The organism is Vulcaniibacterium tengchongense, assembly GCF_003814555.1.
Lineage (GTDB): Bacteria > Pseudomonadota > Gammaproteobacteria > Xanthomonadales > Xanthomonadaceae > Vulcaniibacterium > Vulcaniibacterium tengchongense.
In genome coordinates this window covers 1-448,246 of record NZ_RKQN01000002.1, presented here as the reverse complement: position 1 = coordinate 448,246, position 448,246 = coordinate 1, and the positions used below count along the sequence as shown (strand labels likewise).

The following is a 448,246-nucleotide window of genomic DNA, read 5'->3' as shown; positions in this document are numbered from 1 at the left end:
GGTAGCGCGCGTGGGTCAGCGCCGCCGGCGGCGTCGCCCCGATCAGCACGTCGCGCACGATGCCGCCGGACACTGCGGCGGCGCAGGCCAGCACCAGCACGCCGAACAGGTCCAGGCGGTGGCGCACCGCGAGCATGGCGCCGCTGAGGGCGAACACGAAGGTGCCGAGCAGGTCGAGCAGCAGCAGGAACGTCGCCATGGCCGGGCGGTCGGGTCGGGCCGCGTAGCATCGCAACGGGCCGCCGCGCTGTCACCGGTCGTCGCGCGGCGCCTCCGCATCGGCGCCGCCGAGGATGATCCGCGCGTGGCGCTGGTAGCTCCAGTACGCCCAGGCCCAGTTGACCAGCACGATGATCCGGTTGCGGAAGCCGATCAGGAAGAACACGTGCGCGGCCAGCCAGAACCACCAGGCGAGCGCGCCGGACAGCTTGAGGCCGTGCAGGTCGACCACCGCGGCCATGCGGCCGATCGTGGCGAGGTTGCCGTAGTCGCGGTAGCGGAACGCCGGCGCCGTGCGGCCGGCGAGGCGGGCGCGGATCGCGCGGGCGACGTGCGCGCCCATCTGCTTGGCCGCGGGGGCGACGCCGGGCACCGGCTTGCCGTCCTGCTGCACGCTGGCCAGGTCGCCGGCGACGAAGATCTCCGGATGGTGCGGGACGCTCAGGTCGGGCGCGACCCGGACGCGGCCGGCGCGGTCGCGTTCGGCCTCCAGCAGCGCGCCCAGCGGCGAAGCGGCGACGCCGGCCGCCCACAGCACGGTGCGCGCCGCTTCGAAGGCCTCGCCCAGGCGGTAGCCGTGCGCGTCGATCGCGGTGACCGGCGTGCCGGTCACGACCTCGACGCCGAGCCTTTCCAGCTGCCACCGCGCCTTGCGCGACAGCGATTCGGGAAACGAGGCGAGCACGCGCGGGCCGGCCTCGATCAGGCGCACCCGGGCCTGGGCCGGATCGATGTTGCGGAACTCGCGCCGCAGGGTGTGGCGGGCGATCTCGGCCAGGGTGCCGGCGAGTTCGACGCCGGTGGGGCCGCCGCCGACCACGGCGAAGTTGAGCCAGGCGGCGCGTTCGTCCGGGTCGTCGCAGGCCTCGGCGCGCTCGAACGCGAGCAGCAGGCGGCGGCGGATCGCCAGCGCGTCGTCGAGCGTCTTCAGCCCCGGCGCGTCGCCGGCCCACTCGTCGTGGCCGAAGTAGGCGTGGGTCGCGCCGCTGGCGAGCAGCAGGTAGTCGTAGCGCAGCGCCTCGCCGTCGGCGAGCGTCGCCGTGCGCGCCCCCGGGTCGAGGCCGACCACCTCGCCCAGCCGCACTTCGACGTTGCGCTGCTTGCGCAGGATGTGCCGCAGCGGCGCGGCGATGTCCGGCGCCGACAGGCCGGCGGTGGCGACCTGGTAAAGCAGCGGCTGGAACAGGTGGTGGTTGCGGCGGTCGACCAGGGTGACGCGCACCGGGGCGTCGGCCAGCGCGCGCGTGGCCCACAGGCCGGCGAAGCCGCCGCCGACGATCACGACGTGCGGGCGGGCGTCCGGCTCGGTCATGGCGATGCCTGCGGTGCGTGCGCCGGGGCGGCACAAGCCGGCGGCCCGCCCGGCGTGCGGTTCGACCGGGCGCCGGGCCGGCGTGCGCTCGCGAAAGCGCGCGGATCCGCCGGGAGGGCGGCGCAGGTCCCGGCCGGGGCCGGAACGGCGAAGGGGCGTGCGCGGCGTCGACCCGGCACGGCGGTCAGGACTGCAGCCGCTGCGCCAGCATCGCCTCGAGCTTGACCTGGTCGGCGGCGAAGCGGCGGATGCCGTCGGCGAGCTTGTCGTTCGCCATCGCGTCCTCGTTGTGCTGCCAGCGGAACGCGGCCTCCGTCAGCGCCGCCGGCGGCGCGGCGCGCTCGCCGTCGTCGACCAGCGCGCGCGGCACCTCGCCCGGCGCCGCGGCCAGTTCCGCCAGCAGCTCGGGCGAGATCGTCAGCCGGTCGCAGCCGGCCAGCGCCAGCACCTGGCCGGTGTTGCGGAAGCTCGCGCCCATCACCACCGTCCGGTAGCCGTGGCGCTTGTAGTAGCGCCAGATGCGGGTGACCGACTGCACGCCCGGGTCGTCCTGCGGCGCGGCCGGCTTGGCCATGCCGTTGGCCAGGTGCCAGTCGAGGATGCGGCCGACGAACGGCGAGATCAGGAACACGCCGGCCTCGGCGCAGGCCACCGCCTGGGCGAACGAGAACAGCAGGGTGAGGTTGCAGTGGATGCCCTCGCGCTCCAGCCGCTCGGCGGCGCGGATGCCTTCCCAGGTCGAGGCGATCTTGATCAGCAGGCGGTCGCGGCCGATGCCGGCGTCCTCGTACAGGCCGACCAGCTTGCGCGCCTGCGCCAGGGTCGCCTCGGTGTCGAAGCTCAGCCGCGCGTCGACCTCGGTGGACACGCGGCCGGGGATCAGCTTGAGGATCTCGCCGCCGATCGCCACCGCCAGGCGGTCGCCGGCGTCGGCGGCGCGCGCCTGCAGGTCGCCGCCGCGGGCCTGGGCCAGCGCGGCGTCGATCAGCGGCGCATAGGCCGGCAGCGCCGCGGCCTTGAGCAGCAGCGACGGGTTGGTGGTGGCGTCGAGCGGGCGGAAGCGGGCGATGGCGTCGATGTCGCCGGTGTCGGCGACCACGGCCGACAGGGCGCGGAGTTGTTCGAGCTGGCTGGTCATCGGTTCGGTGGCGCGGTTCATGGGGCCATTGTCGCCGGTTTTGCCGGCGCTTGCTCGCGGACGGGAGCCGGGGCCGCCCGGGCCGCGAACGGCGCGCACGCCCGCTGCGCTACCCTCGCCGGCAATTCCCGAGGAGCCGCGCCGCCATGCCCGAGCCCGAACGCCGCATCGCCCTGCTGATCGACGCCGACAACGCGCCCGCGGCGAAGATCGACGTGATCCTGGCCGAGGTCGCGCGCCACGGCGCGGCGAACGTGCGGCGGGCCTACGGCAACTGGAAGAGCCCGCACCTGAAGGGCTGGGAGGCGGTGCTGCACGAATACGCGATCCGCCCGATCCAGCAGTTCGCCTATTCCAGCGGCAAGAACGCCTCCGACATGGCGATGGTGATCGACGCAATGGACCTGCTGTACGCGCGCAACCTCGATGCGTTCGCGATCGTCTCCAGCGACGCCGACTTCACCCCGCTGGTGATGCGCCTGCTCACCGACGGGCTGAAGGTGTACGGCTTCGGCGAGCGCAAGACGCCGGCGCCGTTCGTCAACGCCTGCTCGCAGTTCATCTACCTGGAAGCGCTGGGCGCCGCGCACGCGGACGCGGAGCCCGGCACCGCGCCGGCGCGGCCGAGGAACGCGAAGGAACTGCGCGGCGACAAGCGCCTGGTGCAGATGCTGCGGCGCGCGGTGGATTCCGCGGCCGGCGACGACGGCTGGGCCAACCTCGGCCTGGTCGGGCACCAGATCGGCAACCAGGCCTCGTTCGACCCGCGCAACTACGGCTACCGCAAGCTCAGCGACCTGATCGAGGCGAGCGAGCTGTTCGAGCTGCGGCGCGACAACCAGATCGTCTGGATCCGCGAGCGGCCGAAGCGGCGCGCGGGAAAGGCGGCGCAGGCCGCGCCGGCCTGACCGGGTCGCTTCGACGGGCGCCTCACGCCGGCCCGCCTAGGCTCGCGCCATGCGGAGCGCTGGCGCCATCGCCGGGGTCGCGCGCGGCGTCGTGCTGGGATGGGCCCTGGGCGGCGCGTGCGCCTGGGCGCAGCCCCCGGCTGCCGCCGGGGACCCGTACGCGCAGCCGCGCCGCGCGCTGCTCGCCGAACTGCGCCGGCAAGCGCGCGATGGCGCCGGCGAGGCGCGCATCGACCCGGCCGCGCTCGAACTGCTCGCGCGCGTGCCGCGCCACGCCTACGTGCCGGCGGCGCAGCGCGCCCACGCCTACGCCAACCGGCCGCTGGCGATCGGCTACGGCCAGACCATCTCGCAGCCCTATATCGTCGCGCTGATGACCTCGCTGGCGCAGCCGAAGCCGGGGCAGAAGATCCTCGAGGTCGGCACCGGCTCGGGCTACCAGGCCGCGGTGCTGGCCGAGTCCGGCGCGCGGGTGTACACGATCGAGATCGTCGCGCCGCTGGCCGCGCAGGCGCGGCAGCGGCTGCGCCGCTACCGCAACGTCGAGACCCGGATGGGCGACGGCTACTACGGCTGGCAGGAGGCGGCGCCGTTCGACGCGATCGTGGTCACCGCGGCCGCGTCGTCGATCCCGCCGCCGTTGCTGGCGCAGCTCAAGCCCGGCGGGCGCATGGTGATCCCGGTCGGCAGCAGCTTCCACGCCCAGACGCTGATGCGGGTGAGCAAGGACGCGGCCGGGCGCGTGCGCACGCGGCAGGTGCTGCCGGTGCGCTTCGTGCCGCTGACCGGCGGGCGCTAGCGGCGGCCCGGGGATGGCGGCGATGGCGCGCACCGGGACGCCGGCCGCCGGGTTCCGCCTCGGCCTCGCGGTGGCGCTGGTGTCGGCCGCGGCGCTGGCCTACCAGCTGCTGCTGATGCGCTGGCTGGCGATCGCGCACTGGCATCCGTTCGCGGCGATGATCATCAGCCTGGCCCTGCTCGGCCATGGCGCCAGCGGCACCTGGCTGTGCCTGTGGCTGCGGGCGCGGCCGCCGCAGTGGCTGCAGGCGCGCTTCGAGGCCGCGTTCGCGACCTGCGCGCTGGCGTTCGCGGGCAGCGCGGCGCTCGCGGTCGCGCTCGCGCGGGCGATTCCGTTCAACGGCCTGGAACTGGCGTGGGACGCGCGCCAGCTGGCGTGGCTGAGCGCGCTGTACCTGCTGCTGGCGGTGCCGTTCTTCTTCGCCGCGGCGTGCTTCGGCCTCGCCTTCGCCCGCCACGGCGGGCGCATCCCGCGGCTGTACGGCGCCGACCTGCTCGGCGCCGGCCTGGGCGCGGCGGCGGCGCTGGCGCTGGCGGCGCTGCCGCTGCAGCACGGGCTGCGGCTGGCGGCGTTGTGCGGGCCGTGCGCGGCGGCGCTGGTCGCGCGCGGCGCGCCGCGGGCGTTCGCGGTCGCGCTCGCCGCGGCCTTGCTGGCGCTGCCGGGGCGGGCGCTGGCGCCGGTGCCGAACGAGTTCAAGAGCCTGAGCAAGGCCCTGCTGCTGCCCGGTGCGCGGGTGCTCGCCGAGCGTTACGGGCCGTACGGCTGGCTGGCGGTGCTGGACAGCCCGCGGGTGCCGCTGCGCCATGCGCCGGGCTTGAGCCTGGACCACGCCGGGGAATTGCCGCCGCAGCTCGGCCTGTACGTCGACGGCGACGGCCCGGACGCGATCGTGCGCGACGACGGCGCCCGCCGGCAGCCCTGGTTGGGCGCGACCACCGCGGCGTTGCCGTACGCGGTGCGTGCGCCGCGGCGGGTGCTGGTGCTCGGCGCCGGCGGTGGCATGGAGGTGCTGCGGGCGCTGGCGCTGGGTGCGCGCGCGGTGGACGCGGTCGAGCTCGATGCGCGCAAGCTGGACCTGGTGCGGCGCGACTACGCGCGCTACGCCGGCGGCCTCTACCGCGACCGGCGCGTGCGCAGCTTCGTCGCCGAGCCGCGCGCCTTCGTGCGCGCCGCCCGCGCACGCTACGACCTGATCGTGCTCGCCGGCGCCGATTCCTTCGCCGCGTCCGGCGCCGGCGCGCTGGCAGCGTCGGAACAGTACGCGCTCACGGTCGAGGCGTTGCGCGACTACCGCGCGCGGCTCGCGCCGCGCGGATGGCTGGCGGTCACCCGCTGGAGCAAGCAGCCGCCGCGCGACGAGCTGAAGCTGTTCGCCGGCCTGGTCGCCGCGTTGCGCGCCGACGGCGTCGCCGCGCCGGGGCGGCAGCTGGCGGCGATCCGCAACTGGGACGCGAGCACCTGGTTGCTGGCGAACGCGCCGTTCGACGCCGGCGAGCGCGCCGCGCTGCGTCGTTTCGCCCAGGCGCGCGGCTTCGACCCGGTGCACGTGCCGGGCTGGCGCGCCGGCCCCGGCGAGCGCCTGCACGCGCTGGACCCGCCGACGCTGTACCAGGGCGTGGCCGCGCTGCTGTCGCCGCGCGCGGACGCGTTCGTGCGCGACTACAAGTTCGCGATCGCGCCGGCCACCGACGACCGCCCGTACTTCGGCCACTTCTTCCGCTGGCGCAGCCTGCCCGAGCTGTGGCGGCTGCGCGCGGAAGGCGGCGCGGTGCTGCTGGACTCGGGCTACCTGCTGCTGCTCGCCGCGCTGCTGCAGGCCGCGCCGCTGGCGCTGCTGCTGGTGCTGCTGCCGTTGCGCGCGCTGCCTTCGCCCACGGACGCGGCCCTGCCGCGCGCCCGCGCCGGACTGTACTTCCTCGCGCTCGGCGCGGGCTTCATGCTGATCGAGATCGCGACGCTGTCGCGCCTGACCCTGCTGGTCGGGCATCCGCTGCTCGCCGCCGGACTCGGCCTGGCCGCGTTCCTGCTGTGCGCGGGCCTCGGCAGCCTGGAGGCGCAGCGCGGCGCCGCCGGCGCTGCGGACGCGGCGTTGGCGGCGCGGGCGCGGCGCGCGGTGGCGGCGATCGGCCTCGGCCTGGCCTGGCAGTTCGCCGTGTTCGCGCTCGCCTCGCATGCCGGCGCGGCGTGGCCGCTGTGGGCGCGCGCGCTGTGCGGGCTGGCCGGGATCGCGCCGCTGGCGTTCGCGATGGGCCGGCCGTTCCCGCTCGGGCTGGCGCGGCTGGCGCGGCGCGCGCCGGCGTTCGTGCCCTGGGCCTGGGGACTGAACGGCTGCGCCTCGGTGCTGGCGGCGATCGCCGCGCTGCTGCTGGCGATGGCGTTCGGCCTGCGCGCGACGCTGCTGGTCGCGCTGGCGCTGTATCTGCTCGCGGCGTGGGCGTGGCGCGCGGAGCGGACGCCGGCGCGGGCCGGGTGATCCGGCGTGCGTTCACGCCGGCCCCTCCCGCGCGCGGTCAGTACAGGTCCACCGGATCGACGTCCAGCGACCAGCGCACCCGGCGCGCTTCCGGCAGGGCGTGGATCGCCGGCAGCGCGGCGTCGAGCGCGGCGTGCAGCGCGCGGCGTTCCGGCGCGGACAGCAGCAGCTGCGCGCGTTGGAAGCCGGCCCGGCGCGGCATCGGCGCCGGCAGCGGGCCGTGCAGCGCGAGCGCGCCGCGCCCGCCCGCGGGAAGGCCTTCGTCCCGGTTCTCGCGCCACGCGCCGGCCGCGCGCATGCGCACGGCTTCGCCGCGCAAGCCGGAGGGAGAGGCCGCCGCTTCGAGCTGCGCCTTGGCCGCGTGCAGGAACGCGTCCGCGGCCTCGGCGCGCTTGGCCTCGGCGCGCAGCAGGGCCAGGTGCGCGAACGGCGGGAAGCCGGCGGCCTCGCGCAGCGCCAGCTCGTTCTCGGCGAAGGCGTGGTAGCCGCCGGCGAGCAGCGTGGCGAGCAGGGGATGCCCGGGGTGGTGGGTCTGCAGCAGCACCTCGCCGGGGCGCTGCGCGCGGCCGGCGCGGCCGGCGACCTGGATCAGCAACTGGGCGAGCCGCTCCGGCGCGCGGAAGTCGGCCGAGAACAGGCCTTCGTCGATGCCGACCACCGCCACCAGGGTCAGGTTCGGCAGGTCGTGGCCCTTCGCCAGCATCTGCGTGCCGACGAGGATGCCGGGGCGGTCGCCGAACTTCGCCAGCGCCTGCTCGAGTGCGTCGCGGCGCTGGGTGGTGCCGCGGTCGATCCGCAGCACCGGGAACCCGGGGAAGCGCGCCGCCAGCGCCTCCTCGATGCGCTCGGTGCCGGCGCCCTGCGCCTGCAGCGCCAGGCCGCCGCAGTCCGGGCAGGCGTCGGGCACCGGCCGGCGCGCGCCGCAGTGGTGGCACTGCAGGCGGCGGCCGCCGCCGTGCACGGTCATCGCCGTGGGCTTGAGCGGGGTGCTGCAGCGGTGGCAATGCGCGCTCCAGCCGCAGTCGTGGCACAGCAGCACCGGGGCGTAGCCGCGGCGATTCCTGAACACCAGTGCCTGGCCGCCTTCCGCCAGGGCGCGCTCGATCAGCTGCAGCAGTTCCGGCGACAGCCCGGCCTCGAGTGGGCGCTTGCGCACGTCGAGCACCCGCACCTGCGGCGGCCGCGCCTCGCCCGCGCGCGCGCGCAGGCGCAGGTGCGCGTAGCGGCCGACCTGCGCGTTGCGCAGCGATTCCAGCGACGGCGTCGCGCTGCCCAGCAGCACCGGCACGCCCAGGGCCTTGCCGCGCACCAGCAGGAAGTCGCGGGCGTGGTAGCGGATGCCGTCGAGCTGCTTGAAGCTGGCGTCGTGCTCCTCGTCGACCACGATCAACCCGGCCCGCGGCAGCGGCAGGAACGCGGCCGAGCGGGTGCCGACCGCGACCCGCGCCTGCCCCGAGGCGAACGCCGCCCAAGTGCGGGCGCGCTCGCCGTCGGCCAGGCCGGAGTGCAAGGCATGCACCGGCACGCCGAGGCGGGCGCGGAAGCGGGCGAGGGTCTGCGGGGTCAGGCCGATCTCCGGCACCAGCACCAGCGCCTGGCGGCCGCGCGCCAGGCAGTCGGCGATCGCGTCCAGGTAGACCTCGGTCTTGCCGCTGCCGGTGACGCCGTCCAGCAGCATCGCCGCGAAGCCGCCCGCGGCGGCGCGCACCGCCTGCGCGGCCGCCTGCTGCTCCGGGTTGAGCCGGATCGGAGCCGGGCGCGGCGCCGGCGCGGCGACCGCGGCGGGGTCGAGGGCGATGCGCTCGGCCAGGCCGCGCCGGGCCAACGCGCGGGCCGGCTCGCGCCAGCCGTCCAGGTCGAGGTCGAGCGCGTCCTCGGCGGCGGGGCCGGCGGCCAGGCGCTCGGCCAGGCGGCGCGGCCGGCCGGGGCGCAGCCGGGGCAGCGCGGTCGCGCCGGCCTCGGTCAGGCGCCAGGCCCGGGCGCGCAGGTCCGGCACCGGCTCGCCGCGGCGCAGCGGCGCCGGCAGCGCGGTCGCCAGCACCTCGCCGAGCGGCGCATGGGTGTAGCGGGCCAGCCAATGCAGGGACTCGAGCAGTTCGCCGTGCAGCAGCGGGGTAGGGTCGAGGCGCGCCAGCGCCGCCTTGGGCTCCGGCGCGTCCGGTTCGGGCGCGCCGACCCCGGCCACCACCCCGACCAGTTCGCGGCTGCCGAACGGCACCCGCACGCGCACCCCCACGTCCGCCGGGTCGGCGGCCGCGTCGGCGGGCGGGCGGTAGTCGAACAGGCGCGGCAGCGGCAGCGGCAGGGCCACCCGCCAGACCGCCGGGGGGGCGTCGGACATCGGCCCAGTCTAGGTCAACCGCCGGGCGGCCGGCCGCGCGTCCGGGTGGAAGGGCCGCCCGGGGCGAGCTTGCGCGCGATAGCTGGCGCCGGCTCGACAAAGGTGACGCAAGTCGCGGCCGGCAAAGCGTTTTCGCCCTTATCCACACCGTGTGTGGATAAGTCTGTGCATGCCGTGTCGGCAGGCGTGCGCGATGCCGTCAATTCAAGCCCTTCAGCCAGGTTGGTGAAAAAAGTGCCAACGCCGATATGTTCTTGAGAATCAAGGGCTTGGGCGTGAAACAGTGCTGTCACCCGGGGCGCGCGGCGTGAAGACGGGGCGCCGATGACGGTTCGATTACTGCTGTGCACAACCGCTTTCGGCGGCGAACCCGCGCCGCGCCTGGCGGAGCGCGATTTGCCCGCTTGTCAAGCGGGTCCGCCGCGGCGGCGCCGTCGCTATGATGCGGCGCATGCCGATGCCGCCGCGATGAATCCGCCGTCCGTTTCCCCGCCTGCCGCGTTGTCGGCGTTCCTGCGCGGCGTCGAACGGCGCGGCGCGGTCCTGGCCGAGCTGCAGACCGGCGACGCCGAGGCCGGTGACGCCGCCCTGGTCGCGGCGATGACCGGCTTTCGCGCCGAGGCCGAGGCGCTGCCGATGAGCGCATGGCCGCAGCGCTTCTGGGCCCGCCTGCTGGCCGAGCCCGGGCTGCGCCGGCGCACGCCGGTCGCGCTGGCGCTGGACCCGACCGACCGCCTGGCCGAGCTCGGCGCCGGCCCGCGCGCGGCGCTGCTGCTGCGGCTGGCGGCCGGACTGGACGACGGCGAGGCCGCCGCCGCGCTGGGCGTGACGCCGGCCAGCTACCGCCTGGCGCTGCAGCGCGCGTTGCCGCGCCAGGCCGACGGCCGCGCCGACCCGGAGGCCTGGCAGCGGCTGCGCGAGCAGATCCACCGCCGGATCAAGACCCTGCCTCCGCCGCGCCTGCTGCGGCTGGGCCGCGCCCGCGAGGCGCTGCTGCGCGGCGAGGCGGTCGCGCCGGGCCCTGTGGCGGACGCCGCGCCGGGGCCGCGCCGCCCGCGCTGGCTGCTGCCGCTGCTGTGGGCGCTGCTGGCGTTGTGCGCGTTGGCGCTGGCGGCGACGTTCGTCCGGCCGCCCCGCCCGGCGGATGCGGGCGGCGATGCCGCCGTGCGCCTGCAGCGCCTGCCCGAGGAGCCGCCGGCGGCGGGCTACGCCGCGGAATCGGCGCTGCTGACCCATCGCGACTTCGACCTGCTCGCCGATCCGGCCGGCGAGGCCGGCAGCGCCGACCTGGCGTTCTTCAGCTGGCTGGCCGCCCAGCACGCCGCCGGTGCGGTGGCGCCGCCGCCGTTGCCGGTCGAACCGGGCGCGGCGACGCCGGCGACCGCCGCCGCCGGACCGGACGGCGGCGCGGAGACCCTCGATGCGCCGTGACCGCGCCCCGGGGCCGGGTCGCGTCGCCGCCGGCCTCGCGCTGGCGCTGCTGGCGCTGGGCGCCGCGGCCGCGCCGCCGGACTGGCTGGCGCGGTTGTCCGCCGTGCTGCCGGAGCCGCAGCGCGCCCGGCTGCAGCAGCGCTGGGACATCTGGCGCGGCTGGAGCCCGGCCGAACGCGAAGCCTATGCGCGCCGCGCCGCCGCCTGGGATGCGCTGCCCGCGGCCGAACGCGCGCAGCGCCGCGAACGCTACGCCGCCTGGCAGGCGCTGCCCGCGGCCGAGCGCGCCCAGGTGCGCGACGCCGCCGCGCGCCATGCCGCGATGCCGCCGCAACTGCAGCAGGCCTGGCGTGCCCGCTTCGAGGCGCTGGACGGCAGCGAACGCCGCGGCTGGCTGCTCGGCCCGGCGCTCGGCGCCGACTATGCCGCGCTGCAGCCGCTGCTGGCGCAGGTGCCGGAACCGCAGCATCGGCCGCTGCTGCAGGCGTTGCGCGCGCTGACGCCGGCGCAGCGCGCGCAGCTGGCGGTGCTGGCCCAGCGCACGCCGCCGCACCAGCGCGATGCGCTGCGCCGCGAACTGCTGGCGACGCCGGCGGACCGGCGCGGCGCATGGCTCGCCGGGCGATTGCAGCGCTGAAACGGGAGGCTCCGCCGCGATCGGCGCGAGCGCCCGGCCGGGAGGCGCCGCAAGCGCGGAACCGACAGCCGCGCGCAGGGCGTCCGGGCGCTATCCCCCGCGCCTCCGCCTTCCCGGCCTCGCGCCTGCTCTCGAGCGGCATGCCGGATCCGCGCCGCGCACGGAGCCATGCGTTCGCGCGCGCCTGCCTCCGCCGCCCATGCGGGAATGGCCGGCCCGCGCCGCGGCTACTCGCGCGCGCCTGCCGGCGCTAGCGTCGTTCCGGCCGCCCGGGCCGCACGCGCAACGTCGCCAGCACCCCGAAGTGGTCCGAGGCCCACACGCCCTGCGCGTCGGGCTCGCGGAACAGGATCCGCGCCGCCACGGGCACGAAGCGGTCGCGCTGGTACCAGACGTAGTCGATGCGTTCCCGGCGCGATTCGAAGTAGTGCGGGTTGAGCGTGCCGTGCGCCGCGCCGTCCGCGTCGCGGTGCAAGGCCGCGTAGGCGTCGGCGAAGCGCGGCGCCAGCGCACGCAGTTCGGGCCGGTCGGCGGCGGCGTTGAAGTCGCCGGCGATCAGGCTCGGCGCCTGCCCGGCGGTGGCCTCGACGTAGCCGAGCAGGTCGCCGATCTGGCGCGCGCGCACCGGCCCGCCGTCTTGCTCGTGGTGCAGGTGGGTGACGTAGAGGTTCAGCGGGCGGCCGTGGAACTCGACGCACAGCCAGCCGGCGACGCGATGGTTGTCGTACGGCCGCAGCCGGGACTCGCCGCGGGCGAGCACGCGGTGCCGGGTCAGCAAGGCGTTGCCGAAGCGGCGCGCGCGCCCGGGCGGGTCGGCGCTGGCGAAGTGCCAGTCGTAGCCGAGCTGCTGCGCCAGCCACTGCGCCTGGTTCGGCAGCGCCGCGTCCTGCAGCACTTCCTGCAGCGCGATCGCATCCGGGCGCAGCGCGCGCAGCTCGCGCACGATCCGCTCGCGCCGGCGCGGCCAGTCGTCGCGGTCGTGGTACAGATTGAGCGTGACCAGGGTGAACTCCGGCGTCGCGCCGTCCCCGGCGGCGGCGGGCGGCACCACCATCAGCGCGAGCAGCGCGCCGAACAGCGAACGCAACATCGTCGTACGTCGTCCCGGAACACCACCGCGATGGTCGCCGCCGAGGCCGCGCGGCGCAAGCGCGCGGCCGGGGGGCGTCAGCGCGCGTTCAACCGGCCGGCGCGCGAACGCCGCCGCGCAGCGTGCGCTACATCCGCACCAGGCTGGCCAGGGCCAGGAACGCCGCCGCGAAGCTGAGCAGCACGAAGTACAGGTGGCCGACCACGAAGTAGCGCAGCAGGGTCAGCGGCCAGCCGTTGCGGTACACGCGCTTCTGCATCAGCAGCAGGTAGACCGGCAGCCACAGCCAGAGCAGGCCCTGCAGCAGGCCCGAGATCCAGCCGAACGGCGCCCAGTGCGGCGCGATCGCGCCGCTCAGCGCCGCCAGCAGGAACATCGCCAGCAGCGCCAGGCACAGGAAGGCGTGGCTGTACAGCGCCACCGCCAGGTGCTCCAGGTACAGCCGGCCGGAACCGAGGTAGGCGAGCTTGAGCAGCAGCGCGAACACCGGCACCAGCAGGAACAGCGCCGACGGCACCGCGCCCAGCAGCGCGCGCACGTACAGGCCCGGGTCCTTCTGCGCGCGCGCCAGGTTCTCCCGGCCGTGGCCGATCTGGCGGTTGAGCCAGCGGTTGAAGAACTCCGGCGCCCATTCCACCCGCAGCGGGTGGTCGACCGGATCCCAGGGCTCGCCGTCGAAGGACAGGTCGACGTCGTCGCATTCCGGATCGCCGTACACCGCCGCGTCGCGGGTCGGGTCGCGGCGCAGGCCGCGTTCGCTGACCGCGGCGTGGTCGATCTGCAGCTGCGCGGCGCGGCAGCCGGCGGCGCGATTGGTCTGGCGGATCTCGTGCAGGCGCGCGCGGCGCGCGGCGGCGTCGGCCGCGTCGGCCAGCCGGGCGTGCAGCGGCGCCAGGCGCTGGTCGCGCAGGCGCTCGACCTCGGCCAGGCTGCGCGCCTGGCGCAGCGCGTCGCCGGGCGGCGCCTTGGCCGCGTTCGCGCGCGCCGCTTCGGCGCGGGCCGCGGCCACCTGCTCGGCGCTCAGGCCGCGCTCGACGCGCAGCTGTTCGATGCGCGCATCGGCGGCGCGTTCGACCGCGGCGATCTGCCGGTCGATGCCGGCGCGGGCGACGGTCACCACCGACGGGATCGCCGCGCGCGCCTCGGCCAGTTCGCGCAGCCGCTTGTAGCGGCGGCGCTCCACGTCGGCGATATCGTCGGCGCGGGCGAACAGCTCGACGTCGTCGTCGCCCGGCCCGGCCTCCCCGCCGGGCCGGGCCGCGGCCGCCTCGTTCGCGCGCGGCCGCTCGACGTGGATCGCCATCTGGCCGACGAAGAAGGTCAGCACGCTCAGCACCACGAACAGGCGCAGCGGCGCGATGTAGCGCGCGCGCTGGCCGAGCAGGTAGTTGATCGCGACCCTGCCCGGCACGAGCAGGTCGCGCAGGGTGCGGAACACCCGCCCGTCCAGGTGCCAGAACGCCTCGAACACTTCCTCGATCGCATGCGCGGTGTGGCGGATCGGGTTGACGATCGATTGCCCGCAGGCGTGGCAGTAGCGGCCCTGCAAGGCGGTGCCGCAGTTCTCGCAATGGCGGGGGGCGGCGGGGTCGGCGTGGGCGCTCATCGGGAACCTCGGGCTCTCTCGTCGTTCCCGCGTCCCCGCGGGGTGCCGTGTCTCGGCGATAACCGCGCCGCCTCTCCCCGAGGCGGCGAAGGTCCGTTCTTCGGTGCCGCGGCGCACCCGCGGGCGCCGCCCGCGCCGCTGCCGCTCCGGCCCGGCCTGCGCCACGAGCCAGGCGCGGGGCCTGCGCCGGCACGCTGCGCAAACCGGGCGGGCGGATCGGCGCGCTAAGATAGCCGGCCGCCGCGACCCGGCGCCAGCGGCCGACATCGGATGCGGCCCGGCCGCAGTCGCGCGTTCCGGTTCCCCCATGTCCCTCGATGTTTCCGCGCCGGCGCGCCGCGGCCTGGCCGGCGAGATCCGCACCACCGCGTTCCTGGCCGCGCCGCTGGTCGCCGGCCACGTGTCCACCGGCCTGATCGGCTTCGTCGACAACGTCCTCGCCGGCCACCACGGCACCACCACCCTGGCCTCGGTCACCGTCGGCACCGCGCTGTGGTGGCTGCCGATGATGGTGCCGATCGGCACCTTGCTGTCGGTGCCGCCGTCGGTGTCGCAGCTCGACGGCGCCGGCCGCCGCGGCGAGATCGGCGCGCTGTTCCGGCAGGCGCTGTGGCTGGCGCTCGGCCTGGGCGTGGTGCTGTTCGCGTTCCTCAGCGCGATCCCGCTCCTGCTCGGGCCGGTGGGCATCGCGCCGGAGATCGTGCCCGGCGCGACCGCGTTCCTGCACGGCATCCGCTGGGGCGTGTTCGCGCTGACCCTGTTCTTCTGCACGCGCTATCTCAGCGAAGGCCTGCACTGGACCCTGCCGACGATGCTGCTGTCGGCCGGCGGCCTGCTGGTGCTGGGGCCGCTGGGCTACGCGCTGACCTTCGGCCGCTTCGGCTTCCCCGAACTGGGCGCGGGCGGCCTGGGCTACGCTTCGGCGGCGATGCTGTGGCTGCAGGCGGTCGGCTTCCTGCTGGTGCTGCGCCGCGCGCGCCGCTTCGCCGACCTCGGGCTGTTCGCGCGCTTCGACCCGCCGCACTGGCCGACCATCCGCAACCTGCTCGCCACCGGCCTGCCGATCGGTGTGACCGTGATGATGGAGGGCGGGCTGTTCATCGCCACCGCGCTGCTGATCGGGCGTCTCGGCGAGGTGCCGGCGGCGGCGCACCAGATCGCGATCAACCTGGCCTCGCTGTGCTTCATGGTGCCGATGGGCCTGGCCGAGGCGACCACGGTGCGGGTCGGCCATGCGCTCGGCCGCGGCGACTTCGCCGGCGTGCGCCGCGCCGCGTTCGCCGGCTACGCGATCGTGCTGGCGACGCAGGCGGTCTCCGGCATCGTGCTGCTGACCGGCAACGAGGCGCTGGTCGGGCTCTACACCCGCGACGCCGCGGTGGCGGCGCTGGCGGCGTCGCTGCTGCTGTACGCGGCGGCGTTCCAGTTCCCCGACGGCGTGCAGGTGCTGTCGGCCGGCGCGCTGCGCGGGCTCAAGGACACGCGGGTGCCGATGCTGCTGGCGGCGCTGGCGTACTGGGGCATCGGCATGCCGCTGGGCGCGGGGCTCGGGCTCGGCCTCGGCTGGGGCCCGCGCGGGATGTGGATCGGCCTGATCGCCGGCCTGACCTTCGCCTCGCTGCTGCTGTGCACGCGCTTCCTGCGCGCGAGCACGCCGCGGCGGCTGGCGGCGGCGCGGTTGCGGGGCGGCGCTTGACGCGCGCCCGGGCGGCGGATGCGGGGCCGCTTTCGTTTCGCCGACGCAAGTCCGTGTTACGAATGGCGGGTGAAACCGCCGCCGCCTGCGTTTAGGCTGGTGGCCTGAACAGGAGTCCCCCGCAATGAGCCAACCCCCGCGTCGCGGCCCCATCGCCCGGTTCTTCGTCGGGCTGTGGGACGCGGTGAACTTCACCCGCCGCCTCGTCCTCAACCTGCTGTTCCTGCTGCTGCTGTTCCTGTTCCTCGCGGTGCTCGGCGCCGGCGACCGGGCCAAGCCGCTGCAGGCGCGCAGCGCGCTGGTGATCGCGCCGGAGGGCGCGCTGGTCGAGCAGTACAGCAGCGACCCGGCCACGCGCGCGCTCGGCCGCGCGGTGGGCGAGAAGGCGGGCGAGGTGCAGCTGCGCGATCTGCTGCGCGCGCTCGACGCCGCGCGCAGCGACAGCCGCATCGAGCGCGTGGTGCTGCGCCTGGACAAGCTGCAGGCCGGCGGCATGGCCTCGCTGCGCGAGCTGGCCGCGGCGATCGCGCGCGTGCGCGCCAGCGGCAAGCAGGTGATCGCGTTCGGCGAGATGCTGGACCAGCGCCAGTACCTGCTCGCCGCGCAGGCCGGCGAGGTCTATCTCGACCCGATGGGCGGGCTGCTGCTGGAGGGCCTGGGCCGCTACCGCAGCTACTACCGCGAGGGCCTGCAGGACAAGCTCGGCGTCGACGTGCACCTGTTCAAGGTGGGCGAGTACAAGTCCGCGGCCGAGCCGTTCGTGCTCGACGCGGCGTCGCCCGAGGCCAAGGAGGCCGACCTGTTCTGGATGAACGACGTCTGGCAGCGCTACCTGGCCGACGTGGCGAAGGCGCGCAAGCTCGACCCGGCGCGGATCGCGCAGGGCATCGACGAGTTGCCGCAGCAGCTGGCGGCGGTGCAGGGCGACCTCGCCCGGCAGGCGCTGCAGGCCAAGCTGATCGACGGCCTCAAGACCCGCGACGAAGTCGACGAGCTGCTGGCCGAGCGCGGCGTCGCCGACCCCGACGCCGAGGGCGGCTTCCGCCAGGTCTCGCTGGACGAATACCTCGCGCACCTGGACCGCGGCCTGGCCGAGATGGCGGGCAAGCCGCAGGTCGCGGTGGTGGTGGCCGAGGGCGAGATCCGCGGCGGCGAGCAGCCGCCGGGCACCGTCGGCGGCGAGTCCACCGCGGCGCTGCTGCGCGCCGCGCGCGACGACGAGGACGTGAAGGCGGTGGTGCTGCGGGTGGATTCGCCGGGCGGCGAGGTGTTCGCCTCCGAGCAGATCCGCCGCGAGGTGCTCGCGCTGAAGCGGGCCGGCAAGCCGGTCGCGGTGTCGATGGGCGACCTGGCCGCGTCCGGCGGCTACTGGATCGCGATGGACGCCGACCGCATCTTCGCCGACCCGTCCACGGTCACCGGCTCGATCGGCATCTTCGGCCTGATCCCGACCCTGCCGCGCGCGCTGGACAAGATCGGCGTGCACAGCGACGGCGTCGGCACCACCCGCTTCGCCGGCGCGTTCGACATCACCCGGCCGCTGCAGCCGGAAGTGGGGCAGGTGGTGCAGGCGGTGATCGAGAAGGGCTACCGCGACTTCACCGGCCGCGTCGCCCAGGCGCGCAAGCGCAGCGTCGAGCAGATCGACGCGGTCGCGCGCGGCCGCGTCTGGACCGGCGCGCAGGCCAAGGAGCGCGGGCTGGTCGACGAGCTGGGCGGGCTGCAGCAGGCGATCGGCTTCGCCGCCGCGCGCGCCAAGCTGGGCAAGCCCGACGAGTACCGGGTGCGCTACCTCGAGAAGCCGGCGACGCCGTTCGAGCGCTTCTTCGCCGGCTTCGCCGGGAGCCGCCTCGGCCGCGCCTGGCTGCGCGACTCCGGCTTCGCCCGCGATGCGCTGCTGCCCGCGCTGCTGGCCCGGGCGTCGCCGCGCACCGCCGACGACCTGCGCTTCCTCGCCGACGCGGCGACGCCGCGCGCCGGCGGCGTGCCGGTGAAGGCGCTGGCGTACTGCTTCTGCGGGTTCTGACCGCGGCTTCTCTCCCGCGGGAGGGAGCCGTCGCGTGCCGCGTCCAGGCGCCCGCGACCGCGGGGCGTCCGACGCAGCGCGGTGCCGCTAGCCGCCGGCGGCCTCGATCGCGCCGCGCCGCGCCCGGGCGGCGCGCCTGGCCGCGGCATCGGCGGCCCCGGCCTGGTCCAGCGGCGCCTGGATCACCTCGCGCAGCTGGGTCGCCTGCGGTTCCGGCGGGCGCTCCTTCTCCGGCGGCTTCGGCTTCGAGCAGCCGGCGCCCAGCGCCAGCGTCAGTACGGCGAGCAACAGCCTGCGTGCCATCGCGGCACTCCTCGCTATGACCCGCCGCTATGCTACTCCCGCGCCGCGGCGAAGGCCGCACCTACGGAGGCAGCGATGGATCCCAAGCGTTGGCGGCTCGACGGTCAGCTCGCCCTGGTCACCGGCGGCAGCGCCGGCATCGGCCGTGCGATCGCGCGCGAGCTGCTCGGCTTCGGCGCCGACGTGCTGCTGGCCGCGCGCGACGCGGCCGCGCTCGACGCCGCGCGCGCCGAGCTGCAGGAGGACTTCCCCGAGCGCGAGATCCAGGCCTTCGTCGCCGACGTCGCCGACGAGGAGCAGCGCCGCGAACTGCTGGACTGGGTCGAGGACTTCGGCGAGGGCCTGCACGTCCTGGTCAACAACGCCGGCGGCAACCTGAGCAAGGCCGCGACCGACTACACCGAGGACGAGTGGCGGCAGATCTTCGAGGTCAACCTGTTCTCCGCGTTCGAGCTGTCGCGCTACGCGCACCCGCTGCTGACGAGGCACGCCGCGTCCTGCATCGTCAACGTCGGCAGCGTGTCCGGGCTGACCCACGTGCGCACCGGCGCGCCCTACGGCATGAGCAAGGCCGCGTTGCACCAGATGACCCGCAATCTCGCGGTCGAATGGGCCGAGGACGGCGTTCGGGTGAACGCGGTGGCGCCGTGGTACATCCGCACCCGCCGCACCTCCGACAAGCTCGCCGACCCGGACTATCTCGACGAGGTGCTGCTGCGCACGCCGCTGGGCCGCATCGGCGAGCCGGAGGAAGTGGCCGCGGCGGTCGCGTTCCTGTGCCTGCCCGCGGCGGGCTACGTCACCGGCGAATGCATCGCGGTGGACGGCGGGTTCCTGCGCTACGGCTTCTAGCCGCCGCGCGGCCACTTGGCCTCGCCGAGCGCGCGCGGCGTCGCGCGAGCGTCCGGCCACCACAGCGTTACGCGCGCCGCGTGCCCTCAATCGCCGCAGAGGCTGGCGGCGAGCAGGCGGCGGACGCGTTCGGCCTCGGCCTGCGCGTCCGGGCGCCGCCCGCCCGGGGCGAAGCGCGCCTTGAACTCCAGTTCGCCCAGGTACCGGCGCCATTGCGTGCATTGCGCCTCGGCGGGCACGGCTTCGCAGCGGTCCTGCACCACCTGGCAGGCGCTGCCGGCGGCGGTGGCCCGGGTGCCGTCGAGGCCGACCACCGGCAGCGGCACGCAGCGCGAGGGCGGCTGCTCGGCCTCGCTGTAGTAGCGCTCGCGGTCCTGGCCGCCGCAGACGTACAGCGGCGGCGGTGCGACGCGCGATGCGGCGGCGGGCGCCGGCGCCGGTGTCGCAATCACCGGCGCGGCTGCGGCGGGCGCCGGCGTGGCGGGCGGCAGCGCGCGCCACGGCGCCGCCGGCGCTTCGATGACGCGCGTCTCCTGCTTGCTCCCTTGCGGGCACGGCCGGTCGTTCTGCAGCGCGACGCGGCCGGCGGCGTCGGTGCAGCGATAGATCACCGTCTGCGCCTGCGCGGCGCCGGTCGCGGCGACCAGGACCGCCGCGGCAAGGCGCGGCGCGATGCGGGCGCGACGGGGCATCACAGGTCGCGGCAGTCGTGGGCCAGGCGCGCGTCGATGCCGCGTTGCTCGTCGTCGATCCGCCGGCGCTCGCTCTGCAGCGCGCTGTTGTAGCGGCGGTCGAGCTCCCAGCGGCGGTCGCGCAGGCGCGCGCAGACGTCCTGTTGCGGCAGCGGATGGCATTCATCGCGCACCCAGGCGCCGGCGGGATGGAGGTAGCCGGCGCGCGGCGGCAGCGGCGAGGGCAACGGCGGAGGGTCGCCGACGCGCACCTCGTAGCGCGTATCGCCGCCGATGCGGCCGCCGACGCGCGCATGCACGCCACCGCCGTACGGCAGCGCCGGCGCCGCGCCGACCGGGTAGCCGAGCACGCCCAGCGGCACCCAGCGCGGATTGCCTTCGCCGGTGTCGCTGAGGTAGCGCTCGCCGTCGGGCGTCGTGCATTCGTACATCGGCCGCGGCGGGGTGCGGTAGACGACCACTTCGCGCTCGCGCGGCGCGGCGGTCGCTGCGGGGGCCGGCACCGCGGCGGCGGGGCGCGGCGGCGGGTCGGTCGGGCGCTGCATCGTGCGCACCTGCTGGGTCTCGCCGCGGCGGCAGGGCGTGTCGCGCAGCGCGACGCGGCCGGCGGCATCGGTGCAGCGGTAGATCGTCACCTCGGCGGCGCGCGCCGGCGCCGCCGCGATCGGCAGCAGGGCGAGGATCGGGGCGGCCAGCCAGCGCATGGGCCCATTCTGGGGCAGAAACCGGGAACCGGGAGTGAGGCCACCGGAGGAAGCTCCCCCGGCTTCCCGTCCCCGTCTCTCGTTTCCGGCCTTCCCGCCATCAGGCGCGCAGGACCGCGCCGCTGCGGGCGTCGCGGATCGCGGTAGGGGCGGTCAGGCCGCCGGTCTCGCCCTCGCAGACGCCGTCGATCCGCGCCAGCAGGGCCGGGTCGAGCTCGGGGCGGGCGAACGCCGGCGGCTGGCCCGACAGGTTGGCGCTGGTCGAGACCAGCGGCGCGCCGAAGGCTTCGCACAGCGCGACGACGACCGGGTGCGCGCTGACCCGCACCGCCACGCCCGCGTGGGCGCCGCGGATCCACGCCGGCACGCGCGCGGTGGCCGGCACGATCCAGGTGTTCGGGCCGGGCCAGCTGGCCAGCACCGCATCGCGGCGCTCGGCCGGCAACGCGTCCCAGTCGAGCAGGCCGTCGAACTGAGGCAACGCGGCGGCGATCAGGATCAGGCCCTTGTCGACCGGGCGCTGCTTGATCGCGAGCAGGCGCTCGCTGGCGGCGCGGTCGAACGGGTCGCAGCCCAGGCCCCAGACCGCCTCGGTCGGGTAGGCGACCACGCCGCCGCGGCGCAGCGCGGCGGCGGCGGCGGGAACGGCGAGCGCGGGCGGGATCGAGTCGGGCATCGGCGATCGGTGGCAGGGGACCGCGGCGAGCATAGCGGCTTCGCGGCGCAGGTCGAGTGCCGCGCGGGTCGCTGCCATGCGGCTGCGATGCGGCGAAGCTGCCGCCGATTCCGGCCGGCTTTGTTGCCCTCGCTCCCCGGCCCTTTCCCGCAGGCGGGAAGGGGGCGCCACCGCTTCGCTCGCGCACGCGGAGGGAGGCGGCGCGCACGCGCCGCCCGTGCCGGCGCGCGCCCTGGCGTTCAGCCCGCCGCGCGCTTGGCCGCCTTCTTCGCCTGCGCCTTCTTCGCGGCCTTCTTGGCCGCGGTCTTCTTCGCCGCCTGCTTGGCGGCCTGTTTCGGCGGCGCCTTGCGCGCGGTCTTCTTGGCGGCGGGCTTGGCCGCAGCGGCGTCCTGGGGGGGCTTCTTCGCCGCCGCCTTTCTGGCGAAGCGGCCGCGCACCGGCTTGCCGGTTTCCTCGAGCAGCCGGGTCGCCTCCTCCAGGGTCAGCGAGCCCGGGTCGCGGTCCTTCGGGATCTTGCCGTTGAGCCTGCCGTCGCTGATGTACGGGCCGAAGCGGCCGTTGAGCACCTGCACGTCGCTGCCGTCCCACTGCTGGATGATGCGGTTGCGCGCGATCTCTTCCTTCTGCTCGATCAGGAACACCGCCCGCGCCAGGTCGATGGTGTACGGGTCGTCGTCCTTGGTCAGCGAGGCGTAGGTGCTGCCGCGCCTGGCGAACGGGCCGAAGCGGCCGATGCCGACGCTGACTTCCTGGCCGTTGGATTCGCCGAGCTTGCGCGGCAGCTTGAACAGCTCCAGCGCCTCCTCGAGCGTGATCGTGTGCATCGACTGGCCGGGCCGCAGCGAGGCGAACTGGAGCTTCTCGTCGGTGTCCTTGTCGCCGATCTGCGCGTAGGGCCCGAACCGGCCCAGGCGCACGCTGACCGGCTTGCCGCTCTTCGGGTCGGTGCCGAGCTCGCGCGCGCCGGTGGCCTCGCTGCGGTCGACCGACTCGGTCTTGTCCTCGACCAGTTCCTTGAACGGGCCCCAGAACTTCTCCATCAGCGGCACCCAGTCCTCCTCGCCGCGGCTGACCGCGTCGAGCTCGTCCTCCATCTTCGCGGTGAAGTCGTAGTCGACGTAGCGGGTGAAGTGCGAGCTGAGGAACTTGGACACGGCGCGGCCGACGTCGGTCGGGCGGAAGCTGCGGCCCTCCATCTCGACGTACTTGCGGAACAGCAGGGTCTGGATGATCGAGGCGTAGGTGGACGGGCGGCCGATGCCGTACTCCTCCAGCGCCTTGACCAGCGCCGCCTCGGTGAAGCGCGGTGGCGGCTGGGTGAAGTGCTGGTCGGCGTGGATGCGGTCCAGCGGCACGCGGTCGCCGGGCTTCATCGCCGGCAGCTTGCGGCCCTCGTCCTCGTCCTCGGAGGTCTTGGTGTCCTTGCCCTCCTCGTACACGGCGAGGAAGCCGGGGTCGACCACGGTGGTGCCGGACGCGCGGAAGCTGTGCGCGTTGCCGGCGGCGAGGTCGACGCTGACGGTGTTGAGCGTGGCCGGCACCATCTGCGAGGCCACCGCGCGCTTCCACACCAGTTCGTACAGCTTGCGCTCGTCTTCGGACAGGTAGCGCGCCACCTGCGCCGGCGTGCGCAGCGCCGAGGTCGGGCGCACCGCCTCGTGCGCCTCCTGCGCGTTCTTGGACTTGGTCTGGTAGGCGTTCGGCTTGTCCGGCAGGGCGCGGGTGCCGAAGTCGCGCGCGATCACGTCGCGGATCTCGGCCACCGCGTCCAGCGCGAGGTTGACCGAGTCGGTACGCATGTAGGTGATCAGGCCGACCGTGCCTTCCTCGCCCAGGGTCACGCCCTCGTACAGCTTCTGCGCGACCTGCATGGTCTTGCGGGTGGTGAAGCCGAGCTTGCGCGCGGCTTCCTGCTGCAGCGTGGAGGTGGTGAACGGCGGCGCCGGGCGGCGCTTGCGCTCCTTGCTCGCCACGTCGGTGACGTGCAGCGCGCCGGCGGCGGCCTGGACGATGCGCTGGCGGGCGGCCTCGGCGGCCTCGCCGTCGGTGATGGTGAACTGCTCGAACTTCTGTCCGTCGAGCCTGGTCAGCTTGGCGGTGAACGGCTGCGCCGGATGCGCGCACTCGGCCTCGATGGTCCAGTACTCGCGCGCGACGAAGGCTTCGATCTCCTCCTCGCGCTCGACGATCATGCGCAGCGCGGGGCTCTGCACGCGGCCGGCGGACAGGCCGCGCTGGACCTTGCGCCACAGCACCGGCGACAGGTTGAAGCCGACCAGGTAGTCGAGCGCGCGCCGCGCCTGCTGCGCGTCGACCAGTTCGCTGGAGATGGTGCGCGGCCGGCTCATCGCCTCGCGGATCGCGCGCGGCGTGATCTCGGTGAACACCACCCGGTGCAGCGGCTTGCCGTCGAGCAGGCCGCGCTCCTTGAGGATCTCGGCGATGTGCCAGCTGATCGCCTCGCCCTCGCGGTCCGGGTCGGTGGCCAGGTACAGCGCCTCGGCCTGCTTCGCCGCCTTGGCGATGGCCTCCACGTGCTTCTCGTTCTTGTCGATCAGCTCGTAGCGCATCGCGAAGCCGCGCTCCGGGTCGACCGCGCCCTCCTTCGGCACCAGGTCGCGGACATGGCCGTAGGAGGCCAGGACGGTGAAGTCCTTGCCGAGGTACTTGTTGATCGTCTTGGCCTTGGCGGGCGATTCGACGATGAGGAGGTTCTTGGCCATTGGGCGACTCCGCAGGACGGTCCGGGTCCTGCCGGGGGAAACGACTGGACGGCTAGAGATGGCGACGCCCGCGGGGCGGCCGCGGGCGTGCTTCTTTTTCTATTGAGGCCATGCGCCGGCCGCGCCTGTCAAGCCGGCGCGGCGCGGGCCGCTACCGGCGTCGCGCCCGGCCGGGTCGCCGATGCGGTTCCGTTCAGGTTCGGGGTCAGGCGCCGGCGCGCTGCAGATAGCTCTGGTAGGCCGGGAGGGCGACGGCGAACAGCACCGCCAGGTAGGCGATCAGCAGCAGCGCGCCCAGGACCAGCACGGCGATCGTCACCGCGCCCAAGGCACGGCGCTGGCGCTGCGGCTGGCCGGTGTAGGCCCAGCGGTCCACCACCAGCACGCCCGCGGCCATGTCGTGCAGGCCGCGCTTGCGTTCGGTGAACGCGGCCATCAGGTAGCCGACATAGAGCGTGAAGTAACCCAGCAGGTGCGAGACCCAGCGGCCCAGCGCATGCGCCCGGCCCAGGCGCCGTCCGGACGCGTCGACCACCTTGATGCCCACCGCCATCTTGCCGAGCGTGGCCTGGGCCGGCGACGACTCGAAGCCGACGAAGTACAGCGCGCTCAGCAGCGGATACAGCAGGTAGACCAGGCCGAGCAGCGCGAACGCGCCCGCGCCGAGCCCGCCTTCGCCCAGGCCGGCCAGGCCGGCGCCCGCGCCGAGCGCGACCATCGCCACGATCAGGATCACGTAGTAGGCGATCGCGACCAGGACCTGGTCGATCATCAGCGCCGCCGCGCGCTTCCAGAAGCCGGCGTACACCACCTCGCCGCCGCCGTGGTAGCCGGCGTCCTCCGCCAGCGCGGCCTGCGGCGGCGCGTAGGGCGAGGCCGCCATGCCGCCCGCGCCCGGCGCGGCGGCCGCCGGCGCGAACGCGGGCGCGCCGGCAGGCGCCCCGGCATCGGCGAAGGCAGGCGCGGCGGCCTCCGGCAGGGGCGCGACGTCGAGTTCGAGCTGTTCGGAGAAGCGGTCCAGCGGCTGCCAGTCGCGCACGCCCGGGTGCCAGGCCAGGGTGTCGCGGTCGATCTCGCCGCGGCGGTAGCGCTCGCGTACCGCGTCGGCCGGCAGCGGCCCGACCCGGCCCTGGCCGGGCACGTGGTAATACCAGTCGTTCATCCCGCGTCCCCTTGTCGTATCCCCGCCGCGATCTTAGGGCCTGTTCATGCCCGTGTCGCGTCGGCGGCGGCGCCGCGGCGGTATCCCCCGGCCGAGCGCTCGGGTGCCAAACGCCATCCCGGCCCCGGCCGAGCGGCACGTGCGCGTTCCGCGCCATCCTCGTTCCAGGCGACGGACGACTGGTCCTCCTGGGGAGGGGACCAAGGCGCCGCGCCGGACGGCGCGCGGGAACACTAGATGGGGATGCGGACGCCGCCGTCCGCAAGGCCGAATTCGGCGCGCGCCGGCGGAGCGGAAAAAACGAAAGCGGGCAGGTGCGACCCGCCCGCTTCCCGTTCTCCTCGCATCGCTCCGGTACCGGCGCAGGCGGCGCCGCGCCTCAGTGCACCGGCTCGGGCTCGTCCTCGAAGATCTGCGTCTCCATCCACGCGTAGGCGGCCTCGCTGCCGGGCTGGTTGAACAGCACCATCAGCACCACCCACTTCAGGTCGTCCAGGTCGATCTGGTCCTGGTCCAGGGCCATGGCGCGGTCGAGCACCAGTTCGCGCTGGTCGGCGTCGAGCACGCCGTGCTGCTCGAGGAACAGCAGGAAGCCGCGCGCCTCGACATCGAGCTTGTCCAGCTCCGGGCCGAAGAACACCCGCACCGGCCCGTTCGCGCGTGGCGCGGCCGTGCTCGGCCGCTGCCGGGCGAGCGCGTCCAGCCATTCGAAGGCCTTGTGGATTTCCGCCGGGCTGAAGCCGGCCTTGCCGAGTTCGTCGAAAAGGGGGCCGCTGCGGAGCGAATCGCTGTCGCGGACCAGGTCCGCATCGTCGGAGAAATAGTGCTCGAACAGGTACAGCAGGACGTCCAGGATGCTCTCTTTCATTTCCCTCGGCCTGCGCCGCACGCGGCGCGGTGGGCAGAACTTGCGGCGGAACCGCCCGGCCTCAACGGCTGCGGAAGTAGCGGCCGTGCCGCGAGGCCACGCGGCCTTCAAGCTCCATGAGCAGCAGCATGGAGGACACCGCCGCGGCCGTCAATCCGGTGCGCGCGACCAGCTCGTCCATACCTGTCGGGTCGTGGCCGAGCGCGTTCCACAAGGTCTGGTGGTCGGGGTCCGCCGGCGGCGGGTCCGCTGCGGGCGCCGCGTCGTTCCCCTGTGAAGGCGAAATGGGGGCGCACAGGCGCGCACGCAAGTCCGTGGCCAGCTCCGCCGCTTGCGCGGCGAGCGCGTCGATCGCCTCGCCCGGGCCTTCGATCAGCGCCGCGCCGTCGCGGATCAGGCGGTGGCAGCCGCGCGCGAGCGGATTGCGGATCGAGCCGGGCAGCGCGAACACCTCGCGCCCGGCCTCGGCGGCCAGGCGCGCGGTGATCAGCGCGCCGGAGCGCAGCGCCGCCTCGACCACCACCGTGCCCAGCGCCAGCCCGGCGAGGATGCGGTTGCGGCTGGGGAAGTGCCCGCGGTGCGGGCCGGTGCCGGGCGGGTGCTCGCTGACCACCACGCCGGAGGCCGCGATGCGTTCGAGCAGGCCGGCGTTGGCGCGCGGGTAAGCCACATCGGGGCCGGTGCCGAGCACGGCCACGGTGAGGCCGCCGGCCTCGAGCGCGCCTTCGTGCGCGGCGGTGTCGATGCCGGCGGCGAGGCCGCTGACCACCGCCAGCCCGGACGCGGCGAAGGCGTGGGCGAACTCGCGCGCGTGCTCGCGCCCGCCGGGGGTCGGCGCGCGGCTGCCGACCACGGCGATACCGGGGTGCCACAGCCGCGCCGGCTCGCCGGCGACGAACAGCGCCGGCGGCGGATTCGGGGTGCGCCGCAGCTGCGGCGGATAGTCCGGATCGTGCCAGCCGAGCAGGTGGCGGCCGGGCGCGGCGAGCCAGGCCCGCGCCCGCGCCAGCGCGGCGCGGTCCGGCTGCCGCAGGGCTTGTGCCTGGTCGGCGTCCAGGCCGGCGATGCGCCAGGCATCGGGACCGGCGCGGCAGGCCGCCGCGGCGCTGGCGAACCGCTCCAGCAGCCCGCGGCGCGGCGCGGCCGGCCCGCCGGCGAGGGCCAGGCGCAGCAGGGCGTCGATGTCGTCGTCGCAGCGCATCGCCCCAGTCTGCGTCGGCCGGCGCGGGCGCGCGCTCGGCGGGCGCCGCGGCATCGGGTAGGAAAACGCCGCAGGCGGGACCCCGGCCAGGGCTCCGCGGATCGGCGTGGAGACGACCCGTTGCGTCGTCCGGAACCCCGGTCGGCCCGGGTGCCGGGCGCGGGCGGTCTTGCCCTGCCCGGGCGCGCGTGTCCGCGCCGAGCGTTGCGGAACGGCGCGGATGCCGGAGCGGAAAGGACCGTCTCAGGTTCGGCCCGATGGGCGCACGCGCGGATGCGCGATCCACCGTGGCCCGATCGCGCCACGCCCGGTCGCGGCGCGTCGCGCCGCATGCGCCGAGGGCGGCCGTGGCCGCCCTCTCGTCCCGCGCGCCGGTTCGCGGCGAAGCGCCGCGGCCGCGTCAGTGGGTCGCGTCGGGGTGCTTGAGCGCGTAGCCGATCCGGGTCGGGCGCACGCTGTCCATCACCAGCGCGTAGCTGACCTTGTCGAAGGTGCGGAACACCATCGCATGGCCGGCGAATTCGTCCGGCAGCTTGACCTTGCTGCCGCGGCCGACCAGGTCGGGGCTGCGATCCAGGCCGACGCGGACGCGGTCGGCCTCGGTGCTGCCGACGCGCCAGGTCGAGAGCACGGTGCCGTTGTCGATGCCGTCGCGGGCGCCGACCGACAGCGCGACCACGTCGCGCGGGCCGCCGGTGGTCAGGGTGTCGGCGACCGCGAGCACGTGCGCGCGCCTGGCCGGCAGTTCCTGCCTGGGCGGATGCGGGAAGAACTGCAGGTCGTAGGGCTGGGCCTCGACCGGGATCAGGCGGTCGCCGACCCGGACCTCGCGCCCGGACACGTCGATCACCACGGTCGCGGCCTCGGCGTCGCCGGCCTGGCCGCGGCTGACGGTGGCGGTGGTGAGCTTCATCAGCTCGTAGCCGAGGAACTCGCCACCGCCGGGCGGCAGCTGGTAGTTCCACATCTGCTCGGTGCCGATGTTGCGGCGGCCGCGGAAGTCGAGGTCGTCCGCGCGGCGGTTGGCGTTGCCGCAGCAGCGCTTGGGGTCGAGGCCGACGTAGCGCGCGCCCGGCCGCACCACCAGGTAGCGCTGGCCGGGCTGGGCGTCGGCCAGGCCCTTCACGTAGGCGACTTGGTTCAGGCTGCTGCGCAGCCGGTCCTCCTCCAGGCCGACCACGTAGGGCAGGTGCTCGAAGCTGTCGACCACGCGCAGGTCCTTGAGGAAGGCCTCGACCTCCGCCAGCGGGATGCCGGTGATCGGCGCTTCCTCGCGCGGGCCCTCCTGCACCGCCACGCGATCCAGGTAGGCCAGCGACAGCACGTCGCCCGGATAGATCAGGTGCGGGTTCTTGACCTGCGGGTTGGCCTGCCAGATCTCCGGCCACAGCCAGGGCTTCTTCAGGAAGCGCCCGGCGATGTCCCACAGGGTGTCGCCGCGCTTGACCACGTAGGTATCGGGATGGTCGCCGCGCAGCTCGGCGGCGATGCCGTAGGTGGCGATCGTGAACAGCGCCGCGGTCAGCACCGTGCGCAACGGTTTAAGCATGGTGGCCATCTGCCCGGATTCCCCTTACTGCGCTGCTTCCGCAGCTCCGCCGCGCCGCTGAACGGCGGGCCCCGCGCGGCACTATAGCCCAGAAAAAGCGCGGGGTTGCAAGCGAATGCCGGGGGTAAACGGGGTTACAATCCACCGGCACGTTGCGGTTGTGACGCACGCCCCCATTTCCAACGCCATGGCCCTGCTCCCCATCCTCGAATTCCCCGATCCGCGCCTGCGCACCGTCGCCGCGCCGGTCGATCCCGCGCGCGTGCCCACGCCCGGATTCCAGCGCCTGCTCGACGACATGTTCGAGACCATGTACGCGGCGCCGGGCATCGGCCTGGCCGCCAGCCAGGTCGACGTGCACCAGCGCTTCATGGTGATCGACGTCAGCGAGGAGAAGAACCAGCCGCTGGTGTTCATCAACCCGGAGATCGTCGCCCGCGAGGGCGAGCAGGTCTGCCAGGAAGGATGCCTGTCGGTGCCCGGCATCTTCGCCGACGTGACCCGCGCCGACCGCATCACCGTGCGCTACCTCGACCGCGAGGCCCGGCCGCAGGAACTGCGGGCCGACGGCCTGCTCGCGGTGTGCATCCAGCACGAGATGGACCATCTCGCCGGCAAGCTGTTCGTCGACTACCTCTCGCCGCTCAAGCGCGAGATGGTGCGCAAGAAGCTGGCCAAGCAGCGGCGCCAGGCCGCGGCCTGACGCGCGCCGCGCCGTGTGGCGCGGTGGTCCCGGGCGGGGCGAGCGGCGCCGCGGCGGGGCCGGCGGCGCGGTGGCCCCCTCGCGCGATGGCTGCGCCGACATCCCCGTTCTTCGAGTCTCGTCCGCATGCGCCTCGTTTTCGCCGGTACGCCCGACTTCGCCGTGCCCAGCCTGCGCGCCGCCGCGCAGCGCGGCGAGGTCGTCGCCGTCTACACCCAGCCCGACCGCCCGGCCGGGCGCGGCCGCGCGCTGACGCCCTCGCCGGTCAAGCGCGAGGCGCTGCTGCGCGGCATCCCGGTGCTGCAGCCGGAGAGCCTGCGCAAGGCCGAATCGCGGGCCGCGCTGCGCGCGCTGCGGCCGGACCTGATGATCGTGGTGGCCTATGGCCTGATCCTGCCGCAGGCGGTGCTGGAGATTCCGACCCACGGTTGCTGGAACGTGCACGCCTCGCTGCTGCCGCGCTGGCGCGGCGCGGCGCCGATCCAGCGCGCGATCGAGGCCGGCGACGCCGAGACCGGCGTGTGCCTGATGCAGATGGAGAAGGGCCTGGACACCGGGCCGGTGCTGCTGTCGCGGGCGACGCCGATCGGCGAGCACGAGACCGGCGGCCAGCTGCACGACCGCCTGGCCGAGCTCGGCGCGCAGGTGCTCGGCGACGGCCTCGGCCTGCTGCGCGCCGGCATCCGCCCGGTGCCGCAGCCGCAGCCGGAGGCGGGCGTGACCTACGCGCACAAGCTCGACAAGGCCGAGGCGAAGCTCGACTGGACCCGGCCGGCCCGCGTGCTGGCGAACCAGGTGCGCGCGTTCAACCCGTGGCCGATGGCCGAGGCGGTGGTCGCCGGCGAGCGCCTGCGCCTGCACGGCGCGGTTGCGCGCGACGAGGCCCACGGCGCGGCGCCCGGCACCCTGCTGCGCGCCGGCCGCGACGGCCTCGACGTGGCCTGCGGCGAAGGCACGCTGCGCATCCGCGTGCTGCAGCGCGAGGGCGGCAAGGCGATCACCGCCGCCGACTACCTCAACGCGCGGCGCGATCTGCTGGCGCAGGCATAGCGCCGTCCGTTCGCCGCCGCCGGTCGCACGCGCGGCGCGGCATCGTGCGCCTTCGCCGTCCCCGATGTTCCTGCCGATGACTCGCCGAGCCCGTGACCGACGATAAGCCGCCCTCCGAACGCCACGCCCCGCCGCGCGCGCGCCACGCCGGGGCGCGGGCGCCGTCGCGTCGCGGCGGGCGGGCGGGCAGCGGCGCCGCGCCACGCGCCGCCGCCGCGCGCGTGCTCGACGCGGTGCTGCATCGCGGCCGCTCGCTGAAGACGGAACTCGCCGCAGCGCTGCCGGCGCTCGGCGATCCGCGCGACCGCGCCCTGGTCGAGGCGATCTGCTTCGCCGTGCTGCGTGCGCCTTCGCGCTACGAGGCCGCGGTCGGCGCGTGGATGCCGCGCCCGCTGCCGCGTCGCGACGGCGAGCTGAAGGCGCTGCTGTACGCCGGGCTCGCCCAGCTCGATCCGCTGCGGCTGCCGGCGCACGCGGCGCTCGCCGCCACGGTCGAAGCGGCGCGCGGGCTCGGCCGCGCGCACCAGGCCGGGCTGGTCAACGCGTTGCTGCGCCGCGCCCAGCGCGAGGGCGTGCCGGCCGGCGATCCGGCCGCGCACTGGCCGGCCTGGTTGCGCGAGCGCCTGGCCGCGGACTGGCCGCGGGACCTGCCGGCGATCCTCGCCGCCAGCGCCACCGAGCCGCCGCTGTGGTTGCGCGTCAACCGCCGCCGCGGCACGCGCGATGCCTATCGCGAGCGCCTGCGCGAGGCCGGCATCGAGGCCGCGATCGATCCCGCGCTGCCCGACGGGTTGCGCCTGGACGCGACGGTGCCGGTGGCGGCGCTGCCGGAGTTCGACGCCGGCGCGGCGTCGGTGCAGGACGCCTCGGCGCAGCTGGTCGCCGAGGCGCTCGCGCCCGCGCCGGGCGCGCGCGTGCTCGACGCCTGCGCCGCGCCCGGCGGCAAGGCCGCGCACCTGCTCGAACGCGACCCGGGCCTGCGCCTGCTTGCGCTCGACGTCGACCCCGTCCGCCTGGAGCGGGTGCGCGCCACGCTCGCGCGCCTGCGCCTGGACGGCGCGACCTTGCGCGCGGCCGATGCCGCCGATCCGGGCGCGTGGTGGGACGGCGCGCCGTTCGACGCGGTATTGCTGGACGCGCCGTGCTCCGCCACCGGCGTGATCCGCCGCCAGCCCGACGTGCTGCGGCATCGGCGCGCCGCCGACCTCGACGCGCTGGTCGCGGCCCAGGCGCGCCTGCTCGACGGCTGCTGGCGCACGCTCGCGCCCGGCGGCGTGCTGCTGTACGCGACCTGTTCGATCCTCGAGGCCGAGAACGCGGCGCAGATCGCCGCCTTCCTCGCGCGCACCCCGGACGCGCGCGCCGAGCCGCTGGACGCGCGCTTCGGCCGCGTCAGCGGCGCCGGCCGCCAGCGCCTGCCCGGCGAGCACGGCGGCGACGGGTTCTTCTATGCGCGCCTGCGCAAGAGCGGCGGGAGCGGGTAGGGCGCGACGGGGAACGAGCAGCTCGCGCGGCGCGCGTTCGTTCCTCGTTCTTCGTTCCTGGACGCGCCGGCCGGCCCGGTATCATCCGCGCATGCTCAAGACCGCCCGTTCCCGCGAGACCTGGCTGTTCTGGATCGTCGCCGTGCTGGTGCTGGGCGCCGGCCTCGGGCTGCGCGACCCCTGGCCCGCCGACGAGCCGCGCTTCGCCCTGGTCGCCAGGCAGATGGTCGAGAGCGGCGACTGGCTGTTCCCGCACCGCGGCAACGAGCTGTACTCGGACAAGCCGCCGTTGTTCATGTGGCTGCAGGGGCTGGCCTACCTGCTGTTCGGCCACTGGCGCATCGCCTTCCTGCTGCCGTCGCTGCTGGCAGCGCTGGGCACGCTGTGGTGCGTGGTCGACCTCGGCCGGCGCCTGTGGACGCGGCGGGTCGGCCTGTACGCCGGCTATGCGCTGCTGTTCGCGCTGCAGTTCACCTGGCAGGCGAAGAAGGCGCAGATCGATCCGCTGGTGGTGTTCTGGATCACCCTGGCCAACTACGGCCTGCTGCGCCACGTGCTGCAGGTGCGGCGCAATCGCGGCCCGCATTGGCCGCTGTGGATGCTGGGCTGGGCCGCCGCGGCGCTGGGTACGATCAGCAAGGGCGTCGGCGCGATCGCGCTGCTGGTGCTGGTCCCCGCCGGCATCGCCTCGCTGCGCGGCTGGGACGTCAAGGTGCATGCCAAGGACCCGAAGTTCTGGCTCGGTCCGCTCGCGTTCGTGCTGGCCGCCTGCGTGTGGCTGGTGCCGATGCTGGTCGCCGTGTCCGGCAACGCCGCGCCCGAATACCGCGCCTACGTCGACGACATCCTGCTGCGCCAGACCGCCAAGCGTTACGGCACGTCGTGGGACCACCACCAGCCGCCGTGGTACTTCCTCGAGGTCATGCTGACGATGTGGCTGCCGGCGGCGCTGGCGCTGCCTTGGGCGATTCCCGCCTGGCGCCGCCGCCTGCGCCGGCGCGACGCGCGCTACCTGCTGCCGCTGGCGTGGTGGGGGCTGGTGCTGGTGTTCTTCACCATTCCCGACGGCAAGCGCGACATGTACATCCTGCCGGCGCTGCCGATGGTGTGCCTGGCGCTGGCGCCGCTGCTGCCGGGCATCGTGCGCCGGCCGCGCGCGCGCGCCGCGGCGCTGGCGTTCACCGCGCTGCTGTTCGGCGGGCTGCTGCTGGCCGGCGCGGCCGCCTGGTTCGGCGACCCCGGATTCGAGCGGCGCTTCCTCGCCGAGCGCGGCATGGACGCGGACGCGCGCGGCGTCGCCGCGATGCTGGCGGCGATCGGCGCCTGGGGCGTGGCCTGCGCGCTGTGGGGCGGCGTGCGCCGGGCGGTGCCGGCGATGCTGGCGGCGCTGGCCGGCTTGTGGGTGCTGTTCGGCCTGGTGGCCGGCCCGCTGCTCAACGACGCCTCGTCCGCGCGCGGGTTGATGCGCGAGGTCGGCCGCCGCATCGGCCCGGACGCGGAGCTGGGCCTGGTCGCGTGGAAGGAGCAGAACCTGCTGATGGCCGACCGCCCCGCGGCGACGTTCGGCTTCAAGGTCGGGTTCGGCGAACAGATGCGGCGCGGCCTGGCCTGGCAGCGGCAGGCTCCCGCGCGGCGCTGGCTGCTGGTGCAGGACGTGGCCCTGGCCGCCTGCATCGATCCGCGCAAGACCCTGCACCTGGGCAGCGCCAACCGGCGCGGCTGGACGCTGGTGCCGAGCGACGCCGCCGCGGGCTGCCGGTGATCGGCGCCGGCCGATCACCGGACCGGTTCCCGCCTGACTGCCGGCGTAATTCGCGCGCGCGAGCGGCCGTTCCGTTCGCCCAGCGCATACCGCCGTTCCGGTAGACTTTTCGCACTTGGCGGCAGGCGCGAAGCGACCGAAGGGCCGAATGGCGAGCATCAATCTGATCGGGCGCGACAACGGCGTGGGCCTGTCGCGCGACATGCGGCTGGTCGCCAATGCATTGTCGGCAGCGGGTTTCGAAGTCCGCATCTGGGGCCTGCGCCGGGGCAAGTTGCGCAAGTGGCTGCGTCCGCTGTGGATGAAGCTGCGGGTCGCCGGCATGCGCGCGGCCGGCACCGCGCCGGCCGACCTCAACCTGATGTTCGAGCACGTCCACCGCGACTTCCTGCCGCTGGCGCGGCGCACCGCATTGCTGCCCAACCCGGAGTGGTTCGACGAGCGGGACCGGGCGCTGTTCGACCGTGTCGATGCGGTGCTCGCGAAGACGCGGCACGCCCAGGCTGTGTTCGAGGCGCTCGGCAAGCCGACCGAGTTCGTGGGCTTCACCAGCGAGGATCGGCTGTTGCCGGGCCGGCGGCGCGAGTTGGCCTTCTTCCATCTGGCCGGCCGCAGCGGCAACAAGGGCACGCAACGGCTGCTCGCCCTTTGGCGCCGGCACCCGGAGTGGCCGGTGCTGCGGGTGTTGCAGAACCCCTGCAAGGCGCAGCCGGGCCCGGCGGCGGCGAATATCGAACACCGCGTCGGCTACGTCGGCGACGACGAACTGCGCCGGCTGCAGAACGAACACGCGGTCCACCTGTGCCCGTCGGAAACCGAAGGGTTCGGCCACTACATCGTCGAGGCGATGAGCGTCGGCGCCGTCACGATCACCCTGGACGCGGAGCCGATGAACGAACTGGTCGGGGCCGATCGCGGCGTGCTGGTCGCGGCCGCGGCGCGCGGCCGCCAGCATCTGGCCACGACCTACCACTTCGACGAGGCCGCGATGGAGGCCGCGATCGAGCGGGTCCTGGCGATGCCGTCTCCGGAGCGGGAACGGATCGGCGCCCGCGCGCGCGCGTGGTACGAGGCCAACGACCGGCAATTCGGCGATCGCCTGGTCGCCGCGGTGCGCAACCTGCTGAAGGCGGACCGGATCGGCGACGCCGCCGGGGCCGGAAACAACGACGCCAGGGTGCCGCTGCGCCCCGGAACGGCGCAGCGGCAGCTCTAGCGTTCGGGCGTGGCCACCGGCTGCCCGTTCTGCAGCAGCCACAGCATGATGGTCTTCTGCCGCACGTAGTTGGCGCGCACGTAGGCGTAGACCAGGCCGTGCCAGCCGTCGAGGAAGCCCAGGCGCAGCACGTAGCCGCGCCAGAACCGCCAGGCCGGCGACAGCACCAGCTTGGCCAGGGTGGCGCGCTTGCCGCGCGCGTAGTCGTACTCGGCCATCATCCGCGCGTAGCGCTGGGTCTTGGCGAGCTGCTGCTCGAGCGAGCGGTACGGGTAGTGGATCAGGTCGCCGGCGAGCGTCTTCACCGGGCCGTCGACGCTCGCGGCCTCGTGCACTTCGCGCTTGCCGCGCCAGCCGCCGCGGCGGCGGTCGAACAGGCGCAGCACGCGGTCGGGGTAGGCGTTGCCGTGGCGCAGGAACTTGCCGAAGTAGTCGCTCAGGCGGGCGAAGCGGTAGCCGGCGGCGCCGGCGAAGCCGCGCGCGCGCTCGGCCTCGATCGCGGCGCGCAGCGCGTCGCCGACGCGCTCGTCGGCGTCCAGGCACAGCACCCAGTCGTGCGCGGCCTGCTCGACCGCGAACTGCTTCTGGCTGCGGAAGCCGTCGAACGGCCGCTGCAGCACGCGCGCGCCCATCCTTGCGGCGACCCGCGCGGTGGCGTCGGTCGAATGCGAATCGACCACGACGATCTCGTCGCAGAACGCGAGCGAGGCGATGCAATCGCCGATGCGGTCGGCCTCGTTGAACGCGATAATGCAGGCCGAGAGCGGAGCCGGCGACGGCGCGGGCGGCGAGGGCGGCGAGGGCGAGGAAGCGTCGATGGCGGATTACCTGTTGTTCGCGAGCGAGCGGTACGCGCTGCCGATCCTGCAGCCGCTGGCGCAGGCGCTGCAAGCGGCCGGCCACCGCGCCCACGCCTGGTTCGTCGGCGGCGCGGCCGGCGCCGCGTTGCCGGCGCCGGTGCGCATGATAGGCGGTCCGCGCGAGGCGGTCGCGCTGCGGCCGCGCGCCGTGTTCAGCGCCGCCAACGAGGTGCCGACCTTCGTCGCCGGGGCCAAGGTGCAGCTGTTCCACGGCTTCAACGTCGAGAAGCGCTCCGACGCGCGCGGCCATTTCCGCGTGCGCGGGCTGTTCGACCTGTACTGCACGCAGGGCCCGGCCACGACCGCGCCGTTCCGGCAACTGGCCGCGCGCCACCGCCACTTCGCCGTGGCCGAGACCGGCTGGCCCAAGCTCGATCCGCTGTTCCGCGAGGACGACGGCGCCGCCGCGGCGCTGCGCGCCCCGGCCGGCGCGCGGCCGGTGGTGCTGTTCGCCTCGACCTTCACCGAGCGGCTGAGCGCGGCGCCGCACCTGTACGAAGAAATCGCCGCCGAGGTCGCGCGCGGCGAGCGTTACTGGTTGCTGACCCTGCACCCGAAGTGCGCGCCGGCGCTGTTCGCCCGCTACCGCGCCCTGGCCGGGCCGAACGCCGCCTTCGTCGAGACCGAGCAGCTGGTCGCCGCACAGCGCGCCGCCGACGTGCTGGTCGCCGACACCACCTCGGTGGTGTCCGAGTTCGCGGTGCAGCGCAAGCCGGTGGTGACCTTCCGCAACCGCGCGCCGAAGCCGCACATGCTCGACTTCGACGCGCCGGCGCGGCTGCAGGCGATGCTCGAGCGGGCGTTCGCGCCGGGCGCGGAACTGCGCGCGGCGCTGGCCGCCTATGCCGACGCGATCCACCCGTACCGCGACGGCCGCTCGTCCGAGCGCGTGCTCGCCGCGACCGAGGCGCTGCTGCGCGGCGAGCTCGGGCGGCTGCGGCGCAAGCCGCCGGCGGCGCTGTGGCGCGGCCTGCAGATCCGGCGCGAGCTGGGCTACTGGGGGCGGGGGGCCTAGCGCGGCGGCGGCGCCGCGCGGTCACCAGCGCAGCGGCCGCCGCGCCAGCGTGCGCGAGAGTTCGGCGTACAGCGCGCGCGCCTCGGCCAGCGGCAGGAAGCGGATCCGCAGCGGCGGCGCCATCGCGCCGCGGCCGGCGGTGTCGAGCCACAACGTGGCGGTGCCGCAGCGGCGGTCGAGCGGGCCGCGCACCAGCTGCAGCGCCTGCAACTTGTCCAGTTCGGCGAAGCGCCAGTGCCGGCTCCACCAGCCCTCGCGCACCGCGATGAGCGCGTCGTTCAGCGCATAGGCCAGGCGCGCGGCCTGCCGGCGGGCCTGGTACGCGGCCCAGGGCAGCCAGGCCAGCGCCAGCAGGCCCCAGGCGCCGAAGCGCCAGCCGGCGAGCGCGGCGACCAGCGCGGTGACCGGCAGCGCCGGCAGGAACAGCCGCCACCCGCTCGCCGCCGGCAGCGGCCGCCAGGGCAGCGCGTTCCAGCGCGCCTGCGGCAACAGATGCTCGATCAGCGCGTCGCAGGCGTGCGGGGGCGCGATCGGCGCCAGCTCGCGCAGGCCGCGGTCGCCGCCGTGGCGGTCGACCACGGCGGTGTCGACTTCGAGGCTGCGCCGCCGCAGCACGCGGTGCAGCACGCCCTCGCGCAGGGTCCAGGCCTGGATCCGCCGGCGCGAGGCGCTGGTGCGCCAGCGCGCGAGCAGGCCGCGTTCCACGGTCAGGCGCCGGCCGTGCTCGCTGAGACGGAAGCCGTGGTACTGCAGCAGGGCCAGCGCGACCGAGAACAGCCGCAGCAGCGCCACCGCGAGCAGCAGCAGGCCGGCGCCGCCGAGCGCGTATTCGAGCGGGCCGAAGCGGTGCACGTCGAGATAGCCGAGCAGGCGCCGGCCGAACGATCCGATCAGCCGCGGCAGCAGCTCCGGGTTGGTCTGCGACAGCGCCGCGACGCCGGCGCCGACCACGATCATGCCGCGGTTCGAGACCAGGCCCAGGCGCAGCACCTCGCCCAGGTCCAGGCGCAGCAACGGCGCCGCCGGCGTCGCCGCCGCGCCTTCGGCCGCGGCGGTGGCGTGGCGCCGCACCAGCGCCTCCAGCGCCAGCGCGTCGGCCAGCTTCAGCACCCGCATCTCCGCCTCCGGCCGCGCGCCGCCGGCCGATTCCAGGCGCACCTCGGCCACGCCGAACAGCCGGTGCAGCAAGTTCTGCTGCAACGCGACGTTGTGGATGCGCGCGAACGGGATCACCCGCAGGCTGCGCTCGAGCAGGCCGCTGCGGATGGCGAGGCCGTCCTCGCCGACCGTGTAGCGGTAGGTGAAGTACTGCCACAGCGACGCCAGCGCCAGCGCGCCGACGCCGATCAGCGACCACAGCTCGTTGCGGTCGCCGCGGCCGAACAGCAGCAGCGCCAGCAGCGGCACGATGAACTGCCTGAGCTGCTGCAGCAGCACGAACAGCCACGACATCGGATGCAGCCGGCGCTCGCGCGGCGCCGGCGCGGCGGGGTCAGGCCTGCTCATCGGCGTCGTCGCCGTCGCCCTGGCGGCCGAGGCGGTCGCGCAGGCGCTCGGCGTCGGCGGCGTCCAGGTGCGGCACCGTCACCGCGCTGTGGCGGGTGCCGGCGGTGTGCACGGTCAGCGTGGCCAGCGCCCGCCGGCGCTGCCACGGCCCGCGCTTGAGGTCGAGATGCTGCACGCGCGTGGCCGGTACCCGCGTCTCGCGCTGCCACAGCCGGCCGCGGCGGATCGCCAGGCCCTCCTCGTCGAGGCGCCAGGCGACGTGGCGGAACTGGCGCATGCCGATCGCGTAGCCGACCGCCAGCGCGAGCAGCGCGGCGCCGGCGCCGAGGACCAGCGGCCGGGTCCAGCCGCCGGCGAGGGCGAGCAGGCCCCCGGCGATGCCGCCGGGCACGGCCAGCGCGAGCGCGCGCTCGAGCGCGAACAGCGGCCGCGCCCGCGCCGGCAGCGGCTGCCACGGCGCCTCGGCCGCCGCGGCGGGCGGCGCTCCGGCCTCGCTCACGGCATCGGCTCCGCGTAGGTGTCGAAGTCCTGCACCCAGTCGCGGCCGGCACGGTAGTCCTGCAGCCGCCGCTGCAGGCGCGGGCGCAGCGCCGCGGCCTCTTCGGGCAGGGCGTCGAGCGCGCGCTGCTGGTAGCCGGCGGCCTCGTCGTAGCGGCCGTTCGCGGCCAGCGCCGCGGCGATCGTATCCAGTTCGGCGAAGCGCAGCGTGTCGGCGTTGGCGATCAGGTGCCCGGCCAGCGCCAGCGCGCGGTGCGGATCGCGCTGGGCGGCGATCGGGCAGGTGGCGAGGAACCAGACGCGGTCGTTGCGCGCGGTCGGCACGCCGGCGTCCTCGGCGCGGGCGCTCCATTCCTCGGCCTGGCGGCAGTCGCGCGCGAGGCCGCCGGCGCCGTTGAACAGCAGGCTGCCGTACTCGGCCATGGCCGGGCCGTTGCCGCCCTCGGCGGCGCGGCGCGCGTGCCGCGCGAGCCGGGCGACGAACTCGGGCGACGGCGCCTGGCCGCGCGGCGGGCGCTGGTCGCGGCTGAGCGCCTCCAGCACCAGGGCCGCGGCCGGGGCGTGGCCGGCGTCGCTGGCGCGTTCCAGCCAGGCCAGCCCGCCGGCCTGGTCCTGCGGCGCCACCGCCGGCAGCGCGCCGGAATACAGCAGCGCGCCGAGCCCGTACATCGCCAGGCCGTCGCCGTCCTCGGCCTTGCGCCGCAGCGCCTCGATGCGGGCGCGGTAGGCCTGCTCGTACCTGGGCCAGGTCTCGTTGAGGCGCGTGCGCGCGGCCGGATCGTCGCGCAGCGGCCGGTCGAGCACGGCCAGCGCCGGTGCCGGGTCGGCGCCGAGCAGGCCGGCGACGATCTGCTGCAGCAGGTCGGCCTCCGGCACGCCGGTCTGCGCGATCTGCCGCTGCAGCCGGGCCGATTCGTCGGGCACGGTGCTCTCGGTGCGGACCTTCCAGGCGCCGCCCTCGCGGGCGAATTCGGGGCCGAACTGGAACTGGCTGCCGGTCGGCGGCGCCAGCTCGCCGACCGCGCGCCCGCCGTCGAGCAGGGTCACGTGGCTCAGCTGCGGCAGCGTCGCGCCCTCCTCCGGCGCGGCCACGCCGCACCAGCCCTCGCGCAGGCAGCGCCGCGCGACGGCGGCCTCGTCCAGCGCCGCCAGCGCGTCGGCGTCGAGCCCGCCGCGCAGCGTGTAGGCCAGGACCCGGTCGACCAGCGGCAGCCGTCGCAGCTGCTCCGGCGAGGCGTACAGCGCGGCGTCGCGCAGGAAGCCGTAGTGGCGCAGGCTCGACGCGGCCAGCAGATCGGCCGCGGCCGGATCGTCGCGGCTGCTCAGCAGCGCGTAGCGGTCCCAGGCGCGGCTGACCGCGTTCATTTCGGCCAGATCGTCGGCGGCGACGCGGGACGGGCCGAGCAAGGCGAGCACGAGGGCGAAGGTCGGCATCCAGCGGCGCATCGAGTCTCCCGAGCCGTCGCGGCTCATTCCCCTATCGGTTGTGGTACGGATTCGGCTCCCCGGAACCCGGCGGGCGCAGGGTATAGCGTTTGTAGGTCCACTGGTATTGCGCCGGGTCGCGCCGCGCGATGCGCTCGACCTCGGCGTTGAGCGCGGCCACCGCGGCCTTCGGGTCCGGATCGGCGATGCCCGGCGGCGCCTGTTCGATGCGCAGCGCGAAGCGCGGCCGCGTGCTCTCGTCGAGGCGCTCGCACCAGGCGAACAGCACGGCCGCGCCGGTGCGCGCGGCCAGCCGCCCGAGCAGGGTCATGGTCAGCGCCGGCACGCCGAAGAACGGCGCGAACTCGCCGTCGCCGGCCTTCGGCTGCTGGTCGGGCAGGATGCCGATCACCCCGCCGTCGCCCAGGCGCTTGAACAGCTGCCGCACCGCCGGGCCTTCGGCGCGCACCTGGGTGACCCGCTCGGCGTCGCCGGCGGCGGCGCGCACGCGGGTGAGGAACCCCTCGACCACCGGGGATTCGGGCGGGCGGTACAGGATCGCCAGCGGCGTGCGCCAGGCCAGCCACTGGTTCAGCAGTTCCCAGTTGCCGTGGTGCGGCGCGGCGACGATCACCCCGCGGCCGGCGGCGATCGCGCGGTCCATCAGTTCGGTGCCGTGGCGCTCGACCAGCAGCTCGTCGAGGTTGCGCGCATGCGGGCGGGTCCACAGCCGCGCGGTCTCCAGCGCCTGGCGCGCGGTGGTGCGCAGGATCGCGCGGCGCAGCCGCTCGCGCTGCGCCGGCGCCAGTTCCGGGTAGGCCAGCTCCAGGTTGACCCGGGCGACCCGGGCCTCGCGCACCTCGCGCCAGCGCCACCACAGCGCCAGCGCGTCGCCCAGGCGCAGCAGCAAGGGCCAGGGCAGGCGCCCGAGCATCCAGGCGCTGGCGTAGAGCAGGCGGGCGGCGAAGTCGGTCATCCGGGCAGTTTAGTGAGGGGAACGGGAAATCAGGAACGCGGAACGAACGCGCGAGCGTGCCCTTACACTCGTCCCCGGTTCCGCCTCTCGGGTTCCTGCGATGCTGGCATTGATCCAACGCGTCACCGAAGCCTCGGTGCGGGTCGGCGGCGACACGGTCGGCGCGATCGGCCCCGGCCTGCTGGCGCTGGTCGGCATCGAACCCGGCGACGGCGAGGCGCAGGCGCGGCGCATGGCCGATCGGCTGCTCGGATACCGTGTATTCGCCGATGAGGCCGGACGCATGAACCTGGGCCTGGCCGAGACCGGCGGCGGCCTGCTGCTGGTCAGCCAGTTCACCCTGGCCGCCGACACCCGCAGCGGCATGCGGCCCGGCTTCAGCACCGCGGCCGCGCCGGAGCTGGCTGAACCGGTCTTCAGCCGTCTGGTCGCGATCTGCCGGGAAAAGCACGCAGGGGGGGTGGAAACCGGGCGGTTCGGCGCCCATATGCATGTCAGCCTGGTCAACGACGGCCCGGTCACCTTCCTGTTGCGGGCCTGAGCCCCGGCCCCGGCGGCCGGCCTGCTATACTGGAACGTTCCCCATTCCCTCCAACAGCGCGGTGGCGCAACCCATGGCCAACGAACGTACGCCTCCCTCGTCCGACATCAAGCAGCTGATCAGCAAGGGCTTGGAGCAGGGCTATCTGACCTACGCCGAGGTCAACGACCACCTGCCCGACGACCTGGTCGACGCCGAGCAGATCGAAGACATCATCGGCATGATCAACGGCATGGGCATCGAGGTCCACGAAGTGGCGCCCGATGCCGAGACGCTGCTGCTCGCCGAAGGCACCACCGGCGGCCGCGAGGTCGACGACACCGCGGCCGAGGAAGCCGCCGCGGCGCTGACCGCGCTCGACGGCGAGGGCGGCCGCACCACCGACCCGGTGCGCATGTACATGCGCGAGATGGGCACGGTGGAGCTGCTGACCCGCGAGGGCGAGATCGCGATCGCCAAGCGCATCGAGGAGGGCCTGGGCCAGGTCCAGGCCTCGCTCGGCGTGTTCCCGGCCACCATCGCCTCGATCCTCGCCGACTACGAGCTGCACAAGGCCGGCAAGAAGCGCCTGGCCGAGATCATCGTCGGCTTCAACGACCACCTCGACGAGGAGGCCGCGCCGCCGGCCGCGGAGCTGGTCGAGGAGGCCGACGTCGCCGCGGACGACGAAGAGGAAGAGGTGGCCGCCGCCGACGGCGAGGCCGAGGAGACCGTGACCGGCCCCGACCCGGTCGAGGTCGCCGCGCGCATGGAGCAGCTCGCCGGCCACTACAACAAGTTCCTCAAGGCCTACGCCAAGCACGGCCCCAGCCACAAGACCGTGACCAAGCTGCGCGAGGACATGGCCGCGGTGTTCGTCACCTTCAAGCTGCCGCTGCCGCTGACCGACCAGCTGGTCAAGAACCTGCGCGACGTGGTCAACCAGATCAAGGAGCACGAGCGCCGCATCCTCGACCTGGCCACGCGCGTGGCGAAGATGCCGCGCAAGGACTTCATCCGCGCCTGGGAAGGCAACCAGACCAACCTCGGCTGGGTGGACGAGCTGCTCAAGCGCAAGCAGAAGTGGTCCAGCGGCCTGCGCGAGGTCAAGGACCAGATCGTCGCCGAGCAGCAGGCGACGATCGCGATCGAGCAGGCCAACTACCTGACCCTCGCCGAGATCAAGGACATCAGCCGGCAGATGGCCTACGGCGAGGCCAAAGCGCGCAAGGCCAAGAAGGAGATGGTCGAGGCCAACCTGCGCCTGGTGATCTCCATCGCCAAGAAGTACACCAACCGCGGCCTGCAGTTCCTGGACCTGATCCAGGAGGGCAACATCGGCCTGATGAAGGCGGTGGACAAGTTCGAGTTCCGTCGCGGCTTCAAGTTCTCGACCTACGCCACCTGGTGGATCCGCCAGGCGATCACCCGCTCGATCGCCGACCAGGCGCGCACCATCCGCATCCCGGTGCACATGATTGAGACGATCAACAAGCTCAACCGCATCTCCCGCCAGATGCTCCAGCAGTACGGCCGCGAGCCGACCCCGGAGGAGCTGGCCAAGGAGATGGACATGCCCGAGGACAAGATCCGCAAGGTGATGAAGATCGCCAAGGAGCCGATCTCGATGGAGACGCCGATCGGCGACGACGAGGATTCGCACCTGGGCGACTTCATCGAGGACACCAACATCGAGTCCCCGATCGAGGCCACCACCAACATCAACCTCACCGAGACCGTGCGCGAGGTGCTGGCCGGCCTGACCCCGCGCGAGGCCAAGGTGCTGCGCATGCGCTTCGGCATCGACATGAACACCGACCACACCCTGGAAGAGGTCGGCAAGCAGTTCGACGTCACCCGCGAGCGCATCCGCCAGATAGAGGCCAAGGCCCTGCGCAAGCTGCGCCACCCGAGCCGCTCGGAGCAGCTGCGCTCGTTCCTCGACATCGACTGAGCGCGGCATCGCTGCGACGAAAGGCCCGCCCCGCGCGGGCCTTTCCTTTTCCGCGCCCTCCGCGGCGCCGGCCGCCGGCAACGCCCCCGGCCGCAAGGGCCGACGACCCGGCGTGCGGACGCCCGAGCGGATCGCCCGCCCGGTCCGATGGGCACGCCGATGCCGGGCCCGAGGCATCCGCGCGCATGGCGGCTAGCCCAGGCTGTAGAAGAACTGCTCGCGCACGATCCTGCCGCCGCGCACCTGGTACACGCAGATCTCCTCCATCGGCATCCGTCCCCTGTCCTTGTAGGTGGCGTCGATGCCCATGGCGACGCTGAACCAGTCGCCGGCGACCACCGGTTCGCTGACCCGCTGGGCATGGATCCCGACCAGGTTCTCGGCCCACTTGCGGCCCTTCTCGCGGATCGCCTCCATGCCCTCGACCCGCACGGGCATGCCGTCGCCGCCGGCGCCCTCCATCTCGATGCTGACGGCATCGGGCGCGTACAGCTCTTCCTGGGCCTTGTCGTACTCGCCGGCGCGGCACAGTTCGACCAGACGCCGGGCGACTTGCTCGGTGTTCATCGCAACGCTCCTCGTTGGGGACCGGGACCAGCCTAGCCGCCAGGTGCTGACACCGTATCGTCAGCAGACGCGGTGCCAAGGGCGGCGGCGGAGTGGTACGGTTCGCGGATTCAACCGATCCAAACGCCTCCAGGGAGCCGCCCGATGCCGCATCGTTCGCGCCTGACCGCCATGCTGTCGCTGTTCGGCATCTGGGGACTCGCGAGCGGCCCGGCGCTGGGCGCGCCCGCCCCCGGCGCGGGAGCGCGCGCCTACGCCGCGGTCGACCCCTTCATCGGCACCGGCGGCGAGGGCCATACCTATCCGGGGGCGACGGTGCCGTTCGGCATGGTCCAGCTCAGCCCGGACACGCGCATCCAGCCGCGCAAGGACGGCTACGGCTGGGCCGCGGGCTACCGCTACGACGACCGCACCATCGTCGGCTTCTCGCACACGCACTTCTCCGGCACCGGCCATTCCGACCTCGGCGACGTGCTGCTGATGCCGGTGTCCGGCGAGCCGAAGCTCGAGCGCGGCGACCCGGACCGGCCCGGCAGCGGCTATACCTCGCGCTTCCGCCATGACGACGAGGTCGCGCAGCCGGGCTACTACGCGGTCACGCTCGACGACTACGGCATCCGTGCCGAACTGACCGCCACCGCCCGCGTCGGCGTGCACCGCTACCGCTTCCCGCAGGGCAAGCCGGCGCACGTGGTGATCGACCTGCGTACCAGCATGTACGACTATCCCGGCAAGGTGCTGTGGTCGCGCCTGCGCGTGCGCCCGGACGGCACCGTCACCGGCTTCCGCGAGACCCGCGGCTGGGCGCCGGGCCGGCAGCTGTACTTCGCGCTGCGCTTCTCGCGCGCGCCGAGCGGCCACCAGCTGCACGACACCGAGCAGGACCTGCCGTACAAGGGCTTCCCGCCGCCGGGCGACAAGGACCCGCGCCAGCGCGCGCAAATCGAGGGGCGCCAGCTGGTCGCCGCGTTCGACTTCGGCCGGACCCAGGAGCCGCTGCTGGTCAAGGTCGCGATCTCCCCGGTGAGCGAGGAAGGGGCAATCGCGAATCTCGATGCCGAGGTGCCGTACTGGGACTTCGACCGCGTGCGCGCGGACGCGCGCGTGCAATGGACCCGGGCGCTGGCGGCGATCGACGTCGACGCGCCGGCGCCCGCGCGCCGCAGCTTCTACACCGCGCTCTACCACGCGCTGCTCGGCCCCACGCTGTTCATGGACGTCGACGGCCGCTACCGCGGCCCCGACAACGCCGTGCACCAGGCGCAGGGCTTTACCCACTACTCGACGTTCTCGTTGTGGGACACCTATCGCGCGCTGCATCCGCTGCTCACCCTGGTGCAGCCGGAGCAGCGCAACGCCGACTTCGTCAACTCGCTGCTCGCGCACCGGCGGCACAGCCCCTACGGCGTGCTGCCGGTGTGGTCGTTCCACGGCCTGGAGACGTGGTGCATGATCGGCTACCACGCGGTGCCGGTGATCGCCGACGCCTACCTGAAGGGGATCCGCGGCTTCGACGCCGACGAGGCGCTCGCGGCGATGGTCGCCAGCGCCAGCTACGGGCCCTACGACGGCCTGGCGCAGTACATGCAGCTGGGCTACGTGCCGATCGACGAGGAGGGCGAGGCCGCGTCGAAGACGCTGGAGTACGCCTTCGACGACTGGACCATCGCGCGCATGGCGCGGGCGATGGGGCGGGAGGAGATCGCCGCGCGCTTCGAGAAGCGCGCCGCCAACTGGCGCCACGTCTTCGACCCGGCTACCGGCTTCATGCGCGCGCGCAAGCGCGACGGCGCCTTGCGCGAACCGTTCGATCCCGCCGCCAGCGGCTACGGCAGCGACTACACCGAAGGCAACGCCTGGCAGTACTCCTGGTACGTGCCGCACGACGTGGCTGGGCTGGCGCGCGCGCACGGCGGCGAGGACCGGTTGCTGGCCAGGCTCGACCAGGTGTTCGACGCGCAGGTCGACCCGGAGATCTTCGCGCACATGGAGGACATCACCGGCCTGATCGGCTGGTATGCGCACGGCAACGAGCCCAGCCACCACGTCGCCTACCTGTACGCCTACGCCGGGCAACCCTGGCGCACCCAGGCGCGGCTGGCGCGGATCATGGCCACGCAGTACGCGCCGCGCCCCGATGGCCTGGCCGGCAACGACGACCTCGGCCAGATGTCGGCCTGGTACGTGTTCACCGCGTTGGGCTTCTACCCGGTCGCGCCGGGCAGCAACGAGTACGTGATCGGCCGGCCGTTCCTGCCGCGGGCGACGCTGAACCTGCCCAACGGCAAGCGCTTCACCGTGGTCGCCGAGGGCCTGGGCGATGCGAAGCCGTACGTGGGCCGGGTGCTGCTGGACGGCAAGGAGCTGCCGCGCGCCTACCTGCGCCACGAGGAGATCCTCGCCGGCGGCGAACTGCGGTTCGTGATGCAGGCGCAGCCGAACACGCGGTGGGCCACCGATCCCGCGCAGCGGCCCTATTCGATGTCGGCGCGCTGAACGGCGCTCCGACCTTCCTCCCTGCGCATGAAGGGAGGCGGCAGGGCGGCGGCGCCTGGGCGAGCCGGGCGCAGCGGCGGGGCCGGCCGCCGCCTCAGGGCAGCGGCGCGAACTCCCCGGGCACCCAGGCGTAGGCCTCGTCCTCCTTGCGCACATGCCCCAGGCCCGGGAACGGCAGATGCGCGCCGGCCAGCCACCAACCCTCGGTCGCGGTGCGCTCCATCAGCCCGCGTCGGGCGGCGATCGCCCGCGCGCGGTCACTGTCGCCTTCGTGCGATGCGTCCGGCCGGGCGAACTGCACTGCGTGGTAGTGGACGATGTCGCCCCACGCCAGCAGCTTCTGCCCGCGACGCCCGTCGAACAGGTAGGAGGTATGCCCCGGCGTGTGTCCGCTGGAATCCAGCGCGGCCACCCCTGCCGGCATCGCCGCGCCGGGTGCGAACAGGCGCAGCCTGCCCTTCGCCCGGTACGGTGCGGCCGCCCGCCGCGCCTTGGCGAACAGCCAGCGCAGCCCGTCCGCGGCGTTCGCTTCCTACGCCTCCGACAACCCGTAATCCGCGTCGGCCTGCGCCAGCCACACGGTCGCATTCGGCTACGCCATCCGGCCTTCCACATCGAGCAATCCGCACATGTGGTCCGGGTGCGCATGCGTCAGCAGCACCGTGCCGATATCCCCGGGCGCGATCCCCGCAGCGCGCAGGTTGGCCAGCACCTGGCCGAGGCCGTCGCCGAAGCAGTCGGCGGTGCCGGTATCGACCAGCACGGCGTGGCCCGGCGCGCGCACCAGGTAGGCGTTGACCGCGGTCTGCAGGCCGGCCGGTGTTTCCGGCACGTACTGGCGGCGCAGCAGCGCATCCTCGGCCGCGTCGTCCACGCCCTGCAGTTCCTGCCGCGTCAGGGGCACCACGCCGTCGAACAGCGCGGTCACGCGCAGCTCGCCCAGGACCTGGTGGTAGTAGCCGGGTACCTGCCGCAGCGGCGCGCCTGCGGCGGCAGCGGGCGCGGCGACGGCCAGCAGCGCGGCGCACGCCGCCGCGCGTAGAGGGGAAAAGCGCGGGAATCGCGTGGCGTCTCCTGAAAGGTAGGCCGGGCGGCCGAACACCGCCCAGGGGGCACGCCGACGCTCGCGCGATGGCGGCGGAAGAAGCGAACATGGTGCTACATACCCCGCCGCAGCGGCGGAGATGCCGCGCGCCGGCTCCACCCGCGCTGTAACATGCACGCCCGATGGGCCTATAGCTCAACGGTCAGAGCAGGGGACTCATAATCCCTTGGTTCCAGGTTCGAATCCTGGTGGGCCCACCATGAAAGTCCGCAAAATTCAGGTGATTTCAGCAGCTCGCGCCTGTTCGAACCGCGCGTCGCGCTCCACGGCGAAGCGCTGCCCATCGGCAGCGCGGTGGACATCGGCCTGCCCAGCGCCGCGCCGCGCGCGGTGGTGGCGGTGCCTCGCGACGCGGTGATCCTGCGCCGGGAAGGCAGTTTCGTCCTGCGCGTCGGCCGCGACGGCAAGGCCGAGCGCCTGCCGGTGGACACCGGCGCCGAACTCGACGGCCCGGTCGAAGTGAGCGGCGCGGTGGAGCCCGGCGCCCGCTGATCGCGTGCGCGGCGGCGAGCGCATCGAGCCGGGACAGGCCGTGCTCGCGCGCGCGACGGCGGCGCGTCGAGGCGGCGCCTGCATCGCGGCGAGGCCGCCGCGCCGGATCCGCGCAGCCGCCCCAGCGCGCCCGGGCTGGCGCGGGCGAATGACGCGGCCTTGATCGGCGCGCGGCCCAGAATCGCGGGTCGCGACTTCCGGCCGAACCCGGCTCCGTTCCGCATGGGCAAGCGCACCCGCTCCGAATCCCCCGACCACCGCGGCCGCCACGGCGCGACGCGGCTGCCCGGTCTGACGATCGACGGCTACAACCTCGCCATCCGCGACCCGGACGGCGACGGCTTTCTCGGCGACCGCGCCAGCCAGACGGCGTTCCGCGAACTGCTGGACGAGGTGCGCAAGCGCCATCGCACCGGCAAGGATCCGTTCGGCAAGAAGCCCAGCGCCGAGCTCGGCAAGAAGGCGATCGACCTGGTGATGATCGGCGGCGATCCGGACGCGGCGCACCTGGTGCACGTCGCGGTGGAGCGCTACGCGCTGCGCCTGGCCGAGGTAGTGCGCTGTTTCCTCGCCCAGCCGGAATGGGACGGCGTCGAAGGCATCGTGCTCGGCGGCGGCCTGCCCGAGAGCAAGTTCGGCGCGCTCGCGATCCGGCGCGCGGCGCGGGCGTTGAAGGAAGCGCGTGCCGGCGTCGGGTTGGAAGTGCTGCCGCACGACCCCGACGAGGGCGGGCTGCTCGGCTGGGTGCCGTTGCTGCCGGAAGCGGTCGGCTCGCGGTACGACGCGTTTCTCGCGGTCGACATCGGCGGCTCGAACCTGCGCTGCGGCATCGTCGAGCACCGTCTGGACCGCGACGAGGGCGGCGCCAAGGCGCGCGTGCTGGAGCGGCTGCAATGGCGCCATGCCAACGACGATCCGGACCGCGGCGACGCGGTGGCGCGGCTCGCCGGCATGCTCAACGGGCTCGCCGCCCAGGCGCGCACGCTGGGCATCCGCCTGGCGCCGTTCGTCGGCATCGCCTGTCCGGGCCAAATCGAGGCCGACGGCGGCATCTCGCAGGGCGCGCAGAACCTGCCCGGCGACTGGGAAACGCCGTTCAACCTGCCGCGCGAGCTGGACCGGCGCCTGGACCGGATCGACGGCCGCCGGCCCGCCGTGGTGCTGCACAACGATGCGGTGGTGCAGGGCCTGAGCGCGCGCCGGACCATGCGCAAGGCCCGCCGCTGGGGCGTGCTGACCATCGGCACCGGCCTGGGCAACGCCAGCTACACCAACGGCTGAGCCGCCGCGCGGCCCGGCGGCACCGCCAGGTGCGCGCGGACAGGCGGGAACCCGGCGCTCCAAGGCCGTGGTGCGGCAACTGCGTGCGACGCCGCGCGATCCCGGCCGACGCCGGCTCGATCGCGCATTCGCGGCCGCCGCCGCCCGGGTCCAGCCGCGACGCGGCTCGCATGCGCCTTCCGGAGCCGGGGGCGGAACGCGGACGTCTCCGCCCGCCGGCCCCGGCGGCTGGCGGATCCGCCACTTTTTGCGAATGATTCTTGATTCCACTAGAGTAGGGCGCCCCACCGATCCGGCCTCCCGCCCAAGATGCGCATCCCGCTCCCGTTCCTGGCGCTCGCGCTCGCCGCCGGCTCCGCCCACGGCCAGGCCGGCCTGGCGGCGTCGGCCGACGCGGTCACCCTGGACAACATCACCGTGACCGCCGAGCGCACCGAGCGCTCGCTGAAGGACACCGCGACCAGCGCCGTGGTGCTGGACCGCACGGCGCTGGAGCAGCGCGGGCTGGACGACAGCAACGACGTGCTGGGCAACATCGCCAACGTCACCGGCACCGGGACCAGCAACCTGGCGCCGGCGGTGCGCGGCGTCGACGGCACCGGCCCGGCGCAGGGCGCCGACGCGTTCTTCGCCGGCAGCCGCCCGCGCCTGAACGTGCAGATCGACGGCCGCCCGGCCAGCTACAACGAAGTGGTGTTCGGCAACCTGTCGATGTGGGACGTGGAGCAGGTGGAGATGCTGCGCGGCCCGCAGAGCACGCTGCAGGGCCGCAACGCCGTGGCCGGCACGCTGGCGATCCGCACCCGCGAGCCGACCTGGGAAAGCGAAGCCGGGATCCGCCTGCTCGCCGGCAGCCAGCGCCGCGCGCAGACGGCGTTCTACCTGTCCGGGCCGCTCTCGGACCAGGTCGCCTACCGCATCGCCGGCGACTTCCAGACCTGGCGCAGCTTCGTCGATTTCGAGCCGTACCCGGGCGTGAAGGATCCCGAGGACTTCGCCGTGCGCACGCTGCGCGGCAAGCTGCTGTTCGAGCCGGAGGCGCTCGACGGCTTCCGCACCGTGGTCACGCTGCAGCACGCCGACGCGCACGGGCCGCAGGTGGTGACCGAGCGCCGGCCGTTCGGCGGGCACGTGTCGGACTTCCCGCGCATGCCGGTGTTCGCGCCGCGCGCGCGCACCGGCATCGTCGATACGCAGTGGCGGTTCGCGCCGCGGCTGGCGTTCGAGAACCTGCTCTCGGTCAACGACCTGTACGTGGAGCGCCGCGCCGAGGCCGGCACCGGCTTCGCCCGCATCGACGGCGAGGAGTACGTGCTCGAGCCGCGCCTGCGCCTGGCGCGCGGCGACGGGCGCCTGGCCGGCGTGGCCGGCGTGTACCTGTACCGCGCCGACCAGAACGAATTCATCGACTTCCCCGCCGACGAGCACCTGGACGATCGCGTCGACACCGCGGCGCTGTTCGGCGAGGGCACGGTCGCGCTGCGCGAGGACCTGGACCTGACCCTCGGCGCGCGCTTCGAGCGCGAGCGCCACCGCCGCCGCGGCGGCGACGGCACGTTCGTGGCGATCGACATCGACGAAACCTACGAGACCTTCCTGCCCAAGCTCGGCCTGGCCTGGCGGCCGGACGAGGCCTGGACGCTCGGCGTCACCGCCGCGCGCGGCTACAACGGCGGCGGCGGGGGCATCACCTACGACTTCCCGATCGTCAGCTACAGCTTCGATCCGGAGTACGTGAACAACTACGAGGCCTATTTCCGCGGCGACCTGCTCGGCGGCCGGATGCAGCTGACCGGCAACGTGTTCTACGGCGAATACCGCGACATGCAGCTGCCGTTCGACCTCAACCCGGATCCGTCGGTGTGGTCGGTGATCGTGCGCAACGCCGACCGCGCCCGCAATTATGGCGCCGAGCTCGGCCTGCGCTGGCTGGCCGCGCCGGGCCTGACCGTGCACGGCGATCTCGGCCTGCTCCGGACCGAGGTCACCGACTACCCGGACTCGAACATCGAGGGCCACGAGTTCGCCAACGCGCCCGCCGCCACCGCCAACCTCGGCTTCGCCTGGGTCGCCGGCAACGGCTTCGAGCTCAGCGCGAACGCGCGCTACTCCGACGCCTACCACTCCAGCATCGACAACCACCCGCGCGGCAAGACCGAGCCGTACTGGCTGCTCGACGCCAAGGCCGGCTACCGCATCGGCATCGCCCACCTGTTCGCCTTCGTCGATAACCTGCTCGACGACGACACGCCTTTGCTGATCACCCCCGGCGCCACCGCCGCCGACGACGTCGCCACGCTGCCGCGGCCGCGCAGCTACGGCGTCGGCGTCGAACTGAACTTCTGACCGCCAACTCCGCGCCTTTCGAGAGCGAGCACGCCATGGCCCCCGATTCCGGCATCGCCCCCAACGCGCAGCAGGCCCCGGCCCGGACGGGTCCGGCGTCGCGCTGGTTCCGCGTCAATCTCTGGCTGCACCGCTGGACCAGCCTGATCGCGACGATCCCGTTCCTGATCCTGTGCCTGACCGGCACGGTGCTGATCTTCCACGAGGAGATCGACCACGCGATGGGCGTGGTGCCCGAGCTGAGCCAGGCCGCGCCGCCGCGGCCGATGGCCGATTCGGTGGCGGCGGTGCAGGCGAAGTTCCCGGATCAACGGATCCTCAGCGTGGCGATGGAGGAGGACCATCCCGGCGTGGTGATGGTGGCCACCGCGCCGCCCGGGGACCGCGGCTACGACCGCTCGGTGTTCCACTTCGCGGACCAGTCCACCGCGCAGCTGGTCGGCGGCGTCGACCTGGAGAAGACGCTCACCGGGTTCCTGCTGACGCTGCACGCGAACTGGTTCCTCGGCCCCGTCGGCGAGTTGATCGGCGCGCTGATCGCGCTGCTGGTGCTGATCTCGCTGCTGTCCGGGCTGGTGGTGTACGCGCCCTACGTCAAGCGCATCGCCTTCGGCGTGCTGCGCCGCGGGCGCGGCGCGCGGCTGCTGCAGCTGGACCTGCACAACTTCATCGGCGCGGTGGTGCTGGGCTGGGCGCTGGTGGTGACCGTCACGGGGCTGATGCTCGGCTTCGGCACGCTGGCGGCCGGCATCTGGCAGGGCACCGAACTGCCGCGCCTGCAGGCGCGGTTCGGCGGCGCCATGGCCGACCCGCGCAAGCCGGTCGCGACCGTCGACCAGGCCTGGCAGGCGGCGGCGCGCGCGGTGCCCGACGGCAAGGTGCTGTCGGTGATCTGGCCGGACACCGACTACTCGACCCAGCGCCACTACACCGTGTTCCTCAGCGGCAAGGAGGGGCTGAAGGAGCGCATGTACCAGATCGCCTTGGTCGACGGCGAAACCGGCCAGGTCGCGACGGTGAAGCAGCCGCCGTGGTACCTGCAGGCGATCTGGCTGTCGCAGCCGTTCCACTTCGGCGACTACGGCGGCCTGGCGCTGAAGCTGCTGTGGACGCTGTGCACCTGGCTGACCTTGTTCATCACCGCCAACGGCGCCTGGCTGTGGTGGGACCGCCGTCGCCGCCGCAACGGCAACGGCAAGCGCGAAGGAGCCATCGCATGAAAGGCCGCGACGCCCTCAAGGCCGTGATCGTACTGGCGCTGGCCAGCGCCTGCGGCATCGTCGGACTGCTGCTGGCCGACGGCGCCTGGGACGCGCTGCTGCTGGTGCTGGCGGCGTCGCCGCTGGCCGTGGGGCTGTGGCGCTGGCGCGCGGAGGCGCGCGCCGGCGGCCGGTAAGGCGCTGCATTCGTCGGCACCGGCGCCGGCCATGCTCCGGCAGGCGATCCGCGCGCGCACGAAAACCGCTGCGGGCGGAGTGCGTGCGCGACCGGGTTCCAGCGGCCGATCGCCGGCGGATACGCGTTCCGCGCGGCCATAGGGCGGCGCCCGCGTCGGCGCCGCGCGGGCGCGCCGCTCAGAGGATGTAGCGGCTCAGGTCCGGATCCTGGATCAGCTCGCCCAGGTGCGCGTCGACGTAGGCGCGGTCGATGATCACGGTCTGGCCGTCGCGGTCGGGCGCCTCGTAGCTGAGCGCGTCGAGCAGGCGCTCGAGCACGGTGTGCAGGCGGCGGGCGCCGATGTTCTCCTGGCGCTCGTTGACCTGCGCGGCGATTTCCGCCAGCCGCTCGATCGCCTCGGGCGCGAACGACAGGTTCACGCCTTCGGTCCTGAGCAGCTCGACGTACTGCGTGGTCAGCGCCGCGCGCGGCTCGGTGAGGATGCGGACGAAGTCGTCCTTGCTCAGCGCCGACAGTTCCACGCGGATCGGGAAGCGCCCCTGCAACTCCGGGATCAGGTCGCTGGGCTTGGCCAGGTGGAACGCGCCGGAGGCGATGAACAGGATGTGGTCGGTCTTGACCGGGCCGTACTTGGTGCTGACGGTCGAGCCTTCGACCAGCGGCAGCAGGTCGCGCTGCACGCCTTCGCGGCTGACGTCGCCGCCGACCACCCCGGCCTCGCTGCGCCGCGCCACCTTGTCGATCTCGTCGATGAAGACGATGCCGTGCTGCTCGCAGGCCTCGATCGCGGCCTCGCGCACTTCGTCCTCGTTGACCAGCTTGGCCGCCTCCTCCTCGATCAGCTGCGCGCGCGCGGTGCGGATCGGCAGGCGCCGCTTGTGGGTCTTGGCGCCGGCCACCTGCGAGAACATCTGCCGCAGCTGCTGGCCCATCTCCTCCATGCCGGGCGGGGCCATGATGTCGACGCCCACATTGACCGAGGTGTCGATCTCGATCTCGCGGTCGTCGAAAGCGCCGCTGCGCAGCTGCTTGCGCAGCTTGGCGCGGGTTTCGTTCTCCTCGGCGGAAGGCTCGTCCTTGGCCGCCTCGGCCGGGTTGAAGCCGAACACCGTCGGCGGCTCGGCGCGCCGGGGCAGCAGCGCGTCGAGGATGCGCTCCTCGGCGCGCTCCTCGGCCTGGGTGCGCACGCGCTTCTTGGCCTGCTCGCGGTACATCTTCACCGCGGTGTCGGCCAGGTCGCGGACGATCTGCTCCACGTCCTTGCCGACGTAGCCGACCTCGGTGAAGCGGGTCGCCTCGACCTTGACGAACGGCGCGTTCGCCAGCGTCGCCAGGCGCCGCGCGATCTCGGTCTTGCCGACGCCGGTCGGGCCGATCATCAGGATGTTCTTCGGCATCACCTCGTTGCGCAGCTCCGGCGGCAGCTGCATGCGCCGCCAGCGGTTGCGCAGGGCGATCGCGACCGCGCGCTTGGCCGCGTGCTGGCCGATGATGTGCCGGTCGAGCTCCTGCACGATCTCGCGCGGCGTCATGGTGGCGTTGCTGGTGTCGGGTTTCATCGAGCCGGGATTCGGGAATATGGGGATTGGGGGAATGGCCGAAGCGGGGCCGGGAGCGGGGGGTTCGAATCCGGTGCCGAATCCCCGGTCCCGGCCTCACAGCTCTTCGACCACGACGTTGCGGTTGGTGTAGATGCAAACGTCACCGGCGATGCTGATCGCCTCGACCGCGACGGTGCGCGCGTCGAGTTGCGTGTGCGCGAGCAGCGCGCGCGCGGCGGACAGCGCGTACATGCCGCCGGAGCCGATCGCGATCAGCCCGTCCTCCGGCTCGATCACGTCGCCGGTGCCGCTGATCACCAGCGAGGTCTCCTTGTCGGCGACCGCGAGCAGCGCCTCGAGCTTGCCCAGGCGGCGTTCGGTGCGCCAATCCTTGGCCAGCTCCACCGCCGCGCGGGTCAGCTGGCCGTGCTTCTCCAGCTTGGCCTCGAACAGTTCGAACAGGGTGAAGGCGTCGGCGGCGGCGCCGGCGAAGCCGGCCAGCACCTGACCGTCGCGGCCGAGCCGGCGCACCTTGCGCGCATTGGCCTTCATCACCGTGTTGCCGAGGGTGACTTGGCCGTCGCCGGCGACCGCAACGCGGCCGTCGCGGCGCACCGACACGATGGTGGTGGCGTGGAAGACGTGGGGGTTGTGACTCGGGTCCATTCGGCCTCCGGGCGTTTCCCGGGAGGTGGGGACGGGCCGGAGCGGGTTCAAGCCGCCCAGGAGCGGGAACTGGGAATGGGGCACGAGGAACGGGCGTGCCGGAACGAAGGGACGGCGGATGGCTTCCACGCGTTCCTCGTTCCTCTTCGTTCGCCTCTCTTCACTCGTTCCCGCTTTTGCGCTTCGCCCGCGGATGCGCCGCGTCGTACACCCTGGCCAGATGCTGGTAGTCCAGGTGGGTGTAGATCTGGGTGGTGGCGATGTCGGCGTGGCCAAGCAGCTCCTGCACGCCGCGCAGGTCGCCGGAGGATTCGAGCACGTGGCTGGCGAAGCTGTGCCGCAGCAGGTGCGGATGCACGCGCTTGAACAGGCCCTGGCGCTGCGCGAGCAGGCGCAGGCGCAGCTGCACCGCGCGCGGCGTGATCGGCCCGCCGCCGCGGCCCGGGAACACCGGCGCTTCGGCCGCGGCGCCGCTTTCCGCGCGCCAGGCGGCGAGCGCCGCGCGCGCGTACGAGCCGACCGGCACGCTGCGCTGCTTGCCGCCCTTGCCGAGCACCGTGACCAGGCCGTCGTCGAGGTCGAGATCGCGCCAGCGCAGCGCGCACAGTTCGGACAGGCGCAGGCCGGAGGAGTAGAACAGTTCGAGCAAAGCGCGGTCGCGCCGCCCCAGCGGCGCGTCGGTGGGCACTTCGACCAGCGCCGCGGCCTCGTCCGGGTCGAGCACCTGCGGCAGCTTGCGCGGCGCCTTCGGCGAGCGGATCGCCGCCGCCGGGCTGGCGGCGAGGCGGCCCTGCTTCACCAGCCACGCGTAGAAGCTGCGACAGGCCGACAGGCGCCGCTGCAGGCTCTTCGGCGACAGGCCGCGGCGATGCTCGGCGGCGACGAAGGCGCGCAGGTGCTCGCCGTCGAGCGCGACCACGTCGAGGCCCCGCCGCGAGGCCCAGGCGGCCAGCGCGTCGAGGTCGCGGCGGTAGGCGTCCAGCGTGTGCGCGGACATGCGCCGCTCGACCTGCAGATGGGCCAGGAACTCCGCCGCCGCCCGCGGCAAGGCGGGAGCCTGCGCGCGCTCGCCGCTAGCGCCCATACCTCGCCAGCGCCGCGGCCAGCGCCTCGCCCATCATGCGCAGGAACAGCGTGCCCATGCCGGGGTAGAAGCGGTTCGGGTCGCGGCTGCCGATCGCGACCAAACCGAGCTCCGGCAGCGGCAGCAACGCGGTCGACTGCACCTCCTCGGCGCGCGCGCCGTACAGCAGCGCGTGCTTCTCCGGCTGCAGGCGGCCGCACAGCGGCTCGCCGTCGGCCAGGCAGTCGCGGAACGGCCGCAGGCGCGGATCGTCGGCCGGCACGACCTGCAGCCAATCGACGTCCTCCAGGCCGGCGACCGGCCGGAACAGCACCAGGCGGACCAGGTCGCCGTTGAAATCCTCGGCCAGGCTCGCGGCCATCGCGCGGACGGTGTCGGCGGCGTCGCGCTGGCGCATCAGCGCCAGGGTCAGCTGGTGCGTGCGCACCGCCAGGCGCTCGTTCTCCTGCGCGTTGGCGAACAGCTCGTGCAGGCGCCGCGACAGCTCGCGGTTCTTGTCGCGCAGCACCTCCAGCTGGTAGCTGGCCAGCGACGCCGCCGGGCCTTCCTCGCGCGGCACCACCAGGCTCAGCGCCAGGTCCGGGAACTGCTGCAGGAAACGCGGATGCCGGCGCAGGAACGCCGCGACTTCGTGCGCGCCGAGCTTCTCCGGGGTTTCGTTCATGCGTGCCACTCTCCTTCGAACACGAACGCGGTCGGGCCGGCCATGCGCAGCGGCGCGTCGTCGCGGGGCCATTCGATGGCCAGCTCGCCGCCGGGCAGCGCCACGGCCACCTCGCGCGCGACCCGGCCGCGCCGGATCAGCACCGCCGCGGCGGCGCAGGCGCCGCTGCCGCAGGCCAGGGTCTCGCCGGCGCCGCGCTCGTACACGCGCAGGCGGATGCGCGCGCGCGACTCGACCTGGGCGAAGCCGACGTTGACCGATTCGGGGAACGCCGGATGCGCCTGCAGCACCGGCGCCACCGTCTCCACCGGCGCGGCGTCGATGTCGTCGACCTCGATCACCGCGTGCGGGTTGCCCATCGACACGGCACCGAAGGTGTAGAGCGAGTCGTTCACGTCGAGCACGTACTCGTCCTGCGCGCCGGCGTAGCCCTGCAGCGGGATCGCGGCCGGGGCGAAGCGCGGCACGCCCATCTCGATGCGATAGCGGCCATCGCCGAGCGCGTCCACCGCGTGGCGGCCGGCCGGGCTGAGCAGGTCGAAGCGCGCGCCGAGCTCGGCGCCGCGCCGGCGCGCGTCGCGCGCCAGCCAGGCGGCGATGCAGCGCGCGCCGTTGCCGCACTGCTGCGAGGGCGAGCCGTCGGAATTCCAGATGCGGTAGCGCGCCACCGCGCCGTCGGCGCCGGGTTCGACGGCGAGGATCTGGTCGCAACCGATGCCGAAATGGCGGTCGGCGATGACGCGGCACAGCGCCGGATCGGGCGGCGCCGCACCGTCGCGCAGGTCGAGCACGACGAAGTCGTTGCCGGCGCCGTGCATCTTGCTGAAGCGCATCGGCGGCTCCGGCTCAGGATCGCGCGCCTGCGGGCGGCACCGGCTCGGCGTCGCCCTCGTCTTCGGCGGGCGGCGCATCGGTGGCCTCCTGCGCAGGCGGCGCCGTTTCCGGCGCGCTGCCGGCGTCGGCCGGGGCGCCGTCGGTCGCGGGCTCGCCCGGCGGCGGCAGCACGGCGGGATCGACCGGCAACTCCTTCGGCGGCAGGAACAGCGGCCCCTTGTTGCCGCAAGCGGCCAGGGCCAGCGGCAGCGCGATCAGACACAGGAGGTGGCGTGCGTTCATGCGCGCAGTGTAGCCCGCCACGGAGGCCGCGACACGACGCGCGGCGCGGCGTTCAGCGCGGCGGCGGCTCCGGCCGCGCCCACAGCCACAGCGCGACGAGGGCCATGATCGCGGTGCCGAGCGCGGCCATCCACGGCCGCGGCGCGGTCAGGAACATCACCGCCGCGCACGCCGCCATGGTGGCGGTCGCCAGCCGCTTGGCGCGCCGGCTGACCGCGCCGTACGCCTGCCAGTCGCGGATCATCGGGCCGAAGCGGCGGTGCTCGAGCAGCCAGCGGTGCAGGCGTTGCGAGCCGCGCGCGGCGGCGAACGCGGACAGCAGCACGAACGGCACGGTCGGCAGGCCCGGCACGACGATGCCGATCACGCCGAGCGCGAGGCTGGCGTAGGCGAGCAGCCACCACGCCCAGCGCCAGCGGGACGAAGGCGGCTCGGGGCCGGCGGGAGGCAGGGGGGAAGGCGTCACCGCGGGTCTGGGATCAGAGCGGCGCGAAACGCGCCCGGCGTTGGCGCGGACGCCACACGAGCCGCGTTCGCCGGGGCGGCCCCTCTCCCGCGCGGGGAGAGGGTTCCGGGACGTATCGCCGCGCGACGGGGAACCCGCGCGCGGACCCGCCCGCGGAAAGGGGCGCGACGCGAAGCGCCCCGCATCGCCTTACTTCGCGCTGCCGGCGCCGCTTTCCGCGACGCCCAGCCGGTCCAGCAGGAACGCGTACATCTCCGCCAGCTCGCGGTAGCGGCGGAAGCGCCCGGACTTGCCGCCGTGGCCGGCGTCCATGTTGGTCCGGAACACCACCGGCTCGTCGGAGGTGTTCACGTCGCGCAGGCGGGCGACGTACTTGGCCGGTTCCCAGTACTGCACCTGCGAGTCCCACAGCCCGGTGCCGACGAACATCGCCGGGTACGCCTGCCTGCGCAGGTTGTCGTACGGCGAGTAGGACAGCATGTAGTCGTAGAACGCCTTCTTCTCCGGGTTGCCCCACTCGTCGTACTCGTTGGTGGTCAGCGGGATGCTCGGATCGAGCATCGTCGTCACCACGTCGACGAACGGCACCTGCGACAGGATCACCCGGTACTTGTCCGGCGCCATGTTGGCGATCGCGCCCATCAGCAGGCCGCCAGCGCTGCCGCCGTAGGCGGCGACGCGGTCCCGGGCGGCGTAGCCTTGGGCCACCAGGTGGTCGGTGACGTCGATGAAGTCGGTGAAGGTGTTCTTCTTCTTGAACAGCTTGCCGTCCTCGTACCACTGCCGGCCCATCTCCTGGCCGCCGCGGATGTGCGCGATCGCGTACACCATGCCGCGGTCGAGCAGGCTCACCACCGGCAGGTTGAAGTTCGGGTCCATGGTCGCGCCGTAGCTGCCATAGCCGTACTGCAGCAGCGCCGCGGTGCCGTCGCGCTTGAAGCCCTTCTTGTAGACCAGCGACACCGGCACCTTGACCCCGTCGCGCGCGGTGGCCCAGACCCGTTCGGTCTCGTACCGGCCGGGGTCGTAGCCGATCACCGGCTGCTGCTTGAGCAGCTTGCGCTCGCCGGTCTTGACGTTGACCTCGTAGGTGGTCGGCGGCGTGGTCAGCGAGGTGTAGGTGTAGCGCAGCCAGTCGGTGTCCGGCTCGGCGTTGACCGCCAAGCCCATGCTGTAGGCCGGCTCGTCGGCCTTGACGTACTCCTCGCCGCCCGGCTTGACCAGGCGCAGGCGCTCCAGGCCGTCGGACCGCTCGGCGACCGCGGTGAAGCCGTCGAACAGCTCGAAGCCGTCGATGAACACGTCCTCGCGGTGGGCCACCCAGTCCCGCCAGTCCTTGCGCGAGGTCGAGCCGGTCGGCGCGGTGACCAGCTTGAAGTTCTTGGCGCCGTCGGCGTTGGTGCGGATCACCCAGCGGTCGCCGAGGTGGTCGGCGTCGTACTCGACGTCGCGCTCGCGCGGCGCCAGCACCACGAACTCGCGCGGGTCGGCCGCCGGCGCGCAACGCAGCTCGTCGGAAACGGTGCTGCTGACGCCGATGCAGACGAACTTGTCGTCGCGGGTGCGCGAGATGCCCATGTAGAAGCTCTCGTCGGCCTCCTCGTAGACCAGCTCGTCCTGCGAAACCGGCGTGCCGAGCACGTGCTTCTTGACCCGCTTGGTCAGCAGGGTCTCGGGGTCGTTCTCGACGTAGAACAGGGTCCTGTTGTCGTCGGCCCAGACCAGGTTCGGCGACACGCCGGGGATCTGCTCGGGGTACAGCTCGCCGGTCTCCAGGTTCTTGATCCGGATCGTGTACTGGCGGCGGCCGACGGCGTCCTCGGCGTAGGCGAGCAGGCGGTTGTCCTGGCTGACCGCCCAGTCGCCGACGTTGTAGTAGTCCTTGCCCGCGGCGAGCTGGTTGACGTCGAGCATGACCTGCTCGGGGGCGTCCATGCTGCCCTCGCGGCGGGCGTGGATCGGATAGTCCTGGCCGGTCTGGTAACGCGTGTAGTACCACCAGCCGCGCTCGCGGTACGGCACCGAGCTGTCGTCCTGCTTGATGCGGCCGACGATCTCCTCGTACAGCTTGCTCTCGACCGGCTTCAGCCGCGCCATCACCGCGTCGGCGTACGCGTTCTCGGCCTCGAGGTACGCCAGCATCTGCGGGTTCTTGCGGCTGTCGTCGCGCAGCCAGTAGTACTCGTCGCTGCGCTGCGCGCCGTGCGGCGCGGTCACCGTATGCGGCTTCTTGGCCGCTTGCGGCGGCGTCGGCGCGGTGGCGGCGAGGGAGGAGGCGGTCGTGCTCATCAGGAGGGTCGAAAGCAGCAGGGAAGAGAGTCTCATACAGATGGGTCCGGTCGCGGGCGATGCAACGGGGAGAAGCGCTTTTCGCTCCCGGCGCAGGCCGGGAGCCATCGGGCCGGCGTTTGCCTCTTCACGCGCCGGCCGCGTACCCGAGGGTCCGGACGGCCGGGGGGCTTGCGGCAGGCGCGCCACGGACGGCGCGCGCCCGGGTCGGGGCAGGATGCCCCGACCGGGGGAAGCGCAATACCCCCGGTCGGCCAGGCCCGGGCCGGCAGCGCTCCAGCCGCCAACACTCGGCCTTCCGGAACGCGCGGCGACGCGCAGCCGCAAAATGCACGCCGGCTCGCGCGGGACGCGCGGGTCACCGGCTCAATTCCTTCCACAGGAAGGTGAACGCCAGCGCGCTCATGTGCGCCGCCTGCGCGTTGTTGGCCGAGCCGCCGTGGCCGCCCTCGATGTTCTCGTAGTAGCGCACGTCCTTGCCGGCCTCGAGCATCTTCGCCGCCATCTTGCGCGCGTGGCCCGGATGCACGCGGTCGTCGCGCGTGGAGGTCATGAAGATCGTCGGCGGGTACTCGCGGCCGGCATCGAACAGGTGGTAGGGCGAGAAGGTGCGGATGAAGTCCCAGTCGGCGCTGTCCGGGTCGCCGTACTCGGCCATCCACGAGGCGCCGGCCAGCAGGTGGCTGTAGCGCTTCATGTCCAGCAGCGGCACCTGCACGACGACCGCGCCGAACAGCTCCGGATACCGGGTCAGCATGTTGCCCATCAGCAGCCCGCCGTTGCTGCCGCCCTGGATGCCCAGGTGCCGGGGCGAGGTGATCCTGCGCGCGACCAGGTCCTGCGCGACCGCGGCGAAATCCTCGTAGGCCTTGTGCCGGTTGGCCTTCAGCGCGGCCTGGTGCCAGCGCGGCCCGTACTCGCCGCCGCCGCGGATGTTGGCCACCGCGTACACGCCGCCCTTCTCCAGCCAGCCCTTGCCGACGCTGCCGGAATAGGCGGGCGTGAGCGAGATCTCGAAGCCGCCGTAGCCGTACAGCAGGGTCGGCGCGGTGCCGTCCAGCTTCAGGTCCTTCGGCCGCACCAGGAAGTACGGCACCCGGGTGCCGTCCTTGGAGGTGGCGAAGTGCTGCTCGATCGCGTGCCGGGAGGCGTCGAAGAACGCCGGCATGGTCTTGAGCGTCTCCGGCTTCTGCCCGATCTGCGCCAGCGACAGCGTGCTCGGCGTCAGGTAGTCGGTCGCGGTCAGCCAGACCGCATCGCTCTCGTCCGGATCGACCGCGGCCACGCCGAGGGTGCCGAACTCGGGCGCGCCGACGAATTCGCCGCGCTTCCATTCGCCCGCGCCGGGGGTGAGCACGCTCAGCCGGTTCTTGACGTCCTCGAGCACGTTCAGCACCAGGTGGTGCCGGGTCCAGACGTAGCCGGCCAGCGAGGTGCGCTCGGTGGGCTCGAACAGCACGGCGAACTCGCGCTTGCCGGCGAGGAAGTCGTCGAACTTCGCCGCGATCAGGCTGCCGGCGGGGTAGGTGCGGCCGCCGGCGGCGTAGGGTTCGCGCAGCTCGAGCAGCAGCCACTCGCGGTGCACCGACTTGTTGGCCGAGTTCGGCGCGTCGATCTTGACCAGCGCGTCGCCGCGGCGCAGGTACAGTTCGTCGTTGTAGAAGGCCAGCGTGCGGCTGACGAAGTCGCGCTCGAAACCCGGCGTGTCGTCGCGGAACGCGGCGATGTACATGTCCTCGGGCCGGCCTTCGTACACCGGCTTGGCGCGCTCCAGCGGGGTGCCGCGCTTCCATTCCTTGACCACGCGCGGGTAGCCGGAACTGGTCATCGAGCCCGCGCCGAAGTCGGTGTAGACGTAGACCGTGTCGCGGTCGATCCACTGCAGGCCGCCCTTGGCCTCGGGGCGGTAGAAGCCGTCCTTCACCCAGGTCTTGGTGGCCAGGTCGAACTCGCGGGTCACGTCGGCGTCGGCGCCGCCGCGCGAAAGCGCGACCAGGCAGCGGGTGTAGTCGGGCTTCAAGCACTGCGCGCCGTGCCAGACCCAGTTCTCGCCCTCGGCCCGGTTGAGCGCGTCGAGGTCGAGCACCGTCTCCCAGCGCGGCTGCGGCTTGCGGTACTCCTCCAGCGTGGTGCGGCGCCACAGGCCGCGCCCGTGCTGCCGGTCCTTCCAGAAGTTGTAGTAGTACTCGCCGATCTTCTCGACCGCGGGGATCTTGGCGTCGGAGTCGAGGATCCCGCGGATGTCCGCCTCCAGCTGCTTGAACTCGGGCGTGGCCGCGAGCTCGGCCTCGGTGCGGGCGTTGCGCTCGCGCACCCAGCCGAGCGCGCGTTCGCCGGTGACGTCTTCGAGCCAGGCGTAGGGATCGTCGGACACGGGCGGGGCCTCCTTCGCGTGGGCGGCGCCGGCCGCGGTCGCGGCGGCGAGACCGGCGGTGATCAGCAGGGCACGGCAGGCCTGCGGCAGCGTGGGCATAGGCGCTCCTGAACGGGAAAACCGCGAACCTAGCACAGCCCGGCCGCGCGGGCGCCGTGCCGGAGGTCGGGCGACGCGGCGGCGCCTCGCCGGCGCCGCGAGCCGGCAACGGCTCCGGCCCGATCGCGCAAACGCGCCCGGCTCAGGCGGCCGCCTGGCGCTGCCGCCGCAGCGGCGGCGCCGCACCGCGGCGCACCGCCTGGGCGCGGCCCCGGCGCCGGCGTTCGCGCCGCAGCGGCGCCGCCTCGCGCACCGGCGGCGCGCGGAACCGGCGCAGCGCCCAGCACGCGCTCAGCGGCATCGCCAGCAGCCACAGCGGCAGCCAGCCGAACGTCTCGCTGGCGCCGCGCGCGGCCGGCCACAGCAGCACCAGCACCGCGCCGACCGCGCTGGCGTGGCGCAGCACCGCTTCGAGCAGGTCGGCGGCGGAGATCGGTTCGTCGGAATCGCGGATCGGATCGGTCATGCTCGGGCTCCCCTTGGGCGGGCGCCCAACGTGCCCGGACGACATCTCAGGGGATGCGACGCGCGCAAGCGCGCGAGAACGCCCCGGGCGGGATCCGGCAGCCGCCTGCGAGCGGCGCCATGCGGCGCCCGCGTCCAGGCACCGCGCCCGCGGGGGCGCGACGCCGGCCTTCCGGGTAGGCCGCCCACCGTCGTTGTCCCGATCCGCGCACCCGCGAGGGCGCGACGCCTGCAGGTGCCGGCAAGCGGACACGGATGACGCGTTTCAATCCGCGCGCCCGCCAGGCGCGACGGACCGGATACGCGACCAGCGCAATCGGCTGCATCGTTTCACCCGCGCCCGCCAGGCGCATCGGCCAGTACACGGCTGACCAGGTTTTAGTCCGCACCCCCCCAAGGGCGCGACCTCGCCGGCCGTGCCGCGGAACGAGGCCGACCCGCTTCAATCGCCGCGCCCGCGCCGGGGCCTCATGGACGGCGCCGGGTGCAGCTCTCCACCGGGCGGATCGGCCGCGGCTTGCCCCGGGGCGTCGATCGGTCGAAGGACGGGCGCCACGCCGGCCCGGGGCTTCGTTCCGCGGCGCTCTCGGGGCGGAAATCAGCGGTCGTAGTTGCTCAGCGCCAGCTGCAGCAGCGCACGCGCCTGCTCGCGCAGCGAGGCCGGTTCGACGATCTCGGCGTCCGCGCCGTAGTGCATCACGTCCATCAGCAGCTCGCGGCCGGCGCTGTAGGGCACCTTGAGCTCGTAGCGGCCGTCGGCGAGGAAGCGGCCCTGCTGCTGCGAATGCCAGTGCTCGTCGGCGACCCAGCGCGCGGCCTTGGCGCTGAACACGATCGTCGCCCAGCCCTTGGGCTCGCCGGAGAAGATGCCGTAGCTGGAGGCGAGCTGCCGGTCCAGTTCCTCGTCGGGCACGTCCTGGGCCGGCTCGTCCAGGCGCCGCGCGGCGCCGATCCGGTCCACCGCGAAGCTGCGCAACGCCTCGCGGTCGTGGTCCCAGGCGTCGAGGTACCAGTTCTCGCGGTAATGGGTCAGGCGCTGCGGCGAGACCGTGCGCCGGGTCTTCTCGTCGGTGGAGCGGGCGCGGTACTCGAACGCCAGGCGCTTGCGGTCGAGCACGGCGGTGGCGACGGTGCGGAACGCGGGCTCGTCCAGGCGCCGCGTGCGGTGCGGGATCACGCGCACGCGCTCCACCGGCACCCGGCGGCCGCCGGCGTGCTCGTCCAGCAGCTTCTCGATCCGGTGCTGCAGCGGCGCCAGCGCGTTCGACAGCACCCCGCCGCCGCTGCGCACCAGCAGCTGCTGCGCGGCGAGCAGGGCGTACAGCTCCTCCGAGCTCAGCCACAGGCCGGGCAGCTCGAAGCGCTCGCCCTCGCTCGGGTCGTAGCGGAAGCCGGCCTCGCCGTTGCCGACCACCGGCGCCATCAGGTAGTCGCGCAGGTAGGCCAGGTCGCGGTAGACCGTGGCGCGCGAGCATTCCAGGTCCTCCTGCAGGCGCTGCACGGTGACCGGGTAGCGCGCGGCGCTGAGGATGCGGTGCAGGGCGTGGATGCGTTCGATGCGTTCCATGGCGGCGGGGGTCCGGGCGTGGGTTTTGCGGCGGGTCGCGGCCTAAGCATGGCATCGGCGTCGGCCTCCGCGCCATCGCCCCGCGCCGGTCAGAAGCCCACTTCGACCAGCAGGAACGTCTCGCCGCGGTTGCGGCCCTCGATGCCGGCGTTGGACATGTGCCGCAGCGACAGCGCGACCCGGCCGAAATCGTAGCCGCCGGCGGTCATGAACTGGGTATGGCCGGAGAGGATGTCGTTGTCGACGTTGGCCCAGGCCAGGCCGCCGCTGACGAACCAGCGGTTCCAGGTCAGGCGCTTGCTCAGCGCGAAGAACCAGGATTCCTCGATGCGCGCGTCCTCGCGGCGGCCGATGTGGCCGACCATCACTTCCCACGGGTGGCGCTGCTCGCCGAGCCACGCCAGCGTGGCCACCGGCGCTTCCTCGCCGCCGTGTTCCTCGGCGATGCCGCCGCCGACCCGCACTCCGGCCCAGGCGGGCGCGAGCGCGCACGCGGCCGCCATCGCGACCGCGACGATGCTGCTTCTCATGGATTTTCTCGTCCGTTTTCTTGTGATCGTCCGCCGGCGGGAGTCCGCCGCCGGACCGGCGTTGCGCGCGCGAGGCGGGGCGGCGCCGTGGGGCGCCTATTGAATCGCAGCGCTCCGGATGCGCCCATCGTGGGGGCGCGAACGGAGCGTTCCAGCGGTCGCCAGGATGCGCGCGAACCGCCGGACCCGCCTGCGGACGCGACCGGCCGCGGCGCGTACGCCGCGGCCGAAGCCGCCATCGCCCGCGACGGATCGCGGGCCGAAGGCCACCGCGTTGGTACATGCGCCCGCGTGGTCGCCGCATCAAGGGCCGCCGCGCAAACCGGCAGATCCGGTCAACGCGCCGCCGAGGCGCGCGCGGCGCTGGACCGGCCGCCAACCGGGTCCTGCGCACACTGCGCCGCCGCGCACGGGAGGCCGCATGCACGGGACCGGGTGCCGGTTCGCGGCCGGGCCTTGGGCGCGGCGATCACCGCGTGCGCGCACCTGTTGCTGGCATGGTGGCTTGCGCCCCTGCCGCGCAGCGGGGTGCCGCCGGCGGACACGGCGATCCGGACCGAATTCCTGCCGCGGCGCCTGCACCTTCGCCGCCGCTGTCCTCGCGCCGGCCGGCGTTGCGAAGGTGCCGCCGTCCGCGCCGCCGGTGGCAACGCTCGCCACGCCGACGCCCACGACACCAGCAGCGCCCACGATGCCTGTCGCGCCTGCGGCCGTTTGGCGGGGGCAGGCACGGCAGTGGGCGCAGCGGCAGACACGGCCGGAAGCCGCCGATCCGTTGGCCCGGCCCGCGCCGCCGCGCGAACGCTTCGGATGCGCGAACCGCTGTCGCCGCAGCGCCTGGCCGAGGCGATCGGCCGCGCGTTCGCGCTTCCGGGCCACGAGGCCGATCCCTGCCCGGCCAACCGCGCGCGCATCGCCGCGCCGTCGCTGGCCGGCGGCGACGCCGCCGCGCTCGCCCGGGAGGTCGATTTCGAGCGCCGCCGCTGCCGGCCCTGAACGGCGCCGGTTCGCGCCGCGACGGCGGGACGGGCAAAATGCAAGGATGCGCGCGCCCGCCGAGCCGATCCTCGATCTTTCGCCTTCGCCCGGCGACGCCGTCGCGACGACGACCTGCTACATGTGCGCCTGCCGCTGCGGCATCAAGGTGTGGCTGAAGGACGGGCGGATCCGCTACATCCAGGGCAACCCGGAGCACCCGGTCAACCGCGGGGTGCTGTGCGCGAAGGGCTCGGCCGGGATCATGCAGCACTACTCGCCGGCGCGGCTGCGCAAGCCGCTGCTGCGGGTGGGCGAGCGCGGGTCCGGCGAGTTCCGCGAGATCGAATGGGACGAGGCCCTGGAGATCGCGACCTCGTGGCTGAAGCCGATCCGCGAGCGCAACCCCGACGAGCTGGCCTTCTTCACCGGGCGCGACCAGAGCCAGGCGCTGACCGGCTGGTGGGCGCAACAGTTCGGCACCGTGAACTACGCCGCGCACGGCGGCTTCTGCTCGGTCAACATGGCCGCCGGCGGGCTGTACACGCTCGGCGGCAGCTTCTGGGAGTTCGGCGAGCCGGACTGGGAGCACACCCGCTACCTGATGCTGTGGGGCGTGGCCGAGGACCACGATTCCAACCCGATCAAGCTCGGCCTGGGCAGGCTGAAGGCGCGCGGCGCCAAGATCGTCGCGGTGAACCCGGTGCGCAGCGGCTACGGCGCGATCGCCGACGAATGGATCGGCATCCGCCCCGGCACCGACGGCCTGTTCGCGTTCGCGCTGATCCACGAGCTGCTGCGCGCCGACCGCATCGACCTCGACTACCTGGTGCGCTACACCGACGCGCACTGGCTGGTGATCCGCGATCCCGGCGCGGCCGACGACGGGCTGTTCGCGCGCGACGCGCAGGGGCGGCCGTTGTGCTGGGACCGCGGCGCGCGCCCCCGCCCCGATCCCGCTCCCGCGAGCGGAGCCCGCGACGGGTCGCCACACGATTCCCATGGCGCGCCCGGCGGGCCGCCTCGCCCGTTTGCGGGAGGCGGCCGGGGCGAGGGCCGCGAGGACCAGGGCCGCGGCGCCCTCGCGCCCGCCGACGCGATCGGCCTCTCGCCCGCGGTGGTCGGCGAATACGCGCTGCCCGACGGCCGCCGCGCCGTGCCGGTGTTCCAGCTGCTGGCCGAACGCTACCTCGACCCGCAGTACGCCCCCGAGGCCGTCGCCGAGCGCTGCGGCGTCCCGGCCGAGACCATCCGCCGGATCGCGCGCGAGCTGGCCCAGGCCGCGTTCGACTCGAACCTGCGCCTGCCGATTCCCTGGACCGACGCCTGGGGCCGCGCGCATGCCGAGATGGTCGGCCGCCCGGTGGCGATGCACGCGATGCGCGGGATCAGCGCGCACAGCAACGGCTTCCACACCTGCCGCGCGTTGCACGTGCTGCAGCTGCTGCTCGGCGCGGTCGATGCGCCCGGGTCGTTCCGCTACCAGCCGCCGTACCCGAAGCCGGTGCCGCCGCCGAACCGCCCCGGCCGCGCGCGCCGCGAGGACGGCACGCTCGACGCGCCGCCGCTGGGCTTCGTGCACGGCCCGGAGGACCTGCTGGTCGACGCCGAAGGCCGCCCGCGCCGCATCGACCACGCGTTCTCCTGGGCCTATCCGCTCAGCGCGCACGGGCTGATGCACACGGTGATCCGCAACGCCTGGGCCGGCGATCCGTACCGGATCGACACGCTGCTGATGTTCATGGCGAACATGAGCTGGAACTCGGCGATGAACACCGCCGAGACGATCCGCTGGCTCACCGACAAGGACGAGCACGGCGAATACCGGATCCCGCGCATCGTCTACGCCGACGCCTACGCCAGCGAGATGGTCGCCTACGCCGACCTGGTGCTGCCGGACACCACCTACCTGGAGCGGTTCGACGCGATCAGCCTGCTCGACCGGCCGATCTCCGACGCCGACGGCGCCGCCGACGCGATCCGCCATCCCGTGCTCGATCCCGCCGCGCAGATGGAAGGCCGCGACGTGCGCGGCTTCCAGTCGGTGCTGATCGAGCTCGGCGCGCGGCTGGGCTTGCCCGGCCTGGTGAACGAGGACGGCTCGCCGAAGTACCGCGACTACGCCGACTACATCGTCCGCCACGAGCGCGCGCCGGGCGTGGGCCTGCTCGCCGGCTGGCGCGGCGCCGACGGCGCGCTGGAGGCCAAGGGCCCGCCGAACCCGCAGCAGCTGGCGCGCTACGTCGAGCACGGCGGCTTCTGGCGCAGCGAGATCCCCGAGCACGCGCGCTACTTCAAGATGGCCAACCGCGGCTACCTGGACTGGGCGCAGCGCATGGGCTTCCTCGGCACCGCCGCGCCGATCGCGCTGCAGCTCTACGCCGAGCCGTTGCAGCGGTTCCGCCTGGCCGCGCAGGGGCACGGCGCGGTGCAACCGCCGCCGCAGCACCGCGAACGGCTGGCGACGTACTTCGACCCGTTGCCGATCTGGTACGAGCCCCTGGAATCGGCGCAACTCGAAGCCGCGCACCGCCCGGACCGGAACGAGGGCGGTCGAAGCGACGCCCGCAGCGCGGCCGCGCCGTCCCGCCCGCTTGCGGGAGAGGAGCGGGGAGAGGGCGGGGCGCCGGCGACCTCCGCGCGCGGCGACGCCCATCCGTTCCCGCTCAGCGCGGTCACCCAGCGGCCGATGTTCATGTACCACGCCTGGGGTTCGCAGAACGCCTGGCTGCGGCAGATCGCCGCGCGCAACTGGCTGTACCTGCACCCGGACACCGGCGCGCGCCACGGCATTGCCGACGGCGACTGGGTCGAGGTGCGCTCGCACCACGGCCGCATCGTCGTGCAGGCCCGGTTCGCGGCCAACGTGCAGCCCGACACGGTCTGGACCTGGAACGCGATCGGCAAGCGCCGCGGCGCCTGGCGCCTCGACCAGGACGCGCCGGAGGGCCGCCGCGGCTTCCTGCTCAACCACCTGATCAGCGACCTGACCCCGCGCGGCGACTACGCCAACGCCGACCCGGTCACCGGCCAGGCGGCCTGGTTCGACCTGCGCGTGCGCATCGCCAAGGCCGCGCCCGCGGACGCGAGCGCGCCGCAGTTCGCGCCGCTGCCGCTGGGCGAGGCGCCGCCGGGGCCGCTGCGCTACGGCGCCGAATTCCGCACGGGGACGCGCCGATGAAATCCTGGGCTTCGCTCCTCGGCTGGCTGTGCCTGGCCGCCGGGTTCGTGCTGACGATCCTGCTGGTGTTCGGCGTGTTCGACCCGCTGCTCGATCCGGTCGGCCTGGCGTGGCCGCCGCTGGTCGGCCTGCTGCCGCGGGTCAGCCTCGGCATCGCCCTGTGCGCGCTGGGGGTGTGGTTGATCGCCGGGGGCACCCGGCGATGACCGCGCTGCCGCCGCCGTCGAAGAAGAAGCTCGGCCTGGTGATCGACCTGGACACCTGCGTCGGCTGCCATGCCTGCGCGGTCAGCTGCAAGGAATGGAACGCCGGCGGCTTCGCCGCGCCGCTGCCCGACGAGCAGCCCTACGGCGGGCAGCCCTCGGGCGTGTGGTTCAACCGCGTGCACAGCTACGAGGTGGCGGCGGCGCCCGCGTGCGGCGATGCGCCGGCGCAGCCGGCGGGCACGCTGCACTTCCCGCGCTCGTGCCTGCATTGCGAGACCCCCGCCTGCGTCACCGTGTGCCCGACCGGCGCCAGCTACAAGCGCGCCGAGGATGGCATCGTGCTGGTCGACGAGGACAAGTGCATCGGCTGCAAGCTGTGCTCCTGGGCCTGCCCCTACGGCGCGCGCGAGTACAGCGCGGTCGAGGGCGTGATGAAGAAATGCACGCTGTGCATCGACCGCATCTACAACGAGAACCTGCCCGAGGCCGAGCGCCAGCCGGCCTGCGTGCAGGCCTGCCCGACCCGCGCGCGCCACTTCGGCGACCTCGGCGACCCGGACTCGCCGGTGTCGAGGCTGGTGGCCGAGCGCGGCGGCGTCGACCTGCTGCCGCAGCTGGGCTACCGGCCGGTCAACAAGTACCTGCCGCCGCGGCCGCGCCGCGCCGGCCAGGACGCCGCCCCCGCCGAGGAGCCGCTCGACACCGCCGCGCTGCCGCCGCTGCTGCGCTGGCTCGACCGCGTGCTGTCGCGATGAGCCTTCCCCTCGTTTTCCATCCCGCCGCTGTGGACCGCCGCGCGAGCGGAGCCAAGGACCTGCCGTCCCGCCGCCTGCCGCGGCCGGCGGGCCGGCCCGGCCAAGGCCCCGTTGCGCAACCCGCAAGCGCAGGTTCCCCGCCCCGCGTGCGCGGGGACCGGCGCGGCATTTGCTGACCAGCGCATGCATCCCGCCTTCTCCGTCCTGCTCTTCACCACGCTCTCCGGCGCCGGCTACGGCCTGCTGCTGTGGACCGGCGCGCTGATCCTGCTGCCGTACGCGCAGGGACGGCCGCCCCAGCAGGGCGTGCTGCCGCTGCTGTGGGCGGTGCTGCTGGCGACCGGCTTCGTGTTGACCACGGCCGGGCTGGTGAGCTCGCTGTTCCACCTCGGCAGGCCGGCGCGCGCCTGGCGCGCGTTCTCGCAGTGGCGCACCTCGTGGCTGTCGCGCGAGGGCGTGCTGGCGGTGGCGACCGCGCTGGCCGTGCTGGCGCTGCTGGCGGCGGTGGCCGCGCCCACGTTCCTCGGCTCCCATGCGCCGTTGCAGGGCGCGCTGGTGCCTACGCTCGCCGCGGCGACGATGCTGCTGTCCGCCGGCACGGTGGCCTGCACGGCGATGATCTACGCCTCGCTGAAGCCGGTCCCGGCGTGGCGGCAGGCGCTGGTGGTGCCGGTGTACTTCGCCTTCGCCTTGCTCGGCGGCTGGATGGTGCTGATGGCGCTGGCGAACTGGGCGGCGCTGTCCGACGCGGCGCTGGCGTTCAACCTGCTGGTCACCTTCGCGCTGGCCGCGCTCGCCGCCGCGCTGAAGCTGGCCTATTGGCATCGCATCGACCGGCAACCGCTCGGCGCCGATCGTGGCGACGCAGTCGGCCTGCCGGGGCGCGAGGTCGCCGTGTTCGAGCGCCCGCATACCGAGGCCAACTACCTGACCCGCGAGATGGGTTACGTGCTGGCGCGCCGCCACGCGCGGCCGCTGCGCGCGCTGGCGGTGCTGTTGTTCGCGGCGGTGCCGGCGTTCGCCGCCTGGCTGGCCTGGGCGCTGCCGGAGCTGGCCGGGCCGGTGTTCGCGCTGGCGGCGTTGGCCACGCTGCTGGGCACCCTGGTCGAGCGCTGGCTGTTCTTCGCCCAGGCGCGGCATCTGGTCACGCTGTATTACTGAGGCGCGGCGTCGCCAGGAAGGCGTGGAAGCGACCGGCTCGTTCCTGTCCATCCGCGAGGGCGCGACCCCATCGCGCGTGTACCCGCCGCGCACCTCGTGCCGGTTTCGATCCGCGTTCCCGCGAGGACGCGACCACCTGCGCCGTGCGGGTCGCAGGCTCGAGCGCGTTTCAATCCGCGCGCCCGTAAGGGCGCGCCCTGGCGCCGGCGACGAAGGCAAGCCTAACCGGCCGTTTCCATCCGCGTCCGTGAGGGCGCGACTCGAGCGGCGGCAGGCCGTCGATCTGCTCCGCGTTGTTTGAATCCGCGCGCCCGCAAGGGTGCGACGGATCATCCAGGTGCGCATCCGCGGCGCGTGCGTGATGGCGCGACGTGGGGCGGCTGCGCGGACAGCGAGCCGAACCCGTTTCAATCCGCGCGCCGTGAAGGCGCGACCGGGCCTTGCTTCGACCTCGTACAGGCTGGCACGGTTTTCACTCCACGCGCTCGGCTGAGCGGAATGTGACCGGTGCCGCACGGCGGGCTGCGCCTGTAACCGGTTTCATGGCATCATCCGGGGCCAGTCCGCAGACCCGTCCAACCATGCTCGGCGCCCTCGCGTACGCCCTGCTGAGCGGGCCGTTCGTCACCATGCCCCTGCCGGTCGTCACCGGCGACCCGACGCTGATCGCGATCGCGAGCGATCCGGCGCAGATGCGGCTGTACTGCTTCTCCACCCGCTGCGGCGACGAGGAATGGCGCCTGGCGCTGGCGCCGCCGCGTGACCCGATCATCCCCGCCCGGCGCGAGGCGCCGCCGCCGCTGCCCGGCAGCCAGCGCTACGCCGCGCTGAGCGCGCCGGCGACGCCGCGCGAGTCGCGCGAGCTGTACTCCAACGACTACCGCATCGGCGGCCGCTTCGGCGTGCAGGCCCTGCGCAACGGCCCCACCGAGCTCGGCCTCAAGCTCGGCGCCGGCTACCGCTTGGCGCCGCTGCACGACGACGGCATCAACCGCCCCGGCGCGGTGTTCCGCGGCGAACTGAACTTCGGCCAGCGGTTCGGCGAGCGCGCGCGCTGGACCCAGCGCGTGCAGTTCGAAAGCGGCCACGGCGAGGCCTTCGTCAAGCAGTCGGTCAGCCTGGACGTGAACCTGTGGCCGAACTGGACGCTGGAGAGCGACTTCGCGATCCGCCACGACACCCAGAGCGGCGGCGGCAGCGAGACCGCGGAAAGCACGATCGAGCTGCGCCGCCGGTTCTGAGCGCACCGGCGTCGCGACGCAAGCCGCACGCCTCGGCTGGGAGGTGCGCGGACACCGGCACGATGGAGCGACGAGCGATGGAGCGCGGTCCGCGCGGCCGCATGTCGATCCGCCGCGGACGCGCCTGGCCCCGCCCACGGCCGTCCGGACGAGGGCGGGGCGAAGCCGCGCATGCCGGGGCGGCAGGTCGAACGCGGCGATGGCGACGCGAGTAGGCGGGCGACCGGGCGCTCACCCGCCCGCCGCGATCAATGCCGCCGCGCCTTGCTCCAGCAGCCGGCGCGCGACCTGTTCGCCGAGCCGGGCCGGCGTCGCCGCGTCGCCTTCGCCGAACGCGCGCACGCTGCGCCCGTCCGCGGCCGAACCGACCAGGCCGTGCAGCCGCAGCCGCGCGCCTTCGCGCTGCGCGTACGCCGCCACCGGCACGTGGCAACTGCCGTGCAGGGCGCGGTTCATCGCCCGCTCGGCCTCGACGCAGACGCGGGTGCCGGCATCGTCGAGCGCGGCGCACAGCGCGCGCGTGGCCGCGTCGTCGCCGCGGCACTCGATCGCGATCGCGCCCTGCGCCGGTGCCGGCAGCCAGTCCGGCGCGTCCAGGCGGCAGCGGATGCGCGCCTCGAAGCCGAGCCGCTGCAGTCCGGCGCAGGCCAGCACGATCGCGTCGTAGTCGCCGGCGTCGAGCTTGGCCAGGCGCGTGTTGACGTTGCCGCGCAGGTCGATCGCCTGCAGGTCCGGACGCCGCGCGCGCAGCTGCGCCTGCCGGCGCAGCGACGAGGTGCCCACGCGCGCGCCGGGCGGCAGCGCGTCCAGGCCGGCGAAGCGCGCGCTGACGAAGGCATCGGCGTGGTCGGCGCGCGGCAGCACCGCCGGCAGCGCGAAGCCCGGCTCCAGGTCCATCGGCACGTCCTTGAGGGAGTGCACCGCGCAGTCGGCCTCGCCGCGCAGCATCGCCAGCTCCAGCTCCTTGAGGAACAGCCCCTTGCCGCCTATCGCCGCCAGCGAACGGTCCAGCACCTCGTCGCCGCGCGTGCTCATCGGCACCAGCTCGACCTGCAAACCGGGATGCGCCGCGCGCAGCCGCGCGGCGACGTGTTCGCTCTGCCACAGGGCGAGCGGGCTCTTGCGGGTGGCGATGCGCAGCGTGTCCATCGCGGCATTATCGCCGAGCGCGCGGCCGGCGCCCGGCCTGTCTGGATGCGAGTCGCCGATACGGCGGTCGCCGGGCGCCGACGTTTTGCGGCACAATCGGCCCTGGGGGGAGTGGATGGAACCACTGCTGCGTGCAAATCCGCCGATGCCGGCTCGTCAAGAGCGAACGCCGGCTTCGCGTCATCCCTGCCGCCGGCTCGCGGGCGGCGCATCGTCGTTCCCGCATTTCGCTCCCGCCGCCCACGTCTCGAGGGCGGCGACCCGGTCCCTTGGGGGGAGTTGGCTGATGAACGATTTGTCGCCCTCGGATCTGAAGACGATCCTGCATTCCAAGCGCGCGAACCTGTACTACCTGGAGCATTGCCGGGTGCTGGTCAACGGCGGACGCGTCGAGTACGTCACCGACGGGGGCAAGCGCCAGTTGTACTGGAACATCCCGATCGCCAACACGACCTGCCTGTTGCTGGGGACCGGCACGTCCATCACCCAGGCGGCAGTGCGCGAACTGGCCAAAGCTGGCGTACTGGTGGGCTTCTGTGGCGGGGGCGGCACGCCGTTGTTCTCGGCCAATGAGAGGGACATGGAAGCGGTGTGGTTCTCGCCGCAGAGCGAGTATCGGCCCACCGAGTACCTGCAGGCCTGGGTGAAATTCTGGTTCGACGACAGCCTGCGCCTGGCGGCCGCGCGGGCCTTCCAGCTTTCCCGCCTCGCACGCCTGCAAGCGCAATGGCCACACCGGCACTTGCGCGAGGCCGGTTTCGCCGCCGACGCCGGCAGGCTCCAGGCGCTGGTGGAGCGCAGCCGGCAGGCGGTGACGCTGGCGCAGGACACCACGGCCTTGCTGACCGAGGAGGCGCGGCTGAGCAAGGCATTGTTCAAGCTGGCGGCGGATACCGTCGGTTACGGCGATTTCCTCCGCGCCAAGCGCGGCACCGGCACCGACCCGGCCAACCGCTTCCTCGACCACGGCAACTACCTGGCCTACGGCCTCGGCGCGACGGCCTGCTGGGTACTGGGGTTGCCGCACGGGCTGGCGGTGCTGCACGGCAAGACCCGGCGCGGCGGCTTGGTCTTCGACGTCGCCGACCTGGTCAAGGACGCCACCATCCTGCCACAAGCGTTCCTGTCGGCAATGCGCGGCGACGACGAGCAGCAGTTCCGCCGCAACTGCATCGAAGCGTTGGCGCGCAGCGAAGCGCTGGACTTCATGATCGACACCGCCAAGGCCGTAGCGCTGGAAATCGCAGCGCAGGCCGTCCCGGCGCAGGAGCAGTCGGCATGAACGTGCTGCTGGTCTGCGAGTGCGACAAGCGTGCCTTGGTCGAAACCCGCCGCATCCTCGACCAGTTCGCCGAGCGCCGCGGCGAGCGCACCTGGCAGACGGCCATCACCGAGGTGGGGCTGGCCACCTTGCGCAAGCTTCTGCGCAAGACCGCGCGCAAGAACACCGCTGTGGCCTGCCACTGGATCCGCGGGCGCGACCATACCGAGTTGCTGTGGATCGTAGGCGACGCCCGCCGCTTCAACGCGGAGGGTGCGGTTCCGACCAACACCACCGCTCGCGACGTGCTGCGTCGCGAGGACGAGGACGACTGGCACAACGGCGAGGACGTCCGCCTGCTCGCCCGACTGGCCGCGCTGCTGCACGATCTGGGCAAGGCCAGTGTCGCGTTCCAGGAACGGCTGCGGGGCGAACGCGCCGGGCGCAACCAGGTCCGCCACGAATGGGTGTCGCTGCGGCTGTTCCTGGCTTTCGTCGGCGACGACGACGACGCCGGATGGTTGCGGAGGCTCGCCGACGATACGGCGATGAACGAGGCGGCATGGACGTCGGCAGGGCGCTATCTGCACGACGGCCCCGGTTCCGGCAGCCGCTCGCCGTTTGCGGACTTGGTGGAGCGGGCGCCGCTGGCAGCCGCCATCGGCTGGCTGATCGTGACCCACCATCGGCTGCCGACGGTCCCCCCGGATACCGGAAGCGGCCAGGCGCGCTGGGGCGGCAAGCGCAATCGGGGTATCGAGCAGGCCTGGCTGCGCAATCCGCTGGCGGGCATCACCTGCGATTGGAACGAAGTCGCCGATCCCGGCGCTTCGGCGGCGGACTTGTCGCGCTACTGGGAGCTGGCCGGCCCGTTGCCGGTGAGCGATCCGGCCTGGCACAGGCAGGCTGCACGCGTGGCCCGGCGGCTGTTGCAGCTTCAGCAGCGCCATCGCGGCGATTGGCTGGACAACGTCTGGGTGCTGCACTTGGCGCGACTGTGCCTGATGCTGGCCGACCACCACTATTCCGGACTGGGCGTGGATCGCGACGGCCGCCCGGTTCCGGCGCGGCAACCGTTCGTGCAGCACGGCCAGGCACTGTTCGCCAACACGTATCGGGATCGGCAGGGCCGGCCGCATCTCAAGCAATCGCTGCTGGAGCACCTGCTCGGCGTCGGCGACGGAGCCGGCCAGATCGCCCACGCCTTGCCCGGCTTCGAGCGTCGTCTGCCCCGGCTGGCGCATCATCGTGGCCTGCGCAAGCGCAGCGCCGATCCCCGCTTCGCATGGCAGGACAAGGCCTTCGATGCCGCCGTGGCGATGCGCGAGGCCGCGCGCGAGCATGGTGCGTTCATCGTCGACATGGCCTCCACCGGCTGCGGCAAGACCCTGGCCAATGCGCGCATCCTCTACGCCCTGGCCGATCCGCAACGTGGCCTGCGCGCCAGCTTCGCGCTGGGGCTGCGCACGCTCACCCTGCAGACCGGCCGAAGCTATCGCCGTGACCTGCGCCTGGACGAGGACGAGCTGGCCGTTCTGGTGGGCGGCGCGGCCAACCGCGCGCTGTTCGAGTTCCACGAACGGCAGGCCGAGGCGGACGGGTCGGCTTCGGCGCAATCGCTGCTGGAAGAAGACAGCCACGTGCTCTACGAAGGCGACGTCGCCCGGCATCCCTTGCTGTCGCGCGCGCTGGCCGACGCGGAGATCCGCAAGCTGCTGTCGGCGCCGTTGCTGGTGTGCACCGTCGATCACTTGGCGCCGGCCAGCGAGTCCCTGCGCGCCGGAAGGCAAATCGCGCCGCTGCTGCGGCTGATGAGCAGCGACCTGGTGCTCGACGAGCTGGACGACTACGACATGGACGACCTGCCGGCGCTGGCGCGGCTGGTGTTCTTTGCCGGCATGGCCGGCGCGCGCGTGGTGTTGTCCTCGGCCACCATGCCGCCCGCACTGGTGCAAGGCATGTTCCGCGCCTACCAGGCTGGGCGCCGGCAGTATCGCCGCAACCGCGGCGCCGACGGCGGCCGAGCCGAGGCGCCGGTCGAGGTGCCTTGCCTGTGGGTGGACGAATTCGGAGAACCGTCGGTGCGCCCTTGTATCGATGCCGCCGCCTTCATCGAGGCGCACGGCCGCTTCGTCGAACATCGGATCCGGCAGCTCGAGGCGCAGCGGCCGCTGCGCGTCGCCCGCCTGCAGCCGCTGGCGATCGCCAGCAGCCAGAAGCGCGAAGCGATCCGGACCGAGTTCGCCGGCCAGGTGTTGCGCGCCTGCCTGCAGTTGCATCGCGAGCATGCCGGAACCGATCCCCACACCGGCCGGCGGGCAAGTTTCGGCCTGGTGCGCATGGCCCACGTCGACCGGCTGATCGACGTGGCGCAGGCGCTGGCCCGGACGCCGCCACCGGACGGCGTGCGCCTCCACCTGTGCGTCTATCACGCCCGCTTCCCGCTGGCGCAGCGCTCGGCCATCGAGAGCATGCTCGATGCCGTGTTCGACCGGCGCACGGAAGCGGAGGTCTGGCAGCATCCCGCGGTCCGGCCCGCCATCGATGCCGCGCCCGATTGCGAACACCTTTTCGTCGTGCTGGCTTCGCCGGTTTGCGAGGTCGGACGCGATTGGGACGCCGACTGGGCCGTGGCCGAGCCATCCTCCATGCGCTCGGTCATCCAGCTCGCCGGGCGCGTGCAGCGCCATCGCTGCCGCCAGCCGGCCGCGCCGAACGTCGTGGTGTTCGACACCAATCTGAGGGCGCTGGAACGTCCCGGCACCGACGAGCCCGCCTTCGTGCGGCCGGGCTTCGAGAAGAAGGACGCGCGCGACCCGCAGCGGCGTTTCCTGCTGGCGACGCATCGCCTGCAGGCGTTGCGCCTGGATTCCGGCACCCGTGGCGCCGATGGCGAGCGCATCGACGCGGTGCCACGCATCCGTCCCCTCGCGGACGCCGCCCGCCGCTCCCGGGAGCATTGGGTCGCGCTGGAGCACGCGCGCATGGAAGCGGCCATGCAGCCACTGCCCGGGTTCGCGCCGGCATCGGCGGCGCCTTCGCCCGGACGCACCCGGCCTTCCGGCTGGCGTGCGCCCGAGCGCGACCAGGCCTGCCTGGGTTGGCAGTTCCCGCAGGCCACGCTGCTGGGCGTGCTGCCGCAGCAACAGCCGTTCCGTGAAGACCCCTGCCCCGATCGCACGCTGGTGTTCCTGCCCGACGACGGCGAGGAGACCCTGACGGTGCACCGCGTCGAGCTCGCCTTGGAGCGGCAGGGAAGGGAACCCTATGTACCGGCTGGCGAGCTGGTGCAGGAGATGGCGCTGGAGCCCGCTCCAGGCGTCGTGCCTTGGGGGACGATGGGAGTGCCGCAGCTGCTCGACCGCGTGCGCGAACTGGCCGAGGCCGAAGACATGCCGTTGCGCGACGCCGCCCGCAAGTTCACCGCGGTCGAGGTGCCGCCCGAGCGCGACGACGGGCGCGGCTGGCAATGGCATCCGTGGCTCGGTTTCCGTTCTTGGGCCTGACGAGCCCATGCCACGGATTGGCCAGCGCGTTGGGCGAGCGGCGCCCGCAGCCTCTCCACCACCCAGCGCCCATGCTGGGGAGCCGCACGTCCAAGCACCCTCTCGTCCAAGGGGCGCGAGACGCGACCGCCTGCGACGACTCCCTCCAGCAGTGATCGCATCGTGATCACCGCCGGAAGGGAGGGAGGCTGCCTGTGCGGCAGCTAGCAAGGGGGGCACCCCACTTGAAAACGCAGATTTTCTGAGCTGCCTGTGCGGCAGTGAGCTTGCAAAACCCAACGGCCGGAGTAGACTACCACACGTGTGATTTTTATTAACCACACTAAAAAACACAGATGGAAAAAAACCGGGCCTGCTGGCGGGCAGGCCCGGATTGATAGCAGTTGCCGGATTAGTACGTGAGGCTTGACACGCAAAAGGAGGATGCAGGAAGCGCGGGACTCTATCCATCCGCTCTTCGCCACAAGAGTGAATTGAACGGCCCCAATGCTCCCTGCAGCGGCTGGCTGCTGCAGGGATTCTACCGTCATGCCTCGTCCGAGGCGCGTGAAAGGAATCCCACATGACAGAAGAAGTGATAACGCCATCGTCCCGCAAAGGGCGATTCCGATCCGCTATCGCCGGCTTCATCGAGGAGCGGCGGGTCGCCAAGGAGAAAGACAAGAACTACGAGCCGGCCAAGTACGAATACAACGCGTGGCTGGCCGATGCCGTCCGCCGCGTCGGCCAGATCCAGGCGGTCACGCACGTGCTCAAGGCCACGCATCCGGACGCGCGCGGCAGCAGCCTGCACGTTGCGCCGAATGCGTTGCCGCAGCGCGCCGAGATCGGCAGCCATGTCCTGGGTGGGAACTTCGCCGAGGACGTGGTCGGCAATGCCGCTGCGCTGGACGTGTTCAAGTTCCTCAAGATCGAAGTCGATGGCCGGCGCCTGCTGGACTGGATGCAGGCCAGCGACGCCGATCTGAAAGCGGCACTGTGCAACGACCAGGACACGGCGGCGACATGGATGTCGGCTTTCGCCTCGCTGGTGCGCGAGGAGACCGAACCGGCCTCGCACCCGCTGGCCAAGCAGCTCTATTGGCTCACGGGCGAGGACCCTTGCGACGACGCCCAGTACCACCTGCTGCAGCCCATGTTCTCCAGCACGCTGGCGCAAGCGGTGCATGCCGACATCCAGGATGCGCGTTTCGGCGAGGCCAACGTGCAGGCGCGCACGGCCTTTCGCGAAAAGAAGCCGTCGGGCACGCCCTATCGCGATTACCGCAACCTGGCGTTCCGCAAACTCGGTGGAACCAAGCCTCAGAACATCAGCCAGCTCAATAGCGAGCGCGGGGGGCTCAACTATCTGTTGCCATCCTTGCCGCCTCCCGCATGGAAGCCCAGCGGCACGCACCTGCTCAAGCAGGAAACGGCCTTCGCGGGCTTGCTCCGGTTCGGCGGCATGCGCGAACTGGTGGCGGAACTGGCCGGGTTCCTGGCGGCGAATCCCGATCCCACGGCGCAGACCCGGAATCGCCGCGAAGCCCTGGAGCAGGCCATCGGCCAGGAGCTGGCCCTGTTCGGCGCCGCCGTCCGGGGACAATACCCCGCCGGCTGGACGCGAGCTCCGGATTGCCGTCTGCCGCGCCATCAGCAGCTCTGGCTCGATCCGGATCGCACGACGCTGGCCGTCCGCAGCGATCCCGCACATCCCGAATGGCAGGCCGATGACGAGGCGTTCAATCATGCGTACGAATCCGGTGGTTGGGCGGACGAGGTGGCGCGCGACTTCGGCCTGTGGTTGAACGCGCAGCTGCGCAAGCGCAGCGACAAGCTGATCGAGTTGGGGGATGTCGAGATGCGCCACTTCGCCCGCCAGGCGATTCTGGACGTGGCCTGGCCGGCGCCGATGCAGCGCCGTGCGGCCGGGAGGGCGGCATGAGCCAGTGCCCGGACTACACGCACCTGCTGGTGCTGCCCCATCTGCGCGTGCAGAACGCCAACGCCATCTCCAGCCCGCTCACCCATGGTTTTCCGGCGGTGACGGCCTTCCTCGGCCTGACATGGGCACTGGAGCGCAAGGCCAACGCCGCCGGCCTTGGGCACCTGGCCTTCAACGCGGTCGGCGTGGTCTGCCACGGATGGCAGGAGCAGGTCACCGACGGCTACGTCAAGGCCTTCCGGCTCACCCGCAATCCGGTGGAGAAGGACGGCAGCACCGCCGCCATCGTCGAGGAAGGCCGCATCCACCTCGACCTGAGTCTGGTGTTCGCCCTCAATGCCGATGAGTGGGACGACGCGCGGCGCGACGCCGATGTGCAGGCGGTCGCCAACCTGGTGGCGGGCATGCGCATCGCCGGCGGCAGCGTGGTCCCGACAACCGAAGTCCGGCAGGGACGCAGCCGTCCCTGGCTGGCCGACATGACCGGCGACGGGTGGCAGAAGAATTTCCGCGCACTGTGCGTGCGCCTGCTGCCCGGTTCGGCGCTGGTGGCCCGCGACGACCTGATCGACCAGGAACTGGCGCAGCTGCAGGAGGACGATCCACGGGCCACCCGGCTGGATGCCTGGCTGTCGCTGTCGCGAGTGAACTGGCATTACGACCCTGAGGCGGAGGACGGCGAGGGGCGTTGGATTCCCAGCCGAGGGAAGGGCGATGGCTGGATCGTACCGATCCCGGTCGGTTACGGCGCCCTCTCCGGGGTGTATCCACCCGGCACCGTGCGCAATGCCCGAGATGCCAAAACGCCCTTCCGCTTCGTCGAGAGCCTGTATTCGATGGGCGAATGGGTCGGCACGCACCGCTTGCGTTCGCCGGCCGACTTCCTCTGGTACGCGGACAGCCAGGCCGAGGCCGGGGTGTACCGCTGTCGCAACGACTACAGGCCGGTGGAACCCGCATCCACAGCGCTTTGAGACCCCTCTGAACCGTTTTTCGTGACGACAAGGAATTCCATCATGACCGACAAGATCGAAACCGCTTCCGTCCTGGCTTTCGAGCGCAAGCTCGATCCCTCCGATGCCCTGTTCTTTGCCGGCGCCTGGGAGGCGCGCGACGCCTCCGGTGACTGGCAACCGGTGACCGTGCGCGCGAAGTCCGTGCGCGGCACCATCTCCAATCGACTCAAGAACAAGGAGCAGGATCCGGCCAAGCTGGACGCCGCCATCGAGAACCCGAACCTGCAGACCGTCGATGTGGCTGCGTTGCCCGCGAATGCCGACACGCTGAAGGTGCAGTTCACCCTGCGCGTGCTCGGTGGCGTGGGCGAGCCTTCCGCGTGCAACAACGCCGCCTATCGCGCCCGGCTGGTGCAGACCGTGCAAGGCTACGTGCAGGCCCACGGCGGTTTCCGCGAATTGGCCGGCCGCTATGCGCTCAACCTGGCCAACGGCCGCTTCCTGTGGCGCAACCGCGTCGGCGCCGAGCAGGTGGAGGTACGCGTGGCGCAGATGAAGGACGGCGAGCCGATCGCATCCTGGACCTTCGACGCGCTGGCGCACTCGTTGCGCGACCTCGCCGCGCCCACCGCCCGATCGGAGGTGTCCGCGCTGGCCGATGTGATCGCCGCGGGCCTTGCCGGCGAGTCGCATGTGCTGCTTCAGGTCACGGCCTTCGTCCGCATCGGCGCCGGCCAGGAAGTGTTCCCTTCCCAGGAACTGATCCTGGATCGGGGCCGCGGCGACAAGAGCAAGACGCTGTACGGGGTGAACGACGTAGCGGCCATCCATTCGCAGAAAATCGGCAATGCCCTGCGGACTATCGACACGTGGTATCCCGGCGCCGACGAGAACGGCCCGATCGCGGTCGAGCCCTACGGTTCGGTCACCACGCAGGGCAAGGCTTGGCGCCAGCCCAAGGCCAAGGTCGATTTCTACACCCTGCTCGATGGCTGGGTCGTGGACGGCAAGGTGCCGGATCCGGAGCAGCAGCACTTCGTCGTCGCCACCCTGATCCGCGGCGGGGTGTTCGGCAAGGCGGATGGCTGACATGACCACCCACTACGTCGATCTCACTGTCGTGCCCGACCCGGAGAACAGCGCGCCGCACTTGCTCGGCGCGCTGTACGGACAGCTGCACCTGGCCCTTGTGCGGAACCGGCTGGACAGCGTGGGAGTGAGCTTTCCGCGTTATAGCCTCGACCCGCGCGCCATCGGCAGCGTGCTGCGCCTGCACGGGGACGCGGCCACGCTGGCGGGACTGATGGCGGAGGACTGGCTCAAAGGCGTGCGCGACCACGTTCGTGCGACTGGCGTGCTGCCTGTGCCGGAAGGGTCGCCACACCGGACCGTGCAGCGTCGCCAGTTCAAGACCAGCGTCGAGCGGCTGCGCCGTCGACGCATGCAGCGCAAGGGCGAAACCGCGGAGCAGGCCGCGGAGGCCATCCCGGCCACGGCCGAAGACCGGCCCGACCTGCCGTACGTGCACCTGCGCAGCCGCAGCACCGGCCAGCCGTTTTGCCTGTTCGTGGCTCTCGGCCCGCTGCGGAAGGAGGCCGCGCCCGGCACGTTCAATAGCTACGGCCTGAGCGGCACCGCCACGGTCCCTTGGTTCTGACCCTTTTCTGCGGCACTCCGACAGGCTCTTTGACAATCAACGGCTTGCGCATGCCCTCCGCCGAAAGGGGGGCAGGCCCCACGTCGTAGGAAGCGGCACGCTTTCAACGACTTGGCGGAATATTCGTCTAGTTCGCTGCCGCGTAGGCAGCTCAGAAGGGCCGGCGTTGCGATGTCGTTGACCAGCAGATGTTCGCTGCCGCGTAGGCAGCTCAGAAGGATCTATCCGCTACCGGATACACCGAGGGAGAGTTCGCTGCCGCGTAGGCAGCTCAGAAGACGCCGCAGTTCTGGCTGAACCTGCAGCACAAGTTCGCTGCCGCGTAGGCAGCTCAGAAGAGTCCGGCCAGTCGAAGTTGGGCTGCCCGCGTGTTCGCTGCCGCGTAGGCAGCTCAGAAGGGCCGATGCGCATCGCCGTCCGCGAGGTAATAGTTCGCTGCCGCGTAGGCAGCTCAGAAGATTGCCGCGCATGTGATCCATGAAGCTCTCCTGTTCGCTGCCGCGTAGGCAGCTCAGAAGGACGAAGCACACGCGCCACTGGTCGTTGATGCGTTCGCTGCCGCGTAGGCAGCTCAGAAGTTGTCCCAGCGCAGGTTCTCCCACTTCAGCACGTTCGCTGCCGCGTAGGCAGCTCAGAAGTTATCCCTCCAACAGCCGCGCGAGGGGCCGCGGTTCGCTGCCGCGTAGGCAGCTCAGAAGATTGACCGGAGGCCCCCATGAAGAAGCTGCCCGTTCGCTGCCGCGTAGGCAGCTCAGAAGTTCCAGCGAAATCAATCAATTCCGCCGGCACGCGTTCGCTGCCGCGTAGGCAGCTCAGAAGTCTTCCGGATTGTCCGGATCAACCCCCAGGGCGTTCGCTGCCGCGTAGGCAGCTCAGAAGACGCCCCGGCTTCGGCCGGGGCATCACCCGACGTTCGCTGCCGCGTAGGCAGCTCAGAAGGCGCTGAGCAACCCGACGCAGATCAACGGCAAGTTCGCTGCCGCGTAGGCAGCTCAGAAGTCAAGGCGCGCCGCTCGCATAGGGCGCGCAATTGTTCGCTGCCGCGTAGGCAGCTCAGAAGTTTCGCAGGGCGCGGGCCTCTCCACGACAGGAGTTCGCTGCCGCGTAGGCAGCTCAGAAGAGTTGGCAGACCCGCCTGGGAGCGCTGTCGTCCGTTCGCTGCCGCGTAGGCAGCTCAGAAGAGCGGATCGCGTTCCCGGTGCCGTGGTTCACCGTTCGCTGCCGCGTAGGCAGCTCAGAAGAACTCGCCGCCGCGCTGCGCGAACTGCATAGCGTTCGCTGCCGCGTAGGCAGCTCAGAAGTTTCGGGGCGCTTCGACAACCGTCGAGGAGGCGTTCGCTGCCGCGTAGGCAGCTCAGAAGGCCCATCTCGGTTGTGCCACCAGGCTCGCAAGGTTCGCTGCCGCGTAGGCAGCTCAGAAGTCAGCGTGGGAACGGATCGCCGCGAGAACGTCGTTCGCTGCCGCGTAGGCAGCTCAGAAGTGATCGGCCAGGACGTGGACGAGGTCGCCGAGGTTCGCTGCCGCGTAGGCAGCTCAGAAGAGTTCCACGATCTGATCGTCGCTGAGCTCGCTGTTCGCTGCCGCGTAGGCAGCTCAGAAGTTCCCGCGCGGCGATCTCGACAGCGATTGCTTGTTCGCTGCCGCCTAGGCAGCTCAGAAGATAGGGCAGAGGGTTGTTCTCGCCGAAACGAAGTTCGCTGCCGCGTAGGCAGCTCAGAAGTTGACCCGGACTTTGCCCACTGCGGCGACATCGTTCGCTGCCGCGTAGGCAGCTCAGAAGAAGGGAGACCGCAATGAGCAATGCAGTAGTCGCGTTCGCTGCCGCGTAGGCAGCTCAGAAGGTCTTGGCCCAGGCGCGCCGCTTAAGAGATATGTTCGCTGCCGCGTAGGCAGCTCAGAAGACGCAACGCGGCCGAATGCCCTTGCCTTGACGGTTCGCTGCCGCGTAGGCAGCTCAGAAGGCCATGAGGGCAAAGAAATGAAGCTCAACGAAGTTCGCTGCCGCGTAGGCAGCTCAGAAGACGCGCCGCGCTCACTGCTTCGCGCAGCACGTGTTCGCTGCCGCGTAGGCAGCTCAGAAGATAGCGCGCCCTCATCTCCCGGTGACGGACGAGTTCGCTGCCGCGTAGGCAGCTCAGAAGATCTCCGATGTGGCGAGACATGTGCTCTTGGCGTTCGCTGCCGCGTAGGCAGCTCAGAAGAGCCTCGACCAAACGCGGAGAAGGTGGTCAGGGTTCGCTGCCGCGTAGGCAGCTCAGAAGTCAATGGGATGGACGGGTGCAGCACGATGTCCAGTTCGCTGCCGCGTAGGCAGCTCAGAAGTCAGGCCCTCTTCTGGATTGTCCGGATCAACCGTTCGCTGCCGCGTAGGCAGCTCAGAAGTTTCCGAGCTGGCCGAGATCGATCTCCATCTCGTTCGCTGCCGCGTAGGCAGCTCAGAAGTTTCCGAGCTGGCCGAGATCGATCTCCATCTCGTTCGCTGCCGCGTAGGCAGCTCAGAAGACCAGGGGGCCGTATCGCTCATCCCTGCACCGGTTCGCTGCCGCGTAGGCAGCTCAGAAGTGTCTCCTTGTCACCTGTCGATCCCGCGGTCCGTTCGCTGCCGCGTAGGCAGCTCAGAAGAGCGGAAAGTGCATCGCGCCCGCCGGGCCCTCGTTCGCTGCCGCGTAGGCAGCTCAGAAGATGACCGCGTAGCGCTGTCAAGACCCGGGGCGGTTCGCTGCCGCGTAGGCAGCTCAGAAGTTCGTCGCCTTGCCACCGTTGCTGGCAAAGGTGTTCGCTGCCGCGTAGGCAGCTCAGAAGGGCAGGGGAGGGGACGCCCTCGGCGGAGGCCTGTTCGCTGCCGCGTAGGCAGCTCAGAAGTTCAAGCGCAACATGCTCGCGCGCACCTTCCGGTTCGCTGCCGCGTAGGCAGCTCAGAAGACCACCCCGGAGGAGGAAGCCGCATGATCCGCGTTCGCTGCCGCGTAGGCAGCTCAGAAGGAGCCGCGCACGCGCTCGACGGTGATGCCCTCGTTCGCTGCCGCGTAGGCAGCTCAGAAGAGCCGCGTGACGACTGCGAGGACTGCGGCGAGGTTCGCTGCCGCGTAGGCAGCTCAGAAGTCGTAGGCCATCGCACGCAGCGCGGTGTACGTGTTCGCTGCCGCGTAGGCAGCTCAGAAGCGCAGGCTGAGACGCATCAGGCGCATCAGAGGGTTCGCTGCCGCGTAGGCAGCTCAGAAGACATAGCTCAGGCCCTCCCCGCTTCCGAAACTGTTCGCTGCCGCGTAGGCAGCTCAGAAGGTCGGCGGAACGCAAGCGCGACCTGCGCTGGCGTTCGCTGCCGCGTAGGCAGCTCAGAAGCTGATGCACGCTCTAACGGATGGTGCATACGCTGTTCGCTGCCGCGTAGGCAGCTCAGAAGAGCCGTCCCGGCGAGGCGAAACAGGGAGACAAGTTCGCTGCCGCGTAGGCAGCTCAGAAGTACGAGTACTCCAAGGACGGGAAAACGATGCGGTTCGCTGCCGCGTAGGCAGCTCAGAAGACCAAGCACGCTTTACGCCATTCATGTTCATGAGTTCGCTGCCGCGTAGGCAGCTCAGAAGTCGGGCCGCCACGTCTGGAATTTCCAAGCTTGGTTCGCTGCCGCGTAGGCAGCTCAGAAGGCTGTTCCCGTGCACGCGCATGCAGTAATCATGTTCGCTGCGCGTAGGCAGCTCAGAAGAGCGCGCGACGCTGGAAACGCCGCGAACGCATGTTCGCTGCCGCGTAGGCAGCTCAGAAGAATCCGGCGGGTTGGTGATCGGCATGGTGACGGTTCGCTGCCGCGTAGGCAGCTCAGAAGAGGAAGCGCTGCAGAAGCTGCTGGGCATCGTGGTTCGCTGCCGCGTAGGCAGCTCAGAAGGCGGGCGGCATTCGCAAGCGGGGCCGGAAAGCGTTCGCTGCCGCGTAGGCAGCTCGGAAGAAAGTCGCCGCACCAGTCCGCAAAGTCGGAATGTTCGCTGCCGCGTAGGCAGCTCAGAAGGCCCCGCTGCGTTTCGCGGACGGCCGAAGCCTGTTCGCTGCCGCGTAGGCAGCTCAGAAGTCGACGCCTATGCCGAGTGCGCGCGGCTCGGCGTTCGCTGCCGCGTAGGCAGCTCAGAAGCTGGAGCGGGTCAAGTCACTGCCGTGCTCGGTCGTTCGCTACCGCGTAGGCAGCTCAGAAATAGGCCGCAGTCCCTGCCGGCGCCGGGGCGCTGTTTGCGGCGCTGCGCCGGTAAGGATGGAGCGTCACAAATGCTTGAGCGTCTCCTTCACGGCCGCCGCGCAGCGGCGGCTGACTTCGAGCGGTTGCTTGCCGTGGCGCAGCACGGCCTGGACGTGGCCTTCGGGGCTGCGGCGCAGTTCGACGATCTCGTGGCGGGCGACCAGGCAGTTGCGGTGGATGCGCACGAAGCGTTCGCCGAACTCGTCCTCCAGCGACTTCAGCGATTCCTCGATCAGGTCCTCGCCGCGGGCGTGGTGGACGACGACGTATTTCTCCTCGGCGTGCAGGTAGTGCACGTCCTCGATCGGGATCAGGCGCAGGCTGCCGCGCAGGCGCGCGCACAGGTGGCTGCGGCGGCGCGCGTTGCCGGATTCGGCGGCGCGCTCGCGGCCGGCGGCGAAGGTGCGCACGCGCTCCAGCGCCGCGGCCAGGCGTTCCGGGCGCACCGGCTTGACCAGGTAGTCGATCGCCTCGGCCTCGAACGCCGACAGCGCGTGCGCGTCGTAGGCGGTGCAGAACACCACCGCCGGGCGCGGCTCGAACGCGGCCAGGTGGCGCGCCGCCTCCAGCCCGTCGATGCCGGGCATGGCGATGTCGAGCAGGACCAGGTCGGGGCGGTGCTCGGCGCAGGCGTGCAGGGCGTGGTGGCCGTCGGCGGCCTCGGCCACGATCTCGACACCGCGCTGTTCGGCCAGCAGCACGCGCAGACGCTCGCGCGCCAAGGGCTCGTCATCGGCGATCACTACCCTCATGTCCCCTGCGCCTCCGTCCGGCCGGCACATCGCCCCGGGGGATAGTAGCGCCGGCCGGCGGCCGTGGTCATCCGCCGCCGCCGGTTCAGGCGGGGCGGGCTGCCGGTCCGCGGGCCGCGGCGCCGATTTAGGGCCTGTCGATTCGTGCGCGGCGGCCCCGGGCGCGGATTCAGGCGAAGCGGCGCTCCAGCCAGTCGCCGAGGTCGCGGATCTCCTCGGCGCAGACCTGGTGGGCCATCGGGTATTCGTGCCAGTCCACCGCGAAGCCGAGTTCGCGCAACGTGGCGGCGCCGCGGGCGCCGACCTGCGCCGGCACCACCGGGTCGAAGCCGCCGTGGGCCATGAACACCGGCTGGGCGCGGGCGGCCTCGTGCAGGCGCGCGGCGGCATCGGCCGGCGCCAGCGGCAGGTAGGTCGACAGGCCGGCCACGCCGGCCAGCGGCCGCGCCCGCTGCAATCCTGCGGCCAGGGCGATCGAGCCGCCCTGCGAGAAGCCGACCAGCACGATCCGCTCCGGCGGCACGCCGCGCGCGTGCTCGCGCGCGATCAGCGCCTCGGCCTGCGCCACCGAGGCGGCGACGCCGGCTTCGTCGGCGCGGCGGTCGAAATCGAGGCTGACGATGTCGTACCAGGCGCGCATGCGCAGGCCGTTGTTGAGGGTGACCGGGCGCAGCGGCGCGTGCGGGAACACGAAGCGCAGCGCCGGCCAGTGCGGGCGCAGCAGCTGGGGCACGATCGGGGCGAAGTCGTGGCCGTCGGCGCCGAGGCCGTGCAGCCACAGCACGGCCCAGGCCGGGGACGGGCCGGTTTCGTGCTCGACGGTCTCGAGCAGGGCGGAGGAGGGCGTGTCCATGCCGGCATTGTCGCCGCGCGGCCGCGGCGCCGCCAGCGCGGCTCAGCCGTCCTTCGGCAGGCGGAAGGTCAGCGTGCGCACGCCGTCGACGCTGCGCCCGGTGGCCTCGAAGCGCCAGCGCACGGCCGCGGCGAGCGCGGACTCTTCGAACACGCCGGCCGGCCGCGCGGAGAGCACGCGCGCGTTGCCGACGCTGCTGTCGGGGCGGACGGTGAAGGCGACCACCGCGCTGCCTTCGATGCGGCGGTTGCGCGCGGCGAGCGGGTAGCGCGGCGCGGCATCGCTGAGCAGGCGCGGGGGCGCGCGAGTCGCCGCGTGCGCGCGCGGCGGCACGGAGGAAGGAGGCGTCGTGGCCGCCGGCGGTGCAGCCGGTGGCGGGGCCGCGGTCGCGACGCTTGCGGGCGCGGCGTCGGTGCGGGCAGGCGCTGTTGCGGTCGCCGCGCCCGCGGGCGGCGTGCGCGCGGGCGCGGAAGCCGCGGCGGGCGTAACCTTCGCCGCCGCCAGCGCGGCCGGCGCAGGCGTGGGCGCGCTCGCGAGCGGCGCCGCGGGCGCGGCTTCGCGCGCAGCCTGCCCGCGCTGCGCCAGCGCTCCGCGCAACCGCGGCAGCGCCGGAGCCTGCGCGTCGATCCGCTCCAGCAGCGCCAGCAGCCGCCACGCCTCGGCGATCTCGCCCGCGGCCAGCGCCTGCTCCGCGGCGATCAGCACGTAGGGCTGCAGCTCGGCCAGCGCGGCGGCGACGTCCGCGGCCTGCGGCTCGCGCTCGCGCAGGGCAAGGTAGGACTCCACCGCGTTGTCGCCGGCCGGGGTGTGGATGCGCTGCGCGCGCAGCGCCTGCTCGGCGCGTACGCGCGACCGGTCTATGGCGGCCGCAAGAGGCTCCGGCGCGGCCACCGCCGGCGCTTCCCCCGCCGCGGACGCCGCGGGCGGCGGCGCCTCGCACGCGCCCAGCACGAGCCATGCGATCGTCAACGCCAGCGTCCGTGCCGGCGCGCGCGTTCCCGTCCGAACCATGGTGCCTCCCCTGTGACGGCGCACAGGCTAGGCCGCGTATGTGACGGGCGTGCGGCGCGCGCGGAGGCAGGCGACGCCGTTCGTGGCGGAAGCGTGCAGGCGGCCGGTGCGCGGCCGAGGCTGACGGCACGGCGCAAAAAAGAAGCGGCGCCCGGAGGCGCCGCTTCGATGCGGGGCGGCGCGGGGCGCCGCTTCGCTTGCGCGGCTCAGGCCGCGGCGTCCTTGAGCTTCTTCAGCGGACGCACCTTGACCTTCACCGAAGCCGGCTTGGCGGCGAACCAGACCTCTTCCTTGGTGAAGGGGTTGATGCCCTTGCGGCGCGGCTTGGCCGGCACGTTGACCGCAGTGATCTTCAGCACGCCCGGCAGGGTGAAGGCGCCGGCGCCCTTCTTGCTGATGGAGCCGTGGATCGCGCCTTCCAGCGCGGCCAGCACGGCGCGCACGTCGCGAGCCACGACGCCGGAGGTCTCGGACAGGTGCGCCACCAGCCCGGACTTGCTCAGGACTTCCTTGATCGGCTTCGGAGCGGCCGGCTTGGCAGCGGCCTTCTTCGGCGCGGCTTTCTTTGCCACTTGCTTGGTCTTCGCCATATGTGTCTCGCAGTAACTCGATAGTGGATGTTGTGCCCGAAACCCTGCAGGCAAGCGGAATGTAGGGCAACGTCAACGCGCCGCCAAGTCCGGGACGGCGTTTTTTTCGCGTGCGGCGACGAAAGGAGGGGGGCCGGACGGGCGCGGCCCGCGCCGGCGCGGCGGCCGGCTACGGCGCGGCACGTTCGACGCGCCAGACCGCGTCGCCGGCGTCGTCGGCCACCAGCAGCGCGCCGCGGCGGTCGACCGCCACGCCGGCCGGGCGGCCGTAGGCGCGGCCGGCCGCATCGAGGAAGCCGCCGAGCACCTCGCGCATCGGCCCGCTCGGCGTGCCGTCGCGGAACGGCACGAACACCACCTTGTAGCCGGCCAGCGGGCGGCGGTTCCAGGAGCCGTGCAGGCCGACGAACGCGCCCTCGGCGTAGCCGGGGCCGAGCCGCGCGTCGCGCGCGAACGCCAGCCCGAGCGGCGCGACGTGCGCGCCCAGCGCGTAGTCCGGCGTGCGCGCGGCGGCGACCCGATCCGGCCGCGCCGGCCGCACCCGCGGATCGGGGTGCGCGCCCCAGTACGCGTGGGGCCAGCCGTAGAACGCGCCGCGTTCGAGCCGGGCCAGGTAGTCCGGCACCAGGTCGCTGCCGAGTTCGTCGCGCTCGTTGACCGCCGCCCACAGCGCGCCGCTGCGCGGCTCCCAGTCCAGGCCGACCGGGTTGCGCAGGCCCGTCGCGTAGGCCCGCACCGCGCCGCGGGCCGGATCGACCTCCAGCACCGCGGCGCGGTCGCGCTCGGCGGCCAGGCCGTTCTCGCCGACGTTGCTGTTGGCGCCGACGCCCACGTACAGCCGCGTGCCGCCCGGCGCGGCGAGCAGGCTCTTGGTCCAGTGGTGGTTGGGTTCATCGCCCTTGCCCGGCAGGTCGACGACCTTCTGCGCCGCGCCCCGCGCGCGCGTGTCGCCCTCGCGGTAGCGGAAGCGCACCAGCGAGCCGGCATTGGCGACGTAGAGCGCATCGCCGACCAGGGCCATGCCGAACGGCGAGTCCAGGCCCTCGGCGAAGGCGCTGCGCAGCTCGGCCCGGCCGTTGCCGTCGGCGTCGCGCAGCAGGGTGATGCGATCGGCGCTCGGCACCGCCGCGCCGGCGCGCTTCATCACCGCGGCCATCGCCAGGCCCTTGAGCCCGCGGATGCCGGACTTGCCCGGCGGCGCGCCGCTCTCGGCGACCAGCACGTCGCCGTTGGGCAGCACGTGCAGCCAGCGCGGATGTCGCAGGCCGCGCGCGAACGCACGCACGCGCAGGCCCGGCGCGGCGACCGGCGCCGCGTCCGCCGGCCAGCCGCGCGCCGGCGCGATGTCGACGGTGGGCAGCGGCGTGCGCCGCGGCGGCGCGAGCGTCGGCGTGGGCCCGGTGTCCTCGCCGGCGAGCAGGCGCGCATGCCCGCAAGCGCCGAGCAGCGCCGCCAGCAGCGCCGCGGCGATCGGGCCCGCCGCGCGCGGACCGACGGCGAGGATTGCGGCGGGCGCGAACCTGCGTTCCATGCGCGCGGCATACACCCGCGCCGGTGGACCGGGCGTGACCGCCGCCGCTCGCCAATTCCGGCATGCGATGCCATCATCGGCCGCAGGCGTTGCTTCGTTTTTCTCATCTCTCGTCACGGCGGAACGATGGTCGTCAGTGCAGCGCCAAGCTCTTCGCCCGGCACCGGCTCGACCCGCGCGATCCTGGTCGCCGGCCTGCTGCTCGGGGCGGCGCTGCTGGCCGGGTTGACCTACGTGGTGCTCGGCGACCGGGAGACCCGCCTGGCCTCGGCGCAGCGCCAGAGCCAGGCGCTGAGCGCCGGCGCCGAGCGCCTGCTGCGCCTGGAGCTGCGCAACCTGGAGCGCGCGCTGCTCGGCATCGCCGGCGATGCCGAGCAGTTGTTCCGCAACGTGCCCGCGCAGGCGGCCCCGCTGCTGGGCGAGGCGATCCGCGGCGTGCTCGAGCGCCATGCCGAACTGGAGAGCATCGTCGTGCTCGACGGCCAGGGGCGCGCGTTGCTTCCGGGGCGCGGCGACCCGAGCCTGCCGCGCTGGATCGCCGACGACCGCCGCGGCCGCGGCAGCGCGCTGCACGTCGGCCCGCCGCAGCGCGCGCGGGGGCAGTGGCTGCTGCCGCTGGCGATGCCGCTGGGGCCGGATCGCTGGGTCCTCGCGCGCCTGCGCGCCGAGGAACTGCACGGCATCATCGCCGGCCTCGACACCGGCCGCGAAGGCATGGTCGAGGTGCTCGACCGCGACGGCACCGTGCTCGCGCACAGCCACGCGCCGGCGCTGGTCGGCCGGCGCTTCCCCGGCGAGCTGGCCGGCGCGTCCGGCGCGCGCCTGCGCACCAGCCATCTCGACGGCGTCGAGCGGATCGTCGCCGCGCGCGCGCTGCAGGGCTACCCGCTGATGATCGCCGCCGGCGTCTCGCGCGACGAGGTGCTGGCGCCGTGGCGCCGCTTCGTCGCGGCGGCGGCGGTGCTGTACCTGCTGTACTGGGCCGGGCTGGCCTACCTGCTGCGCACGGTGCGGCGGGGCGGCGCGGCGCAGGCGCGGCTGCTGGACGAGCTGGCGCGCAGCGCGGTCCGCCTGCGCATGGCGCAGCGGGTCGGCCGCACCGGCACCTGGGCGATCGCGCGCGGCAGCGACCATATCGCATGGTCCGAGCAGGTCAGCGAGCTGCTCGGCCTCGATCCGTCGCGCACCGGCTGCCGCCGCGCCGAGTTCTACGCGATGGTGCACCCCGGCGACCGCCGGCGCCTGCTGCGCCTGCTCGGCCGCGCCTGGCGCGAGCGCGCCCCGTTCCAGGCCGACTACCGGATCGTCCGCCGCGACGGCGAGGTGCGCTGGCTCACCATCCGCGGCGCCGTGGTCGCCGGCGAGGACGGCGCCGAGACCATGACCGGCACCGTGGTCGACATCAGCGAGCGCATGCGCGTGCAGGCGCGGCTGACCGACGCCGAGCGCCAGTTCCGCCTGCTGTTCGAGCGCAACCCGCTGCCGTTCTGGGTGTTCGACCTGGAGACGCTGCGCTTCCTCGAGGTCAACCGCGCCGCGACCGAGCGCTACGGCTACAGCCGCGACGAATTCCTGGCGATGCGCATCCTCGACATCCGCCCGCCGGAGCAGCACGCGGCGCTGCTGGAGGACATCCGCCGCCCGCGCGAGGGCTTCGACGAGGCGCGGGTGTGGTCGCACCGGCGCAAGGACGGCTCGGTCCGCCAGGTGAAGGTGTACAGCGCCGACATCGAATTCGCCGGCCGCCCGGCGCGGCTGATCCTGGCCGAGGACATCACCGAGCTGATGGCGCACCAGCGCGAGCTCGCCTGGCGCGCCGGCCACGAGCCCACCACCGGCCTGCTCAACGCGCACGCGCTGGCCGAGCGCCTGGCCGGGGCCGAGGCCTACCGCATCCTCTACGTGCAGCTGCGCGGGCTGGAGCTGATCGAGGACAGCCTTGGCCGCGGCGCCGGCGACGAGGTGCGGCGGGCGATCGCGCGCCGGCTCGACGCGCTCGGCGAGCGCTACGGCCTGGCCGCCTGCATGCGCGACGACGAGTTCGTGCTGGCGGTGCGCGCGCCGGGCGCGGGCGAGGAGGCGCTGGCCGCGCTGCAGGCGGCGGTCGGCGAGCCGGTGCCGGGCGCGGACAGCCTGCACCGGCTGGAAGCCTGGATCGGCCAGGCCGACTTTCCCGGCGACGGCGCCGAGCCGGCGCAGGTGATCGACAACGCCGCCCTGGCCGTGCACGCGGCGCGCAGCGAACGCTTCGCGGTGATGCGCTTCGACCGCGCCATGACCGAACGCGCCAAGCGCCGCCTGCAGCTGGCCGGGCGCATCCACCGCGCGCTCGACGCGGGCGAGTTCGAACTGCACTTCCAGATCATCCGCCACGCCGGGGACGGCACGCCGGCCGCGCTGGAGGCGCTGACCCGCTGGCCGCTGCCCGGCGGCGGCTTCGTGCCGCCGGCCGAGTTCATCGGCATGTGCGAGGACTCCGGGCAGATCGTGCCGCTGGGCCGCTGGGCGCTGCGCGAGGCGGCGCGCGCGCAGCGGCGGCTGCGCGAGGCCGGGGTGACGCTGCCGATCGCGATCAACATCTCGCTGGTGCAGTTCCTCGACAGCGATCTGGTCGCGGACATCCAGGCGGCGATGGCGGAGTTCGGGCTGGAGCGCGGCGCGCTGCACGTGGAGTTGACCGAGAGCGTGCTGCTCAACCGCCCCGAGCAGGCGATGCACACGCTGCGCCAGCTGCAGCGGCAGGGCGTGTGCGTGTCGCTGGACGACTTCGGCACCGGCTTTTCCAGCCTGTCGTACCTGCGCCACCTGCCGCTGGACGCGCTCAAGATCGACCGCTCGTTCGTCGCCGAGGTCGACAGCGACGAGCGCAACGCCTCGATCTGCCGCGCGCTGCTCGCGCTCGGGCACAGCCTGGGCCTGACCGTGATCGCCGAGGGCGTGGAGACGCGGGCGCAGTACGAGTGGCTGCGCCGGCACGGCTGCGACCAGGTGCAGGGCTACTGGTTCGGGCGGCCGGCGCCGCTGGAGGGCGTCGCGCGCGAGCTGCGCGCCGGCGCCGCCTCGAACGGGCTGTCCGGCGCCGGCGCCTGAGCGCCTGCACGCGCCGGCCACGATCTTGAACGCGCCCGCGCCGCGCCTAACCGCGGCATCGCGGGCGCGTAACGGCGCCTGCGGCACAGTGGATCGACGCGAACCGCGCACCGGGGCGTGGCGCTCCGAGCGCGGGCCGCCCCGCCTTCTGCTGGAGGAATCACGCCATGCGAGACAGCAGCATTCGCGCCGAACTCAACGAGATGGCGCAAGACCTCGTCCGGCTGGGCAAGCGTTTCGCCGACGCCAGCCGCGATTGGCTCAGCGACAGGAGACATGCCATGAACCGAAACGAAGACCGCCCCTTCCGCGAGCAGGACCCGGACATCGAACAGCGCACCTACGGCCGCCAGGGCTCGTTCGGCGAACACGAGCACGACCGCGAGCGGATGCGCGGCTACCGCAACCAGGGTTACCGCTTCGGCGCCGAGCGCGGCCAGGATTTCGGCGCCGCCGACTTCGGCTACAGCGACCAGCGCCACCCGGGCGACTACCCGCGCGGCTACGACCTCGGCCGCGGCGGACCGGGCGGCTACGCCCCGCGCACCGGCGGCGAGCGCAGCTACGGCCTGGGCGAGCGCGAGTTCGGCCGCGGCTACGGCGGCAGCGACTACCGTGGCGAGACCTACGCCAGCGAGTACGGCGACGACGACAGCCCATGGCGCGAGGGCCGCTACGCCAGCGCCAGCGGCACCGGCCGCGCGCCGTGGCAGGGCCCGCCCGCCGGCGACGAGCGCTTCGGCGGCGGCCGGGCGGGTCACGCCGGCAGCGGCTACGGCGGCAGCGGCGGCTACGGCAGCAGCCGCCATGCCGGCTACGGCGCTTCCGCCGGCATGCGCGGCTACCGCGGCATCGGGCCGAAGAACTACACCCGCTCCGACGAGCGCATCCGCGAGGAGCTGTGCGAGCGCCTGACCGACGCCGACGACATCGACGCGCGCGGCATCGAGGTGCAGGTGCGCCAGGGCGTGGTCACCCTCGAAGGCGAGGTGGGCCGGCGGCAGATGAAGTACCGCGCCGAGGACCTGGCCGAGTCCTGCAGCGGCGTGCGCGACATCGAGAACCGCCTGCGGGTGCGCGAGGACGAGAGCCGCGGCCAGAGCCGCTACTCGCCGACCGGCCGCGAGCAGCAACAGCAGACCGAGGCCAGCTACGGCCAGGGCCAGGACATCGGCGGCGGCGACGTCGGCGGGAGCACGCCGCGGCATTGAGATCGAGTCGCCGCGGCGCAGGCCGCGTTTCGCGGCGGCGGCGATCCCGCTCCCGTAGCGGAACGACGCGGATGGCTCGCCCTGCAAGGCAAAGGGAAGCGGAGGCATGGCGCGAGGCGCTCGGCGGCCTTGCGCCACGCGGCGGGGTTATCGCGATTTCGCCAGCCCCAGCATCCGGCTCACGTCGTCCAGGTTCTGCCGCACCGCGTCGATGCCGTGCCACGGGTGCCGCTTCAGCCGCCGCATCCGCTTCGGCGCGCTGAAGATGTCGAACGCGGCGCCGCTGCGCAGCCGCGCCAGTTCCTCCCAGCGCAGCGGCATCGCCACCGGCGCGCCGGCGCGCACGCGCAGCGAGAACGAGGCGACGCTGGTGGCGCCGCGGCCGTTGCGCAGGTAATCGACGAAGATCTTGCCCTTGCGGTAGCGCTTGGAGGCGGTGGACACGAACTTCAGCGGCTCCATCTGCGCCATCGATTCGGCGAAGGCCTGGGTGAACGGCTTGACCAGGCTCCAGTCGCACCCCGGGCTCAGCGGCACCACCACGTGCAGGCCCTTGCCGCCGGACGTGCGCAGGTAGGAGCGCAGCGACACCTGCTCGAGGCGCTCGCGCACCAGGCGCGCCGCGGCGACCACCTCGCTCCAGGGCACGTCCGGGCCCGGGTCGAGATCGAACACCACCCGGTCGGCCTGGTCCGGCGTCTCCGCGCGCGCCCCCCAAGGGTGGAATTCCAGCGCGTTGAACTGCACCAGTTCCATCAACCCGCGCAGGTCGCGCACCACCAGGTATTCGGCGTCGCGCCCGCCTTCCTCCTTCAGCGGCACGGCGACCACCGCCTCGAGCCCGGCGGTGTGGTGCTTCTGGAAGAAGCAGGTGCGCTCCACGCCCTGCGGGCAGCGCACGATCGACACCGGCCGGCCGACGATCTCCGGCAGCAGCCAGTCCGCCATCGCCTGGTAGTAGGCGGCGACCTCGGCCTTGGTGATGCCCGCATCCGGATAGACCACGCGCTCGGGATGGGTGAGGCGCGGGGCGTGGTTCGCGGCGTCGGCCGGTTTCGCCGCCGCGCGCCGCCGCGCGGGTGCGCGACCCGGTCCCGGCGCCGCCGGCCGGTCGCCGTCGAGCAGGTCGTCGGGGGCCTTGTCCGGGCGCACGCCCTTGAGCGAAGGCTGGCGCAGCACGCCCTGGCTGCCGAAGCCGCGGTAGTAGACCTCGACCACCAGGCGCGGCTCGATCCACTTCGCCCGGCGCAGCTCCGGATCGTCCACGGCCACGTGCACGGTCGGCTCGCCGCGTGCGCCGCGCTCGAGCCGCGCCGACAACTCGCGCAGCAGTTCGTCGCTGAAGCCGGCGCCGACCCGCCCGGCGTAGCGCCAGCCGTGGCGCGGGTCCGGCCGCGCCAGCAGCAGCGAGCCGAAGCCGGCGCGCGCGCCCTTGGGCGCGGTGAAGCCGACCACCGCGAACTCCTCGCTGGCCAGGCGCTTGGTCTTGCGCCAGTCGTCGCCGCGGCCGCCGCGGTACGGCGCGGAGGCGCGCTTGGAGACGATGCCTTCCCAGCCGCGCTCGTGCGCCAGCGCGAACGCCGCCTCGCCGTTGCCGACGCTGTGCGAGCTGTAGGCCAGGTGCGGCGGCGGGCGCTGCAGCAACGCCTCGAGCAGCGCCTTGCGCTCGACCTGCGCGACCCGGCTCAGGTCGACGCCTTCCAGGTGCAGCAGGTCGAACAGCACGTAGGTCAGCGCCGCGCTCTTCTCGCCGGCGAGCGTGGCCTGGAGCAGGCCGAAATCGGCCTGGCCGCCGGCGCCGGCGATCAGCTCGCCGTCGAGCGCCGCCTGGCGCACGCCCAGCCGCTCCAGCGAGGCGGCGATGTCCGGCACCTTCTGCGTCCACGGCAGCGCGTTGCGCGACCAGATCCGCGCGCCGCCGTCGCGGATCACGGCGAGCAGGCGGTAGCCGTCCCACTTGATCTCGTGCAGCCACTCCCCGCCCGCCGGCGGCTGGTCGACCAGGCGCGCCAGCTGCGGCTCGAACGGCGCGTCGCGCAGCTTGCCCGCGCGCGCACCGGGCAGGGCCTCGGCGCGCTTGCGCCAGTCGACCCGGCGGCGGCGCGGAGCCGGCTTGGCCGCCGCCGCGGTTTTCTTCGCCGCCTCGGGCTTCGCCGTCTTCTTCGCGGCCTTCGTGGCGGACTTGGCCGCGGCCGCGCGCCGCCCGCCCCGGCCGTCCGGCGGGGCCACGTCGCCGAGCAGGTCGTCGGCCTCCACCGCGCCGGCGAACTCGTCCTCGGCCTTGAACAGCAACCACTCCGGCTGCCGCGCCGGGCGCGCGGTGCGGACCAGGTGCCAGGCGCCCTTGAGCTTGTCGCCGAACAGCTCGAAGCGCAGGTGGCCCTTGGCCAGCTGCGCCTCGGCGTCCCCCTCGGTCGCCCACACGCCGCGGTCGAACAGCGCGACGTGGCCGCCGCCGTACTCGCCCTGCGGGATCTCGCCCTCGAAATCGGCGTAGGCCAGCGGGTGATCCTCGACCTCGGCCGCGAGGCGCTTGACCTTGGGGTCGAAGCTCGGGCCCTTGGGCACCGCCCAGCTCTTGAGCGCGTCGCCCACCTGCAGGCGGAAGTCGTAGTGGCGGCGGCGGGCGTGGTGCAGCTGCACCACGAAGATCGCGCGGCCGGACTTCGCCGCGCGCTCCGGCGCGGGTTCGCGGGTGCGGTCGAAGCGGCGCTTGCGGCGGTATTCGCTGAGGCTCATCGGCGCGGCGCCGCAGGTGGCCGGCGCGCGCCGGATCGGTTCGCCATGCGGCGGCTCCTGCGGGCGCGGTCGAGCCGTTGTAGGCCGCCCCGCCACAAGGCGACGTGAAACCGGCCGCATGCCAGGCGCGGCTCAGCCGGAGCCCTCGCGGTTGCCGGCCGGCGTGCCGCGCAGCGCGGCCAGGCGGCGGCTGTTGCCGATCGCGACGGCCGCCTGCGCCGCCACCGCCACCGCCAGGCGCTCGGCGCGCTGGGTGAACATCGCCGGCTCGGGATGGCCGAAGAACAGCCCGCCGAACACCTCGCGCGAGCGCGAGACCACCGGCACGGCCAGGTAGCTGCGCACCGGCAGGTGGCCCGCCGGCATGCCGTGGTGCGGCGGCAGCCGGCCGTACAGCGGCTCGCGCAGCACGTCGTCGCTGCGCACGATGCGTTCGCCGGCGAAGGTCGGCGCGAACAGCGGGGTGTTGCGCGGCATGCCGAAGCAGTCGAACGCCTCGCGCGGCGCCCCCGACAGGGTGTAGAGCCGGTAATGCCCGCGCTGCTCGTCCTGGCAGTTGTAGAAGAACGCGGCGTAGGCGGCGCCGGTCAGCTCGCGCGCGGCGTCGGTGGCGCGCTGCAGCAGTTCATGCAGTTCCACCCGCGAAGTGAGGTCCAGGGCGATGCCGAGCAGGGTTTCCGCCTCCTCGCGGCGCTGGCGCTCGCGGCGCAGGGCGCTGCCGGAGGCGCGTATCGGCCGCGCGGTGCGGGCCACGCATTCGAGCAGCTGTTCGCGGGTGAAGGGCCGGCGCACCTGCACGTAGTCGGCCCAGGCCTCCGGCACCGGCGTCTCGCCCTCCAGCAGCAGGACCACGCCGATCTCGAACACCGCCAGTTCCTCCAGCAGCCGCTCGACCAGCGGCGCCGAGTAGCACGCGGCGACGTCGGCGACCAGCACGCTCGGGATGACCGCGGTGCCCAGGGCCAGGGCCTGGGCGACGTCGGCGGCGACGTGCACCTCGTGGCCGCCGCTCTCCAGCCAGCGCCGTTCGGCGTTGCGCCGCGCCGGGTCCGCATCGACCAGCAGCACCCGCAGGCGCTGGCGCTGGGCACCGGCCGGCGTGGGCGCAGGGGGCGAAGGCGGCACGGCAACGGGCATGCGGACGCTCCGCGGCGTTCGGGAAGGGGCGGTCCATCGCAGGGGCCGGCATTGGGCTGACCTGACTGAAGCTTAAACAAAGATTCGTTACGGCCATCACAACGTACCCACCCGTCAAGAGCGGACACGGGCGGCTTGGCGATGAACGGGCGGGTTTCCGACCGGCGGCGCGGACACCGGCCTCCGCGAGGCGCGGCGGGGGCGGTTCCGGGCGTGGCCGGCCCAGGGCTAGGGTGCGACCCGCGCCAGCGGCGCGGTCGCCGGCCCTTCCAGCACGCTGCCGTCCGGGCGGAAGCGGCTGCCGTGGCAGGGGCAGTCCCAGCTGCCGGCCTCGGGGTTCCAGGCGACGTGGCACTTCAGGTGCGGGCAGACCGGCGACAGCACGGTCAGGCCGCCTTCCGGGTCGCGGTAGACCGCGCACTTGCGGCCGTCGACCTCGACGATGCGGCCGGCGCCGGGCGGCACCTGGTCCAGCCCCTGCACCTCGGCGGCGGCCAGGCGGTCGCCGACCAGGTGCCGGACCACCGCGGCGTTCTCCGTGGCCCAGGTGCGCGCCGACTTGGCCGGGGTGAACCGGCGCGGGGACAGCAACTCGGCGCCGCGCGGCTCGCGGCCGAGGATCAGCTCGCCGAGGATCGCCGCCGCGACCGCGCCCCAGGTCAGGCCGTCGGCGCCGAAGCCGGTGGCGATGTGGACGTTGCGGTGCGCGCTGCGGCCGATGTACGGCAGCCCGTCGGCGGAGCGGAACTGCTGCGCCGACCAGGCATGGCCGAACTCCGCCACGCGGAAGTGCGCACGTGCGTACTCCTGCAGCCGCCGCGGGTAGTCGACCCCGGGCTCGGGCTCGCCGGTCTTGTGCTTCTCGCCGACGATCACCAGCCACGCCTCGCCGCGATGGCGATAACTGCGGACCGAGCGGGCTTCGTCGCGGATCCAGTGGATGCCCTGCGGATACGCGTCGTCGGCCAGCCGGGCGGAGAGGCCGTATTCGCGATACACCTCCATTTCCGCCTGCACCAGGTTGAAGCCGATCGGCGAATGCGTGGCGATCACGACGTCGCGCGCGCGCACCTCGCCGGCGGCGGTACGCACGCGGCCTTCGCCGGCATCGACCTCGACCACCGGGCTGCGCTCGAACAGGCGGACGCCGCGCTCGTGCAGCACCGCGGCCAGGCCGCGCACGTACAGGAACGGGTTGAACTGCGCCTGCGCCTCGAGGGTGAGCGCGCGCGCGGTTCCCAGCGGCGGCGGGTCTTGCCAGCGCGGGTGCAGGCCGGCCTCGGCGGCGGCCTCGTACTCTTCCTCCAGCTGCCGCAGCCGCTGCGGATCGTCGCCGCGCACGCACAGGTACTGCGGGCGCCGGGCGAAGTCGCAGTCGATGCCGAAGCGCCGCGCGTCGCGCTCGATCCGCGCCACCGCTTCCAGGCGCAGCGCGACCGCCTCGCGCAACGCGTCGGCGCTCCACTTGCGGCGCAGCGCCGCCAGGCCCTGCGACAGCGTGCCGTACAGGTTGCCGGTGGACAGGCCGGTGTTGCCGGCGCCGATGCGGTCGGCTTCGACCAGCGCGACGCGTTGCCCGGCCTCGCTCAGCCACAGCGCCGTGGCGACGCCGGCGATGCCGCCGCCGATCACCGCGGTGTCCGCATCCAGCCGCCCGGACAGCGACGGGAACAGCGGCGTCGCCTCGTCCTGCGTCATCCACACGCTCTTCATCGCGTTCCTCCTTCCGTGCATGGCCGCGTCCTGTCTACTCCGCGCCGCGTCGACGGCGCGCGCAGGCGCGTCCCGCGGCGGTGCGCGAACGGGCCATGCCCGCCGCCGGCCGGTCGGCACCCAACATTTCCTTGCTTCGGAAGCAAGCGAATGCGGCGTGTCGGCCCGCGGCGCGGAAGGCGCGCGGTTTCGGCGGCGATCCGCGATGCGCGCCGCGCCGCCGCGCGATCGCGTCACGCCGGTGTCACCAATCTTTAAGTTTTGCCCAACAGGATGGCGGGCCTCGCCGCACGCGGACTACGGAAGGCCTGCGGCGGCGCTCGTTCCCCATCGACGACGCCTTCCATGACCCAACGCCACGACCTCAGCCGTGCGATCCGTCGCGCGCTCGCCCTGGCTGCGCTGATCGCGCTGTCCGCCCCCGCCGCCGCCCAGCAGGCCGAAGCCGCCGCCGTCGCCGCGGCCGACGCCGACCCGCGCGACCTCGACGCGGTGATCGTCACCGGCCGCTCCGGCATCAAGGAGCGCAGCAAGGCCGAAGCCAGCTATTCGATCACCCGCATCGACGAGGAGCGGCTGCGCATGCAGGCGCCGACGTCGGTGACCGAGGCGATGAAGTCGGTGCCCGGCTTCTGGGTCGAGGCCTCCGGCGGCGAGGCCAGCGGCAACATCCGCGCCCGCGGCATTCCGGTCGACGGCTTCGGCTCGGTGACCCTGCTCGAGGGCGGCGTGCCGGTGCAGCACGACCCGGCGCTCGGCTTCCTCAACGGCGACCAGGCCTTCCGCCTCGACGAGACGATCGAGCGCATCGAGGTGGTGCGCGGCGGCCCGTCCTCGGTGTTCTACTCGAACGCGCCGGCCGGCGCGATCAACTTCGTCCCGCGCGTGGTCGGCGACGGCGCCGAGGGCGTGGCCAAGTACACCGTGGGCGACTACGGCCTCAACCGCTTCGACTTCTTCTACGGCACGCCGCTCGGCGCCGGCGACTGGAAGCTGGGCCTGGGCGGCTTCCACCGGGTCGACGACGGCGTCCGCGACCCGGGCTTCGACGCCAACAAGGGCGGGCAGTTCCGGATCAACCTGAGCCGCGAATTCGAGCGCGGCGCGGTGATGTTCGACTACAAGCGCGTGGACGACAACGTCGCCCTGTTCCTGGGCATCCCGATGCGCACCGGCGCCGACGGCGAGATCCGCGCGGTGCCGGGCTTCGACGGCAACCACGGCACCATGGCCGGGCCGGAGACCGAGCGCGTGCGCATGCTGCAGGGCGACGGCGGCTGGTACGACTTCGACAACAGCGTCGGCACCGGCATCGAGCGCGACCAGTACACCTTCAAGTTCGACCACGAACTCGGCGCCGGCTTCCGCCTCGCGGAAGCGCTGCGCTACAGCGACACCCTGACCCGGCGCAACGGCCTGTTCCCGCTGCAGCTGATGAGCGGCGCCCGCTTCCTCGCCGATTCGCAGCGCCTGCTCGCGCGCGTGCCGGGCGCCACCGCGCTGCAGCTGCGCTACGTGGACGACCCGGCGCAGGCGTTCGACCTGGCCGACCAGAACGGCAACGCGCTGATGAGCGTCGGCGGGCTGCGCGGCGTGACCATGCCGCTGAAGGAACTGCTCAACGACACCCGGCTGATGCGCCGCTTCGAGTTCGGCGAGCAGAGCCACGACGTCACCTTCGGCTACTACCACGCCCGCTTCGACCAGGACTTCGACCGCTATTCGTCCAACGTGCTGCTCGACGTGCGCGACAACGCGCGCCTGCTCGAGCTGGTGGGCGTGGACGCCGCCGGCAACGTGGTCGGCCCGGTCACCGACGGCGGCATCTACCGCTACGGCTACGAGTGGGAGAACGCCAGCGGCCGCTCCACCACCCACGCCTTCTACCTGTCCGACGAGTGGCAGGTGAACGACGCGCTGCGCGTCGACGCCGGCGTGCGCCACGAGGAAGTGCAGGTCGAGGGCTGGACCGAGATCCGCCGCCAGGTCGACATGAATCGGGGCTACGCCGCCTCGCAGGTGCTCACCGGCTCCGGCCGCTTCGCCACCTACGACGAGAGCTTCCGCAAGACCGGCTGGACCGCCGGCGCGAACTGGCAGTTCTCGCCGTACTCGGGCCTGTTCGCCCGCTGGACCTCGGCGTTCCGCCTGCCGAACCTGTCCAGCTACATCACCCGCTACTCCAGCTGCGACCCGAACAACGTCGAGGCCTGCATCCGCAACAACGGCAGCAAGCCGCCAATCCAGACCATGGACCTCGGCGAGGTCGGCTACAAGTTCACCAACCAGGCCTTCGACCTGTTCGCCACGGCGTTCTACACCAAGTATGACAACGAGGCGTTCAGCAACTACGTCTTCGACATCAACAACAATACCTCGCGGGTCGAGCAGGGCTACGCCACCACCAAGACCTACGGCCTGGAACTGGAGGGCAGCTGGTACCCGAGCGAGTGGTTCGACCTGCAGCTCACCGCGACCCTGCAGAACCCCGAGTACGAGGACCTGCGCTACACCGAGCTGGTGAACGGCGCCCCGGTGCTGCGCGACTTCGTCGGCAACCAGCTGATCCGCGTGCCCAAGCGCAGCCTGCGCCTGGCGCCGGCGCTGAACCTGCTCGACGACCGCCTGCGCCTGCAGCTGAGCTACGAGTACCAGGGCGAGCGCTTCGTCGACCGCGCCAACTCGGTGCGGCTGCCGTCCTACGACGTGTTCAACGCCAGCGCCCGCTTCGAGGTCGATCCGAGGTGGTCGCTGTACGCCTATGTCGACAACATCGGCAACTCGCTCGGCCTGACCGAGGGCAACCCGCGCGCGGGCGAGCTGCAGAGCGGCGACGCCGGCGCCAACACCTTCTTCGCCCGTCCGATCCTCGGCCGCGCCTACCGCCTGGCCGTGATGTACCGCTTCTGATGCGCGCGCGCCTTCCTTGCGTGCTCGGGCTGGCGGCCGTTCTCGCGGCCGCCGGCGCGGCGCGCGCCGCGCCGGCCTGCGACCTGGAAGCCGCGGGCGCGGCGGCGCAGGCCTGCGACCTCGCCGCGCTGGACCGGCGGCTGCGGCTCAACGACCTGCAGGCGATCGGCAGCCACAACAGCTACAAGCGCGCGATCCCGCCGGACGAGCTGGCCGCGCACCGCGCCCGCGACCCGCGCGGCGCCGACGCGCTCGACTACGCGCATCCGCCGCTGGCCGAGCAGCTGCGGCGCGGCCTGCGCACGCTCGAATTGGATGTGTTCCACGATCCCGAGGGCGGCCGCTACCTGCACCCGCCCGGCGCGCACCGGCGCGGCTACCCGGCGCCGCCGTGGCCGGGCGCGGACCTGGCGCGGATGCGCCGGCCCGGCTTCAAGGTGATGCACCTGGCCGACATCGATTTCCGCAGCCGGTGCGTCGCGTTGCAGGCCTGCCTGCGCGAGCTGCGCGACTGGTCGCGCGCGCATCCGCGGCACGCGCCGGTGCTGGTGCTGATCAACGCCAAGGACGGGCCGGGCGGGCCCGGCGCCGTCGCGCCGCCGCCGTTCGACGCGGCCGCGTTCGACGCGCTCGACGTCGAGATCCGCGCGGTGTTCGGGCGCGACCACCTGATCGAGCCGGACGACGTGCAGGGCGCGTACCCGACCCTGCGCGACGCGGTGCGCGCCGGGCGCTGGCCGACGCTGGGCGAGGCGCGCGGCCAGGTGCTGTTCGCGCTCGACGAGGAACCGCGCAAGGTCGCGCTGTACCGCGGCGCGCGCCGCTCGCTCGAGGGCCGGGCGATGTTCGTCAACACCGACGAGGCCTCGCCGGCCGCGGCCTACCTGACCTTGAACGACCCCGTCGGGCAGCGCGCGCGGATCGCCCGCGCGGTCGCCGCGGGCTTCCTGGTCCGCACCCGCGCCGACGCGGACACCTTCGAGGCCCGCGCCGGCGACATGCGCCGGCGCGATGCCGCGTTCTCCGGCGGCGCGCAGTTCGTCTCCACCGACTACCCCTGGCCGGACCCGCGGCGGGGCGCCTACCGGGTGGAATTCCCCGCAGGCGGCTACCTGCGCTGCAACCCCGCGCGGCCGGCCTGCCGCGCGCCCGGACACGAAACCTCCGCGAAGTGAACCGCATGCCTCCCATCGCCGCGCCGTTGCGCGCCCTGCTGCTCCTGCTCGCCCTGGCCGGCGCGTCCGCGCGCGCCGCCGATGCGCCCGCGCCGGACCTGGTCCTGCGCGGCGAGCTGACCGGCGCTGACCACCAGACCTACCGCGAGGTGCCGTTCGAGGTGCCCGAGGGCACCGCACGGATCACCGTGCAGTTCGAGTACGGCGGCCGCGAGCGCAAGACCACGGTCGACCTGGGCCTGCTCGGGCCGGACGGCTTCCGCGGCTGGAGCGGCGGCAACAAGGCGGTGTTCACCGTCTCCGCCAGCGACGCCACGCCGTCCTACCTGCCCGGGGCGATCCGCCCGGGGCGCTGGGCGCTGCTGCTGGGCATTCCGAACATCCGCGCCGAGGAGCGCGCGCGGTATCTCGCCCGCATCTGGTTCGGCCGCGACGACACGCCGTTCTGGGAGCCCGCCGTCGCCCATCCGCCGTTGCGCGACGCGCCCGGCTGGTACCGCGGCGACCTGCACCTGCACGACGCGCACAGCGACGGCAGTTGCCGGAGCCAGGGCGGCGCCAAGGTGCCGTGCCCGCTGTTCCTGACCGCGCAGGCGGCGGTCGCGCGCGGGCTCGACTTCGCCGCGATCACCGACCACAACACGATGTCGCAGGCCAACGCGATCCGCGAGCTGCAGCCGTACTTCGACCGCCTGCTGCTGATCCCCGGCCGCGAGATCACCACCTTCCAAGGCCACGCCAACCTGATCGGCAGCGCCGCGCCGCTGGACTTCCGCGTCGCCGGCGGCCGCGACTGGAACGCGCTGCTGCGCGACGCGGCGCGGCTCGGCGGCCTCGTCTCGGTCAACCATCCGATCCGCCCGTCGGACGAGCGTTGCCTGGGCTGCGGCTGGACGCCGCGGCCGGCGGTGGATCCGGCCTTGCTGCAGGCCGTCGAGGTGGTCAACGGCATGGACGCGGACACGCCGTATTCCGGCGTGCCGTTCTGGGAGGCGCTGCTCGACGCCGGCCACCGCGCGACCGCGATCGGCGGCAGCGACAACCACGACGCCGGCCAGGCCGACGCCACGCCCGGGGGCAGCCCGGTCGGCCGCCCGACCACGGTGGTGTACGCGCAGGCGTTGTCGATGCCGGCGATCCTGGACGGCCTGCGCGCCGGCCGCGTGTTCGTCGACGTCGAGGGCAGCCGCGACCGCCTGCTCGACCTGGGCGCGCGACTGGGCGGGGCGACCGCGCACATGGGCGGCGAACTCGTCGCGCCGGAAGGCGCCACGGTCGAATTCGCGGTCGAGGTGGCGGGCGCCGCGGGCGCGCGCGTGGAGCTGCTGGAGGACGGGCGGCCGCTCGCCGCGCAGCCGCCGATGCCGGTCGCGCGCAGCCCGCAGACCCTGCGCTTCGCCTGGCGCAGCGACGGCAAGCGGCACCGCATCCGCGCGAACGTGCGCGGCGCCGACGGCAGGCTGCTGCTGATCGGCAATCCGGTGTATCTCAACCCGCCGCGCTAGGGCCGCTGCGCTCGTGCAAGGCCGACGCCGCCGATGCGAATGCGATCCTGACGTCGCAGCTGCAGTGCATCTGGCCGTCCTCGCCGGCGCCCGCCGATCGTCGGGGCGAGCGCGTGCGGTGCCGGAGACCGCAGGTGGCAGCGGGCGCAAGGGCGGTGTTCCCGCCTCCGCGGAAGGCGCGGGCGAAGCGCCGGTCCCGCGTCGCGACCGCAGCGGCGCGGCGGGCGGAGCGCCGCTGCGGCGGCGCGGTTTCAGCGCGCCTCGATCCGGATCTCGGTGCGCACCGAGTTGGCGATGAAGCAGTGCGCGTGCGCCTGCGCGTGCAGCCGCGCCAGCGCGCCGGCGTCGGGTTCCGCGCCGTCGCCGAACACGATCCGCGGCCGCAGGACGACGCGGGTGACCGCGAGCTTGCCCTCGGCGTTCTTCTCCAGCGTGCCGACCGCGTCGTCCTCGTAGCGGTCGACGGTCAGCCCCTTCTTCGCGGCGATCGCGAGCAGGGTGAGCATGTGGCAGGACGAGATCGCCGCGACCAGCGCCTCCTCCGGGTCCACCGCCGCCGGATTGCCGAGATAGTCCGGCGCGGCCGAGGCGGGCACGCGCTGCCCGCCGTCGAACAGCCACTGGTGGTCGCGGCCGTAGTGCCGGTAGTCGAACGGCCGCCCGTCGCGGCTCCAGCGGATCGAGGCGGTGTGCTCGGACATGGCGGCCTGCGCGCGGGAGGACCCGGGCATGGTACGCCGGCCGCCGCGCCTCAGCGCGGGCCCGGGCGCCGGCGGCGGGTGTCCTCGGCCAGCAGCTCGCGCGCGGCCCGTTGCAGCGCGTCGATGCCGACGCGCTCCGGCGGCGCGCCCAGGCGGGCGGCCAGGTCCGCGACTACCCGCTTGTTGGCGTAGGTGTGCGGCGAGTCCGGGTCGTCGCTTTGCGCGCTGACGAAGCCGCGCAGGCGCCTGCCGCTGACCTCGCGCGCCTGCGCCAGCTCGGTCAGCTTGGCGCGGTATTCCAGCGCCCACGGCGCGATGCCGGGGAACGCGTTCTGGTCGGCGAAATGCTGCGCCTCGTGGCCGAGGAACACCACCCGGAAGGCCTCGCCGTCCAGGCCCTCGCGGTAGCTCGGCACGATCGCGTACAGCCGCTCGGCGGTGGCCCAGCCCCCGGCCGAGCCCCGGCCGCAACGCGCGTAGCCGGACCAGCCGCGGCTGACGAAGTCGTCCAGCAGGTCCACCGGCACCCGCTGCCGGCCTTCCGGCAGATCGACGATGTAGTCGCGGCTGCGCTGGCTGCGCCACAGCATCAGCTCGCGCAGCGGCAGGGTCCTGCCGAGCTGGGCGTGGTGGCCGCGCTCGCGCAGCGCCGCCTGCAGCACCGGTTCGAGCGCGTCCATGTCGGCGGCGTCCGCCGCGGCGGGGCCGAGCCGCTCGCGCAGTCCGCGCAGCAACGCGGCCTCCTGCTGTGTTCGCTGCGCCGGCGCCCGCAGCGCGCGCCACCAGTAGTCCTGGTACAGCCGCAGCACGTCGCGCACCAGCGGGTCGGTGGCCGCCTCGAGGTCGTAGACCGGCGCCGCGCCGCCCAGGCGGGTGCGCATGCAGCGGCGGTAGCCGGCATCGGCCCCGGCGAACTCGGACGCCGGCACCGCGTCCAGCGCGGCCAGCGCGCGGCGCGCGTCGCCCTGCAGGATCGCGCCGGTGGAGGCGTCGATCGCGGCGACCGCGGCGGGACTCGTCGCCGGGTCGGGGTCGACCGCGCCGACCGGCGCGGCGTGGGCCAGGGCGAAGGCGAGGAGCAGGGCGCGAAGCGGGCGTGTCGGCATGCGGGCGGTCCGGGGCGAGCGGCGGCGCGCGGCGCCGCCGGTGCCGCTATGGACGCATGCCGGGCGCGGCGCCGTCTTGAACGGATTTGATCTGCCGCCGCAGCCGCGCCGGCGGCAGGCCGGCGAACCCGCGCAATGCCCGGGTCAGGTGGCTCTGGTCGGCGAAGCCGCTGCGCGCGGCGATCTCGGCCAGCGGCGCATCGCCGGCCAGCAGCGCGAGCGCGCGCCGGCAGCGCAGCTCGCGCCTGAGCAGTTGCGGCGGCATGCCGTGCGAGCGGAGGAAGCTGCGGCTGGCGTGGGCGAGCGATACCCCGGCGTCCCGGGCGAGTCGCGCGATCGGCGCGTCGCCGTCGCGCAGCGCGTCGAGGAAGGGCCGCTGCCAGTCGTGCAGCGGCGCCGGCGGCTGCGCCGCGCAGGCGGCGACCAGCGCCGGCAGCTCGTGCGCGCCGCGCGCGAACACCGCCGCCGCTTCGGCCAGCGCCGGAACCCGCAGCACCGTCACCGTCTCCGGCGCCAGGCCCGGCGGCAGGTCCAGGTTGATCACGCGCGCGCCGCGGCGGCCGAAGCGGTCGCCGTGGGCGTGGAAGCGCGGGTGCAGGATCAGGCTGCCGGGCACGCACTCGGCCGGGCCGTCCGCGCTGGCCTCGAGGTAGTCGCCGTCGAGCACCAGCGCCGCATAGGCCGTGCGGTGCCGGTGCGTGGCCAGGGCGTCGCCGGCGGCGTGGCGGGTCTGGTAGGCGCAAGGCGCGTGCATGCGCGCAGGATGCCGCGGGTTTCCCGCGCGCGCATCCGGCGGAGGTCATGCGGGGCGTCCGCCGCGCGCCCGGGCGGCGCGCCGCGCTGCGGTCCCGGCCCCATGCGGAACAGGCCGGCGGACCGGCTCAGTCCGCGCCGATGTCCTCGTTCCACACCTCCGGATGCGCGGCGATCCAGTCGCCGAGCAGGGCGATGCATTCGGCGTCCTCCAGGTCGACCACGTGCACGCCGTGCTCGCGCAGCCAGTCGATGCCGCCGCGGAAGTTGACCGATTCCCCGACCACCACCGTGCCGATGCCGAACTGCCGCACCAGGCCGCTGCAGTACCAGCACGGCGCCAGGGTGGTGACCATGATCGTGTCGCGGTAGGAGCGCTGGCGGCCGGCCTTGCGGAAGGCGTCGGTCTCGCCGTGCACCGAGGGGTCGTTCTCCTGCACCCGGCGGTTGTGGCCGCAGCCGAGCAGCCGGCCGTCGTGGCGGTACAGCGCCGCGCCGATCGGGATGCCGCCCTCGGCCAGGCCCTGGCGGGCCTCGGCGATCGCGGTCTCGAGCAGGGCGCGGTAGTTCGGCGTGGTCATGCGCGCTCTCCGGGGGCGGCGTGCAGTGCGTCGCCAGCATGCCAGCGCGAAGCGCCGCTGTCGCCGGCGCTCAGTCGCTCCCGGCGCCGGTCTCGACGCTGGCCACCACCGACATCCCGGGCCGCAGCCGCGCCGCCAGCGGCTGGCCGGGGTCGATCGCGATCTTGACCGGAATGCGCTGGGCGACCTTGACGAAGTTGCCGGTGGCGTTGTCCGGCGGCAGCACCGCGAATTCCGATCCGGCCGCCGGCGAGATCTCCTGCACCCGCCCGCGCAGGCGCGCGCCGCCGAGCGCGTCGACGCTGAAGACCGCCGGCTGGCCGATGCGCATCCGCGCCATCTGCGTCTCCTTGTAGTTGGCGATCACCCACAGCGCGCGCGGCACCAGCGCCATCAGCTGGGTGCCGTTGGTGACGTAGGCGCCCTGGCGCACCGTCACCTGGCCGAGCTGGCCGTCGCCCGGGGCGACGATGCGGGTGTTGGCCAGGTCGATCCGCGCCAGCTGCACCGCCGCCTGCGCGCCGGCCACCGCGGCCTCGAGCGCGCCGCGGTTGACCTGCACGCTGCGCACCTGCTGCTCGGCCGCGTCGAGCGCGGCGCGCGCCTCGGCCAGCGCCGCCTCGGACTGCACGCGCGCGGCGCGGGCGTGGTCGAGGTCGCTGCGCGCGAGCAGTTGCTGCGCGGCCAGCTGTTCGACCCGGCGCAGGTCGGCCGCGGCCACGCCGGCCTGCGCGCCGGCGGTGGCGATCGCCGCGCGGCGCTGCGCCACCGTGGCCTCGGCGCCGCGCAGCTGCTGCTCGGCGTTGGCCAGCGCCGCCCGCTGCGCCTGCAGCTGGGCCAGGGCCTGGTCCAGGCGCTGGCGGTAGATGCGGTCGTCGATCCGCGCCAGCAGCTGGCCGCGGCGCACGTGCTGGAAGTCGCGCACCGGCACCGCCGCGACGTAGCCGCTGACCTGCGGGCTGATGATCGTGACCTGGCCGCGCACGTAGGCGTTCTCGGTGCTCTGCACCGTGCTGTGGAACGGCGGCAGGCGCCAGGCGTAGAGCACGATCAGCACGCCGGTCAGCGCGACCGCGGCGAACGCGGCCATCTGCCAGCGCCGGCGCTGGCGCCGGGCTGCGTCGGGCGGGGTGCGGGAGGCGTCGGCGGGAACGTTCATCGGGCGGGGGTCCGGGCGAGGGCGGCGAGGCGGTCGCGGCGCGCCAGCCGCAGGCGGTGGAACAGCATCCACGCCATGGTCAGCAGCGAGAGCGCCGCGATCGCCAGGAACACGTCGTTGTAGGCCAGCACGTTGGCCTCGCGCGTGGCCACCGCGCCGAGCGCGCGCACGCCTTGCGCGTTGCGCAGCGCCGGGTCGGCGACGGTCGGGGCGTACGCCGAGGCGCCCGCCTGCACGCGCGCGGCGACCTGCGGGTCGAGCAGGGTCAGGTGCTCGACGAGCTGGCTGGAGTGGAATTTCTCGCGCACCGTCTGGAAGGTGCCGAGCGCCGCCGCGCCGACCAGGCCGCCGACGTTCTGCGCCATGCCGAACAGCACCACGAAGCTGATCAGGTTGCGCGGCTGGGCGATCACCTGGCCGATGCCGGAGACCATCGCCGGGCCGAGGAAGAAGGTGCTGCCGAAGCCGATCAGGAACTGGCTCAGGTACATCTGCTCCGGCCGGGTCAGGTGGCTCGAGCGGCTGTCGAGCAGCGCGCCGGCGGCGATGCAGGCCAGCGCGATCGCCGCCGGCACGATCATCCGGTTCGGGCGGATCGTCAGCGCGCTGGCGACGATGCCGGCCAGGCAGCCGGCCAGCACCATCGCGAACAGCCCGTGCATCTGGTCGTTGGTCAGCCCCAGCGCCTGCAGGAAGCCGACCGCGCCGGTGCTCTGCTCGGACAGGGCGATGCGGATCAGCAGCAGCGACACCGCCAGCCGCACCATCGTGCCGCTGGCCAGCCAGCGGGTGTTGATCAGCGGGTTGGCGCGGAAGTGCTCGAGCGCGAACGCCGAGGTCAGCAGCACGATCGCGCCGCACAGCGCCCAGCCGATCCACGCCGCCTCCAGCCACCAGTCGATCCGCCCCAGCGACAGCACCGCGCACAGCAGCGCGATGCCCGGCGCGAACAGCGCGAAGGTCAGGAAGTCCTCCTTCTCGAACGCCTTCACCCGGTCGCTGGGCGGCAGCTTCAGCATCAGCACGCCGCCGAGCGCGACCAGCGCCAGGCCCAGCTCGAACAGGTACAGGCCGCGCCATTCGCCGAACTCCAGCAGCTCGGCGGAGAAGATCCGCGCCAGCGGCTGCGCCAGCTGCGCCACGCCGATGCCGACCACCAGCCCGCGCAGGCGGTGCGCGGCCGGGAACGCCTGCATCGTGTAGTACAGCCCGAGCGTGCTCAGCGCCGCGCCGGCCACGCCGTGCGCGGCGCGCACCGCGATCGCCGAGCCGAGGTCGTTGACGAACAGGTGGGCGAAGGTCACCAGCGCGTACAGGCCGAGGAAGAACTCGGTGAACAGGCGCAGCCCGAACTGCTGGCGGAACTTCACCAGGACCAGGTTCACCGAGGCGTTGGTCATCACGTACGCGGCCGGCAGCCAGGCGATCTCCGCCGAGGTGGCGCCGATCGCGCCCTGCAGGTTGGCCAGGTTCGCGGTCACCAGCGCGTTGCCGAGGCCGCCGGTGATCGCGACGAGCAGCCCGACCACGAAGTAGCCGATGCGCCGGGGCGTGGGATGCAGCGGGGTCGAGGGCGAGCCCGGCAGCATCGGCCGCTCGTGCGGCTGCCATTCGCGCGGCGCGTAGCGGCTCATCGGCGCGTGTCGTCCTCCTCGTCCCGGCCCTCGCGCCGGGGCCCTATTGTCGCACGCGGGTGCGATAATCCCGCCATGAACGAGTCCAGCGATCCCAAGTCCGGCACCACCCACTTCGGCTTCCGCGACGTGCCCGTGGCGGAGAAGCAGAAGCTGGTCGGCCAGGTGTTCACCTCGGTCGCGGCCAAGTACGACCTGATGAACGACCTGATGTCGCTGGGCATCCACCGGGTCTGGAAGCGCTACTTCGTCGCCACCTGCCAGGCCAGGCCGGGCGACCGCGTGCTCGATCTGGCCGGCGGCACCGGCGACATCGCCCTGCTGCTGCACGAACGCGTCGGCCGCACCGGCAGCATCGTGCTGGGCGACATCAACGGCGCGATGCTGCGGGTCGGGCGCGACCGCCTGACCGACCAGGGCAAGGTCGCCGGCTTCGAGTACGTGCAGCTCAATGCCGAGAAGCTGCCGTTCCCGGACGCCAGCTTCGACCTGGTGACGATCGCCTTCGGCCTGCGCAACGTCACCGACAAGGACGCCGCGCTGCGCGAGATGCGGCGCGTGCTCAAGGTCGGCGGCCAGGCGCGGGTGCTGGAGTTCTCGGAAGTGAAGCCGGAGTGGTTCCGGCCGCTGTACGACTTCCACTCGTTCCAGGTGCTGCCGCGCCTGGGCCGGCTGTTCGCCGGCGATGCCGACAGCTACCGCTACCTCGCCGAGAGCATCCGCAAGCATCCGCCGCAGGACGAGCTCAAGGCGATGATGCAGGCGGCCGGGTTCGAGCGCTGCGGCTATCGCAACCTCTCGGCCGGGATCGTCGCGATCCACACCGGCTACAAGGTCTGAGCCGGCTTGCGGCAACGCCCCTCTCCCGCGCCAGGCACGACACGGCGCCGGCTCCCGCATGCGGGGGGGGGCCGGGCCCCGCGGGCGGGAGAGGGGCCGGGGCGAGGGCAGGCGGCCGGCTAGCGCCCGATCAGCTTCAGCCCCACCACGCCGGCCACGATCAAGCCCAGGCACAGCAGCCGCGGTGCGGTCGCCGCTTCGCCGAGCGCGGCGATCCCGGCCACGGCGACCCCGACCGTGCCGATGCCGACCCAGACCGCGTACGCGGTGCCGACCGGCAGCCAGCGCAGCGCCAGGGTCAGCATGGCGAAGCTGACCCCCGCGGCGGCGATGCCGATCGCGCTCGGCAGCAGGCGGGTGAAGCCTTCGCTCTGCTTGAGCGCGATCGCCCACACCACTTCGAGCAGGCCGGCGCCGAGCAGCAGCGCCCACGCCCAGGCGGCCTCGCGCGGCATGGCGCTCAGGCCGAGAAGCCGCCGTCGACCGACAGCACCGCGCCGGTGACGTAGCGGCCGCCGGGGCCGGCCAGGTGCGCGACCATCGCCGCGACGTCCTCCGGCTCGCCGTAGCGGCCCAGCGGCAGGCCGCGGCGCTGGTGCTCGGCGCCTTCGCCGTCGGCCGGGTTCATGTCGGTGTCGATCGGCCCGGGCTGGACCACGTTGGCGGTGATGCCGCGCGGCCCGAGGTCCTGCGCCAGGCCCTTGCTCAGCCCGACCACCGCGAACTTGCTCAGCGCGTACAGCGTCATGCCCGGCGCGCCGACGCGCTCGCCCAGGCAGCTGCCGATGGTGATGATGCGGCCGCCCTCGCGCAGGTGCCTCGACGCGGCCTGCGCGGCGACGAACGGCGCCTGCACGTTGATCGCGATCATGCGTTCGAAGTCCCCGCGGCCGACGTCCTCGTACGGGCCGTAGGCGAAGATGCCGGCATTGTTGACCAGGATGTCGAGGCGGCCCAGCTCGGCCACCGTGCGCTCGACCGCGGCGGCGACCGCGTCCGGATCGGCGCTGTCGGCGCGCAGCGCCAGGCCGCGGCGGCCGTGCGCCTGGACGGCGGCAGCGACCCGCTGCGCCTGGGCCTCGGAATTGACGTAGGTGAGGGCGACGTCGGCGCCGTCCTCGGCGAGCTTGCGCGCGATCGCGGCGCCGATGCCGCGGCTGCCACCGGTGACGAGTGCGACTTTTCCTGCGAGCGGTTGCATGGGACGTCCTTCGGAGGGGAGAGGCCATGCAGGCTAGGGATGCGCGCACCGCCGCAACAGCCGGGCGGCGCGGAAAGCATCGTTGCGGTTCCTCGATCCCGCAAAGCTGTGTTGCGGCCATGCCGCCAAGCGCGCGGCGGCCGGCCCCGCGCGAGGCCCGCGCGCGCCACGACGTTGCCGATCCGGTCCGTTCGCCGGCGCCGCGGCCGGGCGTTCCGGCCCATGTCCGCGCCGGGGCGGGGGCGCTACACTCGGCCGCTTACCGATCATCGTGGATTCCGCAATGCGCTACTCGATCCTGTCGCTCTGCCTTGCCGTCGCCGTCGCCGCCGGTTGCGACGGTGCCCCGCCGGCGCACGACACTCCCCGGGATGCCGCCATGGCCGCCGCCGAACAGCAAGCCGTCGCCGAAGTCGACGAATACTCCTACGCCGAACCCGACCAGGTCCGCATCGACGATCTCGCGCTGGATCTGAAGGTCGACTTCGACAACAGGCAGCTCGCCGGCAGCGCCACCTACACCCTCGACTGGGCCGACCCGAAGGCGAACCGGCTGGTGCTCGACACCCGCGACCTGAGCATCGAGAAGGTGGTCGGCGAGCGCGCCGACGGCAAGTGGGAAGACCTGAAGTTCAGCCTGGCGCCGAAGGACAAGGTGCTGGGCAGCAAGCTGACGATCGAGGCGCCGCAGCGCAACCCGCGCATCCGCGTGACCTACGCGACCTCGCCGGAGGCCTCCGGCCTGCAGTGGCTGACCCCGGAGATGACCCAGGGCAAGAAGACGCCGTTCATGTTCAGCCAGTCGCAGCAGATCCACGCCCGCTCGTGGGTGCCGCTGCAGGACACGCCGCGGGTGCGCTTCACCTACACCGCGCACGTGACCGCGCCGGGCGACGCGATGGTGCTGATGAGCGCCGACAACGACCCGAACGCGGCGCGCGACGGCGACTACAGCTTCAAGATGCCGCAGAAGATCCCGTCCTACCTGCTCGCGATCGCCGCCGGCGACCTGGTGTTCCAGCCGATCAGCCCGCGCGCCGGCGTGTGGGCGGAACCGGCGACGGTCGGCAAGGCGGCCAAGGAGTTCGAGGACACCGAGAAGATGATGCGGACCGCCGAGCGCCTGTACGGCCCGTATCGCTGGGAGCGCTACGATATCCTGGTGCTGCCGCCGTCGTTCCCGTACGGCGGCATGGAGAACCCGCGCCTGACCTTCGCCACGCCCACGGTGATCGTCGGCGACAAGTCGCTGGTGTCGCTGGTCGCGCACGAGCTGGCGCACAGCTGGTCCGGCAACCTGGTCACCTTCTCCACGCCGAAGGACGGCTGGCTCAACGAGGGCTTCACCAGCTACGTCGAGAACCGCATCGTCGAGGACCTGTACGGCAAGGAACTGGCCGACATGGAGAAGGTGATCGCCCGCAACGAGCTGGCCGAGGAATACAAGCAGATCGATCCGAAGCTGCAGGTGCTGGCGCTGCGCCCGGGCACCCTGGCCGACCCCGACGGCGCCAGCAGCGCGACCGTCTACACCAAGGGCGCGTGGTTCCTGCAGTTCCTCGAGGAGCGCTTCGGCCGCGACGCCTTCGATCCGTTCCTGAAGGGCTACTTCGACCACTTCGCGTTCCAGTCGATCCCGACCACGAAGTTCATCGAGTACGCCAAGGCCAACCTGCTGGCCAAGTACCCGGGCAAGGTCAGCGAGGCCGAGCTGGACGAATGGATCTACCAGCCCGGCATTCCCGCCAGCGCGCCGAAGACGGCCTCGCCGCGGTTCGACGCGGTCGACGCCGCGCGCAAGGCCTGGCTCGACGGCGGCGCGCTGCCCGAGGCGGCGCAGACCGCGAAGTGGAGCACGCAGGAGTGGGTGCACTTCATCGAAGGCATGCCGGAGACGCTGCCGGCCGACCGGCTCGCCGCGCTCGACGCCGCCTACCAGTTCACCGGCACGCCCAACGGCGAGATCGCGCAGCGCTGGTACCCGCTCGCGATCCGCAACGGCTACGCCCAGGCCAACGCCGCCGCGGCCGAGTTCATCACCCGCGTCGGCCGGCGCAAGCTGATCATGCCGACCTACAATGCGCTGGTGAAGACGCCGGACGGCCTGAAGCTGGCCGAGGCCACCTTCGCCCAGGCGCGGCCGGGCTACCACCCGATCACCAGCGCCTCGGTCGAGGAGACGATCGCGAAGGCGAAGCAGGGCGCGCCGTCCACCCCATGACCGGCCGGCGCCGTGGTCCCGCGCGGGCGGGGCCCCGGCGCTCCCGGATCGTCCGAACGCGGCGCCCCCGGCCGCGACCGCGAAGTCGCCGCAGCGCGGCCCGCGGCGCCGCGAGGCCGGGCGGTCTTCAGATCGAGCGAGGCTTGCGACGATGGACAAACCGACGCTGTTGCTCGTGGCGACGCTGGCCCTGGCGGCCTGCGGCCCGCGCGAGGACCCGCAGGCCGCGGCGGCCGCGCAGGCCCGGGCCGAGGCCCAGGCCGCCGAGGAGATGGCGCGCGCGTTCGAGGCCGAGTACGCCAAGGGCAACTGGCAGCTCGCCCGCGCCCACGGCGACATCCTGTTCTCGAAGCATCCGGGCAGCGCCGCGGCCGCGCGGATCGAGGCGCCCTACCGCGAGGCCAGGGCCAAGGCCGAGCGCGCCCGCGAGGAACAGCGCCTGGCGGCGCTGTGGACCTACCAGACCCAGCCTTTGCCCCGGGGCCAGCAGGTCACCGCCTCGCTGTACGCCAAGGAGCGGGTCGACGTCGACGGCAGCGGCCCGCGCCCGGTGCAGCTGATCTTCCGCGACCATCCCGAGTGGGGCCGCAGCAGCTACCTGGTGCTGGAGGCCGGCGACTTCGACTGCTATGGCGGCTGCAAGGTGAAGGTGTCGGTGGACGGCGCGGCGCCGAAGCGGATGGACGCCAGCCGCCCGCGCACCGACCAGGCGATCGCGATGTTCGTCGAGGACGAACGCGCGCTGTGGCGGCTGGCCAAGGCCGCGCAGACCGTCGCCATCGAGTTCCCGGTCGAGGCCGGCGGCACCCGCACCGCGGTGTTCGAGGTCGGCGGGCTGGACCCGGCGCGAATGCCGGCGGCGTGGAACCGGGGGCGCTCGACGCCGCCGTAACGGCGGCGGAGCAGGCTGACGCTGCGGCGCGCGAGCGCCGCGACCCCGCGCGCGGCGGAAGCGCGCGCAACGTCGTGCGACCGGCGACGACGCAGGGAGCGCGCCGCGCCGGTGGAGGCCCGCCATGCTCGCGCCACGCCTGCACGCGCTGTTCGACCAGGAGCACGCGCCCTACGCGATCCTGGGCCACCCGCGCGCGCTCACCGCGCACGACACCGCGATGGCCGCGCGGATCGCGCCGGAGCTGTTCGCCAAGACGGTGATGATCAAGGCCGACGGCCGCCTGGCGATGCTGGTGATGCCGGCCGCCTACCGCGCCGACCTGCGCCGGTTGTCGCTCGCGCTCGGCGGCGCGGCCGTCGAACTGGCCGGGGAGAACGAGTTCCGCGACGCGTTCCCGGATTGCGAGGTCGGCGCGATGCCGCCGTTCGGCCATCTCTACGGCATGCCGGTGTACGTCGATTCGCGCCTGGCGCACCAGCCGCAGATCGCGTTCAACGCCGGCAACCACGACGAGGCGGTGCGGATGCCCTACGCCGAGTTCGAGCGCCTGGCGCAGCCGGAGCTGCTGTGGCTCGCGCACATGATGTGAGCGCGCCGCCGGGCGGCGGCCGGGCGAGGAGGAACGAGCAATGAGGAGCGAGAGAAGGCCGCTCGTTCCCTCGATCCGTTGCCCTTCGCCGGCGGCTAGCTCAGGGAATAGCCGAACTGCTGCTTGAACTGCTCGGCGAACTCGTCGAAGTCGAAGCGCTGGTTCTGCGTGCCGGGGTGCTCGACCTTCAGCGCGCCCATCAGGTTGCCCATGCGGCCGATGGTCAGCCAGTCGTAGCCCTTCTCGATGCCGAAGATCAGCCCGGCGCGGAACGCGTCGCCGCAGCCGGTCGGGTCGGTGACGCGGCGCTCGTGCGCGGGCGGGACGTCGTAGGTCTTCTCGCGGGTGTGGATCTGCGAGCCGTGCGGGCCGCGGGTGGTGATGTAGGCCTTCACCCGCTGCACGATGTCGTTCTCGCTCCAGCCGGTGCGTTCCTGCAGCAGGTTGGATTCGTAGTCGTTGACGGTGACGTAGTCGGCCAGCTCGATGAAGCGGCGCAGCTCCTCGCCGTTGAACAACGGCATCGCCTGGCCCGGGTCGAAGATGAAGGGGATGCCGGTCTCGGCGAACTCCTGCGCGTTCTGCAGCATGCCCTCGCGCCCGTCGGGGCTGACGATGCCGAAGCTCACGCCGGGCACGTCGCGCACGTGGTTCTCGAACGAGCGCATCATCGCGCCCGGGTGGAACGCGGTGATCTGGTTGTTGTCCAGGTCGGTGGTGATGAACGCCTGCGGGGTGAACAGCTCGTCGATCACCTTGACGTGGTCGAGCCGGATGCCCATCTGCTCGAAGTGCTCGCGGTACGGGCCGAAGTCGGAGCCCACGGTGGCCATCGGGACCGGATCGCCGCCGAGCAGCTTGAGGTTGTAGGCGATGTTGCCGGCGCAGCCGCCGAACTCGCGGCGCATCCGCGGCACCAGGAACGAGACGTTCAGGATGTGGACCTTGTCCGGCAGGATGTGGTTCTTGAACTGGTCCGGGAACACCATGATGGTGTCGTAGGCCAGCGAGCCGCAGATCAGCGCAGACATCAGTCGTATCACCCCGAATCGGTCAAAGAACGCCGCACGGCGACTGCCGCCGTGGGCCGGCATGGGCGCGCGAACGGCCATCGCGGCGGCCGCGCGGGCGCTAGGGTAGCCGCTGCCGGCCCCCCCGGCCAGCCGGACGCCGCCGCGGCGCCCCGCCGCGGGCCGACCCGCAGGGTCGGAAAGTGCCCGCCAGCGCAGGTTTTTTCCTTGCTGGCGGGGAGGCCGGTTGCTAGGCTAGCGAACCCCTCCGGCGCCCCTCTTTCACGGCCAATCCCCCGATGTTCAAGAAGTTTCGCGGCATGTTCTCCAACGACCTGTCCATCGACCTGGGCACGGCCAACACCCTCATCTACGTCCGCGGGCAGGGGATCGTCCTGAACGAGCCGTCGGTGGTCGCGGTGCGCCAGGACCGGCTGATCGGCGGCAACCGCTCGGTCGCGGCGGTGGGCGCGGAGGCCAAGCAGATGCTCGGCCGCACCCCGGGGCACATCACCACGATCCGGCCGATGAAGGACGGCGTCATCGCCGACTTCACCTACACCGAGGAGATGCTCAAGCACTTCATCCGCAAGGTGCACAAGAGCCGGTTCCTGCGCCCGAGCCCGCGGGTGCTGGTGTGCGTGCCCTGCGGCAGCACCCAGGTCGAGCGCCGCGCGATCAAGGAATCGGCCGAGGAGGCCGGCGCCCGCGAGGTCTACCTGATCGAGGAGCCGATGGCGGCGGCGATCGGCGCCGGCATGCCGGTCACCGAGGCGCGCGGCTCGATGGTGGTGGACATCGGCGGCGGCACCACCGAGGTGGCGGTGATCGCGCTGAACGGCATCGTCTATTCGGCCTCGGTGCGCATCGGCGGCGACCGCTTCGACGAGTCGATCATCAACTACGTGCGCCGCACCTACGGCACCCTGATCGGCGAGGCCACCGCCGAGCGGATCAAGCTGGAGATCGGCTGCGCCTACCCGCAGCAGAAGGCGGTGACCATCGAGGTCTCCGGCCGCAACCTCGCCGAGGGCGTGCCGAAGATGATCACGATCAACTCCAACGAGGTGCTGGAGGCGCTGCGCGAGCCGCTGGCCGGGATCGTCTCGGCGATCAAGCTGGCGCTGGAGCAGACCCCGCCGGAACTGTGCGCGGACGTGGCCGAGCGCGGCATCGTGCTGACCGGCGGCGGCGCGCTGCTGCGCGACCTGGACCGGCTGATCAGCGAGGAGACCGGCCTGCACGTGCAGGTCGCCGACGACCCGCTGACCTGCGTGGCCCGCGGCGGCGGCCGCGCGCTGGAGCTGGTCGACATGCACGGCAACGAGTTCTTCGCGCCGGAATAAGCCGCGCCCCGGGCGCGCCGCGCCGGTGCCGCAGGGCGCGGGACCGCGGCGGCGCCCGAACCGCGGGTGGCCGCGGCGCGCGGCGGTTTTTAATTCCCGCCGTTGGCGGCACAATGGCCCGGCTCGCGCCGCAGGTCCGCTCCGGCGCTCCCTCTCGCTTCCCGTCCCCCCTCACGCGCCCGCCCTCGTGCCGCCTTACGCCGGTCCTCCCGCAGCCGCTCGCGCCGACGTCGCCGGCACCTTGCGGCTGCTGGCCTATCTGGCGCTCGCGGTGGTGCTGATCGTGCTCGACCACCGCGGCGGCTGGCTGCGCCAGGCGCGGCAGCAGGCGACCCTGGCGGCGCAGCCGCTGTGGATGCTGGCCGGCGTGCCCGGCCGGCTGTTCGAACGCATCGGCGAGGACGCCGGCACCCTGGCCCGGCTCACCGAGGAGAACCGCCGCCTGCGCCGCGAGCTGCTGCTCAACCAGGCGCGGATGGCGCGGCTGCAGACCGTCGCCGCGGACAACGAGCGCCTGCGCGGCCTGCTCGACGCCGCCGGCCGCGGCCAGCTCGACGTGATGCTGGCGCCGATCCTCGACATCGACCTGGACCCGACCCGGCAGCGCCTGGTGCTCGACGCCGGCGGCCGCGACCGGGTGCGGGCGGGGCAGAGCGTGATCGACGCCGGCGGCCTGCTCGGCCAGATCATCGCGACCACGCCGATGTACGCCAACGTGCTGCTGATCACCGACCCCTCGCATGCGGTGCCGGTGGCGGTGGCGCGCACCGGCGTGCGGCTCACCGTGTACGGCGAGGGCCGCAGCGACCGCCTGCGCCTGGCCAGCGTGCCGCTGTCCAGCGACGTCAAGGTCGGCGACCTGCTGGTGACCTCGGGCATGGGCGGGCGCTTCCCGCCCGGCTTCCCGGTCGGCCGCATCGCCCGGTTGCAGCCGGACGACAGCCGCGCGTTCCTGGTCGGCGAGGTGACGCCGGCGGCGCAGCTCGACCGCGGCCGCGAGGTGCTGGTGCTGCTGTCGGTGCCGCATGCGGCGCCGGCCGCCGGCGCCTTCGGCCGGGAAGCACCGGCCGACGGCACCGCGCCGGCGGCGACGGCGCATCCGCCGGCGAACCCCGCGGCCGAGGCGTCCACCGGCGCGCCCGCCGCCGCTCCACCGGCGCCGGCCGGTGCCGCCCGCCCGCGCGCCGCCGCGGCAGCGCCCGCGCCTTCGCCGCCGCCGAACCGGCCCGCGGAGCCGCGCCGATGACCCGCCTGCGTCCGCAATGGGTGCTGCCGTTGAGCCTGCTGGCGGCGCTGCTGCTGAGCCTGCTGCCGCTGCCGCCGCTGCTGCAGCCGCTGCGCCCGTACTGGCTGGCCCTGGTGCTGGCGTATTGGGTGATCGAGGAACCGGACCGCGCCGGCCTCGGCTTCGCCTTCCTGCTCGGCCTGGCGGGCGATCTGGCCACCGGCAGCCTGTTCGGCGAGCAGGCCCTGCGCCTGGTGGTGATGACCTTCATCCTGCAGCGCTTCCGCGCGCGGCTGCGCTTCTTCCCGATGTCGCAGCAGGCGCTGGCGATCGGCGGCCTGCTGCTCAACGACCGCATCGTGGTCGCGGCGATCCACCTCGCGGTCGGCGAGCCGCTGCTGCCGGCGGCGTTCTGGCTGGCGCCGCTGACCGGGCTGCTGCTGTGGCCGCCGGTGTTCCTGGCCCTGGACACGCTGCGCCTGGGCGGCTGGCGGAGGCGCTGAGATGGGGCCGCGCCGCCGCGTCCTGAAGAACCCCGCCGCCGAGGCCGAGCAGTTCCGGCGCCGCTCGCTGCTGGCCTTCGCCGGGGTCGTGCTCGCGCTGGGCGGGCTGGCGTTCTGGTACTTCCGCCTGCAGGTCTGGCAGCACGACGACTACGCCACGCGCTCGGAAGCGAACCGGATCAAGCTGCGCCCGGTGGTGCCCGGGCGCGGGCTGATCTTCGACCGCAAGGGCCGGGTGCTGGCCGACAACGTGCCGGCCTACCGGATCGAGGTGACGCCGTTCGAGGCCGGCAAGACCGAGGCCTGGCTGCCGGCGCTGGCGAGGATCGTCGCGCTCAGCCCCGAGGACGTGGCGCGCTTCGAGGACGAGCGCCGCGCCACCCGCGGCTACAAGCCGATCCCGCTGAAGCTGCGCGTCAGCGAGGAGGAGGCGGCGCGCTTCGCGGTCGACCGCTGGCGCTTCCCCGGCGTCGAGCTGGTGCCGTACCTCAACCGCCGCTATCCCCATGCCGAGCTGTTCTCGCACGTGATCGGCTACGTCGGCCGGATCGACGCCGACGACCTCAAGACGCTGGGCGAGGGCAACGCCGCGCTGACCCACATCGGCAAGACCGGCCTGGAGCGCTACTACGAGGAGATCCTGCGCGGCCGGCTCGGCTACGAGCAGATCGAGACCAACGTCGACGGCCGGCCGATGCGCCGGGTCGGCCACGTGCCGGCCACGCCCGGCGCCGACCTGCGCCTGAGCGTGGACCTGGACCTGCAGCGGGCGATGGTCGCCGCGTTCGGCGACCTGGACGGCTCGGCGGTGGCGATGGACCCGCGCAGCGGCGAGATCCTCGGCATGGTCAGCCTGCCCGGCTACGACCCGAACCTGTTCGTGAACGGCATCTCCAACAAGGACTACCGCGCGCTGATGGACGACCCGTCGCGGCCGCTGTTCAACCGCAACGTGCTCGGCGGCGGCCCGCCGGGCTCGACGGTGAAGCCGCTGATCGCGCTGGCCGGCCTGGACAGCGGCCTGCGCAAGCCCGGGGACGCGGTGTACTCGACCGGCGAGTTCCGCATCCCGGGCCAGCGCCGCGGCTGGCGCGACTCCCACGGCGGCGCCGGCTGGACCGATCTGCGCAAGTCGATCGCGCAGTCGGTGAACTACTACTACTACAAGCTCGCCTACGACATGGGCATCGAGCGCTTCGACGCCTACATGCGCAAGTACGGCTTCGGCGAGCGCACCGGCATCGACCTGCTCGGCGAGAACCCGGGCGTGGTGCCGTCGCCGGAGTGGAAGGCCAAGCGCAGCCGCGAGCCGTGGTACGCGGGCGAGACCGTCAACGCCGGCATCGGCCAGGGCTACTGGATCGCCACCGCGCTGCAGCTGGTGCGCGCCACCGCGGCGATCGCCAACGGCGGCAAGCTGATGCGCCCGCACCTGGCCGCGGCGCGGCGCGACGGCTACGACGCGCCGTGGACGCCGTTGCCGCAGCCGGCGCCGCGGCCGATCACCGACCACCCCGAGCACCTGCGCGCGGTCCAGGACGCGATGCTGGCGACCGTGCACGGCGGCGGCACCGCGCGCGCGATCGGCCGCGGCGCGCCGTACCTGATCGCCGGCAAGACCGGCACCGCGCAGAAGATCAGCCGCAAGGGCAGCCAGAGCTTCGATCCGCATTCGCTGCCGTACCACCTGCGCCACCAGGCGCTGTTCGTCGGCTACGCGCCGGCCGACAATCCGAGCATCGCGCTCGCCGTCGTGGTCGAGCACGGCGGCTACGGCGGCAGCACCGCCGCGCCGATCGCGCGCAAGATCTTCGACGCCTGGCTTCTCGGCAAGATGCCCGAGCCGGAGGCCCCGGCGCTGCGCGCGTCCGCCGCCGGTGCGGCCGGCCCGGCGGCGGGCGGCCGCGACGCCGGTTCTGCGCCGCCGCCGCTTGCCGGCGCGGAACCGGGCGCCGGCGCGGCGGCATCGGGCCGGGCTGCGCCCGCGCCCGCCGCCGGCCTGCCGCCGGCCTCGCCACCGCCGGTCGCGGCCCCCGCGGAGCCCGCCCGATGAGCCTGATCCTGCGCTGGCTGCTCGACCTGCTGCTGCGCCTGGCGCGCACGCTCGACCTGCCGCTGCTCGGCGCGCTGCTGGCGCTGATGGGCATCGGCCTGGCGGTGCTGTACAGCGCCGCCGACCACGACGCCGGCCTGGTGCTGCGCCAGGGCGCGTTCTTCGTCGCCGGGCTGGGCGCGATGTGGCTGCTCTCGCGCCTGCCGCCGGCGCAGCTGCGCTACTGGACGCCGGTGGTGTTCGTCGCCGCGCTGGTGCCGTTGCTGCTGGTGCTGCTGATCGGCACCGGCAAGCACGGCCGGCACTGGCTCGACCTCGGCGTGGTCTACGTGCAGCCCGCCGAGCTGCTCAAGCTGGCGCTGCCGATGATGGTGGCCTGGTACCTGGACCGGCAGCGCCTGCCGCCGCGCTTGCGCCACGTGCTGATCGCCGGCGCGCTGATCGCCGCGCCGACCGGGCTGATCCTGCTGCAGCCGGATTTCGGCACGGCGATGCTGGTGGCGATCAGCGGCGCGTTCGTGCTGTACCTGGCCGGGCTGTCGTGGTGGTGGTTCGCGGCCGCGCTCGGCGGCGTCGCCGCGGCCGCGCCGGTGGCCTGGTTCTGGCTGCTCAAGCCGTACCAGAAGGACCGCATCCTGACCTTCCTCGACCCGGAGTCGGACCCGCTCGGCACCGGCTGGAACATCATCCAGAGCAAGATCGCGATCGGCGCCGGCGGGCTCACCGGCAAGGGCTGGGGCCAGGGCACGCAGTCGCACCTGAACTACCTGCCCGAGCACACCACCGACTTCATCTTCGCCGTGCTCAGCGAAGAGTTCGGCTGGGCCGGCGTGGCCACGGTGCTGGCGCTGTACCTGTTCGTGGTCGGGCGCTGCCTGTGGATCGCCAGCCAGGCGCGCGACGGCTATTCGCGCCTGCTGGCCGGCGCGCTGGGCCTGGCGCTGTGCGTGTACGTGGTGGTCAACGGCGGCATGATCGCGGGCCTGCTGCCGGTGGTCGGCGTGCCGATGCCGCTGCTGAGCTACGGCGGCACTTCGGCGGTGTCGCTGCTCGCCGGCCTCGGCGTGGTGATGGCGGTGCGCGCGCACCGGCCGATCTACGCGCGCTGACGCGGCCCGCGGCAGGGGCCGAGCCGCAGGCGGCCCAGCGAACCCGGGGCGATGCCTCTCGCGCCTCGGCGGCGGCGGCGCGTCCGGCCCGGCCGTCGCATCGCGCATGGCCGCCGCGACGAAGCTGACTCGCATCCGAGCGATCGCCCGCGCGCGGTTCTGGCGCGCGAATCCGCGTGCTAACCTCGCCGCGATGAGCCGACGCCTCCTTGCCCGCAGCGCCGCGTCCGGCGCGGTCCCGATCGTGCCGACCGCCGTGCTGACGGCCGCGTTCGCCGCCGTCCTCGCCGGTTGCGCCACCCCGGCCGCGCCGCCGCCCGCGGCGGCCACGCCGGCGCCGCCACCGGCCGCACCGGCGCCTGCGGTCGCGCCGCCGCCGGTGCCGGGCACGCCGGCGCTGCCGGAGCCGGTGGTGCCGATGCCGCTGGAGCAGGCGCGCGCCGCGTTCGTGCGCGACACCGCCGCGCAATACGGGCTCGACCCGGCCTACATCGAATCGGTGCTTGCGCGCGCGCAGATCCGCGACAGCATCGTCGCGGCGATGTCCCGCCCGGCCGAGGCCAAGCCGTGGCGCGACTACCGGCCGATCTTCATCACCCAGGCGCGCATCGACGGCGGCCGCGCGTTCCTCGCCGAGCACCGCGCGCGGCTCGCGCGCGCCGAGGCGCAGTACGGCGTGCCGGCGGAGGTGATCGTCGCGATCCTCGGCGTGGAGACCAGCTACGGCGCCAACACCGGCCGCTACCCGGTGCTCGATGCGCTGTACACGCTGGCCTTCGCCTATCCCCGCAGCGGCGACCCGGCCAAGGCCGACCGCGAGAACCGCCGCGAGGCGTTCTTCCGCGGCGAGCTCGGCCAGCTGTTCGCGCTCGGCAAGGAGGCCGGCCTGGACATCACCGCGCTCACCGGCAGCTACGCCGGGGCGATGGGCTGGGGCCAGTTCATGCCGTCGAGCTATCGCGAGTTCGCGGTCGACGGCGACGGCGACGGCAAGCGCGACCTGTTCGGCAACCTCGACGACGTGTTCGCCTCGGTCGCCAACTACTTCGTCAAGAAGGGCGGCTGGGTGCGCGGCGGGCCGGTGACGCTGCCGGCCGCTCGCGACCCGGGCGCGGCGGAGATCGCGCCGGAAGCGCTGGAGCCGGTCTACACCGTCGCCGACCTGCAGGCGCGCGGCTACCGGCCGCGCGGCGCGGTGGCGCCGGAGGAGCCGGCCACCCTGCTGACGCTCGACGGCGCGAACGGGCCGGAGTACTGGCTGGGCTTCCGCAACTTCTACGCGATCACCCGCTACAACATCTCCAAGCACTACGCGATGGCGGTGTACCAGCTGGCCGAAGCCATCGCCGGCCGCGCCGATCCGCTCGCGGCCGCGGCCGCGGAGCCGCCGCCGGCATGAGGGGCGCGCTCGCCGCCGCGGCGATCGCGATCGGGCTGAGCGCCTGCGCAGGCGCGCCGAAGAAGTCCGCCTCCGGGCCGGCCGCGGCCGGCGACGGCGGCAAGGTCGAGCGCGCGCCGCTGCCGGGCGGGCGCAAGAAGTCGCCGTACGCGCCGGCGCAGGAGGATCCGCGCACGCGCGGCGACTACACCGCCGGCGGCCTGTACAAGCCGGGCGTGCCCGACAGCCTGCCCGACCATGTCCCCGACGTCGACGCGATTCCCGAACCCGAGGTCGTGGCCGAGCCGCGCTCGCCGGTCGGCAACCGCCCGGTCTACACCGTGCTCGGCAAGACCTACCGCGTGCTCGACGACCCCAGCGGCTACGTCGAACGCGGCATCGCCTCCTACTACGGGCAGAAGTTCCACCGCCGCCGCACCTCGAACCTGGAGGTGTACGACATGTACGCGTTCACCGCCGCGCACAAGACGCTGCCGCTGCCGAGCTTCGCCCGCGTGACCAACCTCGACAACGGCAAGTCGGTGGTGGTGCGGGTCAACGACCGCGGGCCGTTCCACGACGGCCGCATCATCGACCTGAGCTACGCCGCGGCGGTCAAGCTCGGCATCCATCCGCACGGCACCGGGCGGGTCGAGGTGCGCGCGCTGACGCCGGACGACCCGTCGGCGCGCACCCGCATCGCCGCCGCGCCGGCGGCTAACGGGGCCAGCGCGATCGACAAGCTGGTCGCGGCGATGCCCGGCGCCGGCGGGCGGGCGGCGCAGGCCGGGGAGCCGGCGCGGGCCGCGCCGGCTCCGGCCCGCGGCGATGCGCACCGCTTCGACATGCTGCAGGACGGCAAGCCGATGAGCGCCGACGAGTTCGACGCCTGGATGAAGGCGCGCAAGCTCAGCATCGCCACTGGCAAGCCGGCGCAGCCGCCCGCCGCTAGGCTCGGCCGTTCCGAACCGCAGCGGCGCGCCGCGCAGGCGTCCTCCCCGGCCGCCGCCGCCGCGACGACCGCCGCTCCTGCGCCGGCGCCGGCGCCGGGCGCGCCCGCGGCGGACGGCGGCGCCGACGTGGTCCTGCAGGTCGCCAGCTTCGCCGCGCGCGCCAATGCCGATCGCGCCCTGGCGATGCTGCGCGAAGCGGGCATCGGCGAGGCGCGCCTGCTCGACGGCGCCGCCAACGGGCAGAAGATCTGGCGCTTGCGGGTCGGGCCGCTGCAGGCCGCGCGCGCGGCGGAACTCGCCGCGCGCATCGCCGGTCTGGGATTCGGCCAGCCGCAACGCGTGCGCGACTAGAATGCCTTCCTTTTCAGTGATCGGCCGGTCCGCGACCGGCCTGCCGGAGCAGTCGAACCAATGAAATCCCGTTTCGTCCTCGCCGCGATCGCCACGCTCGCGGTCGGTCTCGCCGTCGCCCAGACGCCCGCGCCGCAGCCGGCACGCCCCGCCGCCAGCGACGCGCTGCCGGTGCCGGCGCCGCCGAAGATCGTCGGCACCGCCTGGGTGCTGATGGACGTGGCCAGCGGCAACGTCCTCGCCGGCGAGAACTACGACCAGCCGGTCGAGCCGGCCAGCATCACCAAGGTGATGACCAGCTACGTGATCGCCGCGGAGATGGCCGCCGGCAAGATCAAGGAATCCGACCCGGTGATGATGACCGAGAACGCCTGGCGCAAGGGCGGCGCCGGCACCGACGGCAGCTACTCGGGGTTCGAGGTCAACAAGAGCGCGCCGCTGGTAGAGATGGAGAAGGGCATGGTGGTGCAGTCCGGCAACGACGCCGCGATCGCCCTGGCCGAGCACGTCGCCGGCAGCGAGCAGGCGTTCGCCCAGCTGATGAACGCCTACGCCAAGCGCATCGGCATGAAGGGCAGCCACTTCCTCAACGCCACCGGCCTGCCCGAGCCTGGCCACGTCACCACCGCGCACGACCTGGCCCTGCTCGGCCGCGCGCTGATCCGTGACTTCCCCAAGGCCTATTCGTACAACAAGATCAAGGAGTTCACCGTCGGCCCGATCACCCAGCGCAACCGCAACCTGCTGCTGTGGCGCGACCCCTCGGTCGACGGCATCAAGACCGGGCACACCTCGTCGGCGGGCTATTGCCTGATGGCCTCGGCGCAGCGCGGCGACCAGCGCCTGATCTCGGTGGTGATGGGCTCGAGCTCGGAGAAGCAGCGCGCCGACGACAGCCAGGCCCTGCTGAACTGGGGCTTCCGCTTCTTCGAGACCCACCGCCTGTACGACGCCGGCAAGGCCATCGCCCGGCAGAAGGTCTGGAAGGGCGCCGCCGACCAGGTCCAGCTCGGCCTGGCGCAGCCGCTGCTGGTGACCGTGCCGCGCGGCAAGTACCAGCAGCTGAAGCCGACGATGGACGTGCCCAAGACCCTGGTCGCGCCGATCGCCAAGGGCCAGAAGATCGGCACGGTCAAGGTCAGCCTCGGCGGCAAGGTCGTCGCCCAGCGCCCGCTGGTCGCGTTGAACGCGGTCGAGGAAGGCGGCTTCTTCAAGCGCCTGTGGGACGAGTTCTGGATGTGGTGGGAATCGGACTGAGGCGGGCCGCGGCCGCAATCGCGATCCGCTAGAATTCCCCCGGGGCGGCCGGCTAGGGGAGCCGGCTGCCCGGCACAGGGGGGGGCGTCACCGCGGCGCTCCACGGACGACACTTACAACAGGGAAACGTCATGAACCATTCCGTGTTCTCGGCCGCCGCCGCTTGCGTGCTCGGCGGCGCGATGGTCTTCGCCTCGGGGCCGGTCCAGGCGCAGCGCAAGAGCGCACAGGAGCTGCGTGCCGAGAAGGTCGCGCAGATCCCGGTCTGCGCCAGGAAGCTCGGCACCATCTCGGTGGTCGAGCCGGAGGACGCCACCGACTGGTGGACCGGCCAGCAATTGCCCGCGCCGTCCAAGCTGATCAAGGTCTTCGTCAACAAGTCGCGCTGCTTCACGCTGCTCGATCGCGGCGTGGGCATGGAGGCGGCGATGCGCGAACGCGAGCTCGCGTACGGGGGCGAGCTGCGCGGCCGTTCGAACGTCGGCAAGGGCCAGATCAAGGCGGCCGACTACGTGATGGTGCCGGACCTGATCGCGCGCAACAACGACGCGGGCGGCAACGGCGTGGGCGCGCTGATCGGCGGCCTGCTCGGCGGCAGCCGCGGCGCGGCGCTCGGCGGCGCCTTGAGCTTCCGCAAGAAGACGGCGGACGTGGTGCTGACGGTCACCGACGTGCGCTCGTCCGAGCAGGTGGCGATGGCGGAAGGCAACGCCACCAAGACCGACATCGGCTTCGGCGCCGGCGTCGGCCTGTTCGGCGGCAGCGGCCTGGGCGGCGCCGGCCTGGGCGGCTACGCCAACACCGAAATCGGCCAGGTCATCACCATGGCCTATCTGCAGGCGTACACCGACATCGTCGCGCAGCTCGGCGGCCTGCCGGAGGACGCCTCCGCGGCCAATGCCCAGCAGGCGGTGACGGTGATCAAGCCGGCGCGGCTGTTCACCACGCCCGCGGGCGCCAAGGTCGTGCGCTCGCTCGATGTCGGCATGATGCTCTACCCGACCGGCAACAAGCAGGACCTGATGTGGGAGGTCGAGGACGAGCTCGGCAACAAGGGCTGGGTCTCGTCCTCGCTGCTGGAGTTGTCCAAGCGCGATCCGCGCGACGAGCATCCGGCGGCGCAATAAGCCTCGCCGGGACGGGAGAAAGGCCGCCGCGCGTGGCCTTTCGCCGTTTTGGGGCCGGGCCGACTCGATCGGCCGTGCGGCGTGGCGCCGGCGCCGCCGAGGGGGCGATCCCGACCGGACCGGTTCGATCCGGCGGCCCCGCGACCGGGGCGCCGCAGGCAATGCAGCGTCCCGCCGCCGCCCTTGGGTTCGCGGGGGGGCGGGTCCATAATCCGGGCATGGAGATCAAATCCGACAACCCCGAGCACGGCTTCCAGTTCCCGGGCGTTTTCGAGCTCAGCGCGATGGGCGCGGCGGACAAGGCGCTCGAGACGGTGCTGCCGAACCTGCTGCTCGACGCCGGGATCGAACTGGTGCAGGAGTCGGTGACCTGGCGGTTGTCCAGCAGCGGCCGCTACGTCTCGGTGCGGCTCAGCTTCCGCGCCGGGAGCCGGGCGCAGTACGAGCGCGCGCACCAGCTGCTGCGCGACCACCCGGAAGTGAAATGGACGCTGTGAACATGCCGGCGGACGCCGCGGTTCCCGGTGGCGCGCCGGCGGCGCTGCCGCAGGCGGGCGCGCGCGTGGCGCGGCTGCGCGACCTCGGCCGGCGCCCTTACCCGCCGGTATGGCGGGCGATGCAGGCCTTCACCGACGCGCGCGACGCCGCCACGGCCGACGAGCTGTGGCTGGTCGAGCACGACCCGGTGTTCACCCTCGGCCAGGCCGGCAAGGACGAGCACGTGCTGATGCCGGGCGATATCCCGGTGCTGCACGTCGACCGCGGCGGGCAGGTCACCTACCACGGCCCCGGGCAGATCGTGCTGTATCCGCTGCTCGACCTGAAGCGGCTCGGGGTCGGGGTGAAGGAGTACGTGCACCGGATCGAGCAGGCGATGATCGACACCCTGGCCGACTGGAACATCCACGCCGAGCGCCGCGACGGCGCGCCCGGGGTGTACGTGAACGGGGCCAAGATCGGCGCGCTCGGCATCCGCGTGCGCCGCGGCTGCACCTTTCACGGCCTGGCGTTCAACGTGGCGATGGACCTGGAACCGTTCCGGCGCATCAACCCCTGCGGCTACGCCGGGATGGCGGTGACCGCGATGGTAGACTTGGGCGGCCCGTCCGGCCTGGACGCGGTCAAGCCGGTGCTGGTCGGCCATGTCGCCCGCCTGTTTGGCCTCGCCGTCGAGCCGGCGCCTTCCGATCTCTAGCCACGGATTCCGCGGCCGGGCGCACCGATCCTCCCTCCGTGTTCCTCCGCGGCGAGCCGCGGCCAAGACCCTCCCGCCATGAGCGATTCCGCCGCCAAGACCATCCCGCTCGCCGTCGTCGGCGACGCGCCCGCGCCGCTGCAGCCGGGCGCCAAGCAGCTCGGCGGCGACAAGATCGGCCGCTCGCCGGTGCAGTTCGCCGACGCCCCGGTGCTGCGCAAGCCCTCGTGGATCCGCGTGCGCCTGCCCGCGGACAACTCGGTGCAGCAGCTCAAGGCCAAGCTGCGCGCGAACCGCCTGGTCACGGTGTGCGAGGAGGCCAGCTGCCCGAACATCCACGAATGCTTCGGCCACGGCACCGCGACCTTCATGATCCTCGGCGAGGTCTGCACCCGCCGCTGCAGCTTCTGCGACGTCGCCCACGGCCGGCCCAAGCCGCCGGACCCGGAGGAGCCGCTGAACCTGGCGCGCACCGTCGCCGACATGGGCCTTCGCTACGTGGTGGTGACCAGCGTCGACCGCGACGACCTGCGCGACGGCGGCGCCCAGCACTTCGTCGACTGCATCGCCGCGATCCGCGGGCACAGCCCGCGCACCAAGATCGAGATCCTCACCCCGGATTTCCGCGGCAAGGGCCGGATGGAGCGCGCGCTGGAGATCCTGGCGACGAACCCGCCGGATGTGTTCAACCACAACATCGAGACCGTGCCGGCGCTGTACCGCAACGTGCGCCCGGGCGCGGACTACCAGTGGTCGCTGACCCTGCTGCGGAAGTTCAAGGCGCAGCACCCGGGCGTGCCGACCAAGTCCGGCATCATGCTCGGCCTGGGCGAGACCCTGGAGCAGGTGCAGGCGACCCTGCGCGACCTGCGCGCGCACGACGTCGACATGGTCACCATCGGCCAGTACCTGCAGCCGACCGCGCACCACCACCCGGTGCTGCGCTACTGGACGCCCGACGAGTTCAAGGCGCTGGAGGCCTACGGCTACGAGCTGGGCTTCGGCCACGTCGCCTCGGGCCCGCTGGTGCGCTCGTCCTACCACGCCGATCGCTCGGCGATGGAAGCGGGCGTGGCCGCCGGCGCCTGAGCGCGTTGCGCTCACGCGCCTTCGACCGCGGGCCGGCGAGGCTAACGCCGGGCTAACCCGAACCTTCCCCCCAGCTGAACGCCGAGCGGCGCGGGCGCCGAAGGGCGGCTTTCGGCACGCAATTTCCCGCCGCGGGCGGGTGACAGCCGCCGCAACTTTCGGCACTGTGGGGCGGTCGAACTCCGGCCCATGCTGACTCCGACGCCCCGTTCCGATCCGGCCGACCGCGGCCGCAAGCCTATCGCGATGAAAGCCAAGACCACGCTGCTCGCCGCCCTCCTGCTGACCACGCCGCTGGCCTGGCTCGCCCATGCCGACGACGCCAAGACCTCGCAGCTGCTCGAGGTGCCCGATTCGGGCAAGCCGAGCCTGATCAAGTCGGTCGAGGCGCTGCCGCGCACCGCCACCGCCGACCAGACCACCGCCGCCAAGCTGGTCTACGGCCTGCTCTCGGACAGCCGCTACGCGTACCGGCCGCGCGCGCTCGACGACGCGCTCTCGGCCGACATCTACAAGCGCTACCTGGAGGCGCTCGACGGCGGCAAGCAGTTCTTCACCGCGCAGGACATCGCCCGGTTCGACGCCTACAAGCTCAAGCTCGACGACGCGATCAAGAGCGGCGAACTGGCGCCGGCGTACGCGATCTTCGCCACCTACAAGCAGCGCGTCGACGAGCGCGTCGCGTACGCGCGCGGCCTGCTCAAGCAGGACATCTTCCGCTTCGACGGCGGGGACCGCTACGAGTACGACCGCGAGGACGCGCCGTGGGCCGCCGACCAGGCCGCGCTGGACGAGCTGTGGAAGCAGTCGGTGCGCAACGACTGGCTGCGCCTGAAGCTGGCCGGCAAGAAGCCGGAGGAGATCCGCAAGACGCTCGACAAGCGCTACACCAACATGGGCAAGTCGATCGCCGAGCTGAAGGGCGAGGACGTGTTCCAGACCTTCCTCAACAGCTACGCCAACTCGATCGACCCGCACACCGACTACTTCACCCCGCGCACCGCCGAGAACTTCAACCAGTCGATGTCGCTGTCGCTGGAGGGCATCGGCGCGCAGCTGCAGAAGCAGGACGACGTGGTGGTGATCCGCGAGATTCTGGTCGGCGGCCCCGCCGCACGCGACGGCCGGCTCAAGCCGGGCGACCGCATCGTCGGCGTCGGCCAGGGCGAGAGCGGGCCGATGGAGGACGTGATCGGCTGGCGCATCGACGACGTGGTCGCGAAGATCCGCGGGACCAAGGGCACCAAGGTGCGGCTGGACATCGTGCCGGCCGAGGCCGGCCAGGACAGCGAGCCCAAGCGCATCGTGCTGGTGCGCGACAAGGTGCGCCTGGAGGAACAGGCGGCCAAGTCCAAGGTGCTGACCATCCCGGGCCGGGACGGCGAGCCGGAGATGCGCATCGGCGTGATCGAGCTGCCCGGCTTCTACCAGGACTTCGAAGGCCGGCGCCGCAACGCCAGCGACTACGCCTCGGCCACCCGCGACGTCGCCAAGCTGCTCGCGCAGCTGAAGGCGGACAAGGTGGACGGCGTGGTGCTGGACCTGCGCAACAACGGCGGCGGTTCGCTCAGCGAGGCGATCGAGCTGACCGGGCTGTTCATCGACAAGGGACCGGTGGTGCAGGTGCGCGAATCCGGCGGCCGCGTCAGCGTCGAAAGCGACACCGACACCGGCATCGCCTGGGAAGGCCCGCTCGCGGTGCTGATCAACCGCGGCTCGGCCTCGGCGTCGGAGATCTTCGCCGGCGCGATCCAGGACTACGGCCGCGGCCTGGTGATCGGCGAGACCACCTTCGGCAAGGGCACGGTGCAGAACCTGGTCGACCTGGACCGCTGGCCGGCCAACGAGGAGGCGCGCTTCGGCCAGGTCAAGCTGACCATCGCCCAGTTCTTCCGCGTCAGCGGCAGCTCCACCCAGAACAAGGGCGTGGTGCCGGACATCGCGTTCCCGGTCACGGTTGACGCCAGCGAGTACGGCGAGAGCACCTACGATAACGCGCTGCCGTGGACCCGCATCTCGGCGGTGCCGCACACCCGCTACGGCAACTTCGCGCCGCTGCTGCCGAAGCTGGAGGCGCGGCACACCGAGCGCATCGCCCAGGACAAGGAATTCCAGTGGTGGTCCGAGGACGTGGCGCAGTTCCGCGAGGAGCGCGCGAAGAAGTGGGTCAGCCTCAACGAGGCCGAGCGCCGCGCGCAGCGCGAGCGCGAGGAGACCAAGCGCAAGCAGCGCCAGGCCGAGCGCAAGGCGCTGGGCCTGGACCTGGATCCGCTCGCCGAGGACATCGACGACGGCCTGGCCGCGAGCGAGCGCGACGTGGTCAAGGACGCCGAGCGCGAGAAGCTGGCCGAGAAGCGGCCGGACCCGCTGCTGCGCGAGTCGGCGGCGATCCTCGCCGACGCGGTGCGGCTGCTGAACGCCGACCGGCAGCTGTCCGCGCAGGTGCTGCCGACCGCGACCGTGCGCGGCCACTGGGCCGACTGAACCCCGGCGCCGGGCGCGCCCGCCCGGCGCCGCCGCCGCGCGCGTGAAGGTCGAGCGCATCGTCGTCAGCCTCAGCCGGTGCCGGCGCGGTCCACCACTTCTGCGTCGACGGCCTGGGCCTGGACGTGCCGATGGGCCACGGCGGGCTCGTCGCCTGCGGTTCGGACGAGCGCCTGGCGGTGCAGGTCGGCGTGGCGTCGCAAGGCGGCTCCGGCGCGCCGGTGCCGCGGCTGCCGGTCGAGGTCGACGACCTGGACGCGGCGCGGGCCCGGTCGCGCGGGCCGGGCTTCGGGCCGGAGTACGGGCCGGCGGGCGAGCCCTGGGGCGTGCGCCGGTTCTTCGTGCGCGACCCGATAGGCCCGCCGGTCAACGTGCCGATGCCCCTGTGAACGGCGCGGCGCGGCGCGCGTGACGCGCGCCTGGCCGGGCGCAAGGATCGGATAGCCCGGCCACCACCGCCGCCGTAGGCTGGGACTCATGAACGCGAACGCCGAACCCGCCGTCCTTTCCTCCCGCCGCGCCGGGCCGCTGCAGGACAAGCTCGAGCGCGCCCGCCGCCTGCTCGACGAAGGCGAGCCGACCCTGCTGGAACTGGCGGTGCAGGTGGGGCTGAGCGCCTCGCACCTGCAGCGCCGGTTCCGCGCCCGCTACGGCCTGAGCCCGGCCGAATACTTGGCCCAGCGCAAGCTCGGCGCGCTCAAGGGCGCGCTGCGCGAAGGCCGCGACGTCAGCGCCGCCCTGTACGAGGCCGGCTACGGCTCGCCGTCGCGGGTGTACGAGGACGGCGCCGCGCGGCTGGGCATGACCCCGGCGCGCTACCGTGCCGGCGGCGCCGGCGAGCGGATCCGCTGGAGCCTGGTCGACACTGCGCTCGGCACCGCGCTGGTCGCGACCACGGAACGCGGCATCTGCGCGATCGAACTGGGCGGCGACGCCGCCGCGCTGGAAGCGAAGCTGCGCGCGGAGTTCCCGCGGGCGACGCTGGAGCGGGTCGACGCCGGCCGCGACGACTACCTCGCCCCGCGCCTGCGCGCGGTGGCCGAGGCGCTGGCCGGCAAGCGCGCGCAGGTGCCGGTCGACCTGATCGGCACCGCGTTCCAGAAGAAGGTCTGGGATGCATTGATGAGGATCCCGCGCGGGCAGACCCGCAGCTACGCCGAGATCGCGCGCGAGATCGGCCGCCCGCAGGCGACGCGCGCGGTGGCGCGGGCCTGCGCGGCCAACCGGGTGGCGATCGTGGTGCCCTGCCACCGCGTGGTCCGCGGCGACGGTTCGCTCGGCGGCTACCGCTGGGGCCTGCCGCTGAAGCAGCGGGTGCTGGAGAGCGAGCGCGCGGCGTAGCGCGCGTGCGGCCAGCGGGCGGGGGCAGCCGCGCTCACCGGCGCCGTTTCTGCGCCGTCCGCGTCGGCAGCTGCAGGCCGGCCTTGACCACGTCGAACACCATCCGCGTCTCGTAGCGCTTGATGTTGCCCTCGTCCATGAAGAGCCGGTCGGCGACCTCGCGGCAGTGGGCGACGCCGCAGGTGGTCAGGATCACCAGGTAGTCCCACTCGCCGGCCAGGGTGTAGCACTGCTGCACTTCCGGCGCGGCGCGCATGCGCGCCTGGAACGCGGCGTGCAGCTTGGCGGTCTCGCGCTCCATCGCCACCAGCACCGTGGCCAGGGTGACGTGCGGCAGCTGCGCCGGGTCGAGCACCGCGATCTGCCGCAGCAGGCCGCTCCTGCGGTAGCGGGTCAGGCGCCGCTGCACCGCGCTCGCCGACAGGCCCACCGCCTCGCCGAGCTCGCCCAGGGTGGCGCCGGCGTCGCGCTGCAGCCGCTCCAGCAGGCGGTGGTCGAATTCGTCGAGAACGGGAGGCGGGCCGGCCATGCAAGATTTTTGCGTTGGACCGCATGATTTATCAATCGCGTTTCCGCCCGGCCCGCTACCCTGTGGGCGATCCGAACGTTTCCGCGCCGGCGGCGCGCCCGAGGCATCGCATGCGCCGGGCGCGCGCCGGCGCCGTCGGCGTCCGGCCGCGCGCTGTTCCGCTCCTCCCCTACGCCTGGAATCCGCATGAGCATCGCCGCTTCGTCCGCCGCCCGGGCCGCCCCGAGCGGCCTCGCCGTCGCCTTCGCCCTGGCCTCGGTCTACGTCCTGTGGGGCTCGACCTATCTTGGCATCCGCTACGCGCTGGAGGGCTACCCGCCGTTCCTGCTCGGCGCGCTGCGCATGGCCGTGGCCGGTGCGCTGATGTACGCGGTGCTGCGCTGGCGCGGCGCGCCCGCGCCGACGCGAAAACAGTGGAAGACGCTGTGGGTGCTGTCGATCTGGATGGTGGTGTTGTCCAACGGCCTGGTGAACCTGGCCGAGACCGAGGTGAGCTCCGGCCTGGCGGCGATCGCGGTGGCGTCGATGCCGTTGTTCGCCGGCGTGTTCGCGATGCTGCGCGGGCGCCACCCGTCGAAGATCGAATGGGTCGGCCTGGTGATCGGCTTCCTCGGCGTGATCTGGCTCAACGCCGGCGGCGAGCTGGCCTCCTCGACGCTCGGCCTGGTCTGCCTGATCGTGGCGCCGATCGCCTGGGCCTGGGGCTCGATCTGGAGCCGCGACCAGGACCTGCCGGAGCCGTTCATGGCCGCGGCCGGGCAGATGATGACCGGCAGCGTGTGGATGCTGGTCGCGGCGCTGCTGCACGGCGAGCGCATGACCGCGCTGCCGGGCGCGAGCGCCACCGCGGCGCTGCTGTACCTGATCGTCGCAGGCTCCATCTTCGGCTTCACCGCCTACATCTGGCTGCTGCACCACGTGCGCCCGGCGCTGGCGACCAGCTACGCCTACGTCAACCCGCCGATCGCGGTGCTGTTCGGCGCGCTGATCGCCGGCGAGCGCTTCACCGCGCACGACCTGGGCGCGATGGCGGTGATCCTGGCCGGCGTGGTCATCATCACCCTGGCGAAGTCGCGCGCGCCGAAGCCGGTCGCGGCGAGCGACGCCGGGGAGGGCCGCGCATGAGCGCGGCCGCTGCCGCCGAGCGCCGCAGCGGCCTGCTCGTCGCCGCCGCCGCGTTCGTGCTGTGGGGGCTGATGCCGCTGTTCTGGCACCTGCTCAAGGCGGTGCCGTCGCTGCAGATCGTCGCCCACCGCATCGTCTGGGGCGCGTTGATGGTCGGCGCCTGGCTGCTGTGGAAGCAGGGCCGCGGCTGGCTGCGCGCGATCCTGGCGCGGCCGCGCGCGGCGGGGATGCTGGCGCTGAGCGGGCTGCTGATCGCGTTCAACTGGGGGCTGTACATCTGGGCGGTGAACGCCGGGCACGTGGTCGAGACCAGCCTGGGCTACTTCATCAACCCGCTGCTCAACGTGGTGCTCGGCGTGGCCTTCCTGCACGAGCGCCTGAACCGCACGCAATGGGCGGCGGTGGGGCTGGCCACGGCCGGCGTCGCCTGGCTGGCCCTGCGCTACGGCCAGCCGCCGTGGATCGCGCTGGCGCTGGCGCTGTCGTTCGGCCTGTACGGGCTGGTGCGCAAGCTGGTCGCGGTGGATGCGGTCGCCGGCCTCGGTGCCGAGAGCGTGTACCTGTTCCTGCCGGCATTGGCGCTGATGCTGTGGGGCGAATCGCACGGCATGGGCGGTTTCCTCGGCGGCTGGGGCTGGCGGCTCGACCTGCTGCTGGTGCTCGGCGGTGCGCTCACCGCGCTGCCGCTGATCGGCTTCGCCTACGCGGTGCGGCGCGTGCCGCTGTCGGTGGTGGGGCTGATGCAGTACATCGCCCCGACCCTGCAGTTCCTGCTCGGCGTGCTGTTCTTCCGCGAGCCGTTCGACGCCACCCGCGCGTTCGGCTTCGCCTGCATCTGGGCCGGCCTGGCGGTGTTCGCCGGCGAGGGCCTGTGGCGTTCGCGGCGGCCGGTGGTGCCGGCCACCTGACGTCCGCGCGGCGCCGGGCGCGCCGCGCGTCCCGCTGCGATCCGCAACCGAGAGGAGACCGCGATGAGCCTGGACCCCGCCACGCTCGCCGCCCTGGCCGAATTCCCGCGCCGGCTCGAGGCGCACTACGCGGCGATCCCCGCCGGCTACGCGAACTGGGCGCCGCCGAGCTGGGCGGGCGTGCCGAGCGAGCCGTTCACGCCGATCGAGCAGCTGTGCCACGTGCGCGACGTCGAGATCGACGGCTACCAGCGCCGCTTCCGCCGCGTGCTCGAGGAGGAGCGGCCGTTCCTGCCCGGCATCAGCGAGACCTTGCCCGCCGAACGCTGCTACGCCGAGGCCGACGCCGCCGAGGTGCTGGCGCGCTTCCGCGCCGCGCGCGCCGGGACCGTGGCGCTGCTGGCCGCGCTCGACGCGCGCCAGCTCGCGCGCACCGCCGAGTTCGAGGACTACGGCCCGGTGACCCTGCGCGCGCTGGTCCACTACCTGTGCAGCCACGACCAGCAGCACCTGGCCGGACTGCAGTGGCTGCGCGGCAAGATCGAGGCGCACGCGCGCTAGCCTCGCGCTGCGGCGAAACGCACGCGCTGGCGGCGCGCGCTCTGCCGACCTCCCTGCGCGACGCGAGCGGGCGAGGGCATCGCCGCGTTGGGCGATGCCGCCGTTGCCGCGGGGCCTGCACCCTGGCGCGGGCGGGAAGCCCGGGTGCTGCGCGGGGATCGTCCCGCTGCCGATGCGGGAACGACTGGGGCCGCGCGACCGCCCGCGCCGACGAGGCGCAGTCCGCGCCTCGCCACGCCACGCCAGGGCCCGCTCCGGCGCGCGGAGCGGCGCACGCGCTACGCCGCGCGCAGCGCTTCGGTCACCGGCAGCCGCGCCGCGCGCAGCGCCGGGAACAGGCCGCCGACGAAGCCGATCGCCAGCGCCCACTTCAGCCCGGTCCACAGCACCGCCGGCGAGACCTTGAACTCGAAGGTCAGCTGGCCCACGCCGCCGGCGATGGTCGAGGCGGTGTAGCCGTTGAAGATGGCCCAGGCGACGAGGCCGCCGATCAGCCCGCCGACCAGCGCCAGCAGCATCGTCTCCAGCATCACCGCCACCACCACCGGCAGCGAGCGGAAGCCGATCGCGCGCAGGGTCGCGATCTCGCGCGCGCGGTTGGCGACCGTGGCGAACATGGTGTTGAGCGCGCCGAACACCGCGCCGATGGCCATGATCGCGCCGACCACGATGCCGATGATGCGGATGATGTTGGTCATCTGCTCGGACTGCTTGCTGAAGTACTCCAGCGTGGTGCTGGCGTCCACGTCCAGGCGCGGGTCGGCGGCGAGCGCGGCCTTGAAGCCCTTGAACGCGGCGGCGTTCTCAAGCCTGGCGGTGACCGAGGTGCGGGTGCTGCCGCGGCGGTAGGTGGTGGCGACCACGTCGGCGTCGCCCCACAGCTCCGACTCCATCGCGTCGCCGGAGCGGAACACGCCGACCACCGTCCACAGCTCGCTGCCGAGGCGGATCTGCTTGCCCACCTCCAGCCCGCGGAACTGGCGCTGCGCGTTCGCGCCGACCACCACCTCGCGCTTGCCGCTGTCGAACCGGCGGCCTTCGACGAGCTGCACGTTCGGGCGCACCGCCCAGGCCTGCTCGCCGACGCCGCGCAGCTGCACGCTGCCGTCCTCGTCCGGGCCGCCGTCGCGCAGCGGCAGGTTGGCGGCGACCACCAGCTCGGCCGAGGCGATCGGCCGGCCCTGCGCGTCGCGGGCGATGCCCGCGGTCTGCGAGATCGCGTTGACGCTGTCGTGGTCGAGGGTGGACATCACCTCCGCCGCGGACGCGCCGCGCATCACGATCGCGGTGTCCTCGCTGCCGCTCTTGCGCAGGGTCTCGCGATAGCCCTCGGCCATCGCCAGCATCGCGGTCAGCACCGCGACCACGCCGGCGATGCCGATCACGATCACCGAGGAGGCGCCCAGGCGCTGGCCGATCGTGCTCACGCCGACCTGGGTCACCGAACCGGCCTGGCGGCCGCGGCGGGTCAGCAGCATCCACAGCGCGAACAGCAGCGCCAGCCCGAGCAGCACGTACCAGGGCAGCGCCAGCCACCCGGCCAGGCCGATCGCCACCACCAGGAACAGGCCGAGGCCGCCGAAGAAGGATCTGATCTTTTTCATCGCGGTTCTCCGTTAGCGGCCCGACAGCGCGTCGACGATGTTCAGGCGCATCGCCCGCAGCGCCGGCAGCGCGCCGACCAGCAGGCCGATGCCGATCATCAGCGCCAGGCCCAGCAGCCAGCTGCTCGGGCCCACCGGCGGCATGTTGATCACGCCGCCGCTGCCGACGTTGATGATCGGCCCGAGCACGGCGGCCAGGCCCAGCCCGAGCACGCCGCCGAGCAGCACCAGCAGCACCGACTCGGCCAGCACCAGGCCGAGCACGCTGCCGTTGCTGAAGCCCAGCGTCTTCAGGATCGCCAGCTCGGGAACGCGTTCGCGCACCGCCTGCGCCATGGTGTTGCCGGTGAGCAGCAGCAAGGTGAAGAACACCGCGCCCATGATCGAGCCGACGATCAGGCCGATGTCCGCGGTCTGCTTCATCCACGAGGCGAACGCGGCCTGCTCGGTCTGGGTCTTGGTCTCGTGCGCGGAGTTGGCCGACAGCGCGTCGATCGCCTTGGCCACGCGGTCGGCCTGGGCAGGGTCCTTCACCCGGGTGACGTACCAGCCGACCTCGCCGCGGTTGTACGGCGTGGACTCGTCGAAGTACTTCCACTGCATCAGCACCAGGCTGTCGTACCAGCCGCCGCTGGCCTTGTCCTTCGAGCGCAGCGTGCCGACGATGTCGAAGCTCCAGTTCTTGCTGCCGTCGCGGTTGGGGAAGATGGTCGACTGCAGCGGGATCTTCTGCCCGACCTTCCAGCCGAAGCGCTTCATCAGCACCTCGCCGACCAGGATGCCGGTGCGGGTGTTGGCGAAGGCCTCGCGCTGCGCCGCGCTCACCTCGATCTCCGGGTACAGGTCCAGGTAGTTCGGCGCCACCGCGAAGCTGAAGATCTGGTTGCGCGGATCCTGGTAGGCGCCGCCGAACCAGTTGGCGTAGGTCGCCGCGTCCACGCCGTCGACCCGCTGGATGCGCTGGTGCAGCGACAGCGGCAGGGTCTCGATGAACGACAGCCGCGAGCCGGTCTGCAGGCGCGAGGCGCCGGCGGCGCTCTTGCCGGCCTGGGCGAAGCTCTCGCGCACGCCGTTGAGCAGGCCGAACAGCAGGAACGCGGCCAGGATCGACAGCAGGGTCAGCACCGTGCGCGTCTTGCGCCGGAACAACTCTGCCCAGATCAGGTGGAGATACTTCATGCTGCCTCCGTGTCTTGTGTCCCTTCCCGCTTGCGGGAAGGGCGGAAGGGAGGGAACCGCGCGATCGGCGCGTCGCCGGCGGCGGCCCGTCCCGGCCCTCTCCCGCGCGGGAGAAGGCCTGCCCGTCGGTCACGCCGCGCGCTGCGCCTGTTCGACCAGGGTGCCCTTGTCCAGATGCAGCGTGTGGCTCGCGTACTCGGCCGCCTTCGGGTCGTGGGTCACCATCACGATGGTCTTGCCGTGCTCGCGGTTGAGCGTCTGCAGCAGGCGCAGGATCTCCTCGGCCGACTGGCGGTCGAGGTCGCCGGTGGGCTCGTCGCAGATCAGCAGGGTCGGGTCGGAGACGATCGCGCGCGCGATCGCCACGCGCTGCTGCTGGCCGCCGGACAGCTCGTTGGGCTTGTGCTTCAGGCGCTCGCCCAGGCCGACCAGGGTCAGCGCGATCTCGGCGTTGCGCTTGCGCTGGGCCGCGCCCAGGTGGGTCAGCAGCAGCGGCAGCTCGACGTTCTTCTGCGCGGTCAGGGTCGGCATCAGGTTGTAGAACTGGAACACGAAGCCGACGTGCTGGCTGCGCCACTGCGACAGCTGGCCGGCGCTCATGCGGTCGATGCGCTGGCCGCCGACCTCGATCTCGCCCGAGGTCGGCGTATCCAGGCCGCCGATCAGGTTGAGCAGGGTGCTCTTGCCCGAGCCGGAGGGCCCCATCAGGGCGACGAAATCGCCCGGCTCGATGTCCAGGTCGATGCCGTGCAGCACGTCGACCTTCTCCGGGCCGCGCTGATAGGTCTTGTGCAGATTGCGGAGCGAAACCAATGCCATCGCGGTTGCCTCGTGAACGGCCGGGCGACGTCCCCGGCCCTGGGAAACCCGTGCGGGGGACGTCGCCCCGCCTGCTGCCTGTGCGCCCGGCGGAACCGCGTCCGCCAGGCCTCCTGCAGACGACGAACCGCGCGGCCGGTTTTCGACACGCCGCGGCGCGCCGGCGGCGTTACTCGGCCGCCGCGATCCTGACCCGGTCGCCGTCCCGCAGGGCCGGCGGCGGGTCCAGCACCACGGTGTCGCCGCTGGCGAGGCCGGACAGCACCTCGCGGTCGCTGCCGAGGGTGCGGCCGAGCTTCAGCGCGCGCCGTTCGACCCGCGCGTCCTCGCCGCCGGCGACCACGAACGCGACCTCGGCGCCGTCGCGCTGGGCGATCGCCGCCGCCGGCACCCGCACCCCGCGCGGCCCGGCCTGCGCCTCGCGCGCCGGCGCGGCCTCGAGGAAGCGCACGTTCACGCCCATGTCGGGGACGATGCGCGGGTCCTTCTGCTTCAGCGCCACGCGCACCTTGACCGTGGCCTTGCCGCGGTCGGCGGCGGGAATGATCGCGATCACCTCGGCCGGGATCTTCCAGTCCGGATAGGCGTTGAGCGTGGCCTCGACCGGCATCTTCGGCTTGACCCGGCCGATGAAGGCTTCGCCGACCTCGACCTCGACCTCGAGCGAATCCATGTCGACGATGGTGCCGATGCCGGTGCGGGTGAAACCGCCGGTGGCCAGCGGCGAGACGATCTCTCCGGGCTGCGCCGCCTTGGCGGTGACCACGCCGGCGAACGGCGCGCGCACCACGGTGTTGTCCACGCCGATGTCGGCGATGCGCAGGCGGTCGCCGGCCACCCGGGCGTTGCGCTGCGCGGTCAGCAACTCGGCGCGCAGCGAGTCGCGCGCGGCCACCGCTTCGTCGTACTGCGACTTCGACACCAGCTGCTGCGCGACCAGGGTGGACAGGCGGCGGGCCTCCGCCTCGGCCTGGGCCAGGCGCGCGCGCACGCTCTCCACCTGGCTGCGCGCGGAGCCCAGCTGCGCGGCGGCCAGTTCGCGCTCGGCGTTGGCGTCGATCGGATCGAGCGTCGCCATCACCTGGCCTTCCTCGACGCGCTGGCCTTCCTCGATCAGCACCTCGCGCACCTTGCCGGTGATCTTGGCCGAAACCGTGGCCATGCGCCGCGCGACCACGTAGCCGCTGGCGTCCAGCACCGAGGCGGCCTCGCCGCCGCCGCCGAGCGCGACCGCGGTGGCGGTGCGCACTTCCGGCGCCGGTTCGCGGCCGAACAGCGCCCAGCCGATGCCGCCCAGCACCAGCGCGGCGGCCACCGCCGCCAGCGCGATCCACAGTCCGCGCCGCGACGGCGGCGGCGGCGCGCTGCGGTCGATGCGCAGTTCCCTGAGCAGGTCGGCGGAGTTGTTCATCGACGGTCCAGACGATGCGAAAGAGGGGAGTGTGACCGCCGGCGGGCGGAAAGGCAGGGCCGGAAGTCACTTCTTCGCCGACGGTCCGCGCCGGCGGAACGCGAAGCCTATGCGATCCGCGCAGTGGCGTCATCCAAGGGGGTGGGAAGCGGGCGCGACGCGCGCGGCCGGGCCCGGCCGCGCGCCGCGAGGCCGGACCCGCGGAACGTCCGGCGAGACCGCGGTGGTCGCGGCGAACGGGTCGCGGGTGCGCGGACGCTGCAGGCGGGCCGGTCGTCGGCGCTCATGGCCGGTCGCGCGACGACGCGCCGGCGCTCCGCTCTCCGGACCGGCGCGCGCCTGGCGCGGGCGATGCGCTCCGCATGCGCGCGCGGCGGACGCACGGGGCGGCCGCCGCGCAGGCGCGGCCTCGAGGCATCGGGGCCGCGGACGACGGGACGTGCGCGGGCTCAGGCCGGCTGCAGGGCGCGCGGCGCCTGCGCGGCGGCGGTCTCGGCCAGCATCGCGTCGACCAGCGCGTCGACCCGTGCCTGCGCCTGCGCGACCGAGGCCGCCAGGCGCTCGCCGCCGAATTCCTCGTTCTCCACCGCCACGCCGCGGACGTCGCGGATGCCGATGAAGCCCAGCGCGGTGCGCAGGTGCGGCTCGAGGTGGTTCATGTGCGCCAGCGGCCCGCCCTCGTCCATGCCGTGGCCGCCGCGCGAGGACAGCACCACCACCCGACGCGGCTTGTCGGTCAGCAGCGGGATGTACGGATCGTCGCCGCGCGAGGGATCGAACACCACGGTGCGGCCGATCCGCACGATGCCGTCGACCCACGCCTTCAGCGGCACCGGCATGCCGAAGTTGTACAGCGGCGCGCCGATCACCAGCAGGTCGCTTTCGATCACCTCGTCGACCAGCACGTCGCTCTCGGCCAGGCGCTGCGCCATCCACGGCTCGCGCCGGTCGCGGCGGGTGAACTCGGCGCGGATCCAGTCGTGGTCGACCGGCCGCGGCGGGGCCGCGCCCAGGTCGCGGTAGCGGACCGGGTCCTGCGGCCGCGCCGCGCGCCAGCGGGCGACGAAGCGCTGGCTCAGGGCGCGCGTGTGCGAGCCGTGCGGGTCGACGCCGTGGCGGCCGGGGCGGGCGCTGGCGTCCAGATGCAGCAGGCGGATCATCGTGTCACCTCGTAGGTTAGGATCGTTCATGCGTCGGGCCCGATCGCCGCCTACGCTAGGTCCGGCAGACGAGGCTGACAAACGATCTTTTCTTCGAGGACGAGTTAGGAAAATTCATCCATGAGCCGCCGTCTGCCCTCCCTGTCGGCGCTGCGCGCGTTCGAGTCCGCCGCGCGCCTGGGCAGCGCCAAGCGCGCCGCCGCGGAGCTGTCGGTGACCCCGGCGGCGATCAGCCACCAGCTGCGCCAGCTGGAGGACGAGCTCGGCCTGGCGCTGTTCGTGCGCCGGCCGCGGCAGCTGGTGCTGACCGCGCCCGGGCAGGACCTGCAGCGCGCGCTGGGCGAGGCCTTCGCGACCATCGCCGGCGCCGTCGAGCGCGTGCGCGCGCCGCAGCGGCGCAGCCTCACCCTGAGCACGACGCCGGCGGTGGCCTCGCGCTGGCTGGTGCCGCGCCTGCCGCAGCTGCGCGAGGCCTGCGCCGGCCTGGACCTGCGCATCCACGTCTCGCACGAGCCGGTCACGCTGGACGGCGTCGAAGCCGACGTGGCGATCCGCTACGGCAGCGGGCGCTGGCCGGGCCTGGTCGCGCACAAGCTGTTCGACAACCTGTTCGCGCCGGTGTGCAGCCCGATGCTGCGGTTGCGCGACCGGCGCGAGTTGCCGCGCCACACGCTGCTGCACTTCGCCCCGCCGGGCGCGCGCAGCGCGCCGGTCGACTGGGCGATGTGGCAGTCGCAGGCGCGCGTGCCGGGCCTGGACGCGGGCGTCGGTCCGGTGTTCTCCGACGAGACCCACACCATTTCCGCGGCGCTGGCCGGGCAGGGCGTGGCGCTGATGAGCCTGGCGCTGGTCGCCGAGGAACTGCGCGCCGGCTCGCTGGTGCGGCCGTTCGGCCCGGAGCTGCAGGCCGAGCCGTTCCACCTGGTCTATCCCGACAGCCGCGAGCAGGACTGCTGGCTGCTCACCCTGCGCGACTGGATCCTCGGCCTGCCGCCGCTGGCGCTGCCCGCGCGCGGCGTGCGCTGAACCATGCGCATCGCCGGCGTCCCCGCGTTGCGAAGCCATACCCTCGTACCCGCGCTACACGGGCCGAACGAGATGGAAGAGCGGGATGGATGAGCCGGAAACGACGGCTCAGCCGCAGTAGCGCCCGGCCAGCATCGCGTAGGCGGCGCGCAGGCCCTGCGCCTCGCCGCCGGCGGGGCGGCCGGGACGGTCGTTGTCGTTCCAGGCATAGACGTCCAGGTGCGCCCACTTCTGCCCGGCGGGGACGAAGCGCTCCAGGTAGATCGCCGCGGTGATCGAGCCGGCCATCCGCGACGGACCGCCGTTGGCGATGTCGGCGATCGTGCTCGACAGATAGCGCAGGTACGGGCGCCACAGCGGCATCCGCCACAGCGGATCGCGCAGGCGGGTGCCGGCGTCGAGCCATTGCGCGGCGAGCTCGTCGTCGTTGCTGTACAGCGCCGGCAGGTCGGGGCCGAGCGCGATCCGCGCCGCGCCGGTCAGCGTGGCGAAGTCGAGCACCAGCTCCGGCCGGTGCTCGGCGGCGTAGGCCAGCGCATCGCACAGGATCACCCGTCCTTCCGCGTCGGTGTTGTCGATCTCGACGCTGACGCCGGCGCGGGTGGCGACCACCTCGCCGGGGCGGAACGCATCGGGGCCGACCGCGTTCTCCACCGCCGGCACCAGCAGGGTGATCCGCAGCGGGAGCCTGCGCGCCATCACCAGCTCGGCCAGGGCGATCGCGTGCGCGGCGCCGCCCATGTCCTTCTTCATGTTGCGCATGCCGTCGGCCGGCTTGAGGTCGAGGCCGCCGGTGTCGAAGCACACGCCCTTGCCGACCAGGGCGACGTGCGGGTGCGCCGCCTCGCCCCAGCGCAGCGCGATCAGCCGCGGCGCGCGATGGCTGGCGCGGCCGACCGCATGGATCGCGGGGAAGTTCTGCGCCAGCAGCGCGTCGCCGGCGATCACCTCGACCTGCGCGCGGTGGCGCTCGCCGATCTCGCGCACCACCTGCTCGAGCTGGTCCGGGCCCATGTCCTCGGTCGGCGTGTTGACCAGGTCGCGCACGCGCAGGCACGCGGCCAGCTGTGCGGCGGCGTCCTCGTCGAACGCCGGCAGGTGCAGCTGCGCCGGCGCGCGCAGCGGCTTGCGGTAGCGCTCGAAGCGGTAGCTGCCCAGGCCCCAGCCGAGCTGCAGCGCGGCGCGCGCCTCGTCCGGCAGCGGCGTGGCGAGCGCGAACGCGCGCGCGGGCAGCGCGAACGGCGCGTGGCCGTAGGCGGCCGGGTCCAGCGGGTCGGCCACGCCGATCGCCGCGCCGGCGAGCTGGCCGTCGGCCCCGGGCAGCGCCAGCGCCGTCGCCGGCGCGGCGTCGAAGCCCTGCGCCTGCGCCCAGGCGGCCGCGGCCGGCGGCAGCGCGGCGCGCCAGGCATCGAGGCCGTCGCGGGCGACGACGTGCAGCGGCAGGGCGCCGGCGGCGGATTCGGCGAAACAGGCGGGCAGGTTCATGCGGCGACGGTGTCCGGAGTGGTGTGCGCCGCATCCAGCCAGTCGGCCAGTTCGGCGAGGGTGGTGAACTCGAGGTCGGGGCGCGGCTGCGCGTGCGGCCAGGCCTGGCCGTCGCGGTTGAGCCAGCAGCAGCGCAGGCCGGCGCGGTGCGCGCCGAGCACGTCCATCTCGACGTGATCGCCGACGTGCAGCACTTCGTGCGGCGCCAGCGCCAGCTGCGCGCAGGCGGCGTGGAAGATGCTCGCGGCCGGCTTGGCGGCGCCGTGCTCGCGCGCGCCGAGCTGGAACGCGAAGTGGCGGTCGATGCCGATCCGCGCCAGATCGGCGTTGCCGTTGCTCACCGCCGCCAGCGGCACGCGCGCGGCGAGCCGCTGCAGCGCCGGCAGCGCGTCGGGATAGAACTCCACGCGGTTGCGCTCGACGTGGAACGCCTCGAACGCGACGTCGGCCAGCGCCGGGTCGTCGCCGGCCAGCTCCATCGCCCGCACCAGGGTCAGGCGGCGCAGTTCGCTGAGGTCGTGGGCCAGGTCGGGGCGCTCCAGGTGCAGGCGCTGGCGCAGCTCGCGCATCGCCTCGACCGGGAAGCACCGGGCGGTGTTCGGGCAGTGCCGCAGCAGCCATTCGTGCAGCACCCGCTCCACGCGCGCGCCGATCGGCGCGAACGGCCACAGGGTGTCGTCGAGGTCGAGGGTGATCGCGCGCACGGGAAAACGCATGGCGGCATTTTAGCCTGCCGTGCCCGGGCCCCCGGCCGACGGGCGCGGGACGTTCCGTGCACGGGTTCGCGGCAGCCGGACGGACCCGGGTGTAAGAAGCGGACGCCCGTGCCGCTGCGCGCGGCCGGGCGCCATCTCCGCGGCCCGGCGGATCGCCTCCGGGTGCGGCGTGGATCGCCACCCGGCCCTGGCGCACCGGAGGCCGCCGGACCGCGGCGCAGCGCGCTGCGCCCGTTCGTGGCCCGCAAGCAGGAGGCAAGGCAATGGACGCGCCCCGCATTCGCGAACCGGCGCTGTTCGCGATCGTGCTGCTCGGCACGTTGGCCGCCGGCCTCGCCCTGGCGGGTGCCGGCCGCACGGAGTGACGTTCTGCGACGAGGCCCAACGCCGTCGGCTGGCAGGTCGGCCATTGCGACGGCCGCTACAGCTTCTTCGCCACCCGTACCCGGGGTCTACACGATCGAGCCGCTGTGCTGTCCGGAGGACGGGCGCGTCCGCCGCAGTCCGCCCAGGCGCACCTCGCGCAGGCGTTCGTCGAGCCAGCGCGCCAGCAGTTCGGCGTAGGCGCGGCGGTGGCGAGGCGTGCCCAGCTCGTGATCGGCGCCGGCCAGGACGCGCGCGGTCAGCGAGCGCGCCGCGGCGAAGGCGGCGAGGTAGTTGCGCGCGACCTGGCGCGGCAGCACCTCGTCGCATTCGGATTCGACCAGCAGCACGTCGCCGCGGAAGCCGGCGCAGGCGCGCAAGGCGCGGTTCTCCGCCGGGGACAGCGCGCGCTCGCGGAACGCGCGCAGGTCGTGCTCGCGCTTGATCGCGCGCTTGGGCGCGCACCAGTCCTCGTCCGGGTACAGCGCCGGCGAGCGCAGCGCGAGCCAGCGCACCGGGCGCCGCTGCGCCAGCAGCGCGGCCAGGTAGGCGCCGTAGCTGAAGCCGACCACCGCGATCGCGGCCGGATCGACTCCGGCGCGCGCCGCCAGCCAGTCGTAGGCGGCGACCAGGTCGTCGAGGTTCTGCTGGCGGTTGACCGTGCCGTGTTGGTCGGCGGTGTCCTCGTGGCCGCGCAGGTCAAACGCGAGGCCGGCGCAGCCGAGCGCCGCGGCGTCGCGCAGATGGCCCAGCGCGCGCCTGCGGTTGCCATTCCAGCCGTGCACGAACAGCGCCGCGGGCAGCGCCGCGCCGGGCGAGGCGAACGTGGCGCGGATGCGGTCGCCGGAAACTTCGAGTCGAACCTGGCGCAGCGTTGCATGCATCGGAATGTCCCGGCCGCATCCCCTTCGCGCCTTCCAAGTAGCCGATGCGCGAACGCGGCGGCGTGAAGGCGCGCGCGCCGGGGCGCTCACTCCAGCAGCCGCGCCCAGCCCTCCAGGCCCGAGATCCGCGCCAGCACCAGCTTCACGCACACCAGCAGCGGCACCGCCAGCAGCAGGCCGATGATCCCCCACAGCCAGCCGAACAGCATCAGCGCCAGGATCAGCACCAGCGGCGACAGGCGCATGCGCCGGCCGAGCACGATCGGCGTGATCAGCTGGCTCTCCACCGTGTGCAGCAGCAGGTAGATGCCGGCCGGCAGCAGCGAGGGCCACAGCGCGTCGAAGGCGACGAAGCCCATCAGCAGCATGATGACGATGCCGATCAGCGGGCCGACGTAGGGCGCGAAGTTGAGGATCGCCGCCATCGTCCCCCACAGCAGCGCCTCCTGCAGCGGCACGTCGAGCGCGTACAGCGCGCCGGTCAGGGCCAGGCCGACGCCGAGGTTGATCAGGCTGATGGTCAGCACGTAGCGCGAGATCTCGCGCTCGATCGACTGCAGGATGTCGACGGTGAGCTTCTGCTGCTGGCGCGTGGGCAGCAACGCGATCGCGTTGCGCTGCAGGGACTGCCCGTAGACCATGAAGAAGAACGTCAGCAGCACCACCGCCAGGACCGACGCGAGCCGGCGCGGCGTGGCGGTGAGCGAGCGGTAGGGATCGTTGGCCTCGGTGCGCACCACCTGCACCGTGCGGGTCTCGCCGCCGGCGACGCGGGCGATGTTCTGCGCCGCGCCGGCGGCGTCCTGCATCGGCTTGGTCATGGCGCGCAGCTTCGGCGCCAGCTGCCGCATCTCGCGCGGCACCTGGCGCACCCATTCCCCGGCTGGTTCGATCAGCTGGTTGCCCAGCGCCACCGCGCCGGCCAGGCCACCGGCGATCAGCAGCGCCGCGCCGAGCATGCGCGGCAGCCGCAGCCGCTGCAGCCCGCGCAGGATCGGGTTGCCGACCAGGGCGAAGAACATCGCCAGCAGCACCGGCAGGATCAGGTCCTGCGCCGCCCACAGGGCGAAGCCGACCGCGAGCGTCGCCAGGGTCAGCGCCGCCGCCGAGGCGCGCGGCCGCGGCGCGGGCTGTTGCGCGGGTTCGCTGCCGTCGTCGCCGGAATCGGATCGGGGTGGGGCGGGGTCGGGGGTCACGGTGCGGCGGTGTCGGCGGTGGCGGCGCGGGCGGCCCGCTGCGCGGCTTCGCCGTGCGCGAGGGCGTCGCTGTCGGGGTCCGCGACGGTGCGCGGCGCGGCAGTGGCCGCCGATTCTGGCGCACGCGCGGCGGATGCGCCCGCCTCGTTGCCGGTGCCGGCGGTCTCCGCCACTTCCTGCGCGCTGGCGGCGGCCTGCTCGGCCTCGCCGGCGGCGGCCTGGGCGCTGTGCCCGGCGAACAGGCCGGACAACATCGAGGCCAGGTGCAGCGCGCTCTGGATCGCGCCGCCGCCGCGCCGGGCCAGGCGCGCGGGTTCGGCGCGTCCGGCGAGGAAGCCCGCGGCCAGGCCCACCAGCACGATCCGCCCCGGCGTCCACAGCTCCCGCCAGGAGCCGCGCAGCTGGCGCAGGTCGGCGGCGGCGCGGCGCTCGTGCGCCTCCAGCGCCTGTTCGGCGCGCTGCACCTTGTGGATCAGCAGGTCGAAGCGGCTGCGGCTCATGGGCGGCTCGGTGCGGGGCGGCTCACGGCGGCACGATGTCGCCGCCGGTCGGGTCCTTCGGCGGCGCCTTGCGCGCGGCCTCGCGCAGCGCCTCGGCGGCCTCCCGGCCGGGTTGCGGCGCGTCCGGGGGCGGCATGAAGTCGGCCAGTTCGCCCAGGCCCAGCCGCGCCAGTTGGCGGCGGGTGGCCTGCAGCCGGGTGTATTCGAAGTAGCGCAGCGCGCGCCAGCCGGCCAATGCGGTGGCGACCAGGCTCAGGCCGGCGGCGATCAGCATCGCGCTCAGCCAGGACAGGCCGACCCGGGACAGCAGCGCGACCAGCGCCGCCATCAGCAGCAGCCAGGCCGAACCGCCGGCGGCGACGGCGAGCCCGGCGAACGCCAGCCCGCGCCCGGCGGCGCTGCGCGCCAGGGCGAGGTCGGCGGCGAGCAGGTAGCGCAAGGCCTTGCCGGCGTCGATCGCGGCGCCGAGGCTGGCATGGCCGGTGGCGCGGATCTCGCGCAGCGCCTCCAGCAGGTCCGCCGGCGACGCCGCGCGCGCGGAGGCCGCCTCGTCGCGCGCGGCATCGGCGCCGGGCGCTTCGGCGTCGGCGTCGGCGCGGGTCTGGCGCACGGCGCCCGCTTACCTGTCGCCGCCGTTGCGGGAGAGCTTGGCGATCAGCCAGCCGGCGGCGAAGGCGACGCCGAACGACGCCAGCGGGCGCTCGCGGATCAGCTCCGCGGCGCTGTCGAGCAGGTCGCGGCCCTTGTCCAGCAGCACGTCGACCTGCTCGCGCGCGGCGCTGCCGGCCTGCTCGGCGGCGTCGATGCCGGCGAGCGCGCCGTCGGCCAGGTCGGCCTTGACCTGGGCCTTGCCGAGCTTGAGCTCCTCGCCGGCCGCGGCGGCGGCGTTGCGCAGCGTGTCGCCGGTGTCGGCGGCGGCCTGCTTGAGGTGGCTGCCGGCCTCGCTGAGGCTGTTCTTCATCGCATCGGTCGAGGTGGGGGACATGGGGGAACTCCTCTCTGCGGACGGGGGCGTCACTGCACCAGGATGTCGTACGGGCGGTTGCCGCGCACGATGCGCAGGATCAACTGTGCCGGCGCGCGCGTGAAGCTCGCGCGGAAACCGGCCAGGTCCTCGAACTGGCCGACGTTGGCGGCGATCACGATGTCGTCCTTGCGCAGGCCGTTCTGCGCGGCGCGGCTGCCGCGCTCCACCGACTCCACCAGCACGCCGGCCAGGCCGGCGCGGCGCAGGCGCTCGGGCAGCTCGGCGAAGGTCGCGCCGGCCAGGCGCGGGTCCAGCTGCAACCCGGCCAGGCTGCGCGGCTGCTCGCGCAGGGTCGTGGCCAGCTGCAGCGGCTTGCCGTCGCGGCGCACGTCGAGCGTCACCCGGCTGCCGACCGGCTGCAGGCCCTCGAAGTTGCGCAAGCTGTCGCGGCCGTCGATGCGCTGGCCGTTCGCGGCCAGGATCACGTCGCCCGGCTGCAGCCCGGCCGCCGCCGCGGCGCCGCCGGCGAACACCTGCGTGACCAGCGCGCCGCGCGCCTCGTCCAGGCCCAGGCCGCGCGCCAGCTGCGGGGTCACGTCCTGCGACTCCAGCCCGAGGGTGCCGCGGATCACCACGCCGTTGTTGGCGATCAGCTGGTTCATGATGTTGCGCGCCAGGTTGGTCGGGATGGCGAAGCCCAGGCCGATGTTGCCGGCCATGCTGCCGCGCGGGTTGAAGCTGGCGGTGTTGATGCCGACCAGCTCGCCGTCGAGGTTGACCAGCGCGCCGCCGGAATTGCCCGGGTTGATCGAGGCGTCGGTCTGGATGAAGTTCTGGAAGCCCAGCCCCGGCAGGCCGCTGCGGCCGACCGCCGAGACGATGCCCGAGGTCACCGTCTGGCCGATGCCGAACGGGTTGCCGACCGCGACCACGAAGTCGCCGACCCGCAGCCGGTCCGAGTCGGCCAGCGGCAGCGCGCTCAGGTTCTGCGCCGGGATGCGCATCAGCGCCACGTCGGTGTCTGGGTCGGAGCCGACGAACTCGGCGGCGAGCGTGCGGCCGTCGGCCAGCGTCACCGACACCTCGTCGGCGCCCTCGATCACGTGGTGGTTGGTCAGCACGTAGCCGTGGCGCGCGTCGACGATCACGCCCGAGCCGAGCGACTGGTTGATCCGCTCCTGGGTCAGCTCGGGGAACATGCGGCGGAAGATCGGGTCGTCGCCGAACGGGCTGACCCGGACCCGCTGCTTGGTGTGCACGCTGACCACCGCCGGGGTGACCCGCTCCAGCATCGGCGCCAGCGACGGCAGCGGCGTGGTCCCGACCGCGGCGGGCAGCGCGGCCACGGTCGGCGTCGCCGCTGGCAGCGACGGCGCGGCCCGCGCCGGCGTCTCCAGGCCGTCGCGGATCGCGGTGGCGGCGAAGCCGCCGAAGGCGGCGGCCGCGGTGAGGGCGAGCAGGGTCTTGGTCGAGGTCCGCATGGACGGGCTGGACGCGTTGTCGGTAGGTGAGGAGAGGACGCGGCGGTGCCGGACATCGTGGTGGCCGCGCCGCGGTTCAAGCCTATACAAGGCTGAACGGCGCGGGGCAGTGTCGGAGATGCGCGCTAAACCGGCAATGAAGTTCGCGCGTCCACGGGCGCACGCGCGGTGCCGCGCCGCGCCGCGGCGATGTCGCGCGCGTCCTCGCGCCCGCTCGCCGTTCCTCGCCGGCTTCGCGCACGTTCGCCGAAGATGCGCGAAGCGCCCCGACGGCGTTGACTAAAGCGGGAGGCCGGAGTAGCGTGAGCCCTGCCTCGCCACAACATCTTGTGGTCGTCTTGGCGACGGGAGCCCAAATGCAGGCCCCCGGCCGAAGTTGCTGGACGCTGTACGCGCGCGGCGAAAGCGGGAGCGGGATGGGCGGAGGAGCAGACACAACGCATTGCGACGCGGGCGCACTGGACGCACCCGCGGGCGTCGCCGTCGCCGGCCTCCGGCCGCGCGCGGAGCGGGACACACCATAAGAAACCCGGCGCCGGGTCCGCCCGGCGCCAGAACGAGGAGAAAGTCAGGCATGAGCACAGTGCGCCTCGAGGCGGTCAAGCCGGCCGCGGCCGAACGCGAGATTCCGCTGCAACCGGCGTCCCTGGACATCTGGGACAAGAAGTACCGGCTCAAGACCAAGACCGGCGAGGCGATCGACGCCGACATCGACGGCACCTACCAGCGCGTGGCCCGCGCCCTGGCCGAGGCCGAGCCGAACGGCGAGAAGCGGCAGTACTGGTACGAGCGGTTCCTGTGGGCGCTGCGCCGCGGCGCGATCCCGGCCGGCCGCATCACCTCCAACGCCGGCGCGCTCGAGCACAAGCCGGCGACCTCGACCATCAACTGCACCGTCTCCGGCACCATCGAGGACTCGATGGACGGCATCCTGGAGAAGGTCCACGAGGCCGGCCTGACCCTGAAGGCCGGCTGCGGCATCGGCTACGAGTTCAGCACCCTGCGCCCGCGCGGCGCCTTCGTCGCCGGCGCCGGCGCGTACACGTCGGGCCCGATGTCCTTCATGGACATCTACGACAAGATGTGCTTCACCGTGTCCTCCGCCGGCGGCCGCCGCGGCGCGCAGATGGGCACGTTCGACGTCAGCCACCCGGACGTGAAGGACTTCATCCGCGCCAAGCGCGAGGACGGCCGCCTGCGCCAGTTCAATCTGTCGCTGCTGATCACCGACGGCTTCATGCAGGCGGTGGAGGCCAACGCCGACTGGCCGCTGGTGTTCCCGGTGCACGTCAAGGAGCAGGGCGACCTGGACCTCGACGACCCCGGGCAGGTGGTCTGGCGCGAGTGGCCGACCCACCGCAACTACATCGTCCGCGACGACGGCCTGGTCGCCTGCAAGGTCTACGGCCACATCAAGGCCCGGCACCTGTGGGACATGATCATGGTCTCGACGTACGACTACGCCGAGCCGGGCTTCATCCTGATCGACCGCGTCAACGAGATGAACAACAACTGGTGGTGCGAGAACATCCGCGCCACCAACCCCTGCGGCGAGCAGCCGCTGCCGCCCTACGGCGCCTGCCTGCTGGGCTCGGTCAACCTGACCAAGTTCGTGCGCAAGCCGTTCACCGACGAGGCCTCCTTCGACTGGGAGGAGTACAAGGAAGTCGTGCGCGTGTTCACCCGCATGCTCGACAACGTGGTCGAGGTGAACGGCCTGCCGCTGGAGCAGCAGCGCCAGGAGATCCTGCGCAAGCGCCGCCACGGCATGGGCTTCCTCGGCCTGGGCAGCGCCGTGACCATGCTGAAGATGAAGTACGGCTCCAAGGAGTCGTGCGAGTTCACCGAGCGCATCGCCCGCGAGATGGCCGTGGCCGGCTGGGAGATGGGCCTGGCGCTGGCGAAGGAGAAGGGCCCGGCGCCGATCATGGAGGAGCGCTTCACCGTCACCGCCGAGATGCTGCGCAAGCGCCCGGAGATGGCGAAGGACGGCTGGAAGATCGGCCAGGAAATCCCAGGCAAGGTGCTGCACGCCAAGTACAGCCGCTACATGCAGCGCGTGGCCACGGTGGCGCCGGAGCTGGTGGAGGAACTGGCCGAAACCGGCGCGCGCTTCACCCACCACAGCTCGATCGCGCCGACCGGCACGATCTCGCTGTCGCTGGCCAACAACGCCTCCAACGGCATCGAGCCCTCGTTCGCGCACCACTACAGCCGCAACGTGATCCGCGAGGGCAAGAAGACCAAGGAGAAGGTGGACGTCTACAGCTACGAGCTGCTGGCCTACCGCGAGCTGGTCAACCCGAAGGCGATGCCGTTCTCCGACGATCCGGAGGCCCGGCTGCCGGACTACTTCATCGCCGCCGACGACATCACGCCGAAGGAGCACGTCGACGTGCAGGCCGCGGCGCAGAAGTGGGTGGACAGCTCGATCTCCAAGACCGCGAACGTCCCGACCGACTACCCGTACGAGGACTTCAAGGACATCTACCGCTACGCCTACCAGCAGGGCCTGAAGGGCTGCACCACCTTCCGCTTCAACCCCGCCGCGTTCCAGGGCGTGCTGGTGAAGGAGGCCGACCTGGAGAACACCACCTACCGCTTCGAGCTGGAGGACGGCAGCGTGGTCGAGGTCAAGGGCAACGAGCAGATCGAATACGACGGCGAGCTGCACACCGCCGCCAACCTGTTCGATGCGCTGAAGGAAGGCTACTACGGCAAGTTCTGAGGCTCCCGCCGCCGGCGTTCCCGCGAAGCGGGAACCCACGGCGTCGGGAGCGCCAGCGGAGGGAGGCGGCCGCACCGCCTCCGCGCGGAACCCGGGCCGTTTCCGCGATTCGCTTTTCCGGCCCCGGGCGTGGCGCGCATTCAGCCGCCGCGCACGCGCCACAGGTATAGCATCGCTCGCGCAACCCCGATTACCGCAACCTGTCACCGCAACCTGACGCCCGTTCAGGAGGGCACATGAGCAATGGCAACGGAGTGACGGCGACCCTGTCGCACGCCGTCGAGACCGTACGAGACACCGCCAGCACCTTCGGCAGCGTGGTGGTCGAGCGCGCCGAAAGTGCCGTCGAGGCGGTGAAGACCACCGCGACCAAGGCGCGCAAGACCGTGAAGAAGGCCGTCGGCGGCGCCAGGAAGAAGCTCGCCAACGCCTCGGCCAAGGCGAAGAAGGACGCCGCCGAGCTGCGGGCGAAGAAGAAGCCGGCCAAGAAGGCCGCAGGCAAGACGGCCGCCAGGAAGGCGGCGCCGACGACCGCCGCGAGAAAGGCCGCCGCCAGGAAGACCGCGGCCAAGTCGCCGGTGAAGAAGGCCGCGAAGAAGACCCCGGCCAAGAAGATCGCCGCCAAGAAGGCCACGAAGCAGGCCGCCGCGCGGACCGCGAAGAAGGCCCCGGCCGCCAAGGCGGCGAAGGAGGCCGCGGTCCGCAAGGCGCCGGCGAAGAAGGCCGCGCGCAGGTAAGCGTCATGCCCGTCCCTCTCCCGCGCGGCGGGAGAGGGCGCGGCACGCACCCGCCGCATTCCGCACTACCCAGAACGACACGCCGGCGCGGGCCGGCACCAGGAGCAAGGCCGATGGCCGTCAAGATCGAGAAGAAAATCAAGGGCTACAGCGTCGTCACCCCGGAAGACAAGGCGAAGGAGGCCGCCAGGAGCGCGCCCGCCGCCGTGCCCGCGGCCGAACCGCTGCCCACGGCCGACGTCATCCAGATGCACGAGCGCATCGAGCGCCCCGACGTGCTGGTCGGCTCCACCTACAAGATCAAGTCGCCGCTGTTCGAACACGCGCTGTACGTCACCATCAACGACATCGTGCTCAACGCTGGCACCGAACACGAGCTGCGCCGTCCCTTCGAGATCTTCATCAACTCGAAGAACATGGACCACTTCCAGTGGATCGTCGCGCTCACCCGCATCATGTCCGCGGTGTTCCGCAAGGGCGGTGACGTCACCTTCCTGGTGGACGAGATGAAGGCCGTGTTCGACCCGAAGGGCGGCTACTGGAAGCCCGGCGGCGTGTACATGCCGTCGCTGGTCGCCGAATTGGGCACGATCGTGGAGGACCATCTGAAGTCGATCGGCCTGCTGCACGATCCCGAGATGAGCGAGGCGCAGCGCGCCCTCATCGCCGAGAAGCGCGCCGCCTACGAGGCCCGCTCAAAAAAAAACACTGACGTAAGCGGCGCCCCCGCCGGCGACCTGTTCCCCGAACCGAAGGTCGCCGAGGCCCCGCGCACGGAGGACGTCGAAGTCACCGGCGAAGGCGCCAGCTTCCCGCCCAGCGCCACCATGTGCCACAAGTGCAGCACCAAGGCGGTGGTGATCATGGACGGCTGCGCGACGTGCTTGAACTGCGGGTACAGCAAGTGCGGGTAAGCCACCGAGACGAGGCGGTTCGAGTCGACGTTTGTGGGGATACCCAAAAGCCACTAGTTCGGCACCCATAAGGCGCTAGTGGTGGATGCAGAAGACGCAAGCGTCGTACTGACCGATGGCCTGGCTTGGGGAATCCGATCCGGCACTACGTGACTCGGTTAGCAGCGAGGACGACCAGTTGCCCTGCTGCTATAACCAGTCATTACATCCGTAGTGCGTCCACGACGAGCGAGAACGCAGGCGAATGCTGGCGGCGGCTCGGGTAATAAAGGTGGTACCCGGCAAACGGTGGGCACCAGTCCTGCAGCACGCGAACCAGTCGCCCTTCTTCGATGTGCGGCGCGAACTCTTCTTCCGGCAGGAACGCGATACCCAGCCCGTCAAGTGCCGCGAGCACGATATGAGGCGAGGTATTGAAGATCGCCTGTCCCTCGACGCGCACCTTCACCTCTCGGCCGCGACGCTCGAACTCCCACACATACACACCGCCCGACGGGAAGCGGATGTTGATGCAGTTGTGCCGCTGCAAGTCCTCGGGGACTTTCGGCACCGGGTGCTTTTCGAAGTAGCAAGGCGAAGCAACCGCGGCCATTCGCAACTTCGGACTGATGGGCATGGCGATCATGTCCCTGTCGATGCTCTCGCCCAGGCGAACGCCGGCATCGAAGCGGTCAGCCACGATGTCGCGGAATCCATAGCTCACATCGAATTCGATGTGGATGTCCGGATAGCGATGCATCACCGGCAGCAGCTTGGGCAAGAGGATCGTCCGCAGGACGTGGTCGCCGCTGGTGATGCGGACCGAGCCGGCCGGTTTGTCCCGCAATTCCGTGAGCGCATCCAGCTCGGCCTCGATCTCGTCGAAGCGGTTACCGATGGCAGATAGCAGCCGTTCGCCCGCGGGTGTCGGCGACACGCTGCGCGTGGTCCGGTTCAGCAAGCGGATCTCCAGCCGCTCCTCGAGCGCCTTAATGGCCTGACTGAGCGCCGACTGCGACACGCCCAGGACAGCGCCCGCGCGGGTGAAGCTCCCCTCCCGGGCCACGGTGACGAAAGCCAGTAGATCGTTGAGGTTGCGGCGTGACATGGGACGAGTGTGGCACAGCCTATTGGTTAGCAGAACTAATAGTGCCTAAAAGGATTCATCACCTAATCAAACAGATCGCCCACACGGACAATGGTCCCGCCTCCTGATCCGGGAGTCCCAAGCGGAGATCCCATGAAGAAGCTTCTGGCGCTCAGCGCGCTGTTGATCAGTCCCCTCATTGCCACTGGAGCCGACATGTCCCACGGCGCGAACAACTTCTACACCAGCAACCAGCTCACCACGGAAAAGGTCTCCTTCGACAACCAGTACCGCATGAAGATCGTGGGCAATCTGTTCCTGCCCAAGGACAGGAAGCCGGGAGTCAGGTATCCCGCGATCATCGTCGGGCACCCGATGGGCGCGGTGAAGGAGCAAAGCTCGAACCTTTACGCGCAGAAGCTGGCCGAACAGGGTTTCATCACCCTGGCGATCGACCAGTCGTTCTGGGGCGAGAGCGAAGGCCAGCCGCGGAACGTGGTCGCACCGGACATCTACGCCGAAGCCTTCAGCGCGGCGGTGGATTACCTTGGCACGCAGTCTTTCGTTGATCGTGAGCGCATCGGCGTGCTCGGCATCTGCGGAAGCGGCAGCTTCGTGATCAGCGCGGCCAAGATCGACCCGCGCATGAAGGCGATCGCGACCGTGAGCATGTACGACATGGGTGCGGCGACACGCGATGCCCTGAACCACTCGCAGACCCTCGAACAGCGCAAGGCGATCATCGCCGAAGCGGCGCAGCAGCGCTGGGTCGAAGCAGAAGGTGGGGCGACGAAATACACCGGCGGCACCGTGCACCAGCTCGATGCGAACACGCATCCGATCCAGCGCGAGTTCTACGACTTCTACCGCACGCCCCGCGGCGAGTTCACGCCGGCGAGTTCTTCCCCCGCGCTGACGACGCATCCGACGCTCACCAGCAACGTCAAGTTCATGAACTTCTACCCGTTCAACGACATTGCGACGATCTCGCCGCGCCCGATGTTGTTCATCGCCGGCGATCAGGCGCACTCGAAGGAATTCAGTGAGGAAGCCTACCGCCTGGCCGGCCAACCGAAGGAACTCTATTGGGTGAAGGACGCGGGTCACGTCGACCTCTACGACCGCACGGATCTCATTCCTTTCGACAAGTTGGCGGCCTTCTTCAAGCAGAACCTCGCGGCCGAGTGAGGACTGTCATCGGCCCGTTCCAGTAACCGGACATCACGAACCATGAGCGCCGCCATCAACATCGCTGTGGACGCCGGCCAGCATCAGGCAAGCGCACGCCGCGCTCATTGGGGCGGCGTCTTCGCCATGACGCTGTGCGTGTTCGCGTTGATTGCCTCGGAATTCATGCCCGTCACTCTGTTGACGCCGATGGCCACCGACTTGCACGTCAGCGAAGGCGCGGCCGGTTACGGGATCGCCATTTCCGGTGCGTTCGCGGTACTGACGAGCTTGTCGCTCTCCGCATTGGCGGGCCGCATGGACCGCAAGACGCTGCTGCTGTTGCTGACCGGCCTGATGGCCGTATCCGGCGCGGTGGTTGCGCTGGCGCCGAACTACGCCGTTTACATGATCGGTCGCGCGTTGATCGGCGTGGTGATCGGTGGTTTCTGGTCGATGTCCGCCGCCACTGCAATGCGCCTCGTGCCCGCCGCACAGGTTCCACGTGCGTTGGCCATCTTCAATGGTGGAAATGCGCTGGCGACGGTGATCGCTGCACCTCTGGGCAGCTATCTGGGTTCAATCATTGGCTGGCGTGGTGCATTCTTCTGCCTGATTCCGGTGGCCGCCATCGCGCTCGCTTGGCAGTGGATCAGTTTGCCCACGATGTCAGCATCGCGCGGCAACAAGTCCGCCAATGTGTTCGGGCTGCTCAAGCGTCGAACCATCGTGCTCGGCATGGCTGCCTGCGGCGCGTTCTTCATGGGGCAGTTCGCGTTGTTCACGTATGTGCGGCCGTTCCTGGAAACGGTAACGCACGTGAATGTGTCCACGCTGTCGTTGATCCTCCTGGCCATCGGCGTGGCTGGTTTCATCGGCACCGCGATGATTGGCGTCGTCCTCAAGCGCGGCGTGTATCGGGTATTGATCGTCATTCCCGTACTGATGGCAGCGCTTGCATTGAACCTGATTCCCTTCGGTGGATCGGTCGGCGCCGTCGCTGCCCTGCTCGCCTTATGGGGATTGCTGGCAACCGCGGCGCCCGTGGGCTGGTGGAGTTGGATCGCCGCCATGATGCCCGACGATGCCGAAGCAGGCGGTGGCCTGATGGTCGCAGTAGTCCAGTTGGCTATCGCGTTGGGATCGACCGCAGGCGGGATGTTCTTCGACAGCAGCGGTTACCGAAGCACCTTTGTCGCGAGCGCGGTCGTACTGCTGCTGGGTGCACTCCTGACCCTGCTTACGTCGCGCGCAACAGCATCGCAAGTCGCCTGAGCATCGCCGAGCAGGAACGTCTCATGTCGCTTAACACCTTGCGGTCCACAATCCGATTGTTGAAGCAAGCAAGCCTGCACGCGCTGGTCCTGGTGCCCGGTATGCTGATGCTCGGCGGTTGCAGGGCTTCCGAGCGGCAGACATCGAATGTTGTCACTCAAGACGTACCCGGAGCTTCCACCACACAGGAGAGAACCCGCATGTGGATGACCGTCGGCGAACGCCGCTTCTCCGTCACCCTGGCGGATACCGATGCCGCGAAGGCATTCGCAGCACGGCTGCCCGTGACCCTGGAGATGGCCGAACTCAACGGCAACGAGAAACACGCCGGTGTATCGCAACCGCTGCCCACCGATGCCAGCCGGCCCGGAACAATCCACAACGGCGACCTGATGCTTTACGGCGCCAGCACGGTGGTCGTGTTCTACAAGACTTTCCGCTCCTCCTACGCCTACACCCGCCTGGGTCGCGTGGAGGATCCCGAAGATGTGAGCCGGGTACTGGGGCGCGGCAGCAGCCGTGTTGTTTTTTCGGAGCAGTAATCCGAGTAATCCGACCCGTCACGTTGCCGAGAACACTTGGCCCAGGAGATTCCATGCAAATTTCGAAACCACGCCTGCTGTCGTCAGTGCTGGCCTTTGCCGTCGCCAGCCTGGGACAGATTCCATTCTCGCTCGCATCATCCAGAGGAGCCGACACCATGCACATCGATCGAAACGGATCCCTCCCCTCCAGCAAAGGTCCTGCGGAATACTTCACCGGCAACGTCAGGATCGACATGCAGTTCCAGAGGGAAGCACCCTCGCGCGTGGCGGGTGCAACCGTAACTTTCGAACCGGGCGCGCGCACCGCGTGGCACAGCCATCCGCTGGGGCAGACGCTGATCGTCACATCCGGAAAAGGCTGGACGCAGTGCGAAGGCGAACCAGTCGTCGAGATCAACGCCGGCGACATCATCTGGTGCCCGCCCGGCCATCGTCACTGGCATGGCGCCACGCCAACGACCGCGATGACGCACATCGCGATTCAGGAAGCGCTCGATGCAAAAGTCGTGACATGGATGGAGCACGTGAGCGACGACGAATACAGCCAGGGCCCGTCGGAACCTCGCAAATAATATCGACTACGAACGTGGTGCCGATGTCGGCTGTTGGCCGGAAGCAGCCATCGATGGGTGATTGCCAGCTACAGGGTGATCCAACCTCTGGCAACCATCCCGTGGGTATAGTGATCCCGGAAGAACGGGTGGAGTCCTAAGCATGGACCAATCTGATCGCGACCTGATCACGTGCGTGCCGGAGTTATCGGATGAAGAGAAGCATCAGCAGACACTCGCCGGGCTGGCCGACGTAGAGGCAGGTCGGACGATTTCTCACGCACAACTGATGGCGTGGGCATGGCTTGGCCTGAAACCTGTGTTCAATAGCGCGGGCCCGATAACCGACGGAGATAGGGCCTGAAAGGGCCCGCGACGCCTTGTAGAGGTAGAGAATGCGCGTGTTCGTCGACGTCGAGTGGGAAAACGAGACCACGCGCGAATTGGTCAGCCTGGCATTAGTAACGCAGGATGGTCAGCACCGCTTTTACGCGGAGCGCACTCCACTGCCCAAAGCTCCGTCGAACTTTGTGCGCGAGGTCGGGCCATCCGCGCTTCCGGACGGAGCCTTCTTCAAGGAACTACGTGTCTTCCTGGCGTCCTTGAAAGATCCGCTCCTGATTGCCGACAGTGATTTGGACTTCATCCTGCTATCGCACGCCCTCAGGGGCTTTGGCCAGCAAGACCTGCCTTCAGCAGTCCCGTACCGATATATGTTGGCCACCTTCGGAGACGTGCTGACGCGGATCGAGGAGTATTTGGAGAATCGTCCGCACGCCAAGGTACGGCGACACCACGCCATGGTAGATACCGAGGCATTGCGCTGGGCATTCGAGGCGACGATCACTTCCGGTAGTGGCCCCTTGGAGGGCTGAACGCGCATTTTCTGTTGGCAGTTACCCCAAAACTGGTGACATTTGCGCCGGCTCGATTTTGATCGGGATGCGACAGCCCAGTGAACTCCCCAGGTTGGTGACTTGGCCATTCAGCGGGCCTGAGGTAAGCGAATATCCCCGATTGCTATGCGGTAGGCTCCGCGTATGGACATTCTGGTGGGCGCAAGCTGGCAATGGGCAAATGTGGAGTACGTAGCGCTGATTGACCGCGCTAGAACTGTTCGCGCGGCGAGCCTTCCAGAACTTGCCCAGCTTCTTTACTCGATGGGAATCGACGAGCACGATATTCGTCTGGCTTTTTCCGATGACGGTGACCACGCGATGTCATTGAAGGAGCACGCAGAGTTTGGTGCCGCATGGCTGATCGCCAAAGGGTCAGACAAGGGGTAGAGAGGGCCGTCGGCAGACTCGAGCCTAAGGAACTCCGACCCGCGAAGGTCCTCTGAACGTGTAGTGGGCGAGGCATGCGTCATGCCCTCAACGTTCTTGTCTTCAACGACACCATCCCCCAAAAGGCGACATCTCGACCCGCACAAATGCTGGCGCACCCGCGAGCTGCTCACTAAAAAAGCCGAAAAAGCAGGCCCAATAATTGAAACGCTAAGCAACTAGCGCAATATGCGTCCCTTTTTGTAAGGGAATAGCGCCTTTTGCGGTGCGCTTCGGTGGGCAGCCATGACCTAAGTCTCTGATTCTGATGTCCAGCTGCTAGCGTCTTCCGAACAGCCCCGCAGTTGCGGCGGGGATGCACATGAAGCGCTGGTTCGGACCCAAGGCGCGCCAGCGCGATGAGCATGAAATGCTGGCGTGACTTGCCCGATTCGCGTGCCCCGGGACGTCCCGCCAGCCCCTTCGTTTTGCTGCTTTGGCCACGAGTTTCCGCGACGAAGCCGATAGCTCAGGGGCCGCGTCGAAACGGAAGCCGAACTGGTACGGGCGGTGGAAGCCGATCCACTGCTCGACTGGGCCGAAGCGCCCGAACCGCAATGGTGCTTCACGTTGCCCGCGCTGAAGCGCCCCTTGCTGCTGCTTCAACTTCCGCCTAGCGGACGTAATGCACCGGATAGCCGGTACAAATCAAGCTCGCGGGTGGTGAGGAAGGATTGCGATGTCCCCAGGGCAAAATCATCGATGTGAACCACCGTGGCGCCATCGGCTTCCTGCCACGAGATGGCATAGATGTCCGGGATGATTTCCCGCCATCGGTAATGGACCTCTCCACGCGCGCCTCGAAGTGCGCCTTCGGTGATTTCGTAACGCAGTATCAGGCTGTCGGCGGCGTAGGCATTGATGGCGGTGAGGCCTTCATAGGCGACTTCAAAAGCGCAGCCTGCAAATGGAGGTAGGCATGGCGCGTTCATCGGATGGCCACCGGGTTGATGTTGACCTGGGTAGAGCCGACGTACAGTGGTTGACCTAGAACAAACAGGAACTCCCAGGCCTGATCGCGCACGAGCGCGCGGCTGTCGATCAGTTCCAGGTTGTAGATGCCGCGCTTGGCGAGCATGAACTGGTTGACCGGGAACTCCTCGTCGCCATGCGGGTTCGGGTACACCTCCGACGCCCAGGTGTCCCCGCCGAAGGCCACGATCCCCTGGTCGGCGAGCCATTGGGCCGCTTCCATGCCGATGCCGGGCTCGACCTCCAGGAACTGCCGGTTGTCCTTGCCGATCAACTCCAGCCAGCCGGTGTTGAACAGCACCACGTCGCCCTTGCGCAGGGCGATGCCTTGCTTTTTCAGCACCGCCTGGATGTCGGCCACGGTGAACTCGGTGCCGCCCGGCACGATGGCCTTGCCGTAGTGGGCGGTCATGTCCAGCACTACGCCGCGGGTGACGATCGGCGGGACCTTCTCGATGCCGAGCCTGGTCACGCCCTCGACGGTGACGAAGTCCGCCGCCTTGTTGCCGTTGTAGTAGACGTTGTCGATGCCGATATGGCCGATGCCGTTGAGCTGCGTGCCCACGCCGGTCCAGCCGTTGACCAGTTCGTCGTTGAAGCTGAACTTGTTCGGCCCCGACGTTTTCCCGGCTTGCTCGCCGGGCTGGATGTTGTAAAGGCGGAAGCTGCGGTGGCGGAACGCCGGCAGGTGCTTGTCGACCGGCACCGCCAGCGGATAGGTCTTGCCGGTCTTGACCAGGCCGACGGCTTGCTTGACCACCTCGGGCGTCAGCAGGTTGGCCGCGCCGATCTGGTCGTCGGCCCCGTAGCGCGAGGGATACCAATCGGCGGCGTTCGCGGCCTGCGCGAACGGCAGCAGCGCCGAGGCGAGGGCGAGCCGGGCGAGCATGTTCATGGCGGTTCTCCTGTCGGGTGGCTCAGGCCGCGGACCCGGCCAGCGTGGGGTAGTCGGTAAGCCCGTGCGCCGCGCCCCCGAACAGGGTGGCGCGGTCATGGGCGTTGAGCGGGGCGCCGATGCGCAGGCGCTCGGGCAGGTCGGGGTTGGCCACGAACGGCCGCCCGAACGCGATGAGATCGGCCCAGCCGGCCTCCAGCGCGGCGCGGGCGCGTTCGGCGGTGTACTTGCCGGCGTAGATCAGCGCGCCGGGGAAAGCGGCGCGCAGCTGCTGCTTGAACTCCACGGGCATGTGCGGCGCGTCCTCCCAGTCGGCCTCGGCAATATGGACGTAGGCCACGCCGATCTCGCCCAGCAGCCTGGCCGCGGCGATGTAGGTGATTTCCGGGTGGTCGTCGGAGCAGCCGTTGAGCGTGGTCAACGGGGCGAGGCGAATGCCGACGCGCCCCTTGTCCCCCGTGCCTTCGACCAGCGCGTTCGCCACCTCGCCCAGGAAACGCAGGCGGTTCTCCAGCGAGCCGCCATAGGCATCGGTGCGGTCGTTGGCGTTGGAGTCGATGAACTGGTTGACCAGGTAGCCATTGGCGGCATGCAGTTCGACGCCATCGAAGCCGGCCGCCATGGCGTTGCGTGCCGCCTGGCGGAACTCGTCCACGACGCGCGGGATTTCATCCGTGGCGAGCGCGCGCGGCGTGGATGCCTGGACGAAACCCGGCGTGCCGTCGCGCTCGGCCACGTAGACGTTGACGCCCGTGGCCTGGATGGCCGAGGACGACACCGGCGAGCGCCCATCGAGCAGGCGGGTGTGGCTGAGGCGTCCCACGTGCCAGAGCTGGGCGAAGATGCGCCCGCCGGCGGCGTGCACGGCGCCGGTGACCTTGCGCCAGCCGGCGACCTGCGCGGGGCTGTGGATACCCGGCGTCCATGCGTACCCCTTGCCCAGCGGCGATATCCAGGTGCCTTCGCTGATGATCAGGCCGGCGCTGGCGCGCTGGGCGTAGTACTCGGCCATCAGTTCGTTCGGCACGTCGCCCGGCTGGCTGGCGCGCGAGCGCGTCATCGGCGGCATCACGATGCGGTTGGGCAGCTCGAGTCCGCCCAGGGCGAAGGGCTTGAACAAGGGGTCTTGGATCTCATGCATCGCAGGTCTCCTCGGCAGGCACGCGGGTACCGGCCCATGGGGCGGGGAAGAGGGGAAGGACGTACTCGGCGATCTCGTGGAAGGTCTCGTCGAGCGGCCGGCGGTTGCGGCGGAAATGCAGGCCGACGTGATCGACGCCGGCGGCGCGCAGCGCCTTCAGTTCGTCGACCAGCGCGTCGCGGCCGCCGCGGAAGCCGAATCGCCAGCGTTGCATCGGTTCGTCGGGACGTTCGGCCAGGTCCAGGTGGATGAAGCTGGCATAGGGTTTCGCGCCGGCCACGGCGCGCCAAGCGGCGACGCGGCGCAGGTGGTCTTCGGGCGTGCCGGGGTAGGCGAGGCAGCCGTCCATGTGCTCGCCGATCCAGGCCGGTGTCTGCCGGGCCAGGCCCGCCACCAGCAATGGCAGTGGCGAGGCCAGCCGGGGCAGCACTTCCAGGCCGCCCGGAAGGCGGCCGCGCGCGCCGTCGCGCAGCAGCGCCACCTGCTCCCTGAAGTTCGCGCCGCGGTTTTCGAAGTCGCGGCCGAACAGGGGGTATTCCACCGGCCGGTCGCCGCTGGCGACGCCCAGCAGCAGGCGATCGCCGCTGAGCGCCTGTACGGTCGCGGCCGATTTCAGGGTCAACAACGGTTCGCGGATGGGCAGCACGACCGCGGCGGTGCCCAGCAGGATGTCGCGGGTGATGCCGGCCAGGTAGCCCAGGTAGGCGAACACCTCGAACACCTGCGCGGCATCGCCAAAGCCCGGGTCGTAAAGCGGTACGTCGCGCACCCACAAGGCGGCAAAGCCGAGCCGGTCGGCCAGCCGCGCCAGTTCGGCGTGGCGGTGCAGCGCCGGCTCGCCCGGCAGGCGACCGGACTGGCGCCGTGCCGCGTCGCCGGCCGGCGTCCAGTCGTTGTCGAGCGGCGCTTCGATGCCGATGCTGAAGCCGCCGGCGGTCAGGCGGGACAGGGGCGCAAGCATGGTCGGCGCCCCGTCAGTCCCACGCCGGCGCGAGCCCTGCGGGGTCGACCTCGCGGCCGTTGCGCTCCAGCGCGGCGATCCTGGCCATGTCGTCCGCATCGAGGTGCAGGTCGCGCGCCAACAGGTTGCTGGCGAGGTTCTCGCGCTTGGTCGACGACGGAATCACCGCGTAGCCCAATCGCAGCGCCCACGCCAACGCGACCTGGGCGACGGTGGCCTGGTGCTTGCTCGCGATGTCCGCCAGCACGGGGTCCTTCAATACCTTGCCGTAGGCCAAGGTCATGTACGAGGTCACCGTGATGCCCTGCTCCTGCAGGAACGCGGCCAGCTTGCGGCCCTGCAGGTAGGGGCTCAGCTCGATCTGGTTGGTGGCGATCTCGCCGGGGCCGACCACCGCGATGGCTTGCCGGGTCAACTCGATGTTGAAGTTGGACACGCCGATCAGGCGGGTCAGCCCCATCGCCTTGGCCTCGGCCAGCGCCGCCATGTACTCGGGCAGTCCGACGCCGTTGCCGGGCGCGGGCCAGTGGATCAGGGTCAGGTCCACGCGGTCGGTGCGCAGCTTGTCCAGGCTCTCGCACAGGCTCGGAACCAGCTTGTCCCTGGCGAGATTGTCGACCCAGATCTTGGTGGTCAGGAACAGCGCGTCGCGCGGGACGCCGCTCTCGGCGATGGCCTGGCCGACCTCGGCCTCGTTGCCGTAGATCTGCGCGGTGTCGATGGCGCGATAGCCCACGTCGAGCGCGTTGCGCACCGAGTCGACGGCGGCCTGGCCGGTCAGGCGGAAGGTGCCGACACCGAAGGAAGGAATATTCATGGAACGCTCCGATTGCATCGAGACAGTGCGAGGGGACATCAGGCGCCGGCGGGCAGGGCCGAGGCGCTGCGGCGGTCCAGCCGGCCCGACAGGACGGTCAGGCCAAGCGCGCCCAGCGTCACCAGCGCGGCGATCCAGGGCGTGTGCGCCAGGCCGAAGTGAGCGACCACCTGCGCGCCGGCCCACGAACCGCCCGCCACGCCCAGGTTGAAGGCGGAGATGTTGAAGCCGGCGGCGACGTCGGTCGCGTCGGGCGCCACCTGTTCGGCCTGCCGCACCACGTAGACCTGCAGGCCGGGCACGTTGCCGAAGGCCACGGCGCCCCAGGCGAGCACGGTCAGCACGACCAGCCACGGGCTCGGCGCGGTGAAGGTCAGCACCAGCAGGACCAGCGCCAGCAAGCCGAAGATGATCTTCAGTGCATCGACCGGTCCACGGCGATCCGCCAGGCGGCCGCCCCAGACATTGCCGATGGCGACCGAGATGCCATACGCCAGCAGCACCCAGCTCACCATCGGCGGCGGGAAGCCCGAGATCTCCTCCAGGATGGGGGCGAGGAAGGTGAACGCGATCAGCGAGCCGCCGTAGCCGACCGCGGTCATGGCGTAGACCAGCAGCAGGCGCGGCTGCAGCAGCACGCCCAGTTGCCGGCGCAGCGGTGCCGGGGGCGCGTGCGGGATGTCGCGCGGCACCAGCCACTGCGCGCCGATCAGCGCCACCAGGCCGAACACGGCGACCGCCAGGAAAGTGGTGCGCCAGCCGAAATGCTGGCCGATGAACGTGCCCAGCGGAATGCCGGTGACGAAGGCCACGGTCATGCCGCTGAACATGGTGGCGATCGCCCGGGCCGCCTTCTCGCGCGGCACCAGGCTGGTCGCGACGAGGGATCCGACCGAGAAGAACACGCCATGCGCCAGGCCGGTCAGCAGGCGGGCGACGATCAGCGTGGTGTAGCCCGGCGCCATCCAGGCCAGCAGGTTGCCGACGGTGAACAGCACCATCAGCCCGACCAGGAGCGGCTTGCGCGGCACCCGGCCCGTGATGGCGGTCAGGATCGGCGCGCCGACGGCGACGCCCAGCGCATACAGGCTGACCAGCAGGCCGGCCGAAGGCAGGCCGACCCCCAGGTCGGCCGCGATGGTCGGAATCAGGCCGACGATGACGAACTCGGTGGTCCCGATGGCGAAGGCCGCCAAGGTCAGGGCCAGGAGGGCAAGAGGCATGGTGGACTCCACGTCAGCGCGCTTCCGGGGGTGAAGCGATGCCGCAGAGTCTGGAGACTTTACATTTCCAGAAAAACGTCCTAATAGGTCAAATACTTTTGATCTGAAATCAACAGTGAAGATCACCCTCGAAGAGCTGCAGGCCTTCACCGCCGTGGTGGACACCGGGTCGATCACCGCGGCGGCCGAGCATTTGGACCAGACGGTGTCCGGCACCAGCCGCACGCTGGGACGGCTGGAGTCCAAGCTGGAAACCACCTTGCTGCGCCGGACCACCCGGCGATTGGAGTTGACGGAAGAAGGCGCGGCTTTCCTCGTCCGGGCCCGCGCCATCCTGGATTCGGTGGAAGAGGCCGAGGAACAGATGGCCGCGCGGCGGCAACAGCCGGCCGGCCGCTTGCGCGTGGACGCGGCCACTCCCTTCATGTTGCACGTCATCGTGCCGCGGGTCGCCGGGTTCCGGGAGCGGTTCCCCAAGGTGGAGCTGGAACTCGCCAGCAACGAGGGCATTACCGATCTGCTGGAGAAACGCACCGACGTGGCATTCCGCATCGGGCCGCTGAAGGACTCGACGCTGCACGCGCGTCCGGTCGGGACCAGCCGGCTGCGCCTGCTGGCCAGCCCCGCGTACCTCGCGCGCGCCGGGACGCCCAGGCGAGTGGCGGACCTGGCCGGCCATTCCCTGCTCGGGTTCACCCAGCCGGAAACCCTGAACCAGTGGCCCCTGCGCGACCCGGGCGGCAATCCGCTGCACATCCGCCCGCACATCGCGTCGTCCAGCGGCGAGACCCTGCGCCAGTTGGCGCTGGCCGGCGAGGGCATCGTCTGCCTGTCGGACTTCATGACGGGCGCCGATCGCAGGGAAGGGCGCCTGGTGCAGGTGATGCCGAAGGCGACGCTGGATGTCCGGCAATCGATCAACGCCGTCTACTACCGCAACACGACGCTCGCCTCGCGCATCACCTGCTTCATCGACTACATGATCGATGCGCTCGCCCCCGGGACATTCGAGAACTAGGCTGCCCGTTCGATCGATCGTTCGATCGATCGAGCGGGCAAGCGATGCGTATGGCGGCCGACGATGCTTGCGCGAACGCGCCTCGCCTGCGGCAGGCGCGCCTCTGGGAACACACGATCCGCGACGAGGACGGCCTGGGCACGCACGTGGACGATCTGCGCATCAATCCGGTCAAACACGGGCTCGTCGCGCGCGTGGAGGACTGGCCGCATCCGGCTTTCCGCCGGTGCGCGCAACAAGGAGGCTGCCGCCTGATTGGGGCGGTGTCGTGCCTGCGATCGCCCGGACGGGTGAGCCCCGCCGGCGTAGCCCGGGCAAGCCAGGCGCACCCGGGGCTTCGGGCGGATAGGCCGGCGCGACGCGGGTACGGGCTTCGCCCCTACCCGGGCTACATTGCGCGGCGACGTCCCGGTGGAGCTCAACTGCCCACGACCGCACCGCAAAGCCGCGCGATCGTGCGGCGGCGTCGCGGCCGCCGCGTCCGCAGCAGCGCGGACTACCCTTCGAAACGGCTGCCCGCATCGCGATCGCGCTCGTAGCGCCGCTCGAGCGGGAACGGCGGCAGCCAGGATTCGCGGCGGACGGTCCAGAGCTCGTAGGTCGGCACCAGCTGGTCGGGCGCGTCCAGCGAGCCGAGGTTCACTTCGACCTCGTCGGCGGTGCGCGAGAACACGGACGAGCCGCAGCGGGGCAAAAGCACCGCCCGGCGTAGTCGCGCGTTTCGCCTTCGACCCGCACCGCCGCGGCCGGAAACACCGCGGAGGCATGGAAGAGCGCGCCGTGGTGCTTGCGGCAGTCGAGGCAGTGGCACAGGCCGACCCGGTACGGGCGCCCCGACGCCACGATCCGGACGTCGCCGCACAGGCAACCGCCGGTGAACCGGTCCATGCTGCGTCTCCTGGAAATCGGACCGGCCGAGGATAGCCGCGGAACCGGGCGCGTGGCGGCTGGTCCGCGCACGGCAAGCTCCAACCCGGCGGCGCGGAACCCCGGTCCACCGAACCTCGCCGCTTCCTGCCAGCGGCTATCCTGTCGCGCGGAAGCGGCACGGCCGCGCGACGCGCCGCGAAGGGGGGGCATGAAACACGAATGGACGATTCCGGCGTGGGCGCTGCTCGCGCTGCTCGCGCCGGCCGAGGCGGCGCCCCGCTGGACGCCGCTCGGCGAGGGCTTCTACGTCGATCTGCAACGCATCCGCGCCGACGACCGGCTGCCGTCCGTCGACGGCAACGGCGCGGCGCTTCCGGGGACCACCTACGCGGTGCAGATCGGGATCCGCCGGCCGCCGGAGTTCGCGCCAGGCGACCCCGCCGATCCGGCGATCCGGCAGAACCGCCTCGCCTGGGACGAGCAGGAAGCGGAGTACTTCGTCCATTGCGGGGCGGTGGCGCTCGTCTCGGTGTCGCCGGGGCGCGTCCGCGACCGCCTGCGGGGCACGCCGGTCCGGTCCTACGACGCCGAAGCGGGCGCGGTCCAGCGCGTGCTGGTCGACTACCGCGTCCTCACCGACGCGAGCGGCGGCGCCGATCCGGCAGCGCAGGCCCTGGCGGAGGCGGGCGAGAAGGTCTGCCGGCAGGCGAAACGAGGGAAGGGCCCGGCATGATCCGGATCGCCTCCGGTTCCTCGCGCTCGCCGGTGCTTGACCGATCCGCCGCTTCGGCCGGCCGTACGCGTCGCCTACGGCAAGGGTGCCGGACGCCGGCATCGCCGGCTCGATGAGATCGCCGGACCGATGAGGAAGCGGCGGCCTCGCCGGGGTTGCGGCGAGGCCGCGGCGGAGCTGCCGGTGCGCCGTGCGTGGCGCATGCCGCCGGCGTTCCCGCTCCGTGGCGTCATTCCGTGCCCGGGCGCGGCGTTCCGGGTTCCGGGTTCCGCGCGCGCCACGACACGGCCAGCACGCACAGCGGCAGCGCCAGGCAGTAGGCGACGACCGGCCAGTGGGTGTCGCGCGGCAGCAGCGTCGCCGCCGCGGTGCCCGCCGTGCCCAGCAGCACGCCGCCGAGGCAGAAGAACAGGGCGGTGGCGGTGCCGGCGATGCCGTCGAACCCGCGCATCGCGCCGTTGGGCGCGACCGCGTTGGCGGCGGCGATGCCCGCGCCGGCGAGCCACATCGGCGCGATCAACGCGGCGACCGACCGCGGCGCGAACAGCTCGCCCGCGCCGAGCAGCAGGCCGGCCGCCACCAGGCAGGCCATCGCCCCCTGCAGCGAGCGGCGCATGCCCCAGCGCGGCGCCATCCGCCCGACGACGCGGGCGCTCGCGATCATCGACAGCGCCACCGTCGCGAACAGCGCGCTGAAGGCGACCTGCGACAGGCCCAGGCGGCCCATCATCAGCCACGGCGAGATCGAAAAGAACACGAAGAACGCGCCCATGCCCGCGCTGTAGCCGAGCATGTACCAGCCGAAGCGGCGGCTGCGCAGCGGTTGCAGCAACGCGGCCGGGCGCACGCCGGTTGCGGTGCGCGCACGCGTTTCCGGCCACAGCACCCAGGCCGCGGCCAGCGCGGCGAGCATCCCCGCGCCGAGCAGCACGAAGATCGCGCGCCAGCCGGCCCAGCCGTCCACCAGCGCGCCGAGCAGCGGACCGACCGCGGGCACGACCGCCAGCAGCGCACCCAGCAGGCCATACACCGCGCTGCCCTCGTCGCGCCCGGCGTACAGGTCGCGCACGGTGGCGAAGGCGACCACCATGCACGCCGATGCGCCGCACGCCTGCGCCACGCGCAGGGCGAGGAACGCCGCGGACGAACTCGCCAGCGCCAGCCCGAACGAGGCGGCGAGGAACAGCAGGCCGCCGCCGAGCAGCACCGGGCGCCGGCCCAGTCGGTCGGACAGCGGGCCGAACAGCAGCTGCCCGGCGCCGAGCAGCACCAGGTACACGGTCAGCGTGAGCTGCACGGCGCCGGCGCCGGTGCCCAGCGCATCGGCCATGCGCGGCACCACCGGCAGGTACATGTCCATGCCGAGCGCGGCCAGCAGGTTGAACGGAGACAGCAGCAGAGCGGTGGCGGTCGGGGAGAACCGCCAGGAAGTCGCGTTGTGGGAACGCACGATCGAATCTCCTTGCAGACGAAGGAAACGGGCGGCGTTCTCGCGATGGAGGCATGAGCCGGAGGAACGCCGCAACGACGAGGAAGCGAAGGTCGTTGCGGCTTACTGGTCGGCTTGCTTGGCGCTCATGCGTGGGACCTCGGTGGCCAGCGCCTGCGGCGGCGGGCGTATCGCGGCGCAAGTGTAACCGGAAGCCGGCGCGCGGGCCGAACCCGCGCCCGGCGCGGTCCTGCCCGTGCCGCGCGGAAGGCCAAGGCCCGCTTGGCCTCGGGCGGCAGATTTGGTTTGTGGCCGCGACAGGGCGGCGATAGGGTGCGGCAGGTCTTCTGCGAGGGAAAACGTCCGTGAAACAGATCCTGAGGGGCATGGCCCTGCTGTCGTTCTTCGCCGCGGCGGCGCTGGTGGCGCAGCCTCCGCGGTCGGTCGCCGAGGTCGTGCGGGAGGATGCACGCACCATCAGCGCCGGGGACGGCGCCGCGCTCCTGGCCCTGTTCGACGAAGACTCGCGGATCTACGGCACTCCCGAGCATCCGGACCGGCTCGACGGCCCGCTGGCGAAGACCATGGGAACGCACGCCGAACGGGTCGCATCCTTCCCGCGGATCGCGGAGGGCGGGCCGATCCGCCTCGAGGTCGCGGAGATGATCGTCGCCGGGGACACGGCGGTATCGAAGAACATCCTCACCGCGCCGAACGGGCGCGTCGCCTTCAACCTCGTCGTCTACCGGGTGCGCGACGGGATCATCGGCGATCTGTGGCATCCCGCGCGCAAACCGGCGCTCGATCCGGCGAAGGGCGCCGGCACCCGCGAGGCGGTGGACCGGCTCGTCGCCGCGGTGAATCGAGGCGACGCGGGCGCGGTCCGCGGACTGGTGCACCCGGACGCGCGTCTGTTCGCGAGCTCGGGCGCCGCCCACGCCATCGGCGACCGGCCATTGATCGGGACTTCCCGGGCGTCCGGAGTCGACGTCCGCCGGCTCTTCGGCGCCGACGCGGCGCGTGTCGCGCTGGCCGAGTCGATCGTGTTCGACGAGTACCTCGCGAGCCGATACCTCGCCGCTCTTTCCGACGGGCGCGAACGCGAGGGAATCGCGATATTCCGGATCGTGGACGGGCGCCTGGCGCAGGCCTGGCGGATCCAGGAAAGCGCGCCCCGGCGCGCCTGCGGTACGTCTCCGTAGCGAGGCTTGCGGCCGCCGCCGCCTCATGCCGCGGGCGCCGGGGCCACCTCCACGATGTGGGCCAGCAATTCGCGCGCGGCATGGAGATCCGCCGCGGCCTCGTCGACGATCCACTGGCGGAACGCGCGCACCTTCTTGCTCGTCGCCTGCGTACGCGGATAGGCGAGCCAGTAGCCGCGGCCGTCGGCGGCCACCAGGCCGACCGGCATGACCAGGCGGCCGGCGAGGAGCTCGCGCTGGAAGAACACCGGCGAGACGATCGCGATGCCGTGCCCGGCCATCGCGGCGGCCGCGTCGAGATGCTCCAGGCCGAACAGGGCGCCGATCGCGCCGTCCACGTCGACGTCGCGCCGGCCGAGGGCGCCGAACCACAGCCTCCACCAGTTCGGCCTGCCCAGCAGCGGCAGCATCGGCCCGTCGCCGCGCAGGCACCGACCCGCCTCGGCCAGCAGGTCCGGGCTGCACACCGGGGTGAACAGGTTCGGCACCAGGAGATGGCTCTGCAGCCCGGGCCAATCGCCCCGGCCGCTGCGGACGGCGACATCGAAGTCGAGCGCACCGAGGTCCGCCGTGGGGACGCTCATGTCCAGCCGCACGCGTAGCGCGGGCATGCGCGCGCGGAAGCGTCCGAGCTTCGGCGCCAGCCAGGCCGCGCCGACCGTCGGCAGGGTGGTGATGGAAAGCTCGTCCTGCGTGCGTTCGACCGTCTGCGCGATCGCCGAGCGCATCGTGGCGAACGCGCCGAGGATCGCCGGCGCGAGCGCATCGCCGCTGGTCGTCAACTCCACGCGGCGCGCCAGGCGGCGGAACAGCACCACGCCCAGCCGCGCCTCCAGCTGCTTGATCTGGTAGCTGACCGCCGCCGGGGTCATGTTGAGCTCGGCCGCGGCGCGCGCGAAGCTGCCGAGCCGCGCCGCCGCCTCGAAGGCGCGCAAACCCGACAGCGGCGGCAGCGAGGGCGAGGGCACCGGGCAAGCTTAGCCTGCCCGGGCCGCCCTCGCCGGAACCGGCCGTGGAGCGCGCGCCGGGCTATCCGGGGCCGCCCGCGTCCGCTCTGGCGCCTCTCGGGCGGTGCCGTGGGCGGATCGCGCTAGGCCGTCTGCAGCCCCGGCCGGCCGTGCTCGATCGCGAACCGGGCGTGGCTGCGGACCGGCTGGTCCGGCACCGTCACCCGGTCGAGGATCTTCAGGTCGGCATGCCACGCGTCGCGGCGGACGTCGCAGACCACGTAGCCGCGCCGGTCGACCAGCGCCTTCAGGTGCGGGTTGAGGCTGCGGGCGTGGCGGGTGAAGTCGTCGTCCTCGCCGATGCCGTCCGCGCCGGAGGTGATGGAGGTGGCGAGGAACTCGCTGGAGACCACCCCCGAGTCCTCGTGGTCCTGGAGCAGGTCGCTGGCGAAGTGGCGGTGCGCGTCGCCGCAGACGGTGACCACGTTCCTCATCCCCGCCCGCTGGATGTGGCCGAGCAGGCGGCGGCGCGCGCCCAGGTAGCCGGACCACTGGTCCATCGAGTACACGATCTCGTCGCCGCTCCTGGGCCACTTCGTCGCCAGGTTGGCCAGGCTCACCTGCTGCGCGATCACGTGCCAGCGGTGGCCGTCGTCCGGGCGCAGGCCGTCGTACAGCCAGGCCTCCTGCTCGGCGCCGAGCATGGTGCGCCCGGGCGCGGCGACGACCGCGTCCTGCGGCGCGTCGCGGTCGCCGTTGGCCTGGTCGCTGCGGTACTGGCGGGTGTCGAGGAAGTGCGCCTGCAGCAGGTCGCCCCAGCCCGCGCGGCGGTACATGCGCATGTGCCCGTTCGCGGGCATCGAGCCGCGGCGCAGCGGCATGTGCTCGTAGTAGGCCTGCATCGCGGCGGCGCGGCGCAGCATGAACAGCTCGGCCGGCGTGCCGTCCTGGTCGAGCTCGGCCGCCCAGTTGTTGTCGATCTCGTGGTCGTCGAAGCTCACGAACCAGGGCGCGGCGGCGTGCGCCGCCTGCAGGTCGCGGTCGCTGCGGTACAGCGCATGGCGGCGGCGATAGTCGTCGAGCGAGTAGATCTCGCCGCCGACGTGGCGGCGCAGCGGCGTGAACGGGCGGCCGTTGACCTTGCGCTCGCCCGGCCCCGGGTCCGGGCCCTCGTAGATGTAGTCGCCGTAGTGGAACACGAAGTCCAGCGGCTCCTCGGCGATGCGGCGCCACGCGGTGAAGTGGCCCTCCTCGTAGTGCTGGCAGCCGGCCACCGCGAAGCGCACGCGGTCCACGCGCGCGCCGGCGGCGGGCAGGGTGGCGCTGCGGCCGACCGGGCTGGCCGCATCGCCGACGACGAAGCGGTACCAGTACGGCCGCGCCGGGGCGAGGCCCTCGGTCTCGACGTGCACCGAGTGCGCCAGCTCCGGGCGCGCCAGCGCGCTGCCCTTGCGCACGACCTTGCGGAAGCCCTCGTCCTCGGCCAGTTCCCAGCTCACCGGGACCGGCCGCATCACCATGCCGCCGCCCTGTTCCAGCGGCTGCGGCGCCAGCCGCGTCCAGATCACGAAGCCGTCCGCCGACGGCTCGCCGGAGGCGACGCCGAGCTGGAACGGATCGCGGTCGAACTTGGGGTCGGCCCACAGGTTGCGCGGCGCCTGCTGCGCCCGGGCGCCCAGCCCGGTGCCGAACAGGGCCGTGCCCGCGCCCAGGGCCTGGAGCAGCCGGCGTCGTTGCGTATCGATCATGTGCGAACCCTCGTGCCGCCTCGGCGGCTCTTGTCGCGCAAACGCGGAAAAAAACCGGAGGTCAGTCCAACGAATAGATGGCGTGGAAGTACACGCCCTGGCCGTATTCGTCGCGCTGCGAGATCGTGCCGCCGATGTCGCGGGCGTGGTACCACTCCGGATGCGCGTCGAGCAGGTTGTCGATCTCGTACTTGAAGGTCCAGCGGTCGCCGACCTTGTGCCAGAACGACAGGTCCATCGTCGTCATCTCGTTGACGTACTTGTCGTCCCAGGGGCGGGACCCGATCGAGGTCAGGTAGTCGTCCTGGTGGTTGACCGACAGGCGCACGGTGCCGTCGATGGCGGGGATGCGGTAGCTGACGGTGAGGTTGGCCATCCAGTCCGGTTGGTAGAGCATGCGGTCGATGCCGCGGGCGCCGCTGTCGGTGACGTAGTTCATCCCGCCGTCCAGCCGGCTGAGGTTGAACGAGGCGCCGAGGTTCGGATGGAACGCGAACGCACGGTTGACCAGGGCGAGCTCCAGGCCCTGGATGGTCGAGGTCTCGGCGTTCATCGGCTGGCGCACGCGGTCGACCACGCCGTCGCGCTCCACGTCGGTGGTCAGGGTGAAGATGTCGTCGGCGATGTCCTTGCGGAACGCGGTCAGTGCGATCAGCGCGCTGCCGCCGAAGTAGCGCTCCAGCGCCAGGTCGTAGTTGTCGGCGCGGCGCGGCTTCAGCTCCGGGTTGCCGCGGGTGATGCTGCAGCCGGTGGTCTCGTCGCCGCAGGTGCGGCTCTCGGCCTGGGCCAGGTGGCCGGGTGTGGGCCGTCCGATGGTGCGGCTGGCCGAGGCCCGCAGCTTCCAGTCCCGGTTGAAGTCGTGCACCACGTTGAACGACGGCAGCCAGCTCTCGTCGCCGCCGTGCGGGTGCACGACCTGGTCGGTGAGCGTGCCGTCGAGGGTGAGCGGCGTGCGCCCGTCGAAACCGACGTCGTCGTAGCGCAGGCCGAGGATGTAGTGGGTGGCCTCGGTGGCGTAGTGCAGCGACAGGTAGGCGTTGGCGATCTCCTCCTCGTAGGCGTAGTCGGAGATCGTGCTGTGCTGGCGGGTCGCGGCCGCGTCGATCGCCAGGCCCGGATAGACCCGGCCGTAGAAGTAGTCGTAGTCGGGCCACGGCACGACCAGGCCGTTGCTGCCGTGGTGCGAATAGCCGGGGTCGTACATGTAGCCGGTGGCGTCGCTGCCGGTCACGCGGCGCTCGCTGTCGACGTCCTTGCCCATGCGCATCCGGCTCCAGCGCAGGCCGGTCTTGAAGCCGAAGCCCATCGCGCCGGGTCCGGCGTTGTACGCGTAGTCGGCGCGCAGGTCGAGCACGTTCTGCTTCGCGCGGGTGTAGGTCATCTCCGCCGAGCGCAGCACGTAGCGGTTGGAGAACAGGTCGCCGGTATAGCCGGTGAGCTCCGGCAGCTCGCTCATCCGGTAGCTGAAGTACTGGCCGTCCGGCGTGGTGCGCGTCTGCAGGTAAGGCTGGGTGTCCTGGTACGACTCGCGGGTGTAGCCGGCGCGCAGCGACAGCCCGGAGACCTCGTCCAGCCGCCAGTCCAGGCCGCCGATCAGGCCGCTGGCGGTGCGGTCCCACTGGTTGTAGCGCACCACCGACTGGATGTAGTCCACCGCCACGGTGCCGGTGTCCCGGTCGCGCTGCGGGAAGTCGCGCGCATCGCCGAGCAGGTTGGTCGAGTTCATCGTCGACGATTCGCGGCGGTTGTACAGGTAGCCCATCGCGAACGTGTCGATGTCCTCCCGCGGGCGCCATTCCAGCTTCAGCGAGGCGCCCTTGTTGGTGATCACGTTGCTGTAGTCGCCCCAGGCCAGCTTGGTCAGCGAGTTGGTGCCGTCCCAGCCCAGCGCCGGGTCCGGCCCGGCGATGGTCTGCCCGGCCTCGTTGAAGTAGGTGCGCGCGTCGCTCCAGATCTTGCTGGAGTTGCGCACGCGGTCCTGGTAGCGCGCGGTGAACACGACGCCGAACTGGCCGTCGGCGCCGAAGCGGTCGGCGAAGGCGGTCTTCAGGCCCTTGCCCCAGTGCGACTTGGTCGCGCCGCCGGAGTTCTCGCCGGCCGGGCCCTCGAACGAGGAGTAGATGCCGTAGCCGTCGATCATGAAGTACGGGCCCGGCGTGGCGAAGGCGGAGCGGCTGACGATGTCGACGGCGCCGCCGATCGCGGCCGAGTCCTGCTCGGCGGTGAAGGCCTTGAACACGTCGACGCGTTCGGCGATGTCGCTGGGCACCAGCTGCAGGTTGACGCGGCGGCTGCCGGAGCCGTTCTCGCCGAGCGTCGCCAGCGCCAGCCCGTCGAGGGTGGTGACGTTGAGGTCGGCGGAGATGCCGCGGATGGTGATGTAGCGCGGCTCGTCGCCGTCGCCCTCGAAGCTGACGCCGGGCACCTGCACCAGCATCGACGCGATCGAGTTGTCGCCGGTGGGCGCCTCGATGTCGTCGTAGGTGACCGAGTCGACGATGGTCGGCGCGCCCTGCTTCACGTCGACGGGTTGGTAGCCATAGTCCGCCGTGACCTGCACGGCGTCGAGCGTGTTGACCGAAGCGTCCATGCCGGCGGCGGCCTCGTCGGCGAAGCCCGGGCCCGCGGCGGCCAGCGCCAGCACACCCGAAATGACGACGAACAACCGGTTCCTACCGCATGCTTCGTAGCGATTCATCACAATCCTGCCAGCCTGGAAAAAAGAAAGGCCACCGTTGCGGTGGCGGTCGGCGATGCTAGCGGGCCGTTGGTTTCACGCTTCTTTCAGAAATGCTGCATTCCTCGCGCGCGCCGCACTTCGCGACGCGGCTCGAGGTGGATGCGGCCGGCCGGTCCGCGCGACCAGCCGAATCCGCGGCGAGCGGCTTCGCGGTCGCGCGGCCGCGGACGAGTCGCGCGGCGCTGCGCGCGCGAGGTCACGGCGGCGGCTTGAGCTCCCCGGCGCGCGCCTCGAACTCGGCCGCGGCGAAGTCGATCAGCGCGCGGATGCGCGGCACCTTGCGCAGGCCCGCATGGAAGCCGATCCGGATCGGCTGCGACGGTTCCGGCAGGGGCGCGGCCACGCGCAGCAGCCGCGGATTGCGGTCGGCGACCACCCGCGGCAGCGCCGCCATCGCCACGCCCGCTTCCACCGGCGCGAAGAGCGCCTGGACTTCGTTGCTGTGCAGGACGACGCGCGCGTTCGGCGCGAGCGCCTGCAGCCATCGGCGCGCGGGCACGTGGGCGGCGTTCTCGTACAGCGTCGCGATCGCCTGGCCGCGGCAGCCGGCGGCGAAATCGGGCGGGCCGTGCCGCTCGAGGTAGTCGCCCGTGGCGTACAGGCCGTAGCCGGCCTCGCCCAGCGTGCGCACGACCAGGTCTTCCTGTTCGAAGGGGCCGAAGCGGAATGCGACGTGCGCCTCGTGCCGGGACAGGTTGTACACGCGCGCGTCGTTCAGCAGTTCGACGTCGACGCAAGGGTTGAGCGTGGCGAAGCGCGCCGCCAGCGGCGCGACGAGGTGGTCGCCGAGCCAGTCGAGGCTGGTGATCGCGATCTTGCCGGCGAAGCCCGCCTCGCCGGCGGCGATCAGCCGCTCCACGGCGAGCGCGTTCTCCTCCATGCGCCCGAGATTCTCCAGCAGCGCCCTGCCGAGCGCGGACGGCGCCAGTCCCGTGCGGCTGCGCTCCAGCAGCTTGGCGCCGACGCGGCGTTCGAACGCGCTCAGGCGCCGGCTGATCGTCGGCTGCGTGGTGCCGAGCGCGCGCGCGGCGGCGCCCAGCGAGCCGTGCCGGGCCACGGCGAGAAAGATCCTCAGGTCGTCCCAATCCATTCGTCGCGTTCCGCTTGCCTCGTCGCCGCCCATGCGCGAACGCATGACCCTCATACGGTCGCGGCAGGTCCCCGACGGAGCGCCGCAGCCTACCATGCGCGTCCGATCGGCCTCGGGCCGCCGCGCGATCGTCCGCGCGCCAACGGGAACAGCCAGATGAACCAGGAAATCTGCGGTACGGCATCGGCACAAGCGCCGGAACGAAGGCCGGCGTCGGCGATGGCGTGGTGGGCGGTGGCATCGGCCGCGCTGGGCACGTTCACCCTCGTCAGCGCGGAAATGATGCCGGTCGGCCTGTTGACGCGGGTGCGCGACGCCTTTGGCGTGACCGAGGGCCGCGCCGGGTTGCTGGTCAGCCTGCCCGGCGTCGTCGCCGCGCTCGCGGCGCCGCTGGTGCCGCTCGCCGCCGGGCGCCTGGATCGCCGCAAGCTGCTCGCGCTGCTGATGGCGCTGATGGCGGTCGCGAACGTGGTGTCGTCGCTGGCGCCTGGCTTCGCGGTCCTGCTCGCGTCGCGCGTGCTGGTGGGCATCAGCATCGGCGGGTTCTGGGCCGTCGCCGGCGGGCTGGCGATCCGCCTCGTGCCGCCGTCGGCGGTGCCGCGGGCGACGTCGGTGATCTTCGGCGGCGTCGCCGCGGCGACGGTGCTGGGCGTGCCCGCCGGTACGCTGCTGGGCGAGCTGGGCGGATGGCGCGCGGCGTTCGCCGCCCTGGCCGCCCTGAGCGCGTTGGTGCTGGCGGCCTTGCTGCTGCTGTTGCCGCGGCTGCCGGCGACGAAGCCGGTGGGCCTGGCGGAACTCGCCGGGCAGCTGCGCAACCGCGCGGTCGTGGTCGGCAACTTCGCGACCTTCCTGATCGTGGTGGCGCACTTCGGCGCCTACACCTTCGTCAGTCCCGCGCTGCAGGACCTGGCGGGGCTGGCGCCCGCGCTGGTCGGCCCGGCGCTGCTGGGCTACGGCGTCGCCGGCCTGATCGGCAACTTCGCCGGCGGCATGGCCGCGGGCCGCGACGTGATCCGCACCTTGCTGGCGATCGGCCTGGCGCAGGCCGCCGCGGTGCTCGCGTTCCGTGCGTTCGCGCACACGCCGCCCGGCGGCGTCGGCGTGCTGCTGTTCTGGGGCCTGGCATACGGTGGCGTGTCGGTCAGCCTGCAGACCTGGATGCTGCGGGCCGCGCCGCAGGCCGCCGAGGCGGCGACCTCGCTGTGGGCGGCGGTGTTCAACTTCTCGATCGCGCTGGGCGCGTTCGCCGGCGGCATCGTGGTGGACCGGGTCGCGCTGCATGCGGTCTTCGTCGCCTCGGGGCTGCTGTTCCTCGTCGCCGTGGCGGCGGTGGGCGCTCTCGGTCCCCGGGTGCTGCGCACCGCGGCGCGCGGCGCCCCCGCGCCCGGCGGGCATTAGGCCGGGCGTTCACGCCGCCTGCGGACCGCCTGCGGTTCCATGGCCGGTGCGAGCCGCACGCCTGCAGCGCAAGCCTCGTGAACCGACGGGCCGCACCGATGAGCTACCAACCCCGCTACGCCGATGTCGAACCCACGCGCGCCGAGGTGGACGCGCTGCCCGGCGCGACCCTGCTCGAGTTCGGCGCGCCCTGGTGCGGCCATTGCCTCGGCGCGCAGCCCGCGATCGAGACGGCGCTGCGCGCGCATCCGGACCTGCGCCATCTGAAAATCGAGGATGGACGCGGGCGCCCGCTGGGGCGCTCGTTCCGGGTCAAGCTGTGGCCGACCCTGGTGCTGTTGCGCGACGGCGAGGAGCGGATGCGGCTGGTGCGGCCGCAGGGCGCCGGCGAGATCGCACGCGCGCTGGCGGCGCTCGACCCGGCGACCGCAGGCGGCGCAAGCGCTCCGGGCGAACCGCGCTGACCCCGGGCCCGCGCCGGCCACGCCCGCCGCCGCGCTGGCAACGCCGCGCGCGCAATGCAGCGTGTCACGCGTGCGCCGCCCGGCGCGTCCTTGCGCGTCGACACTGATGCGGCGGCATCGCGCCGCGTTCCGTCCCCGACGAACAGGGCATCTCATGAACGCTCCCCCGCGCAAATCCATAGTGACGCTCTCCAACCCGGCCGGCCTGTACGATCCCGCGCCGAACGGCTATTCCCATCTCGCCATCGTCTCCGGCGCCAAGCGCTGGCTGCTGGTCGCCGGCCAAGGCGGCGAGACCGCCGACGGCCGCTTGGCCGCGGATTTCCGCAGCCAGGTACGGCAGGGCCTGGCCAACCTGAAGACCGCGCTCGCCTCGGCCGGGGCGAGCACCGACGACGTCGCCAAGCTCACCGTGCTGATCGTCGACCACAGCGAGGAGCGCCTGCACGTGTTCGGCGCCGAGCTGGAGGCGGCGTTCGGGCCGCACCACAAGCCCGCCTGCACGCTGATCCCGGTGCCGCGGCTGGCGCTGGACGGCATGCTGTTCGAGGTCGAGGCGATCGCCGCGCTGGCGGACTGAGCCCCGGCACGCCGCGCGCCGCCCGCATTGGCCCGCGGATGGGACGCCTTTTCCCTGCGCGCGCGGCTACTCGCGCGGCGCGCGCGCCGCTAGGCTGTGCCGCACCTCACCAGCGGATCCCGCCATGCCCTTGACCCTGCACGACGCCACCGTCCCCGTCTTCGCCCGCGCGCTGCGCAACCTCGGCGAGGTGCTGCGCAAGGGCGAGGCCCACGCCCGCCAGAACGGCCGCGCCGCCGAGGAGCTGCTGCAGGCGCGGCTGATCGACGACATGCTGCCGCTGCTGCGGCAGGTGCAGATCGCTACCGACAACGCCAAGAACGGCTGCGCGCGCCTGGCCGCGGTCGAGCCGCCGCGGATGGCCGACGACGAGACCACCTTCGCCGAGCTCTACGCGCGCCTCGAACGCACGATCGGCTACATCGAGGACCTGACCCCGCAGCGCTTCGAGGGCGCCGAAGCGCGCGAGATCGTGATGCCCACGCGCAGCTGGGGCGAGCTGCGCTGGAGCGGCCGCGACTACCTGGCGCAGCAGCTGCTGCCGAACTTCTTCTTCCACGTGGCCACCGCCTACGCGATCCTGCGCGCGAACGGCGTGCCGCTGGGCAAGGGCGACTACCTGGGGTTGAAGGCGACAAGCCCGTAACGGGCGAGGGGGGACGCGGACCCCCGGGCGAACCGGCACGACTCCCGCGTCCTGCGATCGGGATTGCGGCCTTTTGGTCTCCGGTCTCCCCTTCCCCGCCCCGGGCTTCACGGCATGACCGGCGGCACGTACTCGAGGGTCAGCCCGAGCAGCCACAGCAGCCCGAGCACCAGCGGGATGTGCACCAGCAGCTGGATGAAGGTGAAGCCGACGATGTCGCGCGCCTTCAGCCCGAGCACCCCCAGCAGCGGCAGCATCCAGAACGGGTTGATCAGGTTCGGCAGCGCCTCGGCGGCGTTGTAGACCTGCACCGCCCAGCCCAGGTGCACCTGCAGCTCGTTGGCGGCCTGCATCACGTACGGCGCCTCGATGATCCACTTGCCGCCGCCGGACGGCACGAAGAAGCCGAGCACCGCCGAGTACGCGCCCATCACCACGGCGAAGCTGTCCTGCGAGGCGATGCGCACGAACACGCTGGACAGCCGGTGCGCGAGCGTGGCGCCGTCGGCGCCGGCGGCGTGGGTCAGCAGGTAGGCGATGCCGCCGTAGAGCGGGAACTGGATCAGCACGCCGGCGGTGCTCGGCACCGCGCGCGCGACCGCGTCCAGGAAGCTGCGCGGGCGCCAGTGCAGCAACAGGCCGAGCGCCAGGAACAGGAAGTTGTAGGTGTTGAGGTTGGCGATCGCGCCCACCGCCGGCTTGCTGGCGAACTCGTGCGCCAGCCAGCCGAAGCCGAGCAGCGACAGCAGCACGGTCAGCAGCGGGCTGTACTCGAGCCAGTCGCCCGGGCGTGCCGGCCGCCGCACCGCGGGCGGCGCGGGCGCCCCGGCGACGCCGAACTCGCGCGCGGTGCGCGCCGCGGCCCCGCGCGGCGTGGTGAACCAGCACACCGCCAGCGAGGCGAGGATCAGGATCGCGGTCAGCAACAGCGACTGCCACAGCAGGATCGTCTGGGTGAACGGCAACACGCCGGTGATCTGCAGCAGCCCCGGCGGCATGCTCGCCGGATTGGCCTGCAGCTGCGCGGCCGAGGAGCTCAGGCCCATCGCCCAGACGGCGCCGAGGCCGAGGTAGGCCGCCGCGCCGGCCGCGCGGTAGTCCATGCCCAGTTCCTCGCGCTTGGCCAGCGCCCGCACCAGCAGGCCGCCGAACACCAGCGAGAAGCCCCAGCTCAGCAGCGAGGTCAGCATGCTCAGCAGGCCGACGTAGCAGACCGCGCCGCGGCCGCTGCGCGGCGCCCGCGCCAGCAGGTCGATGCCACGCGCCACCGCCGGCGCGGTCGCGACCACATAGCCGCCGATCACCACGAATGCCATCTGCATGGTGAACGGGATCAGGCTCCAGTAGCCCTCGCCGAAGGCGGCGACCGTGGCGCGCGGGCTCGCCCCGAACGCCAGCGCCGCGGCCGCCACCACGATCACCGCCAGCGCGGCGAACACGTAGGCATCGGGAAACCAGCGTTCGGCCCAGGCCGCGCTGCGCAGCGCGGCGCGGGTCATCCAGCCTTGCGGGCTCGCGGACGGATCGGCGGACATGGCGTACTCCGGTGAACCAGACGGGGCATTGTCGCCAAGCGCCGGGCCTGGCGCAGGTGGACGATGGTCGGAGCGCGGCGGCGCCGCGCCGCGTCATCCGGGCGAACCGGGACGGCGGCCTCGCCAGCGCCGCGGCGAACCCGCAGAATGGCCCCGGCCCGGCCGAGGAGGAGGAACGGATGAAGGGGACGATCGCGCGCCGCACGCTCGCCGCGCTGCCGTTGCTGCTGCTGGCCGCCTGCGCCAGCGTGCCGCCGGCGCAGCGCAACCCGCTCGCCGACTGGCGGCCCTCGCCGAACCACAACGCGCGCAAGGCGGCGATGATCGTGATCCACCACACCGAGATGGAGAGCGCCGCGGCGGCGCTGCTGACGCTGCAGACCCGCAACTCCGGCGGGCCGGTGAGCGCGCATTACCTGATCGGCGACGACGGCCGCCTCTACCAGCTGGTCGCCGACGACGCGCGCGCCTGGCACGCCGGCGCCTCGCGCTGGGGCGGGCTGAGCGACCTCAACTCGGTGTCGATCGGCATCGAGCTCGACAACGACGGCAACGAGCCGTTTTCGCAGGCGCAGATCGACAGCCTGCTGCGGCTGCTCGAGGACCTCACCGCGCGCCTGGACATCCCGCGCCACCTGGTCGTCGGCCACGGCGACATCGCGCCGACGCGCAAGCGCGATCCGAGCGCGCTGTTCCCCTGGCAGAGGCTGGCCGAGGCCGGGTTCGGCCTGTGGCCGCGCTCGCCGCTGGCACCGGCGCCGCCCGGCTTCGATCCATGGGCGGCGCTGCGCCTGATCGGCTACGACCTGGCCGACCCGGCGGCGGCGCTGCGCGCGTTCCACCGCCACTACCGCGGCGACGAAAGCGAGCAGTGGCTGCCGGGCGACCACGACCTCCTGTACGACCTGCAGCGGCAGTTGATGGCGTTGCCGGCCGCGCCGCTGCCGGCCCCGGCCGGCTGACGCGGCCCGCATGATCCGGGCCGCCGCGCCTCGTGGCGGCCGCCGCCCGGGTTCGTCGCGGATACGGCGGGCGTCCGCACGGCGGGAGGCCGCGGCGCCCGCGCGCGCATGCGCGACGGGCCTGCTGTCGCGGTGCCCGGATGCGTCGGCCAGCGGCGGCTTGCCGGCGCTCGGCCCGCCGGCGCGACGCCATGCCGGTCCGGCGCCCCGCGGTGGCAAAAAAAACCGCCGGCTCGCGCCGGCGGTTTCCAGTCCCTGGCGGGCGGGTTCAGAAGTCGAAGCGCACCTGCACCTGGGCCAGGTCGAGGTCGGCGTCCTCGACCTCGAAGCGGCTGTACTCGCCGCGCAGCGCCACCTTGTCGGTGAAGCGGTACTGCAGGCCGATGCCGTAGGTCGGGTCGGAGCCGCTGTCGTCGCCGTTGCCGACCGCCGACGGGATCGCGCGGTCCAGGTCCCAGCGCTGCCAGCCGGCCTTGGCGTAGCCGGAGAACTTCTCGGTGAACGGCACGGTGCCGACGGCGGTCAGGTAGACCGAATTGGCTTCCAGGTCGGTGCCGAGGCCGCGCGGCTCGAGCTTGCCGAAGTCGGCGTAACCGGCCTCGAGCCCGAAGTAGCGGTTGAACTGGTAGCCCGCGAAGGCGGAGAACGCGGTGTCCTCGTCGTCGTAGGCGCCTTCGTCGACGTAGGACTGGCCCACGCCGGCGCCCGCATAGAACCCGCGGTCGGCGGCCTGCGCGCCGAAGGCGGCGGCACCGATCAGGACCGCCAGCAGAGTACGCGACAGCATCTTGTTCTTGCTCATTTCGGAAACTCCCTGCGATGCGCGCCGCGGAAGGGGGAGGGAGCGGCGGCATTCGATGCGACGGGCCCCGGCGGGATGCCTGGACAGCCGTCGCGCGAGACCAAGATGGGCATCGCAGGGGTGGAACAAAGAGCGGGTTGCTTGGATTCAGAATCCCGCATTTGGAACAGGCGGCGGGACGGGCAGCGGCTTCCGCCCGATGCGCCGGGCCGGACGTGCCCGCCTTTGCCTGCCCAGTGCCCTAGACTCGGCGGACGCGTCCGGGGACGCGCCCCATCACAAGGAACAAGCCGATGCGTACGACCGCTGGAAAGCTGTTGTTGTCGATCTCGTTGCTGGCCAGTGTATCGGCCTTGGCGCAGCAAGCGGGGGCCGGGGAAGCGGCCGCCGCCGCCGGCGATCGCAGCGAAGCGACGGCCCGGGCGCAGGAAGAGCGGTTGGTGTGCCAGCGCGTGAAGAAGATCGGCAGCAACCGCATCGAACGCGTCTGCAAGACCGAAGCGCAGTCGCAGAAGGAGAGCGAAGAGGCGGCGCTGCGCGCCGCGCGCCGGGACATGCAGCGGACGTTCTGAGCGCGCGGCGCCTGCGCGGGCGAAGTCCGCCGCAATCGCCGCGCCGAGGCGAGGGCCCCGCGTCGGCTGCGCGGCGAGCCGCATCCGCCCGGCCGCGACGCCCCACGCCGGCCAGCCGCGGTAGACCGGCACCCCGCCTTGCGCCGCCAGCGCGCTGCCGGTGACGAACGAGGCCGCGTTCGACGCCAGGAACAGCGCCACGCGGGCGATGCCGTCCGCGTCCTCGACGCGAACGGCCGGCTCGGGCCGACCCCGCGGGTCGCGCGGGACGGTTGGCGCGAGGCGATCGACGCCCCTCACCCGAGGCGACGTCGAGTCCGCCGGAGCGCTCGCGCGCGCGACCAGCGCCTGCGCTTGGGCCTCATCGCGCAGCTCGCCCGCGAACGCGCAGGCCTCGCCGCCGAGCGCGGCGATCTGCCCGGCCACCGCGTCGAGTTCGCCCTGGCGCCGCGCGGCCAGCACCACGCGCGCGCCCTCGCGCGCGAACCACACTGCGGTCGCCCGTCCTCCCGGAACTCGCGCCGGTGACCAGCGCGACCTTAGCCTGGCAATGCCCCCGTCTCCGTCCCGCTTGCGCAGGCCGCCCAGCGGCGCGAGGTGCGGCGGCGCGGGCCGGCGCCGCCATCCCGGATCTTGCGCAGGCCCGTTCTCAGGCCTTCATCTTGGTCTCTTCGTACGGCAGCGGCGTGGCCCCGGCCTGGACCAGGCGCGGTTCCAGCGCGGCGAGCAGCTCGCGGCTGCCGTCGACCAGGAGCAGGATGTTGCCGTTCTTGATCTCGTGGTCGAACTTGCGCCGGATCGGATCCGGCAGCGACGAGCCGACCAGGGCCGAGGCCCAGGAGCCGACGATCGCGCCGGCCAGGGTGGTCGCGGCGGCCCCGGCCAGGGTCAGGCCGATCGGGCTGATCACCACCGCCGCCAGGCCGGCCAGCAGGCCGGCGGCGCCGCCGTAGCCGGCGCCGCGCAGGGCCGCGCCGGCCAGGTCGGTGTCGGCTTCCTTGTGTTCGTTCGGGATGTCGTCGAGCTCGATGTCGGAGCGCGCGACCAACAGCAGATCGTCTTCGCGCACGCCGGCCTGGCGGGCGACGTCCATCGCCGCGCGCGCGGTGGCGACGTCGGGCGTGCTGAACACATGGCGGATCTTCATGCGGCGCCTCCCTGGTGCGGGCCGGCGGCGACGCACGCGCAGCTGCGCCCGCGGCCGGCGCTTGAGTGTGCCGCCGCGCGCGGTTACCGGCGCGTGACGGCCGCGCGCGGCGGTCTTGCCGTCGCATGAAGCCGCCTCGCCGCAGCATGGCGCCATGCTGCCGTCGATCCGCGTCGCCTGTCCGTACTGCGGCGAGCCGCTCGAGCTGCGGGTGGACGTGTCCGCCGGCGCGCAGCGTTACGTCGAGGATTGCGCGGTGTGCTGCCGGCCGGTCGTGGTGCAGGCCGAAGCGGACGAGGCCGGTGGGGCGCACGTCCGGGTGCGCCGCGAGGACGAGGCCTGAGCCCGCGCATCGCGCGATGCGGACGCGGAAAACGCATCCGCGCGCGTCGCGATGACAGGAGCCGGCGTAAAGGTTGTGTTGCATTCAGCGGCGCGCGGCCGCGCGCATGTCGCGAAACCTGAGCGCGATCACGCAGTTGCGCGTCCGCGCTCGCGTCGCCGCCGTTGCGCTAGCGGCATTCGCGCACGCGCTGGTTAAAGGAACGTAGCGTTAACGCCCGCAGCATGCACGGCGTTCACTTGCGCGGCGGCAAGGTCGCCGCGTGCGGTTTGCTGTGCCTTCGGGACTGCCGCGCGTACTCGCATCACCATCCATTCGACGAGGAGAGCCCCAGATGAAGCTTGATTCCCGCCATTCCCTGATCGGTGCGTTCGCTCTTTCCGCCGTGCTGGCGGCGCCGTTCGCGTTCGCGCAGTCGGCCGACGCGAGCGCGCAGAGCGCCCAGACCGATCCGGCCGCGCAGCAGACGCAGGCACCGCCGACCGGCAGCGCGGCGCCGGCCGCCGGCGCCAGCGAGCCGCAGAAGAAGAGCTGGAACGACGTCGACGCCGACAAGAACGGCACCCTGAGCAAGACCGAGGCGGCCAGCGTGCCCGCGCTTGGCCAGGTGTTCGACCAGGCCGACGCCGACGCCGACGGCGCGCTGACCCCCGACGAATACAAGGCCTACGTGGCCCAGGTGCAGGGCCAGCAGGGCCAGGGCCAGCAGCAGGACGGCGGCGGACGCTGAGGCCGCCCGCAGCAGGATCGGCCGCCGGACGCGGCCGGACAGGGCAATTGCCGTATCGGCGAGGGCGGCTCCGGCCGCCCTTCTTTTCGCCCGCGCCCCGGCCGCGCGCAGGCGGTGCGGCATACTGTGCCGATGCATGGCATCGGCATGGTCGGCTTCGACGCCGACGACACCCTCTGGCGCAGCCAGGACTATTTCGACCAGGCCCAGCTCGAGTTCGAGCGCATCGTCGGCGCGTACGTCGACCTGCGCGACGCGCGCGTGCACGAGCGCCTGTACGAAGTCGAGAAGCGCAACCTCGCGCTGTTCGGCTACGGCGTGAAGGGCATGACCCTGTCGATGATCGAGGCGGCGGTGGCGATCACCGGCGAGCGCATCGGCGCGCGCGATCTGCACCGCGTGGTCGAGCTCGGCAAGCGCCTGCTGCAGCATCCGGTCGAATTGCTGCCCGGGGTACGCGCCGCGGTCGAGGCGATCGCGGCCGAGTTCCCGGTCGTGCTGATCACCAAGGGCGACCTGTTCCACCAGGAGAACAAGGTCCGGCAGTGCGGCCTGGCCGGGCTGTTCCGCCGGATCGAGATCGTCAGCGAGAAGGACCCGCCGACCTACGCCCGCCTGCTGGAGGAATTCGGCCTGCCGGCAGCGCGTTTCGTGATGATCGGCAATTCGCTGCGCTCGGACATCGCGCCGGTGCTGGACCTGGGCGGATGGGGCATCCACGTGCCGTACCACACCAACTGGGCCTACGAGGACGAGGCGTCGGTCGCGGACGATGCGCCGCGCCTGCTCCGGGTCGCCGACGCCGGCGCGCTGCCCGCCGCGGTACGCGCGCTGGATGCCCGGGCCCGGCAGGCGGCCTGAGCGAAAACGGTTTTAGCCCAACGCCGATTAAGCGCCGCCGGCGCGGCGCCGGCCGGATTAAAAAAGGATTCACGCGAGCGCCCGCATCTTCGCGGCGAGCCTGCCGCAGGCGCAGGCCCGACGAGGAGAACGAAACCCCATGGCCACCGCCCTGTCCCGCTGGCTCGCACCGATGATCCTGGCCGCCGGTCTCGGCGTCGCGGCCTTCGCCCCCGCGCCTGCGCACGCCGACGGCGTGCGCGTGATCGTCGATCTCGGCGACGTGATCTTCCGCGACGGTTACCCCTACTACCGCCATGGCGGCTACGGTCCGCGCGACCGCCTGGTGGTGGTGCGCGACCGCTGGGGCCGCCCGGTCTACTACCGCACCGTGTATCGCGCCGGACCGCCCTACGGGCATGCCTACGGCCACTGGCGCGGGCCGAAATCCAAGTGCGACCGCTACGGCCGTTGCGCCGCGTACTGGTACGACGCGCGCTACGACCGCGACCGCCACAATCACCGCTACCACGATCGCGACCGCCACTACGACCGCTACGATCGCCATCGCCGCTGGGACCGCGACTGAGTTCGCCGCAGCCGCCCGCGCGGCGCCGGCGCCATGCCACGGCCCGGCCGCCGCCGCGGGCTTCCCGGCGGCGGCCGCCACCTCCAAGGAGTGCCTCATGTCCGCCTCGCTCAAGTCCTGCCTGCTCGCCGCGCTGACCGCGCTCGCCTCGCTCGGCGGCGTCGGGTCCGCCGCCGCGCAGGACTTCACCTTCGGCTGGAACCCGCGCAGCGGCGACGTCTGGGTCGACACCTGGCTCGGCGACATGAACCGCTACGGCAGCCGCTACCGCGACCCGTTCGTCGACGAGCTGGTGCGCTACCACGGCGCCCCGCGCGACCTCGTGGTCGACCTGCTGGTGCAGCGCCGCTGGGCGCCGGGCGACGTCTACTTCGCCTGCGCGCTGGCCTCGATCATCGGCCGGCCGTGCCGCTACGTGGTCGACATCTGGGAGCGCGACCACGCCCTCGGCTGGGGCCGGGTGGCGCAGAACCTCGGGATCAAGCCCGGCTCGCCGGAGTTCCACCGGCTGAAGAAGGGCCTGGTGCCGACCTACGACCGCTGGGGTCGGCCGATCGCGCTCGACGCGCAGCTCGAGCGCGACTTCCCCGGGCGCGGCAAGGGCGCGGCCGGCAAGGCCGGGACGGGCCAGCCCGCCAAGGGCAAGGGAGCGGCCCGGGGCGACCGCCCGGGCGCGGATGCGCGACCGGCGGCCCGCGGCGCGGAAAAGCCGCATCCGGGCAAGCCCGGGGCAACAAGGCCCAGGAGCAAGGGCACGGGCCGGGCAAGGGCAAGGGCTGAGCGGCGCAGCGGGCACCCCGACGCGGCGGCCTGCGGGCCGCCGCGACCGTTTTCGGCGTCGGCGCAGCCGATGCCGACCGGCGTTCGCTGCCGCGTCGTTGCCGCCGAACACCCGCAGCCCGGCGCGCACGGATCGTGAGCCCGCGCTCGCGCCTGCGCGGAACGGCCGGCCGCCGCGCATCGCTGTGCGGCGCACGGGCGAACGCGGCGGCGCATGCCGCGAAAACAGGCTCCGTTATCATCGCGGCATGCCCGCCGTCGACCCCGCCCCCGTCCGCATCGTCGGCTACGCGCCGCGCTGGCGCGGGGAGTTCGCCCGCCTCAACCTGGAATGGCTGCAGCGCTGGTTCGTGGTCGAGGCCATCGACCGCGAAGTGCTCGGCGATCCGGAGACGCACATCCTCGCCGGCGGCGGGCGCATCCTGTTCGCGGTCGACGCCGCGGCGCGCGCGGTCGGCACCGTCGCGCTCAAGCACGAAGGCGGCGGCGTCTACGAGCTGACCAAGATGGCGGTCGCGCCGGAACTGCGCGGCGCCGGCATCGGCCGCAAGCTGATGCTGGGCGCGCTCGACGCCTATCGCGCGCTCGGCGGGCGCGAACTGTTCCTGGAATCGAGCCGCAGGCTCGGCCCGGCGCTGGCGCTTTACGAGAGCGTCGGCTTCCGCCACCGCCCGGCCCCGCGCCCCGGCACCCACTACGCCCGCGCCGACGTGTACATGGTCTGGGAGCCGGACGCGGCCGCCGGTTGAGGCGGCGGCGCCCGTGCCGCGGCGGGCCGCGCTCAGCGGAAATGCGCCTCGATCTGCTCCAGCGACTTGCCCTTGGTCTCGGGCAGGTAGACCGCCGCGACGACGAAGAAGACCACAGTGCAGCCGGCCCAGAAGAGGAACATGCTGGCGTAGCCGTAATGGCCCACGGTCGGCAGGAAGATCGCCGCGATCACCGTGGAGACGAACTGGTTGATCAGCAGCGCGATGCTCATCCCGTTGGAGCGGATGCGCGTGGGCATCAGTTCGGACAGCGCCAGCCACACGCACACGCCGGGGCCGACCGCGAAGAACGCGACGAACACCAGGATGCAGGCGGCCACGGCCCAGCCGTGCGCCGGCGGCGGCACCGGCCCGAGGCGGGCGCGCTCGATCCGCAGCGGCGCCTGCGCCGCGGCCGCGGGGTCCGGGAACGGGTTGAGGTGCAGGCGGCGGAAGAACGCGCCGATCGCGCCGTCGGGCCGCACCGCGTCCTCGCGGCGCAGGGCCAGTTCGATCTCGCCGGCCGCGTCGCTGCGCAGCGAGCGCACGTTGCTGAAGCCGCCGTAGGAGTAGGAGACGGCGAGTTGCAGCGGCTGATCCGCGTTCTCCGCGCCCAGCCGTCGCCATTGCGCGGCATCGAGGCGGAGCGACAGCGCGTCGCCCGTCGCCTGGCGTTGCAGCGCGTCGCGCACGTCGAGCCGGCCGCGCTCGGCCTGCAGGAACAGCAGCGCCGCGGCGAGCAGGGCCACCGCGATGCCGCCGCTGCCGAGCATCAGCAGGAACTTGCGGCCTTTGCGGTCGACCAGCGCGAGGGCCACCAGGGTCATCGCGGCGTTGAGCAGCTTGATCGCCACGTCGGCCCAGTTCGCGACCGCGCCGGGCAGGCCGGCGTGGTGGAGGATGTTGACCGAGTAGGCCAGCACCGAGTTGATGCCGGTGGCCTGGGTGCAGGCGAGGATCAGGCACGCCAGCAGGAACGGCAGCAGATAGCGGCGGCTCAGCAGGCGGTCGCGGGCCTCGCCCGCGCCGGCGGACGTTCCGGCGGGCGCCTGCATGAGCCGCAGCGTCGCTTCCACTTGCGCCGGCGGCACGGTGCGCCGCAACGCCTCGCGCGCCTCGGCGATGCGGCCGCGGCGGACCAGCCAGCGCGGCGATTCGCTCAGCAGCAGCACGCCGCCGGTGAACACCAGGCCCGGCAGCAGGCAGCTCCAGAAGATCGTGCGCCAGGCGTGGTCGCGCGCTTCGAACAGCGCCCGGCGCTGCTCCGCGCCGTCCAGCGCCTGGGCCGCGGCGGCCGCGGCGTCCACCGCGTGCGCGTGGTAGAGGCCGATCACCGCCGCCAGCACCAGCCCGACCGTCAGCAGCAGCTGGAACATCGCCGCGCCGCGGCCGCGCCGGTCCGGGCTCAGCACCTCGGCGAGGTACAGCGGAACGACCACGCCGATCAGCCCGCCGCTGACGCCCTGCAGCAACCGCCCGACCAGCAGCGGCAGATAGCCCGACGCCAGCGCCATCACCGGGATGCTGACGGCGAACAGCGCGCCGGCCAGCGCCATCGCGCCGCGTCGCCCGATCAGGTCGGCGACGGCGCCGGCGAACAGCGACGACAGCACGCTGCCGAACAGCACCGCCGCGACTACGAACCCGAGCTGCTGGCTGGTGAGATGCCAGGCCTGGGTGGCGGTGGCCTCGAGATACGGCAGCGCGCCGGCGATGATGCCGATGTCGATGCCGTAGAGCAGCCCGCCCATGCCGGCGATGAAGAGCAGGTAGCGCAGCCGCCAGCGGGGCGCGTGCGCGGCCGTGGAAGCGGAGGGGGCGGCGATCGCGTCGTTCATCGGGGCAGGTCCGGTCGGCAGGGCGGCGCGCACGCCGCGAGTGAGGAGGCCCGCGGTCAGGCGGGCGCGACTTCGTCGCCCTCGACGAACACGCGGCGAAGCCGCAGCTGCGCGTCGAGCACGACCAGGTCGGCGCAGGCGCCGGGGTGCAGGCGGCCGCGGTCGTGCAGGCCGAGGTAGTCGGCCGGATAGCGCGACAGGCGGTCCGAGGCGTCGGCCAGGTCCAGGCCGATCGACACCAGGTTGCGCAGCGCCTGGTCCATCGTCAGGGCGCTGCCGGCGAGCGAGGAGCCGTCGGCCAGGCGCACGCAGCCCAGGCACTTGTGCACGCGCTGCGCGCCCAGCGCGTACTCGCCGTCGGGCATGCCGGTGGCGGCGGTCGCGTCGGTCACGCAGTACAACCGCGGGATCGCCCGCAGCGCGGCGCGGATCGCGCCCGGGTGCACGTGCTGCAGGTCCGGGATCAGCTCGGCGTACTGCGCGTGCGCGAGCGCGGCGGCGGCGATGCCCGGGTTGCGGTGGTCGACCCCGGTCATGCCGTTGAACAGGTGGGTGAAGCCGCGCGCGCCGGCCTGCAGCGCGGCGACGCCGTCGTCGTAGCCGCCCGCGCTGTGGCCGAGCTGGACACGGATGCCGAGCGCGGCCAGGCGCGGGATCAGCTCGCGGTGGCGGCCGATCTCCGGCGCGATCGTCAGCACCCGGATCGGCGCGACGGCGTGCAGCCGTTCCACCTGCGCCAGCGTCGCCTCGGTCACCAGCGGCGGCTGCGCGCCCAGGCGCTCGCGGCTGATGTACGGGCCTTCCAGGTGCACGCCGAGCACGCGCGCGGTGCCCGGGGCCGGCTCGGCGATCGCCGCGGCCACGCCGCGCAGCGCGTGGACGATGTCGTCCTCGTGCGCGGTCATCGTCGTCGCCAGCAGGGCGGTGGTGCCGTGCCGCGCGTGCAGCGCGGCGACCGTGCGCGCGGCGTCGCCGCCTTGCATGACGTCGGCGCCGGCGCCGCCGTGCACGTGCAGGTCGACGAAACCGGGCAGGATCAGCGGCTCGTCGTCCTCGCCGGCGCCGTCGGCGTCCGCCGCGGCGCGGATGCGGCGCACGCGGCGGTCGAATTCGATCTCTCCCCGCACCCACCCCGACGCGGTGAGAATGCGGCCCTGCAGCGCTTGCGGCTCGGTCAAGGCGGCGACTCGGCGATGATCACCTCGATGCCCAGCCGCTGCAGCCCTTCGCGGTAGTCGCTGCCGATGCCTTCGTCGGTGATGATGGTGTGGATCTGGTCGAGGCGCGCGATCCGGTGCAGGCTGACCCGCCCGAACTTGGACGCGTCGGTCAGCACGACGACCTTGCGCGCGCGCTCGACCATGCGGTGGTTGAGGCTGGCCTCGGCCTCGTGGTGGGTGGTCAGGCCGAACTGCAGGTCCAGGCCGTCCACGCCGAGGAACAGGGTGTCGAAGCTGTAGGTGCCGAGGCTGGCTTCGGCCTGGCTGCCCTGCAGCGACAGCGACTGCTTGCGCAGCAGGCCGCCGGTCAGCAGCAGTTCCACGCCCGGGGCATGGGCCAGCTCCCAGGCGATGTTGAGGCCGTTGGTCATCACCGTGACCTCGCGATGCCCGCGCAGGTGGCGCGCCAGGGTCATCGTGGTCGACCCCGAATCGATGATGATGTTGTCGCCGGGCTTCACCAGGCGCGCCGCGCACGCGCCGATCGAGTCCTTGAGCGGCTGGTTCAGCGCGTCCTTCTCGTGGATGTCGCGCTCCTGCGGCGGGGTCCGCAGCAGGGTGGCGCCGCCGTGGGTGCGGGTGGCCAGGCCCTGGGACTCGATATGGCCCAGGTCGGCGCGGATGGTCACCGACGACACGCCGAAGCGTTCGGCCAGCTCGGCGACCTGCACGTTCCCGTGCTGGACGAGCAGCTGCAGGATCTGTTCCCGGCGTTGGCGGGTGTTGCGCATGGCGGCTTTCTCGGTCGAAACGGAAGCCGGAAGCTTACCGTTCCGAAAGTGCCGGCACGCCGGAGGTTTCGTTTCGGGTCCGGGCCGCCGCGCGGTTGCGCGCGCAGGCGCGCGCGTACTCGGCCAGGCGGCCATAGATCCTGTGGCGCACCAGGGCCAGCGGTTCGGCCTCGAGGCGGCCGCCGACCACGTCGCGGTGCTGTTCCGGCAGGTACTGGCTCAGCAGCGTCGCCGGCGGCGGGCAGCGGCGCAGGTTGGCGACGAGGGTCGCCACCGCGCGTTGCACGTCCGGCTCGCCCCAGTAGTAGCGGCAGCGGTCGCTGAGCGCGTAGCGGCGCAGCAGGCGCAGCCGGCGCTCGTCGCCGCGGTAGTGGCTCTGCCAGTGCTGCGGGCGCTCGAGCATGCAGCGGTCCAGCACCTCGACCAGCCGCGAGCGTTCGCCTTCGGGCAGCAGCTCGTCCTCGATCGCGGCCAGGGCGAACAGCGCCTCGCGCAGGGCGTACGTCGCCGCCGGGCCGACCTTGAGGATGGCGAAGTGGTCGCGCACCAGCGCGTGCAGCGAGGCTTCGGTCTGGTAGTCGGTGGAGTGCGCCTCGAACACGATCCGCGGCTGGCGCTCGAGGAAGTCCGACAGCGCGCGCGCGGCGCGCGGGTCGTAGTGCTGCACCTCGCTGTGGTCGAAATCGACCCCGGGCTGCACCACCATCGCGATCACCCGCTCCCAGGCGGACGCCAGGCCGGAGGCGAAGGCCTGGCGATGGATCTCCAGGGTCCGCGCCGCGGCATCGGGCCGGGTGACCTGCACCCCGCCGCCGAGCGAGCTCTCGCCGCCGGGTACCGGCACCTCGGTGCCGATCACGTACACCGGCGGCGGCCAGCCGGCGTCGGCGGCGGCGCGCTCGGCGATGCGCGCCAACTCGGCCGAGCGCGCGGCGACGGTTTCGTCCGGCAGCGGCGTCGGGTCGTCCGCGCAGGACATGCTGCAGTCGAGATGGAGCTTGTGGAAGCCGGCCGCGGCGTAGGCGCGGATCAGCTCGCGCGCGTGCGCCATCGCCTCCGCGGCCGGTCGCTTCTGCCAGGCGTTCGGGCCGAGGTGGTCGCCGCCGAGGACCAGCCGCGCGCGCGGAAGGCCCTCCTCGTCCGCCAGCCGCAGCGCGTAGTCGCGGAACTGCGCCGGGTTCATCCCGGTGTAGCCGCCGAACTGGTCCACCTGGTTCGAGGTCGCCTCGACCAGCAGCACGGTGTCGTGGTCGAGCGCGACCCGCATCGCCGCGCGCAGCACCTGCTCGTGGCTGCAGCAGACGCTGTAGAGGCCGACGTTCTCGCCGCGGCGGTGGGCGCAGATCAGGGAAAGCACGGCGGACATGGCGGTACTCGGATGCGGAAGTCAGGAGGCCGGCGTGCGCTGGCGCGCGAGCAGGGCCGCGCCGCGCGCGCCGCCGGCGTCGCCGAACTTCGGCGGCAGGATCGGCGGCACGCGCACGCCGCCGAACAGGTGGGCGGCGATCGCGTCGGGCAGTTCGCGGTACAACGGCGGGTACTTCGACAGGCCGCCGCCGAGCACGATCACGTGCGGGTCCAGCGCCAGCACCAGGCCGGCGAAGGCGTGGCCGAGCAGATCGCGGTGGACGGCGAGTGCGCGCAGCGCCAGCGCGTCGCCGGCCTGCGCCGAGGCGATCACCGCCGCCGCGTCCGCGGCGTCGCCGCCGAGCCGGCGGTGCAGGCCGGCGAGGCCGCTGCCGGACACGTAGCGCTCCAGGCAGCCGCGCAGGCCGCAGCCGCACTCGAGCAAAGGCAGGCCGTGGCGCGCCAGCAGGGTGGCCGGCACGGCCCAGTGGCCCCATTCGCCGGCGATGCCGTTCAGGCCGGCGACGAGGCGGCCTTCGACGCAATAGCCGCCGCCGGCGCCGGTGCCGAGGATCGCGCCGAACATGCTCGGGTAGCCGTCGGCGGCGCCGCCGTGCGCTTCCGACAGCGCGAAGCACTGCAGGTCGTTGCCCAGGTGCAGCGGCCGCTGCAGCCGCCGCTGCAAGTCGCGGCCGACCGTGCGCCCGGTCAGCGCCGGCACGTTGGCGCTGAGCTGGCGGCCGCTGGCGCGGTCGGTCACGCCCGGCAACGCGACGCCGACCGCGCCGCAGTCCCGGCCGAACTCGGCGTCGGCGCCGCGCACCAGTTCGACCACCGCGTCCAGGAAGCCGTCGTAGTCCTGCCGCGGCGTGTCGATGCGGCGGCGATAGAGCGTCTCCAGCGCCACGTCGCAGGCCACCAGCTCGATCTTGGTGCCGCCGATGTCGAGGCCGTAGCAGGCCGGTGCGCGCGCGTCCGCCATGATCGTCAGCCGCCGTGGCGATGGATGGTCACGCCCTGCACGACGCGGTTGACCGTGCCGTCGGGGAAGGGATTGTCGGGCGCCAGGCCGAGCGCGACCGAGCGCCGCAGCGCGTAGCGTTGCGCCACCGTCAGCCACAGCGGCGCCAGCCAGGGATCGGGCAGCGCCGGCGCCGCCAGCGCCAGATCGCCTTCGGCCTCGTCCTCGCCCCGGGGGCCGACCGACAGCACCCGCCCGGCGATGCCGTCGCGGCGCAGTTCGTCGAGCAGGTCCCGTTCGTACCGGCGCGCCAGCGGGTCGGCGCTGCGCAGCACCACCACCAGGGTGTCCGCATCGACGGTCGATTTCGGCCCGTGGCGGAACCCCAGCGGCGTGTTCGCCAGCGCGAGCTCGCGGCCGGCGGTGAGTTCCAGCGTCTTCAGCGCGCACTCGCGCGCCAGCGCCTCCAGCGGGCCGCTGCCCAGGTAGACGACGCGGGCGTAGCCGCGCCGCGCCAGCGCCTCGACCGGCGCTTCCCAGTCGCGCAGCGCCTGCCGGCCCAGCGCGGCCAGCGTGCGCAGGCGAGCCGCCGCCGCCGCGGGCTCGCGCTCGAACAGCGCCAGCGCGGCGAGGGTCATGCAACTGAGGCTGCTGGTCATCGCGAACGCGCGGTCGCAGCTGGCCGCCGGCATCAGCACGGTGCCGGTGTCGGCGCGGCCGGCGCCGCGGCGCGCGAGCTCGCCGTCCGGGTTGCAGGTGATGTCGAGGAAGCGCGCCTCGCCGACGCGCTCGCGCACCAGGTCGACGGCGGCGACGCTCTCCGGGCTGGAGCCGCTGCGCGCGAACGAGACCAGCAGGGTCGGCCGGTCCGGCCGCAGGTACAGCCCCGGATGGGTCAGCAGGCTGGTGGTGTGGAGCGCGCGCGCTTCCACCGGCCATTGCGCGCCGACATGGTCGGCGACCAGCTCGGCGATGTAGCCCGAGCTGCCGGCGCCGGTGAAGATCACCCGGTGGCCGCCGCGGCCCAGCCAGTCGTCGAGCAGGCCGCCGAGCCGCGCGCGGGCATGCGCCAGCGAGTCGGCCAGCGCGTCCCACAACGCGGGCTGCTGGGCGATTTCCTCGGCGGTGTGGCCTCCGCCGAGGCGCTGCCAGGCGGACGAGTCGGGAAGCAGTTGGGCGTCCATTCGCGAATCCAGTTGGGCCTGCGCACGATCCCGCTTTTCTTTCGAAAAGTCAAATTGCGAAAGCAAAAAGAAAGATAAAGCGCGCCGCTTGGGGCATCGAAGCCTTCGCAGGGCGTCGGCGACGGGAGTCCCCTGCTGAGATTCGAAAGCGGACCGGCCACGTTCACGGGAGCCGGGACACGCCATTCTGAAAGTTGTGCTTTGCACAAAGTTTCGTTTATAGAAAAATTCTTCTCTTTTTCTTTTGAATTTGTTGACACCTTTCGAAGCGCTGGCCTAGAGTCGGTCACGACGGTTTCGTATTCCCGTGATAGACGGGCCTGGGGGCAAGGTGGAAACCCGCGCATTGCGCAAAGGCGTCCTGTTCGTCGCGACCATGGCGGCCCTGCTCGCCGTCGCGCCCGCGTCCGCCGAGCCGGTCGGCAACCTGCGCAGCCTCGCGGCCGCGGCGAACGACGGGACCGCCGCCTGGGACATCGCCACCGACAACGGCAGCCGCCTGCGCATCGAACTGCTGCGCCCGGACCTGGTCCGCGTGCAGGCCGGCCGGCGCGGCCGGCTCTCGCCCGCCGGCGACCAGGCCGCGCCGATCGTGCTGCCGCAGCCGGCCGTCGCGGTCGCGCACACGCTCGAGGAGGATGCCGGCGAGATCCGCATCCGCACCGACGCATTGGTGCTGCGGATCGCGCGCCGGCCGCTGACGCTGGCGCTGGAGCGGATCGAGGACGGCCGCGCGGTGCCGTTGTGGCGCGAACTGCAGCCGCTCGACCTGGACCCGGAGCGCAGCGTGCAGACGCTGTCCAGCGAGGCCGGCGAACGCTTCTACGGCGGCGGCCAGCAGAACGGCCGCTTCGAGTTCAAGGGCCGCGAGCTGGAGATCTCCTACTCCGGTGGCTGGGAGGACGGCGACCGCCCGAGTCCCGCGCCGATGCTGCTCAGCTCGCGCGGCTGGGGCATGCTGCGCAACACCTGGAGCGACGGCAGCTACGACCTGCGCCAGCCGGACCAGGCCACGCTGCTGCACCGCGAGGACCGCTTCGACGCCTACTACTTCGTCGGCGACGGCCTGGCGCAGCTGCTCGACCGCTACACCGCGCTGACCGGCCGCGCCGGCCTGCTGCCGCGCTGGGCGCTCTCCTACGGCGACGCCGACTGCTACAACGACGGCGACAACCAGAAGAAGCCCGGCACCGTGCCCGAAGGCTGGAGCGACGGCCCCACCGGCACCACGCCGGACGTGATCGACAGCGTCGCGAAGCAATACCGCGAGCACGACATGCCCGGCGGCTGGATCCTGCCCAACGACGGCTACGGCTGCGGCTACACCGACCTGCCGAAAGTGGTGCAGGGCCTGGCGAAGTACGGCTTCCGCACCGGCCTGTGGACCGAGGACGGCGTCGACAAGATCGCGTGGGAAGTCGGCCAGGCCGGCAGCCGCGTGCAGAAGCTCGACGTGGCCTGGACCGGCAAGGGCTACCAGTTCGCGATGGACGCGAACAAGTCCGCGTTCGACGGCATCCTCAACAACTCCGATTCGCGTCCGTTCCTGTGGACGGTGATGGGCTGGGCCGGCATCCAGCGCTACGCGGTGGCGTGGACCGGCGACCAGAGCGGCAGCTGGGACTACATCCGCTGGCATATCCCGACCCTGATCGGCTCGGGCCTGTCCGGCCTGGCGTACGCCACCGGCGACGTCGACGGCATCTTCGGCGGCAGCGCGGAAACCTTCACCCGCGACCTGCAGTGGAAGGCGTTCACCCCGGTGCTGATGGGCATGTCCGGCTGGTCGGCGAACGCGCGCAAGCACCCGTGGTGGTTCGACGAGCCCTACCGCAGCATCAACCGCGACTACCTCAAGCTGAAGATGCGGCTGACGCCGTACATGTACGGCCTGGCGCGCGAAGCGGCGCAGACCGGCGCGCCGATCGTGCGCGGGCTGATGTGGGACTACCCGCAGGACCCGCAGGCCTTCACCGAAGCGCACCAGGACCAGTTCCTGCTCGGCCGCGACCTGCTGGTCGCGCCGGTGTACCGCAGCCAGGCCGCCAGCCGCGGCTGGCGCCGCGGCATCCATCTGCCGCCGGGGCGCTGGTTCGATTACTGGGACGGCCGCCAGATTACCGCCGGTGCGCAAGGGCGCGATCTGGATCGGCAAGTGGACCTGAAGACCCTGCCGGTGTTCGTCCGCGCCGGCGCGATTCTGCCCATGTACCCGGCGATGCTGTACGACGGCGAGAAGCCGCTCGACGAGGTGACCTTCGACCTGTATCCGCAGGGCGAATCGCGTTACACGCTGTACGAGGACGACGGCAACACGCGCCAGTACGCCACCGGCGAATTCAGCGAGCAGACGATCACGATGCACGCGCCGGGGCAGGGCAGCGGCGAAGTGCGCGTGCGCATCGATGCGGTGAAGGGCCAGTACGACGGCCAGCTGCCGCAGCGCCGCTACGCGTTGCGCGTGCTCAGCCGCACGCCGCCCAAGGCCGTTGAACTCGATGGCCGCGCCTTGCCGAAACTCGCCGACCGTGCCGCGTTCGACGCCGCCAATGAAGGCTGGTACTTCGACGCGGGCGAGCGGCGCGGCACCGTGCACGTGCGCACCGCGCCGGTCGACATCCGCACCGCGCTGGCGTTGCGCCTCGATATTCCGGCGGCGAAGGCCCCGGCCGACGACGCGTTCCCGGCGGCGCCGGAACTGGGCCGCGCCCTGCCGCCGGACAGCCTGCTGGTGGTCAACCGCCCGGCCGAAGAGCCCGGCCATCCGCTGGAAAACGCCTTCGACGACGATCCGGGCACCTGGTTCCGCAGCGTGCGCAACCAGGCCGTACGCACCGGCGCACACGAGTGGACCGTAGGCTTCGGCGAGCGCAAGCTGATCGACGGTATCGAACTGGCGCCGCGCAACGACAAGAACTGGAAGCACGGCCAGGTCCGCGACTACGAGATCTACATCGCCGACAGCAACGGCGAATGGGGCGAACCCATCGCACGCGGCCAGTTGAGGCTGCAGCAGGAACTGCAGCGCATTGACTTCGCCCCGCACGCCGGCCGCCTGCTGCGCTTCCGCGTGCTGAGCACGCAGAATCCGGACGGCGACGCCGCCAGCGGCACCGATCCGATGGTCGAAGCGACGAAGGCCGCCACGGCGCGCGCGTTCGATGCACAGCGGCCGCGCGACGTCGGCCCGATCACGCTGTCCACGTTCCATGTGCTGGAACACCAGGCCGGCGAACGCCCGCCGCTGCAGCGCTATCTGTCGGAACTGGCGCTGCCTGCGCCGCTCGTGGGCGCCGTGGCGCGCGACCAGGCATTCGGCGGCGCCGGCGAGATGCGCATGAACGGCCTGCACTTCCGCCGCGGCCTGGGCGTCGGCGCGGACAGCCGCATCGATCTGAAACTCGAAGGCGGCTGGCGCCTGCTGCGCGCCGACCTCGGCATCGACGACCGTTGCCGCAACGCCGGCGGCCTGCAGTTCCAGGTCTGGGGCGACGGCCGCCTGCTGTACGACAGCGGACTGGTGCGCGCCCCGGCGGTGGTCAAGCCGGAACTCGACATCCGCGGCCTGCGCCGCCTGAGCCTGCGCACGCTCGGCGCGCAGGGCCCGCGCGCGGCGCAGGTCTGCGGCAACTGGGCCAACGCGGCCCTGATCGGGCAGGAGGGCGACGCCGCCACCATCCTTCCGCCGTAACCGAATCCTCCCCGCATCCCCCGCATCCGACTGCGGCCGACCGGCCGCGGCCCGGGATCGCTGTCGCCTCACGCAAGCCCACCGCCCGCCGCAGCGCCGCGCGCTGCAGATCGAACGAGGAGAGAGAAGATGTCGCCCGCACGCCGCACCCCCCGTCGCATCCCCGCGACCGCGTTATCCGTCGCCCTGGCCGCGGCGCTCGCCGCCGGGCCGCTGGCCGCGCAGGAGGCGCAGCAGGACGAAAGCGGCAAGGCCACCGAGCTGGAACGCATCGAGGTCACCGGTTCCAACATCAAGCGCACCGACGTGGAGACGGCCTCGCCGGTGCAGATCATCAGCAAGCAGGACATCGAGAACATGGGCGCGCGGACCCTGCTGCAGGTGCTCGACAACCTGCCGGCGGCGCGCCCGGCGCAGGTCGATTCCAAGTCGTTGTTCACCGGCTCCGACGGCGCCTCGCAGGCCAACCTGCGCGGCCTCGGCGCGCAGGGCACGCTGGTGCTGCTGAACGGCCGCCGCCTGTCGTACTACGGCGCGCCGGCCGGCTTCCAGACCCAGTTCGTCAACATCGATGCGATCCCCGCCGCCGCGATCGAGCGGATGGAAGTGCTGACCGACGGCGCGTCGGCCGTGTACGGCACCGACGCGGTCGCCGGCGTGATCAACGTGATCACCAAGCGCGAGTACCGGGGCGCGGAGATCAACCTCACCACCGACTTCGCGCCGCGCTTCGATTCCTATGGCGAGCACCAGCTCAGCCTGACCGGCGGCTTCGGCGACCTGGACGAGGACCGTTACAACGTCTATGCCTCGCTCAACCTGTACCGGCGCGACCCGATTCCGCTGTCGGAGTGGTACGACAAGAAGCCCGAGCAGTTCTACGTCAACAACCCGAACTACATCAACAACCTGCGCCTGGGCACCGGCAGCGCGCCGGGGGTGTTCAATCCCGGCAGCTACTTCGCGATCGATCCGGTCACCGGCCGTCGTACCCAGGAACCCGCGCCGGGCTGCCAGAACGTGGTGGTCGAAGCGGCCGGCCCGCGCTGCATCTGGCAGACCTGGCTGAACAACGAGATCGACGGCGGCGCCGAGTCCGAGCGCGCCACCGCCTACGTCGGCGCGCGCTTCCTGCTGGGCGAGACCACCGAGGCGTTCGCCGAGGCCACGTACACCGACATCGACCTGCGCGCCAACGGCGGCACCCCGCGCAGCTTCAGCACCACCACCGGCAATCCGACCAGCTGGTTCTCGCGCAACACCGGCAACACCGTCAACCAGTTCTTCTACCCCTACCTGGGCCCCAACAACGTCTACAACCAGGCCAGCCCGGCGTTGCGCGCGATCAACGGCGGCGTGGTCGGCCTGCAGTACCTGCTGCAGGACGTGGGCGGCGATCACTTCGGCCAGCGCAACACCGACAAGAGCTACCGCGGCATGTTCGGGCTGCGCGGCGCCTTCGGCGACTGGAGCTGGGAGAGCGCCTTCACCACCGCCGGCTCGCATTCGGTCACCTACCAGACGGCCAACGTCAACCTGGAAGGCTTCGAGCGCGCCTTCGGCCCGTTCACCATCGACCCGGGCACGGGCCGGGTGATCATCTCCGACAACCCCGCGTACAAGTTCGGCGAGATCAGCGAGGCCAACGCCCGGCTGCTGCGCGAGGCCTACCCGACCTTCGACATCGAGTCCTGGACGCGCCTGCATACCCTGGACGGCAAGGTCGAAGGCCCGCTGTTCTCGCTGCCCGCGGGCGAAGTGCGCGCGGCGTTCGGCTTCAACCTCAGCCGCGAGACCTTCTACACCCCGGGCAACCAGGACGCGGCCAACGGCCTGATCACCCAGCAGGGCGGTTCCTGGTTCGACGGCAAGCGCACCACCTACGCGCTGTTCGCCGAGTCGGTGGCGCCGATCACCGACAAGCTGGAGCTGGAAGTGGCCGCGCGCCTGGACAAGTACCCGCACTTCGACGCCAACCTGGCGCCCAAGGTCGGCCTGAAGTACCGGGCGTTCGAGCAGCTGCTGCTGCGCGGCACCTATTCCGAGGGCTTCCGCGCGCCGAGCCTGGCCGAGTCCGGCGAAGGCGGCGTGTTCGCGCAGATCGGCGGCTACCGCGACGAGATCCGCTGCAACGAGACCAACGCCATCGCCAACCTGCTGCTGCAGTCCGCCCGTCCAGGCGACGTCGACCTGGGCCGCACGCTGCGCAACTCCGACTGCAGCCGCAACGTCGCGCGCCTGACCCAGCCCAACCAGGATCTGCAGCCGGAGAAGGCCAAGATCGCCACCCTGGGCTTCGTCTACGAACCCGCCGACTGGCTGTCGGTCTCGGCCGATTACTGGTTCATCTACCGTCGCAACGAGATCGTCGCGCCGGACTACAACAAGCCCGAAGACATCATCGCGCTGACCCGCTTCGGCATCACCGACGCCGACCGCGCCAACCTGGCCGCGCTGGCGGCGATGTGCGCCGACCCGGCCAGCGGGGTGGCCTGCCCGAGCCCGCTGCCGGGCTACAGCACCGGCAACGTCGCCAGCGTGATCGGCCAGTACAAGAACCGCGGCCGCACCCTGGTCGACGGCTTCGACATCGACGCGCGCAGCCGCTTCGACCTGGGCGACTGGGGCCGCCTGAACGTCGGCGTGGCCGCGACCATCGCCCGACGCAACATGTACCACGCCGGCGACGAGTCGGGTTGGCTCTACGGCAACACCGTCGGCTACTACAACAACCCGCGCCTGCGCGCGACCTTCAACGTCGATTGGAACTACGGCGACTGGAACACCAGCTTCTACGTCAACTACGTCGGCAAGACCAAGTGGGCCTACGACCGCATCGACGCGCAGGACAACAACGCCGAAACCTGCACCGGCAGCTACCTGCCACTGCAGCCGAGCAAGTGCGACGGCGCGCCGGCCTGGTGGACGGCCAACCTGGGCGTGACCTGGCGGCCGACCGAGAAGCTCACCCTGGGCGCGACGGTGAAGAACCTGTTCGACCGCCATCCGTTCTACGACCCGAACGACTGGATGAGCTTCCCCGGTTACACCAACAATTTCGGCCGCATCTACAGCCTGAGCGTCGGCTACAAGTTCTGATCGCAGGCGGTCGGATTTCGGAGGCCTGCTCCAAAAACGTGTTCCATCGGCCTGATCCGATGGCCTGTTCCAAAGACCGGTCCTGAGGACCGCGTTCCGAAGAGCCGACCGCGCCGGCGTCCACCGGCGCGGTTCCACGAGGAGAGATCTGTTTCATGAAGCGTAGGGACTTCCTTCTTGCCGGCGCGGCCCTGGGCGCCAGCGTGCTGCTGCCGTCGACCCCGGCCCGGGCGGCGCGGCGGCGGGTGCGCCTGGGCATGATCGGCACCGGCATGCGCGGCCAGGTGCTGCTGCGCGAACTGCTGCGCCGCGACGACGTCGAGGTGGTCGCGCTGTGCGACGTCGAGCCGATCATGCTCAAGCGCGCGCTGGACATGGCCGCGAAGGCCGGCAAGCCGGCGCCGAAGGCCTACGGCGAGGACGGCGACGTCCATGCCTACCGCCGCCTGCTGCAGCAGCGCGGCCTGGACGGCGTGATCATCGCCACGCCGTGGGAATGGCACGCGCCGATGGCGATCGAAGCGATGCAGGCCAAGGTCGCGGTCGGTTGCGAGGTGGTCGCCGGCATCACCCTGCAGGACCACTGGGACGTGCTCGAGACCCAGCTGCGCACCGGCACCCCGTACATGCTGCTGGAGAACGTCTGCTACCGCCGCGACGTGATGGCGGCGCTGCAGATGGTCCGCGCCGGCCTGTTCGGCGAGCTGGTGCACCTGCAGGCCGGCTACCAGCACGACCTGCGCGCGGTGAAGTTCAACTCCGGCGACCCGGACGAACCCTACGGCAGCGGCGTCGAGTTCGGTCCCAAGGCCTGGTCGGAGGCGCGCTGGCGCACCGAGCACTCGGTGCGGCGCAACGGCGAGCTGTACCCCAGCCACGGCATCGGCCCCTGCGCGATGTACACCGGGATCAACCGCGGCAACCGCTTCACCCACATCAACGCCTTCGCCAGCAAGGCGCGCGGCCTGCACGAATACACCGTGGCCAAGAGCGGCGGCACCGTCCATCCGAGCACGCGGGTGCAGTTCAAGCTCGGCGACGTGGTCACCACCACCCTGGCTTGCGCCAACGGCGAGACCATCCTGCTGCAGCACGACACCTCGTTGCCGCGGCCGTACTCGCTGGGCTTCCGGGTGCAGGGCACCCGGGGCTTGTGGATGGACGTGAACCGCTCGATCCACATCGAAGGCCGCAGCCCGCCGCACGCGTGGGAGCCGTTCCAGGCCTACCAGGACCAGTTCGACCATCCGTTGTGGCGCAAGTACGCCGCGCAGGCCGAGGGCGCCGGCCACGGCGGCATGGACTACTTCGTGATCCACGCCTTCGTCGAGGCGCTGAAGGCGCAGGCGCCGATGCCGATCGACATCTACGACGCGGTGACCTGGAGCGCGATCACGCCGCTGTCGGAGCAGTCGATCGCCGAGGGCTACAGGACCCTGGAGTTCCCCGACTTCACCCGCGGCCTGTGGCGCTCGCGCAAGCCGATCTTCGCTTTCGACGCGAGCTACTGAGCGCGCGCCGGCCGCCGGCCAGCGTCGCCGGCCGGCGACCCGGCCGGGCGGACCGCGCCGGAACCGCGGGCGCGGCGGCCCCCGGCGCGCGCGGCGCCGTACAATCGCGCGGATGAACCCCGCTTTCCCGATCCCGCCGGCGCAGCTGCGCCTGTCCGTCGCGCCGATGATGGACTGGACCGACACCCACTGCCGGGTGTTCCACCGCCTGCTGGCGCCGCACGCGCGGCTGTACACCGAGATGGTGCACGCCAACGCGGTGATCCACGGCGACCGCGGCCGGTTGCTGGCGATGGATCCGGTCGAGCATCCGGTGGCGCTGCAGCTCGGCGGCAGCGAGCCGGAACTGCTGGCGCAGGCGGCCCGGATCGGCGCCGAGCACGGCTTCGACGAGATCAACCTCAACTGCGGCTGCCCGTCGGACCGGGTCCAGGCCGGGCGCTTCGGCGCCTGCCTGATGCGCGAGCCGCAACTGGTGGCCGACAGCGTCGCGGCGATGATCGCCGCGGTCCCGGCCTCGGTGCCGGTGACGGTCAAGTGCCGCCTCGGGGTCGACGACGACCACGACTGGGACCGCTTCCGCGGCTTCATCGATACGGTCGCCGCGGCCGGCTGCGGCATGTTCGTGATCCACGCGCGCAACGCCTGGCTGCAGGGGCTGAGCCCGAAGGAGAACCGCGAGATCCCGCCGCTGCGCTACGACTGGGCCTACCGGCTCAAGCGCGAGCGGCCGGACCTGCAGGTGGTCGTCAATGGCGGCATCGCCACGCCGGAGGAAGCCGCGCAGCACCTGCGGCACGCCGACGGCGCGATGCTCGGCCGCGCCGCGTACCACGACCCGTACCTGCTGCACCGGCTCGACGTGGCCTGGTTCGGCGGCGAGCTGCGCAGCCGCGGCGAGCTGCTGCGCGGCCTGCGTCCGTACGTGGAGGCGCAGCTCGCGCGCGGGGTCTACCTCAAGCACATCGCCCGCCACCTGCTCGGGCTGTTCGCCGGCGAGCGCGGCGGGCGCGCGTTCCGGCAGGTGCTGAGCGAGGGCGCGCACAAGCCCGGCGCGGACTGGGCGCTGGTCGAGCGCGCGCTGGCGCTGACCGGGCCGGACGCGCGGGCCGACGCGGCGTGATCACCCGCGACCCCGGCCGTTTCCTCGCGTACGCCCGCGGCGTGCCCGCGGATCCCGGCCGCGCGACGGCGCGCGCCGCGTTCCTGGTGGCGCCCGAGGGGTTCCGCCGCGCCGAGCAGTCGGCGCAGGACAACCGCTACATGGCCGCGGACGAGGCCTTCGACGGCGAGCGCGCCGCACGCCAGCACCGTGCGCTGCATCGGGCGCTGGCGCGCACGTTGCCGACTGTCTGCTTCGCCGGCGATGCCGACACGCCCGACGCGGTGTATCCGAACAACGTCTTCGCCACCGCGCCCGGGCGCTACCTCGTCGGCCGCATGCGCCACCCGGTGCGCCAGCGCGAGGCGGTGCGCGCCGACATCCGCGGCTTCTTCCGCGACGTGCTCGGCTATGCGGAGATCGACCTGTCGGCGCAGCCGCACCCGTGCGAGCTGACCGGCGCGCTGGTGATCGACCGCGCCCGCGGGCTCGGCTTCTGCGGCCTGTCCGAGCGCTGCGATGAAGCCGGCGCGCGGCTGATGCACGACGCCTTCGGCCTGCGCGCGACCCTGCTGTTCGACCTCGCGCCGGGCGAGTACCACGCCAACGTCGTGCTGGCGGTGCTGGCCGGCCGCGCCGCGCTGGTCTGCGCCGACGGTTTCGCCGATGCGGCCGCGGCCGAGGCGATCGCCGCGTTGTACGCGCCGCACGCGCTGCGCCTCGACCCGGCCGAGAAGGCGGCCTTCGCCGGCAACGCCATCGCGCTGTCGGCCGACGCGGTGTGGATGAGCGCCGCGGCTGCCGCGGCGCTGCGGCCGGGCCGGCGCGAGGCCCTCGCCGCGGCCGGGTTCGCGCTGCAGGCGGTCGAGCTGGACGCGATCGAGGCCGGCGGCGGCTCGTTGCGCTGCTGCGTCGGCGAGATCTACTGAGCGCCGGCCGCTGCCGGGGGCCGGGCCCGGGCCTGAATCGCGGCCCGTTCGTGAAGGAAAAGTTCAGACCGGATTCACCGCGCCGTTTCGAGAATGCAGCTTCGTCCCCGCACGCCCGCCGCATTGTTGCGCCCGCTCGACGCCAGGCCATGAAGATCCGACTCCGCCCGCTCCTGTTGCTGCTGCCGGCCGTGCTTGCGGCCGCGTCCGCGGGCGCGTCGGCGCAGTCGCGCGGGCAAGGGCGCGGCGGCGAATGGCGCGGCCCGCCGGTGATGCGCGCCGGCCATGCGCGCGGCGAGGAGCACCGCGCCCTGGCCGATTCGGTGCGCCGGATCGAACGCCGCACCGGCGGCCAGGTGCTCAGCGCCGAGCGGGTGCCGTACGATGGGCGCGACGTGAACCGGGTCAAGGTGGTCGATTCCAGCGGCCGCGTCCGCATCTACATGGACGATCCGCAGGCGCGCGACCGCGCCGGCGACCGTACACGCGCCGACGACGATTGACCCGTCACCCTTCCGGAGCCGATGCTCCGGATGCCGCGCCGATAGACGACTGACATTGGAGTCCCCATGCGAATTCTGCTGGTCGAAGACGAAGCCCCGCTGCGCGAGACCCTGGCGGCCCGCCTGAAGCGCGAAGGTTTCGCCGTCGATGCCGCACAGGACGGCGAAGAAGGCCTGTACATGGGGCGCGAGGTGCCCTTCGACCTGGGCATCATCGACCTGGGCCTGCCGAAGATGTCGGGCATGGAGCTGATCAAGGCGCTGCGCGACGAGGGCAAGAAGTTCCCGGTGCTGATCCTCACCGCGCGCTCGAGCTGGCAGGACAAGGTCGAGGGCCTGAAGCAGGGCGCCGACGACTACCTGGTCAAGCCGTTCCACATCGAGGAACTGCTGGCGCGGCTCAACGCGCTGGTGCGGCGCGCCGCGGGCTGGAGCAAGCCCACGCTCGAATGCGGCCCGGTCACCCTCGACCTGGCGGCGCAGACGGTCAGCGTCAACGGCCAGAACGTCGACCTGACCAGCTACGAGTACAAGGTGCTCGAGTACCTGATGATGCACGCCGGCGAGCTGGTCTCGAAGGCGGACCTGACCGAGCACATCTACCAGCAGGACTTCGACCGCGACTCCAACGTGCTCGAGGTCTTCATCGGCCGGCTGCGCAAGAAGCTCGACCCGGAAGGCACGCTCAAGCCGATCGAGACCGTGCGCGGCCGCGGCTACCGCTTCGCGATTCCGCGCAGCGGCGAGTAAGCCCGCCTTCCCCCGCCCTCTGCCGCGCGCGCGGGAGAGGGCCGGGTGGACGCCGCCGAGGGCCAAGGGAGCCGAATGCCCGACCCGCGATTCCGCCAGCGACGCGACGGCGCGATGCGCCGCGGGCGTTCATGCGCGGCGTCCTCGGCGCCGCCGCCGCGCGCTGCGGCGCCGCGCCCCGTAAGCTGATGGCGATGCCGCTCGTCCACGCCACCGGCCCGGCCGGCCCCCGCCGATGAGGAACTGGGCCCGGCCGCGTTCGCTGCAGGCCCGCCAGCTGATGGCGGCCAGCCTCGGCCTGCTCGCGTTCCTGGCCCTGGCCGGCTATGCGCTGGACCGCGCCTTCCTCGAGACCGCCGAGGCCAACCTGCAGCAGCGCCTGCGCAGCTACGCGCTGGCCTACGTCGCCGGCAGCGACTTCGCCCGTAACGGCGAGTTCATCCCGCCCTACGAGGCGGTCGATCCGCGTTTCGAGCGCCCCGGCAGCGGCCTCTACGCCGAGGTGATCCTGCCCAACGGCCACTGGGATTCGCCGTCCGCGCGCGGGCCGCAGCTGCCGGCCGGGCGGATGCTCGAACCGAACGAGGAACTGTTCGAAGGCCCGCTGCCGATCACCGAGATCAACGGCAAGCCGGGAGAGGCCTATCGCTACGGCCGCGGGCTGATCTGGAGCATCGAGGAGAACGACAAGGCCGAGTTCCCGTACACGATCTACATCCTCGAGGACACCACCGCGCTGAGCCGCCAGGTCAGCGTGTTCCGCCAGGCGCTGTGGCGCTACCTCGGCGGCGCCGGGCTGATCCTGCTGCTGTTGCAGGCCTTGATCCTGCGCTGGAGCCTGCGTCCGCTCAAGCGCGTGGTCGACGAGCTCAAGCGGGTGCAGCGCGGCCAGGCCACCCGCATGAGCGGACGCCACCCGCGCGAGCTGGAACCGCTGACCGAAAGCATCAACGCCTTCATCGAGAGCGAGCGCGAGAACCTGGACCGGCAGCGCAACACCCTGGCCGACCTCGCCCACAGCCTGAAGACGCCGCTGGCGGTGCTGCGCGCGCGCGTCGACGAGGGCGCGCCCGGGCCGGAACTGCGCGAGGAGGTCGACATCCAGGTGCGGCGCATGAACGACCTGGTGTCGTACCAGCTCGCGCGCGCGGCGCGCTCCGGGCACGTGCTGTTCGCCGCGCCGCTGGCGATCGAGCCGTACGCCGACCAGATCGTGCGCAGCCTGGAGAAGATCTACGCCGCCAAGGGCGTGCTGTGCGAGTTCGAGATCGACCCGGAAGCGCGCTTCTACGGCGAGGCCGGCGACCTGCAGGAAGTGCTCGGCAATCTGCTGGAGAACGCGTTCAAGTGGGCCCGCGCGCGCGTGCTGCTGACGGTGAAGCAGGGCGAGACCGCGCCGAACCGCCGCCCCGGGCTGTTGCTGGCGGTGGACGACGACGGCCCCGGTGTGCCCGAGGCCAAGCTCGACCTGATCCTGCAGCGCGGCGTGCGCGGCGACGAGCGCGTGCAGGGCCACGGCATCGGCCTGGCCACGGTGCAGGACGTCGTGCGCGCCTACCGCGGCTCCCTCGATGTCGGCCGCTCGGAGGAACTGGGCGGCGCGCGCTTCGAGGTCAGGCTGCCGCCGGGGCTTTGACGGCAGCGCGCACCCGCTCCCCGCGCCTCTTCATCCGTTCCTCTTCACCCGGGCCGGCCGAACACCGGCGGGCCGTACAGCCGCCGCAGATGCTCCGCCACCGCGGGCATGGCCGCGCGCAGCGCGTCCGGATTGCTGAAGTGGTACTCGGTGACCACGGCGAAGAACTCTTCCGGGGCCTCCGCGGCGTAGCCGTCGATCGCGGTCTCCGCGCCGGCGTCCACCTGCTCGGCGAGGGCGTCGTAGGCGGCCTGGAAGTCGCGCGCCCAGCGCTTCTGCCATTCGCGCGGCAGCGGCGGGGTGCCGTCGAGCACGCCGTCGAGCGCGTCGAGCTTGTGCGCGATCTCGTGTGCGGCCACGCAGAAGCCGGCGCGCGGGTCCTCGCAGTCGGCGCTGACGTCGGCCCAGGACAGGATCACCGGGCCCTGTTCCCAGGCCTCGCCGATCAGCTCGTCCTCCCACTCGTGCAGCACCCCGGCGGCGTCGACGTGGCTGCGGTTCACCCGGAACGCGTCCGGGTAGACGATCAGCTGCGACCAGCCGCGCAGGCCCTCGGCGCCGAATTCCAGCAGCGGCAGGCAGCACAGCGCCGCGAGCGTGCAACGCTGCACGTCGTCGAGGACGAGGCCGCCGACCGGGCTGATCGTCTTCTCGTGCAACAAGCGCGCGGCCAGGGTGCGCAGGCGCGCCTCGCGGGCGCGGTCCAGCGCCGGCAGCCACGGCACGCGCGCACGCGCGGCCAGCCAGGTGCTTTCCGGGATCGCGGGCGGCGCGGGGCGCCGGAAAAGTCCGAGGAGGCGGTTTACGGGCATCGACGGCGGGGCGTGGTCGGATCACTGCGGGCGGCTGCGGCCATGCCCTTCGGAATGCGGTGGTGTCGAACCGGGGGAGGCGGGGGCGGGCGCCGGGTGCGGCCGCTCCCACGCGGCCACCGGTCCGGGCCGCGGCCGGAACAGCGGGTGGCAGGCCGGCGCCGCCAGGCCATGCCAGCGCGCCAGCACGGCCGGGCTGCGCATCGCCAGCTTGCGCTGCAGATGCGCCCATTCGTACGCCAGCTGGCCGGTGCCGACCGCGATCGGCGGCACCGCGCGGACCGGCCCGACCTTGGCGCGGTCGAAATCATAGCCGCGCCTCGCCGCTTCGTCGTGCACCGCCGCCAGGTAAGCGTTGATCGCCAGGCGCGGCCGCGGATGCGCCCGGAAGCGCTCCAGCTGCGGATGCCGGGTGTAGCCGCGCGTGTCGCCGCGCAGCACCGCCCGGGCCAGCAGCGCTTCGCGCCACAGGGCCACCAGGCCTTGGGGATCCAGATACTGCGGATGCAGCGACCACAAACGCATGGGCGCGGCTCAGCCGAGCTTCCGCCGGCGCGCCGGCGGGCCGTCCGGGGGCGGGGTCACGGCCGCGATCGAGGGAGCGGACAGGACGCAGGCGCCGGCCGCCAGGCTCAGCGGAACATGCCCGGCAGGAAGCTGTGCCAGCGCGGCGACTGCAGGCGATTGCCGCCGCCGTCGCCGGACAGGCTGGGCTTGCCGCTCTTGCTCGGGCGCGCGCCGCCGCTGGCATGGTCCGCATCGCTGCGCGCGCCGGCGCGTTCGTTCGCCGCGTCGGCGCAGCCGTCGCCGTTGGGCGAGCTGCGCTTGACCTCGCCGGCGACCACGGTCGCGCTGGCGATGGCGATCAGCAGACTCAGGCAGATCCGGAGCATGGCGTCCTCGCTGGGGCCCGGCCCTGCCGCTGCCGGGAACTGCCGGACTATAGCGCGAAAAGGCCGCTGCCGCGCGGCGGGCGGGTATGGCATCGGAACCGCTCCCTGTGGCCGGAGCCCGGCGGCGCCGGCCGCCGGGCGGCGAGCCGGAGGGCTCGCGCATAATCTACGGATGCGCCGCGCCCCCGATCCGTTGCAATCCGCCGTCCGCCCGGGCCGCCCGGAGCCGGGCCGATGAGCGACGACCGGGCCCTGCTGCAGCGCCTGATCGAAGGCCCGGCCACCGGCGACACGCTGGCCCGCGCCAGCGGCCAGACCCGGGCCGCGATCTGGAAGCGGATCGAGGCGCTGCGCGAAGCCGGGGTGGCGATCGAGGCCCGCGCCGGGCGCGGCTACGCGCTCGCCCAGCCGCTCGATCTGCTCGATGCCGCGGCGATCCACGCCGCGCTGCCGCCGGGCGCGCGGGCGGCGCTGGCCGGGCTCGAGGCCGCCTGGAGCCTGGATTCGACCAACAGCGAGCTGCTGCGCCGGCCCACGCCGGAGCGCGGCGCGCTGGCGCTGCTGGCCGAACGCCAGACCGGCGGCCGCGGCCGCCGCGGCCGTGCCTGGGCCTCGCCGTTGGCCGCGCACCTGTACCTGTCGGTGGCGCGCCAGTTCGGCGGCGGGCTGGCGCGGCTGGGCGGGCTCAGCCTGGTCGCCGGCGTCGCCGCGGCCGAGGCGGTGCGCGAGCTCGGCTTCGCGGCGCGGCTGAAGTGGCCGAACGACCTGGTGGTCGGCACCGGCGCGGAGCTGCGCAAGCTCGGCGGGGTGCTGGTGGAGGGCGGCGGCGAGCACGCCGGGCCGGCGCGCGCGGTGATCGGCCTCGGCCTCAACGTGCGCATGCCGCCGGCGCAGGCCGCGCGGATCGACCAGCCGTGGGCCGATCTCGCCGGCCTGGCCGCGCCGCAGCCGCCGCCTGCGCGCAACGCGGTGGCCGCGGCGGTGCTGGCGCGGTTGCTGCCGGCGCTGGAGCTGTTCGACGCCGAGGGCCTGGCGCCGTTCCGCGAACGCTACGCCGCGCTCGACGCGCTGGCCGGGCAAGTCGTGCGAGTGCAGGGCGCGGACGCGGCCTGGTCCGGCCGCGCGCTCGGCCTGGCCGAGGACGGCGCGCTGCGCGTGCGCCTGGACGGCGGCGGCGAGCGCCGCTTCCATTCCGGCGAGGTCAGCGTGCGCGCGGCGGGGGCCGCGGCATGAGCGCCTGGCTGTTCGACCTGGGCAACACCCGGCTCAAGTGCGCGCCGCTGCGCGAGGACGGCGCTCCCGGCGAGGCCGTGGCCCTGCCGCACCGGCGCGAGGACGCGGCCGCGGCGCTGGCGCAGGTGCTGCCGGCGCGTTTCGAGGTCGCCTACCTGGCCAGCGTCGCCGACCCGGCGCTGCGCCTGGCCGTGCTCGAGGCCCTCGGCGCGCGTTGCCGGCGGATCGCGATCGCCCGCACCCAGGCACGCTTCGGCGCGCTGCGCGTCGCCTACGCGCAGCCGCGCCGGCTCGGCGTCGACCGTTTCCTGGCCCTGCTCGCCGCGCACGCGCGCGGCGGCGCGGCGCTGGTGTGCGGGGTCGGCACCGCGCTGACCGTCGACCTGCTCGATGGCGACGGCCTGCATCGCGGCGGCCGCATCGCGCCTTCGCCGGCGACGATGCGCGAGGCGCTGCATGCGCGCGCGCCGCAACTGCCGGACACCGGCGGCGCCTACCGCGAGTTCGCCGCCGACACGGACGACGCGCTCGCCTCCGGCTGCGAGGGCGCGGCGCTGGCGCTGATCGAGCGCAGCCGGGCCGCCGCGACCGAACTGCTCGGCCGTGCGCCGCCGCTGCTGTTGCACGGCGGCGGCGCCGCGGCCCTGGCGGCGCATCTGCCCGACGCGATCGAGATCCCGGGGCTGGTGCTGGACGGACTCGCCCGCTGGGCCGCGGTCGAGCGCGCGGCGGGCGGCTGACCGGCACGCGCGGCGCCGCGCCTTCGCTTCGCGGGTCCTGGCGGTTCGCAGCGGGCCCTCTCCCGGGGAACAGGCGACGGGCCGCGCCGCAGGCGCCCGTGGCCCGTCGCGGTCCGGGACGGGAACGACGCGGCCGCGCCGCCGTCGACGCACGGCGCCGCCGCGGCCCGGCGAACGCGTACCACGTGGCGCATCGACGCACAAACGGCGTCGGCGCCGCGTACGCGCACGCCATCGCGGGCGCTGCCGCGCGCGGATGCGCCGCCTACTCAGAACCGGCCGCCAGCCCCTAGAATCGCCCGATGCTCGCGCGCGCGCTCGTCGTCCTGCTGGTCGTGCTCAATCTCGGCGCCGCCCTGTGGTGGGCGCTGCGCGCGCCGCCGTCGCCGCCGCCGGCGTTCGAACCGCCACCGGGCGTGGCGCGGCTGCGATTGCTCGACCAGGCGCCGGTGCCCGTGCGGCAAACCGCGGCCGCAGCGCCCGCTGCCGCCTCGGCGTCCTCGCCGGCCACCCCCGCCGCGCCGGCCGCATCCGAAGCCGCGCCCGCCGCCGCCGAGCGTTGTTACCGCTTCGGCCCCTTCGCCGGCGTCGAAGCGGCGCAAGCCGCCCGCGTGCTGCTGCAGCCGGTGGTGCGGCGCGCGCGTGCGCGCGAGGACACGGCCGGCGGCGCGCGCGGCTGGCGCGTGTTCCTGCCGCCGGCCGCCGACGCCCAGGCCGCGCAGGCGACCGCGCAGCGCATCGCCGCCGCCGGCTTCGACGACTACTACGTGATCCGCGACGGCGCGGAGGCCAACGCGATCGCGCTCGGCCGCTACCGCAACGAGGACGGCGCGCGCCGGCGCGCGCAGGCGCTGGTCGCGGCGGGCTTCCCGGCCCGGGTCGAGGCGCTGGGCGGACGCAGCCGCGTCTGGCTCGACGTCGCCGCCCAGGCCGGCTTCGACCCGGCCAAGGCCGGCGCCGCGGTCGCCGCGCCGTTCCGCCGCATCGACTGCGCCCCCGCATCCGGGACGGGCTGATTGACCGCGGCCCTCCCCGCGGAAACGGGCTCCCGCGGCTTCGAACGGGTCCGAAGGCCGCGGATCGCGTGTCTTCGGCCGCCCGCACGCGCCTTGGCTTTCGCCGCAATGGCGAGCGAACCCCGGGGTGTCCAGGCCTTCGCTGACGCGTGCGTCGGCCCGCCGGTTAGAATGGGCGCGCGCCGGTATAGCTCAGCTGGTAGAGCAACCGCCTTGTAAGCGGTAGGTCGTCAGTTCGATTCTGACTGCCGGCACCACGCAGCGCGCGCCTCCCCGTTCCGCTCGCCCCATGGCGAGCCCGCCGCCGGCGACCGATCGCGTCGCGCGCGATGTCGAACGCCGCGATGCCGGCGCCAGGCCTGCGCCGCCTTCATGCGCACGCGGCGCCGCCGGGTGCAGAATCGGGCCATGCGCACCTGGGAAGACGTGAAGGCCACGCTGTCGGAACTGCGCGACGACGTGCCGCGGATGCTCCGCGAGCACCCCGACCGCAGCGGGTTCTACGAGGCGTTTTCCCGCGCGGCCGACCGCATCCTCGGCGAGGTGCCGGCGCATCTGTACGAGTCGGCGGTCGCCGAGGTGTCCGCGATCCTCCACGACTTCGAAGTCGCCGACGACGGACAGGATTAGCCGCCGCGCGTGAAGCGCGCCGAGCCGCTCGCGCGGAGCGAGGCTCGGCACCGGGGCAGCGGGGCGCCTCGCGGCAGCCGGGGCCGCGGCCGCATCGCTGCGCGTGGGCCGACGACCCGTGGCGCAGGCTTCGCCAAACGCCCGCGGACTCCCGCCCGCCGCATTCGGGATCCCGCCTCGCCGCCCCGCTGCGGCGGAGCGGCGACGCCGGGGCTTCAGCGCAACCAGCCCAGATCGTCCGGCGAGCCGTCCGGATGGGCGAAGCCGCGCACGCGGTTGACGCCGTCCGGGCAGCCCACGCCCTGGGTGTGCGAGGTCACGCTGGCGCGCAGCCAGGTCACGCGCTCGCGCGAGCAGCTGCCGGCGCTGTCGTGGAAGTAGTGGCTGCGCACGCCCTGCCACCGGGTGGACGCGTTGGTGGCCGCATCGAAGGCGCGGCTGCCGACGAAGTTCGCGTACACCCGGTCCGCGTAGGTGCCGGCGGGCCGGTAGTGGGCGCGCTGCTGGTGATGGCCCTGCGACACCCAGGCCCGCGCGCGGTCGAGGTGCGCCCCGGCCACCGGATCCCGCCCGCCGCTGGCGCTGTAGTCGATCCGCAGCGGGAAGTGGTGGCGGATGCGGTCGAACGCGAGCACCCGGGCGCCGCGCTGCCGCAACGTGGTGCGCTCGGTGATGCTGGTCAGGTCCAGCTTCTGCGCGTAGGTGTGGTCCCGGTGGTCGTCGTGGCGCGCGAGCGTCACGTGCTGCGTGTTCGAGAACAGCTGTTCCTGCCGCAACGTGGTGTCGATGCGGCCGCGCGAGGTGACGACGTAGCCGGCGATCTCGTACTGCCGCCGGTAGAGCCGTTCGACGTCGCCGGTGAGGGTGGCGTTCGCGCCGGTGGTCCAGTCGTTGCGCCCGGTCGTGCTCTCCAGGGCCGTGCCGTGCAAGGTGTTGCGGGTGACCGCGCCGGTCACCTGAGTGGAGCCTTCGTCGAGATAGACCAGCAGCTGGCCGCTGTGGAAGAAGGGACCGAAGGACCCTTCCGGGCCCATGTATCCGATCTCGACCAGATGCTCCGCCCCGTCGCTCAGCAGCGCGGCGAACGGCGTCAGGTCCACCCGGTACGGCATCAGGTTGATCGACTGCGGCGTGGGCACCGGCACGTCGACGCTGCGTTCGAAGCGCAGGTTGAGATCGCTGTTCAACCAGGGAAAGAGCGGCGCCACGCCGGCGGCCTGGCCGTCGATGCGCACGACCAGCTCGCGGTAGCCGCTGCCGACGCAGCCTTGCGAGTCGTCGTCGCCGGCTTGCGGCACGCGGTCTCCCAGCGCCAGCGGGGTGCGCACCAGCAGCGGCCAACGGGCGGCGGCGTCGGCCGGCACGCAACTGAACCAGAAGCCGGGCGGTATCTGCGGATGGACGTCCAGGTAGACGCGTTCGATGTTGCGCGGCAACGGACCCTGCGACTGCCCCGATGCCGGAAGCGGGAAGACGGCGTCGGGCACCTCCGGCGCCGGCTGCCCGGCGGTGGCGGGATAGAAGATCATCCAGCCCGAAGCGACCGGATTGTCGCCCCAATACGGATCGCGGAAGTAGCCGTCCGTGTCGCGGGCGAAGCCGGGGCGCGGCGTGCGCAGCAGCGCCGAGTATTCGGTGATGTCGCGCTCCACCCGCCAGCGCTGCTGGCCCGGGTTGTACTGCGCGCCGGCGACCAGCAGTTCGGTGGACCAGTGGCCGAACACACCGTCGTCGCGGTGCGGATCGCCCAGCCCGAAGGTCACGTTGCCGATGCCGGTCGTGCCAGGCCCTTGCAGTTCGACGACGAAGATCACCTTGGCCCAGGGGCCGGGGCAGTCCGCCGGCGGCGCGTACTGGAATTCGGGCTCGAACATCGGCTCGCCGTAGTAGCCGGTGTTGACGTCGCGGAACAGCTCGACCACGCATGGCGCGATGCCCAGCCGCGGCACGCGCGGCTCGACCGACAGCGGGTTCATCGGCGGCGCGGCGGCCGGCGCGCCCTGCGCATGCAGCGCGGCGGCGCCGGCCCAGAGGCCGAGGAGCGTCGCCCCGCACAGCGCCCACGCCCGGGAAGCCCGCTTCTGGATGCTCATGGCGCACCTCGTCGCGCGGCGGCCCGGACGCGCCGACATGTGCGCCCGTGTTGCCGCGGGCGCAGTGTTCGCCCGGCGACGTGAGCGGCGGATGACATTCGCCGGCTGAACGCGCGGGCGCCGCGGCCGCTCGTCGGCGGTGCGGTTGCGGGCAGCGGTGCCGGACGCGGCGTCTCCGCGGTGCGGCGGCCGGGCGGAGGACGGGCGTGCCGGCGCCGTCCTGCGGCCGGGCAGCGCGCGCCGTCGATGCGTTCGCCCGCTCCGTCGGCGATGATGGGCGCCGTGCGCCCGGGCCGGTCCGCGGGCACGTCGCGCGCACGCATCGATCGAGGAGCACATGATCGAAACCGTCCGCCTGCGGCTTCGCCCTTGCCGGGACAGCGACAAGCCCGCGTTCGCCGCCATCCTCAACACGCCGCGGATGACGGCCGAGCTCGGCGGCGTGCGCCCGCGCGCGGAGATCGACGCCCTGGTCGACAAGCGCATCGCCGACCAGGCCCGGCACGGGCACTCGTACTGGGCGGTGGAATTGCGCGACAGCGGCGAGTTGATCGGCACCTGCGGCATCCGCGTCGCCGACGACTACCCGGGCACGCCGGTGCAGGGCATGTACGAAATCGGCTGGCGCATCGCCGAGCGCCACTGGGGCCGCGGCTATGCGCGGGAAGCGGCGCAGGCCAGCCTCGCCTGGGCCTGGGCGCATACGCCCGCGCCGTGCGTCGCGGCCTGGACGACGCCCGCGAACGAGCGTTCGCGGCGGCTGATGCAGCGGCTCGGCCTGGCACGCCGGCCGGAGCTGGACTTCGTCAAGCCGGCCAAGGGCGACGCCGAACCCGCGATGCCTCTGGTCGTCTACGCGATCGACCGACCCGCGCCGTCCGCCGCGCCCTAGCGCAGCCGGGCTCGTGCGTTCCGCCCGCTGCCGCACGCGGCCACGGGCCGGTGCGTCACGCCGCCCCGCGGGGGCCCGCGTCGCCTTCCGCCGCGCCGCCGGCGGCGCCCTTCTTGCGCAGCGGCGTGTTGCCGAGCACCTCGATGCGGCCGCCGGCCTCGCGGAAGGCGTCCAGGTCCGCGGCGATGCGCTCGCTGGTGACGTGCTTGGCGGCGCTGCCCTTGCCGTCGTAGTGGCTGCGCGCGGGGCTGAAGAAATAGGTGGAGTTCATGCGACCGGTTCCTCGGAGGGGGAGAGGGTGAGGGCGATGCCGCGGCCGCTGCGCGCGGCATAGGCGGCGCGCTCGTCGCGGCAGTACGGGCCGTCCATCACGAACCTGCGGCACACGGCCGGACGGCTCGCATAGATCGAGCAGTGCATCCGCGCGCCGTCGACCGCCACGCACCAGCCGTCCTCGTCCTTCGCCATCACGTGCAGGCCGGCCTCGGTCCGGGCGGTGAAGCGCGCGGGCACGTCGTCCCCGGGCATCAGCACGACGGTGAGGCGGCAGCAGACCGCATCGCAGGCGTCGCAGCGCGCGGCGGTCATGCCGGATCCGCTCGGCGGGCGAGGCGGTGCGTGCGGCGGTACGGATCGGACGGGCTGGGCATCGGCGCTCCGGAACGGCCCCGGTGGGGCGAGACGTGGAAGGGAGCGAGGCGAGCGACCCCGGAGGGGCGAGCGGAACGCGGAAGGAACGGCGGATTGCCGCGACATCCTACAGGCTCGGTCGTGAACGCGGACGCAGCGCGCCCCCAAGCGGTGCGGGCGGCATCCCGCGTCGCCGCGCCGCGATGGCGCCGTGCGGACGCTCGATCCTGCCGCGGGCGCCGCCGTCGCGTCCACCGAGGTCGCGTTCGCGTCGCCCACGATCCGCAGCGGGGCGAGGCGACGTTCCGGAGGAGGGATCGCCGGGCGTAGCGACGCCCGCGGCGGGCGAGGCGGATGCGCGCTGCCGGGCGCGGGCCGAGGCGGGACACGAGCGCCGGCGCGAACGTCGCCGGCCCAAAACGGGCTTGTCGCGAAGGGCGCCGGGCCGAAGCGGACGCGATCGCGGCTACGAAAGGTGGCGCGCCGCGATGCGGCCGGGATCGCGCTGCCGGCCGGTTCCAGGCGCGCGGGGCATCGCCGTGCGCGCTGTCACATCGGTTACGCGAACCGCCGCTAGGGTGGCGGTGCAGGGGACGAAGCGGGAGGACGGCCATGCGTCCCGAAGACGAAAGCCAGGCGCGGCGCGAATTCGAGCGATACCTGCGCGCGCGCGAACTGCAGGACGAGCCCGAGGCGGTCCGCGAACTGCTGTGGGACGCCTTCAGTTGGGCGCTCGGCAAGGACTGCGAAGGGCAGGCGGGGTTGCGGCCGGCCGGCGAGCGGCCGCCGGGCCGCCCGCGCGGCGCGCTTTCGGCCTGAGCCCGCGGCGCGCGAGCTTCGGCCCCTGTGCCGCGCATCGCGCGGCCGCGTCCCGGCGCCGCGGGCGCCTGCCGCCGCGGCGAACGGAACGGCTGGCGCGCAGCGCCCGGGCCGCCGCCCCGCCTCGGGGGCGGATCGGGCTCCGGACGCGGCCCGGCGCGGCGATGAAGCGCGCGCGAAACGGCGACGTCCTGCCGCGCCCAGGTGGCGTCGCACCGCGAAGGCCGCGCGCACGTCCGTCGCCACCGCGCCGCCGCAGGCCGCGGGGACGGCCATGGCCCGACCGCGCGGCGAGGGACATCGCGCCGCGCTCGCCGCGTGCTTCGCATCGCGCACCGGACGCGAGCATCCGCGTCCGGGCCGCGTGCGCATGCGCCGGTCCCGGCGGCGGCGTTATCCTTGCGCATTGCCGCGCGCAGCGCCGGCCACGCAGGAGGTTCGCCGAATGGCTCGCAGTTATCCCCCGGTTTCGTTGATCGGCGCGCCGACCGACGTCGGCGCGGGGCACCGCGGCGCGCGGCTCGGCCCCGAGGCCCTGCGCATCGCCGGTCTGGGGGAAGCCTTGGAGGCGCGCGGCATCGACGTGATCGACCGCGGCAATCTCGACGGCCCGCGCAACCCCTGGCAGAAGCCGGTCGAGGGCTACCGCCACCTCGCCGAGGTGGTGGCCTGGAACCGCGCGGTGATGGAAGCGGTCGCGGCGGAACTCGACCTCGGGCGCATGCCGATCCTGCTCGGCGGCGACCACTGCCTCGGCCTGGGTTCGATCACCGCGGTGGCGCGGCATTGCCGCGGGACCGGCAAGCGCCTGCGCGTGCTGTGGCTGGACGCGCACGCCGACTTCAACACCTCGCAGGTGACGCCGTCGGGTAACCTGCACGGCATGCCGGTGGCGTGCCTGTGCGGGCTCGGCCCCGACGCGCTGACCCGGCTGGGCGGCGCGGCCCCGGCGGTGCGGCCCGACGAGATCCGCCAGATCGGCATCCGCTCGGTCGACGAGGGCGAGAAGCGCCTGGTCAAGGAATACGGCCTGGACGTCTACGACATGCGCTACATCGACGAGGTCGGGATGAAGCGGGCGATGGAGGAGGCGCTGGAAGGCGTCGACGCGGACACCCACCTGCACGTCAGCTTCGACGTCGACTTCCTCGACCCGGCCATCGCCCCCGGCGTCGGCACCCGGGTGCCGGGCGGGCCGAACTACCGCGAGGCGCAACTGGTGATGGAGATGATCGCCGACACCGGGCGCATGGGGTCGCTGGACATCGTCGAGCTCAACCCGATCATCGACAAGCGCAACCGCACCGCCAAGCTGGCGGTGGACCTGGTCGAGAGCCTGTTCGGCAAGTCCACGCTGATGCGCGACTGAGCGCCGCAGGCGCCGGCCCGGCCGCACCCGCTGCCAGGCGCCCGTCCGCCATGCGATAGTGGGCGGCCGTTGCGCGTCGCCCGCGCAACCGCTTTCACAGAGACATCAGGAGATGAACATGAAGCGTCTGATCGCCGTGCTGCTGCTGGCCTCGTTCTCGCTCGCGCTGTCCGCCTGCAATACCGTCGAAGGTGTGGGCAAGGACGTGCAGAAGCTCGGCGAGAAGGTCGAGGACTCGGCCAAGAAGTAAGCCACCGCGGCCCCCCCCGCGGGCGCATCGAAGAAGGCCGGCCCGTCCGGCCTTTTTCGTGCCCGCGCGGCGCGCCGGGAGGCTGAACCGCGGCCGTGCCGGGCGCCCCGATTCCACGTCCGCTTCACGGCGGCTCGCGTGTCATGCGACCGCGACCCCGCCGCAGGCGGGTTCCGCCCGACACCCGTCACTTCCGAAAGGAGAGTCCCATGAAGCGTTTGTTGGCCCTGATGCTGCTGGCCCTGTTCTCGACGGGCGTGCTGACGGCGTGCAACACCGTCGCCGGCGCCGGCAAGGACGTGCAGTCCGCCGGCGAGAAGGTCGAGGAGACGGCCGAGGACTGCAAGGACGGCAACTGCTGAGGCGCCGCGGCGTCACGCGAAAAGGCCGGAGCGATCCGGCCTTTTTCGTCGCCGCGCGCTGAAGCGTTCACCTACGTCGAGGCGCGGCTAACGCAATCCTGACCTGGAACGAATGCACGGGGCGCCATGCTGAGCGCGACGAAGCGGCGAGAGCGCCGCGCCACCGAGGAAGCAGCATGAACAGAGACATCATCGCGGGCAAATGGAACCAGATCAAAGGCCAGGCCAAGGCCCGTTGGGGCGATCTGACCGACGACGTGTTCGACGTGAGCGAAGGCAACGCCGAATACCTGGCCGGCAAGCTGCAGGAGCGCTACGGCTGGGAGCGCGAGCGGGCCGAGCGCGAGGTGCGCGAGTTCGAGAAGACGCTGAACTGACACGCGGCGGCGCGCGCCGTCGGGGCCGGAGCGATCCTCCGGCCGCGGCGCGCGCCGGCGGCGGGTGGAAGAACCGAGGAAAGACGAGGAGATCGGGCCGGCCCTGCCGGCCCGTTTCTTTTGCGGGGCGGCGCGCTGCGCGCGGGCCCGGGGCCGCCGTTCGCCGCGCCGGTGCGCTGCGCGCGCGGGCGGCGCATCCGCGGACGCGGCGGTTCTCCGCGAAGCGCGCGGCCCGCGCCGGCGCGGGCCGGCGCTCGCCGGGCGACCCGCCGCCTCTACGGGTCGGGCACGAAGCCGACCGGGAACGCGCGCGGGCGGTCCCCGGGTATCTCGCGCGGATGCGGCGGGACGAGCGGCACGCCCCGCGCGAGCAACGCGGCCGCGTCGTCGTAGCGCAGCTCCAGCATCTGCGCCGGACGGCGGCTGGCGCGGACGAAGCCGGTGGTGGCGATCGGCGACCATTCGCGCGCGCCGTGCGCGGTGCCGAGCGATTGCCGGGACGCGCGGAGCGCATCGGCCGCGGCCGCCGCGCCGGCGCCGGACGGCCGCGCGGATTCCCGCGCCACCGACGCCGGCGGTCCGGGTGCCGGGATGCGGGCATCCGCGTCCCGCGCCTCGGCGAACACGGCCATGCCGATCACGCCGACGTTCTCCGGCTGGCCGGTGCGCGCGGCGTAGCTCGCCGCCACGTCGGCGAAGACGAATTGCGCGACCTCGTCCAGCGACTTGCGCCAGCCGGGAATCTCCGCGCGCTGCCAGGGGCCGAGCACGTAGCCGGCCTGCGCGGGGTGCGCGGTCTGCCCGGTGAGCGCATTGACCCCGTCCACCGACAACACCACCAGCACCCGCTCCGGGCCGGCGTTGCGCAGGCGGACCGCATAGCGGTGTCCGGGCGCGGCGGCGATCCAGCGCTGCCCGCGGTGCGCGACCTGCGCCAGCGCGCGGCCGGCGTCGCGGTCGACCACCTCCAGTTCGACCCGCGGCCGCGCGCCCAGCGGAACGCAGGCGGACCAGGCGAGCAGCAGGGCGGCGAGGCGGGAGAGCAGGCGTGGCATGGCGGCGGACTCCGCGAGGGGACAGGCCATGCAAACGCGCCGGCGGCACGGGCGGGGTTGCCCGGGCGGGTACACTGTGGGGCCGTTTTCTCCGCTTCCGCTTCGCATGAGCCCCACCCGCGTCCTCACCGGCATCACCACCTCGGGCACGCCGCACCTGGGCAACTACGTCGGCGCGATCCGCCCGGCCGTGGCCGCCAGCCGCGCGCCGGGCGTGGAGAGCTTCTACTTCCTCGCCGACTACCATGCGCTGATCAAGGTGCAGGAGCCGGCGCGGGTGCAACGCTCGACGCTGGAGATCGCCGCGACCTGGCTGGCCTGCGGCCTGGACCCGGACAAGGTCTGGTTCTATCGCCAGAGCGACATTCCCGAGATCCCGGAACTGACCTGGCTGCTGACCTGCGTCGCCGGCAAGGGCCTCCTCAACCGCGCCCACGCCTACAAGGCGGCGGTGGACAAGAACCGTGAGGCCGGCGAGGACGACGACGCCGGGATCAGCGCCGGGCTCTTCATGTACCCGGTGCTGATGGCCGCGGACATCCTGCTGTTCGGCGCGCACAAGGTGCCGGTGGGCCGCGACCAGATCCAGCACATCGAGATGGCGCGCGACTTCGGCCAGCGCTTCAACCATCTCTACGGCGAGCACTTCGTGCTGCCGGAGGCGGCGATCGAGGAGCACGTGGCCACGCTGCCGGGCCTGGACGGGCGCAAGATGAGCAAGAGCTACGACAACGTCATCCCGCTGTTCGCGCCGCGCGAGACGCTGAGGAAGCTGATCTACTCGATCGTCACCGACTCGCGCGCGCCGGGCGAGCCGAAGGATGCCGGGAGCTCCAACGTGTTCCAGCTCTACCAGGCCTTCGCCAGCGCCGAGGAGACCGAGGCGATGCGGGGCGCGTTCGCCGCCGGCATCGCCTGGGGCGAGGCCAAGCAGGCGCTGTTCGAGCGCATCGACGCCGAGGTCGCGCCGCTGCGCGAGAAGTACGAGGCGCTGATCGCCGAGCCGGCGAAGATCGAGGCGATCCTGCGCGCCGGCGCGCAGCGCCTGCGCGAGCGCTACGCCGCGCCGCGCCTGCGCGCGCTGCGCGAGGCGGTTGGCCTGCGCGACCTGGCTCTGGCCGGGCAGCGCGGCGGCGCGCACAAGCCGCAGGGCAAGGCGGCGGCGCCGGTGTTCAAGCAGTACCGCGAGCGCGACGGCCGCTTCTACTTCAAGCTGGTCGCCGGCGAGCGCGCCCTGCTGCAGAGCGTCGGCCACGAATCGGCGCGCACCGCCGGCGAGCTGATCGCCGCGCTCAAGCGCGACGGCGGCGCGGCGCTGCATCGTGCCGAGGACGGCGCGGTGCGCCTGGGCGAGGCCGTGGTCGGGCGCCTGCTCGAGGACGCGACCCTCGACGAGCTGGCCGAGGCGCTGGCGCGACTCGTCGCGGAAGACGCATGAGCCCGCTGGTCGAGGCGAACCTGGCGCTGATCCTGTTCCTGCCGTGGCTGGCGGTGCTCGGCGCGCTGTTCTGGCTGTTCCCGCGCCGGCCGCGCACGGTGGCGCGGCGGCGCTTCGACGCGGTCGCGCTGGCGCTGGCGCTGGCCGCGTTCGTCGCCGCCAACGGCTGGGCGCTGGGCTACGCCGACCGCGCCTACGGGCGGCTGTGGCCGCAGATCCTGGCCACTTCGGTGGCCTACGGCGTGTTCCTGCTGGTGCTGGCGGTGGCCGTGTTCGTGCGCCGGCGCTGGCTGCGCGGGCGCGACGGCGGAGCCCGGCGATGACCGGCTCCGGGCCGCCGCCGGGCAGGCGCGCGCTGCGCGCATCGGCCGGCGCCCTGCTCTGCCTGTCGCTGGCGCTGCTGTGGCCGTACGCGGCCCTGGACGGCTACTACGCCCACGCCTGCACGCAGCCCGGCGAGCACCACGGCTTCGCGCTGCTGATGCTGCTCCTGCCGGTGCTGCTCCTGCCGGCCTCGGCCTTGCTGTGGCCGGTGCTGGCGGCGGCGCTCCACCTCGTGCTGCGGCCGGCGCGGCGGTTGGCGCGCGCGGGCGCGGTCGGCGCGCTGGCGCTGCCGATCCTGTTCGCGCTGGGGTGGCTGCTGGCATGGCTGCTGTCGGCGCGCACGTCGTGCCTGCTCTACTGACGGGCGAATCGACCAAAGCGGCATCGTCCGTCGCGCCGGCGCTGCCTAGACTGGAGCTCCGATCGCCTCCAGGAGCGCCCTCATGGATCCCGCGCACGCCGCGCACGGCATCGTCACCATCGACACCGGCTTCCAGCGCCCGCGGTTCGACGCCGCCTACCTGATCGTCGAGAACGGCCGCGCCGCGTTCGTCGATTGCGGCACCCGCCATGCGCTGCCGGCGCTGTTCGCCGCGCTGGAGGCGCAGGGCCTGGGCGCGGAGGCGGTGGACTGGGTGATCCTGACCCATGTCCACCTCGACCACGCCGGCGGCGCCGGCGCGTTGATGCGCGAGCTGCCGCACGCGCGCCTGCTGGTGCATCCGCGCGGCGCGGCGCACATGGTCGACCCGGCCCGCCTGGTCGCCGGCGCCACCGCGGTGTACGGCGAGGCGGAGATGGCGCGCAGCTACGGCGAGGTGGTGCCGGTGCCGGCCGCGCGCGTATACGAGGCGCCCGACGGCACGGTGGTCGAGCTCGCCGGCCGCCCGTTGCTGTGCGCCGACACGCCCGGCCATGCGCGCCACCACCTGTGCGTGTGGGACGCGCGCAGCCGCAGCTGGTTCACCGGCGACACCTTCGGCCTGTCCTACCGTGAGCTCGACGACGCGCAGGGCCGGCCGTTCGCGATCCCGACCACCTCGCCGGTGCAGTTCGAACCCGAGCCGCTGAAGGCCTCGATCCGCGCGCTGTGCGCGCGCGAGCCCGACGCGATGTACCTGACCCACTACGGCCGGATCGGCGACGCCGCGCGGGTCGGTGCGGAGCTGATCGAGCAGGTCGATGCGATGGTCGCGCTGGCGCGCGCCGCGCGCGACCGGCCGGACCGCCACGCCTGGCTGGTCGAGGCGCTGGCGGCGCTGTACGCGGAGTGCGCGGCGGCCCACGGCAGCCGCGCCGGCGCGGCCGGGGTGCGCGCGGCGCTGGCGATCGACATCGAGCTCAACGCGCAAGGCCTGGAAGTGTGGCTCGACCGCGAGGCGAAGCGGACCGGCGGCTGAAGCCGCCCCGGACGGTGTGCGGTGCATCACAGGCCCGGGCGCGGCCGCCGGAGTAGCCTGTCGCCACTTCGCGACCGGGCCGCACGCGCCCCCTCTCCATGTCCGCCGTCCCCCCTCTGCCGCTCGCCACGCCGCTCGAGGAAGCGCCGCGCCAGCTCGCGCTCGACGCGTACGCGATCCTCGACACCGCGCCCGAGCAGGCCTACGACGACATCGTGCGCCTGGCGGCGACGCTGTGCGAAACGCCGGCGGCGGCGATCTCGCTGATCGACCGCGAGCGGCAGTGGTTCAAGGCGCGGATCGGCATCGAGGACGCGCAGACCCCGCGCAGCGAGGCGGTATGCGACCGCGCGATCCGCAACCCGCACGAGCTGCTGGTGGTGGAGGATTTCCGCGCGCAGGCCGGGATCCCCGCGCCGCCGCTGCGCATCGGCGGACGGCCGGTGCGTTTCTACGCCGGCATGCCGCTGCTGAGCCCGGAAGGCCACGCGCTCGGCACCGTGTGCGTAATGGACGTGCGCTCGCGCCGGCTGAGCGCCGGCCAACGCGAAGGCCTGGGCGTGCTGGCGCGGCAGACCGGGCACCTGCTCGAACTGCGCCGCTACGCGCTGGAACAGCGCCGCCTGCTGGCCGAGCGCGAGGCGTTCGCGCGGCGCCTGGAGGCTTCGCGCGAGGACCTGCAGCGGCGCCACGACCAGCTCCAGCACAGCGCCACGCACGACGCGCTCACCGGCCTGCTCAACCGTACCGCGCTGAGCCAGCTGCACGAGGACCCGGGGGTCGCCGAGCGCCTGGCGCGGCGGCCGTACACGCTGATGCTGCTGGACATCGACCACTTCAAGCAGGTCAACGACCGCTACGGCCACCTGCTCGGCGACCGCGCCCTGCGCGCGGTCGCCGACGCGGTCGCGGCCTCGGTGCGGCATGGCGACTTCGCCGCGCGTTACGGCGGCGAGGAGTTCCTGATCCTGCTGCCGGACACGCGCCTGGACGACGCGGCGCAGGTCGCCGAGCGCATCCGCGGGCACATCGCGCAGGCGGCGCTGCCGTTTCCGCTGACGGTGTCGATCGGGCTGGCGATGGGCGAGCCGGGCCGCGACTGGTCCGAGCAGGTGTTCGTCCGCGCCGACCAGGCGCTGTACCGCGCCAAGGCCGCCGGTCGCAACCGCGTGGTCGCGGACGACACGCCCTGGCACCACGGCTAGCGCGTTCGTTCCGGGGCGCCCTCCACCCGACCGCTCCGGCAAGCGGGAGGGCGGCTTCCGAAGCTCCGGCAGGGGGCCTGCCGCCCGCTCCCGCTCGCGCGAGCGGGCCGGCGAGGGCATGCGCGGCCCGGGCGTTCAATCCCACACGTTCGGCGGCGGATCGCGGTCGGGCTCCTTCATCCGCACCACGCAGAAGCGCTGGCCGGTCGGCGCCTCCATCACCCACCAGCGCTTCACGAACCCGACCCGCCTGGCGCCCAGCTTCTCCAGCCGCGCGGCCTCGGCGTCGATGTCGTCGGCCTCGATGTCCAGGTGCACGCGCGAAGGATGGTCGACCTTCTGCACCTCGACGGACAGGCCGCCGCGCGTCCGGCCCAGGGACTGGTACTGCGCGGTGTCGTCGCCGGCGTCGCGGTCGACGACCGCGGCGCCCAGGGCCTGGCTCCAGAAGTCGGCCGCGGCGTCGAGGTCGTCGGTGTTGCAGTCGATGATGAAGCCGGCGAGGCGGCTGCGGTGCGGCATGGGGGGCTCCGTCGCGAAGAAGGGCGGGTGCGGTAGCGGAGCATAGCGCCCGTGTCGCCGCCGTCGACGGCGGCCGCCTTGAGCATGGCGCGAGGCCGGTTCCCGCCCGGATCAAGGCGGTTCGGAACGGATCGAGGGGGACCGGTCACGAGCGGGGCGTTCCGCGGTTCCCGTTCCCCCCTTCGTCCCTCGTCCGGGATGCCCCGTTGCGAGCCCGGATGCGCTGCGCTTGTCCGGGCTGCGGAGGAGCAACCGTTCGCTCCCGGCTACTGCGGCAGGGCCATGTCGTCCAGCAGCGCCTTGAGGAAACGCGCGGCCTCGCCGCCGGTGCAGGCGCGATGGTCGAAGGTCAGCGAGATCGGCAGCCGGCGGTGGACCTCGATGCCGCCCATCACCGCGACCACGTCGTGCGACAGCTTGCCGGCGCCGACGATCGCCACGCACGGCGGCACCACCACCGGGGTGGCGTAGCGGCCGGCGAACATGCCGAAGTTGGACAGCGAGATCGTGTAGCCGGAGAGCTCGCTCGCCGGGATGGTGCGCTCCTCGACCTGCGCGCGCAGGCGGTTGATGCCCTCGCGCACGCCGCGCGCGTCGAGCATGTCGGCGTTGCGCAGCGCCGGCACGAACAGGCCGTCGTCGGTGTCCACCGCGATGCCGATGTCGACGTGCGGATGCAGGGTGCGGGTCAGGGTGTCGCCGTCGAACCAGGCGTTCAGCGCCGGCACCGTCTTGCAGGCGGCGACGATCGCGCGCACCAGCCGCGCGGTGATGTCCTGCTTGCCGATCCAGGCGTGCAGGTCGGCGTCGTCCACCAGCGTGGTCGGCACCACCTTGGCGTGCGCGTCGGCCATCACCCGCGCCATGTTGCGGCGCACGCCCTTGAGCTGCTCGGGCTGGCCGCTCGCGGCCACGCCCGGCGGCTGGGTGCGCATCGGGCGGCCGGACTGCGACAGGGTGCTGCGTGCGGCCGCGGGCGCCGGCGGCGCGGCGCGGTCCGCCGCCCGCACGGGGGCCGCGGCCGGCGGCGCGGCGCCCTCCGCGGCCGCGCGCTTGACGTCGTCCATCGTGACCACGCCGTCGGCGCCGCTCGGGCGCACCCGGGCGAGGTCGACGCCGAGCTTGCGCGCCAGCGCGCGCACCGCCGGCATCGCCTTGACCCCGCCCACCGCGACCGCCTGTTCGCTGCGCACCGCGTCCGAGCTCTGCATCGCGCCGACCACGGTGCCGGCGTCGGCGCGCGGCTCGCCTTTCGGCGCCGGCGCCGCCGCGGCGCTGATCGCGCCGCCGTCGTCGGAGGCGACCACTTTGCCGCCGTCGCTGGGCGCGGGGCTGCCGGCGCCGTGGTGATGGCCGGTTTCCTGGCCCTCGGCGCGTTGCGGCAGCGAGGGGTCGATCTCGAACTCGGCCAGCATGGTGCCGGTGACGATCACGTCGCCGGGGCCGCCGGCCAGCCTCAGCACCTTGCCGGACACCGGCGAAGGCACCTCGACCACCGCCTTCGCGGTCTCCATCGACACCAGCGGCTCGTCCAGGCGGATCGTGTCGCCCTCCTTGACGAACCACTCGACGATGGTGGCGTCGGGCAGGCCTTCGCCGAGGTCGGGAAGCAGGAAGGTCTTCTGTGCGGTCATGCGGAATCGTCTCGTTTCGTGTGTCGGTGGCGGCCGCCCTGCCACCAGGGCGGGGGAGGAGCGCGCTCTCCGCGGCGGTATCGACGCGCCGCGCTCCTCCGGCCTCCCCTGCAGGCAGGGGAGGCGTTCGTATCAATCCAGCAGCTGCAGCACCCGTGCCGGCACCCAGCCTTCGTCGCCGCGGGCGTTGCGCGCCCACCACCACTGCGCCAGCTCGCGCTCGAGTTCCAGCGTCTCGCCCGGATCGGCGTCGAGCTCGCGCGTGTCGTAGTCCGCGAGCGCGGTGGCGGGGCCGCGCCCGGCGTCGAACAGCGTCGCCGGCACCCAGCCGCCGCGGCCGTCGGCCAGCGTGGTCCAGACGAAGTCCGGCCATTCGCGGTCGCGCTCGCCGAGCGTCACCGGCGTGCCGGGCGCGACCCGGATCGGCGGGCGGTCCGGCGCGCGGTGCGCGGCGACGACGCGGGCCCGCGGCATCGCTCAGCCCGCCGCGAGGGTGCGCTTGGCCGCGGCGACGATCCGCTCCACGCTCGGCAGGTACTTCATTTCCAGCCGGAACAGCGGGATGTGGGTGTCGTAGCCGGTGACGCGCTCGACCGGCGCCAGCAGGTCGTACATCGACTCCTCGGCCAGGCGCGCGGCGATCTCCGCGCCGAAGCCGGCGGTCTTCGGCGCCTCGTGCACGATCACGCAGCGCCCGGTCTTGGCCACCGACTCGGCGATGGTGGCGAAGTCCAGCGGCTTGAGCGTGGCCACGTCGATCACCTCGGCGCCGATGCCCTCGGCCGCGAGCCTGTCGGCCGCCTCCAGCGTCTCCTTGACCTGCGCGCCCCAGGTGACCAGGGTGACGTCGCTGCCGTCGCGCAGCACGTAGCACACGTCCAGCGGCAAGGCCTCGCCGTCGTCGGGCACCACTTCCTTGTACTGGCGGTAGATGCGCTTGGGCTCCATGAAGATCACCGGATCCGGGTCGCGGATCGCGGCCAGCAGCATGCCGTAGGCGCGCGCCGGCGAGGACGGCATCACCACGCGCAGGCCGGGCACGTTGGTGAAGATCGCCTCGTTGGCCTCGCTGTGGTGCTCCGGGGCGCGGATGCCGCCGCCCCACGGCACGCGCAGCACCATCGGGCAGGTCAGGCGGCCGCGGGTGCGGTAGCGGAAGCGCGCGGCGTGGCAGACGATGTGGTCCACCATCGGGTAGACGAAGCCGTCGAACTGCGACTCGGCCACCGGCTTCATGCCCTGCGCGGCCAGGCCCACGGTCAGGCCGGCGATGGTGGTCTCGTCCAGCGGCGTGTCGAGCACGCGCTCCGGGCCGAACTGCTGCTGCAGGCCGGCGGTGGCGCGGAACACGCCGCCGTTGACGCCGACGTCCTCGCCCAGCACCAGCACGGTCGGGTCCTGGCGCATCTCGTAGGCCAATGCCTGGGTGATCGCCTCGATCAGGGTGATCGCCGGCGCGACCGCGGCCGGCGCGGCGGGCGCGCCGCCGGCGAGGGTCTTGGGGGCGTTCTCGGCGTTCATCGACGGGCCTCCTGGGCGAGCGCGGCGGCGCGTTGCGCGCGCAGATCCGGCGGCGGATCCGCGTACAGGTAGTCGAACATCGCCTCGACCGGCTGCACCGGCGTCTCGAGGTAGGCGTTGATCTCCTCGTCGACGCGCTTGCCGCATTCCTCGGCCCAGGCCTTCTCCTCGGCCTCGCTCCACAGCCCCTGCGCGGTGAGGTAGGTGCGCAGGCGCGCGATCGGCTCGCGCGTCCAGGCCGCCTTGACCTCGTCCTCGCTGCGGTAGCGGCGCGCGTCGTCGGCGGTGGTGTGGTCGTGCAGGCGGTAGGTCAGGAACTCGATCACGCTGCCGCCCTCGCCGCTGCGCGCGCGCTCGGCGGCGCGGCGCATGCCTTCCAGCACCGCGATCAGGTCGTTGCCGTCCACCTGCAGGCAGTGCAGGCCGCCGGCCAGGCCCTTCTGCGCCAGGGTCTTGGCGCCGGTCTGCGCCGAGCGCGGCACCGAGATCGCCCAGCCGTTGTTGATCACGCACAGCACCAGCGGCAGCTGGTAGGCGCCGGCGGAGTTGAGCGCGGCGTAGAAGTCGGTCTTGGACGAACCGCCGTCGCCGCAGCAGGCCACCGCCAGGCGCGGTTCCTTGCGCAGCTTGAACGCGAGCGCCGCGCCGGCGGCGTGCAGGCACTGGGTCGAGATCGGCACGCACCAGGCGAAGTCGTGCTTGGGCCCGGCGAAGTCGTTGCCGCGCTCGTCGCCGCCCCAGTACAGCAGCACCTCGCGCGGGCGCACGCCGCGCATGAACTGCGCGCCGTATTCGCGGTAGCTGGGGGCGAACACGTCTTCCGGCCGCATCGACGCGCCGATGCCGACGTGGGTGGCCTCGTGGCCGAGGCAGCTGGCGTAGGTGCCGAGCTTGCCGGTGCGTTGCAGCGCGATCGCCTTGCTGTCGAAGGTACGCACGAACAGCATCTGCTTGAACAGCGGCAGCAGCGCCTTGGCGTCGCGGAAGGCGGGCGGCAGGTCGGCGACCGGCGCGCCGTCCGGGCCGAGGTATTGCAGGTATTCGATTTCGAAGGTCGCGGCGACCGTCATCGGGAGGTCCTGACTGGGTGTTGGGGGAAAGCCGCGGCGGGCGGCCGGATCCAGTGCCGGCGGCGGCGCTGCGGCGGGCCGGGCCGGCTTTGCCGGCCCTGGCGCCACGGCATCGGTGCAGGAAGCCCGATGCGCTGAACGCGGGGATCATACCGAAGGCGCGGTAAAGAGCCGTTGCGCGCTGCGGCATGCAAGTCGCCGCGAAACGCGCTAAGCGCCGGCGCGCGGACGCGCGCCGCGGCGATCCGCCACGTCGGCCGGCGCGCGTTCAGCCGAGCGCCGCCGGCTTCTTCCGGGCGCAACGGGGACGCGCTTTCCACTCCGTTCCGCCGGGATGCCGGGTGCGGCAAGGAAAAGGGCGCGCCGGAGCGCGCCCTCGCGCCTGCCGCGATTGCCGGATCAGCGCTTGCGGATGCCGACGCGGATCGTGTCGCGGTTGTCGCCCGCGTCGGGATCCGGCGTGGCGGCGCCGATCTGCGCGGCGAACTCCAGTTCGGCGCCGCGGCGCGGCCGCTCCGGCACGGTCACGGCGAAGGCGAACCACTGCGTGCCGGGCGCGAGCGCGGCCTCGCGGGCGCACTCGGCGCGGAAGCCGGCGCCGGTGTCGGCGCGCGCGCAGCGCCAGCCGCGCGGCGCGGACACCGCGGCGAAGCGCCCGGCGACGTTGCCTTCCAGCACCAGCCGGGCCTGCTGCGCGGCATCGGGCCCGGCGTTGCGCACCGGCACCAGGAAGGTCGCGATCGCGCCCTTGCGCACCGGCAGCAGGCCGCCCTCGATCCGCACCGACAGGGCCGCCGACTGCACCACCGTCACCGCGGCTTCGGCCTGGTTGTCGCCGTTGGCCGGATCGCGGGTCTGCGAGCGCACCGCCGCGGCCATGCGCAGCGCGGCGCCGTGCGCCAGCGCGGGCGCGGCCACGGCGAGCGCGAACTCCGCCGCGCCCTGCGGCGCCAGGCGCGGCGTGGTGCAGGTCACGGTGGTCGAGGCCGCGTCCTGCGCCGGCGCGGCGCAGGTCCAGCCGGCGGGCGCGGTCACCGCCGGCGTCACCGCGGCGTCGAACGCGAACGCCACCGCCGCATGCTCGGCCGGGTTCGGGCCGGCGTTGCGCACCGCGGCGGCGAAGGTGGCGGTCTGGCCGGCGCGCACGGACCGCGGGGTGGCGCCCGCGGCGACCGCCAGGTCGGCGCTGCGGAACGCCGGCACGGCGATGCTCAGCCGCACCGGGTCGTGGTCGGACACGCGCAGCGGCAGCGCCGGATCGTCGAAGTGGTCGACCGCGAAGTCGGCGTTGATGCGGGCGTGCTCCACCCGCACCGCGGCGGCGTCGAGGAACAGGGCCTCGTTCACCAGCACGTGGTCCAGCGCCTGCGCGTTGCCGGCGTACACGTAGGAGTAGCGCTGCGCCGGATCGGCGATCAGCTGCGAGCCGTCGATGAGCGGGCGCGCCAGCGGGCTCGGCACATGGCTGAGCACCCGGCCCGGCGGCGCCGGCTCGCCCTTGATCACGCCGAGCACGTCGACGTAGCCGTCGTTGAACTCGAACGCGTTGAAGTCGCCGACCAGGATGATCTTCTCGCTCGGATCGGCCTGCTGCAGCGATTCGACCAGCCCCGCCAGGTAGGCCGCCTGCGCGCCGCGCTTGGCGCGCACGCGCGCGCCGGCGCTGCTCCAGCCGTTCTCGCCCGGATCGGCCGAGTCCAGGTCGTTGAGCGAGCGCAGGTGGTTGACGATCACCGTGACCGGGTACTGCGCGCCGTTGTCCTGGTGCACCCGCGCGCGCAGCAGCAGCGGCGGGCGGTCGTTGAGCAGGCTGGTGCTGCCGTCGGGGTTGGCCAGGGTCGCGTCCTTGCCGTACTGCACCACCTCCAGCGCGTCCACGCGCGGCCGGCCGGCGCCGTTGTCGCGGCGCGCGACCAGGAAGCCGACGTTGATGCCGCCGACGTCGTTGCCCGGCACCAGGTACGGCTGGTAGTGCGGCGCGCGCGCGCCGCAGGCGGCGTCCACGCGCTCGGACAGCAGGCCCAGCACGCGCAGGTTCTCGACCTCGACCACGCCGAGGATGTCCGGTGCCTTAAGGTAGTCGCAGATCGCCGCCGCCGCCTTGGCGAGGCGGAACGCCAGTGCCTGCGGCTGCACGGTCGGCGCGCCGTTGTTGTCGGCGACCTCGTCGAACAGGCGCAGCAGGTTGAAGCCGGCGACGGTGACCTCGTCGTAGGCCGGCTCGCTCACCGGCTGCGGCAGGCGGCCGCCCGCGACCGCCGGCGGCGTGGCCGGGTCGGGCAGCAGCGCCCAGGTGCCGGAGTGGTAGTCGAGCACGCCGCGCAGGCCGCGCACCTGCGCGCCGACGTCCACGGTCAGCGGCTGCGCGTCGATCTGGCCCCAGCTGCGCACCATCAACCGCTCCGGGTTGGTGTCGAACAGCGGCGGCCGCTTGTCCGGCGGCAGCGCGGCCAGGGCCGCATCGAGCACGCCGATGCCGGGTTCGCGGAACGGCCGCGCCACGCCGGGCAGGACCACGTGGAACACGCCGTCGTTGGCGGCGGTGGCGCTGGCGTCGCGGATCGAGCCGCCGGACGGCGCGACCGCGGTCGCCGCGGCCACGCTCACGCGCATGGCTTCCAGGCGCTCCAGCGCGTCCGGTGCCGCATCGGGGCCGAGCTCGGCCGCGCCCAGCTCGACCGGCGCCGGCAGCGCCGCCCCGGCGTGCAGCAGTTCCACGGTCGGCTCGACCAGCTCGGTGACGCTGAGCTGGTTGCGGTTGGACGACGGCACGAACTCCTCGACCCTGGCGGTCACCCGCACGCGGTGGCCCACCGCCGCCGCGGCCGGCGGGGCGCTGCCGGTGAAGACGAAGATCGCGTCCGAGGTGGCCGGGTCGCCGTCGCCTTCGCTCTGCAGGAAGAAGCCGTTGTTGAACTTGCGCGCGGTGACCACGCCCTCGGTGACCACGCGCTTGCCTTCGTACGGCGAACGCAGCCCGCCGCCCTGGATCCGGGCGATGGCCAGCGGCAGCGCCGGTTCCGGCGCCGGGCCGGCGGCGCCGCTGTTGCGCGGGTTGGGCGCGCCGACGGCGAAGTCGGCGGCATTGTCGTTGCTGTCGCTGGCGCCGTCGCTCTTGCGCAGCGCGGCGGTGGTGTTGCCCAGGGTGGCGGTGGGCGCCGAGCCCTCGAAGCAGTTGGCGGCGCTGCCGTAGCCGACGAAGTCGACCAGGTTGGCGTCGCCGAGCGGGCAGGCGCCGCTGAGCGCGGCGGTCGAGCGCACCAGCGCGACCTTGCCGGCGCCGCCGGCCATCGCGATGGAACCGACCGCGTCGGGCGTCGGCAGATCGGCGCTGCCGCCGCTGCCGGCGGCCTGCTGGATCAGGTAGTAGCCGCCCGGCGCGATGGTGCCGGCGAGCTGGGTCCGGTTCGACCAGCTGGTGCCGGCGGAGGAGGCGTACTGCACGCTCCAGCCGTCCAGGCTCACCGGCGCGGCGCCGGTGTTGCGCAGTTCGATGAAGTCGTTCCTGAGCGTGGCGCCGCTGTTGCCGCCGCCGCCGTAGACCTGGCTGATCACCACCTGCGCGTGCGCGCCGCCGGCGAGCGCCAGCCACAGCGCGCCGCTCCATACCGCGGCCGCGATGCGGCCTTCGCACTTGTCCATGAGCTTCCCCGGGTTGTGTGCCCGCCGCCCCCCGTCCTGGCGGTGCCGGCGGGCCGTCGGCCTGCGGCGGACAGGAGTTTGCCCGAATCCTCGCGGCCGCGGGTTGCATCGCGATGACGGCCGCGGCGGGCCGATGCGCTACCCTGAACGTCCCTGGGCGGTGCCGTTTGCCGGCACGCGAAAACGAGCGATGAGCGTCGACAAGAACGAGCGCGAACTGGAGTCCGGCATCCACACCGACCTGTCCGGGCGGATGACCTACGCCGGCTACCTGCGGCTGGACACGCTGCTGTCGGCGCAGCGGCCGGTCTCGCAGCCGGCGCACCACGACGAGTTGCTGTTCATCGTCCAGCACCAGGTCGCCGAGCTGTGGATGAAGCTGATGATCCACGAGCTGAAGGCGGCGATCGCGCAGTTGCGCGAGGACCGGCTCGACCGTGGCCAGAAGAGCCTCGCCCGCTGCAAGGCGATCCTGCGCCAGCTGACCGAGATGTGGTCGGTGCTGGAGACGCTGACGCCGTCGGAGTACATGGAGTTCCGTGACATCCTCGGGCCTTCGTCCGGGTTCCAGTCGCTGCAGTACCGCACCATCGAGTTCCTGCTCGGCAACAAGAACGCGGCGATGCTGCAGGTGTTCGCGCACGATCCCGCCGCCGAAGCCGCGCTGCGCGAGGCGCTGCAGGCGCCGAGCCTGTACGACGAGACGCTGCGCTACCTCGCGCGCCACGGCCACCCGGTGCCGGCCCGCCACCTGCAGCGCGACTTGCGCCAGGCGCACGTGTCCGACCCGGAGCTGCTGCCGGTGTTCGAGCGCATCTACGAGGACACCGCGGCGCACTGGGACGCCTACCACCTGTGCGAGGACCTGGTGGACCTGGAGAGCCAGTTCCAGCTGTGGCGCTTCCGCCACATGCGCACGGTGCTGCGGATCATCGGCTTCAAGCGCGGCACCGGCGGCTCCAGCGGCGTCGGCTTCCTCAAGCAGGCGCTGGAGCTGAGCTTCTTCCCGGAGCTGTTCGAGGTGCGCACGATGATCGGCGCGCCCGCGCCCGGCGCCGCCTAGGCGGCGCACGCGCGTGCACGACTGCGTCGGCGCGCTGCTGATCCGCGACGGCCGCATCCTGCTCGGCCGCCGCCGCGACGAGGGCGACTGGCTGGCCGGGGCCTGGGACGTGTTCGGCGGCCACGTCGAGCCGGGCGAGAGCGGGCCGCAGGCGCTGCGGCGCGAGCTGTCCGAGGAGCTCGGCATCGCGGCCGGGGCGCTGCGCTACGCCGGCCGCCTGGAGGGCGCGGCGCCGGAACCGTGGCGGCTGCGGCTGTACCGGGTGCTGCGCTGGCAGGGCGTGCCGCGGAACCGGCAGGAGCACGCCGAACTGCGCTGGTGCGCGCTGGACGAGGCGCAGGCGCGCCTGGGCGCGGCGCATCCGGCGTTCCCGCGCCTGCTGGCGCGCGCCTTCGCCGCGGCCGCCGGCGGGTGAGCGGCGGCGCGGCTCCGGGGCGGCGATCGCGGGCCGCCGCCCGCGCCGTGCCGGGCGGGCCGGCCGTCCGGGTTTGACGTGACCGACGTCACCCGGTAAATCTCCCGGGTCCCGTGCCGCCCGGCGTGGGTTTCCATTCAGTTCTTCGATCCACACGGGGGAGACCGCACATGAGCGGAACCGCTATGCCCGCGGCCGGCACGGCCGCGCCGATTCCCGAATTCCCGCAGCGCCTCGGCCACCCGAAGCCGCTGTGGATGCTGTTCATGACCGAATTCTGGGAGCGCTTCGCGTTCTACGGCATCCGCTGGGCGCTGGTGCTGTACATCGTGGCCCAGTTCTACCAGGGCAGCGGCACCGGCGAGCAGCCGGCCAACCAGCTCTACGGCGCCTACCTGGCGCTGGTGTACGCGGCGGCGATCTTCGGCGGCTACGTCGCCGACCGGGTGATCGGCTACCAGCGCTCGATCCTGCTCGGCGCGGCGATCATGTCGGCTGGCCTGTTCATGATCGCGGTGCCGAACCAGGAGGTGTTCAAGCTCGGCCTGGCGACGATCATCGCCGGCAACGGCCTGTTCAAGCCGAACATCTCCACGATGGTCGGCAAGCTCTACGCGGTCGGCGACGAACGCCGTGACTCGGGCTTCACCATCTTCTACATGGGCATCAACCTCGGCGCGATGATCTCGCCGATCCTCACCGGCTGGCTGGCCGACAAGGTGTTCGGCAGCGAGGCGATGCCGGCCTACAAGGTGGTGTTCATCACCTCGGGCATCGGCATGCTGCTGAGCCTGGTGTGGTTCTGGTTCGGCCGCCGCGGGCTCGCCGGCATCGGCCGGCCGCCGGAAGGCGGCGAGCACCGCGGCCGGGTGCTGCTGACCCTGGTCGGCGCGCTGGTCGCGATCCCGGCGATCTACTTCCTGCTGACCATCGACGCGGCCACCCTCAACTGGTGGGTGCTGACGCCGATGTTCGTGCTGCTGTGCGCGCTGATCATCGCCGAGGGCGTGCGCGAGGGTAAGACCCAGCGCGACCGCGCGCTGGCGATGCTGCTGATCTTCGTGTTCAACGTGCTGTTCTGGATGTTCTTCGAGCAGGCCGGCAGCTCGTTCAACTTCCTCGCCGACAAGATCGTCGACCGCAGCTTCGGCGACTGGACCTTCCCGGTCGCGTGGTTCCAGTCGGTGAACTCGCTGGCGATCATCACCATCGCCCCGGTGCTGGCCTGGCTGTGGGTGAAGATGGGCCGCGCCAACCCGTCGATCCCGCGCAAGTTCGGCCTCGGCCTGATCTTCAACGGCCTGGCCTTCGCGCTGCTGATGTTCGCCCTGTCCAGCCTGGTCGACGAGTTCGGCAAGATCCCGTTCTGGACGCTGTTCATGGTCTACGTGATCCAGTCGGTCGGCGAGCTGTGCCTGTCGCCGATCGGTCTGTCGATGGTGACCAAGCTGGCGCCGGTGCGCCTGGTCGGCTTCGGCATGGGCGGCTGGTTCCTGTCCACCGGCATCGGCAACAACCTGTCGGGCATCTTCGCCGGCCACGTCAGCGGCGAGAGCGGCATGACCGTGCAGTCGGCGCTGTCCGGCTACACCTTCGGCTTCTGGCTGCTGCTGGGCGCCGGCGTGCTGCTGTTCCTGATCGCACCGCTGGTGCAGCGGCTGATGCACGGAGTGAAGTAGGCGCGGCCGACCGCGCGTCCGGACGACGGCGGCCGCGGGCCGCCGTCGTCGTTTCCGGTTGCCGGGACGCGAGCCTAGGCTTCGCCGGCGCGGCCCTGCGCCTCGCGCCAGCGCAGCGCCTGCTCGCCGACGTAGCGGCGGCCCGGGTTGTCGCCGCGGACCCATTCCTCCGGCGCGAACAGCTCGAACAGGCCGACCTTGAACAGCGTCGGCACGGCCAGCGCCAGCTGCCGCTCGACCTCGCCGCGCTCGCCGGCGTTGTACAGCGCGATGTTGTGCAGCATCGTCGCGACCGTGCCGGTCTGCACCGTGCTGCCGTCGCGCAGCTTCACCGCCGGCAGGCTTTCGCCCTCGGCGACGATCTTGCGGTTCACCGCCGCCAGTTCGGCGGTGTGGGCGGGCGTGGGGTCGTTCATCGCGGTTCCTCGCGTGTGGGCACGCGGACGAGATGGGGCGCGGCGCGGCCGGCGACAAGGCGTGCGCATCCGGGAGCGGCGGCGCGGCGCCGTTCCGCGCCCGCGCCGCCCGCGGGGGGGCCCGGAGCGGCCGGCCTGGCGCGAGCGCGCCGCGCGGAGGCGATGCGCCGCGCCGTGGCGCCGGCCGGATCGAAGCGCCGAGGCAGGCCGGCGCGGCGGCGGCGCGCGCCGCTTACCGCGCCAGGGGCTCGGACGCGACCGGCTCGGCCTCCGCGCGCAGTTCCAGCTCGTCGAGCCGGTCGAGCAGCCGGAACAGCAGCGCGCGCTCGTTCGCGTCCATGCCCTCGAGCAGGCGCCGTTCGAACGCCAGCGCCAGCGGCGCGACCTCGTCGTAGATCCGGTAGCCGGCCTCGGACAGGCGCAGCACCGAGCGGCGGCGGTCGTCGCCGTGGATCTCGCGCTCCAGCCGGCCGGCCTCGAGCAGGCGCGCGACCGCGCGGCTGACCGCGACCTTGTCCATCGCCGTGCGCTGCGCGACCTCGTTCGCCGACAGCCCCGGGTAGCGGCCGAGCACCGCCATCACCCGCCACTCGGTCACGGTGAGGGCGAAGCGTTCGCTGTAGATGCGCGCGATCGTGCCGCTGACGCGGTTGCTCAGCACCGACAGCCGGTAGGGCAGGAAGCGCTCCAGGTCGAGCTCGGCGTGGCCCTGGCGTGGCTGGTTCATGTTGCGCCGTACCTTGATTATGGTTTCAGTTGAAACTATAACGGCCTCTTCGGAACAGGCCGTCCCCGGCGGACGTGCCGCCACCTGGGAACAATGCCATGAATGCACAGCCAAACCTCGGCATGCAGGTCACCACGTTCGAGAACCCGCTCGGCATCGACGGTTTCGAGTTCGTCGAGTTCGCCGCCCCGGCGGGCCAGGGCGCGCACCTGCACGACTATTTCCGCAAGCTCGGCTTCACCGCCGTGCTCCGCCACAAGACCCGGCCGATCACGGTGTACCGCCAGGGCGGGGTGAACTTCCTGGTCAACGAGGACCCGGACAGCTTCGCCGCGGACTTCGCCGCGCAGCACGGGCCCTGCGCCTGCGGCTTCGCGATCCGCTTCCAGAAGCCCGCCGCGGAGGTGTTCGACGCGGTGCTGCGCAACGGCGGCGAGGCGGTGTCGCACAAGGCCGAGACCCGCGCGGTGGACGCGCCGGTGGTCAAGGGCATCGGCGACTGCATGCTGTACCTGGTCGACCGCTACGGCGCCAAGGGCTCGGCCTACGACGGCGGGTTCGAGCCGGTGCCGGGCGCGGAGCAGAACCCGAAGGGGTTCGGCCTGACCTTCATCGACCACCTGACCCACAACCTGTACTTCGGCAACATGGCCAAGTGGGCGGACTACTACGAGCGGCTGTTCAACTTCCGCGAGATCAAGTACTTCGACATCAAGGGCGCGAAGACCGGCCTGGTGTCGAAGGCGATGACCGCGCCGGACGGGGTGGTGCGCATCCCGCTCAACGAGTCCAGCGACCCGAAGTCGCAGATCAACGAATACCTCGACGCGTACAAGGGCGAGGGCATCCAGCACATCGCCTGCTTCACCGACGACATCTACGCCACGGTGGAGCAGATGCGCGCGGCCGGGGTCGAGTTCCTCGACACGCCGGACACCTACTTCGAGGTGATCGACCAGCGCATCCCCGGCCACGGCGAGGACGTGCCGCGGCTGCAGAGAAACAAGATCCTGATCGACGCCGACCCGGAGACGCACCAGCGCAAGCTGCTGCAGATCTTCACCCAGAACGCGATCGGCCCGATCTTCTTCGAGATCATCCAGCGCAAGGGCAACGAAGGCTTCGGCGAGGGCAACTTCCAGGCCCTGTTCGAGAGCATCGAGCGCGACCAGATGCGCCGCGGGGTCCTGTGATGCTGCCGCCGCGGATCCGCGCGGATCGCCGCGGATGTTGCGGCGTAGGCGCGTGGAGCCGGCGAAGTTGAGATCGCCGCCGCCGATCCGCGCCCCGCGCGCGGGATCGGCGGCAAAACGCTTTGGGGGACGAGACGTGGCCTCGAGTTACCAGACCGGTTTCGGCAACGAGTTCGCGAGCGAGGCGGTGCCCGGCGCGTTGCCGGTCGGGCGCAATTCGCCGCAGCGGGTCGCGCACGGGCTGTACGCGGAGCAGCTGTCGGGCACCGCGTTCACCGCGCCGCGCCACGCCAACCGGCGCAGCTGGCTGTACCGGATCCGCCCGGCGGCGATGCACGGGCCGTTCGCGCCCTATGCGAGCGGGCACGCCGCGCAGCCGCGCTTCCACAACGACTTCGGCGACGGCCCGGTGCCGCCGGACCAGATGCGCTGGGACCCGCTGCCGTTGCCGCAGGCGCCGGCGGACTTCGTCGACGGCCTGTACACGATGGCCGGCAACGGCTCGCCCGCGGCCCAGCACGGCGTCGGCATCCACCTGTACGCCGCCGACCGCGACATGCGCGGCCGCTACTTCTACGACGCCGACGGCGAGCTGCTGATCGTGCCGCAGCTGGGCCGGCTGCGCATCGCCACCGAGCTCGGCGTGCTCGAGGTCGAGCCGGAGCGGATCGCGGTGATCCCGCGCGGCGTGCGCTTCCGCGTCGAATTGCCGGACGGGCCCTCGCGCGGCTACGTCTGCGAGAACTTCGGCGCGCTGCTGCGCCTGCCCGACCTCGGGCCGATCGGCAGCAACGGCCTGGCCAACCCGCGCGACTTCGAGACGCCGCACGCGGCCTACGAGGACGTGGAGGGCGAGTTCGAACTGATCGCCAAGTTCCAGGGCCACCTGTGGCGCGCGCCGATCGACCATTCGCCGCTGGACGTGGTCGCCTGGCACGGCAACTACGCGCCGTACCGCTACGACCTGCGCCGCTTCAACACCCTCGGCTCGATCAGCTTCGACCACCCGGACCCGTCGATCTTCACCGTGCTGACCTCGCCGAGCGACACGCCGGGCACGGCCAACCTGGATTTCGTGATCTTCCCGCCGCGCTGGCTGGTCGCGCAGGACACCTTCCGCCCGCCGTGGTTCCACCGCAACGTCGCCAGCGAGTTCATGGGCCTGATCCGCGGCGTCTACGACGCCAAGGCCGAGGGCTTCGCGCCGGGCGGCTGCTCGCTGCACAACTGCATGAGCGGCCACGGGCCGGACGCGGCGACGTTCGAGAAGGCCTCGGGCGCCGACCTGTCGAAGCCCGACGTGATCCGCGACACCATGGCCTTCATGTTCGAGACCCGCGCGGTGATCCGGCCCACCCGGCAGGCGCTGGAGGCCGCGCATCGCCAGCGCGACTATCAGCAGTGCTGGGCCGGGCTGCGCAGGCACTTCGCGCCGCCGGCGCGCTGAACCGGGCCGCAGGCCGCGGCCGCGCCGGTCGCGGCCGCGGCGCGTTCCGGGTTAGGCTGCGCCCGACTCGTCCCAAGGAGACACGACGATGCGCGCGTTGCCGCTGCTGCTGTTGATCGCCACCCTGGCCGCCTGCCGCGGCGAGCAGTCCGCACCGGAGACGCCGGCGCCGGCCGCGCCGGCGCCCGCGCCGGACCAGCCCGCCGAGGACGTGCCGCCGGCGAACGCGCCGCCCGCCGAATCGCCGCCCGCCGCGTCGCCCCCGGCTGCAGCCACGCCCGCGGGCGGCGCGATGCCCGCGCCCGGCGCGATCGGCTACGCCGGCTTCGGCCCGGCGCCGTTCGGGGCGAGCGAGGAGGAGGTGCGCATGGCGTGGGGCGCCGACCTCGGCGAAGGCAAGCCGTCGGAGCCGGGCGGCTGCTATTACCTGTTCCCGCAGCCGCGGCCGCAGAGCGGATTCCGGCTCGGCTTCATGTTCGAGGGCGGCAAGTTCGTGCGCCTGGACGTGGACGCGGCCGAGATCGAGGCGCCGGGCGGCGGCCGGGTCGGCATGGGCGCCGACGAGATCCGCCGCCTCTACGGCGCACGCGTCGAGGAGATGCCGCACAAGTACGTCGAAGGCGCGAAGTACCTGAGCGTGCCCGACCCGGCCGGCGGCCGCGGCGTGCTGCTGTTCGACACCGACGCCAACGGCCGGGTGAGCGCCTGGCGCGTCGGCGTGCCGCCGCAGGTGTACTACGTCGAAGGCTGCGGCTGAGCGGCGCCCACGGCCGCGCCGGGCGCGCCGCGGCGGACGGCCGCGCCGTGCCGCCGGCGCAAGCCGGCCGGGGGCCGCGCGCACTGGACGGGGCGCCCGCCGCGCGGCAAGAATCGGCGCCGAGCTCGGGAGGAACGCGCGATGCTGGAAGCGGTCGGCTGGTTCGTGCTGGGTCTGCTGCTGCTGGCGCTGGGCGGCGATTCGGCGATCAAGGGCGCGTCCGGGCTGGCGCAGCGCTGGGGCATGCGGCCGTTCGTCGCCGGGCTGTTCCTGGTCGCGTTCGCGACCTCGCTGCCGGAGCTGGCCGTCAACGCGCAGGCGATCGCCCGCGGCGAGGGCGCGCTGGCGCTGGGCAATGCGGTCGGCAGCAACGTCGCCAACTTCGGCCTCACCCTCGGCGTCTCGGCGCTGGCCGCGCCGCTGCTGGTGCGCTGGCGCGCGCTGTCGCCGCTGCTGTGGGCGCTGCTGCTCGGCACCGCGCTCGCGATCGCGTTCGGGCTGGACGGAACCCTCGGCCGCGTCGACGGCCTGGTCCTGGTCGCGGGCTTCGTCGCGGTGGTGGCGTTCGCCGCGGCGCGCGCCCGGCGCGAGTCGGCGGAGCTGCAGGACGCGATCGCCGCGTTCGCGCGCACCCGGACCGGGCTCGGGCTCAACCTGCTGCGGCTGGCGATCGCGGCCGCGCTGCTGTACTTCGGCGCGCGCCTGGTGGTGGGCAACGCGCTCGCGCTCGGCCAGGCGCTGGGCATGGCGCCGCTGCTCACCGGCCTGCTGCCGGTGGCGATCGGCACCGCGCTGCCGGAGCTCGCCGCCGCGGTGGTCGCGGCGCGGCGCGGGCAGGGCGACCTGGCGGTCGGGCACGTGATCGGCTCCAGCCTGTTCAACCTGCTGCTGATCGTCGGCGGCATGGCCGTGCTCTCGCCGTTGCCGATGCCGGCCTCGTTCCTGCGCTTCGAACTGCCGGCGGCCGGCGTGTTCGCGCTGATGCTCTACCCGATGCTGCGCGGCGACCTGCGCGTCAGCCGCGCCGAAGGCATGCTGCTGCTGTTCGCGTTCCTGGCCTGGCTGGGGTTCGAGCTGGCGGCGCTGCAGCAGTGATGGCCGGGGCGCCCGCTCCGGTCGATATACTCGTCGGATGAGCCAATCGACTTCGACCCCGGCCGCGCCGCGGCTGCCGCGCGCGTTGCGCGCGCTGAGCGAATTCCTCCGCCTCGAGGCCGCCGGCGGCGTGGTGCTGATCGCCGCCGCGGCGCTGGCGATGATCGCCGCCAACTCGCCGCTGGACGAGCTCTACCGCGCGTTCGGCCAGCTGCCGGTGCACGTGCGCGTGGGCGCGCTGGAGATCGCCAAGCCGCTGCTGCTGTGGGTCAACGACGGCCTGATGGCGGTGTTCTTCCTGTTGGTCGCGCTGGAGATCAAGCGCGAGATGCTGTGCGGCCAGCTGTCCAGCCGCGACCAGGTGATCCTGCCGATGGTCTGCGCCGCCGCGGGCGTGGCGGTGCCGGCGCTGCTGTTCGCCGCCTTCAACCACGGCGACGCCGGGGCGATGCGCGGCTGGGCGGTGCCGACCGCGACCGACATCGCCTTCGCGCTGGGCGTGCTGGCGCTGCTCGGCTCGCGCGTGCCCTCGGGCATGAAGCTGCTGCTGTCGACCATCGCGGTGGTCGACGACCTGATCGCGATCGTGATCATCGCGCTGTTCTATTCGCACGAGCTTTCGCTGGCCGCGCTGGCCTGGGCCGGCGCGGCGATCGCGGGCCTGGTCCTGCTCAACCGCCGCGGCGTGACCCGGCTCGGGCCCTACCTGCTGCTCGGCCTGGTGCTGTGGGTGTGCGTGCTCAAGTCCGGCGTGCACGCGACGCTGGCCGGCGTGGTCACCGGCCTGATGGTCCCGCACGTCGACCGCCGCAACGCGATTCCGGACGAGACCGAGCACTCGCCGCTGGAGACCCTCGAGCACGCGCTGCATCCGTGGGTGGCCTACGCGATCCTGCCGCTGTTCGCGTTCGTCAACGCCGGCCTGTCGCTGTCCGGGTTGAGCCTCGGCGACATGCTGCAGCCGCTGCCGATCGGCATCGTGCTCGGCCTGCTGCTCGGCAAGCCGGTCGGCATCGTCGGCGCGGCGGTCGCGCTGCGCGCGCTCGGCTGGGCCCGGTTCCCGGACGGCATGGACCTGCGGATGATGATCGGCCTCGGCCTGATGTGCGGCATCGGCTTCACCATGAGCCTGTTCATCGCTTCGCTGGCCTACCGCGACCCGCTGCTGTACGAGGAGGCGGTGCTCGGCGTGCTGACCGCATCGGTGCTGTCGGCGGTGGCCGGCTACCTGTGGCTGCGGCCGGCCCTGGCCCGGCGCCCGGGCTGATGCGGCACGCCCTGGTTTTCGGCGCCAGCGGCCAGATCGGGCGGCCGCTGCTCGACCGGCTGCAACGCGAGGGCTGGCGCGTCACCGCGGTCTCGCGCCGGCGGCATCCGGACCAGCCCGGCCTGCACTGGCTGCAAGGCGCGCTGCCGACGCTGGCCGGCGCGCCGGCGCGGGTCGACGCGATCTTCAGCTGCGGGCCGCTCGACGGCTTCGCCCGCTGGTACGCGCAGGCGGCGGTCGAATGCCCGCGGGTGGTCGCGTTCGGCTCGACCAGCGTCGAGGTCAAGCGCGGTTCGGCCGACGCGGAGGAGCGCGCGCTGGCGCAGCGCCTGCGCGAGGGCGAGGAGGGCGTGTTCGCCGCCGCCGCCGCGCGCGGCGCCGCGGCCACGCTGCTGCGCCCGACGCTGATCTACGGCGCCGGCCGCGACGCCACCCTGACCCGCATCGCCCAGCTGGCCGGGCGCTGGCGGTGCTTTCCGCTGCCGCGCGGCGCCGACGGCCTGCGCCAGCCGGTGCACGTCGAGGACCTGGCCGCGGCCGCGTACGCCTGCCTCGGCAGCGCCGCGAGCCAAGGCCGGGCCTACGCGGTGCCGGGCGGGGAAACCCTGCCGTACCGCGAGATGGTCGCGCGCGTGCTGGCGGTGCTGGAACCGCGGCCGACCCTGGTCGAGCTGCCGTCGCCGCTGTTCAACCTGGCGCTGCTGCTGGCGCAGGCCAGCGGCCGCGCCACCGACCTGGGCGAGGCGGCGGTGCGGCGGATGCGCGCCGACCTGGTGTTCGACGCGGCGCCCGCGCAGCGCGACTTCGGCTACGCCCCGCGCCCGTTCCGGGTCGACGCGTCGATGTTCGTGGCGCGCGCCGAAGCGTGACCGTGGCGCCCCGGCCAGGACGCGCCGCGCCAGCACCGGAATTCATATCGCACGCAACGGTTGACAGGCCGGCGCCCGGCATGGTCTCGTCGGAGCCGATGAACCTCCGCCCCTTCCCGCGCAAACCGGCCCGCCATGCGTCGTACGACGCGAAGCGCCCGTGCGCGTGTGCCCAGGCCGCCGGTTCGATTGGCTACTACACCACCTTTACCTGGGCAGGCAGCGCGGGGAGCGGGCACGTGTAGGCAACGCCAACCAGCCCAGCAGCAGAGCGAACCCCGCGGCCCCCAGGACCGCGGGGTTTTTCGTTCTGGGACCGCATTTCACCGACCAGGAACCGCCGCCATGACCACCCGCCACGACCTGCCTCCCGACCCCGCCCGCCGCGCCGACGCGCACCGGAGGCGGCGATGAGCTGGGCGCCGGCGATCGCGCCGCCGCATGCGGTGGAGCCGCCGCCCGCCGGCGATTCGCTGCTCGGCCACTGGCTGGCGATGGTGTCGCGCCACCGCCAGCTGCGCCTGGAACGCGCGGCGCGGCGGCTGCGCATCACCGTGACCGAGTGGTTGGCGCTGCGCCAGCTGCAGCGCAGCGGCCGCGTCACCCAGTGCCGGCTCGCCGAGGCCGCCGGGCTGACGCCGCCGTCGCTGTCGCGCGCGCTGGCCTCGCTGGAGGAGATGGGCTGCGTGACCCGCAGCGCCGACCCCCACGACCTGCGCTCGATCCGGGTGGACATCACCGACGCCGGGCGCGCGCTGGTGGCGCGGCTGCTGGAGACCGAGCGCGAGGTCGACCGCGAGCTGTTCGCCTGCCTCGGCCCGGCACGGTGCGAGGAGCTCGCCGGCGCGCTGCGTGCGGTCGTGGCCGGCGACCGCCGGGCCTAGCCGCCTACAGGTCCTCGGCGCGCGGCGCGGTGCGCGCCTTGCGCAGCGCGCGCACCGCGATCAGCAGCACCCCGCCGAGCACCATCGCGCCGCCGAGCAGCAGGCGCGGCCCCGGCCGGTCGCCCCAGAACGCCACGCCCAGGCCGACCGCGAGCACCGGCACCAGCAGCAGCCACGGCGTCACCTGCGCGACCGGGTAGCGTTGCACCAGCACGTAGTACAGGCCGTGGCCGAGCAGCGACGACACGAAGGCCGCGTACAGCGCGCCGAACCAGGCCACGCCGCTCACCTGCGGCAACGCCGCCAGCCCGCCGGGCTCGAACGCCAGGCTGATCGCCAGCAGCAGCGGCACGCTGAGCACCGCGGTCCAACCCTGCTGGCTGTAGACGTCGAGCCCGTGCAGGCGCTTCATCAGCACCGTACCGACCGCGAGGAACGCGGCCGACACCAGCATCACCGCCAGCGCCGCCGGCCGGTCCAGCACCAGCGGATCGAAGCCGAGCACCAGCACGCCGGCGAAGCTCACCGCGATCGCCAGCCCGGTGCGCCAGGCGAAGCGCTCGCCCAGCCACCACCACGCCAGCAGCGTGGTCATCGGCACGTAGCTCTGCATCACGATCGCCGGCGAGGACAGGTCGCCGGCCAGCTTCAATGCGGTGAAACTCAGGCCGAAATGCAGCACGCCCAGGCACAGACATACCGCGACCAGCCGCGGCCACTGGCCCGGCGCCGGGCGCTTGAGGAAGAACGCCAGCGGCAGCGCGAGCAGGGCGAAGCGCAGCGCGGTGAACAGGAACGGCGGAATCTCCCGCAGCGCCAGCGCCGAAGTGAGGAAGTTGCCGGCCCAGGCCAGCACGATCAGCAGGACGAAGAACAGGTCGCGGGCGGGCATGGGAAAACGGCGGCGGCGCGCGGCGGGCGCGAGGGAGGCGGAGCTGGCGGAGCGGCGATGCGCGCGGACGGCCGTGCGGCCGCTGCGATCCGGATTGTCCCCGTTCGCGCTTCGCGCAGTCCAGCGGGGCGGCGCGCGACCGCGGCAGACCCTTCGGCCGTCGCCGGGTGGTGCGCCGCGCGACGATCCTGCGCCGCGTGCGCCGGCCGCCGCCGTGGCGGCCCGCTCGCCTCAGTAGCGCAACCCCAGCCGCCGATACAGCTTGGCCAGCACCCAGGCCGGCCCGATCAGCAGATAGGTCAGGTCGGTGAGGAAGCTCGGCCGCTTGCCCTCGTAGCGCCGGCTGTGGCCGACGAACTGCCCGATCCAGGCGACGACGAACACGCCGACCGCCAGCGCCAGCAGCACGCGCGGGCCGTAGCCGTCATGGAGCCAGCGCGTCAGCAGGCCCATCAGCACGAAGGCGACGACCATCCCCAGGCCTAGCGCGCGCGAGGCGCGGTAGTAGAACAGCGCCGCGGCCAGCATCGCCAGCCCGGCCCAGAAGCCCGGCCGGAACCACGTGCCCGGCGCCGGGATGCACCACAGCAGCGCGATCACGCTCCACAGGATCGCCGGCACGCAGATCGCGTGGATGCGCTGGTTGACCGGATGGCGGTGGTCGGCGGAATAGTGCGCGAACCAGCAGTCGATCGGGCGTTGCGCGGAGTCGGTGGCGTTCACGGCGGTCTCCCGGGGCGGTGCGGCCGTCAGTGCGCGGCCGCTTTCGAGAACAACTGGATGATCGCCACGCCGGCGACGATCAGGGCGATGCCGGCGACCGCCGCCGCGTCCAGCGGCTGCTTCAGCGCCAGCCAGCCGATCAGCGCGATCAGGACGATGCCGGCGCCGGACCAGATCGCGTAGGCCACGCCCACCGGCACGGTCCGCAGCACCAACGACAGGAAGTAGAACGCGACGCCGTAGCCCGCCACGACCAGCAGCGAGGGCCCGGGCCGGGTGAAGCCCTGCGACGCCTTGAGCGCGCTGGTGGCGATCACCTCGGCGGCGATCGCGATCGACAGGTACAGGTAGGCCGGATTCATGCTCCACTCTCCCTCGCCGTTGCCGGGGCGCGCACGTGGCCCGACCGCTCAGTCGATCGAGATGCCCGCCAGCCGCTGCAGCGCCTCGGCGTACTTGGCGCGGGTGCGCTCGATCACCTCGGGCGGCAGGCGCGGCCCCGGCGGGGTCTTGTCCCAGGCCAGCGTCTCCAGGTAGTCGCGCACGAACTGCTTGTCGTAGCTCGGCGGGCTGCTGCCGGCCTCGTACTGGTCCGCCGGCCAGTAGCGCGAGGAGTCCGGCGTCAGCATCTCGTCCATCACGTGCAGGCGGCCGTCGGCGTCGAGGCCGAACTCGAACTTGGTGTCGGCCAGGATGATGCCGCGCTGCGCGGCGTAGTCGCGGGCGAACTTGTACAGGCGCAGGGTGGCGTCGCGCACCTGCTCGGCGAGGTCGGCGCCGACGGTGCGCACCGCGGTGTCGAAATCGATGTTCTCGTCGTGGTCGCCGACCGCGGCCTTGGTCGAGGGCGTGAAGATCGGCTCGGCCAGCTGCTCGGCCTGGCGCAGGCCCGGCGGCAGGGCGATGCCGCTGACACGGCCGGTGCGCTGGTAGTCCTTCCAGCCGCTGCCGATCAGGTAGCCGCGGGCGATGCATTCGATCGGCACCGGCTTGAGCCGCTTGGTCACCACCGCGCGCCTGGCGTACAGCGCGGCGTCGACGCCGGCCGGCAACACCGCGGCCACGTCGATGCCGGTGAGGTGGTGGGGCACGATGTGCTCGGTCCTGCCGAACCAGAAATTGCTGATCTGGCACAGCATCTCGCCCTTGCCCGGGATCGGGTCGGGCAGGACCACGTCGAACGCGGACAGGCGGTCCGTCGCCACCATCAGCAGGTAGTCCCCGGCCGGCGTGCCCGCCGGCAGGCGGTCGCCCGGCAGGTCGAAGACGTCGCGCACCTTGCCGCGGTGGCGCAGCGGCAGGCCGGGCAGATCGGAGTGGAGCAAGGTCGTGGACAACGCGGAGCCCTCGGATGTGGAGTCCCCGCCCGCACGCCTGGAACCGCGCATGCGCGCGGCAGGGCCGGCCAGTGTACGCCGGGCCGGGGCGGCGTGCAGGTACACTGGTGCGGACTCGCCGCGGCGGGCTTCCGGAGACATCGCATGGCGCGCGGAGCGGGCCGATGAAACGCTGGTACGGCAAACTGCTCGGCTTCATCGCCGGGGCCGCGTTGCTGCGCGGCAACCCCTTCCTGGGCGCCCTGATCGGGCTGTTGATCGGCCACGCGTTCGACGTCGACTGGTTCCGCCTGCGCCGCGACGACCCCTACGCGGTGCTCGGCCTGACCGACGAGGCCAGCGACGCCGAGGTCGACCAGGCCTACCGCCGGCTGATCTCGCAGTACCACCCCGACCGCATGGCCGGCGCCGCGGCCGAACTGCGCCGCCAGGCCGAAGCCCGCGCGCGCGAGATCAACCAGGCCTACGACCGCATCAAGACCCTGCGCCGGAAAGGCTAGGAACGAGCGAAGAGGAACGAGGGAAAGCGCGCGCCCGGCCCCGGCCCACTCGCTCCTCTTGATTGGTTACTTTTCCACGAGATTCGCATGCAGCCCACCGTCATCGCCCCGTCCATCCTGTCCGCCAACTTCGCCCGGCTCGGCGAGGAGGTCGACCGCGTGCTCGCGGCCGGCGCCGACTGGGTCCATTTCGACGTGATGGACAACCATTACGTGCCGAACCTGACGATCGGCCCGATGGTGTGCGAGGCGCTGCGCAAGCACGGCGTGGCCGCGCCGATCGACGTGCACCTGATGGTCGAGCCGGTGGACCGGATCGTGCCGGACTTCGCCAAGGCCGGCGCCTCGCTGATCAGCTTCCACCCGGAGGCCAGCGCGCACGTGCACCGCACGGTCCAGCTGATCAAGGCCCACGGCTGCCAGGCCGGCCTGGTGCTGAACCCGGCGACGCCGGTCGAGGCGCTGGAGTGGGTGCTGGAGGACCTCGACCTGGTGCTGCTGATGTCGGTGAACCCGGGCTTCGGCGGGCAGGCGTTCATTCCCTCGGCGTTGGCCAAGCTGCGCCGGGTGCGCGAGATGATCGACCGCAGCGGCAAGCCGATCCGGCTGGAGATCGACGGCGGCGTCAAGGCCGACAACATCGGGCAGATCGCCGCGGCGGGCGCGGATACCTTCGTCGCCGGCAGCGCGATCTTCAATGCGCCCGACTACGCCGAGGTGATCTACAGGATGAAGGCGGCGGTGGCCGCGGCGAGGGGCTGAGCGATGAACACCTGCGACCTGTGCGATCTGCACGACCGCCTGGTGCGGGTGCTGGAACTGCCGCTGCGCGACTTCGGCGGCCGCCTGGCCTTCGACGGCGAGGTCAGCACGGTGCGTGCGTTCGAGGACAACTCGCGCGTGCGCGAGGCGGTGGCCGAGCCGGGCCGCGGCCGGGTGCTGGTGGTCGACGGCGGCGGTTCGCTGCGGCGGGCGATGCTCGGCGACCTGCTCGCCGGCCAGGCGGCGGAGAACGGCTGGGCCGGCGTGCTCGTGTACGGCGCGGTGCGCGACAGCGCGGCGCTGGCGGCGCTGCCGCTCGGCGTGAAGGCGCTCGGCACCTGCCCGCGCAAGACCGACAAGCGCGGCGTCGGCGAGCGCGACGTCGAGATCGAGCTCGGCGGCGTGCGCATCCGCCCCGGCGACTGGCTGTACGCCGACGAGGACGGCGTGGTGCTGGCCGACACCGACCTGCGCTGAGCGTTCGCCCGCCCGCCCGACGCGCGGTCACCCAGCAAAACGGCCAGCCGGTGAAGGCTGGCCGCGGAAGATTGGAGGCAATCCCGCCTCCGCCCGTCGTCCCTGCGATGGCCTTCCATGTTCCTGATCGGCGATGACGCCGGTGTGACAGCCGGCGGTTCACGGCCGATTGCGCGGCCGCTGCTAGCCTGCGGCGCGGACCTGTCCTTCGGAGACGCGCATGCGCGCGCCGCACTGGCGCCTGATCCTCAACGGCAAGGCCGCGAACGACGACGCGCTGCGCGCGGCGGTGGCGGACGCGCGCGGGCGCGGTGTGCGCGTGGACGTGCGCGTCACCTGGGAGCACGGGGATGCCGAGCGCTACGTCGCCGAGGCCGTGGCCGAGGGCGTGGACGCGGTGATCGCCGCCGGCGGCGACGGCACGCTGAGCGCGGTGGCCGGCGGGCTCGCGCGGCAACCGGCGGCGGCGGAGGCGCTGCCGGCGCTGGGGCTGGTGCCGCTCGGCACCGCCAACGACTTCGCGGTGGCGGCCGGCATTCCCGGGACGCCGGATGCGGCGCTGGAACTGGTCCGCACCGCGCCGCCGCGGCCGGTCGACCTGTTGCGCATCGCCGGCGCGGAGGCGACCCGCTGGTGCGCCAATCTCGCCAGCGCCGGCTTCGGGACCCAGGTCACGCTGGAAACCGACGAAGGCCTGAAGAAGATGCTCGGCGGCCTGGCCTACCTGCTCACCGGCATCGCCAAGCTCGGCCGCATCGAGCCGGTGCGCGCGGCCCTGCGCGGGCCCGGGTTCGAGTGGACGGGCGAATTCATCGCGCTGGGGCTCGGCAACGGCCGCCAGGCCGGTGGCGGCCAGGCGCTGTGCCCGGAGGCCTTGCTCGACGACGGCCTGATCGACCTCACGGTGGTGCCGGAGCTGTCCGGCGAGATGCGCGACACCCTGGGCACGCTGCTGACCGAGGGCCGCCACGCCGCGCTCGATCGCGCCGCGCTGCGCGCGCGCCTGGCGTGGGTCGAGTTGGATGCGCCGGCGCCGCTGCAGCTCAACGTCGACGGCGAACCGGTGCAGGCGGCGCGTTTCCGCATCGACTGCGTGCCGGGGCGGCTGCGCATGCACCTGCCGCGCGACTGTCCGCTGTTCGGCCGCGCAGTGGAACCGCCGGCGCCCTGACGCATCGCATCGCGCCGGCGAAGCCGCTAGAGTAGCGCGATGACAGCCCGGGCGAACCCGCAATTCCTTGCCGACGTGGGTCGGCGATGGCGGCCGCGCGCCGACCTCGCCCTCTGCCCCGCCGTCTTCCGAGGAATCGCCGCGTGTCCCCCGAACAGTTCCAGCAGCAGGCCGCCCACGGCCACACCCTGATCCCGGTCGTGCGCGAGGTCCTGAGCGACCTCGACACGCCGCTGTCGGTCTACCTCAAGCTCGCCGACGGCCCGCACACGTACCTGTTCGAATCGGTCGAGGGCGGCGAGCGCTTCGGCCGCTACTCGATCATCGGCCTGCCGGCGCGGCGCGTGTACGCGTTCGCCGGGCACACGCTGTTCGTCACCGAGGACGGCGAGCTGGTCGAAAGCCGCGTGGTCGACGACCCGTTCGCGGAGGTCGAGCGGCTGCGCGCCGCGCACAGCGTGCCCGAGGTGCCGGGCCTGCCGGGCTTCACCGGCGGCCTGGTAGGCTGGTTCGGCTTCGAGTGCATCCAGTACATCGAGCCGCGCCTGGCGGGGGGCGGGAAGACCGACGAACTGGGCACGCCCGACATCCTGCTGATGCACAGCGACGAGCTGGCGGTGTTCGACAACCTCAAGGGCCGGCTGTACCTGGTCGTGCACGCCGACCCCAGCCAGCCGCGCGCGCTGGCGCGCGCGCAGCGCCGCCTCGACGAGCTGGTGCACCGGCTGCGCCAGGGCGGCCCGGGCTACCCCGAGACGCTGGAAGGGCGCGCGCTGGACGAGGCCGACTTCGTCTCCGGCTTCACCCGCGAAGGCTTCGTTGCCGCGGTCGAGAAGTCGAAGGACTACATCCGCGCCGGCGACATCTTCCAGGTGGTGCTCAGCCAGCGCCTGTCGGTGCCGTTCAAGGCGCGGCCGGTCGACGTGTACCGCGCGCTGCGCGCGTTGAACCCGTCGCCGTACATGTACTTCCTCGACGCCGGCGGCACCCAGGTGGTCGGCTCCTCGCCGGAGATCCTGGTGCGCCTGCAGGACGGCCGCATCACCGTGCGCCCGATCGCCGGCACCCGCCCGCGCGGCGCCACGCCCGAGGAGGACGCCGCGCTCGAGGCCGAGCTGCTGGCCGACCCGAAGGAGCGCGCCGAGCACCTGATGCTGATCGACCTCGGCCGCAACGACGTCGGCCGCGTGTCCCAGCCGGGCACCGTCGAGGTCGGCGAACAGTTCGTGATCGAGCGCTACAGCCACGTGATGCACATCGTCAGCGAAGTGACCGGCACGCTGAAGCCGGGGCTGAGCTACGCCGACGTGCTGCGCGCGACCTTTCCCGCGGGCACCGTCAGCGGCGCGCCGAAGATCCGTGCGCTGGAGGTGATCCGCGAACTCGAGCCGATCCGCCGCAACGTCTACGCCGGCGCGATCGGCTACCTGGGCTGGAGCGCGCCCGGCCGCGTCGGCGACGCCGACACCGCGATCGCGATCCGCACCGCGGTGATCCAGGACGGCCGCCTGTACGTGCAGGCCGGCGCCGGCATCGTCCACGACTCCGACCCGCAGAAGGAGTGGGAGGAGACGATGAACAAGGGCCGCGCGCTGTTCCGCGCGGTGGCGCAGGCCGCACGCGGGCTGTAGCAGGTCGCGGGCCCCGCCGGGGAGTGCGCGGCCCTGCGCGCGGCCGCGCAGTCCCGAGCCTGATCGGGCACGGACGGCCGCCGGGCGGTCGCGGGCTGGCTGTCCGGCCGGCGCCCTGTCCCTGTGGATACGCCCTGCTTGGGCGGCGACGCGGCGCGCCTTCGAGTGCGCGTAGAAGTCGGCTCCGGGTTGGCCCGGCCGTGGCCTGGCGACGCGGCCGCTCGGACGGAGGGCGCTGCGCTCCGGTGCGCGCGGCGGGCACGTCTGTACAGCGCCGATTCGCCACCCATGCGCCGAACTGCGGCGTGCCTCGCAAGCGCCGCCCGGCGCACGAACGTCGCGCGCTGCGCCCGAACGGGGCCGAACATTACGAACAATTCATGTTGCGGAAAGCGGGCGGAGAGGGACGCGGGCGCAGTCTGTGCGGCGATGGGCGTTCGCCGGCACGGCAGGCCCGTCGTCCCGCCACCTTGTAGGAGTCCGCCATGAAGCTTCGCAACGTACTGTTCGCCATCGCCCTGGGCGCCGTGGCCGGCTCGGCCCTGGCCGCGCAGCCGGCCGCCGCACCGGCCGCGTCCTCCGCTTCCGCCAAGCACAAGGCCGAGAAGAAGGCCGAGCGCAAGGCCGAGACCAGGAAGAACGAAGGCGCGAAGAAGGGCTGAGCCCGGCGCCGGCGCCGCTTGCCGGCGTCCGCTGCCGGCGGGATACCCCGTCGAACCCCCGAATCGGCGGGGTATCCTGTTCCGGCCAGGATCCTCCCATGCGCGTGCTGCTGATCGAAGACGACGCCCATACCGCGGCCTTCATCGCCAAGGGATTGCGCGAGGACGGGCACGCGGTCGACCACGCCGGCGACGGCCGCGACGGCCTGTTCCTGGCCACCACCGAGCGTTTCGACGCGATCGTCCTCGACCGCCTGCTGCCCGGCCTCGACGGCCTGGTCGTACTGCGCACCCTGCGCGGCGCCGGCAACCGCACGCCGCTGCTGCTGCTGACCGCGCTCGGCGAAGTGGACCACCGGGTGGAGGGCCTGCGCGCCGGCGCGGACGATTACCTGGTCAAGCCGTTCGCCTACGCCGAGCTGAGCGCGCGCCTGGACGGCATCGTCCGCCGCGCCCGCGACGGCGAGGAGGCCGCGCCGCTCACCCGGCTGCGCGTCGCGGACCTCGAGCTCGACCTGCTCGGCCGCGAGGCCCGGCGCGGCGAGCGCCGCATCGAACTGCAGCCGCGCGAGTTCCGGCTGCTCGAATACCTGATGCGCCAGGCCGGCCGCGTGGTCACCCGCACCATGCTGCTGGAGGCGGTCTGGGACTATCACTTCGATCCGCAGACCAACGTGATCGACGTGCACATCAGCCGGCTGCGGCAGAAGATCGACCACGGCTTCGCCCGGCCGCTGCTGCACACCGTGCGCGGCGCCGGCTATCGGCTGGGCGAATGAGCCGGCGCCCGCGCCCGCGCTCGACCAGCGCGCGCCTGGCGCTGGCGGTGACCGCCTCGTTCCTGCTCGCCTTCGTCCTGCTCGGCGGCGGCGTGTACCTGGCGGTGTCGGCGCTGCTGCGCCAGGACGCGCGCGAGTTGGTCCGCACCGATGCCGCCGGCCTGCTCGAGCTGTACCGCGGCGAGGGCCGCGGCGCGTTGCGCGACGAGCTGCGCCGGCGCATCGCCGCGCCGGAGGATCCGGATGCGGTCTACGCCTGGGTCGCGCCGGACGGCCGGGCGGTGCTCGGGGCGGCGCCGCCGTGGCCGCGGCGCCCGGCGGCGCATCGCCTCGCGCCGCGCTGGATCGAGTACGTCGAGGATCCCGGCGCCGGGCGCCCGCGGGTGATCGCGCGGCTGCAGCCGCTGGACGACGGCAGCGTGCTGCTCGCCGGGCTGCGCCTGCGCAGCCAGGACCGCTTCCTCGCCCTGATGCTGCGTACCGCCCTGGCGGCGCTGCTGGCCGCGGCGACGCTGGGCGCGCTGATCGGCTGGCTGACCTCGCGCGGGGTGTCGCGCCGGCTGCGCAGCCTCGACGCCACCGCCGCGCGCGTCGGCGCCGGCGAGCTCGGCCTGCGCGCGCCGCTGGACGGCAGCGACGATGCCTTCGACCGCCTCGCGCGCCGCTTCAACGGCATGCTCGACCGCATCGAGGACCTGCTCGGCGGCGTGCGCCACGCCACCGACCACATCGCCCATGACCTGCGCACGCCGTTGACCCGCCTGCGCAACCGCCTCGAAGAGCTGCGGCGCCAGCCGGCCGAAGCCCGCGGCGCCGCGCTCGACGCCGCGCTGGCCGAGACCGACCAGTTGCTGCAGGCGTTCGGCGCGCTGCTGCGGCTGGCGCGGATCGAGGCGCAGCCGCCGGTGCAGGACGAACCGGTGCTGGCGTTGGAAGCGCTGGTCGCCGATGCGGTCGAGCTGTACACGCCCAGCGCCGGCGAACGCGGCCTGCGCCTGCGCGCACGGCTGCTGCCGTGCCGGGTGCGCGGCGACCGCGACCAGCTGTTCCAGCTGGTGGTGAACCTGCTCGACAACGCGCTCAAGTACGCGCCCGCCGGCAGCGAGGTCGAGGTCTCGCTGCAGCCGGACGAGGAGGGCGCGCTGCTGCAGGTCGACGACCGCGGCCCGGGCATTCCGGAAGCCGACCGCGAGCGGGTGTTCGACCGCTTCCAGCGCCTGGAGGCGCACCGCGGCTCGCCCGGCATCGGCCTCGGCCTGAGCCTGGTGCGGGCGATCTTGCAGCGCCACGGCGGCCGGATCCGGCTGCTCGATCGCGCGCCGGGACTGCGGGTGCGCGTGCTGCTGCCGCCGGCCTGAGCGGGCGCCTGCACGCGGCCGCGATGCGCCGCGACAGGCGGCAGGCACGGGCGGCGACCGCCGCGGTCGCGCTCGGCGCGGCGAGCCGCTACAGTAGGCCGATGATCGTTCGCATGCCCCTGCCGTTCCTCGGCGCCGACCGCGATGCGCGATGGTGGTGGCCTTCGGCCCCCGTCCGCCCCGCCCCGTCGTCGTCCCAGGAACCCCCGCGTGCGCTGCCCCTACCGATCTGATTCCCCGCCGGCCGTCCGCCCCGCGGCCGCTTCCGCCCCTCCCGCCCCGCGTCCGCGCCCCGTGCCGGACGATCGCGCCTTCGCGCGCGACCGCCGCGCGCCGCGCCGGCCTACCGCGAGTCCGTGCCCATGCTGTTGATGATCGACAACTACGACAGCTTCACCTACAACCTCGTGCAGTACCTGCAGGCGCTCGGGGCGGAGGTGAAGGTGGTCCGCAACGACGAGTTGAGCGTCGCCCAGATCGAGGCGTTGGCGCCGGAGCGGATCGTGATCTCGCCCGGGCCGTGCACCCCGAACGAGGCCGGGGTCTCGGTGCAAACGATCCGCGAACTGGGCCCGCGCGTGCCGATCCTCGGCGTGTGCCTGGGCCACCAGAGCATCGGCCAGGCCTACGGCGGCGAGGTGGTGCGGGCGCAGACCATCATGCACGGCAAGACCTCGCGCATCCGCCATCGCGGCGCGGGCGTGTTCGCCGGTCTGCCCGACGGCTACGAGGCGACCCGCTACCACTCGCTGGTGGTCGCGCGCGACCGCCTGCCGGGGTGCCTGGAGGTCACCGCCTGGACCGAGCGCGAGGACGGCTCGTTCGAGGAGATCATGGGCCTGCGCCACCGCGAGCATCCAGTCGAAGGCGTGCAGTTCCATCCCGAGTCGATCCTGACCGAGCACGGCCACGCGCTGCTGAAGAACTTCCTGGAGCGCTGACGTGGGCTGCGCCTGCCGCCATGCGATCGCGCCGCCGCTGTGGCGGCCGCCGCCCGCCGCCGCCGCCGCGCGGCGGTCGCGCGACGCCTGCGCGCCGGAGCGGGCGCGCAGGCGGCTGGCGTTGCGCGCCGATCACGACCCGCGCGCCGCGATCGCGCCGCGCGCCGAACCCCAGCCTTGGGCCGCCAGCCCCGCCCATTCCACGCAGCGCTTCGACCTGCCGCAGGCCTGGGGCCGCGTGTCCCGGGCGCGCTTCGAGCGCTGCCGCGCCGGCGCCCCCTGCCTGCCGACGGGGCGGACGATCCCCGAACACGCCTCGCTTTGACCATCACGGACCGCACCATGCCGATCACCCCCCAGGAAGCCCTGCAGCGCACCATCGAGCACCGCGAGATCTTCCACGACGAGATGGTCGAACTGATGCGCATGATCATGCGCGGCGAGGTCTCGCCGGTGATGACCGCGGCGATCCTGACCGGGCTGCGGGTGAAGAAGGAGACCGTGGGCGAGATCGCCGGCGCGGCCCAGGTGCTGCGCGAGTTCTCGCGCCGGGTCGAGGTCGCCGACCGCGAGGGGCTGGTCGACATCGTCGGCACCGGCGGCGACGGCGCCCACACCTTCAACATCTCCACCGCGAGCATGTTCGTCGCCGCCGCGGCCGGCGCCAAGGTCGCCAAGCACGGCAACCGCAGCGTGTCGTCGAAGTCCGGCAGCGCCGACGTGCTCGAGGCGCTGGGCGCGCGCATCGAACTGCAGCCGGAGCAGGTCGCCGGCTGCATCGAGCGCTGCGGCATCGGTTTCATGTTCGCGCCGATCCACCACCCGGCGATGAAGGTGGTCGCGCCGGTGCGGCGGGAAATGGGCGTGCGCACGATCTTCAACATCCTCGGCCCGCTCACCAACCCGGCCGGTGCGCCGAGCATCCTGATGGGCGTGTTCCATCCCGACCTGGTCGGCATCCAGGTGCGCGTGCTGCAGGAACTGGGCGCGCAGCGGGCGCTGGTGGTCTGGGGCCGCGACGGCATGGACGAGCTCTCGCTCGGCGCCGCCACCTTGGTCGGCGAGCTGCGCGACGGCGTGGTGCGCGAGTACGAGGTGCACCCCGAGGATTTCGGCATCGCGATGTCGCACAGCCGCAACCTGCGCGTGAACGACGCCGACGAGTCGCGCCTGCTGGTGCTGCAGGCGCTGCGCAACGAGGAGGGGCTGGCGCGCGAGGTCGTCGCCCTCAACGCCGGCGCCGCGATCTACGCCGCCGGCGTCGCCGACAGCATCGCCGAAGGCATCGAGCGCGCGCGCGCGGCGCTGGCCTCCGGCGCGGCGCTGGCCAAGCTGGAGGCGTTCGTCGCCGCGACGCAGCAGATCGGCGCCGCATGAGCCTGCCTCGGGCCCGGCGCGCAGGCGCGGAAGGTGCGCCGGCCGGCCGGCGCCGGCTATGCTGACGGGCCGCGCCGGACCTTCCGCCCCACCGATGGACACCGCTTTCGCCCGCCTGCCTACGCCGCCGTACTACGCGGTGATCTTCTCCTCGCAGCGCAACGGCGCGGACGAGGCCGGCTACGCCGCGGCCGCGCAGCGCATGCTCGAGCTGGCGGAACAGCAGCCCGGCTACCTCGGCGCCGAGTCCGCGCGCGGCGCGGACGGGTTCGGCATCACGGTGTCGTACTGGGCCAGCGAGGAGGCGATCGCGGCGTGGCGCGCACACGCCGAGCACGCGGCGGCGCGCGCCCACGGCCGCGCGCACTGGTACGGGCGCTACGAACTGCGCGTGGCCAAGGTCGAGCGCGCCTACGGCCACGCGAGCCGCGAGTGAGCGGGAGCGAGACACGCGCGTAGGCCGCCGCCCCATCCTCCCTTCTCACTTCTCTTCATTCACTGCCGTGCCATGAGCGACATCCTCCAGACCATCCTCGCGCGCAAGGCCGAGGAGATCCAGCAACGCAGCCGGGTGCGCCCGCTCGCGGACATGCGCGCGCGCGCGCGCGCGCAGCCGCCGGCGCGCGGCTTCGTCGAGGCGATCCGGCGCAAGCACGCCGCCGGCGAGGCGGCGGTGATCGCCGAGGTGAAGAAGGCCAGCCCGTCGAAGGGGCTGATCCGCAAGGACTTCGACCCGGCCGCGATCGCGCGCAGCTACGAGGCCGGCGGCGCGGCCTGCCTGTCGGTGCTGACCGACGTCGACTTCTTCCAGGGCAGCAACCTGTTCCTGGGCGAGGCGCGCAACGCCTGCGCGCTGCCGGTGCTGCGCAAGGACTTCACCGTCGATCCGTACCAGGTGTACGAGGCGCGGGTGATCGGCGCGGACGCGATCCTGCTGATCGTCGCCGCGCTCGAGGACGGGCCGATGATCGAGATGGCCAACCTGGCGGCGGAACTGGGCATGGACGTGCTGGTCGAGGTGCACGACATCGACGAGCTTGAGCGCGCGCTGCAGACCGACAGCCCGCTGATCGGCGTCAACAACCGCAACCTGCGCAGCTTCGAGGTCTCGCTGGACACCACCCTGGCGCTGCGCGGGGCGGTGCCGCCCGACCGCATCCTGGTGACCGAAAGCGGCATCGCCACGCCGGCCGACGTGGCGCGGATGCGCGGCGCCGGCGTGGAGACGTTCCTGGTCGGCGAATCGTTCATGCGCGAGCCCGACCCCGGTGCCGCGCTGCGGCGGCTGTTCGCGGCATGAGCGGCACGCCGGCCCTGGCGGCCTCGGCGCAGGCCGAGCGCGAGACGCAGGCGCGGCCGTGCGCGCCGCTGGTGGTGTTCGACTTCGACCACACCCTGTACGACGGCGATTCCGGCGGGCACCTGGTGCTGTGGCTGATCCGCCGGCGTTGGTGGCGCGCCGCGCTCGCCCTGCTGCTGTCGCCGCTGCTGCTGCCGCTGATCGCCTGGCTGCCGACCCGGCGGCGGGCGATCTCGGCCTATCTGTGGATCGGCACGGTCGGCGTGCATCGCCGCCGCGACATGGACGCGCTGATCGACCGTTACGTGCAGGCCAACGCCGCGCGCCTGCGCGCGCGCCTGCTGCCGGCCGCGCTGAAGGTGCTGCAGCGCCACCGCGATGCCGGCGACCGGGTGATCATCGCGACCGGCGCGCCGCCGGAACTGGCGCGGGCGATCCTCGACTTCGTCGCCCATGAGGACCTGCCGGTGATCGGCAGCGTCGGCGCGCCGTTCCTCGGCGGCATGGTCACCGTCGAGCACTGCCACCACCGCAACAAGATGCGGATGATCCGGGACGCCGGCTACGGGCAGATCGCGGTGGCGTATTCCGACAGCAGCGCCGACCTGCCGCTGTTGCTGGCCGCGCGCCAGCCGGTGGTGGTCAACCCCAAGCCCGGCCGGGTGGCGATGTTCCGTCGCGCGCTGCCGCCGGGCACGCCGATCCTCAACTGGGGCTGCCGGGACCGCGGCGGCGACCCGGTGGCGTGAGCGCCGGCGCGGCGACGGCCAGGCCGGGGTCGACGATCCCGGCCGGCCCGCGCGATGCCGCTGGCCGCGGCCGCGGCCGCGGGCGATCTCAGTCGCCCAGCGTCTTCAGGAACCGCAGCGAGCCTTCGGCGTAGCCGCAGCGGCGGTAGAACGCGTGTGCGCCGGTGCGGCTGGCGCTGCTGGTGGCCTCGATCCGGGCGATGCCGCTGCGCCGCGCCAGCGCCTCGACCTCGCGCAACAGGCGGCGGCCGAGCCCCTCGCGCTGCCGCTCCGGCGCCACGACCAGGGCGGTGATCCGCGCCAGCTCGCCGCCGTGGACCAGGGAATAGAGCGTGTACAGCGCGACCAGGCCGCAGGCTTCGCCTTCGCATTCGGCCAGCAGCAGGTGCTGGCGCGGGTCGTCGCGGACCAGGCCGATGCGCTCGGCCGCCTCGCCGGGGCCGCAGGGGTAGCCCAGCGCCTCCAGCAGGCGGGCGACGTCGTGGGCGTCGCCCGGCTCGGCCGCGCGGATCCGCGCCGTCGCCGCCCCGGGCGCGGCGGCGCGCCCCACCTCAGCGGGTGCCGTAGAGGACGATGGTCTTGCCGCGCGCGTGCAGCTTGCCGTCCGCCTGCAGCTTCTTCAGCACGCGCCCGGCCATCTCGCGCGAGCAGCCGACCAGGCGCGACAGCTCCTGGCGCGACACCCGCAGCTGGGTGCCCTGCGGGTGGCTCATCGCCTCCGGCTCCTTGGCCAGGTCGTGCAGGGTGCGCACGATCCGGTCGGTGACGTCGAGGAAGGCCAGGCGCCCGGCCTTGCGGCTGGTGTCGAGCAGGCGCCGCGAGATCTGCGCGCCGATCGCGTACAGCAGCTTCGGCGCGTCCGCGGCCAGCCGCGTCAGCAGCAGGTCGTACAGGCGCTCATGGCCGATCTCGGCCAGTTCGCAGGTGCTGCGGGTGCGCAGGATCACCTCGCGCTGGTCGCTGGCGATGAACAGGCCCAGCTCGCCGACGAATTCGCCGGGGCCGAAGTAGCCCAGCACCAGTTCGCGGCCGTCCTCCTCCTCGGTGATGATGCTGACCGAGCCGGAGACGATGTAGTACAGCGTGCTGGCGGGGTCGCCCGGGCGGAACACGTCGGTGCGCGACGGATAGCGCCGCCGGTGGCAGTGGGCCAGGAAGCGTTCGATCGTGGCGCTGTCCGGCAGGAGAGGGCTGTTGGTTCGGCGCAGGGCGGACAAGGGGGCTACCGGGTTCGCGGACATGGACGTGAAATCGGTGTAATCCAGCGAGCTTAGGATGAACTGGCGCAGTGGGCAAATTCTGGTCGCTCGGCGTCACGCGGCATAGCCGAAGCTGTGACGGAGCGCGCGTTCAGCCTGCGGTCGGCGCGCCGCCACACGGCGTATCCCCGCTGCGCGGGCGATTGCCGCATAATTCGCACTTTCGTCGCCCCCAGGGGATTCCGCCGCCGTGGTCAAGCCGTTGCCGCGCCTGAGGTTGCAGGGTTTCAACAACCTCACCAAGGCCCTGTCGTTCAACATCTACGATGTGTGTTTCGCCGCGTCCGAGGACGAGCGCAGGCGCTACATCGAATACATCGACGAGGCCTACAACGCCGACCGCCTCACCCAGATCCTGACGGACGTGGCGGAGATCATCGGCGCCAACATCCTCAACATCGCCCGCCAGGACTACGACCCGCAGGGCGCGTCGGTGACCATCCTCATCTCCGAGGAGCCGGTGATCGACAAGTCGCAGGCCAAGGGCGTGATCTCCGAGGCGGTGGTCGCGCACATGGACAAGTCGCACATCACCGTGCACACCTACCCGGAGACCCACCCGGACAACGGCATCGCGACCTTCCGCGCCGACATCGACGTGGCCACCTGCGGCGTGATCTCGCCGCTGAAGGCGTTGAACTACCTGATCGAGAGCTTCGAGTCCGACATCGTGATCATGGACTACCGCGTGCGCGGCTTCACCCGCGACGTGAAGGGCAAGAAGCACTACATCGACCACAAGATCAACTCGATCCAGGACTACCTGGCCAAGAACATCAAGTCGCGCTACGAGATGCTCGACGTGAACGTCTACCAGGAGAACATCTTCCATACCAAGATGCACCTGAAGGAGTTCGACCTCGACACCTACCTGTTCGAGGAGAAGGCCAAGAACCTCTCGTTCAAGGAGCGGATGAAGATCGAGGCGCGGCTCAAGCGCGAGATCGAGGAGCTCTACCACGGCCGCAACCTGGCCGACTGAGGCGGGGGTCGGATCCGGGACCGGATCCGCGACCCCAACAGGCGAAGGGCCCGCGCCGCGGGCCCTTCGCCTTTGTTCTCCGCCTTGGTTCTTGCGCTTCCGCGGATCCGGACCCCAGCCCGGATCACAGCCGGTAAGCCACCGCCTTCATCAGCTTCGAGGCCGCCGCCATCAGGGCCGGGACCGGCGCCGGCAGCGGCCGCGCGCCGGCGGCCTCGGCGTGGTCGGCATGACGGGCCTCGTCGGCCTTCATCGTGCGCAGGATGGCGCGGCTGCGGGCGTCGGCGGGCGGCAGCGAATCCAGATGCTCGTCCAGGTGCGCTTCCACCTGGCGCTCGGTCTCGACCACGAAGCCGAGGTTCCAGCCGTCGCCGCGCAGCCCGGCCACCGCGCCGATCGCGAAGCTGCCGGCGTACCACAGCGGGTTGAGCAGGCTCGGGCGGCTGTCGAGTTCGCGCAGGCGATCGGCGCACCAGGCCAGATGGTCGGTCTCCTCCTGCGCGGCCGCGAGCAGGTGCTCGCGCGTGGCCGGGTCGCGCGCCACCGCCGCCTGGCCGCAGTACAGCGCCTGCGCGCAGACCTCGCCGACGTGGTTGATCCGCATCAGGCCGGCGGCGTGGTGGCGTTCGGGCTCGTCGAGCTCGATCGCGGCGACGTCGCGCGCCGGGTTCGGCCGCGCCGCGGCGGGCGCGCCGAGCACGGTATCGAGCGCGCGCTGGGCTTCGACGAGGACGCGGTCGAGCGGGGTCAGGTGGCGTGCGGTGCTCATGCGCCTAGTCTAGACCGGCGTGGCCGGAGCGTCGGGCGAAGCCGGCTCGAGCCGCTCGGCGAGGTATTCCAGCGGGTGCTGCACCGGCACCGTCGCGGCCCCGGCCAGGTGCAGCCGGCAGCCGAGATTGGCACTGAGCAGCCGTGCGGCGCCGCTCTCCGCCACCTGCCGCAGCAACGGTGCGCGGTAGTCGGCGGCACGCACCGGGTCGGCCAGCATCTGCAGCCCGGCCGCGCCGCAGCAGCCGTAGCCGGTGTCCAGTTCGACCGCCTGCAGCCCGGGGACCCGCGCCAGCAGCCGGCGCAGCGGCGTGACGGAGCGCAGCACGTTGCGCTGGGTGCAGGGCAGGTGCACGGCGACGCGTTCCGGCGACGGCCGGAACCGCAGCCGCTCGGCGTGGCGTTCGAGAAAGGCCAGCGCGTCCTCGGCCGGCGCATCGACCGCCGCGGCCACGGCCTCGTGGCAGCCGCTGGCCAGGGTCAGCACGCGTCCGGCGCCGGCGAACGCGCCGCGGTTGGCCGCCGCCAGGCGCGCCGCGGCCGCGGCATCGCCGGCATGGGCGTGCGGGCTGCCGCAGCAGGTCTGGCCGCGCGGCGCGGCCAGGCCGACGCCGAGCCGCGCGCACAGCGTGGCCAGCGCCCGCCGCGCGGCCGCCTCGTAAGGGCCGGCGGCGCAGCCGACGAACAGCGCCGCAGCCACCGGGCGGCCGTGCGCGGGCGCCTGTGGCAACGGTGCCGGCGGGCGCGGCAGCAGGCGCCAGGCGCGCGGCAGCACCGGGTAGGCGCGCCGGTACCCGGCCAGCAGCGCGGCCAGCGCGCGCGGCCGCGCCATCAGCCGCTCGGCCAGGCGCTGGCGCCACCCCGGCGGGCGCCGGCGGCGCTGCCCCGTGCGCGCCTGGACCAGCAATCGGCCATACGGCACCCCGGCCGGGCAGGCCGCCTCGCAGCCGCGGCAGCCCAGGCAGTGGTCGAGATGGGCATCGCCGGCGGGCGTGGGATCCACCGCGCCCGTCGCCCAGGCCTGGACCAGCGCGATGCGGCCGCGCGGCGATTCGGCCTCCAGCCGCTCGCGGGCGTAGGTCGGGCAGGCCGGCAGGCACAACCCGCACCGCACGCAGCGCTCGGCCAGCGCGACCAGCGGGTCGGGTGAGGGCGGGGGCGCGGCGGGCATGGCCGCAGGATGCTAGCACGCGGGTTCCCGGCGGCTTGCGATGGCCCGCGAGCCCGGTTATCATTTCGCTTCTGTCGCTCCGACATCCACAACGCGAGGCGAAGTTCCGACGGGCGCCCTCGCAGGGGCCGGCACGGAATCAGCCCGACCAGGTACCCCTTAAGCAGAGCAGTCATGAAGACCTTCACCGCCAAGAACGAGACCGTCCAGCGCGACTGGTACGTGGTCGATGCGACGGGCAAGACGCTCGGTCGTCTGTGTTCCGAACTCGCGCGCCGCCTGCGCGGCAAGCACAAGCCCGTCTACACTCCGCACGTCGATACCGGCGATTACCTGGTGGTGATCAACGCCGAGAAGATCGCGGTCACCGGCAACAAGCTGCAGGACAAGATGTACCACCGCTTCACCGGGTACGTCGGCAACCTGAAGAGCGAGACCCTCGCCCAGGCGCTGGAGCGCCATCCGGAGCGCGTGATCGAGATCGGCGTGAAGGGCATGCTGCCGAAGAATCCGCTCGGCCGTGCGATGTACCGCAAGCTCAAGGTCTACAAGGGCGCCGAGCACCCGCACGCCGCCCAGCAGCCGCAGCCGTTGGATTTCTAAGGTTAAGCACATGGCACTTCAGCAGAACTACGGCACCGGCCGCCGCAAGTCCTCCACCGCCCGCGTGTTCCTGCGCAAGGGCAGCGGCAACATCACCATCAACCAGCGTCCGCTCGACGAGTTCTTCGGCCGCGAGACCGCGCGCATGATCGTGCGCCAGCCGCTCGAGCTGACCCAGTCGAGCGACAAGTTCGACGTGGTCGTCACCGTCTCCGGCGGCGGCACCACCGGCCAGGCCGGTGCGATCCGCCTCGGCATCGCCCGCGCGCTGGTCGAGTACGACGAGTCGCTCAAGACCGAACTGCGCAAGGCCGGGTTCATGACCCGCGACGCGCGCGAGGTCGAGCGCAAGAAGGTCGGCCTGCACAAGGCGCGCCGCGCCACCCAGTTCTCCAAGCGCTGATTTCTGCGCTAGAATCGGTCGCATAGCCCCGTCGCCAAGTGGTAAGGCATCTGACTCTGACTCAGACATTCGGTGGTTCGAATCCATCCGGGGCTGCCAGATGAAGGACGCGCAAGCGTCGCGAAAAACCCGCCGCAAGGCGGGTTTTTCGTTGTGGGCGTCCGCCTGGTGCGATCTCGCCTGACCAGGCGCGGCGGGGCGGCGGGACGGATCGGCGAGGCGCCGGCACCAGGGCTCCGTCGCGCGCGACCGGCCATCGGCGAAAGCGGCGCGGGACGTTCGCGGGCGCTGGCGGGACCTGGCATGCCGTCGCGCCTCGTCGTCCGGAGCGGCTGCCGCGTTCGCGGGCGGGCGGCGCTTGGCGAGTCGCTGGGCCGCCGGGCGACCCGTTACAATTGAAACCATCGCGCGACAGCGCTTCGCTCGTACACTCGAGGTTTCGATGAAGCTCGGTTCCCTGAAGGAGGGCGGCCGCGACGGCACCCTGATCGTCGTCTCCCGCGACCTGGCCCGCGCCGTGCGCGCCGCCGGCATCGCCGACACGCTGCAACGCGCGCTGGAGGACTGGTCCAACGCCGCACCGCGGCTGAATGCGCTTTCGGAAGCGCTGAACGACGGCCGCGCCGAGGATGCGTTCGAGCTCGACATGGCCGCGCTGGCCGCGCCGCTGCCGCGCGCCTACGAGTTCGTCGACGGCAGCGCCTACCTGCCGCACGTGGAGCGCGTGCGCCGCGCGCGCGGCGCCGAGGTGCCGGACAGCTTCTACACCGATCCGCTGATGTACCAGGCCACCAGCGCCGGCTTCTACGGCCCGCGCGACCCGGTGCTGGTCGCCAGCGAGGACTACGGCATCGACTTGGAGGCGGAAGTCGTGGTGATCACCGACGACGTGCCGATGGGCGTCGCGCCCGAACGTGCCGCGGCGCACATCCAGCTGGTCGGCCTGGTCAACGACGTCTCGCTGCGCAACCTGATCCCGGCCGAGCTGGCCAAGGGCTTCGGCTTCCTGCAGAGCAAGCCGCGCTCGGCGCTGAGCCCGGTGTTCGTGACCCCGGACGAACTCGGCGAGGCCTGGCGCGACAACAAGGTCCACCTGCCCCTGCTCACCCATGTCAACGGCCAGTGGTTCGGCGCGCCGGAGGCGGGCGTGGACATGCAGTTCGACTTCGCCCGGCTGGTGGCGCACGCCGCCAAGACCCGGCCGCTGTCGGCGGGCACCATCGTCGGCTCCGGCACCGTGGCCAACCAGGACACCTCGCTGGGCGCGTCCTGCTTCGCCGAGAAGCGCACGGTGGAGACCTTGGAGCACGGCAAGCCGCTGACGCCGTTCCTGGCCTTCGGCGACACCGTGCGCATCGAGATGCTCGACCGCGACGGCCGCAGCGTGTTCGGCGCGATCGAGCAGCGCATCGAGCGCGCCCCCGCGGCGTGACGGCGGCGGGCATCAGCGGAGAAGCGGAATGGACGAGTCGTTGCGGCTGTATTCGTACTGGCGTTCCAGTGCGGCCTACCGGGTGCGGATCGGGCTGAACCTCAAGGGGCTGGCGTACGACACCGTGCCGGTGCACCTGCTGCGCGACGGCGGCGAGCAGCACCAGGACGCATTCCGCGCCGCGAACCCGCAGCGCCTGGTGCCGGTGCTGCAGCACGGCGGGCACGTGCAGCGCCAGTCGCTGGCGATCCTCGAGTACCTGGACGAGACCTGGCCGGAACCGCCGCTGCTGCCGCGCGACCCCGGCGAGCGCCAGCGCGTGCGCGCGCTGGCCCTGGCGGTGGCCTGCGACATCCATCCGCTCAACAACCTGCGCGTGCTGCAGTACCTCGAGCGGCGCTGGCAGGTGCCGCAGCCCGAGCGCGAGGAATGGATCCGCCATTGGATCGGCGAAGGCTTCGCCGCGCTGGAGACGATGCTGGCCGGGGACCCGGCCACCGGCCGCTACTGCCACGGCGACGCGCCGGGACTGGCGGACTGCGCGCTGGTGCCGCAGGTCTACAGCGCGCGCCGCTTCGGCGTCGACCTGGGGCCGTATCCGACCCTGGTGCGGATCGAGCAGGCCTGCCTGGCGCTGCCGGCGTTCGCCGCCGCCAGCCCCGACGCGCAGCCGGACAGGCCGGCCTGAGCGGGGTGAGCGCGCTCGCGATCCGCTGCGGCGGCCGGGCGCGCGTGCCACCCCGTCTGCAACGACGAACGAAGGCGCGGGCGCCGGCCGCTCGCGCCCGCTGCGGGCGCCTCGCGTGGCGCGCCGCTGACGCGCCTCGTGTGCGGAACCGCTCGACCGCGTCAGGCACGCGGGCTCTGCGCCATGGCGGGCGCCGGCGGACGCACCGCGCCCGCGGGTGCGGGCTCCCGGTCACGGCGCGTTGACCGCGCGATCACTTCCGCAGCTTCGGTGCGCTGACCGCCGCGCGGGCCCCGCCGGGCGGTGCGTTTCGTCGCGATTCGCGCAGGAGCGCGCTAGTGCTGCGCGCCGACGTCGTACATGTCCGCGTACGGGTCGTGCTCGCCGCTGCCGCCCTCGGACAGGCGGAACTTCAGCGCCAGGCCGTCGCGCGAGTCGGCCGCGCGCAGCGCCTCCTCCATGTCGATCTTGCCTTCCTTGTAGAGCCGGAACAGGCACTGGTCGAACGACTCCATGCCCTCCTCGAGCGAGGCTTCCATCGCCGGCTTGAGCTCGTGGATCTGCCCGCGCCGCAGCAGGTCGCGGATCATCGGCGTGTTGAGCAGCACCTCGACCGCCGGCAGGCGGCGGCCGTCGACGCCCACCACCAGGCGCTGCGACACCACCGCGCGCAGGTTCAGCGCCAGGTTCATCAGCACGTTCTTGTGCGCGGCCTCGGGGAAGAAGTTGAGGATGCGTTCGATGGTCTGGTCGGCGTTGTTGGAGTGCAGGGTGGCCAGGCACAGGTGGCCGGTCTCGGCGAACGCGATCGCCGCCTCCATCGTGGTCGCGTCGAGGATCTCGCCGATCAGGATCACGTCCGGCGCCTCGCGCATCGCGTTCTTCAGCGCGTTGTGGAAGGCGTGCGTGTCCAGGCCGACCTCGCGCTGGTTGACGATCGACTTCTTGTGCTTGTGCAGGTATTCGATCGGGTCCTCGATGGTGAGGATGTGGCCGGAGACGTTGCTGTTGCGGTAGTCGATCATCGACGCCAGCGTGGTCGACTTGCCCGAGCCGGTGGAGCCGACGATCAGCACCAGCCCGCGCGGCGCCATGATGACTTCCTTCAGCACCTGCGGCAGCTGCAGTTCCTCGATCGACGGGATCACGCTGCGGATCGCGCGGATCACCATCCCGACCTCGCCGCGCTGCTTGAACACGTTGATGCGGAAGCGGCCGGCGTCGGGCAGGGCCAGGGCCATGTTGAGCTCCAGGTCGCGCTCGAAGATCGGCACCTGGCCCTCGTCCATCAGCGAGTAGGCGATCTTCTTGACCATGCCGGCGGGCAGGCCGGTGCTGCCGAGCGGGTAGAGCTTGCCTTCGACCTTGATGTAGACCGGCGCGCCGGTGGTCAGGAACATGTCCGACGCGTTCTTTTCCGTCATCAGCTTGAGAAAATAGCCGATGTCCATGCAGCGACCCCTTGTTGACGCCGGCGTCCCGTTGCAAGCACGCTGCCGGCTTCCGACAATGGCCGGGCGCATCACTCACGCACGGCCGCCCCAATGACCCCAAGCTTCGCACAATTCCGGTTACCGCTACTGGCCGCAGTTCTCGCTTCGGCGCTGGGCGCCTGCGCGTCGTTGCCGCCGCCCACCGGCGAGGTGGCCGCGGCCGAACAGGCGGTGGCGCGCGCCGAGAACGGCGATGGCGACCAGTACGCGGCCGACGATCTCAACCGTGCGCGCGGCGAATTGTCGCAGGCGCAGGCCGCGTTGAGCGCGGGCCGCGACGACGACGCGCGGCGCCTCGCGCTGGCCGCGGCCGCCGACGCCGACCTGGCCGCCGCCCGCAGCCGCCAGGCCAAGGCCGAGGCCGCGTTGGAGCTGCGCCGCAACGAAGTCGCCGAGCTGCGCCGGCGCGTGCAGAACCCGGAGGGCCAGCGATGAGCCTGCGCACGACCCTGTTCGCGCCGCTGCTGCTGGCGGCGCTGCTCCTGCCCGCCGCCCGCGCCGCGGACGATCCCGACCTGGCGCGCCTGCGCCAGCGCGTGGTCGCGCTCGATGCCGACCCGCAACTCAACCCGTTCGCCGCCTACGAGCGGCTGCGGGCGCGCCAGGCGCTCGACGCCTTGGCGCAGGCGCGCAGCCGCGACCGCGACGGCGCCCTGTACGTCGCCGAGCGGCGGGTGCAGATCGCCGAGATCGCCGCGCGCGCCGAGGCGGCCGAGCGCGAGACCGACCGGCTCGAGCGCGAGCGCGCCGAGCTGCTGGTCGAGGCCAGCCGCCAGGATGCCGCCCGCGCCCGCGCCGAGGCCGAGCGCCTGCGCCTGCAGGCGCAGATGCAGGCCGAGGAAGCCGAGCGCCTGCGCCAGCAGCAGGCTGCCGACGCGCTGGCGATGCAGGACGTGGAAACCGCGCTGCAGGGCGTGGCCGGCGCGCAGGCGGCGCGGCTCAACGCCGCCCGCGAGCGCGAGGCCCGGCTGGCGCGCGAGGAAGCCGAACTGGTCACCGGCGGCAAGCTGCCCGCGTCCAAGCGCGACGGCCGCGGCGAGGTGTTCAGCCTGGCCAAGGGCGCGTTCGGCGCCGGCAAGGCCGCGCTGAGCGGCGACGCCGACAAGGCCGTGCGCACCGTCGCCGCCTACGTCCAGGCCAGCAGCGCGGCCGGCGGAGTGCGGGTCGAGGTGACCGCCGCCGACGCCAAGCTGGCGCAGCGCCGCGCCGCCGCGGTACGCGAGGCCTTGGCCGCGGGCGGGGTCGCGGCGGACCGCGTTCAGGTCAGCGGCCGCAGCGGCAAGAGCGAGAAGACCGAGTTGATCGTCGTCTCCAAATAGGCGCCGCCCCGGCGCCAAGGGGCACGTAGGATCAAGCACTTGCGCGCGGAGGGCCGGGATGGCGGCCGCCTGCGCGCGGCTGAAGACGGGGACCGGACCGCCTTGCCGACGTCGGCCGGGAGGAGTAGGGTCGGATACCCGAGCGGACCGCAACGCTCGGCGAAGGAGTCCGGTTCCGATGACCCAGACCCAGCCGCAGGATCCCGCCGCCGCGCGCTTGCCGGCGACCGGGTCGTGCGATGCCGGCCCGGTCGTCGCTCCGTCCTTTCCCCACGACCCCGTACGACGCCCTGGCCGCCCGGCGGCCGGGGCGTTGCCGTTTTTGCGGGGCCTTCCGCCATCGCCGGGCCCGCGGGCCCGGCGTCATGACCATGCTGAAGGAGGCTTTCACATGTTCGAAGAACGGCCGCAGCCCGAGATCGAGGCGCTGATGAAGAGCAACCCGGAATTCAAGCGGCTCTACCAGCGGCACAAGGATCTCGACAAGAAGGTGATGGACGCGGAGCTCGGCGTGTTGCCGATCGACGATCTCACCCTGGCGCAGATGAAGCGCGAAAAGCTGGCTGCGAAGGACCGGTTGGTCCGCCTCTACGACGAGCAGCTCCGGCGCCATTGACGCTTGCGAGCCGCGCGTGCCGGCCTCCTCGTCGGCCGGCGCGCGCGGCGGCCGGAACCGGGGCGGCGGCCGCGCGCGGCCGCCCCGGTGGTCCGGGCCCGGCCGCCGTGCCCCGGCCGGAGCCGGCGGGTAGAATCCGGCGACGCCGCGCGGTACGCGGCCGCAGGAATCGCATGGCCATCCACTCCTCCGTACTCGAACTGATCGGCCGCACGCCGATCGTCAAGGCGCAACGTCTCGACACCGGCGTCTGCGAGCTGTACCTGAAGCTGGAATCGCAGAATCCCGGCGGCTCGATCAAGGACCGCATCGGCCTGTCGATGATCGAGGCCGCGGAGAAGGCGGGGAAGATCAAGCCCGGCGACACCCTGGTCGAGGGCACCGCCGGCAACACCGGCATCGGCCTCGCGCTGGTCGCCCAGCAGAAGGGCTACCGGCTGATCCTCGTGGTCCCGGACAAGATGAGCCGGGAGAAGATCTTCAACCTCAAGGCGATGGGCGCGCAGGTGGTGCTGACCCGCTCCGACGTCGCCAAGGGCCATCCCGACTACTACCAGGACCTGGCCGAGCGCATCGCCCGCGAGACGCCGGGCGCGTACTTCATCAACCAGTTCGGCAATCCCGACAACCCGGCCGCGCACGAATTCGGCACCGGCCCGGAGATCCTCGAGCAGATGGCGGAGGTCGGCGGCGCCGACGCGATCGTGTTCGGCTGCGGCAGTTCCGGCACGATGACCGGCCTGTCGCGCTGCTTCGCCGAGAAGTCGCCGCACACCGAGCTGGTCCTGGCCGATCCGGTCGGCTCGATCCTCGCCCAGTACATCAACGAGGGCACGCTCAGCGAGAAGTCCGGCACCTGGATGGTCGAGGGCATCGGCGAGGACTTCCTGCCGGTCATTTCCGACTTCGCCCGGGTCAGGAAGGCCTACGCGATCAGCGACCGGGAGAGCTTCCTGACCGCGCGCGAGCTGCTGGCCAAGGAAGGCATCCTCGGCGGCTCCTCGACCGGCACCCTGCTGGCCGCGGCGCTGCGCTACTGCCGCGAGCAGACCGTGCCGAAGAAGGTGCTGACGCTGGTGCCCGACACCGGCAACAAGTACCTGTCGAAGATGTACAACGACTACTGGATGCTGGACAACGGCTTCCTCGAGCGCGAGCCCTACGGCGACCTGCGCGACCTGATCCTGCGCCCGTTCTCGCAGCGCGACACCGTGGTGGTCGGCCCCAACGACCTGCTGGTCACGGCCTACCAGCGGATGAAGGTGTACGACGTCTCGCAGCTGCCGGTGATGGACGGCGACAGCATCGTCGGCATCGTCGACGAGAGCGACGTGTTGCTGCACGTGTACGGCGACGAGGCGCGCTTCCGCGATCCGGTCTCCACCGCGATGGTCAGCAAGCTCGACAAGATCGAGGTGCGCTCGCCGATCGAGTCGTTGCTGCCGGTGTTCGACCGCGGCCACGTCGCGATCGTCGTCGACGGCGACCAGTTCCTCGGCCTGATCACCCGGATCGACCTGCTCAACTACCTGCGCCGCCGCGTGCAGTGAGCCGGGTGTTTTGCTGAACAGGGAACGCAGGCGGACGGCCGCAATCGCGGCTGAAACGCAGGGCAGCCCGGCGAAGCGGCCGGCAGGGGCGGTGCTAGAATCGCCGGCTGCCCCAAATCTGCGGAATTGGAAGGATTCGATGACTGACACACCTCCCGAGGGCGGGGCGCGCAAGCCCGGCCTGGGCACGCTCGCGATCCATGCCGGGCAGACGCCGGACCCCAGCACCGGCGCGGTCATGACCCCGATCTACGCGACCTCGACCTACGCCCAGTCCAGCCCGGGCGTGCACCAGGGCTTCGAGTATTCGCGCAGCCATAATCCGACCCGCTTCGCCTACGAGCGCTGCGTCGCCGCGCTCGAGGGCGGCACGCGCGGCTTCGCGTTCGCCTCCGGCATGGCGGCGACCTCGACGATCCTGGAGCTGCTCGACAGCGGCAGCCACGTGGTCGCGATGGACGACGTCTACGGCGGCACCTACCGTCTGTTCGAGCGCGTCCGCCGCCGCTCCGCGGGCCTGGATTTCAGCTGGGTCGATCTCAGCGACGCGGCCGCCTTCGAGGCCGCGATCCGGCCCGAGACGCGCATGGTCTGGGTCGAGACGCCGACCAACCCGCTGCTCAAGCTGGTCGACATCGAACGGATCGCCGGCATCGCGCGCCGGCACGGCCTGATCGTCGTCGTCGACAACACCTTCTGCTCGCCGATCGTGCAGCGCCCGTTGGAGCTGGGCGCGCACCTCGTCATGCACTCGGCGACCAAGTACCTCAACGGCCACTCCGACATGGTCGGCGGCATGGTGGTGGTCGGCGACGACGCCGAGCTGGCCGAGAAGATGGCGTTCCTGCAGAACGCCGTCGGCGGCGTGCAGGGCCCCTTCGACAGCTTCCTCGCCCTGCGCGGCCTGAAGACCCTGCACCTGCGCATGAAGGCGCATTGCGACAACGCGCTGGCCCTGGCCGAATGGCTGGAAACCCATCCCGCGATCGAACGAGTGATCTACCCCGGGCTGAAGTCGCATCCGCAGCACGAGCTGGCGAAGCGGCAGATGGACGGGTTCGGCGGGATGATCAGTATCCACCTCAAGGGCGGCGAAGCCGCAGCGCGCCGGATGATGGAACGTTGCGAGCTGTTCGCGATCGCCGAGTCGCTCGGTGGCGTCGAAAGCCTGATTAATCACCCGGCGATCATGACGCATGCGTCGGTGCCGGCGGATCGACGTCTCGCATTGGGTATCGCAGACAATCTCGTGCGCCTCAGCGTAGGCGTGGAGAACATGGTGGATCTACGCGCCGACATCGACGGAGCCCTGAACGCAGCCTGAGAAAGCAATGCTGTTGGGCAAACGGCATCACCTCTTCCCCTGCGACCCCATACACGTGAGAAGTACTACATGTTGACTCTAGCCGCAGCCGACCTGAAGCACAGCATTGCTTCTTGGCGGCTTTGGACTTTGCTGGGCTGGCTGGAAATCCGACAACGCTATGCGCGCTCGCGTGTCGGGCCTTTCTGGTTGACCATCAGCATGGGGGTGATCATCACTTCCATTGGCGTCGTCTATGGCACGCTGTTCGGGCAGAACCTCAGCGACTACTTGCCGTACCTCGCGGCCAGCCTGGTCTCTTGGAGTATGTTCGCCAGTACCGTTACCGAAGGTAGTCAAGCGTACATCAACAACGCCGCCTATATACGCCAGGTTTCGACGCCCAAGCTGATCTATGTCCTGCAAGTAACGTGGCGCAACCTGATCATCCTTGCGCACAACTTCGTCATCGTGATAGCGCTGCTGGCGATCTTCGGTGTCAAGCGGTGGGACACACTGCCGCTTTTCGTCCCAGCGCTTTTCGTGTTGGCATTAAACGGGACATGGATTGCGATGCTGGCGGGACTGCTTTCGGCGCGTTTTCGCGATCTTCCGCAAATCGTGGCTGCTTTCATGCAGGTCGCGTTCTACGTCACTCCGATTATGTACAAACCCGAAGCGCTGACACGCTTCTCCTTTATCGTCGATCTCAATCCGCTGGCATATCTGCTTGATGTGGTTCGGAAGCCACTGCTCGGCGAAGTGCCGAGCCTGACCGCTTGGTGCGTTGCCGTAGGGCTGGCCGTCGTCGGCTGGTTGTTCGCCTTGGCTTTTACCAATCGCTATCTGAAGCGCATCGCGTACTGGGTGTAAGCAGCGCATGGCCTACATCGAACTAAGTGGCGTCACCTTGGACCTGCCCATCTACGAAGTGCAGTCGCGCTCGCTCAAGCGGCAGATGGTTCGTCTGGGACGGCGAAATGCCATTGCCGAAGACAACGATGGTGTAGTCGTGGTGCGCGCGCTGAACGACATTTCCGTTCGCCTCGAGAGCGGAGACCGCATCGGCCTAATCGGCCATAACGGTGCGGGCAAGTCCACGCTCCTGCGGACCATGGCGGGCATCTACTCGCCGACTCACGGCGTCATCCATCGCGAAGGCAAGGTGGTGCCGTTGCTGGACATCAGCCTTGGTATGGACGACAACTCCACGGGTCTGCAGAACATCAAACTCCGCGGCTTGCTCTTGGGGATGTCCGAAGCGGAGATTCGCGAAAAACAGCAGCAGATCGCTGATTTTTGCGAATTGGGTGATTACCTCGATCTGCCGATTCGGACCTACTCCAGTGGCATGCGGGTGCGACTTGCATTCGCTATCTCCACTGCCGTTGACGCGGAAATTCTGCTGCTGGACGAGGTAATGGGCGTAGGCGATGCGTCGTTCATGCATAAGGCCGAGCGTCGCTTGGCCGACCTCCACGAGCGGTCGGAGATCGTGGTTCTTGCCATGCATTCGAACCATGAGATTCGTAAGGTTTGCAATAAGGTCATCTGGATGGACAATGGCTCTATTCGCATGTTTGGGCCGACGGAGGAAGTCGTTTCTGCGTACGAACGCTTCGTTGCTGGTTGAGGCGGTGGGCGACGAGCATTCCTGGGAGCCCTTGAGGCTAGCGCGATGACTGCGATAGAAGAGCTGAACAAGGATGCACTGTTTGATGATCTTGTGAGCAAGTTGCTGACGGCACTGGCTCCGCGGTCTATCCTGCACGAAATAGGCGATGAAGCGGTCGATCCTCGTGCGCGATTTCCTGCTTTCGACGACTGGAGTCATGCATGCGTCGCTGAAAGCGATGTCGCTGCCGCAGGAGTGGATTTGCTCGTCGTGCCCACTGCAGATTCGCTTCGCAAGTTCGGGCGGGCAGGTCTTTGCCTGTCCGATCAGGGGGTGATCTTCGCTGTCGGAGGCCCCGAACCGCCAAAGGAGTTGCTTGCGGAATGGGGCATGTGTTGGGTCTTCACGCTTCCTCTCCCGCAAGAAGGTTGGATCGCGGGGCGCGATGATTCGCTTCGAAAAGATGTTGCTACCGCACTCGCCAGCTGGGCAGCCTCTCAACGCGCAGCGGCGCCAGCGATGGCGGTTGTGGCGGGGTATGAGCGAGCATTGCAGGATGTGGCGCGGGCCAGGGACGAATACCGCTTACAGTTCGAGCGGGCGAGTGCCGAGGTCGCGAAAAGCGAGCTACGCATCGAATCGCTGTCGATTAGTCTCGCGAAATCGAAGCATTCCTTACATCCGTTGTCTCGCCGCGCCCAATTGCTCCAAGAGGAACTGGACAGGATAAAAGCGTCGCGATCATGGCAGCTCACATTGCCCCTACGTACGGGTCTAAATTGGCTGCGACGGGTGCACGGCATTGGGCAGCGCATGATAAGACTGTCCTTGGCCTTCGTGCGTGAGACTCGTACCGGCGGCTTTCGGCATTCGTTTAGGCGCGTGCGCCTATTCCTCAGCGGCAGCACCATTGCATTGCCGGGTGTCGCGAAGACGACACGACCTAACGGGCTGCCCGATGCAGGGTCGGCATCTCAGCGGCTTGTGCAACGCGTCCTGCTGGTCGCGGAACTTGGTCTGCAGCAGTGCCTGCGATACCGCGTGCTGCAAAAGCGCCAGTTGATCCAGAGCCTCGGCATTGAGTGCTCCGTGGTCAATTGGACGGATGTCGTTGCGACGCGGAGTCTGCTTCAGACCCACACGATTGCCATCTTCTATCGTGTTCCTGGGTGGCCGGAGCAGTTGGAGACCCTCCGTATTGCTAAGAGCCTCGGCGTGGTAACCGTTTGGGAGGTTGACGACCTTATATTTGATTTACAGGCCTACAAGACAAATTCGAATCTTAACGATCTCGACAAGGCTACGCGGGACGGTATCCTCAAAGGGGTGCCGGTGTACCGCGCCATGATGTTGGCTTGCGATGAGTGCATTGCGTCTACGCCAACGTTGGCGGCAGAGATGCGTAAAGCGGGTGTGCGCCACACACACGTTATGCGCAACGCATTAGACGCGGAAATCATCCGCATGGCGGATCGGATTCGGCAATTGCCGAGGCGGACTGATGGCGTCATCCGAATTGTTTATGGCTCGGGTTCCCGATCCCATGATTCCGACTTCAAGGTCGCGGCGGAGGGGGTGCTCCGCGTTCTTAAAGCGCGTTATTACGTCCGCTTGATGGTGATTGGTACTTTGAACATACCGCCGGAATACGACAGTGTGAAGGGTCAGGTCGAGCGGTTGCCGCTGACGGACTACGAGACATACATGGAGAGTTTGGCGAGAGCGGATATTAATATCGCGCCTCTAGAAGCTTCCGTCTTTAACGACGCCAAGTCGAATATTAAATACTTGGAATCCGCCGTGCTCGGGATCCCCTCGGTCTGCTCGCCTACCGAAGAGTACCTGTATACGGTCGAGCATGAGAAGAATGGTTTTCTTGCCACGACTCCTGAAGAGTGGGAGGAGCAAATCCTACGCTTGGTGGATGACCGAGCACTTCGTTCGCGTGTAGGCGAAGCCGCGCGCCAACACGCACTTGCGCATTTCACTCCTGAGGCAATCGCAGCCGAGAGCGTTGCGCCCTTCTTGAGTTCGCACCAAGCGCTGATGCCGAGCGGCTTGCGAGTGCTTGGAGTGAACATCTTCTTTGAGCCGCGTAGCTTCGGCGGGGCCACAATCGTCGCCGAGCAGATCGCACGGCGGTTGAATGAAATCGGTGGCGTCAGCTATGCCATGTTTACCTCTACGCCAACCCACGAGGTGCATCCGTACAAAATCATTCGGTACGAATCCTCGCACTGCGAAGTCTTCGCGATGGGCTTGCCGCCCGAAGCAGATCCAGTGCTCGACTTCGATAACCCATATCCGGTGGAGGAGTTCAGGAATGTTCTCCGTGCGTGGCGGCCTGATGTCGTGCACCTTCATTCCATCCAGGGGCTCGGGGTTCAACTGATCGACGTATGTGAGCAGGAAGGGATACCTTTCGTGGTCACTTTGCACGATGCATGGTGGCTGTGCGCTAGGCAATTCATGGTGACGGGTGAAGGGCGTTACTGCAATCAGCGTTCCATTTCGCTAGACGTATGTTCACGCTGCGTACGAGACGCGTCCATGCTCCCATATCGCGCGTCGCGCTTGCGCGAAGCGCTATCAAAGGCTGCCTTATTGCTTGCCCCCAGTGCGTTCTCGCGTGACTTGTACGTAGCAAACGGCTTTGACTCAAATAAGGTGGTTGTCAATAAGAATGGCGTTGCGTCCCCGGGGTCAGCGCTAAAGCGCACGCCACCGAGTCAACGTAAGCTCCGCTTCGGATTTGTTGGTGGCGAGGGGGTGATGAAGGGCGGAGAGATGCTGAAAAAGGCATTCCGCAGTCTTCCTTACACCAACTATGAATTGTGGGTAGTAGACAATGCGCTGAATCTGGGATGGCAATCGATTCATCCGGAGCAGTGGCAGGTTCCGGGCGAGACAAAGATCGTCCCCGCTTACACGCAGGCGACGATCGATGAGTTTTTTGGATCCATCGATGTGCTGCTATTTCCCAGCCGGTGTAAGGAAAGCTTCGGCCTTGCGGCACGTGAAGCGCTGGTGCGCGATGTCTGGCTGATTTCCACAGATGCCGGCGGCGTCGTAGAGGACATAGTGGAAGGCGAGAACGGAGCGATAGTGCCCTTCGATGATGATGGAACGGCACTGGCCAGGGAGATCCGTAAACTGTTGGAAGACCCCAGTCGCCTCGACGGCTTCAGAAACCCGCATGCTAGAAGCATCTGTCTGTTCGAGCAACAAGCACGTGAATTGCGAGATCTTTTCGGCCAAGTTGCGCTGAGGCGCAACAGCCGCCCCATGCGCTTTATGTCCGAGGTGGAGTTTCACGAACGTCTCATGAAGCAAATGTAGCTCAACTCAGGTGAGATATGTACGACCCAACAATGCTGGAAGGGACGTCGGTCGAGGTGAGGCTTCCACCTGGCGGAAGCCTCCAGTCCATTCGGATGCTTGATTGCAACGGGAAGGATCAGGTTGCGGTGAAGATCGGAAATATGGGGTGGAACTCATTTGAGCACCCTATGCCCGACATCTTCTGGCGTGCAGTGGCGGCATCAAGTGGAATCGTCGTAGATATCGGCGCCAATACAGGGTTCTACACGCTCCTGGCCGCCGCTGCTAGGCGCCGTGGACAGGTTTGGGTGGTGGAGCCAGATCCCAAAGTGCTTCCTGTACTCGAGAAGAACATCACGATCAATCAGCTCGGCAGGCGAGTCAAGCTCTTTCGCGTCGCGCTCAGCGATTACAAAGGGACAGCAGACCTATTCATTCCTTTGCAAGACCACGGGCTTGTCGAGACAAGCTCATCCTTAGAAAGGACGTTCCGTGCCCAGCACTCGGAGGTGATAACCACGAATGTGACAACGCTTGATGCGTTGGCGGGCGGTGTTGCCAACTTATTTTCGAAGGTGTCCATCATCAAGATTGACGTCGAAGGGCATGAGGCGCCTGTCTTCCGTGGTGCGATCCGTACCATCAGAAGGCATCGGCCGCTGATCTTCGTTGAGATCCTCGATAGGGCTGATTACAGCTACTTCGACCGGTTCTTGCAAGAAAACGGATATGTGGATCTTCGGCTGTTGTCGAATGGAACCATGATCGAGAGCGAGCAAGTCGATTTCGATCCCCAAGCGTGGAATCACGTCTTTGTTCCCGAAGAGGCCAAAGCGGCTTTCAGGGCCATGGTGTCGCCGATCGTCTGAGGCAGCGGGGCCTTGGGGTCAGGGGCACCCTGCCGTCGTGATAGTGCGTCCATCTTCAGTGACGGCGGTCAGACAGCTCACCAGCGCGGGCCCGAAGCTTACCTGGTAAACGCTTACTCCTTCACCATCGATGGACTCCAGCCTGCCGCCGACATAGTTGCCAGGTTTCAGGCGAAAAGCCGCGTATTCATTATCTTCAAGCGACGCGAGTTCGAAAAGGTGCTCGGACGTCTTGCCGTCAGCCATCCAAACCACGAGCTTCGCACGCCCGGGATGGCTCATTCGATAAGTGCCAATCCGTATACGAAGCTCCGTAATCTTGTGTTCCGCTGCTATCGGGGGCGCGAAAATGAGCTGCGTTGCCTGCTTGGCTGTCAATGGTGCGGCTACCTGTAGTTCTCCGGAGGCGACCGACGCCTGTTGTGGGGCGGTGTGGTAGCGCGCAACCAGGGTAGAGGTGGCTGCGTAGATGCTGATCACGGCCAGCAGGCACGTCAGCGCCGTTGCGCAGCGACGCCGCAGTGTCTGACGTGGAGTCGGGTCACATGTCAAAGCATAGATGAGAAACATCGCGGGGATAACGAAATACCGCCCCTGTACGCCTTCAACCTTGGTTGCTGGACCAATTGTCCACTGGACTAGTAAGGCAAGAAACGTCAACAGTGCTGAGCTGGCGACGACGATCAACATCACGCCGCGAAGCCAAGAGAACGAGCGAAGCGTCGTCGTAGCGATCACAATGAGGAATAGCAGAGCTGCTATGAGTGGATAGAGCAGTTCAGGCAGAGGTGCGTCGAGCCAGCCAAGGACACCGATGAAGGAGTGCAGGTAGAACGCACGAAGAGCTGGATCAGCTAACGTATTCCACAGGATTCTTGCTAGACCAATCGGATCGCTCAGGAAAAATAGGAGTCGTGCGCTGCTATCGCTCCCGCGTGGCCCTGGCGGATAGACCGTGGTATTTATCGTAAAGAGCGTCCATGTGACCACAAATAGGGCGACGATCAGCGCAGCGATCAGCATGCGGCGGTCGCGGAGTACGAATGCGGCCACGAACGGGAGCAGCAGCATCGGCAGCATGTTTGCCCGGCATGAGGCAACCAAGGCTACCGAGATAACGAGCGAGCACGAAGCGAGATTCTTCGCTCGTTCGATCGAGCCTATTAAACGAAGGAACGCCGAGATCGTCAATATTGAGGTCGAAGTAGCCAAGCCATCAAGGACTGCCGATGAGAGCAGGAACAGATTCATCGGGAGCAGTAGGACGGCCAGTACACCGATTGGTGGCGGGTAAAGGTAGAACGCGATTGAAAGCAAGATTACGCAAGTCAGTAATGCGGCGAGTCGCGCAAGCTTGTAGGACTGCCCGACCGTGAGGCCTGTTGCTCTGCCGAACGACATGGCAAGGGCCTCCGGAAGATACAATGCCGGGAAATAGTAGGCAGTTCCGGTGGGCGTCGCGAACACAGTCTTGTCTGACCAACGAACCTCGCTCGCAGTCAAAATCTCGTCTCTAGATACCTTTCGCGCTGCCTTTCCCATGATCGGTGTGAAGGTATCCATGTAACGCGCAAGCGCCGCGTCTATTTCACCGCCCGATGGCTGGTTACCATGGGATTTAAGGATGACTTGGCCACGGCTTAGCAGGTAAGCGCGCTGTACGTGGTGGAATTCGTCCGGTGCCTGGAATGGCGGAACGATTGCCGTGAACACAAGGCCAACGACGAAGACAATGGCGCAGAATAGAGGCCAGTGTGTCGGGGCGGGCGGCAATTCCCGAATACTCAATCTCATGAGGCTCGTACCGTGATGACTATGCCTGCCATGATCATGGCGACAGCAACGAAGTACATGGGAGGGAACCGCTCACCGAAGAAGAGATGGCTACCTAACGACACGAGAACGAAGGCTGGCGCCATCAGCGGGTAGATGCGACCGAGCTCGGACTTCTGTAGTACCCAGATGCAGGCGATCGTCGTTACTCCGTACACGCTAGCGACGCCGCTAGCAGACCTGCGGTTTGTGGCGCAAGGAAGCTGTTGGTTTTTGCCAATGACGCCGCGCTTAGCTTAAAAAGAATCTGCCCGGATGCGATTCCGACAACACAGAGCAATGCGATGAAGTAAGTCATGATGATGGGCTCGGAGGATGCAGTGCGAAGCTGCGCAACCTTGGATGGATTGGGCGCCGGGGCGTCGAACTGATGTCCGACCCGACGAAGGCCAGTATTAGTTGAAAGCCGAGGATGACCGGCATGGCCGCCAGCATGACGGTGCCGCTGGAGGCCGGTGTGCCCGAGCGGAAGCCGGCGATCCACTCGGTGATACCGTAAAGGGTTCCGAAGCCGAACAACAGTACGCCCAATGGGAGTTCGAGCGACGCCAGGGACATATCGCGCAGATAGTAGTTGTAGAAGATCCGTTTGAAGGTGTTGCGCAGGTTCTTGACGAAGAACTCCCCCGCAACCTTGGAGATCTTCAGATTGCTGACCTCGTCTCCATATTTGGCGTGCATGGGGACATCCACGGCGACCGCCTTGAGAGTGTTGAGGCGGAACAAGACATCGGTCTCAAAAAAATAGCGGCGGCTAATCTTGTGGAAAGGCAGATGCCGTGCGACGTCGGCATGGATAGCGGTGTAACCGTTGGTGGGGTCGAAAAGGTCCCAATAGCCGGAAGAGATCTTGGTCAGGAACGACAGGGCGGCATTGCCGAGTAGCCGCATCTTCGGCATTGCATGGATGTTCTCTAGATCGAAGAAGCGGTTGCCTTTCGTATAGTCGGCTTCGCCCTGGATGATCGGTGAGACAAAGTTCGGAATGAGCGCCGGATCCATTTGGCCGTCGCCGTCGATCTTGACGATGATTTGGATGCCGTCGTCGATCGCAGCGCGATAGCCGGTCATGACAGCGCCGCCGACGCCCTGGTTTGCCTCATGACGCAAGACGACGACGCGCGGGTCGCTGCAGTGTTGCCTGACGAATTCGCCGCAGCGGTCGGGACAGCAATCGTCGACGACATAGATCCGTTCGACCTCGGGGCCTATCGAGCCAAGGACCCGAAGGATATGGTCGTGTACCTTATAGCTCGGGATGACAACACCAATGGAAGCACGCATTCGTCGGTCTCGTGAAGTTCGGCGTGTCTGGCAATCGGCCCTTGGACACAATTGTAGCGGCTCTCCCCGGTACACTTCTGCTCGGCAGCACGACTCCTCCGGGCTTGCTTCGCCGCTCAACGCTTTTGAGAGAGGGAACCTTGAAGCAACCCTGTCCGATTTGCGGCGCCACATTGAATGCCGGCCTGAGACCTTGGCACTTCGAGTGCACGTCTTGCAGCTACGAAGGAAGCAACCTGCAACCCCACATCCTCGAGCAGGCCGAGGGGGCGATTTGGACGAATCCGCGCGGGAAAGTGGGCTAGTAGCCCTGCGCAGGCGAATTTCCAGCGGCTGATGCGACGGCTCAGGGATTTATCGCCGCCGCTCACTATGGAGCGGCCCAAGCTGTTGGACGTGGGGTGCGCCCATGGCTGGTTCCTCGAAGCAGCAGAATAGGATTTCGATACGCTTGGCATCGAGCCGGACAAGGCGGTCGCGCAGGCTACCCGTGCCCGTGGCCATGAGGTCCGCCTCGGCTTTTTCCCGGGGGCGTTGGGAGAGAGTGGGCGGTTCGACATCATCGCGTTCAACGACGTGCTCGAGCACATCCCCGATATCAATTCGACACTGCAGGCCTGTTTCGGACGGCTGCGGCCGGGAGGGCTGCTGGTCGTCAATGCGCCGTCGCGGCGTAGCGTCCTGTATCGGATTTCACGCATCATGACACGCCTGGGTATGGCGGGCCCTGTTCGAGCGCCTGTGGCAATTCGGGTTTCCCTCGCCGCACGTGCATTACCTCGATACCGCATCGATGGGAGCGCTGGCGCGTCGTCACGGTTTCGTGCTCGAAGAGCAGATGACGCTGCCGTCCGTTTCTGCATCGGGCTTGTACGAGCGCATCCGCTATTCGCGCGAGGTCTCGGCAGTGAAGGCCGCTTTCCTCACCGTGGCGATATCGGCAGCCCGCCCGTTTTTTGCGGTGCTGCCTGCCGATATCGAAGTCTGGTTCCTCCGGCGGAAGGGGTGAGCCGCCATAGGGTCGGCATTACAGCGCCCCTTGCAGCTCGGGCAGGATCGCGAACAAATCCCCCACCAACCCGATATCCGCGATCTCGAAGATCGGCGCATCCGGGTCCTTGTTGATCGCGACGATGGTGCCGGCGTCCTTGATGCCGGTCAGGTGCTGGATGGCGCCGGAGATGCCGATGGCGATGTACAGCTCGGGGGCGATGATCTTGCCGGTCTGGCCGACCTGCAGTTCGTTGGGGACGTAGCCGGCGTCGACCGCGGCGCGGGAGGCGCCGACGGCGGCGCCGAGCTTGTCGGCCAGGCCGTAGATGATCTTGAAGTTCTCCGCCGAGCCGACGCCGCGGCCGCCGGAAACGACGCGGCGGGCGGACTGCAGGTCGGGGCGGTCGGACTGGCCGGCGGCCAGGCCGACGAAACGGGTGTGGGCGGGCAGGGCGGCCCCGACCGAGACGGCCTCGACGGCGGCGCTGCCGCCCTTGGCGGCTTCCGGCCAGGAGGCGGTACGCACGGTGGCGACCACGGTGCGGTCGGCCGGGGCCTCGACGGTGATGATGGCGTTGCCCGCATAGATCGGCCGCTTGAACGTGTGCGGGCCCTCGACCGCCATGATGTCGGACACCTGGGCGACGCCGAGCAGGGCGGCGACGCAGGGCATCAGGTCCTTGCCGAACGTGGTGCTCGGCCCGAACACATGGCTGTAGCCGGCGGCGAGCTCGGCGACCTGCGGCGCCAGCACCTGGGCGATGGCGTGGGCGTTGCCGGGATGGGCGACGGCCAGTACGCGGGCGACGCCGGCGATCTGCGCGGCCTCGGCAGCGACGGCGCCCGGGTCGGCGGCCAGCACGACGATGTCGATGGCCTCCGGCGACAGCGCCTGCGCGGCGGACACGCACTTGGCGGTGGAGGCGTTGAGCTTGCCGTCGAGGTGCTCGGCGACGATCAGGACCTTGGACATCTCGGAATCTCCGTTGGCATCGGGTGGGCTCGCGGTGCTCGGCACGGATCGCGCGCCCTCGCCCCAACCCTCTTCCGGGCGCGGAAGAGGGGGCTAGAAAGCAGTTACAGCAGGCCCTTGGCCTTCAGCGCGGCGACCAGCTCGGCCGCATCCTTCACCATCACGCCCTTGCTGCGCTTGGGCGGCGGGGCGTAGTGGGTGGTCTTGAGCAGGTCGCCGCTCTCCACGCCGAGGTCGGCGAACGGGATCGTCTCCAGCGGCTTGCTCTTGGCCTTCATGATGTCCGGCAGCTTGATGAAGCGCGGTTCGTTCAGGCGCAGGTCGGTGGTGACCACCGCGGGCAACTCGACTTCGAGCGTCTCCAGGCCGGCGTCGACCTCGCGGGTCACGGTGGCCTTGCCGCCTTCGATCTCCAGCTTCGACGCGAACGTCGCCTGCGGCCGGCCCCACAGGGTGGCCAGCATCTGCCCGGTCTGGTTGGCGTCGTCGTCGATCGCCTGCTTGCCGAGGATCACCAGGTCCGGCTGCTCCTTCTCGATCAGCTTGAGCAGGGCGCGGGCGGCGGTCAGCGGCTGGATCGGCGCGTCGCTGACCACGTGGATCGCGCGGTTGGCGCCCATCGCCAGGCCGTTGCGCAGATGCGCCTGGGCGTCGGCCGGGGCGATCGTGGCGACCACGACCTCGGTCGCGAGGCCCTTGTCGCGCAGGCGCAGGGCCTCTTCCAGGGCGATTTCGTCGAAGGGGTTCGGCGACAGCTTGACGCCGTCGGTGACCACGCCGGAGCCGTCCGGCTTGACCTGAATGCGGACATTGAAGTCCACCACGCGCTTGTAGCCGACGAGGATCTTCATCGTGCGGGGATTCCTTGGTTTGCGCGGCCGGATCCGGCCCGAGAGCCCGCGATTCTAGCCGAGCGCGACCCCCTACGCAGGCGTAGGGGCGGGCTCGTCGGCGACGGCCAGCCGCTGCCGGCCCGACCAGCGTTCGCCGGGACCGAGCTCGACCGGGCGGGCGGCGCAGGCCGCCTCGACGCAGACGAAGCGGCGATGTTCGCCGGCGCCCAGGTCCGGCAGGCGCGCCGCCGCCTCGGGGCCGGGGTTCCAGACCACCGTGTCGGTGAAGCCGGCCTGCTCGATGCGCAGGACCGCGCCGTTCTCGCGCAGGTGCAGCACGGGCGGGGCGTCCGGGTAGACGCGGTCGAGCTCCGTGCCGAAGCGCAGCGGCGCGCCTTCGGCCGGCCGCTGCACACCCCCGGCCGTCATGTCCTCGAATGCCGCGCGCTCCAGGCCGGACAGGGCCGCATCGGCGACCTCGTCCACGCGCAGGTAGGTGTGCAGCGCGGCGGTGAAGCGGAAGGCTTCGGGCCCGGCGTTGGCGACATGCAGCTCCAGTTCGAGTGCGGCGGGCGCGAGCGCGATCCGCAGTTCCAGCGCGAACGCGTGCGGCCAGGCGCGCCGGGTGTCGGCGTCGTCGGCCAGGCCGAGCCGCAGGTCGTCCGCGGCGCGGCCGTCGTCGAGCCGTCGCCACCGGCGCAGGCGGGCGAACCCGTGCCGCGGGCCGGGGCCGCGCGCGGAGAACTGCGGAAAGATCACCGGCACGCCGCCGCGGATGGCGCGACCCGGGGCGAATCCGGCGCGCGGGCTCAGGTAGAGGCGTTCGCGGCCGCGGGCGCGCCAGGACAGGAGGTGGGCGCCGTGGCGGACCACCGTGGCCGTGTCCTCGCCGAGGCGCAGGAGCAGGCGCGGGAAAGCGGACGTATCGCCGGGCGGCATCGACGGCAACGATTCAGTCGTGGAAGCGCCGACCTTAACGCGATCCGGTACCCTTTTGCGCGCTCATTCCCCTTGCGGAGCTCGAATGCTTCATCCGGTCATCCTCAGCGGCGGCAGCGGCACCCGCCTGTGGCCGCTGTCGCGGCAGAACCAGCCGAAGCAGTTCCTGGCCCTGGTCGGCGACCATTCGCTGTACCAGGAGACGGTGCTGCGCGCGAGCCGGCTCCCGGATGCCCAGGCGCCGGTCACCGTCTGCGCCGACGAGCACCGCTTCATGGTCGGCGAGCAGTTGCAGGGAATCGGGGTGCCGAGCGGAGGCATCCTGCTGGAGCCGCTCGCGCGCAGCACCGCGCCGGCGATCGCGCTCGCGGCGCTGCACGTGCTGGCCAAGGACGCGGATGCGACGATGCTGGTGATGCCGGCGGACCATCTGATCGACGACGCGGACGCCTTCGGCGCCGCGGTCGAAGCCGCCGCCGCGCTGGCGCGCGAGGGTTGGCTGGTGACCTTCGGCATCACGCCGGATTACCCCGAGACCGGCTACGGCTACATCCTGCGCGGCGCCGCCTTGGGCGAGGCCGGCTATCGGGTGGCGCGCTTCGTCGAGAAACCCGATCTCGCCACCGCGGAGCGCTACCTGGCCGAAGGCGGCTATGCCTGGAATTCGGGCATGTTCCTGTTCCGCGCGCAGGCCTATCTCGACGAGCTGGGCCGGCATGCGCCGGCGATCCTCGGGGCGGCGCGCGCGGCCTACGCCGCGGCGGAAGCGGATCTCGACTTCACCCGCATCGGCCGCGAAGCCTTCGCCGCGAGCCCGAGCGACTCGATCGACTATGCGGTGATGGAGAAGACCGACCGCGCCGCCGTCGTCCCGGTGAGCTGCGGCTGGAGCGACATCGGTTCGTGGTCGTCGCTGTGGTCGGTGGCCGAACGCGACGACGGCGGCAACCGCTACGAAGGCGACGTGATCGCCGTCGACACCCGCGACAGCCTGGTGCGTGCCTCCGAGCGCCGCATGATCGCGACCATCGGCGTCGAGGACCTGGTCATCGTCGACACCGCCGACGCGACCTTGGTCGCGCGCAAGGACCGGGTGCAGGACGTCAAGGCGGTGGTCGACCGCCTGAAGGCGGCCGGCCGCAGCGAGCACCTGTTCCACCGCAAGGTCTATCGCCCGTGGGGCAGCTACGACTCGATCGCGGTGGGGCCGCGCTTCCAGGTCAAGCGCATCGTGGTCAAGCCGGGCGCGGCGCTCAGCCTGCAGAAGCATGCGCATCGCGCCGAGCACTGGATCGTCGTCTCCGGCGTCGCCGAAGTCACCTGCGACGACAAGGTGTTCGAACTGCGCGAGAACCAGAGCACCTACATCCCGCTCGGCAGCGTGCACCGGCTGCGCAACCGCGGCAGCGAGCCGGTGGAGCTGATCGAGGTGCAGTCGGGCAGCTATCTCGGCGAGGACGACATCGTCCGCCTCGAGGACGTATACGGCCGCTCGTGAGAGGCGGATAACGACTTTCCCGCGGAAGCGGGAACCCGGCGGCTCCGGCCATCGGCAGCCAGGACATCGGCTTCCCGCTTTCGCGGGATGACGATGGTTGTTCAGGCGTCTCTGGTAACGGCCGTTGGCACGGGCGGGCAGGCCGAAGCAACGGGGCCGATGCACGCGGACGCCTGCGGCGGGAGCAAGGCGTCGCCGGCGGCTTCGGGACGCGTCCGGCGCGGCTCAGCGCGCGCCGAGCCGCTGGGCCAGCGCGCGCGCGAACCGTTCCGCGCTGCCCGGCGCCTGGGCGAGGAACAGCGAGGGCTCGCACAGTTCCAGTTCGAGCAGGCGCGGCTGGCCGTCGTCGCCGCGGAGCAGGTCGACGCGGGCGTAAGCCAGCGGCGCGCGCATCCGTAGCGCCGCGCCGGCAGCGGCCAGCGCCTGCAGCGCCAGCGCGAGTTCGTCCGGCCTGGGCGTGCGCGGCTCGATCCGCTCCGGCGCGAACAGGGCCTCGGACGGGCGATCGCGCTGCAGCAGCGCATGCTTGCGAATCGCGTGGCTGAATTCGCCGGCGAGGAACACCAGCCCGGTCTCGCCGTCGCGGTCGACCGCCGGCAGGTAGGGTTGCAGCAGCGCGCTGCGCTCGGCTTCGAGCAGGCGGCCGAGGTGGTTGGCGGCGGCGAACTCCTGCTCGCGCGCGTAGCGCTGCACGTCGCGCGCGCCGGCACCGACGGCCGGCTTGACCACGAACTCCGCCGCATGCGGATGCGCGGCGAGGAAGGCCTGCAATGCGGGCAACGGGTCCTGCTCGGGCTCGACGAATGCGCCCGGCACGACCAGTACCCCGCGCGCGGCCAGGTCGGCGAGGTAATGCTTGTCGACGTTCCAGCCGACCACCGGCAGCGGATTGAGCAGGCGGGTGCGGGCGGACACGCGCGCGCACCAGTCGAGGAACTCGCGCAGGCGCCCGGTGTAGTCCCAGGTCGAGCGCAGCAGGACCGCATCGAAACGGCCCCAGCTCACGCTCGGGTCGTCCCAGGCGCGCGCCTGCACCTGGAGACCGGCCGCGGCGCAGGCGTCCAGCAGCGGCGCGAGGTCGTCGTCCCGGCCGGCGGCGGCGATCGCGGTGGCGAGAGCGAGGCGGGGCATGCGCGCAGTCTGCCGCATCCGCCTGCCCGAAGGTACGGTGGGGGCGGCCCGGCGGGCGGGGTAAACTGGGGCCACCGCAAGTTCGATCCGATGGAGACGTCCATGGCCGAGGCCCCTGCCGCCGCGCGCGCGGCCGCGAAGAGCAAGCTCTACCCCGGCGCCGCCGAGGCGCTGGCCGACGTGGTCGCCGACAACCAGACCCTGGCGGTCGGCGGCTTCGGCCTGTGCGGCATTCCCGAGGCGCTGATCGCGGCGCTGCGCGATTCGGGCGTGAAGGGACTGACGGTGATCTCCAACAACGCCGGCGTCGACGGCTTCGGTCTCGGCGTGCTGCTGGAGACGCGGCAGATCCGCAAGATGATTTCCTCCTACGTCGGCGAGAACAAGGAGTTCGAGCGCCAGTTCCTGTCGGGCGAGCTCGAGCTCGAGTTCAACCCGCAGGGCACGCTGGCCGAGCGGCTGCGCGCCGGCGGCGCCGGGATCCCCGCGTTCTACACCCGCACCGGCTACGGCACCGTGGTCGCCGAGGGCAAGGAGACCCGCCAGTTCGACGACGGCCACTGGTACGTGCTGGAAACCGCGCTCAAGGCCGACGTGGCGCTGGTGAAAGCGTGGAAGGCGGACAAGGCCGGCAACCTGGTGTTCCGCAAGACCGCGCGCAACTTCAACCCGGCCTGCGCGATGGCCGGCCAGGTCTGCATCGCCGAAGTCGAGCAGATCGTGGAGGTCGGCGAGATCGACCCGGACCACGTGCACCTGCCCGGCATCTACGTCGACCGCATCGTGCACAACCCGAATCCCGAGAAGCGTATCGAGCAGCGCACCGTGCGCGCCGCCTGAGCCCACGAATACAGGAATCCGCACCATGGCCTGGACCCGCGACCAGATGGCGCAACGCGCCGCGCAGGAACTCACCGACGGCGCCTACGTCAACCTCGGCATCGGCTTGCCGACGCTCGTGGCCAACTACCTCCCCGAAGGCGTGGACGTGTGGCTGCAGAGCGAGAACGGCCTGCTCGGCATCGGCCCGTTCCCGACCGAGGCGGAAGTCGACCCCGACCTGATCAACGCCGGCAAGCAAACCGTCACCGCGCGCCCGGGCGCCAGCTATTTCGGCAGCCACGACTCGTTCGCGATGATCCGCGGCGGTCACATCGACCTGGCGATCCTCGGCGCCATGCAGGTCACCGACAAGGGCGACCTGGCCAACTGGATGGTCCCCGGCAAGATGGTCAAGGGCATGGGCGGCGCGATGGACCTGGTCGCCGGGGTCAAGCGCGTGGTCGTGCTGATGGAGCACGTGGCCAAGAACGGCGAGCACAAGATCGTGCGCGAATGCACGCTGCCGCTGACCGGCGTCGGCGTGGTGAACCGGATCATCACCGACCTGGCGGTGATGGACGTGACGCCGCAGGGGCTGAAGCTGGTCGAGTTGGCGCCTGGCGTGAGCCAGGACGAAGTGCGTACCAAGACAGGCGTCGAGGTCGGTGCTTGACGGAGTTCAGTCGCGGCGGGCGAACGGATAAGGTTCGTTACCCGCTGGCTCGGGGGCGCCGCAGATTGCGGCAGCGGTGGCAACCTCGCTCCCGGTTGCAGCCACGCAAAGCGCTATGACCCGCTCGACCGCATGGGCGAACGTGCCGTCGATTTGGCCCTGCTCCGGTTCGAATTCCCATTCATCGAGGTGTGCGTCGAGCAGGGGGCGCAGCGCTTCCAGATTCACCCAATACATGCTGCCGGCCGGAAACCGCGCGTCGGCGCTGGCCGGCGGTACGCCGATCCTGGTGAGCAGATAGTCGATGTTCTCGCGGTTGCCCCCCCAGAAGTCGGCGAGGGGTTGCAGGTGTCCTTCGGGCACCACGAGGCCGAGCCGCGGATTCCGCGCGAGGGCCGAAGCGATCGCCGGCGCACGCGCAGGATCCAGCAGCCTGCCGACCAGTTGATGCCGCCAGAGTTCGCCGTCGTCCCGATGCGTCGATCGCTTCGTATGCAGCTTCAAGACCACGCGTTCGCCTTGGTCGAGCAGCCGGTTTGCGACGCGCAAGAAGGGCAGGATGTCGCGGCCCCGATTCTCGACGACGACCACCTCCGCCTGGACCCGGCGCGCGGCGAGCGCGGCTTGCACCGGTTCCGAGCGTTCCTGCGGCACGGTCACGACGAGCCGGAAGGAGAGGCCGCTCTTGTCCAGGGCGTTCAGGATTTCCTCGAACGCATCGACGTGCCAGGCGTGCACGACGGCGCATGGACCCGCTTGCGAAGGCGTAGGCGCGCTGCGCGGCGTCAGAGCGTCGGCCGTGGCCTGCAGCCATGCGTAGCCGAGCCGTGCGTCGGGCTCCAAAACCGCGCCTTCGGCCCATTCGTTCCATGCGTTGATGAAAACCAGTCTATCGGCCGCCGAGCCCAGGCGCTCTTCGACGGTAGCGCGCAGCCAATCGCGGTAGCGGCGCGGCGCCGCGTGAAGGTAGGTCCGGCCGTTGCCGGGCCGGCGCGGTTCGTTGTCCCAGCCGCAGTTGACTGCCGGAAACAGCCGATACGGCGGCATAGGCCGGCGACGATAGTCGTCCGCAAGTTCGCGCCAGTCCAGAGCTTGCCCGCGGTAGTCCGGGTTGATCAGGCGTTGCTGCGCGGTCAGATCCCGAGGTGTGGACAAATTGGGCGGGAACTCGACGGCGGCGTCGAATCCGTACTCGCGGGGCGGCGCGCTGTCGAAGCTCTGGGTATAGGCGATGCAGATCTCGCCGATACCGGCTTCGCGGCACCATTTGCGCCAACGTTCCGCGGTGGCCCGCGGGTCGGGCAGCAGGCTGGGACGATAGACCAGCAGCAAGGGTTTGCCGTCCACGCGCAGATAGCGCGGATCGCGCAGGTAAGCGGCGACATGCGCGATGAACGCCAAGTCGTCCTCGGGGCTGTGTTGCTGGGCGATCAGCACGTCGTTGGCACGGCCGTCCCAGCGCCTGGACCAGTTTTCATTGGCCCAGCAGAGACAAAACGGGAAGTCGATGCTGCGATCCGTCAGCCACTGCCGGATCGGCGCTTCCAACAGGGTCTTGCCGCCGAACCAGTAGAAGTAGAAACAGAATGCGCCGATCCCGTATTCCCGCGCCAATCGTGCCTGGTCGCGCATGACCTGGGGATTGCGCAGGTCGTAATAGCCCAACGCTCCAGGCAGGCGGGGTTGCGCGTGGCCTTCGAACTGCGGCAGCGCCCGGCCGACGTTGCGCCATTCGGTGAAGCCTTCCCCCCACCATGCATCGTTCTCGGGAATCGGGTGGAACTGCGGCAGGTAGAACGCGACCAACGTCGCCGGAAGCGGGGAGGGCAGGGCTTGGCGGCGATAACCGACATGGCCCAACGCGGGCTGATCCGCACGTTCCATGCTGCGGCGTGTCCGCGTACCGTTGACCACGCGCCCTCTTGGGGCAGGGGGTACCAGGGCGGAGAAGCGGTCCAGAAACCGCCGACGCAGGGTATCGCGGGTTCGGGGCGGCAGCGGAATCAGCCGGAACCCGAAGCGCAAGCTGCGGAAAAGAACGCTCGTCAGTCGATCTTGCACGACGTGCGCGTCACAGGTTCTGGTAATTCGGCCCCGACCCGCCCTCCGGCGTCACCCAGTCGATGATCTCGTAGGGGTCCTTGATGTCGCAGGTCTTGCAGTGGACGCAGTTGGCGGCGTTGATCTGCAGGCGCTTGCCGGCGGCGTCCTCGACGATCTCGTAGACCGCGGCGGGGCAGAAGCGGGTGCAGGGGTTGGCGTATTCGACCGTGCAGCGCTCGATGCAGATCGAGGTGTCGCGCACCTTCAGGTGCACCGGCTGGTCCTCGTCGTGGGCGGTGGCGGCGTAGTAGACGCCCTGCAGGCGGTCGCGCGGCGGCAGGCTGGGCTCGACGTAGTCCCGCCCGCTGTGGACGGTACGCTGCCGCTCGTGCTCTGCGACCTTCTCCAGCGAGCACCAGTCGGCCTGGTTCCTCAGCGTCCACGGCGAGCGGCCGGCGGTGATGGTCTCCCAGGCGGCGTTGAGCAGGCCGAACCAGAGGCCGCGCTTGAAGCCCGGCTTGACGTTGCGGACCTTGCGCAGCTCGGCCATCACTTCCGAGCCGCGCAGCTTCGCGTCCCAGCCCTGCGGCGACAGCTGCGAGGCGACGAGATGCTCGGCCGCGAGCATGCCGCTGCGGATCGCCTGGTGGGTGCCCTTGATCTTGGGCACGTTGAGCAGGCCGGCGGTGTCGCCGATCAGCAGCGCGCCGGGCATCTCCACCTTCGGCAGCGACTGCCAGCCACCGGTGACGATCGCGCGCGCGCCGGCGGACAGGATGCTGCCGCCGTCCAGCAGCGGCTTGACCATCGGGTGGTTCTTCCACTGCTGGAAGGCTTCCCACGGCTTGTAGTGCGGGTCGCGGTAGTCCAGGCCGCTGACGTAGCCCAGCGCGATGCGGCCCTTGTCCAGGTGATAGAGGAAGCTGCCGCCGTAGGTGCGGTTGTCCGCCGGCCAGCCGAAGCTGTGCACGATCTTGCCGGGCGAGACCCGGTCTTCCGGCACCTGCCACAGTTCCTTGATGCCGATCGAGTAGCCCTGCGGGTCGCTGCCGGCGTCGAGCCGGAACCGCCTGATCAGCCGCTTCGTGAGATGGCCGCGCGCGCCTTCGGCGAGCACGGTGGCCTTGGCGCGGATGTCGATGCCGGGGGTGTAGCCGGGCTTGTGCGAGCCGTCCTTGGCGACGCCCATGTCGCCGATGCGGACGCCGACCACGCGGCCGGTCTCGTCGTGCAGGGTCTCGGCGGCGGCGAAGCCGGGATAGATCTCCACGCCCAGCGCCTCGGCCTGCGGCGCGAGCCAGGCGCACATCGCGCCGAGGCTGACGATCACGTTGCCGTGGTTGTTCATGCCCGGCGGCACCGGCAGCTTGCGGCCGCCGGTCTTGCTCAGCAGCCAGAACTCGTCCTCGGTGGCCGGCACGCAGATCGGCGGCGGACTGTCGCGCCAGTTCGGCAACAACTCGTCGAGCGGCCCGGTCTCGATCACCGCGCCGGACAGGATGTGGGCGCCGACGGTGGAGGCCTTCTCGATCACGCAGACCGAGATCTCCGGGGCCAGCTGCTTGAGCCGGATCGCGAACGCCAGCCCCGCCGGGCCCGCGCCGACGGTGACGACGTCGTACTCCATCACGTCGCGTTCGACCGTGTCGGCTGAGGTGACCTGTTCGCTCATGGCGGCTCCGCTGGCGGCTGCTGGTGGGGTTGGGCGAGGGCCGGCTCCTGGAAACGGACGACCCGCCCGGTTCCGCCCTCCTATCCGGTAGCGGATTGTCGCGGGTTTGCGCGGAGCCGGGCAAATCGCCGCGGCGCGGCCTACAGTGCGCGCATGGCCTTGACTCCGTTGCCGCTGGAGGGCGCCGACCTCCGCTTCGACCCGCACTGGCTGCCTCGCGCCGAGGCCGACGCGCTGTTCGCCGCTCTGCGCCGCGACGTGCCCTGGGAGGTGCACCGCATCCGCCTGTTCGGGCGCGAGGTCGATTCGCCGCGGCTCAGCTGCTGGATCGGCGACCCGGACGCGCGCTACCGCTACTCCGGCGCGCGGTTCGAGCCGCGGCCATGGCCGCCGGAGTTGCGCGCGCTGCGCGGGCGCCTGGCCGCCGGGCTCGGCGCCGATTTCAACAGCGTGCTGGCCAACCTGTACCGCGACGGCCGCGACGCGATGGGCTGGCACAGCGACGACGAGCCGGAACTGGGGCCGGCGCCGGTGATCGCCTCGGTCAGCCTGGGCGCGACGCGGCGCTTCCTGCTCCGGCATCGCGAGCACCCGCGGCAGCGGCTGGCCCTGGAACTGCCGCACGGCAGCCTGCTGGTGATGGCGGGCACCACCCAACGCCATTACAAGCACGCGCTGCCGCGTACGGTGCGGCCGGTCGGCGCGCGGATCAATCTGACGTTCCGGCGGGTGGCGTCACGCGGCGGCGAGGCGGATCGGGTGCGTTCGCCCTCACCCTGACCTTCTCCCGCACGCGGGAGAGGGCGAACGGCCTCGCAGCCCCCGTCTTCCAGACAAGCGCAACCTGCCCCGCCGTCGCCGCCCGCTTCCGGGCGCGGCCTTCGGCCCTGGCTGCGAAGGGCGAAGCGCATCGAGGCAGCGAGAGGCCCGGCTCGGCGCGGCTCACGCCCTCGTTCCCGGCCCAGCCCGGACGAGCGAAGCGCATCCGGGATCCCCGTCGCGGCTTCCGGGGGCATCCCGTCGGCCAGGGCCGAGCGCGAAAGGGCGGCGCGCATCGGGGACGCAGAAGCCCGGCCGCGGCGGGTTCTAAGGACGCTGGCGGTGTGCGTCGCGCTCGTGCGCCGCGCCGGAGGCCAGGGTCCAGCCGGCGAGCTCATGCGCGAGTTCGCCGAGGCCGAGCCGGAACGCCTCGACCACGTCGGGCACGGCCGCGCTCGCCGCCGGCTGGGCGCGGGCGAAGCTGCGCGCGGCGACGATGCGCTGGTCCTGCGCGTGCAGCAGCTTGGCCGCGACCTCGATCGTCGCCGCCGGCGCCGCGCCCTGCGCGCCGTAGTCCGATTCGAACCGGCGCAACTCCAGCAGCAGCCGGTAGTCGGCGTTGAGGCCGCTGCCCTGGCGCGCCGCGCCGGGCAGCTTGCCGGAGGCCTCGAACGTGCGCAGCAGCGCGTCGCTGAGCATCTCGCTCGGCGGCCGCGCCCATTGCGCGCCCTTGTAGACCTGCAATTCGTTCGGTTGCGGCCGCACCGCGATGCGCAGGCTGTCGATCATCCGCGCCGCGTTCGGCGGCGGCAGCGCGAGCTGCCAGTCCACCGCCGGCCAGCCGGGCTCGGCGCGCAGCTCCGGCTCGGGGTCGTAGATGGTGCTCGCCTCGCGGGTCGAGTTGCCGAGGACCGAGCAGCCGGTCGCGGCCAGCGCGAGGAGGCCCGCAAGCAGCGGGCGGGCGAAGGAAGGCGGGCGTCCGGTGCTCATTTGGGTTCGAACTCCTTGGGGGCGTCGCGGCCGAGCAGGTAGCGGGTGGGGTTGCCGTCGAGGCGGTCGCTGATCCGGCGCAGGTCGCGCACCAGCGCGCGCAGTTCGGTCAGGGTCGGGCCGAGCTGGGCCAGGCCGTCGTTGGCGAAGCTGCCGATCGCGGCGCGGTTGTCGTTGAGGATCGAGTCCGCGCCCGCGGCGGCCGAGTCGATCCGGTTCAGCGTGCCGTCGAGCCTGTTCACCATCGCCGGCAGCTTGTCGACCAGCTCGCGGTCGACCTTGTCCAGCGAGCCGTTGGCCTTGTCCAACGTGCGCGCCAGCTCCTCGCTGGACCTGCGCGCGTTGACGATCAGCGCGCGCAGGTCCTCGCGCTGGTCGGCGATCGAGCCGGTCATCGCCTCGATGTGCGCCAGGGTGTTGGACACGCGCCTGACGTTGTCCTCGCTCAGCACCTGGTCCAGGCGCGCGACCAGGCGGTTGGCGGTGTCGGCGATGTTCTGCAGCGCCGAGGCTTCGGTCTGGATCACCGGCACCTCGCGCCGGTCGATCTCGTCCAGCGGCGGGCTGCCCGGCATGCCCCCGGTGAGCTGGATGAACGGGCTGCCGGTGATGCCGGCGATCGACAGCCGCGCGCGCGTGTCGGCCTTGATCGGCGCGCTGGCCTGCAGGCGCAGCACCGCGATCACCCGGCGCGGATCGTCCGGCGCCAGGCTCAGGTTCTGCACCGTGCCCACCGCGATGCCGTTGTACTGCACGGCGCTGCCCTCGGACAGCCCGGTAACCGGCTCGTTGAACACGACCGCGTAGTTCTTCCACTCCTTCTCCGAGGAGTACTTGGCCGCCCACAGCGCGAACAGCAGCAGGAACAGCGTCGTCACCAGGGTGAAGGCGCCGATCAGGACGTAGTTGGCCTTGGTTTCCATCTCAGTTCGCCTCGCGGGTCGCGCGCGCCGCCCGGGCGCGCGGGCCGTGGAAATATTCCTGCACCCAAGGATGGTCGAAGCGCTCGACCTCCGCCAGCGGCGCGCACGTCACCACCTTGCGGTCGGCCAGCACCGCGACCCGGTCGCAGATCGCGTACAGCGTGTCCAGGTCGTGGGTGATCAGGAACACGGTCAGGCCCAGCGCCTGCTGCAGGGTCAGCAGCAGGCGGTCGAACGCCGCCGCGCCGATCGGGTCCAGGCCCGCGGTCGGCTCGTCCAGGAACAGCAGCGGCGGGTCCAGCGCCAGCGCACGCGCCAGCCCGGCGCGCTTGCGCATGCCGCCGGACAGCTGCGCCGGCAGCTTGTGGATCGCGTCGGCCGGCAGGCCGGCCAGCTTCACCTTGAGCAGCGCCAGCTCGTACAGCAGCGAATCGGGCAGGCCGCCGTGGTACTCCTTGAGCGGCACCTGCACGTTCTCGCCCACGGTCAGCGAGGAGAACAGCGCGCCGTCCTGGAACAGCACCCCGGTGTGGCGCTCGATCGCGCGGCGCTGGGCCGGGTCGCGGCTGCGCGCGTCCAGGCCCAGCACCTCGATCGCGCCGGCGTCCGGTTCGCGCAGGCCGAGGATGCTGCGCATCAGCACCGACTTGCCGGTGCCGGAGCCGCCGACCACGCCGAGGATCTCGCCGCGGCGCACGTCCAGGTCCAGCCCCTCGTGCACGACCTGCTCGCCGAAGCGGTTGACCAGGCCGCGCACGCGGATCGCCGGCGTGTCCGCGGCGGGATCGACGACGGCGGCGGGCGCGACGGCCACGTCAGTACCCCAGTTCCATGAACCAGATCGCGAAGAACGCGTCGAGCACGATCACCAGCGAGATCGCCTGCACCACGCTCGAGGTGGTGCGCTCGCCCACCGACTGCGCGGTGCCCTCGACGCGCAGGCCCTGCAGGCAGCCGATCAGCCCGATCAGCAGCGCGAACACCGGCGCCTTGGCCAGGCCGACCAGGAAATGGCGCAGTTCCATGGTCTCGTGCATCCGCGCCAGGTATTGCTGCGGCGGGATGTCCAGGCTGTAGGCGCCGACGGTGAGGCCGCCGAGAAGGCCGAAGATCATGCCGATGAAGGTCAGCAGCGGCAGCATCACCAGCAGCGCGAGCAGGCGTGGGATCACCAGCAGGTCGATCGGGTCCATGCCCAGGGTGCGGATCGCGTCGACCTCCTCGCGGCTGACCATCGCGCCGATCTGCGCGGTGAACGCGCTGGCGGTGCGGCCGGCGAGCACGATCGCGGTCAGCAGCACGGCGAACTCGCGCAGGAACGAGATGCTGACCAGCTCGACCACGAACAGCAGCGCGCCGAAGTCGCGCAGGATGCTGGCGCCGAGGAAGGCCACCACCGCGCCGACCAGGAAGCACAGGATCGCGATCAGCGGTACCGCGTCCAGGCCGACCTGCTCCATGTGGTGCACGGTCGCGGTCGGCCGGAAGCGGCCGGGCTCGCGGAACATGCGCAGCAGCTTGACCAGGCCCTCGCCGAAGAACGCGACCAGCGCCAGCAGCTCGCCCCAGTTGCGGGTGACCGCCCGGCCGAGCCGCTCCAACGCGGCGTTGATGCCGTATTCGCGCTTCTTCTTCGGGCGGTCGTCGGCGACGTCCTCGATCGCGCTGACCAGCGCGCGGTGGTCCTCGCGGAAGGCGAACGCGCCGAAGTCCAGGCCGCGCCGGCGGGCGAAGCGCAGCAGCTGCAGCACGCCGACCGAATCCAGCCGCTCGATCGCGCTGGCATCGATCGAGGCCACGTCGTCCGGGGCGCGCGCCAGGGCCGCGCCGATGCGTTCGGCGAACTCCAGGGTCCAGCGCCCGGACAGGCGCAGCTGCGCGGGCCCGGAGCCGTCGCTGGCGATCTGCGGCGCGTGATCGAGGGTTTCGTCCATGCCGGCGCAAGGATAGCAGCGCGGATCGGGGCCGTCCGGCGCGGCGACGCCTCGCGCCCGCGCATGGCCGTGCCGCGCGCCGCCGATCGCGCGTACGATGCCCGGCCATGACCGCCGCCGCTCCCTTGAACGCCGCCAGCTACGCCGCCCGGATCAATTTCGTGGTCGAACTGGCCGAGCGCCTGCACGCCTACGGCACCACCGCGCAGCGCCTGGAAGGCGCGGTGTCCGCGGTCGCGCACGCGCTGCGGCTGGAGTGCCAGCCCTGGTCGAACCCGACCGGGTTGATCCTGACCTTCAGCGATCCGCTGCGCCGCCCCGGCGAGAGCGACATCACCCGCGTGATCCGCCTGCCGCCGGGCGAGAACGACCTGTACCGCCTGGCCGAAACCGACCGCATCGCCGAGGACGTGATGGCGGGGCGGCTCGACCTGGCCGAGGCGCACGCGCAGATGAGCGCGCTGGACCGGCCGCCGAGCCGGCGCTTCCGCGCCATGCAGGTGCTCGCCTACGGCCTGGCCGCGGTCGGCATCGCCGGTGTGCTGCGCCTGCCGTGGCTGGACATCGGCGTGGCCGGGATCAACGGCCTGCTGATCGGCCTGCTGGTCCAGGCCGCGGAACTGCGGCCGCCGTTCAAGGAGGCGCAGGAGGCGATCGCCGCCCTGTTCGCGGCCGGCATCACCCTGCTGGTCGCCGATTTCGTCGGCCCGCTGAACCAGAACACGGTGATCATCGCCTCGCTGATCGTGCTGCTGCCGGGCATGGCGCTGACCAACGCGATGAACGAGCTGACCAGCCAGCACCTGGTCTCCGGCACCGCGCGCTTCGCCGGCGCGGTGACCACGGTGCTGAAGCTGACCGTCGGCGTGGCGATCGCGCTGTACGTCGCCGCCCTGCTGGGCGTGGACCCGCAGGTGCGCGCGTCGCGGCCGCAGCCGCTATGGGTGGAGTGGGCGGCGCTGGCCCTGGCCTCGTTCGCGTTCGCGGTGCTGTTCCGCGCGCATCGCCGCGACTACCCCAAGGTGATGGCCGCGGCCGCGGCGGGCTATCTGATCTCGCGCTTCGGCGGCCAGGCGCTCGGCAATCCGGCCGGCATCTTCCTCGCCGCGCTGGTGCTGACCGCGGCGGGCAACGCCTACGCGCGCTGGCGCCACCGGCCGGGCGCGATCCTGCGCGTGCCCGGCATCATCATGCTGGTGCCCGGCAGCGTCAGCCTGCGCGGGCTGCTGGTCCTGGTGCAGGAGCAGGACGTCGGCGCCGGCCAGAGCGCGCTGCTGGCGGTGCTGAACATCCTGCTGGCGCTGATCGCCGGCCTGCTGTTCGGCAACCTGCTGCTGCCGCCCCGGCGCAATCTCTAGCCGCAGGGCCGGCCCGGACCGGCGCGAGGCGCGCGAACGGCGAGATGCCCGGATCCGGCCGCGTTTTTCCCGGGCCGGCCCGGACGGGCCCGCATCCGGATGCGCTCCTGCCGGCGCCGCGCGGGGGAGAAAACCCGCGGGGGAAAATGCCCGGCGCGCGGCCGGGCCCGGGCGGCGGCGCAACGAAAAACGCCGGCGCGCGGCCGGCGTTTTCCCGAAAGCGGAGGCCGATTATTTGATCAGGAACTCGTCGAGCGAGCGGCCGCTGCGGGTGTAGGCCGCCAGCCAGCGCGGCTGCTTGCCGCGGCCGGTCCAGGTTTCCGCCGGATTGTCGGGGTTGCGGTATTTCGGCGGGACCTTGCCGCCGGCCTTGCGCCCGGCGCCCGCGGCTTTCTTCGCCGCCTTGGCCGGCCGCCCGGGGCGCGCCGGCGCCGCGCCGCCGAACAGTTCGGCGATGGTGTAGCCCTCGGCCCTGGCCAGCTGGGTCAGCCGCTTGCGCACGGCGGCGATCGGCTTGCGCTTGCTGAGCGCGTTCTTGCGCTTCTTGGCCTGGTTGATCAAGGCGTCGAGCTCTCTCGCGGACAGCGATTCGATATCGATCATGGAGCCTCCGGAAATAGGGTCGGTGAATATCGGCCGGTCCGTGGCGAATGCCGGATGATAATCGCCCGCCGCGCCGGCGTAAATCCACGACCGCGGTCGCGTTATTCGGCCGCGCCGCGTTACAGGCCGAAACGGGCCAGCAGCGCGGCGCGGTCGAGGTTTTCCGATTCGCCGGCGCGGCGGTGGCGGTATTCGAACGTTCCCGCCGCCAGGCCGCGCTCGGACACCACGATCCGGTGCGGAATGCCGATCAGCTCGATGTCCGCGAACATCGCGCCGGGGCGCAGGCCGCGGTCGTCGAGCGCGGTTTCCACGCCGGCGGCGGCGAGTTCCCGGTACAGCGCCTCCGCGGCTTCGGCCACCGTGGGGTCGTTCTTCGGGTTGATCACGCACACCACCGCGCGCCAAGGCGCCATCGCCTCCGGCCACACGATGCCGGCGTCGTCGTGGTTCTGCTCGATCGCGGCGGCGACGATGCGCGAGATGCCGATGCCGTAGCAGCCCATCGCCGGCACCGTGGCCTTGCCGTTCTCGTCCAGGACGGTGAAGCCCAGCGCCTGCGAATACTTGCGCCCGAGCTGGAACACGTGGCCGACCTCGATGCCGCGCGCCAGGCGCAGCTCGCCGCCGTCCTCGGCGCGGTCGCCCTCCACCACGTTGCGGATGTCGGCGACGACGTCCGGCTCGGGCAGGTCGCGGCCCCAGTTGACGCCGGCCAGGTGGAAACCGGCCTCGTTGGCGCCGACGACGAAATCGGCCATCGCCGCGACCTCGCGGTCGGCGACGATGCGCACGGCCTTGCGCGGGTTCAGCGGGCCGAGGAAGCCGGGCTCGCAGCCCAGGTGCTCGAGAATCTCGGCCTCGCCGGCGAGGCGGTGGCCGGCCAGCCCCGGCACCTTGCCCAGCTTGATGCCGTTGACCGCGTGGTCGCCGCGCACCAGCGCCAGGACGAAGCCGTCCTCGGCCATCAGCGCGACCGACTTGACCGTGCGCGCCAGCGGGATGCCCAGCAGCGCGGCCACGTCCTCGCAGGTCCGCTGCGTCGGGGTCTCGACCTTGCGCAGGGTTTCCGCCGGCGCCGACCGCGGGCCGGGCGCCGCCGCCGCCGCCGCCTCGACGTTGGCGGCGTAGTCGGAGCCGGTGGAGAAGGCGATCGCGTCCTCGCCGGAATCGGCCAGCACGTGGAACTCCTGCGAGGCGTCGCCGCCGATCGCGCCGGAATCGGCCTGCACCGCGCGGAACCGCAGCCCGAGGCGGGTGAAGATGCGGCTGTAGGCGGCGTGCATGTTGCGGTACTCGCGCGCCAGGTCCTCGTCGGTGAGGTGGAAGGAGTAGGCATCCTTCATCAGGAACTCGCGCGCGCGCATCACGCCGAAGCGCGGGCGGATCTCGTCGCGGAACTTGGTCTGCACCTGGTAGAAGTTCACCGGCAGCTGCTTGTAGCTGCTCAGCTCCTGCCGCGCGAAGTCGGTGATCGCCTCCTCCGCGGTGGGGCTGTAGCAGTACTCGGCTTCCTTGCGGTCGCGGATCTTCAGCAGCTGGTCGCCGAACTTCTGCCAGCGCCCGCTCTCCTCCCACAGCTCCTTCGGCTGGATCGTCGGCAGCTGCAATTCGATCGCGCCGGCGCGGTCCATTTCCTCGCGCACCACGGTTTCGACCTTGCGCAGCACGCGCAGGCCCAACGGCGACCAGGTGTACAGGCCGGCGGCGAGCTTGCGGATCATGCCGGCCTTGAGCATCAGCTTGTGGCTGACGATCTCGGCCTCGGCGGGCGTTTCCTTGCTAGTATGGAGATGGAACTGCGACAGGCGCATCGGCGGGCTTTCGGGGTAGGGAAGCGGCCATTTTGCCATCACCGAAGCCGCGTCCCCGCCGGGCCGGAGAAAAAAGCCGCCGGGGAACAGGCGGAAACGGCGGCGCGGCGCCGGAAACCGCGCACCGGCGCCCCGATCCGGGGGCGCTTGGCCCGAGTCCGCTACGCGGGCGCCCGGCACGCGGGAAAGCGGGGCCACTCCCGCTTTCCGCCCCTTGTCCGCCGGTTCCCCGGTGACGGCGTCCGGCGCTTCCGCAACGGAAACGGCGCGTCAGCCGCCGCTGCCCGCGACCGCCGGCGCCTCGCAATAGGTCTTGATCTGCGCCTCGGCCAGGGCGACGCGGTTGGCGCGCTCGCTTTCGGTGAGCGTGCGCTCGGGCTTGCCGTCCCGGTCCTCGTCGACGCCGACCGGGCTGCCGCTCTGCAGCACCTGCAGGTTGCTGCGCGCGTTGCTGCAGTTGGCGTTGACCACCGGCTTGGCGGCAGCCTGCGGCGCCGGCTCGGCCGGGTTGCGGATGGCGCGGTTGCGGTAGGCCGCGTCCGGCGGCGGCGAGTCCGAATAGTGGGTCACGCCCTGGGCGTCCTTCCATTGGTACACCTTGCTCGCGGCGGCGGGCAGGGCGAGGGCGAGCAACAGCCCGGCGCCGAGCCAGGGCAGCAGGCGGAGGGAACGGGGCGGGCACGGCATGGCGGGCTCCGGAGCGCGGGCGGGCAAACGCGCCGATTGCAGCACCGTGCCGCGGCGCAAGCAAGCGCTACACTTCCGAACATGGACGAGACGCAACAAACGCCGCGGCCGCGCGGACGCGGGATCTACCTGCTGCCGAACCTGTTCACCACCGGCGGCCTGTTCGCCGGTTTCTACGCCATCATCGCCGCCACCCAGGGCCGCTTCGACGACGCCTGCGCGGCGGTGTTCATCGCCGCGATCCTGGACGGCGTGGACGGGCGGGTCGCGCGGCTGACCAATACCCAGAGCGAGTTCGGCGTGCAGTACGACTCGCTGGCCGACCTGGTCAGCTTCGGCCTGGCGCCGGCGCTGGTGACCTACCACTGGGCGCTGTCGACGCTGAAGTTCGACGGACCGCTGGCGGGCAAGATCGGCTGGATCGCCGCCTTCCTCTACGCCGCCTGCGCCGCGCTGCGCCTGGCGCGCTTCAATTCGCAGGTCGGGCAGGTCGACAAGCGCTGGTTCATCGGCCTGGCCAGCCCGGCCGCGGCCGGGCTGGTCGCCAGTTTCGTCTGGACCTGCCACGAGCTCGGCTACGCCGGCGAGCAGCTGCGCTACCTCGCCCTGGCGGTGACCGTGGCCGCGGGCCTGCTGATGGTCAGCCGCCTGCGCTATTTCAGCTTCAAGAGCGGCGGACCGCGCCACGACCGGGTGCCGTTCCTGGCGATCGTCGCCGCGCTGGCGGTGGTGATCGCGATCGCGATCGATCCGCCGAAGGTGCTGCTGGCGATCGGCGTGCTGTACGCGCTGTCCGGTCCCGCCTACGCGGTGTGGCGACGGCTGCGCCGCGCGCCGGCGGGCGAGGCGGCGCCATGACCGGCCTGTGGAGCGCCGAGCAGCACGAGTGGCTGCGGGCGATGGGCCTGACGCCGTGGCGCCTGGCCACGCCGGAGGACGAGCGCGGCGGCGCCGAGCGCGCGCGCGCGGCGGCGGCGGAACTGCTGGCACCGGTGCCGGGGCCCGGCGACGCGGCGCCGGCGCGACCCGTCCCGCCGCCGCGGCGGCCGCCCGCGGCGGGCGACCGGCTCGGCGCGGCGATCGCGCGCGCCGCGCGCCGCCGCGAGTGGGACGCCGACCTGGCCGCGTTGCTGCCCGACCCGAGCCGATTGCGCGGCGACGCCGCCGGCAAGCGCGCGCTGTGGCCGCGCCTGCGCGCGTTGCGGCGCGGGCAGGGCGGCGCGTGAACGCCCACGCCTCTTCCGCGGGGCACCGGCAACGCGCGGCCGAGCTGCGGCCGATGCGCGAGGACGATCTCGACGCCGTGCATGCGGTGGAGGTGCGCGCCTACGAATTCCCGTGGACGGTCGGGATCTTCCGCGACTGCCTGCGCGCCGACTATCCGGCCTGGGTGCTGCAGCAGGACGGCATGGTGATCGGCTATTTCCTGATGAGCCTCGCCGCCGGCGAGGCGCACGTGCTCAACATCTGCATCGACCCGGCCGAGCAGGGCCGCGGCCACGGCCGGCGCCTGCTGCGCGCGCTGCTGCGCATCGCCCGCGGCCGCGGCGCCGAGCGGGTGTTCCTGGAAGTGCGCCCGTCGAACGCCGGCGCGATCGCGCTGTACCACTCCGAGGGCTTCAACGAGATCGGCCGCCGCCCGCGCTACTACCCCGCCCGCGACGGGCGCGAGGACGCGCTGGTGATGGCGATGGAGCTGCTGCCGGAGGCGTAAGGACAGGAACGAGTCGAGAGGAACCGGGAGCGAGCGCCCGGGTCCTCGCTCCATTCGGCTCGTTCCCGCGCTTCAATCCGGGGCCCGGACCAGCGAGGCGCCTCGGAGGGGGCCTCCTCGGGAGCGAAACGCGCGGGGGCCCGCTCACTCGCCCCGCGCTCCCCTTCTCTCGGTCCCGCGCTTCAGCCGAGCTTGGCCCGCTGCGCCACCAGCGCCTCGCGTTGCGCGGTCCAGTCGGCCAGGCGCTGGCGCTCCTGCTCGACCACGGCGGCGGGCACCTTGTCGGTGAACCTGGCCAGCTTGGCCTCGCTCTTTTCCTTCTCCGCGGTGACGCGGGCGATCTCCTTGTCCAGGCGCGCGCGCTCGGCGGCGAGATCGACCAGGCCTTCCAGCGGCACCAGCAGCTTCAGCTCGCCGACCACCGCGGCGGCCGCGGCCGGCGCCGCATCCGCGTCGGCGAGGAATTCGATGCCCTGCAGGCGGGTCAGGAAACGCAGCTGCGAATCGAAGCGCGCCGCGCGCGCGCGGTCGTCGTCGCCGGCGCCGGCCAGCAGCAGCGACACGGGCTTCGACGGCGCGACGTTGAGCTCGCTGCGGATCTTGCGCAGCGCGGTGACCATCGCCTTGAGCCACTCGACGTCGGCCTCCGCCGCCGCGTAGTCGCGGCCGGCGAACTCGGCGGCCTGCGGGTAGGGGCGCAGCATGACCGTGCCTTCGGCCAGGCCCAGCCGCGGCGCGACCTGCCGCCACAGCTCGTCGGTGACGAACGGGATCAGCGGGTGCAGCAGGCAGAGCAGGCGCTCCAGCGCGTACAGCAGGGTGTGGCGGGTGCTGGCGGCGGCCGCGGCGTCCCCGCCCTGCAGCGCCGGCTTGGCCAGTTCGACGAACCAGTCGCAGAACTCGTTCCAGGCGAACTCGTACAGCGCCTGCGCGAGCAGGTCGAAGCGGTAGGCGGCGAAATGCTGCTCGGCCTCGGCGGCGACCTGGGCCAGGCGCGACAGGATCCAGCGTTCGGCGTCGGTGTGCGGCTGCGGCGCGCCGTCGAAGCGCGCGCCTTCGGTGTTCATCAGCACGAAGCGCGTCGCGTTCCACAGCTTGTTGCAGAAGTTCTTGTAGCCCTCGGCGCGGCCGAGGTCGAACTTGATGTCGCGGCCATGGGTCGCCAGCGCGGCGATGGTGAAGCGCAGCGCGTCGGCGCCGAAGGCGGGGATGCCCTCGGGGAACTCCTTGCGCGTGGCCTTCTCGATCCTCTCGGCCATCTTCGGCTGCATCAGGCCGGTGGTGCGCTTGGCGACCAGCTCGTCCAGCGAGATGCCGTCGATCAGGTCGAGCGGATCGAGGATGTTGCCCTTGGACTTGGACATCTTCTGCCCGTGCGCGTCGCGCACCAGGCCGGTGATGTAGACGTGCTCGAACGGCACCCGGCCGGTGAAGTGGTCGGTGGCCATGATCATCCGCGCGACCCAGAAGAAGATGATGTCGAAGCCGGTGACCAGCACGGACGAGGGCAGGTAGCGGTCGAAGCCGCGCGCGGCCATCGCCTGCGCGTTCGGCCAGCCGAGGGTGCTGAACGGCCACAGCGCCGAGGAGAACCAGGTCTCCAGGACGTCGTCGTCCTGGGCCAGGGCGATGTCGTCGCCGAGGCCGTGGCGGGCGCGCACCTCGGCCTCGTTGCGGCCGACGTAGGCCCGGCCCTGCGCGTCGTACCAGGCGGGAATGCGGTGGCCCCACCACAGCTGGCGGCTGATGCACCAGTCCTGGATGTTCTCCATCCAGTGGCGGTAGGTGTTGATCCAGTTCGCCGGGACGAACCGGATCTTGCCGCTCTCGACCAGCTCCAGGCCGCGCCGGGCGAGGCCGTCCATCTTCACGAACCACTGGTCGGTCAGGTAGGGCTCGATCACCTGGCCGGTGCGGTCGCCGCGCGGCACCTGCAGCTTGTGCGGCCTGGCCTCGCGCAGCAGGCCGCCGGCCTCGAGGTCGGCGAGGACTTCCTTGCGCGCGGCGAAGCGGTCCAGGCCGCGGTATTTCTCCGGCGCGTTGTCGTTGACCTTCGCCTCCGGGGTGAAGACGTTGAGCAGCGGCAGGCCGTGGCGCTGGCCGACCGCGTAGTCGTTGAAGTCGTGCGCCGGGGTCACCTTGACCACACCGGTGCCGAACTCGCGGTCCACGTAGTCGTCGGCGATCACCGGGATCTCGCGGCCGCTCAGCGGCAGGGTCACGGTCTTGCCGACCAGGTGGGCGTAGCGCTCGTCCTCCGGGTGCACCATCACCGCGACGTCGCCGAGCATGGTCTCCGGGCGCGTGGTCGCGACCACCAGCTCGCCGCTGCCGTCGCTGAGCGGGTAGGCGATCGACCAGAGGAAGCCGTCCTCCTCCTCGTTCACCACTTCCAGGTCGGAGATCGCGGTCTTCAGCGCCGGGTCCCAGTTGACCAGGCGCTGGCCGCGGTAGATCAGCCCCTGCTCGTGCAGGCGGACGAAGGCCTCGACCACCGCCTCGGCGGCCATCGGGTCCATCGTGAACACGCTGCGCGACCAGTCGCCGGAGGCGCCGAGCCGGCGCATCTGCCGCTCGATGGTGTCGCCGGACCGGCGCTTCCAGTCCCACACCTTGGCGACGAAGCCTTCGCGGCCGAGCGAGTCGCGGGTCTCGCCCCGGCCCTCCAGCGCGAGGTTGCGGCTGACCACCATCTCGGTGGCGATGCCGGCGTGGTCGGTGCCCATCTGCCACAGCGCGTCGTAGCCGCGCATGCGGTGGTAGCGGATCAGCGCGTCCTGCAGCGTGTGCTGGAACGCGTGGCCCATGTGCAGGGTGCCGGTGACGTTCGGCGGCGGCAGCAGGATCGCGTACGGCTCGCCTTCGCCGCGCGGCTTGAACACGCCGCTGCGCTCCCATTCCTCGTACAGGCGGGCTTCGAACTGCTTGGGGTCGTAGCTGGGGGCGAGGCTGTGGGTCATGGGCTCGGAATCGTGGTTGTGGCCTCCTCTCCCGCCTGCGGGAGAGGGTCGGGGCGGGGGCAGGACGTCCGCGAACGAAGCAGAACGCCCCGGCCCGCCCTTCGGGCGCCTTCTCCCGCGGGCGGGAGAGGGCATCGATTTACATGTCGTGCTTGTTCAGTTCGAAGCCGCGCGCCTGGTACTGCTTCCAGCGTTCGCGCAGCGGGCCGCGCGCGGCGGCGTCCGCCGGCACGACCTCGAGCACGCGCTCGAAGCCGCCGGCCACCGCCGCGTCGCGCAGGTTGATCACCAGCGGGCGGAGCGGCGCGTCGACCTCCGGCGGCGCGATCAGCACCGGCGTGAGCTCGTCCTCTTCGTCGCCGGCGATCTGGTGCGGCACGTAGGCGTCGTCGTCGAACGACCACAGCAGGTCGTCGAGGCGTTCGGCCTGCTCGGCGTCCCGCGCCAGCACCAGGGTCCACTGCTCGGCCTCGACCGCCTTGCGCGCCAGCTCGCACACCAGCAGCAGCGGTTCCTCGCGGAAGCGCGGTTTCTGGATCAGGTAGAAATCGGCGCGGGGCATGCCCGTCACGCCGCGCCGGAGGCGCGGTCCAGCAGCCACTGGCTGAGCAGGCCGACCGGGCGGCCGGTGGCCATGCCCTTGCGGCCCTCGTCCGAGGCGGAACCGGCGATGTCCAGGTGCGCCCAGCGCTGGCCCTCGGCGAAGCGCGCCAGGAAGCAGCCGGCGGTGATCGCGCCGGCCCAGCGGCCGCCGATGTTGTAGACGTCGGCGAAGCTGGACTCCAGCAGGGTCTGGTACTCGTCCCACAGCGGCAGGCGCCAGGCGCGGTCGAACACCTCTTCGCCGGCGGCGAGCAGTTCGTCCGCCAGGTCGTCGTGCTTGCTCATCAGGCCCGACGCGTACTTGCCCAGGGCGACCATGCAGGCGCCGGTCAGGGTCGCGACGTCGACCAGCGCCTGCGGCTCGAAGCGCTGCGCGTAGGTCAGCGCGTCGCACAGGATCAGCCGGCCCTCGGCGTCGGTGTTGCCGACCTCGATGGTCTTGCCGGACATGCTGGTGAGCACGTCGGAAGGACGATAGGCGTCGGCGTCGGGCATGTTCTCCACCGCCGGCACGATCGCGACCAGGTTGACCGGCAGCTTCATCCCGACCGCGGCGACGACGGTGCCGAGCACGGTGGCGCCGCCGCACATGTCGTACTTCATCTCCTCGATGCCGCCCTGGGTCTTGAGGTTGATGCCGCCGGTGTCGAAGGTGATGCCCTTGCCGACCAGCACGTACGGCTTGCTGTCGCCGCCGCCCAGGTACTTGAGCACGATGAGCTTCGGCGGGTTGGCCGAGCCGCGGCCGACCGCGAGCAGCGCGCCCATGCCGAGCTTCTCCATCTCGGCCACGTCCAGCACTTCGCACGAGGTGGTGTCGAAGCGCGCGGCGAACTCCTGCGCCTGCTGCGCCAGGTAGGCCGGGTTGCAGACGTTCGGCGGCAGGTTGCCCAGCTCGCGCGCGAACTGCACGCCGGCGGCGATGGCCTGGCCGCGGGCCAGGGCCAGGGCGTCGTCGCCGTGGATCGCCAGCGTGCGCAGGCCGGGCTCGTCCTTCTTGCGCGTGGCGCCGAGCGTGGCGGTGTAGCGGTAGCAGGCGTGGTCGGCGGCGATCGCCGCCTGGCGCACGTTCCAGGCGGCGTCGCGGCCGGGCACCGGCAGTTCGGACAGGGTCAGCAGCGCGTGCGCGACCGGGCCGCTCTTGAGCGCGCGCGCGGCGTCGCCCACCGCCTTGAGGTACTGCGGCACGCCGAACTTGGCGCGCTCGCCCAGGCCGACCACCAGCACGCGCGGCGCGGCCACGCCGGGCAGGTCGTGCAGCAACGCGGTCTTGCCGGTCTTGCCGCTGGCGTCGCCGCGCTCCAGCAGGGCGCGGATGCGGCCGCCGCTGGCCTCGTCGAGGGCCTGCGCGGCGGGGCTGAGGCTGTCGTCGGCGAAGGCGCCGACCACGACGCAGTCGGTCTGGGCGGAAGCGGGCGCGTCGCGGTTCAGGTCGAATTCGAGGGCCATCCAACAGATTCCCGGCAGAAAGAGGTGAACGAGTTCGGTACGGAGTTCCGCACCCGGAGTCCGTACAATCGGGCGTCCGATCGGGGTCGGCAAGGTCCTGGCCGCGTCATGCGCAGCCGTCGCGCGCCCTGGTACGAACCGACGATTTTAGAGCAACCCCGCCCCCGAAACCGAATCCGATGCCGAAACTGGACCGCTACCTGTTGAGCGAATTCGCCCAGGCGACCTTCGCCACCCTGGTGGTGCTGATGATCGTCACCGTCGGCGGGGCCTTCACCGACGTGCTGCAGGACATCGCCCGCGGCCGGGTGCCGGCGGGGATGATGCTGGCCCAGCTCGGCCTGGTGGTGCTCAAGTGGCTGCCGCTGATCCTGCCGCTGGCGCTGATGCTGGGGCTGATGCTGGCGGTGGGGCGGTTGTACCGCGACTCGGAGATGCCGGTGATCGCCTCGATCGGCGTCGGCCCGCGCCGGCTGCTGCGGCCGCTGCTGCTGCTGGCCGCGCCGCTGGTGGCGGTGGTCGCCGCCTGTTCGCTGTGGCTGGGGCCGTGGGCGGACCGGCTGTCCAAGCAGATGATCAACGAGGCCGGCCGCAACCTGGCGGTGGCCGGCCTGGAGCCGGGCGCGTTCACCGGCATCCCCAACGGCGGCGGGGTGATCTACGTCGGCAGCATGTCCGGCGACGGCAGCCGGTTCGAGCGGGTGTTCATCTACCGCGACCTCGGCGAGGGCCGCATCGACGTCACCACCTCGGCGCGCGGCGAGGTGACCGTGGACCAGGCCGGCAGCCGCTACCTCACCCTGCACGACGGCTTCCAGGTCGAAGGGCCGCGGGTCGGCGACCGGGACTTCCGCATGCTGCACTACGCGCGCAACCAGCTGCTGCTGCCGGCCAGCGAGCAGCGCTACGACCCCGACGCGCCGGACATGCAGCCGACCCTGAAGCTGCTCGGCGACGGGCGCCGCGAGGCCACCGCGCAGCTGCACTACCGCCTGGCGCCGCCGCTGCTGACCCTGGCGTTCGCGCTGATGGCGGTGCCGCTGGCGCGCAGCATGCCGCGGCAATCGCGCTACGGGCGGGTGGTGATGGGCTTCCTGGCCTACCTGATCGGGCTCAACCTGATGATGGCCGGCCGCGGCTGGCTGGCCAGCGGCAAGATCGCGCCGGCCTTGGGCCTGTGGTGGCTGGTGCTGCCGGCGCTGGCGATCGGCGCCTGGCTGTACTTCCGCGACGGCCGCCTGGGCCGGCCGAAACGCATCGCGGCAGCGGAGACGGCGCGATGAGGCTGCTGCCGAAGATCCACGACGTCTACGTCGGCAAGGCGGTGCTGGGCACGGTGCTGCTGACCTGGGCGGTGCTGATCGGCCTGGACCTCATGCTGGCGTTCGTCGGCGAGTTCGGCGACATCGGCAAGGGCGACTACGGCTTCGCCCAGGCGGTGAGCTACATGGCGCTCAGCGTGCCGCGCCGGCTGCACTACCTGTTCCCGTACGCGGCGGTGATCGGGGCGCTGATGGCGCTGGGCCAGCTCGCGGCGACCTCCGAACTGACCGCGTTGCGCGCCGTGGGCCTGTCGCGGCGCCGCCTCAGCCTGGCGGTGGCCGGCGCGCTGGCGCTGCTGACCGCGTTGATGGTGATCAACGGCGAGACCCTCGGCCCCTGGGGCCAGCAGCGCGCGGACGCGCTCAAGGCCGCGGCCAAGTCCGGCAACACCGTGGTGGCGCAGTACAGCGGGCTGTGGGCGCGCGAGGGCGAGGTGATCCTCAACGCCGCCGGCGGCGAGGAGCGGGAGGCCGGCGACGACCGTTGGCTGCAGCTGCACGACGTCACCTTCTACGAATTCGGCGAGGACGGCCGGCTGAAGTCGCTGGCGTTCGCCAAGGTCGCCGAGCACCGGCCGGGCGGCTGGCGCCTGCGCGAGGTGACCCGCGCCCACTTCGAGCCCAGGTCGGTGCGGCAGGAGCGGGTGGCGGAGGAGCGCTGGAACTCGCAGCTCGACGCCGCCGCGCTCTCCGCCGGCACCGAGCGCCCGCGCTACCTGTCGGCGAACGCGCTGCGCAAGGCGATCGAGTACCGCGAGCGCAACGGCCTGGACGCCTCGGAGTTCCAGGAGCACTACTGGGGGCGCTGGTTCTACCCGCTCAACGTGCTGGCGCTGTGCCTGGCGGCGGTGCCGTTCGCGTTCGGCACGCTGCGCAGCGGCGGGCTGGGCAAGCGGCTGTTCGTCGGCATCGTGTTCGCGCTGGGCTTCTGGCAGCTGCAGACCCAGTTCGTGAAGCTGGCCACCGTGTACAAGTTCGACTACCGCCTGGCCTACCTGCTGCCGACCGTGATCATGCTCGGCGTGTCGGCCTACCTGTTCAAGCGGCGCAGCGGCTGAAGGGCCGAAGCGGCGGGTGGCGCGCAACCAACGAGCGGGAACGGGAGCGGCCATGGGTGCCGCTGCTCGTTTCCCGTTCCTCCCACCCGTTACTTGCCCGGCCTGGGCAGGCGCACCATCCGGGTGCCGCTGGCGCGGTCGTGCCAGGTCAGGCGGTCGCGGTCGAACCAGGCCCACCAGAAGCCCAGGCCGCCGAGCAGCAGCGACAGCGTGCCCACCGCATAGCGCAGCGCCAGCGCGCGCCAGGGTGGCGGCTCCGCTGCGGCGCCGACCACGCGCAGCCGCCACGGCCGCATGCCGAGCGTCTGCCCGCCGCGGCGCCAGCTGATCGCCGCGTAGGCGCCGCCGACCAGCCAGCACGCCAGCCACAGCAGCCACTGCAACGCACTGAACGGCGCGATGTTCTCGCGCGCCGGGTGGCCGCCCAGGTAGAAGCCGACCGTGAACGCCGCCGACACCAGCATCCACAGCGCCAGCGCCGGCCACAGGTCGTAGAGCAGCGCGAGCAGGCGCCAGCCGATCAGGGCGGCGGGGCGGGAAGGGGAAGCGGATGCCATCGCATCAGCATAGCCGCTAAGCTGCGTGCGATGACCGCGAAGACTCCCGCCGACCGCCGCCGCAACGCGCATGCGCTGCCGCCGCTGGCGGACGCCGACGCCGCCGCGATCGGCGGCTTCCTCGATGCGATCTGGGCCGAGCAGGGGCTGGCGCAGCAGACGCTCGACAGCTATCGCCGCGACCTGGAGCTGCTCGCGCGCTGGCGCGGCGGCCGCGACGGCGGCCTGGCCGGCGCCGACCGCGCGGCGCTGTTCGACTACCTGGCCTGGCGCACGCGCGAGGGCTACTCGCCGCGCAGCAACGCGCGGCTGCTGTCGGCGCTGCGCGCGTTCTACGCCTGGTGCCTGCGCCGCCGCCTGCGCGGCGACGACCCGACCGCGCTGCTCGAGCCGCCGAAGCTGCCGCGCGCACTGCCGAAGGCGTTGCCGGAAAGCCAGATCGACGCGCTGCTCGCCGCGCCCGACGTCGCCACGCCGCTGGGCCTGCGCGACCGCGCCATGCTGGAGCTGATGTACGCCGCCGGCCTGCGCGTCAGCGAGCTGGTGAACCTGCCGGCGACCGCGCTGAACCTGCGCCAAGGGGTGCTGCGCGTGCTCGGCAAGGGCGGCAGGGAGCGGCTGGTGCCGCTGGGCGAGGAGGCGCAGCACTGGCTGGAGCGCTACCTCGCCCAGGCGCGGCCGCAGCTGGCGGGCGGGCGCGCGCTGGCGCCGCTGTTCCTCTCGGCCGGCGGCGAGGCGCCGACGCGGCAGCAGTTCTGGCAGCTGGTGAAGCGCTACGCCGGCGCGGCCGGCATCGACCCGGCGCGGATCAGCCCGCACGGCCTGCGCCACAGTTTCGCCACCCACCTGCTCAATCGCGGCGCGGACCTGCGCGCGCTGCAGATGCTGCTCGGCCACAGTTCGCTGTCGACCACGCAGATCTACACGCTGGTGGCGCGCGAGCAGCTCAAGCAGTTGCACGCCAGGCACCATCCGCGCGGTTGAGGCGTGTCACAATCGGCGGAACCTTCCCCCCGTTCCGGCGGTCCGAGGATCGCCTTTCAGCAAGGAACCCGCTCGATGAAGCGCACTCTCATCGCCCTGGTCGGCGCGATCAGCCTTTCCGCCTGCGCGCAGGCGCCGCAGCCCGCCGACGCAGCGAAGACCCCGGCCGCCACCACCCAGCCCGCCGCGGCCAGGCCGGCGGCGAACACGCCGGAGGCGCGCGCGGTCGAGGCGGTGCGGCAGCTCAATCCGCACGTCGAGGTCGAGCGCGTCGGCGCGGCGCCGCTGCCGGGCTTCCGCGAGGCGGTGGTGGCCGGGCAGGTGGTCTACGTCAGCGACGACGGCCGCTACCTGTTCCTGCCCGGCGCCGGCGGCGCGCTGTTCGACGTGAACGCGAAGAAGAACCTGAGCGAGGCGGCGATGGCGCAGATGCGCGTCGAGTTGCTCAAGACCATCCCGGCCAGCGAGCGCATCGTGTTCGGCCCGCCGAACCCGAAGTACACGGTGACGGTGTTCACCGACGTCGAATGCGGCTACTGCCGCAAGCTGCACAGCGAGATCGCCGAGTACAACCGCCAGGGCATCGCGATCGAGTACCTGGCCTTCCCGCGCATGGGCATCGGCAGCGAGGACTACAAGAAGATGGTCTCGGTCTGGTGCGCGCCGGACCGCAAGACGGCCCTGACCGACGCCAAGAACGACCGCGCGCTGCCGAACCGCGAGTGCAAGACCACGGTCAACGCGCAGTACGACCTCGGCCAGCGGGTCGGCCTGACCGGCACGCCGATGATCCTGGCCGCCGACGGCACCCAGCTCGGCGGCTACGTGCCGCCGAAGGCGTTGCGCGAGGCCCTGGACCGGCTGGCCGCGGAGAAGGCGCCGGCCACCGGCGCGGCCGCGGCCCCCAGCGGCGGCTGAGCGGCTGCGGCGGGATTTTCGCCGCCGCGCGACGCGGGCCGGCACGGGTAAAGGGTTTCGAAATCGCGCGCCGGAACCGCCGGCGCGGCAACGGCCGGCGAAGCGGCCCGTGGGCGCCGCCTCGCCCTCGCCGCGCGCATCCGCGCCGCTCCGCGGCCGATGGCTTTCGCCGTGGCCGCCGCCGCTCCGGCCCGGGCCGGCGTCCGGGCGGGCGCGCGGGGCGTTCGGTACAATGACCGGCCCGACTGTCGTACGGTTCCCCGGACATGATCGTCCTCGAGGGCGCTCCCGCCCTGTCGCCGTTCCGGCTGGAACGGCTCCAAGCCCGTCTTCAAGCCCTGCATTCCCCCCTCCGTCTCCTCGGCGCCTGGCCCGTGTACTGGGTCGAGGCCGAGGCGGGCGCGCGTCCGGACGAAGCCGCGCTGCGCCGCATCCTGCAGGCCGGGCCGAGCGCGGCCGCGCGCGCCGAGGGCGCCGTCTCGCGCTACGTCACCCCGCGCCTGGGCACGCTGTCGCCGTGGGCGAGCAAGGCCACCGAACTGCTGCGCGGCGCCGGCCTGCCGATCCGCCGGGTCGAGCGGGGCCTGCGCTACGACCTGGCCGGCTGGCCGGCCGCGGGCGCGGTGCAGGCGGCGCTGGTGCGCGCCCTGCACGACCCGATGACCCAGTCGGTGCTGGACGACCGCGACGCCGGCGCCGCGCTGTTCGCGGCGCCCGCGCGCGGCGAGCTGGAGCGGGTGCCGCTCGAGGCGCTGGAAACCGCCAACGCGCGCCTGGGCCTGGCCCTGGCCGAGGACGAGATCGCCTACCTGCGCGAGCGCTACGCCGCGCTCGGCCGGCAGCCGTCCGACGTCGAGCTGATGATGTTCGCGCAGGCCAACTCCGAGCACTGCCGGCACAAGATCTTCAACGCCTCCTGGACCATCGACGGCAAGCCGATGCAGGCGAACGGCGCGCCGCTGTCGCTGTTCAAGATGATCAAGCACACCCACGCCAGCACGCCGGAACACACGCTGTCGGCCTACAGCGACAACGCGGCGGTGGTGGCGGGCTATCCGAGCCGGCGTTTCCGCCCCGACCCGGCCGACGGCGTGTACCGCGCCGAGCCGCAGACCGATTCGGCGTTCGCGATCAAGGTCGAGACCCACAACCACCCGACCGCGATCGCGCCGTTCCCCGGCGCGTCCACCGGCGCCGGCGGCGAGATCCGCGACGAGGGCGCGACCGGCCGCGGCGGCAAGCCCAAGGCCGGCCTGTGCGGCTTCTCGGTCTCGCACCTGCGCATCCCGACCCTGCCGCAGCCGTGGGAACGGCCGCGCGCGCTGAACCCGCGGATGGCCTCGGCGCTGGAGATCATGCTCGAGGGCCCGATCGGCGCGGCCGCGTTCAACAACGAGTTCGGCCGCCCCAACCTGGCCGGCTACTTCCGCAGCTTCGAGCTCGACGAAGGGGCGCAGGTGCGCGCCTACGACAAGCCGATCATGCTCGCCGGCGGCCTCGGCGCGATCGACCGGCCGCAGGTGAAGAAGCTCGGCATGAAGCCGGGCGATGCGGTGATAGTGCTCGGCGGCCCGGCGATGCTGATCGGCCTGGGCGGCGGCGCGGCCAGTTCGGTGGCCTCGGGCGAGAGCGCCGAGGAGCTCGACTTCGCCAGCGTGCAGCGCGACAACCCGGAGATGCAGCGGCGCTGCCAGGAAGTGATCGACCGCTGCGTCGCGCTCGGCGAACGCAACCCGATCGCCACCGCGCACGACGTCGGCGCCGGCGGCCTGTCCAACGCGATCCCCGAGCTGCTGCACGATTCCGGCCTCGGCGGCGTGATCGACCTGGCCAAGGTGCCCAGCGACGATCCGTCGCTGTCGCCGATGCAGCTGTGGTGCAACGAGTCGCAGGAGCGCTACGTGCTCGGCGTGCCGGTGGACCGGCTGGACGAGTTCGCCGCGATCTGCGAGCGCGAGCGCTGCCCGTTCGCCGTGGTCGGCCACGCCACCGCCGAGGAGCGGCTGGTGGTCGGCTACGGTGCGACCGCGGACACGGCGAAGAACGGCGACTGGCCGATCGACCTGCCGATGGACGTGCTGTTCGGCAAGCCGCCGAAGATGCACCGCGACACCGCGCATCCGCCGGCGACGCCGTGGCCGGCGCTGCAGTGGCACGGGCTGGACCTGCGCGAGGCGGGCCTGCGCGTGCTCGCGCACCCGACCGTCGCCGCCAAGAGCTTCCTGATCACCATCGGCGACCGCAGCGTCGGCGGCCTGACCGCGCGCGACCAGATGATCGGCCCGTGGCAGCTGCCGGTGGCGGACTGCGCGATCACCCTGAGCGGCTACGACGGCTTCGCCGGCGAGGCGATGGCCATCGGCGAGCGCACGCCGCTGGCGTTGCTCGACCCGGCCGCCGCCGCGCGCATGGCGGTCGGCGAGGCGGTCACCAACCTGTGCGCGGCGCCGGTGGAGGCGCTGGACCGGATCAAGCTGTCGGCCAACTGGATGGCCGCGGCCGGGCATCCCGGCGAGGACGCGCGCCTGTTCGACGCGGTCAAGGCGATCGGCCTGGAGCTGTGCCCGGCGCTGGACCTCAGCATCCCGGTCGGCAAGGACTCGCTGTCGATGCAGGCGCAGTGGCAGAGCGGCGGCGCGACGCACAAGTCGGTCGCGCCGGTCTCGCCGATCGTCAGCGCGTTCGCGCCGGTGCCGGACGTGCGCACGCAGCTCACGCCCCTGCTGGAGCGCGAGGGCGAATCCGAGCTGTGGCTGATCGGCCTGGGCGCGGGCAAGCAGCGCCTCGGCGGTTCGGTGCTGGCGCAGTGCCATCCCGAGGCCAACGGCGGCGCCGCGCTGCCGGCGTTCGCCGGGCCGCTCGGCGTCCCCGACCTCGACAACCCGCAGCGCCTGCGCGACTTCTTCGAACTGATCCGCGAGGCGCGCGAGGCCGGCCTGCTGCGCGCCTACCACGACCGCTCCGACGGCGGCGCCTTCGCCGCGCTGTGCGAGATGGCGTTCTGCTCGCGCACCGGCCTGGACATCAACCTGGACGGCTGGGGCGACGATCCGTTCCGCACGCTGTTCAACGAGGAGCTCGGCGCGATCGTGCAGATCGCGCTCGAGGACCGCGCCGAGTTCGCCGACCTGGTCGCGCGCCATGGCCTGATCGACTGCGCCCAGCGCATCGCCCGCCCGACCGCGAGCGCCTCGGTGCGCGTGCGCCACGAGGGCAAGACCCTGGTGGAATGGCGCTGGGACGAGCTGTTCGACGCCTGGTGGGCGACCACCCACGCGATGCAGCGGCTGCGCGACAACCCCGAGTGCGCGGACGAGGAGCGCGCGCTGGCGCGCGACTTCGACGCGCCGGGGCTGAAGCCGAAGCTCGCGTTCGACCCGGCCGAGGACGTGGCCGCGCCGTACCTCAATCGCGGCGCGCGGCCCAAGGTCGCGATCCTGCGCGAGCAGGGCGTGAACAGCCACGTCGAGATGGCCTTCGGCTTCGACCGCGCCGGCTTCGCCGCGGTCGACGTGCACATGACCGACCTGATCGCCGGCCGCGTCGACCTGGCGCAGTTCAAGGGCCTGGCCGCGTGCGGCGGCTTCAGCTACGGCGACGTGCTCGGCGCCGGCCGCGGCTGGGCCACCTCGATCCTGGAGCGCGCCGCGTTGCGCGAGGCCTTCGCCGCGTTCTTCGCCCGCGAGGACAGCTTCGCCCTGGGCGTGTGCAACGGCTGCCAGATGTTCAGCCAGCTCAAGTCGATCATCCCGGGCGCGCGGCACTGGCCGACGTTCCTGCGCAACCGCAGCGAGCAGTTCGAGGCGCGCCTGGGCCTGCTCGAGGTGGCCGAGTCGCCGTCGCTGTTCCTGCGCGGCATGGCGGGCTCGCGCATCCCGGTCGCGATCGCGCACGGCGAGGGCCGCGCCGCCTTCGACAGCGACGCCGACCAGGCCGCCGCGCCGGTCGCGCTGCGCTACGTCGACGGCGACGGCCGCGTGGCCACGCGCTATCCGCTCAACCCGAACGGCTCGCCCGACGGCATCGCCGGCCTGACCAGCGACGACGGCCGCGTGACCATCCTGATGCCGCACCCGGAGCGCACCCTGCGCAGCGCCAACTTCAGCTGGGCGCCGCGCGAATGGGGCGAGGACTCGCCGTGGCTGCGGCTCTTCCGCAACGCGCGGGTGTGGGTGGGCTGAGCCGCCGGAGGCCCGCGCCGGCCTCCGCGTTGCGGCGCCCGCTCGGGCGTCGATGCGCGTCGCCTCCGCCCGCGTTGTTCTCCCGCGCGGGAGAGCGCGGGCGTCGCGGCGGGCCACTCCCGCGTCCTGGCGTTCGCCCCCGCCGCCGTCCGTTCCGGAGCGGAGGAAGCCGGCGCGGCGGGCGTGCCGCCGGGTTCCCGACCGCGTCCGTGCGTCCCGTTCGGCGTCGCTTCGGCCGGCCGGGAGTGCCCCGGTGCTAAAGTCGGGCCTCTGATCGCAGGAGGGTGACGTGAACGCAGTCGCCTACGACACGGGCAGCGATACCGGCCTGGACGAGCGCATCGTCGAAGCCCTGCTGGCCAAGGGCCGGCTCAAGGAGCCGGACCTGGCGCGCGCGCGCCGGCTGCAGGAGGAGACCGGCGGCGGCCTGCTGGCGCTGCTGGCGCGGCTCGGCCTGGTGTCCGAGCGCGACCACGCCGAGACCGTGGCCGCGGTGATGGGCCTGCCGCTGGTCAGCGCCAAGGACGCGCCGGAACTGCCGCCGGAAGGCGTCGGCCTGTCGGTCCGGTTCATGAAGCAGTTCGCGGTCTGCCCGGTGGCCGAGAGCGAGAGCGCGGTCGACGTGCTGATGGCCGACCCGCAGGACGCCTACACCCTCGACGCCCTGCGCCTGGCCACCGGCCGCGAAGTGCGGCCGAAAGTGGCGCTGCGCTCGGAGATCGGCGACCTGATCGAACGCTGGCACGGCCAGGGCCGCAGCGCGATGGGCGCGATCGTCGAGACCGCCGAAGGCGAGGGCAACGGCGGCGACCTCGACGACGTCGAGCACCTGCGCGACCTCGCCTCCGAAGCGCCGGTGATCCGCCTGGTCAACCTGATCATCCAGCGCGCGGTCGAGCTGCGCGCCTCGGACATCCACATCGAACCGTTCGAGAACCGGCTCAAGGTGCGCTACCGCATCGACGGCGTGCTCGAGGAGGGCGAGTCGCCGCCGGCCAACCTCACCGCGGCGGTGATCTCGCGGGTGAAGATCATGGCCAAGCTCAACATCGCCGAGCGCCGCCTGCCGCAGGACGGGCGCATCATGCTGCGCGTGCAGGGCAAGGAGCTGGACCTGCGCGTGAGCACGGTGCCGACCTCGCACGGCGAGTCGGTGGTGATGCGCCTGCTCGACCGCGAGACCGTGGTCTTCGACTTCAAGCGGCTGGGCTTCACCGAGCACTTCCTGCCGCAGTTCGAGCGCGTGCTGGAGCAGCCGCACGGCATCCTGCTGGTGACCGGCCCCACCGGCTCGGGCAAGACGACGACGCTGTACACCGCGCTGAGCCGGCTCAACACGCCGGACGTCAAGATCATCACGGTCGAGGACCCGGTCGAATACCAGATCGAGGGCATCAACCAGATCCAGGCCAAGCCGCAGATCGGCCTGGACTTCGCCAACGCGCTGCGCTCGATCGTGCGCCAGGACCCGGACATCATCATGATCGGCGAGATGCGCGACCTGGAAACCTGCCGCATCGCGATCCAGTCCGCGCTCACCGGCCACCTGGTGCTGTCGACGCTGCACACCAACAACGCCGCCGGCGGCATCACCCGCCTGCTCGACATGGGCGTGGAGGACTACCTGCTGACCTCCACGGTCAACGGCATCCTCGCCCAGCGCCTGGTGCGCCGGCTCGAGCCCACCCATGCCGAGCGCTACCGGGCCACGCCCGAGGAAATCGACAAGTTCGGGCTGCGCCGCTTCCAGCCGCAGGGCGAGATCCATCTGTACCGCCCGCGCCCGTCGCCGCTGTCGCCGACCGGCTACCTCGGCCGCACCACGATCATGGAGTTCCTGGTGATGAACGACGAGCTGCGCCGCGCGGTGATGCGCCACGCCGGCATGGGCGAACTGGAGCAGATCGCGCGCCAGCACGGCATGCGCACGATGTACGAGGACGGCATCGCCAAGGCCCTGGCCGGCGAGACCACGATCGAGGAGGTGCTGCGGGTGACCGAGGACGCCTGAGCCCGCAAGCACGGGATAGAGGTGTCCTCGTTCCCGCGAAGCGGGAATCCCCCCCCCCTTTTTCGGCGCAGTGCCCGACGCAACGGCAAAGGATCGCATGGAAGAACGCCCCGCCGTCTGCCCCTGGCCCATCGCCGCTACGGTTCTGTATCCCGGCGTGACCCGCGAGCTGGTCGGTGGAACCCGGCAGCACCGTACTCATGCGGCCGAGGGCTTTTCATCGAAGTGCCATGCAACCGGGCTGGCCTGGCACGAATCGCGCGGCACCATGGCTTCGGCCATCGCTCGGGAAAGCGGATCAAGAAATGGCTGCGTGCATGGAAGGTGGAGCTGATCGAGAAAGGGAGCCCGTTGTGGGAGGATCTGTGGCCGAGAACCCTCGGCCTGGCGAGCGAGTGAAAGGACGAGGTCCCCGCTTTCGCGGGAAGGGCGGGCAAACGCGCTAGTCTCGGCGCCGACCGCCGACCGCCGACCGCCGACCGCCGACCGCCGACCGCCGACCGCCGACCGCCGACCGCCGACCGCCGACCGCGACTCCCGACCCGCGACTCCGACTCCGACTCCGACTCCGACTCCCGACTCCCGACTCCCGACTTCCGACTTCCGACTCCCGACTCCCGACTTCCGACTTCCGACTTCCGACTTCCGACTTCCGACTCCCGACTCCCGACTCCCGACTCCCGACTCCTTCCGCCATGCCCCTGTTCCACTACAAAGCCCTCAACCCCCGCGGCGAGCTGCTCGACGGGCAGATGGAGGCGGCGAGCCAGGCCGAGGTGGTGGCGCGGCTGCAGGAGCAAGGGCATCTGCCGGTGGAGGCGCGGCCGGCCGGCGAGGGCGGCGGCGCGTCGCTGTGGCGCGGGCTGTTCAAGCCCAAGCCGTTCGCCGGCGCGCGGCTGGTGCAGTTCACCCAGCAACTGGCCACCCTGCTCGGCGCCGGACAGCCGCTCGACCGCGCGCTGGGCATCCTGCTCGAACTGCCGGAGGACGAGGCCGCGCGCCGTACCATCGGCGACGTCCGCGACGCGGTGCGCGGCGGCAGCTCGCTGTCGGCGGCGCTGGACCGGCAGCACGGCACGTTCTCGCGCCTGTACGTGAACATGGTCCGCGCCGGCGAGGCCGGCGGCAGCCTGCACGAGACGCTGGCGCGCCTGGCCGACTACCTCGAGCGCTCGCGCGCGCTGCAGGGGCGGGTGGTCAACGCGCTGATCTACCCGGCGATCCTGCTGGCGATGGTCGGCGCGAGCCTGCTGTTCCTGCTCGGCTACGTGGTGCCGCAGTTCGCGACCATGTACGAGAGCCTGGACGCGGAACTGCCGCTGTTCACCCGGGTCGTGCTCGGCGTCGGCCTGTTCGTGCGCGACTGGTGGCTGCTGCTGGTCGTGCTGCCGGCGCTGGCGCTGTGGTGGCTCGACCGCAAGCGCCGCGACCCGGCGTTCCGCGAGGCGGTCGACGGCTGGCTGCTGCAGCGCCGTTTCGCCGGCGCCCTGGTGGCGAAGATCGAGACCGCGCGGCTGGCGCGTACGCTGGGCACCCTGGTGCGCAACGGCGTGCCGCTGATGAGCGCGCTGGCGATCGGCCGCAACGTGCTGGCCAACCGCGTGCTCGCCGCCGACGTCGAGGCGGCCGCGGAAGAGGTCAAGAACGGCGTGGCGCTGTCGACCGCGCTCGGCCGCGGCAAGCGCTTCCCGCGCCTGGCGCTGCAGATGATCCAGGTCGGCGAGGAGTCCGGCGCGCTCGACGCGATGCTGGTCAAGACCGCGGAGACCTTCGAACAGGAGACCTCGCTCGCGCTCGACCGCATGCTCGCCGCGCTGGTGCCGGCGGTGACCGTGGTGCTGGCGGCGGTGGTCGGCGTGGTGGTGCTGGCGGTGCTGATGCCCATCTACGACCTCACCGGGTCGATCGGGTGAAGCCAGGCGCTTGCGCGGCGTTGCCGCGCATCGCGCGAACGCCCGGGCGGCCGGGCCGGGCGATCCGCAGCCGGCGCGGCGCCGCCGGATGACGGGAACCGGGCGCGGATGCGGCGGTCGCAAGCGTGGCCGCGCGGCCTGCCGAACGCCCGCCATGCCGGAGTCAGGCGATCCGTCCGTGGGGTGGGCCAGGAAAGGCGAGGAACCCGAAGCGCACCGGGCGCGTGCCGCACCGCCGCCCGCACGGCCCCGCCGGTACCCTTGCCGTGTTTCCGCAGGCACGCAACGGGGAACTGAACGCCTGCCGCCGCAGTCAGCCCATCGGTCATCGAATTCGGGTAAACAATCGCTTCTCCACAAGGACACGACCATGCGCAATCGCCGTTCCGCCACCCGTTTCCCGTCCCCCGCGCGCCAGCGCGGCATGAGCCTGATCGAGATCATCATCGTGATCGTGCTGATCGGCGCGGTGCTGGCCTTCGTCGGCACCCGCGTGCTCGGCGGCAAGGACCGCGGCGACTACAACCTGGCCAAGGCGCAGGTGCAGACCCTGGCCGGCAAGATCGAATCGTTCCAGATGGACACCGGGCGGCTGCCGGCCTCGCTGGAGGAACTGGTGACCCAACCGGCGGACACCGCCGGCTGGCTCGGCCCGTACGCGAAGGCGACCGAACTGAAGGACCCGTGGGGCCATCCGGTCGAATACCGCGCGCCGGGGCAGAGCGGGCCGTTCGACCTGGTGATCCTGGGCAAGGACGGCAAGCCCGGCGGCACCAGCGTCGACGCCGACATCAAGTACGAATAACCGCGCGGGCGCCGAGCCGGAGCGCGGCATGCGAACCCGGAGCCGCGGCACCTCGCTGCTGGAGATGTTGCTGGTGATCGTGCTGATCGCCGCGATCGGCGTGCTCGCCGCCGCCGCGCTCGGCGGCGGCGTGCGCGGGCTGCAGTTGCGCTCGGCGGCGAAGGAGATCGCCGCGCAGCTGCGCTACACCCGTACCCAGGCGATCGCCACCGGCCGGCCGCAGCGCTTCACCCTCGATCCGGCCGCGCACGCCTGGAGCGCGCCGAACGGCCGCCGCGGCGAGATCGACGAGGCGGTGCGGGTGAGCTTCGTCGGCGCGCGCGAGGCGCAGCCTCGCCGCGGCGAGGGCGCGATCGTGTTCTTCGCGGACGGCGCCTCCACCGGCGGCCGGGTGCGGCTGAGCGTCGAGCGCGCGGCCTGGGACATCGACGTGGCCTGGCTGACCGGCGAGGTGCGGCTGCGCCGGGGCGAAGCCGAGCCGCGGCGGGAGACGGCGCAATGAGCGCGGCGCAGCCAGCTCCGGGCCGGTGCGCCGGCGCGGGCAGTGCGGCGGATCGGCGTCGCCCGTTCCCGCGCGGAAATCCCCCGGCGCGGGCCTGGGCCGCCGCGGGCCGCGGGGCGCCGGCCGGCGTGTACGCCGCGCGGTCGCCGCGGCCGGCCTCCGGCGAACGGGCGTCGCGCGCCGCCGTCGCGGCGCGCCGCCAGCGCGGCTACACCCTGATCGAGGTGATCGTCGCCTTCGCGCTGCTCGCGCTGGCGCTGACCCTGCTGTTGGGCACGCTGTCGGGCGCCGCGCGGCAGGTGCGCTGGTCCGGCGATGCCGGGCGCGCGGCGCTGTACGCGCAATCGCTGCTGGACCAGGTCGGGGTCGGCGAGCCGGTGGTCGCGGGCGAGCGCGCCGGCGAGCTCGAGCAGGGCCGCTACCGCTGGCGGCTGCGCATCACGCCGTGGCAGGACCCGGTGCTCGCCGCTACCGGCGCGCCGGTCGATCCGACCGCGGCGCGCCTGTTCGAACTGACGCTGGGCGTGGAGTGGGGCGAGGCCGGCCCCGGGCAGCGCCTGCAACTGCGCAGCCTGCGGCTGGTGCCGGCCGACGCCCAGGCGGTGCCGCCATGAGCGGCGGCGCACGTGCCCCGGGGCGGGCGGCGGGCGGCTTCACCCTCATCGAGGTGATGCTGGCGACCGTGCTGCTCGCCGCCGGTCTGGGCCTGGCCTTCGCCACGCTCGGCGCCGCCAGCCGCAGTGCGGCGCGCGGCGAGGCGATCGCCCGCGACAGCGAACGCATGCGCGCGGTCGAGGGTTTCCTGCGCGCGCGCCTGAGCGCGGCGCGGCCGGTCGCGTTCGGCCTCGACCCGGGCAGCGCCCTGCCGCTGCGCTTCGTCGGCGAGCCGGAGCGGCTGCGCTTCGTCGCCGACCTGCCGGATTACCTCGGCCGCGGCGGGCCCTACCTGCACGACTTCGCGCTGGTGGACGACGGCGACGGCGTGCGCATGACCCTGGGCCTGGGCATGGTGCTGGCCGGCGAGGTGGTCGAGGAAACCGCGCCGCGGCCGCCGGACACGCTGGTCGAAGGGCTGCGCGGCGCGCGCTTCCGCTACCGCGCGCTGGACGAGACCGGCCGCCTCGGCCCCTGGCTCGATCGCTGGCCGGCCAGCGACCGCCTGCCGCTGCTGGTCGAGGCGACCCTGGTCGACCGCGACGGCCGCGCCTGGCCGCCGCTGGTGGTCGCGCTGCCGCAGGCCGGCGCGCAGATCGGCGAGCCGATGGCGGTGACCCCATGAGCGCGCGCCGGCCCCGGCCGCGCGGCGCGGCGTTGATCCTCGTGCTGTGGCTGATCGCGCTGCTGACCGCGCTGGTCGGCGGCTTCGCCCTGGCCGCGCGGGTCGAGAACCTGCAGGCGCGGGTGCTGGTCCGCGGCCTGGTCGCGCAGCAGGTCGCGCGCGCCGGCCTCGAGTACGCGCTGACCCGGATCGCCGCGCCCGACCCGCGCCTGCGCTGGCGCCCGGACGGCCGCGCCTACCGCTGGCGCTACGCCGGCGCCGAGGTCGAGGTGCGCCTGGTCGACGAGAACGGCAAGGTCGACCTCAACCAGGCCGACCCGGCCCTGCTCGCCGCGCTGCTGCGCGCCGCGGGCGTCGAGCAGGACCAGGCGCCGCGGCTGGCGGGGGCGATCGTCGACTGGCGCGACCGCGACCCGCTGACCCAGCCCGCCGGCGGCGGCGAGGACGCCGACTACGCCTCGGCCGGGCTGCCCTACGGGGCCAAGGACGCCGAGTTCGAGAGCGTGGCCGAACTGCAGCAGGTGCTGGGCATGACCCCGGCCCTGTATGCGCGGCTGGCGCCGGACCTGACCGTCTACAGCGGCCGCGCGCGGCCGGATCCGGCGTTCGCCTCCGCGCGGGTGCTGGATGCGATGGGCATGAATGGCGCCGAACTGGTCGCGCAGCGCGAGCGCGCGAATCCCGCCGCGGCCGCCCCGCAGGACGAGGAAGCGCTGGACCTGGCGTTGGCCGGGGAAGGCAGCGGCACCTATAGTATCGACAGCCATGCACGCCTGGCCGACGGCCGGGAAGCGCGGCTCCGGGCGGTCGTACGGGCGCAGGGCAGTGCCGTGCCTGGCCTGGCCTACACGACGCTGCGATGGGAGGAGGGAGCTTCGCCACAATGAATGCACGGAGCGAGAGCCGGCCGCGGGCCGACTGGGCGCAGGAGCGGCTGCGCCGCCTGGGCGCGCGCCTCGCGCCCGGCGCCGGCGGCTTTCTCGCCTGGTGGGGGCGCAACCTCGCCGCCTGGCTGCCGCCGCGCGCGCGCCGCGTGCTCGACCTGGACCGGGGCCGGTTGCTGCTGCAGCTGGACGCCGGCCTGCTGCGCCTGCGCCTGCAGCAGGGCGCGGAGTTGCGCGAGCTGGGCAGCGTGCCGCTGCCGGAGGCCGAGGCGGCCGGCGTGAGCGGCGTCGCGGTCGCCGCCGATCCGCTCGCGCGCCTGCTGCCGCCGCGCCTGGCCGACCGCCCGCGCTGGCTGCTGCTGCCGGCCGCCGCCGGCCTGCGCCGGCGCCTGCTGCTGCCGGCCGCCGCCGCCGAGCGCCTGCGCGACGTGGTCGGCTTCGAGATCGACCGGCAGACGCCGTTCGACGCCGCCGCGGTGGCGTTCGACGCGCGCCTGCTGCGGCGGCGCGAGGGCGATGGCCAGATCGAGGCCGAACTGGTCGCGGTACCGCGCCAGCGCCTGGATCCGCAGCTGCAGGCGCTCGGCCCGCTGGCCGGGACCCTGGCCGGCATCGACCTGGCCGCGGCGGACGGCGCTCCGCTCGGGGTCAACCTGCTGGCGCCGGCGCAGCGCCGCCGCCACCGCGACCCGTTCCGCTACTGGAACCTGGCCCTGGCCGCGGTCGCGCTGCTCGCGGTCGCGGCCGCGCTTTGGCAGTTGCTCGCCAACCGCCGCGCCGCGGCCGAGGCGCTCGAGCGGTCGATCGCCGAACACGCCGAGCAGGCGCGCAGCGCCGCGGCGCAGCGCCAGGAGCTGGTCGAGCTGATCGAAGGCCAGGCCTTCCTCGACCGCACCCGCGCCGAACGTCCGCCGGCGATCGCGGTGATCGACGAGCTCAGCCGGCGCCTGCCCGACAGCACCTATCTGGAGAAGCTGGCGATCGAGGAGGAGAGCCTGCTGCTGATCGGCCTCAGCCGCGAGGCGCCGTCGTTGATCCAGCGCCTGCAGGGCTCGCCGCTGTGGCGCGCGCCGGCGCTGACCGGCGCGTTGCAGCCGGACCCGGGCAGCGGCCGCGACCGTTTCACCCTGACCGCGCAGCTCGGCCCGGCGCCGGCCGCTGCGCCGGCGCGCGCCGGCGGCGGTCCGGCCGCGGAGGGCGACGATGGCCGCTGACGCCGTGCCGCTGCGGCGCCGGTTCGACCGCGACCGCTGGATCGCCCTGGGCCTGTTGCTGGCGCTGCTGGCACTGGCCTACCTGGTCCTGATCCATCCCTGGTGGACGGTGCCGATGCTGGAGGCGAACGAGCGCATCCGCACCCTGCAGCAGCGCGAACTGCGCCAGCGCATGCAGTTGCAGCAGGCGCCGCTGGTGCAGCGCCGGCTGGCGCAGATCCGCGCCCAGCAGGCCAGCCGCCCCGGTTTCCTGCCCGAGGCGAGCGCGGAACTGGCCACCGCGGCGCTGGTGCAGCGGCTCGAGGGCGTGGTCGCGCAGGCCAGCCCGGGCAACCGCAGCTGCGCGATCAGCAACCGCTCGCCGCTGACCACGCCCGGCCGCGACCGCTACCCGCGGGTGGTGGTGCAGGTGCGCCTGCGTTGCGGCACGCCGGAACTGGCGGCGGTGCTGCACGCGCTGGAAGGCGGCACGCCGCGGCTGTTCGTCGGCAACCTCAACATCCTGTCCTCGCGCGGCTACTTCCTGCCGGGCAACGCTCAGCCCACCGGCGACGGCGGCCTGGACGTGAGCTTCGACCTGTACGGCTACCTGCGCCCGGGCGCGGGTGCGCCGCGATCCGCGGAGGCGGCCCGTGCGCCTTGACGACGCCGGCCCGCGCACCTGGCTGCTGGCGGCCTGCGCCGGCTGGGCGCTGCTCGCCTGGCTGCTGGCGCTGGCCGGCATGGGCGGGCGGGTGCAGCCCTTGGCCGACGACCCGGGCCAGCTGCCGCCGCTGCCGCAGCCGCGGCCGCCGTCGGCGGCGACCGAGATCGGCCCGCTGTCGCGCTACGACCAGTTCGCCGCGCGGCCGCTGTTCACCCAGGACCGCCGGCCCAAGCCGTTCGTGCTGCAGGGCCAGGGCGACGGCGAGGCGCAGGCGGCCGACTTCGACTACGTGCTGACCAGCGTGCTGATCACGCCCGGGTTGCGGATGGCGATCCTGCAGCCGCCGGACGGCGGCGACTCGGTGCGGGTCAAGCTCGGCGAGGCGCCCGGTTCGCTGCCGGCGTGGCGGCTGGTCGAGCTCGATCGCCGCGGCGCGGTGTTCGAAGGCCCCGAGGGCCGGCGCGAGCTGAACCTGCGCGTGTTCGACGGCAAGGGCGGGCAGCCGCCGACGCCGAGCGGGCTGGCCGGCCGCCCCGCGCCGGTCGGCGTGCCGGTGGCGCCGCCGCAGCCCGCGCCGGTGCCGGCGCCGCCGCCGGGCGCGGAGCCGACGCCGCAGCAGACCGAGCAAGCGCAGATGGAAGCGATCCGCAGGCGCATCGAAGCGCGCCGCGCCCAGCTGCGCCAGCAGCAATCGCAGCAGTCGCCGCAACCCCCGCAGAATTCGCCGCCGGTACAGTGACCATGAAGCCACAGCCCCGCTCCACCGCGACCCGCGCGATCGCCAGCGCCACCCTCGCCAGCCTGCTGGCGTCCTGCGCGACGGCGCCGGTGCCGCGTCTGCAGCGCGCGGACGACCCGGGGGCGGCGCCCGCCGCCGGCGCGGATGCGGCCGCCGCGGCCGGGGCGCCGGCCGCGGACGCCGGCGACGCGCGCCCGCAGATCCGCCGCGGCAGCGGCCAGGTCATCAACGAGACCGCCGCCACCGCGCCGCCGCCGGTGCTCGGCGGCAGCAGCGGCTCGGCGACGTTCAACTTCGAGGGCGAATCGCTGCACGCCGTGGTCAAGGCGATCCTCGGCGACATGCTCGGGCAGAACTACGTGATCGCGCCGGGCGTGCAGGGCACGGTCACCCTGGGCACGCCCAAGCCGGTCAGCCCGGCCGAGGCGCTGAACCTGCTGGAGATGGTGCTGGGCTGGAACAACGCGCGCCTGGTCTACAGCGGCGGCCGCTACAACATCGTCCCGGCCGACCAGGCGCTGGCCGGCACGGTCGCGGCGCGCGCCGGCTCGCCGGCCACGGCGCGCGGCTTCGAGGTGCGCGCCGTGCCGCTGCGCTACGTCTCCGCCACCGAGATGGAGAAGATCCTCAAGCCGTACGCGCGCCCCAACGCCATCGTCAACGTCGACAACGCCCGCAACGTGATCACCGTCGGCGGCAGCCGCGCGGAACTCGAGAACTACCTGCGCACGATCCAGGTGTTCGACGTCGACTGGCTGGCCGGCATGTCGGTGGGCGTGTTCCCGCTGCAGTCGAGCCGCGCGACCAAGGTGGTCGCCGACCTGGAGAAGGTATTCGGCGAGCAGAGCAAGTCGCCGGTCGCCGGCATGTTCCGGTTCATGCCGCTGGAGGGGCCGAACGCGGTGCTGGTGATCACCCCGCAGGCGCGCTACCTCGACGAGATCCAGCAGTGGCTGGACCGCATCGACAGCGCCGGTACCGGCGCGCAGCTGTTCTCCTACGAGCTGAAGTACATCAAGGCGCGCGACCTCGCCGAGCAGCTGGCCAACGTGTTCGGCGTCGGCGGCAACCGCGGCGGCGGCGCGGCCCAGCCCTCGCTGATGCCGGGGCTGGAGTCGGTGGAACTGCAGGACACCGAGGACGGCAGCGTCGCCAACATCGGCGGCACGCCGGCCGCGAGCGACACCGGCACCGCCGGCAGCGGAACCGGCGGCCTCGGCGGCGGTTCGCTGTCGCTCAACCGGGAGCGGAGCGGCAACGCCGCCGTCACCCTGGAAGTCGACGGCGACCGCGTCGGGGTGTCGGCGGTGGAGGAGACCAACTCGATCCTGGTCCGCAGCAGCCCGGCGGCGTGGAAGTCGATCCGCGACGTGATCGAGAAGCTGGACGTGATGCCGACCCAGGTGCACATCGAGGCGCAGGTGGTCGAGGTGACCCTCTCGGGCGCGCTGCAGTACGGCGTGAACTGGTTCTTCGAGCGCGCGGTCACCGACGCCGGCCTGCCGAGCGCGGTCGGCCGCGACACCTGGAGCACGATCGCCGGCAGCATCCGGCCGATCGGCAGCGACGGCAGCGGCGGCCTGTCGTGGACCTTCCTCGGCACCAACGCCGCGGCGGTGATCAGCGCGCTCGACCAGATCACCGACCTGCAGTTGCTGCAGACCCCGTCGGTGTTCGTGCGCAACAACGCCGAGGCCACGCTCAACGTCGGCAGCCGCATCCCGATCTCCTCGGTCACGATCAACCCCAATTCCGACAGCGACACCACCTACAGCCAGGTCCAGTACCTGGATACCGGCACCATCCTCAAGGTGCGGCCGCGGGTGACCAAGGACGGGATGGTGTTCCTGGACGTGGTCCAGGAGGTCAGTTCGCCGGGCAGCGTCGAGACCGCGGACCGCAACGGCAACGTGCGCATCAACACGCGCAAGCTCAAGACCGAGGCGGCGGTGCGCAGCGGCGAGACGATCATGCTCGCCGGCCTGATCAGCGATACCGTCGACCGCGGCTCCTCGGGCTTCCCCGGGCTGAGCCGGATCCCGGTGATCGGCGGGCTGTTCGGCAGCCAGCGTTCGCGCAAGGAGCGCAACGAAGTCATCGTGCTGCTGACGCCCACCATCGTCCGCAACCCGGAGGAATCGCGCGCGCTGACCGACGAGTACTCGCGCCGCTTCCGGGCCATGGAGCCGTTGCAGCGGACGCCGCGCCAGCCCGGGCAGCAGTGACGGCGAGGCCGGCGGCATCCATGCGCAGACCCCCGTTCCCGGCCGCGGCCGGGACTCGCCCGCGGCCGCGCCCCCACGGGTCGGCGCCCGCACGCGGGCCGGCGCCATGAGCGCGGCCGCGCCGGTCGAGCCGATCGTGGTGGTGCCCGTCGGCGCCGACGACGACGCGCTCGACGCCTGCCTGGCCGCGCTCGACGCGGCCACCCCCGCCGGCACCCCGGTGTGGCTGGCGGACGACGCGCAGGCGGGCCCGCGCGGCTACGCCATCGTCGAGCGCTGGATCGCGCGCACCCGGCTGCGCGCGGACTACACCCGCCGCCAGCGCGGCATCGGCGAGGCCGCGCACCTGGACGAGGTGCTGAAGGCGTGCGGCGACGCGGACGTGGCGGTGCTCGCGCCGGATGCGGTGCCGGCGCCGGGCTGGCTGGCCCGGCTCGGCGACTGCTTCGCCGCCGACGGCGCGATCGCCACCGCCACGCCGTGGAGCAACGCGGGCGAGGCGGCGTCGTGGCCGCGCATCGGCGAGATCGCGCCGATGCCGGACGACCTGCCCGCGCTCGGCCGCGCCGCTGCGGCGATGCCGGCCCAGTACCCGGAGCTGCCGGCGGCGATCGGCCATGCGGTGCTGCTGCGCGGCACCGCGCGCCGCCGTGCCGGCGGGCTCGACACCGCCAGCTATGGTTCCTGGTACGCGGCGCTGATCGACCTGTCGCTGCGCCTGGCCGGGCTGGGCTGGCGCAACGCGCTGTGCGAGACCGCCTTCGTCGCCCGCCGCGGCGAGGGCCGCCCGGCCGACGGCGACATGGACGCGCTCAACGCGCGCTGGCCGGACTGGCATTCGCGCCTGGCCCACTACTTGATGCAGGACCCGCTGCGCGACGCGCGCACGCGCCTGGGCGCATCGCTCGAGCGCGTCGGTCCGCCGGAGCCGCAACGTGATCTCTTCGCCTGACCCCCGAGCCGACGGCATCGCCGCGGTGGTGGTGACCCACCGCAGCGCCGAGACCATCGACGACTGCCTGCGCCGCCTGCGCGCCGCCGATGGCGTGGCCGCGGTGCGGGTGGTCGACAACGCCTCCGACGACGACACGCTGGAGATCGTGCAGCGCCACGCGATGGCCGACCCGCGCGTGCGCTTCATCGCCAACCCGGACAATCCCGGCTTCGCCGTGGCCTGCAACCAAGGGGCGGCCGACGCCGGCGCGACGCCGTGGCTGGCCTTCGTCAATCCCGACTGCCTGGTCGAGGCGGACTCGCTGGCGCGGCTGCGCGCGCTGGCGGCGGCGCGCGCGCCGGCGCTGCTCGGCGCCGACCTGGTCGACGACGGCGGCGTGCGCGACGGCGCGGCCCGGCGCCGCGACCCGGACTTCGCCGCGCTGCTGCGCGGCGCCTTGCGCGGCGCGTCGGCGTCGGCGCGGCTGGAGATCGCCCCGGACGACGCGCTCGAACTGCAGCCGGTCGAGGCGCTGTCCGGCGCGTTGATGCTGCTGCCGCGCGCGCTGTTCGACCGCATCGGCGGCTTCGACGAAGGCTACCGCCTGCACGCCGAGGACCTGGACCTGTGCCGGCGCGCGCGCCAGGCCGGCGCGCTGGTCGCGGTGGCCAACCGGGTGCGGGTGCTGCACGTGCGCGGCGTGTCCAGCCGTTCGCGGCCGCTGTTCGTCGAATGGCACAAGCACCGCGGCCTGTGGCGCTACTACCGCAAGTTCGAGGCGGCCCGCCGCGGCGCGGCGGTGAGCGCGGCGGTGTTCGCGGCGATCTGGCTGCGCTTTCCGCTGGCGCTGGCGCGGGCCTGGGCGCGGAGCCGCGCGGCCGCCTAGGCGAGGGCGAAGCGCAGCACGAACAGCGCCGCGACCAGCCACGCCGCCGGGTGCACCTCGCGCGCCCGGCCGGCGCAGGCCTTCAGCGCGACGTAGGCGATGAAGCCGAACGCGAGTCCGTTGGCGATCGAGTAGGTGAACGGCATCGCCAGCGTGCACAGCGCCGCCGGCACCGCCTCGGTGAGGTCGTCCCAATGCACGTCGCCGAGGTCGCGCAGCATCAGCCCGGCGACGAACAGCAGCGCCGGAGCGACCGCGTAGGCCGGCACCATCGCCGCCAGCGGCGAGAACGGCAACGCCAGCAGGAACAGCAGCGCCACCACCAGCGCGGTCAGGCCGGTGCGGCCGCCGGCCTGCACGCCCGATGCGCTTTCGATGTAGGCGGTGGTGCTGCTGGTGCCGAGCAGCGAGCCGGCGAGGATCGCGCTGCTGTCGGCGAACAGCGCGCGGCCGAAGCGCTTCTGCTGCGCCGGGGTGGCGTCGTGCGCGGGCAGCAGCCCGGCGCGGCGCGCCACGCCCATCAGCGTGCCGGTGGCGTCGAACACTTCCACCAGCACGAACACGATGACCACGTGCAGCATCGCGTCCAGCGACAGGCTTTCGCCGCCGCCGAGCGCGCCGGCGACGTCGAGCTGCAGGAAGGTGGGCGCCAGGCTCGGCGGCACCGCGAGCAGCCCCCGGTACTGCACCAGGCCCAGCAGCAGCGCGGCCGCGGTGACCGCGAGGATGCCGATCAGGATCGCGCCGCGCACGCGCCGGATCTCCAGCGCGGCGATCAGCAGGAACCCGCACAGCGCCAGCAGCGGCTCCGGCGTGCGCAGGTCGCCCAGCGCCACTAGCGTGTCCGGGTTGCCGACGATCACCTCCGCCTTCTGCAGGGCGATGATCGCCAGGAACAGGCCGATGCCGGCGGTGATCGCCGCGCGCAGCGACGGCGGGATGCCAGCGATCAGCCAGGCGCGCGCCCCCGAGGCGCTGAGCAGCAGGAACGCCACGCCGGAGACGAACACCGCGCCCAGCGCCTGCTGCCAGCTGTAGCCCATCGCGCCGACCACGGTGAAGGCGAAGAACGCGTTCAGGCCCATGCCCGGCGCCATGCCGACCGGGTAGTTGGCGGCGAAGGCCATCACCAGCGAGCCGATCGCCGCGGCCAGGCAGGTGGCCACGAACACCGCGCCGCCGTCCATGCCCGCGGTGGCGAGGATGCTCGGGTTGACGAAGACGATGTAGGACATCGTCAGGAACGTGGTCAGCCCGGCCACCAGCTCGGTGCGCGGGTCGCTGCCGTGCGCGCGCAGCTTGAACAGCGATTCGAGGACGCGGGACATGGCGTATGCGTCCTGGCGCGGCCTCAGCGGTAGCGGTTGATCTGGTCGCGCAGCGCACGCGCGGCGCGCCCCGCGGCCTCGGCGTAGTCGTCGCCGGCCGAGGCGTACAGGATCGCGCGCGAGCTGCTGACGATCAGGCCGGTGCCGTCGGGGGTCCTGGCGTTGCCCACCACCGCTTCGACGTCGCCGCCCTGCGCGCCGACGCCGGGCACCAGGATCGGCAGCTCGCCGACGATCGCGCGCACCTCGCGCAGTTGCTCCGGCCAGGTCGCCCCGACCACCAGCGCGCAGTTGCCGTGGCCGTTCCATTCCAGCGCCACCTTCTCGGCGACGCGCTGGTACAGCGGCTTGGCGGCGCCGTTTTCGGCGGTCACCACCAGGTCCTGCAGGTCGCCCGCGCCCGGATTGGAGGTGCGGCACAGGATCACCACGCCGCGGTCGGCGCGGTCGAGCAGGGGCTGCAGCGAATCGCGGCCCAGGTACGGGTTGGCGGTGACCGCGTCGGCGCGGTAGCGGTCGAAGGCCTCGGCGGCGTAGTGCCGGGCGGTGCTGCCGATGTCGCCGCGCTTGGCGTCGAGGATCACCGGCACGCCCGGGTGCGCCGCGCGCAGGTGCGCGATCAGCCGCGCCAGCGCGTCCTCGGCGCCGAGCGCGGCGAAGTGGGCGACCTGCGGCTTGAACGCGCAGGCGTACTCGGCGGTGGCGTCGGCGATGTCGCGGCAGAACCCGAACACCGCGTCCGGGTCGCGCGCGAACCGGGCCGGGAACTTCGCCGGTTCCGGGTCGAGGCCGACGCAGACCAGGGAGCCGGCGGCCTGCCAGCGCGCGCGTAGCGATTGCATGAAGGACATGGCGGCCTCGCTGCGGAGAAAGGGTCAGGTCACCACGATCGGCTCGCCGCGGGTGACGATCACGGTGTGTTCGAATTGCGCCGCCACGCCGCGCGGGCACACCAGCGACCAGCCGTCGCCCGTCTCCCGGACCTGCGTGCAATGCGTCGCCAGGAAGGGTTCGACCGTGATCACCATGCCCTCGTGCAGCCGGCGCGGGTCGCGCGGGTCGTAGTGGCCCGGAATGCTGCCGGGCGCCTCGTGCAGCGCGCGGCCGACGCCATGGCTGCCCAGGTTGCGGATCACGCGGAAGCCGCGGCGCGCGGCGACCGCTTCGACCGTCCGGCCGATGCCGTTGAGCCGTTCGCCGGCGCGCAGCCGGGCGATCGCGCGGTCGCGCGCTTCCCGCGTCGCGTCGAGCAGGCGCCGCTGCGCCAGGGTCGGGGCGCCGACCACGAAGCTGGCGCCGGTGTCGGCGAAGTAACCGTCGAGCTCCGCGGACACGTCGATGTTCACCAGGTCGCCGTCGCGCAGCACGGTGCCGTCGGGAACGCCGTGCGCGGCGACCTCGTTGACGCTGATGCAGGTGGCCCCCGGGAAGCCGTAGGTCAGCGCCGGGGCGGAACGCGCCCCCGCCTCGCGCAGCAGCGCGCCGCCGTAGGCGTCGAGGTCGCGCGCGACGGTCCCGGCGGTCGCGGCATCGCGCATCGCCGACAGCACCTGCGCGACCAGCGCGCCGACCCGGCGGAGGCCGTCGATGTCCTGCTGGTGCCGTACCGTCATCCCGCCTCCTCGCGCGGACGGGACCGTCGCCGGTCCCGTCCTCCCGTCACTTCAGGGCCTTGAAGCGCAGCCGGTGCGGCTTGGCGCCTTCCTCGCCGAGGCGGCGCTTCTTGTCCGCCTCGTATTCGCGGTAGTTGCCCTGGAAGAACTCCACGTGCGAGTCGCCCTCGAAGGCGAGGATGTGGGTGGCGATGCGGTCCAGGAACCAGCGGTCGTGCGAGATCACGAAGGCGTTGCCGGGGAACTCCAGCAGCGCGTCTTCCAGCGCGCGCAGGGTCTCCACGTCCAGGTCGTTGGACGGCTCGTCGAGCAGCAGCACGTTGCCGCCCTGCAGCAGGGTCTTGGCCAGGTGCAGGCGGCCGCGCTCGCCGCCGGACAGGCTGCCGACGATCTTCTGCTGGTCCTGGCCCTTGAAGTTGAAGCGGCCGATGTAGGCGCGCGACTGGATCTCGATGCCGTTGATGTTGAGGATGTCCAGGCCGCCGGAGACTTCCTGGAACACGGTGTGGTTGCCTTCCAGCTTGTCGCGGCTCTGGTCGACGTAGGCCAGCTTCACCGTCGGGCCGATCACGATCTCGCCCGAGTCCGGCTTCTCCTGGCCGGTGATCATCTTGAACAGGGTCGACTTGCCGGCGCCGTTGGGGCCGATGATGCCGACGATCGCGCCCGGCGGCACGATGAAGCTCAGGTCGTCGATCAGCAGCCGGTCGCCGAAGCGCTTGGAGACGTTCTTGAACTCGATCACCGAGTTGCCCAGGCGCTCGCCCGGCGGGATGAAGATCTCGTTGGTCTCGTTGCGCTTCTGGTACTCGACCGACTGCAGCTCCTCCAGGCGGGCCAGGCGCGCCTTGCCCTTGGAACGGCCGCCCTTGGCGTTCTGCCGCGCCCATTCCAGCTCGCGTGCGATCGCCTTCTGCCGCGCCTTCTCCTGGTTCTCTTCCTGCTTCAGGCGCTCTTCCTTCTGCACCAGCCACTCGGTGTAGTTGCCCTTCCACGGGATGCCGCGGCCGCGGTCGAGCTCGAGGATCCACTCGGCGGCGTTGTCGAGGAAGTAGCGGTCGTGGGTGACGGCCACCACCGTGCCCGGGAAGCGCTGCAGGAACTGCTCCAGCCACTCCACCGACTCGGCGTCGAGGTGGTTGGTCGGCTCGTCCAGCAGCAGCATGTCGGGCTTCTGCAGCAGCAGGCGGCACAGTGCGACGCGGCGCTTCTCGCCGCCGGACAGGTGGCCGATCTTCGCGTCCCACGGCGGCAGGCGCAGCGCGTCGGCGGCCACCTCCAGCTGCTGCTCGAGCATGTGCGCGTCGCCGGAGGCCAGGATCGCCTCCAGCCGCTGCTGCTCGGCGGCCAGCTTGTCGAAGTCGGCGTCCGGCTCGGCGTAGGCGGCGTAGACCTTGTCCAGCTCGGCCTGGGCGCTGAGGATCTCGCCCACGCCTTCCTCGACCGCCTCGCGCACGGTCTGGTCCGGGTCCAGCTGCGGTTCCTGCGGCAGGTAGCCGATCTTGATGCCCGGCTGCGGCCGCGCCTCGCCGGTGTAGTCCTTGTCGACGCCGGCCATGATCCGCAGCACGGTGGACTTGCCCGCGCCGTTCAGGCCGAGCAGGCCGATCTTGGCGCCGGGCAGGAACGACAGCGAGATGTCCTTGATGATCTGGCGCTTCGGCGGGACCGTCTTGGACACGCCGATCATGGTGTAGATGTATTGCGACATGGAGGCTCCGGAACCGGGGCGCGCCGAGCCCGGCCGGGGCGGCCAGGAGCGGGGCGTGGGAAGCGGCGATTGTACCAGCCTCCAGCCGGAGCCGGGCCGCGGACGGCCAAGGGCCGGAATCAGCAACCGGAAAGCGGGAACGAGGAACCGGCGGGGCGCTTCCCCCGTTTCCCGTTCCGCTTCACCCGTTCCCGGCCTGGCTCAGATCCACACGATGAACGCCACCACCAGCGCCACGCCCAGGTACTTCAGCGCGTAGTACAGGTTCTTGTTGCGCTCGCGCAGGGCCTTGGCCTTCAGGCGCACGGCGTAGAAGTACTTGAACAGGCGGTTGATCGCGCCGGTCCTGTCGCCTTCCATGTTCGGCGAGGCGCCGGCGGCGATCAGGTGGCGGGCGACGAAGCGGTTGAACGCGCGCGCCCAGCCGAACTTCAGCGGCCGCTCGACGTCGCAGAACAGGATGATGCGGTTCTGCGCGGAGTCGTTGCGCGCCCAGTGGATGTAGGTCTCGTCGAACATGGTCCATTCGCCGTCGCGCCAGCTGTAGCGCTGGCCGTCGACCGCGATGTAGCAGGCGTCGTCGTTCGGCGTCTCCAGCCCCAGGTGCAGGCGCAGCGAGCCCGCGTACGGGTCGCGGTGCGGGCGCAGCTCGCTGCCGGGCGGCAGCTCGGTGAACATCGCCGCCTTGACGCTGGGGATCTGCCGCAGCAGCTCGGTGGTGCGCGGGCACAGCGTCGCCGCGGACGGGTGCGCGTCGTCGTACCACTTCAGGTAGAAGCGCTTCCAGCCGCGGCGGAAGAACGAGTTGAAGCCGACGTCGTTGTAGCCGTCGGCGGCCTTGATCTGCTGCAGCTCGCGCAGGCGGCGGGCCTCCTCGCGGATCGCCTGCCAGTTGGCGCGCAGCGGCTCCAGCTCGGGGAAGTGGCGGCCCGGGTCGTCCAGGAACGGCGTGGTCGGCACCCGCGAGAACGCGTACATCAGCACGTTGACCGGGGCCATGAAGGTGGAGTGGTCGAGCAGCTGCCGGCCGAGCCGGTGCCGGACCTTGCCGCGCAGGTGCACGTACACCGCGCTGGCGACGAAGAGCAGTACGAGGACCCATTTCATGGGCGGCTTCCTGGGGAGGAGGGGAGCGCGCGGCGTTCGGACCGTTCCGGCCGCGGCGGAGGCGCCGGTGCGTGGCGGGCGCCGGGCCGCATTCTAGGGGCTGTGGCGCGCAGCGAACAGTTCGCCGCCCCGGCGCCCGCGCCGCGGGCCCGGCCCCGGTCGCGCCTGCTACCATGCGCCGATCCGCGGCCGCGCCCTGCGCCGGCGATTTTCCCCTTATCCGTCCGAGGTTTCGCGCATGTTTCCCAGCTCCGCCCGCATCGCCGGTTACGACGACGAACTCGCCCAGGCCATCGCCGACGAGGCGCGCAGGCAGGAGGACCACGTCGAGCTGATCGCCTCGGAGAACTACGCCAGCCCGCGGGTGCTGGAGGCGCAGGGCAGCGTGCTGACCAACAAGTACGCCGAAGGCTACCCCGGCAAGCGCTACTACGGCGGCTGCGAGTACGTCGACGTGGCCGAGCGGCTCGCGATCGACCGGGTCAAGCAGCTGTTCGGCGCCGACTACGCCAACGTGCAGCCGCACAGCGGCTCGCAGGCCAACCAGGCGGTCTACTTCGCCCTGCTGAACCCCGGCGACACCCTCCTCGGCATGTCGCTGGCGCACGGCGGGCACCTGACCCACGGCGCCAAGGTCAACCTGTCGGGCAAGCTGTTCAACGCGGTGCAGTACGGCGTCAACGACCAGGGCCTGATCGACTACGACGAGGTCGAGCGCCTGGCGCTTGAGCACCGGCCGAAGATGGTGGTGGCCGGGTTCTCCGCCTACTCGCAGGTGGTGGACTGGGCGCGCTTCCGCGCCATCGCCGACAAGGTCGGCGCCTGGCTGTTCGTCGACATGGCCCACGTGGCCGGGCTGGTCGCCGCGGGCGTGTACCCGAACCCGTTGCCGCATGCGCACGTGGTCACCTCGACCACGCACAAGACCCTGCGCGGCCCGCGCGGCGGCATCATCCTGGCGCGGGATCCGTCCGAGGAGCTGGGCAAGAAGCTGCAGAGCATCGTCTTCCCGGGCATCCAGGGCGGGCCGCTGATGCACGTGATCGCGGCCAAGGCGGTGGCATTCAAGGAGGCACTGGAGCCGGAGTTCAAGGCCTACCAGCAGCAGGTGGTGCGCAATGCCCAGGCCATGGCCGAGGCGATCATGGCGCGCGGCTACCGGATCGTCTCCGGCGGCACCCAAAACCACCTGATGCTGGTCGACATGATCGGCAAGGACGTCAGCGGCAAGGACGCGGAGGCCGCGCTCGGCAAGGCCCACATCACCGTGAACAAGAACGCGGTGCCGAACGACCCGCGCTCGCCGTTCGTGACCTCGGGCCTGCGCCTGGGCACGCCGGCGGTGACCACCCGCGGCTACAAGGAGGACGACTGCGTCGCCCTGGCCAACTGGATCTGCGACGTGCTCGACAACCCGAACGACGAGGGCGTGATCGCCGCGGTGCGCGAGAACGTCGTCGCGCAGTGTCGCCGCTTCCCGGTCTACGGTTAAGGCCGGGAACGGAAGATGAGGAACGCGCAACGGATGGAGGCGTCGCGGCGTTCGTCCCGCGATGGCTTGCGCGCCCGCCGGGCCTGCTCGGGTTCCTCGTTCCCCCTCGCTCGTTCCTAGCGCCATGCACTGCCCCTTCTGCCAGCACCCCGACACCCGCGTGATCGACTCGCGGGTGTCCGACGACGGCGCGACCATCCGCCGCCGGCGCGTGTGCGAGGCCTGCGGCGAGCGCTTCTCGACCCTGGAGACGATCGAGCTCAAGCTGCCGCTGATCGTCAAGAACGACGGCCGCCGCGAGGCCTTCGACGCGCGCAAGCTGCGCGCCGGCTTCGACCGGGCGCTGCAGAAGCGTCCGGTGTCGGAGGAGCAGATCGAGGCGGCGGTGCGCGCGGTGGTGCACAAGCTGCGCATGACCGCCGAGCGCGAGCTGTCCTCGCGCCGCGTCGGCGAATTCGTGATGGCCGAGCTGCGCAAGCTCGACCACGTCGCCTACGTGCGTTTCGCCTCGGTGTACCGCGCGTTCCAGGACGTCGCCGATTTCCGCGAGGAACTCGACCGGCTGGAGAGCGACGCCGCCGGCGAGGGCCAGCTGCCGCTGCTCGGCGACGACGAGCCCGCCCCGCGCGGCAAGGGGCGTGTCCGCTGAGCCGGCCCGGCTTCGCGGCGCGGGCATCACGGCAAAATCCGGAGCATCGATGACGAACCGACTTCCTCGTTTCCGCGCCGCCTGCATGATCGCGGCGAGCCTGTGCCTGCCCTTCGGCAGCGGCTGCGCCGCCGATGCCGACGACGCGGCCCGCGCGGCGCAAGCGGCCGCACGCGCCGCGGAAGCCGCGGCGGACGCGGCGTCGGCCGGAACCGACGCCGCCCCGGCGCCGTCCGCCCCGGCGGATCCTGCGCTGCGCGCCAGCCTGGTCGGGCGGTGGGCGATGGACGAGGACGAGCGCGAGGAACTGGATTCGGACCTCGAGCTGCGCGCGGACGGCCGCTACGAATTCCGGCTGCGCTTCGCCGGCGCCGAGCGCCGCCAGCACGGGCGCTGGCGGCTGCTCGGGCGCGAGGCGGTGGCGCTGGCGCCGGAATCCTCCGACGCGCTGGCGCTGGCGACGGGCCGCGCCTATACCGCCGAGGAACTGCGCCAGGCGGCCGCGGCGGGCTCGCTGGAACAGGCGGTGGCGCTCGGCCTGGTGCCTGCGGGGCCGTGGCTGATGCAGCAGCCGGCGACCGCGGGCGAACCGGTGTCGATCACGCTCAGCGATCCGCTGGTCGGTGTCGCGGCGCCGGGCGCGGCGGTCGCGATCGAGTTCGCCGACGGCCGCACGGTCGAGGCGAGCCGCGTGGCCGGCAACGAGTTCGAACTGCGGCCCGATCCGGCGCGGGCGCCGCCGCGCCGGATCGGCGTGCGCTTCGCCCGGGACCGGGACTACCGCTGGCTGGCCTTGTCCGGGCCGTTGCGGCGCTACTACGCGCTGCTGTTCGACGCCTGCGAAGCGGGCCACTGCGGCTCGCCGCCGGTGCTGCTGATCACCCGGCAGCGCGGCGAGCGCGCGCTCAACGCGGGGTTCGGCCTGTACCGGCGGCGTTGAGCGGCAACGCGGCGGCCGCGGGCACAATAGCGCGATGCAGACCTCGTCCTTCTCCGCCGTCGACCATGCCCTGATGGCGCGCGCCCTGCGCCTGGCCGAGCACGGCGCCTACACCACCAAGCCCAACCCGATGGTCGGCTGCGTGCTCGCGCACGGCGAACGGATCGTCGGCGAAGGCTGGCACCGGCGCGCCGGCGAGCCGCACGCGGAGGTGCTCGCGCTGCAGGCGGCCGGCGAACGCGCGCGCGGCGCCACCGCGTACGTGACGCTGGAGCCCTGCGCGCACACCGGCCGCACCGGGCCGTGCGCCGACGCGCTGGTCGCCGCCGGCGTGGCGCGGGTGGTCGCGGCGATGCGCGACCCGTTCCCGCAGGTGGCCGGGCGGGGCTTCGAGCGCCTGCGCGCGGCGGGCATCGCGGTCGACTGCGGGCTGATGGAGGGCGCCGCGCGCGCGCTCAACCGTGGCTTCCTGTCGCGGGTCGAGCGCGGCCGGCCGTGGCTGCGGATCAAGCTGGCGACCAGCCTGGACGGGCGCAGCGCGCTGGCCAACGGCGAGTCGAAGTGGATCAGCGGCGAGGCCTCGCGCCTGGACGTGCAGCGCTGGCGCGCGCGCAGCGGCGCGATCGTCACCGGCGCCGGCACCGTGCTCGCCGATGACCCGTCCCTGACCGTGCGCCTGGGCGACGACACCCCGTTCGTGCCGCCGCTGCGCGTGGTGCTCGACCCCGGCCTGGCCACGGTCGCGCGCGGCCGCGTGCGCGAGGGCGACGCGCCGACGCTGTACATCCATGCCCCCGACGCGAAGCCGCCCCGCGGGCTCGGCGCACAGGTCGCCGCGGCGCCGCTGCGCGCGGGGCGCTTCGACCTGGACGCGGTGCTGCGCCTGCTGGCCGGGCGCGGCGTGAACGAGATCCAGCTCGAGGCCGGCGCGACCCTGGCCGGCGCGTTCCTCGCCGAGGGCCTGGCCGACGAGGTGCTGCTGTACGTCGCGCCGGTGCTGCTCGGCGAGCGCGCGCGGCCGCTGTTCGACGGCCTCGGCATCGAGCGCATGGCGCAGAAGCTGCGCCTGTCGATCGTCGAGTCTCGTCGTCTCGGCGAGGACGTGCGCCTGCTGCTGCGGCCCGAGCCATGACGCGGCCGAGGCCCGGGCACGGCGGGCTCGAGGCGCGGCCGGAAGCGACGCCCGCCCGGCCCCGCTCGCGTTCTCCGGCAGCGCGGGAGAAGGCAGGGGCGGGGCACGGAACGCAGCGTCCTTCGGCGATGGCGGGGCGGCGCCGGCACGGGTGCTAGAATGCGCGCGCCGGTTCGCCGGCGATCCACGACGTCTTCAGGGCGGGGCGGAATTCCCCACCGGCGGTAGGCGCCGCATTCCCCGGAATGCCGCGCGAGCCCGCGAGCGCTTCCGGCAGCCGCGAATCGCGGCCGCGGAAGGTCAGCAGATCCGGTCGAATGCCGGAGCCGACGGTCAGGCTGTTCCCGGCGACGGGAGCGGCCCACAGTCCGGATGAAAGAAGACGGCTGCCGTGCGGCGCGCTCGCGCCGCCCGCCTGCCCGTGCCCGGAGGCGTTTTTCGCTCACCGATGCGGGAGACGTCATATGCAGCTTCTGCCGTACATGCCGGTACGCTCCCGGACGGGATTCGCCGTCCGGCCCCCCTTCCTTTCGCGACGGCCCGCGCCCGCGCGCGCGGGACTGCGCGCGACTTCGCTCGATGCGCGCGGCCGCGGCTCGATGCCGATGGAGGCGCGCTGATGTTCACCGGCATCGTCGAAGGCGTAGGCCGCCTGGCCGCGGTCGAGGACCTGGGCGGCGACAAGCGCCTGACCGTCGCGGTCGGCACCCTGCCGTTCGCCGGCGTGCGCCTGGGCGAGAGCATCGCGGTCAACGGCGTGTGCCTGACCGTGGTCGCGTTCGACGCCGCCTCCTTCGCCGCCGACGCGTCCAACGAGACGCTGGCGCTGACCACGCTCGGCGGCCTCGCGGTCGGCGCGCCGCTCAACCTCGAACGGGCGATGCGGCCGAGCGACCGCCTCGGCGGCCATCTGGTCAGCGGCCACGTCGACGGCGTCGGCCGGGTGGCGGCGATCCGCGAGGACGCGCGCGCGCAGCGCTGGCGCTTCGAGGCCCCGCGCGCGTTGCTGCGCTACGTCGCCCGGAAGGGCTCGATCTGCGTCGACGGCGTCAGCCTCACGGTCAACGACGTGGACGACGCCGGTTTCGAGGTCGCGTTGATCCCGCACACGGTGACGCATACCGCGTTCGCGCAGGCCCGCGTCGGCGACCCGGTGAACCTCGAGATCGACCTGGTCGCCCGCTACGTCGAACGCCTGCTGGCGGACCGCTGATCCCTCCACCCCACGAGCGGACGCGCGCCAGCCCAGGCGCCGCGCGACGACGGTTCCGGCGCCTGCCGGAACGGACAATGACGAGACCCGAGCCATGCCCTTCAGCCCCATCCCCGAACTGCTGGACGAGATCCGCGCCGGCCGCATGGTCGTGATCGTCGACGACGAGGACCGCGAGAACGAAGGCGACCTGATCATGGCCGCCGAGCTGGTGCGGCCCTCCGACGTCAACTTCATGGTCACCCACGCCCGCGGCCTGGTCTGCCTGTCGCTCACCCGCGAGCGCTGCCGCCAGCTCGGCCTGCCGCCGATGGTGCGCGACAACACGTCCAAGCACCACACCAACTTCACCGTCAGCATCGAGGCGGCCGAGGGCGTGACCACCGGCATCAGCGCCTACGACCGCGCCCACACCATCCGCACCGCGGTGCGACCGGACGCCAAACCGTCCGACCTCAGCCAGCCGGGCCACATCTTCCCGCTGATGTCGCAACCCGGCGGCGTGCTCAGCCGCGCCGGCCACACCGAGGCGGCGACCGACCTGGCGATGCTCGCCGGGCTGGAGCCCGCCGGCGTGCTGGTGGAGGTCCTCAACCCCGACGGCAGCATGGCGCGGCGGCCGCAGTTGGAGGCGTTCGCGCGCGAACACGGGCTCAAGATCGGCTCGATCGAGGAGCTGATCCGCTACCGGCTGAGCACCGAGCACACCGTCGAGCGCGTCGACGAGCGCGAGATCGAGACCGAGCACGGCCCGTTCCGCCTGGTCGCCTACCGCGACCGGCTCAGCCACGCGCTGCACTTCGCCCTGCTGCGCGGGCGCATCGACGCGGCGGCGCCGACGCTGGTGCGGGTGCAGACGCTGAATCCGCTCGCCGACGCGCTGCATTGGCGCCGCGCGGACTTCGGTCCGGCGGTCGGCGACGTGCTCGCCGCGATCGCGCGCGAAGGCCGCGGCGTGCTGGTGCTGCTCGCCGACGCCGCCGATCCGGATGCGCTGCTGGCGCGCCTGCGCGCCCCGCAGCACGAAGCCGAGGCCGCGCCGGCGCGCGGGCACGCGCTGGCCGAATGGCGCCGCACCGGCGCCGGCGGGCAGATCCTGGCCGACCTCGGCCTGGGCAAGCTGCGCGTGCTCGGCACCCCGCGCAAGCAGATCGGCCTGGCCGGCTTCGGCCTGGAAGTCGTCGAGTACCTCGAGCCGCCGCACTGAGCGCGCCGCCGTCGCCGCGGCGGGCTTCCGAAGCGAGCTAGAATGTCCGTCCTTTAGCCGGAACGCCCATGACCCACTACGAAGGCGACCTGCGCAGCCCCGAAGGCGCGCGCTACGCGATCATCGCCAGCCGCTGGAACCCGCGCATCACCGACACGCTGGTGGCCGGCGCGCGCAAGACCTTCGCCGACAACGGCGTCGCCGACGACGCGGTCGACGTGGTGCGGGTGCCGGGCGCGTGGGAGATCCCGCTCGCGGCCGCGCGCCTGGCCGCCGCCGGGCGCCACGCCGCGGTGGTCGCGCTCGGCTGCGTGGTGCGCGGCGACACCCGCCACTACGAGCACGTCGCCGACCGCTGCGCCGAAGGGCTGATGCGGGTCGCGCTCGACTACCGCGTCCCGGTGGCCAACGGCGTGCTCGCGGTCGAACGCCACGAGGACGCGGAGGCCCGCGCCGGCGGCAGCCACGGCAACAAGGGCGAGGAGGCGGCCCTGGCCGCGCTGGAAATGAGCCACCTGCTGAGGCAACTGCCATGAACCGACGTCGCAGCGACGGCATCGATCCGGTCGCGCGCTCGCGCGCGCGCCGCCGCGCCCTGCAGGCGGTGTACGCCTGGCAGATGTCCGGCGCCAGCGCGCGCGACGTGATCGCCCAGTTCGCCCACGAGCAGGCGCACGAAGTCGCCGACCTGGAGTACTTCGAGGACCTGGTGCGCGGCGTCGACGCGCACTGCGCCGAGCTCGACGAAGCGCTGCAGCCGTTCCTCGACCGCGACGTCGACCAGGTCGACCCGGTCGAACGCGCGGCGCTGCGCATCGCCGCCTACGAGCTGCGCCAGCGCCTGGACGTGCCGTACAAGGTCGTGATCAACGAGGCGATCGAGACGGTCAAGCGCTTCGGCGCCGAGCACGGCCACACCTACGTCAACGGCGTGCTCGACCGCGCCGCCGCGGCCTGGCGCGCGGCCGAGGTGCAGGCGCGCCCGCGCTGACCCTGCCGCGCCCGGGCGAGCGCCCGGAGCGGGCGAGCGCGCCTCCGCAGTGACCGGCGAGGAGGACCGATGGCCGAATTCGACCTGATCGAGCGCATCCGCCGCCGCGCCGCTTCGCGCGACGACGTGCTGTTGGGCATCGGCGACGACGCCGCGCTGCTGCGGGTCCCGCCGGAGCGGCACCTGGTGGTGGCCACGGACACGCTCAACGCCGGCGTGCACTTCCCCGGCGACAGCGCGCCCGCCGACATCGGCTGGAAGGCGCTGGCGGTGAACCTGTCCGATCTGGCCGCGATGGGCGCCGAGCCGGCCTGGTGCACGCTGTCGCTGTCCCTGCCGCAGGCCGACCCGGCCTGGCTCGACGGCTTCCTCGACGGCTTCCTGGCGTTGGCGGAACGCCACCGCGTCGCCCTGGTCGGCGGCGACACCACGCGCGGGCCGCTGTCGGCGTGCGTGACCGTCCATGGCCTGGCCGAGGCCGGGCGCGCCTTGCGCCGCGACCGCGCCCGCGCCGGCGACGACGTCTGGGTCAGCGGCACCCTCGGCGATGCCGCCGCGGCGCTGGCGCAATGGCGGCAGGGCGGCGCCGCCGACCCGGTGCTGCGCGCGCGCCTGGACCGGCCGACGCCGCGCCTCGCGCTGGGGCGCGCGCTGGCCGGCCTCGCCCATGCGGCGATCGACGTCTCGGACGGGCTGCTCGCCGACCTCGGCCACGTCTGCCGCGCCAGCGGCGTCGGCGCCGAGCTGGACCTGGACGCGCTGCCGGCCTCGCCGGCGCTGCGCGGCGCGTTCGCCGGCGACGCATTGCGCGGGCTGCAGGCCAGCGGCGGCGACGACTACGAACTGTGCTTCACCGCGCCCAGCGCCGCGATCGACGCGGTGCAGCGCGCGGCCGAAGCGAGCGGCACGCCGGTGAGCTGGATCGGGCGCATCGTCGCCGGCAGCGGCGTGGCCGTATTCGACGCCGAAGGCGCGCGCTGGACGCCGCCGCGCGCCGGCTACGAGCACTTCGGCGCCGCCTAGCTCCCGTCGGCGGCCCGTGGGCGCGCCGCCGGCCGGCCGCGGCCTCGGCTCCTTTCCCTGCACGCGGGCCGCCCGGCTACGGAGGAACCCTCGCCGCCGCGTGGGCTCCAGCTACGAAGAATCCTTCTTTTCCGCCGCGCGCGCATCCGCTACGAACGATCCTGCCGCCGCGCGGGACGGTCGGCTGCGTAGAACCCCTCTCCCGCTCGCGGGAGGGGGCAGGGGCGAGGAACCGGGTGGCGCGGTTCAGGCCGAGCGCACGATCGCCGCCGTCGCGCGGCGCACCAACGGCAGCACCGCGAGCAAGGTCGGGAAGGCGATCAACCAGGACAGCGCCCAGGCGCCCAGCCACAGGCGCAGGAAGTCGGGCCCGGCGCCGACGCTGCGCAGCGTGCTGACCAGCGACACGATGCAGGTCATCAGGATCGACAGCAGCAGCGGCATCACCACCGCGCCGTAGCGCGCCGGCAGCTTGCGCAGGCCGAGCATGGGGGTACGGGAATTCTTCGAGTCAGCGTTCATGCGGATTTCCTGGGGATCGATCCGGTCAAGCAAGGCGCCTTCGCCCCCGCGCGTGCGGGAGGCCCGAGCCCCGGCATGGCCGGAGAGGGTGGCGCGTTGGTTGACGTGAACGCTTACGACGGCCGCTGCGCGACCGCGGCGGCATCCTAACGGCCGCGGCCGCGCGCAACAAGCGCCGGCGTCAGTCCGGCAGCAGCTTGCCCGGGTTGAGGATGCCGTCCGGATCGAACGCCGCCTTGACCGCGCGCATCAGCGCCAAGGTCGGCGGGTCGATCGCCTGCGGCAGGAACGCGCGCTTGGCCAGGCCGATGCCGTGCTCGCCCGACAGCGTGCCGCCGAGCGCGAGGGCCAGCGCGAACACCCGCGCCAGCGCCGCCTCGGCGCGCGCGCCCTGCCCGGCGTCGGCCGGATCGAACAGCAGGTTGACGTGCAGGTTGCCGTTGCCGGCATGGCCGAAGCAGACGATGGGCAGCGCGAACTCGCGCGCCAGCGCCTGCACGCCGTCGACCAGTTCCGGGATGCGCGAGACCGGCACCACCACGTCCTCGTTGATCTTGCCCGGCGCGAGCGTGCGCAGCGCCGGCGACAGCGCCTTGCGCGCCGCCCACAGCCGCTCGCGCGCGGCCTCGTCGGCGGCGTCGTCGATCGCCACCAGGCCTTCGCCCGCGGCCGCGCGCATCAGCGCCTCCACCGCGTGCGGCAGCGTCTGCGCGTCGCCGTCGGCTTCGATCATCAGCAGTGCGCCGGCCTCCGGCGGCAGGTCGGCGCCCCCGACCTCGCGCGCCAGCCGCACCGCGGTGGCGTCCATGAACTCCAGCATCGACGGCGTGACCGGCTGCGCCATCAGCCGCGCCACCGCGCGCGCCGCGGCCGCGACGTCGCGATACAGCGCGCGCAACGCGCGCCGCGCCGGCGGCAACGGCGTCAGCCGCAGCGTCGCCTCGACGATCAGCGCCAGCGTGCCTTCGCTGCCGACCAGCAGCCGTTGCAGGTCGTAGCCGGTCGCGCCCTTGGTGGTGGCCGTGCCGCAGCGGATCGGTTCGCCGGTGCCGGCGACCGCGCCCAACGCGAGCACGTTGTCGCGGCTGGCGCCGTACTTCACCGCGCGCGGCCCGCCGGCGTTGCAGGCCAGGTTGCCGCCGACGGTGCTGTAGCCGGCGCTGGTCGGGTCCGGCGGCCAGAACAGCCCGTGCGGCTCGAGCGCGGCCTGCAGCTCGCCGTTGAGCACGCCGGGTTCGACCACCGCGCAGCGGTCGCCGGGGCGGATCGCGAGGATGCGGTTCATGCGCTCGAACGAGACCACCACGCCGCCGGCCACCGGCACCGCGGCGCCGGTGGTGTTGGTGCCGCGGCCGCGCGCGATCACCGGCACCCGGTGCGCGCGGCAGGCGCGCACCAGCGCGACCACCTGCCCGCGCTCCACCGGCAGCGCGACCGCGTCGGGCAGCGCCTGCCGGCGCGAGTTGTCGTAGGCGTACGCCAGGCGCTCGTTCGGATCGACGCGCCAGCCGTCGCCGAGCACGGCGGCCAGTTCGCGATGCAGCGCGCGCGGAAGCGGAGTCATCGCGCGAGGATAGCGCGCCGCCGATGCGCCGCGCCGGGCTGGATTCCCGCCGGCGGGATTCGCGCGGATGCGCGCGGCGCGGGCGTTCGGGCGATCGCCTCCCCGTGCGCGCGGGATTCCGCCGGGCGAGTCCGCGAGCGGCAGGGCGCCAACGCGCGGCCGCCGACCCGACCGCGGCGCCCGGGTGTCCGACCCCGTGCGCAGCCGCGAAAATCCGCGGCGGCCGCCGGACGCGGCGCCCGGGCTCAGCAATCGTCGGCGCGGAAGGCGTCGCGCAGCCAGTGCAGGCGCGGCGCGTCGGGGTCGCCGTCGGCCTCGATCACGTCGAAGCGGCAGCCGGCCTGCGCGTAGCGCGGATGCGCGGCGAGGAAGGCCTGCGCGGCGAGCAGCAGGCGGCGGCGCTTGCGCAGGTCGATCGACGCGGCGCCGCCGCCGAAGCGCGGGTCGCGGCGATAGCGCACCTCGACGAACACCAGCGTGTCGCCGTCGAGCATCACCAGGTCGAGCTCGCCGACCCGGAAGCCGGCGTTGGCGGCCAGGTCGCGCAGGCCGGCGCGCCGCAGCCAGGCGCGGGCAGCGGCCTCGACCGCCGCGCCGCGGCCGCGCCGGTCAACGGCGCGCGGCATCCGCCAGCGGCACCGCGACGCCGCCGCTGAAGGTCGACCACGCCGGCGTGCGCAGCACGTTGCCGAAGCCGTCCAGGCGCAGCACGCCGGTGGCGCCGGCGATGTCGTCGGTGGTCGTGGCCAGGTGCTCGAAGTAGGCGGCCAGCAGCCAGGCGTCGTAGCCGAACGCGAACAGCCTCGCCGCCGCGCCGCGCGCGGTCGGCAGCTGCGCCGCGACCGAAGCCGCGGCCGGCAGGCCGCGCACGCCGCCGCCGGCGGTCCAGGTCTCGCTCGGGAAGGCGATGCCGTCGAGCACGCGGTCTTCCTCCGGCTTGCCGGTGCCCGAGAGCAGCTGCGAGGTCGCCACCCGCGGCTTGCCGGCCAACCCGGCCAGCGCCAGCCTCGGCATCAGCGCGCGCGCGGCCGGGCCGCGCACGGCCAGGTATACCGCGTCGACGCCGCCCGCCTGGTTCGCGAACGGCGCCAGGTCGGCGACGCCTTCGCCGACCACGTCGGTGACCGCGCCGCCGCGCTCTTCCAGGCGCGCGCGCAGGCTCGCCACCGCGCGGCGCTGGGTGTCGTCGCCGCCGCCGATCACCAGCACCCGGCGCGCGCCCTGGCGCAGCAGGTGCTCGGCCGCGGCCACGCCCTCGTCCTCGGGCGAGAGCGAGAAGCCGGCGTGGCCGGGCGGCGGCGGGTCCTGGTCGCGGTTCAATGCCAGCACCGGCACCGGCAGCGTGCCGCGCGCGAACAGCGCGACGACCTCGTCGCGGCCGAGCGGGCCGAGCACGAAATCGTTGCCCTCGGCCGCGGCCTTGTCATAGGCGGAGAGCGCGCCGGCGCTGCTGCCGGCGGTGTCGTAGAAGGTGACCTCGGGACGCCGGCGCCGTTCGCCGTAGTAGCCGGCGAGGAAGCCGTCGCGCACCGGTTGCGCCGCGGTGGCCAGGCCGCCGGACAGCGGCAGCAGCACCGCCAGGCGCAGCGGCGGGCGGTAGCCGTCGCTCTCGGCGGCGGGGCGGTCGGCGGCGCCGAAGCGCCAGCCGCTGCGGTCGAACGGCCGCGGCAGCGGCAGGCCGCGCCGCAGCAGCGCCTGGCCGACGTGGTTGTAGAGCGGGTCGGCGGCGGCGAGCGCGGCCGCTTCGCGCGCCAGGCTGGCGTCGTCGATGCCGGCGAGCAGGCGCTCGATCTGGCGATGGTTCTCGCCGCGCGCGCGACCGTTCAGCGCGGCGCCGGCGCGGGCCAGTTCCGCGGCTTGCGCCAGCGCCTGGCCCACGGCCGGGTCGCGGCTGGCCTGCGCCGGCGCGCCGCCCGGCCGCCCGCCGACGCTGGCGCAGCCGCCGAGCAGCGCGGCGCAGCACAGCGCGACGAGAACGCCGCGCACGGCGAAGCGGCGTGGCGGGTTCGGCGCGCGTCGCCGCGGCATCCGTCGATCGGGAATCGGGCTCATCGGCAAGTATCCGCCGCGCTGCGGCGCGTGTGGTGGACCGGTTAGGATTCTAACCGGCCCTTTCCTGGACGCACGATGCACGCCGTTTCCCCCCCGGCTTCCGGGACCTTGCACGTGGTCGCCACGCCGATCGGCAACCTCGGCGACCTGCCGCCGCGCGCGCTGGAGGTGCTGAAGTCGGTCGCCGCGGTCTGCGCCGAGGACACCCGCCGCACCCGCCAGCTGCTGAGCCACTTCGGCCTGGAGCGGCCGTTGCTCGCGCTGCACCAGCACAACGAGGACGCGCAGGCGGCGCAACTGGTCGCGCGCCTGCAGGGCGGGGAGTCGCTGGCGCTGGTGTCCGACGCCGGCACGCCGCTGGTCAGCGACCCCGGCTTCCGCCTGGTGCGGGCCGCGCGTGCGGCCGGCGTGCGGGTCTCGCCGGTGCCGGGGCCGTGCGCCGCGATCGCCGCGCTCAGCGTCGCCGGCCTGCCCAGCGACCGTTTCGCCTTCGAAGGCTTCCTCCCGGCCAAGGCCGCGGCGCGCCGCGAGCGCCTGGCGCGGCTCGCCGGCGAAACGCGCACGCTGATCTTCTACGAGTCCGCGCACCGGATCGCGGAGACGCTGGACGACCTGGTCGCCGCGTTCGGCGCCGGGCGCCCGGCCGCGCTCGCGCGCGAGCTGACCAAGCTGTTCGAGACCGTGCTCGACGGCCCGCTGGGCGCGCTGCGCGAACGCGTCGCCGCCGACCCCGACCAGCGCAAGGGCGAGTTCGTGCTGATCGTGCAGGGCGCCGGCGAGGACGCGGACGCCCGCATCGCCGAAGGCCAGCGCCTCTACGCCAGGCTGAGCGAATACCTCAAGCCCTCGCAGGCGGCCAGGCTCGCCGCCGAGCTGAGCGGCGCGCCGCGCAAGGCGCTGTACGGCGGCGAATGAGGCTGCGGTTCGTACCTGCCGACGCCGCCGGTCCGGCCGGGCGGGACGACGGGCGGGCTGCGGCTTGCGGGCGGCTCTCCCGGAGGATGGCCCTTGCGAGAAGGCGGCGCGCGGCGGCCGCGGCTTGGAGGCCGACCTGAGCGGGCCCCGTAGTCCGCGCGGAGAACCTTGGGCATTCGCGGACGCAAGCCGTAGAATGCGCTCCGCGGAGTCGGCCAGGCAGTCGCGGCGCGCGCGAGCGCGTCGAGGAAAGTCCGGGCTCCACAGGGCACGGTGCCAGGTAACGCCTGGGCGGCGCGAGCCGACGGAAAGTGCAACAGAGAGCAGACCGCCGAACGGCGTCGCAAGACGCGCGTGGCAAGGGTGAAACGGTGCGGTAAGAGCGCACCGCGAGTCCGGCAACGGACCGGCACGGCAAACCCCACCGGGAGCAAGGCCAAATAGGGAGACGATGCCGCGGCCCGCGGTGTCTCCGGGTAGGCTGCTTGAGCGCCGCGGCGACGCGGCGCCCAGAGGAATGACTGTCCACGACAGAACCCGGCTTATCGGCCGGCTCCGCGCTCCCTACATGGGCCGCCGGCTGCGAAACCGCCGCCGGCGGCATCGTTCACGCGCCATCGGCGCCCGTACGCGGGGCGCGCGAACGGGGCGCATCCCGGGAACGGACGCCGTCGGTATCGGCGCGCCCGCGGGCCGGCCCGGGCGCGCGGGCCGATCCCCGTAGCGCGCTGCGGCCACGCCGGACGACGCGCCGGGCACGCCGCAACCAAGCCCCGGGGGCCTGCCGGAACCCGCGGCGGTCGCCACTCGCCGCGACCGCGAACGTTCGATGCCTGCCGCCCGGGCCGGGCGGCGTTCGGGTCGATACCCGGCGTCCGGCGTGCCATCCCCCGGCGGGCGCGAAGCCCGCTCTGGGCGGTCAAGTCGGAAGGCGCCCTGCGCCGGCGGTCAGCATCCGGGCCGCCGGCTGCTCCATGCGCTCGCCCGGCGCGCACCGTCGCCGCGTTGCTGCGCCGCGGCGCGGTCGTGGCCCGAACGCCGATCCTGGCCGCGTCCGCGGGCGGGCCAAGGCCGTCCGTCTCAAAAGATGAGACGAAACAAGGGCTAGTGGATAACTCTTGAATAAGACTGTGAAGTTCTGCGCAAGCCTTTGATGCGCAAAGCGAAATTGCGCGAGGAAAGCTGTTGACAACCCTGGCGGGCGTGCCTAAGGTGGGCATCTGAGGGAAAACCGGGTTTTTCGTGGTTTTCGGTGACATGAAGCCGCCCGCGTAGAGGCGGCCACAACAGGTGCCGGATGTTCCAAGGCGAGACCGCCATCACGATCGACGACAAGGGCCGGCTGGCGGTGCCCACCGCCTACCGCGACCTGGTCGCGCGCGAGTGCGGCAACCGCCTGGTGATCACCTACAACCCGTTCGAGTCCGGCTCCCTGTACCTCTACCCGCAGGCGGTCTGGGAGCGCGTGCGCGACCAGGTCAACGCCCTGCCCAAGGCCAAGAAGGTCAACCGCTCGATGCAGCTGAAGCTGGTCGGCGCGGCGGCGTTCGTCGAGCTCGACGGCAACGGCCGCATCTCCATCCCCGCCAGCCATCGCGCCGCGGTCGGGATCGAGAAGAAGGCGGTGCTGCTGGGCATGGGCGACAAGTTCGAGTTGTGGAGCGAGCAGGCGCACCACGCGCAGATCCGTCAGACCATCTCTGACGAGGATCTGAGCGAGGAGCTGCTCGACCTGCAGCTGTGACGGTGGGTGGCATGGAGCGCGGCGCGCTCTCCGGCCACCTCCCCGTGATGTACGCGCAAACCCTCGAAGGGCTGCGCGTGCGCGGGGACGGCACGTACCTGGACGGCACGTTCGGGCGCGGCGGTCACGCGCGCGGCGTGCTCGATCAACTCGGCCCCGGAGGCCGGCTGCTGCTCATGGACAAGGATCCCGAAGCGATCGCCGTCGCCGAACGCGAGTTCGGCGCGGACCCGCGCGTGGCGATCCGCCGCGGCAGCTTCGCCGCGCTCGCCGACTGGGACGCGACCGCCGCCGGCCTGGACGGCGTGCTGTTCGACCTGGGCGTGTCGTCGCCGCAGCTGGACGTGGCCGAGCGCGGCTTCAGCTTCGGCAAGGACGGTCCGCTCGACATGCGCATGGACCCGGAGCGGGGCCCGAGCGCGGCGCAGTGGCTGGCCGAGGCGCCCGAGCGCGAGATCGCCGACGTGCTGTGGACCTACGGCGAGGAGCGGATGAGCCGGCGCATCGCCCGGGCGATCGTCGCCCGCCGCTCGCAGCAGCCGCTCGAGCGCACCGCGCAGCTGGCCGCGCTGATCGCGCAGGCGGTGCCGCGGGGCGAGGGGCGGATCCACCCGGCCACCCGCAGCTTCCAGGCGATCCGCATCCACATCAACCGCGAGCTGGCCGACCTCGAGGCCGGGCTGGACGCGGCGCTGGCGCGGCTGAAGCCGGGCGGGCGCCTGGCGGTGATCAGCTTCCACTCGCTCGAGGACCGCATCGTCAAGCAGTTCATCGCCCGCCACGAGAAGGCGCCGCCGGCCCGCCGGCGCATGCCGGTGGCGGTCGCGTTCACGCCGACGCTGCGCGCGATCGGCGGCGCGCGCAAGGCCGACGAGGCCGAGGTCGCGGCCAACCCGCGCGCGCGCAGCGCGGTGTTGCGGGTGGCGGAAAAGCTGCCCGCCGCCGGAGGCGCCGCATGAGCCGGCTGCTGCTGACCGCGCTGGTCGCCGCCAACGTGATCTCCGCGCTGGCGGTGGTGTACGCGCGCCACCAGCACCGCCAGCTGTTCGTGCAGCTGAGCCGGCTGGAGCGGGCGCGCGACGAGCTCAACATCGAATTCGGCCGGCTGCAGCTGGAGCAGGCGACCTGGGCGGAGAGCAACCGCATCGACCAGGTTGCGCGCGACCGCCTCGGGATGAAGTTCCCGGAAGGCCCGGAGATCGTGGTGGTGCGGCCATGAGCGCGGCGAACGGACGCGGTTCCCGTTCCGGCGAGCGCGGCGGCGCGCTGCGCCAGCTGCTGCGCGCCTGGCGCGGCCCCGCGCGCGAGGAGCGGGGCGCGGGCAAGCCGCGCGCGCGCCAGGGGTTCGACCTGCGCAACCGCCTGCTGCTGGTCGGCGGCACGCTCGGCCTGTGCTCGCTGGCGCTGGTGGTGCGCGCGTTCGACCTGCAGGTGGTCAGCAACGAGTTCTACCGCCAGCAGGGCGACGCGCGCTCGCTGCGCGAGATCCCGATCCCGACCTCGCGCGGCATGATCACCGACCGCAACGGCGAGCCGCTGGCGGTGTCCACGCCGGTGGAGTCGGTGTGGGGCAATCCGAAGGAGCTGCTGAAGACGCCGGACCGCCTGCCCGAGCTGGCGCAGGCGCTGGGCGTGCCCGCCGACGAGCTGATCCGCAAGCTGAGCCAGCGCGCGGACAAGGAGTTCGTCTACCTCAAGCGCCGGATCAACCCGGACCAGGCGCGTAAGATCCTCGCGCGCAAGATCCCCGGCGTGTTCAGCCAGCGCGAGTTCCGCCGCTTCTACCCGCAGGGCGAGGCGCTGGCGCACGTGCTGGGCTTCACCAACATCGACGACCGCGGCCAGGAAGGGCTGGAGCTGGCGTTCGACGATTGGCTGCGCGGCAAGCCCGGGGTGAAGCGGGTGATCCGCGACGGCGCCGGCCGCATCATCGAGAGCGTCGACCTGGTCAAGCCGGCCGAGCCGGGGCGCGACCTGACCCTGAGCGTCGACCGCCGCATCCAGTACCTGACCTTCCGCGAACTGCGCGCGACCCTGCAGCGCACCGGCGCCAGCGCCGGCTCGGCAGTGGTGCTCGACGTCGCCACCGGCGAGGTGCTGGCGATGGCCAACCTGCCGACCTTCAACCCGAACGCGGTGAGCACCGGCGAGCTCGACGCGCACCGCAACCGCGCGGTCACCGACGTGATCGAGCCGGGCTCGACGATGAAGCCGCTGACCGTGGCCGCCGCGCTCGAGGCAGGCGTCATCACCCCGCACACCAAGTTCGACACCAACCCGGGCTGGATCCCGAACGGCCGCTACCGCACCACCGACCACCACAACTACGGCGTGCTCGACACCACCGGCGTGATCACCAAGAGCTCGAACGTCGGCGCGGCCAAGATCGTCGCCAAGCTGTCGGACGAGTACTTCTATTCGTTCCTGCACCGCTTCGGCTACGGCGAGAAGCCGGGCAGCGGCTTTCCCGGCGAGTCCACCGGCGTGCTGATGCCGCCGCGGCGCTGGAGCGGCACCACCAAGCAGACCATGTCCTACGGCTACGGCCTCTCGGCCACGCCGCTGCAGATCGCGGTGGCGTACGCCGCGCTCGGCAACGGCGGCAAGCTGATCCGGCCGACCTTCGTCAAGGGCGAGCGCAGCGAGCCCAGGCAGGTGCTCGATCCGGCGATCGCGGCCGAGGTCGTGCGCATGATGCAGACCGTGACCGAACCCGGCGGCACCGCCCGCCAGGCCGCGATCCTCGGCTACCACGTCGCCGGCAAGACCGGCACCGCGCGCAAGTTCAACAGCGCCGGCGGCTACTCGCGCCGCTACGTGTCGTACTTCGCCGGCGTGGTGCCGGTGCAGAACCCGCGCTTCTCGATGGTGGTGGCGATCGACGACCCGGACCCGGCCAAGGGCTACTTCGGCGGCTTCGTCTCCGCGCCGATGTTCAAGAGCGTGATGGAGGGCGCGCTGCGGCTGATGGACGTGCCGCCGGACGACATCGACACCTGGCTGGCGGCGCAGGCCGAGGCCGAAGCCAAGCGCGCCAAGGCCGCGGGCAAGGCGCTGCCGGCCGCGGCGCCGGTGCGGCCGGCGCTGCGGGAGGCGGCGCGATGAGCCGGACGATGCTGCTGCGCGAGCTGCTGCCCGACGTCGCCGGCGTGCCCGGCGACCTGCGCGTCCACGGCCTGACCATGGACAGCCGCGAGGTGCGGCCGGGCGATGCGTTCGTCGCCATCGCCGGCTTCGGCGCGCACGGCCTGCAGTTCGCCGAGCAGGCGCGCGCGGCCGGCGCGGTCGCGGTGCTGTTCGAGCCGCCGGCGCCGGCCGGGCTGCCCGCGCCCGCGGACGCGATCGCGGTGCCGGGCCTGCGTGCGCGCCTGGGCGCGATGGCCGACGAGTTCCACGGCCATCCGTCGCGGGCGATGACGATGGTCGGCGTCACCGGCACCAGCGGCAAGACTTCGACCGTGCAGCTGATCGCGCAGGCGCTGGAGCTGCGCGGCCGCCGCGCCGGGACCATCGGCACGCTCGGCGCCGGCCTGTACGGCGCGGCGCGCCCGACCGGCTTCACCACGCCCCTGGTGCTGCAGATGCACGCGCTGCTGGCGCAGTTGCGCGACGCCGGCGCCGAGGCGGTGGCGATGGAGGTCAGCTCGCACGCGCTCGACCAGGGCCGCGTCGACGGCGTGCACTACGACGTGGCGGTGTTCACCAACCTCACCCGCGACCACCTCGACTACCACGGCGACATGGCCAGCTACGGCGCGGCCAAGGCCAAGCTGTTCGCGCGGCCCGGGCTGCGCGCGGCGGCGATCAACGTCGACGACGCGTTCGGCGTGTCGCTGCTGGCGCGGCTGCCGGAAGGCGTGCGCGGCATCGGCCTGAGCGCGCGCGGCGGCCAGCAGGCGCTGGTCGGCGCCGAGCGCGTGGAACTCGACGCCTCCGGCATCGCCTTCGACCTGGTCCTCGGCGACGCCCGCCATCCGGTGCGCTCGCCGCTGCTCGGCCGCTTCAACGTCGACAACCTGCTGGCGGTGGCCGGCGTGCTGCACGCGCTGGGCGAGGACGATGCGGCGATCGCCGGGGTCCTGCCGCGGCTGCAGCCGATCCCCGGGCGGATGAACCGGCTCGGCGGCGACGGCCGCCTGCCGCTGGTGGTGGTCGATTACTCGCACAAGCCCGACCCGTTGCAGCAGGCGCTGGAATCGCTGCGCGGGCATCTGCGCGGGCGCCTGATCTGCGTGTTCGGCTGCGGCGGCGAGCGCGACCGCGGCAAGCGCCCGCAGATGGCGGCGATCGCCGAGGCGCACGCCGAGCGCGTCTACGTCACCGACGACAACCCGCGCGGCGAGGACGGCGACGCGATCGTCGCCGAGATCGTCGCCGGTTTCGCCCGGCCCGGGCGCGCGGTGGTCGAGCGCGACCGCGCCGCGGCGATCGCGCGCGCGATCGGCGAGGCCGGCCCCGACGACATCGTGCTGGTCGCCGGCAAGGGCCACGAGACCTATCAGGAAGTCGCCGGCGTCAAGCATCCCTTCGACGACGCCGAGGTGGCGCGCGCGGTGCTGGCGCAGCGGCGGGAGGGGGGCGCATGAGGCCGACGCGCCTGTCCGAGATCGCGCGCTGGACCGGCGGCCGCCTGCGCGGCGAGGACCGCACGGTCGATGCGGTCGCCACCGACACCCGCGCGCTGCCGCAGGGCGGCGCCGCGGTGTTCGTCGCGCTCAAGGGCGAGCGCTTCGACGGCCACGACCACGCGCCGCAGGCGGTGCAGGGCGGCGTGGCGGCGCTGCTGGTCGCGCGCGAGCTGGACCTGGCCGTGCCGCAGGTCGTGGTCGCCGACACCGAGCGCGCGCTGGGCGACTGGGCGGCCGCGGTGCAGCGCGGGCGCGCGGCGACGGTGGTCGCGATCACCGGCAGCAACGGCAAGACCAGCGTGAAGACGCTGACCGCGGCGATCCTGGCGCGGCACGGCCGCGCCTACGCCAATCCCGGCAACCGCAACAACGAGATCGGCCTGCCGCTGGCGGTACTCGAGGCGCCGGAGGACGCGCAGTACGCGGTCTACGAGATGGGCGCCGGCAAGCCCGGCGACATCGCCTACCTGACCGCGATCGCGCCGCCGCACGTCGGCCTGGTCAACAACGTCGCCCCGGCCCACATCGAGCGCATGGGCAGCCTGCTGGCGATCGCCGACACCAAGGCGGCGGTGTACGACGACCTGCGCGACGGCGGCACCGCGGTGATCAATGCCGACGACGCCTTCGCCCAGTTCTTCGCCGAGTGCGCCCACGGCCGCCGGTTGATCCGCTTCGGCCTGGAGCAGGGCGCCGACGTGAGCGCGCGCGACCTCGCGCTCGGCGAGGCCGGCTCGCGCTTCGTGCTGGTGTCGCCGGCCGGCGAGGCCGCGGTCGAGATCGCGATGCCGGGCCGGCACAACGTACGCAACGCGCTGGCCGCGGCGTCGATCGCGTTCGCCGCCGGCGCGCCGCTGGCGACCGTCGCCGAAGGGCTGGCCGCGGCGCGCCCGGTCGCCGGCCGCCTGGCCACGCACGCGCTGCGCAGCGGCGCGGTGCTGATCGACGACAGCTACAACGCCAACCCGGGCTCGCTGGCCGCGGCGATCGAGACCCTGGCCGAGGCCGGCCGCGGCGCCGGCGGCGAAGCCTGGCTGGTGCTCGGCGACATGCGCGAGCTCGGCGCCGACGCGGCCGGGATGCACGCCGAAGTCGGCCGCCGCGCGCGCGCCGCCGGGGTGACCCGGCTGTTCGCGCTGGGCCCGTTCAGCGCGCACGCGGCGCGGGCGTTCGGCGACGGGGCCGCGCGGTACGAGCGCCACGACACGCTCGCCGAGGCGCTGCGCGCGCAGCTGCGCGGCGGCGTGCGCGTGCTGGTGAAGGGGTCGCGCGGCAGCGCGATGGACAAGATCGTGACCGCGCTGTTGGCCGCCGACGCGCGCGAAGCCGGAGGGGACGACCATGCTGCTTGAACTCGCGCGCTGGCTGGAGCAACTGCAGAGCCTGTTCGGGCTGTTCGGCTACCTGACCTTCCGCGGCATCCTCGCCGCGCTGACCTCGCTGTTCCTGTCGCTGTGGTGGGGGCCGGCGGTGATCCGGCGCCTGTCGCAGCTCAAGGGTGGCCAGCCGATCCGCCAGGAGGGGCCGCAATCGCACTTCTCCAAGGCCGGCACGCCGACCATGGGCGGCGCGCTGATCCTGCTCACCGTGGCCGCGGCGGTGCTGCTGTGGGGCGACCTGCGCAACCGCTACGTCTGGCTGGTGCTGGCGGTGATGCTGGCGTTCGGCTGGATCGGCTTCTGGGACGACTGGATCAAGATCGTCAAGCGCGACCCGAACGGGATGAAGTCGCGCTGGAAGTACCTGCTGCAGTCGCTGTTCGGCCTCGGCGCCGGCCTGTTCCTGTACCACACCGCCGACGTGCCCGCGGCGACCACGTTCTACATCCCGTTCTTCAAGGCCGTCGCGCTGCCGCTGGTGGGGGTCAGCTTCGTCGCGATCGCCTACTTCTGGATCGTCGGCTTCTCCAACGCGGTCAACCTGACCGACGGCCTCGACGGCCTGGCGATCATGCCGACCGTGCTGGTCGCCTGCGCGCTGGGCGTGTTCGCCTACGCCTCCGGCAACGCGGTGTTCTCCGACTACCTGCAGATCCCGACGATCCCGGGCGCGGGCGAGCTGGTGATCATCTGCGCCGCGATCGCCGGCGCCGGCCTGGGCTTCCTCTGGTTCAACACCTACCCGGCGATGGTGTTCATGGGCGACATCGGCGCGCTCGCGCTGGGCGCGGTGCTCGGCACCATCGCGGTGATCGTGCGCCAGGAACTGGTGCTGGTGGTGATGGGCGGCATCTTCGTGGTCGAGACCCTGTCGGTGATGATCCAGGTGGCGTCGTTCAAGCTCACCGGCAAGCGCGTGTTCCGGATGGCGCCGATCCACCACCACTTCGAGCTCAAGGGCTGGCCGGAGCCGCGGGTGATCGTGCGCTTCTGGATCATCTCGGTGATCCTGGTCCTGGTCGGCCTGGCCACGCTGAAGGTGCGCTGATGAACGAGACCGCGCGCCAGGCAACCCGACTCGACGCGATCGGCGGCCGCTTCGACCCGTGGCTGCTCGGCATCACCTGCGCCCTGGCCGGCATCGGCGTGGTGATGGTCGGTTCGGCGTCGATCGGCGTGACCGACAGCCTCGAGGTGGGGCCGTTCTACTTCCTGGTCCGCCACCTGGTGTTCCTGGCAATGGGCCTGGTCGCGGCCGGCTGGGTGATGCGCACCGAGCTCAAGAGCATCGAGCAGTACAGCCAGTGGCTGCTGCCGCTGTGCTTCGTGCTGCTGCTGCTGGTGTTCGTGCCGGGGGTCGGCAAGAGCGTCAACGGCGCGCGGCGCTGGCTCAACCTCGGCTTCTCCAACTTCCAGGCGGTCGAGGCGGTCAAACTGCTCTACATCGTCTGGCTGGCCAGCTACCTCAAGCGCTACAGCGAGGAAGTCACCGCCACCTGGGGCGCGATGCTCAAGCCGCTGGGCGTGGCCGTCGGCCTGGTCGCGCTGCTGCTGCTGCAGCCGGACTTCGGCTCGTCCTCGCTGCTGCTGGCGATCACCGCCGGCCTGCTGGTGCTGGGCGGGGTGAACATGCCGCGGATGTTCGGCCCGGTGCTGGTCGGCCTGCCGCTGCTGGCGGTGGTCGCGATCGCCGAGCCCTACCGCGTCACCCGCCTGACCTCGTTCCTCGATCCCTGGGCCGACCCGTTCGACACCGGCTACCAGCTGACCAATGCGCTGATGGCGGTCGGCCGCGGCGAATGGTTCGGCGTCGGTCTCGGCGCCTCGGTGCAGAAGCTTTCGTACCTGCCGGAGGCGCATACCGACTTCATCCTCGCGGTGATCGCCGAGGAATTCGGCTTCGTCGGCGTCTGCGCGGTGGTCGCGCTGTACGCCGGCCTGGCCGGCCGCGCGCTGTGGCTGGGCCTGCGCTGCGTCGAGATGCGCCGCCATTTCGCCGGCTACTGCACCTTCGGCATCGCCCTGTGGATGGCGCTGCAGAGCCTGGTCTCGATCGGCGTGAACCTCGGCCTGCTGCCGACCAAGGGCCTGACCCTGCCGATGATCTCCTACGGCGGTTCCAGCGTGATGATGACCTGCGCCGCGCTCGGCCTGCTGCTGCGGGTGTCCTACGAATACGAGCGCGCGCGGCGCCAGGTCGCGCGCGCGCGCGGCGAGGCCGCGGCCGCCGCGCCGGCGCCGGCGCCGGCCGTGCCGCCCACCGGCGCGCCCGCCGGCAGCCGCGGCAGGCCGGCCAAGCAGCCCGAGGCGGTGGCCGCGGTGCTGCGCCAGGCCGCGGCCGAGCCGGCGCGCGGCACCAGCCGGCTGCGCCAGCGCGTCGAACCGACGCTGGGGAGGATCGCGTGAGCCGTCCCGCGCACGTCGACGCCGAACCGCGCCCGGTGATGATCCTCGCCGGCGGCACCGGCGGGCACATCTTCCCGGGGCTGGCGGTCGCGCACGCGCTGCGCGCGCGCGGCGTGCCGGTGCGCTGGCTCGGCGCCGACGGCGGCATGGAGACGCGCCTGGTGCCGCAGTACGGCATCGGGATCGACACCATCGCGGTGCGCGCGATCCGCGGCAAGGGCGCGGCGCGCCTGCTCGCCGCGCCGTTCCAGCTGGTCGCCGCGGTGCGCGCGGCGGGCCGCACCCTGCGCCAGCGGCGGCCGCGCGCGGTGATCAGCTTCGGCGGTTTCGCCGCGGGCCCGGGCGGCCTGGCGGCCAGGCTCGCCGGCGTGCCCTTGACCGTGCACGAACAGAACCGCGCGCCCGGCCTGACCAACCGCGTGCTGGCGCGCTTCGCCCGGCACGTGCTGACCGGCTTCCCGGACACCTTCGGCCATCCCGGCGAGGTCGTGGTCGGCAATCCGGTGCGCGGCGAGATCGCGGCGCTGGCGCCGCCGGAACAGCGCTTCGCCGGGCGCGACGGCCCGCTGCGGTTGCTGGTGCTGGGCGGCAGCCAGGGCGCGCGCGCGCTCAACCGCGCGGTGCCGAAAGCGCTGGCCGCGCTGCGCGAGCGGGTACCGGTGGACCTGCGCCACCAGTGCGGCGAGAAGCTGCGGGACGACGCCGAGCGCGCCTACGCCGAGGCCGGCATCGCCGCGCGCGTGGAGCCGTTCATCGCCGACATGGCCGCCGCCTACGCCTGGGCCGACCTGGTGGTCTGCCGCGCCGGCGCGCTGACCCTGGCCGAGCTGTGCGCGGCCGGCGTCGGCAGCGTGCTGGTGCCGTTCCCGCAGGCGGTCGACGACCACCAGACCCAGAACGCGCGGTTCCTGGTAGAGCGCGGCGCCGCCCGGCTGCAGCCGCAGGGCGCGTCCGAGGACGAGCTGGCCCGGCGCCTCGCCGCCGAGATCGAAACCCTCGCCGGGCGCGGCGCGCTGCTGCGCATGGCGCAGGCGGCGCGCGCGCTGGCCAAGCCCGACGCGGCCCAACGCGTCGCCGACATCGTATTGGAGCGAACCGAATGAGCACGGCCCTGCGCCGCCGCCTGCAGCACACCGGCGACCTCGCCAAGGCCTTCCCGCGCGTGCATTTCGTCGGCATCGGCGGGGTCGGCATGAGCGGCATCGCCGAGGTCATGTGCACGCTCGGCTACCAGGTGTCCGGCTCGGACAACGCCGACAACGCGGTGACCCGGCGCCTGGCCTCGCTCGGCGTGGCCGTGCGGCGCGGCCATGCCGCGGCGAACGTGCTCGGCGCCGACTGCGTGGTGGTGTCCAGCGCGATCAGGCCCGACAACCCGGAACTGCTGGAGGCGCGCGCGCAGCGCATCCCGGTGGTGCCGCGCGCGGAAATGCTGGCCGAGCTGATGCGCTTCAAGCGCGGCATCGCGGTGGCCGGCACCCACGGCAAGACCACCACGACTTCGCTGGTGGCCAGCGTGCTGGCCGAGGGCGGCATCGACCCGACCTTCGTGATCGGCGGGCAGCTGCTGGCCGCCGGTGCCAACGCGCGCCTGGGCAAGGGCGACTGGCTGGTGGCCGAGGCCGACGAGAGCGACGGCAGCTTCCTGCGCCTGAACCCGCAGATCGCGATCGTCACCAACATCGACGCCGACCACCTGGAGAACTACGGCGGCGACTTCGCCAAGGTGCGCGCCGCGTTCGAGGAGTTCATGCACCGGCTGCCGTTCTACGGCCTGGCGGTGCTGTGCCTGGACGATCCCGAGGTCGCGGCGCTGGCGGGGCGCACCCCGCGCCACGTGATGACCTACGGGCTGCACGAGGACGCGGACGCGCGCGCCGAGGACGTGCGCCAGGACGGCGCCTGCATGCGCTTCACCCTGTGCCTGCCGGACGCCACGCGCACGCCGGTCGAACTGGCGCTGCCGGGCCGCCACAACGTGCTCAACGCGCTGGCCGCGGCCGCGGTCGGTTGGCAGCTGGGCGTGAGCGCGGACGCGATCGCGCGCGCGCTGCAGAAGTTCGCCGGCGTCGGCCGCCGCTTCAACCTGCTGGCGCGGCTGACCACGGCCAGGGGCGCGACCGTGCAGCTGGTCGACGACTACGGCCACCACCCGAAGGAACTGGAGGCGGTGTTCGCGGCCGCGCGCGGCGGCTGGCCGGACCGGCGCCTGGTGGTGGCGTTCCAGCCGCACCGCTACACCCGCACGCGCGACCTGTTCGACGAATTCGCCGCGGTGCTGTCGAGCGTCGACGTGCTGGTGCTGACCGAGGTCTACCCGGCCGGCGAGGCGCCGATCGCCGGCGCCGACGCCAAGTCGCTGGCGCGCGCGATCCGCGCCCGCGGCCGCATCGACCCGATCGTGGTCGCCGGCCCCGGCGACCTGGCCGGCGTGCTGCCGGACGTGCTTGCCGACGGCGACCTGCTGCTGCTGATGGGCGCGGGCGACATCGGCTACGCCGCGCAGCAGCTGGCCGCGCAGGGTTTCGAAGGAGGCGCCAAGTGAGCGCGCAGACCGCTTCGCCGCGCATCGCCGACCCGGCCGCGTTCGGCCGCGTCGCCGTGCTGATGGGCGGCACCAGCGCCGAGCGCGAGGTGTCGCTGGACTCCGGCCGCAACGTGCTCGAGGCGCTGCGCGCGCGCGGCGTGGACGCGTTCGCGGTCGATGGCATCCCGGCGCTGATCGACGCGATCCGCGCCGGCAAGGTCGACCGGGTGTTCAACATCCTGCACGGCAACAAGGGCGGCGGCGAGGACGGGGTGCTGCAGGGCCTGTGCGAGGCGCTCGGCGTGCCGTACACCGGCTCGGGCGTGCTCGGCTCGGCGCTGTCGATGGACAAGATCCGCACCAAGCAGGTGTGGCTGTCGGTCGGGCTGCCGACGCCCCGCTACGTGCGCCTGGCCAAGGGCGACGACGTGCACGCCGCGGCGCGCTCGCTCGGCCTGCCGGTGTTCGTGAAGCCGTCCTGCGAAGGGTCCAGCGTGGGCGTCTCGCGCGTGCTCGACGAGGCCGACCTCGACGCCGCGGTCGCGCAGGCCGCGCGCTACCCCGGCGAGCTGCTGATGGAGCAGTTGATCGTCGGCGACGAGCTGACCGTGCCGGTGCTCGGCCGCGAGGCGCTGCCGTCGATCCGCATCGTGCCCAAGGGCGAGTGGTACGACTACCACGCCAAGTACGTCTCCGACGACACCCGGTACCTGTGCCCCGGCCTGGAAGGCGCCGAGGAGGCGGAGATCCGCCGCCTCGCGCTGGCCGCGTTCGATGCCGCCGGCTGCAGCGGCTGGGGCCGGGTCGACTTCATGCGCGAGCGCGCCACCGGCCAGCTGTACCTGCTCGAGATCAACACCGCGCCGGGGATGACCAGCCACTCGCTGGTGCCCAAGGCGGCGCGCCAGGTCGGCATCGATTTCGCAGAGCTGTGCTGGCGCGTGCTCGAGTCCAGCCTCAAGCCCGACGGAGGTGCGGCGGCGTGAACGCCATGCTCCGCCTCGTCGCCTGGATCCTCGCGCTGGCGCTGGTCGCGCTGCCGGTGGTGGCCGTGCTCAACGGCTGGATCGGCGCGTCGCAGTGGCCGCTCAAGCGCCTGCGCGTGACCGGCGAGTTCGAGCGCGTCGATCCGGCCGCGCTGCGCAAGGTCCTGCTGCCGTACGCGCAGCGCGGCTACTTCGCGGTCGACCTGGCGGCCGCGCGCAACGCGGTGGCGAAGCTGGCGTGGGTCGAGCGCGCCGAGGTGCGCAAGCGCTGGCCGGACGTGCTCGAGGTGGTGGTGGTCGAGCACCGGCCGTTCGCGCGCTGGGGCGGCGACCGGTTGCTGTCCGAGCAGGGCCGGTTGTTCCCGGCGCGCGGCATCGAGGTGCCGGCGGAGCTGCCTCTGTTCGTGGGCCCGGAGACGCGCGTGGCCGAGGTCGTCGCGCTGTACAACCAGTCGCGCGCGTTGTTCGCGCCGCTGGGCCTGCGCGTGGAGAAGGTGGAGCTCGACCCGCGCGGCAGCTGGAGCCTGGGCCTGGCCGGCGGCGCGCAGATCGTGCTCGGCCGCAGCGAAGCGCGCGCGCGCATGGGCCGCTTCGTGCGCCTGTTGCCGCAGCTGCTCGCCTCGCAGACGCGGGTGCTGCGCCGCGCCGACCTGCGCTACACCAACGGTTTCGCCCTGATGTGGGAAGACGCCGCGCCGCCGCGCGAGGCGGCGAACGACGCCGCGCCCGCCCCGGCCGCGCCGCCGCGCACCGCCGCGCTGCGCTTCCCGAACCCCCCGTCTCCATTCCCGAATTCCGGTCTCCGAAATGAATCGCAAGGGTGACAAGTCGCTGATCGTCGGCCTCGACATCGGCACCTCGAAGGTGGTGGCGCTGGTAGGCGAGTACTCGCCGGGCAATCCGATCGAGGTGATCGGCATCGGCTCGCACGAATCGCGCGGGCTCAAGCGCGGCGTGGTCGTGGACATCGAATCGACCGTGCAGTCGATCCAGCGCGCGGTCGAGGAAGCCGAGCTGATGGCCGGCTGCGAGATCCGCTCGGTCTACGCCTCGATCTCCGGCAGCCACATCCAGTGCCGCAACTCGCAGGGCATCGCCCCGATCCGCGACGGCGAGGTCACCTACGCCGACCTCGACCGCGTGCTCGAGGCCGCCAAGGCGGTGGCGATCCCGGCCGACCAGAAGATCCTGCACGCGATCCCGCGCGACTACGTGCTGGACGACTCGCAGGAGGGCATCCGCAACCCGGTCGGCATGACCGGCGTGCGCCTGGAGGTGCACGCGCACCTGGTGGTGTGCGCGCAGTCGGCCGCGGCCAACATCAGCAAGTGCGTGCAGCGCTGCGGCCTGCAGGTGGACGACCTGATCCTCAGCGTGCTGGCCTCGAGCAACGCGGTGCTGACCAACGACGAGCGCGAGCTCGGCGTGGTGCTGGTCGACATCGGCGCGGGCACCACCGACATCGCCGTGTTCGTGCAGGGCTCGATCGCGCATTCGGCCTCGCTGCCGATCGCCGGCGACAAGGTCACCGAGGACATCGCGCACATGCTGCGCACGCCCACGCCCGAGGCCGAGCAGATCAAGGTGCGCTACGCCTGCGCGCTGGCGCAGATGGCCACGGCCGAGGAGTCGATCCAGGTGCCGAGCGTCGGCGACCGGCCGCCGCGGCGGATGCCGCGCGCCTCGCTGGCGCAGGCGGTGCAGGCGCGCTACGAGGAGATCTTCGAAATGATCCAGGCCGAGCTGCGCCGCAGCGGCTTCGAGCAGCACGTGCGCGCCGGCATGGTGCTCACCGGCGGCGCCGCGAAGATGGAAGGCGTGGTCGAGCTGGCCGAGGAGATGCTGCAGATGCCGGTGCGCGTCGGCATTCCGCAGCACGTGACCGGCCTGGGCGAGGTGGTCGGCAACCCGGTGCACGCCACCGGCGTCGGCCTGCTGCTGATGGGCAGCCAGATCGAGAACCCGCGCCGCCCGGTGATCTCCACCGGCCGCGCGGGCAGCTTCTTCAACCGGCTCAAGAACTGGTATCGCGGCGAGTTCTGACGCCGGGATCGGTCATTTGGGATTCGCGAGTCGCAGCGGCAAGGGCAACAGCAACAGCAAGAAAAAGACGCGGTCAAGCAATCACTAGAAACGCCGGAACGGGGTTCGGGTTTGCTCTTGCGAATCCCCGATCCCGGGCCCCGAATCCGGCGCATATAAGAGGACGACGACATGGCACACTTCGAACTGGTAGAGAAAATGGCCCCGAACGCGGTGATCAAGGTCATCGGCGTGGGCGGCGGCGGCGGCAACGCCGTGGCGCACATGGTCAGCAGCAGCGTCGACGGCGTGGAGTTCATCACCGCCAACACCGACGCGCAGGCGATCAAGAACTGCGGCGCCAAGCTGCAGCTGCAGCTGGGCAGCAACGTGACCAAGGGCCTGGGCGCGGGCGCGAACCCGGAAGTCGGCCGCCAGGCCGCGCTGGAGGACCGCGAGCGGATCATGGACGCGCTGTCGGGCGCCGACATGGTGTTCATCACCGCCGGGATGGGCGGCGGCACCGGCACCGGCGCGGCGCCGGTGGTGGCGCAGCTGGCCAAGGAGATGGGCATCCTCACCGTGGCCGTGGTCACCAAGCCGTTCCCGTTCGAGGGCCGCCGGCGCATGCAGGTGGCGCTGAAGGGCATCGAGGAACTGAGCCACCACTGCGACTCGCTGATCACCATCCCGAACGAGAAGCTGATCACCGTGCTCGGCCGCAACGCGACGATGATCCAGGCGTTCCGCGCCGCCAACGACGTGCTGCTCGGCGCGGTGCAGGGCATCGCCGACCTGATCGTGCGCCCGGGGCTGATCAACGTCGACTTCGCCGACGTGCGCACGGTCATGAGCGAGATGGGCCTGGCGATGATGGGCACCGGCGCCGCGCGCGGCGACGACCGCGCCCAGGCCGCGGCCGAGGCGGCGATCCAGAACCCGCTGCTGGACGACGTCAACCTGGCCGGCGCCAACGGCATCCTGGTCAACATCACCGCCGGCCCGGACTTCACCATGGCCGAGTTCGACGAGGTCGGCCGCACGATCGAGAACTTCGCTTCCGAGGACGCGACCGTCGTGATCGGCACCGTGCTCGATCCGGACATGCAGGACGAGGTCAAGGTCACCGTGGTCGCCACCGGCCTCAACCGCGCTGCGGCGCGGCAGCCGGTGCGCGGCGGCGAGCGCGAGGCGCACCGCGCGCCGATCCAGCTGGTGCGCAACGCCACCACCGGCCAGCCCGAGTTCGGCGCGATGGACGACCTGCCGGCCGCGCGCCCGGGGTTCGCCGGCCACCTGCGCTCCGGCGCGGGCCGGGCGGAACCGGCGGCGCCGGCCGCGGCCGACTTCGGCAGCGACAGCAGCTACCTGGACATCCCGGCGTTCCTGCGCCGCCAGGCGGACTGAACCCGCAAGGCCTCCCTGCCCGCAGGGAGGAGGGGCGTCGCGCTGCCGCGGCGCCCACTACTTCCCCGGCATGCCGGGGAGGGTGTCGCGTCCTCCGCGCCGGCTCGTCCCCGGCGCGCTTGGACCGGCCGGCGGCGCTGCCCCGCAGCCGCCGCCGGCCGGCCGGTTTTCGCGCGGAACCGGCCGTCAAGCGGACGTGAGCGCTTCCGGCCGGGTTCAGCCGCCCGGGTGCTATGCTTTCCGGCCGGCCGGCGGAACGACTCGCATTCGCCGCGCCAAGCCCGTCCCGGCCGCATTCGGCCTCCTCCCGGTTTTCCAGAACGCCCGATGCTGCGTCAGCGCACCCTCAAGAACGTGATCCGCGCCACCGGCGTAGGCCTGCACAGCGGGGAGAAGGTGTTTCTCGCCCTGCGTCCGGCCCCGGTGGACACCGGCATCGTGTTCCGCCGCGTCGACCTGGACCCGGTGGTGGAAGTGCCGGCGAGCGCCGAGCTGGTCACCGAGACCACCCTGTGCACCGGCCTGAGCTGCGGCCCGGCCAAGATCCAGACCGTCGAGCACCTGCTCTCGGCCCTGGCCGGCCTGGGCGTCGACAATCTCTATGTGGAGCTGTCCGCGGCCGAAGTGCCGATCATGGACGGCTCCTCCGGGCCGTTCGTGTTCCTGCTGCAGTCGGCCGGCATCCTCGAGCAGGACGCGCCCAAGCGCTTCATCCGCATCCGCCGCCCGGTCGAGGTGCGCGATGGCGACAAGGTCGCGCGCTTCGAGCCGTATGACGGCTTCCGCCTCGATTTCACCGTGCGCTTCGACCATCCGGCGATCCCGGAGTCGCAGTCGCGCGCGGTGGTGGAGTTTTCCACCGCCAACTACATCCAGGAAGTCAGCCGCGCCCGCACCTTCGGCTTCATGCGCGACCTCGAGTACATGCGCGAGCGCAACCTGGGCCTGGGCGGGTCGATGGACAACGCCATCGTGCTGGACGAATTCCGGGTGCTGAACGACGACGGCCTGCGCTACGCCGACGAGTTCGTGCGCCACAAGATCCTCGACGCGATCGGCGACCTGTACCTGGCGGGCCACCCGGTCATCGGCGCCTACGTCGGCTACAAGTCCGGCCACGCCCTCAACAACAAGCTGGTCCGCGCCCTGCTGGCCGAACGCTCGGCCTGGGACGAGGTGACCTTCCCCGACGTCGACCCGGCCGAAGCGCCGGTCGCCTACGGTTCGCCGGCACTGGCCTGACCCGCGGCGGTCGCGGCTCCCCGTTCCCCGCCTTCACCGACTCCCCGCCTTCACCGACGAGCGGCCAGCCCGCGGCGCCTTCGGCCGTTCACGTTCGCATCTCGGCGCGGCGACCGGCTCGACCGCGCCCCTGGACCTTGCGGAAGCGGCCGGTCGGGGCTTCCGTGGGCGCGGCGAGCGTCGCGCGTGGAACGGACAGTCATCACAGACGTGAACATTGCGTGAGCTCTTAACCAAAACTTCACGCGTTTATTGCGGAATGTTTCCGCCTGTTTAACAAATTCAACGGGTTACCCCTTTAGCATGCCCGCACCCGTCCTGCGCCGTGCTTCCAGCCGGAGGCCGGCGCCGGTCAGGATGCGTCGCGAGGGCCGCCCGCCTCGGGCTCCTTCAAAGACGCGAGGGCGGCCTGCAGGTCCCGCTGCACGGCCGCCGAAAGGGGTTTGGCTTTCCGGTCCGGTTGCGGGGAGGCAACCGCCGGCGTTGTCGTTTTGACGACGAGTTCAGCCGCATCCAGCCCGACGGAGCGGGCGGCGTCGAGCAGTTCCGGTGCCAGCAGGCGCAGTTTGGCCCGCCAGACCGGGGCGTCGACGACGAACACGAGCCTGCCGCGCTCGAAGTTGGCCAGTCGCGCGTGCGCGGCCAGCGGAACCGGCAGGCGAGGGCGCAACCGTCGGTCCAGTTCTTCGAGCCACAGCGCTCGGTGGATCGGACCGCCAGCGGGCTCGGCGAGCAGCGCGTCCAGCGCGGCTTGCGGGGTCGAGAGGTGGCCTCGAGGCGACCTGGGCTTGGAATCAGACATCGTATGACCTTTCCATCCATCGTAAACAAATCCCGCGCGCGCTGTTCGGCGTGGCTGCAGCGGGCCGGCCACTGGGGCGCGCAGCGTCCGCTGCTCGCGGTCGCGCTGCTGTTCGGCAGCGGCGCCGCCCTCGGCGCCGGCGCCGGCATCGCCGACAACGCGCTGCTGCGCGGCCAGGTCGAACGCCAGCAGGCCCTGCTCGAGGCCACCCGCCGCGACGCCCAGCGCGAGCTCAACGCGCTGGCCGCGCGCATGGGCGAACTGCAGGCCGAGGCCAACCGCCTCAACGCCCTCGGCGAGCGCCTGACCCGGATCGGCCAGCTGCAGGACGGCGAGTTCGACTTCGACAAGCCGGTCGGCATCGGCGGCACCGGCCCGGTGCGCGACATGAGCAAGCCCGAACTGGACGCCGGCATGGCCGACCTGGACCGCCAATTCCGCGCCTCCGGCGAGCAGCTGTCGGTGCTGGAGTCGCTGCTGTTCAACCGCCAGCTCGACATGAACGCGGTGCCCTCGCGCGAACCGATCGCAGGCAGCTACATCACCTCCGGCTTCGGCGGCCGCGCCGACCCGTTCGGCGGCGGCAGCCAGTTCCACAAGGGGATCGACTTCGAGGCCGACGTCGGCGACCCGGTGCTGGCGGTGGCCGACGGCGTGGTCAGCTACGCCGGCGTGCGCTCCGGCTACGGCAACGTGATCGAGATCGACCACGGCAACGGCTACGTCACCCGCTACGCCCACAACTCGCGCCTGACCCGCAAGGTCGGCGAGCTGGTCCGCGCCGGGCAGGAGATCGCCAAGGCGGGCTCGACCGGCCGCTCGACCGGCGCCCACGTGCACTTCGAGGTGTGGGAGAACGGCCGGGTGGTCAACCCGCGCAAGTTCCTGAGCCAGCAGTCGCCGCTCAAGCTGCGGATCAAGGGCTGAGCGCCGCAGGGCGAGCCGCCGGCGCTTGATAAGCGCCCCCGGCGCCTCCACGCTACAATCGGCGTGGCCATAGACCAGGCTCGATGCGATCGGGGCGCGCGGCGCCCCGATTCCGTTTCGGCACTGGGCTTTCCTTTGGGGAACTCGCCGGACGATCCGCACTCCGAAAGCGGCCGCCGTCGGCTTTCCCGCTCCGCTTCACGGACCCGTACATGCTCAACAGCCTGCTCACCCGCGTTTTCGGCAGCCGCAACGAACGCCTGCTGCGCCAACTGCAACGCACCGTCGCCCGGATCAACGCGCTCGAAACGGAGATGGAAAAGCTCTCCGACGCCGAGCTGCAGGCCAAGACCCCCGAGTTCAGGCAGCGCATCGAAGGCGGCGAGGCGCTGGACAAGATCCTGCCGGAAGCGTTCGCCGTCTGCCGCGAGGCGTCCAGGCGCGTGCTCGGCATGCGCCACTACGACGTGCAGCTGATCGGCGGCATGGTGCTGCACCTGGGCAAGATCGCCGAGATGCGCACCGGCGAGGGCAAGACCCTGGTGGCGACCCTGCCGGTCTACCTCAACGCCCTGGAAGGCAAGGGCGTGCACGTGGTCACCGTCAACGACTACCTGGCCCGGCGCGACGCAGCCTGGATGGGCAAGCTGTACAACTGGCTGGGCCTGTCGGTCGGGGTGGTCTATCCGGGCATGCCGCACGGCGACAAGCACGCCGCCTACGCCGCGGACATCACCTACGGGACCAACAACGAGTTCGGCTTCGACTACCTGCGCGACAACATGGCGCTGTCGAAGGAGGACCGCTTCCAGCGCGGGCTGCACTACGCGATCGTGGACGAGGTCGACTCGATCCTGATCGACGAGGCGCGCACGCCGCTGATCATCTCCGGCCCGGCCGATGAGTCGCCGGAGCTGTACATCAAGGTCAACCGCGTCGTGCCGCACCTCACCCGGCAGCAGAGCGAGGACGCCGAGGGCGACTACTGGGTCGACGAGAAGCAGAAGCAGGTGCACCTGTCCGAAGCCGGCCAGGAGAACGCCGAGCGCCTGCTGCGCCAGGCCGGCATCCTCGGCGAGGAGGACGACCTGTACGACCCGCGCAACCTCAGCGTGGTCCACCATCTCAACGCCGCGCTGCGCGCGCACGCGATCTACCAGCGCGACGTGGACTACATCGTCCGCGACGGCGAGGTGGTGATCGTCGACGAGTTCACCGGCCGCACCCTGCCGGGGCGGCGCTGGTCGGACGGCCTGCACCAGGCGGTGGAGGCGAAGGAAGGCGTGCCGGTGCAGCGCGAGAACCAGACGCTCGCCAGCATCACCTTCCAGAACCTGTTCCGCATGTACAGGAAGCTGGCCGGCATGACCGGCACGGCGGATACCGAGGCCTACGAGTTCCAGAGCATCTACGGCCTGGAAGTGGTGGTGATCCCGACCCACAAGCCGGTGCAGCGCAAGGACCATCCGGACGCGGTGTTCCTCAACAAGGCCGGCAAGTACCGCGCGGTGGTCAACGAGATCAAGGACGCGCACGCGCGCAAGCAGCCGGTGCTGGTCGGCACCACCTCGATCGAGGTGTCGGAGATGCTGAGCCGGCAGCTGCGCGAGCTGGGCATCCCGCACGAGGTGCTCAACGCCAAGCAGCACGAGCGCGAGGCGCACATCGTCGCCCAGGCCGGGCGGCCGGGCGCGATCACCATCGCGACCAACATGGCCGGCCGCGGCACCGACATCGTGCTCGGCGGCTCGCTCGAGGCCGAGATCGCCGAACTCGAGGCCAGGAACGGCGGCCCGCTCGACGAGGTCACCCGCGCCCGGCTGAAGGCCGAGTGGCAGGCGCGGCACGAGGCGGTCAAGGCCGCCGGCGGCCTGCACATCATCGGCACCGAGCGCCACGAGAGCCGCCGCATCGACAACCAGCTGCGCGGCCGCGCCGGCCGCCAGGGCGACCCGGGTTCCTCGCGCTTCTACCTGTCGCTCGAAGACAACCTGATGCGCATCTTCGCCGCCGACTGGGTGCAGAAGGTGATGGCGCGGATGGGTCTGAAGGAAGACGACATCATCGAAAGCCCGCTGGTGACCAAGCAGATCGCCAACGCGCAGCGCAAGGTCGAGGCCCACAACTTCGACATCCGCAAGAACCTGCTCGACTTCGACGACGTCAACAACGACCAGCGCAAGGTGATCTACGCCCAGCGCAACGAGCTGCTCGAAGCCGAGAGCGTGCAGGAGAACATCGAAGGCATCCGCGGCGACGTGGTCGCCGAGACGGTGGCGCGCTTCGTGCCGCCGAACTCGGTCGACGAGCAGTGGGACCTGCCCGGGCTGGAGGCCGCGCTCGCGCAGGACTTCGGCGTGCAGCTGCCGCTGGTCGCGATGGCGAAGGAGAGCCCGGAACTCGACGCCGAAACCATCGAGGAGCGGGTGCAGGAGGCGGTGCGCAGGCACTTCGAGGAGCGCGAGGCGCAGCTCGGCAGCGAGACCATGCGCCTGCTCGAGAAGCACATCATGCTCAACGTGCTCGACCAGAACTGGAAGGAGCACCTGGCGCGGATGGACTACCTGCGCCAGGGCATCCACCTGCGCGGCTACGCGCAGAAGCAGCCCAAGCAGGAGTACAAGCGCGAGGCCTTCGAGCTGTTCAGCGACATGCTGGAGAAGGTCAAGCGCGAGGTGATCACGCTGCTGGCGCGGGTGCGCATCCGCAGCGAGGAGGAAGTCGCCGCGCTGGAGGCGCAGGAGCGGGCGATGGCCGAGGCGCAGGCGCGCCAGCTGCAGTTCCAGCATGCCGACGCCGGCGGCCTCGGCGCCGACGAGGAAGCGGCGCAGGCGCGCGGCCGCGAGCAGGCGTTCGCCAATGTCGGCCGCAACGACCCCTGCCCCTGCGGCAGCGGCAAGAAGTACAAGCACTGCCACGGCCAGTTGGCGTGACGCCGGAGTGCGCGAGGTGGGAACCGGGCATCGTGGAGAGCAGGAGCCGAAGATCCGGACGCGGCGCTGACGCGGTCGCGTCGGCCGCTGCCGAAGCGCCGGAACCGGCGCTTGCGGCGCGCGAGCCCGCGACCGGCGTGGCCGCGCCGAGCGCCGCGGTGCACGTGGTCGCCGGCGTGATCCGCGACGCGCGCGGCCGGGTCCTGCTGACCCGCCGCACCGAGGGCCGCGACCTGGCCGGGTTGTGGGAGTTCCCGGGCGGCAAGCGCGAGCCCGGCGAAACGGCCGAGGCCGCGCTGGCGCGCGAGCTGCGCGAGGAGCTCGGCATCGAGGCCGAGGTCGGCGCGGCATTGATCGACGTGCCGCAGGCCTATCCGCACAAGCGCCTGCGCCTGGACGTGCGCGAGATCCGCGCCTGGCGCGGGCACGCCCGCGGCCGGGAAGGGCAGGCGCTGGCGTGGGTGCCGCTGCACAAGCTCGCCAGCTACGCGATGCCGCCGGCGGACCGGCCGGTGGTCGCGGCGCTGCTGCAACCGCCGCATTACCTGGTGACGCCGGAGCCTGCCGACGAGCGCACCTGGCTCGCCGGGCTCGAGCGTGCCCTGGCGGGCGGCATCGCCCGCGTGCAACTGCGCGCGCGCGGCGCCGATCCGGCGCGATGGCCGCGCCTGGCCGAGCGCGCGGTCGCGCTGTGCCGCGAAGCGGGCGCCGAGGTGCTGGTCAACGGCGATGCGGCCCTGGCCGGCGCGCTCGGCGTCGGCCTGCACCTGCGCGCCGCGCAGCTGCGCGAGTGCCGCGCGCGTCCGGTGCCGGCCCAGTTCGCCCTGGCGGCGTCCTGCCACGACGAGGCCGAGCTGCGCGCGGCGCAGGCGCTGGGCTGCGACTTCGCGGTGCTCGGCGCGGTCAGGCCGACGGCGAGCCATCCGGGCGCGGCCGGCATCGGCTGGGACGGCTTCGCCGCGCTGCGCGAGCACGTGTCGCTGCCGCTGTACGCGATCGGCGGGCTCGGCCCGGGCGATGTCGCCGAGGCGCGCCGTCATGGCGCGCAGGGCATCGCCGCGATCCGCGGCCTCTGGCCGCAATGAGCGCCGTTCAGGCCTCCGCGACCGGCGTGAGCGGGGTATCCAGCGCCTGCAACTGCTCCGCCAGCGCGCGATAGCGCCGGTCCAGCGCGGCGATGTGCGCGTCCAGGTCCGCCAGGGAACCGTCGTTGACGATCACGTCGTCGGCGATCGCCAGGCGCTGGGCGCGCGTCGCCTGCGCGGCGATCATCCGCTCGGCCAAGGCCGCGTCGATGCCGTCGCGGCGCATCAGCCGCTCACGCTGCGCTTCCACCGGCACGTCGACCACCAGGATTCGGCCGAGCCAGGGATAGGTGTCGTAGCCGCCGCCTTCCGCCAGCAGCGGGATCGCGGCGATCGCGTACGGCCCGGGAGCGGTTGCGCAGGCGTCCTGCAGTACCCGGCGCACGTGCGGATGCACGATCGCCTCCAGCCGGTGCCGCGCCGCGTCGTCGCCGAACACCCGCCGGCGCATCGCCGCGCGGTCGAGGCTGCCGTCGGCCGCCAGCACGTCCTCGCCGAACGACGCGACCACTTCGGCCAGTCCGGGCGATCCCGGCGCGACCGCTTCCCGCGCCGCCACGTCGGCATCGGCAACGAACACGCCCAAGGCCTGGAAACGCCGGGTGATCTCGCTCTTGCCGGAGGCGATGCCTCCGGTGACGCCGACGACGAAGGAACTCATGCGCAAAGCGTTTCCATGATGGCCGCGGCCTAGGGTAACGGAGGCGGGCGAGGACCGGGACCGTCCGCCGGCGGCCAAGGGCCCCGACAGTTCAGGTTGGCGCTGCAGGCCGGGCGCGACACGGGGGCATGCCGGCGCATGGGCGGCGCCATGGCAGCGTGGCCGCAGGGCCAAGGGCGCCGGAGAACAAGGAGCGGTACCGCTTCTGCAAGCCGCGCGATGCAAACCCCGCGACGTGCGGCGCGTCAGCGCAGCCCGGCGAAGCGCAGGTACGCGTCCAGCATCCGCTCGCCCCAGAAGAACACGACCCAGCCGGCGATCGCGAGATAGGGGCCGAACGGGATCGGCGTGGCGCGGTCGCGGCCTTTCGTCGCCAGCCAGATCGAACCGACGATCGCGCCCACCAGCGATGACAGCAGGATGGTCGGCAGGACGCCCTTGAGCCCGGTCCAGGCGCCGATCGCGGCGAGCAGCTTGAAGTCGCCGTGGCCCATCCCTTCCTTGCCGGTGAGCTGCTTGAACAGCCACCACACGCTCCACAGGCTCACGTAGCCGGCCACCGCGCCGAGCAGCGCCGGCTTGGCCGGAAAGTACAGGTTGTCCGAGGCGGCGATCAGACCGAGCCACATCAGCGGCAGGGTCAGCTGGTCCGGCAGCAGCTGAGTGCGCAGGTCGATGCCCGAGAGCGCGACCAGGAAGCCGGTGAACACCATCGCCCCGAAGCCCTGCCAGCCGAAGCCGAAGCGCCAGACGCAGGCCAGGAACAGCAGCATGGTCAGCAGTTCGACCAGCGGGTACTGCGGCGAGATGCGCGTGCCGCAGTGCCGGCAACGCCCGCGCAGGGCGAGATAGCTGAAGACCGGGATGTTCTCGTACCAGGCCAGCACATGCTTGCAGTGCGGGCAATGCGAACGCTCGACCACGATTCCGGGCGGCGGCGGGTCGTAGACCTCCGGCTGCTCCAGCACCTCGCGCGCGTCGCGTTTCCAGGTCCACTCCAGCCGCCGCGGCAGGCGCAGGATCACCACGTTGAGGAAGCTGCCGACCAGCAGGCCGAAGCCGGCCGCCAACGGGTAGCCGAGGGCGGGGTTTTGATCGAGGTATGCCATGCGCGGGATTGTCGCCTAAGTTCGTGCCGGCCGCTCTCAGCCCACCGTCGAGGCGAGCTTGAAGATCGGCAGGTACATCGCGACGACCATACCGCCGACGATCACACCCAGGAACACCATGATCAGCGGTTCGAGCAGGCTGGCCAGCGCATCGACCGCGTTGTTGACCTCCTGCTCATAGAACTCGGCGACCTTGAACAGCATCGTATCGAGCGCGCCGGCCTCCTCGCCGATCGCCGCCATCTGCACGACCATGTGCGGGAACAGGTTGACCTGCTTCATCGCCATGTTCACGGAATAGCCGACGGCGACGTCGTCGCGGATATTGCGGACCGCATCTTCGTAGACCACGTTGCCGGTGGCGCCGGCGACGGTGTCCAGCGCTTCCACCAGCGGCACGCCCGCCTTGAAGGTCACCGCCAGGGTGCGGGAGAAGCGGGCGATCGCCGAGTTGTGCATGATCTGTCCGACCACCGGCAGCTTCAGAATCATCCGGTCGAGGAAGCGCGAGAACGCGACCGAGCGTTTCTTCGCCATCACGAAGGCGACGATCACGCCAGCGATGCCCAGAAACACCGCCCACCACCAGCTGACCATGAAGCGGCTCAAGGCGACGATCAGCTTGGTGAACGCGGGAAGGTCGGCGCCGAAGCCCTTGAACACTTCCTCGAACTGCGGGACCACGAACACCAGCAGGATCGAACTGACGATCAGCGCCACTGCGATGACCATCGCCGGGTAGAACATCGCCTTCTTGATCTTGCCCTTCAGCGACTCGATGTTCTCCTTGTAGGTGGCGATGGTGTCGAGCACCGTCTCCAGCACGCCCGCGGATTCGCCGGCGCGGACCAGGTTGCGGTAGAGCTCGTCGAACTGGACCGGGTGCTTGCTCAGCGCCTCGTAAAGCGAGGACCCGCTTTCGATGTCCGCCCGGATCGTGTTGACCAGGGTCGACATGCGCGGGTTCTTGTTGCCGTTGGCGATGATCTCCATCGCGCCGACGATCGGCACGCCGGACTTCATCATCGTCGCCAGCTGGCGGCTGAACACGGCGATGTCGAGCGGGGTGATGCGCTTGCCGGCGCCGCCGAACAGCGGCTTCGGCTTGGGCTTGACCACCTTCGGGGTGATGCCCTGGCGGCGCAGCTCGGCGCGCAGCGCGTTGGCGTTCTTGGCCTGCTGCTCGCCTTTCATCACCTTGCCGCGCTTGTCGGTGCCCTGCCAGACGAACACGTCCAGCGGGTCGGGGCGGCGCGCGGAGGTCGGCTTGGCGGCGGTACGGGTGGCGGACATGGCTCAGTCCTTGGTGACGCGGTTGATTTCGGCGAGGCTGGTGATGCCGTTCTTGACCTTGAGCAGCGCCGACTGGCGCAGGTCGCGCACGCCGGCGCGCTGCGCCGCCTCGGCGATCTGCAGGGCGTTGCCGCCGGCAAGCACGATCGACTGGATCTCTTCGCTCATCGGCATCACCTGGTAGATGCCGGTGCGGCCCTTGTAGCCTTCGGTGCAGTCGGGGCAGCCGACCGGCTCGTAGAGCGTCAGCCCGGCGGCGATTTCCTCGTGGGTGAAGCCTTCCGCGAGCAGCGCGTGCTCGGGCAGGTGCACTTCGCGCTTGCAGTCGTGCAGGCGCCGCGCCAAGCGCTGGGCGATCACCAGGGTCACGGACGAGGTGATGTTGTAAGGCGCCACGCCCATGTTCATCAGGCGGGCGATGGTCTGCGGCGCATCGTTGGTGTGCAGGGTCGACAGCACCAGGTGGCCCGTCTGCGCGGCCTTGATCGCGATCTCGGCGGTTTCCAGGTCGCGGATCTCGCCGACCATGATCACGTCCGGGTCCTGGCGCAGGAAGCTGCGCAACGCGGCGGCGAAGGTCATGCCGCGCTTCACGTTCATCTGCACTTGGTTGATGCCGGGCACGCGGATCTCGACCGGGTCCTCGACCGTGGAGATGTTCCGGTGTTCCTCGTTGAGGATGTTCAGGCCGGTGTATAGCGACACGGTCTTGCCCGAACCGGTCGGGCCGGTAACCAGGATCATGCCGTAGGGCTTGCCCAGCGCGTCCAGGTACAGCTGCCGCTGGTCGTCCTCGTAGCCGAGCTTGTCGATGCCGAGCTTGGCCGCGCCGGCGTCGAGGATGCGCAGCACCACCTTCTCGCCGAACAGCGTGGGCAGGGTGCTGACGCGGAAGTCGATCTGCTTGGTCTTGGAGAGGTTGAGCTTGATGCGGCCGTCCTGCGGCACGCGCTTCTCGGCGATGTCGAGCTGGGCCATCACCTTCAGCCGCGCGGCGATCCGCGCCTGCAGGTTCGGCGGCACCTTGGTGACCTGCTTGAGCAGGCCGTCGATGCGCAGGCGCACCCGGTACTCGGTCTCGAACGGCTCGAAGTGGATGTCCGAGGCGCCCTTGCGGATCGCTTCGACCAGCACCTTGTTGACGAACCGCACCACCGGCGTGTCGTCGGTCTTGACGTCGACGCCGCTCTCGCCGGAGAGGTCCTGCTCGCCGCCGCCGCCGACGTCCAGGTTTTCCAGGCCTTCCTGGTCGCCGACGGTGTCGGCCAAGGCGTCGCTGGCATCGAGCCACAGATCGATGTGCCGGACCAGCCGGTCCTCGTCGATCAGGATCGGTTCGACCACCAGGTTGGTCTGGAACTTGATCTCGTCCAGCGCGTGGGTATTGGTCGGGTCGGAGATGCCGATGAACAGGCGGTTGCCGCGCCTGAAGAGCGGCAGCACGCGATGCTTGCGGACCAGCGCCTCGCTGACCAGCTTGATCGCGGACTGGGACGGGTCGAACGCGGACACGTCCAGCAGCGGCACGCCGAACTCGATCGAGTTGGCCGCGGCCAGCTGGGCCGGGCTGACCAGCCGCTTCTCGGCCAGGTAGGCGGTGATCGGCTGCTTCTGCGCCGCCGCGGCCGCCAGCGCCTGGCGCGCGGCGCCGTCGTCCAGCGCCCCGTCCAGCACCAGGCGCCGGGCGATGCCGGTGATCCCCACCAGGTTGGCAGTGGCGGCGGTGCTCATGAAGTCCCCCGATTCCCCAGAACGAATGTACCGCAATTCGCCGGCCCAGTAGCTGACGGGGCGCACGTTTGTAGCGGCGGCCCGATGTCGTGCAACAGTTCAGCCGCGCGTGACGTCATGCCAAACGTGCGTCGGTTTGAGGGTTATGGGTAACTGCAGCTGGAATTTCGCCGACGCCCGTTAAAATAAAGCGATTTCCGCGAAGAGAAAAGGCAATGGATTCATGTTTGAACATTTGCCAAGTCGCGGGGCTCATATGAGCGTCTTAAGTTAAGTTTTCACTCCTGTGCGTAGTTAAGCGACAGAGTTCCAGGATATTTCACATTCTTACGCGGCGACGCAATTGGCAGGTCTATGCGTCACATCAACATTGGTCTCGCAGGTCCACTCTCCAGCAGAGGATCTACTCCACTGGATGAACCTTCCGGATATTTTAGGGTTTCCTTTGAGCAGGCAACGAATCGCATAGTTCGCAGCTCCGTTTACAGGCGGCGCCGCGGTTGTTGCGCATCTTGGCGTAGAAGCAGGTAGACCGAGGTGGTTGACGTTCGTATAGCTATTCGGGTCTGTTATGCCGTCATTGAGTTTTATTTCGTACTGAACTTTGGCGGAAGTGATCTCAGCTAGTCCGGAGGCAACCTGGGCTTTCGCAGCATAGTTTTGATAAGCTGGGAATGCGATTGCGGCAAGTATGGCTATGATGGCAATTGTAATCATCAACTCAATTAGACTAAAGCCAGTAGCATTCTTCATGTCGCCCCCTTCGACGTATGATTGTGCTATTTGAGCAAAATCTATGCCAAAAAAAAGGCCGCCTTACGGCGGCCTTTTTGGTTCTGGCCCAAATTATGGGGCCGTGCAGCCGGCTGGGAGGTACGATTCCTTCCAGTTCGCCGGACGAGCCGTAACAGTGCACGTCCACACTCCGTTCGCGTCGCGGTTCAGGTTGACAACTGCAGTCGCTACGCGTGGGTTGCCTGCAAGGGTGCAGCTCAGTGCCGGCGACGCAGCACCGGCGTTTGGAGCCGCCACAGAGATGGTGCTGCAGCGCGCCGTATTATTTGCAAGCCCCATATTGGCCTGAGTGTAATAGGCGGCGGGCTTGTCTTCGTTGATGCCCACCTCGTAAGCAGTTTTGGCCCCGGTGATTTCGGCGAGGCCGGAGGTCACCTGCGAGCGGGCCACGTAGTCCTGGTAAGCCGGCAGCGCGATCGCGGCCAGGATCGCGATGATCGCGACGACGATCATCAGTTCGATCAGGGTGAAGCCTTGCTGGGTCTTCTTCATCGGTGTTTCCCCTAGGAGTGTTGAATTTCACGTGCCGCTCGGCCCGGCGTTCCGGTCCTCGGGCTGCCGTGCGCGAAGCACGTGCAGCAGGTTATACGCACAAGCCGTGCCAAGCGGGGTTTCGACGGGGGAAATGTTCGAAGTGGTGCGCGGGTCACGGTTGAGGTCACTGACTGCCGAAGCCGCTGTCATGACGCGTCACCGGGGTGACGTTTTTTGTCAGGCGCTTGGCGAGGGTACGCGGGACGCGGTCGATCCAAGCCTCGGCAAGCCCAAAAGGCCTCGGGTTTTGTCGCTCACAGCTGGGGCCAGGGGCGCCGAGGCAGTGCTCTGCGATGCCTTGGCAGGAGTCGAAGTCGCTGACCTGCCTCCGCGGGATGCCGGAAGGCGCGTGGACGCCACGGGGATTGGGTTGAGCGAAGAACTGGGCTGTTGACGCTGCCCTCGACTGCCCCCGGCGGTCTTTCCGTCTCCCGCCGGGCCGGTGAGCGGTTCCATGCACACGCTTCCGCAGCGGGAGAGGGATACCTCGCGCACGTTCCCGGAGGGAAAAGGACTCCTGCGCCCGCCCGCAAGCCGGACCGTGACCCGCGGTCTCCGCCGCAGGAGGGTGGCGTTATTCGATGCCGAGCTTCTTCAGCTTGTAGCGCAGGGCGCGGAAGGTGATGCCGAGGGCGGCGGCGGTGCGGGTCTTGTTATAGCGGTTTTCCTGCAGCGCCTGCTGGATCGCGGCGCGCTCGATCTCCTCGATGTACGAGGGCAGCGGGCTGCTGGCGGTATCGCGCGGGCTGAGGGTGCGCGGGTCGACCGCGACCGGGGCGCCGGGCACGGGCGCCGGCGGGGCCGGTGCGGGTGCGGCGGCGGCCGGCGCGACCGGCGGCGCGACCCGCGGCAGGTGCAGGTCGGCGGCGTCGAGATGGTCGCCCTCGGCCAGCGCCAGGGCGCGCTCGAGGATGTTCTCCAGCTCGCGCACGTTGCCCGGGAACGGGTAGGCGCGCAGCGCGGCCAGGGCGTCGTCGCTGAGCTGCGGCACTGGGCGGTGCTGCGACTTGGCCAGGCGCTCGAGGATCCGCGCCGACAGGCCGGGCAGGTCCTCGGTGCGCTCGCGCAGCGCCGGCACCCGCAGTTCGATTACGTTGATGCGGTAGTACAGGTCCTGGCGGAACTTGCCTTCCGCGACCAGCGCGGCCAGGTCCTTGTGCGTCGCCGAGAGGATGCGCACGTCGACCGGCACCTCGGCGTTGGCGCCGACCGGGCGCACCGACTTTTCCTGGATCGCGCGCAGCAGCTTGACCTGCATCGACAGCGGCAGCTCGGCGATCTCGTCCAGGAACAAGGTGCCGCCGTCGGCGCTCTGGAACAGCCCGAGCTTGTCGGCGTGGGCGCCGGTGAAGCTGCCCTTCTTGTGGCCGAAGAACTCGCTCTCCATCAGCTCGGCCGGGATCGCGCCGCAGTTGACCGGCACGAACGGGCCGCTGGCGCGGCCGCCTTCGGCGTGGATGGTGCGGGCGACCAGCTCCTTGCCGACGCCGGATTCGCCGACGATGTACACCGGCGCCTGGCTGCGCGCGACCTTGGCGATGGTCTGGCGCAGCTGCGCCATCGCGGGCGACTGGCCGTACAGGCGCGAGGCGACGCGGTCGGCCGCCGGGGCCTCGCCGTTCGGCCGGCGGCGCTCGTTCAGTTCCAGCGCGTGGCGGACCAGGTCGCGCAGCACCGCCAGATCGACCGGCTTGGCGACGAAGTCGAACGCGCCGGCCTTCAGCGCCTCGACCGCGGCCTCGACGTTGCCGAAGGCCGTGATCATCGCCACCGGCGTGTTCGGGTACTTCTGGCTGATCTCGGCGACCAGCTCCATGCCCGAGCCGTCCGGCAGGCGCATGTCGGTCAGGCACAGGTCGTAGCGGTTGCGGCCGAGCTGGCCGCGCGCTTCGGCGAGCGTGGACGCGGTATCGCAGCGCAGGCCCATGCGCCCCAAGGTCATGACGAGCAGCTCGCGGATGTCGCGCTCGTCGTCGACCACCAATGCACTGCGTGTTTCGGCCATTTTCCCTCCCCTTCCCACGATAGCTTAAGGCCGCGTGAAGAGCCAAGCGCGCAGGCCATGGGCGTTGGGGGAGGCCTGAACGGCTTCCGTCGTCCCGTGAAACCCGAAGCCCTCGAAGCTGGACACGCCTGGATTCCCGCCTGTCGCGGGCGCTACGGGTCATCCGGACCTCTTTGTCGGTCCTCCACGAGCCTGTTCAGCGGAAGGCGAGCGCCCGGCCGGTCATCCCAGCAGTGGGCTGCCGCCGGCCAGGCGGATGCGGAAGCAACTGCCGCCGCCGGGCACCGGCACGTAGTCGAGGCTGGCCTGGTTGGCCCGGCACAGCTCGCGGGCGATGTACAGGCCCAGGCCGGTGCCGTGCCCGGAAGTGGTGAAGAACGGCCGGAACAGGCGCGAGGCCACCGATTCCGGGATGCCCGGGCCGCGGTCGAGCACGTCGATGGTCGGCAGCCCCAGTTCGTCGACGTGCACGTGCACGCTGACCCGCGCCGGCGCGCCGGGCATGCGGCCGTAGGTCAGCGCGTTGTGCACCAGCGCGGTCAGCACCTGGTGCAGTTGGCGCGGGTCGGCCACCGCCGGCAGCCGCGCCACCTCGGCGGTCGCGCGCAGCGTGTCGTGGTCGAGCGGGTGGCTGGCCAGGTATTCGTCGACGAACTCGCGGGCGAAGCCGACCAGCTCCATGTGCTCGGGCTTCGCCGGCTGGCGCCGGGCCATGCCGAGCACGTTCTCGACGATCCCGTTCATGCGCAGCCCCTGCTGGCGGATGATCTCGAGCAGGCGGCGCTCGGCGGTGGGCACGTCGTCGGATTCCTCGAGCAGCTGCACGGCGTAGTTGATCGCGGCCAGCGGATTGCGGATCTCGTGGGCGAGGCTGGCGGAGAAGCGGCCGAGCGTGGCCAGGGTCATCGACTCGGCCTGGCGCGACAGCAACGACGTGTCGTCGAGGAAGATCAGCGTCTGCGCGCTGCCGGCGAGCAGGCGGGTGAAGCGCGGCACCACTTCCGGCAGGTCGGGGGCGAACTGCATCGGGCTTTCGTCGTTCTCGCCGCGCTCGCGCCAGCGCCGCAGGCGGCGGGCGAGTTCGGGTGCGGCCACGTCGAGGTTGCGCAGGCCGGTGAGGTTCTCGCCCTCGCCGGGGTCGCCGAGCAGCAGCATCGCCGCCTCGTTGGCCAGGCGCACATGGTTGTCGCCGTCGACCAGCAGCACGCCGGTGCGCAAGCGGCGGATGATCAGCTCGTTGACCTCGCCCAGGCGCGCCGCCTCGGCGCCGCGGCGTTCGGCCAGGTCGTAGCCGGCGCGCATCTCGCGGCCGAGGATGCTGGTCAGGGTGGCCACGGCGACGTAGGCGATCGCGAACATGATCGCCTCGGCCAGGCTGCGGCTGCCTTCGCCGTCGATCGCCATGCTCCACAGGTATTCGCTGATCAGGCCCGCCACCGCCAGCGCGGCCGCGCCCAGGCCGTAGCGCGCGCGCAGCAGCAGCGCCGCGGCGCCGATGTTGAACATCAGCATCAGCGCGATGCCGGTATCGGCGCCGGGCATCGCGTGCATCGCCAGGAAGCCGAAGAACAGGTCGGCGGCGATGCCGGTCATCGCCTGCGCGCGCAGTTCGCCACGCCGGCCGAAGACGAACAGCAGCGCGGCGATGAACAGGTACGAGAGCGCCACCGCGCTGGCGAACAGGTCGGAGCGGATCGGCTCGATCAGCCCGCTGATCGGCCCGAACAGGAAAAACACCAGCAGCGCCGCCTCGAACAGACGGTACAGGGTGAAGAAGTACAGTTCGCGCCGCAGCGCGCGATCGGCATCGGCGACGGCGAGCGGGGCGAGGGGCGTGGACAAGCGGCGTTCCGGGCGGGCGAGGGGGCCGAGTATAGGCGGGGCGGTCCCCCTTCGCCGCCGATGCGCGGAGCGGCACGCTTGCGTCCGCCGCCGGCGCGCCGTACGCGGGGAACGCCGTTGGTTCGCGCTCGGGAGCGCGCGCCGGCTCTCCCGGGCGCAGGGGGAGGCGGGCGGGGCGCAGCTGCGTCCGCGCGGGCGAGGGATGGCGCGGTTTTTGCCCGAGGCAGGACGATCGGCGACAATGACGGCCCCCCTCGCGGTCGGCCGGGATCCGGCGTCGGGCCGCGGGGCATCTCACACTCCCCTCGGTGACGCATGAATTTCCACGAATATCAGGCTAAGCAGCTGTTTGCCGACTACGGCATCGCGGTGCCGGCCGGGCGCGTCGCGCGCACGCCGGAAGAGGCCGTCGACGCGGCCAAGGCGATCGGCGGCGATTTCTGGGTGGTCAAGGCCCAGATCCACGCCGGCGGCCGCGGCAAGGCCGGCGGCGTGAAGCTGGCCAAGACCTACGACGAGGTGCGCGAGTACGCCAAGGGCATGCTCGGCACGAAGATGGCCACCTATCAGACCGCCGGCGTGCAGCTGCCGGTCGATGCGGTGCTGGTCACCCAGGCCACCGACATCGCCAAGGAGCTATACCTGTCGGTGCTGGTCGACCGCGGCAGCAAGGCCATCACCTTCATCGCCTCGGCCGAGGGCGGCGTGGAGATCGAGAAGGTCGCCGAGGAGAACCCGGACGCGATCAAGACCCTGCACGTCAACTACGTCCAGGGCCTGCAGCCCTACGAGTGCCGCAACCTCGGCTTCGCCCTGGGCCTGAACGCCAAGCAGGTCAACCAGCTGACCAAGATCATGCTGGGCCTGTACAAGCTGTTCAACGAGAAGGACCTGTCGCTGGTCGAGCTCAACCCGCTGGCGATCCTCACCAACGGCGACCTCGCCGTGCTCGACGGCAAGGTCAACTCCGACGACAACGCGACCTTCCGCCACCCGGAGCTGGCGGCGATGCGCGACATCCGCCAGGAGGACGAGACCGAGGTCAAGGCCAGCCAGCACGACCTCAACTACGTCACGATGGACGGCAACATCGGCTGCATGGTCAACGGCGCCGGCCTGGCGATGGCGACCATGGACGTGATCAAGCTCAACGGCGGCGAGCCGGCGAACTTCCTCGACGTCGGCGGCGGCGCCACCAAGGAGCGCGTCACCGAGGCGTTCAAGCTGATCCTGTCCTCCGACAAGGTGAAGGCGATCTTCGTCAACATCTTCGGCGGCATCGTCCGCTGCGACATGATCGCCGAGGGCATCATCGCCGCGGTCAAGGAGGTCGACGTCAAGGTGCCGGTGATCGTGCGCCTGGAAGGAACCAACGTCGAAGCGGGCAAGGAGCTGCTGAAGAACTCCGGCCTGGCGATCACCCCGGCCGACGACATCAACGACGGCGCGAAGAAGGCGGTTGCGGCCGTCGCCGGCAAGTAAGCACAGGACGGACACCATGAGCGTATTGATCGACAAGAACACGAAGGTGATCGTCCAGGGCTTCACCGGCTCGCAGGGCACCTTCCACGCCGAGCAGATGATCGAGTACGGCACCAAGGTCGTGGGCGGCGTCACCCCCGGCAAGGGCGGCAGCACCCACCTCGGCCTGCCGGTCTTCAACACCGTCGCCGACGCCGTCGCCGAGACCGGCGCCGACGCCTCGGTCATCTACGTGCCGCCGCCGTTCGCGGCCGACGCGATCCTCGAGGCGGCCGACGCCGGGATCAAGGTGATCGTGTGCATCACCGAGGGCATCCCGGTGCTCGACATGCTGCGCGTCAAGAACGTGCTCAAGGGCTACGAGGACGTGGTCCTGGTCGGCCCGAACTGCCCCGGCGTGATCACCCCGGGCGAGTGCAAGATCGGCATCATGCCCGGCCACATCCACAAGCCGGGCGTGGTCGGCATCGTGTCGCGCTCGGGCACGCTGACCTACGAGGCGGTCAAGCAGACCACCGACGTGGGCCTGGGCCAGTCGACCTGCATCGGCATCGGCGGCGACCCGATCAACGGCACCAGCTTCATCGACGCGCTGAAGTGGTTCCAGGACGACCCGCAGACCGAAGGCATCATCATGGTCGGCGAGATCGGCGGCAGCGCCGAGGAAGAAGCCGCCGAGTTCATCGCCCAGTACGTGACCAAGCCCGTGGTCGGCTTCATCGCCGGCGCCTCGGCGCCGAAGGGCAAGCGCATGGGCCACGCCGGCGCGATCGCCTCCGGCGGCTCGGGCACGGCCGAGGGCAAGTTCGCGGCGATGGAAAGGGCCGGCGTCACCACCGTCCGCTCGCCGGGCGACCTGGGCGCGGCGATCGCCAAGCGGCTGGCCAAGTAAGCGCCGGCGCCGGGCGTTGCGTGGAAGGCCGCCTTCGGGCGGCCTTCCGTTTTGGGCAAAGGAGCATCGGGGCGTGCTTGGCGATCGAGTTCGACGGCGGCCAGCACAACGGCGCGGCCGCCGAGCCGGCAGGACGGCCTTTCTCGAGCGCCAGGGCTACCGCGTGCTCGGATTCTGGAACAATGACGCCCTGGCGCGGACCGGGGGCGTGCTGCAGGCAATCCTGGCGGCGCTCCTGGTCGGTCCTCACCCCAATCCCCCTCCCGCAAGCGGGAGAGGGGTGGGTGGGGGCACCGCGGTTGATCTTGCATCTCACCCGGCGACGGGACACACCCCGCCCGTTGGCGCGGGAGGGGCTCGAAAGAGCGCATCCACGACCTCGCCACGGCGATCCACGACTTCGTAACAGCGAATCCGAACGATGTCCAAACCGCTTCGCCTCGCCTTGGCCCAGTTCGACTTCCCGGTCGGGGCCGTGCACCAGAACGCCGAGCGCATCGCGGCGATGATCGCGCAGGCGCGCGACGAGTACGGCGCCGACCTGGTGCTGTTCCCGGAGCTGGCCCTGAGCGGCTACCCGCCCGAGGACCTGCTGCTGCGCCCGAGCTTCCTCGCCGACTGCGAGGCGGCGCTGCGGCAGGTGGCGGAAGCGGCGCGCGGCATCGTCGCGGTGGTGGGCTGGCCGGAAGCGGCGGGCCCGGTGGTGTACAACGCGGCCAGCGTGCTGCGCGACGGCACGGTCGAGCGCACCTACCGCAAGCGCGAGTTGCCGAACTACGCGGTGTTCGACGAACGGCGCTACTTCGACGTCGATCCGGACCGCGAGGACTGCGTGTTCGAGGTCGGCGGGGTCCAGGTCGGCCTGATCGTCTGCGAGGACCTGTGGTTCCCCGAGCCGATCGCCGGCACCGTCGCCGGGGGCGCGGAACTGGTGCTGGTGCCGAACGCCTCGCCCTACGAGCACGACAAGCACGCGCAGCGCGACGCGCTGATCGCCCAGCGCGTGCAGGAGACCGGGGCCGGGCTGGTCTATCTCAACGTGGTCGGCGGGCAGGACTCGCTGGTGTTCGACGGCGCTTCGGTGGTCGCCGACGGCGACGGCACCGTGCACCCGGCGGCGGCGGCGTTCGTCGAGCAGTGGCTGGTGGTCGAATTCGACCCCGCCACCCGCCGCTTCGCCGCGCTGGAATGGCAGGAGGACGGCGACGAGAGCCGCGACGCGCTGGCCTGGCGCGCGGTGGTGCGCGGCACCGGCGACTATTGCCGCAAGAACGGCTTCGACCGGGTCTGGCTGGGCCTGTCCGGCGGCATCGATTCCGCGCTGGTGCTGGCGATCGCGGTCGATGCGCTCGGCGCGGAGAACGTGACCGCGGTGCGCCTGCCTTCGCGCTACACCGCCGACCTGTCGAACGACCTGGCCGCCGAGCAGTGCGCGATGCTCGGGGTGCAGCTGCTGACGGTGCCGATCGAGAAGCCGTTCCAGGGCTTCCTCGATGCGCTGGCCGGGCCGTTCGCCGGCCGCGCGGCCGACGTGACCGAGGAGAACCTGCAGTCGCGCGCGCGCGGCGCGCTGATGATGGCGCTGAGCAACAAGTTCGGCGGCCTGCTGCTGACCACCGGCAACAAGAGCGAGTACGCGGTCGGCTACGCCACCATCTACGGCGACATGTGCGGCGGCTACGCGCCGCTCAAGGACCTGTACAAGACCGAGGTCTACCGGCTGGCGCGCTGGCGCAACACGGTCGGCGACCGGGCGGTCCCGCAGGGCGTGATCGACCGCCCGCCCTCGGCCGAGCTGCGCGAGAACCAGAAGGACCAGGATTCGCTGCCGCCGTACGACGTGCTCGACGGCATCCTGCTGCGCCACGTGGACCAGGAGCAGTCGCGCGACGAGATCGTCGCCGCCGGCTACGACCCGGCCACCGTGGACAGGGTGCTGCGGCTGGTGCGCACCAGCGAATGGAAGCGCCACCAGGCCGCGCCCGGGCCGAAGGTGTCGCGGCGCGCGTTCGGGCGCGAGCGCCGCTATCCGATCAGCAACGGCTACCGCCGCTAGCCGGCGATCGGCACCGCGTGGCCGCCGACGCGGATGCCGCCGGCGGCGCCGATGCCGACGGTGAGCAGGCTGGGCCGGCCCATGTCCTCGCCCTGCAGGATCGTCACCGTCGCCGGCGGCTCGACCAGGCCGAGCGCGCGCAGGTAGCCGCCGAACGCCGCCGCCGCCGCGCCGGTGGCGGGGTCTTCGACCACCCCGCCGACCGGGAACGGATTGCGCGCGTGGAAGCGGGTCGGGGTCTCGCGCCAGACCAGATCGACCGTGGTCAGGTCGTGCGCGAGCATCGCCGCCTTGAGCGCGTCGAAGGCGTAGTCGAGCCGGCGCAGCCGCTCGCGCGTGCGCGCGGCCAGCAGCAGATGGCGCGCGCCGGCGAAGGCGATGCGCGGCGGCAGCGCCGGGTCGAGCTCGTCCCGGCGCCAGCGCAACGCCTCCAGCGCCTGCGCGAGCAGCGCTTCGGGAACCGGTTCGACCCCAGGCGCGAGGCTGGTCAGCGTGGCGCTGGCGCGGCCGGCCTCGATGGCGGTCTCGACCCGTATCTCGCCGCCGCGGGTGCGCAGGCGCAGGGTGCCGGGGCCGGCGCGTTCGGCGATCGCGACCGCGCTGGCGATGGTGGCGTGCCCGCAGAACGGGACCTCCGCCAGCGGGCTGAAGTAGCGGATGTCGTAGCGGCCGTCGCCGTGCGGCCGGAGGAAGGCGGTCTCGGAATAGCCGAGGTCGGCGGCGATGGCGAGCATCGCCGCCTCGTCCAGGCCGGTGGCGTCGAGCACCACGCCGGCCGGGTTGCCGCCCTCGGGGCGGTCGGTGAAAGCGGCGTAGCGGAGCAGTTCCGGCATCGCGCGTCTCCCGGGGAAGGAGACGGGATCGTAGGAGCGATGCCGGGCCGCGGAAACGCCGCGGACGGCGCCGCAGCGTTCCCGGGCCGGCGTCAATCGTTGTCCAGCGCCGACTTCTCGCCCGCGAACGGATTGAGCTTGCGCCAGTTGTTCGGGTAGTCCGGCCATTCGCCCTTCAGGTAGGGATGCGCCGGATCGTTGAGCTCGAGCACGCGGCGCGCGTCGTCGGCCAGGGCCTTGTTGCCCAGCCCGGTGTAGGCCAGCGCCAGCGTGGCCACGGCGTCGTTCTGGTACTTGCTCTGCGGGTAGGTCTCGAGCAGGTACTTGGCGCGGTCGGCGGCGGCGACGTAGGCGGTGCGGCGCAGGTAGTACAGGGCGGTGTCCAGCTCGTGGCGGGCGAACAGGTCGCGCAGGGCGCGCATGCGCGCGCGCGCGTCCTCGGCGTAGCGGCTGTTCGGGTAGCGCTCGGCGACGATCGAGAAGTCGTTGAACGCCTGCTGCGGCGTGGACAGGTCGCGGCGGCTCGCGTCCAGGCGCCAGACGCGCTGCAGGAACACCGTGTCGCGGCTGGAGTTGACCAGGCCGCGCAGGTAGTACAGGTAGGCGATGTTCTTGTGCGTCGGATAGGTGCGGATGAAGCGGTCGATGCTGCTGATCGCGTCGTCGTGCTTGCCCGACTTGTACTGCGCGTAGGCGGTCTCGATCAGCGCCTGCTCGGTGTAGGGGCCGTACGGATACTGCGCCACCAGCCGCCGGAAGGTGGTCTCGGCCGCGGCCCAGTTGCCGTTGGTCATCGACTTGTGCGCCTTCTCGTACAGCTGTTCGACCGGCTGGCCCTCGTCGGCGTCCTTGTCCTTGGAGAAGCGGCTGCAGCCGGCGCCGGCGAGCAGGGCGAGCGACAGCAGGAGCAGCAGGCGCAACGGGACGGAGCGTAGGGTCATGGCAGGTGCGACGGGCGCCGGGGAGACGAAGCGCGGATAATAACAGCCCGCCGGCAGCCCGCCTGCCTCGCCCCTGAACCGCAGCTGGAATGCCGATGTCCGCCGAACCCCTGCACGCCGTCGTCCCCGAACGCTACGCCGGGCGCCGCTTCGACGCGGTCCTGGCCGAGCTGTTCCCGGACTATTCGCGCTCGCGCCTGGCGGCGTGGATCAAGTCCGGCGACGCCCGCCTCGACGGCCGCGAAGCGCGCCCGCGCGATCCGGTGCGCGGCGGCGAGACCGTCACCCTGAACGCGGTGCAGGAGGTCCGGACCCACTCCGAACCGGAGGACATCGCCCTCGAGGTGCTGTACGAGGACGAGCACGTGTTCGTGATCGACAAGCCGGCGGGCCTGGTGGTGCATCCCGGCGCCGGCAATCCCGCGGGCACCCTGGTCAACGCGCTGCTGCACCGCGATCCGGCGCTGAACACCCTGCCGCGCGCCGGCATCGTCCACCGCCTGGACAAGGACACCTCCGGCGTGATGGTGGTGGCGCGCACGCTGCAGGCGCATACCGCGCTGGTCGAGCAGCTGTCGGCGCGGCGGGTGCACCGGCAGTACCTGGCGGTGGTGGTCGGCGCGCTGGTGTCCGGCGGCACCGCGGACGCGCCGATCGACCGCCATCCACGCGACCGCCTGCGCATGGCGGTACGCGACGACGGCCGCGAGGCGGTCACCCATTTCCGCCTGCGCGAGCGCTTCCGCGCCCACACCCTGCTCGAATGCCGGCTGGAGACCGGGCGCACCCACCAGATCCGCGTGCACATGGCGCACCTGAAGCATCCGATCGTCGGCGACCCGCTGTACGGCGGGTCGCTGAAGCTGCCCAGGGGCGCGACCGAGGAACTGGTCGCGGCGCTGCGCGGCTTCAAGCGCCAGGCGCTGCACGCGGAAGTGCTGGAGTTCGCCCACCCGGTCACCGGCGCGCCGGTGCGCTGCAGCGCGCCGATGCCGGCGGACCTGCGCGCGCTGGTGCAGGCGCTGCGCGGCGACGCCGCGGCGGCGGACCGGGAGCGCTGAGCGATGCCGGCCTGGCGGCTCGATGCGGACTGGCCGGCGCCGGCCGCGGTACGCGCGTTCACCACGTTGCGGCGCGGGCTGGGCGTGTCGGCGCCGCCGTTCGACGAACTCAACCTCGGCCTGCGTGCCGGCGATTCGGCCGAGGCGGTGCTGCGCAATCGCGCCCTGCTCGCCGAGCAGGCGCGATTGCCGGCGCCGCCGCGCTGGCTGCGGCAGGTGCACGGGACCGCGGTGCTGCGGTTCGACGACCGGGCAACGGCCGACGAACCCGAGGCGGACGCCGCGGTGACTTCGACGCCCGGCGTCGTGCTGGCGATCCTCACCGCCGACTGCCTGCCGGTGCTGTTCTGCGCCGACGACGGCAGCGAAGTCGGCGCGGCGCATGCGGGCTGGCGCGGGCTGGCCGCGGGCGTGCTGGAGCGCACGGTCGCGGCGCTGCGCACGGCGCCGCCGCGGCTGCGGGCCTGGCTCGGCCCCGCGGCCGGGCCGCAGCGTTACGAGATCGGCGAGGAGGTCTACCACGCCTTCGTCGGGCGCGACGCCGCTGCGGCCGCGGCGTTCGTGCCGACCCGGCCGGGCCACTGGCGCGTCGATCTGTACGCGCTGGCGCGGCGGCGCCTGGCCGCGGCCGGGCTCGCGCCGCAGCGCATCCACGGCGGCGGCCTGTGCACGATCGGCGACCCGCAGCGCTTCCATTCGCATCGCCGCGATGGCCGCGGCGGGCGCATGGCCACGCTGGTCTGGATCGCGCCGGACGGCGCGGTCGATGCAGGACGCGGCTGATCTCGCCGCGAACGCGCGCCGCAACGCCACGCCGGCGGCGGCGCCCCTGTTCCGCCGCCTGCTCGGCGCCGACTTCGAGCGCCTCGCGCCGCGGGTACGCGCCCTGCATGCGCGCGATGGCGGCGGGAACCACCAAGGCGCGGCCACGGTCGAGTGCGGCCGCCACTGGCTGGCCCGGCTGTGCGCGCGGGCGGCGCGTTTGCCGCCGGCGATGCATGGGCCGATCGCGGTGGAGATCGCCGTCGACGCGCGCGGCGAGCGCTGGACCCGCCGGTTCGGCCGGCACGCGATGCGCTCGCGCCTGTGGGCGCGCGACGGGCTGCTGTGCGAACGCCTGGGCCTGGCGACGTTCGGGTTCCGCATCGGCGTGGAGGGCGGCGCGATCGCCTGGCGGGTGGCGCGGGTGCGCGCGCTCGGCGTGCCGCTGCCGCCGCGCTGGTTCGCCGGGGTGCGGGCGCGCGAAGCCGAGCGCGACGGCCGCTATCGCTTCGAGGTCGAGGCGCGCCTGCCGCGGGTCGGCCTGCTCGTCCGCTATCGCGGGTGGCTGGATGTCGACTGAGCGACGAAGACGCGGCGATCGTGGTGTTCGGCGGCGCCGGCGTGTTGTGCAGCGGCCGGGTGCGGTTCCCGCCGCGGCGCGACCGCGGTGTGCGCGTCCGCTTCGCGGCGATGCAGGGGCGAGCGGGGGCCGGCGGCGGCGGGCGCAGGGTCCGGTGGCGACGACCCGTTCCCGCGCCCCGGGGAGCGCCGCGCCGACACCGGCAGCGAGGCGGTCGCGCGGGCGCTCCCCGGCCCCGGTGGACCCTGGCGGCGGCATGGCGGCGCGCCTGTCCGTGCGCTTGGCGCGATCGCGCCCACCGCGGGCTCGCCCGCAATCGCGATCGCGGGTCCGGCCGGCGCCCGCGCGGCCTGCCGCCGGAGCCGGCCGGCGCCGGGCGGTTGCTGCGGTAGGCGCGCGTCTTGCGCGGGCGCGGGCGAGTGCGCGCCCGCAGCGGTTTGCCGCGGCGCGCGGCAAGCGCAGGCGCGGAAGCCTCCGGCGATGCGCTCCCAGCGTTTCACGTACGGACCTGCGCGGCGGCGGCGGCTTCGCTACGATCCGCCCGACTTCCCTCCCGAGCCGCATCCGATGCCGCCCTCCCATCCGCGCCGCTGGTTCGTCGCCGGCGACCTCAACGGTTTCTTCGGCCTGGTGGTCGACAACCTGTCGATCCTCGGCTTCATCGCCGCTGCGCTGGTCGGCATCTTCGGCTTTCCCGCCGAAGTGGTGTTCGCGCGCATGTTTCCCGGCACCGCGCTGGGCGTGCTGGTCGGCAACCTGATCTACACCGCGATGGCGCGCCGGCTGGCCGCGCGCAGCGGGCGCGACGACGTCACCGCGATGCCGCTGGGCCTGGATGCGCCGACCAGCATCGGCATGGCGCTGCTGGTGCTGGGGCCGGCGTTCGTCGCCTACAAGGCCGAAGGCATGGACCCGCAGGCGGCGGCGTTGGCGACCTGGAAGCTGGGCATGGCCTCGCTGGTGGTGATGGGCACGCTGAAGCTGGTGCTGTCGTTCTTCGGCGACGCGATCACCCGCGCGGTGCCGCGCGCGGCGCTGCTCGGCTCGATCGGCGGCGCGGCGCTGGCGCTGCTGGGTTTCCTGCCGCTGATCGAGACCCTGCGCTCGCCGGTGGTCGGCTTCGTCACGTTCGGCCTGCTGCTGTACGTGCTGGTGGCGAAGGGCCGGCTGCCGGTGCGCCTGCCGGGCGTGCTGCTGGCCTTCATCGTCGGCACCGCGCTGTACTACGGCCTGGGCCTGGCCGGCGTGGGCGCGCCCGGCTTCAAGGTGCCCGAGCCGGTGCCGCTGCGCCTGACCTGGCCGTGGCCGACGCTCGGTTTCGTCGACGGGCTGGCGGACACCGTGCCGTACCTGCCGCTGCTGCTGCCGTTCGGCCTGCTGATGGTGGTGGGCGGCATCAACGTCAGCGAGAGCGCGCGCGCCGCCGGCGACGACTACCGCACCCGCGACGTCCTGCTGGCCGAAGCGGTCTCGACCCTGGTGGCTGGTTTCTGCGGCGGCGTGGCGCAGACCACGCCGTACATCGGCCAGCCGGCGTACAAGCACATGGGCGCGCGCCAGGGCTACACCCTGTTGACCGGGTTGTTCATCGGCCTGGGCGGGATGCTCGGCTACGTGTCGGGGCTGGTGCAGTGGCTGCCGGTGGCGGTGCTGGCGCCGATCATCGTCTACGTCGGCATGGACATCACCCTGCAGGCTTTCCACGACAGCCCGCGCCGGCACGCGCCGGCGGTGGCGCTGGCGTTCCTGCCGTCGATCGCCTACCTGCTGGTGATCAAGCTCGGCAACCCGGCGTGGATCGAGCCGGCGCGCTTCGCCGCGCTGTACAACGGCGTGGAAGGCCACGGCCTGCCGGACCTGGCCACCATCGTGACGCTCGGCAACGGCTTCATCATCACCGCGATGATCTGGTCGAGCGCGCTGGTGGCGATGATCGAGCAGCGCTACCGCCGCGCGGCGCTGGCGCTGCTGGTCGGCGCGGCGCTGACCCTGTTCGGCTTCATCCACTCGGTCGATCCGCGCGGCGGCGTGTACCTGCCGTGGACGCTGCAGGGGCTGCCGCGGACGATCGCCTGGCAGTTCGCCGGCGCCTACGTCGCGCTGGCCGCGTTGCTGACGCTGCTGTCGCTGCAGCGTCCGGCCTCCGCCATCGACGGGCGCGCGCCTTGAACCGCACGCGGCCGGACCGCACCTAGAATGTCCGCCCCCACGACGCGAGACGCACGATGTCCCTGCAAGAACAGCTCGACGCCCTGCCCGGCGTGACCGCCCAGTCGCGCCGCGACCCGGCCACCCGCGGCTTCGTGTTCAACCACACCATGCTGCGGGTCAAGGACCCGCAGAGGTCCCTGGACTTCTACACCCGCGTACTCGGCTTCACCCTGGTGCGCAAGCGCGACTTCCCCGACGCGCAGTTCAGCCTGTACTTCCTCGCGCTGGTCGACGACCCGGCGCAGATCCCGGCCGATGAGCCCGCGCGCGGCGAGTGGCTGCTGGGCCGTCCCGGCGTGCTGGAGCTGACCCACAACCACGGCACCGAGAACGATCCGGCCTTCGCCTACCACCACGGCAACAGCGAGCCGCGCGGCTTCGGCCACATCTGCGTGTCGGTGCCGGACGTGGAGGCGGCCTGCGCGCGCTTCGAGCAGCTCGGCGTTCCGTTCCAGAAGCGCCTGTCCGATGGCCGGATGAAGGACATCGCCTTCATCAAGGACCCGGACGGCTACTGGGTCGAGATCCTGCAGCCGACGGCGCGGGTCTGAGGCGGGGCAGCCTCGCCCGATCCCTCTCCCGCACGCGGGAGAGGGACTTCGACGCCGCGCTTGGGCCGATCGCAGGCAATGGGCTTCGACGCGGCGCGCTTTGGCCCTTCCCGACGCTGAACTCCGAAGCCGCGTCAGGGCCCCTCTCCCGCGCGCGAGGGTTGGGGCGAGGGCCTGGACGTCGAAGCCGTCAGCCCGCGCGCAACGCGGCCAGGAAGCTGCGCCGCCAGGCGGTGATGTCGTGCTCGCGCAGGTGGTCCATCATCGCCTGCCAGCGCGCCTGGCGTTCGGACAGCGGCATCTCCATCGCCGCGGCGATCGCGTCGGCCACGCCGTCCAGGTCGTAGGGGTTGACCAGCAGCGCGCCGCGGCCGAGTTCGCGCGCCGCGCCGGCGAAGCTGGACAGCACCAGCACGCCCGGGTCGTCCGGGTCCTGCGCGGCGACGAATTCCTTGGCCACCAGGTTCATGCCGTCGCGCAACGGCGTCACCAGCCCGACCCGCGCCAGCCGGTAGAAGCCCATCAGCGAGGCGTGCGGGTAGTTGCGGTTGACGTAGCGCACCGGGGTCCAGTCCGGTTCGGCATGGCTGCCGTTGATGTGGCCGGCGAGCTGCTCCAGCTCGCCGCGCAGTTGCTGGTACTCCGCGACCTCGCCGCGGGAGACCGGCGCGATCTGCAGGTAGGTCAGCTTGCCGCGGTGCTCGGGGTGGCGCTGCAGGAAGCGGCCGAACGCGCGGAAGCGCTCCGGCAGGCCCTTGGAGTAGTCGAGCCGGTCCACGCCGATCGCCAGCGCGCGCCCGGACAGGCTGGTCGCCAGGCGCTTGACGCTGGCCTTGCCGACCGCCGCCGTCGCGAGCGAGGCGACGTAGCCGGTGTCGATGCTGATCGGGAACGCGCCCGCGCGCAGGCGCCGGCCGCGCTCGGTCTCGAGCACCCCGTGCGCGATCACCCGGCCGCGGCCGAACAGGCGCACGTAGTCCTGGAACCGTTCCAGGTCGCGCTCGGTCTGGAAGCCGATCAGGTCGTAGGAGGACAGGCCCTCGAACAGGCGCTGGTGCTGCGGCAGCGCCGCCAGCAGGTCCGACGACGGCATCGGCACGTGCAGGAAGAAGCCCAGCCTGCAGCGCACGCCCAGTTCGCGCAGCAGCTTGGCCATCGGGATCATGTGGTAGTCGTGGATCCAGACGATGTCGTCGTCGCGCAGCAGCGGCGCCAGCTTCTCGGCGAACAGCGCGTTGACCCGGCGGTAGGCGGCGTAGGTCTCGCGGCTGTAGTCGACCAGGTCGACGCGGAAGTGCAGCAGCGGCCACAGCGTGCGATTGGCGAAGCCGTTGTAGTAGTCGTCGTGGTCGCGCTTGGACAGGTCCACGGTGACGAAGCGGATGCGGCCGTGCTCGCGCTCGTGCATGCGGCCGGATTCCTGCGGGTCGATCTTGCCGCTCCAGCCGAACCACAGCCCGCCGGTTTCCTCGAGCGCGGCCAGCAGCGCCACCGCGAGCCCGCCCGCGCTGGCGGCGCCCGGCAGGGCGACGCGGTTGGAGACGACGACCAGCCTGCCCATCGCCGTCACGCCGCGTCCTGCCAGGGCCGCGACAACCGCATCGCGGCGTTGATCAGGCCGACGTGCGAGTAGGTCTGCGGGAAGTTGCCCCAGGCCTCGCCGCCGCCGAACTCCAGGTCTTCCGACAGCAGGCCCAGCGGGTTGCGCCGCGCGAGGATGCGCTCGAACAGGATCCGCGCCTCCTCGCGCCGGCCGATGGTCGCCAGCGCGTCGATGTACCAGAACGTGCAGATGGTGAAGCTGGTCTCCGGGGAGCCGAAGTCGTCCGGGGCGACATAGCGGAACAGCGCGTCGCCGCGGCGCAGGTGCTCGCCGATCGCCTCCACCGTGCGCACGAAGCGCGGATCCTCGGGCTTGACGAAGCCCAGGTCGGCGAGCAGCAGCAGCGAGGCGTCGAGCCGGTTGCCGTCCAGCGCCTCGACGAAGTGGCCGAGCTCCTCGTTGTAGGCCTGCGCGACGATGCGCGCGTGGATCAGGTCGGCGCGCTGGCGCCAGTACCTGACCCGCTCCGGCAGGTTCAGGTGCACGGCGATGCGCGCCAGGCGGTCGCACGCGGCCCAGCACATCACGCTGGAATAGGTGTGCACCTCGGCGCGGCCGCGGAATTCCCACAGGCCCGCGTCCGGCTGGTCGTGCAGGGCGAACGCGCGCTCGCCCAGCGGCTCGATCCGGGCGAAGGTGGTGGCGTCGCCCATCCGGGTCAGGCGCTGGTCGAAGAACAGCTGGGTCGAGGCCAGCACCACGCTGCCGTAGACGTCGTGCTGGCGCTGCAGCCAGGCGAGGTTGCCGCGCCGGACCGGGCCCATGCCGCGATAGCCCGCCAGCGAGTCGACCTGTTCCTCGGCCAGTTCGCGCTCGAACCCGATGCCGTACAGCGGCTGCAGGGTGCCGTCGGGCGGAGCGACGTTGGCGACGTAGCGCAGGTAGTCCTCCATGCTGCGGGTGGCGCCGAGGCGGTTGAACGCGCGCACCACGAACGCGGCGTCGCGCAGCCAGCAGTAGCGGTAGTCCCAGTTGCGCACCGTGTTCGGCGCTTCCGGGATCGAGGTGGTCATCGCCGCGACGATCGCGCCGGTTTCCTCGTACTGGCAGAGCTTGAGGGTGATCGCGCTGCGGATCACCGCGTCCTGCCACTCCAGCGGGATCGACAGGTAGCGCACCCATTCGCGCCAGTAGGCGACGGTCTTCTCCTCGGCGTGGCGGACGAAGGCGTCGACCGGCTGGGTCAGGGTTTCGTCCGGGCCCAGCACCAGGTGCAGCTCGCGGTCGAGCACGAACGGCAGCGCGTCGCGCACCAGCCGCACCGGGACGTCGCCGGTCAGGCGCAGGGTGAAGCCGGGGACGAGGTAGCGGATGTGGTTGCTGCCCCAGGTGCTTTCCGGCCGGGTCGCGCCGTAGTCGGCGAGCGGCCTCAGGCGGATGCGGATGCGCGGCAGCCCGGACAGCGGGCGGATCCGGCGCATCAGCATGACCGGCCGGTAGAAGCGCTCGTTCTGGTGCCAGCGCGGGCAGAAGTCGACGATCTCCAGCGAGCCGCCGTGCGCGTCCCGCAGCACCGTGCGCAGCACCGCGGTGTTGGTGAGGTAGTGCTGTTCGCTGGAGACCAGGTCCTCCAGCTCGATCGCGAAGTCGCCGCCCTCGTGCACGCGCGGCGACAGCAGCGCGCAGAACGTGGGATCGCCGTCGAACGCCGGCACGCAGCTCCACACCACGCGGGCGTTGCCGTCGATCAGCGCGGCGAAGCTGCCGTTGCCGACGATGCCCAGGTCCAGGCTGGTCGGCAGGTCCGGCGGCGCCCGCCAGGTCATCGCGCCACCTCCGCTTCCGCGAGGGCGGCCCGTCCCAGCCACGCCATCACCTCGGCGGGGCCGCGCAAGCCGTAGCGCGCCGAGGTCGGGCGGCGCTCGCCGACGACGATCGCGCTGCCGCCGTGCGCGGCCGCGGCGATGAAGCCGTGCTCGTCGGTGAGATCGTCGCCGACGAACACCGGCGTGCGGCCTTGGAACGGCGGCGTGGCCATCAGCAGATCGACCGCGGTGCCCTTGTGCGCGCCGCCGGGCCGCAGTTCCACCACGTCCTTGCCGGGTTGCAGGAAATAGCCCGGCAGGCGCGGCAGCACCGACTCGGCGTACTGGCGCAGCGCGTCCTCGGCTCCGGCACCTTCGCCCGCGGCGCGCCAGTGGAACGCCAGCGCGGTGCCCTTGTCCTCGATCAACGAGCCGGGAAAGCGCGCGGCGAGCGCGCGCGCGCCCGCCAGCACGGCGGCCAGCTCCGGCGGCGCGTCGTCCGCCAGGCTGGCCTGCTCGCGGCCGCGCACCTGCAGCCCGTGCAGCCCGGCGGCGGGCAGGCGCAGCGGCGCGAACAGCGTATCGAGCTGCGCCAGCGGACGGCCGCTGATCAGCGCCAGCGCGCCGCCGAGGCGTTCGTGCACCGCCTGCAAGCTGTCGATCAGCCCGGGCGGCACGCGGACCAGGTCGGGACGGTCCGCGAGTTCGAGCAGGGTGCCGTCCACGTCGAGGAACAACGCCACGTCGCCGCCCAGCGGCGGCGGAGGCGGAAGCGGGAGAGCGTCGACTGCGGTCATAAGAGTCCGGAGTTTTAACAGATCGATGTAAGCGATTCGTCGACGCGGGCCGAAGCGCGCCGCTGCGTATGGCCGACCCGTGGCCGGCGCAAGGGGCAGGGCGGTGGCGCCGGAGCGGCATCGCGCCGGCCCCCGCTTCAAGCGCGGTCGCCCGGGGGCGGGGCCCGTTCGCCGCACGATGCGCGCTTGAATCCAGGCCCGCGCAGCCGCATCTGAGGGGCATCGGCGGCCCGGCCGCCCCGAACGCACCCGAGGTCCGCCCATGCGAATGGACAAGCTCACCTCGCGCTTCCAGCAGGCGATCGCCGACGCGCAATCGCTGGCGTTGGGGCGCGACCACAACGTGATCGAACCGGTACACCTGCTGACCGCGCTGCTCGACCAGAGCGGCGGCGGCACGCGGCCGCTGCTGGCCCAGGCCGGGGTCAACGTGCCGCTGCTGCGCGAGCGGCTCGGCGAGGCGCTGGAGCGCCTGCCCAAGGTCACCGGCCAGGCCGGCAGCATCAGCGTGGGCAACGACCTGGCGCGGCTGCTCAACGTCACCGACAAGCTCGCGCAGCAGCGCGGCGACGCCTTCATCGCCAGCGAACTGTTCCTGCTCGCCGCGCTCGACGACGGCGGCGAGGCCGGCCGCGCGCTCAAGGCGGCCGGCGCCGACAAGCGCCGGCTGGAGGCGGCGATCGACAAGGTGCGCGGCGGCGAAAGCGTCCAGTCCGAAGGCGCCGAGGACCAGCGCCAGGCGCTGGAGAAGTACACCATCGACCTGACCGCGCGCGCCGAGAGCGGCAAGCTCGACCCGGTGATCGGCCGCGACGAGGAGATCCGCCGTACCGTGCAGGTGCTGCAGCGGCGGACCAAGAACAACCCGGTGCTGATCGGCGAGCCCGGCGTCGGCAAGACCGCGATCGTCGAAGGCCTGGCCCAGCGCATCGTCAACGGCGAGGTGCCGGAGGGCCTGCGCGGCAAGCGCGTGCTCGCGCTCGACATGGGCGCGCTGATCGCCGGCGCCAAGTTCCGCGGCGAGTTCGAGGAGCGGCTGAAGGCGGTGCTGAGCGACCTGGCCAAGAACGAGGGCCAGATCATCCTGTTCATCGACGAGCTGCACACGATGGTCGGCGCCGGCAAGGCCGAGGGCGCGATGGACGCCGGCAACATGCTCAAGCCCGCGCTCGCCCGCGGCGAGCTGCACTGCATCGGCGCGACCACGCTCGACGAGTACCGCCAGTACGTGGAGAAGGACGCCGCGCTGGAGCGGCGCTTCCAGAAGGTGTTCGTCGGCGAGCCCAGCGTGGAGGACACCATCGCGATCCTGCGCGGGCTGAAGGAGCGCTACGCGGTGCACCACGGCGTGGAGATCACCGACCCGGCGATCGTCGCCGCGGCCACGCTCTCGCACCGCTACATCGCCGACCGCCAGCTGCCGGACAAGGCCATCGACCTGATGGACGAGGCCGCCAGCCGCATCCGCATGGAGATCGACTCCAAGCCGGAGGAGCTCGACCGCAAGGAACGCCGGCTGATCCAGCTGAAGATCCAGCGCGAGGCGCTGAAGAAGGAGAAGGACGAGGCGAGCAGGCAGCGCCTGGCCGACCTGGAGGACGAGATCGCCCGGCTCGAGCGCGAGTACAACGACCTGGAAGAGATCTGGAAGGCCGAGAAGGCGACCCTGCACGGCGCGACCCGGATCAAGGAGCAGATCGAGCAGGCCAAGCTCGAGCTGGAGGCGGCGCAGCGGCGCCAGGACTACGCCCGGATGAGCGAGATCCAGTACGGGCGCGTCCCCGAGCTGGAGAAGCAGCTCGCCGCCGCGCAGGAGGCCGAGCAGCGCGGCTTCAAGCTGCTGCAGGACAAGGTCACCGCCGAGGAGATCGCCGAGGTGGTCTCGCGCTGGACCGGCATCCCGGTCAGCAAGATGCTCGAAGGCGAGCGCGAGAAGCTGCTGCGCATGGAGGAGGAGCTGCACAAGCGCGTGGTCGGCCAGGACGAGGCGATCCGCGCGGTGTCCGATGCGGTGCGGCGCTCGCGCGCCGGCCTGTCGGATCCGAACCGGCCCAACGGCTCGTTCCTGTTCCTCGGCCCCACCGGCGTCGGCAAGACCGAGCTGTGCAAGGCGCTGGCCGAGTTCCTGTTCGACTCGTCCGACGCGATGGTGCGCATCGACATGAGCGAGTTCATGGAGAAGCACAGCGTCGCGCGTCTGATCGGCGCGCCGCCGGGCTATGTCGGCTACGAGGAGGGCGGCTACCTGACCGAGGCGGTGCGCAGGCGGCCCTACAGCGTGATCCTGCTCGACGAGGTGGAGAAGGCGCATCCGGACGTGTTCAACGTGCTGCTGCAGGTGCTCGACGACGGCCGCCTGACCGACGGCCAGGGCCGCACGGTCGATTTCCGCAACACGGTGATCGCGATGACCTCCAACCTCGGCTCGCACCAGATCCAGGAGATGGCGGGCGACGGCTCGCCGGAGGCCTACCTGCAGATGAAGGCCGCGGTGATGGGCGTGGTGCAGGCGCACTTCCGCCCGGAGTTCATCAACCGCCTCGACGACATCGTCGTGTTCCATCCGCTGGACAAGGCGCAGATCCGCGAGATCGCGCGCATCCAGATCCGCGGCCTGGAACGGCGCCTCGCCGACCGCGGGCTCAGGCTGGCGCTGTCCGACGACGCGCTGGCGCTGCTCGGCAACGTCGGCTTCGATCCGGTCTACGGCGCCCGCCCGCTGAAGCGCGCGATCCAGCAGCAGCTGGAGAACCCGCTGGCCTCGCGCATCCTCGCCGGCGAGTTCGCCGCGGGCGATGGCGTGCGGGTCGAGGCCCAGGGCGGGCAGCTGGTGTTCCGCAAGGGCTAGGTCCCGGCGCGCCTTCTGCTTCGCGGAGGCGCGATGGCGGTCGGCGCGGCGGCGCGCCGCCGGGTCGGGTTTCGCCGGGCGTCGCCTTCCCGCGGGGCCGTCGCGCCACGCAGGGCGGGCGGCGCGGGCCTTATCCGGCGCCGGCGCCGTCCAGGCGCGTCTCCAACGCGGCGATGCGCGTCTCCAGCGCCGCCACGCGCGCTTCCAGCGCCGCGGCGGCGGTGGCGCCCGCCGCGGGCGCCGCCGCTTCCGGCAGTTCCGGTTCGCCGCACAGCAGCTGCGCGTGGCGCTCCTCGCGCTGGCCGCTCTGCCGCGGCAGCGCGCGCACCAGCGGCGGCTCGCGCCGCGCCAGCCGTTCCAGCGCGTACTGCACGTCCTCGGCGCCGTCGAAGCGAGCCAGGCGCTCGCTGCGCGCGAGCAGCTCGTGCACGGTCTGCGGGCCGCGCAGCATCAGCAAAGCCAGCAGCGCTGCCTGCGCCCGGGTCAGGCCGAGCCGGGCCTCGAGCCGGTGCTCGTAGCGGTCGGCGCGGCCGCCGTGCTGCGCCTTGACCCAGCCGCGCGCTTCCAGCCGGCGCAGGGCGTTGCCCACCTCGCCGGGCTCCAGCTGCATGATCGGCTCGCGCGAGGTCTTCTGGTTGCAGGCCAGCACCACCGCGTTGAGCGTCAGCGGGTAGGCGTCGGGCGTGGTCGCTTCCTTCTCGACCAGGCTGCCGAGGATGCGGGCCTCGATCGGATCGAGCGGCGGCGCGGTGGCGTCTTCGGTGGCGTTCATGGCGGCGATGATGTCACGTCGCCGGCGGCAGATGGCGCGAACCGCGGTACAGCGGCGTCGCCATCACCATCTCGGCCAGGCTGTGGGCCAGCTCGCGCTCGGCCATCACCGCGCCGTCGGCGCCGTGTTCGATCAGGTGCCTGACCTCGGCGTCGCTGTGTGCGCGCGCGACGATGGTCAACGCCGGGTTGATCGTGCGCAGCTTGGCGATGATCTCGCCGGCCTCCAGCGCGTTCGGGATCGCCAGCATCACCGTGTGCGCGCTCTGCGGCAAGGCCTCGTCGAGCACGCGCTCGTTGCCGGCGTGGCCGCGCACGGTGGGGATGCCGTTGTTGCGCGAGCGCTGCACGCGGTCCTGCTCGTCCTCCACCACCACCAGCGGCACGCCGCGCTCGGTCAGCAGCCGCGCCAGCTCGCTGCCGACGCGTCCGTAGCCGATCAGGATCACGTGGTCGCGCAGGCCTTCGGGCACCGGCGGCGCGGCATGCTCCGGCGGCTCCGGCGGGCGCGCCGCGGCCTCGCGCGCGTCGCGGCGGTCGAGCCAGGCGAACAGCAGCGGATTGACCATGATCGACAGCAGCGAGCCGGCCAGGATCAGGTCCTGGCCCTCCTTGGGCAGGATCTCCAGTTCCATGCCCAACCCGGCGAGGATGAAGGAGAACTCGCCGATCTGCGCCAGGCTCACCGAGATCAGCAGCGCGGTCGCGTTCGGCTTGCCGAACGCGCGCACGATCGCGTACGCGGCCAGCGACTTGCCCAGCACGATGATCGCGAAGGTGCCCAGCACCTCCAGCGGCCGCTCGAGCACGATGCGCGGGTCGAACAGCATGCCGACCGAGACGAAGAACAGCACCGCGAACGCGTCGCGCAGCGGCAGGGTCTCGTTCGCGGCCTGGTGGCTGAACTCGGACTCGTTGAGGATCATGCCGGCGAAGAACGCGCCGAGCGCGAACGACACGCCGAACATCTCCGCCGAGCCGAACGCCACGCCCAGCGCGATCGCCAGCACGCACAGGGTGAACAGCTCGCGCGAGCCGGTGCCGGCCACGCGCTCGAGCATCCACGGGATCACCCGGCGGCCGACCAGCAGCATCACCGCCATGAAGGCGCCGACCTTCGCCACCGTCTTGAACAGCGCCGACCACACCTGCACCGGGTCGCCGGCGTCGCCGCGCAGCACGTCGGCCAGCGCCGGCAGCAGCACCAGCGACAGCACCATCGCCAGGTCCTCGACGATCAGCCAGCCGACCGCGATGCGGCCGCGGCCGGTCTCGACCAGGCGCCGCTCCTCGAGCGCGCGCAGCAGCACCACCGTGCTCGCCACCGACAGCGCCAGGCCGAACACGATGCCGGCCCCGTCCGGCCAGCCCAGCAGCCGCCCCAGTCCCCAGCCCAGCGCGGTCGCCACCGCGATCTGCGCCACCGCGCCCGGCAGTGCGATCGCGCGCACGGCGAGCAGGTCGCGCAGCGAGAAGTGCAGGCCGACGCCGAACATCAGCAGGATCACGCCGATTTCGGCCAGTTGCGGCGCCAGGGTCTGATCGCCGACGAAGCCGGGCGTGAACGGCCCGGCGACGATGCCGGCCAGCAGGTAGCCGACCAGGGGCGACAGGCGCAGGCGCTGGGCGATGGCGCCGAAGGCGAAGGCCAGGCAGAAGCCGGCGACGAGGATGGCGATCAGGGACGTGTGATGCATCGACTCTCCGTATCGGACGACCGGTCGAGAATGTGGTCCGAGGCCGGTGGATGCAACCGGGACGCCCGCGGCAGAGGCGGCCGGACCCGCGCAGTCTGCCCCGGCGCCCGTCGAGCGCGGATGAGCCTGCGGCATCGCCGCGTTGCAGGCGGGCGACAGGACGCCGACGCGCCGATCGGCGCGCCGGCGAATCATCGCCGCGGCGCTTGCCGATAAACTGGCGCCCCGCTGTCGCGCCCCGGTTCGGCCCATCCCGTGATTTCGTTTCGCAATTTCGCTCTGCGCCGCGGCGAACGCCTGTTGCTGTCGAACGTCGACCTGGCGCTGCACGCCGGCTGGCGGGTGGGCGTGGTCGGCCGCAACGGCACCGGCAAGTCCTCGTTGTTCGCCGCGATCCAGGGCCAGGTCGAGGCCGACCGCGGCGACCTCGACGTGCCCGCGCGGGTGCGCATCGCCGCCGTCGCCCAGGAGACACCGGCGCTGGACGAGGCCGCGCTCGATTTCGTGCTGTCGGGCGACGCCCAGGTGCACGCCGCGCTGGTGGCCGAGCGCGAGGCGATGGCGCGCGAGGACTGGGAAGCGGTGGCGCAGGCGCATCACCGGCTGGAGGAGCTCGGCGGCTACGACGCCGCCGCGCGCGCCGGCAAGCTGCTGCACGGCCTGGGCTTCAGCCCCGACACCCACGGGCGCGCGGTCAAGGAATTCTCCGGCGGCTGGCGCGTGCGCCTGAACCTCGCCCGCGCGCTGATGACGCCCAGCGACCTGCTGCTGCTCGACGAGCCCACCAACCACCTCGACCTCGACGCGGTGCTGTGGCTGGAGCAGTGGCTGCTGCGCTACCCGGGCACACTGCTGCTGATCTCGCACGACCGCGAGTTCCTCGACGGCGTGACCACCCACATCCTGCACCTGCACGACGGCAAGGCGAAGCTGTACGCCGGCGACTACACCGCGTTCGAGCGCCAGCGCGCCGAGCAGCTGCGCCAGCAGCAGATCGCCTACGAGAAGGAGCAGGCCGAGCGCGCCCACCTGCAGAGCTTCATTGACCGCTTCAAGGCCAAGGCCAGCAAGGCCAAGCAGGCGCAGAGCCGGATGAAGCGGCTGGCCAAGCTGGCCGGCACCGAGGCGGTGCGGGTGGAGCGCGCGATGCGCATCGACTTCCCGGCGCCCGCCAAGCTGCCGCACGCGCTGCTGCGCCTGGGCGACGCCGATTGCGGCTACGGCGACCACACCGTGCTGCGCGACGTGCGCTTCGTGCTCGAGGCCGGCGACCGCGTCGCCCTGCTCGGTCCCAACGGCGCCGGCAAGTCGACGCTGGTCAAGTCGCTGGTCGGCGAGATCCCGCTGCTGGCCGGCGAGCGCGCCGGGCACCCGGACCTGCGCATCGGCTACTTCGCCCAGCACACGGTGGAATCGCTGCGCGAGGGCGCCACGCCGATCGACCACCTGGCCGAGCTCGCCCCCGGCGTGGGCACCCAGCCGCTGCGCGATTTCCTCGGCAAGTGGAACTTCCCCGGCGACCGCGCGTTCGAGCCGGTCGACGGCTTCTCCGGCGGCGAGCGCGCGCGGCTGGCGCTGGCGCTGATCGCCTGGCGGCAGCCCAACGTGCTGCTGCTCGACGAACCGACCAACCACCTCGACCTCGACATGCGCGAGGCGCTGGCGGAAGCCTTGTCCGAATTCGACGGCGCGATCGTGCTGGTCTCGCACGACCGGCACCTGATCGGCCTGGTCTGCGACAGCTTCTGGCGCGTCGCCGACGGCGTGGCGCAGCCGTTCGACGGCGACCTCGACGCCTACGCGGTCTGGCTGCGCACCCGCGAATCCGGCGACGCCCGGCCGGCCCGGACCGCGGCCGCGCCCGCCGCCCCGGCCAAGCCGGCGCCGAAGCCGGCCAAGGTCAACCCGCACAAACTGGCCCAGGCCGAGGCGCGGGTGGCCGAGCTGGAAGCGCAACTGCACGCGATCGACATGGACCTGGCCGACCCGGACCGCTACGCCGGCGGCGGCACCGACGCCGCCGAGCTGGCGCGCCGGCGCGAGCGCGTCGCCGCCCAGCTGGCCGAGGCCGAGGACGCGTTGCTGGCGCTGTACGACGCCTAGCTCGGCCGCGGCCGCCGTCCGCCGGCCGCTCCCGCAGCCCCGTGCGTGCGGCGCCGCGGCGGGCAGGCCCGGGCCGCGGCACGCTTGAAAACCCGCGCGCCGCCACCACAATGCCCGCGGTCTCCACGACATCCGTTCGCGCCATGCCGATCTACGCCTTCGAATGCGCCGCCTGCGGCCACCGTTTCGACCGCCTGCAGAAGCTGTCCGACGCGGATCCGGGCGAATGCCCCTCCTGCGCCGCGCCGCAGGTGCGCCGGCAGCTGACCGCGCCGCAGTTCCGCCTGGCCGGCGGCGGCTGGTACGAGACCGACTTCAAGAAGGACGGCGACAAGAAGCGCAACTTGGCCGGCGACGCCGGCGCCCCGTCCGAGAGCAAGTCCGGCGGCGACGCCAAGCCGGCCGACAGCAAGCCCGCGGCCAAGGCCGACGCCGCGACCGCCTGAATCCACCGACGCGATCCACCGACGCGCCGCCTGCCGCGTCGCCCGCTGCCGTCGTGGGCGCCGCCGGCGCTCAGCCGTCGCTGCGCTGGAACACCGCGCCGCAACCCCGATCGACCCAGACCGCGCCCTCGCGCCAGCCCCAGGTCGCGTCCTCGACGCAGCGCGCGCTGCCGACCTCGCGCGACAGCCGCACCGGGCCCGGGAACGGCGTGCGGCATTCGCGATAGCCGCCGGTGCCGTCGCACAGCACCGCGTTGGGCGAGGCGGGGAAGTCCAGCTCGGCCGGTCGCGGCAGCGCCTGCGGCGCCGGCTCGGCGGCGACCAGGCGCAGGCCGATGCGCATGCCCGCACGCGAGGCGTCGGCGAGCAGGACGGCCGCGCGGCCCGGCGCGGCGCGGGGCCGGTCGGCGCCGGGGCCCGACGCGCCGAGGTGGGCCGCGGCCGGCATCGACAGCAGCATCAGGCACCAGGCCCAATGCGCGCGCTTGGGCGGTCTCGGCATGGCGCTCCCTCCTCTCGGCTGCACCGGCGCGGGCGGCCCGGAGTCGCTACTCCGGGCCTCGCCCCGTTAGCGGCCAGCGTGCGCGGAACTTGAGGGAGCGGCCGAGACGCCGCGCGCAACTTCGTCGCGCGACGTCCGGCGGCCGGCCGCGGGTCAGTTGCCGAAGCGGCCGCGGCAGCCGCGGCTGACCCAGATCGTGGTCGGCGCGCGGTAGCCCCAGGTCTGCCCTTGGATGCACGGCGCCTTCGAGAGTTGTTCGAGCAGGCGCGGCACGCCGTGGCCCGGCGGCCAGGCGCAGGTGGCGGTGCGGCCGTCGTTGCTGGCGCAGGTCACCGAACGGCCGCCGGCCGTCGGCGGGGTCGCGCCCGCGGCGACGAACTCCGCGCGGCAGCCGCCGAGGACGTAGACCCGGCCCGCCTGCGACTGCCAGGTGCGGCCCTCGACGCAGGCCGCGCCCGGCAGTTGCCGCAGCAGGCGCGAGCGCCCGCGCCACGGCACCGTGCAGGTCCGGCCCTGGCCGGGGGTGCTTTCGCAGCGGACCACGGCGCCGCCGGGCGGGCCGACCGGCGGCCGGGTGGCGGGGGCGAACTCGCCGCGGCAGCCGCTCCATACCGTGATCAGGCCGTCCTGCGAGCTCCAGCTGCGGCCTTCGACGCAGGGGCTCTTGGACACCTGGCGGACCAGCCGCGACGGGCCGCGCCAGGGCGGCACGCAGCGCCTGGCGTCGTGGTCGTTGCTGTCGCAGCGCAAGGTCTGCCCGGCCGGCGGCGAGATGCCGCCGCCGCCGCGCAGCGACTGGGCGATGTCCGCCTTGATCCGGCTGAAGCCCCAGTTCGAGCGGTTGACCTGGTCGAGATAGAAGCGCAGCTGGTCGGCCGGAATCTGCCGGCCGCCGGACTGTTCGCGGTACTCCAGGCTGATCACGCGGAGCTGGTCGCCGTAGGACAGGGTGCGCAGGTTCTCCGGCGCGTAGGCGCGTTCCTTCTGCGCGGCCGCCGGCATCGCGGCCAAGGCGAGGGCCAGCAGGCCCGCGGCGATCCGGACGGCTTTCCAGGCGAATCGGTGCATGGCGAATCCCCTTTGCGATTGGGCGCGGCAAGGCCGGCCGCGCGTCCGGCGAGGCGGACAGCGGCGCCCCGCGGTCCGCAGTCTCCCACAGCCGCTAAAATGCCATGTTCGCCGGCCCCCGGGGCCGGCCCCGCGATACCCGGAGCCCCCATGCGTACCCATTACTGCGGCCTCGTCGACGAGGCCCTGCTCGGCCAGACCGTGACCCTGTGCGGCTGGGCCGACGTCGCCCGCAACCTCGGCGGCCTGTGCTTCATCGACCTGCGCGACCACGAAGGCATCGTGCAGATCGTCGCCGAGCCGAGCGACGCCGCGGGCAACGCCGAGGTGCTGGCGGCGGCCGCGCATGTGGGGTACGAGGACTGCCTGCGCGTGACCGGCGTGGTGCGCAAGCGCGAGGCGGTCAATCCCAAGCTGAAGACCGGCCAGGTCGAAGTGGTCGCGACGAGGATCGAACTGCTCAACAAGGCCGAGCCGCTGCCGTTCCACGCCCACGAGAACCCGGGCGAGGACATCCGCCTCAAGTACCGCTACCTCGACCTGCGGCGCCCGGAGATGCAGCGGATGATGCGCACCCGCATCAAGCTGGTGCAGGCGCTGCGCCGCTGGCTGGACGCGCGCGGCTTCCAGGACATCGAGACGCCGATCCTGACCAAGGCCACGCCGGAGGGCGCGCGCGACTTCCTGGTGCCGGCGCGCATGCACCCCGGCGAGTTCTACGCGCTGCCGCAGAGCCCGCAGCTGTTCAAGCAGATCCTGATGATGGCGGGCTTCGACCGCTACTACCAGATCGCGCGCTGCTTCCGCGACGAGGCGCTGCGCGCCGACCGCCAGCTCGAGTTCACCCAGCTCGACATGGAGTTCGCCTGGGTCGGCGAGCGCGACGTGCAGGACACGGTCGAGGCGATGATCCGCGACGTGTTCCGCGAGGTGGCCGGGGTCGAGCTGGCCGATCCGTTCCCGCGCATGACCTACGCCGAGGCGATGCGCCGCTACGGTTCGGACAAGCCGGACCTGCGCATCGCGCTGGAACTGGTGGACATCGCCGAGCGGGTCAAGGGCTGCGAGTTCAAGGTGTTCGCCGACTGGGCGAACGCGCAGGGCGGCCGCGTGGTCGCGCTGCGCGCGCCGGGCGGCGCGGCGCTGTCGCGCAAGCAGATCGACGACTACGCCGCGCATGCGGCCAAGTTCGGCGCCAAGGGCCTGGCCTGGATGAAGGTGGACGACCCGGCCAAGGGCCGCGACGGCGTCAACTCGCCGATCGCGAAGTTCCTCGACGACGCGACCCTGGCGGCGGTGGTGCAGGCGGCCGGGGCCCAGGCCGGGGACGCGATCTTCTTCGGCGCGGCCGACTACAAGACCGCGTCGGACTTCATGGGCGCGCTGCGCCTGAAGCTCGGCAAGGACCTCGGCCTGGTCGAGGACGGCTGGAAGCCGCTGTGGGTCACCGACTTCCCGATGTTCGAATGGGACGCGGAGGCTGGCCGCTACGTCGCCCTGCACCATCCGTTCACCGCGCCGGCGGTGGACGACGAGGCCGACCTGCGCGCCAACGCCGCCACCGCGGTGTCGCGCGGCTACGACATGGTGCTCAACGGCAACGAGATCGGCGGCGGTTCGATCCGCATCCACCGCTCGTCGATGCAGTCGGCGGTGTTCGACCTGCTCGGCATCGGCAAGGAGGAGGCGGAGCTGAAGTTCGGTTTCCTGCTCGAGGCGCTGCGCTACGGCGCGCCGCCGCACGGCGGCATCGCCTTCGGCATCGACCGCATCGCCGCGCTGATGGCCGGCACCGAATCGATCCGCGACGTGATCGCCTTCCCCAAGACCACCACCGCGCAGTGCCTGATGACCGGCGCGCCGTCGCCGATTCCCGACGCGCAGCTGGCCGAGGTGCACGTGCAGGTGAGGCCGCCCGCGCCCAAGGCCTGAGCAGCCGGCCGCGGTTCCGCGCCGCGCGCTGCGCCCGTCCGCGCCGGATGCCCGGCCCCGGTTTCGCCAAGCGACTTTGTTACGGAGTGATCGTATGACCGAGTACGCGTTCGTCCTGCAATGGGAAAGGCTCGCCAACGTGGGCGCCGGCCCCGCCCTGATCACCGAACGCGCCCGCGTGTTCGGCGGCTGGCTGGTGCGTGTCGGCTCCGCGCCGGGCGCGATGGCGCTGACCTTCGTCCCCGACGGCCAGTTCCGCTGGGACGGCGAGGACTTCGGCGAGGACGACTACGAGTACGAAGAGGACGAGGAAGGCGAGGACGAGGAGTACGAGGAAGAGGACGAAGACGAGGAAGACGGCGAGGAGGAGGCGCGCTAGCCATGCAGATCCGTCGCGCCGGCGTCGCCGACGCCGCGACCCTGTCGCGGCTGGCTTCGGCCTGCTTCACCGAGACCTTCGGCCACCTGTACCCGCCCGAGGACCTACACGCCTTCCTCGCCGAGGCCTATGCGGTCGAGGCCTGGGCCGCGCTGCTGCGCGACCCGGCGTATGCGACCTGGGTGCTCGAGGCGCCCGCGCGCGGCGCGGTCGGCTACGCGCTGGCCGGGCCGTGCGGCCTGCCGCACCCCGACGTCCGCGCCGGCGACGGCGAGCTCAAGCGACTGTACGTGCTGCGCGACTTCCAGAACGGCGGCTGGGGCGGGCGGCTGTTCCGCGCCGCGCAGGACTGGCTGCTCGCCGGCGGCCCGCGCACGCTGTGGATCGGCGTGTGGTCGGAGAACTTCGGCGCGCAGCGCTTCTACGCCCGGCACGGCTACGTACGGGCAGGGCAGTACCACTTCGCGGTGGGCAAGACGCGAGACCTGGAGTTCATCCTGCGCCGGGATCCGGACGGGGCGGCGGCCGCGTCGGGCTGAGCCGGTCCGTCCGCTCGCGAAAAGCGATCGGGTTCACGCTCCCGCCTGCGCCGCTCCTGCTAGCGTGGAGCCGCCCCAAGGGTGCCGCCCGCGCGCCGTTCGCGGGGGCTTCCGGACGAAGACATGGACCGTCCCGCGACAACCGCTGTCCGCAAGCGCGCATTCGCCCTCGCGGCCGCGGAGGCGGCGCTGTTCGCCGTACTGGGCGCGGTCGCCTGGGCATCGGCGCCGCGCACGGCGGAGGCGCCCGCCTGGGACGGACAGGCGCACGGATACGCCTACTCGACCGGGCGGCGCGACGCCGATGCGATCGAACGCGAAGTCCGGCTGCTCGCGCGGCACACCCGCCGGGTGCGGCTCTATTCCTCGACCGATCTGCGCGCGGCGCGCGATCTGGAGCGCGAAGGCATCGAGGTGCTCGCCGGGGCCTGGCTGAGCGGCCACCGGAAAGCCGACGAACGCGAGCTGCGCGCCCTGGCCGCCGCCGTCCGCGAACACGCCAACATCGCCGGCGCGGTGGTCGGCAACGAAAGCGTGTTGCGCGGCGACCTGACGCCGGCGCGGCTCGCCGCCCGGCTGGACGACGCCCGCGCCGCGTTCCGCGTCCCGGTCTCCACCGCCGAGCCCTTCCACATCTGGATGATGCATCCGGAACTGGCCGAGCACGTCGATTTCATCGTCGTGCACCTGCTGCCGTATTGGGACGGCATCGCGCTGGCGCACGGCGTCGATCGGGTGGTGGCGCAGTACCGCATATTGCAGGCCCGCTTCCCCGGCAAGCGCATCGTGATCGGCGAAGTGGGCTGGCCTTCGGCCGGTCCGTCCCAGGGCGAGGCGGCGGCGTCGCGGTTGGACCAGGGCGTGTTCCTGCGCCGCATGCTGCAGCGGCTGCAGGCGCACGGTTGGGAGTACTACGTGCTGGAGGCCTTCGACCAGCCTTGGAAGGTCAGAGGCGAGCGCTTGGCGGGGGCGCATTGGGGCGTCTTCGACGCCGACGGAGAACCCAAGTTCGCCTGGAGCGGGCCGGTCCGGGACGATCCGCACGTGCGCTTCAAGGCGCTGTCGGCCTCCGCGCTGGCGTTCCCGTTCCTGCTGCTGTTCGCGCTGCGCGCGCGGCACCTGCGGCCATGGGGGCGCTGGCTGTTTCTGGCGATGCTGCAGGGCGCCTTCATGTCGGCCGTCTGGATGCTGGCGCTGCCGTGGGATTACTACCCGGGCGCGTGGGGCTGGCTCCTGTTCGCGATCCTGTTCGCGCTGCAGACGTTCGCCTTCGTCCACCTGCTGGCGGGCGGCTTCGAGCTGCTGGAGACGCTGGCGCAACCGCGCTGGCGCAGGCAAGCCGCGCCCTGTCCCAGCGGGCCCGGTTTCGCGCCGAAGATCTCGATCCACCTGCCCTGCTACAACGAGCCGCCGCAGGTGGTGATCGAGACGCTCGACAGCCTGGCGCGGCTCGACTACCCGGACTACGAAGTGCTGGTGATCGACAACAACACCCGCGACGAAGCCGTCTGGCGGCCGGTGCAGGCGCGCTGCCGGGCCTTGGGCCGGCGCTTCCGCTTCTTCCATCTGGACCACTGGCCCGGCTTCAAGGCCGGCGCGCTGAACTTCGCCTTGCGGCACACCGACCCGCGCGCCGAAATCGTCGCCATCGTCGACAGCGATTACGTGGTTCGACCGGAATGGCTGCGCGATCTGGCCGGGCACTTCGAAGATCCCCGCGTCGGCGCGGTGCAGGCGCCGCAGGCGCATCGGGAATACGCGCGGCATCCTTTCTGGCGGATGTGCAACTGGGAATCGGAGAGCTTCTTCCGCGTCGGCATGCACCACCGCCACGAGCGCGACGCGATCATCGTCCACGGCACGCTGATCATGGTCCGGCGCGCGCTGCTGGACCGGCTGGGCTGGTCCGAGTGGTGCATCTGCGAGGACACCGAACTCGGCCTGCGGGTGCAGCGGGCCGGGTACCGCGCGCTGTACGTGGACCGCGTTTACGGACGGGGCCTGCTTCCGGACGATTTCGCGGCCTACAAGGCGCAGCGATTCCGCTGGGCGTTCGGCGCGATGCAGATCTTCAGGCGCCATGTCCCCTCGCTCCTGCGGCCCGGCGGGCTGACCCCGTCGCAGCGCTATCACTACCTCGCCGGCTGGCTGCCGTGGTTCGCCGGAGCCGCGCACGCGGCGTTCACCGCCTGCGCGATCGCGCTCGGCGTGGGCCATCTGCTCGCGCCCGCTTGGGATTCGCTGCCGTTCCAAGCGTTCGCGGCCCTGGGCGCGGCCTCGCTGGGCCTGAAGCTGGTGTCCGGCCTGATCCTGCATCGCCGCCGCGTGAGCCCGGGTTGGCGCGACACCGCGGGCGCGCTGATCGCCGAGCTCGCCCTGACCCATACCATCGCGCGTGCCGTGCTGCGCAGCGCGTTCACGCCGCGGCTTCCGTTCCGCCGCACCGGCAAGGGCGCCGCGCGGATGCCGGCGCAGCGCGCCGGCGCGGCCGTGGTCGAGGAATTCGGCCTGTTCCTGGCGATATGGCTGTGCATCCTGGCGCTGCTTTGGCAGCGCGGCACCGACGATGCGCTGACCTTGGCCTGGGCGGGCATGCTGTCGGTGCAATCGCTGCCGTATGCGGCGGCGTTGTATTGCGAGTGGCTTTCCTCCCGCCAGGCGTCGCAGCGCCGCGCGGACGTCCCCGTTTCCAGCGCGCCGAAATGGGCCGGGGCGTTCCAAGGGGCGCGCGCGCGCGCGGAAGCGCCGAACCAGGCGCGGCCGGCCCCGCCCCCGGCGCGCCGGGCCGGGCTCAACCCGCCGCGGCGGCCCTGATCTGGGCGATCTCCGCGCGCGGCGGCGCGCCGAACAGGCGCTTGTATTCGCGGCTGAACTGCGACGGGCTCTCGTAGCCGACGCGGTGCGCGGCCGCGCTGGCCTCCAGGCCCTCAGTGAGCATCAGCCGGCGCGCCTCGTGCAGGCGCAGCTGCTTCTGGTACTGCAGCGGCGACATCGTGGTGGCGGCCTTGAAGTTGTGGTGCAGCGAGGACACGCTCATGTGCACCGAGCGCGCCAGCTCCTCGATGCGCAGCGGTTCCAGGTAGCGCTGGCGCAGCAGTTCCACGGCCTTGGCGATGCGTTGCGGGCGGCTGTCGTGCATCGCGACCGCGCGCAGGTGGTGGCCGAGGTCGCCGAGCAGCACCCGGTAGAAGATCTCGCGCATCGCCATCGGCGCCAGCACCGGCAGGTCCTCCGGTTCGTCGAGCAGGCGCATCAGCCGCAGCACCGCGTCGAGCAGCGCCGGCGTCACCCGCGCCGCGTACGCCGCGCGCGCCGAGCCGGCGCCGGGCGAGGCGCCGGCCTGGGCGCCGGTGTCGAGCAGCAGGCCGGCGATCTGCTCCGGCTCGATGTCCAGGCGCAGGCACAGGTACGGCTTCTCCGGCGTGGCCTCGACCACCTGGCCCATCATCGGCAGGGTCATCGACACCACCAGGTAGTTGAGCGGGTCGTAGTGGTAGACCTGGTCGCCGAGCAGGGCGATCTTGCTGCCCTGCACCACGATGCACAGGCGCGGCTCGAAGACGTTCGGCGTGCACGGCGTCGGCCGGCTGCAGCGGACCAGCTGCAGTTGCGGCAGGGCGGTCGGGTGGATGCCGTCGCCCGGGGTCGATCGGGCAATCCGGTCGGCCAGCTCCGCCTGCGGCGCGGTGAGCGATTGTTGCGCGATGGTTTCGGAAGGACTCAGTAGGCTCATGGCGTTGCGCCTCCTGCCGGTTCGCCCGGATTATCGGCAGGCCGGCCGCCCGCGGCGCGGCCGGAACTTTCGATTTGCAGGATCGGGCAAGCATACGGCAGCAATGGGCTAACGCCGGCGGCCGCGCCGCGCCTAACGTGGGCGCTCTCTGAGGATGCGACCGTCCCCGCCGTCGCGCAGCCGAGCTCCGGCCCGCGGCGCGGCGGCGCGTTCCCCTGCGCCGGCCCCCCGGCGTCCTCCCCCCCGGAGCGCCAATCCATGTGGATCGTCCGATACGCGCTGTCGCGCCGTTACACGATCGGGGTGCTGGCCATCCTGATCCTGCTGTTCGGCACGCTGGCCGCGCGGCGCATGCCGACCGACATCCTGCCCGAGGTCGGCATCCCCTCGATCAACCTGGTGTGGACCTACAGCGGCCTGCCGGCGGCGGAGATGGCGGCCAAGATCACCTCGTTCTCCGAGGCCGCGATCCTCAACACCGTCGACGACCTCAAGGAGGTCAGCTCGACCACGCTCAACGGCGCGGCGGTCGTGCGCATCGATTTCCAGCCCGGCGTCAGCCTGGAGCGCGCGCTGGGGCAGATCACCGCGGTGTCGCAGACCATCCTGCGCCGGATGCCGCCCGGCACCTCGCCGCCGCTGGTGATCCGCAACAACGTCTCCAGCACGCCGGTGCTGCAGCTGGTGCTGTCCTCGGATTCGCTGACCGAGGCCCAGCTGTACGACTACGCACGCCTGCAGTTGCGTTCGCAGATCCAGACCATCCCCGGCATCCGCATGACCCTGCCGTACGGCGGCGCGGCGCGGCAGATCATGGTCGACCTCAACCCGCGCGCGCTGCAGACCTACGGCCTGACACCCGCCGACGTGACCGCGGCGCTGGAGCGCGGCAGCCCGACCCTGCCGTCCGGCAGCATCCGCGAGGGCGCGCGCGAGCTGCAGATCGCGCTGGAGACCAGCCCGGAGAACGCGTCCGGCTTCCTCGACCTGCCGATCGCCAGTCGCGGCGGCAACGTGATCTACGTGCGCGACGTGGCCTCGGTGCGCGACGGCGCCGCGCTGCAGACCAACGTCGCGCGCATGGACGGCGCCAGCGCGGTCTCGGTGGCGCTGATCAAGCTCGGCGGCGCGTCGGCGGTGCAGATCGTGCGCGAGGTGCGCGCGCGGCTGCCGGAGATCGTCGCCTCGGCGCCGCCGGGCATGCGCATCGAACCGATCTTCGACCAGTCGGTGTTCGTCGACAACGCGATCGGCTCGATCCGCCACGAGGCGGTGATCGTCGGCCTGCTGGTCGCGTTCGTGGTGCTGGTGTTCCTCGGCTCGTGGCGCTCCAGCCTGATCGTGCTGGCGGCGATCCCGCTGGCGCTGCTGGCCTCGGTGGCGATGCTGTACCTGCTGGGCTACACCTTCAACGTGATGACCCTGGGCGGGCTGGCGCTGGCGATCGGCATCCTGGTCGACAACGCGGTGGTCGACGTGGAGAACACCAACCGCAACATCGCCCTCGGCAAGGACGTGCCCACCGCGATCCTCGACAGCGCCCGGGAAGTGGTGTTCCCCGAGTTCGTGTCGACGGTGTCGATCTGCATCGTGCTGACGCCGATCCTGCTGATGACGGGGCTATCGGCCTGGGTGTTCACGCCGCTGGCGCTGGCGGTGATCTTCGCGATGGCGGCCTCGTTCCTGCTCTCGCGCACGCTGATCCCGGTGCTGGCGGCGATGCTGCTGCCGGCGGACATCGAGAGCCGCCGCCAACCGCGCCGGGCGTTCGAGCGCGCGCTGCTGGCGGTCAACCACCGGGTCGAGCACGCGCTGGAGCGGCTGCGCGAGCGCCACCACGCGCTGCTCGAGCGCCTCGGCCACCACGGCGGCGTGCTGGCGCTGGCGGCGTTCGCGCTGCTCGGGCTGGGGGCGCTGTCGGCGGCGCTGCTCGGGCGCGAGTACTTCCCGCAGGTCGACGCCGGGCAGATCCGCCTGCAGGTGCGGCTGCCGTCCGGCACGCGCCTGGAGCAGACCGCGGCGCGCCTGGCCGAGATCCAGCGCGAGATCCGCCAGATCGTCCCGGCCGAGGAGCTGCAGACGATCTACGAGCAGATCGGCACCCCCGACCCGGTGAACCTGGCGATGGTCGACAGCGCGGTGGTCGGCTCGTTCGAGGCCGAGGTGATGCTGCAGTTGCGCCCGCCGCACGCGCCCAGCGCCGACTACCTGGCGCAGATCCGCCGGCGCGTCGCCGAGAAGTTCCCCGACGTGAAGCTGTTCGAGCGGCCGCCGGACGCGACCAGCCGCACCCTGGCCGGTGCCGCGGTGGGCGCGTTCGAGGTGCGGGTGACCGGCCGCGACGTCGCCGGCAACCTGGCCACGGCGCGCGAGATCGAATCGCGCCTGCGCGCGGTGCCCGGCGCCGTCGACGTGACCTTGCGCCAGGTGCTGGACCTGCCCGAGTACCAGGTCAGCATCGACCGCAGCCGCGCCGCGCAGCTCGGCATCACCTCGCAGGACGCGAGCCGGGCCGTGCTGGCGGTGCTCGGCTCGGCCGGCACGGTGACGCCGGTGTACTGGGTGGATCGCGCCAGCGCGCAGTCCTACACCGTGCAGGTGCAGGCGCCGATCGCCGACCTGGACAGCGTGGAGACCCTGCTCAACACGCCGCTGCGGGTCGGCACGGACGGCCGCACGGTGCTGCTGCGCAATGTCGCCACCGTGACCCCGCGCGGCGTGCCGGCGAGCATCGGCCGCACCACCCTGGCGCCGACGCTCAGCGTGCTGGCCAACGTCCAGGGCACCGACCTGGGCTCCGTCTACGACCGCCTGAGCGCGATCGTCGACGGGCTGCAGCCGCGGCTGAAGCCGGGCAACCGGATCGAGATCGCCGGCCAGGCCGGCGAGATGCAGAGCGCCTACGGCGAGTTGGCCGGCGGCCTGGCCATGGCCGCGGTGCTGGTGTTCCTGGTGCTGGTGGTGAACTTCCAGTCCTGGATCCTGCCGCTGGCGGCGATGTCCGGCCTGCCGCTGGCGGTTTCCGGCGCCGCCTTCGCGCTGTTCCTCACCGGCACGCCGCTGAGCGTGCCGGCGCTGATGGGCGTGATGATGGTGATCGGGGTGTCGACCGCGAACAGCGTGCTGGTGACCAGCTTCGTGCGCGACCTGGTCGCCGCCGGGCACGATCCGGAGATCGCCGCGTACGAGGCCGCCGCGGTGCGCCTGCGCCCGGTGCTGATGACCGCCAGCGCGATGGTGCTGGGCATCGTGCCGATGGCGCTGGGCCTGGGCGAGGGCGGCGAGCAGAACGCGCCGCTCGGCCGCGCGGTGATCGGCGGCCTGCTGTTCGGCACCCCGGCCACGCTCGTGCTGGTTCCTTCCCTTCTTGCCGTGCTCGCGCGCCGCGGCCGGCTGCGCGCGGCGCAGCCGGCGCCCGTGGCCGCGCCCGCCGGCGCTGGAGTCCCGCTATGACCCCCCTTGTCCGTTCCTTCCTTTCCGCCCGCGGCGCTTCGCCGCTGCTGCTGGCGGCGGCGCTGGCCGCCGCGGCCGGTTGCGGCCGCGGCCACGCCGAGCAGGCGGCCGCCGCGCCGCTGCCGGAGGTGCGCACCGCGCAGGCCCGCCCCGCCGGCGATTCCTACGAGTTGCGCCTGCCCGCGCGCACCGCGCCCGGCGAGTCGGCGCAGATCTACCCGCGCGCGACCGGCTTCGTCGGCGAGCGCCACGCCGACCTCGGCGACCGGGTCGAGGCCGGCCAGGTGCTGGCGGTGATCTCGGCGCCGGAGGTGGACCAGGAGGTGCGCCAGGCCCAGGCGGAGCTCGAGCGGGCCCGCGCCGAGCTCGCCCTGGCGCGCGCCCACTACCAGCGCGCCGAGGTCCTGGTGCGCTCCGGCGCGATCTCGCAGGAGCTGTACAGCGAGCGCAGCGCCAATCGCCAGGCCGCCGAGGCGGCGGTCGCCGCGGCCGAGGCGCGGCTGGCCAGCGCGCGCGAGCGGCAGGCGTTCCAGCGCGTGCGCGCGCCGTTCGCGGGGGTGATCGCGGCGCGCTACGTCGAGCGCGGCGACCGCGTGGTCGGCGATTCGGCCAGCAGCCAGCCGCTGTTCGCGCTCAACGCGCTCGACCCGCTGCGGATCGTGGTCGACGTGCCGCAGCGGGTGGCGTTGCAGGTGCGCCCGGGCGTGCAGGCGGACGTCAGCTTCCCCGAGCTGCCCGGGCGGCGCTTCCGCGCCGAGGTCGTGCGCACCGCGCAGAGCATTTCCGAGGACGTCGGCGGCATGCGCGTGGAGCTGCGCCTGCCCAACCCGGAGCAGGCGATCCCCGCCGGCATGGTCGGCGAAGTCGCGCTGCGCCTGCCGCAGGCCGCGACGACCCTGCTGCTGCCGGTCTCCGCGGTGCTGCAGGACGCCGGCGGCGCGCGCGTCGCCCGGCTCGGCGCGGACGCGACGATCGGCTTCCGCAAGGTGGTGCTCGGCCGCAATCTGGGCGACCAGGTCGAGGTGCTCGACGGCCTCGCGGCCGGCGACACCGTGGTGCTGGCGCCGAACGCGCTGCTGCGCGAGGGCAGCCGGGTGCGGGTCGCGCCGCCGGCGGACGCCGGCGCCCGGAAGGCCGGCGCGCGTTCCTGAGCGCGCCGGCCGCGCTCCGCGCCCGCCCCGCGGGGCAGTCCGGCGGTGCGTGCCGCGTCGGCCTCCCCGAGCGGCCGGTCCCCGCATCGCGGCTGCCGTTGCCCGCCTGCACGGTGACGCATACCGTGGGCGGCGACCCAGGCGACGGACCGGCGATGACACCCCATTCCGCTTCCCGCATGCGCCAGCGCCGGCCGGGCGAGCCCCCGCGGGACAGGGCATGAGCGCCCCCCGCGTCCTGCTGCTGCACGGCATCTGGATGCCCGGCGCGTCGATGCGCTGGCTCGGCGCGCGCCTGCGGGCGGCCGGCTGGGCGACCGAGGTCTTCGCCTATCCCGCCGCGCGCGGCGGGCCGGAGCGGGTGCTGCCGGCGCTGGCCGAGCGCCTGCGCGGCGCCGAGGCGGTGCTCGCCCACAGCCTGGGCGGGCTGTTCGCGCTGGAGGCGCTGCGCCGCGCGCCGGGGGTGCCGGTGCGGCGGGTGGTCTGCCTCGGCTCGCCGCTGTGCGGCAGCGCGGCGGCGCGGGCGCTGGCCGGGCGCCGCCTGACCGGCTGGCCCCTGGGCCGCAGCGCCGGCCTGCTGTGCGGCGGCTGCCGCCGCTGGGAGGGGCCGGCCGAGGTCGGGGTGGTCGCCGGCGCGGTGCCGGTCGGCCTGGGGTCGCTGTTCGGCCGCTTCGACGGCCCGCACGACGGCACCGTGGCGGTGGCCGAGACCCGCCTGCCCGGCATCGCCGACCACGTCGTGGTCCGCGCCAGCCACAGCGGCCTGCTGCTCTCGGCCGAGGCGGCGGGGCAGGCGGTCCATTTCCTGCGCGAGGGGCGCTTCCGCGGCGAACGGTGAGCCCGGTCCTGCGACGGCCGTCCCGGTATAATCCGCCGCTTGTTTTTCCGGGAAGCGACGGACGTTGCATGGCCGGCCATTCGAAATGGGCCAACATCCAGCACCGCAAGGGCGCGCAGGACGCCAAGCGGGGCAAGATCTTCACCAAGCTGATCCGCGAGATCTCCGTGGCCGCGCGCGGCGGCGGCGGCGATCCGGCGGGCAACCCGCGCCTGCGCACGGCGATCGACAAGGCGCTGTCGAACAACATGTCCAAGGACGTGATCGAGCGCGCGATCAAGAAGGCCACCGGCGAGCTCGAGGGCGTGGCCTACGAGGAGGTCCGCTACGAGGGCTACGCCCCGGGCGGCGTCGCGGTGATCGTCGACTGCCTGACCGACAACAAGGTCCGCACCGTCGCCGACGTGCGCCACGCCTTCACCAAGTTCGGCGGCAACCTCGGCACCGACGGTTCGGTCGCCTTCATGTTCCGCAAGCTCGGCGTGCTCAGCTACGCGCCGGGCGCCGACGAGGACCGGATCACCGAGGCCGCGATCGAGGCCGGCGCCGACGACGTGGTGGTCTATCCCGAGGACGGCTCGATCGACGTGCTGACCGCGCCGGAGGCGTTCGAGACCGTCAGGGCGGCGATGCTCGCCGCCGGGCTGGCGCCGGCGCAGGCCGAGGTGACCTACCGCGCCGACAACGACGTCAGCGTCGGCGGCGAGACCGCGCAGCAGGTCGCCAAGCTGCTGGACTGGCTCGAGGACCTCGACGACGTGCAGAACGTGTACTCCAACGCCGACCTCGGCGAGGACGCGTATGCGTGACGGCCGGGACCCGGGGGGCCGGGCCCCGGCCGGCGCGTCCCGCGCCGGCCGCGCGCCCCGCCGTCCGGAACCCGCCGCGGCGCGGCGCTGAGCGTCCGATGTCCCATCCCGCATCCACCCCTTGTCCCGGCGCGGTCCGCATCCTCGGCATCGACCCGGGGTCGCAGCGCACCGGCGTGGGCGTGATCGACGTCGCCGCCGACGGCCGCTGCGTGTTCGTGCACGCGCGGGCGCTGCGGCTGCTCGATGCGGAGGACTTCCCCTCGCGCCTGGGCCTGCTGTGCGACGGCCTGGAGGCGCTGCTGGACGAATGGCGGCCGCAGCAGGTCGCGATCGAGACGGTGTTCATGGACAAATCGGCGACTTCGGCGCTGAAGCTCGGCCACGCCCGCGGGGCGGCGCTGGCGACGGTGGTGCGCCGGCACCTGCCGGTCAGCGAATACCCGCCGCGGGTGATCAAGCAGTCGCTGGTCGGGCGCGGCGCCGCCGACAAGCAGCAGGTCCAGCACATGGTCCGCCTGCTGCTGAACCTGCCCGACGCGCGCCTGCAGGCCGACGCCGCCGACGCGCTGGCGGTGGCATTGACCCACGCGCACATGAGCGCGACCGCGTCTCGCACCGGCGTCGCCACCCATCTGCTGCGGAGGCGCGGCGCATGATCGGCCGCCTGAAAGGCATCCTGGTGCACAAGCAGCCGCCGTGGCTGGTGGTCGACGTCAACGGCGTCGGCTACGAGCTGGAGGCGCCGATGAGCACCTTCTACGACCTGCCCGAACCCGGCCGCGAGGTCGCGCTGTTCACCCACTACGCGCAGAAGGAGGACAGCGTCGCGCTGTACGGCTTCCTGCGCGAGGCCGAGCGCCGGCTGTTCCGCGACGTGCAGAAGGTGTCCGGCATCGGCGCGAAGATCGCGCTGGCGGTGCTGTCCGGGGTGTCGGTGGACGAGTTCGCGCGCCTGGTCCAGGCCGGCGACGTGGCCGCGCTGACCCGCATCCCCGGCATCGGCAAGAAGACCGCCGAGCGCATGGTGGTCGAGCTGCGCGACCGCGCCGCCGACCTGGCCGGCGGCGGCGCGGTGCCGCCCAGCGCCGGGCCCGGCGCCGACCCGCAGAGCGAGGCGGCGATCGCGCTGCAGCAGCTCGGCTACAAGCCGGCCGAGGCCTCCCGCATGGCGCGCGACGCCGCCGCCGAGGGCGACGATGTCGCCGCCATCATCCGCAAGGCCTTGAAATCCGCTCTGCGCTGAGCGGACCTCCTTCCCCTCTCCCCACGCCTATGTCCAGTACCCACGCAATCGCCGGCGATCGTTCCGATCCGCACGGTCACGGCCAGATCGGCCTGTTCGGTCTGGCGGTCGGCGCCACCGGCGTCGTGTTCGGCGACATCGGCACCAGCCCGCTGTACACGATCAAGGAAGCGTTCTCCCCGCACTACGGCCTGCTGCCGACCCACGACACCGTGCTCGGCATCCTGTCGCTGGTGTTCTGGGCGCTGATGCTGGTGGTGACGCTGAAGTACGTCACCGTGATCACCCGCGCCGACAACGAGGGCGAGGGCGGGATCATGGCGCTGATGGCGCTGGCCCAGCGCACCCTGCGCAAGGGCTCGCGGCCGGCGTACGCGGTGGGCATCCTCGGCATCTTCGGCGCGTCGCTGTTCTTCGGCGACAGCGTGATCACCCCGGCGATCTCGGTGCTGTCGGCGGTCGAGGGCCTGGAGGTCACCGCGCCGCAGCTGCACCGCTGGGTGGTGCCGATCGCGCTGGTGGTGCTGCTGGCGCTGTTCGCCACCCAGCGCTACGGCACGGCCAAGGTCGGGCGCGTGTTCGGGCCGGTGACCTGCGTGTGGTTCCTGGCGCTGGCCGCGATCGGCATCCTCAACATCACCCACAGCCCCGAGGTGCTGAAGGCGCTGAACCCGCTGTGGGCGGTGCGCTTCTTCGTCGACCACGGCTGGCACGCGATCTTCATCCTCGGCGCGGTGGTGCTGGCGGTGACCGGCGGCGAGGCGCTGTACGCGGACATGGGCCACTTCGGCAAGAAGCCGATCCGCTACGCCTGGTACTTCTTCGTGCTGCCGTCGCTGATGCTGAACTACCTGGGGCAGGGCGCGCTGGTGCTGGAGGATCCCAGCGCGGTCAAGAACCCGTTCTACATCGGCGTTCCGGAGTGGGCGCGCTACCCGATGATCGCGCTGGCGACCGCGGCCACGGTGATCGCCTCGCAGGCGGTGATCACCGGCACCTTCTCGGTGGCGCGGCAGGCCATGCAGCTGGGCTACCTGCCGCGCATGACCATCAAGCACACCTCCAGCCAGACCATCGGCCAGATCTACATTCCGGCGATCAACTGGGTGCTGATGGCGGCGGTGACCGCGCTGATCCTGGCGTTCGGCAGCTCCACCCGCCTGGCCACGGCCTACGGCGTGACCGTCTCGGGCACGATGCTGATCGACACCCTGCTGCTGGCGCTGGTCGCCGGCGCGACCTGGCTGCGCGCGCGCGCCTGGGTGCTGCCGCTGTGCGTGGGCTTCGCGCTGATCGACCTGGCGTTCCTGGTCGCCAACGGCATCAAGTTCTTCGATGGCGCCTGGGTGCCGGTGGCGCTGGCGATCGCGGTGTTCACCACGCTGCGCACCTGGCGCCGCGGCCGCCAGCTGCTGCACGAGGAGGTGCAGAAGGAAGGCCTGCGCCTGGACACCTTCCTGCCCGGGCTGATGCTGGCGCCGCCGGTGCGGGTGCCGGGCACGGCGGTGTTCCTGACCACCGACCAGGGCGTGGTGCCGCACGCGCTGCTGCACAACCTCAAGCACAACAAGGTGCTGCACGAACGCAACGTGTTCCTGACCGTGGTCACCCTGGCCGTGCCGTACGCGCACCGGCGGCTGAAGATCGAGGAGATCGGCGACGGCTTCCACCGGGTGATCGTGCGCTTCGGCTTCATGGAGACGCCGGACGTGCCGCTGGCGCTGATGCGCAGCGTCGACGAGGGCGGGATCTGCTTCGACCCGATGGACACCACCTTCTTCTCCAGCCGCGAAACGGTGGTCGCCAGCCGCCACCGCGGCATGCCGATCTGGCGCGACAAGCTGTTCGCGATCATGCACCGCAACGCCGCGCCGGCGTCGAACTTCTTCCGCATCCCGGGCAACCGGCTGGTGGAGCTGGGCACGCAGGTCGAGATCTGACCCGCCGCGCCCGCTGCGGCGGGCCGCGCGCGCGATCGCCCCGGGCGCGGCCCGGGACGCGGCTTTCATGCTTCGCGGGCCTTGGGCGTCGGTCGGAGCGCAACCGGGCACGGCTGGCGCGACACGCCTGGATACGTCCATGCAGGCGCCTGCTTCGGCGGCACTCCCCGCCGGCGAGGTCGCGCAAGCCCGTGCCGGCCGCGCAAGCGACGCGGCGCGCGGGCGAAAGCGAGCCGTCGTGCCCCCGGTCCGCCGGGCGCCGCGACCTCAGGTCAGCGCCGCGAACCGCTCCACCTGCTCGGTGGTGCCGGAGACGATCAGGATGTCGCCGGCCTCGACGATGGTGCCGGCCTGGGCGTAGGTGAAGTCGGCGCGGCCGCGCTTGACCCCGACCACGGTGACGCCGTACTTGCTGCGCAGCGCCGACTCGCTCAGGGTCGCGCCCCAGGCCTCCTTCGGCGCCTGGGTCTTGGCGATCGCGAAGCCGTCGTCAAAGGCGATGAAATCGATCATCTTGCCGGTGACCAGGTGCGCGACCCGCTCGCCCATCGCCGCCTCGGGATAGACCACGTGGTGCGCGCCGATCCGCTCCAGGATCCGGCCGTGCTTGTACGAGATCGCCTTGGCCCAGATGTCGCGCACCCCCAGCTCCTCGAGCGCGAGCACGCTGAGCACGCTGGCCTCGATGTCGGTGCCGATGCCGACCACGGCGCGGCGGAACTCGCCAACGCCGAGCTGGCGCAGCACCTCGCTGCTGGTCGAGTCGGCCTGGACCACGTGGGTCAGGGTGTCCGCCCACTTCTGCACCACTTCGGCGTTCTCGTCGATGCCGAGCACCTCGTGGCCGAGCCGCACCAGCGAGTCCGCGACGGACCCGCCGAAGCGCCCCAGGCCGATCACCACGACGCTGTCGCTGCTGCTGGAAGTCTGCTTAGCCAACGATGGGGCGCTCCTCTGGGTAGCGGTAGTCGGCGCGCCGGCCGCGCAGGGCCAGCGCGGTGGCCACCGTAATGGTACCCACGCGGCCGACGAACATCAGGACGATCAGCACCAGTTGCGCCGCGGGCGGCAGCTCGGCGGTGATGCCGGTGGACAGGCCGGTGGTGGCGAAGGCGGAGATCGCCTCGAACAGCAGGCGCTCCAGCGGGAACGCCGCCAGCGTCTGCAGCGCCAGCGTCCCCAGCGCGACCGCGCCGACCGCGAGCAGCACCACGGTCAGCGCCTGCCGCTGCGCCTCCACCGAGATGCTGCGGCGGAACGCGGTGGTCTCGCGCGAGCCGCGGACCTCGGCCCAGACCACGAAGCCGAGCAGGAAGAAGGTGGTGACCTTGATGCCGCCGGCGGTGCCGGCGCTGCCGCCGCCGATCAGCATCAGCACGTAGTGCACCGCCAGGGTCTGCGGCTGCATCGCGCCGACGTCGAGGGTGTTGAAGCCCGCGGTGCGCGCGCTGACCGAATGGAACAGCGCGCCCAGCAGCCTGGCCGCCGGCGTCAGCTCGCCCAGGGTCAGCGGGTTGCGCCACTCGTAGGCGAGGATCGCCAGCATGCCGGCGACGATCAGCAGCGCGCTGCCGAACAGGGTGATCTTGGTGTGCACCGACCAGCGCCGCCAGCGCCGCGGCTCGCGGCGCAGCTCGTGCAGCACCGGGAAGCCGAGGCCGCCGAGCACGATCGCCAGCATCACCGGCACGATCACCAGCGCGTCCGCCTCGAACCGCATCAGGTTGTCGGAAAAGGTGGAGAAGCCGGCATTGTTGAACGCCGAGACGGCGTGGAACAGCCCGTGCCAGAGCGCCGCGCCCCAAGGCTCGCCGTAGCCCAGGTGCAGGCGCAGGGCGAGGGTCGCCGCCACCGCCAGCTCCACCGTCACCGTCGCCAGCACCACCAGGCGCACCACCGCGGCGACGTCGCCCAGGGCCAGGCCGCGGGTCTCGACCTGGGCGATCAGCCGGGTGCCCAGGCGCAGCCGCCGCGAGACCAGCAGGCCGAGCAGGGTGGCGCCGGTCATGATGCCGAAGCCGCCGACCTGGATCAGGCCCAGGATCACCACCTGCCCGAACGGCGACCAGTACACCGGCGTATCGACCACGCTCAGGCCGGTGACGCAGATCGCCGAGACCGCGGTGAACAGCGCCACCAGCGGCGCCGCCGCGCCGGGGCCGGCATGGGCGACCGGCAGCATCAGCAGCGCGGTGCCGAGCAGGATCGCGCCGAGGAAGGCCAGCGGCACCAGGCGCGCCGGATGTCGGATTCCATGCCGCTGCACGGCGGGCTCTCGTCGCTGCGGAGGCGGCGGATTGTGCCACGGCGGGCGTGGACGCCCCACTGCGGCTGCGCCCGTGCCCGCGGCCGTGCGAACATACGCGCATGAACGAACCGCGCATCATCGCCGCCGGCGCGACCCGCGAGGACGAGGCCGTCGACGCCTCGATCCGGCCCAAGCGCCTGGCCGAATACCTCGGCCAGCAGCCGGTGCGCGAGCAGATGCAGATCTACATCGAGGCCGCCCGCGCCCGCGGCGAGGCGCTCGACCACGTGCTGATCTTCGGCCCGCCGGGGCTGGGCAAGACCACGCTCAGCCACGTCATCGCCAACGAACTGGGCGTGAACCTGCGCGTCACCTCCGGCCCGGTGATCGAGAAGGCCGGCGACCTGGCCGCGCTGCTGACCAACCTGCAGCCCAACGACGTCCTGTTCGTCGACGAGATCCACCGCCTCTCGCCCGTGGTCGAGGAGGTGCTGTACCCGGCGATGGAGGACTACCAGATCGACATCATGATCGGCGAAGGCCCGGCGGCGCGCTCGATCAAGCTGGACCTGCCGCCGTTCACCCTGATCGGCGCGACCACCCGCGCCGGCCTGCTGACGGCGCCGCTGCGCGACCGCTTCGGCATCGTCCAGCGCCTGGAGTTCTACACGCCCGAGGAGCTGACCCGGATCGTGCGCCGCTCGGCGCAGATCCTCGGGATCGCCTGCGACGGCGAGGGCGCGGCCGAGATCGCGCGGCGCTCGCGCGGCACCCCGCGCATCGCCAATCGCCTGCTGCGGCGGGTGCGCGACTACGCCCAGGTGCGCGCCGGCGGCGACATCGACCGCGCGGTCGCGGCGGCGGCGATGGCCATGCTCAAGGTCGACCCCGAGGGCTTCGACGAACTCGACCGCCGCCTGCTGGCCACCATCGTCGAATCCTTCGACGGCGGCCCGGTCGGCGTCGAGTCGCTGGCCGCGGCCTTGTCGGAGGAGCGCGGCACGCTCGAGGACGTGATCGAACCCTACCTGATCCAGCAGGGCTTCCTGGTCCGCACCGCGCGCGGGCGCATGGCCACCGCCAAGGCCTACCGCCACCTCGGCCTGCCGCCGAGGACGCGCGAGCCGGGCGCCGGAGCCGGCGGCTCGGGAGAACTGTTCTGAGCCGCCCCGCGCCCGTCCCCGAGCCTCGCTTCCGCAGCCCGAGCCGCCGCTCTTAAGCCATGTTCAGCCATCCGGTACGCATTTACTGGGAAGATACCGACGCGGGCGGCGTGGTGTATCACGCGCGGTACCTGGCCTTTCTCGAGCGCGCGCGCAGCGAGTGGATGCGCGCGCAGGGCTACGGCCAGGAACTCCTGCGCCGCGAGCACGATCTGGTGTTCGCGGTGCGGGCGATGCAGCTGGACTTCCTCAAGCCGGCGCGGCTGGACGACGCGCTGGAGGTCGACGCTGCGCTGCGCGAGTGCCGGCGCGCCAGCCTGGTGTTCGCGCAGCGCATCCGCCGCGGCGACGAGCTGCTGCTGACCGCCAGCGTGCGGATCGCCGCGCTCGACGCCGCCGGGTTCCGCCCGCGCGGGATGCCGGCGGCGCTGCAGGCGCGGCTGAAGGCGCTGGAAACGCCGGAGGCCGCTCCGGATCGCCTGCCACCGACCGACTGATTCCAACCGATACGCCCGACCGGGCACGGAGAAGCGAACGATGACGCCACTGCGCTCCCACCTCCTTCTGCTCCCGCAAGCGCGGACGCCTGCGCCGGCCGCGCGTCCCGCCGCGGAGGGCGCGGCCGTATGAGCGCGCTGCTGCTCGCGATACAGGCGGCCGCGGTCGAGCCGCTGCCGGAAGAGGCGGCCAACGCCGCCGGCCAGGCCGTCCAGGCCGCGAGCGCCGCCGCGGCCGGCAGCGGCGAGCTCGACATCCTGCAGCTGGTGCTGCACGCCAGCCTGCCGGTGCAGGCGGTGATGCTGCTGCTGCTGTTCGGCTCGATCGCCTCGTGGGTGATCATCTTCCGCAAGAAGCGCGTGCTCGACCGCGCGGCCAGGGAGGCCGACCAGTTCGAGGAGCGCTTCTGGTCCGGCGCCGAACTGTCCAAGCTGTACGCCGCCGCCACCGAGCGCAACCGCAGCATCAGCGGCCTGGAGGCGATCTTCGAGGCCGGCTTCCGCGAGTTCAACCGTATCCGCCAGCGCCGCGGCGTCGACGCGCGCACCCAGCTGGAAGGCGCGCAGCGGGCGATGCGCGCGACCGGCTCGCGCGAGATCGACGAGCTCGAGCACAACCTCGAGTTCCTCGCCAACGTCGGTTCGATCAGCCCGTACGTCGGCCTGTTCGGCACCGTGTGGGGCATCATGATCTCGTTCCAGGGCCTGGCGGAGCTGAAGGAGGCGACCATCGCCACGGTCGCGCCGGGCATCTCCGAGGCGCTGGTCGCGACCGCGATGGGCCTGTTCGCCGCGATCCCGGCGGTGTGGGCCTACAACCGCTTCGCGACCAAGGTCGAGCGGCTGAGCGTGCGCTACGACGCGTTCTCCGAGGAGTTCTCCTCGATCCTGCAGCGGCAGTCGTCGCTGGACGAATGAGGACCCGCGCGCCTCGCGCCGCAACCCCGCCGCGCCCGTGCGCGCGTTCCCGCAAGGGCCGCGCCGGCCGCGGCGGGCGCTGAAGCCACGAACACGAGAGCAATCCCATGGCCGGTATCGCCGCGCGCCGCCACCGCAAGCGCAAACTCAAGGCCGAGATCAACGTCGTTCCCTACATCGACGTGATGCTGGTGCTGCTGATCATCTTCATGGTCACCGCGCCGCTGCTGAACCTGGGCGTCGACATCGACCTGCCGCAGTCCGACGCCAAGTCGATCCAGGAGAAGAAGGACCCGATCGTGGTCAGCGTCGACCGCGACGGCAACTACTTCCTCGCGGTCGAGGCCGGCAGCAACGAGGCGGTCACCGCGCAGGAGCTGGAGGCCAAGGTCCGCGCGATCGTCGCCCAGGACCCGAAGCGGGCGATCTTCGTCGCCGGCGACGCCAGCGCCAACTACCAGCGGGTGATGGACGCGCTGGTGCTGCTGCAGCGCGCCGACGTGGCCAAGGTCGGGCTGATGAGCCAGCCGAAGGAAAGCGGACGCCGATGAGCGGCCACGCCCGTCCGATGCCGTCCGCGCGCCGCGCCGCGCCCGCGGCGGAGGCCCGCGCATGAGGGAGCGCCGTTCCGACACCGTGCTGGCGACGGTGCTGGCGGTCGGCCTGCACGCGCTGCTGTTCCTGCTGCTGTACCTGGGGCTGTGGTGGACGCGCGCGTCCAAGCCGGTATCCGCAGCCGGCCCGCCGGTCTCGGCCGAGCTGATCGACGCGTCCGCGCTGTCGCCGGCGCTGCGCCGGACCCTGAGCGAGCGGCCGGAACCGGCCGAGCTCCCGCCGCCGCTGCCGGAACCCGAACCGGAACCGGAGGAGGCCGCGCCGCCGCCGCAACCGCTGCCGGCGCCGCGTCCGCAGGACGCGCGAACCGAACCGCAGCCGCAGGCGCAGGACTTCCTGCCGGTGCCGGACGAGCGCGACCAGGACGCGGTGGTGCGCGAACCGACCCCGAAGCCGGCGACCGAGACCGAGCCGCAGGAGGCCAAGCGCCGCCAGGAGCAGGTCGACCTGACCGAGCAGCAGCGCCAGCGCGAGGCCGAGCAGCAGCGCCGCCTGGCGCAGCAGCAGGAGGCGCAGGAGCGGGAGCGCCGCCTGGCCGAGATCCGCCGCAAGCGCGAGCAGGCCCAGCGCGAGGCGCAGCTGGCCGAGCAGCGCCTGCGCCAGATCGCCGACGTGCGCGCCCGCCAGGCCTCCGAGACCGCCGCTGCGGCCCCGGCGGCCGCCGGCAACAACGGCGTGGACACCGACCTGAAGGCCCGCTACGCCGCGGCGCTGCAGGAAGCGATCCGCTCCAAATGGGTGCGCCCGGAGACGGTGCCGGTCGGCGCCATGTGCCGCCTGGTGATCCGGCAACTGCCCGGCGGCCGGGTGCTGAGCGCCGAGGTCGGTTCGCCCTGCGCCTACGACGAGCAGGGCCGGCGCTCGGTCGAGGCCGCGGTGCTCAAGGCCCAGCCGCTGCCCTACGCGGGGTTCGAACCGGTGTTCGAGCGCACCCTGACCTTGAATTTCCGCGCCGAAGACCACTGATCGGTCGCCGCGGGCACCGCCCCGCTTGAACCGACGTTCACCGAAGCGCTGTTAACAATTGTCAACCTGAACGAAAACGCCGCGACACGTACGGGAGTACCGATGAAACGATCCTTCGCCTGGCTGGCCACGCTGCTCGCCCTGCTGCTGCCCTTCGCCGCCGCCGCCCAGCAGCAGGGGCTGGAGATCGACATCGTCGGCGGCAACGCCGCGGCCCTGCCGATCGCGGTGGTGCCGATGCCGTACCAGGGTTCGGCCGCCGCGCCGCAGACCGACGTCGCCCAGGTGGTCGCCGCCGACCTGGCCCGTTCCGGCCAGTTCCGCCCGCTGCCGGCGCAGGACATGATCGAGAAGCCGACCCGCGGCGGCGAGGTCAACTACGCCACCTGGCGCGCCCTCAACCAGGACTACCTGGTCGTCGGCCGCGTGCTCGACGCCTCCGGCGGCGGCTACCGGGTCGAGTACGAGCTGTTCGACGTGGCCAAGCAGCAGCGCCTGCTCGGCTTCGCCCTGACCGCGCGCGCGGCGGCGATGCGCGACGTCGCCCACCAGATCGCCGACGCGGTGTACGAGAAGATCACCGGCGTGCGCGGCGCGTTCTTCACCCGCATCGCCTACGTCACCGCGGTCGGTTCCGGGCGCGGCGCGCGCTATGCGCTGATGGTGGCCGACTCGGACGGCTACAACCCGCAGACCGTGGTCCGCTCGCCCGAGCCGCTGCTGTCGCCGTCGTGGAGCCCGGACGGCGGCAAGCTGGCCTACGTCAGCTTCGAGAGCGGCAATTCCTCGATCTACATCCAGAACATCGCCACCGGCAGCCGCGAGCTGGTCGCCAAGTTCCGCGGCATCAACGGCGCGCCGGCGTTCTCGCCGGACGGGCGCAAGCTGGCCCTGACCCTGTCGCGCACCGGCAACCCGGAGATCTACGTGATGGACCTGGCCAGCCGCGCGCTGACCCAGGTCACCAACCACTTCTCGATCGACACCGAGCCGAGCTGGAGCGCGGACGGCAACACCATCTACTTCACCTCCGACCGCAGCGGCCGCCCGCAGATCTACCAGGTGCCGGCCAGCGGCGGCAGCGCCACCCGGGTGACCTTCCAGGGCAGCTACAACGCCAGCGCCTCGGTGTCCGCCGACGGCAAGAAGATCGCCACCGCCCAGGGCAACGGCAACGTGTACCGGATCGCGATGATGGACAGCTCGCTCGGCGCCGCCCGCTGGAGCACGCTGTCGCCCGGCTCCCTGGACGAGTCGCCAAGCTTCGCTCCCAATGGCATGATGATCCTTTATGCTGCGCGCGAAGGTCGCCGCGGGGTGCTCTACGCCGTGTCCGCCGACGCCCGGGTGCGCCAGCGCCTGGTGCTCGCCGACGGGGACGTGCGCGAGCCGGCCTGGGGGCCGTACCGCCTGCCGCGTTGACCCGAAGCGTTTTCCGGTTTTTGCCCTGACCAATACCTCAAGACGAGGAAACAACATGAATAACACCACCCGCGTTCTGCTGGCCGCCGTGCTCTGCACCGCCGCCGTCGCCTGCTCCAAGAAGGTGAAGGAGACCCCGCCGGCCGAAACCCCGGCCACCACCACCGCCCCGAGCACCACCGCCCCGGCCACCTCGGGCGTCTATGGTCCGGAGGACCTGGACACCGACGCCTGCCTGCGCCAGCGCGTGGTCTACTTCGACTTCGACCAGGACACCCTGCGCCCGGAGTTCCAGGCCATCGTCGGCTGCCACGCCAAGTACCTGCGTGACCGTCCGTCCGCGCGCATGACCCTGGAAGGCAACGCCGACGAGCGCGGCAGCCGCGAGTACAACCTCGGCCTCGGCGAGCGCCGCGCCAACGCGGTGTCCTCGGCGATCCAGGCCAACGGCGGCTCCGGCGGCTCGATCACCGTCGTCAGCTACGGCGAGGAGCGCCCGGTCTGCACCGACTCGAACGAGGACTGCTGGGCCAAGAACCGCCGCGTCGAGATCGTCTACACCGCCAAGTAATCGAACGTCGATGACGCAGTTCCTGCTTCTCGCCTTCGCGCCCGGTCCGAAGCGGCTTCCGCTCGGCCACCGCCCCCCCTCTCCCGCGCGCGGGAGAGGGCAGGGGGCGAGGGGCAGGGGCGGATCCCGCCCGGGCCTGTTCGCCGGAAACGCCGGACTGCGCTCCACGGTTCTGATCGCAGCGTTCGCGGCGGCCCTCGGGGCCGCCGCGCCCGCCGCCGCGCAGCGCGCCAGCCTGGCCGACCGGGTCGCCGCGCTGGAGCAGCGGGCGGCGTCCAACCAGGTCAATGTCGACCTGCTCAACCAGATCACCCAGCTGCGCAGCGAGGTGCAGGCGCTGCGCTCCCAGGTGGAAGAGCTGCAGCAGCTCAACCGCCAGCTGGAGGAGACCTCCAAGGCCCAGTACCTGGACCTCGACGGTCGCCTCAACCGCATCGAAAGCGGCGCGCCGGTCGCGCCGCCGCCCGCCTCCGGCGGAGCCGCCCCAGCGGCCGGCGCCGCCGGTGCGGCCGCAGGAGCCGCCGCGGGCGCCAGCGAGCGCGCGCCGGCCGTGTACGGCGACCGCAGCGCGCTGGCCGCCGGCGCCGACGAGCGCGGCGCCTACGACGCCGCGTTCAACGCGCTCAAGGGCGGCGACTACGTCGAGTCGGCGCGCTTGTTCCAGGCCTTCCTGGTCAAGTACCCGAACGGCGCGTACGCGCCCAACGCCCTGTACTGGCTGGGCGAGAGCTACTACGTCACCCAGAACTACCAGCTCGCGCAGGACCAGTTCCAGGCCCTGCTCGACCGCTTCCCGACCCACGACAAGGCGCCGGGCGCGTTGCTGAAGATCGGCCTGTGCCAGCTCGGCCTGCAGCAGACCGACGCCGCCGAGCGCACCCTGGCCGAGGTCGGCACCCGTTATCCGGGCAGCGACGCCGCCCGTACCGCCCGCGACCGCCTCGACGCGATCCAGCTCGGCCGCCTGCGCTGAGGCCCCGCGTCGCGCGCCCCACACGCCGGGCTTGCCGCCGGCGCCATCCGCGACGCAACCGATGTGATCGGCCCCGGGGCTGCGATGCATGCCCATGCTCGCGATGCGTCCGTGAGGCTCGTCCCCGGCGCTTTTCCTGGCGCGGCCGTGCTGGCCGCGGCGCGGCGCAGTGGGCGGGGCGCGAGATCTCCGTGGCGCGGCTCGGCCGCCTCCGTGCGGCCGGCCCACCGCAACGCCTCCGGCCCGCCGTGGCGGACGCGTCCGCGCCGGCGACGGGCGTGACCGCCGTCCGGAGCGAGCGGAGGCGTAAACTATCGCGATGAGTGCCGTTCCCTCCGACGCGGCCGCAGCGGCGAGCGAACGGCTGCGGATCACCGAGATCTTCCTCTCGCTGCAGGGCGAGGCCCGCAGCATCGGCTGGCCGACCGTGTTCGTGCGCCTGACCGGCTGCCCGCTGCGCTGCCAGTACTGCGACACCGCCTACGCCTTCCACGGCGGGCAGTGGTGGGCGATCGACGACATCCTGGCCGAGGTCGCCCGCCACGGCGCCCGCCACGTCTGCGTCACCGGCGGCGAACCGTTGGCGCAGAAGCGCTGCCTCGGCCTGCTGCGGCGGCTGTGCGACGCCGGCTACGAAGTGTCGCTGGAGACCTCCGGCGCGCTCGACATCGCCGAGGTCGATCCGCGCGTGTCGCGCGTGCTCGACATCAAGACGCCCGGCTCGCGGGAGGCACACCGCAACCTGTGGTCGAACCTGGCGCGGCTGACCCCGCACGACCAGGTCAAGTTCGTGATCTGCTCGCGCGAGGACTACGACTGGGCCAAGGGCGTGCTCGCCGAGCATCGCCCGCACGACGTCTGCGACGTGCTGTTCTCGCCCAGCTTCGCCCAGGTCGATCCGACCGCGCTGGCCGACTGGATCGTCGCCGACCGCCTGCCGGTGCGTTTCCAGCTGCAGCTGCACAAGATCCTGTGGCACGACGCGCCCGGGCGCTGAAGCACGAATCACCCCACCCCGAAGCAGGATTCCCATGAAAAAAGCCGTCGTCCTCGTTTCCGGAGGCATGGACTCCGCCGTGGTGCTCGCGATCGCGCGCGCGCAGGGCTTCGCCACGCACGCGCTCAGCGTGCGCTACGGCCAGCGCCATACCTCCGAACTGGAGGCCGCCGCCCGCGTCGCCCGTGCGCTGGGCGCGGCCGCGCACAAGGTGGTCGACGTCGATTTGCGCAGCATCGGCGGCTCGGCCCTGACCGACGACGCGATCGCGGTGCCCACCGGCGACGCGGGCGCGACGGCCGCCGGCGCGATTCCGTCGACCTATGTGCCGGCGCGCAACACCATCATGTTGTCGCTCGCGCTCGGCTGGGCCGAGGTGCTGGGCGCGGCGGACATCTTCTGCGGCGTCAACGCGGTCGACTACTCCGGCTACCCGGACTGCCGGCCGGAATTCGTCGCCGCGTTCGAGCGCCTGGCCAATCTCGCCACCAAGGCCGGGGTCGAGGGCGCGGGCATCCGCGTGCATGCGCCGCTGCAGTACCTGAGCAAGGCCGACATCGTGCGCGAGGGCCTGCGGCTGGGCGTGGATTTCGCCGAGACCGTCTCCTGCTACCAGGCCGACGCGCAGGGGCGCGCCTGCGGCCGCTGCGACGCGTGCCGGCTGCGCGCGCAAGGCTTCGCCGCGGCCGGCGCGGCGGACCCGACCCGCTACGCCTGAACGCCGCGCCGCGCGCGCCTGCATCGGCGCGGCGCGTGGGGTAAAATGCGCGGCCTGGCGCAACGCCAGGCCCGCGGTGCCCGCGCGCAGGGCGCCGCCGTCGCCCCGCCGCGACGATGCCGCAAACGTGGGCCGTTAGCTCAGTCGGTAGAGCATCGGACTTTTAATCCGCTGGTCGTTGGTTCGATTCCAACACGGCCCACCATAAAAAACAGGGGCTTAGCTGCGACGCTAGGCCCCTTTTTTGTTGCT

At 72.3% G+C, this 448,246-nt stretch carries 397 protein-coding genes, 4 tRNA genes, 1 other RNA gene, 4 pseudogenes, 2 CRISPR repeat arrays and 1 riboswitch (1 of these 409 cut by a window edge); of the genes and pseudogenes, 242 read left to right on the top strand and 164 right to left on the bottom strand.

The genetic code is table 11. The features are described 5' to 3' along the window. The 3 genes from EDC50_RS08370 to tal form a co-directional block, all read right to left on the bottom strand. A protein-coding gene (locus tag EDC50_RS08370; RefSeq protein WP_123770024.1) for a trimeric intracellular cation channel family protein crosses the window boundary here: on the bottom strand, nucleotides 1-199 show its 5' end (the start). It extends 419 nt beyond the left edge of the window; 199 of the gene's 618 nt are visible here — the first part of the coding sequence; the start codon lies at nucleotides 197-199; its stop codon lies off the left edge, out of view. A 51-nt stretch (nucleotides 200-250) separates the two neighbouring features. Continuing rightward, entirely contained in the window at nucleotides 251-1,531 is a 1,281-nt protein-coding gene (locus EDC50_RS08365; protein ID WP_123770023.1) for an NAD(P)/FAD-dependent oxidoreductase, read from the bottom strand. 184 nt (nucleotides 1,532-1,715) lie between these two features. Next, complete coding sequence (tal, locus tag EDC50_RS08360) at nucleotides 1,716-2,669, bottom strand: transaldolase (RefSeq protein WP_123770418.1); 954 nt, start codon at nucleotides 2,667-2,669, stop codon at nucleotides 1,716-1,718. A gap of 146 nt (nucleotides 2,670-2,815) precedes the next feature. On the opposite strand from tal, the gene EDC50_RS08355 reads away from it, so the two are divergent. From EDC50_RS08355 to EDC50_RS08345, 3 genes are read left to right on the top strand one after another with little or no spacing between them, the layout of a single operon-like run. Then, nucleotides 2,816-3,577, top strand: coding sequence for an NYN domain-containing protein (locus EDC50_RS08355; RefSeq protein ID WP_123770022.1), 762 nt, complete (start codon nucleotides 2,816-2,818; stop codon nucleotides 3,575-3,577). A 49-nt stretch (nucleotides 3,578-3,626) separates the two neighbouring features. Next, nucleotides 3,627-4,376: a protein-L-isoaspartate(D-aspartate) O-methyltransferase gene (locus tag EDC50_RS08350; protein WP_123770021.1), complete on the top strand. Its 750-nt coding sequence runs from the start codon at nucleotides 3,627-3,629 to the stop codon at nucleotides 4,374-4,376. Nucleotides 4,377-4,398: 22 nt separating this feature from the next. Further along, entirely contained in the window at nucleotides 4,399-6,849 is a 2,451-nt protein-coding gene (locus tag EDC50_RS08345) for a spermidine synthase (protein WP_123770020.1), read from the top strand. Nucleotides 6,850-6,886: 37 nt separating this feature from the next. On the opposite strand, the gene EDC50_RS08340 is transcribed toward EDC50_RS08345, so the two are convergent. Continuing rightward, a complete protein-coding gene (locus tag EDC50_RS08340) occupies nucleotides 6,887-9,190 on the bottom strand; it encodes a primosomal protein N' (protein ID WP_123770019.1) in 2,304 nt (767 codons plus the stop codon). Nucleotides 9,191-9,658: 468 nt separating this feature from the next. Here EDC50_RS08340 and EDC50_RS08335 point away from each other — a divergent pair, with 468 nt between their 5' ends. Then, complete coding sequence (locus EDC50_RS08335) at nucleotides 9,659-10,621, top strand: hypothetical protein (protein ID WP_123770018.1); 963 nt, start codon at nucleotides 9,659-9,661, stop codon at nucleotides 10,619-10,621. Beyond that, nucleotides 10,611-11,258 (top strand): DUF3106 domain-containing protein, encoded by a 648-nt coding sequence (locus tag EDC50_RS08330; RefSeq protein WP_123770017.1) that lies wholly within the window; start codon nucleotides 10,611-10,613, stop codon nucleotides 11,256-11,258. Before EDC50_RS08335 ends, EDC50_RS08330 begins: the two co-directional genes overlap by 11 nt. Nucleotides 11,259-11,508: 250 nt before the next feature. On the opposite strand, the gene EDC50_RS08325 is transcribed toward EDC50_RS08330, so the two are convergent. Both EDC50_RS08325 and EDC50_RS16665 read right to left on the bottom strand, forming a co-directional pair. Beyond that, complete coding sequence (locus EDC50_RS08325) at nucleotides 11,509-12,348, bottom strand: endonuclease/exonuclease/phosphatase family protein (protein WP_242003086.1); 840 nt, start codon at nucleotides 12,346-12,348, stop codon at nucleotides 11,509-11,511. Between the two features lie 127 nt (nucleotides 12,349-12,475). After that, nucleotides 12,476-13,954, bottom strand: coding sequence for a DUF3667 domain-containing protein (locus EDC50_RS16665; RefSeq protein WP_242003085.1), 1,479 nt, complete (start codon nucleotides 13,952-13,954; stop codon nucleotides 12,476-12,478). 307 nt (nucleotides 13,955-14,261) lie between these two features. On the opposite strand from EDC50_RS16665, the gene EDC50_RS08315 reads away from it, so the two are divergent. Together EDC50_RS08315 and sppA are read left to right on the top strand one after the other, a co-directional pair. Next, nucleotides 14,262-15,650 (top strand): MATE family efflux transporter, encoded by a 1,389-nt coding sequence (locus EDC50_RS08315; protein ID WP_123770016.1) that lies wholly within the window; start codon nucleotides 14,262-14,264, stop codon nucleotides 15,648-15,650. Nucleotides 15,651-15,774: 124 nt separating this feature from the next. Next, nucleotides 15,775-17,676: a signal peptide peptidase SppA gene (gene sppA, locus EDC50_RS08310; protein WP_123770015.1), complete on the top strand. Its 1,902-nt coding sequence runs from the start codon at nucleotides 15,775-15,777 to the stop codon at nucleotides 17,674-17,676. A gap of 87 nt (nucleotides 17,677-17,763) precedes the next feature. Here sppA and EDC50_RS08305 read toward each other — a convergent pair whose 3' ends face one another. Beyond that, the gene (locus EDC50_RS08305) at nucleotides 17,764-17,979 is read right to left on the bottom strand and encodes a hypothetical protein (RefSeq protein WP_123770014.1); all 216 of its coding nucleotides are present in this window, start codon (nucleotides 17,977-17,979) and stop codon (nucleotides 17,764-17,766) included. A 75-nt stretch (nucleotides 17,980-18,054) separates the two neighbouring features. On the opposite strand from EDC50_RS08305, the gene EDC50_RS08300 reads away from it, so the two are divergent. After that, nucleotides 18,055-18,831 carry an SDR family oxidoreductase gene (locus tag EDC50_RS08300; RefSeq protein WP_123770013.1) on the top strand — a complete coding sequence of 259 codons (777 nt, stop codon included), beginning with the start codon at nucleotides 18,055-18,057 and terminating at the stop codon, nucleotides 18,829-18,831. An 86-nt stretch (nucleotides 18,832-18,917) separates the two neighbouring features. Here EDC50_RS08300 and EDC50_RS08295 read toward each other — a convergent pair whose 3' ends face one another. The 8 genes from EDC50_RS08295 to EDC50_RS08260 all read right to left on the bottom strand — a co-directional run bounded on the left by EDC50_RS08295 (nucleotide 18,918) and on the right by EDC50_RS08260 (nucleotide 28,406). Continuing rightward, entirely contained in the window at nucleotides 18,918-19,523 is a 606-nt protein-coding gene (locus EDC50_RS08295; RefSeq protein ID WP_123770012.1) for a DUF4124 domain-containing protein, read from the bottom strand. Next, on the bottom strand, nucleotides 19,523-20,227 hold the full coding sequence (locus tag EDC50_RS08290) for a DUF4124 domain-containing protein (RefSeq protein ID WP_123770011.1): 705 nt from the start codon (nucleotides 20,225-20,227) through the stop codon (nucleotides 19,523-19,525). Before EDC50_RS08290 ends, EDC50_RS08295 begins: the two co-directional genes overlap by 1 nt. A 100-nt stretch (nucleotides 20,228-20,327) precedes the next feature. Then, nucleotides 20,328-20,903 (bottom strand): L-threonylcarbamoyladenylate synthase type 1 TsaC, encoded by a 576-nt coding sequence (tsaC, locus tag EDC50_RS08285; protein WP_199742133.1) that lies wholly within the window; start codon nucleotides 20,901-20,903, stop codon nucleotides 20,328-20,330. Nucleotides 20,904-21,142: 239 nt separating this feature from the next. Continuing rightward, nucleotides 21,143-23,626, bottom strand: coding sequence for a DNA topoisomerase I (locus EDC50_RS08280; protein WP_123770010.1), 2,484 nt, complete (start codon nucleotides 23,624-23,626; stop codon nucleotides 21,143-21,145). 205 nt (nucleotides 23,627-23,831) lie between these two features. Further along, on the bottom strand, nucleotides 23,832-24,788 hold the full coding sequence (locus EDC50_RS08275; protein ID WP_123770009.1) for an RDD family protein: 957 nt from the start codon (nucleotides 24,786-24,788) through the stop codon (nucleotides 23,832-23,834). Nucleotides 24,789-25,167: 379 nt separating this feature from the next. After that, complete coding sequence (locus EDC50_RS08270; RefSeq protein WP_123770008.1) at nucleotides 25,168-25,656, bottom strand: DUF494 family protein; 489 nt, start codon at nucleotides 25,654-25,656, stop codon at nucleotides 25,168-25,170. A gap of 61 nt (nucleotides 25,657-25,717) precedes the next feature. Then, complete coding sequence (gene dprA, locus EDC50_RS08265) at nucleotides 25,718-26,857, bottom strand: DNA-processing protein DprA (protein ID WP_123770007.1); 1,140 nt, start codon at nucleotides 26,855-26,857, stop codon at nucleotides 25,718-25,720. A gap of 400 nt (nucleotides 26,858-27,257) precedes the next feature. Then, nucleotides 27,258-28,406: a LysM peptidoglycan-binding domain-containing protein gene (locus EDC50_RS08260; RefSeq protein WP_123770415.1), complete on the bottom strand. Its 1,149-nt coding sequence runs from the start codon at nucleotides 28,404-28,406 to the stop codon at nucleotides 27,258-27,260. 187 nt (nucleotides 28,407-28,593) lie between these two features. Between EDC50_RS08260 and def the strand changes: the two genes are divergently transcribed. From def to EDC50_RS08235, 5 genes are all read left to right on the top strand, one after another. Then, nucleotides 28,594-29,109, top strand: coding sequence for a peptide deformylase (gene def / locus EDC50_RS08255; protein WP_123770006.1), 516 nt, complete (start codon nucleotides 28,594-28,596; stop codon nucleotides 29,107-29,109). 126 nt (nucleotides 29,110-29,235) lie between these two features. After that, complete coding sequence (gene fmt / locus EDC50_RS08250) at nucleotides 29,236-30,159, top strand: methionyl-tRNA formyltransferase (RefSeq protein WP_123770005.1); 924 nt, start codon at nucleotides 29,236-29,238, stop codon at nucleotides 30,157-30,159. 92 nt (nucleotides 30,160-30,251) lie between these two features. Beyond that, the gene (gene rsmB / locus EDC50_RS08245; protein WP_123770004.1) at nucleotides 30,252-31,643 is read left to right on the top strand and encodes a 16S rRNA (cytosine(967)-C(5))-methyltransferase RsmB; all 1,392 of its coding nucleotides are present in this window, start codon (nucleotides 30,252-30,254) and stop codon (nucleotides 31,641-31,643) included. A 91-nt stretch (nucleotides 31,644-31,734) separates the two neighbouring features. Beyond that, nucleotides 31,735-33,405, top strand: coding sequence for an ArnT family glycosyltransferase (locus tag EDC50_RS08240; RefSeq protein ID WP_123770003.1), 1,671 nt, complete (start codon nucleotides 31,735-31,737; stop codon nucleotides 33,403-33,405). 148 nt (nucleotides 33,406-33,553) lie between these two features. Further along, complete coding sequence (locus EDC50_RS08235; RefSeq protein ID WP_123770002.1) at nucleotides 33,554-34,621, top strand: glycosyltransferase; 1,068 nt, start codon at nucleotides 33,554-33,556, stop codon at nucleotides 34,619-34,621. Here the strand turns inward: EDC50_RS08235 and EDC50_RS08230 are convergent. Beyond that, entirely contained in the window at nucleotides 34,618-35,439 is an 822-nt protein-coding gene (locus tag EDC50_RS08230; protein WP_123770001.1) for a glycosyltransferase family 2 protein, read from the bottom strand. The two genes, EDC50_RS08235 and EDC50_RS08230, sit on opposite strands and share 4 nt — an antisense overlap. Between EDC50_RS08230 and EDC50_RS08225 the strand changes: the two genes are divergently transcribed. Further along, nucleotides 35,438-36,496 (top strand): CDP-glycerol glycerophosphotransferase family protein, encoded by a 1,059-nt coding sequence (locus EDC50_RS08225; RefSeq protein ID WP_123770414.1) that lies wholly within the window; start codon nucleotides 35,438-35,440, stop codon nucleotides 36,494-36,496. The genes EDC50_RS08230 and EDC50_RS08225 overlap by 2 nt on opposite strands. Nucleotides 36,497-36,517: 21 nt before the next feature. Here the strand turns inward: EDC50_RS08225 and EDC50_RS08220 are convergent, their stop codons facing one another. The 4 genes from EDC50_RS08220 to EDC50_RS08205 are packed head-to-tail and all read right to left on the bottom strand — an operon-like array spanning nucleotide 36,518 to nucleotide 40,901. After that, nucleotides 36,518-38,002 carry a PH domain-containing protein gene (locus EDC50_RS08220; RefSeq protein ID WP_123770000.1) on the bottom strand — a complete coding sequence of 495 codons (1,485 nt, stop codon included), beginning with the start codon at nucleotides 38,000-38,002 and terminating at the stop codon, nucleotides 36,518-36,520. Then, nucleotides 37,989-38,501: a PH domain-containing protein gene (locus EDC50_RS16660; RefSeq protein WP_242003069.1), complete on the bottom strand. Its 513-nt coding sequence runs from the start codon at nucleotides 38,499-38,501 to the stop codon at nucleotides 37,989-37,991. Before EDC50_RS16660 ends, EDC50_RS08220 begins: the two co-directional genes overlap by 14 nt. Beyond that, on the bottom strand, nucleotides 38,498-39,973 hold the full coding sequence (locus EDC50_RS16655) for an SEL1-like repeat protein (protein ID WP_123769999.1): 1,476 nt from the start codon (nucleotides 39,971-39,973) through the stop codon (nucleotides 38,498-38,500). Before EDC50_RS16655 ends, EDC50_RS16660 begins: the two co-directional genes overlap by 4 nt. Nucleotides 39,974-39,977: 4 nt before the next feature. Continuing rightward, the gene (locus EDC50_RS08205; RefSeq protein WP_123769998.1) at nucleotides 39,978-40,901 is read right to left on the bottom strand and encodes a lauroyl acyltransferase; all 924 of its coding nucleotides are present in this window, start codon (nucleotides 40,899-40,901) and stop codon (nucleotides 39,978-39,980) included. 100 nt (nucleotides 40,902-41,001) lie between these two features. On the opposite strand from EDC50_RS08205, the gene dtd reads away from it, so the two are divergent. Together dtd and rpoD are read left to right on the top strand one after the other, a co-directional pair. Beyond that, on the top strand, nucleotides 41,002-41,442 hold the full coding sequence (gene dtd / locus EDC50_RS08200) for a D-aminoacyl-tRNA deacylase (protein ID WP_123769997.1): 441 nt from the start codon (nucleotides 41,002-41,004) through the stop codon (nucleotides 41,440-41,442). A gap of 73 nt (nucleotides 41,443-41,515) precedes the next feature. Then, nucleotides 41,516-43,375 (top strand): RNA polymerase sigma factor RpoD, encoded by a 1,860-nt coding sequence (gene rpoD, locus EDC50_RS08195; protein WP_123769996.1) that lies wholly within the window; start codon nucleotides 41,516-41,518, stop codon nucleotides 43,373-43,375. A 192-nt stretch (nucleotides 43,376-43,567) separates the two neighbouring features. Here the strand turns inward: rpoD and EDC50_RS08190 are convergent, their stop codons facing one another. Further along, the gene (locus tag EDC50_RS08190) at nucleotides 43,568-43,942 is read right to left on the bottom strand and encodes a nuclear transport factor 2 family protein (protein WP_123769995.1); all 375 of its coding nucleotides are present in this window, start codon (nucleotides 43,940-43,942) and stop codon (nucleotides 43,568-43,570) included. A 144-nt stretch (nucleotides 43,943-44,086) separates the two neighbouring features. Between EDC50_RS08190 and EDC50_RS08185 the strand changes: the two genes are divergently transcribed. Then, nucleotides 44,087-46,438 carry a GH92 family glycosyl hydrolase gene (locus EDC50_RS08185; RefSeq protein ID WP_123769994.1) on the top strand — a complete coding sequence of 784 codons (2,352 nt, stop codon included), beginning with the start codon at nucleotides 44,087-44,089 and terminating at the stop codon, nucleotides 46,436-46,438. 94 nt (nucleotides 46,439-46,532) lie between these two features. Here EDC50_RS08185 and EDC50_RS08180 read toward each other — a convergent pair. Continuing rightward, nucleotides 46,533-47,456 (bottom strand): annotated as a pseudogene (locus tag EDC50_RS08180) (MBL fold metallo-hydrolase). Between the two features lie 211 nt (nucleotides 47,457-47,667). Between EDC50_RS08180 and EDC50_RS08175 the strand changes: the two are divergent. The 6 genes from EDC50_RS08175 (at nucleotide 47,668) to EDC50_RS08150 (ending at nucleotide 53,058) form a co-directional block, all read left to right on the top strand. Next, nucleotides 47,668-47,743, top strand: a tRNA-Ile gene (locus EDC50_RS08175). Nucleotides 47,744-47,837: 94 nt separating this feature from the next. Further along, the gene (locus EDC50_RS08170) at nucleotides 47,838-48,035 is read left to right on the top strand and encodes a hypothetical protein (RefSeq protein WP_123769993.1); all 198 of its coding nucleotides are present in this window, start codon (nucleotides 47,838-47,840) and stop codon (nucleotides 48,033-48,035) included. Nucleotides 48,036-48,257: 222 nt separating this feature from the next. Then, nucleotides 48,258-49,316 (top strand): ROK family protein, encoded by a 1,059-nt coding sequence (locus tag EDC50_RS08165; RefSeq protein WP_123769992.1) that lies wholly within the window; start codon nucleotides 48,258-48,260, stop codon nucleotides 49,314-49,316. A gap of 309 nt (nucleotides 49,317-49,625) precedes the next feature. Further along, the gene (locus EDC50_RS08160) at nucleotides 49,626-51,662 is read left to right on the top strand and encodes a TonB-dependent receptor (protein WP_123769991.1); all 2,037 of its coding nucleotides are present in this window, start codon (nucleotides 49,626-49,628) and stop codon (nucleotides 51,660-51,662) included. A gap of 35 nt (nucleotides 51,663-51,697) precedes the next feature. Beyond that, on the top strand, nucleotides 51,698-52,882 hold the full coding sequence (locus EDC50_RS08155; protein ID WP_123769990.1) for a PepSY-associated TM helix domain-containing protein: 1,185 nt from the start codon (nucleotides 51,698-51,700) through the stop codon (nucleotides 52,880-52,882). After that, nucleotides 52,879-53,058 carry a hypothetical protein gene (locus EDC50_RS08150; RefSeq protein WP_123769989.1) on the top strand — a complete coding sequence of 60 codons (180 nt, stop codon included), beginning with the start codon at nucleotides 52,879-52,881 and terminating at the stop codon, nucleotides 53,056-53,058. The genes EDC50_RS08155 and EDC50_RS08150 overlap by 4 nt, the downstream gene beginning before the upstream one ends. Before the next feature lie 178 nt (nucleotides 53,059-53,236). Here EDC50_RS08150 and hslU read toward each other — a convergent pair whose 3' ends face one another. From hslU to EDC50_RS08090, 12 genes are all read right to left on the bottom strand, one after another. After that, a complete protein-coding gene (gene hslU / locus EDC50_RS08145; RefSeq protein ID WP_123769988.1) occupies nucleotides 53,237-54,619 on the bottom strand; it encodes an ATP-dependent protease ATPase subunit HslU in 1,383 nt (460 codons plus the stop codon). A 96-nt stretch (nucleotides 54,620-54,715) separates the two neighbouring features. Then, nucleotides 54,716-55,267 (bottom strand): ATP-dependent protease subunit HslV, encoded by a 552-nt coding sequence (gene hslV, locus EDC50_RS08140; RefSeq protein WP_123769987.1) that lies wholly within the window; start codon nucleotides 55,265-55,267, stop codon nucleotides 54,716-54,718. A 160-nt stretch (nucleotides 55,268-55,427) separates the two neighbouring features. Further along, nucleotides 55,428-56,351, bottom strand: a complete 924-nt coding sequence (gene xerC, locus EDC50_RS08135; protein ID WP_123769986.1) for a tyrosine recombinase XerC — start codon at nucleotides 56,349-56,351, stop codon at nucleotides 55,428-55,430. Further along, a complete protein-coding gene (locus EDC50_RS08130) occupies nucleotides 56,341-57,015 on the bottom strand; it encodes a DUF484 family protein (protein WP_123769985.1) in 675 nt (224 codons plus the stop codon). Before EDC50_RS08130 ends, xerC begins: the two co-directional genes overlap by 11 nt. Next, complete coding sequence (gene dapF / locus EDC50_RS08125; protein ID WP_123769984.1) at nucleotides 57,012-57,848, bottom strand: diaminopimelate epimerase; 837 nt, start codon at nucleotides 57,846-57,848, stop codon at nucleotides 57,012-57,014. The genes EDC50_RS08130 and dapF overlap by 4 nt, the downstream gene beginning before the upstream one ends. A gap of 13 nt (nucleotides 57,849-57,861) precedes the next feature. Then, nucleotides 57,862-58,131 carry an LPS translocon maturation chaperone LptM gene (gene lptM, locus EDC50_RS08120; protein WP_123769983.1) on the bottom strand — a complete coding sequence of 90 codons (270 nt, stop codon included), beginning with the start codon at nucleotides 58,129-58,131 and terminating at the stop codon, nucleotides 57,862-57,864. A 52-nt stretch (nucleotides 58,132-58,183) separates the two neighbouring features. Further along, nucleotides 58,184-58,597: a YbaN family protein gene (locus tag EDC50_RS08115; RefSeq protein WP_242003068.1), complete on the bottom strand. Its 414-nt coding sequence runs from the start codon at nucleotides 58,595-58,597 to the stop codon at nucleotides 58,184-58,186. A 189-nt stretch (nucleotides 58,598-58,786) separates the two neighbouring features. Continuing rightward, a complete protein-coding gene (locus tag EDC50_RS08110) occupies nucleotides 58,787-60,886 on the bottom strand; it encodes a S9 family peptidase (RefSeq protein WP_123769982.1) in 2,100 nt (699 codons plus the stop codon). A gap of 358 nt (nucleotides 60,887-61,244) precedes the next feature. After that, complete coding sequence (locus EDC50_RS08105; protein ID WP_123769981.1) at nucleotides 61,245-63,359, bottom strand: prolyl oligopeptidase family serine peptidase; 2,115 nt, start codon at nucleotides 63,357-63,359, stop codon at nucleotides 61,245-61,247. Between the two features lie 142 nt (nucleotides 63,360-63,501). Next, a complete protein-coding gene (locus tag EDC50_RS08100) occupies nucleotides 63,502-63,825 on the bottom strand; it encodes a hypothetical protein (protein WP_123769980.1) in 324 nt (107 codons plus the stop codon). 597 nt (nucleotides 63,826-64,422) lie between these two features. Then, nucleotides 64,423-65,391, bottom strand: a complete 969-nt coding sequence (locus EDC50_RS08095; protein WP_123769979.1) for a helix-turn-helix transcriptional regulator — start codon at nucleotides 65,389-65,391, stop codon at nucleotides 64,423-64,425. Nucleotides 65,392-65,480: 89 nt separating this feature from the next. Further along, nucleotides 65,481-65,921, bottom strand: a complete 441-nt coding sequence (locus EDC50_RS08090) for an acyloxyacyl hydrolase (protein WP_123769978.1) — start codon at nucleotides 65,919-65,921, stop codon at nucleotides 65,481-65,483. Nucleotides 65,922-66,020: 99 nt separating this feature from the next. Between EDC50_RS08090 and EDC50_RS16500 the strand changes: the two genes are divergently transcribed. From EDC50_RS16500 to EDC50_RS08060, 6 genes are all read left to right on the top strand, one after another. Beyond that, a complete protein-coding gene (locus EDC50_RS16500) occupies nucleotides 66,021-66,917 on the top strand; it encodes a hypothetical protein (protein ID WP_199742125.1) in 897 nt (298 codons plus the stop codon). A 46-nt stretch (nucleotides 66,918-66,963) separates the two neighbouring features. Next, nucleotides 66,964-70,077: a molybdopterin oxidoreductase family protein gene (locus EDC50_RS16495; protein WP_199742126.1), complete on the top strand. Its 3,114-nt coding sequence runs from the start codon at nucleotides 66,964-66,966 to the stop codon at nucleotides 70,075-70,077. Continuing rightward, the gene (locus tag EDC50_RS08075) at nucleotides 70,074-70,283 is read left to right on the top strand and encodes a hypothetical protein (protein ID WP_123769977.1); all 210 of its coding nucleotides are present in this window, start codon (nucleotides 70,074-70,076) and stop codon (nucleotides 70,281-70,283) included. Before EDC50_RS16495 ends, EDC50_RS08075 begins: the two co-directional genes overlap by 4 nt. After that, complete coding sequence (locus EDC50_RS08070) at nucleotides 70,280-71,038, top strand: 4Fe-4S dicluster domain-containing protein (RefSeq protein ID WP_123769976.1); 759 nt, start codon at nucleotides 70,280-70,282, stop codon at nucleotides 71,036-71,038. The genes EDC50_RS08075 and EDC50_RS08070 overlap by 4 nt, the downstream gene beginning before the upstream one ends. A gap of 183 nt (nucleotides 71,039-71,221) precedes the next feature. Further along, nucleotides 71,222-72,199, top strand: coding sequence for a dimethyl sulfoxide reductase anchor subunit family protein (locus EDC50_RS08065; protein ID WP_123769975.1), 978 nt, complete (start codon nucleotides 71,222-71,224; stop codon nucleotides 72,197-72,199). Between the two features lie 581 nt (nucleotides 72,200-72,780). After that, nucleotides 72,781-73,440, top strand: coding sequence for a DUF481 domain-containing protein (locus EDC50_RS08060; protein ID WP_158635733.1), 660 nt, complete (start codon nucleotides 72,781-72,783; stop codon nucleotides 73,438-73,440). 231 nt (nucleotides 73,441-73,671) lie between these two features. On the opposite strand, the gene hemC is transcribed toward EDC50_RS08060, so the two are convergent. Next, on the bottom strand, nucleotides 73,672-74,589 hold the full coding sequence (gene hemC / locus EDC50_RS08055) for a hydroxymethylbilane synthase (RefSeq protein ID WP_123769973.1): 918 nt from the start codon (nucleotides 74,587-74,589) through the stop codon (nucleotides 73,672-73,674). 286 nt (nucleotides 74,590-74,875) lie between these two features. On the opposite strand from hemC, the gene cas1f reads away from it, so the two are divergent. From cas1f to cas6f, 6 genes are all read left to right on the top strand, one after another. Beyond that, nucleotides 74,876-75,871, top strand: coding sequence for a type I-F CRISPR-associated endonuclease Cas1f (cas1f, locus tag EDC50_RS08050; protein WP_123769972.1), 996 nt, complete (start codon nucleotides 74,876-74,878; stop codon nucleotides 75,869-75,871). Next, the gene (gene cas3f / locus EDC50_RS08045; protein ID WP_123769971.1) at nucleotides 75,868-79,356 is read left to right on the top strand and encodes a type I-F CRISPR-associated helicase Cas3f; all 3,489 of its coding nucleotides are present in this window, start codon (nucleotides 75,868-75,870) and stop codon (nucleotides 79,354-79,356) included. Before cas1f ends, cas3f begins: the two co-directional genes overlap by 4 nt. Before the next feature lie 562 nt (nucleotides 79,357-79,918). Continuing rightward, a complete protein-coding gene (gene csy1, locus EDC50_RS08040; RefSeq protein ID WP_123769970.1) occupies nucleotides 79,919-81,280 on the top strand; it encodes a type I-F CRISPR-associated protein Csy1 in 1,362 nt (453 codons plus the stop codon). After that, complete coding sequence (csy2, locus tag EDC50_RS08035; protein ID WP_123769969.1) at nucleotides 81,277-82,254, top strand: type I-F CRISPR-associated protein Csy2; 978 nt, start codon at nucleotides 81,277-81,279, stop codon at nucleotides 82,252-82,254. The genes csy1 and csy2 overlap by 4 nt, the downstream gene beginning before the upstream one ends. A 42-nt stretch (nucleotides 82,255-82,296) precedes the next feature. Further along, on the top strand, nucleotides 82,297-83,325 hold the full coding sequence (gene csy3 / locus EDC50_RS08030; RefSeq protein WP_123769968.1) for a type I-F CRISPR-associated protein Csy3: 1,029 nt from the start codon (nucleotides 82,297-82,299) through the stop codon (nucleotides 83,323-83,325). Between the two features lies 1 nt (nucleotide 83,326). After that, nucleotides 83,327-83,893 carry a type I-F CRISPR-associated endoribonuclease Cas6/Csy4 gene (gene cas6f, locus EDC50_RS08025; RefSeq protein ID WP_123769967.1) on the top strand — a complete coding sequence of 189 codons (567 nt, stop codon included), beginning with the start codon at nucleotides 83,327-83,329 and terminating at the stop codon, nucleotides 83,891-83,893. 130 nt (nucleotides 83,894-84,023) lie between these two features. After that, nucleotides 84,024-87,538: a CRISPR direct-repeat array (repeat unit 28 nt; unit sequence GTTCGCTGCCGCGTAGGCAGCTCAGAAG). Nucleotides 87,539-87,628: 90 nt separating this feature from the next. After that, a CRISPR array of direct repeats spans nucleotides 87,629-88,078; the repeat unit is 28 nt; unit sequence GTTCGCTGCCGCGTAGGCAGCTCAGAAG. 64 nt (nucleotides 88,079-88,142) lie between these two features. Here cas6f and EDC50_RS08020 read toward each other — a convergent pair. From EDC50_RS08020 to EDC50_RS08000, 5 genes are all read right to left on the bottom strand, one after another. Then, entirely contained in the window at nucleotides 88,143-88,871 is a 729-nt protein-coding gene (locus EDC50_RS08020) for a LytR/AlgR family response regulator transcription factor (RefSeq protein WP_123769966.1), read from the bottom strand. A 169-nt stretch (nucleotides 88,872-89,040) separates the two neighbouring features. Then, entirely contained in the window at nucleotides 89,041-89,724 is a 684-nt protein-coding gene (locus tag EDC50_RS08015) for an alpha/beta hydrolase (protein WP_123769965.1), read from the bottom strand. Nucleotides 89,725-89,766: 42 nt separating this feature from the next. Continuing rightward, nucleotides 89,767-90,693: an energy transducer TonB gene (locus EDC50_RS08010; protein ID WP_123769964.1), complete on the bottom strand. Its 927-nt coding sequence runs from the start codon at nucleotides 90,691-90,693 to the stop codon at nucleotides 89,767-89,769. A 248-nt stretch (nucleotides 90,694-90,941) separates the two neighbouring features. Next, nucleotides 90,942-91,325, bottom strand: a complete 384-nt coding sequence (locus tag EDC50_RS08005; RefSeq protein WP_123769963.1) for an HU family DNA-binding protein — start codon at nucleotides 91,323-91,325, stop codon at nucleotides 90,942-90,944. A 169-nt stretch (nucleotides 91,326-91,494) separates the two neighbouring features. Then, nucleotides 91,495-92,856, bottom strand: a complete 1,362-nt coding sequence (locus EDC50_RS08000; RefSeq protein WP_123769962.1) for a PQQ-dependent sugar dehydrogenase — start codon at nucleotides 92,854-92,856, stop codon at nucleotides 91,495-91,497. A 126-nt stretch (nucleotides 92,857-92,982) separates the two neighbouring features. Between EDC50_RS08000 and EDC50_RS07995 the strand changes: the two genes are divergently transcribed. Continuing rightward, nucleotides 92,983-95,946: a bifunctional diguanylate cyclase/phosphodiesterase gene (locus tag EDC50_RS07995; protein ID WP_123769961.1), complete on the top strand. Its 2,964-nt coding sequence runs from the start codon at nucleotides 92,983-92,985 to the stop codon at nucleotides 95,944-95,946. Between the two features lie 167 nt (nucleotides 95,947-96,113). Continuing rightward, nucleotides 96,114-97,157, top strand: a complete 1,044-nt coding sequence (locus tag EDC50_RS07990; protein WP_147674821.1) for a BON domain-containing protein — start codon at nucleotides 96,114-96,116, stop codon at nucleotides 97,155-97,157. A 147-nt stretch (nucleotides 97,158-97,304) separates the two neighbouring features. Here the strand turns inward: EDC50_RS07990 and ligD are convergent, their stop codons facing one another. The 3 genes from ligD to EDC50_RS07975 all read right to left on the bottom strand — a co-directional run bounded on the left by ligD (nucleotide 97,305) and on the right by EDC50_RS07975 (nucleotide 102,746). Next, entirely contained in the window at nucleotides 97,305-99,896 is a 2,592-nt protein-coding gene (ligD, locus tag EDC50_RS07985; protein WP_123769959.1) for a DNA ligase D, read from the bottom strand. Between the two features lie 132 nt (nucleotides 99,897-100,028). Beyond that, entirely contained in the window at nucleotides 100,029-101,033 is a 1,005-nt protein-coding gene (locus tag EDC50_RS07980) for a GAF domain-containing protein (protein ID WP_199742121.1), read from the bottom strand. 228 nt (nucleotides 101,034-101,261) lie between these two features. Beyond that, the gene (locus EDC50_RS07975) at nucleotides 101,262-102,746 is read right to left on the bottom strand and encodes an FAD-dependent oxidoreductase (protein ID WP_123769958.1); all 1,485 of its coding nucleotides are present in this window, start codon (nucleotides 102,744-102,746) and stop codon (nucleotides 101,262-101,264) included. A gap of 345 nt (nucleotides 102,747-103,091) precedes the next feature. On the opposite strand from EDC50_RS07975, the gene EDC50_RS07970 reads away from it, so the two are divergent. From EDC50_RS07970 to EDC50_RS07960, 3 genes are read left to right on the top strand one after another with little or no spacing between them, the layout of a single operon-like run. Beyond that, nucleotides 103,092-105,656, top strand: a complete 2,565-nt coding sequence (locus EDC50_RS07970; protein WP_123769957.1) for a TonB-dependent receptor domain-containing protein — start codon at nucleotides 103,092-103,094, stop codon at nucleotides 105,654-105,656. Further along, entirely contained in the window at nucleotides 105,656-106,831 is a 1,176-nt protein-coding gene (locus EDC50_RS07965) for a phosphatidylinositol-specific phospholipase C1-like protein (protein ID WP_123769956.1), read from the top strand. Before EDC50_RS07970 ends, EDC50_RS07965 begins: the two co-directional genes overlap by 1 nt. A 5-nt stretch (nucleotides 106,832-106,836) precedes the next feature. Continuing rightward, nucleotides 106,837-108,336, top strand: a complete 1,500-nt coding sequence (locus tag EDC50_RS07960) for a CehA/McbA family metallohydrolase (protein WP_123769955.1) — start codon at nucleotides 106,837-106,839, stop codon at nucleotides 108,334-108,336. Between the two features lie 251 nt (nucleotides 108,337-108,587). On the opposite strand, the gene EDC50_RS07955 is transcribed toward EDC50_RS07960, so the two are convergent. The 6 genes from EDC50_RS07955 to EDC50_RS07930 form a co-directional block, all read right to left on the bottom strand. Further along, the gene (locus tag EDC50_RS07955) at nucleotides 108,588-109,037 is read right to left on the bottom strand and encodes an OsmC family protein (protein WP_123769954.1); all 450 of its coding nucleotides are present in this window, start codon (nucleotides 109,035-109,037) and stop codon (nucleotides 108,588-108,590) included. A 50-nt stretch (nucleotides 109,038-109,087) separates the two neighbouring features. After that, nucleotides 109,088-110,143 (bottom strand): hypothetical protein, encoded by a 1,056-nt coding sequence (locus EDC50_RS07950; protein ID WP_123769953.1) that lies wholly within the window; start codon nucleotides 110,141-110,143, stop codon nucleotides 109,088-109,090. Between the two features lie 46 nt (nucleotides 110,144-110,189). Beyond that, nucleotides 110,190-110,897 (bottom strand): AraC family transcriptional regulator, encoded by a 708-nt coding sequence (locus tag EDC50_RS07945; protein WP_123769952.1) that lies wholly within the window; start codon nucleotides 110,895-110,897, stop codon nucleotides 110,190-110,192. 127 nt (nucleotides 110,898-111,024) lie between these two features. Continuing rightward, nucleotides 111,025-111,477: a nucleoside deaminase gene (locus EDC50_RS07940; protein ID WP_123769951.1), complete on the bottom strand. Its 453-nt coding sequence runs from the start codon at nucleotides 111,475-111,477 to the stop codon at nucleotides 111,025-111,027. Between the two features lie 70 nt (nucleotides 111,478-111,547). Continuing rightward, on the bottom strand, nucleotides 111,548-112,636 hold the full coding sequence (locus EDC50_RS07935; protein ID WP_123769950.1) for an HlyD family secretion protein: 1,089 nt from the start codon (nucleotides 112,634-112,636) through the stop codon (nucleotides 111,548-111,550). Continuing rightward, complete coding sequence (locus EDC50_RS07930) at nucleotides 112,633-114,270, bottom strand: MFS transporter (protein ID WP_123769949.1); 1,638 nt, start codon at nucleotides 114,268-114,270, stop codon at nucleotides 112,633-112,635. The genes EDC50_RS07935 and EDC50_RS07930 overlap by 4 nt, the downstream gene beginning before the upstream one ends. Nucleotides 114,271-114,345: 75 nt before the next feature. Between EDC50_RS07930 and ubiE the strand changes: the two genes are divergently transcribed. Continuing rightward, nucleotides 114,346-115,110: a bifunctional demethylmenaquinone methyltransferase/2-methoxy-6-polyprenyl-1,4-benzoquinol methylase UbiE gene (ubiE, locus tag EDC50_RS07925; protein ID WP_123769948.1), complete on the top strand. Its 765-nt coding sequence runs from the start codon at nucleotides 114,346-114,348 to the stop codon at nucleotides 115,108-115,110. 119 nt (nucleotides 115,111-115,229) lie between these two features. Here the strand turns inward: ubiE and EDC50_RS07920 are convergent, their stop codons facing one another. Beyond that, nucleotides 115,230-115,565 carry a DMT family transporter gene (locus EDC50_RS07920; RefSeq protein ID WP_123769947.1) on the bottom strand — a complete coding sequence of 112 codons (336 nt, stop codon included), beginning with the start codon at nucleotides 115,563-115,565 and terminating at the stop codon, nucleotides 115,230-115,232. 5 nt (nucleotides 115,566-115,570) lie between these two features. Further along, a complete protein-coding gene (locus tag EDC50_RS07915) occupies nucleotides 115,571-116,311 on the bottom strand; it encodes an SDR family NAD(P)-dependent oxidoreductase (RefSeq protein ID WP_123769946.1) in 741 nt (246 codons plus the stop codon). 283 nt (nucleotides 116,312-116,594) lie between these two features. Between EDC50_RS07915 and EDC50_RS07910 the strand changes: the two genes are divergently transcribed. From EDC50_RS07910 to EDC50_RS07900, 3 genes are all read left to right on the top strand, one after another. After that, entirely contained in the window at nucleotides 116,595-118,532 is a 1,938-nt protein-coding gene (locus EDC50_RS07910) for a M1 family metallopeptidase (protein WP_123769945.1), read from the top strand. A 151-nt stretch (nucleotides 118,533-118,683) separates the two neighbouring features. Continuing rightward, a complete protein-coding gene (locus tag EDC50_RS07905) occupies nucleotides 118,684-119,424 on the top strand; it encodes a hypothetical protein (protein ID WP_123769944.1) in 741 nt (246 codons plus the stop codon). 124 nt (nucleotides 119,425-119,548) lie between these two features. Next, nucleotides 119,549-120,016: an aminoacyl-tRNA deacylase gene (locus EDC50_RS07900; protein WP_123769943.1), complete on the top strand. Its 468-nt coding sequence runs from the start codon at nucleotides 119,549-119,551 to the stop codon at nucleotides 120,014-120,016. Nucleotides 120,017-120,111: 95 nt separating this feature from the next. Here EDC50_RS07900 and EDC50_RS07895 read toward each other — a convergent pair whose 3' ends face one another. Beyond that, nucleotides 120,112-121,047 (bottom strand): carbohydrate kinase family protein, encoded by a 936-nt coding sequence (locus tag EDC50_RS07895; protein ID WP_123769942.1) that lies wholly within the window; start codon nucleotides 121,045-121,047, stop codon nucleotides 120,112-120,114. A gap of 278 nt (nucleotides 121,048-121,325) precedes the next feature. Between EDC50_RS07895 and EDC50_RS07890 the strand changes: the two genes are divergently transcribed. The 15 genes from EDC50_RS07890 (at nucleotide 121,326) to EDC50_RS07820 (ending at nucleotide 138,437) form a co-directional block, all read left to right on the top strand. Continuing rightward, complete coding sequence (locus tag EDC50_RS07890; protein WP_123769941.1) at nucleotides 121,326-122,372, top strand: rod shape-determining protein; 1,047 nt, start codon at nucleotides 121,326-121,328, stop codon at nucleotides 122,370-122,372. A 187-nt stretch (nucleotides 122,373-122,559) separates the two neighbouring features. Further along, nucleotides 122,560-123,618, top strand: a complete 1,059-nt coding sequence (gene mreC, locus EDC50_RS07885) for a rod shape-determining protein MreC (RefSeq protein WP_123769940.1) — start codon at nucleotides 122,560-122,562, stop codon at nucleotides 123,616-123,618. Beyond that, the gene (gene mreD / locus EDC50_RS07880) at nucleotides 123,615-124,100 is read left to right on the top strand and encodes a rod shape-determining protein MreD (protein WP_123769939.1); all 486 of its coding nucleotides are present in this window, start codon (nucleotides 123,615-123,617) and stop codon (nucleotides 124,098-124,100) included. The genes mreC and mreD overlap by 4 nt, the downstream gene beginning before the upstream one ends. Nucleotide 124,101: 1 nt before the next feature. Continuing rightward, the gene (gene mrdA / locus EDC50_RS07875) at nucleotides 124,102-126,153 is read left to right on the top strand and encodes a penicillin-binding protein 2 (RefSeq protein ID WP_123769938.1); all 2,052 of its coding nucleotides are present in this window, start codon (nucleotides 124,102-124,104) and stop codon (nucleotides 126,151-126,153) included. Continuing rightward, on the top strand, nucleotides 126,150-127,262 hold the full coding sequence (gene rodA / locus EDC50_RS07870; RefSeq protein WP_123769937.1) for a rod shape-determining protein RodA: 1,113 nt from the start codon (nucleotides 126,150-126,152) through the stop codon (nucleotides 127,260-127,262). Before mrdA ends, rodA begins: the two co-directional genes overlap by 4 nt. 193 nt (nucleotides 127,263-127,455) lie before the next feature. Then, nucleotides 127,456-128,661, top strand: a complete 1,206-nt coding sequence (gene mltB / locus EDC50_RS07865; protein WP_123769936.1) for a lytic murein transglycosylase B — start codon at nucleotides 127,456-127,458, stop codon at nucleotides 128,659-128,661. Further along, nucleotides 128,658-129,944 (top strand): septal ring lytic transglycosylase RlpA family protein, encoded by a 1,287-nt coding sequence (locus tag EDC50_RS07860; RefSeq protein ID WP_123769935.1) that lies wholly within the window; start codon nucleotides 128,658-128,660, stop codon nucleotides 129,942-129,944. The genes mltB and EDC50_RS07860 overlap by 4 nt, the downstream gene beginning before the upstream one ends. Nucleotides 129,945-130,004: 60 nt before the next feature. After that, complete coding sequence (locus EDC50_RS07855; protein ID WP_123769934.1) at nucleotides 130,005-131,201, top strand: D-alanyl-D-alanine carboxypeptidase family protein; 1,197 nt, start codon at nucleotides 130,005-130,007, stop codon at nucleotides 131,199-131,201. Between the two features lie 131 nt (nucleotides 131,202-131,332). Beyond that, entirely contained in the window at nucleotides 131,333-132,328 is a 996-nt protein-coding gene (locus tag EDC50_RS07850; RefSeq protein WP_123769933.1) for a CsgG/HfaB family protein, read from the top strand. A gap of 218 nt (nucleotides 132,329-132,546) precedes the next feature. Continuing rightward, nucleotides 132,547-132,825 (top strand): DUF493 family protein, encoded by a 279-nt coding sequence (locus EDC50_RS07845; RefSeq protein ID WP_123769932.1) that lies wholly within the window; start codon nucleotides 132,547-132,549, stop codon nucleotides 132,823-132,825. A gap of 2 nt (nucleotides 132,826-132,827) precedes the next feature. Then, nucleotides 132,828-133,523, top strand: coding sequence for a lipoyl(octanoyl) transferase LipB (gene lipB, locus EDC50_RS07840; protein ID WP_199742069.1), 696 nt, complete (start codon nucleotides 132,828-132,830; stop codon nucleotides 133,521-133,523). 78 nt (nucleotides 133,524-133,601) lie between these two features. Continuing rightward, on the top strand, nucleotides 133,602-134,612 hold the full coding sequence (gene lipA, locus EDC50_RS07835) for a lipoyl synthase (RefSeq protein WP_123769930.1): 1,011 nt from the start codon (nucleotides 133,602-133,604) through the stop codon (nucleotides 134,610-134,612). Nucleotides 134,613-134,858: 246 nt separating this feature from the next. Next, nucleotides 134,859-137,096: a carboxy terminal-processing peptidase gene (locus tag EDC50_RS07830; protein ID WP_123769929.1), complete on the top strand. Its 2,238-nt coding sequence runs from the start codon at nucleotides 134,859-134,861 to the stop codon at nucleotides 137,094-137,096. A gap of 131 nt (nucleotides 137,097-137,227) precedes the next feature. Next, nucleotides 137,228-137,485, top strand: coding sequence for a VOC family protein (locus EDC50_RS07825; protein ID WP_199742064.1), 258 nt, complete (start codon nucleotides 137,228-137,230; stop codon nucleotides 137,483-137,485). Between the two features lie 88 nt (nucleotides 137,486-137,573). After that, nucleotides 137,574-138,437 (top strand): methylated-DNA--[protein]-cysteine S-methyltransferase, encoded by an 864-nt coding sequence (locus EDC50_RS07820; protein WP_123769928.1) that lies wholly within the window; start codon nucleotides 137,574-137,576, stop codon nucleotides 138,435-138,437. Between the two features lie 34 nt (nucleotides 138,438-138,471). Here EDC50_RS07820 and EDC50_RS07815 read toward each other — a convergent pair whose 3' ends face one another. Then, nucleotides 138,472-138,966, bottom strand: a complete 495-nt coding sequence (locus EDC50_RS07815; protein WP_123769927.1) for an Lrp/AsnC family transcriptional regulator — start codon at nucleotides 138,964-138,966, stop codon at nucleotides 138,472-138,474. Between the two features lie 186 nt (nucleotides 138,967-139,152). Here EDC50_RS07815 and yedA point away from each other — a divergent pair, with 186 nt between their 5' ends. The 3 genes from yedA to EDC50_RS07800 all read left to right on the top strand — a co-directional run bounded on the left by yedA (nucleotide 139,153) and on the right by EDC50_RS07800 (nucleotide 141,560). Next, nucleotides 139,153-140,091 carry a drug/metabolite exporter YedA gene (yedA, locus tag EDC50_RS07810; RefSeq protein ID WP_123769926.1) on the top strand — a complete coding sequence of 313 codons (939 nt, stop codon included), beginning with the start codon at nucleotides 139,153-139,155 and terminating at the stop codon, nucleotides 140,089-140,091. After that, on the top strand, nucleotides 140,088-140,999 hold the full coding sequence (gene rarD / locus EDC50_RS07805; RefSeq protein ID WP_123769925.1) for an EamA family transporter RarD: 912 nt from the start codon (nucleotides 140,088-140,090) through the stop codon (nucleotides 140,997-140,999). Before yedA ends, rarD begins: the two co-directional genes overlap by 4 nt. A 63-nt stretch (nucleotides 141,000-141,062) precedes the next feature. Further along, the gene (locus EDC50_RS07800) at nucleotides 141,063-141,560 is read left to right on the top strand and encodes a DinB family protein (RefSeq protein WP_242002969.1); all 498 of its coding nucleotides are present in this window, start codon (nucleotides 141,063-141,065) and stop codon (nucleotides 141,558-141,560) included. A gap of 278 nt (nucleotides 141,561-141,838) precedes the next feature. On the opposite strand, the gene EDC50_RS07795 is transcribed toward EDC50_RS07800, so the two are convergent. From EDC50_RS07795 to EDC50_RS07775, 5 genes are all read right to left on the bottom strand, one after another. Beyond that, the gene (locus EDC50_RS07795) at nucleotides 141,839-143,164 is read right to left on the bottom strand and encodes an ABC transporter permease (protein WP_123769924.1); all 1,326 of its coding nucleotides are present in this window, start codon (nucleotides 143,162-143,164) and stop codon (nucleotides 141,839-141,841) included. Between the two features lie 12 nt (nucleotides 143,165-143,176). Then, nucleotides 143,177-144,343: an ABC transporter permease gene (locus EDC50_RS07790; RefSeq protein ID WP_123769923.1), complete on the bottom strand. Its 1,167-nt coding sequence runs from the start codon at nucleotides 144,341-144,343 to the stop codon at nucleotides 143,177-143,179. Nucleotides 144,344-144,472: 129 nt separating this feature from the next. Next, nucleotides 144,473-145,162, bottom strand: coding sequence for an ABC transporter ATP-binding protein (locus EDC50_RS07785; protein WP_123769922.1), 690 nt, complete (start codon nucleotides 145,160-145,162; stop codon nucleotides 144,473-144,475). A 169-nt stretch (nucleotides 145,163-145,331) separates the two neighbouring features. Beyond that, a complete protein-coding gene (locus EDC50_RS07780; protein ID WP_123769921.1) occupies nucleotides 145,332-146,573 on the bottom strand; it encodes an efflux RND transporter periplasmic adaptor subunit in 1,242 nt (413 codons plus the stop codon). 449 nt (nucleotides 146,574-147,022) lie between these two features. Continuing rightward, nucleotides 147,023-147,763 (bottom strand): FMN-dependent NADH-azoreductase, encoded by a 741-nt coding sequence (locus tag EDC50_RS07775; RefSeq protein ID WP_242002970.1) that lies wholly within the window; start codon nucleotides 147,761-147,763, stop codon nucleotides 147,023-147,025. A 90-nt stretch (nucleotides 147,764-147,853) separates the two neighbouring features. On the opposite strand from EDC50_RS07775, the gene EDC50_RS07770 reads away from it, so the two are divergent. Beyond that, nucleotides 147,854-148,759: a LysR substrate-binding domain-containing protein gene (locus EDC50_RS07770; protein ID WP_123769920.1), complete on the top strand. Its 906-nt coding sequence runs from the start codon at nucleotides 147,854-147,856 to the stop codon at nucleotides 148,757-148,759. Nucleotides 148,760-148,867: 108 nt separating this feature from the next. Here the strand turns inward: EDC50_RS07770 and EDC50_RS07765 are convergent, their stop codons facing one another. From EDC50_RS07765 to EDC50_RS07730, 8 genes are all read right to left on the bottom strand, one after another. After that, the gene (locus EDC50_RS07765; protein ID WP_123769919.1) at nucleotides 148,868-150,244 is read right to left on the bottom strand and encodes a leucyl aminopeptidase family protein; all 1,377 of its coding nucleotides are present in this window, start codon (nucleotides 150,242-150,244) and stop codon (nucleotides 148,868-148,870) included. Next, nucleotides 150,241-150,960 (bottom strand): HAD family hydrolase, encoded by a 720-nt coding sequence (locus EDC50_RS07760; RefSeq protein ID WP_123769918.1) that lies wholly within the window; start codon nucleotides 150,958-150,960, stop codon nucleotides 150,241-150,243. Before EDC50_RS07760 ends, EDC50_RS07765 begins: the two co-directional genes overlap by 4 nt. A 452-nt stretch (nucleotides 150,961-151,412) precedes the next feature. After that, nucleotides 151,413-152,207 carry an alpha/beta hydrolase family protein gene (locus EDC50_RS07755; protein WP_123769917.1) on the bottom strand — a complete coding sequence of 265 codons (795 nt, stop codon included), beginning with the start codon at nucleotides 152,205-152,207 and terminating at the stop codon, nucleotides 151,413-151,415. Between the two features lie 86 nt (nucleotides 152,208-152,293). Next, nucleotides 152,294-153,403 carry an AI-2E family transporter gene (locus EDC50_RS07750; protein ID WP_123769916.1) on the bottom strand — a complete coding sequence of 370 codons (1,110 nt, stop codon included), beginning with the start codon at nucleotides 153,401-153,403 and terminating at the stop codon, nucleotides 152,294-152,296. Next, on the bottom strand, nucleotides 153,400-153,903 hold the full coding sequence (locus EDC50_RS07745) for a hypothetical protein (RefSeq protein WP_123769915.1): 504 nt from the start codon (nucleotides 153,901-153,903) through the stop codon (nucleotides 153,400-153,402). Before EDC50_RS07745 ends, EDC50_RS07750 begins: the two co-directional genes overlap by 4 nt. A 22-nt stretch (nucleotides 153,904-153,925) precedes the next feature. Continuing rightward, nucleotides 153,926-154,513: a phage holin family protein gene (locus tag EDC50_RS07740; RefSeq protein ID WP_242002971.1), complete on the bottom strand. Its 588-nt coding sequence runs from the start codon at nucleotides 154,511-154,513 to the stop codon at nucleotides 153,926-153,928. A 9-nt stretch (nucleotides 154,514-154,522) separates the two neighbouring features. Beyond that, entirely contained in the window at nucleotides 154,523-154,888 is a 366-nt protein-coding gene (locus tag EDC50_RS07735) for a hypothetical protein (RefSeq protein WP_123769914.1), read from the bottom strand. A 29-nt stretch (nucleotides 154,889-154,917) separates the two neighbouring features. Beyond that, nucleotides 154,918-156,351: a Do family serine endopeptidase gene (locus tag EDC50_RS07730; protein WP_123769913.1), complete on the bottom strand. Its 1,434-nt coding sequence runs from the start codon at nucleotides 156,349-156,351 to the stop codon at nucleotides 154,918-154,920. 574 nt (nucleotides 156,352-156,925) lie between these two features. Here EDC50_RS07730 and EDC50_RS07725 point away from each other — a divergent pair. The 3 genes from EDC50_RS07725 (at nucleotide 156,926) to EDC50_RS07715 (ending at nucleotide 160,730) form a co-directional block, all read left to right on the top strand. Further along, nucleotides 156,926-159,079: an adenosylcobalamin-dependent ribonucleoside-diphosphate reductase gene (locus EDC50_RS07725; protein WP_123769912.1), complete on the top strand. Its 2,154-nt coding sequence runs from the start codon at nucleotides 156,926-156,928 to the stop codon at nucleotides 159,077-159,079. Nucleotides 159,080-159,315: 236 nt separating this feature from the next. Next, nucleotides 159,316-159,816 (top strand): hypothetical protein, encoded by a 501-nt coding sequence (locus tag EDC50_RS07720; RefSeq protein ID WP_123769911.1) that lies wholly within the window; start codon nucleotides 159,316-159,318, stop codon nucleotides 159,814-159,816. A gap of 113 nt (nucleotides 159,817-159,929) precedes the next feature. After that, complete coding sequence (locus EDC50_RS07715; RefSeq protein ID WP_123769910.1) at nucleotides 159,930-160,730, top strand: TSCPD domain-containing protein; 801 nt, start codon at nucleotides 159,930-159,932, stop codon at nucleotides 160,728-160,730. A gap of 202 nt (nucleotides 160,731-160,932) precedes the next feature. Here EDC50_RS07715 and EDC50_RS07710 read toward each other — a convergent pair whose 3' ends face one another. After that, on the bottom strand, nucleotides 160,933-161,817 hold the full coding sequence (locus EDC50_RS07710) for a LysR family transcriptional regulator (RefSeq protein WP_123769909.1): 885 nt from the start codon (nucleotides 161,815-161,817) through the stop codon (nucleotides 160,933-160,935). A 132-nt stretch (nucleotides 161,818-161,949) separates the two neighbouring features. Between EDC50_RS07710 and EDC50_RS07705 the strand changes: the two genes are divergently transcribed. From EDC50_RS07705 to EDC50_RS07675, 7 genes are all read left to right on the top strand, one after another. Further along, entirely contained in the window at nucleotides 161,950-162,984 is a 1,035-nt protein-coding gene (locus tag EDC50_RS07705; RefSeq protein WP_123769908.1) for an alpha/beta hydrolase, read from the top strand. A gap of 42 nt (nucleotides 162,985-163,026) precedes the next feature. Then, nucleotides 163,027-164,238, top strand: coding sequence for an MFS transporter (locus EDC50_RS07700; RefSeq protein ID WP_123769907.1), 1,212 nt, complete (start codon nucleotides 163,027-163,029; stop codon nucleotides 164,236-164,238). A 23-nt stretch (nucleotides 164,239-164,261) separates the two neighbouring features. Further along, nucleotides 164,262-164,780: a cyclophilin-like fold protein gene (locus EDC50_RS07695; RefSeq protein ID WP_242002972.1), complete on the top strand. Its 519-nt coding sequence runs from the start codon at nucleotides 164,262-164,264 to the stop codon at nucleotides 164,778-164,780. A gap of 53 nt (nucleotides 164,781-164,833) precedes the next feature. Next, complete coding sequence (locus EDC50_RS07690) at nucleotides 164,834-165,355, top strand: (R)-mandelonitrile lyase (protein ID WP_425477905.1); 522 nt, start codon at nucleotides 164,834-164,836, stop codon at nucleotides 165,353-165,355. A 142-nt stretch (nucleotides 165,356-165,497) separates the two neighbouring features. Beyond that, nucleotides 165,498-165,698, top strand: a complete 201-nt coding sequence (locus EDC50_RS07685; RefSeq protein WP_123769906.1) for a hypothetical protein — start codon at nucleotides 165,498-165,500, stop codon at nucleotides 165,696-165,698. Nucleotides 165,699-165,729: 31 nt separating this feature from the next. Beyond that, nucleotides 165,730-166,209 carry a 3'-5' exoribonuclease gene (locus tag EDC50_RS07680; RefSeq protein ID WP_123769905.1) on the top strand — a complete coding sequence of 160 codons (480 nt, stop codon included), beginning with the start codon at nucleotides 165,730-165,732 and terminating at the stop codon, nucleotides 166,207-166,209. A 165-nt stretch (nucleotides 166,210-166,374) separates the two neighbouring features. After that, nucleotides 166,375-166,620, top strand: a complete 246-nt coding sequence (locus tag EDC50_RS07675; protein ID WP_123769904.1) for a hypothetical protein — start codon at nucleotides 166,375-166,377, stop codon at nucleotides 166,618-166,620. A gap of 641 nt (nucleotides 166,621-167,261) precedes the next feature. On the opposite strand, the gene EDC50_RS07670 is transcribed toward EDC50_RS07675, so the two are convergent. From EDC50_RS07670 to EDC50_RS07645, 6 genes are read right to left on the bottom strand one after another with little or no spacing between them, the layout of a single operon-like run. Next, nucleotides 167,262-167,591 carry a MoaF-related domain-containing protein gene (locus tag EDC50_RS07670; RefSeq protein ID WP_123769903.1) on the bottom strand — a complete coding sequence of 110 codons (330 nt, stop codon included), beginning with the start codon at nucleotides 167,589-167,591 and terminating at the stop codon, nucleotides 167,262-167,264. Further along, a complete protein-coding gene (locus tag EDC50_RS07665; protein WP_123769902.1) occupies nucleotides 167,588-168,526 on the bottom strand; it encodes a cyclase family protein in 939 nt (312 codons plus the stop codon). Before EDC50_RS07665 ends, EDC50_RS07670 begins: the two co-directional genes overlap by 4 nt. A 22-nt stretch (nucleotides 168,527-168,548) precedes the next feature. Further along, nucleotides 168,549-169,667, bottom strand: coding sequence for an alkene reductase (locus EDC50_RS07660; protein ID WP_123769901.1), 1,119 nt, complete (start codon nucleotides 169,665-169,667; stop codon nucleotides 168,549-168,551). Further along, entirely contained in the window at nucleotides 169,660-170,628 is a 969-nt protein-coding gene (locus tag EDC50_RS07655; protein WP_123769900.1) for a TIGR03571 family LLM class oxidoreductase, read from the bottom strand. The genes EDC50_RS07660 and EDC50_RS07655 overlap by 8 nt, the downstream gene beginning before the upstream one ends. Nucleotides 170,629-170,641: 13 nt before the next feature. Further along, nucleotides 170,642-171,445, bottom strand: coding sequence for a 2,5-didehydrogluconate reductase DkgB (dkgB, locus tag EDC50_RS07650; protein ID WP_123769899.1), 804 nt, complete (start codon nucleotides 171,443-171,445; stop codon nucleotides 170,642-170,644). A gap of 38 nt (nucleotides 171,446-171,483) precedes the next feature. Then, the gene (locus tag EDC50_RS07645; RefSeq protein ID WP_123769898.1) at nucleotides 171,484-172,668 is read right to left on the bottom strand and encodes an MFS transporter; all 1,185 of its coding nucleotides are present in this window, start codon (nucleotides 172,666-172,668) and stop codon (nucleotides 171,484-171,486) included. A 115-nt stretch (nucleotides 172,669-172,783) separates the two neighbouring features. On the opposite strand from EDC50_RS07645, the gene EDC50_RS07640 reads away from it, so the two are divergent. Continuing rightward, nucleotides 172,784-173,686: a LysR family transcriptional regulator gene (locus EDC50_RS07640; RefSeq protein ID WP_123769897.1), complete on the top strand. Its 903-nt coding sequence runs from the start codon at nucleotides 172,784-172,786 to the stop codon at nucleotides 173,684-173,686. On the opposite strand, the gene EDC50_RS07635 is transcribed toward EDC50_RS07640, so the two are convergent. The 3 genes from EDC50_RS07635 to EDC50_RS16880 all read right to left on the bottom strand — a co-directional run bounded on the left by EDC50_RS07635 (nucleotide 173,683) and on the right by EDC50_RS16880 (nucleotide 174,574). Then, entirely contained in the window at nucleotides 173,683-173,898 is a 216-nt protein-coding gene (locus EDC50_RS07635; protein ID WP_123769896.1) for a hypothetical protein, read from the bottom strand. The genes EDC50_RS07640 and EDC50_RS07635 overlap by 4 nt on opposite strands. Before the next feature lie 284 nt (nucleotides 173,899-174,182). Beyond that, entirely contained in the window at nucleotides 174,183-174,359 is a 177-nt protein-coding gene (locus EDC50_RS16490; RefSeq protein ID WP_199742066.1) for a hypothetical protein, read from the bottom strand. Continuing rightward, complete coding sequence (locus EDC50_RS16880) at nucleotides 174,326-174,574, bottom strand: GFA family protein (RefSeq protein WP_199742067.1); 249 nt, start codon at nucleotides 174,572-174,574, stop codon at nucleotides 174,326-174,328. The genes EDC50_RS16490 and EDC50_RS16880 overlap by 34 nt, the downstream gene beginning before the upstream one ends. On the opposite strand from EDC50_RS16880, the gene EDC50_RS07625 reads away from it, so the two are divergent. Further along, nucleotides 174,573-175,289: a hypothetical protein gene (locus EDC50_RS07625; protein ID WP_123769895.1), complete on the top strand. Its 717-nt coding sequence runs from the start codon at nucleotides 174,573-174,575 to the stop codon at nucleotides 175,287-175,289. The genes EDC50_RS16880 and EDC50_RS07625 overlap by 2 nt on opposite strands. 229 nt (nucleotides 175,290-175,518) lie before the next feature. On the opposite strand, the gene cml is transcribed toward EDC50_RS07625, so the two are convergent. After that, nucleotides 175,519-176,739: a CmlA/FloR family chloramphenicol efflux MFS transporter gene (cml, locus tag EDC50_RS07620; RefSeq protein WP_123769894.1), complete on the bottom strand. Its 1,221-nt coding sequence runs from the start codon at nucleotides 176,737-176,739 to the stop codon at nucleotides 175,519-175,521. Nucleotides 176,740-177,083: 344 nt separating this feature from the next. On the opposite strand from cml, the gene EDC50_RS07615 reads away from it, so the two are divergent. After that, entirely contained in the window at nucleotides 177,084-177,920 is an 837-nt protein-coding gene (locus EDC50_RS07615) for a nuclear transport factor 2-like protein (protein ID WP_123769893.1), read from the top strand. A gap of 23 nt (nucleotides 177,921-177,943) precedes the next feature. On the opposite strand, the gene EDC50_RS07610 is transcribed toward EDC50_RS07615, so the two are convergent. The 4 genes from EDC50_RS07610 to EDC50_RS07595 all read right to left on the bottom strand — a co-directional run bounded on the left by EDC50_RS07610 (nucleotide 177,944) and on the right by EDC50_RS07595 (nucleotide 184,445). Beyond that, entirely contained in the window at nucleotides 177,944-178,888 is a 945-nt protein-coding gene (locus EDC50_RS07610) for a LysR substrate-binding domain-containing protein (RefSeq protein WP_123769892.1), read from the bottom strand. Between the two features lie 122 nt (nucleotides 178,889-179,010). Next, the gene (locus EDC50_RS07605; RefSeq protein ID WP_123769891.1) at nucleotides 179,011-180,615 is read right to left on the bottom strand and encodes an alkaline phosphatase D family protein; all 1,605 of its coding nucleotides are present in this window, start codon (nucleotides 180,613-180,615) and stop codon (nucleotides 179,011-179,013) included. A gap of 61 nt (nucleotides 180,616-180,676) precedes the next feature. After that, the gene (locus EDC50_RS07600) at nucleotides 180,677-183,280 is read right to left on the bottom strand and encodes a TonB-dependent receptor (protein WP_158635668.1); all 2,604 of its coding nucleotides are present in this window, start codon (nucleotides 183,278-183,280) and stop codon (nucleotides 180,677-180,679) included. Between the two features lie 271 nt (nucleotides 183,281-183,551). Beyond that, nucleotides 183,552-184,445 (bottom strand): LysR family transcriptional regulator, encoded by an 894-nt coding sequence (locus EDC50_RS07595; protein ID WP_158635669.1) that lies wholly within the window; start codon nucleotides 184,443-184,445, stop codon nucleotides 183,552-183,554. Nucleotides 184,446-184,664: 219 nt separating this feature from the next. Between EDC50_RS07595 and EDC50_RS07590 the strand changes: the two genes are divergently transcribed. The 4 genes from EDC50_RS07590 (at nucleotide 184,665) to EDC50_RS07575 (ending at nucleotide 187,533) form a co-directional block, all read left to right on the top strand. Further along, nucleotides 184,665-185,843, top strand: a complete 1,179-nt coding sequence (locus tag EDC50_RS07590) for an MFS transporter (RefSeq protein WP_123769888.1) — start codon at nucleotides 184,665-184,667, stop codon at nucleotides 185,841-185,843. Nucleotides 185,844-185,941: 98 nt separating this feature from the next. After that, complete coding sequence (locus EDC50_RS07585) at nucleotides 185,942-186,307, top strand: thioredoxin family protein (protein ID WP_123769887.1); 366 nt, start codon at nucleotides 185,942-185,944, stop codon at nucleotides 186,305-186,307. Between the two features lie 154 nt (nucleotides 186,308-186,461). Next, nucleotides 186,462-186,887, top strand: a complete 426-nt coding sequence (locus tag EDC50_RS07580; RefSeq protein ID WP_123769886.1) for a RidA family protein — start codon at nucleotides 186,462-186,464, stop codon at nucleotides 186,885-186,887. 124 nt (nucleotides 186,888-187,011) lie between these two features. Next, nucleotides 187,012-187,533 (top strand): DUF1993 domain-containing protein, encoded by a 522-nt coding sequence (locus EDC50_RS07575; protein WP_123769885.1) that lies wholly within the window; start codon nucleotides 187,012-187,014, stop codon nucleotides 187,531-187,533. Nucleotides 187,534-187,640: 107 nt separating this feature from the next. Here EDC50_RS07575 and EDC50_RS07570 read toward each other — a convergent pair whose 3' ends face one another. After that, complete coding sequence (locus EDC50_RS07570) at nucleotides 187,641-189,032, bottom strand: short-chain fatty acid transporter (RefSeq protein ID WP_123770405.1); 1,392 nt, start codon at nucleotides 189,030-189,032, stop codon at nucleotides 187,641-187,643. A gap of 215 nt (nucleotides 189,033-189,247) precedes the next feature. On the opposite strand from EDC50_RS07570, the gene EDC50_RS07565 reads away from it, so the two are divergent. Further along, nucleotides 189,248-190,030 (top strand): N-acetylmuramoyl-L-alanine amidase, encoded by a 783-nt coding sequence (locus EDC50_RS07565; RefSeq protein WP_123769884.1) that lies wholly within the window; start codon nucleotides 189,248-189,250, stop codon nucleotides 190,028-190,030. A 268-nt stretch (nucleotides 190,031-190,298) separates the two neighbouring features. Here EDC50_RS07565 and EDC50_RS07560 read toward each other — a convergent pair whose 3' ends face one another. Beyond that, the gene (locus tag EDC50_RS07560) at nucleotides 190,299-190,832 is read right to left on the bottom strand and encodes an outer membrane beta-barrel protein (RefSeq protein WP_123769883.1); all 534 of its coding nucleotides are present in this window, start codon (nucleotides 190,830-190,832) and stop codon (nucleotides 190,299-190,301) included. A 293-nt stretch (nucleotides 190,833-191,125) separates the two neighbouring features. Here EDC50_RS07560 and EDC50_RS16650 point away from each other — a divergent pair, with 293 nt between their 5' ends. Beyond that, the gene (locus EDC50_RS16650; protein ID WP_242002975.1) at nucleotides 191,126-191,404 is read left to right on the top strand and encodes a hypothetical protein; all 279 of its coding nucleotides are present in this window, start codon (nucleotides 191,126-191,128) and stop codon (nucleotides 191,402-191,404) included. A gap of 387 nt (nucleotides 191,405-191,791) precedes the next feature. Here the strand turns inward: EDC50_RS16650 and EDC50_RS16645 are convergent. Both EDC50_RS16645 and EDC50_RS07550 read right to left on the bottom strand, forming a co-directional pair. Next, nucleotides 191,792-191,866, bottom strand: a pseudogene (locus EDC50_RS16645) (hypothetical protein); the annotation flags it as partial. 187 nt (nucleotides 191,867-192,053) lie between these two features. Continuing rightward, complete coding sequence (locus EDC50_RS07550) at nucleotides 192,054-192,551, bottom strand: hypothetical protein (RefSeq protein WP_123769882.1); 498 nt, start codon at nucleotides 192,549-192,551, stop codon at nucleotides 192,054-192,056. A 154-nt stretch (nucleotides 192,552-192,705) separates the two neighbouring features. Here EDC50_RS07550 and EDC50_RS07545 point away from each other — a divergent pair, with 154 nt between their 5' ends. The 6 genes from EDC50_RS07545 (at nucleotide 192,706) to EDC50_RS07520 (ending at nucleotide 196,582) form a co-directional block, all read left to right on the top strand. Beyond that, on the top strand, nucleotides 192,706-192,894 hold the full coding sequence (locus EDC50_RS07545) for a CPXCG motif-containing cysteine-rich protein (protein WP_123769881.1): 189 nt from the start codon (nucleotides 192,706-192,708) through the stop codon (nucleotides 192,892-192,894). Nucleotides 192,895-193,228: 334 nt separating this feature from the next. Further along, on the top strand, nucleotides 193,229-193,624 hold the full coding sequence (locus tag EDC50_RS07540; protein WP_123769880.1) for an EF-hand domain-containing protein: 396 nt from the start codon (nucleotides 193,229-193,231) through the stop codon (nucleotides 193,622-193,624). 132 nt (nucleotides 193,625-193,756) lie between these two features. After that, nucleotides 193,757-194,485 carry an HAD family hydrolase gene (locus EDC50_RS07535; protein ID WP_123769879.1) on the top strand — a complete coding sequence of 243 codons (729 nt, stop codon included), beginning with the start codon at nucleotides 193,757-193,759 and terminating at the stop codon, nucleotides 194,483-194,485. Between the two features lie 139 nt (nucleotides 194,486-194,624). Beyond that, nucleotides 194,625-195,053 (top strand): hypothetical protein, encoded by a 429-nt coding sequence (locus tag EDC50_RS07530; RefSeq protein WP_123769878.1) that lies wholly within the window; start codon nucleotides 194,625-194,627, stop codon nucleotides 195,051-195,053. A 97-nt stretch (nucleotides 195,054-195,150) separates the two neighbouring features. Further along, on the top strand, nucleotides 195,151-195,972 hold the full coding sequence (locus EDC50_RS07525) for a hypothetical protein (RefSeq protein ID WP_123769877.1): 822 nt from the start codon (nucleotides 195,151-195,153) through the stop codon (nucleotides 195,970-195,972). Nucleotides 195,973-196,081: 109 nt separating this feature from the next. Further along, nucleotides 196,082-196,582: a GNAT family N-acetyltransferase gene (locus tag EDC50_RS07520; protein WP_123769876.1), complete on the top strand. Its 501-nt coding sequence runs from the start codon at nucleotides 196,082-196,084 to the stop codon at nucleotides 196,580-196,582. A gap of 32 nt (nucleotides 196,583-196,614) precedes the next feature. Here EDC50_RS07520 and EDC50_RS07515 read toward each other — a convergent pair whose 3' ends face one another. Genes EDC50_RS07515 through EDC50_RS07490 form a run of 6 tightly spaced genes read right to left on the bottom strand, consistent with a single transcriptional unit; the run spans nucleotide 196,615 to nucleotide 203,863 of the window. After that, the gene (locus EDC50_RS07515) at nucleotides 196,615-198,420 is read right to left on the bottom strand and encodes an MFS transporter (protein ID WP_123769875.1); all 1,806 of its coding nucleotides are present in this window, start codon (nucleotides 198,418-198,420) and stop codon (nucleotides 196,615-196,617) included. A 56-nt stretch (nucleotides 198,421-198,476) separates the two neighbouring features. Further along, a complete protein-coding gene (locus EDC50_RS07510; protein WP_123769874.1) occupies nucleotides 198,477-199,598 on the bottom strand; it encodes an N-acetylglucosamine-6-phosphate deacetylase in 1,122 nt (373 codons plus the stop codon). Continuing rightward, nucleotides 199,595-200,506 carry a DeoR family transcriptional regulator gene (locus EDC50_RS07505; RefSeq protein WP_277872341.1) on the bottom strand — a complete coding sequence of 304 codons (912 nt, stop codon included), beginning with the start codon at nucleotides 200,504-200,506 and terminating at the stop codon, nucleotides 199,595-199,597. The genes EDC50_RS07510 and EDC50_RS07505 overlap by 4 nt, the downstream gene beginning before the upstream one ends. Beyond that, nucleotides 200,406-201,737, bottom strand: a complete 1,332-nt coding sequence (locus EDC50_RS07500) for a D-tagatose-bisphosphate aldolase, class II, non-catalytic subunit (RefSeq protein WP_123769872.1) — start codon at nucleotides 201,735-201,737, stop codon at nucleotides 200,406-200,408. The genes EDC50_RS07505 and EDC50_RS07500 overlap by 101 nt, the downstream gene beginning before the upstream one ends. Before the next feature lie 21 nt (nucleotides 201,738-201,758). Next, nucleotides 201,759-202,700, bottom strand: a complete 942-nt coding sequence (locus EDC50_RS07495; protein WP_123769871.1) for an ROK family protein — start codon at nucleotides 202,698-202,700, stop codon at nucleotides 201,759-201,761. Between the two features lie 5 nt (nucleotides 202,701-202,705). After that, complete coding sequence (locus tag EDC50_RS07490; RefSeq protein ID WP_123769870.1) at nucleotides 202,706-203,863, bottom strand: SIS domain-containing protein; 1,158 nt, start codon at nucleotides 203,861-203,863, stop codon at nucleotides 202,706-202,708. Nucleotides 203,864-204,239: 376 nt separating this feature from the next. Between EDC50_RS07490 and EDC50_RS07485 the strand changes: the two genes are divergently transcribed. The 8 genes from EDC50_RS07485 (at nucleotide 204,240) to EDC50_RS07450 (ending at nucleotide 217,084) form a co-directional block, all read left to right on the top strand. Then, nucleotides 204,240-207,554, top strand: a complete 3,315-nt coding sequence (locus EDC50_RS07485; RefSeq protein WP_123770404.1) for a TIM-barrel domain-containing protein — start codon at nucleotides 204,240-204,242, stop codon at nucleotides 207,552-207,554. A 129-nt stretch (nucleotides 207,555-207,683) separates the two neighbouring features. Continuing rightward, on the top strand, nucleotides 207,684-210,653 hold the full coding sequence (locus tag EDC50_RS07480) for a TonB-dependent receptor domain-containing protein (RefSeq protein ID WP_123769869.1): 2,970 nt from the start codon (nucleotides 207,684-207,686) through the stop codon (nucleotides 210,651-210,653). A gap of 155 nt (nucleotides 210,654-210,808) precedes the next feature. Beyond that, nucleotides 210,809-212,164, top strand: coding sequence for a Gfo/Idh/MocA family protein (locus tag EDC50_RS07475; RefSeq protein WP_123769868.1), 1,356 nt, complete (start codon nucleotides 210,809-210,811; stop codon nucleotides 212,162-212,164). Nucleotides 212,165-212,276: 112 nt separating this feature from the next. Continuing rightward, nucleotides 212,277-213,287 carry a tRNA dihydrouridine(20/20a) synthase DusA gene (gene dusA, locus EDC50_RS07470; RefSeq protein ID WP_123769867.1) on the top strand — a complete coding sequence of 337 codons (1,011 nt, stop codon included), beginning with the start codon at nucleotides 212,277-212,279 and terminating at the stop codon, nucleotides 213,285-213,287. Further along, nucleotides 213,284-214,195: an arginine deiminase-related protein gene (locus tag EDC50_RS07465; RefSeq protein WP_123769866.1), complete on the top strand. Its 912-nt coding sequence runs from the start codon at nucleotides 213,284-213,286 to the stop codon at nucleotides 214,193-214,195. Before dusA ends, EDC50_RS07465 begins: the two co-directional genes overlap by 4 nt. A 149-nt stretch (nucleotides 214,196-214,344) precedes the next feature. Beyond that, nucleotides 214,345-214,698 (top strand): hypothetical protein, encoded by a 354-nt coding sequence (locus EDC50_RS07460; RefSeq protein ID WP_242002973.1) that lies wholly within the window; start codon nucleotides 214,345-214,347, stop codon nucleotides 214,696-214,698. A gap of 66 nt (nucleotides 214,699-214,764) precedes the next feature. Beyond that, nucleotides 214,765-215,448 (top strand): response regulator transcription factor, encoded by a 684-nt coding sequence (locus EDC50_RS07455; protein WP_123769865.1) that lies wholly within the window; start codon nucleotides 214,765-214,767, stop codon nucleotides 215,446-215,448. 235 nt (nucleotides 215,449-215,683) lie between these two features. Beyond that, nucleotides 215,684-217,084: an ATP-binding protein gene (locus EDC50_RS07450; protein WP_242002974.1), complete on the top strand. Its 1,401-nt coding sequence runs from the start codon at nucleotides 215,684-215,686 to the stop codon at nucleotides 217,082-217,084. Between the two features lie 44 nt (nucleotides 217,085-217,128). Here EDC50_RS07450 and EDC50_RS07445 read toward each other — a convergent pair whose 3' ends face one another. The 3 genes from EDC50_RS07445 to EDC50_RS07435 all read right to left on the bottom strand — a co-directional run bounded on the left by EDC50_RS07445 (nucleotide 217,129) and on the right by EDC50_RS07435 (nucleotide 218,789). Beyond that, entirely contained in the window at nucleotides 217,129-217,896 is a 768-nt protein-coding gene (locus EDC50_RS07445) for a M90 family metallopeptidase (protein ID WP_123769864.1), read from the bottom strand. A 21-nt stretch (nucleotides 217,897-217,917) separates the two neighbouring features. Further along, nucleotides 217,918-218,421: a pyrimidine dimer DNA glycosylase/endonuclease V gene (locus EDC50_RS07440; RefSeq protein WP_199742068.1), complete on the bottom strand. Its 504-nt coding sequence runs from the start codon at nucleotides 218,419-218,421 to the stop codon at nucleotides 217,918-217,920. Nucleotides 218,422-218,528: 107 nt separating this feature from the next. After that, nucleotides 218,529-218,789: a hypothetical protein gene (locus EDC50_RS07435; RefSeq protein ID WP_123769863.1), complete on the bottom strand. Its 261-nt coding sequence runs from the start codon at nucleotides 218,787-218,789 to the stop codon at nucleotides 218,529-218,531. 234 nt (nucleotides 218,790-219,023) lie between these two features. Here EDC50_RS07435 and birA point away from each other — a divergent pair, with 234 nt between their 5' ends. The 5 genes from birA to EDC50_RS07410 all read left to right on the top strand — a co-directional run bounded on the left by birA (nucleotide 219,024) and on the right by EDC50_RS07410 (nucleotide 222,408). Beyond that, complete coding sequence (gene birA / locus EDC50_RS07430; protein ID WP_123769862.1) at nucleotides 219,024-220,022, top strand: bifunctional biotin--[acetyl-CoA-carboxylase] ligase/biotin operon repressor BirA; 999 nt, start codon at nucleotides 219,024-219,026, stop codon at nucleotides 220,020-220,022. Continuing rightward, nucleotides 220,019-220,762 carry a type III pantothenate kinase gene (locus EDC50_RS07425; protein WP_123769861.1) on the top strand — a complete coding sequence of 248 codons (744 nt, stop codon included), beginning with the start codon at nucleotides 220,019-220,021 and terminating at the stop codon, nucleotides 220,760-220,762. The genes birA and EDC50_RS07425 overlap by 4 nt, the downstream gene beginning before the upstream one ends. 302 nt (nucleotides 220,763-221,064) lie before the next feature. Further along, nucleotides 221,065-221,778 (top strand): SPOR domain-containing protein, encoded by a 714-nt coding sequence (locus EDC50_RS07420; RefSeq protein ID WP_123769860.1) that lies wholly within the window; start codon nucleotides 221,065-221,067, stop codon nucleotides 221,776-221,778. A 181-nt stretch (nucleotides 221,779-221,959) separates the two neighbouring features. Continuing rightward, nucleotides 221,960-222,035: transfer RNA gene (locus tag EDC50_RS07415), tRNA-Thr, on the top strand. Nucleotides 222,036-222,186: 151 nt separating this feature from the next. Continuing rightward, complete coding sequence (locus EDC50_RS07410) at nucleotides 222,187-222,408, top strand: hypothetical protein (protein WP_123769859.1); 222 nt, start codon at nucleotides 222,187-222,189, stop codon at nucleotides 222,406-222,408. Between the two features lie 215 nt (nucleotides 222,409-222,623). Here the strand turns inward: EDC50_RS07410 and EDC50_RS07405 are convergent, their stop codons facing one another. Continuing rightward, a complete protein-coding gene (locus EDC50_RS07405) occupies nucleotides 222,624-224,501 on the bottom strand; it encodes a peptide-N4-asparagine amidase (RefSeq protein ID WP_123769858.1) in 1,878 nt (625 codons plus the stop codon). Between the two features lie 337 nt (nucleotides 224,502-224,838). Here EDC50_RS07405 and EDC50_RS07400 point away from each other — a divergent pair, with 337 nt between their 5' ends. Continuing rightward, on the top strand, nucleotides 224,839-225,393 hold the full coding sequence (locus tag EDC50_RS07400) for a GNAT family N-acetyltransferase (protein WP_123769857.1): 555 nt from the start codon (nucleotides 224,839-224,841) through the stop codon (nucleotides 225,391-225,393). A 55-nt stretch (nucleotides 225,394-225,448) separates the two neighbouring features. On the opposite strand, the gene EDC50_RS07395 is transcribed toward EDC50_RS07400, so the two are convergent. Further along, nucleotides 225,449-225,664, bottom strand: a complete 216-nt coding sequence (locus tag EDC50_RS07395; RefSeq protein ID WP_123769856.1) for a hypothetical protein — start codon at nucleotides 225,662-225,664, stop codon at nucleotides 225,449-225,451. After that, nucleotides 225,661-225,981: a YkgJ family cysteine cluster protein gene (locus EDC50_RS07390; protein WP_123769855.1), complete on the bottom strand. Its 321-nt coding sequence runs from the start codon at nucleotides 225,979-225,981 to the stop codon at nucleotides 225,661-225,663. Before EDC50_RS07390 ends, EDC50_RS07395 begins: the two co-directional genes overlap by 4 nt. A gap of 654 nt (nucleotides 225,982-226,635) precedes the next feature. Here EDC50_RS07390 and EDC50_RS07385 point away from each other — a divergent pair. From EDC50_RS07385 to EDC50_RS07365, 5 genes are all read left to right on the top strand, one after another. Next, on the top strand, nucleotides 226,636-226,842 hold the full coding sequence (locus EDC50_RS07385) for a hypothetical protein (RefSeq protein ID WP_123769854.1): 207 nt from the start codon (nucleotides 226,636-226,638) through the stop codon (nucleotides 226,840-226,842). A gap of 445 nt (nucleotides 226,843-227,287) precedes the next feature. Further along, complete coding sequence (gene rocF / locus EDC50_RS07380; protein WP_123769853.1) at nucleotides 227,288-228,211, top strand: arginase; 924 nt, start codon at nucleotides 227,288-227,290, stop codon at nucleotides 228,209-228,211. Between the two features lie 118 nt (nucleotides 228,212-228,329). Next, the gene (locus EDC50_RS07375) at nucleotides 228,330-228,461 is read left to right on the top strand and encodes an entericidin A/B family lipoprotein (protein WP_123769852.1); all 132 of its coding nucleotides are present in this window, start codon (nucleotides 228,330-228,332) and stop codon (nucleotides 228,459-228,461) included. 209 nt (nucleotides 228,462-228,670) lie between these two features. Continuing rightward, a complete protein-coding gene (locus EDC50_RS07370) occupies nucleotides 228,671-228,823 on the top strand; it encodes an entericidin A/B family lipoprotein (RefSeq protein ID WP_123769851.1) in 153 nt (50 codons plus the stop codon). 176 nt (nucleotides 228,824-228,999) lie between these two features. After that, a complete protein-coding gene (locus EDC50_RS07365) occupies nucleotides 229,000-229,200 on the top strand; it encodes a CsbD family protein (RefSeq protein ID WP_123769850.1) in 201 nt (66 codons plus the stop codon). Nucleotides 229,201-229,475: 275 nt separating this feature from the next. Here EDC50_RS07365 and EDC50_RS07360 read toward each other — a convergent pair whose 3' ends face one another. Further along, entirely contained in the window at nucleotides 229,476-230,255 is a 780-nt protein-coding gene (locus tag EDC50_RS07360; RefSeq protein WP_123769849.1) for a hypothetical protein, read from the bottom strand. Here EDC50_RS07360 and EDC50_RS07355 point away from each other — a divergent pair. The 5 genes from EDC50_RS07355 to EDC50_RS07335 all read left to right on the top strand — a co-directional run bounded on the left by EDC50_RS07355 (nucleotide 230,254) and on the right by EDC50_RS07335 (nucleotide 234,622). Beyond that, nucleotides 230,254-231,693, top strand: a complete 1,440-nt coding sequence (locus EDC50_RS07355) for a tryptophan--tRNA ligase (RefSeq protein WP_338419817.1) — start codon at nucleotides 230,254-230,256, stop codon at nucleotides 231,691-231,693. The two genes, EDC50_RS07360 and EDC50_RS07355, sit on opposite strands and share 2 nt — an antisense overlap. Next, nucleotides 231,690-232,016, top strand: a complete 327-nt coding sequence (locus EDC50_RS07350) for a hypothetical protein (protein WP_123769847.1) — start codon at nucleotides 231,690-231,692, stop codon at nucleotides 232,014-232,016. The genes EDC50_RS07355 and EDC50_RS07350 overlap by 4 nt, the downstream gene beginning before the upstream one ends. Then, the gene (locus tag EDC50_RS07345; RefSeq protein WP_123769846.1) at nucleotides 232,013-232,378 is read left to right on the top strand and encodes a hypothetical protein; all 366 of its coding nucleotides are present in this window, start codon (nucleotides 232,013-232,015) and stop codon (nucleotides 232,376-232,378) included. Before EDC50_RS07350 ends, EDC50_RS07345 begins: the two co-directional genes overlap by 4 nt. A gap of 82 nt (nucleotides 232,379-232,460) precedes the next feature. Then, nucleotides 232,461-233,417 (top strand): MBL fold metallo-hydrolase, encoded by a 957-nt coding sequence (locus EDC50_RS07340; RefSeq protein WP_123769845.1) that lies wholly within the window; start codon nucleotides 232,461-232,463, stop codon nucleotides 233,415-233,417. Nucleotides 233,418-233,515: 98 nt separating this feature from the next. Next, nucleotides 233,516-234,622 (top strand): sensor domain-containing diguanylate cyclase, encoded by a 1,107-nt coding sequence (locus tag EDC50_RS07335; protein WP_123769844.1) that lies wholly within the window; start codon nucleotides 233,516-233,518, stop codon nucleotides 234,620-234,622. A 135-nt stretch (nucleotides 234,623-234,757) separates the two neighbouring features. Here EDC50_RS07335 and EDC50_RS07330 read toward each other — a convergent pair whose 3' ends face one another. The 6 genes from EDC50_RS07330 to EDC50_RS07305 all read right to left on the bottom strand — a co-directional run bounded on the left by EDC50_RS07330 (nucleotide 234,758) and on the right by EDC50_RS07305 (nucleotide 243,011). Then, the gene (locus tag EDC50_RS07330) at nucleotides 234,758-235,144 is read right to left on the bottom strand and encodes a VOC family protein (RefSeq protein ID WP_123769843.1); all 387 of its coding nucleotides are present in this window, start codon (nucleotides 235,142-235,144) and stop codon (nucleotides 234,758-234,760) included. A 266-nt stretch (nucleotides 235,145-235,410) separates the two neighbouring features. After that, nucleotides 235,411-236,778, bottom strand: coding sequence for a dihydrolipoamide acetyltransferase family protein (locus EDC50_RS07325; protein WP_123769842.1), 1,368 nt, complete (start codon nucleotides 236,776-236,778; stop codon nucleotides 235,411-235,413). A 132-nt stretch (nucleotides 236,779-236,910) separates the two neighbouring features. Next, nucleotides 236,911-237,252, bottom strand: coding sequence for an SH3 domain-containing protein (locus EDC50_RS07320; protein WP_123769841.1), 342 nt, complete (start codon nucleotides 237,250-237,252; stop codon nucleotides 236,911-236,913). 3 nt (nucleotides 237,253-237,255) lie between these two features. Then, on the bottom strand, nucleotides 237,256-238,299 hold the full coding sequence (locus tag EDC50_RS07315) for an alpha-ketoacid dehydrogenase subunit beta (protein WP_123769840.1): 1,044 nt from the start codon (nucleotides 238,297-238,299) through the stop codon (nucleotides 237,256-237,258). Continuing rightward, complete coding sequence (pdhA, locus tag EDC50_RS07310) at nucleotides 238,296-239,369, bottom strand: pyruvate dehydrogenase (acetyl-transferring) E1 component subunit alpha (RefSeq protein ID WP_123769839.1); 1,074 nt, start codon at nucleotides 239,367-239,369, stop codon at nucleotides 238,296-238,298. The genes EDC50_RS07315 and pdhA overlap by 4 nt, the downstream gene beginning before the upstream one ends. A gap of 399 nt (nucleotides 239,370-239,768) precedes the next feature. Continuing rightward, nucleotides 239,769-243,011 (bottom strand): lamin tail domain-containing protein, encoded by a 3,243-nt coding sequence (locus EDC50_RS07305; RefSeq protein WP_123769838.1) that lies wholly within the window; start codon nucleotides 243,009-243,011, stop codon nucleotides 239,769-239,771. 190 nt (nucleotides 243,012-243,201) lie between these two features. On the opposite strand from EDC50_RS07305, the gene EDC50_RS07300 reads away from it, so the two are divergent. The 3 genes from EDC50_RS07300 to EDC50_RS07290 all read left to right on the top strand — a co-directional run bounded on the left by EDC50_RS07300 (nucleotide 243,202) and on the right by EDC50_RS07290 (nucleotide 246,168). Continuing rightward, a complete protein-coding gene (locus tag EDC50_RS07300; RefSeq protein ID WP_123769837.1) occupies nucleotides 243,202-244,074 on the top strand; it encodes a tryptophan 2,3-dioxygenase in 873 nt (290 codons plus the stop codon). A 13-nt stretch (nucleotides 244,075-244,087) separates the two neighbouring features. Beyond that, nucleotides 244,088-244,489: an NUDIX domain-containing protein gene (locus EDC50_RS07295; RefSeq protein WP_123769836.1), complete on the top strand. Its 402-nt coding sequence runs from the start codon at nucleotides 244,088-244,090 to the stop codon at nucleotides 244,487-244,489. 170 nt (nucleotides 244,490-244,659) lie between these two features. After that, complete coding sequence (locus EDC50_RS07290) at nucleotides 244,660-246,168, top strand: peptide MFS transporter (RefSeq protein WP_123769835.1); 1,509 nt, start codon at nucleotides 244,660-244,662, stop codon at nucleotides 246,166-246,168. A gap of 74 nt (nucleotides 246,169-246,242) precedes the next feature. Here the strand turns inward: EDC50_RS07290 and EDC50_RS07285 are convergent, their stop codons facing one another. Together EDC50_RS07285 and EDC50_RS07280 are read right to left on the bottom strand one after the other, a co-directional pair. Further along, the gene (locus EDC50_RS07285) at nucleotides 246,243-246,584 is read right to left on the bottom strand and encodes a DUF7709 family protein (protein WP_123769834.1); all 342 of its coding nucleotides are present in this window, start codon (nucleotides 246,582-246,584) and stop codon (nucleotides 246,243-246,245) included. Nucleotides 246,585-246,816: 232 nt separating this feature from the next. Further along, on the bottom strand, nucleotides 246,817-247,311 hold the full coding sequence (locus tag EDC50_RS07280) for a MarR family winged helix-turn-helix transcriptional regulator (protein WP_123769833.1): 495 nt from the start codon (nucleotides 247,309-247,311) through the stop codon (nucleotides 246,817-246,819). Between the two features lie 122 nt (nucleotides 247,312-247,433). On the opposite strand from EDC50_RS07280, the gene hppD reads away from it, so the two are divergent. The 7 genes from hppD to EDC50_RS07245 all read left to right on the top strand — a co-directional run bounded on the left by hppD (nucleotide 247,434) and on the right by EDC50_RS07245 (nucleotide 254,823). Next, entirely contained in the window at nucleotides 247,434-248,504 is a 1,071-nt protein-coding gene (gene hppD / locus EDC50_RS07275) for a 4-hydroxyphenylpyruvate dioxygenase (protein ID WP_425477915.1), read from the top strand. A gap of 136 nt (nucleotides 248,505-248,640) precedes the next feature. Further along, nucleotides 248,641-249,951, top strand: a complete 1,311-nt coding sequence (hmgA, locus tag EDC50_RS07270) for a homogentisate 1,2-dioxygenase (protein ID WP_242003088.1) — start codon at nucleotides 248,641-248,643, stop codon at nucleotides 249,949-249,951. Nucleotides 249,952-250,039: 88 nt separating this feature from the next. Further along, nucleotides 250,040-250,708: a hypothetical protein gene (locus tag EDC50_RS07265; RefSeq protein ID WP_123769830.1), complete on the top strand. Its 669-nt coding sequence runs from the start codon at nucleotides 250,040-250,042 to the stop codon at nucleotides 250,706-250,708. 141 nt (nucleotides 250,709-250,849) lie between these two features. Continuing rightward, the gene (locus EDC50_RS07260) at nucleotides 250,850-251,803 is read left to right on the top strand and encodes a calcium/sodium antiporter (protein ID WP_123769829.1); all 954 of its coding nucleotides are present in this window, start codon (nucleotides 250,850-250,852) and stop codon (nucleotides 251,801-251,803) included. A 37-nt stretch (nucleotides 251,804-251,840) separates the two neighbouring features. After that, the gene (gene nhaA, locus EDC50_RS07255) at nucleotides 251,841-253,070 is read left to right on the top strand and encodes a Na+/H+ antiporter NhaA (protein WP_123769828.1); all 1,230 of its coding nucleotides are present in this window, start codon (nucleotides 251,841-251,843) and stop codon (nucleotides 253,068-253,070) included. Next, complete coding sequence (locus EDC50_RS07250) at nucleotides 253,034-253,939, top strand: SDR family oxidoreductase (protein ID WP_425477903.1); 906 nt, start codon at nucleotides 253,034-253,036, stop codon at nucleotides 253,937-253,939. The genes nhaA and EDC50_RS07250 overlap by 37 nt, the downstream gene beginning before the upstream one ends. A gap of 410 nt (nucleotides 253,940-254,349) precedes the next feature. Further along, entirely contained in the window at nucleotides 254,350-254,823 is a 474-nt protein-coding gene (locus EDC50_RS07245) for a MarR family winged helix-turn-helix transcriptional regulator (RefSeq protein WP_123769826.1), read from the top strand. 4 nt (nucleotides 254,824-254,827) lie between these two features. Here the strand turns inward: EDC50_RS07245 and EDC50_RS07240 are convergent, their stop codons facing one another. The 4 genes from EDC50_RS07240 to EDC50_RS07225 all read right to left on the bottom strand — a co-directional run bounded on the left by EDC50_RS07240 (nucleotide 254,828) and on the right by EDC50_RS07225 (nucleotide 257,775). Continuing rightward, nucleotides 254,828-255,715 carry a DMT family transporter gene (locus EDC50_RS07240; RefSeq protein WP_123769825.1) on the bottom strand — a complete coding sequence of 296 codons (888 nt, stop codon included), beginning with the start codon at nucleotides 255,713-255,715 and terminating at the stop codon, nucleotides 254,828-254,830. Nucleotides 255,716-255,946: 231 nt separating this feature from the next. Next, nucleotides 255,947-256,438 carry an Mpo1 family 2-hydroxy fatty acid dioxygenase gene (locus tag EDC50_RS07235; protein ID WP_123769824.1) on the bottom strand — a complete coding sequence of 164 codons (492 nt, stop codon included), beginning with the start codon at nucleotides 256,436-256,438 and terminating at the stop codon, nucleotides 255,947-255,949. Between the two features lie 26 nt (nucleotides 256,439-256,464). Next, the gene (locus EDC50_RS07230; protein WP_123769823.1) at nucleotides 256,465-256,800 is read right to left on the bottom strand and encodes a DMT family transporter; all 336 of its coding nucleotides are present in this window, start codon (nucleotides 256,798-256,800) and stop codon (nucleotides 256,465-256,467) included. Between the two features lie 48 nt (nucleotides 256,801-256,848). Continuing rightward, nucleotides 256,849-257,775 (bottom strand): phosphoribosylaminoimidazolesuccinocarboxamide synthase, encoded by a 927-nt coding sequence (locus EDC50_RS07225; protein ID WP_123769822.1) that lies wholly within the window; start codon nucleotides 257,773-257,775, stop codon nucleotides 256,849-256,851. Between the two features lie 164 nt (nucleotides 257,776-257,939). On the opposite strand from EDC50_RS07225, the gene EDC50_RS07220 reads away from it, so the two are divergent. From EDC50_RS07220 to EDC50_RS07160, 14 genes are all read left to right on the top strand, one after another. After that, complete coding sequence (locus tag EDC50_RS07220) at nucleotides 257,940-258,275, top strand: J domain-containing protein (protein ID WP_123769821.1); 336 nt, start codon at nucleotides 257,940-257,942, stop codon at nucleotides 258,273-258,275. A gap of 87 nt (nucleotides 258,276-258,362) precedes the next feature. Continuing rightward, a complete protein-coding gene (gene rpe, locus EDC50_RS07215; protein ID WP_123769820.1) occupies nucleotides 258,363-259,037 on the top strand; it encodes a ribulose-phosphate 3-epimerase in 675 nt (224 codons plus the stop codon). A 3-nt stretch (nucleotides 259,038-259,040) separates the two neighbouring features. Next, on the top strand, nucleotides 259,041-259,514 hold the full coding sequence (gene rraA, locus EDC50_RS07210) for a ribonuclease E activity regulator RraA (RefSeq protein ID WP_123769819.1): 474 nt from the start codon (nucleotides 259,041-259,043) through the stop codon (nucleotides 259,512-259,514). Nucleotides 259,515-259,734: 220 nt separating this feature from the next. Continuing rightward, nucleotides 259,735-260,685, top strand: a complete 951-nt coding sequence (yegS, locus tag EDC50_RS07205; protein ID WP_123769818.1) for a lipid kinase YegS — start codon at nucleotides 259,735-259,737, stop codon at nucleotides 260,683-260,685. Nucleotides 260,686-260,828: 143 nt separating this feature from the next. Then, the gene (trpE, locus tag EDC50_RS07200) at nucleotides 260,829-262,316 is read left to right on the top strand and encodes an anthranilate synthase component I (protein ID WP_425477902.1); all 1,488 of its coding nucleotides are present in this window, start codon (nucleotides 260,829-260,831) and stop codon (nucleotides 262,314-262,316) included. 485 nt (nucleotides 262,317-262,801) lie between these two features. Beyond that, nucleotides 262,802-262,978, top strand: coding sequence for a hypothetical protein (locus tag EDC50_RS16345; protein ID WP_158635739.1), 177 nt, complete (start codon nucleotides 262,802-262,804; stop codon nucleotides 262,976-262,978). A 98-nt stretch (nucleotides 262,979-263,076) separates the two neighbouring features. Then, nucleotides 263,077-263,757, top strand: coding sequence for a winged helix-turn-helix domain-containing protein (locus EDC50_RS07195; RefSeq protein ID WP_123769816.1), 681 nt, complete (start codon nucleotides 263,077-263,079; stop codon nucleotides 263,755-263,757). Next, nucleotides 263,754-265,115 carry a sensor histidine kinase gene (locus tag EDC50_RS07190; protein ID WP_123769815.1) on the top strand — a complete coding sequence of 454 codons (1,362 nt, stop codon included), beginning with the start codon at nucleotides 263,754-263,756 and terminating at the stop codon, nucleotides 265,113-265,115. Before EDC50_RS07195 ends, EDC50_RS07190 begins: the two co-directional genes overlap by 4 nt. A 362-nt stretch (nucleotides 265,116-265,477) precedes the next feature. Next, nucleotides 265,478-266,056 (top strand): anthranilate synthase component II, encoded by a 579-nt coding sequence (locus EDC50_RS07185; RefSeq protein ID WP_123769814.1) that lies wholly within the window; start codon nucleotides 265,478-265,480, stop codon nucleotides 266,054-266,056. Between the two features lies 1 nt (nucleotide 266,057). Then, entirely contained in the window at nucleotides 266,058-266,381 is a 324-nt protein-coding gene (locus EDC50_RS07180) for a hypothetical protein (protein ID WP_123769813.1), read from the top strand. Between the two features lie 17 nt (nucleotides 266,382-266,398). Further along, on the top strand, nucleotides 266,399-267,433 hold the full coding sequence (gene trpD / locus EDC50_RS07175) for an anthranilate phosphoribosyltransferase (RefSeq protein ID WP_123769812.1): 1,035 nt from the start codon (nucleotides 266,399-266,401) through the stop codon (nucleotides 267,431-267,433). A gap of 94 nt (nucleotides 267,434-267,527) precedes the next feature. Next, nucleotides 267,528-267,869, top strand: a complete 342-nt coding sequence (locus EDC50_RS07170; protein WP_123769811.1) for an antibiotic biosynthesis monooxygenase family protein — start codon at nucleotides 267,528-267,530, stop codon at nucleotides 267,867-267,869. A 72-nt stretch (nucleotides 267,870-267,941) separates the two neighbouring features. Further along, nucleotides 267,942-268,733 carry an indole-3-glycerol phosphate synthase TrpC gene (gene trpC / locus EDC50_RS07165; protein ID WP_123769810.1) on the top strand — a complete coding sequence of 264 codons (792 nt, stop codon included), beginning with the start codon at nucleotides 267,942-267,944 and terminating at the stop codon, nucleotides 268,731-268,733. Further along, nucleotides 268,730-269,482 (top strand): haloacid dehalogenase-like hydrolase, encoded by a 753-nt coding sequence (locus EDC50_RS07160; RefSeq protein ID WP_123769809.1) that lies wholly within the window; start codon nucleotides 268,730-268,732, stop codon nucleotides 269,480-269,482. Before trpC ends, EDC50_RS07160 begins: the two co-directional genes overlap by 4 nt. A gap of 88 nt (nucleotides 269,483-269,570) precedes the next feature. Here the strand turns inward: EDC50_RS07160 and EDC50_RS07155 are convergent, their stop codons facing one another. Together EDC50_RS07155 and crp are read right to left on the bottom strand one after the other, a co-directional pair. Further along, complete coding sequence (locus EDC50_RS07155; protein WP_123769808.1) at nucleotides 269,571-270,032, bottom strand: GNAT family N-acetyltransferase; 462 nt, start codon at nucleotides 270,030-270,032, stop codon at nucleotides 269,571-269,573. 1 nt (nucleotide 270,033) lies between these two features. Beyond that, the gene (gene crp / locus EDC50_RS07150) at nucleotides 270,034-270,723 is read right to left on the bottom strand and encodes a cAMP-activated global transcriptional regulator CRP (protein ID WP_123769807.1); all 690 of its coding nucleotides are present in this window, start codon (nucleotides 270,721-270,723) and stop codon (nucleotides 270,034-270,036) included. Nucleotides 270,724-270,931: 208 nt separating this feature from the next. On the opposite strand from crp, the gene speD reads away from it, so the two are divergent. Further along, nucleotides 270,932-271,723 (top strand): adenosylmethionine decarboxylase, encoded by a 792-nt coding sequence (gene speD, locus EDC50_RS07145; protein ID WP_123769806.1) that lies wholly within the window; start codon nucleotides 270,932-270,934, stop codon nucleotides 271,721-271,723. A 124-nt stretch (nucleotides 271,724-271,847) separates the two neighbouring features. Here speD and coq7 read toward each other — a convergent pair whose 3' ends face one another. Together coq7 and EDC50_RS07135 are read right to left on the bottom strand one after the other, a co-directional pair. After that, a complete protein-coding gene (gene coq7 / locus EDC50_RS07140; protein ID WP_123769805.1) occupies nucleotides 271,848-272,492 on the bottom strand; it encodes a 2-polyprenyl-3-methyl-6-methoxy-1,4-benzoquinone monooxygenase in 645 nt (214 codons plus the stop codon). 9 nt (nucleotides 272,493-272,501) lie between these two features. Then, nucleotides 272,502-273,662, bottom strand: coding sequence for a (Fe-S)-binding protein (locus tag EDC50_RS07135; protein ID WP_123769804.1), 1,161 nt, complete (start codon nucleotides 273,660-273,662; stop codon nucleotides 272,502-272,504). 174 nt (nucleotides 273,663-273,836) lie between these two features. On the opposite strand from EDC50_RS07135, the gene rplM reads away from it, so the two are divergent. From rplM to maiA, 5 genes are all read left to right on the top strand, one after another. Next, the gene (gene rplM, locus EDC50_RS07130) at nucleotides 273,837-274,265 is read left to right on the top strand and encodes a 50S ribosomal protein L13 (RefSeq protein ID WP_123769803.1); all 429 of its coding nucleotides are present in this window, start codon (nucleotides 273,837-273,839) and stop codon (nucleotides 274,263-274,265) included. A gap of 10 nt (nucleotides 274,266-274,275) precedes the next feature. Next, nucleotides 274,276-274,668 (top strand): 30S ribosomal protein S9, encoded by a 393-nt coding sequence (gene rpsI / locus EDC50_RS07125; protein WP_123769802.1) that lies wholly within the window; start codon nucleotides 274,276-274,278, stop codon nucleotides 274,666-274,668. Nucleotides 274,669-274,692: 24 nt separating this feature from the next. After that, nucleotides 274,693-274,767, top strand: a tRNA-Gln gene (locus tag EDC50_RS07120). Between the two features lie 343 nt (nucleotides 274,768-275,110). Beyond that, nucleotides 275,111-276,100 (top strand): fumarylacetoacetate hydrolase family protein, encoded by a 990-nt coding sequence (locus EDC50_RS07115; protein WP_123769801.1) that lies wholly within the window; start codon nucleotides 275,111-275,113, stop codon nucleotides 276,098-276,100. Between the two features lie 28 nt (nucleotides 276,101-276,128). Beyond that, complete coding sequence (gene maiA / locus EDC50_RS07110; protein ID WP_123769800.1) at nucleotides 276,129-276,788, top strand: maleylacetoacetate isomerase; 660 nt, start codon at nucleotides 276,129-276,131, stop codon at nucleotides 276,786-276,788. Between the two features lie 335 nt (nucleotides 276,789-277,123). Here maiA and EDC50_RS07105 read toward each other — a convergent pair whose 3' ends face one another. After that, the gene (locus EDC50_RS07105; RefSeq protein ID WP_123769799.1) at nucleotides 277,124-278,239 is read right to left on the bottom strand and encodes a PilT/PilU family type 4a pilus ATPase; all 1,116 of its coding nucleotides are present in this window, start codon (nucleotides 278,237-278,239) and stop codon (nucleotides 277,124-277,126) included. Between the two features lie 171 nt (nucleotides 278,240-278,410). Between EDC50_RS07105 and EDC50_RS07100 the strand changes: the two genes are divergently transcribed. From EDC50_RS07100 to EDC50_RS07060, 9 genes are all read left to right on the top strand, one after another. Then, nucleotides 278,411-278,716, top strand: coding sequence for a DUF4398 domain-containing protein (locus EDC50_RS07100; RefSeq protein ID WP_242003111.1), 306 nt, complete (start codon nucleotides 278,411-278,413; stop codon nucleotides 278,714-278,716). After that, nucleotides 278,713-279,600: an OmpA family protein gene (locus EDC50_RS07095; protein WP_123769797.1), complete on the top strand. Its 888-nt coding sequence runs from the start codon at nucleotides 278,713-278,715 to the stop codon at nucleotides 279,598-279,600. The genes EDC50_RS07100 and EDC50_RS07095 overlap by 4 nt, the downstream gene beginning before the upstream one ends. Before the next feature lie 391 nt (nucleotides 279,601-279,991). Beyond that, the gene (locus EDC50_RS07090; RefSeq protein ID WP_123770401.1) at nucleotides 279,992-280,216 is read left to right on the top strand and encodes an HP1242/YdcH family protein; all 225 of its coding nucleotides are present in this window, start codon (nucleotides 279,992-279,994) and stop codon (nucleotides 280,214-280,216) included. A 173-nt stretch (nucleotides 280,217-280,389) separates the two neighbouring features. After that, nucleotides 280,390-281,766 (top strand): pyridoxal-phosphate dependent enzyme, encoded by a 1,377-nt coding sequence (locus EDC50_RS07085; RefSeq protein WP_123769796.1) that lies wholly within the window; start codon nucleotides 280,390-280,392, stop codon nucleotides 281,764-281,766. 139 nt (nucleotides 281,767-281,905) lie between these two features. Continuing rightward, the gene (locus EDC50_RS07080; RefSeq protein ID WP_123769795.1) at nucleotides 281,906-283,090 is read left to right on the top strand and encodes a cystathionine gamma-synthase; all 1,185 of its coding nucleotides are present in this window, start codon (nucleotides 281,906-281,908) and stop codon (nucleotides 283,088-283,090) included. Between the two features lie 69 nt (nucleotides 283,091-283,159). Further along, nucleotides 283,160-283,942 (top strand): ABC transporter permease, encoded by a 783-nt coding sequence (locus EDC50_RS07075; protein WP_123769794.1) that lies wholly within the window; start codon nucleotides 283,160-283,162, stop codon nucleotides 283,940-283,942. A 7-nt stretch (nucleotides 283,943-283,949) separates the two neighbouring features. After that, the gene (locus tag EDC50_RS07070; RefSeq protein ID WP_123769793.1) at nucleotides 283,950-284,702 is read left to right on the top strand and encodes an ABC transporter ATP-binding protein; all 753 of its coding nucleotides are present in this window, start codon (nucleotides 283,950-283,952) and stop codon (nucleotides 284,700-284,702) included. A gap of 45 nt (nucleotides 284,703-284,747) precedes the next feature. Beyond that, nucleotides 284,748-288,023 carry a glycosyltransferase gene (locus EDC50_RS07065; protein WP_123769792.1) on the top strand — a complete coding sequence of 1,092 codons (3,276 nt, stop codon included), beginning with the start codon at nucleotides 284,748-284,750 and terminating at the stop codon, nucleotides 288,021-288,023. Between the two features lie 128 nt (nucleotides 288,024-288,151). Continuing rightward, nucleotides 288,152-288,874: an FkbM family methyltransferase gene (locus EDC50_RS07060; RefSeq protein ID WP_158635727.1), complete on the top strand. Its 723-nt coding sequence runs from the start codon at nucleotides 288,152-288,154 to the stop codon at nucleotides 288,872-288,874. Between the two features lie 18 nt (nucleotides 288,875-288,892). Here EDC50_RS07060 and EDC50_RS07055 read toward each other — a convergent pair whose 3' ends face one another. Then, nucleotides 288,893-290,668, bottom strand: a complete 1,776-nt coding sequence (locus tag EDC50_RS07055; RefSeq protein WP_123769790.1) for a DUF2142 domain-containing protein — start codon at nucleotides 290,666-290,668, stop codon at nucleotides 288,893-288,895. 333 nt (nucleotides 290,669-291,001) lie between these two features. Further along, nucleotides 291,002-291,991 carry a glycosyltransferase family 2 protein gene (locus EDC50_RS07045; RefSeq protein WP_123769789.1) on the bottom strand — a complete coding sequence of 330 codons (990 nt, stop codon included), beginning with the start codon at nucleotides 291,989-291,991 and terminating at the stop codon, nucleotides 291,002-291,004. A gap of 456 nt (nucleotides 291,992-292,447) precedes the next feature. Here EDC50_RS07045 and EDC50_RS16875 point away from each other — a divergent pair. Together EDC50_RS16875 and EDC50_RS16640 are read left to right on the top strand one after the other, a co-directional pair. Continuing rightward, a pseudogene (locus tag EDC50_RS16875) lies at nucleotides 292,448-292,657 on the top strand (class I SAM-dependent methyltransferase); the annotation flags it as partial. A gap of 103 nt (nucleotides 292,658-292,760) precedes the next feature. Next, on the top strand, nucleotides 292,761-293,000 hold the full coding sequence (locus tag EDC50_RS16640; RefSeq protein ID WP_242003066.1) for a hypothetical protein: 240 nt from the start codon (nucleotides 292,761-292,763) through the stop codon (nucleotides 292,998-293,000). Between the two features lie 18 nt (nucleotides 293,001-293,018). On the opposite strand, the gene EDC50_RS07035 is transcribed toward EDC50_RS16640, so the two are convergent. The 3 genes from EDC50_RS07035 to EDC50_RS07025 all read right to left on the bottom strand — a co-directional run bounded on the left by EDC50_RS07035 (nucleotide 293,019) and on the right by EDC50_RS07025 (nucleotide 295,729). Further along, the gene (locus tag EDC50_RS07035; protein ID WP_123769788.1) at nucleotides 293,019-293,957 is read right to left on the bottom strand and encodes an electron transfer flavoprotein subunit alpha/FixB family protein; all 939 of its coding nucleotides are present in this window, start codon (nucleotides 293,955-293,957) and stop codon (nucleotides 293,019-293,021) included. A gap of 104 nt (nucleotides 293,958-294,061) precedes the next feature. Further along, a complete protein-coding gene (locus EDC50_RS07030; RefSeq protein ID WP_123769787.1) occupies nucleotides 294,062-294,808 on the bottom strand; it encodes an electron transfer flavoprotein subunit beta/FixA family protein in 747 nt (248 codons plus the stop codon). 72 nt (nucleotides 294,809-294,880) lie between these two features. After that, a complete protein-coding gene (locus EDC50_RS07025; RefSeq protein WP_123769786.1) occupies nucleotides 294,881-295,729 on the bottom strand; it encodes a D-hexose-6-phosphate mutarotase in 849 nt (282 codons plus the stop codon). 85 nt (nucleotides 295,730-295,814) lie between these two features. Here EDC50_RS07025 and EDC50_RS07020 point away from each other — a divergent pair, with 85 nt between their 5' ends. After that, a complete protein-coding gene (locus tag EDC50_RS07020; RefSeq protein WP_123769785.1) occupies nucleotides 295,815-297,227 on the top strand; it encodes a mannose-1-phosphate guanylyltransferase/mannose-6-phosphate isomerase in 1,413 nt (470 codons plus the stop codon). A gap of 225 nt (nucleotides 297,228-297,452) precedes the next feature. On the opposite strand, the gene EDC50_RS07015 is transcribed toward EDC50_RS07020, so the two are convergent. Continuing rightward, on the bottom strand, nucleotides 297,453-298,358 hold the full coding sequence (locus tag EDC50_RS07015) for an ATP-grasp domain-containing protein (RefSeq protein ID WP_123769784.1): 906 nt from the start codon (nucleotides 298,356-298,358) through the stop codon (nucleotides 297,453-297,455). Between the two features lie 102 nt (nucleotides 298,359-298,460). Here EDC50_RS07015 and EDC50_RS07010 point away from each other — a divergent pair, with 102 nt between their 5' ends. Next, complete coding sequence (locus EDC50_RS07010; RefSeq protein WP_123769783.1) at nucleotides 298,461-299,198, top strand: CoA transferase subunit A; 738 nt, start codon at nucleotides 298,461-298,463, stop codon at nucleotides 299,196-299,198. A 25-nt stretch (nucleotides 299,199-299,223) separates the two neighbouring features. Then, nucleotides 299,224-299,853, top strand: a complete 630-nt coding sequence (locus EDC50_RS07005) for a CoA transferase subunit B (RefSeq protein ID WP_123769782.1) — start codon at nucleotides 299,224-299,226, stop codon at nucleotides 299,851-299,853. A gap of 6 nt (nucleotides 299,854-299,859) precedes the next feature. Here EDC50_RS07005 and EDC50_RS07000 read toward each other — a convergent pair whose 3' ends face one another. Together EDC50_RS07000 and EDC50_RS06995 are read right to left on the bottom strand one after the other, a co-directional pair. After that, nucleotides 299,860-301,914, bottom strand: coding sequence for a glycoside hydrolase family 99-like domain-containing protein (locus EDC50_RS07000; protein ID WP_123769781.1), 2,055 nt, complete (start codon nucleotides 301,912-301,914; stop codon nucleotides 299,860-299,862). Nucleotides 301,915-301,924: 10 nt separating this feature from the next. Next, complete coding sequence (locus tag EDC50_RS06995; protein ID WP_123769780.1) at nucleotides 301,925-303,568, bottom strand: electron transfer flavoprotein-ubiquinone oxidoreductase; 1,644 nt, start codon at nucleotides 303,566-303,568, stop codon at nucleotides 301,925-301,927. 153 nt (nucleotides 303,569-303,721) lie between these two features. On the opposite strand from EDC50_RS06995, the gene EDC50_RS06990 reads away from it, so the two are divergent. Continuing rightward, a complete protein-coding gene (locus EDC50_RS06990) occupies nucleotides 303,722-304,348 on the top strand; it encodes an alpha-ketoglutarate-dependent dioxygenase AlkB family protein (RefSeq protein WP_123769779.1) in 627 nt (208 codons plus the stop codon). 306 nt (nucleotides 304,349-304,654) lie between these two features. On the opposite strand, the gene EDC50_RS06985 is transcribed toward EDC50_RS06990, so the two are convergent. Genes EDC50_RS06985 through EDC50_RS06970 form a run of 4 tightly spaced genes read right to left on the bottom strand, consistent with a single transcriptional unit; the run spans nucleotide 304,655 to nucleotide 308,174 of the window. Continuing rightward, complete coding sequence (locus tag EDC50_RS06985; RefSeq protein ID WP_123769778.1) at nucleotides 304,655-305,317, bottom strand: ABC-type transport auxiliary lipoprotein family protein; 663 nt, start codon at nucleotides 305,315-305,317, stop codon at nucleotides 304,655-304,657. Continuing rightward, nucleotides 305,314-306,240 carry an MlaD family protein gene (locus EDC50_RS06980; protein WP_123769777.1) on the bottom strand — a complete coding sequence of 309 codons (927 nt, stop codon included), beginning with the start codon at nucleotides 306,238-306,240 and terminating at the stop codon, nucleotides 305,314-305,316. The genes EDC50_RS06985 and EDC50_RS06980 overlap by 4 nt, the downstream gene beginning before the upstream one ends. 1 nt (nucleotide 306,241) lies before the next feature. After that, nucleotides 306,242-307,054 carry an ABC transporter ATP-binding protein gene (locus EDC50_RS06975; protein ID WP_123769776.1) on the bottom strand — a complete coding sequence of 271 codons (813 nt, stop codon included), beginning with the start codon at nucleotides 307,052-307,054 and terminating at the stop codon, nucleotides 306,242-306,244. Nucleotide 307,055: 1 nt separating this feature from the next. Next, complete coding sequence (locus tag EDC50_RS06970; RefSeq protein WP_123769775.1) at nucleotides 307,056-308,174, bottom strand: ABC transporter permease; 1,119 nt, start codon at nucleotides 308,172-308,174, stop codon at nucleotides 307,056-307,058. Between the two features lie 107 nt (nucleotides 308,175-308,281). Between EDC50_RS06970 and EDC50_RS06965 the strand changes: the two genes are divergently transcribed. Continuing rightward, complete coding sequence (locus EDC50_RS06965) at nucleotides 308,282-309,532, top strand: threonine/serine exporter family protein (RefSeq protein WP_123769774.1); 1,251 nt, start codon at nucleotides 308,282-308,284, stop codon at nucleotides 309,530-309,532. A 237-nt stretch (nucleotides 309,533-309,769) separates the two neighbouring features. Here EDC50_RS06965 and EDC50_RS06960 read toward each other — a convergent pair. The 3 genes and pseudogenes from EDC50_RS06960 to EDC50_RS06950 all read right to left on the bottom strand — a co-directional run. Beyond that, nucleotides 309,770-310,135, bottom strand: a pseudogene (locus tag EDC50_RS06960) (H-NS histone family protein); the annotation flags it as partial. Nucleotides 310,136-310,254: 119 nt separating this feature from the next. Then, the gene (locus tag EDC50_RS06955) at nucleotides 310,255-311,949 is read right to left on the bottom strand and encodes a proline--tRNA ligase (RefSeq protein ID WP_123769772.1); all 1,695 of its coding nucleotides are present in this window, start codon (nucleotides 311,947-311,949) and stop codon (nucleotides 310,255-310,257) included. Between the two features lie 270 nt (nucleotides 311,950-312,219). Beyond that, complete coding sequence (locus EDC50_RS06950) at nucleotides 312,220-312,636, bottom strand: DUF4124 domain-containing protein (RefSeq protein ID WP_123769771.1); 417 nt, start codon at nucleotides 312,634-312,636, stop codon at nucleotides 312,220-312,222. 81 nt (nucleotides 312,637-312,717) lie between these two features. On the opposite strand from EDC50_RS06950, the gene pssA reads away from it, so the two are divergent. Genes pssA through rimI form a run of 3 tightly spaced genes read left to right on the top strand, consistent with a single transcriptional unit; the run spans nucleotide 312,718 to nucleotide 314,350 of the window. Continuing rightward, nucleotides 312,718-313,494: a CDP-diacylglycerol--serine O-phosphatidyltransferase gene (pssA, locus tag EDC50_RS06945; RefSeq protein WP_123769770.1), complete on the top strand. Its 777-nt coding sequence runs from the start codon at nucleotides 312,718-312,720 to the stop codon at nucleotides 313,492-313,494. Beyond that, complete coding sequence (locus EDC50_RS06940) at nucleotides 313,491-313,862, top strand: hypothetical protein (RefSeq protein ID WP_123769769.1); 372 nt, start codon at nucleotides 313,491-313,493, stop codon at nucleotides 313,860-313,862. The genes pssA and EDC50_RS06940 overlap by 4 nt, the downstream gene beginning before the upstream one ends. A gap of 53 nt (nucleotides 313,863-313,915) precedes the next feature. Continuing rightward, the gene (rimI, locus tag EDC50_RS06935) at nucleotides 313,916-314,350 is read left to right on the top strand and encodes a ribosomal protein S18-alanine N-acetyltransferase (protein ID WP_123770399.1); all 435 of its coding nucleotides are present in this window, start codon (nucleotides 313,916-313,918) and stop codon (nucleotides 314,348-314,350) included. Nucleotides 314,351-314,532: 182 nt separating this feature from the next. Here rimI and EDC50_RS06930 read toward each other — a convergent pair whose 3' ends face one another. The 3 genes from EDC50_RS06930 to EDC50_RS06920 all read right to left on the bottom strand — a co-directional run bounded on the left by EDC50_RS06930 (nucleotide 314,533) and on the right by EDC50_RS06920 (nucleotide 319,362). Further along, nucleotides 314,533-317,310 (bottom strand): valine--tRNA ligase, encoded by a 2,778-nt coding sequence (locus tag EDC50_RS06930; protein WP_123769768.1) that lies wholly within the window; start codon nucleotides 317,308-317,310, stop codon nucleotides 314,533-314,535. A 139-nt stretch (nucleotides 317,311-317,449) separates the two neighbouring features. Continuing rightward, nucleotides 317,450-317,872 (bottom strand): DNA polymerase III subunit chi, encoded by a 423-nt coding sequence (locus EDC50_RS06925; RefSeq protein ID WP_123769767.1) that lies wholly within the window; start codon nucleotides 317,870-317,872, stop codon nucleotides 317,450-317,452. 5 nt (nucleotides 317,873-317,877) lie between these two features. Next, nucleotides 317,878-319,362, bottom strand: a complete 1,485-nt coding sequence (locus tag EDC50_RS06920) for a leucyl aminopeptidase (protein WP_123769766.1) — start codon at nucleotides 319,360-319,362, stop codon at nucleotides 317,878-317,880. Between the two features lie 179 nt (nucleotides 319,363-319,541). On the opposite strand from EDC50_RS06920, the gene lptF reads away from it, so the two are divergent. Further along, nucleotides 319,542-320,645 carry an LPS export ABC transporter permease LptF gene (gene lptF / locus EDC50_RS06915; RefSeq protein WP_123769765.1) on the top strand — a complete coding sequence of 368 codons (1,104 nt, stop codon included), beginning with the start codon at nucleotides 319,542-319,544 and terminating at the stop codon, nucleotides 320,643-320,645. Continuing rightward, a complete protein-coding gene (lptG, locus tag EDC50_RS06910) occupies nucleotides 320,642-321,742 on the top strand; it encodes an LPS export ABC transporter permease LptG (protein WP_123769764.1) in 1,101 nt (366 codons plus the stop codon). The genes lptF and lptG overlap by 4 nt, the downstream gene beginning before the upstream one ends. A gap of 89 nt (nucleotides 321,743-321,831) precedes the next feature. Here lptG and EDC50_RS06905 read toward each other — a convergent pair whose 3' ends face one another. After that, nucleotides 321,832-322,299, bottom strand: coding sequence for an RDD family protein (locus tag EDC50_RS06905; protein WP_242003084.1), 468 nt, complete (start codon nucleotides 322,297-322,299; stop codon nucleotides 321,832-321,834). Between the two features lie 30 nt (nucleotides 322,300-322,329). Here EDC50_RS06905 and xerD point away from each other — a divergent pair, with 30 nt between their 5' ends. The 16 genes from xerD (at nucleotide 322,330) to EDC50_RS06820 (ending at nucleotide 342,420) form a co-directional block, all read left to right on the top strand. After that, the gene (gene xerD / locus EDC50_RS06900) at nucleotides 322,330-323,283 is read left to right on the top strand and encodes a site-specific tyrosine recombinase XerD (RefSeq protein WP_123769762.1); all 954 of its coding nucleotides are present in this window, start codon (nucleotides 322,330-322,332) and stop codon (nucleotides 323,281-323,283) included. Nucleotides 323,284-323,358: 75 nt separating this feature from the next. Then, entirely contained in the window at nucleotides 323,359-324,201 is an 843-nt protein-coding gene (locus tag EDC50_RS06895) for a DsbC family protein (protein ID WP_123769761.1), read from the top strand. A gap of 266 nt (nucleotides 324,202-324,467) precedes the next feature. Continuing rightward, a complete protein-coding gene (gene purL, locus EDC50_RS06890) occupies nucleotides 324,468-328,382 on the top strand; it encodes a phosphoribosylformylglycinamidine synthase (RefSeq protein WP_123769760.1) in 3,915 nt (1,304 codons plus the stop codon). Between the two features lie 289 nt (nucleotides 328,383-328,671). After that, nucleotides 328,672-330,393, top strand: a complete 1,722-nt coding sequence (gene gspE, locus EDC50_RS06885) for a type II secretion system ATPase GspE (protein WP_123769759.1) — start codon at nucleotides 328,672-328,674, stop codon at nucleotides 330,391-330,393. Between the two features lie 695 nt (nucleotides 330,394-331,088). Beyond that, on the top strand, nucleotides 331,089-332,306 hold the full coding sequence (xpsF, locus tag EDC50_RS06875) for a type II secretion system protein XpsF (RefSeq protein WP_123769758.1): 1,218 nt from the start codon (nucleotides 331,089-331,091) through the stop codon (nucleotides 332,304-332,306). Nucleotides 332,307-332,676: 370 nt separating this feature from the next. After that, nucleotides 332,677-333,111: a type II secretion system major pseudopilin GspG gene (gene gspG / locus EDC50_RS06870; RefSeq protein ID WP_123769757.1), complete on the top strand. Its 435-nt coding sequence runs from the start codon at nucleotides 332,677-332,679 to the stop codon at nucleotides 333,109-333,111. Nucleotides 333,112-333,139: 28 nt separating this feature from the next. After that, nucleotides 333,140-333,613, top strand: coding sequence for a type II secretion system protein XpsH (gene xpsH / locus EDC50_RS06865; RefSeq protein WP_123769756.1), 474 nt, complete (start codon nucleotides 333,140-333,142; stop codon nucleotides 333,611-333,613). Between the two features lie 128 nt (nucleotides 333,614-333,741). Continuing rightward, nucleotides 333,742-334,227 carry a type II secretion system protein XpsI gene (gene xpsI / locus EDC50_RS16635; RefSeq protein ID WP_147674876.1) on the top strand — a complete coding sequence of 162 codons (486 nt, stop codon included), beginning with the start codon at nucleotides 333,742-333,744 and terminating at the stop codon, nucleotides 334,225-334,227. After that, entirely contained in the window at nucleotides 334,224-334,892 is a 669-nt protein-coding gene (locus tag EDC50_RS06855; protein WP_123769754.1) for a prepilin-type N-terminal cleavage/methylation domain-containing protein, read from the top strand. The genes xpsI and EDC50_RS06855 overlap by 4 nt, the downstream gene beginning before the upstream one ends. Then, nucleotides 334,889-335,779, top strand: a complete 891-nt coding sequence (locus EDC50_RS06850) for a type II secretion system minor pseudopilin (RefSeq protein WP_123769753.1) — start codon at nucleotides 334,889-334,891, stop codon at nucleotides 335,777-335,779. Before EDC50_RS06855 ends, EDC50_RS06850 begins: the two co-directional genes overlap by 4 nt. Further along, nucleotides 335,776-336,990, top strand: coding sequence for a PilN domain-containing protein (locus tag EDC50_RS06845; RefSeq protein ID WP_244922523.1), 1,215 nt, complete (start codon nucleotides 335,776-335,778; stop codon nucleotides 336,988-336,990). The genes EDC50_RS06850 and EDC50_RS06845 overlap by 4 nt, the downstream gene beginning before the upstream one ends. A 10-nt stretch (nucleotides 336,991-337,000) precedes the next feature. Then, nucleotides 337,001-337,633, top strand: coding sequence for a type II secretion system protein GspM (gene gspM / locus EDC50_RS06840; RefSeq protein WP_425477914.1), 633 nt, complete (start codon nucleotides 337,001-337,003; stop codon nucleotides 337,631-337,633). Further along, on the top strand, nucleotides 337,623-338,375 hold the full coding sequence (locus tag EDC50_RS06835) for a general secretion pathway protein GspN (protein WP_123769750.1): 753 nt from the start codon (nucleotides 337,623-337,625) through the stop codon (nucleotides 338,373-338,375). The genes gspM and EDC50_RS06835 overlap by 11 nt, the downstream gene beginning before the upstream one ends. A gap of 2 nt (nucleotides 338,376-338,377) precedes the next feature. Continuing rightward, complete coding sequence (gene gspD / locus EDC50_RS06830; protein WP_123769749.1) at nucleotides 338,378-340,600, top strand: type II secretion system secretin GspD; 2,223 nt, start codon at nucleotides 338,378-338,380, stop codon at nucleotides 340,598-340,600. 106 nt (nucleotides 340,601-340,706) lie between these two features. Then, a complete protein-coding gene (locus EDC50_RS06825) occupies nucleotides 340,707-341,552 on the top strand; it encodes a glycosyltransferase (RefSeq protein WP_123769748.1) in 846 nt (281 codons plus the stop codon). After that, nucleotides 341,539-342,420: a glycosyltransferase family 2 protein gene (locus EDC50_RS06820; RefSeq protein ID WP_123770398.1), complete on the top strand. Its 882-nt coding sequence runs from the start codon at nucleotides 341,539-341,541 to the stop codon at nucleotides 342,418-342,420. Before EDC50_RS06825 ends, EDC50_RS06820 begins: the two co-directional genes overlap by 14 nt. Here EDC50_RS06820 and EDC50_RS06815 read toward each other — a convergent pair. The 5 genes from EDC50_RS06815 to lpxO form a co-directional block, all read right to left on the bottom strand. Further along, nucleotides 342,417-343,748: an NCS2 family permease gene (locus EDC50_RS06815; protein WP_123769747.1), complete on the bottom strand. Its 1,332-nt coding sequence runs from the start codon at nucleotides 343,746-343,748 to the stop codon at nucleotides 342,417-342,419. The two genes, EDC50_RS06820 and EDC50_RS06815, sit on opposite strands and share 4 nt — an antisense overlap. Before the next feature lie 23 nt (nucleotides 343,749-343,771). Then, complete coding sequence (pyrF, locus tag EDC50_RS06810) at nucleotides 343,772-344,599, bottom strand: orotidine-5'-phosphate decarboxylase (RefSeq protein ID WP_123769746.1); 828 nt, start codon at nucleotides 344,597-344,599, stop codon at nucleotides 343,772-343,774. Nucleotides 344,600-344,623: 24 nt separating this feature from the next. Continuing rightward, entirely contained in the window at nucleotides 344,624-345,361 is a 738-nt protein-coding gene (map, locus tag EDC50_RS06805; RefSeq protein ID WP_123769745.1) for a type I methionyl aminopeptidase, read from the bottom strand. A 46-nt stretch (nucleotides 345,362-345,407) separates the two neighbouring features. Beyond that, a complete protein-coding gene (gene ettA / locus EDC50_RS06800) occupies nucleotides 345,408-347,072 on the bottom strand; it encodes an energy-dependent translational throttle protein EttA (RefSeq protein WP_123769744.1) in 1,665 nt (554 codons plus the stop codon). Nucleotides 347,073-347,273: 201 nt separating this feature from the next. Beyond that, entirely contained in the window at nucleotides 347,274-348,179 is a 906-nt protein-coding gene (gene lpxO, locus EDC50_RS06795) for a lipid A hydroxylase LpxO (RefSeq protein WP_123769743.1), read from the bottom strand. Between the two features lie 238 nt (nucleotides 348,180-348,417). Here lpxO and glyA point away from each other — a divergent pair, with 238 nt between their 5' ends. The 9 genes from glyA to thiL all read left to right on the top strand — a co-directional run bounded on the left by glyA (nucleotide 348,418) and on the right by thiL (nucleotide 356,826). Beyond that, entirely contained in the window at nucleotides 348,418-349,671 is a 1,254-nt protein-coding gene (gene glyA, locus EDC50_RS06790; protein WP_123769742.1) for a serine hydroxymethyltransferase, read from the top strand. Between the two features lie 124 nt (nucleotides 349,672-349,795). After that, nucleotides 349,796-350,320, top strand: coding sequence for a transcriptional regulator NrdR (gene nrdR, locus EDC50_RS06785; RefSeq protein ID WP_123769741.1), 525 nt, complete (start codon nucleotides 349,796-349,798; stop codon nucleotides 350,318-350,320). Nucleotides 350,321-350,369: 49 nt separating this feature from the next. Further along, nucleotides 350,370-351,260, top strand: a complete 891-nt coding sequence (locus EDC50_RS06780; protein WP_123769740.1) for a hypothetical protein — start codon at nucleotides 350,370-350,372, stop codon at nucleotides 351,258-351,260. 34 nt (nucleotides 351,261-351,294) lie between these two features. Beyond that, nucleotides 351,295-352,392 carry a bifunctional diaminohydroxyphosphoribosylaminopyrimidine deaminase/5-amino-6-(5-phosphoribosylamino)uracil reductase RibD gene (gene ribD, locus EDC50_RS06775; RefSeq protein WP_123769739.1) on the top strand — a complete coding sequence of 366 codons (1,098 nt, stop codon included), beginning with the start codon at nucleotides 351,295-351,297 and terminating at the stop codon, nucleotides 352,390-352,392. A gap of 187 nt (nucleotides 352,393-352,579) precedes the next feature. Next, nucleotides 352,580-352,780: riboswitch (FMN riboswitch) on the top strand. A gap of 231 nt (nucleotides 352,781-353,011) precedes the next feature. Further along, entirely contained in the window at nucleotides 353,012-353,605 is a 594-nt protein-coding gene (locus tag EDC50_RS06770) for a riboflavin synthase (RefSeq protein WP_123769738.1), read from the top strand. Between the two features lie 94 nt (nucleotides 353,606-353,699). Then, nucleotides 353,700-354,812 carry a 3,4-dihydroxy-2-butanone-4-phosphate synthase gene (gene ribB, locus EDC50_RS06765; protein ID WP_123769737.1) on the top strand — a complete coding sequence of 371 codons (1,113 nt, stop codon included), beginning with the start codon at nucleotides 353,700-353,702 and terminating at the stop codon, nucleotides 354,810-354,812. 68 nt (nucleotides 354,813-354,880) lie between these two features. Then, nucleotides 354,881-355,348: a 6,7-dimethyl-8-ribityllumazine synthase gene (gene ribH / locus EDC50_RS06760; RefSeq protein WP_123769736.1), complete on the top strand. Its 468-nt coding sequence runs from the start codon at nucleotides 354,881-354,883 to the stop codon at nucleotides 355,346-355,348. Further along, nucleotides 355,345-355,803, top strand: coding sequence for a transcription antitermination factor NusB (nusB, locus tag EDC50_RS06755; protein WP_123769735.1), 459 nt, complete (start codon nucleotides 355,345-355,347; stop codon nucleotides 355,801-355,803). Before ribH ends, nusB begins: the two co-directional genes overlap by 4 nt. Before the next feature lie 69 nt (nucleotides 355,804-355,872). Then, nucleotides 355,873-356,826, top strand: coding sequence for a thiamine-phosphate kinase (gene thiL / locus EDC50_RS06750; RefSeq protein ID WP_123769734.1), 954 nt, complete (start codon nucleotides 355,873-355,875; stop codon nucleotides 356,824-356,826). 246 nt (nucleotides 356,827-357,072) lie between these two features. On the opposite strand, the gene EDC50_RS06745 is transcribed toward thiL, so the two are convergent. The 4 genes from EDC50_RS06745 to EDC50_RS06730 form a co-directional block, all read right to left on the bottom strand. Further along, on the bottom strand, nucleotides 357,073-357,348 hold the full coding sequence (locus tag EDC50_RS06745; RefSeq protein ID WP_199742132.1) for a DUF2798 domain-containing protein: 276 nt from the start codon (nucleotides 357,346-357,348) through the stop codon (nucleotides 357,073-357,075). A gap of 181 nt (nucleotides 357,349-357,529) precedes the next feature. Beyond that, nucleotides 357,530-358,912 carry an FAD-binding oxidoreductase gene (locus EDC50_RS06740; protein WP_123769733.1) on the bottom strand — a complete coding sequence of 461 codons (1,383 nt, stop codon included), beginning with the start codon at nucleotides 358,910-358,912 and terminating at the stop codon, nucleotides 357,530-357,532. Between the two features lie 245 nt (nucleotides 358,913-359,157). Next, complete coding sequence (locus EDC50_RS06735; RefSeq protein ID WP_123769732.1) at nucleotides 359,158-359,538, bottom strand: YraN family protein; 381 nt, start codon at nucleotides 359,536-359,538, stop codon at nucleotides 359,158-359,160. Then, nucleotides 359,522-360,964 carry a penicillin-binding protein activator gene (locus tag EDC50_RS06730; RefSeq protein WP_123769731.1) on the bottom strand — a complete coding sequence of 481 codons (1,443 nt, stop codon included), beginning with the start codon at nucleotides 360,962-360,964 and terminating at the stop codon, nucleotides 359,522-359,524. Before EDC50_RS06730 ends, EDC50_RS06735 begins: the two co-directional genes overlap by 17 nt. A 75-nt stretch (nucleotides 360,965-361,039) precedes the next feature. Here EDC50_RS06730 and rsmI point away from each other — a divergent pair, with 75 nt between their 5' ends. The 17 genes from rsmI (at nucleotide 361,040) to lpxC (ending at nucleotide 380,220) form a co-directional block, all read left to right on the top strand. Then, complete coding sequence (gene rsmI, locus EDC50_RS06725) at nucleotides 361,040-361,879, top strand: 16S rRNA (cytidine(1402)-2'-O)-methyltransferase (RefSeq protein ID WP_123769730.1); 840 nt, start codon at nucleotides 361,040-361,042, stop codon at nucleotides 361,877-361,879. Nucleotides 361,880-362,086: 207 nt separating this feature from the next. Then, nucleotides 362,087-362,440, top strand: an RNA gene (gene rnpB, locus EDC50_RS06720) — RNase P RNA component class A. A gap of 736 nt (nucleotides 362,441-363,176) precedes the next feature. After that, nucleotides 363,177-363,623, top strand: coding sequence for a division/cell wall cluster transcriptional repressor MraZ (gene mraZ / locus EDC50_RS06715; RefSeq protein ID WP_123769729.1), 447 nt, complete (start codon nucleotides 363,177-363,179; stop codon nucleotides 363,621-363,623). A gap of 11 nt (nucleotides 363,624-363,634) precedes the next feature. After that, nucleotides 363,635-364,582, top strand: coding sequence for a 16S rRNA (cytosine(1402)-N(4))-methyltransferase RsmH (gene rsmH, locus EDC50_RS06710; protein ID WP_123769728.1), 948 nt, complete (start codon nucleotides 363,635-363,637; stop codon nucleotides 364,580-364,582). Further along, complete coding sequence (gene ftsL / locus EDC50_RS06705) at nucleotides 364,579-364,842, top strand: cell division protein FtsL (RefSeq protein ID WP_123769727.1); 264 nt, start codon at nucleotides 364,579-364,581, stop codon at nucleotides 364,840-364,842. The genes rsmH and ftsL overlap by 4 nt, the downstream gene beginning before the upstream one ends. After that, nucleotides 364,839-366,728 (top strand): peptidoglycan D,D-transpeptidase FtsI family protein, encoded by a 1,890-nt coding sequence (locus EDC50_RS06700; protein WP_123769726.1) that lies wholly within the window; start codon nucleotides 364,839-364,841, stop codon nucleotides 366,726-366,728. The genes ftsL and EDC50_RS06700 overlap by 4 nt, the downstream gene beginning before the upstream one ends. Next, the gene (locus tag EDC50_RS06695) at nucleotides 366,725-368,209 is read left to right on the top strand and encodes a UDP-N-acetylmuramoyl-L-alanyl-D-glutamate--2,6-diaminopimelate ligase (protein WP_123769725.1); all 1,485 of its coding nucleotides are present in this window, start codon (nucleotides 366,725-366,727) and stop codon (nucleotides 368,207-368,209) included. The genes EDC50_RS06700 and EDC50_RS06695 overlap by 4 nt, the downstream gene beginning before the upstream one ends. After that, nucleotides 368,206-369,603, top strand: coding sequence for a UDP-N-acetylmuramoyl-tripeptide--D-alanyl-D-alanine ligase (locus tag EDC50_RS06690; RefSeq protein WP_123769724.1), 1,398 nt, complete (start codon nucleotides 368,206-368,208; stop codon nucleotides 369,601-369,603). Before EDC50_RS06695 ends, EDC50_RS06690 begins: the two co-directional genes overlap by 4 nt. Then, nucleotides 369,593-370,678, top strand: a complete 1,086-nt coding sequence (mraY, locus tag EDC50_RS06685) for a phospho-N-acetylmuramoyl-pentapeptide-transferase (protein ID WP_123769723.1) — start codon at nucleotides 369,593-369,595, stop codon at nucleotides 370,676-370,678. The genes EDC50_RS06690 and mraY overlap by 11 nt, the downstream gene beginning before the upstream one ends. After that, nucleotides 370,678-372,036, top strand: a complete 1,359-nt coding sequence (ftsW, locus tag EDC50_RS06680) for a putative lipid II flippase FtsW (RefSeq protein WP_123769722.1) — start codon at nucleotides 370,678-370,680, stop codon at nucleotides 372,034-372,036. Before mraY ends, ftsW begins: the two co-directional genes overlap by 1 nt. 38 nt (nucleotides 372,037-372,074) lie before the next feature. Beyond that, nucleotides 372,075-373,139, top strand: a complete 1,065-nt coding sequence (gene murG / locus EDC50_RS06675; protein WP_123770396.1) for an undecaprenyldiphospho-muramoylpentapeptide beta-N-acetylglucosaminyltransferase — start codon at nucleotides 372,075-372,077, stop codon at nucleotides 373,137-373,139. Beyond that, nucleotides 373,136-374,581 carry a UDP-N-acetylmuramate--L-alanine ligase gene (gene murC, locus EDC50_RS06670; RefSeq protein ID WP_425477899.1) on the top strand — a complete coding sequence of 482 codons (1,446 nt, stop codon included), beginning with the start codon at nucleotides 373,136-373,138 and terminating at the stop codon, nucleotides 374,579-374,581. The genes murG and murC overlap by 4 nt, the downstream gene beginning before the upstream one ends. Continuing rightward, nucleotides 374,578-375,549: a D-alanine--D-alanine ligase gene (locus tag EDC50_RS06665; RefSeq protein ID WP_123769721.1), complete on the top strand. Its 972-nt coding sequence runs from the start codon at nucleotides 374,578-374,580 to the stop codon at nucleotides 375,547-375,549. The genes murC and EDC50_RS06665 overlap by 4 nt, the downstream gene beginning before the upstream one ends. Beyond that, nucleotides 375,546-376,373 (top strand): cell division protein FtsQ/DivIB, encoded by an 828-nt coding sequence (locus EDC50_RS06660; RefSeq protein WP_123769720.1) that lies wholly within the window; start codon nucleotides 375,546-375,548, stop codon nucleotides 376,371-376,373. Before EDC50_RS06665 ends, EDC50_RS06660 begins: the two co-directional genes overlap by 4 nt. After that, nucleotides 376,357-377,592 carry a cell division protein FtsA gene (gene ftsA, locus EDC50_RS06655; protein WP_123769719.1) on the top strand — a complete coding sequence of 412 codons (1,236 nt, stop codon included), beginning with the start codon at nucleotides 376,357-376,359 and terminating at the stop codon, nucleotides 377,590-377,592. Before EDC50_RS06660 ends, ftsA begins: the two co-directional genes overlap by 17 nt. A gap of 171 nt (nucleotides 377,593-377,763) precedes the next feature. Further along, on the top strand, nucleotides 377,764-378,978 hold the full coding sequence (gene ftsZ / locus EDC50_RS06650; protein ID WP_123769718.1) for a cell division protein FtsZ: 1,215 nt from the start codon (nucleotides 377,764-377,766) through the stop codon (nucleotides 378,976-378,978). Between the two features lie 327 nt (nucleotides 378,979-379,305). After that, complete coding sequence (gene lpxC, locus EDC50_RS06645) at nucleotides 379,306-380,220, top strand: UDP-3-O-acyl-N-acetylglucosamine deacetylase (RefSeq protein WP_123769717.1); 915 nt, start codon at nucleotides 379,306-379,308, stop codon at nucleotides 380,218-380,220. A gap of 352 nt (nucleotides 380,221-380,572) precedes the next feature. Here lpxC and EDC50_RS06640 read toward each other — a convergent pair whose 3' ends face one another. Further along, the gene (locus EDC50_RS06640; protein ID WP_123769716.1) at nucleotides 380,573-381,022 is read right to left on the bottom strand and encodes a DciA family protein; all 450 of its coding nucleotides are present in this window, start codon (nucleotides 381,020-381,022) and stop codon (nucleotides 380,573-380,575) included. Nucleotides 381,023-381,025: 3 nt separating this feature from the next. On the opposite strand from EDC50_RS06640, the gene EDC50_RS06635 reads away from it, so the two are divergent. The 3 genes from EDC50_RS06635 (at nucleotide 381,026) to EDC50_RS06625 (ending at nucleotide 385,967) form a co-directional block, all read left to right on the top strand. Continuing rightward, entirely contained in the window at nucleotides 381,026-381,949 is a 924-nt protein-coding gene (locus EDC50_RS06635) for a M23 family metallopeptidase (RefSeq protein WP_123769715.1), read from the top strand. A gap of 212 nt (nucleotides 381,950-382,161) precedes the next feature. Next, complete coding sequence (gene secA, locus EDC50_RS06630; protein WP_123769714.1) at nucleotides 382,162-384,882, top strand: preprotein translocase subunit SecA; 2,721 nt, start codon at nucleotides 382,162-382,164, stop codon at nucleotides 384,880-384,882. 137 nt (nucleotides 384,883-385,019) lie between these two features. Further along, the gene (locus EDC50_RS06625) at nucleotides 385,020-385,967 is read left to right on the top strand and encodes a Nudix family hydrolase (protein ID WP_123769713.1); all 948 of its coding nucleotides are present in this window, start codon (nucleotides 385,020-385,022) and stop codon (nucleotides 385,965-385,967) included. A gap of 7 nt (nucleotides 385,968-385,974) precedes the next feature. Here EDC50_RS06625 and coaE read toward each other — a convergent pair whose 3' ends face one another. From coaE to EDC50_RS06585, 8 genes are all read right to left on the bottom strand, one after another. Continuing rightward, on the bottom strand, nucleotides 385,975-386,628 hold the full coding sequence (gene coaE / locus EDC50_RS06620) for a dephospho-CoA kinase (protein WP_123769712.1): 654 nt from the start codon (nucleotides 386,626-386,628) through the stop codon (nucleotides 385,975-385,977). Between the two features lie 245 nt (nucleotides 386,629-386,873). Further along, nucleotides 386,874-387,737, bottom strand: coding sequence for a prepilin peptidase (locus EDC50_RS06615; protein ID WP_123769711.1), 864 nt, complete (start codon nucleotides 387,735-387,737; stop codon nucleotides 386,874-386,876). 36 nt (nucleotides 387,738-387,773) lie between these two features. Then, a complete protein-coding gene (locus EDC50_RS06610; protein WP_123769710.1) occupies nucleotides 387,774-389,030 on the bottom strand; it encodes a type II secretion system F family protein in 1,257 nt (418 codons plus the stop codon). Nucleotides 389,031-389,033: 3 nt separating this feature from the next. Continuing rightward, entirely contained in the window at nucleotides 389,034-390,761 is a 1,728-nt protein-coding gene (gene pilB, locus EDC50_RS06605) for a type IV-A pilus assembly ATPase PilB (protein ID WP_123769709.1), read from the bottom strand. Between the two features lie 327 nt (nucleotides 390,762-391,088). After that, complete coding sequence (locus tag EDC50_RS06600) at nucleotides 391,089-391,514, bottom strand: pilin (protein WP_123769708.1); 426 nt, start codon at nucleotides 391,512-391,514, stop codon at nucleotides 391,089-391,091. Nucleotides 391,515-391,607: 93 nt separating this feature from the next. After that, the gene (locus EDC50_RS06595; RefSeq protein ID WP_123769707.1) at nucleotides 391,608-392,048 is read right to left on the bottom strand and encodes a pilin; all 441 of its coding nucleotides are present in this window, start codon (nucleotides 392,046-392,048) and stop codon (nucleotides 391,608-391,610) included. A gap of 616 nt (nucleotides 392,049-392,664) precedes the next feature. Then, nucleotides 392,665-394,095, bottom strand: coding sequence for a sigma-54-dependent transcriptional regulator (locus EDC50_RS06590; protein ID WP_123769706.1), 1,431 nt, complete (start codon nucleotides 394,093-394,095; stop codon nucleotides 392,665-392,667). 222 nt (nucleotides 394,096-394,317) lie between these two features. Beyond that, on the bottom strand, nucleotides 394,318-395,937 hold the full coding sequence (locus EDC50_RS06585) for a sensor histidine kinase (protein WP_123769705.1): 1,620 nt from the start codon (nucleotides 395,935-395,937) through the stop codon (nucleotides 394,318-394,320). 315 nt (nucleotides 395,938-396,252) lie between these two features. Between EDC50_RS06585 and sucC the strand changes: the two genes are divergently transcribed. From sucC to EDC50_RS06565, 4 genes are all read left to right on the top strand, one after another. Beyond that, nucleotides 396,253-397,419, top strand: coding sequence for an ADP-forming succinate--CoA ligase subunit beta (gene sucC, locus EDC50_RS06580; RefSeq protein WP_123769704.1), 1,167 nt, complete (start codon nucleotides 396,253-396,255; stop codon nucleotides 397,417-397,419). 16 nt (nucleotides 397,420-397,435) lie between these two features. Further along, the gene (sucD, locus tag EDC50_RS06575) at nucleotides 397,436-398,311 is read left to right on the top strand and encodes a succinate--CoA ligase subunit alpha (protein ID WP_123769703.1); all 876 of its coding nucleotides are present in this window, start codon (nucleotides 397,436-397,438) and stop codon (nucleotides 398,309-398,311) included. A 73-nt stretch (nucleotides 398,312-398,384) separates the two neighbouring features. Then, nucleotides 398,385-398,717 carry a DUF559 domain-containing protein gene (locus EDC50_RS16630; protein WP_277872359.1) on the top strand — a complete coding sequence of 111 codons (333 nt, stop codon included), beginning with the start codon at nucleotides 398,385-398,387 and terminating at the stop codon, nucleotides 398,715-398,717. 15 nt (nucleotides 398,718-398,732) lie between these two features. Next, nucleotides 398,733-400,367, top strand: a complete 1,635-nt coding sequence (locus tag EDC50_RS06565) for an NAD+ synthase (RefSeq protein WP_123769701.1) — start codon at nucleotides 398,733-398,735, stop codon at nucleotides 400,365-400,367. Here EDC50_RS06565 and EDC50_RS06560 read toward each other — a convergent pair. Both EDC50_RS06560 and EDC50_RS06555 read right to left on the bottom strand, forming a co-directional pair. Next, nucleotides 400,364-401,200, bottom strand: coding sequence for a PhzF family phenazine biosynthesis protein (locus EDC50_RS06560; RefSeq protein WP_123769700.1), 837 nt, complete (start codon nucleotides 401,198-401,200; stop codon nucleotides 400,364-400,366). The genes EDC50_RS06565 and EDC50_RS06560 overlap by 4 nt on opposite strands. A gap of 92 nt (nucleotides 401,201-401,292) precedes the next feature. Continuing rightward, complete coding sequence (locus EDC50_RS06555) at nucleotides 401,293-402,141, bottom strand: outer membrane protein assembly factor BamD (protein ID WP_123769699.1); 849 nt, start codon at nucleotides 402,139-402,141, stop codon at nucleotides 401,293-401,295. 95 nt (nucleotides 402,142-402,236) lie between these two features. Between EDC50_RS06555 and rluD the strand changes: the two genes are divergently transcribed. The 5 genes from rluD to gloA all read left to right on the top strand — a co-directional run bounded on the left by rluD (nucleotide 402,237) and on the right by gloA (nucleotide 407,306). Then, the gene (rluD, locus tag EDC50_RS06550) at nucleotides 402,237-403,202 is read left to right on the top strand and encodes a 23S rRNA pseudouridine(1911/1915/1917) synthase RluD (protein WP_425477898.1); all 966 of its coding nucleotides are present in this window, start codon (nucleotides 402,237-402,239) and stop codon (nucleotides 403,200-403,202) included. A gap of 3 nt (nucleotides 403,203-403,205) precedes the next feature. After that, nucleotides 403,206-403,985 carry a peptidoglycan editing factor PgeF gene (pgeF, locus tag EDC50_RS06545; RefSeq protein ID WP_123769697.1) on the top strand — a complete coding sequence of 260 codons (780 nt, stop codon included), beginning with the start codon at nucleotides 403,206-403,208 and terminating at the stop codon, nucleotides 403,983-403,985. Beyond that, on the top strand, nucleotides 403,969-404,544 hold the full coding sequence (locus EDC50_RS06540; protein ID WP_123769696.1) for a DUF4166 domain-containing protein: 576 nt from the start codon (nucleotides 403,969-403,971) through the stop codon (nucleotides 404,542-404,544). The genes pgeF and EDC50_RS06540 overlap by 17 nt, the downstream gene beginning before the upstream one ends. Before the next feature lie 567 nt (nucleotides 404,545-405,111). Continuing rightward, nucleotides 405,112-406,713, top strand: coding sequence for a SulP family inorganic anion transporter (locus tag EDC50_RS06530; protein WP_123769695.1), 1,602 nt, complete (start codon nucleotides 405,112-405,114; stop codon nucleotides 406,711-406,713). A gap of 56 nt (nucleotides 406,714-406,769) precedes the next feature. Next, entirely contained in the window at nucleotides 406,770-407,306 is a 537-nt protein-coding gene (gene gloA, locus EDC50_RS06525; RefSeq protein ID WP_123769694.1) for a lactoylglutathione lyase, read from the top strand. Nucleotides 407,307-407,496: 190 nt separating this feature from the next. Here gloA and otsA read toward each other — a convergent pair whose 3' ends face one another. Genes otsA through otsB form a run of 3 tightly spaced genes read right to left on the bottom strand, consistent with a single transcriptional unit; the run spans nucleotide 407,497 to nucleotide 411,451 of the window. After that, on the bottom strand, nucleotides 407,497-408,867 hold the full coding sequence (gene otsA / locus EDC50_RS06520) for an alpha,alpha-trehalose-phosphate synthase (UDP-forming) (protein WP_123769693.1): 1,371 nt from the start codon (nucleotides 408,865-408,867) through the stop codon (nucleotides 407,497-407,499). A 5-nt stretch (nucleotides 408,868-408,872) separates the two neighbouring features. Then, nucleotides 408,873-410,675 carry a glycoside hydrolase family 15 protein gene (locus EDC50_RS06515; RefSeq protein WP_123769692.1) on the bottom strand — a complete coding sequence of 601 codons (1,803 nt, stop codon included), beginning with the start codon at nucleotides 410,673-410,675 and terminating at the stop codon, nucleotides 408,873-408,875. Continuing rightward, complete coding sequence (gene otsB / locus EDC50_RS06510) at nucleotides 410,672-411,451, bottom strand: trehalose-phosphatase (protein ID WP_123769691.1); 780 nt, start codon at nucleotides 411,449-411,451, stop codon at nucleotides 410,672-410,674. The genes EDC50_RS06515 and otsB overlap by 4 nt, the downstream gene beginning before the upstream one ends. 262 nt (nucleotides 411,452-411,713) lie before the next feature. Here otsB and clpB point away from each other — a divergent pair, with 262 nt between their 5' ends. Beyond that, a complete protein-coding gene (gene clpB / locus EDC50_RS06505) occupies nucleotides 411,714-414,299 on the top strand; it encodes an ATP-dependent chaperone ClpB (protein WP_123769690.1) in 2,586 nt (861 codons plus the stop codon). 130 nt (nucleotides 414,300-414,429) lie between these two features. Here the strand turns inward: clpB and EDC50_RS06500 are convergent, their stop codons facing one another. Both EDC50_RS06500 and ybaL read right to left on the bottom strand, forming a co-directional pair. Then, entirely contained in the window at nucleotides 414,430-415,071 is a 642-nt protein-coding gene (locus tag EDC50_RS06500; RefSeq protein WP_123769689.1) for a DUF480 domain-containing protein, read from the bottom strand. Between the two features lie 13 nt (nucleotides 415,072-415,084). Further along, complete coding sequence (gene ybaL, locus EDC50_RS06495) at nucleotides 415,085-416,767, bottom strand: YbaL family putative K(+) efflux transporter (RefSeq protein WP_123769688.1); 1,683 nt, start codon at nucleotides 416,765-416,767, stop codon at nucleotides 415,085-415,087. Nucleotides 416,768-417,022: 255 nt separating this feature from the next. Here ybaL and abc-f point away from each other — a divergent pair, with 255 nt between their 5' ends. Beyond that, complete coding sequence (gene abc-f / locus EDC50_RS06490) at nucleotides 417,023-418,870, top strand: ribosomal protection-like ABC-F family protein (RefSeq protein ID WP_123769687.1); 1,848 nt, start codon at nucleotides 417,023-417,025, stop codon at nucleotides 418,868-418,870. Between the two features lie 143 nt (nucleotides 418,871-419,013). Beyond that, nucleotides 419,014-419,316 (top strand): FmdB family zinc ribbon protein, encoded by a 303-nt coding sequence (locus EDC50_RS06485; RefSeq protein WP_123769686.1) that lies wholly within the window; start codon nucleotides 419,014-419,016, stop codon nucleotides 419,314-419,316. Between the two features lie 70 nt (nucleotides 419,317-419,386). Here the strand turns inward: EDC50_RS06485 and EDC50_RS06480 are convergent, their stop codons facing one another. Both EDC50_RS06480 and EDC50_RS16870 read right to left on the bottom strand, forming a co-directional pair. Continuing rightward, complete coding sequence (locus EDC50_RS06480; protein WP_123769685.1) at nucleotides 419,387-419,818, bottom strand: DUF3011 domain-containing protein; 432 nt, start codon at nucleotides 419,816-419,818, stop codon at nucleotides 419,387-419,389. A 153-nt stretch (nucleotides 419,819-419,971) separates the two neighbouring features. Further along, nucleotides 419,972-420,886, bottom strand: coding sequence for a DUF3011 domain-containing protein (locus EDC50_RS16870; RefSeq protein ID WP_425477897.1), 915 nt, complete (start codon nucleotides 420,884-420,886; stop codon nucleotides 419,972-419,974). A 150-nt stretch (nucleotides 420,887-421,036) separates the two neighbouring features. Between EDC50_RS16870 and aspS the strand changes: the two genes are divergently transcribed. The 4 genes from aspS (at nucleotide 421,037) to EDC50_RS06455 (ending at nucleotide 426,550) form a co-directional block, all read left to right on the top strand. Then, nucleotides 421,037-422,818, top strand: a complete 1,782-nt coding sequence (aspS, locus tag EDC50_RS06470) for an aspartate--tRNA ligase (RefSeq protein WP_123769684.1) — start codon at nucleotides 421,037-421,039, stop codon at nucleotides 422,816-422,818. A 94-nt stretch (nucleotides 422,819-422,912) separates the two neighbouring features. Then, nucleotides 422,913-423,197, top strand: coding sequence for a DNA primase (locus tag EDC50_RS06465; RefSeq protein WP_123769683.1), 285 nt, complete (start codon nucleotides 422,913-422,915; stop codon nucleotides 423,195-423,197). A 2-nt stretch (nucleotides 423,198-423,199) separates the two neighbouring features. Then, nucleotides 423,200-423,736, top strand: coding sequence for a GNAT family N-acetyltransferase (locus tag EDC50_RS06460; protein ID WP_123769682.1), 537 nt, complete (start codon nucleotides 423,200-423,202; stop codon nucleotides 423,734-423,736). Between the two features lie 123 nt (nucleotides 423,737-423,859). After that, nucleotides 423,860-426,550 carry a glycosyltransferase gene (locus EDC50_RS06455; protein ID WP_123769681.1) on the top strand — a complete coding sequence of 897 codons (2,691 nt, stop codon included), beginning with the start codon at nucleotides 423,860-423,862 and terminating at the stop codon, nucleotides 426,548-426,550. On the opposite strand, the gene EDC50_RS06450 is transcribed toward EDC50_RS06455, so the two are convergent. Next, entirely contained in the window at nucleotides 426,528-427,469 is a 942-nt protein-coding gene (locus EDC50_RS06450) for an AraC family transcriptional regulator (RefSeq protein ID WP_123769680.1), read from the bottom strand. The two genes, EDC50_RS06455 and EDC50_RS06450, sit on opposite strands and share 23 nt — an antisense overlap. A gap of 258 nt (nucleotides 427,470-427,727) precedes the next feature. On the opposite strand from EDC50_RS06450, the gene EDC50_RS06445 reads away from it, so the two are divergent. From EDC50_RS06445 to EDC50_RS06415, 7 genes are all read left to right on the top strand, one after another. After that, a complete protein-coding gene (locus EDC50_RS06445) occupies nucleotides 427,728-430,922 on the top strand; it encodes an efflux RND transporter permease subunit (RefSeq protein ID WP_123769679.1) in 3,195 nt (1,064 codons plus the stop codon). Further along, complete coding sequence (locus EDC50_RS06440; RefSeq protein ID WP_123769678.1) at nucleotides 430,919-432,073, top strand: efflux RND transporter periplasmic adaptor subunit; 1,155 nt, start codon at nucleotides 430,919-430,921, stop codon at nucleotides 432,071-432,073. The genes EDC50_RS06445 and EDC50_RS06440 overlap by 4 nt, the downstream gene beginning before the upstream one ends. A gap of 220 nt (nucleotides 432,074-432,293) precedes the next feature. After that, nucleotides 432,294-432,911 carry an esterase/lipase family protein gene (locus EDC50_RS06435; protein ID WP_123769677.1) on the top strand — a complete coding sequence of 206 codons (618 nt, stop codon included), beginning with the start codon at nucleotides 432,294-432,296 and terminating at the stop codon, nucleotides 432,909-432,911. A 68-nt stretch (nucleotides 432,912-432,979) separates the two neighbouring features. Further along, a complete protein-coding gene (locus EDC50_RS06430; RefSeq protein WP_123769676.1) occupies nucleotides 432,980-433,720 on the top strand; it encodes a YebC/PmpR family DNA-binding transcriptional regulator in 741 nt (246 codons plus the stop codon). A 98-nt stretch (nucleotides 433,721-433,818) separates the two neighbouring features. Beyond that, a complete protein-coding gene (gene ruvC, locus EDC50_RS06425; protein WP_123769675.1) occupies nucleotides 433,819-434,379 on the top strand; it encodes a crossover junction endodeoxyribonuclease RuvC in 561 nt (186 codons plus the stop codon). Next, the gene (gene ruvA / locus EDC50_RS06420; RefSeq protein ID WP_123769674.1) at nucleotides 434,376-434,966 is read left to right on the top strand and encodes a Holliday junction branch migration protein RuvA; all 591 of its coding nucleotides are present in this window, start codon (nucleotides 434,376-434,378) and stop codon (nucleotides 434,964-434,966) included. Before ruvC ends, ruvA begins: the two co-directional genes overlap by 4 nt. Before the next feature lie 29 nt (nucleotides 434,967-434,995). Next, nucleotides 434,996-436,906, top strand: a complete 1,911-nt coding sequence (locus tag EDC50_RS06415) for a potassium transporter Kup (protein WP_123769673.1) — start codon at nucleotides 434,996-434,998, stop codon at nucleotides 436,904-436,906. Between the two features lie 267 nt (nucleotides 436,907-437,173). Here EDC50_RS06415 and EDC50_RS06410 read toward each other — a convergent pair whose 3' ends face one another. Both EDC50_RS06410 and EDC50_RS06405 read right to left on the bottom strand, forming a co-directional pair. Beyond that, nucleotides 437,174-437,845: a potassium channel family protein gene (locus EDC50_RS06410; protein ID WP_123769672.1), complete on the bottom strand. Its 672-nt coding sequence runs from the start codon at nucleotides 437,843-437,845 to the stop codon at nucleotides 437,174-437,176. Further along, nucleotides 437,838-439,172 (bottom strand): TrkH family potassium uptake protein, encoded by a 1,335-nt coding sequence (locus EDC50_RS06405; RefSeq protein WP_123769671.1) that lies wholly within the window; start codon nucleotides 439,170-439,172, stop codon nucleotides 437,838-437,840. The genes EDC50_RS06410 and EDC50_RS06405 overlap by 8 nt, the downstream gene beginning before the upstream one ends. 101 nt (nucleotides 439,173-439,273) lie before the next feature. Between EDC50_RS06405 and ruvB the strand changes: the two genes are divergently transcribed. From ruvB to EDC50_RS06350, 11 genes are all read left to right on the top strand, one after another. Continuing rightward, a complete protein-coding gene (ruvB, locus tag EDC50_RS06400; RefSeq protein WP_123769670.1) occupies nucleotides 439,274-440,317 on the top strand; it encodes a Holliday junction branch migration DNA helicase RuvB in 1,044 nt (347 codons plus the stop codon). 59 nt (nucleotides 440,318-440,376) lie between these two features. Next, the gene (gene ybgC / locus EDC50_RS06395; RefSeq protein ID WP_123769669.1) at nucleotides 440,377-440,814 is read left to right on the top strand and encodes a tol-pal system-associated acyl-CoA thioesterase; all 438 of its coding nucleotides are present in this window, start codon (nucleotides 440,377-440,379) and stop codon (nucleotides 440,812-440,814) included. Nucleotides 440,815-440,943: 129 nt separating this feature from the next. Then, the gene (tolQ, locus tag EDC50_RS06390; RefSeq protein ID WP_123769668.1) at nucleotides 440,944-441,732 is read left to right on the top strand and encodes a protein TolQ; all 789 of its coding nucleotides are present in this window, start codon (nucleotides 440,944-440,946) and stop codon (nucleotides 441,730-441,732) included. A gap of 107 nt (nucleotides 441,733-441,839) precedes the next feature. Next, nucleotides 441,840-442,283, top strand: coding sequence for a protein TolR (gene tolR / locus EDC50_RS06385; RefSeq protein WP_123769667.1), 444 nt, complete (start codon nucleotides 441,840-441,842; stop codon nucleotides 442,281-442,283). 61 nt (nucleotides 442,284-442,344) lie between these two features. Further along, a complete protein-coding gene (gene tolA, locus EDC50_RS06380; protein ID WP_123769666.1) occupies nucleotides 442,345-443,313 on the top strand; it encodes a cell envelope integrity protein TolA in 969 nt (322 codons plus the stop codon). 102 nt (nucleotides 443,314-443,415) lie between these two features. Beyond that, nucleotides 443,416-444,735 (top strand): Tol-Pal system beta propeller repeat protein TolB, encoded by a 1,320-nt coding sequence (gene tolB / locus EDC50_RS06375; protein WP_123769665.1) that lies wholly within the window; start codon nucleotides 443,416-443,418, stop codon nucleotides 444,733-444,735. A 55-nt stretch (nucleotides 444,736-444,790) separates the two neighbouring features. Then, complete coding sequence (gene pal / locus EDC50_RS06370; protein WP_123769664.1) at nucleotides 444,791-445,306, top strand: peptidoglycan-associated lipoprotein Pal; 516 nt, start codon at nucleotides 444,791-444,793, stop codon at nucleotides 445,304-445,306. Between the two features lie 157 nt (nucleotides 445,307-445,463). Continuing rightward, on the top strand, nucleotides 445,464-446,279 hold the full coding sequence (gene ybgF / locus EDC50_RS06365) for a tol-pal system protein YbgF (RefSeq protein ID WP_425477913.1): 816 nt from the start codon (nucleotides 445,464-445,466) through the stop codon (nucleotides 446,277-446,279). A gap of 319 nt (nucleotides 446,280-446,598) precedes the next feature. After that, a complete protein-coding gene (queE, locus tag EDC50_RS06360; RefSeq protein ID WP_123769662.1) occupies nucleotides 446,599-447,276 on the top strand; it encodes a 7-carboxy-7-deazaguanine synthase QueE in 678 nt (225 codons plus the stop codon). A gap of 34 nt (nucleotides 447,277-447,310) precedes the next feature. Further along, nucleotides 447,311-447,994, top strand: coding sequence for a 7-cyano-7-deazaguanine synthase QueC (gene queC, locus EDC50_RS06355; protein WP_123769661.1), 684 nt, complete (start codon nucleotides 447,311-447,313; stop codon nucleotides 447,992-447,994). 129 nt (nucleotides 447,995-448,123) lie between these two features. After that, nucleotides 448,124-448,199: transfer RNA gene (locus EDC50_RS06350), tRNA-Lys, on the top strand. Nucleotides 448,200-448,246: the final 47 nt, after the last annotated feature.

Coding starts and splice junctions, on each gene's coding strand:
- EDC50_RS08365 (WP_123770023.1), bottom strand. CDS start 1,531: ATGACCGAGCCGGACGCCCGCCCGCACGTCGTGATCGTCGGCGGCGGC.
- tal (WP_123770418.1), bottom strand. CDS start 2,669: ATGACCAGCCAGCTCGAACAACTCCGCGCCCTGTCGGCCGTGGTCGCC.
- EDC50_RS08355 (WP_123770022.1), top strand. CDS start 2,816: ATGCCCGAGCCCGAACGCCGCATCGCCCTGCTGATCGACGCCGACAAC.
- EDC50_RS08350 (WP_123770021.1), top strand. CDS start 3,627: ATGCGGAGCGCTGGCGCCATCGCCGGGGTCGCGCGCGGCGTCGTGCTG.
- EDC50_RS08345 (WP_123770020.1), top strand. CDS start 4,399: ATGGCGCGCACCGGGACGCCGGCCGCCGGGTTCCGCCTCGGCCTCGCG.
- EDC50_RS08340 (WP_123770019.1), bottom strand. CDS start 9,190: ATGTCCGACGCCCCCCCGGCGGTCTGGCGGGTGGCCCTGCCGCTGCCG.
- EDC50_RS08335 (WP_123770018.1), top strand. CDS start 9,659: ATGAATCCGCCGTCCGTTTCCCCGCCTGCCGCGTTGTCGGCGTTCCTG.
- EDC50_RS08330 (WP_123770017.1), top strand. CDS start 10,611: ATGCGCCGTGACCGCGCCCCGGGGCCGGGTCGCGTCGCCGCCGGCCTC.
- EDC50_RS08325 (WP_242003086.1), bottom strand. CDS start 12,348: ATGTTGCGTTCGCTGTTCGGCGCGCTGCTCGCGCTGATGGTGGTGCCG.
- EDC50_RS16665 (WP_242003085.1), bottom strand. CDS start 13,954: ATGAGCGCCCACGCCGACCCCGCCGCCCCCCGCCATTGCGAGAACTGC.
- EDC50_RS08315 (WP_123770016.1), top strand. CDS start 14,262: ATGTCCCTCGATGTTTCCGCGCCGGCGCGCCGCGGCCTGGCCGGCGAG.
- sppA (WP_123770015.1), top strand. CDS start 15,775: ATGAGCCAACCCCCGCGTCGCGGCCCCATCGCCCGGTTCTTCGTCGGG.
- EDC50_RS08305 (WP_123770014.1), bottom strand. CDS start 17,979: ATGGCACGCAGGCTGTTGCTCGCCGTACTGACGCTGGCGCTGGGCGCC.
- EDC50_RS08300 (WP_123770013.1), top strand. CDS start 18,055: ATGGATCCCAAGCGTTGGCGGCTCGACGGTCAGCTCGCCCTGGTCACC.
- EDC50_RS08295 (WP_123770012.1), bottom strand. CDS start 19,523: ATGCCCCGTCGCGCCCGCATCGCGCCGCGCCTTGCCGCGGCGGTCCTG.
- EDC50_RS08290 (WP_123770011.1), bottom strand. CDS start 20,227: ATGCGCTGGCTGGCCGCCCCGATCCTCGCCCTGCTGCCGATCGCGGCG.
- tsaC (WP_199742133.1), bottom strand. CDS start 20,903: ATGCCCGACTCGATCCCGCCCGCGCTCGCCGTTCCCGCCGCCGCCGCC.
- EDC50_RS08280 (WP_123770010.1), bottom strand. CDS start 23,626: ATGGCCAAGAACCTCCTCATCGTCGAATCGCCCGCCAAGGCCAAGACG.
- EDC50_RS08275 (WP_123770009.1), bottom strand. CDS start 24,788: ATGAACGACTGGTATTACCACGTGCCCGGCCAGGGCCGGGTCGGGCCG.
- EDC50_RS08270 (WP_123770008.1), bottom strand. CDS start 25,656: ATGAAAGAGAGCATCCTGGACGTCCTGCTGTACCTGTTCGAGCACTAT.
- dprA (WP_123770007.1), bottom strand. CDS start 26,857: ATGCGCTGCGACGACGACATCGACGCCCTGCTGCGCCTGGCCCTCGCC.
- EDC50_RS08260 (WP_123770415.1), bottom strand. CDS start 28,406: ATGCTTAAACCGTTGCGCACGGTGCTGACCGCGGCGCTGTTCACGATC.
- def (WP_123770006.1), top strand. CDS start 28,594: ATGGCCCTGCTCCCCATCCTCGAATTCCCCGATCCGCGCCTGCGCACC.
- fmt (WP_123770005.1), top strand. CDS start 29,236: ATGCGCCTCGTTTTCGCCGGTACGCCCGACTTCGCCGTGCCCAGCCTG.
- EDC50_RS08240 (WP_123770003.1), top strand. CDS start 31,735: ATGCTCAAGACCGCCCGTTCCCGCGAGACCTGGCTGTTCTGGATCGTC.
- EDC50_RS08235 (WP_123770002.1), top strand. CDS start 33,554: ATGGCGAGCATCAATCTGATCGGGCGCGACAACGGCGTGGGCCTGTCG.
- EDC50_RS08225 (WP_123770414.1), top strand. CDS start 35,438: ATGGCGGATTACCTGTTGTTCGCGAGCGAGCGGTACGCGCTGCCGATC.
- EDC50_RS08220 (WP_123770000.1), bottom strand. CDS start 38,002: ATGAGCAGGCCTGACCCCGCCGCGCCGGCGCCGCGCGAGCGCCGGCTG.
- EDC50_RS16655 (WP_123769999.1), bottom strand. CDS start 39,973: ATGAGCCGCGACGGCTCGGGAGACTCGATGCGCCGCTGGATGCCGACC.
- EDC50_RS08205 (WP_123769998.1), bottom strand. CDS start 40,901: ATGACCGACTTCGCCGCCCGCCTGCTCTACGCCAGCGCCTGGATGCTC.
- dtd (WP_123769997.1), top strand. CDS start 41,002: ATGCTGGCATTGATCCAACGCGTCACCGAAGCCTCGGTGCGGGTCGGC.
- rpoD (WP_123769996.1), top strand. CDS start 41,516: ATGGCCAACGAACGTACGCCTCCCTCGTCCGACATCAAGCAGCTGATC.
- EDC50_RS08190 (WP_123769995.1), bottom strand. CDS start 43,942: ATGAACACCGAGCAAGTCGCCCGGCGTCTGGTCGAACTGTGCCGCGCC.
- EDC50_RS08185 (WP_123769994.1), top strand. CDS start 44,087: ATGCCGCATCGTTCGCGCCTGACCGCCATGCTGTCGCTGTTCGGCATC.
- EDC50_RS08165 (WP_123769992.1), top strand. CDS start 48,258: ATGGGCAAGCGCACCCGCTCCGAATCCCCCGACCACCGCGGCCGCCAC.
- EDC50_RS08160 (WP_123769991.1), top strand. CDS start 49,626: ATGCGCATCCCGCTCCCGTTCCTGGCGCTCGCGCTCGCCGCCGGCTCC.
- EDC50_RS08155 (WP_123769990.1), top strand. CDS start 51,698: ATGGCCCCCGATTCCGGCATCGCCCCCAACGCGCAGCAGGCCCCGGCC.
- EDC50_RS08150 (WP_123769989.1), top strand. CDS start 52,879: ATGAAAGGCCGCGACGCCCTCAAGGCCGTGATCGTACTGGCGCTGGCC.
- hslU (WP_123769988.1), bottom strand. CDS start 54,619: ATGAAACCCGACACCAGCAACGCCACCATGACGCCGCGCGAGATCGTG.
- hslV (WP_123769987.1), bottom strand. CDS start 55,267: ATGGACCCGAGTCACAACCCCCACGTCTTCCACGCCACCACCATCGTG.
- xerC (WP_123769986.1), bottom strand. CDS start 56,351: ATGGGCGCTAGCGGCGAGCGCGCGCAGGCTCCCGCCTTGCCGCGGGCG.
- EDC50_RS08130 (WP_123769985.1), bottom strand. CDS start 57,015: ATGAACGAAACCCCGGAGAAGCTCGGCGCGCACGAAGTCGCGGCGTTC.
- dapF (WP_123769984.1), bottom strand. CDS start 57,848: ATGCGCTTCAGCAAGATGCACGGCGCCGGCAACGACTTCGTCGTGCTC.
- lptM (WP_123769983.1), bottom strand. CDS start 58,131: ATGAACGCACGCCACCTCCTGTGTCTGATCGCGCTGCCGCTGGCCCTG.
- EDC50_RS08110 (WP_123769982.1), bottom strand. CDS start 60,886: ATGAGCACGACCGCCTCCTCCCTCGCCGCCACCGCGCCGACGCCGCCG.
- EDC50_RS08105 (WP_123769981.1), bottom strand. CDS start 63,359: ATGCCCACGCTGCCGCAGGCCTGCCGTGCCCTGCTGATCACCGCCGGT.
- EDC50_RS08100 (WP_123769980.1), bottom strand. CDS start 63,825: ATGACCGATCCGATCCGCGATTCCGACGAACCGATCTCCGCCGCCGAC.
- EDC50_RS08095 (WP_123769979.1), bottom strand. CDS start 65,391: ATGGAACGCATCGAACGCATCCACGCCCTGCACCGCATCCTCAGCGCC.
- EDC50_RS08090 (WP_123769978.1), bottom strand. CDS start 65,921: ATGAGAAGCAGCATCGTCGCGGTCGCGATGGCGGCCGCGTGCGCGCTC.
- EDC50_RS16495 (WP_199742126.1), top strand. CDS start 66,964: ATGCGCGCGCCCGCCGAGCCGATCCTCGATCTTTCGCCTTCGCCCGGC.
- EDC50_RS08075 (WP_123769977.1), top strand. CDS start 70,074: ATGAAATCCTGGGCTTCGCTCCTCGGCTGGCTGTGCCTGGCCGCCGGG.
- EDC50_RS08070 (WP_123769976.1), top strand. CDS start 70,280: ATGACCGCGCTGCCGCCGCCGTCGAAGAAGAAGCTCGGCCTGGTGATC.
- EDC50_RS08065 (WP_123769975.1), top strand. CDS start 71,222: ATGCATCCCGCCTTCTCCGTCCTGCTCTTCACCACGCTCTCCGGCGCC.
- EDC50_RS08060 (WP_158635733.1), top strand. CDS start 72,781: ATGCTCGGCGCCCTCGCGTACGCCCTGCTGAGCGGGCCGTTCGTCACC.
- hemC (WP_123769973.1), bottom strand. CDS start 74,589: ATGGACACGCTGCGCATCGCCACCCGCAAGAGCCCGCTCGCCCTGTGG.
- cas1f (WP_123769972.1), top strand. CDS start 74,876: ATGAACGATTTGTCGCCCTCGGATCTGAAGACGATCCTGCATTCCAAG.
- cas3f (WP_123769971.1), top strand. CDS start 75,868: ATGAACGTGCTGCTGGTCTGCGAGTGCGACAAGCGTGCCTTGGTCGAA.
- csy1 (WP_123769970.1), top strand. CDS start 79,919: ATGACAGAAGAAGTGATAACGCCATCGTCCCGCAAAGGGCGATTCCGA.
- csy2 (WP_123769969.1), top strand. CDS start 81,277: ATGAGCCAGTGCCCGGACTACACGCACCTGCTGGTGCTGCCCCATCTG.
- csy3 (WP_123769968.1), top strand. CDS start 82,297: ATGACCGACAAGATCGAAACCGCTTCCGTCCTGGCTTTCGAGCGCAAG.
- cas6f (WP_123769967.1), top strand. CDS start 83,327: ATGACCACCCACTACGTCGATCTCACTGTCGTGCCCGACCCGGAGAAC.
- EDC50_RS08020 (WP_123769966.1), bottom strand. CDS start 88,871: ATGAGGGTAGTGATCGCCGATGACGAGCCCTTGGCGCGCGAGCGTCTG.
- EDC50_RS08015 (WP_123769965.1), bottom strand. CDS start 89,724: ATGGACACGCCCTCCTCCGCCCTGCTCGAGACCGTCGAGCACGAAACC.
- EDC50_RS08005 (WP_123769963.1), bottom strand. CDS start 91,325: ATGGCGAAGACCAAGCAAGTGGCAAAGAAAGCCGCGCCGAAGAAGGCC.
- EDC50_RS08000 (WP_123769962.1), bottom strand. CDS start 92,856: ATGGAACGCAGGTTCGCGCCCGCCGCAATCCTCGCCGTCGGTCCGCGC.
- EDC50_RS07995 (WP_123769961.1), top strand. CDS start 92,983: ATGGTCGTCAGTGCAGCGCCAAGCTCTTCGCCCGGCACCGGCTCGACC.
- EDC50_RS07990 (WP_147674821.1), top strand. CDS start 96,114: ATGCGAGACAGCAGCATTCGCGCCGAACTCAACGAGATGGCGCAAGAC.
- ligD (WP_123769959.1), bottom strand. CDS start 99,896: ATGAGCCTCAGCGAATACCGCCGCAAGCGCCGCTTCGACCGCACCCGC.
- EDC50_RS07980 (WP_199742121.1), bottom strand. CDS start 101,033: ATGCCCGTTGCCGTGCCGCCTTCGCCCCCTGCGCCCACGCCGGCCGGT.
- EDC50_RS07975 (WP_123769958.1), bottom strand. CDS start 102,746: ATGAAGAGCGTGTGGATGACGCAGGACGAGGCGACGCCGCTGTTCCCG.
- EDC50_RS07970 (WP_123769957.1), top strand. CDS start 103,092: ATGACCCAACGCCACGACCTCAGCCGTGCGATCCGTCGCGCGCTCGCC.
- EDC50_RS07965 (WP_123769956.1), top strand. CDS start 105,656: ATGCGCGCGCGCCTTCCTTGCGTGCTCGGGCTGGCGGCCGTTCTCGCG.
- EDC50_RS07960 (WP_123769955.1), top strand. CDS start 106,837: ATGCCTCCCATCGCCGCGCCGTTGCGCGCCCTGCTGCTCCTGCTCGCC.
- EDC50_RS07955 (WP_123769954.1), bottom strand. CDS start 109,037: ATGTCCGAGCACACCGCCTCGATCCGCTGGAGCCGCGACGGGCGGCCG.
- EDC50_RS07950 (WP_123769953.1), bottom strand. CDS start 110,143: ATGCCGACACGCCCGCTTCGCGCCCTGCTCCTCGCCTTCGCCCTGGCC.
- EDC50_RS07945 (WP_123769952.1), bottom strand. CDS start 110,897: ATGCACGCGCCTTGCGCCTACCAGACCCGCCACGCCGCCGGCGACGCC.
- EDC50_RS07940 (WP_123769951.1), bottom strand. CDS start 111,477: ATGACCACGCCGAACTACCGCGCCCTGCTCGAGACCGCGATCGCCGAG.
- EDC50_RS07935 (WP_123769950.1), bottom strand. CDS start 112,636: ATGAACGTTCCCGCCGACGCCTCCCGCACCCCGCCCGACGCAGCCCGG.
- EDC50_RS07930 (WP_123769949.1), bottom strand. CDS start 114,270: ATGAGCCGCTACGCGCCGCGCGAATGGCAGCCGCACGAGCGGCCGATG.
- ubiE (WP_123769948.1), top strand. CDS start 114,346: ATGAACGAGTCCAGCGATCCCAAGTCCGGCACCACCCACTTCGGCTTC.
- EDC50_RS07920 (WP_123769947.1), bottom strand. CDS start 115,565: ATGCCGCGCGAGGCCGCCTGGGCGTGGGCGCTGCTGCTCGGCGCCGGC.
- EDC50_RS07915 (WP_123769946.1), bottom strand. CDS start 116,311: ATGCAACCGCTCGCAGGAAAAGTCGCACTCGTCACCGGTGGCAGCCGC.
- EDC50_RS07910 (WP_123769945.1), top strand. CDS start 116,595: ATGCGCTACTCGATCCTGTCGCTCTGCCTTGCCGTCGCCGTCGCCGCC.
- EDC50_RS07905 (WP_123769944.1), top strand. CDS start 118,684: ATGGACAAACCGACGCTGTTGCTCGTGGCGACGCTGGCCCTGGCGGCC.
- EDC50_RS07900 (WP_123769943.1), top strand. CDS start 119,549: ATGCTCGCGCCACGCCTGCACGCGCTGTTCGACCAGGAGCACGCGCCC.
- EDC50_RS07895 (WP_123769942.1), bottom strand. CDS start 121,047: ATGTCTGCGCTGATCTGCGGCTCGCTGGCCTACGACACCATCATGGTG.
- EDC50_RS07890 (WP_123769941.1), top strand. CDS start 121,326: ATGTTCAAGAAGTTTCGCGGCATGTTCTCCAACGACCTGTCCATCGAC.
- mreD (WP_123769939.1), top strand. CDS start 123,615: ATGACCCGCCTGCGTCCGCAATGGGTGCTGCCGTTGAGCCTGCTGGCG.
- mrdA (WP_123769938.1), top strand. CDS start 124,102: ATGGGGCCGCGCCGCCGCGTCCTGAAGAACCCCGCCGCCGAGGCCGAG.
- rodA (WP_123769937.1), top strand. CDS start 126,150: ATGAGCCTGATCCTGCGCTGGCTGCTCGACCTGCTGCTGCGCCTGGCG.
- mltB (WP_123769936.1), top strand. CDS start 127,456: ATGAGCCGACGCCTCCTTGCCCGCAGCGCCGCGTCCGGCGCGGTCCCG.
- EDC50_RS07860 (WP_123769935.1), top strand. CDS start 128,658: ATGAGGGGCGCGCTCGCCGCCGCGGCGATCGCGATCGGGCTGAGCGCC.
- EDC50_RS07855 (WP_123769934.1), top strand. CDS start 130,005: ATGAAATCCCGTTTCGTCCTCGCCGCGATCGCCACGCTCGCGGTCGGT.
- EDC50_RS07850 (WP_123769933.1), top strand. CDS start 131,333: ATGAACCATTCCGTGTTCTCGGCCGCCGCCGCTTGCGTGCTCGGCGGC.
- EDC50_RS07845 (WP_123769932.1), top strand. CDS start 132,547: ATGGAGATCAAATCCGACAACCCCGAGCACGGCTTCCAGTTCCCGGGC.
- lipB (WP_199742069.1), top strand. CDS start 132,828: ATGCCGGCGGACGCCGCGGTTCCCGGTGGCGCGCCGGCGGCGCTGCCG.
- lipA (WP_123769930.1), top strand. CDS start 133,602: ATGAGCGATTCCGCCGCCAAGACCATCCCGCTCGCCGTCGTCGGCGAC.
- EDC50_RS07830 (WP_123769929.1), top strand. CDS start 134,859: ATGAAAGCCAAGACCACGCTGCTCGCCGCCCTCCTGCTGACCACGCCG.
- EDC50_RS07825 (WP_199742064.1), top strand. CDS start 137,228: ATGGGCCACGGCGGGCTCGTCGCCTGCGGTTCGGACGAGCGCCTGGCG.
- EDC50_RS07820 (WP_123769928.1), top strand. CDS start 137,574: ATGAACGCGAACGCCGAACCCGCCGTCCTTTCCTCCCGCCGCGCCGGG.
- EDC50_RS07815 (WP_123769927.1), bottom strand. CDS start 138,966: ATGGCCGGCCCGCCTCCCGTTCTCGACGAATTCGACCACCGCCTGCTG.
- yedA (WP_123769926.1), top strand. CDS start 139,153: ATGAGCATCGCCGCTTCGTCCGCCGCCCGGGCCGCCCCGAGCGGCCTC.
- rarD (WP_123769925.1), top strand. CDS start 140,088: ATGAGCGCGGCCGCTGCCGCCGAGCGCCGCAGCGGCCTGCTCGTCGCC.
- EDC50_RS07800 (WP_242002969.1), top strand. CDS start 141,063: ATGAGCCTGGACCCCGCCACGCTCGCCGCCCTGGCCGAATTCCCGCGC.
- EDC50_RS07795 (WP_123769924.1), bottom strand. CDS start 143,164: ATGAAAAAGATCAGATCCTTCTTCGGCGGCCTCGGCCTGTTCCTGGTG.
- EDC50_RS07790 (WP_123769923.1), bottom strand. CDS start 144,343: ATGAAGTATCTCCACCTGATCTGGGCAGAGTTGTTCCGGCGCAAGACG.
- EDC50_RS07785 (WP_123769922.1), bottom strand. CDS start 145,162: ATGGCATTGGTTTCGCTCCGCAATCTGCACAAGACCTATCAGCGCGGC.
- EDC50_RS07780 (WP_123769921.1), bottom strand. CDS start 146,573: ATGAACAACTCCGCCGACCTGCTCAGGGAACTGCGCATCGACCGCAGC.
- EDC50_RS07775 (WP_242002970.1), bottom strand. CDS start 147,763: ATGAACGATCCTAACCTACGAGGTGACACGATGATCCGCCTGCTGCAT.
- EDC50_RS07770 (WP_123769920.1), top strand. CDS start 147,854: ATGAGCCGCCGTCTGCCCTCCCTGTCGGCGCTGCGCGCGTTCGAGTCC.
- EDC50_RS07765 (WP_123769919.1), bottom strand. CDS start 150,244: ATGAACCTGCCCGCCTGTTTCGCCGAATCCGCCGCCGGCGCCCTGCCG.
- EDC50_RS07760 (WP_123769918.1), bottom strand. CDS start 150,960: ATGCGTTTTCCCGTGCGCGCGATCACCCTCGACCTCGACGACACCCTG.
- EDC50_RS07755 (WP_123769917.1), bottom strand. CDS start 152,207: ATGCATGCAACGCTGCGCCAGGTTCGACTCGAAGTTTCCGGCGACCGC.
- EDC50_RS07745 (WP_123769915.1), bottom strand. CDS start 153,903: ATGAGCCGCAGCCGCTTCGACCTGCTGATCCACAAGGTGCAGCGCGCC.
- EDC50_RS07735 (WP_123769914.1), bottom strand. CDS start 154,888: ATGTCCCCCACCTCGACCGATGCGATGAAGAACAGCCTCAGCGAGGCC.
- EDC50_RS07730 (WP_123769913.1), bottom strand. CDS start 156,351: ATGCGGACCTCGACCAAGACCCTGCTCGCCCTCACCGCGGCCGCCGCC.
- EDC50_RS07725 (WP_123769912.1), top strand. CDS start 156,926: ATGAGCACAGTGCGCCTCGAGGCGGTCAAGCCGGCCGCGGCCGAACGC.
- EDC50_RS07720 (WP_123769911.1), top strand. CDS start 159,316: ATGAGCAATGGCAACGGAGTGACGGCGACCCTGTCGCACGCCGTCGAG.
- EDC50_RS07715 (WP_123769910.1), top strand. CDS start 159,930: ATGGCCGTCAAGATCGAGAAGAAAATCAAGGGCTACAGCGTCGTCACC.
- EDC50_RS07710 (WP_123769909.1), bottom strand. CDS start 161,817: ATGTCACGCCGCAACCTCAACGATCTACTGGCTTTCGTCACCGTGGCC.
- EDC50_RS07705 (WP_123769908.1), top strand. CDS start 161,950: ATGAAGAAGCTTCTGGCGCTCAGCGCGCTGTTGATCAGTCCCCTCATT.
- EDC50_RS07700 (WP_123769907.1), top strand. CDS start 163,027: ATGAGCGCCGCCATCAACATCGCTGTGGACGCCGGCCAGCATCAGGCA.
- EDC50_RS07695 (WP_242002972.1), top strand. CDS start 164,262: ATGTCGCTTAACACCTTGCGGTCCACAATCCGATTGTTGAAGCAAGCA.
- EDC50_RS07690 (WP_425477905.1), top strand. CDS start 164,834: ATGCAAATTTCGAAACCACGCCTGCTGTCGTCAGTGCTGGCCTTTGCC.
- EDC50_RS07685 (WP_123769906.1), top strand. CDS start 165,498: ATGGACCAATCTGATCGCGACCTGATCACGTGCGTGCCGGAGTTATCG.
- EDC50_RS07680 (WP_123769905.1), top strand. CDS start 165,730: ATGCGCGTGTTCGTCGACGTCGAGTGGGAAAACGAGACCACGCGCGAA.
- EDC50_RS07675 (WP_123769904.1), top strand. CDS start 166,375: ATGGACATTCTGGTGGGCGCAAGCTGGCAATGGGCAAATGTGGAGTAC.
- EDC50_RS07670 (WP_123769903.1), bottom strand. CDS start 167,591: ATGAACGCGCCATGCCTACCTCCATTTGCAGGCTGCGCTTTTGAAGTC.
- EDC50_RS07665 (WP_123769902.1), bottom strand. CDS start 168,526: ATGAACATGCTCGCCCGGCTCGCCCTCGCCTCGGCGCTGCTGCCGTTC.
- EDC50_RS07660 (WP_123769901.1), bottom strand. CDS start 169,667: ATGCATGAGATCCAAGACCCCTTGTTCAAGCCCTTCGCCCTGGGCGGA.
- EDC50_RS07655 (WP_123769900.1), bottom strand. CDS start 170,628: ATGCTTGCGCCCCTGTCCCGCCTGACCGCCGGCGGCTTCAGCATCGGC.
- dkgB (WP_123769899.1), bottom strand. CDS start 171,445: ATGAATATTCCTTCCTTCGGTGTCGGCACCTTCCGCCTGACCGGCCAG.
- EDC50_RS07645 (WP_123769898.1), bottom strand. CDS start 172,668: ATGCCTCTTGCCCTCCTGGCCCTGACCTTGGCGGCCTTCGCCATCGGG.
- EDC50_RS07635 (WP_123769896.1), bottom strand. CDS start 173,898: ATGCGGCCAGTCCTCCACGCGCGCGACGAGCCCGTGTTTGACCGGATT.
- EDC50_RS07625 (WP_123769895.1), top strand. CDS start 174,573: ATGCTGCGTCTCCTGGAAATCGGACCGGCCGAGGATAGCCGCGGAACC.
- EDC50_RS16880 (WP_199742067.1), bottom strand. CDS start 174,574: ATGGACCGGTTCACCGGCGGTTGCCTGTGCGGCGACGTCCGGATCGTG.
- EDC50_RS07605 (WP_123769891.1), bottom strand. CDS start 180,615: ATGATCGATACGCAACGACGCCGGCTGCTCCAGGCCCTGGGCGCGGGC.
- EDC50_RS07595 (WP_158635669.1), bottom strand. CDS start 184,445: ATGGATTGGGACGACCTGAGGATCTTTCTCGCCGTGGCCCGGCACGGC.
- EDC50_RS07590 (WP_123769888.1), top strand. CDS start 184,665: ATGGCGTGGTGGGCGGTGGCATCGGCCGCGCTGGGCACGTTCACCCTC.
- EDC50_RS07585 (WP_123769887.1), top strand. CDS start 185,942: ATGAGCTACCAACCCCGCTACGCCGATGTCGAACCCACGCGCGCCGAG.
- EDC50_RS07580 (WP_123769886.1), top strand. CDS start 186,462: ATGAACGCTCCCCCGCGCAAATCCATAGTGACGCTCTCCAACCCGGCC.
- EDC50_RS07575 (WP_123769885.1), top strand. CDS start 187,012: ATGCCCTTGACCCTGCACGACGCCACCGTCCCCGTCTTCGCCCGCGCG.
- EDC50_RS07570 (WP_123770405.1), bottom strand. CDS start 189,032: ATGACCCGCGCCGCGCTGCGCAGCGCGGCCTGGGCCGAACGCTGGTTT.
- EDC50_RS07565 (WP_123769884.1), top strand. CDS start 189,248: ATGAAGGGGACGATCGCGCGCCGCACGCTCGCCGCGCTGCCGTTGCTG.
- EDC50_RS07560 (WP_123769883.1), bottom strand. CDS start 190,832: ATGAGCAAGAACAAGATGCTGTCGCGTACTCTGCTGGCGGTCCTGATC.
- EDC50_RS16650 (WP_242002975.1), top strand. CDS start 191,126: ATGCGTACGACCGCTGGAAAGCTGTTGTTGTCGATCTCGTTGCTGGCC.
- EDC50_RS07550 (WP_123769882.1), bottom strand. CDS start 192,551: ATGAAGATCCGCCATGTGTTCAGCACGCCCGACGTCGCCACCGCGCGC.
- EDC50_RS07545 (WP_123769881.1), top strand. CDS start 192,706: ATGCTGCCGTCGATCCGCGTCGCCTGTCCGTACTGCGGCGAGCCGCTC.
- EDC50_RS07540 (WP_123769880.1), top strand. CDS start 193,229: ATGAAGCTTGATTCCCGCCATTCCCTGATCGGTGCGTTCGCTCTTTCC.
- EDC50_RS07535 (WP_123769879.1), top strand. CDS start 193,757: ATGCATGGCATCGGCATGGTCGGCTTCGACGCCGACGACACCCTCTGG.
- EDC50_RS07530 (WP_123769878.1), top strand. CDS start 194,625: ATGGCCACCGCCCTGTCCCGCTGGCTCGCACCGATGATCCTGGCCGCC.
- EDC50_RS07525 (WP_123769877.1), top strand. CDS start 195,151: ATGTCCGCCTCGCTCAAGTCCTGCCTGCTCGCCGCGCTGACCGCGCTC.
- EDC50_RS07520 (WP_123769876.1), top strand. CDS start 196,082: ATGCCCGCCGTCGACCCCGCCCCCGTCCGCATCGTCGGCTACGCGCCG.
- EDC50_RS07515 (WP_123769875.1), bottom strand. CDS start 198,420: ATGAACGACGCGATCGCCGCCCCCTCCGCTTCCACGGCCGCGCACGCG.
- EDC50_RS07505 (WP_277872341.1), bottom strand. CDS start 200,506: ATGGCCGCCTGGCCGAGTACGCGCGCGCCTGCGCGCGCAACCGCGCGG.
- EDC50_RS07500 (WP_123769872.1), bottom strand. CDS start 201,737: ATGTCCGCCGTGCTTTCCCTGATCTGCGCCCACCGCCGCGGCGAGAAC.
- EDC50_RS07495 (WP_123769871.1), bottom strand. CDS start 202,700: ATGGCGGACGCGCGCGCACCGGCCTGCTACGGCCTCGACATCGGCGGC.
- EDC50_RS07490 (WP_123769870.1), bottom strand. CDS start 203,863: ATGGACGCCCAACTGCTTCCCGACTCGTCCGCCTGGCAGCGCCTCGGC.
- EDC50_RS07485 (WP_123770404.1), top strand. CDS start 204,240: ATGGCGGCCCTGCTCGCCGTCGCGCCCGCGTCCGCCGAGCCGGTCGGC.
- EDC50_RS07480 (WP_123769869.1), top strand. CDS start 207,684: ATGTCGCCCGCACGCCGCACCCCCCGTCGCATCCCCGCGACCGCGTTA.
- EDC50_RS07475 (WP_123769868.1), top strand. CDS start 210,809: ATGAAGCGTAGGGACTTCCTTCTTGCCGGCGCGGCCCTGGGCGCCAGC.
- dusA (WP_123769867.1), top strand. CDS start 212,277: ATGAACCCCGCTTTCCCGATCCCGCCGGCGCAGCTGCGCCTGTCCGTC.
- EDC50_RS07460 (WP_242002973.1), top strand. CDS start 214,345: ATGAAGATCCGACTCCGCCCGCTCCTGTTGCTGCTGCCGGCCGTGCTT.
- EDC50_RS07455 (WP_123769865.1), top strand. CDS start 214,765: ATGCGAATTCTGCTGGTCGAAGACGAAGCCCCGCTGCGCGAGACCCTG.
- EDC50_RS07450 (WP_242002974.1), top strand. CDS start 215,684: ATGAGGAACTGGGCCCGGCCGCGTTCGCTGCAGGCCCGCCAGCTGATG.
- EDC50_RS07445 (WP_123769864.1), bottom strand. CDS start 217,896: ATGCCCGTAAACCGCCTCCTCGGACTTTTCCGGCGCCCCGCGCCGCCC.
- EDC50_RS07440 (WP_199742068.1), bottom strand. CDS start 218,421: ATGCGTTTGTGGTCGCTGCATCCGCAGTATCTGGATCCCCAAGGCCTG.
- EDC50_RS07435 (WP_123769863.1), bottom strand. CDS start 218,789: ATGCTCCGGATCTGCCTGAGTCTGCTGATCGCCATCGCCAGCGCGACC.
- birA (WP_123769862.1), top strand. CDS start 219,024: ATGAGCGACGACCGGGCCCTGCTGCAGCGCCTGATCGAAGGCCCGGCC.
- EDC50_RS07425 (WP_123769861.1), top strand. CDS start 220,019: ATGAGCGCCTGGCTGTTCGACCTGGGCAACACCCGGCTCAAGTGCGCG.
- EDC50_RS07420 (WP_123769860.1), top strand. CDS start 221,065: ATGCTCGCGCGCGCGCTCGTCGTCCTGCTGGTCGTGCTCAATCTCGGC.
- EDC50_RS07410 (WP_123769859.1), top strand. CDS start 222,187: ATGCGCACCTGGGAAGACGTGAAGGCCACGCTGTCGGAACTGCGCGAC.
- EDC50_RS07405 (WP_123769858.1), bottom strand. CDS start 224,501: ATGAGCATCCAGAAGCGGGCTTCCCGGGCGTGGGCGCTGTGCGGGGCG.
- EDC50_RS07400 (WP_123769857.1), top strand. CDS start 224,839: ATGATCGAAACCGTCCGCCTGCGGCTTCGCCCTTGCCGGGACAGCGAC.
- EDC50_RS07395 (WP_123769856.1), bottom strand. CDS start 225,664: ATGAACTCCACCTATTTCTTCAGCCCCGCGCGCAGCCACTACGACGGC.
- EDC50_RS07390 (WP_123769855.1), bottom strand. CDS start 225,981: ATGACCGCCGCGCGCTGCGACGCCTGCGATGCGGTCTGCTGCCGCCTC.
- EDC50_RS07385 (WP_123769854.1), top strand. CDS start 226,636: ATGCGTCCCGAAGACGAAAGCCAGGCGCGGCGCGAATTCGAGCGATAC.
- rocF (WP_123769853.1), top strand. CDS start 227,288: ATGGCTCGCAGTTATCCCCCGGTTTCGTTGATCGGCGCGCCGACCGAC.
- EDC50_RS07375 (WP_123769852.1), top strand. CDS start 228,330: ATGAAGCGTCTGATCGCCGTGCTGCTGCTGGCCTCGTTCTCGCTCGCG.
- EDC50_RS07370 (WP_123769851.1), top strand. CDS start 228,671: ATGAAGCGTTTGTTGGCCCTGATGCTGCTGGCCCTGTTCTCGACGGGC.
- EDC50_RS07365 (WP_123769850.1), top strand. CDS start 229,000: ATGAACAGAGACATCATCGCGGGCAAATGGAACCAGATCAAAGGCCAG.
- EDC50_RS07355 (WP_338419817.1), top strand. CDS start 230,254: ATGGCGGCGGACTCCGCGAGGGGACAGGCCATGCAAACGCGCCGGCGG.
- EDC50_RS07360 (WP_123769849.1), bottom strand. CDS start 230,255: ATGCCACGCCTGCTCTCCCGCCTCGCCGCCCTGCTGCTCGCCTGGTCC.
- EDC50_RS07350 (WP_123769847.1), top strand. CDS start 231,690: ATGAGCCCGCTGGTCGAGGCGAACCTGGCGCTGATCCTGTTCCTGCCG.
- EDC50_RS07345 (WP_123769846.1), top strand. CDS start 232,013: ATGACCGGCTCCGGGCCGCCGCCGGGCAGGCGCGCGCTGCGCGCATCG.
- EDC50_RS07340 (WP_123769845.1), top strand. CDS start 232,461: ATGGATCCCGCGCACGCCGCGCACGGCATCGTCACCATCGACACCGGC.
- EDC50_RS07335 (WP_123769844.1), top strand. CDS start 233,516: ATGTCCGCCGTCCCCCCTCTGCCGCTCGCCACGCCGCTCGAGGAAGCG.
- EDC50_RS07330 (WP_123769843.1), bottom strand. CDS start 235,144: ATGCCGCACCGCAGCCGCCTCGCCGGCTTCATCATCGACTGCAACACC.
- EDC50_RS07325 (WP_123769842.1), bottom strand. CDS start 236,778: ATGACCGCACAGAAGACCTTCCTGCTTCCCGACCTCGGCGAAGGCCTG.
- EDC50_RS07320 (WP_123769841.1), bottom strand. CDS start 237,252: ATGCCGCGGGCCCGCGTCGTCGCCGCGCACCGCGCGCCGGACCGCCCG.
- EDC50_RS07315 (WP_123769840.1), bottom strand. CDS start 238,299: ATGAACGCCGAGAACGCCCCCAAGACCCTCGCCGGCGGCGCGCCCGCC.
- pdhA (WP_123769839.1), bottom strand. CDS start 239,369: ATGACGGTCGCCGCGACCTTCGAAATCGAATACCTGCAATACCTCGGC.
- EDC50_RS07305 (WP_123769838.1), bottom strand. CDS start 243,011: ATGGACAAGTGCGAAGGCCGCATCGCGGCCGCGGTATGGAGCGGCGCG.
- EDC50_RS07300 (WP_123769837.1), top strand. CDS start 243,202: ATGAGCGTCGACAAGAACGAGCGCGAACTGGAGTCCGGCATCCACACC.
- EDC50_RS07290 (WP_123769835.1), top strand. CDS start 244,660: ATGAGCGGAACCGCTATGCCCGCGGCCGGCACGGCCGCGCCGATTCCC.
- EDC50_RS07285 (WP_123769834.1), bottom strand. CDS start 246,584: ATGAACGACCCCACGCCCGCCCACACCGCCGAACTGGCGGCGGTGAAC.
- EDC50_RS07280 (WP_123769833.1), bottom strand. CDS start 247,311: ATGAACCAGCCACGCCAGGGCCACGCCGAGCTCGACCTGGAGCGCTTC.
- hppD (WP_425477915.1), top strand. CDS start 247,434: ATGCAGGTCACCACGTTCGAGAACCCGCTCGGCATCGACGGTTTCGAG.
- EDC50_RS07265 (WP_123769830.1), top strand. CDS start 250,040: ATGCGCGCGTTGCCGCTGCTGCTGTTGATCGCCACCCTGGCCGCCTGC.
- EDC50_RS07260 (WP_123769829.1), top strand. CDS start 250,850: ATGCTGGAAGCGGTCGGCTGGTTCGTGCTGGGTCTGCTGCTGCTGGCG.
- nhaA (WP_123769828.1), top strand. CDS start 251,841: ATGAGCCAATCGACTTCGACCCCGGCCGCGCCGCGGCTGCCGCGCGCG.
- EDC50_RS07245 (WP_123769826.1), top strand. CDS start 254,350: ATGAGCTGGGCGCCGGCGATCGCGCCGCCGCATGCGGTGGAGCCGCCG.
- EDC50_RS07240 (WP_123769825.1), bottom strand. CDS start 255,715: ATGCCCGCCCGCGACCTGTTCTTCGTCCTGCTGATCGTGCTGGCCTGG.
- EDC50_RS07230 (WP_123769823.1), bottom strand. CDS start 256,800: ATGAATCCGGCCTACCTGTACCTGTCGATCGCGATCGCCGCCGAGGTG.
- EDC50_RS07220 (WP_123769821.1), top strand. CDS start 257,940: ATGAAACGCTGGTACGGCAAACTGCTCGGCTTCATCGCCGGGGCCGCG.
- rpe (WP_123769820.1), top strand. CDS start 258,363: ATGCAGCCCACCGTCATCGCCCCGTCCATCCTGTCCGCCAACTTCGCC.
- rraA (WP_123769819.1), top strand. CDS start 259,041: ATGAACACCTGCGACCTGTGCGATCTGCACGACCGCCTGGTGCGGGTG.
- yegS (WP_123769818.1), top strand. CDS start 259,735: ATGCGCGCGCCGCACTGGCGCCTGATCCTCAACGGCAAGGCCGCGAAC.
- EDC50_RS16345 (WP_158635739.1), top strand. CDS start 262,802: ATGAAGCTTCGCAACGTACTGTTCGCCATCGCCCTGGGCGCCGTGGCC.
- EDC50_RS07195 (WP_123769816.1), top strand. CDS start 263,077: ATGCGCGTGCTGCTGATCGAAGACGACGCCCATACCGCGGCCTTCATC.
- EDC50_RS07190 (WP_123769815.1), top strand. CDS start 263,754: ATGAGCCGGCGCCCGCGCCCGCGCTCGACCAGCGCGCGCCTGGCGCTG.
- EDC50_RS07185 (WP_123769814.1), top strand. CDS start 265,478: ATGCTGTTGATGATCGACAACTACGACAGCTTCACCTACAACCTCGTG.
- trpD (WP_123769812.1), top strand. CDS start 266,399: ATGCCGATCACCCCCCAGGAAGCCCTGCAGCGCACCATCGAGCACCGC.
- EDC50_RS07170 (WP_123769811.1), top strand. CDS start 267,528: ATGGACACCGCTTTCGCCCGCCTGCCTACGCCGCCGTACTACGCGGTG.
- trpC (WP_123769810.1), top strand. CDS start 267,942: ATGAGCGACATCCTCCAGACCATCCTCGCGCGCAAGGCCGAGGAGATC.
- EDC50_RS07160 (WP_123769809.1), top strand. CDS start 268,730: ATGAGCGGCACGCCGGCCCTGGCGGCCTCGGCGCAGGCCGAGCGCGAG.
- crp (WP_123769807.1), bottom strand. CDS start 270,723: ATGTCCGCGAACCCGGTAGCCCCCTTGTCCGCCCTGCGCCGAACCAAC.
- coq7 (WP_123769805.1), bottom strand. CDS start 272,492: ATGAGCACCGCACGCCACCTGACCCCGCTCGACCGCGTCCTCGTCGAA.
- EDC50_RS07135 (WP_123769804.1), bottom strand. CDS start 273,662: ATGCCCGCCGCGCCCCCGCCCTCACCCGACCCGCTGGTCGCGCTGGCC.
- rplM (WP_123769803.1), top strand. CDS start 273,837: ATGAAGACCTTCACCGCCAAGAACGAGACCGTCCAGCGCGACTGGTAC.
- rpsI (WP_123769802.1), top strand. CDS start 274,276: ATGGCACTTCAGCAGAACTACGGCACCGGCCGCCGCAAGTCCTCCACC.
- EDC50_RS07115 (WP_123769801.1), top strand. CDS start 275,111: ATGAAGCTCGGTTCCCTGAAGGAGGGCGGCCGCGACGGCACCCTGATC.
- maiA (WP_123769800.1), top strand. CDS start 276,129: ATGGACGAGTCGTTGCGGCTGTATTCGTACTGGCGTTCCAGTGCGGCC.
- EDC50_RS07105 (WP_123769799.1), bottom strand. CDS start 278,239: ATGGACATCGGCTATTTTCTCAAGCTGATGACGGAAAAGAACGCGTCG.
- EDC50_RS07095 (WP_123769797.1), top strand. CDS start 278,713: ATGAGCCTGCGCACGACCCTGTTCGCGCCGCTGCTGCTGGCGGCGCTG.
- EDC50_RS07090 (WP_123770401.1), top strand. CDS start 279,992: ATGTTCGAAGAACGGCCGCAGCCCGAGATCGAGGCGCTGATGAAGAGC.
- EDC50_RS07085 (WP_123769796.1), top strand. CDS start 280,390: ATGGCCATCCACTCCTCCGTACTCGAACTGATCGGCCGCACGCCGATC.
- EDC50_RS07080 (WP_123769795.1), top strand. CDS start 281,906: ATGACTGACACACCTCCCGAGGGCGGGGCGCGCAAGCCCGGCCTGGGC.
- EDC50_RS07075 (WP_123769794.1), top strand. CDS start 283,160: ATGTTGACTCTAGCCGCAGCCGACCTGAAGCACAGCATTGCTTCTTGG.
- EDC50_RS07070 (WP_123769793.1), top strand. CDS start 283,950: ATGGCCTACATCGAACTAAGTGGCGTCACCTTGGACCTGCCCATCTAC.
- EDC50_RS07065 (WP_123769792.1), top strand. CDS start 284,748: ATGACTGCGATAGAAGAGCTGAACAAGGATGCACTGTTTGATGATCTT.
- EDC50_RS07055 (WP_123769790.1), bottom strand. CDS start 290,668: ATGAGATTGAGTATTCGGGAATTGCCGCCCGCCCCGACACACTGGCCT.
- EDC50_RS07045 (WP_123769789.1), bottom strand. CDS start 291,991: ATGCGTGCTTCCATTGGTGTTGTCATCCCGAGCTATAAGGTACACGAC.
- EDC50_RS07035 (WP_123769788.1), bottom strand. CDS start 293,957: ATGTCCAAGGTCCTGATCGTCGCCGAGCACCTCGACGGCAAGCTCAAC.
- EDC50_RS07030 (WP_123769787.1), bottom strand. CDS start 294,808: ATGAAGATCCTCGTCGGCTACAAGCGCGTGGTGGACTTCAATGTCCGC.
- EDC50_RS07025 (WP_123769786.1), bottom strand. CDS start 295,729: ATGCCGCCCGGCGATACGTCCGCTTTCCCGCGCCTGCTCCTGCGCCTC.
- EDC50_RS07020 (WP_123769785.1), top strand. CDS start 295,815: ATGCTTCATCCGGTCATCCTCAGCGGCGGCAGCGGCACCCGCCTGTGG.
- EDC50_RS07015 (WP_123769784.1), bottom strand. CDS start 298,358: ATGCCCCGCCTCGCTCTCGCCACCGCGATCGCCGCCGCCGGCCGGGAC.
- EDC50_RS07010 (WP_123769783.1), top strand. CDS start 298,461: ATGGCCGAGGCCCCTGCCGCCGCGCGCGCGGCCGCGAAGAGCAAGCTC.
- EDC50_RS07005 (WP_123769782.1), top strand. CDS start 299,224: ATGGCCTGGACCCGCGACCAGATGGCGCAACGCGCCGCGCAGGAACTC.
- EDC50_RS06995 (WP_123769780.1), bottom strand. CDS start 303,568: ATGAGCGAACAGGTCACCTCAGCCGACACGGTCGAACGCGACGTGATG.
- EDC50_RS06990 (WP_123769779.1), top strand. CDS start 303,722: ATGGCCTTGACTCCGTTGCCGCTGGAGGGCGCCGACCTCCGCTTCGAC.
- EDC50_RS06985 (WP_123769778.1), bottom strand. CDS start 305,317: ATGAGCACCGGACGCCCGCCTTCCTTCGCCCGCCCGCTGCTTGCGGGC.
- EDC50_RS06980 (WP_123769777.1), bottom strand. CDS start 306,240: ATGGAAACCAAGGCCAACTACGTCCTGATCGGCGCCTTCACCCTGGTG.
- EDC50_RS06970 (WP_123769775.1), bottom strand. CDS start 308,174: ATGGACGAAACCCTCGATCACGCGCCGCAGATCGCCAGCGACGGCTCC.
- EDC50_RS06965 (WP_123769774.1), top strand. CDS start 308,282: ATGACCGCCGCCGCTCCCTTGAACGCCGCCAGCTACGCCGCCCGGATC.
- EDC50_RS06955 (WP_123769772.1), bottom strand. CDS start 311,949: ATGCGCCTGTCGCAGTTCCATCTCCATACTAGCAAGGAAACGCCCGCC.
- EDC50_RS06950 (WP_123769771.1), bottom strand. CDS start 312,636: ATGCCGTGCCCGCCCCGTTCCCTCCGCCTGCTGCCCTGGCTCGGCGCC.
- pssA (WP_123769770.1), top strand. CDS start 312,718: ATGGACGAGACGCAACAAACGCCGCGGCCGCGCGGACGCGGGATCTAC.
- EDC50_RS06940 (WP_123769769.1), top strand. CDS start 313,491: ATGACCGGCCTGTGGAGCGCCGAGCAGCACGAGTGGCTGCGGGCGATG.
- rimI (WP_123770399.1), top strand. CDS start 313,916: ATGCGCGAGGACGATCTCGACGCCGTGCATGCGGTGGAGGTGCGCGCC.
- EDC50_RS06930 (WP_123769768.1), bottom strand. CDS start 317,310: ATGACCCACAGCCTCGCCCCCAGCTACGACCCCAAGCAGTTCGAAGCC.
- EDC50_RS06925 (WP_123769767.1), bottom strand. CDS start 317,872: ATGCCCCGCGCCGATTTCTACCTGATCCAGAAACCGCGCTTCCGCGAG.
- EDC50_RS06920 (WP_123769766.1), bottom strand. CDS start 319,362: ATGGCCCTCGAATTCGACCTGAACCGCGACGCGCCCGCTTCCGCCCAG.
- lptF (WP_123769765.1), top strand. CDS start 319,542: ATGCCGAAACTGGACCGCTACCTGTTGAGCGAATTCGCCCAGGCGACC.
- lptG (WP_123769764.1), top strand. CDS start 320,642: ATGAGGCTGCTGCCGAAGATCCACGACGTCTACGTCGGCAAGGCGGTG.
- EDC50_RS06905 (WP_242003084.1), bottom strand. CDS start 322,299: ATGGCATCCGCTTCCCCTTCCCGCCCCGCCGCCCTGATCGGCTGGCGC.
- xerD (WP_123769762.1), top strand. CDS start 322,330: ATGACCGCGAAGACTCCCGCCGACCGCCGCCGCAACGCGCATGCGCTG.
- EDC50_RS06895 (WP_123769761.1), top strand. CDS start 323,359: ATGAAGCGCACTCTCATCGCCCTGGTCGGCGCGATCAGCCTTTCCGCC.
- purL (WP_123769760.1), top strand. CDS start 324,468: ATGATCGTCCTCGAGGGCGCTCCCGCCCTGTCGCCGTTCCGGCTGGAA.
- xpsF (WP_123769758.1), top strand. CDS start 331,089: ATGCCCCTGTTCCACTACAAAGCCCTCAACCCCCGCGGCGAGCTGCTC.
- gspG (WP_123769757.1), top strand. CDS start 332,677: ATGCGCAATCGCCGTTCCGCCACCCGTTTCCCGTCCCCCGCGCGCCAG.
- xpsH (WP_123769756.1), top strand. CDS start 333,140: ATGCGAACCCGGAGCCGCGGCACCTCGCTGCTGGAGATGTTGCTGGTG.
- EDC50_RS06855 (WP_123769754.1), top strand. CDS start 334,224: ATGAGCGGCGGCGCACGTGCCCCGGGGCGGGCGGCGGGCGGCTTCACC.
- EDC50_RS06850 (WP_123769753.1), top strand. CDS start 334,889: ATGAGCGCGCGCCGGCCCCGGCCGCGCGGCGCGGCGTTGATCCTCGTG.
- EDC50_RS06845 (WP_244922523.1), top strand. CDS start 335,776: ATGAATGCACGGAGCGAGAGCCGGCCGCGGGCCGACTGGGCGCAGGAG.
- gspD (WP_123769749.1), top strand. CDS start 338,378: ATGAAGCCACAGCCCCGCTCCACCGCGACCCGCGCGATCGCCAGCGCC.
- EDC50_RS06825 (WP_123769748.1), top strand. CDS start 340,707: ATGAGCGCGGCCGCGCCGGTCGAGCCGATCGTGGTGGTGCCCGTCGGC.
- EDC50_RS06815 (WP_123769747.1), bottom strand. CDS start 343,748: ATGTCCCGCGTCCTCGAATCGCTGTTCAAGCTGCGCGCGCACGGCAGC.
- pyrF (WP_123769746.1), bottom strand. CDS start 344,599: ATGTCCTTCATGCAATCGCTACGCGCGCGCTGGCAGGCCGCCGGCTCC.
- map (WP_123769745.1), bottom strand. CDS start 345,361: ATGACGGTACGGCACCAGCAGGACATCGACGGCCTCCGCCGGGTCGGC.
- ettA (WP_123769744.1), bottom strand. CDS start 347,072: ATGTCGCAATACATCTACACCATGATCGGCGTGTCCAAGACGGTCCCG.
- lpxO (WP_123769743.1), bottom strand. CDS start 348,179: ATGAAATGGGTCCTCGTACTGCTCTTCGTCGCCAGCGCGGTGTACGTG.
- glyA (WP_123769742.1), top strand. CDS start 348,418: ATGTTTCCCAGCTCCGCCCGCATCGCCGGTTACGACGACGAACTCGCC.
- nrdR (WP_123769741.1), top strand. CDS start 349,796: ATGCACTGCCCCTTCTGCCAGCACCCCGACACCCGCGTGATCGACTCG.
- EDC50_RS06780 (WP_123769740.1), top strand. CDS start 350,370: ATGACGAACCGACTTCCTCGTTTCCGCGCCGCCTGCATGATCGCGGCG.
- ribD (WP_123769739.1), top strand. CDS start 351,295: ATGCAGACCTCGTCCTTCTCCGCCGTCGACCATGCCCTGATGGCGCGC.
- EDC50_RS06770 (WP_123769738.1), top strand. CDS start 353,012: ATGTTCACCGGCATCGTCGAAGGCGTAGGCCGCCTGGCCGCGGTCGAG.
- ribB (WP_123769737.1), top strand. CDS start 353,700: ATGCCCTTCAGCCCCATCCCCGAACTGCTGGACGAGATCCGCGCCGGC.
- ribH (WP_123769736.1), top strand. CDS start 354,881: ATGACCCACTACGAAGGCGACCTGCGCAGCCCCGAAGGCGCGCGCTAC.
- nusB (WP_123769735.1), top strand. CDS start 355,345: ATGAACCGACGTCGCAGCGACGGCATCGATCCGGTCGCGCGCTCGCGC.
- thiL (WP_123769734.1), top strand. CDS start 355,873: ATGGCCGAATTCGACCTGATCGAGCGCATCCGCCGCCGCGCCGCTTCG.
- EDC50_RS06745 (WP_199742132.1), bottom strand. CDS start 357,348: ATGAACGCTGACTCGAAGAATTCCCGTACCCCCATGCTCGGCCTGCGC.
- EDC50_RS06740 (WP_123769733.1), bottom strand. CDS start 358,912: ATGACTCCGCTTCCGCGCGCGCTGCATCGCGAACTGGCCGCCGTGCTC.
- EDC50_RS06735 (WP_123769732.1), bottom strand. CDS start 359,538: ATGCCGCGCGCCGTTGACCGGCGCGGCCGCGGCGCGGCGGTCGAGGCC.
- EDC50_RS06730 (WP_123769731.1), bottom strand. CDS start 360,964: ATGAGCCCGATTCCCGATCGACGGATGCCGCGGCGACGCGCGCCGAAC.
- rsmI (WP_123769730.1), top strand. CDS start 361,040: ATGCACGCCGTTTCCCCCCCGGCTTCCGGGACCTTGCACGTGGTCGCC.
- mraZ (WP_123769729.1), top strand. CDS start 363,177: ATGTTCCAAGGCGAGACCGCCATCACGATCGACGACAAGGGCCGGCTG.
- rsmH (WP_123769728.1), top strand. CDS start 363,635: ATGGAGCGCGGCGCGCTCTCCGGCCACCTCCCCGTGATGTACGCGCAA.
- ftsL (WP_123769727.1), top strand. CDS start 364,579: ATGAGCCGGCTGCTGCTGACCGCGCTGGTCGCCGCCAACGTGATCTCC.
- EDC50_RS06700 (WP_123769726.1), top strand. CDS start 364,839: ATGAGCGCGGCGAACGGACGCGGTTCCCGTTCCGGCGAGCGCGGCGGC.
- EDC50_RS06695 (WP_123769725.1), top strand. CDS start 366,725: ATGAGCCGGACGATGCTGCTGCGCGAGCTGCTGCCCGACGTCGCCGGC.
- EDC50_RS06690 (WP_123769724.1), top strand. CDS start 368,206: ATGAGGCCGACGCGCCTGTCCGAGATCGCGCGCTGGACCGGCGGCCGC.
- mraY (WP_123769723.1), top strand. CDS start 369,593: ATGCTGCTTGAACTCGCGCGCTGGCTGGAGCAACTGCAGAGCCTGTTC.
- ftsW (WP_123769722.1), top strand. CDS start 370,678: ATGAACGAGACCGCGCGCCAGGCAACCCGACTCGACGCGATCGGCGGC.
- murG (WP_123770396.1), top strand. CDS start 372,075: ATGATCCTCGCCGGCGGCACCGGCGGGCACATCTTCCCGGGGCTGGCG.
- murC (WP_425477899.1), top strand. CDS start 373,136: ATGAGCACGGCCCTGCGCCGCCGCCTGCAGCACACCGGCGACCTCGCC.
- ftsA (WP_123769719.1), top strand. CDS start 376,357: ATGAATCGCAAGGGTGACAAGTCGCTGATCGTCGGCCTCGACATCGGC.
- ftsZ (WP_123769718.1), top strand. CDS start 377,764: ATGGCACACTTCGAACTGGTAGAGAAAATGGCCCCGAACGCGGTGATC.
- lpxC (WP_123769717.1), top strand. CDS start 379,306: ATGCTGCGTCAGCGCACCCTCAAGAACGTGATCCGCGCCACCGGCGTA.
- EDC50_RS06640 (WP_123769716.1), bottom strand. CDS start 381,022: ATGTCTGATTCCAAGCCCAGGTCGCCTCGAGGCCACCTCTCGACCCCG.
- EDC50_RS06635 (WP_123769715.1), top strand. CDS start 381,026: ATGACCTTTCCATCCATCGTAAACAAATCCCGCGCGCGCTGTTCGGCG.
- secA (WP_123769714.1), top strand. CDS start 382,162: ATGCTCAACAGCCTGCTCACCCGCGTTTTCGGCAGCCGCAACGAACGC.
- coaE (WP_123769712.1), bottom strand. CDS start 386,628: ATGAGTTCCTTCGTCGTCGGCGTCACCGGAGGCATCGCCTCCGGCAAG.
- EDC50_RS06615 (WP_123769711.1), bottom strand. CDS start 387,737: ATGGCATACCTCGATCAAAACCCCGCCCTCGGCTACCCGTTGGCGGCC.
- EDC50_RS06610 (WP_123769710.1), bottom strand. CDS start 389,030: ATGTCCGCCACCCGTACCGCCGCCAAGCCGACCTCCGCGCGCCGCCCC.
- pilB (WP_123769709.1), bottom strand. CDS start 390,761: ATGAGCACCGCCGCCACTGCCAACCTGGTGGGGATCACCGGCATCGCC.
- EDC50_RS06600 (WP_123769708.1), bottom strand. CDS start 391,514: ATGAAGAATGCTACTGGCTTTAGTCTAATTGAGTTGATGATTACAATT.
- EDC50_RS06595 (WP_123769707.1), bottom strand. CDS start 392,048: ATGAAGAAGACCCAGCAAGGCTTCACCCTGATCGAACTGATGATCGTC.
- EDC50_RS06590 (WP_123769706.1), bottom strand. CDS start 394,095: ATGGCCGAAACACGCAGTGCATTGGTGGTCGACGACGAGCGCGACATC.
- sucC (WP_123769704.1), top strand. CDS start 396,253: ATGAATTTCCACGAATATCAGGCTAAGCAGCTGTTTGCCGACTACGGC.
- sucD (WP_123769703.1), top strand. CDS start 397,436: ATGAGCGTATTGATCGACAAGAACACGAAGGTGATCGTCCAGGGCTTC.
- EDC50_RS06565 (WP_123769701.1), top strand. CDS start 398,733: ATGTCCAAACCGCTTCGCCTCGCCTTGGCCCAGTTCGACTTCCCGGTC.
- EDC50_RS06560 (WP_123769700.1), bottom strand. CDS start 401,200: ATGCCGGAACTGCTCCGCTACGCCGCTTTCACCGACCGCCCCGAGGGC.
- EDC50_RS06555 (WP_123769699.1), bottom strand. CDS start 402,141: ATGACCCTACGCTCCGTCCCGTTGCGCCTGCTGCTCCTGCTGTCGCTC.
- rluD (WP_425477898.1), top strand. CDS start 402,237: ATGTCCGCCGAACCCCTGCACGCCGTCGTCCCCGAACGCTACGCCGGG.
- pgeF (WP_123769697.1), top strand. CDS start 403,206: ATGCCGGCCTGGCGGCTCGATGCGGACTGGCCGGCGCCGGCCGCGGTA.
- EDC50_RS06540 (WP_123769696.1), top strand. CDS start 403,969: ATGCAGGACGCGGCTGATCTCGCCGCGAACGCGCGCCGCAACGCCACG.
- EDC50_RS06530 (WP_123769695.1), top strand. CDS start 405,112: ATGCCGCCCTCCCATCCGCGCCGCTGGTTCGTCGCCGGCGACCTCAAC.
- gloA (WP_123769694.1), top strand. CDS start 406,770: ATGTCCCTGCAAGAACAGCTCGACGCCCTGCCCGGCGTGACCGCCCAG.
- otsA (WP_123769693.1), bottom strand. CDS start 408,867: ATGGGCAGGCTGGTCGTCGTCTCCAACCGCGTCGCCCTGCCGGGCGCC.
- EDC50_RS06515 (WP_123769692.1), bottom strand. CDS start 410,675: ATGACCTGGCGGGCGCCGCCGGACCTGCCGACCAGCCTGGACCTGGGC.
- otsB (WP_123769691.1), bottom strand. CDS start 411,451: ATGACCGCAGTCGACGCTCTCCCGCTTCCGCCTCCGCCGCCGCTGGGC.
- clpB (WP_123769690.1), top strand. CDS start 411,714: ATGCGAATGGACAAGCTCACCTCGCGCTTCCAGCAGGCGATCGCCGAC.
- EDC50_RS06500 (WP_123769689.1), bottom strand. CDS start 415,071: ATGAACGCCACCGAAGACGCCACCGCGCCGCCGCTCGATCCGATCGAG.
- ybaL (WP_123769688.1), bottom strand. CDS start 416,767: ATGCATCACACGTCCCTGATCGCCATCCTCGTCGCCGGCTTCTGCCTG.
- EDC50_RS06485 (WP_123769686.1), top strand. CDS start 419,014: ATGCCGATCTACGCCTTCGAATGCGCCGCCTGCGGCCACCGTTTCGAC.
- EDC50_RS06480 (WP_123769685.1), bottom strand. CDS start 419,818: ATGCCGAGACCGCCCAAGCGCGCGCATTGGGCCTGGTGCCTGATGCTG.
- EDC50_RS16870 (WP_425477897.1), bottom strand. CDS start 420,886: ATGCACCGATTCGCCTGGAAAGCCGTCCGGATCGCCGCGGGCCTGCTG.
- aspS (WP_123769684.1), top strand. CDS start 421,037: ATGCGTACCCATTACTGCGGCCTCGTCGACGAGGCCCTGCTCGGCCAG.
- EDC50_RS06465 (WP_123769683.1), top strand. CDS start 422,913: ATGACCGAGTACGCGTTCGTCCTGCAATGGGAAAGGCTCGCCAACGTG.
- EDC50_RS06460 (WP_123769682.1), top strand. CDS start 423,200: ATGCAGATCCGTCGCGCCGGCGTCGCCGACGCCGCGACCCTGTCGCGG.
- EDC50_RS06455 (WP_123769681.1), top strand. CDS start 423,860: ATGGACCGTCCCGCGACAACCGCTGTCCGCAAGCGCGCATTCGCCCTC.
- EDC50_RS06450 (WP_123769680.1), bottom strand. CDS start 427,469: ATGAGCCTACTGAGTCCTTCCGAAACCATCGCGCAACAATCGCTCACC.
- EDC50_RS06445 (WP_123769679.1), top strand. CDS start 427,728: ATGTGGATCGTCCGATACGCGCTGTCGCGCCGTTACACGATCGGGGTG.
- EDC50_RS06440 (WP_123769678.1), top strand. CDS start 430,919: ATGACCCCCCTTGTCCGTTCCTTCCTTTCCGCCCGCGGCGCTTCGCCG.
- EDC50_RS06435 (WP_123769677.1), top strand. CDS start 432,294: ATGAGCGCCCCCCGCGTCCTGCTGCTGCACGGCATCTGGATGCCCGGC.
- EDC50_RS06430 (WP_123769676.1), top strand. CDS start 432,980: ATGGCCGGCCATTCGAAATGGGCCAACATCCAGCACCGCAAGGGCGCG.
- ruvC (WP_123769675.1), top strand. CDS start 433,819: ATGTCCCATCCCGCATCCACCCCTTGTCCCGGCGCGGTCCGCATCCTC.
- ruvA (WP_123769674.1), top strand. CDS start 434,376: ATGATCGGCCGCCTGAAAGGCATCCTGGTGCACAAGCAGCCGCCGTGG.
- EDC50_RS06415 (WP_123769673.1), top strand. CDS start 434,996: ATGTCCAGTACCCACGCAATCGCCGGCGATCGTTCCGATCCGCACGGT.
- ruvB (WP_123769670.1), top strand. CDS start 439,274: ATGAACGAACCGCGCATCATCGCCGCCGGCGCGACCCGCGAGGACGAG.
- ybgC (WP_123769669.1), top strand. CDS start 440,377: ATGTTCAGCCATCCGGTACGCATTTACTGGGAAGATACCGACGCGGGC.
- tolQ (WP_123769668.1), top strand. CDS start 440,944: ATGAGCGCGCTGCTGCTCGCGATACAGGCGGCCGCGGTCGAGCCGCTG.
- tolR (WP_123769667.1), top strand. CDS start 441,840: ATGGCCGGTATCGCCGCGCGCCGCCACCGCAAGCGCAAACTCAAGGCC.
- tolA (WP_123769666.1), top strand. CDS start 442,345: ATGAGGGAGCGCCGTTCCGACACCGTGCTGGCGACGGTGCTGGCGGTC.
- tolB (WP_123769665.1), top strand. CDS start 443,416: ATGAAACGATCCTTCGCCTGGCTGGCCACGCTGCTCGCCCTGCTGCTG.
- pal (WP_123769664.1), top strand. CDS start 444,791: ATGAATAACACCACCCGCGTTCTGCTGGCCGCCGTGCTCTGCACCGCC.
- queE (WP_123769662.1), top strand. CDS start 446,599: ATGAGTGCCGTTCCCTCCGACGCGGCCGCAGCGGCGAGCGAACGGCTG.
- queC (WP_123769661.1), top strand. CDS start 447,311: ATGAAAAAAGCCGTCGTCCTCGTTTCCGGAGGCATGGACTCCGCCGTG.